General features: G+C 58.0%; 357 protein-coding genes, 4 tRNA genes, 3 pseudogenes and 1 riboswitch (1 of these 365 only partly in view). Of the genes and pseudogenes, 217 read left to right on the forward strand and 147 right to left on the reverse strand.

Features of this window, described 5'->3' with window-relative positions; translation table 11 throughout:
* Nucleotides 1–495, forward strand: partial view of a TlpA disulfide reductase family protein gene (locus tag BDE40_RS13510; RefSeq protein ID WP_134015346.1) — the 3' portion only. The gene continues 63 nt to the left of window position 1, outside the view; the window shows 495 of its 558 coding nt (coding positions 64–558); its start codon lies beyond the left edge, outside the window; it ends in the stop codon at nucleotides 493–495.
* 169 nt (nucleotides 496–664) lie between these two features.
* Here BDE40_RS13510 and BDE40_RS13515 read toward each other — a convergent pair whose 3' ends face one another.
* Together BDE40_RS13515 and gltX are read right to left on the reverse strand one after the other, a co-directional pair.
* Entirely contained in the window at nucleotides 665–1,414 is a 750-nt protein-coding gene (locus tag BDE40_RS13515; RefSeq protein WP_134015348.1) for a GNAT family N-acetyltransferase, read from the reverse strand.
* 135 nt (nucleotides 1,415–1,549) lie between these two features.
* Nucleotides 1,550–2,875 carry a glutamate--tRNA ligase gene (gltX, locus tag BDE40_RS13520; protein WP_134015350.1) on the reverse strand — a complete coding sequence of 442 codons (1,326 nt, stop codon included), beginning with the start codon at nucleotides 2,873–2,875 and terminating at the stop codon, nucleotides 1,550–1,552.
* A gap of 147 nt (nucleotides 2,876–3,022) precedes the next feature.
* Here gltX and BDE40_RS13525 point away from each other — a divergent pair, with 147 nt between their 5' ends.
* Nucleotides 3,023–3,937 carry an MBL fold metallo-hydrolase gene (locus BDE40_RS13525; RefSeq protein WP_134015351.1) on the forward strand — a complete coding sequence of 305 codons (915 nt, stop codon included), beginning with the start codon at nucleotides 3,023–3,025 and terminating at the stop codon, nucleotides 3,935–3,937.
* Nucleotides 3,938–4,058: 121 nt separating this feature from the next.
* Nucleotides 4,059–5,150 carry a PAS domain-containing protein gene (locus tag BDE40_RS13530; RefSeq protein ID WP_134015353.1) on the forward strand — a complete coding sequence of 364 codons (1,092 nt, stop codon included), beginning with the start codon at nucleotides 4,059–4,061 and terminating at the stop codon, nucleotides 5,148–5,150.
* Nucleotides 5,151–5,161: 11 nt separating this feature from the next.
* Here BDE40_RS13530 and BDE40_RS13535 read toward each other — a convergent pair whose 3' ends face one another.
* Genes BDE40_RS13535 through BDE40_RS13550 form a run of 4 tightly spaced genes read right to left on the reverse strand, consistent with a single transcriptional unit; the run spans nucleotide 5,162 to nucleotide 9,472 of the window.
* On the reverse strand, nucleotides 5,162–5,971 hold the full coding sequence (locus BDE40_RS13535) for a CE1 family esterase (RefSeq protein WP_134015355.1): 810 nt from the start codon (nucleotides 5,969–5,971) through the stop codon (nucleotides 5,162–5,164).
* Between the two features lie 57 nt (nucleotides 5,972–6,028).
* A complete protein-coding gene (locus tag BDE40_RS13540; protein ID WP_134015357.1) occupies nucleotides 6,029–6,505 on the reverse strand; it encodes a DUF2269 family protein in 477 nt (158 codons plus the stop codon).
* On the reverse strand, nucleotides 6,505–7,824 hold the full coding sequence (locus tag BDE40_RS13545; RefSeq protein WP_134015359.1) for an SDR family oxidoreductase: 1,320 nt from the start codon (nucleotides 7,822–7,824) through the stop codon (nucleotides 6,505–6,507). Before BDE40_RS13545 ends, BDE40_RS13540 begins: the two co-directional genes overlap by 1 nt.
* Nucleotides 7,814–9,472: an NAD+ synthase gene (locus BDE40_RS13550; RefSeq protein WP_134015361.1), complete on the reverse strand. Its 1,659-nt coding sequence runs from the start codon at nucleotides 9,470–9,472 to the stop codon at nucleotides 7,814–7,816. Before BDE40_RS13550 ends, BDE40_RS13545 begins: the two co-directional genes overlap by 11 nt.
* Before the next feature lie 156 nt (nucleotides 9,473–9,628).
* On the opposite strand from BDE40_RS13550, the gene BDE40_RS13555 reads away from it, so the two are divergent.
* Nucleotides 9,629–11,053 carry an MORN repeat-containing protein gene (locus tag BDE40_RS13555; RefSeq protein ID WP_246030454.1) on the forward strand — a complete coding sequence of 475 codons (1,425 nt, stop codon included), beginning with the start codon at nucleotides 9,629–9,631 and terminating at the stop codon, nucleotides 11,051–11,053.
* Here the strand turns inward: BDE40_RS13555 and BDE40_RS13560 are convergent.
* The 6 genes from BDE40_RS13560 to BDE40_RS13585 all read right to left on the reverse strand — a co-directional run bounded on the left by BDE40_RS13560 (nucleotide 11,050) and on the right by BDE40_RS13585 (nucleotide 16,391).
* Nucleotides 11,050–12,414, reverse strand: a complete 1,365-nt coding sequence (locus tag BDE40_RS13560) for a sensor histidine kinase (protein ID WP_134015366.1) — start codon at nucleotides 12,412–12,414, stop codon at nucleotides 11,050–11,052. The genes BDE40_RS13555 and BDE40_RS13560 overlap by 4 nt on opposite strands.
* The gene (locus tag BDE40_RS13565; RefSeq protein ID WP_134015368.1) at nucleotides 12,414–13,073 is read right to left on the reverse strand and encodes a response regulator; all 660 of its coding nucleotides are present in this window, start codon (nucleotides 13,071–13,073) and stop codon (nucleotides 12,414–12,416) included. The genes BDE40_RS13560 and BDE40_RS13565 overlap by 1 nt, the downstream gene beginning before the upstream one ends.
* Before the next feature lie 54 nt (nucleotides 13,074–13,127).
* Nucleotides 13,128–13,619, reverse strand: coding sequence for a PepSY domain-containing protein (locus BDE40_RS13570; RefSeq protein WP_134015370.1), 492 nt, complete (start codon nucleotides 13,617–13,619; stop codon nucleotides 13,128–13,130).
* Between the two features lie 162 nt (nucleotides 13,620–13,781).
* Nucleotides 13,782–13,973: a hypothetical protein gene (locus tag BDE40_RS13575; protein ID WP_134015372.1), complete on the reverse strand. Its 192-nt coding sequence runs from the start codon at nucleotides 13,971–13,973 to the stop codon at nucleotides 13,782–13,784.
* A 229-nt stretch (nucleotides 13,974–14,202) separates the two neighbouring features.
* The gene (locus tag BDE40_RS13580; protein WP_134015374.1) at nucleotides 14,203–15,732 is read right to left on the reverse strand and encodes a cryptochrome/photolyase family protein; all 1,530 of its coding nucleotides are present in this window, start codon (nucleotides 15,730–15,732) and stop codon (nucleotides 14,203–14,205) included.
* Nucleotides 15,726–16,391, reverse strand: a complete 666-nt coding sequence (locus BDE40_RS13585) for an SDR family NAD(P)-dependent oxidoreductase (RefSeq protein WP_134015376.1) — start codon at nucleotides 16,389–16,391, stop codon at nucleotides 15,726–15,728. Before BDE40_RS13585 ends, BDE40_RS13580 begins: the two co-directional genes overlap by 7 nt.
* A gap of 198 nt (nucleotides 16,392–16,589) precedes the next feature.
* Here BDE40_RS13585 and BDE40_RS13590 point away from each other — a divergent pair, with 198 nt between their 5' ends.
* Nucleotides 16,590–16,943, forward strand: coding sequence for a cupin domain-containing protein (locus BDE40_RS13590; RefSeq protein WP_134015378.1), 354 nt, complete (start codon nucleotides 16,590–16,592; stop codon nucleotides 16,941–16,943).
* A 12-nt stretch (nucleotides 16,944–16,955) separates the two neighbouring features.
* The gene (locus tag BDE40_RS13595) at nucleotides 16,956–18,512 is read left to right on the forward strand and encodes a 2-isopropylmalate synthase (protein ID WP_134015380.1); all 1,557 of its coding nucleotides are present in this window, start codon (nucleotides 16,956–16,958) and stop codon (nucleotides 18,510–18,512) included.
* Between the two features lie 140 nt (nucleotides 18,513–18,652).
* Here BDE40_RS13595 and BDE40_RS13600 read toward each other — a convergent pair whose 3' ends face one another.
* The gene (locus tag BDE40_RS13600; protein ID WP_134015382.1) at nucleotides 18,653–19,429 is read right to left on the reverse strand and encodes a 23S rRNA (adenine(2030)-N(6))-methyltransferase RlmJ; all 777 of its coding nucleotides are present in this window, start codon (nucleotides 19,427–19,429) and stop codon (nucleotides 18,653–18,655) included.
* A 155-nt stretch (nucleotides 19,430–19,584) separates the two neighbouring features.
* On the opposite strand from BDE40_RS13600, the gene BDE40_RS13605 reads away from it, so the two are divergent.
* Genes BDE40_RS13605 through BDE40_RS13630 form a run of 6 tightly spaced genes read left to right on the forward strand, consistent with a single transcriptional unit; the run spans nucleotide 19,585 to nucleotide 26,186 of the window.
* The gene (locus BDE40_RS13605; RefSeq protein WP_073143765.1) at nucleotides 19,585–20,625 is read left to right on the forward strand and encodes a rod shape-determining protein; all 1,041 of its coding nucleotides are present in this window, start codon (nucleotides 19,585–19,587) and stop codon (nucleotides 20,623–20,625) included.
* 48 nt (nucleotides 20,626–20,673) lie between these two features.
* On the forward strand, nucleotides 20,674–21,579 hold the full coding sequence (gene mreC, locus BDE40_RS13610) for a rod shape-determining protein MreC (protein ID WP_073143764.1): 906 nt from the start codon (nucleotides 20,674–20,676) through the stop codon (nucleotides 21,577–21,579).
* The gene (locus BDE40_RS13615) at nucleotides 21,572–22,171 is read left to right on the forward strand and encodes a hypothetical protein (protein ID WP_134015384.1); all 600 of its coding nucleotides are present in this window, start codon (nucleotides 21,572–21,574) and stop codon (nucleotides 22,169–22,171) included. The genes mreC and BDE40_RS13615 overlap by 8 nt, the downstream gene beginning before the upstream one ends.
* Nucleotides 22,168–24,111: a penicillin-binding protein 2 gene (mrdA, locus tag BDE40_RS13620; RefSeq protein WP_134015386.1), complete on the forward strand. Its 1,944-nt coding sequence runs from the start codon at nucleotides 22,168–22,170 to the stop codon at nucleotides 24,109–24,111. The genes BDE40_RS13615 and mrdA overlap by 4 nt, the downstream gene beginning before the upstream one ends.
* Nucleotides 24,108–25,247, forward strand: coding sequence for a rod shape-determining protein RodA (gene rodA, locus BDE40_RS13625; RefSeq protein ID WP_073143761.1), 1,140 nt, complete (start codon nucleotides 24,108–24,110; stop codon nucleotides 25,245–25,247). Before mrdA ends, rodA begins: the two co-directional genes overlap by 4 nt.
* A 6-nt stretch (nucleotides 25,248–25,253) precedes the next feature.
* Complete coding sequence (locus BDE40_RS13630; RefSeq protein WP_134015388.1) at nucleotides 25,254–26,186, forward strand: 2-hydroxyacid dehydrogenase; 933 nt, start codon at nucleotides 25,254–25,256, stop codon at nucleotides 26,184–26,186.
* Between the two features lie 2 nt (nucleotides 26,187–26,188).
* Here the strand turns inward: BDE40_RS13630 and BDE40_RS13635 are convergent, their stop codons facing one another.
* Together BDE40_RS13635 and BDE40_RS13640 are read right to left on the reverse strand one after the other, a co-directional pair.
* The gene (locus BDE40_RS13635; RefSeq protein ID WP_134015390.1) at nucleotides 26,189–26,968 is read right to left on the reverse strand and encodes an SseB family protein; all 780 of its coding nucleotides are present in this window, start codon (nucleotides 26,966–26,968) and stop codon (nucleotides 26,189–26,191) included.
* On the reverse strand, nucleotides 26,965–27,561 hold the full coding sequence (locus BDE40_RS13640; protein ID WP_134015392.1) for a uracil-DNA glycosylase family protein: 597 nt from the start codon (nucleotides 27,559–27,561) through the stop codon (nucleotides 26,965–26,967). Before BDE40_RS13640 ends, BDE40_RS13635 begins: the two co-directional genes overlap by 4 nt.
* Nucleotides 27,562–27,625: 64 nt before the next feature.
* Between BDE40_RS13640 and BDE40_RS13645 the strand changes: the two genes are divergently transcribed.
* From BDE40_RS13645 to kdsA, 6 genes are all read left to right on the forward strand, one after another.
* The gene (locus tag BDE40_RS13645; protein ID WP_134015394.1) at nucleotides 27,626–27,958 is read left to right on the forward strand and encodes an ArsR/SmtB family transcription factor; all 333 of its coding nucleotides are present in this window, start codon (nucleotides 27,626–27,628) and stop codon (nucleotides 27,956–27,958) included.
* Nucleotides 27,951–28,973, forward strand: a complete 1,023-nt coding sequence (locus BDE40_RS13650; RefSeq protein ID WP_134015396.1) for a permease — start codon at nucleotides 27,951–27,953, stop codon at nucleotides 28,971–28,973. The genes BDE40_RS13645 and BDE40_RS13650 overlap by 8 nt, the downstream gene beginning before the upstream one ends.
* A gap of 65 nt (nucleotides 28,974–29,038) precedes the next feature.
* Nucleotides 29,039–30,337: a Na+/H+ antiporter NhaA gene (locus BDE40_RS13655; RefSeq protein WP_134015398.1), complete on the forward strand. Its 1,299-nt coding sequence runs from the start codon at nucleotides 29,039–29,041 to the stop codon at nucleotides 30,335–30,337.
* Nucleotides 30,338–30,539: 202 nt separating this feature from the next.
* Nucleotides 30,540–31,199 carry an ABC transporter ATP-binding protein gene (locus BDE40_RS13660; protein ID WP_134015400.1) on the forward strand — a complete coding sequence of 220 codons (660 nt, stop codon included), beginning with the start codon at nucleotides 30,540–30,542 and terminating at the stop codon, nucleotides 31,197–31,199.
* Nucleotides 31,177–32,868 (forward strand): KpsE/RkpR family capsule polysaccharide export protein, encoded by a 1,692-nt coding sequence (locus BDE40_RS13665; protein ID WP_134015402.1) that lies wholly within the window; start codon nucleotides 31,177–31,179, stop codon nucleotides 32,866–32,868. Before BDE40_RS13660 ends, BDE40_RS13665 begins: the two co-directional genes overlap by 23 nt.
* Nucleotides 32,869–32,873: 5 nt before the next feature.
* Nucleotides 32,874–33,707, forward strand: a complete 834-nt coding sequence (gene kdsA, locus BDE40_RS13670) for a 3-deoxy-8-phosphooctulonate synthase (protein ID WP_134015404.1) — start codon at nucleotides 32,874–32,876, stop codon at nucleotides 33,705–33,707.
* Between the two features lies 1 nt (nucleotide 33,708).
* On the opposite strand, the gene BDE40_RS13675 is transcribed toward kdsA, so the two are convergent.
* The gene (locus tag BDE40_RS13675) at nucleotides 33,709–34,884 is read right to left on the reverse strand and encodes a BaiN/RdsA family NAD(P)/FAD-dependent oxidoreductase (protein WP_134015406.1); all 1,176 of its coding nucleotides are present in this window, start codon (nucleotides 34,882–34,884) and stop codon (nucleotides 33,709–33,711) included.
* A gap of 92 nt (nucleotides 34,885–34,976) precedes the next feature.
* On the opposite strand from BDE40_RS13675, the gene BDE40_RS13680 reads away from it, so the two are divergent.
* Nucleotides 34,977–35,051, forward strand: a tRNA-Gln gene (locus BDE40_RS13680).
* A gap of 49 nt (nucleotides 35,052–35,100) precedes the next feature.
* Here BDE40_RS13680 and BDE40_RS13685 read toward each other — a convergent pair.
* The 6 genes from BDE40_RS13685 to BDE40_RS13710 form a co-directional block, all read right to left on the reverse strand.
* A complete protein-coding gene (locus BDE40_RS13685; protein ID WP_134015408.1) occupies nucleotides 35,101–36,864 on the reverse strand; it encodes a recombinase family protein in 1,764 nt (587 codons plus the stop codon).
* The gene (locus BDE40_RS13690) at nucleotides 36,861–37,346 is read right to left on the reverse strand and encodes a DUF2924 domain-containing protein (RefSeq protein ID WP_342775027.1); all 486 of its coding nucleotides are present in this window, start codon (nucleotides 37,344–37,346) and stop codon (nucleotides 36,861–36,863) included. The genes BDE40_RS13685 and BDE40_RS13690 overlap by 4 nt, the downstream gene beginning before the upstream one ends.
* Entirely contained in the window at nucleotides 37,261–37,530 is a 270-nt protein-coding gene (locus BDE40_RS13695) for a DUF3489 domain-containing protein (protein ID WP_134015412.1), read from the reverse strand. The genes BDE40_RS13690 and BDE40_RS13695 overlap by 86 nt, the downstream gene beginning before the upstream one ends.
* 237 nt (nucleotides 37,531–37,767) lie before the next feature.
* A complete protein-coding gene (locus BDE40_RS13700; RefSeq protein WP_134015414.1) occupies nucleotides 37,768–39,606 on the reverse strand; it encodes an ATP-binding protein in 1,839 nt (612 codons plus the stop codon).
* On the reverse strand, nucleotides 39,554–40,246 hold the full coding sequence (locus tag BDE40_RS13705) for a hypothetical protein (protein ID WP_134015416.1): 693 nt from the start codon (nucleotides 40,244–40,246) through the stop codon (nucleotides 39,554–39,556). Before BDE40_RS13705 ends, BDE40_RS13700 begins: the two co-directional genes overlap by 53 nt.
* Nucleotides 40,247–40,619: 373 nt before the next feature.
* Nucleotides 40,620–41,261, reverse strand: coding sequence for a TetR/AcrR family transcriptional regulator (locus BDE40_RS13710; protein WP_134015417.1), 642 nt, complete (start codon nucleotides 41,259–41,261; stop codon nucleotides 40,620–40,622).
* A gap of 107 nt (nucleotides 41,262–41,368) precedes the next feature.
* Here BDE40_RS13710 and BDE40_RS13715 point away from each other — a divergent pair, with 107 nt between their 5' ends.
* The 12 genes from BDE40_RS13715 (at nucleotide 41,369) to BDE40_RS13770 (ending at nucleotide 56,159) form a co-directional block, all read left to right on the forward strand.
* On the forward strand, nucleotides 41,369–42,202 hold the full coding sequence (locus BDE40_RS13715; protein WP_134015418.1) for an FAD binding domain-containing protein: 834 nt from the start codon (nucleotides 41,369–41,371) through the stop codon (nucleotides 42,200–42,202).
* Nucleotides 42,199–42,699, forward strand: coding sequence for a (2Fe-2S)-binding protein (locus tag BDE40_RS13720; RefSeq protein ID WP_134015420.1), 501 nt, complete (start codon nucleotides 42,199–42,201; stop codon nucleotides 42,697–42,699). Before BDE40_RS13715 ends, BDE40_RS13720 begins: the two co-directional genes overlap by 4 nt.
* Nucleotides 42,696–45,077: a xanthine dehydrogenase family protein molybdopterin-binding subunit gene (locus BDE40_RS13725; RefSeq protein WP_134015422.1), complete on the forward strand. Its 2,382-nt coding sequence runs from the start codon at nucleotides 42,696–42,698 to the stop codon at nucleotides 45,075–45,077. Before BDE40_RS13720 ends, BDE40_RS13725 begins: the two co-directional genes overlap by 4 nt.
* A 48-nt stretch (nucleotides 45,078–45,125) precedes the next feature.
* On the forward strand, nucleotides 45,126–46,181 hold the full coding sequence (locus BDE40_RS13730; RefSeq protein ID WP_134015424.1) for a C4-dicarboxylate TRAP transporter substrate-binding protein: 1,056 nt from the start codon (nucleotides 45,126–45,128) through the stop codon (nucleotides 46,179–46,181).
* 95 nt (nucleotides 46,182–46,276) lie between these two features.
* Nucleotides 46,277–46,843 carry a TRAP transporter small permease subunit gene (locus BDE40_RS13735; protein ID WP_134015426.1) on the forward strand — a complete coding sequence of 189 codons (567 nt, stop codon included), beginning with the start codon at nucleotides 46,277–46,279 and terminating at the stop codon, nucleotides 46,841–46,843.
* A complete protein-coding gene (locus tag BDE40_RS13740; RefSeq protein ID WP_134015428.1) occupies nucleotides 46,840–48,168 on the forward strand; it encodes a TRAP transporter large permease in 1,329 nt (442 codons plus the stop codon). The genes BDE40_RS13735 and BDE40_RS13740 overlap by 4 nt, the downstream gene beginning before the upstream one ends.
* Nucleotides 48,169–48,836: 668 nt before the next feature.
* A complete protein-coding gene (locus BDE40_RS13745; protein WP_211342433.1) occupies nucleotides 48,837–50,612 on the forward strand; it encodes an ABC transporter permease in 1,776 nt (591 codons plus the stop codon).
* 1 nt (nucleotide 50,613) lies between these two features.
* Nucleotides 50,614–51,738 carry an ABC transporter ATP-binding protein gene (locus BDE40_RS13750; protein ID WP_134015432.1) on the forward strand — a complete coding sequence of 375 codons (1,125 nt, stop codon included), beginning with the start codon at nucleotides 50,614–50,616 and terminating at the stop codon, nucleotides 51,736–51,738.
* 100 nt (nucleotides 51,739–51,838) lie between these two features.
* Nucleotides 51,839–52,966 carry an ABC transporter substrate-binding protein gene (locus tag BDE40_RS13755; RefSeq protein ID WP_134015435.1) on the forward strand — a complete coding sequence of 376 codons (1,128 nt, stop codon included), beginning with the start codon at nucleotides 51,839–51,841 and terminating at the stop codon, nucleotides 52,964–52,966.
* A gap of 132 nt (nucleotides 52,967–53,098) precedes the next feature.
* A complete protein-coding gene (locus BDE40_RS13760; protein WP_134015437.1) occupies nucleotides 53,099–53,938 on the forward strand; it encodes an inositol monophosphatase family protein in 840 nt (279 codons plus the stop codon).
* Between the two features lie 53 nt (nucleotides 53,939–53,991).
* Nucleotides 53,992–54,621: a dual specificity protein phosphatase family protein gene (locus tag BDE40_RS13765; RefSeq protein ID WP_134015439.1), complete on the forward strand. Its 630-nt coding sequence runs from the start codon at nucleotides 53,992–53,994 to the stop codon at nucleotides 54,619–54,621.
* Nucleotides 54,618–56,159: a metallophosphoesterase family protein gene (locus BDE40_RS13770; RefSeq protein ID WP_134015441.1), complete on the forward strand. Its 1,542-nt coding sequence runs from the start codon at nucleotides 54,618–54,620 to the stop codon at nucleotides 56,157–56,159. Before BDE40_RS13765 ends, BDE40_RS13770 begins: the two co-directional genes overlap by 4 nt.
* On the opposite strand, the gene BDE40_RS13775 is transcribed toward BDE40_RS13770, so the two are convergent.
* A complete protein-coding gene (locus tag BDE40_RS13775; protein ID WP_211342434.1) occupies nucleotides 56,156–57,118 on the reverse strand; it encodes a LacI family DNA-binding transcriptional regulator in 963 nt (320 codons plus the stop codon). The two genes, BDE40_RS13770 and BDE40_RS13775, sit on opposite strands and share 4 nt — an antisense overlap.
* A gap of 648 nt (nucleotides 57,119–57,766) precedes the next feature.
* Nucleotides 57,767–58,315, reverse strand: coding sequence for a winged helix-turn-helix transcriptional regulator (locus BDE40_RS13780; RefSeq protein ID WP_121023319.1), 549 nt, complete (start codon nucleotides 58,313–58,315; stop codon nucleotides 57,767–57,769).
* Nucleotides 58,316–58,353: 38 nt separating this feature from the next.
* Between BDE40_RS13780 and BDE40_RS13785 the strand changes: the two genes are divergently transcribed.
* The 6 genes from BDE40_RS13785 to BDE40_RS13805 all read left to right on the forward strand — a co-directional run bounded on the left by BDE40_RS13785 (nucleotide 58,354) and on the right by BDE40_RS13805 (nucleotide 60,974).
* Complete coding sequence (locus BDE40_RS13785; protein WP_134015443.1) at nucleotides 58,354–58,731, forward strand: VOC family protein; 378 nt, start codon at nucleotides 58,354–58,356, stop codon at nucleotides 58,729–58,731.
* A 2-nt stretch (nucleotides 58,732–58,733) separates the two neighbouring features.
* Entirely contained in the window at nucleotides 58,734–58,940 is a 207-nt protein-coding gene (locus BDE40_RS18425) for a hypothetical protein (protein WP_246030456.1), read from the forward strand.
* Nucleotides 58,941–59,006: 66 nt separating this feature from the next.
* Nucleotides 59,007–59,141: a hypothetical protein gene (locus tag BDE40_RS18505; protein ID WP_281275451.1), complete on the forward strand. Its 135-nt coding sequence runs from the start codon at nucleotides 59,007–59,009 to the stop codon at nucleotides 59,139–59,141.
* Between the two features lie 192 nt (nucleotides 59,142–59,333).
* Nucleotides 59,334–59,963, forward strand: coding sequence for a LysE family translocator (locus BDE40_RS13795; RefSeq protein ID WP_134015445.1), 630 nt, complete (start codon nucleotides 59,334–59,336; stop codon nucleotides 59,961–59,963).
* Between the two features lie 305 nt (nucleotides 59,964–60,268).
* The gene (locus BDE40_RS18530; RefSeq protein WP_342775041.1) at nucleotides 60,269–60,367 is read left to right on the forward strand and encodes a GNAT family N-acetyltransferase; all 99 of its coding nucleotides are present in this window, start codon (nucleotides 60,269–60,271) and stop codon (nucleotides 60,365–60,367) included.
* A 181-nt stretch (nucleotides 60,368–60,548) separates the two neighbouring features.
* Entirely contained in the window at nucleotides 60,549–60,974 is a 426-nt protein-coding gene (locus BDE40_RS13805; RefSeq protein ID WP_134015446.1) for a GNAT family N-acetyltransferase, read from the forward strand.
* A 532-nt stretch (nucleotides 60,975–61,506) separates the two neighbouring features.
* Here the strand turns inward: BDE40_RS13805 and BDE40_RS13810 are convergent.
* Both BDE40_RS13810 and BDE40_RS13815 read right to left on the reverse strand, forming a co-directional pair.
* Nucleotides 61,507–64,614, reverse strand: coding sequence for an efflux RND transporter permease subunit (locus BDE40_RS13810; RefSeq protein ID WP_134015448.1), 3,108 nt, complete (start codon nucleotides 64,612–64,614; stop codon nucleotides 61,507–61,509).
* The gene (locus BDE40_RS13815; protein ID WP_134015450.1) at nucleotides 64,611–65,894 is read right to left on the reverse strand and encodes an efflux RND transporter periplasmic adaptor subunit; all 1,284 of its coding nucleotides are present in this window, start codon (nucleotides 65,892–65,894) and stop codon (nucleotides 64,611–64,613) included. Before BDE40_RS13815 ends, BDE40_RS13810 begins: the two co-directional genes overlap by 4 nt.
* Before the next feature lie 562 nt (nucleotides 65,895–66,456).
* On the opposite strand from BDE40_RS13815, the gene BDE40_RS13820 reads away from it, so the two are divergent.
* Complete coding sequence (locus BDE40_RS13820) at nucleotides 66,457–67,416, forward strand: GAF domain-containing protein (RefSeq protein WP_211342435.1); 960 nt, start codon at nucleotides 66,457–66,459, stop codon at nucleotides 67,414–67,416.
* A gap of 129 nt (nucleotides 67,417–67,545) precedes the next feature.
* Entirely contained in the window at nucleotides 67,546–69,069 is a 1,524-nt protein-coding gene (adh, locus tag BDE40_RS13825; RefSeq protein WP_134015452.1) for an aldehyde dehydrogenase, read from the forward strand.
* A gap of 823 nt (nucleotides 69,070–69,892) precedes the next feature.
* On the opposite strand, the gene BDE40_RS18235 is transcribed toward adh, so the two are convergent.
* Nucleotides 69,893–70,102, reverse strand: a complete 210-nt coding sequence (locus tag BDE40_RS18235) for a hypothetical protein (protein WP_162848094.1) — start codon at nucleotides 70,100–70,102, stop codon at nucleotides 69,893–69,895.
* Between the two features lie 94 nt (nucleotides 70,103–70,196).
* Between BDE40_RS18235 and BDE40_RS13830 the strand changes: the two genes are divergently transcribed.
* Complete coding sequence (locus BDE40_RS13830; protein ID WP_162848095.1) at nucleotides 70,197–74,393, forward strand: DUF11 domain-containing protein; 4,197 nt, start codon at nucleotides 70,197–70,199, stop codon at nucleotides 74,391–74,393.
* A gap of 11 nt (nucleotides 74,394–74,404) precedes the next feature.
* The gene (locus tag BDE40_RS13835; protein WP_246030457.1) at nucleotides 74,405–77,935 is read left to right on the forward strand and encodes a hypothetical protein; all 3,531 of its coding nucleotides are present in this window, start codon (nucleotides 74,405–74,407) and stop codon (nucleotides 77,933–77,935) included.
* Between the two features lie 328 nt (nucleotides 77,936–78,263).
* On the opposite strand, the gene BDE40_RS13840 is transcribed toward BDE40_RS13835, so the two are convergent.
* Entirely contained in the window at nucleotides 78,264–78,905 is a 642-nt protein-coding gene (locus tag BDE40_RS13840; protein WP_134015456.1) for an aminotransferase class III-fold pyridoxal phosphate-dependent enzyme, read from the reverse strand.
* 160 nt (nucleotides 78,906–79,065) lie between these two features.
* Here BDE40_RS13840 and BDE40_RS13845 point away from each other — a divergent pair, with 160 nt between their 5' ends.
* The 5 genes from BDE40_RS13845 to BDE40_RS13865 all read left to right on the forward strand — a co-directional run bounded on the left by BDE40_RS13845 (nucleotide 79,066) and on the right by BDE40_RS13865 (nucleotide 85,317).
* Entirely contained in the window at nucleotides 79,066–79,866 is an 801-nt protein-coding gene (locus tag BDE40_RS13845) for a S49 family peptidase (protein ID WP_134015458.1), read from the forward strand.
* 184 nt (nucleotides 79,867–80,050) lie between these two features.
* Nucleotides 80,051–80,998 (forward strand): calcium/sodium antiporter, encoded by a 948-nt coding sequence (locus BDE40_RS13850; RefSeq protein WP_134015460.1) that lies wholly within the window; start codon nucleotides 80,051–80,053, stop codon nucleotides 80,996–80,998.
* Nucleotides 80,999–81,784, forward strand: coding sequence for an SDR family oxidoreductase (locus BDE40_RS13855; RefSeq protein ID WP_134015462.1), 786 nt, complete (start codon nucleotides 80,999–81,001; stop codon nucleotides 81,782–81,784). It begins immediately after the preceding gene.
* A 308-nt stretch (nucleotides 81,785–82,092) separates the two neighbouring features.
* A complete protein-coding gene (gene uvrC, locus BDE40_RS13860) occupies nucleotides 82,093–83,982 on the forward strand; it encodes an excinuclease ABC subunit UvrC (RefSeq protein ID WP_134015464.1) in 1,890 nt (629 codons plus the stop codon).
* Nucleotides 83,983–84,036: 54 nt separating this feature from the next.
* A complete protein-coding gene (locus BDE40_RS13865; protein WP_134015466.1) occupies nucleotides 84,037–85,317 on the forward strand; it encodes an acetylornithine deacetylase/succinyl-diaminopimelate desuccinylase family protein in 1,281 nt (426 codons plus the stop codon).
* 303 nt (nucleotides 85,318–85,620) lie between these two features.
* Here the strand turns inward: BDE40_RS13865 and BDE40_RS13870 are convergent, their stop codons facing one another.
* The 3 genes from BDE40_RS13870 to panC form a co-directional block, all read right to left on the reverse strand.
* The gene (locus BDE40_RS13870) at nucleotides 85,621–86,994 is read right to left on the reverse strand and encodes an esterase/lipase family protein (RefSeq protein ID WP_134015468.1); all 1,374 of its coding nucleotides are present in this window, start codon (nucleotides 86,992–86,994) and stop codon (nucleotides 85,621–85,623) included.
* Nucleotides 86,995–87,039: 45 nt separating this feature from the next.
* The gene (locus BDE40_RS13875; RefSeq protein WP_134015470.1) at nucleotides 87,040–87,720 is read right to left on the reverse strand and encodes a peptidoglycan recognition protein family protein; all 681 of its coding nucleotides are present in this window, start codon (nucleotides 87,718–87,720) and stop codon (nucleotides 87,040–87,042) included.
* Between the two features lie 296 nt (nucleotides 87,721–88,016).
* The gene (panC, locus tag BDE40_RS13880; protein ID WP_134015472.1) at nucleotides 88,017–88,862 is read right to left on the reverse strand and encodes a pantoate--beta-alanine ligase; all 846 of its coding nucleotides are present in this window, start codon (nucleotides 88,860–88,862) and stop codon (nucleotides 88,017–88,019) included.
* A 246-nt stretch (nucleotides 88,863–89,108) separates the two neighbouring features.
* Here panC and BDE40_RS13885 point away from each other — a divergent pair, with 246 nt between their 5' ends.
* From BDE40_RS13885 to BDE40_RS13945, 13 genes are all read left to right on the forward strand, one after another.
* Nucleotides 89,109–90,581 (forward strand): ABC transporter substrate-binding protein, encoded by a 1,473-nt coding sequence (locus BDE40_RS13885; protein ID WP_134015474.1) that lies wholly within the window; start codon nucleotides 89,109–89,111, stop codon nucleotides 90,579–90,581.
* A 22-nt stretch (nucleotides 90,582–90,603) separates the two neighbouring features.
* On the forward strand, nucleotides 90,604–91,548 hold the full coding sequence (locus BDE40_RS13890; RefSeq protein WP_134015476.1) for an ABC transporter permease: 945 nt from the start codon (nucleotides 90,604–90,606) through the stop codon (nucleotides 91,546–91,548).
* Nucleotides 91,545–92,354: an ABC transporter permease gene (locus tag BDE40_RS13895; protein ID WP_134015478.1), complete on the forward strand. Its 810-nt coding sequence runs from the start codon at nucleotides 91,545–91,547 to the stop codon at nucleotides 92,352–92,354. The genes BDE40_RS13890 and BDE40_RS13895 overlap by 4 nt, the downstream gene beginning before the upstream one ends.
* Nucleotides 92,351–93,904 (forward strand): ABC transporter ATP-binding protein, encoded by a 1,554-nt coding sequence (locus tag BDE40_RS13900; RefSeq protein ID WP_134015480.1) that lies wholly within the window; start codon nucleotides 92,351–92,353, stop codon nucleotides 93,902–93,904. The genes BDE40_RS13895 and BDE40_RS13900 overlap by 4 nt, the downstream gene beginning before the upstream one ends.
* 12 nt (nucleotides 93,905–93,916) lie before the next feature.
* Nucleotides 93,917–95,371 (forward strand): aldehyde dehydrogenase family protein, encoded by a 1,455-nt coding sequence (locus BDE40_RS13905; RefSeq protein ID WP_134015482.1) that lies wholly within the window; start codon nucleotides 93,917–93,919, stop codon nucleotides 95,369–95,371.
* Nucleotides 95,372–95,394: 23 nt separating this feature from the next.
* Complete coding sequence (locus BDE40_RS13910) at nucleotides 95,395–96,135, forward strand: SDR family oxidoreductase (RefSeq protein WP_134015484.1); 741 nt, start codon at nucleotides 95,395–95,397, stop codon at nucleotides 96,133–96,135.
* On the forward strand, nucleotides 96,135–97,103 hold the full coding sequence (locus BDE40_RS13915) for a P1 family peptidase (protein ID WP_134015486.1): 969 nt from the start codon (nucleotides 96,135–96,137) through the stop codon (nucleotides 97,101–97,103). The genes BDE40_RS13910 and BDE40_RS13915 overlap by 1 nt, the downstream gene beginning before the upstream one ends.
* A gap of 69 nt (nucleotides 97,104–97,172) precedes the next feature.
* Nucleotides 97,173–97,934, forward strand: coding sequence for an SDR family oxidoreductase (locus BDE40_RS13920; RefSeq protein WP_134015488.1), 762 nt, complete (start codon nucleotides 97,173–97,175; stop codon nucleotides 97,932–97,934).
* Nucleotides 97,935–98,417 carry a gluconokinase gene (locus BDE40_RS13925; protein WP_134015490.1) on the forward strand — a complete coding sequence of 161 codons (483 nt, stop codon included), beginning with the start codon at nucleotides 97,935–97,937 and terminating at the stop codon, nucleotides 98,415–98,417. It abuts the gene before it with no gap.
* Between the two features lie 146 nt (nucleotides 98,418–98,563).
* Entirely contained in the window at nucleotides 98,564–100,204 is a 1,641-nt protein-coding gene (locus BDE40_RS13930) for a hypothetical protein (protein ID WP_211342436.1), read from the forward strand.
* Between the two features lie 126 nt (nucleotides 100,205–100,330).
* On the forward strand, nucleotides 100,331–101,002 hold the full coding sequence (gene pgsA / locus BDE40_RS13935) for a CDP-diacylglycerol--glycerol-3-phosphate 3-phosphatidyltransferase (protein ID WP_134015494.1): 672 nt from the start codon (nucleotides 100,331–100,333) through the stop codon (nucleotides 101,000–101,002).
* Complete coding sequence (gene moaD / locus BDE40_RS13940) at nucleotides 100,999–101,247, forward strand: molybdopterin converting factor subunit 1 (protein WP_134015496.1); 249 nt, start codon at nucleotides 100,999–101,001, stop codon at nucleotides 101,245–101,247. Before pgsA ends, moaD begins: the two co-directional genes overlap by 4 nt.
* 3 nt (nucleotides 101,248–101,250) lie before the next feature.
* Nucleotides 101,251–101,694 carry a molybdenum cofactor biosynthesis protein MoaE gene (locus tag BDE40_RS13945; protein WP_134015498.1) on the forward strand — a complete coding sequence of 148 codons (444 nt, stop codon included), beginning with the start codon at nucleotides 101,251–101,253 and terminating at the stop codon, nucleotides 101,692–101,694.
* 48 nt (nucleotides 101,695–101,742) lie between these two features.
* Here BDE40_RS13945 and BDE40_RS13950 read toward each other — a convergent pair whose 3' ends face one another.
* From BDE40_RS13950 to ubiA, 3 genes are all read right to left on the reverse strand, one after another.
* The gene (locus BDE40_RS13950; RefSeq protein ID WP_073145018.1) at nucleotides 101,743–102,072 is read right to left on the reverse strand and encodes a hypothetical protein; all 330 of its coding nucleotides are present in this window, start codon (nucleotides 102,070–102,072) and stop codon (nucleotides 101,743–101,745) included.
* Nucleotides 102,065–103,942 carry an OmpA family protein gene (locus BDE40_RS13955; protein ID WP_134015500.1) on the reverse strand — a complete coding sequence of 626 codons (1,878 nt, stop codon included), beginning with the start codon at nucleotides 103,940–103,942 and terminating at the stop codon, nucleotides 102,065–102,067. Before BDE40_RS13955 ends, BDE40_RS13950 begins: the two co-directional genes overlap by 8 nt.
* Nucleotides 103,943–104,012: 70 nt before the next feature.
* Entirely contained in the window at nucleotides 104,013–104,978 is a 966-nt protein-coding gene (gene ubiA / locus BDE40_RS13960) for a 4-hydroxybenzoate octaprenyltransferase (RefSeq protein ID WP_134015502.1), read from the reverse strand.
* Nucleotides 104,979–104,990: 12 nt separating this feature from the next.
* On the opposite strand from ubiA, the gene BDE40_RS13965 reads away from it, so the two are divergent.
* From BDE40_RS13965 to BDE40_RS13980, 4 genes are read left to right on the forward strand one after another with little or no spacing between them, the layout of a single operon-like run.
* The gene (locus BDE40_RS13965; protein ID WP_134015504.1) at nucleotides 104,991–105,713 is read left to right on the forward strand and encodes a 16S rRNA (uracil(1498)-N(3))-methyltransferase; all 723 of its coding nucleotides are present in this window, start codon (nucleotides 104,991–104,993) and stop codon (nucleotides 105,711–105,713) included.
* The gene (locus tag BDE40_RS13970) at nucleotides 105,713–106,429 is read left to right on the forward strand and encodes a hypothetical protein (RefSeq protein WP_134015506.1); all 717 of its coding nucleotides are present in this window, start codon (nucleotides 105,713–105,715) and stop codon (nucleotides 106,427–106,429) included. Before BDE40_RS13965 ends, BDE40_RS13970 begins: the two co-directional genes overlap by 1 nt.
* A complete protein-coding gene (locus BDE40_RS13975) occupies nucleotides 106,426–106,950 on the forward strand; it encodes a hypothetical protein (protein WP_134015508.1) in 525 nt (174 codons plus the stop codon). Before BDE40_RS13970 ends, BDE40_RS13975 begins: the two co-directional genes overlap by 4 nt.
* Nucleotides 106,951–107,008: 58 nt before the next feature.
* Nucleotides 107,009–108,379, forward strand: coding sequence for a glutamate--cysteine ligase (locus tag BDE40_RS13980; RefSeq protein ID WP_134015510.1), 1,371 nt, complete (start codon nucleotides 107,009–107,011; stop codon nucleotides 108,377–108,379).
* On the opposite strand, the gene BDE40_RS13985 is transcribed toward BDE40_RS13980, so the two are convergent.
* The 5 genes from BDE40_RS13985 to BDE40_RS14005 form a co-directional block, all read right to left on the reverse strand.
* Complete coding sequence (locus tag BDE40_RS13985) at nucleotides 108,376–108,801, reverse strand: DUF805 domain-containing protein (protein ID WP_134015512.1); 426 nt, start codon at nucleotides 108,799–108,801, stop codon at nucleotides 108,376–108,378. The genes BDE40_RS13980 and BDE40_RS13985 overlap by 4 nt on opposite strands.
* Nucleotides 108,801–109,412, reverse strand: coding sequence for a glycerol-3-phosphate 1-O-acyltransferase PlsY (gene plsY / locus BDE40_RS13990; RefSeq protein WP_425462400.1), 612 nt, complete (start codon nucleotides 109,410–109,412; stop codon nucleotides 108,801–108,803). Before plsY ends, BDE40_RS13985 begins: the two co-directional genes overlap by 1 nt.
* Nucleotides 109,405–110,700, reverse strand: coding sequence for a dihydroorotase (gene pyrC / locus BDE40_RS13995; protein WP_134015516.1), 1,296 nt, complete (start codon nucleotides 110,698–110,700; stop codon nucleotides 109,405–109,407). Before pyrC ends, plsY begins: the two co-directional genes overlap by 8 nt.
* On the reverse strand, nucleotides 110,700–111,239 hold the full coding sequence (locus tag BDE40_RS14000) for a hypothetical protein (protein WP_134015518.1): 540 nt from the start codon (nucleotides 111,237–111,239) through the stop codon (nucleotides 110,700–110,702). Before BDE40_RS14000 ends, pyrC begins: the two co-directional genes overlap by 1 nt.
* Before the next feature lie 101 nt (nucleotides 111,240–111,340).
* Nucleotides 111,341–112,297 (reverse strand): aspartate carbamoyltransferase catalytic subunit, encoded by a 957-nt coding sequence (locus BDE40_RS14005; RefSeq protein ID WP_134015520.1) that lies wholly within the window; start codon nucleotides 112,295–112,297, stop codon nucleotides 111,341–111,343.
* 114 nt (nucleotides 112,298–112,411) lie between these two features.
* Between BDE40_RS14005 and BDE40_RS14010 the strand changes: the two genes are divergently transcribed.
* The 4 genes from BDE40_RS14010 to BDE40_RS14025 all read left to right on the forward strand — a co-directional run bounded on the left by BDE40_RS14010 (nucleotide 112,412) and on the right by BDE40_RS14025 (nucleotide 118,692).
* Nucleotides 112,412–113,188, forward strand: a complete 777-nt coding sequence (locus tag BDE40_RS14010) for a uracil-DNA glycosylase (protein ID WP_134015522.1) — start codon at nucleotides 112,412–112,414, stop codon at nucleotides 113,186–113,188.
* A 28-nt stretch (nucleotides 113,189–113,216) separates the two neighbouring features.
* Complete coding sequence (gene moaB / locus BDE40_RS14015) at nucleotides 113,217–113,759, forward strand: molybdenum cofactor biosynthesis protein B (RefSeq protein WP_134015524.1); 543 nt, start codon at nucleotides 113,217–113,219, stop codon at nucleotides 113,757–113,759.
* A gap of 88 nt (nucleotides 113,760–113,847) precedes the next feature.
* Nucleotides 113,848–115,302, forward strand: coding sequence for an efflux RND transporter periplasmic adaptor subunit (locus BDE40_RS14020; protein ID WP_134015526.1), 1,455 nt, complete (start codon nucleotides 113,848–113,850; stop codon nucleotides 115,300–115,302).
* Nucleotides 115,303–115,305: 3 nt separating this feature from the next.
* Complete coding sequence (locus tag BDE40_RS14025) at nucleotides 115,306–118,692, forward strand: efflux RND transporter permease subunit (protein WP_134015528.1); 3,387 nt, start codon at nucleotides 115,306–115,308, stop codon at nucleotides 118,690–118,692.
* Here the strand turns inward: BDE40_RS14025 and BDE40_RS14030 are convergent.
* On the reverse strand, nucleotides 118,689–119,513 hold the full coding sequence (locus tag BDE40_RS14030) for a protein-disulfide reductase DsbD domain-containing protein (RefSeq protein WP_134015530.1): 825 nt from the start codon (nucleotides 119,511–119,513) through the stop codon (nucleotides 118,689–118,691). The two genes, BDE40_RS14025 and BDE40_RS14030, sit on opposite strands and share 4 nt — an antisense overlap.
* Nucleotides 119,514–119,638: 125 nt before the next feature.
* Here BDE40_RS14030 and BDE40_RS14035 point away from each other — a divergent pair, with 125 nt between their 5' ends.
* Nucleotides 119,639–120,208, forward strand: a complete 570-nt coding sequence (locus tag BDE40_RS14035) for a YqgE/AlgH family protein (protein ID WP_134015532.1) — start codon at nucleotides 119,639–119,641, stop codon at nucleotides 120,206–120,208.
* Here BDE40_RS14035 and BDE40_RS14040 read toward each other — a convergent pair.
* Entirely contained in the window at nucleotides 120,200–121,141 is a 942-nt protein-coding gene (locus BDE40_RS14040) for an L-threonylcarbamoyladenylate synthase (protein WP_134015534.1), read from the reverse strand. The two genes, BDE40_RS14035 and BDE40_RS14040, sit on opposite strands and share 9 nt — an antisense overlap.
* A 141-nt stretch (nucleotides 121,142–121,282) precedes the next feature.
* Here BDE40_RS14040 and BDE40_RS14045 point away from each other — a divergent pair, with 141 nt between their 5' ends.
* The 5 genes from BDE40_RS14045 to BDE40_RS14065 all read left to right on the forward strand — a co-directional run bounded on the left by BDE40_RS14045 (nucleotide 121,283) and on the right by BDE40_RS14065 (nucleotide 125,306).
* The gene (locus BDE40_RS14045; RefSeq protein WP_134015536.1) at nucleotides 121,283–122,989 is read left to right on the forward strand and encodes an acyl-CoA dehydrogenase; all 1,707 of its coding nucleotides are present in this window, start codon (nucleotides 121,283–121,285) and stop codon (nucleotides 122,987–122,989) included.
* Nucleotides 122,986–124,017, forward strand: a complete 1,032-nt coding sequence (locus tag BDE40_RS14050) for an MBL fold metallo-hydrolase (protein WP_246030458.1) — start codon at nucleotides 122,986–122,988, stop codon at nucleotides 124,015–124,017. The genes BDE40_RS14045 and BDE40_RS14050 overlap by 4 nt, the downstream gene beginning before the upstream one ends.
* 3 nt (nucleotides 124,018–124,020) lie before the next feature.
* Entirely contained in the window at nucleotides 124,021–124,479 is a 459-nt protein-coding gene (locus BDE40_RS14055; RefSeq protein ID WP_134015538.1) for a DUF6173 family protein, read from the forward strand.
* Between the two features lie 87 nt (nucleotides 124,480–124,566).
* Nucleotides 124,567–124,701, forward strand: a complete 135-nt coding sequence (locus BDE40_RS14060; protein ID WP_073145064.1) for an aa3-type cytochrome c oxidase subunit IV — start codon at nucleotides 124,567–124,569, stop codon at nucleotides 124,699–124,701.
* A gap of 11 nt (nucleotides 124,702–124,712) precedes the next feature.
* Complete coding sequence (locus BDE40_RS14065) at nucleotides 124,713–125,306, forward strand: hypothetical protein (protein ID WP_134015540.1); 594 nt, start codon at nucleotides 124,713–124,715, stop codon at nucleotides 125,304–125,306.
* Between the two features lie 228 nt (nucleotides 125,307–125,534).
* On the opposite strand, the gene rpsU is transcribed toward BDE40_RS14065, so the two are convergent.
* Nucleotides 125,535–125,741: a 30S ribosomal protein S21 gene (gene rpsU, locus BDE40_RS14070; protein WP_073145071.1), complete on the reverse strand. Its 207-nt coding sequence runs from the start codon at nucleotides 125,739–125,741 to the stop codon at nucleotides 125,535–125,537.
* Between the two features lie 112 nt (nucleotides 125,742–125,853).
* On the opposite strand from rpsU, the gene BDE40_RS14075 reads away from it, so the two are divergent.
* Nucleotides 125,854–126,537, forward strand: coding sequence for a COQ9 family protein (locus BDE40_RS14075; RefSeq protein WP_134015542.1), 684 nt, complete (start codon nucleotides 125,854–125,856; stop codon nucleotides 126,535–126,537).
* 9 nt (nucleotides 126,538–126,546) lie between these two features.
* Nucleotides 126,547–127,533 carry an NAD(P)H-quinone oxidoreductase gene (locus BDE40_RS14080; protein WP_246030459.1) on the forward strand — a complete coding sequence of 329 codons (987 nt, stop codon included), beginning with the start codon at nucleotides 126,547–126,549 and terminating at the stop codon, nucleotides 127,531–127,533.
* A 303-nt stretch (nucleotides 127,534–127,836) separates the two neighbouring features.
* On the opposite strand, the gene BDE40_RS14085 is transcribed toward BDE40_RS14080, so the two are convergent.
* Nucleotides 127,837–128,469: a ribonuclease T2 family protein gene (locus BDE40_RS14085; RefSeq protein WP_134015544.1), complete on the reverse strand. Its 633-nt coding sequence runs from the start codon at nucleotides 128,467–128,469 to the stop codon at nucleotides 127,837–127,839.
* A gap of 140 nt (nucleotides 128,470–128,609) precedes the next feature.
* On the opposite strand from BDE40_RS14085, the gene BDE40_RS14090 reads away from it, so the two are divergent.
* Nucleotides 128,610–129,365: a DUF1013 domain-containing protein gene (locus BDE40_RS14090; RefSeq protein ID WP_073145080.1), complete on the forward strand. Its 756-nt coding sequence runs from the start codon at nucleotides 128,610–128,612 to the stop codon at nucleotides 129,363–129,365.
* Between the two features lie 64 nt (nucleotides 129,366–129,429).
* Here the strand turns inward: BDE40_RS14090 and BDE40_RS14095 are convergent, their stop codons facing one another.
* Complete coding sequence (locus tag BDE40_RS14095; protein WP_134015545.1) at nucleotides 129,430–130,947, reverse strand: malonate--CoA ligase; 1,518 nt, start codon at nucleotides 130,945–130,947, stop codon at nucleotides 129,430–129,432.
* 234 nt (nucleotides 130,948–131,181) lie between these two features.
* On the opposite strand from BDE40_RS14095, the gene BDE40_RS14100 reads away from it, so the two are divergent.
* Nucleotides 131,182–133,140 (forward strand): bifunctional 2',3'-cyclic-nucleotide 2'-phosphodiesterase/3'-nucleotidase, encoded by a 1,959-nt coding sequence (locus tag BDE40_RS14100; protein ID WP_134015547.1) that lies wholly within the window; start codon nucleotides 131,182–131,184, stop codon nucleotides 133,138–133,140.
* A gap of 48 nt (nucleotides 133,141–133,188) precedes the next feature.
* On the forward strand, nucleotides 133,189–133,758 hold the full coding sequence (locus BDE40_RS14105) for a DUF4453 domain-containing protein (protein WP_134015549.1): 570 nt from the start codon (nucleotides 133,189–133,191) through the stop codon (nucleotides 133,756–133,758).
* Here BDE40_RS14105 and BDE40_RS14110 read toward each other — a convergent pair.
* From BDE40_RS14110 to clpS, 3 genes are read right to left on the reverse strand one after another with little or no spacing between them, the layout of a single operon-like run.
* Nucleotides 133,755–134,561 (reverse strand): SDR family NAD(P)-dependent oxidoreductase, encoded by an 807-nt coding sequence (locus BDE40_RS14110; protein WP_134015551.1) that lies wholly within the window; start codon nucleotides 134,559–134,561, stop codon nucleotides 133,755–133,757. The two genes, BDE40_RS14105 and BDE40_RS14110, sit on opposite strands and share 4 nt — an antisense overlap.
* A 39-nt stretch (nucleotides 134,562–134,600) precedes the next feature.
* On the reverse strand, nucleotides 134,601–135,611 hold the full coding sequence (locus tag BDE40_RS14115; protein WP_134015553.1) for a class I SAM-dependent methyltransferase: 1,011 nt from the start codon (nucleotides 135,609–135,611) through the stop codon (nucleotides 134,601–134,603).
* Nucleotides 135,612–135,632: 21 nt separating this feature from the next.
* Entirely contained in the window at nucleotides 135,633–135,953 is a 321-nt protein-coding gene (clpS, locus tag BDE40_RS14120; RefSeq protein ID WP_073145093.1) for an ATP-dependent Clp protease adapter ClpS, read from the reverse strand.
* A gap of 112 nt (nucleotides 135,954–136,065) precedes the next feature.
* Here clpS and BDE40_RS14125 point away from each other — a divergent pair, with 112 nt between their 5' ends.
* Nucleotides 136,066–136,767, forward strand: coding sequence for an HAD family hydrolase (locus BDE40_RS14125; RefSeq protein WP_073145095.1), 702 nt, complete (start codon nucleotides 136,066–136,068; stop codon nucleotides 136,765–136,767).
* On the opposite strand, the gene BDE40_RS14130 is transcribed toward BDE40_RS14125, so the two are convergent.
* The gene (locus BDE40_RS14130; protein WP_134015555.1) at nucleotides 136,755–138,170 is read right to left on the reverse strand and encodes an FAD-binding oxidoreductase; all 1,416 of its coding nucleotides are present in this window, start codon (nucleotides 138,168–138,170) and stop codon (nucleotides 136,755–136,757) included. The two genes, BDE40_RS14125 and BDE40_RS14130, sit on opposite strands and share 13 nt — an antisense overlap.
* Nucleotides 138,171–138,281: 111 nt before the next feature.
* On the opposite strand from BDE40_RS14130, the gene BDE40_RS14135 reads away from it, so the two are divergent.
* Nucleotides 138,282–138,358 (forward strand) — tRNA-Met (locus BDE40_RS14135).
* Between the two features lie 47 nt (nucleotides 138,359–138,405).
* Here BDE40_RS14135 and BDE40_RS14140 read toward each other — a convergent pair.
* Entirely contained in the window at nucleotides 138,406–139,263 is an 858-nt protein-coding gene (locus tag BDE40_RS14140; RefSeq protein ID WP_342775032.1) for an SMP-30/gluconolactonase/LRE family protein, read from the reverse strand.
* A gap of 52 nt (nucleotides 139,264–139,315) precedes the next feature.
* Nucleotides 139,316–140,224: a 2-dehydro-3-deoxygalactonokinase gene (locus tag BDE40_RS14145; RefSeq protein WP_134015557.1), complete on the reverse strand. Its 909-nt coding sequence runs from the start codon at nucleotides 140,222–140,224 to the stop codon at nucleotides 139,316–139,318.
* 203 nt (nucleotides 140,225–140,427) lie between these two features.
* On the opposite strand from BDE40_RS14145, the gene BDE40_RS14150 reads away from it, so the two are divergent.
* The 8 genes from BDE40_RS14150 (at nucleotide 140,428) to BDE40_RS14185 (ending at nucleotide 149,387) form a co-directional block, all read left to right on the forward strand.
* Nucleotides 140,428–141,399, forward strand: a complete 972-nt coding sequence (locus BDE40_RS14150; RefSeq protein WP_134015559.1) for an aldose epimerase family protein — start codon at nucleotides 140,428–140,430, stop codon at nucleotides 141,397–141,399.
* Between the two features lie 6 nt (nucleotides 141,400–141,405).
* Nucleotides 141,406–142,848 (forward strand): NAD-dependent succinate-semialdehyde dehydrogenase, encoded by a 1,443-nt coding sequence (locus BDE40_RS14155; RefSeq protein ID WP_134015561.1) that lies wholly within the window; start codon nucleotides 141,406–141,408, stop codon nucleotides 142,846–142,848.
* Between the two features lie 60 nt (nucleotides 142,849–142,908).
* On the forward strand, nucleotides 142,909–143,892 hold the full coding sequence (locus BDE40_RS14160) for a membrane dipeptidase (protein ID WP_134015563.1): 984 nt from the start codon (nucleotides 142,909–142,911) through the stop codon (nucleotides 143,890–143,892).
* A complete protein-coding gene (locus BDE40_RS14165) occupies nucleotides 143,889–145,532 on the forward strand; it encodes a hypothetical protein (protein WP_134015565.1) in 1,644 nt (547 codons plus the stop codon). Before BDE40_RS14160 ends, BDE40_RS14165 begins: the two co-directional genes overlap by 4 nt.
* Nucleotides 145,529–146,122, forward strand: a complete 594-nt coding sequence (locus BDE40_RS14170; protein ID WP_134015567.1) for a hypothetical protein — start codon at nucleotides 145,529–145,531, stop codon at nucleotides 146,120–146,122. The genes BDE40_RS14165 and BDE40_RS14170 overlap by 4 nt, the downstream gene beginning before the upstream one ends.
* Nucleotides 146,123–146,239: 117 nt before the next feature.
* Nucleotides 146,240–147,547: a histidinol dehydrogenase gene (gene hisD / locus BDE40_RS14175; protein ID WP_134015569.1), complete on the forward strand. Its 1,308-nt coding sequence runs from the start codon at nucleotides 146,240–146,242 to the stop codon at nucleotides 147,545–147,547.
* 281 nt (nucleotides 147,548–147,828) lie between these two features.
* Nucleotides 147,829–148,626, forward strand: coding sequence for a CDP-alcohol phosphatidyltransferase family protein (locus BDE40_RS14180; RefSeq protein WP_162848096.1), 798 nt, complete (start codon nucleotides 147,829–147,831; stop codon nucleotides 148,624–148,626).
* A gap of 68 nt (nucleotides 148,627–148,694) precedes the next feature.
* The gene (locus tag BDE40_RS14185) at nucleotides 148,695–149,387 is read left to right on the forward strand and encodes a phosphatidylserine decarboxylase (protein WP_134015573.1); all 693 of its coding nucleotides are present in this window, start codon (nucleotides 148,695–148,697) and stop codon (nucleotides 149,385–149,387) included.
* Between the two features lie 68 nt (nucleotides 149,388–149,455).
* Here BDE40_RS14185 and BDE40_RS14190 read toward each other — a convergent pair whose 3' ends face one another.
* The 6 genes from BDE40_RS14190 to pdxR form a co-directional block, all read right to left on the reverse strand.
* A complete protein-coding gene (locus tag BDE40_RS14190) occupies nucleotides 149,456–150,331 on the reverse strand; it encodes a dimethyl sulfoxide reductase anchor subunit family protein (RefSeq protein WP_134015575.1) in 876 nt (291 codons plus the stop codon).
* Complete coding sequence (locus BDE40_RS14195; RefSeq protein WP_134015577.1) at nucleotides 150,331–151,074, reverse strand: 4Fe-4S dicluster domain-containing protein; 744 nt, start codon at nucleotides 151,072–151,074, stop codon at nucleotides 150,331–150,333. The genes BDE40_RS14190 and BDE40_RS14195 overlap by 1 nt, the downstream gene beginning before the upstream one ends.
* An 82-nt stretch (nucleotides 151,075–151,156) precedes the next feature.
* Nucleotides 151,157–153,973 carry a molybdopterin oxidoreductase family protein gene (locus BDE40_RS14200; protein ID WP_134015579.1) on the reverse strand — a complete coding sequence of 939 codons (2,817 nt, stop codon included), beginning with the start codon at nucleotides 153,971–153,973 and terminating at the stop codon, nucleotides 151,157–151,159.
* A gap of 13 nt (nucleotides 153,974–153,986) precedes the next feature.
* Nucleotides 153,987–154,934, reverse strand: a complete 948-nt coding sequence (locus BDE40_RS14205) for a phosphate acyltransferase (protein ID WP_134015581.1) — start codon at nucleotides 154,932–154,934, stop codon at nucleotides 153,987–153,989.
* Between the two features lie 87 nt (nucleotides 154,935–155,021).
* Nucleotides 155,022–156,791: a sulfoacetaldehyde acetyltransferase gene (xsc, locus tag BDE40_RS14210; RefSeq protein WP_134015583.1), complete on the reverse strand. Its 1,770-nt coding sequence runs from the start codon at nucleotides 156,789–156,791 to the stop codon at nucleotides 155,022–155,024.
* Between the two features lie 198 nt (nucleotides 156,792–156,989).
* Entirely contained in the window at nucleotides 156,990–158,453 is a 1,464-nt protein-coding gene (gene pdxR, locus BDE40_RS14215; protein WP_134015585.1) for a MocR-like pyridoxine biosynthesis transcription factor PdxR, read from the reverse strand.
* Between the two features lie 725 nt (nucleotides 158,454–159,178).
* Here pdxR and BDE40_RS14220 point away from each other — a divergent pair.
* A complete protein-coding gene (locus BDE40_RS14220) occupies nucleotides 159,179–160,417 on the forward strand; it encodes a glycosyltransferase family 2 protein (RefSeq protein ID WP_134015587.1) in 1,239 nt (412 codons plus the stop codon).
* Here BDE40_RS14220 and BDE40_RS14225 read toward each other — a convergent pair whose 3' ends face one another.
* The 8 genes from BDE40_RS14225 to BDE40_RS14260 all read right to left on the reverse strand — a co-directional run bounded on the left by BDE40_RS14225 (nucleotide 160,418) and on the right by BDE40_RS14260 (nucleotide 168,573).
* Nucleotides 160,418–161,188, reverse strand: coding sequence for a cephalosporin hydroxylase family protein (locus BDE40_RS14225; protein WP_134015589.1), 771 nt, complete (start codon nucleotides 161,186–161,188; stop codon nucleotides 160,418–160,420).
* Nucleotides 161,181–162,248, reverse strand: coding sequence for a class I SAM-dependent methyltransferase (locus tag BDE40_RS14230; protein WP_211342437.1), 1,068 nt, complete (start codon nucleotides 162,246–162,248; stop codon nucleotides 161,181–161,183). The genes BDE40_RS14225 and BDE40_RS14230 overlap by 8 nt, the downstream gene beginning before the upstream one ends.
* Complete coding sequence (locus BDE40_RS14235) at nucleotides 162,245–163,078, reverse strand: NAD-dependent epimerase/dehydratase family protein (RefSeq protein ID WP_134015591.1); 834 nt, start codon at nucleotides 163,076–163,078, stop codon at nucleotides 162,245–162,247. Before BDE40_RS14235 ends, BDE40_RS14230 begins: the two co-directional genes overlap by 4 nt.
* Nucleotides 163,075–164,295 carry a class I SAM-dependent methyltransferase gene (locus BDE40_RS14240; protein ID WP_134015593.1) on the reverse strand — a complete coding sequence of 407 codons (1,221 nt, stop codon included), beginning with the start codon at nucleotides 164,293–164,295 and terminating at the stop codon, nucleotides 163,075–163,077. Before BDE40_RS14240 ends, BDE40_RS14235 begins: the two co-directional genes overlap by 4 nt.
* Nucleotides 164,292–164,834 (reverse strand): dTDP-4-dehydrorhamnose 3,5-epimerase, encoded by a 543-nt coding sequence (gene rfbC / locus BDE40_RS14245; protein ID WP_134015595.1) that lies wholly within the window; start codon nucleotides 164,832–164,834, stop codon nucleotides 164,292–164,294. The genes BDE40_RS14240 and rfbC overlap by 4 nt, the downstream gene beginning before the upstream one ends.
* The gene (gene rfbG, locus BDE40_RS14250; RefSeq protein WP_134015597.1) at nucleotides 164,831–165,880 is read right to left on the reverse strand and encodes a CDP-glucose 4,6-dehydratase; all 1,050 of its coding nucleotides are present in this window, start codon (nucleotides 165,878–165,880) and stop codon (nucleotides 164,831–164,833) included. The genes rfbC and rfbG overlap by 4 nt, the downstream gene beginning before the upstream one ends.
* Entirely contained in the window at nucleotides 165,877–166,644 is a 768-nt protein-coding gene (rfbF, locus tag BDE40_RS14255; protein ID WP_134015599.1) for a glucose-1-phosphate cytidylyltransferase, read from the reverse strand. Before rfbF ends, rfbG begins: the two co-directional genes overlap by 4 nt.
* Before the next feature lie 516 nt (nucleotides 166,645–167,160).
* Nucleotides 167,161–168,573: an aminotransferase family protein gene (locus tag BDE40_RS14260; protein ID WP_134015601.1), complete on the reverse strand. Its 1,413-nt coding sequence runs from the start codon at nucleotides 168,571–168,573 to the stop codon at nucleotides 167,161–167,163.
* Nucleotides 168,574–169,073: 500 nt separating this feature from the next.
* Here BDE40_RS14260 and BDE40_RS14265 point away from each other — a divergent pair, with 500 nt between their 5' ends.
* The 5 genes from BDE40_RS14265 to BDE40_RS14285 all read left to right on the forward strand — a co-directional run bounded on the left by BDE40_RS14265 (nucleotide 169,074) and on the right by BDE40_RS14285 (nucleotide 174,572).
* Nucleotides 169,074–170,078, forward strand: coding sequence for a taurine ABC transporter substrate-binding protein (locus tag BDE40_RS14265; protein ID WP_134015603.1), 1,005 nt, complete (start codon nucleotides 169,074–169,076; stop codon nucleotides 170,076–170,078).
* Between the two features lie 78 nt (nucleotides 170,079–170,156).
* The gene (locus BDE40_RS14270; RefSeq protein WP_134015604.1) at nucleotides 170,157–170,963 is read left to right on the forward strand and encodes a taurine ABC transporter ATP-binding protein; all 807 of its coding nucleotides are present in this window, start codon (nucleotides 170,157–170,159) and stop codon (nucleotides 170,961–170,963) included.
* Nucleotides 170,960–172,225 carry an ABC transporter permease gene (locus BDE40_RS14275; RefSeq protein ID WP_134015606.1) on the forward strand — a complete coding sequence of 422 codons (1,266 nt, stop codon included), beginning with the start codon at nucleotides 170,960–170,962 and terminating at the stop codon, nucleotides 172,223–172,225. Before BDE40_RS14270 ends, BDE40_RS14275 begins: the two co-directional genes overlap by 4 nt.
* A gap of 81 nt (nucleotides 172,226–172,306) precedes the next feature.
* The gene (locus BDE40_RS14280) at nucleotides 172,307–173,710 is read left to right on the forward strand and encodes an L-serine ammonia-lyase (protein WP_134015608.1); all 1,404 of its coding nucleotides are present in this window, start codon (nucleotides 172,307–172,309) and stop codon (nucleotides 173,708–173,710) included.
* 31 nt (nucleotides 173,711–173,741) lie between these two features.
* Nucleotides 173,742–174,572, forward strand: coding sequence for an NAD-dependent epimerase/dehydratase family protein (locus tag BDE40_RS14285; RefSeq protein WP_134015610.1), 831 nt, complete (start codon nucleotides 173,742–173,744; stop codon nucleotides 174,570–174,572).
* A gap of 7 nt (nucleotides 174,573–174,579) precedes the next feature.
* Here BDE40_RS14285 and BDE40_RS14290 read toward each other — a convergent pair whose 3' ends face one another.
* Entirely contained in the window at nucleotides 174,580–175,338 is a 759-nt protein-coding gene (locus BDE40_RS14290; RefSeq protein ID WP_134015612.1) for a DeoR/GlpR family DNA-binding transcription regulator, read from the reverse strand.
* Between the two features lie 94 nt (nucleotides 175,339–175,432).
* On the opposite strand from BDE40_RS14290, the gene glpD reads away from it, so the two are divergent.
* A complete protein-coding gene (gene glpD, locus BDE40_RS14295; protein WP_134015614.1) occupies nucleotides 175,433–177,001 on the forward strand; it encodes a glycerol-3-phosphate dehydrogenase in 1,569 nt (522 codons plus the stop codon).
* The gene (gene glpK, locus BDE40_RS14300; RefSeq protein WP_134015616.1) at nucleotides 177,001–178,485 is read left to right on the forward strand and encodes a glycerol kinase GlpK; all 1,485 of its coding nucleotides are present in this window, start codon (nucleotides 177,001–177,003) and stop codon (nucleotides 178,483–178,485) included. The genes glpD and glpK overlap by 1 nt, the downstream gene beginning before the upstream one ends.
* Nucleotides 178,486–178,491: 6 nt before the next feature.
* On the opposite strand, the gene BDE40_RS14305 is transcribed toward glpK, so the two are convergent.
* Nucleotides 178,492–179,058 carry a gamma-glutamylcyclotransferase family protein gene (locus tag BDE40_RS14305; RefSeq protein ID WP_134015618.1) on the reverse strand — a complete coding sequence of 189 codons (567 nt, stop codon included), beginning with the start codon at nucleotides 179,056–179,058 and terminating at the stop codon, nucleotides 178,492–178,494.
* Between the two features lie 95 nt (nucleotides 179,059–179,153).
* On the opposite strand from BDE40_RS14305, the gene BDE40_RS14310 reads away from it, so the two are divergent.
* Nucleotides 179,154–179,357 carry a dodecin family protein gene (locus BDE40_RS14310; RefSeq protein ID WP_073145481.1) on the forward strand — a complete coding sequence of 68 codons (204 nt, stop codon included), beginning with the start codon at nucleotides 179,154–179,156 and terminating at the stop codon, nucleotides 179,355–179,357.
* Here the strand turns inward: BDE40_RS14310 and BDE40_RS14315 are convergent.
* Entirely contained in the window at nucleotides 179,354–180,520 is a 1,167-nt protein-coding gene (locus BDE40_RS14315) for a geranylgeranyl reductase family protein (protein WP_134015620.1), read from the reverse strand. The genes BDE40_RS14310 and BDE40_RS14315 overlap by 4 nt on opposite strands.
* A gap of 115 nt (nucleotides 180,521–180,635) precedes the next feature.
* On the opposite strand from BDE40_RS14315, the gene BDE40_RS14320 reads away from it, so the two are divergent.
* Nucleotides 180,636–181,151 (forward strand): PhnA domain-containing protein, encoded by a 516-nt coding sequence (locus tag BDE40_RS14320; protein WP_134015622.1) that lies wholly within the window; start codon nucleotides 180,636–180,638, stop codon nucleotides 181,149–181,151.
* A 65-nt stretch (nucleotides 181,152–181,216) separates the two neighbouring features.
* On the opposite strand, the gene BDE40_RS14325 is transcribed toward BDE40_RS14320, so the two are convergent.
* Nucleotides 181,217–181,423 (reverse strand): cold-shock protein, encoded by a 207-nt coding sequence (locus BDE40_RS14325; RefSeq protein WP_021101227.1) that lies wholly within the window; start codon nucleotides 181,421–181,423, stop codon nucleotides 181,217–181,219.
* A 165-nt stretch (nucleotides 181,424–181,588) separates the two neighbouring features.
* On the reverse strand, nucleotides 181,589–181,819 hold the full coding sequence (locus tag BDE40_RS14330; RefSeq protein WP_134015624.1) for an HP1242/YdcH family protein: 231 nt from the start codon (nucleotides 181,817–181,819) through the stop codon (nucleotides 181,589–181,591).
* Between the two features lie 453 nt (nucleotides 181,820–182,272).
* Between BDE40_RS14330 and BDE40_RS14335 the strand changes: the two genes are divergently transcribed.
* Both BDE40_RS14335 and BDE40_RS14340 read left to right on the forward strand, forming a co-directional pair.
* Nucleotides 182,273–182,458 carry a hypothetical protein gene (locus BDE40_RS14335; protein ID WP_134015626.1) on the forward strand — a complete coding sequence of 62 codons (186 nt, stop codon included), beginning with the start codon at nucleotides 182,273–182,275 and terminating at the stop codon, nucleotides 182,456–182,458.
* A 239-nt stretch (nucleotides 182,459–182,697) separates the two neighbouring features.
* The gene (locus BDE40_RS14340) at nucleotides 182,698–183,099 is read left to right on the forward strand and encodes a BrnA antitoxin family protein (RefSeq protein ID WP_134015628.1); all 402 of its coding nucleotides are present in this window, start codon (nucleotides 182,698–182,700) and stop codon (nucleotides 183,097–183,099) included.
* Between the two features lie 65 nt (nucleotides 183,100–183,164).
* On the opposite strand, the gene BDE40_RS14345 is transcribed toward BDE40_RS14340, so the two are convergent.
* Together BDE40_RS14345 and ettA are read right to left on the reverse strand one after the other, a co-directional pair.
* Nucleotides 183,165–184,304 (reverse strand): endo-1,4-beta-xylanase, encoded by a 1,140-nt coding sequence (locus BDE40_RS14345; protein ID WP_162848097.1) that lies wholly within the window; start codon nucleotides 184,302–184,304, stop codon nucleotides 183,165–183,167.
* 98 nt (nucleotides 184,305–184,402) lie between these two features.
* On the reverse strand, nucleotides 184,403–186,058 hold the full coding sequence (ettA, locus tag BDE40_RS14350; protein ID WP_134015632.1) for an energy-dependent translational throttle protein EttA: 1,656 nt from the start codon (nucleotides 186,056–186,058) through the stop codon (nucleotides 184,403–184,405).
* A gap of 155 nt (nucleotides 186,059–186,213) precedes the next feature.
* On the opposite strand from ettA, the gene mgrA reads away from it, so the two are divergent.
* The gene (gene mgrA / locus BDE40_RS14355; protein WP_281275454.1) at nucleotides 186,214–187,245 is read left to right on the forward strand and encodes an L-glyceraldehyde 3-phosphate reductase; all 1,032 of its coding nucleotides are present in this window, start codon (nucleotides 186,214–186,216) and stop codon (nucleotides 187,243–187,245) included.
* Between the two features lie 4 nt (nucleotides 187,246–187,249).
* A complete protein-coding gene (locus BDE40_RS14360) occupies nucleotides 187,250–187,852 on the forward strand; it encodes a nicotinate-nucleotide adenylyltransferase (protein ID WP_134015636.1) in 603 nt (200 codons plus the stop codon).
* Here BDE40_RS14360 and BDE40_RS14365 read toward each other — a convergent pair.
* Nucleotides 187,824–188,681, reverse strand: coding sequence for a DMT family transporter (locus tag BDE40_RS14365; RefSeq protein ID WP_073145484.1), 858 nt, complete (start codon nucleotides 188,679–188,681; stop codon nucleotides 187,824–187,826). The two genes, BDE40_RS14360 and BDE40_RS14365, sit on opposite strands and share 29 nt — an antisense overlap.
* 82 nt (nucleotides 188,682–188,763) lie before the next feature.
* Here BDE40_RS14365 and dacB point away from each other — a divergent pair, with 82 nt between their 5' ends.
* Nucleotides 188,764–190,233, forward strand: coding sequence for a D-alanyl-D-alanine carboxypeptidase/D-alanyl-D-alanine endopeptidase (gene dacB / locus BDE40_RS14370; RefSeq protein ID WP_342775034.1), 1,470 nt, complete (start codon nucleotides 188,764–188,766; stop codon nucleotides 190,231–190,233).
* On the opposite strand, the gene BDE40_RS14375 is transcribed toward dacB, so the two are convergent.
* Nucleotides 190,230–190,652, reverse strand: a complete 423-nt coding sequence (locus BDE40_RS14375) for a tellurite resistance TerB family protein (protein WP_134015637.1) — start codon at nucleotides 190,650–190,652, stop codon at nucleotides 190,230–190,232. The genes dacB and BDE40_RS14375 overlap by 4 nt on opposite strands.
* A 121-nt stretch (nucleotides 190,653–190,773) precedes the next feature.
* On the opposite strand from BDE40_RS14375, the gene BDE40_RS14380 reads away from it, so the two are divergent.
* From BDE40_RS14380 to BDE40_RS14395, 4 genes are all read left to right on the forward strand, one after another.
* Nucleotides 190,774–192,351 carry a lysine--tRNA ligase gene (locus BDE40_RS14380; RefSeq protein WP_134015639.1) on the forward strand — a complete coding sequence of 526 codons (1,578 nt, stop codon included), beginning with the start codon at nucleotides 190,774–190,776 and terminating at the stop codon, nucleotides 192,349–192,351.
* A 61-nt stretch (nucleotides 192,352–192,412) separates the two neighbouring features.
* Entirely contained in the window at nucleotides 192,413–192,817 is a 405-nt protein-coding gene (locus BDE40_RS14385) for a DUF4864 domain-containing protein (RefSeq protein WP_134015641.1), read from the forward strand.
* Nucleotides 192,818–193,012: 195 nt separating this feature from the next.
* On the forward strand, nucleotides 193,013–195,304 hold the full coding sequence (locus tag BDE40_RS14390; protein WP_134015643.1) for a glycosyl hydrolase family 28-related protein: 2,292 nt from the start codon (nucleotides 193,013–193,015) through the stop codon (nucleotides 195,302–195,304).
* A gap of 119 nt (nucleotides 195,305–195,423) precedes the next feature.
* Nucleotides 195,424–195,831 carry a universal stress protein gene (locus tag BDE40_RS14395; RefSeq protein WP_134015645.1) on the forward strand — a complete coding sequence of 136 codons (408 nt, stop codon included), beginning with the start codon at nucleotides 195,424–195,426 and terminating at the stop codon, nucleotides 195,829–195,831.
* Between the two features lie 32 nt (nucleotides 195,832–195,863).
* On the opposite strand, the gene BDE40_RS14400 is transcribed toward BDE40_RS14395, so the two are convergent.
* Nucleotides 195,864–196,193, reverse strand: coding sequence for a hypothetical protein (locus tag BDE40_RS14400; protein ID WP_134015647.1), 330 nt, complete (start codon nucleotides 196,191–196,193; stop codon nucleotides 195,864–195,866).
* Nucleotides 196,194–196,290: 97 nt separating this feature from the next.
* Between BDE40_RS14400 and BDE40_RS14405 the strand changes: the two genes are divergently transcribed.
* On the forward strand, nucleotides 196,291–196,608 hold the full coding sequence (locus BDE40_RS14405; RefSeq protein ID WP_134015649.1) for an antibiotic biosynthesis monooxygenase family protein: 318 nt from the start codon (nucleotides 196,291–196,293) through the stop codon (nucleotides 196,606–196,608).
* 20 nt (nucleotides 196,609–196,628) lie between these two features.
* On the opposite strand, the gene BDE40_RS14410 is transcribed toward BDE40_RS14405, so the two are convergent.
* The 3 genes from BDE40_RS14410 to uvrB all read right to left on the reverse strand — a co-directional run bounded on the left by BDE40_RS14410 (nucleotide 196,629) and on the right by uvrB (nucleotide 199,902).
* Nucleotides 196,629–196,967, reverse strand: a complete 339-nt coding sequence (locus tag BDE40_RS14410) for a hypothetical protein (RefSeq protein ID WP_134015651.1) — start codon at nucleotides 196,965–196,967, stop codon at nucleotides 196,629–196,631.
* Between the two features lie 128 nt (nucleotides 196,968–197,095).
* On the reverse strand, nucleotides 197,096–197,605 hold the full coding sequence (locus tag BDE40_RS14415; protein ID WP_134015653.1) for a hypothetical protein: 510 nt from the start codon (nucleotides 197,603–197,605) through the stop codon (nucleotides 197,096–197,098).
* 89 nt (nucleotides 197,606–197,694) lie between these two features.
* On the reverse strand, nucleotides 197,695–199,902 hold the full coding sequence (gene uvrB / locus BDE40_RS14420) for an excinuclease ABC subunit UvrB (protein WP_134015655.1): 2,208 nt from the start codon (nucleotides 199,900–199,902) through the stop codon (nucleotides 197,695–197,697).
* A 130-nt stretch (nucleotides 199,903–200,032) separates the two neighbouring features.
* On the opposite strand from uvrB, the gene BDE40_RS14425 reads away from it, so the two are divergent.
* Nucleotides 200,033–200,344 carry an ETC complex I subunit gene (locus tag BDE40_RS14425; protein ID WP_121023539.1) on the forward strand — a complete coding sequence of 104 codons (312 nt, stop codon included), beginning with the start codon at nucleotides 200,033–200,035 and terminating at the stop codon, nucleotides 200,342–200,344.
* On the opposite strand, the gene BDE40_RS14430 is transcribed toward BDE40_RS14425, so the two are convergent.
* The 5 genes from BDE40_RS14430 to BDE40_RS14450 all read right to left on the reverse strand — a co-directional run bounded on the left by BDE40_RS14430 (nucleotide 200,341) and on the right by BDE40_RS14450 (nucleotide 203,756).
* On the reverse strand, nucleotides 200,341–201,300 hold the full coding sequence (locus tag BDE40_RS14430) for a phosphatidate cytidylyltransferase (protein WP_342775035.1): 960 nt from the start codon (nucleotides 201,298–201,300) through the stop codon (nucleotides 200,341–200,343). The genes BDE40_RS14425 and BDE40_RS14430 overlap by 4 nt on opposite strands.
* Entirely contained in the window at nucleotides 201,300–201,938 is a 639-nt protein-coding gene (locus tag BDE40_RS14435; RefSeq protein WP_134015657.1) for a lysophospholipid acyltransferase family protein, read from the reverse strand. The genes BDE40_RS14430 and BDE40_RS14435 overlap by 1 nt, the downstream gene beginning before the upstream one ends.
* A 109-nt stretch (nucleotides 201,939–202,047) precedes the next feature.
* Nucleotides 202,048–202,335 carry a hypothetical protein gene (locus BDE40_RS14440; RefSeq protein WP_073145277.1) on the reverse strand — a complete coding sequence of 96 codons (288 nt, stop codon included), beginning with the start codon at nucleotides 202,333–202,335 and terminating at the stop codon, nucleotides 202,048–202,050.
* 38 nt (nucleotides 202,336–202,373) lie between these two features.
* Nucleotides 202,374–203,051 (reverse strand): PspA/IM30 family protein, encoded by a 678-nt coding sequence (locus tag BDE40_RS14445; protein ID WP_134015659.1) that lies wholly within the window; start codon nucleotides 203,049–203,051, stop codon nucleotides 202,374–202,376.
* A 96-nt stretch (nucleotides 203,052–203,147) separates the two neighbouring features.
* A complete protein-coding gene (locus tag BDE40_RS14450) occupies nucleotides 203,148–203,756 on the reverse strand; it encodes a TetR/AcrR family transcriptional regulator (RefSeq protein ID WP_073145282.1) in 609 nt (202 codons plus the stop codon).
* A gap of 94 nt (nucleotides 203,757–203,850) precedes the next feature.
* Here BDE40_RS14450 and BDE40_RS14455 point away from each other — a divergent pair.
* Nucleotides 203,851–203,927 (forward strand) — tRNA-Arg (locus tag BDE40_RS14455).
* Nucleotides 203,928–203,940: 13 nt separating this feature from the next.
* Here the strand turns inward: BDE40_RS14455 and BDE40_RS14460 are convergent.
* Genes BDE40_RS14460 through BDE40_RS14465 form a run of 3 tightly spaced genes read right to left on the reverse strand, consistent with a single transcriptional unit; the run spans nucleotide 203,941 to nucleotide 206,961 of the window.
* Complete coding sequence (locus BDE40_RS14460) at nucleotides 203,941–205,197, reverse strand: phospholipase effector Tle1 domain-containing protein (RefSeq protein WP_162848098.1); 1,257 nt, start codon at nucleotides 205,195–205,197, stop codon at nucleotides 203,941–203,943.
* A gap of 10 nt (nucleotides 205,198–205,207) precedes the next feature.
* Nucleotides 205,208–205,867: a hypothetical protein gene (locus tag BDE40_RS18240; protein WP_162848099.1), complete on the reverse strand. Its 660-nt coding sequence runs from the start codon at nucleotides 205,865–205,867 to the stop codon at nucleotides 205,208–205,210.
* Nucleotides 205,864–206,961 (reverse strand): DUF4123 domain-containing protein, encoded by a 1,098-nt coding sequence (locus tag BDE40_RS14465; protein ID WP_134015663.1) that lies wholly within the window; start codon nucleotides 206,959–206,961, stop codon nucleotides 205,864–205,866. Before BDE40_RS14465 ends, BDE40_RS18240 begins: the two co-directional genes overlap by 4 nt.
* 356 nt (nucleotides 206,962–207,317) lie before the next feature.
* Between BDE40_RS14465 and BDE40_RS14470 the strand changes: the two genes are divergently transcribed.
* From BDE40_RS14470 to BDE40_RS14480, 3 genes are all read left to right on the forward strand, one after another.
* Entirely contained in the window at nucleotides 207,318–208,364 is a 1,047-nt protein-coding gene (locus BDE40_RS14470; RefSeq protein WP_121023481.1) for a TRAP transporter substrate-binding protein, read from the forward strand.
* 95 nt (nucleotides 208,365–208,459) lie between these two features.
* A complete protein-coding gene (locus tag BDE40_RS14475) occupies nucleotides 208,460–209,257 on the forward strand; it encodes a TRAP transporter small permease subunit (RefSeq protein WP_121023479.1) in 798 nt (265 codons plus the stop codon).
* Nucleotides 209,258–209,260: 3 nt separating this feature from the next.
* The gene (locus BDE40_RS14480) at nucleotides 209,261–210,706 is read left to right on the forward strand and encodes a TRAP transporter large permease (RefSeq protein WP_134015665.1); all 1,446 of its coding nucleotides are present in this window, start codon (nucleotides 209,261–209,263) and stop codon (nucleotides 210,704–210,706) included.
* A 30-nt stretch (nucleotides 210,707–210,736) separates the two neighbouring features.
* Here the strand turns inward: BDE40_RS14480 and BDE40_RS14485 are convergent, their stop codons facing one another.
* From BDE40_RS14485 to irrA, 3 genes are read right to left on the reverse strand one after another with little or no spacing between them, the layout of a single operon-like run.
* Nucleotides 210,737–211,648 carry a nickel/cobalt transporter gene (locus BDE40_RS14485; RefSeq protein ID WP_134015667.1) on the reverse strand — a complete coding sequence of 304 codons (912 nt, stop codon included), beginning with the start codon at nucleotides 211,646–211,648 and terminating at the stop codon, nucleotides 210,737–210,739.
* Nucleotides 211,633–212,304, reverse strand: coding sequence for a DUF1007 family protein (locus BDE40_RS14490; RefSeq protein ID WP_246030460.1), 672 nt, complete (start codon nucleotides 212,302–212,304; stop codon nucleotides 211,633–211,635). The genes BDE40_RS14485 and BDE40_RS14490 overlap by 16 nt, the downstream gene beginning before the upstream one ends.
* Nucleotides 212,305–212,332: 28 nt before the next feature.
* Entirely contained in the window at nucleotides 212,333–212,749 is a 417-nt protein-coding gene (gene irrA, locus BDE40_RS14495; protein ID WP_073145298.1) for an iron response transcriptional regulator IrrA, read from the reverse strand.
* 161 nt (nucleotides 212,750–212,910) lie between these two features.
* Between irrA and fabA the strand changes: the two genes are divergently transcribed.
* From fabA to BDE40_RS14535, 8 genes are all read left to right on the forward strand, one after another.
* Nucleotides 212,911–213,420 carry a bifunctional 3-hydroxydecanoyl-ACP dehydratase/trans-2-decenoyl-ACP isomerase gene (gene fabA, locus BDE40_RS14500; protein ID WP_073145299.1) on the forward strand — a complete coding sequence of 170 codons (510 nt, stop codon included), beginning with the start codon at nucleotides 212,911–212,913 and terminating at the stop codon, nucleotides 213,418–213,420.
* Nucleotides 213,421–213,441: 21 nt separating this feature from the next.
* On the forward strand, nucleotides 213,442–214,671 hold the full coding sequence (fabB, locus tag BDE40_RS14505) for a beta-ketoacyl-ACP synthase I (protein ID WP_134015669.1): 1,230 nt from the start codon (nucleotides 213,442–213,444) through the stop codon (nucleotides 214,669–214,671).
* A 3-nt stretch (nucleotides 214,672–214,674) separates the two neighbouring features.
* Nucleotides 214,675–215,463 (forward strand): enoyl-ACP reductase FabI, encoded by a 789-nt coding sequence (locus BDE40_RS14510; RefSeq protein ID WP_134015671.1) that lies wholly within the window; start codon nucleotides 214,675–214,677, stop codon nucleotides 215,461–215,463.
* A gap of 101 nt (nucleotides 215,464–215,564) precedes the next feature.
* Entirely contained in the window at nucleotides 215,565–216,347 is a 783-nt protein-coding gene (locus tag BDE40_RS14515) for a metalloprotease (protein ID WP_134015673.1), read from the forward strand.
* Nucleotides 216,348–216,403: 56 nt separating this feature from the next.
* Nucleotides 216,404–217,090 (forward strand): haloacid dehalogenase type II, encoded by a 687-nt coding sequence (locus BDE40_RS14520; protein WP_134015675.1) that lies wholly within the window; start codon nucleotides 216,404–216,406, stop codon nucleotides 217,088–217,090.
* Nucleotides 217,087–217,908: an alpha/beta fold hydrolase gene (locus BDE40_RS14525; protein WP_134015677.1), complete on the forward strand. Its 822-nt coding sequence runs from the start codon at nucleotides 217,087–217,089 to the stop codon at nucleotides 217,906–217,908. The genes BDE40_RS14520 and BDE40_RS14525 overlap by 4 nt, the downstream gene beginning before the upstream one ends.
* Nucleotides 217,905–218,885 carry a threonine ammonia-lyase gene (locus BDE40_RS14530; RefSeq protein ID WP_134015679.1) on the forward strand — a complete coding sequence of 327 codons (981 nt, stop codon included), beginning with the start codon at nucleotides 217,905–217,907 and terminating at the stop codon, nucleotides 218,883–218,885. Before BDE40_RS14525 ends, BDE40_RS14530 begins: the two co-directional genes overlap by 4 nt.
* Complete coding sequence (locus BDE40_RS14535; RefSeq protein ID WP_134015681.1) at nucleotides 218,882–220,072, forward strand: endonuclease/exonuclease/phosphatase family protein; 1,191 nt, start codon at nucleotides 218,882–218,884, stop codon at nucleotides 220,070–220,072. The genes BDE40_RS14530 and BDE40_RS14535 overlap by 4 nt, the downstream gene beginning before the upstream one ends.
* Here BDE40_RS14535 and BDE40_RS14540 read toward each other — a convergent pair.
* Both BDE40_RS14540 and pcaD read right to left on the reverse strand, forming a co-directional pair.
* Nucleotides 220,041–221,261: a TCR/Tet family MFS transporter gene (locus BDE40_RS14540; protein ID WP_134015683.1), complete on the reverse strand. Its 1,221-nt coding sequence runs from the start codon at nucleotides 221,259–221,261 to the stop codon at nucleotides 220,041–220,043. The two genes, BDE40_RS14535 and BDE40_RS14540, sit on opposite strands and share 32 nt — an antisense overlap.
* A 39-nt stretch (nucleotides 221,262–221,300) precedes the next feature.
* Nucleotides 221,301–222,086 (reverse strand): 3-oxoadipate enol-lactonase, encoded by a 786-nt coding sequence (gene pcaD, locus BDE40_RS14545; RefSeq protein ID WP_246030461.1) that lies wholly within the window; start codon nucleotides 222,084–222,086, stop codon nucleotides 221,301–221,303.
* A 128-nt stretch (nucleotides 222,087–222,214) separates the two neighbouring features.
* On the opposite strand from pcaD, the gene BDE40_RS14550 reads away from it, so the two are divergent.
* Together BDE40_RS14550 and BDE40_RS14555 are read left to right on the forward strand one after the other, a co-directional pair.
* The gene (locus tag BDE40_RS14550; protein ID WP_134015687.1) at nucleotides 222,215–223,303 is read left to right on the forward strand and encodes an alcohol dehydrogenase catalytic domain-containing protein; all 1,089 of its coding nucleotides are present in this window, start codon (nucleotides 222,215–222,217) and stop codon (nucleotides 223,301–223,303) included.
* Entirely contained in the window at nucleotides 223,300–224,529 is a 1,230-nt protein-coding gene (locus BDE40_RS14555; protein WP_134015689.1) for a mandelate racemase/muconate lactonizing enzyme family protein, read from the forward strand. The genes BDE40_RS14550 and BDE40_RS14555 overlap by 4 nt, the downstream gene beginning before the upstream one ends.
* On the opposite strand, the gene BDE40_RS14560 is transcribed toward BDE40_RS14555, so the two are convergent.
* The 5 genes from BDE40_RS14560 to BDE40_RS14580 form a co-directional block, all read right to left on the reverse strand.
* Nucleotides 224,519–225,289, reverse strand: coding sequence for a FadR/GntR family transcriptional regulator (locus tag BDE40_RS14560; protein WP_134015692.1), 771 nt, complete (start codon nucleotides 225,287–225,289; stop codon nucleotides 224,519–224,521). The genes BDE40_RS14555 and BDE40_RS14560 overlap by 11 nt on opposite strands.
* A 102-nt stretch (nucleotides 225,290–225,391) precedes the next feature.
* Nucleotides 225,392–226,036 carry a YiaD family glycine zipper/OmpA-like lipoprotein gene (locus tag BDE40_RS14565; RefSeq protein WP_134015694.1) on the reverse strand — a complete coding sequence of 215 codons (645 nt, stop codon included), beginning with the start codon at nucleotides 226,034–226,036 and terminating at the stop codon, nucleotides 225,392–225,394.
* Between the two features lie 125 nt (nucleotides 226,037–226,161).
* Nucleotides 226,162–226,794: a YiaD family glycine zipper/OmpA-like lipoprotein gene (locus BDE40_RS14570; RefSeq protein WP_134015696.1), complete on the reverse strand. Its 633-nt coding sequence runs from the start codon at nucleotides 226,792–226,794 to the stop codon at nucleotides 226,162–226,164.
* Nucleotides 226,795–226,954: 160 nt separating this feature from the next.
* Nucleotides 226,955–227,842, reverse strand: a complete 888-nt coding sequence (locus tag BDE40_RS14575; RefSeq protein WP_134015698.1) for a methylated-DNA--[protein]-cysteine S-methyltransferase — start codon at nucleotides 227,840–227,842, stop codon at nucleotides 226,955–226,957.
* Between the two features lie 70 nt (nucleotides 227,843–227,912).
* The gene (locus BDE40_RS14580) at nucleotides 227,913–228,584 is read right to left on the reverse strand and encodes a Hint domain-containing protein (RefSeq protein WP_162848100.1); all 672 of its coding nucleotides are present in this window, start codon (nucleotides 228,582–228,584) and stop codon (nucleotides 227,913–227,915) included.
* A 140-nt stretch (nucleotides 228,585–228,724) separates the two neighbouring features.
* Between BDE40_RS14580 and nth the strand changes: the two genes are divergently transcribed.
* The 3 genes from nth to BDE40_RS14595 are packed head-to-tail and all read left to right on the forward strand — an operon-like array spanning nucleotide 228,725 to nucleotide 231,294.
* Nucleotides 228,725–229,381 (forward strand): endonuclease III, encoded by a 657-nt coding sequence (gene nth, locus BDE40_RS14585; protein ID WP_134015702.1) that lies wholly within the window; start codon nucleotides 228,725–228,727, stop codon nucleotides 229,379–229,381.
* Complete coding sequence (locus tag BDE40_RS14590; RefSeq protein WP_134015704.1) at nucleotides 229,374–230,375, forward strand: adenosine kinase; 1,002 nt, start codon at nucleotides 229,374–229,376, stop codon at nucleotides 230,373–230,375. Before nth ends, BDE40_RS14590 begins: the two co-directional genes overlap by 8 nt.
* Nucleotides 230,376–230,427: 52 nt before the next feature.
* Nucleotides 230,428–231,294 (forward strand): urea carboxylase-associated family protein, encoded by an 867-nt coding sequence (locus BDE40_RS14595; RefSeq protein WP_134015705.1) that lies wholly within the window; start codon nucleotides 230,428–230,430, stop codon nucleotides 231,292–231,294.
* Between the two features lie 49 nt (nucleotides 231,295–231,343).
* On the opposite strand, the gene BDE40_RS14600 is transcribed toward BDE40_RS14595, so the two are convergent.
* Nucleotides 231,344–232,162 carry a sulfotransferase family protein gene (locus tag BDE40_RS14600; RefSeq protein ID WP_134015707.1) on the reverse strand — a complete coding sequence of 273 codons (819 nt, stop codon included), beginning with the start codon at nucleotides 232,160–232,162 and terminating at the stop codon, nucleotides 231,344–231,346.
* A gap of 156 nt (nucleotides 232,163–232,318) precedes the next feature.
* On the opposite strand from BDE40_RS14600, the gene BDE40_RS14605 reads away from it, so the two are divergent.
* From BDE40_RS14605 to polA, 5 genes are all read left to right on the forward strand, one after another.
* Entirely contained in the window at nucleotides 232,319–233,896 is a 1,578-nt protein-coding gene (locus BDE40_RS14605; protein ID WP_134015709.1) for a DUF5928 domain-containing protein, read from the forward strand.
* A gap of 5 nt (nucleotides 233,897–233,901) precedes the next feature.
* Entirely contained in the window at nucleotides 233,902–234,273 is a 372-nt protein-coding gene (locus BDE40_RS14610) for a histidine triad nucleotide-binding protein (protein ID WP_134015711.1), read from the forward strand.
* A 209-nt stretch (nucleotides 234,274–234,482) separates the two neighbouring features.
* The gene (locus BDE40_RS14615) at nucleotides 234,483–235,418 is read left to right on the forward strand and encodes a hypothetical protein (RefSeq protein WP_134015713.1); all 936 of its coding nucleotides are present in this window, start codon (nucleotides 234,483–234,485) and stop codon (nucleotides 235,416–235,418) included.
* Between the two features lie 303 nt (nucleotides 235,419–235,721).
* Entirely contained in the window at nucleotides 235,722–235,901 is a 180-nt protein-coding gene (locus BDE40_RS14620) for a zinc-finger domain-containing protein (protein ID WP_073145345.1), read from the forward strand.
* Nucleotides 235,847–238,687, forward strand: coding sequence for a DNA polymerase I (gene polA, locus BDE40_RS14625; protein ID WP_211342438.1), 2,841 nt, complete (start codon nucleotides 235,847–235,849; stop codon nucleotides 238,685–238,687). Before BDE40_RS14620 ends, polA begins: the two co-directional genes overlap by 55 nt.
* Before the next feature lie 3 nt (nucleotides 238,688–238,690).
* Here polA and BDE40_RS14630 read toward each other — a convergent pair whose 3' ends face one another.
* Nucleotides 238,691–239,278, reverse strand: coding sequence for a DUF1285 domain-containing protein (locus tag BDE40_RS14630; RefSeq protein WP_134015717.1), 588 nt, complete (start codon nucleotides 239,276–239,278; stop codon nucleotides 238,691–238,693).
* Between the two features lie 66 nt (nucleotides 239,279–239,344).
* On the opposite strand from BDE40_RS14630, the gene BDE40_RS14635 reads away from it, so the two are divergent.
* Genes BDE40_RS14635 through BDE40_RS14650 form a run of 4 tightly spaced genes read left to right on the forward strand, consistent with a single transcriptional unit; the run spans nucleotide 239,345 to nucleotide 246,060 of the window.
* Nucleotides 239,345–240,352 (forward strand): AAA family ATPase, encoded by a 1,008-nt coding sequence (locus tag BDE40_RS14635; RefSeq protein ID WP_134015719.1) that lies wholly within the window; start codon nucleotides 239,345–239,347, stop codon nucleotides 240,350–240,352.
* Complete coding sequence (locus tag BDE40_RS14640; RefSeq protein ID WP_134015720.1) at nucleotides 240,349–241,254, forward strand: DUF58 domain-containing protein; 906 nt, start codon at nucleotides 240,349–240,351, stop codon at nucleotides 241,252–241,254. Before BDE40_RS14635 ends, BDE40_RS14640 begins: the two co-directional genes overlap by 4 nt.
* Nucleotides 241,251–243,995 (forward strand): DUF4159 domain-containing protein, encoded by a 2,745-nt coding sequence (locus tag BDE40_RS14645; RefSeq protein ID WP_246030462.1) that lies wholly within the window; start codon nucleotides 241,251–241,253, stop codon nucleotides 243,993–243,995. Before BDE40_RS14640 ends, BDE40_RS14645 begins: the two co-directional genes overlap by 4 nt.
* A gap of 1 nt (nucleotide 243,996) precedes the next feature.
* Nucleotides 243,997–246,060 (forward strand): hypothetical protein, encoded by a 2,064-nt coding sequence (locus BDE40_RS14650; protein WP_134015724.1) that lies wholly within the window; start codon nucleotides 243,997–243,999, stop codon nucleotides 246,058–246,060.
* 2 nt (nucleotides 246,061–246,062) lie between these two features.
* Here the strand turns inward: BDE40_RS14650 and BDE40_RS14655 are convergent, their stop codons facing one another.
* From BDE40_RS14655 to BDE40_RS14665, 3 genes are read right to left on the reverse strand one after another with little or no spacing between them, the layout of a single operon-like run.
* The gene (locus BDE40_RS14655) at nucleotides 246,063–246,743 is read right to left on the reverse strand and encodes a DUF4344 domain-containing metallopeptidase (protein WP_246030463.1); all 681 of its coding nucleotides are present in this window, start codon (nucleotides 246,741–246,743) and stop codon (nucleotides 246,063–246,065) included.
* A 32-nt stretch (nucleotides 246,744–246,775) separates the two neighbouring features.
* Nucleotides 246,776–247,135 carry a hypothetical protein gene (locus BDE40_RS14660; protein ID WP_134015728.1) on the reverse strand — a complete coding sequence of 120 codons (360 nt, stop codon included), beginning with the start codon at nucleotides 247,133–247,135 and terminating at the stop codon, nucleotides 246,776–246,778.
* A 3-nt stretch (nucleotides 247,136–247,138) separates the two neighbouring features.
* A complete protein-coding gene (locus BDE40_RS14665) occupies nucleotides 247,139–247,861 on the reverse strand; it encodes a DUF599 domain-containing protein (RefSeq protein WP_134015730.1) in 723 nt (240 codons plus the stop codon).
* 91 nt (nucleotides 247,862–247,952) lie between these two features.
* Here BDE40_RS14665 and BDE40_RS14670 point away from each other — a divergent pair, with 91 nt between their 5' ends.
* The 5 genes from BDE40_RS14670 to BDE40_RS14690 all read left to right on the forward strand — a co-directional run bounded on the left by BDE40_RS14670 (nucleotide 247,953) and on the right by BDE40_RS14690 (nucleotide 253,556).
* Nucleotides 247,953–249,386 carry an FAD-linked oxidase C-terminal domain-containing protein gene (locus BDE40_RS14670; RefSeq protein WP_134015732.1) on the forward strand — a complete coding sequence of 478 codons (1,434 nt, stop codon included), beginning with the start codon at nucleotides 247,953–247,955 and terminating at the stop codon, nucleotides 249,384–249,386.
* 66 nt (nucleotides 249,387–249,452) lie between these two features.
* Nucleotides 249,453–250,547 carry an FAD-binding protein gene (locus tag BDE40_RS14675; RefSeq protein WP_134015988.1) on the forward strand — a complete coding sequence of 365 codons (1,095 nt, stop codon included), beginning with the start codon at nucleotides 249,453–249,455 and terminating at the stop codon, nucleotides 250,545–250,547.
* Between the two features lie 3 nt (nucleotides 250,548–250,550).
* Nucleotides 250,551–251,882 carry a glycolate oxidase subunit GlcF gene (gene glcF / locus BDE40_RS14680; RefSeq protein WP_134015734.1) on the forward strand — a complete coding sequence of 444 codons (1,332 nt, stop codon included), beginning with the start codon at nucleotides 250,551–250,553 and terminating at the stop codon, nucleotides 251,880–251,882.
* A gap of 276 nt (nucleotides 251,883–252,158) precedes the next feature.
* Entirely contained in the window at nucleotides 252,159–252,965 is an 807-nt protein-coding gene (locus BDE40_RS14685; protein WP_134015736.1) for a trypsin-like serine peptidase, read from the forward strand.
* A 141-nt stretch (nucleotides 252,966–253,106) separates the two neighbouring features.
* The gene (locus BDE40_RS14690; RefSeq protein WP_134015738.1) at nucleotides 253,107–253,556 is read left to right on the forward strand and encodes an Hsp20 family protein; all 450 of its coding nucleotides are present in this window, start codon (nucleotides 253,107–253,109) and stop codon (nucleotides 253,554–253,556) included.
* Nucleotides 253,557–253,731: 175 nt separating this feature from the next.
* On the opposite strand, the gene BDE40_RS14695 is transcribed toward BDE40_RS14690, so the two are convergent.
* Nucleotides 253,732–254,592, reverse strand: coding sequence for a hypothetical protein (locus BDE40_RS14695; protein ID WP_134015740.1), 861 nt, complete (start codon nucleotides 254,590–254,592; stop codon nucleotides 253,732–253,734).
* Between the two features lie 113 nt (nucleotides 254,593–254,705).
* Between BDE40_RS14695 and miaB the strand changes: the two genes are divergently transcribed.
* From miaB to BDE40_RS14715, 4 genes are all read left to right on the forward strand, one after another.
* Nucleotides 254,706–256,022 (forward strand): tRNA (N6-isopentenyl adenosine(37)-C2)-methylthiotransferase MiaB, encoded by a 1,317-nt coding sequence (gene miaB / locus BDE40_RS14700; RefSeq protein WP_134015742.1) that lies wholly within the window; start codon nucleotides 254,706–254,708, stop codon nucleotides 256,020–256,022.
* A gap of 219 nt (nucleotides 256,023–256,241) precedes the next feature.
* Nucleotides 256,242–256,880: an OmpA family protein gene (locus BDE40_RS14705; protein WP_425462401.1), complete on the forward strand. Its 639-nt coding sequence runs from the start codon at nucleotides 256,242–256,244 to the stop codon at nucleotides 256,878–256,880.
* Between the two features lie 12 nt (nucleotides 256,881–256,892).
* On the forward strand, nucleotides 256,893–257,219 hold the full coding sequence (locus BDE40_RS14710) for a hypothetical protein (protein ID WP_134015743.1): 327 nt from the start codon (nucleotides 256,893–256,895) through the stop codon (nucleotides 257,217–257,219).
* Between the two features lie 98 nt (nucleotides 257,220–257,317).
* On the forward strand, nucleotides 257,318–258,373 hold the full coding sequence (locus BDE40_RS14715) for a PhoH family protein (protein ID WP_134015745.1): 1,056 nt from the start codon (nucleotides 257,318–257,320) through the stop codon (nucleotides 258,371–258,373).
* A gap of 104 nt (nucleotides 258,374–258,477) precedes the next feature.
* Here the strand turns inward: BDE40_RS14715 and BDE40_RS14720 are convergent, their stop codons facing one another.
* The gene (locus BDE40_RS14720; protein ID WP_134015746.1) at nucleotides 258,478–259,404 is read right to left on the reverse strand and encodes a LysR family transcriptional regulator; all 927 of its coding nucleotides are present in this window, start codon (nucleotides 259,402–259,404) and stop codon (nucleotides 258,478–258,480) included.
* 103 nt (nucleotides 259,405–259,507) lie between these two features.
* On the opposite strand from BDE40_RS14720, the gene BDE40_RS14725 reads away from it, so the two are divergent.
* From BDE40_RS14725 to BDE40_RS14805, 17 genes are all read left to right on the forward strand, one after another.
* Nucleotides 259,508–261,943, forward strand: coding sequence for a GcvT family protein (locus BDE40_RS14725; protein ID WP_134015747.1), 2,436 nt, complete (start codon nucleotides 259,508–259,510; stop codon nucleotides 261,941–261,943).
* 128 nt (nucleotides 261,944–262,071) lie between these two features.
* Entirely contained in the window at nucleotides 262,072–263,493 is a 1,422-nt protein-coding gene (gene xrtT / locus BDE40_RS14730) for an exosortase T (RefSeq protein WP_134015748.1), read from the forward strand.
* Between the two features lie 21 nt (nucleotides 263,494–263,514).
* Complete coding sequence (locus BDE40_RS14735; protein ID WP_134015749.1) at nucleotides 263,515–265,536, forward strand: VIT and vWA domain-containing protein; 2,022 nt, start codon at nucleotides 263,515–263,517, stop codon at nucleotides 265,534–265,536.
* Nucleotides 265,537–265,584: 48 nt separating this feature from the next.
* Nucleotides 265,585–266,262, forward strand: a complete 678-nt coding sequence (locus BDE40_RS14740; protein ID WP_134015750.1) for a response regulator transcription factor — start codon at nucleotides 265,585–265,587, stop codon at nucleotides 266,260–266,262.
* 35 nt (nucleotides 266,263–266,297) lie between these two features.
* Complete coding sequence (locus BDE40_RS14745) at nucleotides 266,298–267,794, forward strand: histidine kinase dimerization/phospho-acceptor domain-containing protein (RefSeq protein WP_134015751.1); 1,497 nt, start codon at nucleotides 266,298–266,300, stop codon at nucleotides 267,792–267,794.
* Between the two features lie 30 nt (nucleotides 267,795–267,824).
* Nucleotides 267,825–268,322: an rRNA maturation RNase YbeY gene (gene ybeY / locus BDE40_RS14750; RefSeq protein WP_134015753.1), complete on the forward strand. Its 498-nt coding sequence runs from the start codon at nucleotides 267,825–267,827 to the stop codon at nucleotides 268,320–268,322.
* Nucleotides 268,323–268,359: 37 nt separating this feature from the next.
* Entirely contained in the window at nucleotides 268,360–269,256 is an 897-nt protein-coding gene (locus BDE40_RS14755) for a hemolysin family protein (RefSeq protein WP_134015755.1), read from the forward strand.
* A 5-nt stretch (nucleotides 269,257–269,261) separates the two neighbouring features.
* The gene (lnt, locus tag BDE40_RS14760; RefSeq protein ID WP_134015757.1) at nucleotides 269,262–270,773 is read left to right on the forward strand and encodes an apolipoprotein N-acyltransferase; all 1,512 of its coding nucleotides are present in this window, start codon (nucleotides 269,262–269,264) and stop codon (nucleotides 270,771–270,773) included.
* A 14-nt stretch (nucleotides 270,774–270,787) separates the two neighbouring features.
* Nucleotides 270,788–270,836: riboswitch (SAM-SAH riboswitch) on the forward strand.
* Between the two features lie 7 nt (nucleotides 270,837–270,843).
* The gene (gene metK, locus BDE40_RS14765; RefSeq protein WP_134015759.1) at nucleotides 270,844–272,025 is read left to right on the forward strand and encodes a methionine adenosyltransferase; all 1,182 of its coding nucleotides are present in this window, start codon (nucleotides 270,844–270,846) and stop codon (nucleotides 272,023–272,025) included.
* A gap of 106 nt (nucleotides 272,026–272,131) precedes the next feature.
* The gene (gene trmB / locus BDE40_RS14770; RefSeq protein ID WP_134015761.1) at nucleotides 272,132–272,842 is read left to right on the forward strand and encodes a tRNA (guanosine(46)-N7)-methyltransferase TrmB; all 711 of its coding nucleotides are present in this window, start codon (nucleotides 272,132–272,134) and stop codon (nucleotides 272,840–272,842) included.
* 22 nt (nucleotides 272,843–272,864) lie between these two features.
* The gene (rpiB, locus tag BDE40_RS14775) at nucleotides 272,865–273,314 is read left to right on the forward strand and encodes a ribose 5-phosphate isomerase B (protein ID WP_134015763.1); all 450 of its coding nucleotides are present in this window, start codon (nucleotides 272,865–272,867) and stop codon (nucleotides 273,312–273,314) included.
* A gap of 305 nt (nucleotides 273,315–273,619) precedes the next feature.
* Nucleotides 273,620–273,928 carry a hypothetical protein gene (locus tag BDE40_RS14780; RefSeq protein WP_134015765.1) on the forward strand — a complete coding sequence of 103 codons (309 nt, stop codon included), beginning with the start codon at nucleotides 273,620–273,622 and terminating at the stop codon, nucleotides 273,926–273,928.
* Nucleotides 273,929–274,141: 213 nt separating this feature from the next.
* Entirely contained in the window at nucleotides 274,142–275,488 is a 1,347-nt protein-coding gene (gene aroA / locus BDE40_RS14785) for a 3-phosphoshikimate 1-carboxyvinyltransferase (RefSeq protein WP_134015767.1), read from the forward strand.
* 5 nt (nucleotides 275,489–275,493) lie between these two features.
* Entirely contained in the window at nucleotides 275,494–276,075 is a 582-nt protein-coding gene (locus BDE40_RS14790; protein ID WP_134015769.1) for a hypothetical protein, read from the forward strand.
* On the forward strand, nucleotides 276,059–276,565 hold the full coding sequence (locus BDE40_RS14795) for a hypothetical protein (protein WP_134015771.1): 507 nt from the start codon (nucleotides 276,059–276,061) through the stop codon (nucleotides 276,563–276,565). The genes BDE40_RS14790 and BDE40_RS14795 overlap by 17 nt, the downstream gene beginning before the upstream one ends.
* Complete coding sequence (locus tag BDE40_RS14800; protein ID WP_134015773.1) at nucleotides 276,552–276,953, forward strand: GFA family protein; 402 nt, start codon at nucleotides 276,552–276,554, stop codon at nucleotides 276,951–276,953. Before BDE40_RS14795 ends, BDE40_RS14800 begins: the two co-directional genes overlap by 14 nt.
* Nucleotides 276,950–277,570 (forward strand): (d)CMP kinase, encoded by a 621-nt coding sequence (locus tag BDE40_RS14805; protein WP_134015775.1) that lies wholly within the window; start codon nucleotides 276,950–276,952, stop codon nucleotides 277,568–277,570. Before BDE40_RS14800 ends, BDE40_RS14805 begins: the two co-directional genes overlap by 4 nt.
* A gap of 238 nt (nucleotides 277,571–277,808) precedes the next feature.
* On the opposite strand, the gene BDE40_RS14810 is transcribed toward BDE40_RS14805, so the two are convergent.
* Both BDE40_RS14810 and BDE40_RS14815 read right to left on the reverse strand, forming a co-directional pair.
* The gene (locus BDE40_RS14810) at nucleotides 277,809–278,216 is read right to left on the reverse strand and encodes a universal stress protein (RefSeq protein ID WP_134015777.1); all 408 of its coding nucleotides are present in this window, start codon (nucleotides 278,214–278,216) and stop codon (nucleotides 277,809–277,811) included.
* Between the two features lie 189 nt (nucleotides 278,217–278,405).
* Nucleotides 278,406–279,728, reverse strand: coding sequence for an aminotransferase-like domain-containing protein (locus tag BDE40_RS14815; RefSeq protein WP_134015779.1), 1,323 nt, complete (start codon nucleotides 279,726–279,728; stop codon nucleotides 278,406–278,408).
* An 88-nt stretch (nucleotides 279,729–279,816) separates the two neighbouring features.
* On the opposite strand from BDE40_RS14815, the gene BDE40_RS14820 reads away from it, so the two are divergent.
* The 6 genes from BDE40_RS14820 to trpB all read left to right on the forward strand — a co-directional run bounded on the left by BDE40_RS14820 (nucleotide 279,817) and on the right by trpB (nucleotide 286,006).
* The gene (locus tag BDE40_RS14820) at nucleotides 279,817–280,986 is read left to right on the forward strand and encodes an MFS transporter (RefSeq protein WP_134015782.1); all 1,170 of its coding nucleotides are present in this window, start codon (nucleotides 279,817–279,819) and stop codon (nucleotides 280,984–280,986) included.
* A 412-nt stretch (nucleotides 280,987–281,398) separates the two neighbouring features.
* A complete protein-coding gene (gene rpsA, locus BDE40_RS14825; RefSeq protein ID WP_134015784.1) occupies nucleotides 281,399–283,078 on the forward strand; it encodes a 30S ribosomal protein S1 in 1,680 nt (559 codons plus the stop codon).
* A 295-nt stretch (nucleotides 283,079–283,373) separates the two neighbouring features.
* A complete protein-coding gene (ihfB, locus tag BDE40_RS14830; protein ID WP_073145419.1) occupies nucleotides 283,374–283,661 on the forward strand; it encodes an integration host factor subunit beta in 288 nt (95 codons plus the stop codon).
* A 5-nt stretch (nucleotides 283,662–283,666) separates the two neighbouring features.
* On the forward strand, nucleotides 283,667–284,026 hold the full coding sequence (locus BDE40_RS14835; protein WP_134015786.1) for a lipopolysaccharide assembly protein LapA domain-containing protein: 360 nt from the start codon (nucleotides 283,667–283,669) through the stop codon (nucleotides 284,024–284,026).
* Nucleotides 284,027–284,035: 9 nt separating this feature from the next.
* Nucleotides 284,036–284,689 (forward strand): phosphoribosylanthranilate isomerase, encoded by a 654-nt coding sequence (locus BDE40_RS14840; RefSeq protein ID WP_134015788.1) that lies wholly within the window; start codon nucleotides 284,036–284,038, stop codon nucleotides 284,687–284,689.
* Between the two features lie 84 nt (nucleotides 284,690–284,773).
* Nucleotides 284,774–286,006 (forward strand): tryptophan synthase subunit beta, encoded by a 1,233-nt coding sequence (gene trpB, locus BDE40_RS14845; protein WP_073145425.1) that lies wholly within the window; start codon nucleotides 284,774–284,776, stop codon nucleotides 286,004–286,006.
* Between the two features lie 74 nt (nucleotides 286,007–286,080).
* Here trpB and BDE40_RS14850 read toward each other — a convergent pair whose 3' ends face one another.
* From BDE40_RS14850 to pth, 4 genes are read right to left on the reverse strand one after another with little or no spacing between them, the layout of a single operon-like run.
* A complete protein-coding gene (locus tag BDE40_RS14850) occupies nucleotides 286,081–286,458 on the reverse strand; it encodes a DUF2237 family protein (RefSeq protein WP_134015790.1) in 378 nt (125 codons plus the stop codon).
* Between the two features lie 3 nt (nucleotides 286,459–286,461).
* Nucleotides 286,462–287,484, reverse strand: coding sequence for a DUF2332 domain-containing protein (locus tag BDE40_RS14855; protein ID WP_134015792.1), 1,023 nt, complete (start codon nucleotides 287,482–287,484; stop codon nucleotides 286,462–286,464).
* On the reverse strand, nucleotides 287,481–288,644 hold the full coding sequence (locus BDE40_RS14860; protein ID WP_134015794.1) for a serine hydrolase domain-containing protein: 1,164 nt from the start codon (nucleotides 288,642–288,644) through the stop codon (nucleotides 287,481–287,483). The genes BDE40_RS14855 and BDE40_RS14860 overlap by 4 nt, the downstream gene beginning before the upstream one ends.
* 25 nt (nucleotides 288,645–288,669) lie before the next feature.
* Nucleotides 288,670–289,344 (reverse strand): aminoacyl-tRNA hydrolase, encoded by a 675-nt coding sequence (gene pth, locus BDE40_RS14865; RefSeq protein ID WP_134015796.1) that lies wholly within the window; start codon nucleotides 289,342–289,344, stop codon nucleotides 288,670–288,672.
* A gap of 333 nt (nucleotides 289,345–289,677) precedes the next feature.
* Here pth and BDE40_RS14870 point away from each other — a divergent pair, with 333 nt between their 5' ends.
* Nucleotides 289,678–290,943, forward strand: a complete 1,266-nt coding sequence (locus BDE40_RS14870) for an MgtC/SapB family protein (RefSeq protein WP_162848101.1) — start codon at nucleotides 289,678–289,680, stop codon at nucleotides 290,941–290,943.
* Nucleotides 290,944–291,187: 244 nt separating this feature from the next.
* Here the strand turns inward: BDE40_RS14870 and BDE40_RS14875 are convergent, their stop codons facing one another.
* The gene (locus BDE40_RS14875) at nucleotides 291,188–291,847 is read right to left on the reverse strand and encodes a 50S ribosomal protein L25/general stress protein Ctc (protein WP_134015800.1); all 660 of its coding nucleotides are present in this window, start codon (nucleotides 291,845–291,847) and stop codon (nucleotides 291,188–291,190) included.
* A gap of 150 nt (nucleotides 291,848–291,997) precedes the next feature.
* Here BDE40_RS14875 and BDE40_RS14880 point away from each other — a divergent pair, with 150 nt between their 5' ends.
* Entirely contained in the window at nucleotides 291,998–293,131 is a 1,134-nt protein-coding gene (locus BDE40_RS14880) for an MFS transporter (protein ID WP_134015802.1), read from the forward strand.
* An 8-nt stretch (nucleotides 293,132–293,139) separates the two neighbouring features.
* Here the strand turns inward: BDE40_RS14880 and BDE40_RS14885 are convergent, their stop codons facing one another.
* Complete coding sequence (locus tag BDE40_RS14885) at nucleotides 293,140–294,303, reverse strand: alpha-hydroxy acid oxidase (protein WP_134015803.1); 1,164 nt, start codon at nucleotides 294,301–294,303, stop codon at nucleotides 293,140–293,142.
* On the opposite strand from BDE40_RS14885, the gene BDE40_RS14890 reads away from it, so the two are divergent.
* Nucleotides 294,290–295,159: a hypothetical protein gene (locus BDE40_RS14890; RefSeq protein WP_134015805.1), complete on the forward strand. Its 870-nt coding sequence runs from the start codon at nucleotides 294,290–294,292 to the stop codon at nucleotides 295,157–295,159. The genes BDE40_RS14885 and BDE40_RS14890 overlap by 14 nt on opposite strands.
* Nucleotides 295,159–296,124: a hypothetical protein gene (locus tag BDE40_RS14895; RefSeq protein WP_134015807.1), complete on the forward strand. Its 966-nt coding sequence runs from the start codon at nucleotides 295,159–295,161 to the stop codon at nucleotides 296,122–296,124. The genes BDE40_RS14890 and BDE40_RS14895 overlap by 1 nt, the downstream gene beginning before the upstream one ends.
* Here BDE40_RS14895 and trpA read toward each other — a convergent pair.
* Entirely contained in the window at nucleotides 296,121–296,912 is a 792-nt protein-coding gene (gene trpA, locus BDE40_RS14900; protein ID WP_134015809.1) for a tryptophan synthase subunit alpha, read from the reverse strand. The genes BDE40_RS14895 and trpA overlap by 4 nt on opposite strands.
* 529 nt (nucleotides 296,913–297,441) lie before the next feature.
* Here trpA and ychF point away from each other — a divergent pair.
* Complete coding sequence (gene ychF / locus BDE40_RS14905) at nucleotides 297,442–298,539, forward strand: redox-regulated ATPase YchF (protein WP_134015811.1); 1,098 nt, start codon at nucleotides 297,442–297,444, stop codon at nucleotides 298,537–298,539.
* A gap of 135 nt (nucleotides 298,540–298,674) precedes the next feature.
* Here the strand turns inward: ychF and BDE40_RS14910 are convergent, their stop codons facing one another.
* A complete protein-coding gene (locus BDE40_RS14910; protein ID WP_134015821.1) occupies nucleotides 298,675–298,929 on the reverse strand; it encodes a hypothetical protein in 255 nt (84 codons plus the stop codon).
* Nucleotides 298,930–299,168: 239 nt separating this feature from the next.
* On the opposite strand from BDE40_RS14910, the gene BDE40_RS14915 reads away from it, so the two are divergent.
* Nucleotides 299,169–299,258, forward strand: a tRNA-Ser gene (locus BDE40_RS14915).
* Between the two features lie 887 nt (nucleotides 299,259–300,145).
* Here BDE40_RS14915 and BDE40_RS14920 read toward each other — a convergent pair.
* Together BDE40_RS14920 and BDE40_RS14925 are read right to left on the reverse strand one after the other, a co-directional pair.
* The gene (locus tag BDE40_RS14920; protein ID WP_134015823.1) at nucleotides 300,146–302,593 is read right to left on the reverse strand and encodes a GcvT family protein; all 2,448 of its coding nucleotides are present in this window, start codon (nucleotides 302,591–302,593) and stop codon (nucleotides 300,146–300,148) included.
* Nucleotides 302,594–302,609: 16 nt separating this feature from the next.
* Nucleotides 302,610–304,262 carry a trimethylamine methyltransferase family protein gene (locus BDE40_RS14925; RefSeq protein WP_425462402.1) on the reverse strand — a complete coding sequence of 551 codons (1,653 nt, stop codon included), beginning with the start codon at nucleotides 304,260–304,262 and terminating at the stop codon, nucleotides 302,610–302,612.
* Here BDE40_RS14925 and BDE40_RS14930 point away from each other — a divergent pair.
* Entirely contained in the window at nucleotides 304,225–305,133 is a 909-nt protein-coding gene (locus BDE40_RS14930) for a LysR substrate-binding domain-containing protein (protein ID WP_162848102.1), read from the forward strand. The two genes, BDE40_RS14925 and BDE40_RS14930, sit on opposite strands and share 38 nt — an antisense overlap.
* 243 nt (nucleotides 305,134–305,376) lie before the next feature.
* On the opposite strand, the gene BDE40_RS14935 is transcribed toward BDE40_RS14930, so the two are convergent.
* Nucleotides 305,377–306,084, reverse strand: coding sequence for a 5-formyltetrahydrofolate cyclo-ligase (locus tag BDE40_RS14935; RefSeq protein WP_134015827.1), 708 nt, complete (start codon nucleotides 306,082–306,084; stop codon nucleotides 305,377–305,379).
* Complete coding sequence (locus BDE40_RS14940; RefSeq protein ID WP_211342440.1) at nucleotides 306,081–306,527, reverse strand: nitronate monooxygenase; 447 nt, start codon at nucleotides 306,525–306,527, stop codon at nucleotides 306,081–306,083. The genes BDE40_RS14935 and BDE40_RS14940 overlap by 4 nt, the downstream gene beginning before the upstream one ends.
* A gap of 369 nt (nucleotides 306,528–306,896) precedes the next feature.
* Here BDE40_RS14940 and BDE40_RS14945 point away from each other — a divergent pair, with 369 nt between their 5' ends.
* Both BDE40_RS14945 and BDE40_RS14950 read left to right on the forward strand, forming a co-directional pair.
* A complete protein-coding gene (locus BDE40_RS14945) occupies nucleotides 306,897–308,039 on the forward strand; it encodes an alanine racemase (protein WP_134015829.1) in 1,143 nt (380 codons plus the stop codon).
* Between the two features lie 25 nt (nucleotides 308,040–308,064).
* Nucleotides 308,065–308,859, forward strand: coding sequence for a dimethylarginine dimethylaminohydrolase family protein (locus BDE40_RS14950; RefSeq protein WP_134015831.1), 795 nt, complete (start codon nucleotides 308,065–308,067; stop codon nucleotides 308,857–308,859).
* A 106-nt stretch (nucleotides 308,860–308,965) separates the two neighbouring features.
* On the opposite strand, the gene BDE40_RS14955 is transcribed toward BDE40_RS14950, so the two are convergent.
* The 6 genes from BDE40_RS14955 to hutI are packed head-to-tail and all read right to left on the reverse strand — an operon-like array spanning nucleotide 308,966 to nucleotide 316,059.
* The gene (locus tag BDE40_RS14955) at nucleotides 308,966–309,769 is read right to left on the reverse strand and encodes a phytanoyl-CoA dioxygenase family protein (protein WP_134015833.1); all 804 of its coding nucleotides are present in this window, start codon (nucleotides 309,767–309,769) and stop codon (nucleotides 308,966–308,968) included.
* Between the two features lie 55 nt (nucleotides 309,770–309,824).
* Nucleotides 309,825–310,865, reverse strand: a complete 1,041-nt coding sequence (locus tag BDE40_RS14960; protein WP_134015835.1) for an aromatic ring-hydroxylating dioxygenase subunit alpha — start codon at nucleotides 310,863–310,865, stop codon at nucleotides 309,825–309,827.
* A 4-nt stretch (nucleotides 310,866–310,869) separates the two neighbouring features.
* Nucleotides 310,870–312,540 carry a urocanate hydratase gene (gene hutU / locus BDE40_RS14965; RefSeq protein ID WP_134015837.1) on the reverse strand — a complete coding sequence of 557 codons (1,671 nt, stop codon included), beginning with the start codon at nucleotides 312,538–312,540 and terminating at the stop codon, nucleotides 310,870–310,872.
* The gene (gene hutG, locus BDE40_RS14970; RefSeq protein ID WP_134015838.1) at nucleotides 312,537–313,331 is read right to left on the reverse strand and encodes an N-formylglutamate deformylase; all 795 of its coding nucleotides are present in this window, start codon (nucleotides 313,329–313,331) and stop codon (nucleotides 312,537–312,539) included. Before hutG ends, hutU begins: the two co-directional genes overlap by 4 nt.
* Nucleotides 313,328–314,869, reverse strand: a complete 1,542-nt coding sequence (gene hutH, locus BDE40_RS14975; protein WP_134015839.1) for a histidine ammonia-lyase — start codon at nucleotides 314,867–314,869, stop codon at nucleotides 313,328–313,330. The genes hutG and hutH overlap by 4 nt, the downstream gene beginning before the upstream one ends.
* Nucleotides 314,866–316,059, reverse strand: coding sequence for an imidazolonepropionase (gene hutI / locus BDE40_RS14980; RefSeq protein ID WP_134015840.1), 1,194 nt, complete (start codon nucleotides 316,057–316,059; stop codon nucleotides 314,866–314,868). Before hutI ends, hutH begins: the two co-directional genes overlap by 4 nt.
* A gap of 76 nt (nucleotides 316,060–316,135) precedes the next feature.
* Here hutI and BDE40_RS14985 point away from each other — a divergent pair, with 76 nt between their 5' ends.
* Nucleotides 316,136–317,500, forward strand: coding sequence for a formimidoylglutamate deiminase (locus BDE40_RS14985; protein WP_134015841.1), 1,365 nt, complete (start codon nucleotides 316,136–316,138; stop codon nucleotides 317,498–317,500).
* Nucleotides 317,501–317,529: 29 nt separating this feature from the next.
* The gene (locus BDE40_RS14990; RefSeq protein ID WP_246030465.1) at nucleotides 317,530–318,198 is read left to right on the forward strand and encodes a histidine utilization transcriptional repressor HutC; all 669 of its coding nucleotides are present in this window, start codon (nucleotides 317,530–317,532) and stop codon (nucleotides 318,196–318,198) included.
* 188 nt (nucleotides 318,199–318,386) lie between these two features.
* Here the strand turns inward: BDE40_RS14990 and BDE40_RS18430 are convergent, their stop codons facing one another.
* Nucleotides 318,387–318,524: a hypothetical protein gene (locus BDE40_RS18430; protein ID WP_246030466.1), complete on the reverse strand. Its 138-nt coding sequence runs from the start codon at nucleotides 318,522–318,524 to the stop codon at nucleotides 318,387–318,389.
* Between the two features lie 45 nt (nucleotides 318,525–318,569).
* Between BDE40_RS18430 and BDE40_RS15000 the strand changes: the two genes are divergently transcribed.
* The 3 genes from BDE40_RS15000 to BDE40_RS15010 all read left to right on the forward strand — a co-directional run bounded on the left by BDE40_RS15000 (nucleotide 318,570) and on the right by BDE40_RS15010 (nucleotide 319,814).
* The gene (locus BDE40_RS15000) at nucleotides 318,570–318,971 is read left to right on the forward strand and encodes an SDR family oxidoreductase (RefSeq protein ID WP_246030467.1); all 402 of its coding nucleotides are present in this window, start codon (nucleotides 318,570–318,572) and stop codon (nucleotides 318,969–318,971) included.
* A gap of 34 nt (nucleotides 318,972–319,005) precedes the next feature.
* A complete protein-coding gene (locus BDE40_RS18535; RefSeq protein WP_211342441.1) occupies nucleotides 319,006–319,329 on the forward strand; it encodes an ATP-binding cassette domain-containing protein in 324 nt (107 codons plus the stop codon).
* Nucleotides 319,330–319,619: 290 nt separating this feature from the next.
* The gene (locus tag BDE40_RS15010) at nucleotides 319,620–319,814 is read left to right on the forward strand and encodes a hypothetical protein (protein WP_134015843.1); all 195 of its coding nucleotides are present in this window, start codon (nucleotides 319,620–319,622) and stop codon (nucleotides 319,812–319,814) included.
* 303 nt (nucleotides 319,815–320,117) lie between these two features.
* On the opposite strand, the gene BDE40_RS15015 is transcribed toward BDE40_RS15010, so the two are convergent.
* The 4 genes from BDE40_RS15015 to BDE40_RS15030 form a co-directional block, all read right to left on the reverse strand.
* Nucleotides 320,118–320,783, reverse strand: a complete 666-nt coding sequence (locus tag BDE40_RS15015) for an ankyrin repeat domain-containing protein (protein WP_134015844.1) — start codon at nucleotides 320,781–320,783, stop codon at nucleotides 320,118–320,120.
* A 54-nt stretch (nucleotides 320,784–320,837) separates the two neighbouring features.
* Nucleotides 320,838–321,320 carry a GlcG/HbpS family heme-binding protein gene (locus tag BDE40_RS15020; protein ID WP_134015845.1) on the reverse strand — a complete coding sequence of 161 codons (483 nt, stop codon included), beginning with the start codon at nucleotides 321,318–321,320 and terminating at the stop codon, nucleotides 320,838–320,840.
* Nucleotides 321,321–321,426: 106 nt separating this feature from the next.
* The gene (locus BDE40_RS15025) at nucleotides 321,427–322,032 is read right to left on the reverse strand and encodes a response regulator transcription factor (RefSeq protein ID WP_134015846.1); all 606 of its coding nucleotides are present in this window, start codon (nucleotides 322,030–322,032) and stop codon (nucleotides 321,427–321,429) included.
* On the reverse strand, nucleotides 322,029–323,438 hold the full coding sequence (locus BDE40_RS15030) for a sensor histidine kinase (RefSeq protein WP_246030468.1): 1,410 nt from the start codon (nucleotides 323,436–323,438) through the stop codon (nucleotides 322,029–322,031). Before BDE40_RS15030 ends, BDE40_RS15025 begins: the two co-directional genes overlap by 4 nt.
* Nucleotides 323,439–323,857: 419 nt before the next feature.
* On the opposite strand from BDE40_RS15030, the gene BDE40_RS15035 reads away from it, so the two are divergent.
* The 3 genes from BDE40_RS15035 to BDE40_RS15045 are packed head-to-tail and all read left to right on the forward strand — an operon-like array spanning nucleotide 323,858 to nucleotide 326,809.
* Entirely contained in the window at nucleotides 323,858–324,907 is a 1,050-nt protein-coding gene (locus BDE40_RS15035) for a pyridoxal-phosphate dependent enzyme (RefSeq protein ID WP_134015847.1), read from the forward strand.
* Complete coding sequence (locus BDE40_RS15040; RefSeq protein ID WP_134015849.1) at nucleotides 324,900–326,063, forward strand: M24 family metallopeptidase; 1,164 nt, start codon at nucleotides 324,900–324,902, stop codon at nucleotides 326,061–326,063. Before BDE40_RS15035 ends, BDE40_RS15040 begins: the two co-directional genes overlap by 8 nt.
* Nucleotides 326,063–326,809 carry a maleate cis-trans isomerase family protein gene (locus BDE40_RS15045; protein WP_134015995.1) on the forward strand — a complete coding sequence of 249 codons (747 nt, stop codon included), beginning with the start codon at nucleotides 326,063–326,065 and terminating at the stop codon, nucleotides 326,807–326,809. The genes BDE40_RS15040 and BDE40_RS15045 overlap by 1 nt, the downstream gene beginning before the upstream one ends.
* A gap of 100 nt (nucleotides 326,810–326,909) precedes the next feature.
* On the opposite strand, the gene BDE40_RS18245 is transcribed toward BDE40_RS15045, so the two are convergent.
* Nucleotides 326,910–327,074, reverse strand: coding sequence for a hypothetical protein (locus BDE40_RS18245; protein ID WP_162848104.1), 165 nt, complete (start codon nucleotides 327,072–327,074; stop codon nucleotides 326,910–326,912).
* Nucleotides 327,075–327,130: 56 nt separating this feature from the next.
* Here BDE40_RS18245 and BDE40_RS15050 point away from each other — a divergent pair, with 56 nt between their 5' ends.
* The 13 genes from BDE40_RS15050 to BDE40_RS15110 all read left to right on the forward strand — a co-directional run bounded on the left by BDE40_RS15050 (nucleotide 327,131) and on the right by BDE40_RS15110 (nucleotide 341,712).
* The gene (locus BDE40_RS15050) at nucleotides 327,131–328,765 is read left to right on the forward strand and encodes an MFS transporter (protein ID WP_134015851.1); all 1,635 of its coding nucleotides are present in this window, start codon (nucleotides 327,131–327,133) and stop codon (nucleotides 328,763–328,765) included.
* A 136-nt stretch (nucleotides 328,766–328,901) separates the two neighbouring features.
* Entirely contained in the window at nucleotides 328,902–329,906 is a 1,005-nt protein-coding gene (locus BDE40_RS15055; protein WP_134015853.1) for a LacI family DNA-binding transcriptional regulator, read from the forward strand.
* On the forward strand, nucleotides 329,906–331,216 hold the full coding sequence (gene xylA, locus BDE40_RS15060; RefSeq protein WP_134015855.1) for a xylose isomerase: 1,311 nt from the start codon (nucleotides 329,906–329,908) through the stop codon (nucleotides 331,214–331,216). Before BDE40_RS15055 ends, xylA begins: the two co-directional genes overlap by 1 nt.
* Before the next feature lie 16 nt (nucleotides 331,217–331,232).
* Entirely contained in the window at nucleotides 331,233–332,291 is a 1,059-nt protein-coding gene (locus BDE40_RS15065; RefSeq protein ID WP_134015857.1) for a sugar phosphate isomerase/epimerase family protein, read from the forward strand.
* Nucleotides 332,288–333,421, forward strand: coding sequence for a Gfo/Idh/MocA family protein (locus BDE40_RS15070; RefSeq protein ID WP_134015859.1), 1,134 nt, complete (start codon nucleotides 332,288–332,290; stop codon nucleotides 333,419–333,421). The genes BDE40_RS15065 and BDE40_RS15070 overlap by 4 nt, the downstream gene beginning before the upstream one ends.
* The gene (locus BDE40_RS15075; RefSeq protein ID WP_134015861.1) at nucleotides 333,418–334,926 is read left to right on the forward strand and encodes a sugar ABC transporter ATP-binding protein; all 1,509 of its coding nucleotides are present in this window, start codon (nucleotides 333,418–333,420) and stop codon (nucleotides 334,924–334,926) included. Before BDE40_RS15070 ends, BDE40_RS15075 begins: the two co-directional genes overlap by 4 nt.
* Entirely contained in the window at nucleotides 334,926–335,921 is a 996-nt protein-coding gene (locus tag BDE40_RS15080) for an ABC transporter permease (RefSeq protein WP_134015863.1), read from the forward strand. Before BDE40_RS15075 ends, BDE40_RS15080 begins: the two co-directional genes overlap by 1 nt.
* A 42-nt stretch (nucleotides 335,922–335,963) precedes the next feature.
* Nucleotides 335,964–336,911, forward strand: coding sequence for an ABC transporter substrate-binding protein (locus tag BDE40_RS15085; RefSeq protein ID WP_134015865.1), 948 nt, complete (start codon nucleotides 335,964–335,966; stop codon nucleotides 336,909–336,911).
* Nucleotides 336,912–337,584: 673 nt separating this feature from the next.
* Nucleotides 337,585–338,523, forward strand: a complete 939-nt coding sequence (locus BDE40_RS15090; protein ID WP_134015867.1) for a substrate-binding domain-containing protein — start codon at nucleotides 337,585–337,587, stop codon at nucleotides 338,521–338,523.
* Between the two features lie 95 nt (nucleotides 338,524–338,618).
* Nucleotides 338,619–339,692, forward strand: coding sequence for an ABC transporter permease (locus BDE40_RS15095; protein ID WP_134015869.1), 1,074 nt, complete (start codon nucleotides 338,619–338,621; stop codon nucleotides 339,690–339,692).
* Nucleotides 339,693–339,707: 15 nt separating this feature from the next.
* Nucleotides 339,708–340,481, forward strand: a complete 774-nt coding sequence (locus BDE40_RS15100) for an ATP-binding cassette domain-containing protein (protein ID WP_134015871.1) — start codon at nucleotides 339,708–339,710, stop codon at nucleotides 340,479–340,481.
* Complete coding sequence (locus tag BDE40_RS15105; protein ID WP_211342442.1) at nucleotides 340,465–340,686, forward strand: hypothetical protein; 222 nt, start codon at nucleotides 340,465–340,467, stop codon at nucleotides 340,684–340,686. Before BDE40_RS15100 ends, BDE40_RS15105 begins: the two co-directional genes overlap by 17 nt.
* 21 nt (nucleotides 340,687–340,707) lie before the next feature.
* Nucleotides 340,708–341,712, forward strand: coding sequence for a LacI family DNA-binding transcriptional regulator (locus tag BDE40_RS15110; protein ID WP_134015872.1), 1,005 nt, complete (start codon nucleotides 340,708–340,710; stop codon nucleotides 341,710–341,712).
* Nucleotides 341,713–341,745: 33 nt separating this feature from the next.
* Here the strand turns inward: BDE40_RS15110 and BDE40_RS15115 are convergent, their stop codons facing one another.
* The 3 genes from BDE40_RS15115 to BDE40_RS15125 all read right to left on the reverse strand — a co-directional run bounded on the left by BDE40_RS15115 (nucleotide 341,746) and on the right by BDE40_RS15125 (nucleotide 344,969).
* The gene (locus BDE40_RS15115) at nucleotides 341,746–342,900 is read right to left on the reverse strand and encodes a Gfo/Idh/MocA family protein (RefSeq protein WP_134015874.1); all 1,155 of its coding nucleotides are present in this window, start codon (nucleotides 342,898–342,900) and stop codon (nucleotides 341,746–341,748) included.
* Between the two features lie 63 nt (nucleotides 342,901–342,963).
* Nucleotides 342,964–343,851, reverse strand: a complete 888-nt coding sequence (locus BDE40_RS15120) for a sugar phosphate isomerase/epimerase family protein (RefSeq protein ID WP_134015876.1) — start codon at nucleotides 343,849–343,851, stop codon at nucleotides 342,964–342,966.
* A 14-nt stretch (nucleotides 343,852–343,865) separates the two neighbouring features.
* Entirely contained in the window at nucleotides 343,866–344,969 is a 1,104-nt protein-coding gene (locus BDE40_RS15125) for a Gfo/Idh/MocA family protein (protein WP_134015878.1), read from the reverse strand.
* A gap of 121 nt (nucleotides 344,970–345,090) precedes the next feature.
* Between BDE40_RS15125 and iolD the strand changes: the two genes are divergently transcribed.
* From iolD to BDE40_RS15165, 8 genes and pseudogenes are all read left to right on the forward strand, one after another.
* On the forward strand, nucleotides 345,091–346,956 hold the full coding sequence (iolD, locus tag BDE40_RS15130; RefSeq protein ID WP_134015880.1) for a 3D-(3,5/4)-trihydroxycyclohexane-1,2-dione acylhydrolase (decyclizing): 1,866 nt from the start codon (nucleotides 345,091–345,093) through the stop codon (nucleotides 346,954–346,956).
* Between the two features lie 38 nt (nucleotides 346,957–346,994).
* Complete coding sequence (gene iolC, locus BDE40_RS15135) at nucleotides 346,995–347,978, forward strand: 5-dehydro-2-deoxygluconokinase (protein ID WP_134015882.1); 984 nt, start codon at nucleotides 346,995–346,997, stop codon at nucleotides 347,976–347,978.
* Between the two features lie 12 nt (nucleotides 347,979–347,990).
* Complete coding sequence (locus BDE40_RS15140; RefSeq protein ID WP_134015884.1) at nucleotides 347,991–348,833, forward strand: 5-deoxy-glucuronate isomerase; 843 nt, start codon at nucleotides 347,991–347,993, stop codon at nucleotides 348,831–348,833.
* 54 nt (nucleotides 348,834–348,887) lie between these two features.
* The gene (locus BDE40_RS15145) at nucleotides 348,888–349,715 is read left to right on the forward strand and encodes a class II fructose-bisphosphate aldolase (RefSeq protein ID WP_134015886.1); all 828 of its coding nucleotides are present in this window, start codon (nucleotides 348,888–348,890) and stop codon (nucleotides 349,713–349,715) included.
* Between the two features lie 4 nt (nucleotides 349,716–349,719).
* A complete protein-coding gene (iolG, locus tag BDE40_RS15150; protein ID WP_134015888.1) occupies nucleotides 349,720–350,706 on the forward strand; it encodes an inositol 2-dehydrogenase in 987 nt (328 codons plus the stop codon).
* A pseudogene (locus BDE40_RS15155) lies at nucleotides 350,703–351,135 on the forward strand (homogentisate 1,2-dioxygenase domain-containing protein); the annotation flags it as partial. The gene iolG and the pseudogene BDE40_RS15155, both read left to right, overlap by 4 nt.
* Nucleotides 351,136–351,137: 2 nt before the next feature.
* Nucleotides 351,138–351,771 (forward strand): annotated as a pseudogene (locus BDE40_RS15160) (fumarylacetoacetate hydrolase family protein); the annotation flags it as partial.
* Nucleotides 351,772–351,915: 144 nt separating this feature from the next.
* Nucleotides 351,916–352,602, forward strand: a complete 687-nt coding sequence (locus tag BDE40_RS15165; protein WP_134015890.1) for a D-lyxose/D-mannose family sugar isomerase — start codon at nucleotides 351,916–351,918, stop codon at nucleotides 352,600–352,602.
* 5 nt (nucleotides 352,603–352,607) lie between these two features.
* Here the strand turns inward: BDE40_RS15165 and BDE40_RS15170 are convergent, their stop codons facing one another.
* Nucleotides 352,608–353,615 carry a GlxA family transcriptional regulator gene (locus BDE40_RS15170; protein ID WP_211342443.1) on the reverse strand — a complete coding sequence of 336 codons (1,008 nt, stop codon included), beginning with the start codon at nucleotides 353,613–353,615 and terminating at the stop codon, nucleotides 352,608–352,610.
* Between the two features lie 52 nt (nucleotides 353,616–353,667).
* Between BDE40_RS15170 and BDE40_RS15175 the strand changes: the two genes are divergently transcribed.
* Nucleotides 353,668–353,940: a DUF1272 domain-containing protein gene (locus BDE40_RS15175; protein ID WP_134015892.1), complete on the forward strand. Its 273-nt coding sequence runs from the start codon at nucleotides 353,668–353,670 to the stop codon at nucleotides 353,938–353,940.
* Nucleotides 353,941–353,960: 20 nt separating this feature from the next.
* Here the strand turns inward: BDE40_RS15175 and BDE40_RS18575 are convergent.
* Both BDE40_RS18575 and BDE40_RS15185 read right to left on the reverse strand, forming a co-directional pair.
* Nucleotides 353,961–354,379: pseudogene (locus BDE40_RS18575) on the reverse strand (peptidase); the annotation flags it as partial.
* A 91-nt stretch (nucleotides 354,380–354,470) separates the two neighbouring features.
* Nucleotides 354,471–355,553: an AI-2E family transporter gene (locus tag BDE40_RS15185; protein ID WP_134015894.1), complete on the reverse strand. Its 1,083-nt coding sequence runs from the start codon at nucleotides 355,551–355,553 to the stop codon at nucleotides 354,471–354,473.
* A gap of 326 nt (nucleotides 355,554–355,879) precedes the next feature.
* Here BDE40_RS15185 and BDE40_RS15190 point away from each other — a divergent pair, with 326 nt between their 5' ends.
* On the forward strand, nucleotides 355,880–356,071 hold the full coding sequence (locus BDE40_RS15190; protein ID WP_211342444.1) for a PLD nuclease N-terminal domain-containing protein: 192 nt from the start codon (nucleotides 355,880–355,882) through the stop codon (nucleotides 356,069–356,071).
* A gap of 71 nt (nucleotides 356,072–356,142) precedes the next feature.
* On the opposite strand, the gene BDE40_RS15195 is transcribed toward BDE40_RS15190, so the two are convergent.
* The gene (locus tag BDE40_RS15195; RefSeq protein ID WP_134015896.1) at nucleotides 356,143–356,871 is read right to left on the reverse strand and encodes a Crp/Fnr family transcriptional regulator; all 729 of its coding nucleotides are present in this window, start codon (nucleotides 356,869–356,871) and stop codon (nucleotides 356,143–356,145) included.
* 90 nt (nucleotides 356,872–356,961) lie between these two features.
* On the opposite strand from BDE40_RS15195, the gene BDE40_RS15200 reads away from it, so the two are divergent.
* Nucleotides 356,962–357,321, forward strand: a complete 360-nt coding sequence (locus BDE40_RS15200; protein WP_134015898.1) for a hypothetical protein — start codon at nucleotides 356,962–356,964, stop codon at nucleotides 357,319–357,321.
* Here BDE40_RS15200 and BDE40_RS15205 read toward each other — a convergent pair.
* Both BDE40_RS15205 and BDE40_RS15210 read right to left on the reverse strand, forming a co-directional pair.
* Nucleotides 357,302–357,628: a phage holin family protein gene (locus BDE40_RS15205; protein ID WP_134015900.1), complete on the reverse strand. Its 327-nt coding sequence runs from the start codon at nucleotides 357,626–357,628 to the stop codon at nucleotides 357,302–357,304. The genes BDE40_RS15200 and BDE40_RS15205 overlap by 20 nt on opposite strands.
* A gap of 1 nt (nucleotide 357,629) precedes the next feature.
* Entirely contained in the window at nucleotides 357,630–357,962 is a 333-nt protein-coding gene (locus tag BDE40_RS15210) for a DUF883 family protein (protein ID WP_134015902.1), read from the reverse strand.
* A 164-nt stretch (nucleotides 357,963–358,126) separates the two neighbouring features.
* Here BDE40_RS15210 and BDE40_RS15215 point away from each other — a divergent pair, with 164 nt between their 5' ends.
* On the forward strand, nucleotides 358,127–358,291 hold the full coding sequence (locus BDE40_RS15215; protein ID WP_073146129.1) for a DUF1328 domain-containing protein: 165 nt from the start codon (nucleotides 358,127–358,129) through the stop codon (nucleotides 358,289–358,291).
* Between the two features lie 107 nt (nucleotides 358,292–358,398).
* Nucleotides 358,399–358,878 (forward strand): Dps family protein, encoded by a 480-nt coding sequence (locus BDE40_RS15220; RefSeq protein WP_134015904.1) that lies wholly within the window; start codon nucleotides 358,399–358,401, stop codon nucleotides 358,876–358,878.
* On the opposite strand, the gene BDE40_RS15225 is transcribed toward BDE40_RS15220, so the two are convergent.
* Nucleotides 358,868–359,671 (reverse strand): response regulator, encoded by an 804-nt coding sequence (locus tag BDE40_RS15225; protein ID WP_134015905.1) that lies wholly within the window; start codon nucleotides 359,669–359,671, stop codon nucleotides 358,868–358,870. The genes BDE40_RS15220 and BDE40_RS15225 overlap by 11 nt on opposite strands.
* A gap of 96 nt (nucleotides 359,672–359,767) precedes the next feature.
* Here BDE40_RS15225 and BDE40_RS15230 point away from each other — a divergent pair, with 96 nt between their 5' ends.
* The 6 genes from BDE40_RS15230 (at nucleotide 359,768) to BDE40_RS15250 (ending at nucleotide 364,465) form a co-directional block, all read left to right on the forward strand.
* Nucleotides 359,768–359,932: a NepR family anti-sigma factor gene (locus BDE40_RS15230; protein WP_134015907.1), complete on the forward strand. Its 165-nt coding sequence runs from the start codon at nucleotides 359,768–359,770 to the stop codon at nucleotides 359,930–359,932.
* Nucleotides 359,929–360,486: an RNA polymerase sigma factor gene (locus tag BDE40_RS15235; RefSeq protein WP_134015909.1), complete on the forward strand. Its 558-nt coding sequence runs from the start codon at nucleotides 359,929–359,931 to the stop codon at nucleotides 360,484–360,486. The genes BDE40_RS15230 and BDE40_RS15235 overlap by 4 nt, the downstream gene beginning before the upstream one ends.
* A 14-nt stretch (nucleotides 360,487–360,500) precedes the next feature.
* On the forward strand, nucleotides 360,501–362,237 hold the full coding sequence (locus BDE40_RS15240; protein WP_134015911.1) for a sensor histidine kinase: 1,737 nt from the start codon (nucleotides 360,501–360,503) through the stop codon (nucleotides 362,235–362,237).
* Entirely contained in the window at nucleotides 362,237–363,760 is a 1,524-nt protein-coding gene (locus tag BDE40_RS15245; protein WP_134015913.1) for a phospholipase D-like domain-containing protein, read from the forward strand. The genes BDE40_RS15240 and BDE40_RS15245 overlap by 1 nt, the downstream gene beginning before the upstream one ends.
* 154 nt (nucleotides 363,761–363,914) lie before the next feature.
* The gene (locus tag BDE40_RS18250) at nucleotides 363,915–364,058 is read left to right on the forward strand and encodes a hypothetical protein (protein WP_162848105.1); all 144 of its coding nucleotides are present in this window, start codon (nucleotides 363,915–363,917) and stop codon (nucleotides 364,056–364,058) included.
* Between the two features lie 5 nt (nucleotides 364,059–364,063).
* Nucleotides 364,064–364,465, forward strand: a complete 402-nt coding sequence (locus BDE40_RS15250; RefSeq protein WP_134015915.1) for a helix-turn-helix transcriptional regulator — start codon at nucleotides 364,064–364,066, stop codon at nucleotides 364,463–364,465.
* A gap of 101 nt (nucleotides 364,466–364,566) precedes the next feature.
* On the opposite strand, the gene BDE40_RS15255 is transcribed toward BDE40_RS15250, so the two are convergent.
* The 8 genes from BDE40_RS15255 to BDE40_RS15290 form a co-directional block, all read right to left on the reverse strand.
* Nucleotides 364,567–366,345 carry a pilus assembly protein TadG-related protein gene (locus tag BDE40_RS15255; RefSeq protein ID WP_162848106.1) on the reverse strand — a complete coding sequence of 593 codons (1,779 nt, stop codon included), beginning with the start codon at nucleotides 366,343–366,345 and terminating at the stop codon, nucleotides 364,567–364,569.
* Entirely contained in the window at nucleotides 366,335–366,766 is a 432-nt protein-coding gene (locus BDE40_RS15260; RefSeq protein ID WP_162848107.1) for a TadE/TadG family type IV pilus assembly protein, read from the reverse strand. The genes BDE40_RS15255 and BDE40_RS15260 overlap by 11 nt, the downstream gene beginning before the upstream one ends.
* A gap of 5 nt (nucleotides 366,767–366,771) precedes the next feature.
* Nucleotides 366,772–367,737 (reverse strand): type II secretion system F family protein, encoded by a 966-nt coding sequence (locus BDE40_RS15265; RefSeq protein WP_134015921.1) that lies wholly within the window; start codon nucleotides 367,735–367,737, stop codon nucleotides 366,772–366,774.
* Entirely contained in the window at nucleotides 367,730–368,671 is a 942-nt protein-coding gene (locus BDE40_RS15270) for a type II secretion system F family protein (RefSeq protein ID WP_134015923.1), read from the reverse strand. The genes BDE40_RS15265 and BDE40_RS15270 overlap by 8 nt, the downstream gene beginning before the upstream one ends.
* Nucleotides 368,668–370,239, reverse strand: coding sequence for a TadA family conjugal transfer-associated ATPase (locus BDE40_RS15275; RefSeq protein WP_134015925.1), 1,572 nt, complete (start codon nucleotides 370,237–370,239; stop codon nucleotides 368,668–368,670). The genes BDE40_RS15270 and BDE40_RS15275 overlap by 4 nt, the downstream gene beginning before the upstream one ends.
* Nucleotides 370,236–371,438: a CpaE/TadZ family protein gene (locus tag BDE40_RS15280; protein ID WP_134015927.1), complete on the reverse strand. Its 1,203-nt coding sequence runs from the start codon at nucleotides 371,436–371,438 to the stop codon at nucleotides 370,236–370,238. Before BDE40_RS15280 ends, BDE40_RS15275 begins: the two co-directional genes overlap by 4 nt.
* A 78-nt stretch (nucleotides 371,439–371,516) precedes the next feature.
* A complete protein-coding gene (locus BDE40_RS15285; protein ID WP_134015929.1) occupies nucleotides 371,517–371,744 on the reverse strand; it encodes a Flp family type IVb pilin in 228 nt (75 codons plus the stop codon).
* Between the two features lie 874 nt (nucleotides 371,745–372,618).
* Nucleotides 372,619–373,728 carry a polysaccharide biosynthesis/export family protein gene (locus BDE40_RS15290; protein ID WP_134015931.1) on the reverse strand — a complete coding sequence of 370 codons (1,110 nt, stop codon included), beginning with the start codon at nucleotides 373,726–373,728 and terminating at the stop codon, nucleotides 372,619–372,621.
* A gap of 164 nt (nucleotides 373,729–373,892) precedes the next feature.
* Here BDE40_RS15290 and BDE40_RS15295 point away from each other — a divergent pair, with 164 nt between their 5' ends.
* Nucleotides 373,893–374,282 (forward strand): DUF454 family protein, encoded by a 390-nt coding sequence (locus BDE40_RS15295; protein ID WP_246030470.1) that lies wholly within the window; start codon nucleotides 373,893–373,895, stop codon nucleotides 374,280–374,282.
* A 116-nt stretch (nucleotides 374,283–374,398) separates the two neighbouring features.
* Here the strand turns inward: BDE40_RS15295 and BDE40_RS18315 are convergent.
* Nucleotides 374,399–374,579 (reverse strand): hypothetical protein (locus tag BDE40_RS18315; protein WP_211342445.1); only part of this gene is annotated, 181 nt, incomplete at its 5' end.

The following is a 374,579-nucleotide window of genomic DNA, read 5'->3' on the forward strand; positions in this document are numbered from 1 at the left end:
GCTGGCACGGATGCGCTGTTCACCCTTGCCGAAGGTGATTTGGCGGCTTTGCAGCTGCACGGGGAGCCGCGTGCGGTGCCGACAACGGCTGTGACAGATGCGAGCGGTAAGGCTGTTAAGCTGTCCGACTATCGCGGCAAGTATGTGTTGCTGAACTTTTGGGCCTTGTGGTGCGCGCCTTGCGTCAAGGAAATGCCGTCGCTGGAGCGTCTGGACGCCGCTTTGGGAAGCGCCAAGTTCGAGGTGGTGACCATCACCACGGGCCGGAATTCGCGCGCTGCGGTGGACAAGTTCTTCACGGAAAAGAAAATTACGCATCTGCCGAAGCTGTTTGACCCGAAAATGGCCCTGTTGCGTGCGATCGGCGGCGGAAGCCTGCCGCTGACCGTGCTGATCGGGCCGGATGGCCTTGAGGTTGCCCGCTTCAACGGCGATGCGGAATGGGACAGCCCCACTGCACAAGCGATGCTGCGCGGCTGGATGAGTGGGAGTTAGGCGCTGCGAAAGGTTTAGGATGGATCGGCTTTGCCGATACGTTCGCAAATGACCAACGTTCGCGGGTGATAGAAATACCACTCGCGACCCGCGCGGGCATGGGCTGCCGTGAGCCCAAAATTCCATTTGCTGCGCAAAGCACGAACGTCAGCTGCAGATGGCGCAGGCGTCAGACAGCGAATGAAATCAGTTGATGCTCTGAAACAAAACCAGCTTTTTCAAGGGTGGCCTTCGACGCCGCGTTGCTGACCCCACATCCGCAAATTGGACGCAATCCCGCTTTCTCAATTCGATTGGCGATTTCGCTAACAATGTGGGTTCCCAATCCTCTGCGACGAAAGCATTGGCCAACCATCATTCCGATATCTACCGCATCGCTATCTTCAAAGAAGCGGTTGGACACCCCACAACCGACGATCTCTGCGTCTACTCTAACTGTCCAGAGCTTGCCTGTGTTGGCGAGAGCCGCGATCTCATCTTGGCTTTCAAAGAAGCCATCATTGATCTCCCAAAGTGGTTTCACATCGCTTTGCATTGCGGCGCTAATCTCAGCGTTCTTGAATGCAGTGTAAATGCGGTTCTCTCGTTTTCTGAAAAGAAGCCCGCCCACAGAACCCTTCCACCCTAGCTTCTGACATGATCCCATAAAGTTGTGATCATAAGACTTGACCAGCGCTGTTGAGAAACCGTGTCTCTCGTGGAGACCACATAGCAGCTTCGTTGAGTTTTTTGGATCAGGGCTAAAGAATTCGACCAAGCTTTTTCCGCTTATGACTCCATACGACCCATCTTCATTCGTCCAAACATTCCCCAAGCTAACCAATTCTTCTAAGAAGAACTCTTGGGGTTCTTCGAGAGACTTGAGGTATTGCTGCCGCAGCCGCGGTGACGGTTTGGGTGAACGAGTAAATCCTGACATGCTTGCCTTTGTAATCGACTGCGCATCACAGTAACACCTGACGTTCGCGCAATTGCAGCGAAAGCCCGCAAAGTCCGCCTATCTGACGTTGACCGACTTAGGACCAAATGCCCGGTCGGGGGCGCGAAGGGCCGCTTAGCCCTTCGCTTTGATCTTTTGCAACAACGGCATCAGCGACCCCATGTCGGGGCCGTGGTCCATACCCGTCAGCGCCTTGCGCAGTGGCATGAACAGCCCGCGACCTTTGCGACCGGTGGCCTCTTTCACCGCAGCCGTCCATTCGGACCAGCTGGTGTCGGTGAAGGGCGCGTCGGGGAGCATGGCCAAGGCGTCTACCACGAAATCCTTGTCCTCGTCGTCGATCACCGGATCAGCGCCGTTGACGCATAGATCCCACCAGCCCGCGATGTCCTTTCGGGTGGTGATGTTTTCGCGGGCAACGTTCCAGAATGCCTCCTGCTGGTCTGCCGGAATGGACAGGGCGTCCAGATCGGCTTTGACCTCGCCCACGCTTTGACCATGCAAATAGCGGGCGGTCAGCGGGTAGAGGTCCTGCACGTCGAACTTGGTGGGGGCCGCGCCAAAGTTATTCAGGTCGAAGCCCTCGACCAGCTCGTCCATTGAGGTGCGCAGCTCGATCGGATCGGAGGAACCAAGGCGCGCCATAAGCGACAACAACGCCATCGGCTCCACACCTGCAGCGCGCAAGTCGCGCAGGGACAGGGTGCCGAGGCGTTTGGACAAAGCCTCGCCCTGTGGACCAGTCAGCAGAGAATGGTGCGCGAAGCTGGGGACATTGCCGCCGAGTGCTTCGATGATCTGGATTTGGGTGGCCGTGTTGGTCACGTGGTCAGAGCCGCGCACCACATGGGTTACGCCCATTTCGGTGTCGTCCACCACGGAGGCCAGCGTGTAGAGCACCTGCCCGTCGCCACGGATCAGCACGGGATCAGACACCGAAGCCGCGTCGATGGAGATATCGCCGACGATGCCGTCCGCCCATTCGATACGCTCATGGTCCAGTTTGAAACGCCAGACGCCATCGCCACGTTCGGCGCGCAGGGCGGTTTTCTCGTCGTCGGACAGGGTCAGCGCGGCGCGGTCATAGACAGGCGGGTTACCCATGTTCAGTTGCTTCTTGCGCTTTAGGTCCAGCTCGGTCGGGGTTTCGAACGCCTCGTAGAAACGACCGTTTTCCCGCAGGGTGTCGGCGGCGGCCATGTAGCGGTCAAGGCGGGAGGATTGCGTCTCCACGCGGTCCCATTCGATGCCGAGCCATTCCAGATCGACCTTGATCGCATCCGCGTATTCCTGCGTCGAGCGTACAGGGTCTGTGTCATCAAGGCGCAGGATGAACTTCCCGCCTGCTTTGCGTGCGATCAGGTAGTTGAACAGCGCAGTGCGCAGGTTGCCAACGTGAATGTAGCCTGTAGGCGATGGGGCGAAGCGAGTGACGGTCATTGAACTGGTCCTTTTCGGGTTGCCGTTCGTGAACCACAACGGCCCGCATTTGTCCATATCTGCGCGTGTTCACCGCCTATTGATTGGCGTCAGGCCTCAAAGCACTATTTGATTGCGCCAATGCCATCCAACAGAGGAGTTCCTACCATGAAACTGACCCGACGCGCCGCATTGTCCCTTGGGGCCAGCCTGCCGCTGGCCGCTGCATTGCCCCATGCTGCCGCCGCCAAGGCCGAGATGAAAGGCATGGATATCGCCAAGTCCCGACGCGTGGAGCTGGGCGAATTCGAAGTGACGACCTTGCTGGCAGGAACCGCCACCCGCGACGAGCCGCAGAGCATCTTCGGCATGAATGTCAGCCCGGAAGAGTTTGCCAAAGTGTCGGAAGAGGCGTTTTTGCCAGCTAACAAAGTGCAGTTCTTCTTTACGCCGACGCTGATCAACACCGGCTCCGAGCTGATCCTGTTCGACACCGGTCTGAACGCCAAGGGCATCACCGCAGCGGTCGAGGCCGCCGGATACACCGCCGATCAGGTGGACAAGGTGGTGATCACCCACATGCATGGCGACCACATTGGTGGCTTGATGGATGAGGATGGCGAGACCTTCAAAAACGCCTCCTACATCGCAGGGGCGGTGGAGCATAACCACTGGTCCAAGGCCGACAATGACGGGTTCAAATCCAAGGTAGCGCCGCTGTCCGAGAAGATGACGATGATCGAGGACGGTGCCTCGGTCGCATCGGGGATCACCTCGGTTCTGGCTGCCGGTCACACGCCGGGTCACATGGGCTACATGATCGAAAGTAACGGGGCGCAGCTGATGCTGATTGCCGATCTGGCGAACCACCCTGTCTGGTCACTCGCCAAACCCGATTGGGAGGTCCGGTTCGACATGGACAAAGCGCAAGCCGCCGAGTCCCGCCGCAAGGTTCTGGGCATGCTGGCGGCTGATCGTGTGGCGATGGTGGGCTACCACATGCCGTTTCCTGCGATGGGCTATGTTGCCACGAAAGGCGACGGGTTCGAGTATGTGCCGATGAGCTATCAGATGATGCTCTAGCCCTTGCAATTGAAGCAAATCCATTTCAATTGATCTGGATTCGCTTCGGCCTTCTGCGACGGCGTTATTGGTCTGTAAACCCAACTGCTCGTACCTCTGAGGGGAAGCGAGTGAGGGAAAAATGCCAAGTAAATTACGATGGATCGGATCGCCACAGATCAAGCACGTCATGGAGATGCTCGGCTTGCCGTCCTTCCTGTTGGACGTCAGCGTGGACGCGGCGGGGCAGGGGCAGTTTCGCTTTAGCCATGTGAGCGGTCAGCATGAACGGGAGACTGGCATCGATGCCGCGGCCCTGGTCGGCAAAGCGCCACACGACGTGTTGCCACAAAGGCAGGCTGATACCGTCGTTGCCAATTACGAGAGATGCCGCGCAAAACGCGGGGTCGAATCCTACGAGGAAATTCTGGAGTTAGCATCTGGATCGCGTTGGTGGCGCACGACCCTGTCGCCGATTTTCGGCGCAGGGAAAGACGGGCCTGTTACGCAGATACTGGGTGTCGCGCTGGATGTTACGGAGTCTACCTTGCAGGAGATCGAACTGACCCAGCAACTGAGTGCCCAGAAAGCCGCCGCTGAAAAGGTCAGGGCCTTTGCCACCAATTCGATGCTTGATTCCAAGTCACCGTTGCGGTCGGTGCTGGCGCATCTTGATATGGTGCGAGAGGGCTTTTTGGATCTGGGTGATGGCAAGTCACAGCACTTGGACTCGATCCAGACGGTCGTTGTGGAGGCAATCGCGGAACTGGACGAAGTGCTTCACAGCACCAGTCATCTGCGAGAAAGCCCTGTGGAGTTCGTGGAGATTGATCTGGCGCATATGTGCCGGGACATTGCGGCCCTAGTTGATCCGGAAGGCCGAATTTCGATGAGCCTGCCCAGCCATCCGGTGCTTGGCGATTGGGCTGTGACACAAGTTGTCCTGCGCTGCCTTCTGGAACAGGCGACCTTGCGCGCTGTGAGTGTGATCGACGTGGCTGTCGAAGCATCTGGCAAAGACACGTTGGCCTTCACAATTTCCGATGACAGCGCGTTTGAGCAAAGCGGGGTCGAATGCGTGGGTGACATTGCGATGGCGGCGGCGCTGGTGAAAGAGCGCGGAGGTGCCATGACGACAACGTCCTGCCTGAATGAGGGGGCAACGGTTTGCGTGACCCTTCCGGGTCATATGCACGAGATGCAGGCAGCGCAGCCCGATGCGCGAGCGAGCTAGGGCGCGGTTCTTCACAAGCGCCCTGCTTTCGCAAAGGCCTCCCACGCGAAGCGCAAATATTCACTGCGGAAGCTGTGGCCACCCTCAAACAGGCAAAAGCTCAGTAGATCGTCGTCTTGGTTGCGACTGTTCTTGCAGGACAGCCGTTTGGTTTTGCTGGGTTGGATAGGCTGAAAGCCACCATAGGCACTGTACATATCCATGGCGTCGGCGACCTTTCCTTGACGCGTATTCAGAATGCGCCTCCCGTTCAACGGTACGGTTGGATCACTGTCTCCATGAATATGGATGATGTTCGCCACCGGTCCCGTGCAGGTTTTGGGCGGCGCTTGCCAGAAGGTGCCGGAGATTGGAACGAAGCCGGCAAACAGATCAGATCGGGCACACGCAAGGTTCCATGTCATCATGCCACCAGCTGAAAATCCGGCCGCGACCATGCGCTGCGTGTCAATCGGGTGGCGCTTGGTGGCGTCGGCGATGACCGCGTCGACGTAAGCGAATTCCTCGGCCCCGTCGCTGTCCATATGACGCGGCGAGTTCGGCAGGACCCAATCGTCTTCCTTGGATTTCAGCGCGATGAAGGCCAACCCCATATCGGAGACGGCGCGGCGCAAATTTCGGTTTCGCATAAGTCCGGCAGCAGACCCTTTATAGCCATGGGAAAACACGATGGCGCCGACGGGCGTTTTGCCGTTATGGCCGCTTGGCATTGCGATGCGGTAGGTCCGGTCGGCGAGTTTGCAATCGGTATCCGGCCCGCAGGCCAAGGCAGGCGCGGCAAATGTCGTCATGGCGGTGGCGAGGGTTGCTAATAATTTCATATGAAGGTGGTGCCAAATCGCGGGCGTTCAGACAAATCACAAGGCTGTGCTATGGGCTTAGAACGAGAGGTCTGGCCGAATTAACATCAGCCACAACAGTACCGTGATTGCGGTGAATGCTGGAATGCCGCAGGCGAACCAGATCCGGTAAAGCCTGAAATAGCGCTGGCTGAGCGGGGCGTCATTGCGGGCAGACAGCCTCGCCTCGTCGCGCAACTGGATTTGGATATAGACTACGGGGAGCCACAACATTCCGATCAGCACATAGAGCGCGATTGAGGCTGCGATCCACCCCTCCAAAAGCGACCATCCCAAACCCCATGCAAGCGCTGTGCCGCTGACTGGCTGAAGGATTGCGGCGGTGGCGGTGAAAAGCGTATCGGCGATCACAACGGTTGCGGCGGTTTGCGCGATACTGGCTGCATCGCCTGAGCGGTGCGCCATGACCATGAAGAACGCGATCCCCGCGCCAGTCCCGATCAGGACACAAGCGCCCATCACATGGAAGAAGCGCACAAGGTCGAGCCAGTCCATCAGCGGGACTCTAGTGAGATACGGGTGACCAACGCGAGCGCCATGGCAGGGAAGATTTTGACAAGAGGCCCCAACGGGTCGGCCCAGAGATGCGGCGTAATTACAGTTGATGCCACGAGGTAAATTGCACTGACGGCGATCATTGCCCAACAGGCTTTGGCTGCGTGTCGACGGATCATGATTGCGGCACCGAGGGCTATATCGACGAAGGCCCAGAAAACCACGCTGGTCACGGCCATCAGGTAGGGCCAGCCGACATCCTGTAGAACTCGGGCTGCGTTGTTCGCTTGAAACAGGCCGACAACACCGGACACAAGCCAGAACAGCGCCAATGTCGCGACCAGCACCGGCGTGACAAGCGAAATGCGCGCGGCGAGGCGGTCCTCGGCGCGCGCTGTCATGGTGCCAAGCGTTTCCGTCAGGGGCGCGACGGGCGTCAGATTTAGAGCGCGCCACGGGGCGGGATCACCCGTAATGCCGCCTTCCAGAACGCTGACGGCGTTGCTGCGTAGCGGGGAGCGCCAGCCGAGCAGGGAGAGGCCGTCTGCGATTGCCGTCGCAGTTTTGATGACCACGCGCGGCGGGTGAAACTGCGACGCCGCATCGGAAAAGCCGAGCCAGTGGCGGAGTTGGTGGACGACTTCTGCAAGTGTGTGTGGTTCTGGCTCGACCAGATCGCCTTCGAAGCCGTCGGGGACGTCGCCCTTCACGGCGGCTAGGACCGCGGCGGCGATGTCTGCGGTGGACACCGTCTGGATTTGTGTTTCAGCGAAGGCGAGGGGCTGCACCAACGGGACCGCCGCAAGCATTCGAAGCATCGCTGTGCCCCCATAGGCAGTTTCGGACAGCACGAGGCCGGGGCGAAAGATTTGAGAGCGGCAGCCAGAGGCCTTGATGGCGGCGTCACCGCGGGCTTTCGATGCCATGAAACTGGAGGGCGCGTCCAACTCTGCACCAACGGCTGATATCTGGATCAGTTGCACGTCCCGCTTGGTGCAGTCGGTGGCGAGAGCCGTGACGGCATGGTGATGCACGGCCTCAAGGTCGTCCTGCGGCCCGTTTTGCAGCGCACCTGTGCAATTCACCACGATCGAGACGTCTGACAAGATGCTTGCCCAAGCCTGCTGGGTGGTCAGATTTCTAGTGTCTTCAATGATCCAAGAAATGTTTGGCAGAACCTTGAGCGCCGTGGCGCGCGTGCGGCCAAGTCCGCTGACAGAGTGCCCCGCAGAGTCGAGGTGCCGCGCGATGGCAGACCCGATGAGACCGTAAGCCCCGAGGACAAGGACGTTTTGCTTGGTGGTGGGCTCAGCTGTCATCGCGCCAGCGATTGACGATTGGATAGCGACGGTCGAGCCAGAATGCGCTTTCGGTCAGTCGCGCGCCGGGGGCGGACTGGAAGCGCTTGTATTCGCTGATGTAAATCAGGTGCTCGATTTTTTTGACCACCTCGCGCGAATGCCCTGCCGCGACGACCTCGGCCACGGACTGATCTTTATCGACCAGCCGCTCAAGAATATCGTCGAGTACTTCGTAAGGGGGCAGGCTGTCCTCGTCCTTTTGGTCGGGGCGCAGTTCGGCTGAAGGAGGTTTGTCGATGATCCGCTGGGGAATCACGGTGCCTTCCGGCCCCATCATCCAAGGGCGGTGGTTGGCGTTACGCCAGCGGCAGGTCTCGAACACCCGCATTTTGTAGAGATCCTTGATCGGGTTGTATCCGCCCGCCATGTCGCCGTAGATCGTGGCATAGCCCACCGCGACCTCGGATTTGTTGCCGGTGGTGAGCAGCATTTCCCCGAATTTATTGGACAGCGCCATCAGCAGCACGCCGCGCAGGCGGCTTTGGATATTCTCTTCGGTTAGGTCTTCTTTGGTGCCTTCGAACAGCGGCGCGAGGGCCTCGGTCACGGCGGCGCGTGGGCCAGAGATGGGGACTGTGTCGATGCGGGTGCCGAGCAGGCGGGCGGCCTCGGAGGCGTCTTCAAGAGAGTGCTCCGACGTGTATTCAGAGGGCAGCATCACGCAGCGCACATTTTCAGGGCCAAGTGCGTCGGCGGCGATTGTCGCGACCAAGCCGCTGTCGATGCCGCCGGACATGCCAAGCAGAACTTTCTTGAAACCGGTCTTGCGCATGTAGTCGCGCAGGGCTTCGACCATAACGCGGTAATCTTGCTCATAGTCGTCGGGCAGCGCGGTTTTCTCGCCCTCGATGGCAGTCCAGCCATGATCTTCGCGGATGAAGTCGACATGGGCGATCGCCTCGTCGAAGGCGGGCATTTGCAGCGCCAGTTTGCCGCCACGGTTCAGGACGAAAGAGCCGCCGTCGAAGACCTGATCGTCCTGGCCGCCAACCATGTTGAGATAAACCAGCGGCAGATCGTTTTCGACCACACGGGCCACCATGTGACTGAGGCGGATGTCGTGCTTGCCCCTGAAATACGGCGAACCGTTTGGCACTAGCAGGATTTCGGCACCGGATTCGGTGAGGGTTTCGGAGACCTCTTCGTGCCATGCGTCCTCGCAGATCGGCGTGCCGATGCGCAGCGGGTCGATGGAGTAGGGGCCGCCAAGCGGGCCTTCGGAGTAGAGGCGTTGTTCGTCGAACACGTGGGTGTTGGGCAATTCGTGCTTGAGGGTGCGGGCTTTGACCTTGCCGTTCTCAAGGATGGAATACGCGTTGTAGAGCGCGCCGTCGATGAAGATCGGGTGGCCAATGCCGATGGCGGGGCCGTCCGCACATTCCAAGGCCAGTTGATCGACGGTTGCCATTGCCCCTTCGGTGAAGGCGGGTTTGAGCACCAGATCCTGCACCTGATAACCGGTGATAAACATCTCCGGCAGGGCGACCATGCGCGCACCTGCATTCTTGCCTTGCTGCCATGCGTCGCGGGCTTTGGCGGCATTGCCCGCAAAATCCCCGACGGTGGGGTTCAGTTGCGCAAGTGTAAGGCGGAACGTGTCGCTCATGTCATCTGTCCTTCGATCAACGCGCCAACATTTAGCAGACCCGCGCCGGAGGGAAAGAGGTCGCGCCAAAAGGAGGTGATGTCGTGGCTGCCTTGCTTGTCAGGGCGATACCGCTCCACTAGGCTCTGCCGAAATCGTCCGTTGGAGTGTGGCTATATGCGTTTGAGTGTCGTTTCGTTGATTTGCCTCGGCCTTGCCGCGTTTCCTGCCGCTGCGCAGGATACGGGGACCAAGCAATATGAAGACGGGGGCGTCTATACCGGAGCCTTCAAAGAGGGCAAACGCCACGGGCAGGGGATTTTTACCTTGCCGAACGGGTACGAGTATTCCGGCAATTGGGTAAATGGAGAGATCAGTGGCCAAGGCACCGCGCGATTCCCCGACGGCTCGCTTTATGAAGGGCAGTTCAAGGACGGAAAGCCGAACGGCTTTGGCAAGATTATCTTCGCGGATGGCGGCACTTACGAAGGCGACTGGGTCGACAGCAAAATTACTGGTCGTGGCATTGCCATTTATGCAAACGGGGTTCGCTACGAGGGCGAATTCCTGAATGCGCAACATCACGGTATTGGCGTGATGGTGAACCCCAACGGCTACCGCTATGAAGGCCAGTGGACCGCCGGGGTGAAGGACGGACGTGGCAAGATCACCTATCCTGACGGCTCTGCCTATGACGGTGAGATGGCGGGAGGAATGCGCCAAGGCCAAGGCAAACTGGAGATGCCAGACGGGCTGACTTACGAAGGCGGCTGGGTTGCCGGCCAGATGGAAGGCGAAGGCGTTCGACGTCATGCCAATGGCGACGTCTACACTGGCACTTTGAAGGCTGGTGCACGGGACGGGCAAGGCCGGATGGAATACGCCAATGGCGATGTCTACGAAGGCGGATTCAAGGCGGATCAACGCCACGGCCAAGGCACGTCACAACGCGCGGACGGGTTCGCCTATACCGGACAATGGGTTGACGGGCGGGTCGAGGGAGAAGGCGCCGTGACCTATCCCGATGGCTCGGTCTATGTCGGTCAGTTGCGCGATGACCTGGCAGACGGTCAGGGCAAAATCACATATCCAGACGGCGCCACATATGAAGGTGGCTGGGTGAAGGGTGTGATCGAAGGCGCTGGCGTTGCGTCCTACCCGAGTGGCGTCCGGTATGAAGGTGAATTCCGCAACGCCCGCAACGAAGGTCAAGGCACGATGACCTTTCCGGACGGGAAGGTTTATGAGGGTCAGTGGCTTGCGGGCCAGAAGCACGGCCAAGGGAAAACAACATTCCCGAACGGGATGGTTTACGAAGGCAGCTTTGTAGAGGGCAAACGCTCTGGCATGGGGGCGCTGACGACGACGGACAAATTCAGCTACACGGGGCAATGGCAAGACGGCCAGATGCACGGCACGGGAATTGCCACCTACAATACGGGCGATGTTTATGAAGGCGAGTTCGCTGCTGGAAAGCGCGAAGGACGGGGTGTTTTGAATTACGCGTCGGGTGAAATTGCCAGTGGGATCTGGAAGGATGGCTTGCTGGTACAGCCCGATGCCATAGATGCTCCCGTGACCGTGCCCGCCGCAGATAATTAAGCGGCGGCTTTTTGTGGTGTGACCGTGCGGATTTTTCCGGGGATGAAGATGCGCACGGCAAGGCCGCCAAGCTTTGCGGATTTTTCCAGATTCAGTTCCGCGCCGTAGGCCTGCAACAAATCAATTGCGATGGCGAGACCAAGGCCGGTTCCGGGTTTGGAGCTATCCAGGCGACCACCGGATTTCAGCGCCTCGCGCTCTTGGCCTTCAGGGATGCCGGGGCCGTCATCCTCGATCAGGATTTCAACGCCCTCGTCCCATTTATGGGCTGTCAGGGATATCTCCGATTTACACCATTTCAGAGCGTTATCGAGCAGGTTGCCGATAACCTCTTCGATGTCTTGTTGGTCCATGCGGATACTGAGGGACGGAGCGCAGGACGTGCGGACCGTTTTGCCGTCACGCTCGGCCATCGAGGTGAACAGGCGGGTGAAACGTGCGACCGAGTTGGATAGATCGGTGCGGATATTGGCAGCGGCGCCACTATTGGCGGCACGCATGCGGGCCAGAGAGCGTCCGAGTTGCGCATCCACCCGATCCAAGGCCTCAACAGACGCCTCCATGTCGTGGTTCTGGGCGGCCAGAAGCGCCAATTCGTTGCGAAGAATGGCTGTGGGCGTTTTCAGCGCATGGGCCAAATCAGCGGCCTGACGTCGTGCGCGGGCGATGATGTCACGGTTGCGCGCCAGCAGCTCGTTGATGTCGTCGACTAGCGGCGCGACTTCTTCGGGGTAGTCGGCGGTTGTCAGGTCCTCGTCCTGCTCCCAGCGTTTGGCGACGTCTCGACGCAGCTTGTCGAGCGGGTGCAGGATCGTGGTTGTCTGCAAGAATGCGCCTGCGAGGCCGAGCAGGCCGACCAGCACGAAGGCGAGCAAAAGGGAGCGGCGGGTTTGTTGCCGTTCCGCGGTGAGGGCCGCGAGGCTTTCTGCAACGCTGACACCCCACGCACTGCCATCCTCCAGTGTGATCTTTTGATACACTGCGCGAATGGGCTCACCTGCCGGCCCCATAATGGAGCGGCGGGTCGAGGTGCTAGGAGCGCCGAACGGCTCTTTCAGCGCGGCGTCAAACATGGAGGTCGATGTGAATATTTGCCCGTCCGGGGATGTGATCTGCCAATAGCGGCCGGAATAGGGTGTGGTGTAAGCAGGATCGTAAACGCGTTCTTCAAGCTGCGTGGGGTCGTTGGCCGTGCTATTTAGAGCCACAACCAGTTGCGAGTGGCGGTCGGCCAGCGCGCGGTCGAAGCGATCGAGCACGTTGTTCTCGATGGAGCTGAGAAGCACAAAGGCGCCCACAAGAATGGACGCCATGGCGGAGAGAGCGCCACCGATCATAGCCCTGCGGCGCAGGGACAACATCAGGCTGCGTCCACCATATAGCCGCGCCCGCGGATGGTCTGGATGAAGTCCGACCCCAGTTTTTTGCGCAGGCGGGTGATGAACACCGCGATAGTGTTGCTGTCGCGGTCACCGTCATATTCGTAGATATGTTCGCTGAGTTCGGTCCGCGAAATCAAACGGCCCGCATTGTGAATCAGGTAGGACAGCACCGCGACCTCCTGCGAGGTCAGGTCTACGGGGATGCCGCCCAATGTAACTTTGGCGTTGCGCGTATCGAAGGCCACGCCGTCCTTTTCGAACAGCGGATTGGTGCGACCGGATTTGCGGCGCAGCATTGCGCGCACGCGGGCGGCAAGCTCTGGCATGTGAAATGGCTTGGTCATGTAGTCGTCGGCGCCGGCGTCGAGGCCATCGACGCGGTCCGTCCAACCATCGCGGGCTGTCAGGATCAGAACCGGCATGTCCAGTCCCGCCGCGCGCCACTCTTTCAGAATGGAGATGCCGTCCCGTATGGGAAGGCCAAGGTCGAGGATGACCATGTCATAGGGTTCGGTCGAGCCGAGGAAGCCAGCTTCCTCGCCGTCCTGGGCGACGTCCACCACGCGACCTTCTGCGGTTAGCAAGGTCTTCACCTGAGAGGCAAGGGTCGTGTCATCTTCTGCAAGCAATATTCTCATGCATGCGGGGATATCAGCGGACTTGGGCGCGTTTGTGGCCGAAGCGTGGTGAATTTATTTCTTACCGCCGCCGTTACCACCACCGTTACCGCCGCCGTTGCTACCACCGTTACCGCCGCCGTTACCGCCAGCCCCTGAGTTCCCGTTGCCCCCAGATTTCCCGTTGGAGCGGCTAGAGGAAGAATTTTTTGAGGAAGATTTCGTGCCCTTGGAAGATGCCGCTGCAGAGACTTGTCGACCGACCGGTGACTTGGAGGACACCTGGCGACCGGTCTGTGCGTCAACTATTACACTGACCAGCTTGCCGTTGGATCGTTTCAAGACGAGGCGATAGTAGACGCCGCCGGCGCTGAATGCGCGGGCTTCGACGACTTTAGCGTGGAGGGACTTGGAAACTGAACTTAGTGTAGACTTCATGCTTACGGTTTTCCCTGTTGCTGCGATCTGACGAAGTTCAGATTGCCCCATCTCATGCGCAGAGGACGCAAAGGACGGGTTGGCAAAACCGATGGCAACGATGCCGAGTAACTGGACACTTTTGAACATAGGACGACTCATAGCAGAGCGAAGATGAATGCAGCGTGAATGGGCGGAAGCGAGATCAGATATTTTGTGTTCCGGCAAAGAAAAAGGCCGCCCAGAGGAGGCGGCCTTTATCAGTTTGGAGGGATACGTTCATTTTGGAGGGATACGTAATCCTTACTTCTTTCAGGCCGCCATAAGGCGCAGAGGTTCCTGAGAAGACAGCGCCGCCAGCACCCGGTCAACAGGCGGGAAGCGCGAGGCTTTGGCCGTGCAGAGGTTCACGGCTTTAGGGCTAACACCAGCGCGATTCGCCTGCATCGCTTGGAGGGCGACAATACGGCGGGTACGGGCTTTCTCGGCAAATGATCCGGTCATGGCGTGTTCCTTTGTTTCGTTACTGGCAGACCGTCTTGATTGGCCTTCCATGCTGTTGGTTATGACCTATTGGTGTTGAATGAAGCGCGAACCCTGTGTTCATCTTCGGTTAATGTAATATAATTGTTAATAATCAAATACTTAACTGCATTTTTTGAGTGAAAAACGATGTTTTCTCGACTCGAATCGCCCGCATTTGTCCGCTTCATTAACAAAGAAATGCCTCAATTCAGATGGATTCGCCGAGATCGAGCCGCTTCAGGACCACCCGTGCATCGCTAAGAACCGCCTCTTTGCGTGACTCGTCCATGCGGTCCCACGTGCGGTACATGTTTCCCATACGCGGATTGTTTGAAAACCGCTCACGGTGGCGGATCAAGAAGTCCCAATAGAGCAGGTTGAACGGGCAGGCTTCCGGTCCGGTTTTGTCTTTCACCTTATACTCGCAGTGTTTGCAGTAGTCGGACATGCGGTCGATATAGGCCCCCGAAGACACGTAAGGTTTGGAGCCGACGATGCCACCGTCCGCGAACTGGCTCATGCCGATGACGTTCGGGGCCTCCACCCATTCATAGGCGTCGGCATAGACCGCCAGATACCATTCATGGACCTCGTGCGGGTCAATGCCCGCCAACAGCGCGAAATTGCCGGTGACCATCAGGCGCTGGATGTGGTGCGCATAGGCCTCGTCGCGGGTTTGGGCGACGGTTTTTGCCACGCAGTTCATTTTGGTGTCAGCGTCCCAGAAGAAGGATGGCAAGGTGCGGGAATGCTTGAGCGCATTGCGCGACGTGTAATCGGGCCCTTCCAAGAAGTAGATGCCACGCATGTATTCGCGCCAGCCGATTATCTGGCGGATGAAGCCCTCGGCGGCGTTGATGGGGGCGTGGCCGTCCTTGTAGGCCTGTTCGACTTGTTCACACACCTCTAGCGGATCCAAAAGGCCCGCGTTGATATGGAAGCTGATGATCGAGTGATAGAGGAAGCGGTTGTCGTTCAACATCGCATCCTGAAAATCGCCGAATTGAGGCAGGGCGTGCTTGATCCAATGTGTCAGCTGACGCCGCGCCTGTCCGGTGTCGGTTGCGAACCAGAACGGGCGGAGGGTGCCGAAATTGTCGCCAAAGCGCTGCTCGACCAGATCAAGGACTTCTTCGACCGTCTCGTCGGGCGTGAACTGCATCGGGCCGTGGAAGTCGACATCGTCGGGGGCGGGCTTGCGGTTGTCGTGGTCGAAATTCCACTTGCCCTCGACCGGTTTGTCGCCATCCATCAACAGGCCCGTCTTGCGGCGCATGTCGCGGTAGAACCACTCCATGCGTAGCTCTTTGCGGCCCTCCGCCCAGTCCTCGAATTCCTTGTGGGATGCGATGAAGCGGGTGTCGGAGATCATGTGCAGCTTCAGGGGCATCTCTTGCAGCGCCTCGATCAACCGCCATTCGCCCGGCTCGGTGGCGATGACGCCGCTGGCGTCGTGCTGTTCGGCGCGGCGCAAAAGCTCGCCGGTGATGGAACCCGCGTTGTCGGGGTCGTCGAGCTTGGTGTAGTCGACCTGCCAGCCATTGTTGCGTAGCGCGTCCGCGAATTTGCGCATGGCGGCGAAGATAAAAGCGATCTTCTTGGGATGGTGCGGGACGTAGGATGCCTCGTCCGCTACCTCGGCCATGACGATGATGTCGGTGTCTTTTTCGGCCTTTTGGAGGGCGGACAGGTTGGGAGACAGCTGGTCGCCCAAGACCAGAACAAGGCGACTCACCACGGCACCTGCTTACCGGAATAGTCGAAGAATTTACCGCTGTCGGAAGGCGTAAGCCCGTCGAGCACGTTAAGCAAATTTTCGGCCGCCTGCGATGCTGGCACCGTCTTGTGGCGGCTTGCATATTTGGCGGTGAAATCAGTTTCCACTGTGCCGGGATGCAGGCAGACGCAGGTGGCTTGTTTGTGGGTGCGGGCCAGTTCGATTGATGCGCCGTGGATCAGCTGGTTCAGCGCGGCCTTGGCGGCGCGGTAGCTGTGCCAGCCGCCGATCTTATTGTCGCCGATGGACCCGACGCGGGCAGAAAGTGCCGCAAAACGCGCGGGGCGGTCTTTGGGCAGGAACTGGATTGCGTGTTTGAGGACAAGCGCTGGACCCATGGCGTTGGTTTGGAACTGTCGGGTCAAGCCTGCGGGCGCCAGAGCATTCACCGACTTCTCGGGCTCGTGTCCGTCAATCACGAGGGCCCCTGTGGCGCAGATGATCATATCGAAGCTGCCGGACAGGGTTTTGAATGCCCGTTCGATTGATGCCTCATCCGTGACGTCCAATCCATCGTGACTACGGGACAATCCTGTCACGTCGTGGCCTCGGGCTTGTACGTTCTGCGAAAGCGCGGCTCCGATGCCGCCCGAGGCGCCGATGATGAGTGTTCGTGTCATAGGGCAGAGGTAACGGTCCCGCGTCGCAAGTCAAATTGCGGCTTTCCTTTTTCGTCGGGGTTCGTATGATCTGTCTCATGAGCATTGACGCACATAACCTACTTCTTAGCCTGCGCTGAGCGTGCCTTCCCGGTGCGTGCCGCTCAGTAGTGCCAGCACCGGACCTTCCCAAAAAACGAATAGCTAAGGAGTGACCCCGTGCAAAAGGTCAATCTTGAACAAAAGCTGAGCCTGTTCTCGTCCCATTGGGACCCGCAGGTGGTGGCCGACTATAATGGCAATGACATTATGGTCGTTAAATTTCAGGGCGCGTTCCCGTTTCACAAACATGACGACAGCGATGACTTTTTTCTGGTGCTGGAGGGCGAGGTAATGCTCGACCGTGAAGGCGGCGAAAGCGTAACCATGGGGCCGGGGGAGCTGTGCGTTGTTCCCAAAGGTGTCGTTCACCGTCCTCGTGCTGACAAAGAGGCCAAGGTGCTGCTGATCGAGCCGCAAGGCCTGCCGAACACTGGCGATGCAGAGACTGCCGCCGCGAAACCACGTATTTGAGAGAACAAGATCATGAGCGAACAAGACAAAGTATTCATCTTCGACACCACCTTGCGCGACGGCGAGCAGTCGCCTGGCGCCACCATGAGCCATGCCGAGAAGCTGGAGATTGCGGGCCTGCTGGACGAAATGGGCGTCGATATTATCGAAGCCGGATTTCCGATTGCGTCAGAAGGTGACTTCGCTGCGGTGAAGGCCATTTCCGAGCAAGCTAAGAATTCGGTGATTTGCGGATTGGCGCGGGCCAACTTCAAAGACATCGACCGCTGCTGGGAAGCTGTGAAACACGCCAAGCGGCCACGTATCCACACGTTTATCGGCACGTCACCGCTGCACCGCGCCATCCCGAACCTGAACATGGACGAGATGGCGGATCGTATCCACGAGACTGTCACCCATGCGCGCAATCTGTGTGACAACGTGCAGTGGTCGCCGATGGACGCCACGCGCACGGAAGAGGATTACCTGTGCCGCACGGTCGAGATCGCGATCAAGGCGGGGGCGACGACGATCAATATTCCTGACACCGTTGGTTATACGGCCCCGCGTGAAAGTGCGGCGCTGATCCAGATGCTGTTGGAGCGGGTGCCGGGGGCGGACGAGATCATTTTTGCCACCCACTGCCATAACGATTTGGGCATGGCGACGGCCAACTCTTTGGCGGCTGTCGAGGCTGGCGCGCGACAGATTGAATGCACGATCAACGGTTTGGGGGAGCGCGCGGGGAATACTGCGCTGGAAGAGGTCGTGATGGCATTGAAAGTACGCAATGACATTATGCCGTATCAGACCGGTATCGACAGCACGAAGCTGATGAACATCTCGCGCCGTGTGGCCTCGGTGTCAGGGTTTGCGGTGCAGTTCAACAAGGCCATCGTCGGCAAGAACGCCTTCGCGCATGAGTCCGGCATTCACCAGGACGGCATGCTGAAAAACGCGGAGACGTTCGAGATCATGCGTCCGGAAGATGTGGGTCTGCAAGCGACCAATATTGTGTTGGGCAAACACTCGGGACGGGCGGCATTGCGCTCGAAGCTGGCAGAGCTTGGGTATGAGTTGGGGGACAACCAGCTGAAGGATGTCTTCGTGCGGTTCAAGACCTTGGCCGACCAGAAGAAGGAAGTCTATGACGATGATTTGATCGCCTTGATGCAAAGTGGTGACGCGGAAGCGGACCACATCCGGCTGACGGCGTTAAAGGTCTCCTGCGGGATGGGGCTGGAGAAATCCGCCGAGATGACGCTGGAGATCGACGGCAAGGAATCCTCGGTGCGGGCGACGGGAGATGGCCCGGTTGATGCTGCGTTCAACGCTGTGAAGGCCTTGTTCCCGCACCAAGCACGGCTTCAGGTCTACCAAGTGGCGGCTGTTACCGAGGGGACGGATGCGCAAGCGACCGTATCTGTGCGTCTGGAGGAAGATGGCAAGATCGCCACGGGTCAATCGGCAGATGTGGACACCGTGGTGGCCTCGGTAAAAGCGTATGTTGATGCACTGAACCGTCTTGTCGTGCGTCGCGAGAAGTCTGGCGGCGACACGCCGGAAGTCTCGTATAAAGACGTAAGCTAGGATTAGGTTTACCTCAATGAGCACCTGCGGCGCGCTTCATTTTGGAGTGTGTGGCAGGCGTGAGCCGCCATAGACGAGCATCACGTTTGGTGCTGGTGTGGAATTGCCTTCGGCGAGAATATTTTTGCCAAGATGAAACCCTATGCTTGGAAAGCCTGTGACAGGGTTTTGGCTTCTTCGGTCAGGCCGTAGGGTGCGTTGATAATGAACATACCTGATCCGGTCATGCGGTGCCCGTCTCTGACAGGGGGGAAGGTGACCTCATGATGCAGCACGTCCGGCAGGTTTTGGGCCTTTAGGGCCTGAACCATCGGCGCATGTGCCTGAGACGTCAGGATCGGATACCAGAGTGCTATCACGCCGACATTCCATTTGCGGTGTAGTTTGGCGATCTGGTTCGGGATCAGCTCATAGTCCGATTTGATCTCGTAGCTGGGGTCGATGAGCAGCAATCCGCGACGTGGCTCTGGCGGGCAGACGGCTTGGGCCATTTCAAAGCCGTCTTGTTTGTAGCATTTGGCATTGTGGGGGCGCATCGTGTCGCGCAGGGCCTGATATTCTTGCGGGTGCAGTTCGGCCAGATGCAATTTGTCGGTCGGGCGCAAGCACAAGGCGGCGAGCATGGGAGAACCTGCATAAGCAGCGCCTCCGTGCTGATCTTGCAAGGCGGTGAGCGCTTTAATATAGGGATGATCGGGCGCGAACTTATTTGTTAGCGCGGTGATACCCGCTTCGGCCTCGCCGGTTTTCAAGGCCTCGGCAGAGGAGAGATCGTAGAGCGCGCGACCGGCGTGGGATTCGAGATAGCTGAGCGGTTTGTCCTTGCGGGTCATGTAAGACAGCATGGCGCATAGCAGCGCGTGCTTGTGTACGTCAGCGGGGTTTCCGGCATGAAAGATGTGTTGGTATGACAGCATGCCGCGCTTCTAACCTGCCTGAGAGAGGCGGAATAGTGCTGATATGACAGCTCAGGTGGCTTTCAACCGGAGCGCGGCGCGCCTATAAGTCGCCAATCTTCCCCGCGGGCCTGTGAGTCGGCGGGTTAATTCTGAACGCTTGGGGCATAATTTACATGGCTGGTATCTTTTCGGGTCTGTTTTCATCTGACATGGCCATCGACCTCGGCACGGCAAACACGCTTGTTTATGTCAAAGGCAAGGGAATCGTGCTGAACGAGCCTTCCGTTGTGGCCTATCACACCAAAGGTGGACGCAAGGAAGTGTTGGCGGTCGGCGAGGACGCAAAGCTGATGCTAGGGCGTACGCCCGGCTCTATCGAGGCGATCCGACCGATGCGCGAAGGCGTGATCGCGGATTTCGACACTGCCGAAGAGATGATCAAACACTTCATCCGCAAGGTGCACCGCCGCTCCACCTTTACCAAGCCGAAGATTATCGTTTGCGTGCCGCATGGTGCCACCCCTGTTGAAAAACGCGCCATTCGCCAGTCTGTTCTGGGGGCCGGTGCGCGTAAGGCGGGGCTGATTGCTGAGCCGATTGCAGCGGCAATTGGCGCGGGGATGCCGATCACAGATCCGACCGGATCCATGGTTGTGGATATTGGTGGCGGGACGACCGAAGTGGCCGTGCTGTCACTGGGTGACATTGTGTATGCGCGCTCCGTGCGCGTTGGTGGGGACCGGATGGACGAGGCGTTGATTTCGTATTTGCGCCGCCACCAGAACATTCTGGTGGGGGAGTCCACGGCGGAGCGCATCAAGACTTCCATCGGGACCGCGCGGATGCCGGATGACGGGCGTGGCGCGTCGATGGTGATCCGTGGACGTGACTTGCTCAATGGTGTGCCGAAAGAGACCGAGATTAATCAAGCGCAGGTGGCGGAGGCTTTGGCCGAACCGGTGCAGCAGATTTGCGAAGCGGTAATGACGGCATTGGAAGCGACGCCACCTGATTTGGCGGCGGATATTGTCGACCGTGGCGTGATGCTAACGGGTGGCGGTGCACTGCTGGGCGAACTGGATCTGGCGTTGCGGGAACAGACCGGCTTGGCCATCTCGGTGGCGGATGAGAGCCTGAACTGTGTGGCGCTTGGTACCGGCAAAGCCCTTGAATACGAAAAACAACTGCGCCACGTGATAGATTACGATAGTTAACCCTATCGGGTGGCCGTTCGGCTGCCCACGGCAGTTTGGACTTAACCCATGGCGATCGACCGACGCGGACAAGAAGAATACGCCCGCCCTGTCAGGCGTGTCCTGATCGGGGTCTTGGTTGTTGTCTTGCTGGCGATTTTCGGGCTGTGGCGCATTGATAACCCACGGATGGAGCGGTTCCGCTCGGCTATTGTCGATAAGGTTGTGCCGTCCTTTGACTGGGCCTTGGTGCCGGTGACGCGGGTCAGCCGGATGTTTGACGATTTCCAGAGCTACGCACGCATCTACGAGCAGAACCAAGAGCTGCGGCGTGAATTGCAAAGCATGAAATCCTGGCGAGAGGCCGCGATCCAACTGGAGCAGGAAAACGCGAGACTTCTGGATCTGAACAAGGTGCGCCTGAATGCGCAGCTGACCTTTGTGACAGGGGTGGTGCTCACGGATAATGGCTCGCCGTTCCGGCGGTCCGTTTTGCTGAATGTGGGTGCGCGTGACGGGATTCAGGATGGCTGGGCGACGATGGACGGGCTGGGGCTCGTGGGCCGCATCGCCGGTGTTGGTGATAAAACGTCTCGTGTGATCTTGCTGACGGATACCAACAGCCGCGTTCCGGTGACAATCCAGCCTTCGGGTCAGAAAGCGCTGTTGGTGGGGGACAACACGCTCGCGCCACCGGTAGATATTGTCGAGAATGTCGAAGATGTGCGACCGGGAGACCGCGTTGTGACATCGGGCGACGGCAAGGTGTTCCCGGCGGATGTGCTGGTCGGGCAAATCGCGCTGGGGCCGGATCGCCGTTTGCGGGTCAAGCTGGCGGCGGATTACGGGCGGCTGGAATTCCTACGCGTGCTACGCACGCCGCATTCGGCCACAATCGGGACGGTTGGCGGATTGATCGCGGCGGACGGACCGGTGAGCGAGGCCGAGCCTGTGGCGGAGGGAACGGATGGTTGATCCGATCACTTGGCGGCGCTTTCAGTACCGCATCGTTTTCCTTGTCGTTAGCGCCCTCATCATATTCGGGCAACTTCTGCCGCTGAACACCGCGCCGGATGTATTGCCGTTGATTGACCCGGTGAGTGGCGCGTTAATTCAGGAGGGTGGCAGTTATTTCAGCCTGCCCGGGCCGGATTGGTTGTTTTGTCTGACCGCTGCATTCCTGATGCGCCGTCCGCGCTGGGCACCGGTTGTCCTGATCGTCTTTGTGCACTTGCTGGCCGATGTTTTGTACCTGCGACCCTTGGGTCTTTGGCCAGCGATATCACTTGTGGCTTACGAATTTTTGCGGCGCCAGACCAATGCCAGCAATGAGGTTTCGGTGCCTTTGGAGATCGCGCTGGTAATGGGGGCATTTACGGCGGCAGTTGTTGTGAACGGGGTGTTCCACCTGATTTTTGCCGTGCCGCATCCAAACCTCGGGACTGTCTTGCTTCACGTTTTGACGACTGCCATCGCCTATCCCTTTGTTATCGCCGTGACCCACTTTATATTGAGAGTAAGGCGGGCGGGGGTCCGTGAGCTGGATAGTGACGGGGTTATCGGATGAGACGCTCGGCCAAAGATACCGAGGAAAGCGCTGCAATTCTCAGTCGTCGTGGCCTTGTGCTGGGCGGTGGTATGGCCTTGGTCACGGGTGTCTTGGGGCTGCGGATGCGGCATCTTCAGGTGGATCAGGCCGACCAGTTCCGACTGCTGGCCGAGGAAAACCGGATCAACATCCGTTTGCTGCCCCCTGCGCGCGGGCAGATTTTTGATCGCAACGGGCTGTTACTGGCAGGCAACGAGCAGAACTACCGCGTAACGATGGTGCGCGACGAAGTCGACGACCCTGAAAAAGTGCTGCGTGATCTGGCTCAGCTGATCCCGATGACCCAAGAGGACATGGAGCGCGCCCGCGAGGAGTTGCGTAAGCGGTCGCGTCTGGTGCCTGTAACCATTGCGGACCGTCTGTCTTGGGAAGATCTTAGTCAAGTTGCGGTGAATGCGCCCGCGCTGCCGGGCATCACTCCAGAGGTGGGATTGAGCCGGATTTACCCGCGCGGTGCCGATTTCGCTCATATCGTTGGATATGTCGGGCCGGTGAGCGACTATGATCTGAGCCGGATTGAAGACAAGGACCCGTTACTGCAAATTCCGAAATTCCAGATCGGCAAAACCGGCTCCGAGAACAAGATGGAGCACGAGCTGCGCGGCAAGGCCGGCACCAAGCGGGTGGAAGTAAATGCCATTGGCCGCGTGATGCGCGAGCTGGGACGCGATGAAAGCCAGAAAGGTGCCAATGTCCAGCTGACCATCGATGCTACGTTGCAGAACTTCGTGCAGGCACGACTGGCTGGTGAAAGCGCCGCCGCTGTTGTGATCGATGTGGAAACCGGCGATCTGGTTTCGATCGGCTCCGCACCTGCGTTTGATCCGAACCTGTTCGTCCGCGGCATTTCGGTGAAGGATTACGGTGGACTGACCAATAACAAATACCGGCCTCTGGCCAACAAGGCTGTGCAGGGAACTTATCCTCCGGGCTCTACCTTCAAGATGGTGACAGCGCTGGCGGCATTGGAGGCGGAGGAAATTCGCCCCGACGAGACGATCCGCTGTGTTGGGTATACCGAAGTTGCAAATCGCCGCTTCCACTGCTGGAAACGCGGGGGTCACGGGCGGATGAACTTGCGCAACTCGCTGAAGCAATCTTGCGACGTGTATTATTACGATCTGGCACAACGGGTGGGGATCGAGAAGATTTCGGCCATGGCGCGTCGCTTGGGATTGGGCGAGCGGCACGATGTTCCGATGTCCGCCGTAGCTTCCGGTCTGATGCCGACCAAAGCGTGGAAGCGAGAGAACCGTGACAATGATTGGGTCATCGGTGACAGTCTCAACGCATCCATCGGGCAAGGGTTTGTCCTGACGTCGCCGTTGCAGCTTGCAGTGATGACCGCGCGGCTTGCCACCAACCGTGCGGTGTCGCCCCGACTGGTGAAATCCGTTGACGGGGTCGAGACGCCATCCGGCGCGGGCGAACCCCTGGGGTTGAGCGACGAGATGATGGCCCATGTTCAGGGCGGCATGTTTGCCGTGGCGAACGAAAATGGTGGCACGGCCTATGGCACCCGCATTGCGGACAAGTCGATGCGCATGGCGGGCAAAACCGGAACCAGCCAAGTTCGCAACATCACCAAGGCCGAGCGGGCGCGTGGTGTGTTCCGCAACGCCGATCTTCCTTGGGAGCGCCGCGATCACGCATTGTATGTAGGCTTTGCCCCCGCCGATGCGCCCAAATACGCGATTGCCGTGGTGGTCGAACATGGCGGTGGTGGCTCGACGGCTGCGGCCCCGATTGCCCGCGACATCATGCTGGCCGCCCAAACGGGTGGGATGCCACCGTTATCCGCCTACCCGAGCGCGCAGCGCGGGCGCGTAAGCTCGGCGTTGAAAAAGCTGCAGGTGTGGGGGCTTGATGAGCCGAAAGCACCGGACTCGCAGGCATGAGCTATCTTGAGTACAACGTCAAATCGGTCCCGAGCGGGCTGTCAAAGGTGTTATACCTGAACTGGCCCGTAGTCGTGTTGCTTACGGCAATTGCCAGCGTCGGGTTCCTGATGCTGTATTCCGTCGCTGGAGGGTCGATGCTGCCTTGGGCAGAACCGCAGATGAAGCGGTTTGCCTTGGGTTTGTTCCTGATGATCAGCGTCGCCATGATTCCTGTGTGGTTCCTTCGCAACATCGCAGGGGCGGCTTACGGGATATCCGTTCTGCTGCTTCTGGGGGTCGAGTTTTTCGGCTCTACCGGCATGGGCGCGCAACGCTGGATTGACCTTGGTTTCATGCGGCTGCAACCGTCCGAGTTGACCAAAATCACCCTGATTATGTTTCTGGCCGCCTACTATGACTGGGTGGACATCAAGAAGATATCGCGACCTCTTTGGGTGCTTATCCCGATTGTGATCATCGCGTTGCCAGTGTTTCTGACCCTGCGCCAACCTGATCTTGGAACTGCATTGTTGCTTGTGTTCGGTGGTGGCGGCCTGATGTTTCTTGCGGGGGTCCACTGGCTTTATTTTGCCGCCGTTGTCGGTGCCGCTGCGGGGTTGGTGGGGGCCGTCTTCAAGAGCCGAGGAACAGAGTGGCAGCTGTTGAAGGACTACCAATACCGGCGTATCGACACCTTTATCGACCCCGCATCGGACCCGTTGGGGGCAGGGTATCACATCACCCAATCCAAAATCGCACTGGGGTCCGGAGGCTGGACCGGCCGCGGCTATATGCAAGGCACGCAAAGCCGTCTGAACTTCCTGCCGGAGAAGCATACCGATTTTATTTTCACGACTTTGGCCGAAGAGTTCGGCTTCATCGGCGGCATCTCATTACTGAGTCTGTATGTTCTCGTGTTGGTGTTTTGTGTCGTGTCGGCATTGAGCAATAAGGACCGTTTCGCGTCCTTGTTGACCATGGGCATTGGCCTGACGTTCTTCCTGTTTTTTGCGGTGAATATGTCGATGGTCATGGGGTTGGCCCCCGTCGTCGGGGTCCCGCTGCCGATGGTGAGCTATGGCGGCTCCGCGATGATTGTTTTGTTGCTGGCATTTGGCTTGATGCAAAGCGCCCATGTTCACAGACCAAGGTAGAGTTCCATGATCAACGTATTGTTCTCCGCCCAGCCCAAAAGCTGGGCCGAATACGAAGCACCGCTGCGTGCCGCGTTCACCAAGGCTGGGATTGATGCGCAGCTTGGCACTGAGTTCGACCCTGCGGATGTGGACTACATCGTTTACGCGCCGAGCGGGCCTGTTTCTGACTTTACCCCGTTCACCAAATTGAAGGCTGTATTGAGTCTTTGGGCGGGTGTTGAGACCATGGTGGACAACCCGACGTTGAAGGTGCCGCTGTGCCGGATGGTGGATCATGGCCTGACGGAAAGCATGGTAGAATGGGTCACTGGCCATGTGCTGAGGTATCACCTTGGGATGGACAAGTTTTTGTCGGGGCAGGACGGTGTTTGGCGCGCTGGAACTGCTGCGCCTTTGGCGCGGGACCGCAAGGTGTGTGTGCTGGGGCTGGGGGCGCTCGGGGCCGCTTGTGCGCAAGCCTTGGTGCAGTTGAACTTTCGGGTGCATGGGTGGGCACGAAGCCCCAAGCAAGTTGAGGGGGTGACCTGTCACCACGGAGCAGACGGGCTGGACGCCGCGTTATCGGATGCGGATATGGTGGCCCTGTTGTTGCCTGACACCCCAGCAACTGAGAACGTTTTGAATGCGCGAAGCATCGCGTTAATGCGACGAGGCAGTTTCGTCGTGAACCCCGGTCGGGGGCCTTTGGTCGATGACGACGCGCTGATTGCAGCGCTGGATAGCGGGCAGCTCGCCCATGCGACGTTAGACGTTTTCCGTGTGGAACCTTTGCCTGAAAATCATCCGTTCTGGGCGCATCCGAAAGTAACCGTGACGCCGCATATCGCGGCGGAGACGAAGGCCACGACGGCCTCGGAAGTCATTGCGGAAAACATTCGGCGTGGTGAAGGCGACGAACCCTTGCTGCACGTTGTGGACCGCGCGGCTGGATATTGACGCTAGACGAGTTTCGGCGGCTTGGATGGATCGCTTCCCGGGGCTGGGCGCTCGGCGGGTTGGATCGGTTGAGGCAGGTCAAATCGCAGTGCCTGAGCTTCGAGAGCGCCAATAATTGCGTGGCTGGCATCGAAGAAGGCCACGTCCAAGGCTCCAGCTTCAATTCCAGAGAAAACCAAGGCTTCATTCGCGGCACGAGCCAGTGCGCCTTCGGCGGCGGGTTCCGCGCCAACGAAAGCCAATATGTGCGACCGCTGCCCGCTGGCGTAGGTCACCCCAGCCAAGTAGGCGCATTGGGCAAGACCTGCTGCCGTGGCGAGTTTCATGTCGATGGCTGTGACCAAGCTGTCAGGTAAGCCCTTTGGCGGGGTGATCTCGGTTGGCGTTTCAGCGGCCTCGGAAGGGGCGTGGGACAGTGTTTCGTGCAGCCAGTCCACGGCAGAGGGCGGGATCAGGATGGAGGATGGCGCCACGCCGAGGTTCATCCCAAGCCCAAAGTTTTGCCCTGCCAACATTTGCGCCAAGGCGCGGCCTGACAGGCCGACATAGGGGGCCGAACCTTCCGCGAACTCGGCCAAGCGTTCTTCGCGGTCGAAAGCGAGGATATAGGATGCGTCCTCCACCTCGAAGATCTGCGGAGTGATCTTGTCGCCTTCCGGTTCGCCTTCCAGCAACACGAACAGCTCGGAATCTCCCATGCGCTCGTAGAAGCGTAGGCGGGCGGTGTCGTCATCGGGGGCGGCGTCCATGGCGATGTGGGCCTGATCAAGCGGGGTGTTCATGGGACAAGTGCCTCTTTCACGCGGGATTTGAGGACGGGCAGAAGCTCGGTCTCGAACCACGGGTTTCGTTTAATCCATGCGGTATTGCGCCAAGAGGGATGCGGCAAGGGGATAATCACGGGTGCATGGTCGCGCCAGTTGGCGACAGTATCGGTGACATTGCTTGCGGCTTTGTCCAAATGGTACTTTTGCGCATAGCCACCGATGAGCAGGGTCAAGCGGATGTCCGGCAGCTGTTCAAGAATTGGTGCGCGCCACGTTTTTGCGCAGATAGGCGGGGGTGGCAGGTCAGCGCCTTTTGCGGTGTAGCCGGGAAAGCAGAAGGCCATGGGAAGAATGGCGACGCGGGATTGATCGTAGAATGTGGCATCATCGACCCCCATCCAGTCGCGCAGCCTATCCCCTGACGGGTCGGTGAAGGGCTTGCCGCTTTCATGAACCCGCGCGCCGGGTGCCTGACCTGCGATGAGGATGCGTGCAGATTTTTCGAACCAAACCACGGGACGCGGGGTATGCGCGGTGTGCGTTGCCGCAAAGCGGTCTTTGCAGATTTCGCAGGCCGAGAGGTCGCGTTTGAGGGTGGAGATTGGCATGAGACCGATCATAGAGAGGCAGAAAATGATTGCGAATGATTTATTATTCTATAATTATAGAAATATGAAATCATTTGATGATCCGAATCTGTCCCTTGTTCAAGCGGCAAGCGCCTATGCTGCCCTTGGCTCCGAGCAACGCCTGTCCTTGCTGCGCACGCTCACGCGGGCGGGCGACAAGGGAATGAACATTGGCACTTTAGGGGCCGCGACCGACCTGAGCGGCGCGAACCTGACGCACCATCTGAAGATATTAGCGCAAGCCGGGCTGATCAAACAGACCAAGCAAGGGCGCTCGATTATCTGCGCAATGGCGGATTACGCGACGTTCAAACGGTTGAACGACTTTTTGCTGGCGGAATGTTGCGCCGATCTTGAGGACCACGAACATGGCTGATCTGACCCAATCCCCGACACCGGCATTTTGGAGCAAACTTTCCAAGGTTTGGGTGACCAGTGCGGTCATTATCGCGCTCGTTTTCCTGCTCGATCGTCCGCAGGGGCTGCCTATTCTGACCGGCACGTTTGAGGCGATGGGCCACACCGCGATATTTATCATCTTCGCGGTGCTGGCGATTGGCTATCTCAAGGCGACGGGTGCTGAAGCTGTGGTCGCCGAAGCCTTCAAGGGCCGCGAGTCGCGGATGATCTTTCTGGCAGCTGCCCTTGGCGGGCTGGCGCCGTTTTGTTCATGCGAAGTGATCCCCTTCATCGCTGCATTGCTTGTCGCAGGAGTGCCGTTATCCGCCGTGATGGCGTTCTGGCTTGCATCGCCATTGATGGACCCCGCCATGTTCTTGATCACATCCGGCACGTTGGGCTTCGACTTTGCGGTGGCCAAAACGCTGTCGGCGGTCGGTTTGGGGATGTTTGGCGGGTTCGCAACTATGACGCTTGCCAAAACCGCGTTGTTCGCAGACCCGTTGCGTGAGGTCACGCAAGGTGGTTGTGGCTGTGGCTCGCCGTTCAAAGGCACGCCGAACTGGTGCTTTTGGCAAGAGCCGAAGCGCGTGGCCGTTTTCAAGTCTGCGGCGATAGAAAACTTGGCGTTTCTCGCGAAGTGGCTGTTCCTTGCCTACCTGCTTGAGAACATCATGCTGCAGTATGTTCCGGCGAGCATAGTCTCCTCGGTTCTGGGAGGCTCCGGTATTGGCCCTGTCATTCTGGGGGCCTTGGTTGGCGCGCCCGCCTATTTGAACGGCTACGCGGCGGTTCCGTTGGTCGATGCGCTTTTGACCCAAGGTATGAGCAACGGGGCCGCGATGTCCTTCATGCTTGCCGGAGGTGTCAGCTGTATCCCTGCCGCAATTGCTGTGTGGGCCTTGGTCAAACCGCGAGTTTTTGCCGCCTATCTGGGCTTTGCTTTTATCGGCAGTGTCACCGCGGGATTGATCTGGAATGTGGTCGCCTGAGATGATTGCCCCGTGACTTCGATTGCTTTAACTCCGCTTTAAGAGCTTAAGCGCGGGGGAGCGGCATGTATCGCGTCTGGAATTTCGTCACCAACTACTCTTTGTTGCTGATTGTCGGCGCTGTTATTGCGCTGTTTTGGGCAAATACAGACCCGCATGCTTATCACCATTTTGTCGAGCATCCGTTGTGGTTTAACGACTGGATCGGACTGGATTACTCCTATTGGACGAAGTCCTACGGCGACGGATTTGAGAAATACGAGGTCGGGGACATCACTAAGGTGTTGAGCCTGCACTACCTTGTGAATGACATTCTGATGGCCTTGTTCTTTGCGATTGCCGCGAAGGAAGTCTGGGAAGCCGTGATCCTGAAGAACGGATCTTTGCGCGGCAAGAAGGCCGCAACACCCCTGTTTGCAACAGCGGGTGGCATGTTCGGGCCTATCGCGGTGTATCTTGGACTGGCCTATTTCATGGGCTCCGACACTTACAACGCGGTCGCCAATGGCTGGGCTATTCCGACTGCAACGGACATAGCATTCAGCTATCTTGTGGGCCGGATGGTCTTCGGCGCGGGCCACCCTGCTGTTCGCTTTTTGCTGCTTCTGGCGATAGCGGATGACGCCGCAGGGTTGGTCATTCTGGCGATCTTCTACCCGTCGGGCGAATTGGCACCGGAGTGGTTGTTGCTTTCGGTGGCCGCCGCCGTTGGTGTCTTTGTGCTGGCCAACTGGCTGCCGCGCAAACTGGATCGAGGTAATCAGTCGCGTCCGGTATCGACTTTTGTTCGCACGAGACTGCACTTTGTCCCCTACCTGATTGCGGCCTGTCTGAGCTGGTATGGCTTCGCGGAAAGTGGCCTGCACCCTGCCTTGGGCTTGCTGCCAATCGTGCCGACGATACCACACGCCGACCGCGCGTTTGGTATCTTCTCGGAGGCGGAGCAGTATCTGACAGATCTGCTCAACCAGATCGAGCACGCGCTGAAGCATCCTGTGGAGATTATCTTGTTCTTCTTCGGCCTGCTGAATGCGGGTGTGGAGTTTAACGCCATGGGCGATGCGACCTGGTTGGTTTTGGCTGGATTGATGGTCGGAAAGCCCCTGGGCATCCTGATATTCGGCTGGATTGCGGCAAAACCGCTCGGGCTGGGCATCCCGCAAGGTATGCGAATTATTGACCTTGTGGTGATCGGCTGCGTGGCGGCGATCGGCTTTACCGTTTCGCTGTTCGTTGCCTCCGTGGCGTTTGATCCCGGACCGGTGCAGGATGCGGCCAAAATGGGTGCATTGTTCTCCTTTGCGGCGGCGGGCGTCTCGATTTTGGCGGGGAGACTATGCCGCGTCGAGAAGCAAAACGGCTGACCGCAATACGAAACACTGTGATCGTTTGGCAAGACGGCGCATTTATTTGCGTTCTCTTGTCTGATTCATGGCCTATTTACTGATATAGCGTTGAAATGCAGTGGCCCGATCCGACATAATGCGGACTTAAAGGGTGCCTAGAATGCGCCTAACGATCCGCAGGGGACATGCGGGCTAGATGAGGTAGGGGGTTTCCCCGGAGATGATTGAGTTTCAAGAGGTCAGCAAGTCCTTCTGGACTGGCACGCAGCGCAAGGTGATCCTTGACCGCGCATCGTTTCGCGTGGAACTGGGGCATTCCATTGGTATTCTCGCCCCGAACGGCACTGGTAAGACGACGATCATCAATATGATGGCGGGATTGGAGAAGCCCGACGAGGGCGAGATCATCCGGACCTCCCGCATATCTTTCCCCTTGGGCTTCATGGGGGGCGTCGTGCCGAAGCACACCGCCCGAGAAAATGCTCGCTACATTGCCAAGCTGTATTCGCTGGATCCTGACTATATCGAAGCGTTCTGCCGTTATCTTTGCGGCCTCGAAGAATATTTCGACATGCCGGTGGGCACTTATAGCCAAGGCATGAAGGCCCGGTTCACTTTTGCGCTGATGTTGGCTTTGGAATTTGACATCTACCTTATCGACGAGGGGATGCCTGCCACCACGGATGTAGAGTTCAACCGCAAGGCTGGGTCTATCCTTAAAGACCGATTGAAAAAAGCCACGGTGATCGTGGTATCGCACCAAGCTGAAACGCTGGAAAAATTCTGTCGATCTGCAGCGGTGCTAAGCCGTGGCAAGCTGGTCATGTTCGACACATTGGAAGAAGCGAAGCGACTGTATGATTACGAAACCCAAAGTTAAGAAGTATCGCCTTCGGCGCAGCGACAGCCCGACTTCCTCTGCGCGCCCGACCGCGCCGAAAGTGGAAGCGGTGGCACCAGACAGTACCAACGCGGCAGTCGCAGATGTGTTGCAAAAAGAAGAGATGATGTTTGCGACGCCGACTGATGACGGCTTTGGAGCGCAGGATTTCAGGTCGCAAACCACTGCGCAGAAAGCACCAAACGAGCCGGACGTGCAGGAGGCGGTCGCGACCCAAAGCCCGGCGGAGATGATTGATGCGATCCGCCGCGAAGGCCTGACCGGGCGACAGCTTCGCATGGCACGCCGCGTTGCACAAAAGCAGGGGTTGGCGCCGGTGTCAGACTATGACGCTGTGCGTTTGCTGCGCGAGAAGGGGATCGACCCGTTCAAGCGGTCCAACATGCTGGAACTGGTCGTTCCAGACGGCAAGAACAAAGGCGATGAGGCCGAGGTTAAATCGCAACTTCCGTCGACCGTTACCGCCAAGCCATCCCTGCCATCGACCGAAGTGATCTCGGAAGATCGTCGCGCGACAGAGATTATGGCGATCCAGCGCGACATCGCGAAGCGCCGCCGCCGCCGCGCTACTTTGCTCGCCATCCGGATGATGGTTTTTGTGCTGCTGCCGACTTTCGTCGCAGGTTATTACTACTATGGTGTTGCAACGCCGATGTACGCGACCAAGTCGGAATTTGTCATCCAGACTGCAGAGCCGTCGTCGGCTGGCCAGCTTGGCGGGTTATTCTCGGGAACGGGGCTTGCGACGTCGCAAGATAGCATCACTGTTCAAGGCTACCTTCAGTCCCGTGACGCGATGGTGCGTTTGAACGAGGACGAGGGATTCAAGACACATTTCTCGCAGGAAAACATTGATGCGTTGCAACGTATCGAATTGGATAGCACCAATGAGGCGGCATACTCGCTTTATAAAAAGCACGTGCGGATCGGTTATGATCCGGCTGAAGGGGTGATCAAGATGGAGGTCAGTGCAGCTGACCCCGAAACGTCTGCGGCCTTCTCCAAAAAGCTCATCAGCTACGCAGAAGAGCGCGTTGACCAACTGACTTCCCGCCTGCGTGGTGACCAGATGCAGGGTGCCCTTGAGAGCCGTGCCGAGGCCGAGGTCAAAATGCGTGACGCGCAGGACCGCATCGTGGAGCTTCAGGAAAAACTGGGAGTTCTTAGCCCCGAAAGCGAAGTGCAGGCGATTTTTGGACAGATAACACAACTGGAAAGCGAACTGTTGACCGAGCGAATTTCGCTACAACAGTTTCTTGCGAACCCCCGGCCCAACGAGGCGAAGGTCAGGGCATCTGAAAACAAGATTGCAGAGCTGCAAAAGTTGATCGCCGAATATCGTGCGCAACTGACCGAAAGCAACGCAAACACCGGCTCGCTTGCCCGTATCTCGGGTGAATTGATGGTGGCCCAAGGCGACTTGGCCATGCGTCAGGAATTCCTTGCTGCGGCCGAAGCCCAGTTTGAGGCGGCGCGCCTCGAAGCTAACCGTCAGGTGCGCTACCTGTCAGTCGGCGTGAGCCCGGTGGCCCCGGACGAGCCAACCTATCCGCGCTCGTTCGAGAACACCATTCTGGCGTTCTTGATCTTCGCCGGCATTTACTTGATGGTTTCGCTGACGGCTTCGATCCTTCGTGAACAGGTATAATCCCAATGAAAACTATCCATATCGGCGCGCTTGAGTGCAGCAACGACCTGCCCCTGACCTTGATTGCAGGCCCGTGTCAGCTTGAAAGCCTTGATCACGCATTGATGATTGCCGAAGCCATGGCCAAAGCCTGCGCGGATGCAGGTGCGGGCTATGTGTTCAAGGCCAGCTATGACAAGGCAAACCGCACATCCCTGTCCGGCAAGCGCGGCCTTGGTCTTGATGAAGGCCTGCGCGTCATGGACGAGGTTCGCGCGGAGATCGGCTGCCCGACACTGACCGATGTGCATTCGCCGGAGCATTGTGCTGCCGTGGCCCAAGCCGTCGATGTCATGCAAATCCCCGCGTTCTTGTGCCGCCAGACTGACCTGTTGATTGCGGCGGGTGAAACCGGCGCGGTTATCAACATCAAGAAGGGCCAGTTTTTGGCGCCATGGGATATGCCTAACGTAATCTCCAAAGTCGAAAGCACAGGCAACGAAAACATCATGCTGACCGAACGTGGCGCGTCCTTTGGGTATAATGCATTGGTTGCTGATTTCCGCTCGCTGCCGACCATGGCGAAGACCGGATATCCGGTCATCATGGACGCCACCCATTCCGTGCAACAGCCGGGCGGGCAGGGTGGCTCGACCGGTGGACAACGCGAGTTCGCCCCCGTGATGGCGCGTGCCGCAGTCTCGTTGGGGATTGCAGGTGTCTTTATCGAGACCCATGAAGACCCTGACAACGCACCGTCTGACGGGCCAAACATGATCCCGCTGGATCAGATGCCAGCGTTGGTAAAAAGCCTGATGCAGTTTGATGCATTGGCAAAGGCTGACCCCTGCCGCGTATAGCTTAAACTGCCTGTCCCGCCGCCCATCCTGATGACCATGCCCATTGGAAGTTGTAGCCGCCCAGCCATCCGGTGACGTCTACGACTTCGCCAATGAAATATAGGCCCTGCATGTTTTTGGCTTCCATCGTTTTGGCGTTGAGTACGTCTGTGTCCACCCCACCCAACGTGACCTCGGCCGTGCGGTATCCTTCCGAGCCTACAGGTTTAATCGTCCAGTGATGAACACGTTGTGCCAAGACATCTAGTGCGGTGTTGTTCTGATCAGCCAGATTTCCGACCAACCCCGTTTCGGAGACAACAACTGAAGCGAGCTTTTCAGGGATGATCCGTGCCAACGCATTCTTAATGGAGATACGCCCTGTTTCCGACCGCATGGTCTTGAGTTCTACCGCGACATCGTTGGACGCGGCAAGGTTGACCTCTAACGTATCCCCATCGCCCCAGTAGGACGAAATCTGTAGGATCGAGGGGCCGGATAGCCCGCGATGCGTGAACAACAGCCCTTCGCTGAAGTTGGCCGCGTTGCACGATACGTTGGCCTGTACCGACGTTCCTGCCAACGCCCGCGTCTGCTCAAGCTCCTGCTCGGCGAATGTCAGGGGCACCAAAGCGGGGCGGGTTGCGACAATTGGCAAACCAAACTGCTCCGCCACTTGATAACCGAAGCCGGTAGCCCCCATTTTCGGGATAGATTTGCCACCGCTGGCAATCACCAGGCTTTCGCATTCAATGTCGCCTGACGAGGTCGCAACGGTAAAGCTTGAGCCATTATGCGAGACACCAGCCACTGAAATCCCGAGTTTCACGCGGACACCGACTTGCTCCATATGATCAAGCAGCATGGCAATAATATCTTTTGCAGACCGGTCGCAAAACAGCTGACCCAGAGTCTTCTCGTGCCAAGAGATGCCCGCCGCGTCGACCATTGCGATGAAATCCCATTGCGTAAAGCGCTTCAGCGCTGACAAGGCAAAGCGAGGATTCTGCGACAAAAAACGATCTGGCTGGATGTCGAGATTGGTAAAATTGCAGCGTCCACCGCCCGAGATGCGAATCTTTTCGCCGACTGTTTTGGCGTGATCGAGGATCAAAACCGACCGTCCGCGCCGCGCAGCTTCGATGGCACACATCATGCCTGCCGCGCCTGCGCCAATGATTACGACCTGTGCTTTCATGAGGCCGGACTTAAACCCCGCTCCGCATTGCCACAAGTCGCGATTTTAGGGTTGCAGCATAGAGAAAGGCGCATTAAATCACAGTTCGGTATTGGGATGTGGCCTAGCGGTAGGGCAACTGTTTTTGGTACAGTAGATCGTAGGTTCGAATCCTACCATCCCAGCCAACCACTTCCGCAAATGCAGGCGATACGAGTGTCGCTCATGGTAGTCGCGTCATTTCCGTGGGTTACGGGTGTCTCCGCTCACAGCAGACTGTCCACGCTTGGTAAATAGGCCTCGATACACTCCAAAGTCTGAGGTCGGGTTTTGCGCGATACGAGTGTCCGCCGGGAGTGCTTCGAGAGTCGCGATCAGGGCGCGCTGGTCTTGCCAGTTGCTCGGTAATGTATGACGCACGCACCAGTCGGACGTGAGGCCCAATGGTTGTTTGCCATCGAGGACATCGCGGATGATGTCGGGCGCGAGAAAGGCCAGACCGACCACCTGGTAAAGTCTGCCGTTCGTGGTGCCTTCAGCTTTCGCGATCTCTGAAAGCGTCCTGCCCGCTTTGATTTGCTCGAACCAGAGATGCGCTTTGGCGATGTTTTGGATCAGGACCTCGTCCAAGCCGCCCGGCGAGTCACTCAGGACCAGCCTCGTCTCGACGCCGCGCTTCCTGAGCTGGAACGGTGCCGTGATGCTTTGCAACTCCGGATCGATCTCGTCAGGGTCCACTTTGATCAGCGCCGCAAACTGAACGCGATCGATTGTGATGCTCAACTCACCCGGGCTCAGATCGATCCGGACGACAAGATCGAGCACCTGCTTGGTGTCGCCGTCGGCGCTCAGGGTTTGCAAGGCTTTATGATGCGCCCTGATCTCCTCAGCTGAGCGGTTCGGAATCATCGTGCCAATGAAGCTCATATCGCTGACCCGTAAGCGCAGCAGATGTGCAATCTTCCTTTCCAGTTCCTGTGCGGGCAGGCGCCAGCCGTCGCGCTTCGCCTCGCCGCTCTTCTTGATCAAACGATGAGAGACATAATACCGAAGCCTGACCCCTGCCTTGGTCTTGCTGTGCGAAGGCGTCAACCGATCCCCGGTTTCATCAAAGAGCTTGCCGCAGAGAAGGGATGGCTGCTTGGCCGTCTTGCGCGCCCGGCTCTTTGCGGCCCCGTCCTGCATCACCTGCTGGAGGCGGTCCCAAAGGTCCGGATCAATGATCGCATCATGCTGGCCTTCATGGACCAAAGCCTTGTGCCGAATGCGACCCGCGTAGATCGGATTGGTCAGGATGTGGTGAATGTGGCCGCGATCAAACGCGCCGCCGCCTGTTCGCTTTCCATCGGCGGTCGATCGTTGCCTGCTTCGCAAGCCTCGCTGATCTGCAACAGCCTTAACCGCCCGCACGGTGCCATGTTGCTCATAGAGGGCATAGAGCGTGCGGACCGTCAGTGCTTCATTGTCGTTGATCTTGAGTGTTCGACCGTTGGCAACATAGCCAAGCGGCACATTGCCACCCATCCAAAGCCCTCTGCGTTTCGAGGCTGCAATCTTGTCGCGGATGCGCTCTGCCGTCACCTCACGTTCAAACTGGGCAAACGACAGCAGCATGTTCAGCGTTAAACGTCCCATGCTGGTCGCGGTATTGAAGGATTGCGTGACAGAGACAAACGATGCCTCTGCTGCATCCAGTGTATCGACGATCCTGGAGAAATCCGCGAGGGACCGCGTCAGGCGGTCGATCTTGTAGACGATGATCTGGTCCACCCGCCCATCTGCGATGTCGTTAAGGAGCTTTTGCAGCGCAGGCCGTTCCAGTGATCCTCCGGACAGCCCTCCGTCATCATAATGCTCTGGCAGCAGCACCCAGCCCTCATGCTTCTGGCTGGTGATGTAGGCTGCACAGGCTTCGCGCTGTGCATCCAGCGAGTTGAACTCTTGCTCCAACCCGTCTTCTGAGGACTTACGGGTGTAGATGGCGCAGCGGAGCTTCTTCATGAGCGCCCTCGAGCCTGTGCGTTCAGCCCAAAGAAGCGCGGGCCCGACCACGTCGCGCCTGTGATGTGCTTGGCGATTGCGGACAGTGATTTCCACGCCTTGCCATCCAGCTCGAAGCCACCGTCCACCACGTGAACCTGATAGGTTCTTCCATTCCATTCGCGAACAAGGTGCGCGCCAGGTCGCAGGGATGCTCGGCTCACGGCTTCGATCCCATCCCCTTTTGCGATCTGTTTGAGCGCGCGCCTCATCCCCGCTGACAATCCGCCCAGCGCTTTACACTGTGCTTCATACGCCAAGGCCTTCTGCATAAATGGCACTGACAGATACGGCGGAGGAGGCGATCCAAAGACCGCCGTCCAATGCTCAAGTGTCGCCGGACGCTCAGGGTTTGGATTACGCCCCATGAGCCTCAACCACCGCTGTTGTGCCCTGCGGCATCGCTGGCGATGACACAATGCGGTACTTCGAAATGCCACCATTCGCTGGTTTCTCGTTGACCACTTCGAACCCGGCTTTGCGCAGACCGCTCATTGCCGCTCGTGTCGTATGCTGCTGCCAACCAAGCTTTGCGCTCAGTGATTTGATGTCGTTGCCGGACTTCGTGCCGAGCAGCTTGATCAGCTGGTCCTTCTTGGTCGTGCGCTTCTTAGGTGAATTGGTCATGGCCGTTTCCTCAGATGATCAGCGGGAACATCCCGCTGCTACTGAGCAAAGCCTGGAAGTTCCAGGCGAGCCACGCGAATACCTATCGCGCAGTGATACTACCGCTCTAGTTGCTGCCGAAGTCCAGTCGGTTTGCGAGAAAATTCGGCACAACGGGCGGAAAGCAGAAGTTCGCTGCGGTTGCAAAACGGTCAAGGCAAATTGTCAAAGCAGCCATTGAGGTCGTCTCTTAGGTGCCTATTTTCTAATGCCTCGTGGCTTCCCAGTGCTGTCATAGTTGCGGCTTACTGATCGCCTAACCTTCTCAATATTGCTGGCGAGAACAGACTTACCCTCTTTGAACGGATCTGCCTGCCACTCTGCACTCAACCCACGTCGAGAGGCTTCTTCTCTGAGGCCCGAGTACAGTTGAGTGAGGTATTCATAAAACCTTTCAACCCTCTCAATTCTCTTTATTATCCTTTTTGTAGGCGCACGTTCGCTGTAGATTTCCGATGTGATACCTTGAAGATCAAACCAAGTATCGTCATCATCGATGAATGTATCCATGACCACGTTTTCAAGAAAAACAAACTCTGTCATGAGCACCCTCAGAACGTGTCCACCCAGCCTAGATGGCAGGAAACTTGCTTCAAATGTTGGCTTGCTGTGAGCCGTCGTAAAAATATAGCGGGCGGCACACATTCCTTGAAGGATTTTCAGCGTAATGTCTGGGCTGTAGCCCATTTCTAGTAGCGCGCTTCTGATCTCCTCCCCAGAAATGCTAGATACTTTCCGGGACGAACATTTCCTAACTATCGCCGAAAGTACAAAGAGGCGTAGCAGCTGAGCCTTGCTGAGATCGAGCTTCGCGTCAAATGGATTGGCTACCGGACTAAACTCTTCAGAATATACGGGTTGAGATCCGAGCATTATTGCTCGCATAGCTTCATGCGCAGGGAGTCGATATCTTCCAGTGCGTTGAAAGATATCGACGGCCTTTCCGGTAGCAGTATATCCGTTCCGTAAGAACTCTCGAGTCATGCGCAAACATAACCTGATGTCACCTGTTGAAAGAACGGAGATCGCCGAACCGACTGTGCTGTCCAAAACTGAAGAGGATATCAGATCAATGAGCATGCTAGTGTCGTCTAGGTGCATTTTCGCGCCGTTTTCAGCGGTGAAATCTGATGGCTTGTCTTTGAGCAATTCCTTTGCGACAGCAAATCGCCGTGCCAATACTGCCTTGACGTCGGGGGCCTCAACCTGAACGGGGTCAAAATCAAAAGCATCAAAAATTGGCTTTGCCCTGTTTTCAACATAAGTAGCATCACGCATGGCGAGAACTAGGCAAAGGCCTAACCGCTGCGCGACCGCAATTGCATCGCCAAAAATGATTTCTTGGCGTTTTGGATCGTCGAATTGGTCAACATTATCGATAACCAGGAAAACGGCCGAGTTTTTTGCAGCGTAGGTGAAGACACGCTCTAGGTACGGCTTCTTGGCTTCGTAATCCTTAGTCAGAAACTCCGCGATCTGCCGTTTTTGTTCATTCTCGTCGAATGCAAGCAGGCTGAGCGGACCACGTTGCATTGCTTCAATTTCTTTTTTGTAAGCAAATTTCACGCAACGCTCATAGCTCGACAGAAACTCATCATTAGTTAGGTGCGCAAACATGACAGACGCTATAAAATCCGATGGGCTTTCAGTTTGACCAAGCTTTCGGCAATCTACGTAGATCCAGTGAGGATAAGGCCTGTCTGCCCTCGGTTCGAACCGATCTCTTTCGCGAACAGTCTTGATGTGTGTGATAAACGTTGTCTTTCCTGCGCCGACCTGTCCAAGTACCAGCAAAGCTAGCGGTCTAACTGAGTCCGCTGCCCGCTCAATAGCCCCAGAAATTGCTCGCCTTCCTTGGGGAGACATTGCTTTGTGCGGGGCTTTCGGTGCAACATTTTGGCGTTTTGAAAGATGCATTCCAATGCGCTTGTCGTACCGTAAACGTTCTGGCGTCTCGACATAGGCTTTGGCGAATAGGTCGGGGTCAGATGAAATAATGTCTTCTGAGAATGCTGTTGAAATCTCGTTCTCTATCAAGTGGAAATATACTATTTCGTGACAATTTCGAGAAGCCGGTGGTGAAGTACTGGTTTAAGCGACGGCCGTCCGTCTGGTCTTCAATTCGTCCGAGAAGCTCAGTTTCGAGCGACCCTCCGATCACGGCTTCTCTCGAAAGGAGATCATAGAAATCAGAAAAATCTCGCTCCAAGACAGATTGGATATTCGGAAAGACGATAGCGCTCGATTTTTCGAATGGTACTTCATCTGTACGCGTTGCAGGGAAAATGACCCATTGGTCGCCGTTGGTGACCATTGCAAACGGAATAGCTAGCTTCCGCTCATAGTCGCGGGCTTGAATGATGGCATCTCCGGTATCACCTGAGACAAGCTTCCGATTTAGTAGTGCTTTGCGTTTGTCAGCGACAACTAAATCTGATCGCCCCGACCTTTTTGCTTCGATCACAAGGGACGAAAAACCTGTTCTTAGGACATAGTCAGAAAATGTGGTATTCCCATCCTCACTCACACGCTCTTCCACACTGGCATCGTCGTGTCCCCAGCCAAGCACTTCGAAAATGATACGGTCAATTAGTTTTAGTCTTGTTTCTGCTTCATTTGCATCCGCAAGTGTTAACAGGCGGTGGCGGTCTAAAAGTTCTGGAACAAGCGAAGACAAAGTATGAAACCTCAAATTAGATCGAACTTAAGCTGACGAGTGCTTTTGGGTAGATCTGAGAATCTTATCGAGCGAATATTTGGCTGCAGCTAGCCAACCCGATGACCTTAGCTTAGGGCCACATGAGTTGCGAAGCACCATCCGAACGAATGTCTCTTGTGACGGAAGCGTCGCGACATCAGAGGTGGCGGATGAACGGCAGCTATGGGCCGTTCTTGAGGGTGATATAGTTGCTGGGCACGGTGAATGCTGCGCTGCCTCCGATGGCGGCAACGAGCCCAGAGTGACCGATGCTGCGTTGCGCTCCAATGACGGCTTAAGAGGAATCGCGTGCGCAATAAGTATCAAATGTTTATGTGCGAGTGTCCAACGCTCAAAGGTTAGCGCTTCCATTCTGCTCTATCGAGAAAGCCTGTAAAAAACGATCAACCGCATGCTCAATTGCCAGACTGGGGTCTTCTGGGCAGGGCATTCGGTAGATGTGCTGGCGGATGCCGATATAGACGATGCCACCGTGTAAGTTCCAAAGATCTTCCATGTCGGGCTTCATCGAGCTTGAAGAGGCGGCTTGAATTTCGTTGACCAGCGGACCCAAGATCATTTTATTCAGGTGTTCCAGATAGCGGCGGTTCAGCTCCGCACCAGCCAGTCCCGAAAACATAAAAATTCGCATCCACTCGTATTCGAAAATCAGCTTGCTGTAATCCCTATAAAAGGCCAGCAACCTGGACCTTAACGGCACATTTCGATCTATTAGGCGGCGCGGCCATTCCGGCGAAAGCCTATCAATATAGACTTGTGCATAGACGGCTTCGATCAGCGCTTCTTTGTTTTCGAAGTACTTGAAAAGAAGCGATTGAGTGATGCCAAGATGCTTGGCCAAATCGCGGGTTTTTCCCTCAAGCCCGACTTTTGCAAAGAACGCCACGGCCCCGTCCACAATTTGTTGCCGTCGCTCGCTAGGGGGGAGGCGCCGCCGTTTTGCTTTCGGGTCGGTGATATCGGTTTTGTTCATACCCACCCTCTTGGTCAGAAAAGAAAAGCCTTGCAATCATAAATCTTTTATTGATCATGTGATCAATAGTCGATGCGGGAGGTGTCGATTACAAGGGAGATCAGCTTATGAAAGCGTCTGCGGGCGGGTATGCCCGAGCAAATAACCTATCGCACGCGATAGAGCTTTTGGCATTGTCCGATGGTATGGGCCGCGTTCTCGCTGGGGGGCAAAGCCTTATAGCGGCGATGAATATGCGGCTTTCAACGGGTGATATGTTGGTTGATATCTCGCGTGTATCAGGCTTGTCGGGCGTCATCGACGAAGGGGAAACCCTGCGTATCGGAGCCTTGACCAAGCATGTTGAGATTGGTGCACACCCATTGATCCGCGCGCATGCCCCTTTGCTTGCCGACGCGGTCTCGTTCATCGCGCATGCCGCAATTCGCAACCGGGGTACTATCGGCGGGGCGCTGGCGCATGCCGACCCAGCTGCAGAGTTCCCGGCCTGCATGTTGGCCTTGGGCGCAACACTGCACATTCATGGCCCAGATGGGGAACGGAGCGCCGCTGCCGAAGACTTCTTTGAAGATTTGTTTGAGACATCCATTAAAGAAGATGAAATTTTGACAGCCATCACAGTTCCCAAGGCCGAAGCGGACGAACGTCAGGTCTTGCAAGAAGTTGCGCGCCGATCTGGGGACTACGCCTTGGTTGGGTTGTGCCTTGTCGCCCGCAGCAGCGGGCATCGGATTTCGCTACTGTCAGTCGCCTCGACGCCAATTCTGGCACGCAACGCGATGACGCAACTTGATCAAGGCAATGTCGATGGTGCGGTCGCCGCACTACGGGCAGAGATTGACCCGCCGTCTGACACGCAGGCAAGCGCAAGCTACCGCCGCCACATCGCCGGAATTCTGCTGCGCCGTGCTGTGGCACAGGAAAAAGGAGATTTCGCATGACCAAAGCCTTCGCTGACAAGGTCGTTATTGAACTGACAGTCAATGGCGAACCGGTCGAGGCACGTGTGCCAGCCGGACAGCATGTTGTAGACTTTCTGCGGCAGGATCTTGGTTTGACCGGTGCTCATGCCAGCTGCGAACATGGCGTTTGCGGCGCTTGTACAATTCGCGTGGATGGGTCGTCGGTGCGGGGCTGTCTCATGCTGGCCGCCCAGTTGGACGGATCCGACGTGTGGACCATCGAAGGTCTCTCCGACAAAGAGGCTATCCGAGACCTTCAAGAGGCGTTCATTGCCCGCAACGCGCTGCAATGCGGGTTCTGTACACCCGGAATGCTGGTAGCAGCAGAAGAGCTTTTGGCGCAAGGCGGCGTGCCCGAACGAGCCACAATCCGTGAGCATCTGTCAGGCAACTACTGCCGCTGTACCGGATATGAGGCAATTGTCGATGCCGTCGAAACGGTGGCGCAGCAACGAGCGGGACAGGTGCAGGTATGACCGTTCAGTTTGGCAATCCCGACCGGCCCAATTCCTACATTGGCAAGACGGTTCCACGCCCCAACGCCGGCCGATTGGTCGAGGGTCGGGGTAAATACGTCGACGACATTACCTTGCCACGCATGGTGCATGTGGCCTTCGTACGGTCGCCGTTCGCGCATGCCAAGATACTTTCCATTGATACGGAAGACGCCAAGTCGGTCAAAGGTGTTCTGCGGATATTCACCGGGGCGGATTTGGCCAAGGTCTGCACGCCTTGGGTCGCTGTGCTGGAGCACCTCAAGGGTCTGAAATCCCCGCCGGAGCATCCCATGGCCATGGACCGATCCTGTTGGGTCGGGGAGCCGGTGGTTGCTGTGGTCGCGACGTCTCGTGCGGCGGCTGAAGATGGCGCTGCGTTGGTTGATGTGGACTATGAACCGCTGCCCGTTGTCGCTGACATGATGACGGCGCTTGATGCGTCTACGCCGGTTCTGCATCCTGAGATGGGTGACAATCTCGCCTTTCAGCGCTTGCATGAAGAGGGCGACGTGGACGGCGTTTTTGCAACTGCCCACAAGGTTGTTTCTGCACACTTCAAGACGGGACGACACACAGGCGTCACGTTAGAGCCGCGGTCAATTCTGGTCGACTGGAATCCCGCCGAAGGACAGATGACAGCTTATCACGCAACGCAAGCACCGCATATGGTTCAGACCGTTCTGGCGACACATCTCGACGTGCCCGAGTCCCGCGTTCGGGTCATTTGTGGCGACGTCGGCGGGTCCTATGGCATCAAGGTCCACGTCTATCCCGATGAGGTGGCAACGGCTGCGATCTCCAAGATCATGGCACGACCCGTCAAGTTCATCGCTGACCGTCTAGAGAGCTTCACCACCGACATTCATGCCCGCGACCACGAGATCGAGGCTAAGATTGCGGTGGACGCAAACGGCAAAATCTTAGCGTTCGATGTGGACGACTGGACGGCCATTGGCGCTTATTCGGTCTACCCGAGGACATCAGCGATCGAGGGCAATCAGGTCGTGAATCTATGCGGCGGGCCCTATGATTTCGCCAATTACCGTGCCAAGACAACCGTGGTGTTCCAGAACAAGACACCGACCTGCCAATACCGCGCAGTCGGGCATCCGATTGCGGTGGCTATCACCGAGGGTCTGGTTGATATGGCGGCGGCAGAGATGGGCATGGACCCGGTCGAGATACGCCGCCGGAACATGTATGCTGACGATGCCTATCCCGTGACCTCGCCCGCGAATATGCGGTTCGAGGGGCTGTCGCACCACCAAAGCATGGATAAGCTGATGGGTTTGATGGACTACGACGCACTGCGCGCCGATCAAGCAGAGGCGCGTGCGCGCGGGGTCCATCGTGGTATCGGCATTGCCAGTTTCATTGAACTGACCAACCCCTCGCCATTCATGTATGGCATCGGCGGTGCGCGCATCTCGGCGCAGGATGGCTGCACCGTGCGGATGGACCCGGACGGGTCAATCGTGGCGATGTCAGGGGTTACCGAGCAGGGACAGGGCACCGAAGCGATGCTGTCTCAAATTGTCGCCGAAGGTGTGGGCGTGTTGCCTAGCAATGTGCGGGTGATCACCGGCGATACCCAAGTCACGCCGTATGGTGGTGGCACTTGGGCGTCTCGTGGCGCGGGCATTGGCGGAGAGGCGGCCTTGCGGTCAGCACGAGCCCTGCGGGACTCGATCCTCGAAGTTGCAGCCGCGATGCTACAATCGGACCAGGCGTCTCTGGATATTCGCGACGGTCATGTCGTGGATATTGAAACGGGCGCAGAGCGTATGCCGCTCGAAGAGCTTGGGCGCATTGTCTATTTCCGTGGCGATACGCTGCCTAAAGGCTTGCCGCGCGAGTTGGTGCAGACCCGCCATTACATCACATCCGAATACCCGTTCGCGTTCACCAACGGGGTGCAGGCCAGCTACCTTGAGGTCGATATCGAGACCGGAGTCGTGACGCTTTTAAAGCATTGGTGCGTGGAAGATTGCGGACGGATCATCAACCCACAACTGGTGGACGAGCAGATCAGGGGCGGCATCGTTCAAGGGCTTGGCGGCGCGCTATTCGAAGAAATTCATTACGACGACGAAGGCCAGCTGCTTAACGGGTCCATGGCTGACTATCTGGTGCCCATGGCAGGCGAGATGCCTGATATGGTCGTGGGCCATGTGGAAACCCCGACCAAGGAAAGCGAGCTTGGCGCCAAGGGTGCGGGCGAGGCCGGCACTGCTGGCGCGCCAGCGGCTGTGATGAATGCGATCAACGACGCGTTGCGACCCTTGGGGGCGCAGGTGACCCAAATGCCATTCACACCAGAGCGCATCTTGCGCGCGCTTGGTGCCATTGAAGACTGAGATTACAAAGGGATGCGCATGAGCATCCATGTTCAGGGAGGAACAACCATGAAATACACTACATTCAGCGCAGTTGCCGCATTGGGGATCAGCGCCGCAGGATGGGCCACGGCCCAAGAGCAGATCACGATCAATATCGGCTCGTCACATCCGGAGGCCAATATCTGGGTTTACGCGATGAAGAACACCTTCCAACCCGAGGTGAATCGCATTCTGGCCGAAGCGGGAGAGTACCAAGTCAACTGGAACGAAGCCTACGCCGGAACGCTCTACAAATTCACCGACACCCGCGAGGCGGTGATGGACGGGATCGTCGATGTCGGCATGGTCGGTACGGTTTGGGAAGGGGCGAACATGCCGCTCCAGAACGTCACCTACTTCACACCCTTTGCCACATCAGACCACAAGATGATTATCGAGATTTTCGATGACCTAAGCCAGAACTTACCCGAGTTGGCGAATAGCTGGTCTGAGAACGGCATGGTTCACCTATCGTCGCTGATCACTGACAGCTACGACATTTATGCGACCTTCCCGGTCAACACGATGGCCGACCTGCAAAATCGCAAGCTGAATGCGCCGGGCACCTCGGCAAACTGGCTTCGTGACACTGGGGCAACCCCTGTCGATGGCGCGTTGACCACTTACTACACCAACATCCAAACCGGCGTGACCGAAGGCACTTTGTCATTTGCATCAGGCATCTTGCCAACTCGCGTCTACGAAGTCGCACCCGAGTTGACCCGTGTCGGGATCGGGTCAATGTACTTCGGCGGGATCGCTGCGAATGAGGACTTCTTCAATGGATTGCCCGAGCCGGTTCAACAGGCATTCCGTGAGGCAGCCAAGTCCACGTCGGCTGCACATGGCGACTATGTGTCTGGTCTGGCCGAACGTGCGATGACCGAAATGCAAGCCGCGGGCCTGACGGTTCACGAGCTGCCCGAGGCGGAGAAAACGGCGTGGGTGACGGGTCTTCCCGACATTGTCGCGCCATGGCTCGAGCAAACGGGCGACGCAGGCAAGGTTGTTCTCAAAGCCTATTTTGATGCGCTGCGCGACCGCGGTGCAACTCCATTGCGCAACTGGGACGAAGGCCGCTAAATTACGACCATGAACAATAAGGTTCCGGCTGGACAAAATCCGGCCGGGGCCTTTTTGCAACTCCCCCTTTTCCGGAAATTCACGAGCGCGCTGATATGAGCCAGGACTACCCAAGCCACGAAACAGATCGCTTTGTCCCCAGCTTTGCCGAGGCACCGGTGGGGGCAATTCTGGGTAGTGTGGCGGCAGTTATGTTCTCGGTTGGAACGCTGTGCATTGGCGGGCTCATGGGGCTGGTCGTGGCCGACGTTTTGGGCCGCAACTTCTTTGACGCGCCCATCACGGGGGTGTCCGAAATAGCTGCCCGCACGGTTGTGGCAATCGTATTCCTGCAAGTCGCTGCGGCGATCCAGCAAAAGCGGCTGACGCGGGCGGACTTTCTGGTGCGCAGGCTAGAGCGATCATCGCCCCGCACCGTGTGCTTGTTAGAGGCGTTTTTTGCACTGAGCGGGGCAATCGTGTTTGCCCTGATCGTCTGGGCCTCGTGGCCCAAGATGATAGATGCCTGGACCGGAGCCGAGTATTTCGGCGTGCAGGGCGTCTTTACCATTCCGACCTTTCCATTCAGGGCAATTACCGTGCTTGGATCCGCTGTGGCTTCGCTTTCAGCGCTCTATCGCATGGCCGATGAAATCCGCAGTTTTCGGAGGGACGCCAAATGACCACGCTTGCCATTGGCTTCATTCTGATCGCCGTCCTTGTGGGGTTGGTCCTGCTGGGTATGCAGATCGCCTATGCTCTGTTTGCGGTGGCGTTTGTCGGCATTTGGGTCATTCGCGACAACATGGATCTGGCGTTTAAGATGCTGGAGTTGACTGCTTATAGCGGGATTGCAGATTACCTTTTTGCGACGATCCCGCTGTTCGTGCTGATGGGGCTTCTGGTGAGTGTCTCCAACGTGGGGCGCGACACGTTCGAGGTGGCCGAAGAGCTTTTGCGTCGAATGATCTGTGGGCTTGGCGTCGCAACTGTAGCGGCAAACACAATCTTTGCTGCGGTCACTGGCGTATCCATCGCGTCGGCTGCGGTGTTTACGCGGGTCGCAGTGCCTGAAATGACGCGCCACGGATATAGGCCCGCGTTCTCGGCAGGGACAGTGGCGGGGTCTTCGGTTCTGGGAATGTTGATCCCGCCAAGCCTCCTGCTGATCATCTATGGCGTGCTTGCCGAGGTCTCTATCGGCGGAATGTTCCTTGCCGGTATCCTTCCGGGGCTCATGCTCGCGGGTGGATTTGTCGCAATGTTGGTCGGCGTTACTGTCCTGTTTCCACGCTTTGTGCTGATGGACCCTGACGCTACCAAGGCGCGGCGTCAGGACCTTAATGCGGAGAAAATGCCGCCCTTCATAATGCTGGCTAAGCTTGTGCCGATTGTCCTGTTGGTCATCTTGGTTCTGGGGGGGCTTTACACAGGATACTTCACCCCAACAGAGGCCGGCGGCATTGGCGCGTTCGGCGCACTCATTGTTGCGGTGTCGCGCAGGTCGCTTGATCGCAAGCGGTTGTGGGAGGTGATGAAGCAAACGGCGATTATTTCGGTGTCGATCCTGTTGCTGTTGATCGCGGCCAGCTTCTATTCGCGCATGTTGTCGATTGCCGGGCTACCCAATGCGATTGCAAACCTTGTGCAGGGATCGGGGTTTGGCCCATTGGGCTTTCTGTTCCTTTACGCAGTCCTCATCCTGCTTATGGGTATGATCCTCGACAGCACATCAATCCTGCTGATCATGGTGCCGATTGCTGCCCCTATCGCTCAAGGCATGGGTATCGACCTGAGCCATTTCGGGATCATTACCGTACTGGCCGTCGAGATCGGGTTGCTCACACCCCCATTTGGGATATCGGTGTTTACCGTCCACAATACGCTCAACGATCCTAACGTCTCCGTCGAGCAGATATTTGCGGCTACGCTGCCATTCGTCGGCGTGATGTTGATTGTTCTGCTTGTTGTTGCTGTATTTCCAACGACCGCGACTGCATTTTTGTAGACAACGGCCCCGTGCCGGTCTTCGGCGGAATGCTGAAAACGATGGGTCAAGTATCGGGAGTGCCCTGACTAGTCGGCACTGAGCGGATCGACGATGAGAGGTTCGTACCGCAGTAACAGACATTGCCGGCATCGATTTGAACGGCGGCTCCGTCCGCATAGCTACCATCGATTCGAGAGGTATTTAGAGGCAGCTTTGGACCCAAAATCCCGATGATGGTGGATATCGGAAACATCATCGGACAGCTAAAAGGATCACCTCCTTACGAAACCGATTACACTAGAAGGGGTTGCGCCGAGCCATAGAAGTCTCGCCCTTTGGTTGAGTCACAGTATCAGTCATGACAGATGACAACGTAACAAAACCCGCTGGAGCGTGAAAACTTGGAATGACCACCAGTGCAAACTATAGGTCAAAATATCTACTTTAGTAAATTTATTAACTGTAAATTGACTTGCACACCTGCGCTATGCAAGGGTTTCTTAAACCGTCTTTGCCGGTATGCGACACGTCGCATCGACATTGGCGGATGTACGGGTTCAATATCGGGGAGGATAGATGACAACCCTTAGAGTGGCGGCTTCCAGCTTCAGCACTTTGATGCCCAACTGATGCGGGTCGAAACACCCCTTGCGTTACCTGACGACAAGCCGTCGTTCACTCAGGCTATGCGTTACAAGATGAAGCTGACGATGCGCGAACCGACGACTGCAGTTGGGTTTGTTGTGGCGATTATCTTCGCATATCTCATCCTGCTTCCCGTGCTGTCGATCCTTCTAGACGCCGTGAAAGTCCAACTTGGCGATGCCCGCCGCATTGGCGGAGAGGTTGGGGATGGAACGCTTTACTACCTGCATCGGACGTTCCTTAGCCCAGTTGCACAGAATTTTTTCTGGGGGCCACTGAAGAATACTCTGTCCGTCGCGCTTGGTGCGATCTTGCTATCCTTCCTCATCGGCACGCCGCTTGCATGGTTGCTAAGCCGCACCGACATGTTCGCGCGTCGCTGGTTCGCGACTGCTTTGATCGTTCCATACATGCTGCCCTCATGGACCTTTGCGCTGGCCTGGACGACCTTGTTCAAGAACCGCACCGTTGGTGGCCAGCAAGGATGGCTGGAAGCGATGGGCATGACGCCGCCTGATTGGATGTCGTACGGGCAATTCCCGATCACCATTATTTTGTCGCTGCACTATGCGCCGTTCATCATTTTGCTGCTGGGCAACGGGTTGCGCCGTTTGGACAGTCAACTGGAAGATTCAGCACGGATCCTTGGTGCCACACGCGGACAGATCGCGGTTCAGGTCCTGTTGCCGCTGATGCGACCGGCGCTGTTTTCGGCGGCGTTGTTGATTTTTGCCAAATGCCTTGGCGATTTTGGCGTGACCTATGTATTGGGGTTGCCGGTGCAGTTCGACGTTCTTGCGACATCGCTTTACCGCTCCATTGGGTCGCGACAGACAGGCGTCGCCGGAGTTCTTGCGGGGTCGATCATGGCTATGGGGATCGTCGCGCTGCTGATCGACGCATATGTTGTGCGCGAGGCGCGTCGGTTCGTGACCGTCGGGTCCAAAGGGTCGATGGACCGCAAGTCCCAGCTGAAGAAATGGCGCATCCCCGCGACCGGATTTGCCGCCTTCATCTTTATAATCAGCGTCGGCTTGCCGGTCCTGACACTGACGCTGTCAACCATCATGTTCGTACCGGCAAAGTTCACTTTGGATAACTTCACGCTACAATACTGGATCGGCACAGACCTTGAAACCGTCGCGATGCGCACCGGTATTTTATTGGCGCCGGACATGTGGTCGGCAGCATGGAATACCTTGCGCATTGTCGGATCAGCAGCGGTTTCCGCCGGATTCCTCGGGCTGCTCGTAGGTTATGTCGTAGTGCGGACGCCTTTCCGACCTTTGTCGACCTTCCTGAGGCATGTAACTTTCCTGCCGTATCTAGTGCCGGGGATCGCGTTTGCGGCGGCTTACCTGTCGCTGTTTGCCGTGTCGCACGGGCCGGTGCCGGCACTGTACGGCACCACTGCGATCCTGATCCTTGCGCTAACAGCAGATCAGATGCCCTATGCCTCCCGCGCCGGAATCTCGGCGATGATGCAACTCGGCAAGGAGCCGGAAGAAGCGGCGCAGGTCGCTGGTGCCGGATGGGTGCGGCGGATGAGGTCCATTGTGATCCCGATCCAGAAGCGTTCACTGGTGACCGGAGTCCTTCTGCCGTTCATTTCGGGTATCAAGGGGCTCAGTCTTTTCGTCATGCTGGCTGTCCCAAGTACTGACGTTCTGACGACCTACTCGCTCCGCCTGATTGACTACAACTACACGCAGGCCGCGAATGCCGTGGTCCTTATCATCGCGGCGGTGGCCTATTTCGGCACACTTCTGGCGCAGCGTCTGACGAATACAAATCTTGCTGAAGGTCTGGGGGGCTAGCATGCCAACAATCGCACTTAGTCAGGTCAGGAAGACCTATCCTGGATCCTCTACCGATGCGGTACGGTCGCTGGACCTGGAAATCGCTGACGGTGAATTCATGTGTCTGTTAGGGCCGTCGGGCTGTGGTAAGACGACAACCCTCAGGATGATTGCTGGGCTGGAAAACCTATCAGCCGGGGAACTGAGGATCGGCGACAGGGTGGTCGACAGCGCAGTTGAGGCGACGTTTGTACCGCCAGAAGACCGCAAACTTGGCCTTGTATTTCAAAGCTATGCGCTTTGGCCGCACCTTACCATCGAACGCAATACCGATTTCGGATTGCGTTTGCGTAAGGTGCCTAAAGCGGAGCGCATCAAGCGAACCGATGACGTGATGCGCGCGCTTGGGATCGAACAATACCGCGACCGCTATCCTTCGCAGCTGTCAGGCGGGCAGCAACAACGGGTGGCTTTGGCGCGCATGCTGGCGGTCAGTCCCGGCGTTCTGCTGCTGGACGAGCCATTGTCAAACCTTGATGCGCGGTTGCGGCTGGAAATGCGCGCCGAGCTGAAACGCATTCATGGCAAATTTGGAACGACCATTGTTTTCGTCACCCACGACCAATGGGAAGCAATGACGCTGGCCACCACGATCGCCGTGATGAACGACGGCGTAATCCAGCAGATGGGCACACCCGACGACATCTATGAACGCCCCGCCAATCGGTTTGTAGCGGAATTCGTCGGCTCGCCACCAATTAACCTGATTGAACAGAACGCGAATACGCCAATTGCTGCGGCCATTGCCAGCTATCTGGACGGTCGGTTGCACGATGTCGGGGCCGTGGCGCTTACAGGTATCCGGCCGGAAGCGATTGTTTTGCACACCGATGCCAAAGATGTTCCGCAAGACAGTTTCAATCTCCGCGCAGTGATCGAAGGGGTTCTGCCAACCGGCGGCAGTTGGATCGTCGAAGTTCGCGCGGGGGGGCAATTGCTTTTTATGACAACCCATGTAGCCCCAACCCTGTCAGCAGGGGACGATGTTACGATGGTCGTCGAGCCCGCCGCTTTTCATCTGTTCGATACGGATGGGCAACGGATGCTTAACGCTGACAAAGCGCTAGGACACAGCGCTGGATGAAAACCACCGCCAAAGACGTGGAAGCTTCTTTGGCATTGTACTCTTGCATCACTGGGTCATCGACCCGGCGGCAAGGCCAACACGAAAGGGAGAAATAACAATGAGAATTATCGACAGGACACGCATCGCGACGACATCGGCAAGTTTCGCCGCCCTGCTAGCAGGCGGCCTTGGCATGGCGCATGCACAGGATTTCGACCTCGACGCGTTGATCGAGGCCGCGCGCGCCGAGCCGCAGCTGACGGTTTTTGACAGCACCGGCAAAATCAAGACAATGGCCGAAGCTTTCTCGGCCAAATACGGTATCGACGCCGTCGGAACCAAGATGAAGGCCCCGGCCCAGATCGAGATGTTTGACCGCGAAGCCCGCGCCGGAAATGTTCAGGCAGACGTCGCGATCATTTCGGATGCCTCCGCTGTTATCGCCCAGTTGATCCCGACTGGGGCCGTCACAAGCTGGTCGCCACCCGATCTGGCCGACAAGATCGACCCGGACTATCAGAACCCGCTAGTTGTCGTCGCCTCGGCCAATCTCTGGACCTACAACACTGAACTCTATGACTCCTGCCCGGTTTCCAACATTTGGCAACTGACTGAATCCGAATGGAAAGGCAAAGTCGCGATGCAGGATCCGCTGCGCAATCCTGGACTGACCAACTGGTTCAACCAGCTTGAAATGCACCACGACGACAAGATCGGGGCCGCCTATGAAGCGCAATACGGCAAACCGCTGGACAGCGACGCAGGCAGCGCAACCAAGGCTTGGCTGAAGGCGCTAGGTCAGAACGCACCATTGCTGGGATCCTCGGACAGCGCGGCTGCTGAATCGGTTGGAGCACCGGGCCAAAGCGAGGGCTTCATGGGGCTGATGGCGTCCGCCAAATACCGCGACAACGCGGACAGTGACTACAAGCTGGGCCTGTGTGATGGCATCAAACCGTTTGTCGGCTTTACCAGCGTCAATGTCGGGGTCATTGCGACAGGGTCGGACAGTCCGAACGCGGCCAAGCTGTTTTTGCACTATGCGATGACACCTGAAGGCATCGCGCCGCAAAACAACGACGGCAAAATGTCTTCCAACTCGGACGTGGGGCTGCCCGCTGACGAGGCATCCGGTGTTGGAAACGTGTTGGATCAAGTGCAAAACTACCGCATTTCCACTGCGGCAGATGACTGGGAAACTCGCCAGGACTGGCAGGATTTCTGGCTGCTGAACTACAGCCGCTGATCACTTCCCCACCTTACGGAACGATACGAGTCAAACACTCTGCACGTTTGGTTCGCGTCCTTCGCTTCTCCGGACATTTCTCAAGTTCGGGGAGGCGGGCTTCAAACAGTCGTCACACCTAGGAATACACTCATGTCACAGCAACCAGAGCCCCTTGATCACGGCGCGTTGAAAGCGCGGGCTGACTTTTGTCGCGACTTGATCGCGAGCGCATCAGCGCTTGCACTGGAAGGGTTTAAAAATCGCAACACTGGTGCCAGTGAGCGCAAGGGGCCGCAGGATTTTCTGACGGAAACTGATGGTGCGGTCGAGCGGCACATTCGTGCCCGCATAGCCGAAGCTTTCCCTGAAGACGGCTTTATGGGAGAAGAAACTGGTGGCGCGCCGACAGCACGCGTCTGGGTGGTCGATCCTATCGACGGAACCGCGAACTTCGCACGGGGAATACCACATTTCTGCGTCTCCATTGCGTTTGTCGCTGACGGGGAAATCAAGATCGGGTCAATCTGCGCGCCCGCAACTGACGATCTGTATTTCGCGCAAGCGGGGCAAGGTGCCACCCGTAATGGTGCACCTATCCATGCAGCAAAGACGGAAGATTTTGATGCTGCCTGCGTTGAGCTTGGCTGGTCGGGGCGAGTTTCGCAGGATCGGTACTTGAAAATCCTGACCGGTATTCTCGATTTGGGGGCCAATGTGCGGCGTGGTGCCTCGGGCGCGATGGGTTTGGCCTATGTCGCCGATGGGAGATCCGACGCCTATCTTGAGCTGCACATGAATGCTTGGGATTGCCTCGCGGGTCTGCTGTTGGCGCAAGAAGCCGGTGCGCGAATTTGTGATTTCCTAGGAGGCGGCCCGCTTGAGGGTGGCGGCCCGGTCATTGCCAGCGTCTCGGCACTTGCCGACCAGTTAAGCGATGTCAGTGGGCTTGCCTTAGCACCTGCCGCGCGCGATCTCGCGTACGCTACTTGAGTCAGACACGACTCGGCGTCGTCGATTACACGCCGTTCCAGAAAGGATGCCAGATGGGCACAGCACACTATGACCGACCTGCGATCAGCTTGATCGAAGAAAAAGTAACCCCGTTTGACGTCGCGCTTTATATTGGCGGGCGCGAAGGTACTGCCGATTTGCCGCTCCTGAAGAAACACGGGATTTCTATCGTCGTGAACTGTGCGGTGAATCTGGATCTCAACTATGTCCCAACGGAGGAACCATCCCGCATTGATGCCCCCGTTCCCTATGGGCACGGGGCGTTGCGGTATTACAAGATCGGCTTGGTGGATGGATCGGGAAGCCCGGCGTCGATGATGCTGGCCGGTTACTACATTTTGCGCGGTGCGCTGGTGCAGGAATTGCCGGACCGCCCCAGCTATCCCCATCGCGAACGAGGGAATATTCTGGTCAATTGTCGTGGCGGACGCAGTCGATCGACGGCCTTGGTCAGCCTGTTCCTGCAGAAATCCATGCCGAATACCTATCCGACCATGGAAGCGGCCCTTGCCCATGTCCGCGAACGGCGGAAGTTGCGCCGGGACGAATGGCACGAGACGCCGAAGCAGGTTCTGGTTGATGCCATAAAGCAGGCGTCGGACTGGATCGACATGATCGGTCACGACGACGTGCCACGCTATGATGGAAAAGGCACGGAATGACTTCGCACTGGACGGGACAGGTCGCCGTTCTGGCCGATCCGCATTTGCATGATGTAGCTGCCGGTCGTGCCTATGGGCTGGTTCACGAAGATTGTTTTCGCAGTTTGGCGGACACGGCCTCATCGACCCGAGTGTTCAATGAGGGCGGTGCAGCGTTGGTTCGTGCATTGGACATACTGGTGGAACATGGCGTGCGACTGGTGATGATCGCAGGTGATCTGACCGATGATGGCCAACCAGCAAACTGGAATGCCGCTGCCAGTCTATTGCATAAATATACGCAAAAATACGGGATGAGGTTCTTCCTGACGCCGGGCAATCACGATCAATGGTATGGTGACGGCAAGGCGCTGAAAAAAGGGATGGTAACGCGAGACGGAGTTATCTTTGCTGTTGCTGGCGACCCATCCGAACCAAGCGCTGTCCACGCCCCCGCGATGCGGCAAGTCGGACAGGCGGAGATGCTGGACTATGCGCGTTCATTTGGATTTTGCCGTCACGACGACGATCTGTATTGGGAAACGCCCTTCGGGGTGTCCGATGCTTTAGCCGATCGCATAGGAACGGTGACGGATTCTGATGGTGATCCGGTGCTGGGTCCTGATTTATCCTATCTGGTGGAACCCGTGGAGGGGCTGTGGATTCTGTCGGTAGACGCCAATGTCTACTTGCCTGGCACGGATGGATGGGTGGATTGTGGGCAACAGGGTTGGAACGCCGTTCTGCACCACAAGGCTTGGTTGTTGGACTGGATGCGCGACGTCGCTGCACGGGCCAAAGCGCAGGGTAAGCAGCTTTTGACCATGTCACATTTTCCGGCGATCGACGTGCTGAACGACGTGCCCGGCGGGCTGGCTCAACGGGTGATGCCCACGCACTTGACCGCAGATGCCACGACAGCAACGGGTGTGGGCCTGCATTTCAGCGGGCATTGGCATATCAACCGCACCGGCGCACGGCACTTTGGGAAGGACTGGTTAGTGAATGTGGCGATTCCGTCGACCGCAAGCTTTCCTGCCGCCTTTAAGCTGGTCAATCTGGAGCAGACCTCTGCCCGCGTTGAAACCGTTCAACTGGGACAGGTCCCGGGGTTCGATGCGGGCTTTGCGCATTACCTTGCCGAGCAGCCCGATGCGACGCTTCCGCGGTGTGAAAGCTATGCCGATTTCTTGCGGGACCATCTGGGTGAGCTCACCGGTCGGCGGTATCTGGCGCGTGATTGGCCCACCGAATTCGGCGCGTATCTAGAGCAGGAAACGCTGGCCGATATCTTAACGCAGATAGGGGTCAACGCTGATAGTGCCACGACAAAAATTCCCGCGCGGCTGGCAATTGACGACTATTACTTCTTGGAACGTGGTGGGCAGCTTGCGGAAATTCCGGCTGAACGGTTGTCTGTCTATAGGGCGCTTGATTCGGCCGAACCCCTTAAAGGTGGTGACAGCCAAAGACGCCTGATCATGGGGTTGGCGCGCTACAGTCAGGCACTTCCGGATGACAAATTTACAGTAGATTTGACCAACGGCTCGGTCACTTAACGCGGACGCACCGTGTTGCGCCAAATCGGGGTGGTCTTCAACGCGATGTCACGCCCAACGCCGCCCACCGGCGGATCGCCCAAGAGGCGCCCGATCTGTTCCGCAATCTCGGTAACTGGTTGCCGAAATGTTGTCAGCCGGTAGGACGTCCATTGCGCTTGCTCGATATCGTCAAACCCGATCACGCAAAGATCGTCGGGAATGTTCAATTGAAATTCCTGCCTCGCCGTGTCCATGAAGCCAAGCGCCAGTATATCCGTAACGCAAAACGCTGCATCCGGTGTCGATGCGCGTCCAAAAACCCTACGCGCGGCTTCTGCCCCCGTGGCATAGCTGGTAGGGCCGACGGCCACGACCTCCACTTCGTCACCAATCGCCTTCGCTTCGGTGACATAGGCCAGTTCGCGAGCCGCGAGACTTGGTGTCAGACTGGTCGAGGAAACAACGACATGGCGACGGCAGCCGGCCCGCTTGTTCAGGCGAACGGCCTCGGTTGCTGCTCCTTCGTTGTCGATTGAAATCCGGTCGGCACCGTCGTGTCGCTTGCCGCGGTTCAGAAGGATAACGTGCTGACCATTTGCCAGACAGGTATCGACCAGATCGTATGAGGGTTGGCCGGACAATACGACCGTGGCCTCGGCCCGGAAATTCAGACTTTGCGTTAGGGCTTGTGCTGCACCGTCGTCAACACCGTCGGCGTTGATAACCAGTGCTACGCGGTCTGAGGCTTGGAGAACCCGAATTATCTCGTCCATCATACGCGACTGATAGGGATTGCTGACGGATCGAATGACCAGCGACACGATGTTGGTGCGGTCCGACAAGAGCCCGCGAGCAAGGTGGTTGACGTGATAGCCAAGCTCTTTAGCCGCCGCGATGACCTTTTGTCGGGTTTCGGGTGAAACACTGCCGCCATCGGAGAATGTTCGTGATACGGCAGACCGGGAAACGCCTGCCAATTCCGCAACCTTCAGGGCGCTTACAAAACCCTTGTTATGCACCTTCGTAGGATTCTTCACATTGGGCTTTCTGTTGTTGCGCTGGTGACTGAACTATAAATTTTTTATACGTTTATCGCCAGCGGAAGAAATACTCAGCATCGAGGTATTGGGGCTGTCTTCGGTTATGATGTATCCCTGCCCAAGGAGTCTTGGGGCAGAACGAAGCCTGACGTTGACCTTAGTCAATAGGGGCGATCAGTGCGGAAGTCGCTCATATCGCCGGAACGCTTGAACGGACATTCGTTCGGCTGAGTTAAATGTTGGCTAGGTCCCGATTGTGTTGAAAAACTCCGAAATTCGGATGTCGTAACTTTCAGGCAAAAGCCCGTTATACTAGGAAGTCAAATGAGAACGTTCCTGAGGCGAAGAGAGTTGGCAATTGAGCGGCCAGAGGTCAACTAGGCCGCCTCTCGCCACCAAAAACTCATCGGCCTGTACAGCGAAAAAGTTCGGCAGTCAGTACCAAAAGCGGTGTTTTTCAACACAATCGCCGCATTACAGTCGCCCAATAAACGTATGTCCAACGTCAGCTTCAACGAGAAATCGGTCAAATCCCAACGTTTGTCCACCGCGCTATGAACCGTTTCGGAATGCTTCAACACCAAATCAATGTCGAGCGAGCCGAACCTCAGCCCCCGTGATCTGGCTAATAACTCCCCCTGTGTTGACGGCGCTGTAGATTGATCTCGGCGGACGGGCGGTATTGGTAACGCTCCTATGCACCCAGCTTCGCTCTTCCATAGATTTCAGAGTCTGCGACAAAGCACGATCCGTAATCGTTAACAGGTTTCGCCTGATCTCGTTAAAATGGCGCGGCGTTTGAAGCGTTGTCAAAACTGGCAATGTCCATGAACGACGCAGCAAGTCCTGATCTTCGTCTCCAGAAACACTTTGAACTTTATAAGCGATTGCGGCGGCCGTTACGCCACTTGGCGTCAGACGAAACTCTGGCCGCAGCGGATGGCCGTGGCCGGGGTTCCGTTCCAGAAGCCCACTCTCAATAAGGTGTTCCATGCTTTGGCCGAAGGCTGATCTGCTGGCACCTGTTGCAGTCAGCAGCGCCGCCTGTCGCCCAGCAACACCTTCATGCAGGTTCGATAGAATGGAAAGTGCCCAAGCGCGAGAAGTGATGTTGACAAGAAAATCAATGTCCATAAAGTATAGTTACTATATTATTAACCAAAAGGAAGCCCATGCCACTCGTTTCAATAGAAAACACCATTACTATCGCTTTGTCAGTGACGGATCGATACAAAAGCGCCAAGTGGTATGAAAACATGCTTGGGTTTCAGACAAATTTTCATGCTGATGAGGCAGGCTGGTCTGAACTCCAGACCAAAACAACTGGGGTCACTATCGGTCTTGGTGAGCATACCAAACCTGCCCCCGGCAACTGCGTGCCAGTTTTCGGAATTGCTGACTTAGATACCGCGCGTCAAAAACTGGAGCATGCCAAAGTTAAGTTTGATGGTGAAACAGATGTCGTAGAGGGCATGGTAAAGACCGCGACCTTCTATGATCCTGATGGCAACGCGCTCATGCTTGCAGAAGATCTGACGGGTGGTATCTAACGATGAGATGGCTAACAAAAACCTCAATAGCACTTCTTGCGCCCACTAGTTTTGCCTCGGCAGAGCCGTTCGGCGAAGTCACAGTCGGTGTCCCCGTCTCATCCATCGCAGAAGCGGAGACATGGTATCTAAACTTTCTAGGTGCAGAAACCAAAATAATGCGGCCCTTTCCCGGCGTTGTTGAATTCAAAGTTTCGCCCGACACCTGAGTTCAACTCTTTGAAGTCGAAAACCAACAACCGTCCGGGGCCATCATCAAATTCTTGGTGGAAGATATGGCAGATGCGCAGCGCGAGCGTGCTGAACTTGGCATCAATACTGGGGACGCAATCGATATTCCCGGTGTTGTGACATACTCCGAATTCGCCGACCCCTTTGGCAATGCACTCGGTCTATATGACCTGCCATAGATAGTGCCGAAAACGACCGATACTGGTGAGCAACTCGACCTACCAAGTGTTGGATTTGGTCAGGAGGCATCACAATGTGGAAGCAAATCATGGAAATATGGGTGGATGTCGTCCTGATGTTGGCCTTTCAAGAATCAAGCTGGAAGCGTGTATCGAACAGGCTGGATAAGAAACGAAAGGAGCTAAACACGTATGTCAAATGACTTGATCACGATCGCGACGGTCGCGGTTCTCTATGCAGCGGTTGTGGTGAGCCCCGGTCCGAATTTCGCGCTCATATCGAGGCTCGCGATTTCAGGCGCACCTCGAACTGCGCATGGAGCGACACTGGGGCTTGCTTTGGCGGCAACGCTATACGCTGTTCTCAGCATGACGGGTCTTGCGGTGGTCTTGTCACATATGGGTTGGCTTGGCAGCTTTGTTCAAGTCGCGGGTGGATTGTTTTTGATTTATCTCGGACTTCAGAGCCGGCTTCAGCCCAACGCGTCCAAACCGAAAAGCCCGACGGTGTTGTCAGACGACACTTTCGAACGTGGTCTCAGATTAGGACTTCTGATCAATCTTTCCAACCCTAAGGCGATAACCTTCTTTGTCAGCCTCTATGCGGTCGCGATATCATCCGAGACAGGACTTGGCGCCAAGTCCGCCATTCTCTTTATAGGATTCGGGATGGAGGTCTTATGGTACACGATCGTTGTCGCGATACTGTCTACTGGTCCTGCCCGTGCGATTTACAACCGATTTGGCGTTTGGTTTGAACGCACACTTGGAACAATTTTGGTAGTGCTTGGCATTCGAATGATTATGGAGCGCCAGCCATGACCATTCGCAACGCGACCCCATCAGACGCGTCAATCATGGCAGCAATCTCAATGGAAGTTTGGATCGGGACCTATCTCAAAAGAGGCGTGAGCACGTTCTTTGCCGAGTATCCGTTAGAGACTTTCACGTCTGTAAGACGAGCGCTCTGATATCCGACCCATCCTAGTTCATTTTGGTTTCTGAAAACGCAGAAGGAATTGATGGCTTTTTACGTGTAACACCGAGAAGCCCCGCCCCCGTTTGAAGGCTGTTCAGACACGGAAATTGCAACTTTCTATGTCCAATCGCGCCACCACGGACAAGGAATAGGCAAACGACTTCTGAACACTACCCTTAAACACTGTCGCAAACAGGGCGTGAGTTCTGTCTGGCTGGCGACAAAGCCGAGAACTCTCCAGCAATAGCCTTTTACATTTCTCAAGGCTTCAAGCATGTCGGGGAAACAGAATTTCGAATTTAAGATCAAGGATACCTCAACAATATCTATTCTTACGGATTGTCTGCCTCTGCTCGATAACATCTTTCAGATATCTGCGGCAGATAAGAACTCGCGTTACGCGGACGATACCATGACCGGGGTTACAAGTGTCTGACATTGAAAATACGTTAAGCAGCTCGCAAGCGGGAACGGCAGCTGCAAGCAAGGAAGTCCCCCAGATTTCCATACGCGGGGCCGATATCAGCGACGCCATGACAGTTGCCCGATTTGTCCATGCTCTCGTGGACGAATTGTCTGGTGGTGAGACAGCTACAATTGAGGAAGTCTTTGAGATAACATCGCGCGTCGTTTCAGACGCTGGTGTTATCGCGTTGATCGCTTATGAGGATCGCCAACCTGTAGGAGCGATGACCCTCAACGAATGCAAAGAAATCTATGCAGGCGGCAAATTCGGGGAAACTTCAGAGCTATATGTCGACCCAAACCATCGATCGCACGGAATTGCCAAGCAACTGTTGGGCAGCGCTCAATCGGAGGCCAAACCGCGTTCGTCAAATGTTATTTGCTTTTGATTTTCAGGCTTTGTCGGATCCAGCAGTAGACAAGTTTCGGTGTCGCAGTCACGACTATCCTAGGTTGCTCGCGCACAATCTGGGGCCAAAGGAAAGAAATCCCATTTTCCGCGAGTTTCTCCTTCTCCGTCCTTATGCGGTGAGTTGGGGTAGCCTATAAACTAATGTCGGCTTCGCCGCGGGCGCGTCATCAAGTGTTTCTGCGAAAACAAAGGCGGCTTCGAGCCCAATTTGACCGATGCTGCATTGTGCACAGATGACCGCAAGCTGCGAATACCGGCCCCTAGCAGGTCTCGTAGCATTATTCTGTATCAACGACCTCTGATCGATGGACGTCAAGAAAAACACGCCCAAACCCAAATGCTGCCATTCGAAATTTAAGTTCTCGAGTTTGTGCCAGAACGGCGTTTCCGCGGCGCTGGAAGCACAAGCTGAGAAGGTGGTTTTGGCAGTCGCTGCGCCAATGGAGGCATTACCGCCATCAACGAGCATCCATGACTAATGCGGAAGTTCGGTCTCGTCCGCGTCGTCTTCAAGACTTCAGCGGCTTCTTGTCTCCGCGGACCAATCGCAGGTCATATAAGATCATGTAGGCGGCGGGCGTTACAAACAGTGCCAGAAACGTAGCGCCGGACAATCCAAAGGCCAGACTCGCGACGATCGGCCTCAGGAACTGGGCTTGGGTTGACTGTTCAAACAGAAGTGGGCCAAGCCCCACGACGGTGGTCAAGGAAGTCAGGAAGATCGGGCGAAAACGATCCCGCACCGCACTAACCCCAGCGTCCATCAGGTCATCGCTAGTATCATGATGGCTCTTGATGAACTCCACCAACAAGATCGAGTTGTTTACAACGACGCCAGCAAGCGTTGCCAGACCAACGAAACTTGGCAGGGACAACTGCATTCCAAGCGCAAGGTGCCCCCACATCATCCCGATGATGCCCAATGGAATTGCAAGAAAGACTGCAATTGGCTGGATAAAACTACGGAACTGAAAGGCGAGGATGAGCCAAACACCAATGAACCCCATGGCGAGGTTGCGCATCAGCGATGCACCGGTGGTGGCGGTGTCTTTGGACTCGCCCACGACCACGACGTTTATTTCCGGATGGCGCTGGCTTAGATCAGGGAGAAAGCCAGTGCGCATGGCCGCCATCAGCTCGCGCGAATTTGCGACATTGGGATTGATGGAGCCTGTCACCGAAACCGTTCGCATTCCATCAATCCGAGTGATCGAGGCATAGCCTCGCGTCAGACGAATATCTGCCACAGATGAAAGCGGCACCAATGCACCGCCAGTTCCAGACACGCGGATGCTACCGATATCGCTGGCAGCATTGCGGTCTGACGCGTTGAGACGCGCAACGATATCAAGCCCACCCAGCGTGTCCTGCACTTCCAGACCGGTATCGCCACGAAAGCTTGCTCGTAGTTCTGTCGCGATGCCTTGTGCTGACACTCCAAGCGCCGAGGCGGCGGCGGGACGCAGCGAAACGACGTACTCAGGTTTACCCGGACGCAGATCATAGGCTACGTCGCGTACGCCTTGGAAGGCACGAAAGAATGCTCGCATGTCGCGCGCTGTTTCCTCCAGTGCCACCATATCAGGCCCCTGCAAACGCACATCAATTGGCTTGCCGCCAACGCCGCGTTCCTTGTCCGTAAATCTTAGGCTGGCCATGTCCGGCATTGGGCCAGTGGCCTTTCTCCAGTCGCTGACGATCTGTGTGACTGTTGTCGTTCGGACCCCAGCTGGCAGAAGCTTTGCGCTGACTGTTGCCAGATGAGGGCCACTTTCAGACGCAGCATCGGCATTTGAACCAAAGGTAACCGTTACACTTTGGACAAGCGGCTGCGTGTCAGGTTGTTTTGGTGTTTCCGCGGCGTTGATTTTTTCCAGCGCAGCGACAACCTTTTGAACACGTGCTTGGGTCTGCGCCAGCGGCGCGCCCTGCGCGAGTAGGAGCCGTGCTTCGACTGTATCGCTCTCCAAAGTCGGAAAGCTTTGGAACTTGATCAGCCCTGCGGTGAACGGAGTGATTGATACCAGCAGGATGAAGCCAACCACCCCCAACGTGAAGTAGCGAAACCGCAGCGCTTGGCGTGCAAGCGGCACAATGGCTCGGTCGCGGAGGATGTCGAAAACCCCATTCATCCAACGATTGACGCGATTGGGCTGCATGTCGCCGCGCAGTGCGTGTGCAAGGTGGTTCGGGAGCACAAGAAACGCCTCTATCAGGCTAACAATAAGGGTGATCACCAAGACCACGGGAAGGAATTTGAGCACTGCGCCAATCTGACCCGCCATGAGCCCAAGTGGACCCACAATCATGACGGTTGTTAGAAAAGAGGCCATAACGCCAGGGCCCACTTGTGTGACCCCCTTCAAGGCGGCTTGTACGGGCGTTTCCCCAGCCAATCTGCGACGTACGATGTTTTCGGATATCACGATCGAGTCGTCCATCAGCAAGCCAATCGCGACCAAGAGTGCTACCATTGTAATCATGTTGATCGTCAACCCCAAAAGCTGCATCGTGAAGATGGTGCCTAGAAAGGACACCGGCAGCGTCAACGCGACCCAGAAGGAAAAGCGCAGCCCAAAGAATAACCCCATCACGATCAGGACCAGAACCAAGCCCTGCATGCCGTTCGTGGTGATGATCCGCAGTCGTTCGGTGATATTGGATGTACTGTCTTGCGAGATTGCCAATTCGATCCCAGCGGGTGCCTGCGCGCGCGCCGTATCCAAGCGGGTTTTTAATGCGGCCATCACACGCAACGCATCTTGCGTCGAGGTCTTCGTGACGCTGACGATTGCTGCGCGCTTGTTATTGTAGAACGTCGCATCATAGTCGTCCGCGAACCTGTTGGTGATTTTTGCGACGTCCCCAAGCAAAATCTCAGTGCCCAATTCTGATCCCAGCAATGGGATTGTCGCCAACTCGTTTGGGCGTCGGCGTTCACCAGCAAACCGTACCAATGCGTCACCCTCGGGGCCCTCTAGCGTTCCGGCGGGGACATCCAAGCTGTTGCGGGACAATGCGGCTGCGACCGCAGATATGGTCAAACCATGACGTTGCAGCGCCGTGGCGGATATTTCGATGACAATCTCTCGGTCAGAGAAACCGCCTACGGTTGCTTGGGATATCTTCGGATCAGCCTTTAAAAACTCCGCAAACTGATCGGCGTAGGCTAAGAGAACTTTGGGGTCGGTCGAGCCAGTCACCGCGATCGAGGCAACGTTTGCGACGCGTTCTACGATGCGGGTTACTGGAGCGTCGGCCTTTGCAGGGTAGGCGGTGACCCCATCCACGGCGGCTTTCACATCAGCGGCAAAGCGCGTCATGTCGGCGCCTTCGACCATTTCAGCTGTCAGAACAGCCATGTTGTCGCGCGCCTGACAGGTCAGCTCCGCGAGGTTGTCGACACTCCGGATCGGGTCTTCGGCGACCATGCAAATGCCAGTTTCGACGTCGGCTGGTGCCGCTCCGGGATAGACGATTCGCACTTCAACATCGGACGGCGGGATTTCGGGAAAACTGTCGCGTTGCAGTGTTGGCAAGGCGGCGATGCCAAGGCCGATGAACAGCACCATCAAGATGTTGGCGGCGGTTGCGTGGCGCGTGAACAGCTCGATCATTGAGCTGACGCCTGAACGGCCAATGCGGCTGCAAGTGCTTTGTCCTCAACTGGTTTAACAGCCATGCCCGGTACTGCTACAGACAGATCTGTGACTACGAGTTTATCGCCCACAGCAAGTCCGCCAGAAATAATGGCCAGACCATCGACTGTGTAGGCAAGCTTAACCTCGCGTGGCTCAAGCTTACCTTGCGCGCTGACAACAAGCGCTTGGTTCTGGGTGATCGCGGTGGACGGTGCGACCAGAGCTTTGCGTGACGGAGCGCGAAGCAGTACCTCGACAAACATATCGCGGCGCAACGGCGGCCTTTCGCCTGCAATCGCCTGCTCCATGGGCCTGTCAACCCGAACAACAATTCTGGCGCTTTGGGTGCGCGCTTCGATTGCATCACTGACGCGTGCGACAGTTGCAGGCCACTCGATAACACGACCGGCTTGGCTCAACTCGACTTGCGCGTTCAGGTCCAGAACGCTCATGCCGGGCTCCAGCGACCGTATCAGCGGGCCCATTTGCCCGATGGGGAATTGAGCCGTGATTTCCACGGCTTCCGTTCCATCTGCTGAAAACAAGACAGCGCCGCGGGCCACATATTGTCCCAGGTCTGCCTCAACTGATCTGATTTGAACGTCGAAAGGCGCGACCACCGACATAAAATCGAGGCTACGCGCAGAACTGGCACGTTGCGCCAACAGGACCGCGCGCTCGGCCTCATTCAATGCAAGTTGGTTTTGGATATCCGTCAGTTTAGAGCGGGCCGTTAACTCCGCCCGTGCCGCCTGATCGCGCGCAGTTCGTGTTGTGACGCCTTGGTCTTGAAGGTCTTGTTGCCGCTTTAGATCACTCTCGCTAATGGCCAGATCGGCGCGGCTAAGTTCAAGGCTTGCATTCAGCGTATCATCTTTCACATTTAATGCCGCCATTTGCGCATCCAACTGCGCAAGGGTTAGCCGCACATCCGTGTCATCGATCTTCAACAACTCTGTCCCCGATGGCACAAAATGCCCATCCGAGAGAAGCGGTGAAGACTTTATGATATTGCCCTCCACTCGCGCTATGGCGCGCCATTCGCGAGCTGGGGCTACAACACCATATCCGGTGACACGAGGGATCAGATCGACTTCGCTCAAGGTAATGACCCGCACCGGTACAGATAGTGATGCGGTTTCCTTAGGGGCGGCCTCGGATTTGATGGAGCCAGAGTAGAGGATCGCCCCAACGCCTAACGCTAGCGGAATACCCACGGCAAAAAGCCGTCTGAAAACGATTATCCAAGTGCGCATGATAATGATCCTTTGGGGTTTCCGTTAACGTTGCGTTGGTCGACTACGAAAAATCGACCGTCAGAAACTGTCTTGTGACTTCAGCGGACAATGTATTCAATATTAAGAATATATCTTTGATACAAGTCAATCTGCATGACCCTAAAGAGTATGATCTCTGGCGCGCTTCCACTGTGAAATTCGCTTCGTCGTGGATGAACGAAGGCCGCGTGTGCAACATCGCATGACAGTGGTCAATGGCAGCCATGGGCCGTCCCCCCCATCGGTAGGGCAGTGTCAGGTCCAAATGCTGCATCGCCTCCGAGGTCTGCTCCGAGCCCTCTCATACCGATGCTGCAATCTGCACGAAAGTCTGCTTCTTCAGTAGTGCATCTTGCTACTTTGGCTATCTCTGGGCGAAACACAAACTAAACACAGTTCAATACGCAAGCAGAATATCCCTTCAACTTCGCAGCCAATATCAAACAGATTGTGCTGGTGCTGCTTGTTGGAATTGCAATCAGCTTGCCAGATGCTCCGATTGCCATAAGATAGGTCCACCTTCACGATAATAGGAAGGCCGATGGACCCTAAGACTTCGCACGCTGATCGAGTTCTCGAAGCGACACGTTCCGCTTCTGCTGCCGCACGTTCGCAAATCGCGGCGAGCTGGCATCGATCCGTGCAGAAACACGGGTTGGACCCCAACAACCGACGCGCACCAGACAAGATTGAACACGCTGCGTTGCGGGAACGGTTGGAGGTCTACGAGAAGTTCATGATGGTCGCCGCACCGCGATTGGACGCGTTGTATTCGCTCGTCGGGCAATCGGGGTGTGCGGTTCTGATGACGGACACCGAGGGCGTTATCCTCGACCAGCGCATGTCGGATGCTGACACCCCTGCCTTTGAAAGCTGGGGCCTGAGCGCGGGCGCGAACTGGAGCGAGGAGCGTGAGGGAACCAACGGGATTGGCACCTGCCTGACCGAGCGTCGCCGTGTGATCATTCATCAGGACGAACATTTTCATGTCCGCAACACCGGAATGAGCTGTATTGATGCGCCGATTTTTGACGAGAACGGGCAGATCGTGGCCGCGCTTGATGTGTCCTCGGCGCGGGCGGATCAAACCGAGGCCTTTAATCGACTGATCGGGGCGCAAGTGGCGCAAACCGCCCGCGCGATTGAAGAGGCCAACTTTCGGGCGGCGTTCAGCGCGGCGCGCATTATCGTGGCCGAAAGCAGTGAAGCGGATTCTGCGACCCTGCTGGCCGTGGACAGCCACGACCTTGTCATTGGCGCAACCCGCGAGGCACGCCGCGCGTTTGGATTGGCCGGAACGGGGCCGCTTGCCGCGCGTCCTGCCGCTGATATTTTGGGCCAGGAAGACGGCCCCACAGGGTTCCAGCGCGCTGAACGCGCCGCCGTGGTGCGTGCGCTTGCGCGGGCCGACGGCAACGTGTCACAGGCCGCGCGCCAGCTTGGTGTGGGCCGCGCGACGCTCTATCGGCGCATGAAGCGGCTGGGCTTGCACGAAACCTGACTGAATCTGTCTCAGGGATGAGACACATCACCCACTCTTTCTGTTTTGCCCTACTGACGGACGCGAAAGCCCTTGTCAGGTTATGCCTCAGCCCAGGTGGAGGACTTGGGCATTCAGGAGGAAAAAATAATGAAAGATCTCGCACATACTGAGTCTGGGACATACACGTCTCCGTTCAAAACAAAGTATGACAACTTTATCGGCGGCAAATTCGTGCCGCCTGTGAACGGACGCTACTTTGAAAACGTGACGCCGATTACCGGCGAAAAAATCAACGACATCGCCCGCTCTGACGCGGATGACGTCAATCTGGCATTGGACGCTGCACATGAGGCGAAAGCCGCGTGGGGCGCGACGTCGACAACCGCGCGTGCAAACATTTTGCTGAAGGTCGCAGACGCGATTGAGGACAACCTCGAGCTGCTGGCCCAAGCCGAAACATGGGACAACGGCAAGCCGATCCGCGAAACGATGGCCGCGGACATTCCGCTTGCCGCAGACCATTTCCGCTATTTTGCGAGTGTGCTGCGTGGGCAAGAAGGCTCAATGAGCGAAATTGATGCCGATACTGTGGCCTATCACTACCATGAACCGCTGGGCGTCGTCGGCCAGATCATTCCATGGAACTTCTCAATTCTGATGGCCGCGTGGAAACTTGCGCCAGCACTGGCTGCGGGCAACTGCGTGTTGATGAAACCGGCGGAACAAACACCGGCTGCGATTATGGTCTTGGCAGAGCTGATCAATGACCTGCTTCCGGCGGGTGTGCTGAACATCGTCAACGGTTATGGCGCGGAAGTTGGCGCGGCATTGGCCACGTCAAAGCGTATCGCGAAGATCGCGTTCACAGGGTCCACGGCGACAGGCCGCACGATCATGCAAGCCGCGACCGAGAACCTGATCCCCGTCACGCTTGAGCTGGGCGGCAAAAGCCCCAACGTCTTCTTCTCCGATATCATGCGCGAAGACGATGCGTTCTTTGATAAGGCGATCGAGGGCTTCGTTCTGTTCGCCTTCAATCAGGGCGAAGTTTGCACCTGCCCGTCACGCGCCTTGGTGCAGGAAGACATCTACGAGGCCTTCATGGAGCGCGTCATCGAACGTGTGAAAGCGATCAAGCACGGTGATCCACGTGACCCTGAAACGATGGTTGGCGCCCAAGCCAGTACCGCCCAGCAAGAGAAAATCCTGTCTTACTTCACCATTGGCCGTGAAGAAGGCGCTGAAGTTCTTATTGGCGGTGCAGCTGCGGAGTTTGGTGGCGAATTGTCAGGCGGTAACTACATCCAGCCGACGATTTTTAAAGGCGACAATTCCATGCGCGTCTTTCAGGAAGAAATCTTTGGCCCGGTCGTTTCGGTCACAACCTTCAAGGACGAAGCAGAAGCCTTGGCAATTGCGAACGATACGATGTACGGCCTTGGTGCCGGCGTTTGGTCGCGGGATATGAATACCTGCTACCGTATGGGCCGCGCAATCGAAGCAGGCCGTGTTTGGGTGAATAACTATCACGCTTATCCAGCGCATGCGGCCTTTGGAGGTTACAAACAATCCGGCATCGGACGCGAGAACCACAAGATGATGTTGGACCACTATCAGCAGACCAAGAACATGCTGGTCAGCTACAACCCCAACAAACTTGGGTTCTTCTAGGTTAACGAAGAAGGCTCCCGTGCTTGTGCGCGGGAGCCAACCAAGACCGCGATAATCAAACCAGACATAACCCAAAGATCTGTGTTCGTCGAAATACCATAGCGATCTCAATACTGCCGTCGGCGACCCAAAAACTCGTTACCGATTTTCGCTGCATTGCGTGTTTTCGAACGAATTTCGCCGAATACACAGTTACGAGTTGATACCGGCTGTTGGACCGAATGAATCAAAAGTCAGCTAAGTCCGCACAGCGGACCACCGTCCAGGACGCGGCGAAAGACCGCTTGCCGCATATTGGGCTCTGAAGGTGCTTCATCTTTAAGGTATCAGGGTAGTTGTCATCACCCCTTAGAAGGAAGGCATGCCGGTATTCGAGGTAGCATTCAAAGGCAAGTATTTCTGAAATCGAGCTCGCGTAACCAAAATCAACCAATTACCACAATGTGTTAACAGCCACCCAAGGGTGGCTTTCGGCGTTAGGGCTATCGCCATGGAAGCTCTGTAGAAGCAACCGAAGCGCGTAATGTCGGGCCAATCGGTTGCAACAATCTCCAGTCATCTTGATGATGCCTGATCATCCAAATTTGAGGCATAGAGAAAATCGGGCGAAAACTCGCAATGCTTGAAGGAGGAGATGCATGGCGGTTTTCTTGCCAACTACGTGGTATTAAAATCGTGCCCGCGGGGCATTTGACAAAGCAGAATCGTCCTATCTAGTGACAAATCAGATACAACAGATCAACGGCTTCACAGTTGCGTGATCTACGTCGTGGACTGCCCAGCAAAAAATGACGTATGGACAAAGGCAAAAGTTAAAGAAGTCTTAACCTGCGGTTTTTTCAAGTTCATTTTTTAAGAGTCCCACCGAGGAGAGCAGACTTCCAAATAATAAATTGCGATTGAATCGGCTGAGCAGGCCGAGCGCGTCGCAGATAGTGCGGGAGAACGTGATGTCGGGCATAATGCGTGGCGCAATGCAGTCGGTTATTTGGCTGGTTGTTCTTTTCGGGTTTCTGGCAATACGCCGCGGCATATCTCTTTTCCAAACTCCGGGTAATTATCTGCGCCGATCTTGCTCGGTGGCTACAGGCTTTTGGGATCGAAACCTAAAGATCGTTTCACGTATTTTGGCCACGGTTGTCGCTCTCACTGCCCCCCTTACAGCTTCTGCGGGTCAGGAAACCTTCACCGTCCAGTCAGTTCCCAATTTCTATACAATGATCCTCGGCGACGGGAACGGGAACACGATCACAGTTACCGGCGACCCGACAAACTCCAACTGTTTCTCGATTACCTCCGCTGGCCGGGTCACGATGTTCGCTTCATATCCTCAACCCCTAGTAAACAATACGACCGCCTGTGACCGCTCCATCGTCATGACGTTCACAACGAACGGGTTTGAAATGGGCGATGTCCTGTTCGCCGATATTGATGACATGGACGGCTTCACGTCGCGGGACAGTTTCGCGTCGAATGTTCCGGGGACATGGAGTTCTACCACGGGTCTGGGGCAATACAGCCTCACATCGCCACCCGGCTTCGCCGATGAAGTCGGCCGTCTTATTGCCTCCGGTGGTGTCGGCAGCTTTTTGGCGAGAGATTCGGTAAACGATCCGACCGACGATCAGGCGAGGTTTGTTCTCGATACTCCCGCGACGACGTTTCAAATTATTCAGGATGATGTCCAAGGCGTGCGATCAGCACGCATGTTTTTCACATTGTCGCCGCTTCCAGTCTTCATCACCGACCCGATAGTTGCAATAGACGATACATCCCCCCCGATAATCGGTTCTGTCGGCGGGACGACAAGCTCGGTGCTTGATAATGATACACTCGCCGGGAGCCCGGCAACGCCGACCAATGTGACCCTGACCCCGGGCACCGCTCCCACGCCGACTGCGGGTTCGCTTACCATGAACCCGGATGGCACCATCACGGTTGCACCGGGTACGACCGCTGGCACCTACACCTATAACTACGAAATTTGCGAGACGGCATTTTCGACAAACTGCGCAACTGCAACCGCCACCGTCGAGGTCGCGCCCGCCGATATTCTTGCGGCGGATGATGGCTACGGCCCGTCCAATGGTCTGACCGGTGATCCCGATGTGGGCAACGCCTTCGACAATGACACGCTGAACGGCGATCCCGTCGTTCCTGCCGACATCACCGCCACCGTGCTGACCCCCGCCACGCCACTTGCGCCGGGCGCGCCGGTGCCGGCGCTGGATCCGGCGACGGGAACCGTCTCGGTGCCTGCGAACACGCCGGCCGGCAGCTACACGATCAGCTACGAGATCTGCGAGAACCTGAACGCGACCAATTGCAGCGACGCCGAGATCACCGTCGAGGTCGCGCCCGCCGATATTCTTGCGGCGGATGATGGCTACGGCCCGTCCAATGGTCTGACCGGTGATCCCGATGTGGGCAACGCCTTCGACAATGACACGCTGAACGGCGATCCCGTCGTTCCTGCCGACATCACCGCCACCGTGCTGACCCCCGCCACGCCGCTTGCGCCGGGCGCGCCGGTGCCGGCGCTGGATCCGGCGACGGGAACCGTCTCGGTGCCTGCGAACACGCCGGCCGGCAGCTACACGATCAGCTACGAGATCTGCGAGAACCTGAACGCGAGCAGCTGTGATGACGCGATCGTCACGGCGGTTGTAACGCAAGCCCCGATAGAAGCAGTCGATGACACGCCGCCGCCTGTGAACGGGCTTGAGGGTAATCCAGAGGTTGCCAATGCCTTCGACAATGACACGCTGAACGGTGATCCTGTCGATCCCGAGGATATCACTGCGACGGTGACGACCCCGGCTACTCCCATTGTGCCGGGGGCTTCCGTTCCCGTTCTGGACACGGCCACAGGTGTAGTATCGGTAGCGCCGGAAACTCCGGCGGGCGAATACTCGATTGTCTATGAAATCTGCGAGGACCTGAACCCGACCAACTGCGACGATGCAACTGTCGTCGTCACGGTAACGGAGGCCCCGATTGGGGCAGAGGACGATACCCCGCCGCCCGTGAACGGCCTGCTTGGCGACCCTGAGGTCGTGAACGTTCTGGACAACGATACGTTGAACGACACGCCGGTTGACCCAAGCGATGTATCTGTTGCGGTTACGGCACCGGCCACGCCGGTGACTCCGGGCGCACCTGTTCCGGTGCTGGAGGAGGCGACGGGTATCGTGTCCGTTCCGGCAGGAACACCGGCTGGCACCTACGAGATCACCTATGACCTTTGCGAGAACCTCAACCCCGCCAATTGCGATACGGCCGTGGTCACCGTCGTGGTCGATCCGCCGGAAATTGAAGCGGTCGACAACATTCTGACGACGCCTGTTGATTTGGCCCTGCCTGTGGCCGGACTTGTGAATGTCTTCGACAATGACACGCTCAACGGGGCGGCGTTTGATCCCAGTGCTGTGACGGTGACGCCGGTAGGCGCGTTGCCCGCCAACTTTGTGCTGAACCCCGATGGGACCGTGGACACGACCGCGTTTGTGCCTAACGGAATCTACACGTTCGACTATCAGATCTGCGAGGTTGTGAACCCGACCAATTGCTCGACCGCGACGGTGTCCGTGCCGGTCGAAAGCTCTGTCCCTGCGGTCAGCGGGACGGTCTACCTTGACAGCAACGGTAACGGCGCCTTCGATGCGGGCGCGGACGAGACTTTGCCAAACTATGTGGTGCAGTTGCTCCGCAATGGCGAGGTCGTTGAAGAAACGGTGTCCGGCCCCGATGGCGAATACCTGCTTTCCGGTTTCCCGCCCAACTCGGGTTACGAGATCATCTTTACCGACCCCGAGACAGGGATCGCTGTCGGGTCGATCCAGGACCTGACATTCGAGGTCGATACAATTCTCGAAGACCAGAATCAGCCGATTGATCCGGCGGGCGTCGTCTACGACTCCTCCACGGGTTTGCCGATCTCGGGTGCAACCTTGCAGCTGACCGATGCGGCGGGCGTTGCGCTGCCGACGGCCTGTCTGTTGCCGGGACAGCAGCCCCAGACGACAAATGCTTCCGGCGCTTACGGTTTTGACGTGATCCCCGGTGCGGCACCGCAATGTCCTGCCGGTGAAACCGAGTACCAGATCGCCATCACGACCTACCCGCCTGGCTATGTCGCGGCCCCCTCGGCCTTGGTTCCGCCACAAGCTGGATCGCTGGACGCCACCACATGTCCGGTTGATGCCATCCCCGGTGGCAGCTGCCAGTTGTCGGCATCACTGGCACCCCCTGCGGCGGGTGCACCGACGCCCTACTACTTCAGTTTCTTGCTGGAAGCAGGCGATCCGGATGTCATCAATAACCATATCCCGCTGGACCCTATTCCTGTGGTGCCGGTAGCGGGCCTGACCGTCACCAAGATTGCTAGTGTTTCAACCGCGCGCTTGGGCGACACGGTGACGTATACGATCACCGCTGCGAACGCGAACCTGACTGCTGCGGGTCCTGTCGATCTGGTTGACAGCTTGCCGCCGGGATTCCTGTTCACACCGGGCAGCGCAACGCTGGACGGCGCGCCTGTTGTCCCGACCGTCGTGGCCAACCGTATTACCGTGCCGGGTGTGACCGTGCCTGCCTCGGGCAATGTCGTGCTGGTCCTGCAAGCGCGTGTTACAAGTGCCGCGCCTCCGGGTGATGCGGTCAACCGTGCGCGTCTGGTTGATCCGGCGACGGGCAATCCGCTGACCGCCGATGGCACCGCTATCGTTCGGATCGTGGCGGAACATGTCTTCGACTGCGCCGACATCATCGGCAAGGTGTTCGACGACAAGAACCACAACGGATATCAGGACGAGGGCGAGCCGGGTCTGGCGGGCGTCCGTGTCGTCACCGTCCGCGGCGTGCGGATCACCACTGACTCCTTCGGCAGATACCATGTGCCTTGCGCGGAGCTGCCCTCCGACATCGGGTCGAACTTCACGCTGAAGCTGGACACCAACAGCCTGCCTACCGGCTACCGGGTGACCACGGAGAACCCACGGGTGATCCGCGTGACAGCGGGCAAAATGGCCAAGCTGAACTTCGGCGCCTCGATTTCAAGCGTGATCGACATCGACCTGACGGCGGCGGCGTTCGATCCGACCACGGGCAAGCTAGTCGACGGATTTGAAGACAGCGTTGATCGGCTCTTGGGCGCGATACAGCGCAAACCTTCGGTGCTGCGCCTGTCCTACATTCTTGAGAATGACGACCTGAAAACAGCACGGGCGCGGCTTCGCGGTGTCGAAAAACTACTACGCACGAAATGGCGCAGGGTGGGCAGCTACAAGCTGAACATCGAGCAGACCGTCAAGCGGGTGCAGTGAGGGATATGATCATGAACATTCACCACAGAAAATCCTTCATCCGCACTCTGCTTGGGGCAACCGCGCTTGGCGCGATTGCGACAGCACTGCCCGCCGCCGCGCAGAACAACTGCGATCTGGTCAACGGGGTATTGCCCGCATCCTGCGAAACCGGAAATGCGGGCGACACGGTCCGTATGCCCGTTGGCGTGAATACCGAAATCGCAAACGGCGCACGCCAGCCCGCGACCGGATTTATCATTAGCGTCGATGGCGAAACCTTCGAGGGTGACGAGAAAGTCGAGCAGAAGAAGCGGCAAGCGGACGTGGCTTTGGCAAAGGCTGACATTCGCGTGCAAGCCGATGATCTGGCTGTCGAGAAGCGTCTGGACCTGGAGGTCATGGGACCAACCCGGGGCCACAAACCGGGCGACACTGTACGGTTCCAATCCGCGACCAACTATCCGGCGTTCCTGACCCGTGGCGAGGTGCGCATCATCGACCAGCAGGCCCGTGGCGGCCCGCGCACCGTGGGCGTGTTCCCGATTGGCCCCAATGGTCAGGCCGAAGTTCGACTGCCTGATGGCCGCGATCTTGTGGCCGTTCACCGCGTCTATGACGCGCGTGGCCGCTATGACGAAACGACCGCGCTGGTGCTGGATCGCCCCAATCAGGCGCGTGGGCAGGACGACGTCGAGGAGGGAAGCTCGACCACCGCCATCGACCGCATCCCTGTCCGTGGCGGGGCCGTGACGGTCTCCGGCAGCTCGCTTGCCCCGAACGAGACCGTTTCGACCTTGGGCGAAACGATCCGCGCCGACGCGCAGGGCCGGTTTGTGTTGCAGCGCATCCTGCCGAAAGGCGATCAAACCGTCATTGTCCAAACCAAAAGCGCAGGCCGCGACGTGACGCTGGCGCGTGAGGTTGAATTGGGTAAAGCGGACTGGTTCACGGTCGCCGTCGCCGACATCACCGTCGGCCATCGCGAGCAGGCCGTGACCGGCACGGATGGAAGCTATCAAAAGGGCCGTCTGGCGTTCTTTACGCAAGGCACAAACGCCAATGGCGTGACCATCACAGCCTCGGCGGATACGCGGGAGGAAGACCTATCGGACATCTTCCGCAAATTCGACGAGAAAGACCCGCGCAGCCTGCTGACGCGCATCGACCCGGACGAATACTACCTAACTTACGGCGACGACAGCACCTTCGAGGAGGCCGCGCCGACGGCGGGAAAGTTCTATTTCAAAGCGGAAAAGGACGAGAATTTCGCGCTTTGGGGTACATTCAAGGGCCAAGTCAACGGATCGCATTTCCTGCGCAACGAGCGCACGCTTTACGGCGCACAGGCGCAGTATAAATCCGCTCAGCAGACCAAGAACGGCGATGCAAAGGCGGAACTACAGCTCTATGCGGCACAGCCCGACAACCTGCCGCAGCGCGATATTTTCCGCGGTACGGGCGGGTCGGTCTATTTCCTTCAGCGGCAGGATATCTCCATCGGTTCGGAAACCCTGAGCGTCGAAATCCGCGATCCGGATTCAGGCCGGGTTCTGGAGCGGCGCACGCTGGTTTATGGCCGGGATTACGACATCAACTATCTGCAAGGCGTCGTGACACTGCGCGCACCCTTGAGCAGCAGCATCGGCGGTGGAGTGGTCGTCACCAATCCCGGCGGTGAAGAAAACGTCAATCTGGTTGCCCAATACGAATACACCCCGACCGCCGGAGGCCTTGACGGATATTCCTACGGGGGCAGGGCGCAGGTTTGGGCCACGGATCAGCTGCGCTTCGGCGCAACCGCGTTGATCGAGAAGACCGGAGCCGCCGACCAGAAATCCTATGGCGCGGATATGCTCTATCAGTTCAGCGAACGCACTTATGCGACGCTGGAATACGCCCGCAGCGAGGGTCCGGGCTTCGGCTCCAGCTTCTCGACCGATGGTGGCCTGATCATCGACAACACGGCGCCAGCTGGCGGCACGGGCGAGGCCTACAAGGCGGAAGTCGTTGCCGATTTCGCAGATCTCGGATTTACCACCGATGGTCGCTTCGGAGTGTACTATGAGCACCGCACGCTAGGCTTCTCGACGCTGGACCATCAGGTGAGTGCGACGACGGGCGACGAAACGCTATGGGGGGCCTATACCGAATTCCAGGCCTCCGAGCGGTTGAAGTTCACGCTGTATTACGACGATTACAAGAACGACGCCGGTCAATACGCACGCGAGGGCGGTGTCGAAGGCAGCTATAAGCTGTCAGAGACCCGCACGCTTGGGTTTGGGATCGAGCATCTCGACAAGCTGACCGCTCGCGAAACAGGGTCGCGGACCGATTTTGCGCTGCGCTACACGGTGAAACCGAACGAGCGGCTGGAATGGTTCGTCTATGGGCAGGCGACGCTGAAACGCTCAGGTCTGGAAAAGAACAACCGCGTCGGGGCAGGGGGATCCTACGCCTTCAACAACGGCTGGAAGGTCGAAGGCGAAGTGTCGGATGGCTCCACCGGTGTAGGAGCCGCCGCGCGTGTCTCCTACGAGGACGAGAACAACAACAGCGTTTATTTCGGCTACGAGCTGGACCCGAACCGCGAGTTCTTTGCAGGCAGTGTAACTGGCAAAGACAAGGGGCGGTTTGTATCGGGTGGCCGCCGACAGGTCACGCGTGACCTCGCCTATTACGGGGAAAACACCTATGACCTGTTCGGCTCCCACAGGTCACTGACCAGCACCTACGGCGTCGATTACGCGCGCAGCGAGTTCCTGTCCTACACCGGATCGCTTGAGGTTGGCCGGATCAACGACAGCATCAATGGCGACTTTGACCGGCACGCGCTGTCATTCGGCGTGCGGTACGAGGATGAAAGTCTGACCGCACGGGGCCGTCTGGAATACCGCCGCGAACGTGGTCTCACATCCGGCACCAACCGGGATGCGGATACCATCCTCTTTGCCGCTTCCGGTCGCTACAAGATCGACGACACCCAACGGCTGGTGTTCAATCTGGACGCCTCGAAAACCGATACGGATCAGTCATCGATCCTCGACGGCAAGCTGGTCGACGCGTCCATCGGATATGCCTATCGCCCTGTCGACAATGACCGCCTGAATGTCTTGCTGAAATACCGCTACCTCTATGACGATTACGGCCAGCGGATAGACGGCACCGACGTGACCGGCCCGCGCCAGCGCAGCCATGTGCTGAGCTTTGACGCCATTTACGATCTGAACCAGCAATGGACGATTGGCGGCAAGATCGGCGCACGTTTGTCTGACTCCTCTCCTAACGCCACAACGGCGTTCTCCGAGAACGACGCGTGGCTTGGTGTTGCGAATGTCCGGTATCATTTGGTCCACAAGTGGGATGCGCTGCTGGAGGCCCGCGTTTTGAATGCGCGGCAAATCCAGACGAAGGAATACGGGCTGGTTGGCGCGATCTATCGCCATGTCGGAAACAACTTCAAACTGGGTGTCGGCTATAATTCCGGCCGGTTCTCAGATGATCTGACCGATCTGACATATGACGACAAAGGTGTCTTCATCAACCTGATCGCCAAGTTTTAGCGGGCTTTTTTCGGAGGTTACTACCAAGTGATGCTGTCGCACCGCGCAGACCGCCGATGCCGGACCTCGCGTTATGTTACCAATGACCGCTGTGGGAACTCCTGTTTCTGGGACACGGGATTGACCATAGCTTAGGATTGCCCGCTATCCTACGCCCTTTGATCTTTGATGCCTCCTTGAGTTCGGTACAAGCCAAATCCTACTCCCGCAACCAAACACAATACCTCAGACTTACGATCTGCGTTTGTACAGCGATGTAGAACTGATGCGTCGGGCAACCACGCCGTCGACAAAACGGTGACGCGTCCCCAACTAAACCCTGAGCGGGTTAAGCGCTAACGACGGACAAACCCGCGTCGAGCGCTTCCAATATGGTCGCAATTTCACCTTCGCTGATGATGAGTGGTGGCGACATCAGCAGGTTATTCCCGCCGATACGCACCATTGCACCAGCCTCATAGGCTACATTGAACACTTCCGAGACACTGGACGGTGCGGCTGGTGTTTTGGCGTTCGTATCTGACACCAATTCCAAAGCAGTCATCAACCCATGGCCACCATGCACGCCGCCAACGATGTCATACTTGTCTTTCAAGAACAGCAGGCCGTTAAATAGTTGCGACCCGCGCGGAGCCACGTTCGCGTTGATCTTCATTCGTTGGGTTTCTCTGATGCACGTTAAAGCAGCGGTCGAGCCGACGGGATGCGCCGAATATGTGTAGCCGTGGAAAATGGCCGCGAGGTTCGGGTCGCAGGTCTCGAAAACTTCGACGACCGCTTCGGACACCATACCGGCACCAAAGGGGAAGTAGCCGGAGGTGATGCGCTTGGCCATGGTCATCATGTTGGGCTGAACACCCCAGTGGCGCGAGCCGGACCAGTCGCCGGTCCGACCAAATGGTCGAGCCTTGTGCCGATGAAATAATGCGCGGCGGGTGTTCTTGCATAGCTCCCACGTGGCCCATCGGATGCCACATGTGGTGTGCGTTGTTTTCGTTGAGGAAGTTTAAGTCTTTCGTTTGGCGTCTCCCGAAGCCGTTGGCTACGGGTTGCGCCAAAAGGCAACGCCTGCAAGCCCGTTTCCGACATCGCCCTTGTTTGGAACGGAGGGGGGCTCTACATGGTTAGGAATGAAACGTTTTATTCCTTTTGTGAAGTCGCCGCCAACGGTCAACGTCGTCGCGATGAGCGGTGTGATCGCGGCTGGCGGTCGGGGTGGCAATCTTAACGACGCGGGGCTGGCGTCGATGTTGCACAAAGCCTTCAAGAAGGGGAAACCGACTGCTGTTGCCTTGCAGTTAAACTCGCCTGGCGGCTCTCCCGTTCAAAGCTCTTTGATCGGTGCACGCATCCGGCGGTTGGCCGACGAGAATGATGTGCCTGTCTTCGCGTTTGTCGAGGACGTGGCGGCCTCGGGTGGATACTGGCTCGCCGCGAGTGCCGACCACATCTATGTGGACCACAGCTCTATCGTCGGTTCTATTGGTGTGATCTCTGCAAGCTTCGGGTTTCACGAGTTGATGCAACGCCAAGGTGTGGAGCGTCGCGTGCACACGGCGGGCAAGGACAAGTCCATGCTGGATCCATTCCGTCCGGAGCGGCCTGCTGACATCAAGCGCCTCAAGGCTTTGCAGGCGCAAATCCATGATACATTCATCGCGCATGTAAAATCCCGCCGGGCGTCAAAGCTGTCCGACAATAGCGACCTGTTTACCGGCGAGATTTGGGTGGGCGAGAAAGCGATCGAGGTTGGCCTTGCTGACGAAGTCGGCCACTTGGTACCCGTGATGAAAGAACGGTTCGGAGACAAAGTCCGGTTCAACACCTTTGGACCGAAGCGCTCCTTGTTCCAACGGTTTGGGGCGCGGGTTCTGACTGACACAATTGATCAGCTCGATGAAAAAGCGCTTTGGGCGCAGTTCGGGCTTTGACCTCATGATATTCAAGATCATCACATTGTTTCTTGTCGGCATGGCTGTATTGGCGATGTTTGGTAAGCTTAAATTCCCTAAAGTTGGCCCGAAACTGGGGGCGAAAACCGCGCTGAAATGCAGCAAATGCGGAAGTTACAGAATAGGCAAGGGCCCGTGCCCCTGTCAGAAAAAAGGCTAAGGCATGCTTGAATTTCTCGGGGCGCTCGGCGGGCTGATTATCCTGCTGTTAGCTGGCGATGCCCTTGTGCGTGGCGCGGTAAACTTGTCTTTGCGGCTTGGTATTCCGGCCTTGATTGTAAGTCTCACCGTAGTTGCCTTTGGCACATCGGCGCCAGAGCTTCTCATTTCAATTCAGGCGGTGATTGACGGCGTTCCTGGTTTGGCTTTGGGCAATGTTGTCGGTTCGAACACGGCCAATGTGTTGCTGGTGCTGGGTATACCCGCCTTGTTTTATGGACTTCCCACCAGCCAGTCTCGTACTCAGAAGAGCTACCTCCAGATGATTGCGGCGACACTGCTTTTCATTGCTGTCAACTTCTTCGGGCCGATCACATGGGTGCACGCTTTGGTTCTGCTTGCGGGCATTGCGCTGATCCTGACGGATCAGTTCCGCGACGCGCTGAGTGGCCGCGCCGCCGCAGCGCAGGAGGAGCCGGAGGGTGCAGATCCCACAATGCGCGGTTGGAAAATCGCGGCCTACCTGATTGTGGGCCTTATCGGACTTCCGTTCGGGGCGAGTCTTTTGGTTGAAAACGCCAGCGCGATCGCAACCCGTATGGGGGTGTCTGATACGGTCATCGGCCTGACCCTCGTCGCTGTTGGCACTTCACTTCCGGAACTCGCGACCACTGTGGTTGCCGCAATGCGCAAGCACGCCGACGTGGCCTTGGGCAACGTGATCGGGTCCAACATATTCAACCTTCTTGTGATTATCGGCATTGCTGGTTTGGTTGGTCCGCTTCCTGTTCCGCCCGCGTTCCTGCGTTTTGATTTGTGGGTGATGCTGGCATCATCTTTGATCCTGTTTCCCATTGTGTTCTGGCACAAAGATCTGGGCAAGCGTTGGGGCTTCGCGCTGTGCGCGTTATATGTCATCTACATTGTGATCGTGTTGGGCGCAGAGGCGTAAATGACGAACGGGCGGGCATTGGTAACAGGGGCATCGGACCGGCTGGGCCGCGCTATGGCGCTTAAGCTGGCTGATATGGGGTTCGATGTCGCGGTGCACTACGCCTCGTCCTCCGAGGCCGCCGCCGAAACTGTCGCGCAGATAGAGGCGAAGGGGCGCAAAGCCGTGGCTTTGCAAGCAGACCTGCTGGACCTGGACGCAGCAGAGGCGTTGGTTCCCGCCGCCGCCAAAGCTTTTGGGCAACCGCTGACAGTCCTCATCAACAACGCCTCGATATTCGAGTATGACACTCTTCACTCTGCCACCCGCGAGGGGTGGAACCGCCACATGGGGTCCAACTTTCAGGCGCCGTTTCTTCTGACACAGGCATTTGCCAAGCAAGCGCCACAAGTGGGTGAGGATCAAAACGGCGAACGGATAGCGCAGGCAGTGATCATAAACATGATCGACCAGCGGGTTGAGAAACTGACGCCTGAATTCATGACCTACACGCTCGCCAAGATGGGGTTGTGGGCACTGACGCAGACCAGCGCACAGGCACTGGCTCCAGCGATACGTGTTAACGCGATTGGCCCCGGACCGACATTGCAGGGCGCACGGCAGTCGGATGATCACTTCGCACGGCAGCGTGCGGCGACCATTCTGGAACGCGGATCAAATGCCGAGGACATCACGTCTGCGGTGGAGTATATTGTCAGATCGTCGGCGCTGACGGGGCAGCTTTTGTGTATCGACGGCGGCCAACATCTTGGATGGCGCACTCCCGATGTTTTGGGTGTTGAATAGGGGAAAAGTATCAGCTTTTTGCCGTATCGGGATTGACTTGTCCACGTCAGCAATTGCCGTCACGAATCTGTTACTAAAAGACTAATGTTTTCAGGTGTTTGTCAGGGTTGATAAAAAATAACATTTAAAAACAATAACTTAATTTATCGCCTAATTTTTGTGCAACTAGCTGGTAGGCCCGAAAACTAAGGATAATTTATAGCTCACCACATTTCCCCCACAAGGTTATCCACAGAAATAGTGGAAACCTTTTATCTTGAACCCAACCGCGCGACATTGCAGCGAAGGTAAGGAATCACGTAGCACCCATGACTGACGCTAAGTCACCCTCAGACGCCACCCCTGAAGCTTCCGTTACGTTAACGGGGCATGCCTGCGTGCAGTCCTATCTCAAGACGCTCGACAACTCTCCGGGCGTATACCGAATGCTCGATGCGCAGCAACGCGTGCTTTACGTTGGCAAGGCGCGGTCACTGAAGAAGCGTGTCTCCAATTACGCCAATCCCAACGGCCACAGTCCGAGGATCGAGAGGATGATTTCGGAAACATCGTCAATGATGTTCCTGACGACAAAGACCGAAACCGAGGCGCTGCTGCTGGAGCAGAACCTGATCAAGCAGCTGAAGCCCAAGTTCAACGTATTGCTGCGCGACGACAAAAGCTTCCCGAATATTCTGGTGACCAGCACGCACAAGTTTCCGCAGATCAAAAAACACCGTGGCGCGAAACGTGAGAAGGGGGACTATTACGGCCCCTTCGCGTCTGCCGGCGCGGTGAACCGGACATTGAACCAATTGCAGCGCGCGTTTTTGCTGCGCAACTGTTCCGACAGCGATTTCGAGACTCGGTCGCGCCCGTGCCTGCAATACCAGATCAAACGGTGTTCTGCGCCCTGTGTCGGGAAGGTCAGCGAGACTGACTACGATAAGCTGGTGCGCGATGCGCAGCAGTTTCTTTCAGGCCGCTCCACCGACATGCAGGAGACCTTGGCCAAACAGATGCAACAAGCCTCCGAGGATATGGAGTTCGAACGCGCTGCCGCTCTGCGTGACCGCATTCGCGCGTTGACCCAAGTGCAGACAACACAAGGCATAAATCCGCAAACGGTGGCCGAGGCCGACATCATCGCCCTGCATCTGGAACACGGGCAGGCCTGCGTGCAGGTCTTCTTCATTCGCGCCAACCAAAACTGGGGCAATCGCGACTTCTATCCCAAGACCGCCAACGCGGCGGAGCCCGAGATTTTGCAAGCCTTCATGGGGCAGTTCTATTCTGACAAAGAGCCACCTCGCCAGATCATCCTGTCGCACGGGATCGAAGACCCTGACCTGATGGCGGAGGCCTTGGGGCAGAAAATCGGGCGAAAGGTTGAAATCTTGGTCCCGCAGCGTGGTGAGAAGCAAGAGCTGGTCACCAGTGCCCTGCGTAATGCCCGTGAAAGTCTGGCCCGCAAGATGTCCGAAAGCGCGACCCAAACGAAACTTCTGAAAGGCGTGGCCGAGGCGTTCGACTTACCGGAGCCGCCGAAGCGGATCGAGGTTTACGACAACTCCCACATCCAAGGCACGAACGCCGTCGGCGGCATGATCGTCGCGGGCGAAGAGGGCTTCCTGCGCAACCAATATCGCAAGTTCAACATCAAAGGAGAGGAACTGGTACCGGGTGACGACTTTGGCATGATGAAGGAAGTGCTGCAAAGACGCTTCAAGCGCCTGCAAAAGGAAGATCCAGAGCGTAAGACCGACATGTGGCCCGACCTCCTGCTTATCGATGGTGGCGCGGGGCAGGTGTCAGCTGTGCGCGAGATCATGCGGGAGATGGATGTCGAGGATATTACCATGATCGGCGTCGCCAAAGGCGTTGATCGCGACGCGGGCAAAGAGGAATTCCACCGCACGGGCAAGCGCCCCTTCGCGCTGCGCCACAACGACCCTGTGCTCTACTTCATCCAGCGCCTGCGCGACGAAGCGCACCGTTTCGCAATCGGAACCCACCGCGCCAAACGCGCCAAGTCGCAATTGAAGAACCCGCTGGACGAGGTCGAGGGCGTGGGTCCGAAACGCAAGAAAGCACTGCTTTTGCATTTCGGTTCCGCCAAAGCAGTGGCTCGCGCGAACTTAAACGATCTGACAAGTGTCGAGGGCGTGTCGGAAGCGATGGCCCGCGTAATCTACGACCATTTTCACGAAAAAGGATAAGAGGCGGGTCGCGCGCACTTGGCAGACACTCCGGTTCTCCATAGCTTGTCTGGTATGACGACTGACACAGCATTGAGTACCCGTATCGACGCAAAGCGAGACGATCTGATCGCGCTCACCCAAGATTTGGTGCGCATCCCGACCTTGAACCCGCCGGGCGAGAACTACCGCGAGATTTGCGAATACCTAAAGCTGCGGCTAGAGGCGCGGGGATTCACCTGCGACCTGATCCGCGCGTTTGGGACTCCCGGTGACAGCGAAAAATATCCGCGATGGAACATTGTCGCCCGATATGAAGGCAAGCGTGCCGGCGATTGCGTGCATTTCAACAGTCACACCGATGTGGTCGAAGTCGGGGCCGGCTGGACCAAGGACCCGTTTGGCGGCGAGCTGAAGGACGGAAAAATCTTCGGACGCGGCACCTGCGACATGAAAGGTGGCCTCGCCGCATCTATCATCGCCGCCGAGGCGTTCATCGAACAGCACCCCGATTTCTCTGGCAGCATCGAGATCAGCGGCACCGCTGACGAGGAAACCGGCGGCTATGGCGGTGTGGCCTATCTGGCGGAGCAGGGGCATTACAAAAACGTCCAACACGTGATCATCCCCGAGCCGCTTCAAAAGGACCGGATTTGCCTTGGCCACCGTGGCGTCTGGTGGGCGGAGGTTGAAACTCATGGCGAGATCGCCCATGGCTCCATGCCATTCCTTGGCGATTGCGCTGTGCGCCACATGGGCGCGGTCCTGCACGAGATGGAAGAGAGCCTGTTTCCTGCCTTGGCGCAGAAAAAGACGGCGATGCCTGTGGTGCCGGTCGGCGCGCGGTCGTCCACGATGAACATCAACTCGCTGCATGGCGGGCAGGCGGAACCCGAACAGGACTTCACCGGACTGCCCTCGGCTTGCGTCCCCGACCACGCCAAGATGATCATCGACCGCCGATACCTCATGGAGGAAAGCAAGGGCGAGGTGGAGAGCGAGGTACGTGCGGTGTTGGAAAAGGTGAAGTCAGAGCGCGAAAACTTCCGCTATGACCTCAACGAGATCTGGTCTGTGGAGCCGACCATGGCTCCGAAAGATGCACCGGTAGTGACGTCAGTGGCGAAGGCCATCGGGGATGTGTTGGGCGTCGAAGCCGAATACGTGGTCTCGCCGGGCACTTATGACCAGAAACACATCGACCGGATCGGCAAGCTCGATAACTGCATCGCCTACGGGCCGGGCTTGTTGGAGTTGGCGCATAAGCCTGACGAATATGTTGGCGTAGACGACATGCTCGACAGCGCCAAGGTCATGGCGCTGGTTCTGGTGGATTTGTTGGTGTCCAAGGAGTAGCTAGGAAATTGGAAGGTCTGTTCTGCGGACAATGGGTTCATTCGCTGCACTTGCTCCAATGGCTGCTTCCAAGAGATTTCGTTGCTCACCGTAGTCGATAGTACTCTTGCTTTCTGTGTGTCGCTATTGGCAAGGACTCGAACCAGCTCGCCCATGTTGCCAATTCAGAAGAATGGCTTGATCGGCAGGCGGACAGATGGTCGTACGCGGTGGATAATGCCGATCAGAAAACGCGATCAGGGGCTGGAACCATAAATTGGGTACTTCTTCGGAATGTGTGATGATCAGTCTCTGATGTTTTTCCTAATCACAATCCGAATTGAGAGCACTCTCGACGACATCTTGAAATTGCTCCTGTAATTCTCGAGCAGTTGCGTACTCTAATTTGGCGGGAACTGGCACAGCATAAAGCCTTTGACAATCAGTGGAATAGTGGCTTGCAAGTCCGTCCCGTAGGGCGAGGTTGTCGTGGGCGAATGTCGGGTACCTGACAAATCCTCTTGAAAATGTTACGACTTTTACACCTGAAGTTTGAAGTTCATGGAGCATATTGTTGAAGTCTACGATAGATTCATTTCTGCCCTCAGTTGTCTCTGGCCCTTGTTGAAAACACGAATAGTGTAAAACAAGGACTTTAGGTGGCTCAAGTTCCCAGATATATGCTGAAAAACTCTGCCGCCAATCTTGCGGCATCTCTCTCGTAAAGCGCCATTGAGCACCGATCCGGACTATCTCAGACGATATTGTCGAGTACAAATCTTCACCGTAATGGTCGGTAGAACACCTCGCGATGACAACTTGTTCCGTCGCTTCTTGACGGCGTGCTAAGCCGGAGTCTGGAAATGTGTCAATGTACCAGATTACGAGCTGCTGGTGTTGATGTGAAAATCTGTTAATTGGTCGAACAATATCGCTGTGGTTAGCTGCAATACCGGTTAACCCAGAGTCACAGAGAAGTTCTGCGCTAAGCTTGTCGACAGGTATCGCAGTAAACACTAACCACTTGGTGGTGCCAATGGTTTCAAATGCACAATAACTCCAAGTTTGCCTTGCCATATGTGTGTTTCTCCAAGAATTGCGCAACGTCACCAAAAAACTGTCAGCTCCGCCAGCCTCCTGATCTATGGAACGTCTTAAGTCTCGGACTGCGGAATTCGAACTGAAAAAATCCAAGACAGATGCTAATGAACTGCCTCCGGAGGGCGTTGCAAAGGTAAATATAGCTGGCGTAATCGATCTTAGAACTTCGCTGTCAAGCAACGCACGCCGCACAATAAGGCCACCCATACTATGGGCAACAAATACGACATCATCGTAAGTACTCGCATCTATTCCATCAGCAGCCAGCATGTCCTCAGCAAATTTGGCGGCAAGATCAGAAACGCTTAACCCGTTTCCAAAATAGGAAGATGGATAATCATACACTATGATATCTGTACCAAAGAATGTGTCATCATCCTTTACTATCTGAGGCCAGTATGCACCGGATTCTTCGTTTAGCCATGCAGCCTTCCCGTCTGATGTAATTCCGTGAACAAACACCATGAGGCGTGCGTTGCGAGGAGTATTGCGATCCTCAGGTCGAACAAAAGTAGCCTCAGCCATCACTGGAAAAGACAGGAACGTACAAAAACAAATCGCAATACATGAAATTACTGCTTTGAGACTATAGATCATCAAAAATATCCGTATATACTAAATTTTTGCCGAAATCTCGGCTAGCTATGCCTTTTGAGATTTAAGGAATTCCCCAATATGAGAAGCGAGTTTTTCTGAGAATTTATCCATATTAAGCCCAGCCATGATTGGTGCATCTTCATGGAAGATTTCCACTTGTTTAGCCCTAATCATTTCTCGAAGATGATCTCCAACTTCAATCGGGTGACCGGGCTTAGCCATGCCGGGCAACCATGTAATATCCCACTTTCCGTTTTGTTTTACTCCGTGCGTGATTTGGACTTCGGCATGAGACAAAACGTTTTCTCTGGTAATGTCGATGTTGTATGTATCGGCGTACTCGGCAACCATCTCGACAAATACATCTAGTTGAACCGGAGTAATCGGATACTTTCCTTTAGAGAATGGTCTTTCTTTTGCACCACTCATCGCAGCCATGGAAAGACCAATAGCGCCAGTATTGAACGCGCGCGTGTGTGCCGCATAGTGGCCGTCAGAAGTAGAGTTATTGGCTTCGGGAAGGTGATCACCTCCGACACGGTCTCCGTCACCTTCGACGATCTCGTGGTAATGTCTTTTGTCAGACGAGTTCGCGTTATGACCACCAGCTGACCAATGCATAACAATTTTCTTTAATGGCATTTGAGTAACTCCTAAAAACTGAATGGTTGTAATTTTATCATAATTATTGCGTTTTTGGTGATTAAACGATCGTTTTTTTGCCACGTAGTTTTGCCACGTGAGATGCACGCTTTTAGATTCAATGACTTAGGTGCGGTAAATACTTGTGACAAAACCCCGTAAGTTTTTGAAGGTTTTGGGCACGGCCTTGCGCGGGCAACGGCAGTTCCATTGTCTTGGTCAATCCGGCTCGGAGTGCTTGAGGTGATTCGCTGACCTTGGATCCCTGCAAGGGGTACTGTTGCTACCCTCAAGATGACAATCTCATTGAACAATGCCGTCATTCGCACGTCGCGCAGCATCGCTCAAAATGGGCTCAAACCAGACATCCGGCACTCCAACTACCCCACCGCAATATTGTCGATCAATCGCACTCCGGCCAGCCATGCGGCGGCCAGCAGTCGTGCGGGGCGGGTGGGGGAGGTCAGCTCTTCCAACGTATCGCAGGCGCGCAGGTCCAGGTATTCGACCTCGGTAAAGCCCGCCCGCTCGATACGGCCCACGGCCTGCGCGCGCAGCTCGACGGCATCGCCTCCTGCCAACAACCCTTCGGCCAATTCCTCCATCGCTGCATTCAGCTCAGGCGCCCAAACGCGGGCGCGGTCGGACAGTAGCAGGTTGCGTGACGACATGGCCAATCCATCCTCCTCGCGGATGGTCGGGCAACCTACAACCTCGATGGGAATGTCCAAGTCAGCGGCCAAGCGAGTGACCACCTGCAACTGCTGGAAATCCTTCTCGCCAAAATAGGCGCGGTCGGCTTGGGTTTGCAGGAACAATTTGCTGACCACAGTCGCGACGCCGTCAAAATGGCCTGGCCTGTGCGCGCCGCACAGCACATTCGTCAGCCCGCCAACAGATACATTGGTGGCAAAACCGTCAGGATACATTGTCGGCCCATCGGGAACATAGACGGCATCAACATCAAGAGGCCCAAGCTTGCGGGCGTCGTCTTCCTCCGTGCGCGGATAGTTCTCGTAGTCCTCGGGGTTATTGAACTGCTTGGGGTTGATGAAAATAGTCACGACCACGCGGTCGCAGCCTTCCTTGGCCGCTCGCACAAGGCTCAGATGCCCCTGATGCAACGCTCCCATGGTCGGCACCACGCCTACGGTTTCACCGCTCTGTTTCCATCTTGAAACCATCCCGCGCAAGTCGCTCAGGGAGCGGACAATAGGCGCGCTCATGTCAATTGCTCCGGTGCTGTTTTCGTAAATGTGTACCCCGACGCAGGGTCGCTGCGGGGGGCATCTTCGTGGGCTTTACGGGCAGTGGCGCTCATGAGGGCGGGCCTTCTCGCAACAAAGTTGCGCAGGGCCTAGCAATTTAGCGTCTGTGTTACCAGTGGCTTGCGCTTGATTACCTTGCAAATCCGTTACAGACTTCGCCCAACGGCGCGGCTATCGCGTTTACCCGAACGGAGGATTCCCCAAATGACCCGCTGGATTTTTGGAACCATGGCAGCAACAGCGCTGCTAACAGGGGCGGCCATCGCCAAAACCGATGTAACCATCGGGCTGCAACTGGAGCCGCCGCATCTGGACCCGACCTCTGCCGCAGCAGGTGCAATCGACCAGGTTCTGTATGCCAACGTGTTCGAGGGGCTGATGCGCTTCGCTTCCGACGGCTCGGTCATTAATGGATTGGCGGAAGATTGGGACATTTCCGAGGACGGCAAAACCTATACATTCAAACTGCATAGTGGCGTGAAATTCCACGACGGCACGGATCTGGATTCTGCTGATGTTAAATTCTCACTCGACCGTGCGCGGGCCGAAGATTCGGTGAACGCTCAAAAAGCGCTGTTCGCCAATATCGCCAGCGTCGAAGCCGTGGATCCGCTGACCGTCAAAGTCACTCTGACCGCACCTCAAGGCAACTTCCTGTTCAACATGGCATGGGGCGACGCCGTGATCGTGGCCCCTGAAAGCATCGACGACATAAAGGTCAAACCGGTCGGAACCGGGGCGTTCAAGTTTGACGACTGGAAACAGGGCGACAGCATCACCTTGGTGAAGAACGCAGATTACTGGGGCGACGCGGCCAAGCTGGACAAAGCCACGTTCAAGTTTATCTCGGAGCCGACCGCCGCCTTCGGCGCCATGATGGCCGAAGACGTAGATGCCTTCTACAGCTACCCCGCGCCGGAAAACCTCGCACAGTTCGAAGCCGACCCGCGCTTCACCGTGCTGGCCGGGAATACCGAGGGCGAAACGATCCTTGCGATGAACAACAAGCAAGCCCCCTTCGACAACAAGCTGGTGCGCGAGGCCGTGAGCCACGCCATCGACCGGCAAGCCATCATCGACGGCGCGATGTTCGGCTACGGCACGCCCATCGGTTCCCACTTCGCGCCGCATAATCCGGCCTATATCGACCTGACCGGAAACTCCGAATACGACCCCGAGAAAGCCAAAGCCCTGTTGGCCGAGGCAGGCATGGCCGACGGCTTCAAAACCACGCTGAAACTGCCGCCACCCTCCTACGCGCGGCGCGGCGGCGAGATCATTGCGGCGCAATTGCGTGCGGTAGGGATCGAGACGGAAATCAGCAATCTGGAATGGGCGCAATGGCTGGAACAGGCTTTCCGTGGCAAGGATTTCGGCCTGACCATCGTGTCGCATACAGAACCGATGGATATCGGTATCTATGCGCGGCCCGACTACTACTTCCAGTATGACAATGCCGACCTGCAAAAGCTGATGGCCGATTTCGACGTCGAGGCGGAAGGCGCTAAACGCACCGAGATGCTGCAACAGGCGCAGACGATCATTTCCGAGGATTACGTCAACGCCTACTTGTTCCAGCTGGCCTTGACCACGGTGGTCAACGCCAAGCTGCAAGGCATCTGGCCCGATGCACCGACGCAGGCGATTGATCTGACCGCCGTCAGCTGGGCCGAGTAAGCGCGGGGCATAGCGGACCAATATGCTACGCTATGCCATCAAGAGAATAGGCTCGCTCGCGATCTCGCTGATCGTGGCGAGTCTTGTCATTTTTGCCTGCATCGAGGTAATCCCCGGGGACCCCGCTTCCTTTATGCTGGGCATCAACGCGCAGCCCGACACGGTCGCCGCCTTGCGCGAAGAACTGGGGCTCAACGCCTCCCTTGGCGCGCGCTACTTGTCGTGGGTGACCGGAATGCTGTCGGGTGATTTCGGCACCTCCTATACCTACCGCTCACCAGTGGCCGAGATCATCGGTGACCGCCTCTGGATATCCCTTCCGCTTGCGCTTATCGCGCTGGGCCTCACGGTCCTGATCGCCTTCCCCGTCGGCATCCTCGCCGCCACAAAACGCGGCTCTTGGGCGGATATGTCGGTGATGGGGGCGACGCAATTGGGCATCGCGATCCCCAACTTCTGGTTCGCCATGCTCATGGTGCTGCTGTTCGCCATAAACCTGCGCTGGTTCTCTGCGGGGGGTTTTCCCGGCTGGGAACACCCGCTGGCGGCCCTGAAAGCGCTAACCCTTCCCGCGATCGCGCTGGCCTTGCCACAGGCCTCGATCCTTGCCCGCGTCATGCGCTCCGCCCTGCTTGATACCTTGTCAGAGGACTACATCCGCACCTGCCGCGCCAAGGGGCTGACGCAACGCCAAGCGCTCTGGCGGCACGCCCTGCGCAACGCCATGATCCCTGTGCTGACCATCATCGGCCTGCAATTCTCGTTTCTGCTGGCGGGCGCGATCATCATCGAGAACGTCTTCTACCTGCCGGGCCTTGGCCGCCTCGTCTTCCAAGCCATATCGCAGCGCGATCTGATTATGGTGGAAAGCGTGGTATTCCTGCTGGTCTTCGCCGTCATCATGGTCAATTTCGCCGTCGATCTGGCCTATGCGTGGGTCGATCCGCGCCTCAGGGGGCGGTCATGAGGAACCTCACCTTCGGGCTCATCCTCACCACAATTTTCGCAATCGGCGCTTTGGTCTCCTTCGTTTGGACGCCCTATGACGTCACCGTTCTGGAAATCGCCAACAAGCTTAAGTCCCCGACCGCCGACCACTGGTTCGGCACCGACCATTTCGGGCGCGACATCTTCTCGATGATCATGGTCGGCGCACGCACCTCCATCGCCGTGGCCATCGTCGCGGTCGTCATCGGCATGGGGCTGGGCGTGCCGCTTGGCCTCGCCGCCGCTGCCCGCAAAGGCTCGCTGCTGGACGAGGTCATCATGCGCGGCAACGATCTGATCTTTGCCTTCCCGTCGCTGCTGATCGCCATCCTGATCACCGCGATTTTCGGCCCCTCCGCCGTCAACGCCATCATCGCCATCGGCATTTTCAATATCCCCGTTTTTGCGCGACTGACCCGCGGCGCGGCGCTGTCTCTCTGGACCCGTGACTACGTGCTGGCGGCAAGGGTCGCGGGCAAGGGTGCGACGCGCATCTCCGTCGAGCACATCCTGCCCAACGTCGCCAACCTGTTGATCGTGCAAGGCACAATCCAGTTCTCGTTGGGCATTCTGGCCGAGGCCGCCTTGTCCTATGTCGGGCTAGGTGCGCAGCCCCCCACGCCAAGCTGGGGCCGGATGCTGGCAGACGCGCAAACCCTGATCGCGCTTGCACCCCATGTCGCCCTGTTCCCCGGCTTCGCCATTCTGCTCACCGTGTTGGGCTTGAACCTTGCAGGCGACGGCTTGCGCGACGTGCTGGACCCGAAACTGAGGGTGCTGCGATGACCCTCCTGTCCATCGAAAACCTGTCTTTGTCGATCCGAGGTATTCCAATTCTTCGCGACGTGTCGCTGTCGTTGAACCATGGCGAAATCCTAGGTGTGATTGGCGAAAGCGGCTCCGGCAAGTCGCTGACGACGTTCTCGGTCCTGCAGTTGCTGCCAAGCGGCACGACATGCCAAGGGCGCATAAACTTGCTGGGCGGGGACGTGCTGACCAAGTCTGAACAGGCCCTCTGCGCGATGCGGGGCCGCGACGTGGGAATGGTGTTTCAGGAACCCATGACCGCGCTGAATCCCGTGCAAACCATCGGCGCGCAGGTGGCGGAAACTATCCTGATCCACGAGCCCAACACCTCCAAGGTGGACGCGATGAAGCGCGCCGCCCATGCCCTGACCCGCTGCGAGCTGCCGCAATACAAGTTTCCCCTCAGCCGCTACCCGCACGAGATGTCAGGCGGCCAGCGCCAGCGCGTGGTGATCGCCATGGCGATTGCCTTGCAGCCGAAACTGCTGATCGCGGACGAGCCGACGACGGCGCTCGACGTGACCACGCAGGCCGAAATCCTCGATCTGCTGTCGCGGCTGGTGCGCGAGGACGACATGGGGTTGATGCTCATTTCTCACGATCTTGCCGTGGTCAGCGACATGGCGCACCGCATTGCCATCATGAAAAACGGTGAGGTGGTGGAGGAAGGCGGTGCGGATCTGCACCGCACCATGACGCACCCCTACACCAAGGCGCTGTTCGCGGCGTCCAGTCATCAGCCCGAACGCAACGCCACCCCAGAGGATAAACCGCTGCTGGAGATCAACGACGCGATCCGCGACTACACGCTGCCACGCAAAAGCCTCTTCGGTGCGGCGGATACTTTCCGCGCCGTAGACAATGTCAGCTTCCAGATCAAGCGCGGTGAAAGCCTTGGCCTTGTCGGCGAAAGCGGTTGCGGAAAATCGACGCTGACACGGGCCATTCTGGGGCTGGAACCATTGCAAGGCGGCACCATCCTGCTCGACGGCCAACCCGTCGGGCCAGCAGTTCGCCGCAAAATGCAGGTCGTGTTCCAAGACCCCTATGGCAGCTTCAATCCGCGGCACAAGGTCGCCCGTCTGGTGTCCGAGCCGTTCCATCTGGTGGGCCGCAAAGCCACCGACGCCGAAATAGACGAAGCGCTCATCTCCGTCGGCCTCACCCCCGCCGACAAGACGAAATACATCCACGAGTTCTCCGGCGGCCAGCGCCAACGCATCGCCATTGCCCGCGCCCTGATCATCAAGCCCGAACTCATCGTGTTGGACGAGGCCGTATCGGCCCTCGACGTGTCGATCAGGGCGCAAATCCTCGATTTGTTGGCCGATTTGTCCGACCGGTTCGGCCTGACCTACCTGTTCATTTCCCACGATTTGTCCGTGGTCCGCGCCATCACCGACCGTTGCCTCGTCATGCAATCGGGCAAAATCGTCGAAGAAGGCGACACTGAACGTCTGTTCACTGCCCCCACACATCCCTACACTCAGACTCTAATAGCTGCCGCACCGACGCTTCCCGAACCATAGAAAGGCCATCCCATGAGCATCCAAGACATCTGGTTCGATACTGCCCTGTGTTTCATCGGCGGCGCGTGGGTCGACCCGGCGGAAGGGCAGACGCTTGAGCTTGAGAACCCCTCTAACGGCGAGGTGATCTGCCTGATCGCCCGTGGCCAGCAAGACGATATCGACCGCGCCGTGGCTGCCGCGCAAGAGGCCCTTCAAGGCCCATGGGCCCGCATGACCGCCCCTGAACGCGGGCGCATTCTTGCTCGCATCGGCCAGTTGGTTCTGGAGAACGCCGACAGGCTCGCGCGGCTGGAGGCCATGGATGTCGGCAAACCGCTGAAGCAGGCCAAAGCCGACGCCCTTGCCTTGGCCCGCTACATGGAATTCTACGGCGGGGCGGCGGACAAACTGCACGGCCACACGATCCCCTATCTCGACGGCTACACCGTCTACACCCTACGCGAGCCGCATGGCGTCACCGGCCACATCATCCCGTGGAACTACCCGATGCAGATCATCGGGCGGTCCGTCGGCGCGGCGCTGGCGATGGGCAACGCTGCCGTGCTGAAACCTGCCGAGGAAGCCTGCCTGACGGCCCTCGCCTTCGCCGACCTCGCCCGCCAAGCGGGCCTGCCTGACGGCGTATTAAACGTAGTGCCGGGTCTAGGCATCGAGGCCGGGGCAGCGTTGTCCGGCCATGCAGACGTTAACCACATCTCCTTCACCGGCTCCGTCGGCGTCGGCAAGCTAATCCAGCGCCAAGCGTCAGAACACATCGTCCCCGTCACGCTGGAGCTTGGCGGCAAGTCCCCGCAACTGGTATTCGACGACGCCGACATCGACGCGGCGCTACCGTTCCTCGTGAACGCGGGTGTGCAGAACGCGGGCCAGACCTGCTCCGCCTCCTCACGCATCCTTGTGCAACGCGGCGTGTTCGACGAGGTGCTGGACCGCATGGCCGCCCGCTATGGCGAGTTGCAAGTCGGCCCCGCGATGGAAGATCTGGACGTGGGCCCCCTGATCTCTGCCCGCCAGAAAGAGGTGGTCGAAGGTTTCCTGTCTCACGGTGCATCGTTGGAAAAAGCCGCCCAAGGCCAGATCGTGGACAACGCGCCTGCAGATGGCCACTACGTTGCGCCCACGCTCTTCGCAGGCGTCAGCCCCGGCCACATCCTTGCACAGGAAGAAATCTTTGGCCCGGTTCAGGTGGTCATTCCCTTTGATGACGAGGCACAGGCGCTGTCTATCGCCAACGGCACGCAGTTCGGCCTTGTCGCCTCCGTCTGGTCCCGCGACGGGGCGCGGCAGATGCGGCTGGCCAAGGCGCTGCGCTCGGGTCAGGTGTTCCTCAACAACTATGGCGCAGGCGGCGGGGTGGAGCTTCCCTTCGGCGGCACCGGCCTGTCCGGCCATGGCCGCGAAAAAGGGTTCGAGGCGCTCTATGGCTTCTCAACCCTCAAAACTGTCGCCGCCCTGCACGGCTGAATTGAAGATAAGGGAGACCCCACATGCGGCTTGAAGGAAAAACAGCAATCGTCACCGGCGGCGCGTCGGGGTTCGGCGCAGGAATTGCGCGCAAGTTTGTGGCCGAAGGCGCCAACGTCATGATCGCAGATCTGAACATGGCAGATGACTTGGTGGCAGAGCTTGGCCAAAACGCCCGCGCGGTAGAGGCCAACGTCGCCCAAGACGCCAGCGTTCAAGCCATGGTGCAAGCCACGCTCGACGCCTTCGGGCGCATCGACATCCTGATCAACAACGCAGGCACCACGCACCTGCCGACCCCGATGGAAGACGTCTCTGAAGACGACTTCGACAAGGTCTTCGCGGTCAACTGCAAATCCGTCTACCTGACCGCCAAACACCTCGTCCCACTGCTCAAGAAACAGGGCAGCGGTGCCATCCTCAACGTCGCTTCCACCGCAGGCGTCAGCCCGCGCCCGCGGCTGAACTGGTACAACGCCTCCAAAGGCTGGATGAACACCGCGACCAAGGCCATGGCGGTGGAACTGGCCCCTGAAGGCGTCCGCGTCAACGCGATCAACCCCGTGGCGGGCGAAACGCCCTTGCTCAAGAGTTTCATGGGCGAAGACACGCCGGAAATTCGTGCCAAGTTCCTGTCCACCATCCCGCTGGGCCGCTTCTCCACGCCCGAGGACATGGCAAACGCTGCCTGCTTTCTCTGCTCGGAGGAGGCGTCGATGATCACCGGTGTCTGCATGGAAGTCGATGGTGGGCGTTGCATCTGATGAAGGCCGGTCCGCGAAATCTGATCACCGATGTGGCGGGCCTGAAGGTCGGCCATGCGCAGGACGACGCCCTGAAATCCGGCGTCACGGTCTTGACGGCAGGCTCGCCTTTCATAGCGTCGGTCCATGTCATGGGCGGCGCACCTGGCACGCGGGAAACGGACCTGCTCGACCCCGACAAATCCGTCGAAGCCGTCGACGCGCTGGTCCTCTCCGGCGGCTCCGCTTTCGGGCTGGACGCAGCCTCCGGCGTGGTGTCAGGCCTGCGCGAACAGGGGCGTGGCTTCGCGGTCGGCGACGTACGCGTGCCGATCGTCCCCGCTGCGATCATCTTCGATTTGCTCAATGGCGGGCGCAATGACTGGGGCGAGAACCCCTACGCCAAGCTGGGCCGCACAGCACTCGACAACGCAACAGGAGATTTCGCTTTGGGGTCGGTCGGCGCTGGCACAGGTGCGACCTCCGCCACCTACAAGGGCGGACTGGGTTCCGCCTCCATCATCCTTGACGATGGCGTCACCGTCGCCGCTTTGGTCGTTGCCAATCCCATCGGCTCGGTCGTCACGCCCAAGGGAAAATTCTGGGCCGCGCAGTCTGAAATCGACGCCGAATTCGGCGGTCTTGGAGGTGACCCCGCTTCTTACGGCGCGGTCAGGCTGCCCTTGAAAACCGACGCGGGCGAGGGCGCGAACACCACCATCGCCATCGTCGCCACCGATGCCAAACTGACCAAACCGCAAGCCAAACGCATGGCCGTCGCCGCTCATGACGGCATGGCGCGGGCCATTGTGCCGTCGCACACACCAATGGACGGCGACTTGATTTTCGCGGTCTCTGCAGGCGACAAGCAAGGCGACCCACTGAGGATCGGCCACGCCGCCGCGACCTGCCTTGCCCGCGCCATCGCCCGCGCGATCTTTGAGGCGACCCCCGCCGAGAACGACCCACAGCCCTGCTTCAACCCCTAAACATAAGCGCTTTTCCCAAAGCCGTTTTCCGTGCCACAATGTTGGCACCTACACATCAAGGATGATACCATGACCAAGGGCGCCGCTCTATTCGACCTCACAGGCAAGCGCGCGCTTGTTACCGGTTCCTCTCAGGGCATCGGCTACGCCTTGGCCCAAGGGTTGAAGGATGCAGGCGCCGAGATCATTCTGAACGGCCGCGACGAGGCCAAACTCGGCGCCGCCGCCAAGGCGCTCGACACGCCGCATACGCTGGCATTCGACGCGACTGATCACGAGGCCGTTCGCAAGGCGGTGGACGAGTTCGAGGCCGATACCGGCCCCATCGACATCCTGATCAACAACGCAGGGATGCAGCACCGGACAGAACTGGAAAACTTCCCCGCCGACGCGTTCGAGAAGCTGCTGCAAACCAACATCGCCTCGGTCTTTCATGTCGGCCAAGCCGTCGCGCGCCACATGATCGCTCGCGGCGCAGGCAAGATCATCAACATCGCCTCGGTTCAAACCGCACTGGCCCGCCCCGGCATCGCGCCCTACACCGCGACCAAGGGCGCGGTGGGCAACCTGACCAAGGGCATGGCGACCGACTGGGCCAAGCACGGACTGCAATGCAACGCCATCGCGCCGGGTTATTTCGACACCCCGCTGAACGCCGCGCTGGTCGCCGACGCCGACTTCTCGGCGTGGCTGGAAAAGCGCACCCCCGCAGGCCGCTGGGGAAATGTGGACGAGCTGGTGGGCGCGGCGGTATTCCTGTCCTCGCCCGCGTCCAGCTTTGTGAACGGGCATATCCTTTATGTCGACGGCGGCATCACGGCGTCACTCTAGATGCTGAAAGCCATCGTCATGGGCGTTGCGGGATCGGGGAAATCCTCGGTCGGGCATGCAGTGGCGGGTCGCTTGGGTGCGCATTATTTCGACGGAGATGACCTGCACCCGCAAAGCAATATCGAAAAGATGGCCGCAGGCACACCGCTCGACGACTCTGACCGCGCGCCGTGGCTCGACAAGGTGGGCGCGGCGTTGATGCAAGCCGGCGGCCCGACGCTGATCGGTTGCTCCGCTCTCAAACGCAGCTACCGCGACCGCATCCGCGCCGCATGTCCACAAGCCCGCTTCGTCCACCTCATCGGCAACCGCGCGGTGATCGAAGCCCGCATGTCCGCCCGCACTGGACACTTCATGCCTGTCAGCCTGCTCGACAGCCAGTTCGCGACGCTGGAACCGTTGCAAGCTGACGAGGCAGGCTTCGCCATCGACATAGCGCAGGACTTCGACGCCGTGGTGCAGCAAGTGGTCGCCTGTTTCTGACCGTCAGATAGCCCCGTGCACACGAGATGGCGCACGCTAAGGTCTTCCAATCAGGAGGTTTTTCTCATGTGAGAAAATCGTGAAGAACTTGGTGAACCTCGTGGCAACTCGTTAGCTTTGTCTTCAGAACAAGCAGCGAGGTCTTGGTGGCCGACAAACTCAAAATTTCATTGTTCGGGCCTTGCGACGTGCGCATCGAAGGCACCGACGGGATCGAAATCAAGGGCGCAAAGCACAGGGCGCTGTTCGCGCTTCTGGCAACGGCACCTCTGGGGCGACGTACCCGATCCTATCTGGAGCGGACGTTGTGGGGCCCGTATTGCTATGATGATGGACGCCAGAATTTGCGTCGAGCGCTGTCCGATCTGCGTAACATTTTGGGCTCAAACTTTGACCGCTTTATCAAATGCACCAACAGCGATATCGAACTGGACTTGTCGTCCGTTCACTTTTCGGGCGCACCGGGGAACGGGGCGTTCATGGAAGGTATCGGCATTGATGTCGCGGGTTTTCAAAACTGGGTCGCTGCGATGCGGGCAAACGAAAGCCAGATTGCGGCTTTGTATCGTACATCACCACGTTCGGCGCTTGGACGCCCCTTGCCGCGTGTCACTGCAATGCCGTTTCAGCGGGTATTGGGGGACAAGAACCTGTGGGTACTGGGCGACTGGCTGGCAGAAGAAATCTGCCGCTCGCTGTCGCGCTCCAATCTTCTGTCCGTCATTTCCCATCTGTCGAGCCGTGCCTTGGCAACAAGCACGACCAGCACCCTTGATGTCCGCCAAAAGCTTGGCGTTGATTATTTCATCACCGGCTCGATCCGCGAAATGGGAGGGCGGATCGTCGTAGACATGGATTTCGTCGACGCGCGCGATGGCAATATCCTATGGACGCGGCAGATCGCCGGACCCCCGGCGAATTTCTGGGATGCTATGACCAGCGGGCTTGACGATGTCGTGCGCGCGATTGGCCGCTCTATCGCCGACGAGGCCATTACCTATATAAACGACCGCCCTTTGCCCGAGCTTGAAGATCATCACCTGCTTATCGGGGGCGTGTCGCTGATGCACAGCTTGACGTTCCGCGACTTCGCCAGGTCCCGCGCCTATTTGGAAGAGGCGGTGTCTCGTACGCCCATGGCCGCGGAAACACATGCGTGGCTGGCAAGGTGGTATGTTTTATGCGTGTTCAACGGCTGGACAACGGATAGGGCGGGCGACACCCAAAAAGCGCTGGATGCGACATCGAGGGCGCTTGATATCAACCCCGACAGCTCCTTCTCTTTGGTGATTGACGGGATTGCGCTTAACAATCTGCCGCCGCAAATGGGGGTTGCCAGCCAGCGCTATGACAGCGCGATTGGCATCAACCCGAGCGAAAGCCTGTCATGGCTTTTGCGTGCGGCGCTTCTGGCGTTTCAGGACGAAGGTGCGGGCGCGGTAACTGCGGCACTGAAAGCCCGCGGATTGTCGCCAATTGATCCGTTCAGATATTATTTTGATAGCCTGTCTAGCACCGCGTTTCTGGCCGCCGAAGACTACGATCACGCCTTGAAGCTTGCGAACGAGTCATTGGCATACAATGACCGGCATCTTTCCACGCTACGCGCAAAAATTACCGCACTGCATTTTTTGGGCCGTGGTGAAGAAGCCCGTGCTACTGCTGGAGAGCTGATGCGCAGGTCTCCAGGGTTTAATCTTGATGCTTACAAGGCGGCCCATCCCGTCGCCAAAGCAGATCTGGGTCGCAAAGTCATTGCAGCTCTGATCGCTGCGGGAATTCCCTAGCGTGCGTTCCGGCTTAACGCAGCAATTGGTAGTACAGGCTTTGAGGTCTCTACCTGGTCGACGCCCTACTTGTGCCGCCCGAACTCGTGACTTCCCCCCGAGGCAGGCCTCAGCTACACATGGCGCATGACGTGGAATATTCCTAATATCCTGACGCTTCTGCGTCTTCTGGCGGCCCCGGGCGTGGCTGTCATGTTCTTGTATTTCCAGCGGCCATGGGCCGACTGGTTCGCGCTGATCCTGTTCGTGACAGCGGCGCTGACAGACTGGATTGACGGCTACCTCGCCCGCGCATGGAAGCAGGAAAGCAAGTTCGGCGCGATGCTTGACCCGATCGCCGACAAGGCGATGGTGATCATCGCATTGCTGGTCATCACCGGCTTTTCCGGCATGAACCCGTGGGTGCTGTTGCCGTCGACACTGATCCTGTTCCGCGAGGTGTTCGTCTCCGGCTTGCGTGAATTCCTCGGCGACACGGCTGGCCTGTTGAAAGTGACCAATCTGGCGAAGTGGAAAACCACCGCGCAAATGACGGCCATCGCGGTGCTGTTCGCCACCGGTCTATTTGAGCATGAATTCCTGGACCGCACCTCCGGCATGGACAACGAAACGCTGGATGCCATCATGTCGGGTGCGGCCGAAGACCCGCTTGGCCTGACATGGTTCGCAGGTGCTGCAGAGATCACCTTCAACATCGGCGCCGTCCTGCTCTGGGCGGCGGCACTGCTCACTTTGATCACCGGATGGGATTACCTGCGCAAGGCGATGCCATTCCTACGAGAGGAGGCTAATCAATGATCGACGTTCTCTATTTCGCGTGGGTGCGCGAACGTATCGGCATCCCGAAAGAAAAGCTGGAGACCACCGCCACCACGGTGATGGATCTGGTCGAGGAACTCCGCGCGCGCGAGGAACGCTACGCGCTGGCGTTCTCCGACCTTTCGTCGCTCAGGGTCGCGGTGGATCAGGACCTGTCCGATTTCGACGCTCCCTTGAACGGTGCCCGCGAAGTGGCGTTCTTCCCACCGATGACAGGCGGCTAACTCATGCGCGTGCTGGTTCAGGAAGCCCTGTTCGACGCGGGGGCGGAACTCAATGCCTTCGCCAAGGGCGACACCGATATCGGTGCGGTGGTCAGCTTTACAGGTGTGACCCGCGATGTCTCGGGCGGTCTCAGCCGTATGCAGATAGAGCATTACCCCGGCATGACCGAACGCGCCCTCACGCAAATCTGCGAAGAGGCGCAGACACGCTGGAGCTTGGCAGATGTGCTGGTGATCCACCGCTTCGGCACCATGGAGCCGGGTGACAACATCATGATGGTCGCCACCGCGTCGCGGCACCGCGCGGACGCCTTCGCCGCGGCAGAGTTCCTGATGGACTACCTGAAATCCCGCGCGCCGTTCTGGAAGAAGGAAATCACCGCCGACGGGTCGGAATGGGTTGCCGCAAAAGACAGTGACGAGGATGCGCTCGATCGCTGGGACTAGCGCGTTTCCCGCTTCATCTTGGCAAAAATATTCCCGCCGGAGGCCCCGTCAGGCGCCTTGGTTGGCCCGCTCGATATAGCCGCGCAGCTCTTCCGCCTCATGGCGCGCGTCGCGCAACCCGTCCATCGCCGCCCTCAACTCCGCTTCGGTCTGTGATAGCTGATTGGTCAGCTCTGCCTCACGCTGTTGCAGGTAGGTGATCGCCTGATCGCGGGTTTCTTCCGCGTCGTGCAGGGCTTTGGCCATCTCATCCAGCTCCGCGACATCTGCTGTAGTCACGCGGCTGAACCGTTGCACCAGCCAGCAGGTGAACCAGCCGACACAGAACGCCAGAAACAGGATGAATGCGGTGGCGATGATGAATTCTGATCTATTCACTTGGTGTCTCGGTTTCTGCTTCAGTTGTGTCGCCCTCAGGCTCGTCTGTGGCCGCCGCACGGGCGTCTGTCAACAGCTTGAACTCGATGCGGCGGTTGGCTTCCCGCCCGTCAGCGGTGTCGTTGTCGGCTATCGGGTCAGACTCGCCATACCCCTTGGAGGAGATGTTGCTCGTCAGAACTCTACGAGCTAGCAATGCCGCCCGCACCGCATCTGCGCGTTGTTGGCTCAGGGCCGTATTCATTTCTTCGCGGCCTTGGCTATCGGTGTAGCCGCCAATCTCCATCTTCACACGTTCGCATTGCTTTGCAATCTCCGCGATCCGGTCAACCGTGCGACCTGCGGTCTCTGTAATCTCCGAGGATGACGGATCGAACACAATCTTGGCCGAGTTCAGGATCGAGTTGATCCGTGCCACGCATTCTTCGGGCGTCGGCAGGTCCAGGGTTGTATCCAGCATCTCGTCATACCGCACATTGACCTCGAAATTCTCCGAGTCGCCTAACTTGTCCGCAAGCTTTCTGGAGATGGTATCCGAAGCCGATTGATCACCGCTAACGCCGCGAATTTCGACATAGTCTTTCTGAACGACAGCGCTGCCGTTTTCCAAACTTGCCAATGCCTCAAGCGCTGCCAACACACGTACTGGCCAGCTTTCCGGAAGCGTGGAATCGTCGCGCGTTGCCAAATAGACCTTGTCGCTGCCGAACTGCGCGCGCGCGAAAGATCCGACGATCTGTTCGACATTGTCATCAGGCAGCCTGCCACGAAGCTGCACCAGACCTTCCGGGCTTCGGGTTGCGACGAACTCTATCGCGGCTTCGGCGCCGGTGCCGTCTACGACGACTTTCTCCGGCAACACAGCGTGCAGCGAGAACACTTCGGGCAGCGCCGCATCGACTTCACCAACCACGCGATCAAAGGTGCCTTGGCCGGTCGTATCAAGTGCTACCATCGTAATGTCGGCATCTGAAAACGTCAAAGATCCACCGCCAACGTCTTTAAGGCCCGCAATCGCGACCTCGACAGCTTTGGCCCAATTGGGGGATGGGACACCCAGCCCGATGGCGCATTCCGGCTTCTCGATGCGGCCTGCGGCGCTGGCTGCAAGAAGAATACGGCGCTTGGTTTCCTCGGTATCAGCGGAGCAGGCGTCGAAGGCGGCCACACCTTCCGCATCCAGTGTGAACCGAAGGGTGAACGGCGTGATGACCGGTCGCGGCGCAGAAATGTTCAGAGCAAGGCGCACCCCGTTTGGCGCGCTACGGGCCAGTTGCGATTCAATGCGCCGCTTGTTGTCGGGGCTGTCGGAAATGGCCGTGATTTCGATCAGGTCGGCGGACACGGATATTTTCGAGCGTTCCAGATCGCGCAACGCTTTGATCGAATATGCCAGTGCCGGCTCCCAATTGGCGGGCACGGGATAATTGGCGGTTTCGAGAAGGTCGGTAATCTCGGACCCTTCTGCCAGATCACGCAGCTGGTCGGCGATACTATCGCCTTCCTCAGTAGGTGGGATCAGCCCGATCAACGAGATACCTTCGCCATTGCGAAGCATCTCGACCGAGAAACGCGGCGCTTCGATTTTTTCGCGCGCCTTCACATCCATATTGTCGACGATCCGGTCGGGATCAATCACCGCACCAACGGCAGAAACAACGCGAAAACGGGTGGCCTCGTCAGGGGCTTCCCCGCCCAAGGCAACAAGCAGCCCGTCTGTGGTGACAGTTGTCCAATCGTGCTCCCCGTCGATCAGCTTGGAGGTCACAACCTCCGCAGACCGGGTCTCCACCAGTCCGGCCGAAACCCACGCACCCCCAACGGACAGGGCGGCAGCAAAGCAAAAAGCAGCAATTGTCTTTAGTCTCATACGGTTCGTCTACCATTGAAGGTGCGGCAAGGCACTCATACCGTCTAAAGGGGACGGCTGGGTTGTTCAATCACAGCAACGCCGCAGCGGCAAGAAACAGCGCACAAACTAGACCCGCGTCGCGATTGGACCGGAACAAGCGCATGCAGACGGTCCAGTCCTCGGTATCCAGCCGGCGCAACTGCCAGACCATATGCCATCCGAAGGCCCACGCCCCCGAAAGGGCAAGCGTCAAAGCCATAATATTTGCATCAGGAACCAGCGCCACGATGATGGCGATGGCCATCAACAGGACCGACATCGCCATGAACAGGCGCAACCACCAAACAGAGTCCTCGCCAAACAGCCGGGCGGTTGACTTGATCCCGATCAGCGCGTCGTCTTCTTTGTCTTGGTGGGCGTAAATCGTGTCGTAAAACAGCGTCCACGAGATACCGGCAAGGTACAAAATCACCGGAGCAGCACTCAAAGAGCCCGTATGCGCCGTCCATGCCAGCAACGCCCCCCAGTTAAACGCGAGTCCCAGAAACACCTGCGGCCACCATGTGAACCGCTTGGCAAACGGGTAAATCGCGACTGGCAGCAGCGCCAGAATGCCCAGCACAATGGCTGCGGTGTTGAAGGTCAGCAAAATGAAGAAGGACACCAATGCCTGCACAGCCATCCAGATCACGGCGCCTTTGACCGTTACCTGCCCCGAGGGCAGCGGTCGCGACTTGGTGCGCGCAACCTGTGCATCAAGATCACGGTCGCTGATGTCGTTCCACGTACATCCCGCGCCGCGCATTAAAAAAGCGCCCAAGGCGCAGCCCACGATGATCCACAGGTCAAACCACGCCAATCCAGCAGGGTCGGCGGCCGCCGCCAACAAGACACCCCACCAGCACGGCAGCAGCAACAGCCACGTCCCGATAGGCCGGTCAGCGCGGCTCAGTCGCAGGTAGGGACGGGTCACGGCGGGGGCCCAAGTGTCGACCCAGTTCTGATCGACAGCATCAATCACTTGGCCCTCTGGCGTTTGGCGTGTCTCGCTCATATGTTCAGCCCCATGGAACGCGCAAAAATCAGGTTGTTTGTAGAGCAGGCGTTGGGGCAGGGCAATTCCGTCCCGATGACGCAGCCGCAGGCGAATTATCTCTTCAACGTCATGCGCCTTGGCGTGGGCGACGTGGTGGCCTTGTTCAACGGACAGGACGGCGAATGGACGTGCCGCGTGGTAGACGCCGCCAAGCGCCGCGGCATGGTGGTCTGCGAGGCGCAAACCCTGCCCCTGCAAACGCCCCCCGACCTGTGGCTCTTGTTTGCGCCGATTAAAAAGGCGCGCACGGATTTCATCGTGGAAAAAGCCGCCGAAATGGGCGCGGCCAGGATATTCCCCGTAAACACCGACTACACAAACTCCGACCGCATCCGGCAGGATAAGCTGCAAGCCCACGCTATCGAGGCGGCCGAGCAATGCGGCGGCACTTACGTACCGGAGGTGGCGAATATCCAGAAGCTATCGGCCATGTTGGACACATGGCCCGAAGACCGCCACTTGCTGTTCTGCGACGAATCCATGGCGGGGGAGCCATCCCGCTTGAATGAGCTGCCACAAGGCCCGTGGGCGCTCGTCATCGGCCCCGAAGGCGGGTTCTCGGAACGTGAACGCGACACCTTGCGCAATCATCCCCAGAGCCACGCCATCAGCCTCGGTCCGCGCATCCTGCGCGCCGATACCGCCGCCGTAGCGGCGCTGGCCTTGTGGCAAGCAGCACTGGGCGACTGGTAATGCTCAAGCCGGATCTGCGACTTCATCTGTTCTTCACCACGGAAAATGAAACGGCGGTCATTCTCATACGCACTGCGCGGCAACTTTACCGTCTGGTGCTTTGGCACCGCGACACCGATACGTTTCAAGATGGCCAATGGCTCAAGGCTGAAGTCTACGCTGATAGTTGCTCCCTTACCCCCGACGGGCGGCACTTCATGTTCTCCGTCAATACCCATTGGGCCAGAGGGAAGTATCGCGACGGCTACACAGTTATCTCGCATCCGCCATATTTCACAGCACTGCCAGTCTCTAACGCGCGGTATTGTTGGACGAGTTGGGGCCGCTTCCTCGGCAACGCTCTTTTTGAGGTTGGCAATCGTCACCATCTCAACAAACCGCTTTGGGCGGGGCAAGAAATGCAGCCGGTCACGCGGGGCGAGGTCACCAAGGACTGCCGCACGGGTCTGCGTCTGCTCAATGGCCAGCCCGCGCCGCTCACCAAAGCCGTGCGTGACACCTTGCTCGACGGCACCGCCCCGCCGGACACAAAGCCGCTGGACCGCTATGACACGATGAACGGATGTCTGCATCGCAGGAACGCGGACGGCTCGCTTACACTCATTCGCGATTTTCATGGCATGGAGTTCGAGCCCATCGTCGCACCCTATGACGTTCGCCCCGCCGCAAGCGCGGACGAAACCGCATGGCATCCGCTGGATGGAGACCTGAAATGATCCGTCCTGAAATCCACGACCTGTTTTGGCGCTATTTCGAGCTGCTGATCGGCGCTGCTATCATTGTGATGGGTGTGATGATCTTCAACCTGCATGGTCTGCTGTGGCAGGGGATCGGCGCGATGTTCGTCGTGGCGGGTCTCGCCTATTTATGGACTGCGTGGCGGCGCGTGCGGCTCACGTCAAAAACCCATGACGGCCCCGGCGTGGTGGAAGTGGACGAGCGCCAAATCACCTATTTCGCTCCCCTTGGTGGCGGTGCCGTGTCGATTAACGACCTCGCCCGCGTGACGATCCTGACCGACGACCGAGGCCCCTTTGCCGAAGACGTCCATTGGCTGCTGGAGGAAAACGGTGGCTCACGTTTGTTGATCCCGAACTCCGCCGAGGGGGCGGCACAACTGTACGATGCGCTAGCGCCATTGAAGGGCGTGGATTTCGAAGCCGCGATCCGCGCCATGGGGTCGTCGACCCCTGACAGCTTTGTGATCTGGGCCAAAGAGCCGGCTCGCCTGCATTGACATCCCCCGCAAATCGCCTCACCCCTAGACGTTAAACCATTTAGGCGGAGCCTCCGACATGTCCATTCCTCAATCCGGCGGCGGCCTGATCACCGACCATTCCCAACTTGCGCAATTGCTGGCCGACGGCTGCAAGCCCAAGGAAGACTGGCGCATCGGCACAGAGCACGAGAAATTCGGCTACTGCCAAGACACCCATAAACCGCTGCCATACGAGGGCGACCGATCCATCAACGCCGTCCTATCCGGCCTGCGTGACCGCTTTGGCTGGGCACCTGTTGAGGAGGGCGGATACCTGATTGGCCTGACCAAAGACGGTGCGAATGTATCGCTGGAACCTGGCGGCGCGCTTGAGCTGTCCGGTGCCCCGCTGGAAACCGTCCACCAGACCTGCGACGAGGTGAACTCCCATCTGGCGGAGGTAAAATCCGTCTCCGACGAGATTGGCGTCAAGTTTATCGGCCTTGGGGCCGCGCCGGAATGGAGCCATGAGGAAATGCCCCTCATGCCCAAGGGCCGCTACAAGTTGATGAACAACTACATGGAAAAAGTCGGCACCATGGGCACCGCCATGATGCGCCGTACCTGTACCGTGCAGGTAAATCTCGATTTCGGATCCGAAGCGGACATGGTTCAGAAAATGCGCGTCGCCTTGGCATTGCAGCCCGTGGCGACGGCCTTGTTTGCGAACTCGCCGTTCTTTGAAGGCAAGCTCAACGGCCACAAATCATGGCGCTCCCGCATCTGGCGCGCGCTGGATGACGATCGCACTGGCATGCTGCCCTTCGTCTTCGACGAGGGCATGGGCTTTGAGGCATGGGTGCAATGGGTGCTCGATGTGCCAATGTATTTCGTCTACCGCGACGGTAAGTATATCGACGCTTTGGGCATGTCCTTCCGTGACTTCCTGAAAGGTGAATTGCCAGCGCTTCCGGGCGAAAAGCCGCTGCTGTCCGACTGGGCCGACCATCTGACGACGGTATTCCCTGAAGCCCGCGTCAAGCAGTTCATCGAAATGCGCGGCGCTGATGGCGGCCCATGGCGCCGCCTATGTGCCCTCCCTGCGTTCTGGACCGGCCTGTGTTACGATCAAACCGCGCTCGACGCCGCATGGGACGTCGTCAAAGGTTGGGACGCCGAAACCCGCGAGGCATGGCGCGTCGCGGCCTCCGTCGATGGCTTGGCGGCAGAAGTGAACGGCATGAAAATGATCGACCTCGCCCGCGAGGTGGTGGATATCTCGGAATCCGGCCTGAAAGCCCGCGCTAAACCGGGCGCTGGCGGCTTGGTGCCGGACGAGACGCATTTCTTGAACGCGTTGAAGGAAAGTATCGAGACGGGCCAAACCCCTGCGGATGAGTTACTGGCCAAGTATCACGGCGAATGGGACGGTAACCTCAGCCGCATCTACGACGAATACAGCTACTAATCGTCGTCCCGCACCAACGGCACGCGGGAGCGGCCATAGGTCAGCCCCTCCGGCTTGGCGCGGCCCAACGGGTCGTCGCCATACCCGTTTGGGCCTTGGTCACCCGGCAAAACTGCAAGGATCAGCAGGGCAAGCTGGCCAAAAGGCACGAACCCCAGCAGCATCAGCCACGCGGTCAGCCCTTTGTCATGCAGCCGCCGTGCCATCACGGCGAGGGATGCGGGAAACAGGCCCAGCAGGAAGACCGCAGGCGGCCAAAGCACATCTTCTCCGGATTCCACCGAGAGAATGGTGTAGGTGGTGGTGGCTAGCAGGCCCCCAAAGAAGATCACGAAAAACCACCAGAATTCCGACCGCGCGGCACGCCCGCGCCACCGAAAGCTCTTTGACAGGCAGGAGCGGAGGGCTGCGAGCGGTCCCATCAACTTTTCTTTAACTGGATTTTCTTCTCGGTGCCGTTCAAAATCCGGCGAATATTGCCCGCGTGGCGCATCCAGATCAGCACCCCCAGCAACGCCGCCAGCATCACATAACTTGGCAGGCCCATGAAGTGCAGCCAAAGCGGCATCAACGCCGCTGCGGCCAACGCGGCAAGCGACGAAATCCGAAACGCCAGCGCGAAGGCCAGCCATGTCAGGCAGGCCGCCAACCCCGCGAAAAACGATAGCACCAGCAGGGTGCCAAGATAGGTCGCCACACCTTTACCGCCATTGAAATTCAGCCAAACGGGGAAGATGTGGCCGATGAATGCCGCCAGCCCCGCCAGTTGTGCCGCGTCCTCGCCCACGAAGAACCGTGCCAGCAGGACCGCGATGCCGCCCTTGCCCGCGTCCAGCAACAACGTCGCCAAGGCGGCGCTTTTGGAGCCGGTGCGCAGCACGTTTGTGGCCCCGATATTGCCCGATCCGATCTGGCGCAGGTCGCCGAGGCCCATGGCCTTGGCAATGACCAACCCGAAGGGGATGGAGCCGAGCAGGTAGGACGCGACGGCGACGAAAATCAGAAGGTAGGGGGCGGTAATGATCTCAGGCACGGGCATACACCTCCGTGCCGCCAACAAAGGTCCGCAGCACGCGGCCTTGCATCCGTTGTCCGTCAAACGGGGTGTTTTTGGACTTGGAGCGCAAGGTTTCGCGGTCCATGACGAACGGCGCATCGGGGTCGAATAGCACCAGATCTGCAGGCGCACCGACGCTGAGCCGGCCACCTTCCAGCCCTAACCGCTTGGCGGGGTTCAGCGACAGCGCGCGCCACAGCGTCGGTAGGTCCACAGCGCCCACATGCAGCAAACGCATGGCGGCTGGCAGCAGGGTTTCCAAGGCCACCGCGCCGGACGCGGCTTCCTCGTAGGGCAGGCGCTTGCTTTCTTCGTCCTGCGGTGTGTGCATGGAGCAGATCACGTCGATCAACCCGCTGGCCACGGCCTCGACCATCGCCACGCGGTCATCCTCGGATCGCAGCGGCGGCTTGACCTTGAAGAAGGTGCGGTAGTCGCCCACGTCCAGATCGTTCAGCGTCAGGTGATGGATCGACACGCCCGCCGTGACGTCGAGGCCCGCCGCCTTGGCGCGTTCCAGAACGGGCAGGGCCACGGCGGTGGAGACCTGGTCCGCGTGGTAGCGCACGCCGGTCATTTCCACCAAAGCCAAGTCGCGCTCCAGCCCCATACGCTCCGCCATGGGCGACACGGCTGGCAGCCCGCGAAGGGAGGCAAATTTGCCAGAGGTCACGGCGCTGCCCTTCGATAGATTAGGGTCTTGCGGGTGCCCCATCACCAACGCGCCAAGCGAGCGGGCGTAGGTCATCGCACGGCTCAGAACTTTGTTGTCGGACACGACGTTGTCCCCGTCGGAAAACGCCACCGCACCGGCATCCATCAGGAAGCCCATTTCGACCATCTCGCGCCCCGCGCGGGCTTTGGTTAGCGACGCCATGGGCGCGATGCGGACAGGGGCCATCTCGGCACCGCGGCGTTTGCTGAATTCCAGCGTCTCGGGGGTGTCGATGGTGGGGATGGTGTCGGGGCGGGTGACCATGGTGGTGACGCCGCCTGCGGCTGCTGCCAGACCTGCGGTGCGGAAGCTTTCCTTGTGCCGCTCTCCGGGCTCACAGACCTTCACGCCGATGTCGACAATGCCGGGGGCGAGGACTTTCCCGCCACAGTCGATCCGGTTCCCCTCGGGGAACCTTTTGTCATTCAGGTCAATATCTTGCGGTAATATTTCGTTAATCCGCCCGTCCTTGACGAGCAGGGAGCCAAGAGTCAGCGTTCCGGCCTCGGGGTCGATCAGTCGCGCGTTGGTAAAAAGCAGGTCAGCCATCAAAGCCCCGTGTAATAAAAGTACATGATTGCGGCGGCCGAAACCATCGCTGCCAACGCGATCAATGCCAGTCGCGCCCCAAATCCACGCCCTTGCTTCGCATCGGCTGCGGGGCCCTCGAGCAAACCTTTGGCGGCGTCGCTGACCAGCGGAGTAAACTTCGGCGCGGGGGCGCGGCCTTCGGTGAGGGTGGCGACCAGCTTGGCGTTTTCAGTTAGCTTCAACAGCACAGGTTTTTTCTCAAACGCGGCGCTGCGGACCAGTATCAACGCGGATGTCGTATGTGGAATTTTCGACATGTTGACGGTTTCCGGTGCGATGTCATAGCCCTCGACCAGCAGGCGTCTCAGTTCATCTTCGGATAGCTCGCCCGCGTTTAGGCTCTGCATTTCTTGTGGGTCCAGACTTGTGCCCCCCAAGGCGCGTTCCAAGTATTCACTGTCGCCCTTCAACGAATAGGGGAGCGCCACGTCGTCCGTAACTTGGAATACACGAAGTAAACCGGTTTCGTGTTTCGATATCTCAAGTGGATTGTCCATTGGTCAGCCCCCCAGCCAGATCATGAGACCCGTGAACGCAAAGATGCCGAGCAGGGCATACATGGCGACCTTGCCAGAGGTGCGCGGGTCTTTGGGTTCGTTCACACCATCACCCCTTGCTCTTGCGCTGCCTCGCGGCGGGTGCGGACCAGTAGCTCCATGGCGGCCATGCGGACGGCGACACCCATTTCGACCTGCTCCTGGATCACCGAGCGGTTTATGTCGTCGGCCAGCACACCGTCGATCTCGACGCCGCGGTTCATCGGGCCGGGATGCATGATGATGGCGTCGGATTTGGCGTGAGACAGCTTTTCGGGGTCAAGGCCGTAGCGGTGGTAATACTCGCGCTCGGACGGGATGAAACCGCCGTCCATGCGTTCTTTCTGGAGGCGCAGCATCATCACCACGTCCACATCTTTCAGGCCTTCGCGCATGTCCTCGAACACCTCGACGCCGAACTCCTCCATGCCTGACGGCATCAGGGTCGGCGGGCCGATCAGGCGCACGCGGTTTTCCATCTTGCCCAGCAGCAGGATGTTGGAGCGAGCGACGCGGCTATGGGCGATATCGCCGCAAATTGCGATGGACAGGCGATGCAACCGCTCCTTGGCGCGGCGAATAGTCAGGGCATCCAGCAACGCTTGCGTGGGATGTTCGTGCCGCCCGTCGCCAGCGTTCAGCACGGCGCAGTTGACCTTCTGGGCCAGCAAATCCACAGCACCCGAATGCGGGTGGCGCACGACCAGCAGGTCGGGGTGCATGGCGTTCAGCGTCAGGGCGGTGTCGATCAGGGTCTCGCCCTTTTTGACCGAGGACGCCTGCATCGCCATGTTCATCACATCCGCGCCAAGACGTTTGCCGGCGATCTCGAAACTGGCTTGCGTGCGGGTGGAGTTCTCGAAGAACATATTGATCTGGGTCAGCCCCGCCAGCGTGTCGGAATGCTTCACGTCGCGGCGGTTCAGGTCGACATACTGGTCGGCCAGATCAAGCAGGGTGGTGATTTCATCGGGGGCAAGATGTTCAATCCCTAGCAGATGCTTCGCGCGGAATGTCATGGAGGCCCTCTCGTAATTTTATCGGGTTATAAGGGGGAGCGTTCAGTCGGGCAAGGCCACCCTGCGACGGTTATGCCATTGTGGGGCCAGTGCGGCCAGACTAGGTTTACCCCCATGGAATCGGGACTGGACTTTCATACGGCCAAAGCGCTGTTGGACTGGCACGTGGACCTTGGCGCTGACGAGGCGATCGGGGACGTGCCGATCAACCGCTATGAGGTTCCCAAAGAAGCCCCGAAAGCCGCCAAGCCCGAACCTGCCGACGCCGCGCCGGTCGTGACGCAGCAAGGCCCCGACGCTGTGGGCATCGCTCGCCAGCTGGCCCAAGGCGCGCAAGATCTGGACGGGCTGAAGGCTGCGATGGCGTCGTTCCCGCATTGCGACTTGAAAAACGGCGCCCGCAATCTTGTGTTCGGCGATGGTATCGCCGGTGCGCGGGTCATGATAATCGGCGAGGCCCCCGGCCGCGAAGAGGATCAGCAAGGCAAGCCTTTCGTTGGACCGGCTGGCCAGCTGCTGGACGCGATGTTTGCTGCCATTGATCATGGTCGCGACCATGCAGAGAGCCCGATTTATATCACCAACGTCCTGCCGTGGCGTCCGCCGCAAAACCGCGACCCGAAGCCCGACGAAGTAGCGATGATGCTGCCGTTTCTGGAGCGTCACATCGCGCTCGCAAATCCGGATTTTCTGGTGTTGATGGGCAACCATTCCTGTCAGGCTTTGCTGGGGCGTAAAGGGATCACCAAAATGCGCGGCCAGTGGGACGAGGTGTTTGGCAAACCGGCGCTGCCAATGCTCCACCCTGCATATTTGCTGCGGATGCCCCATGCCAAACGCGAGGCATGGGCCGATTTGTTAAGTCTAAAGGACAGGCTGCGCGGGCGATGATCTGTGCCGTGCCTCGAAAGGAGCCCCGATGAGCCGCATTGATGAAAGCAAGGACTTTGTGCCGGTCAGGATAGCGGTGATGACCGTGTCGGACACGCGCACGCCGGACGACGACAAATCCGGAACGACGCTGGTGGACCGGCTGGAAGTCGCGGGCCACAAACTGGCCGATCGCATGATCTTGTGCGATGAGCGGGCTGAAATTGCAGCACAGCTTCGCATATGGTGTGCGAACCCTGAAATTGACGTGATCCTGACGACGGGTGGCACGGGGCTGACGGGCCGTGATGTCACCGTTGAGGCGCACCGCGATGTTTACGAGAAAGAGATCGAGGCCTTTGGTACGGTGTTCACCATCGTCTCGATGAATAAAATCGGGACATCTGCCGTTCAAAGCCGCGCCACAGGTGGGGTCTCGAACGGGACATACCTGTTTGCGCTGCCGGGTAGTCCCGGCGCGTGCAAGGATGCGTGGGACGAAATTCTGTCGCTACAACTGGATTATCGTCACCGCCCTTGCAACTTTGTGGAGATTTTTCCGAGATTGGACGAGCACAAGCGACGGAAATGACGAAACGACACGTTTAAGTCAGTGGAGTTGGACGTGCGCATGTTTGCGCTCTACATGTTATAAGTGATTTTTCGGAGCCTGATCGCCCATGCGCTTTTTCCGCCGTAGCCTTGTCGGCTTGTTTCTGATGGCCCTGACAGTGGGCCTGCTCGCTGTGGGCGGTCACACGATCTATAGCTCCCTGCAGGAGCGTTGGGCGCGGGAAGGCGTGACACGAACGGCCCGCGAACGGGTATTCTCTGTCAATGTCGTCGCACTTGAACCTGCAACCATTACCCCTGTCCTGACCAGCTTTGGCGAAGTGCGGTCCCGCCGCACGCTGGATTTAAGGGCACCGGTCGGTGGTACTGTGGTTGAACTGTCACCGGATTTCCAAGAAGGGGGCACCGTGCGCAAGGGACAGCTTCTGGCGCGTATTGATCCTGCGGATGCTCAGACCGCCGTAGACGTGTCCCGCACCGATTTGGTTGAGGCCGAGGCTGACCTGCGCGAAGCACGTAACGCTTTGGCGCTCGCACAGGACGATTTGGCGGCTGCGCAAGAACAACTGGCCTTACGTGCGCGCGCGCTCCAGCGCCAGCGCGACCTGAAAACGCGCGGTGTCGGTACTGAGGCGACCGTCGAGACGGCGGAACTTGCGGAAGCCAGTGCCAAGCAATCGGTCCTGTCGCGCCGCCAAGCCATCCAACAGGCAGAGGCGCGGGTAAGCCAGACGCAAACCCTCATCGAGCGACGCCGCATCAACCTGACGAATGCGGAGCGTTTGCTGGCAGACACCGAAGTGTTCGCAGCCTTTGACGGGCGGCTGTCCGGCGTGACTGCTACCGAAGGCGGGCTTGTCGCCAATAACGAGCAACTGGCGGAATTGATCGACCCCGATGATCTGGAAGTGTCTTTCCGTGTTTCCACCGCGCAATATGCGCGGCTTTTGGATGGTGAAGGAAAGCTTACGGTCGCGCCCGTTACCGTCACGCTGGATGTGCTTGGCACCGACCTGAGCTTTCAGGGCCGTCTGACTCGCGAGAGCGCCGCAGTCAGTGAAGGCACCACAGGACGGCTTCTGTTTGCTGAACTGACTGACACAGGCGGGCTGCGTCCCGGCGACTTTGTGACGGTTGCGATTGAAGAGCCTGCGTTGGAACGTGTGGCGGTTGTGCCGTCGGCTGCCGTCGATGCGGCTGGCACAGTGCTGGTTCTGGACGACGAAGACCGGCTGGAGAACGCAGAGGTCACCGTTCTGCGGCGGCAGGGTGATGATGTGTTAGTGCGCGCGCGCGGCTTACAGGGTCGGGAGATTGTCGCCGAACGCTCGCAACTGTTGGGGGCCGGCATCAAGGTTAAACCGCTGCGCGGTGATCGCGCGGCTCCCGAAGAGCCGGAAATGGTCGAATTGGACCAAGACCGTCGCGCCAAGCTGATTGCATTTGTTGAGGCGAACACGCGCATTCCCGACGAGGTCAAAACCCGCATGTTGGCTCGACTGGCCGAACCGCAGGTGCCTGCTGACATGATCGAGCGGCTTGAAAGCCGGATGGGAAGCTAAGCCATGAGGGATGTCATCGCATCCAAAACTGGCGGAGTGCTTTCCTACTTTACGCGCCACCGCACCGCGGCGAACCTGTTGCTGGTGATGATGATCGCGATTGGTGCAGCCGCCGTGCCGCGCATGAACACGCAGTTTTTTCCGGATGTTGTGATTGATAACGTCTCGGTCAGCGTGCAGTGGGACGGGGCTGGCGCGGACGATGTCGATGGGGCGATTGTCCAGCTGCTGGAACCTGCGTTGTTGTCCGTTGAGGGGGTGGAAAGCTCCAGCTCCCAATCGCGCGAAGGCAGCGCCAATATCAGCCTTGAGTTCGAGCCTGATTGGGACATGTCGCGTGCTGCGGATGACGTGCAAGTGGCGGTCGACAGCGTATCGAACCTGCCTGACGACGCCGAAGAGCCGAATGTGCGGCGAGGGGCGTGGCGCGACAGGGTGACGGATGTCGTCATTACCGGCCCTGTCTCCGTCGACCAGTTGGGGCGGTTTGCCGACGAATTTGTAACGCGACTGTTTGCGGCGGGTGTGACGCGGGCCACCATTCGGGGCGTGGCTGCTCCCGAAACGATTGTCGAGGTGTCCTCGCTGTCGCTGATCCGCAACGACGTCACCATGGCCGAGATTGCCGAAGCCATTCGCGGCGAGGCCTCTGCCGATCCGGCGGGTGACGTGGACGGAGCGAATGCCCGTGTGCGCACGGGGGTTGCCAAGCGCAGCGCAGACCAGATTTCAGGGATCGTTCTGCGGTCCAATGCTGACGGCTCCAAGCTGACAATTGGTGATGTGGCGAGCATTTTTGTCGAAGGAACAGACCGCGAGCGAGCCTATTTTGTGGGGGAGAACCCTGCGGTTTCCGTCAGGGTCGATCGTAGCAACCGTGGTGACGCCATTGCCATTCAGGAGACGGTTCAGAAGGTCGCGGAAGATCTGGAACTGACGCTGCCCGAAGGCACCAAAGTCGACCTGATCCGCACCCGCTCAGAGGCGATCACCGGACGCTTGAACATCCTGCTTGACAACGGGCTGGTCGGGCTTGGGCTGGTGGTCTTGCTGCTGTTCCTGTTTCTCAATGCCCGCACCGCGTTCTGGGTGGCCGCCGGTGTTCCCGTCGCGATGCTGGGGGCTATTGCGCTGATGTATGCGGCGGGCATTACCATCAACATGATCTCGCTTTTTGCGTTGATTATCACGCTCGGGATCGTGGTCGATGATGCCATCGTGGTGGGGGAACACGCCGATTTTAGGGCCTCAAGACTGGGCGAGGATCCGGCCACCGCGTCGGAAAATGCGGCGCGGCGCATGGCGCAGCCGGTGTTTGCGGCGACAATCACCACGGTAATCGCGTTCTTCGGCTTGGTCGCTGTTGGCGGGCGTTTCGGTGATCTGATCGCGGACATTCCGTTTACCGTGATCGTGGTTTTGCTGGCGTCGCTGGTAGAGTGCTTCCTGATTTTGCCGAACCACATGTCCCATGCCTTGGCCGCACAAGCGAAGCAGCGCTGGTATGACTGGCCATCGCGCACCGTAACGCGCGGGTTTGACTGGGTACGGGAGAATGTCTTCCGCCCCTTCATCGCGGGTGTAATCTGGGCGCGCTATCCGGTGATGGCAGGTGCGTTGCTTTTGCTGATGTCGCAGGCCGCGTTGTTCATTAAAGGCGACGTGACTTGGCGGTTCTTCAACGCGCCTGAACGAGGCTCCATTTCTGGCAACTTTGCCATGCTACCGGGGGCAACCCGCGACGACACCATCGAAATGATGCGCGAAATGCAGCGCGCCACTGACGAGCTGGCCGCGACATACGAGGCGGAGCACGGGCGCAACCCCATCGACTACGTGCTGGCCGAGGTCGGCGGCACCACAGGGCGCGGCTTGGCCGGACAGGAAACCAAGGACAGCGACCAGCTTGGCTCGATTGCGATCGAATTGATCGACGCCGACCTGCGGTCTTACTCCAGCTTCCAGTTCGTGGGCGAGTTGCAGGATGCGGTGCGCCGTCATCCGATGCTGGAGACCGTCAGCTTCCGAGGATGGCGCTCGGGGCCGGGCGGTGATGCGCTGGACGTGCAGATATACGGCGCAGATGCCGAGACGTTGAAGCAGGCGGCGGAGGGGTTGAAAACGGCCCTCGCCAAATTCTCGGAAGTCTCGGCGCTTGAGGATAATCTTGCCTATGACAAGGAAGAGCTGATCCTTGATTTGACTGCGCAAGGCCAAGCCTTGGGCTTCACCATCGACGGTTTGGGGCGCGTATTGCGCAACCGGCTAAATGGCATCGAGGCCGCGACTTATCCCGACGGTCCGCGTTCCGCCGCGATCCGTGTTGAACTCCCTAAAGGTGAGCTGACAGCCGATTTTCTGGAGCGGACGTTCCTGCGTGCGCAGTCCGGCGAATATGTCCCGCTAAGCGACATCGTGGCCGTTGTCCGGCAATCGGGGTTCTCCACGGTGCGGCGGGAGAACGGCATACGGCTGGTGACAGTGACGGGCGACATTTCCGAGGACGACCCCGTGCGCGCCGAAGAGATCATGGCGAGCCTGAAAGACACCATTTTGCCGATGATCGAGCAGGATTTCGGGGTGGCCACCAACATGTCCGGCTTGGCCGAACAAGAAGCGGAGTTCCTGACGGATGCCGGTCTTGGCTTCCTGTTTTGCCTGATCGGCATATATCTGACACTGGCGTGGGTGTTCTCCAGCTGGACGCGGCCCATCGTCATTATGCTGATTATCCCGTTCGGGCTTGTCGGGACAATTTATGGCCACAACGCTTGGGATATTCCGCTGTCGATGTTCACGGTGGTCGGGCTGATCGGCATGACGGGCATCATCATCAACGACTCGATTGTTCTGGTCTCGACGGTGGATGAATACGCGCAGGAACGGGGCTTGATTCCGGCGATCATTGACGGCGCATCGGACCGGTTGCGGCCTGTTTTGCTGACGACTTTGACGACGGTTCTGGGTCTTGCACCGCTCTTGTTCGAGACATCGTCACAGGCGCAATTTCTGAAGCCGACGGTGGTGACGCTGTGCTACGGGCTTGGCTTCGGGCTGGTGTTGGTGCTGCTGGTTGTTCCGTCCCTGATGGCCATGCAGGCGGATGTATCGAGGCAGGTGAAGGCACTGCGCCGCGCGGTTCAATCCGCGGGTGGCCTTCGTTGGGTGACTTTCGCACTGGTCGCTGCTGTCGTTGGGCTTTTTGCCGCGACATTGGGCAGCGCAATTTTCAGCGGCTCCCTTCCGGGTCCGCTGGCTGGCATTGGAGGGGGTGGCTCTCAGGCGTCCTTAGCGCTTCTGCTGTTTTTGGCGGGAACCGGCGTATTGCTGACAATCAGTTGGCTGGTTGCCGCGGTGGCGCATGGCACCTTGCGTCGAAAACAGACCTAGGAACAGCCGTGGATGTCGACCGCGCGTTGGGTCGTCAGAACAGTAAGTCGGACGTGGTTCAAATTCATGCGAAACGGCTTGCCACTGCGGGTGATCACCTCGGCTGTTGCGCGTAGGGTGCCACCTATGCGTGTGACGAACGGCTCGCTGATCCAAAGGCTTGGCTCTGACGCTTCGATCACCATCGCTTCGCCTTTTCCCTCCAACGGCGGCATGACCAGTTCGACGTCAATTCGTCCGCGTCCATCGCGGAAAGACACCCGGCATTGGACCTGTCGCACCATGGCCTGCGCTGGGTTGATCGGCTGCTTTCGCAAGGCCGCCGCAATTTCCTCGACGGGTGTTGTTTGCTCGGGCGGTAACATCAGGTGCAGGTCGAGCGTCACGGGAAGGCAGAATTCGTCGCAAACGCCGAAATTCAGTTGGCCCTCCGCGAAGATGGGACCATCAGAGATTGCTTGAAATGCGAGGGGCAGAACGAATTCGTTGTGATACCCGATGGAGCGCAAGCCGTTCTGGCGAAACACCTGCGGCTTTGGCCAAAGGATCGTTACATTCTCAAGGTTTTGCGACGACGACCAGTTCAACTGCGTGGGAAAGCCACCATCCCCCGGTGCGCGCCAATAGGTTTTCCAGCCGGGTGCCAGATCGAACTTGAGCGCAGCGAAATGCCGCCCACCATCAGCGCGCCACCCGTTCAGCATCGTCACTTTTACCACATCGGACGCATCATATTGCACGACCTGCGCCGTCGCAGGGGCAATCAATGCGAGGCTGGCGGCACAAGTTGCCAGGAACTGGGTAATGCGGTTGAGTGTCATTGCAACGTCGATAGCCGTTCCGAATATGACAATAAACTCACGTTTAAGCGATGCGCTGACACAAGTTGCGACCTGCGCTCTTAAGGTCGCTTGAATGAACCGCAGCTTGCCGCCAACTTGAAGGCATGAGTTTTGATTCGACCAAGCTGGCAGGCAAGCTGCTGATCGCGATGCCGGATATGGGTGACCCGCGCTTCGAGCGGTCCGTGATCTTTATGTGTTCCCACTCCGAGGAGCGGGCGATGGGGCTTATCGTCAACAAGCCCGCGCGGGATTTGAAGTTTAACGACCTGCTGAAGCAGTTGGACATCCCCGAAGCGCCGCGCTCCCGCGAGATCAGGGTACATGTTGGCGGGCCGGTGGATTACGGACGCGGGTTCGTGCTGCATTCGCCGGACTACCACAGCGACGACAGCACGATGACCATTGAAGGCGGTTACGGGCTGACCGCAACGCTTGATATTCTGGAAGACATCTCGCTGGGCGAGGGGCCGGAACGGTGCCTACTGACAATGGGCTATGCTGGCTGGGGACCGGGGCAGCTCGAAGACGAGATTCAGCGCAATGGCTGGCTGATTTGTGATGCAGACAGCGATTTGGTGTTCAAAGGTGCTAACGAGGCCAAATGGACGGGCGCGCTTGACCTGTTGGGGATCAACCCGTTGCTCTTGTCACCGGGCGGCGGCTCAGCCTGATCTTGGCGCTGCCGCACGGGTCAGGCGGTCATTTATCGCGAGGCCAAGCCCCGTCGTCGGGATCGGTGCGACGTGGATCGTGTCCGTGTCGGAGGCCAACCCGTCCATCTGACGCAACATCGCAAACAGATTGGCGGCCGCCTCGTGCAGATCACCGGAGGGCGAGAGGTTGAGCTGCCCGTCGATCGCCCCGAACCCCAACATGAAAGCACCGTCGGTTTGATTGAGCGCCACGCGGGCATTCGGGGCGTAATGCGAAACTAGCTGACCGGGCGCGCTGGGCGTGTCGGGGTTGGTGTCCTCGGCGATCGGGCTGCCCAAAGCGGCGTTCAACGCCTCTACGGGCAAGCCGCCGGGACGTAGCAGGCGAACAGGGATCGTAGCAACAATAGTGCTTTCCACGCCAACGTCGCACGGGCCGTCATCCAACACCGCGTCGATCCGGCCTGACAGGCCCGCCAACACATGCGCTGCGGTTGTAGGACTGATCTGGCCGGACGGGTTTGCCGAAGGGGCGGCGACTGGGCAGTCGGCTAGCGCAAGCAAGTCGCGGGCCAAGGGCTGTGCGGGCATCCGTATGGCGACGGTATCAAGACCTGCGGTGACGAGTGACGACAGCCCGTGTCCGTCCTTCAGGGGAAGGACCAATGACAACGGGCCGGGCCAGAACGCTTGCGCCAAAGCGCGGGCGTCATGGTCGAAATGGGCCAGCGCTTCGGCTTTTTCCATGCTGGCAACATGGACGATCAGCGGGTTGAAACTGGGCCGCCCCTTGGCGGCGTAAATGGCGGCGACGGCTGTGCCATTTCGCGCATCTGCGCCCAAGCCGTAGACCGTTTCTGTGGGGAAGGCGACAAGCTGCCCCGATTGCAACATCTTGGCGGCCTTGGCCAAATCGGCGTGGCCAAGTAAAAGCGTGTCGAGGTCGGTCATAAGGGATGGCCCAATTTTGACGTTGCGTTTTGCTTGATGCCTTGGCGTCGGAGCGGCACAGTGAACGGTATTGATGATGGACCCCTTATCTGATCCGACGGCCCGTTGCAAAGCCGTGTGACACCTATTCGAGGACTGAATATGCCTTATCGTGCCCCTGCCGCTGACTACCAATTCCTGCTCGACCATGTCGTCGGGTTCGACGAGGTCGCTGCAACCGAACGTTTTGCGGAGGCGACACCGGACATGGTTTCGGCAATTCTTGATGAAGCCGCCAAAATGTCGAACGAGGTCCTTGCGCCGTTGAACCGAAATGGCGACCTACACCCCGCCAAGCTGGAAAACGGTGTCGTGCGGACATCACCGGGGTTTGCGGACGGCTACAAGGCCATCGCGGAAGGTGGCTGGATCGGCATGGCCGCCAGCCCCGAATATGGCGGCATGGGGTTGCCGTTCTCCATCCAGAATGCGGTAAACGAAATGATGGGCGGTAGCTGCCTTGCGTTGCAGCTGAATCCGCTGATGAGCCAAGGCCAGATCGAAGCGCTTGAGCATCATGCGTCCGACGCGATCAAGGACCTTTACCTACCGAAGCTGATCTCGGGCGAATGGTGCGGCACCATGAACCTTACAGAGCCACAGGCGGGATCTGACGTGGGCGCGTTGAAGTCGAAGGCCGAGGACAATGGCGACGGCACTTACGCGATCTCCGGTCAGAAAATCTACATCAGCTGGGCTGATAACGACTTCAGCGAGAACGTGTGCCACTTGGTGCTGGCCCGTTTGCCTGACGGCGTGCCGGGCACGAAGGGCATTTCGCTGTTCATGGTCCCCAAACTGATCCCCGACGAGAACGGCAAACCCGGCGTGGCGAATTCGCTGAAAGTGGTGTCATTGGAACATAAAATGGGCCTGCACGGCTCGCCGACTGCTGTGATGCAATATGACGGAGCAACTGGCTGGCTGGTGGGCAAGCCCCATGGTGGCATGGCGGCAATGTTCACCATGATGAACAACGCCCGCGTTGGCGTCGGCGGGCAGGGTATCGCGGTGGCTGAGGCTGCTTATCAACATGCGCTTTCTTATGCACAGGAGCGCAAGCAGGGCAAAGCGGCAGAGGGCGAGACGATCTTGGGCCATGCCGACGTGCGCCGGATGCTGGCGCAGATGAAGGCGGATGTGTTCGTGGCCCGCGCGATTGCAGCGGCCTGTGCGGCGGCGATTGATATGCAAACGGCCACAGGCGCCCCTGAATGGACTGCCCGCGCCGCCTTGCTAACACCGATCGCCAAGGCGTTCGGCACCGACACCGGTATCGAGGTCGCGCAACAAGGCATTCAAGTCCATGGCGGCATGGGCTTCATCGAGGAAACCGGTGCTGCGCAATACCTGCGCGACGTGCGGGTGACGGCGATTTACGAGGGCACAAATGGCATTCAGGCGATGGACCTTGTGGCACGTAAAATGATGGACGGCGGCGAGGCCGCTTATGCCCTGATCGACGAGATCGAGGCTTATGCAGAAAGCTGCAAAGCAACGATGCCGGAGCTGGCTGGCCCTGTATTCACTGCAGCTGAAACCCTGCGCGAAACCACCGAATGGTTGGTTGAGCAGGAGTTGAATGACCGGTTTGCAGGCGCTGTTTCCTATCTGCGTATGTTTGCGCGTGTTCTGGGGGGCTACTACCACCTCTGTGCTGCGAACGCTGCGGGCTTGGACGGTGCGCGCGGGCGTTTGGCGACAATCTACATTCAGCGCCTTTTGCCGGAGCATGGAAGTCTGGCTGATCAAGCGCGCCAAGGGGCAGATGACCTATATGCCTTGAGCGAAGAGGATTTGGTGGCTTGAGCGAAACGCTCCGCTACCCGTTCCCCGATATCCCCGCAGAGGGCGAAGCGATAGAGGTCGCGGAAGGCATCCTTTGGATGCGTCTGCCGCTGCCGATGAAGCTGGACCACGTCAATATCTATGCGTTGGATGACGGGGATGCGTGGACGATTGTGGACACAGGGTTTCATTCCAAACGCGGCGTGGCGATTTGGGAAAAGCTTCTTGTCGGGCCGCTGAAAGGCAAGCCGGTCCGCCGCGTGATCGTGACCCATCACCATCCCGACCATATCGGCATGGCGGGTTGGTTCCAGTCCGAACATGGTTCGGAACTGGTGACAACGCGCACTGCATGGCTCATGGCGCGGATGCTGGTGCTGGACGAGCAGGATCGTCCAACAGCGGAATCCCTACAGTTCTGGAAACGCGCCGGTATGGAGCCTGCGATTTTTGCGCAACGGGCAGCTGAGCGACCATTCAATTTTGCCGATTGCGTTGCGCCAATGCCGCTTGGATATCGACGTGTCCGTGAAGGTGACATGCTGAGTGCAGGCGGTCGGGACTGGACAGTGCGCATGGGCAATGGCCACGCTCCGGAACACGCGACCTTGTGGGCGGATGGCGTCGTATTGGGCGGCGACCAGTTGCTGCCGTCAATCAGCCCGAACTTGGGCGTTTACCCGACCGAGCCGGAGGCCGATCCCGTTTCAGACTGGCTGGAGGCCTGCGAGCGGTTGGGAGCTTATGCCATGCCGGAGCAGCTGGTTCTGCCCGGCCACAAGCTACCGTTTACCGGCCTGCCGCTGCGGATGCGGCAACTGATCGACAACCACCACGGCGCGTTGGAGCGGCTATTACAACACCTCGACACACCCAAAACCGCTCATGAGTGTTTCCTGCCGCTGTTCAAGCGCGAAATTCGTGGCGGCGAATACGGGTTGGCTTTGGTCGAAAGCGTGGCGCATTGTGCTCACTTATATTTGGCTGGACAAGCGACCCGGTCTTTGCGCGAAGATGGGGCATATGTTTACCAGCGCAAAGGGGCCTGACTTATGGACGACAAAATCGAGACCACTGCAGAGGTGGTTGAAGCCTCTGCATTGCGCCGGGCGGGTGTCGTTCACGTAAATGACTGTAGCCCGACGCCCGAAGAAGAGCCGCTCCCCGAGTCGATGTGCAAAACGCCGATAGAGCAGAAATCACCAGCGGAATGGGCTTACGAGCGGATAATCCTCTACATCAAGAATTTCGAGGAAAAGCTCGATAACGACCATGAGATTGCGATGGGCTTCGTGGGGGGCGACACGGGCGTCATGCGCATCGAGGGGATCGGATTCTATGCACCTGATGTCATTACTTTTTATGGTGCGGATTTGGGCGGCGCACGGACACAACAAATCCAGCATGTCAGCCAGTTGAACGTGCAATTGCGGGCGCTGCCCAAGCATGTGGATCAGCCCGAACCTAACCGCATTGGGTTCAGGCTGGCGGAAGTTCTGGAAAAAGCATGACCTTTCCTGTGTCCGCGGCCCCCTGACGCGTGACAGCGGTGAGAGAATCCGCTACTTCACCCCAAACGCCAACAACGGAGAAGACCAATGGCTGAGCACAAACATGGCTCCATGGATACCAGCGACCACGAAAAGACCTTCGCGGGTTTCGTGAAATTCACCACATACGCGGTCATCGGCATCCTGATCTTTCTGGTTCTGCTGGCGATGGTGAACGGGTAATCCGATCACAAATGAAACGATTGTTTTTATCATTGTGGCTGGTTGCTTTTTTAGCAGCCTGCGGCGCTGAACCTGTTTGGGCGCCGGAAGAAGAAGTCCGTGCCAAGGCCTACCGGCACAACGGCCCGTCTTCGATTACTTTGATCACAGTGATAAACAACCGGTCTGGTGCGGGTGGCCATACGGGCCTGCTAATTAACGGGTCTCAACGGGTCGTTTGGGATCCGGCAGGCACATGGTGGAGCCCTAACGCGCCAGAACGCAATGACCTGCACTACGGAATGACCGACCGCATGGTCGACGTTTACGTGGATTACCACACCCGTGAGACCTACCACACAGTGCTGCAAGAGCTTCAGGTTTCGCCCGAAGTCGCAGAGCAGGCGATCAAAGAAGCGGCTGGCTACGGCGCGGTTTCAAAAGCATCCTGTTCGCAATCAACCAGCGCCATTCTTGGCCGGTTGCCTGGATTTGAGAGCATCAAATCTACGTTTTTCCCCGTGAAGACGATGGAAGCCTTCGCCAAGTTCCCGGGCGTCAAAACCCGCAAGGTGTATGACGACGATCCTGACGACAATTCTGCCAAACTTCCGGGCGGCGCATAAGCGCAAAGCCAAACTCACAGATTTTGCACATTCCAGATCGCTAAAAGGCAGTCATGGAAGGGCATTGTCGAGCTGTGAGGGGGGGGTAGTTCCGGCCTGCGGTTACGCGGTGCCAGTGGGTATCCTGCTGTCTACCCGTTGAGGCGTTGTTGCGCTTGCTCCCAAAAAAAACAAACCCCCGCGGCTTGCGCTGCGGGGGTCGTTATTCTTGTGCTGAAAAGTCGGGGTCTACCCGCCGTTTTCGCGCTGGAGCTTCTTACGAGCCAGCTTGCGGGAACGGCGAATTGCTTCGGCTTTCTCGCGTGCTTTCTTCTCAGACGGCTTTTCGAAATGTTGCTTGAGCTTCATTTCCCGAAAAACGCCTTCACGCTGAAGTTTCTTCTTCAGAGCGCGGAGAGCCTGATCGACGTTGTTGTCGCGAACGCTTACCTGCATGTGGTGTCACCACCTTCCTAGGTTAGATTTTGCAAGATTGCAGGAAGTGGCGATATAGCAAAGCCGCTCTAACTTGTCTACCAAGGAAGTATGCACCCGAAAGGAGCCCGCTATGGAAGACCTGAAGACCAAAATCCTTGACGCAAGCCTGCCGCACGTCGCCTTTGACGGCTGGTCGAAAGAGACATTCGACGCAGCAATTGAAGACTGCGACATTGATCCGGGGTTGGCGAAGTCGATATATCCGCGCGGGGCTCTGGATCTGGCAATTGCGTTCCACAAGCGGGGCGACGCGCAGATGGTGGCACGCCTGAAATCGGAAAACCTGATGTCGATGCGGTTTCGCGACCGAATCGCGGCTGGTGTGCGTTACCGCTTGGAAGCAGCAGCCGTAGACAAGGAAGCGGTGCGCCGCGGCTCTGCGCTGTTCGCCTTGCCAATGAATGCGGCCGACGGTGCCAAGCTAATATGGGGCACCGCTGACGCCATTTGGACGGCCTTGGGAGACCAATCCAAGGACCACAACTGGTACACGAAACGCGCGACACTCTCGGCTGTCTATGGTGCAACTGTGTTGTTCTGGTTGGGTGACGAAAGCGAAGATCACGCGGCGACCTGGGAGTTTCTTGACCGACGCATCGACAACGTGATGCAATTCGAGAAGGTTAAAGCACAAGTGAACGCGAACCCCGTGGCCTCCAAGCTGATGGCAGGGCCGAACTGGCTGTTGTCGCAACTCAAGGCGCCGGGGTCCGGGTTTGATTCAGACCTGCCCGGCCACACTAACTCTAAATAAGGACTGCTTATGTCGCTTCCAGAAATGATGCGGGTTGTGGAGATCACCAAGCCCGGCGCGCCAGAGGTCCTGCAACCGGCGATGATGCCGCTTCCCAGCCCACGCTATGGCGAGGTGCTGATCAAGCTGGCCTATGCAGGCGTAAACCGGCCTGACGCGCTACAGCGCGCTGGCATGTATGATCCGCCGAAAGGGGCCTCGCCCCTTCCCGGGCTAGAGGGCGCGGGGATTATCGCAGCCCTTGGAGATGGAGTATCCGGTTTGAGTGTCGGGGACGAGGTTTGCGCGCTGCTACCGGGTGGTGGCTATGCCGAATATGTCCGGACGCCTGCCGCGCATTGCCTGCCTGTTCCGTCGGGGTTGAGCATGTCTCAAGCAGCAGCGCTGCCAGAGACATTCTTTACGGTTTACTCCAACGTGATCATGCGCGGTGGCCTGCAAGCAGGGGAGCGGTTCTTGGTGCATGGTGGATCTTCCGGCATCGGGACCACGGCCATTCAACTGGCGAACGCCATGGGCGCACGCGTTTTCACGACCGCCGGATCGGATGAGAAATGCGACGCCTGTTTGAAGCTGGGCGCGGAGCAGGCAATGAACTATCGCAACGTTGATTTTGTCGAGGTGATGAAAGCCGAAGGTGGAGCAAACCTGATCCTTGATATGGTCGGCGGAGACTACCTTCCGCGGAACATACGCGCGTTGGCGGATGACGGACGGTTGGTGCAAATCGCGTTTTTGCAGGGCCCGAAGGTCGAGCTGAACTTTGCCCAGGTTATGATGCGACGCCTGACCATCACAGGCTCGACCTTGCGCCCGCAAAGCGATCTTGCGAAGGCGCGGATAGCTGAGGAGCTGAAGCACAAGGTTTGGCCGCTGATCGAAGCGGGCCGCATTGCGCCGGTTATGGATAGTGAGTTTGCTTTGGATGACGCCGCAAAGGGGCATGCGCACATGGAAAGCTCTGCGCATATCGGAAAAATCGTGTTGAAGGTTTGAAAAATTAAGCCGGGTCGGGGGCGACCCGGCTTGAACCGCCTAAATCTTTGGTTGCCCAAAGAGCTACAAAACTCGTGACCATTCCTGACAGTAGATGCCAAGTTCCAGATATAAGTGACGCGCTATACCCGAGCGCAAATTTCACCAAATCCGGCGTTTAAAAAAACAATGATTCCTTCCCCCAGGAAGTAACGCACAGGTATGGAATACCATACCTGACGATAAAATAATAAGGGCGAATTTGGAAACAATAGGTTTTTGGTAACCTTCCGATAAGCGCGAAACCTAAAATATTGTATATTTTCAGCGAATTGGAGCGAATAGCGCGTCTTTCATAGAGCAGTCTCTATTTACATCTTTTCCGCAGGTTCTAGGTTCCAGATCCTTGTTCAGGCAGAGGCGCACCTCCTGAATACGGCGATTCTTGCAGGTTATTGTGATCATATCCGGAGACAATCGCGGGTTTGATTCTAGAAATGCTTCCTCAATTACCTTTGCGGGCAATTTGACGGGGTCCTTGAGCTTTCGAAACACCGCAGGACGGGTAAGCGACGCATAGGCTCGGCGCGAAATCTCGAAATACGCGTCAGATGACAGTCCCGAGCATCGCCCGTGCTTTTTCCATTGATGCCAAGCAAGCCCCCCTGACCCCATGATGTCAGCCATGGCTTTGGTCTGCCCGCGGGAAGGATCACGTTCCACGGTGCGGCAATAGGATGGCCAGCCGCGCTCGTTCTGGGGCCAAAGCCCGTGAAGTGTCCAGCCGAAGTCGTGCCGGTCATCGCATTGATCCGCCCCGCGTGCGTCGCCTTCCAATGCGCACCATGTGGGCGACCAGCTGAGCGAAAGGACATAGTAGTCAAACCTACCGGCGCGCTCTCCTTCGGCCCATAGCGGTGCCCCCCAGATCAGCAGGCCAAGTAACAAGATGCGCATTTTCTCTTCCCCTACGATCAATCCGCCCCTATATAGCGTCCAAGTTCCCCAACATCACGAACTTGTTCCAAACGGAACAGCCCCTAAGCCGGGTGACGGGGAAGATGTGTCCGCAGATGCGGCAATTAGGAGAAAGCAAAATGGCACTACCCATTATGGCGAAAGCCACCGCCGTCTGGCTCGTGGACAACACCACATTGACCTTCATTCAAATCGCTGAATTTTGCGGCCTGCACGAGCTGGAAGTTCAAGGCATTGCAGACGGCGATGTGGCGCAAGGTGTGAAGGGGTTTGACCCGATTGCGAACAACCAGCTGACGCAAGAAGAAATCGACAAGGCCGAGGAAGATAAGAAATACCGCCTCCAGCTGAAATACAACGCTGCTGCCGAGGGTGAAGAAGTCCGCCGTGGCCCGCGCTATACGCCGCTGTCAAAGCGTCAGGACCGCCCCGCGTCGATCCTGTGGTTGGTGAAGTTCCACCCCGAATTGTCGGACGGTCAAGTGTCCAAGCTGGTCGGGACGACCAAGCCAACGATCAACGCGATCCGCGAGCGGACGCACTGGAACATCTCGAATATCCAGCCGATTGATCCGGTTGCCTTGGGCCTGTGCAAACAGTCCGAGCTGGACGCCGCTGTGCAAAAGGCCAATGCCAAGCGCCTGAAAGAGGGCACCGCCCTGTCCGACGAGGAGCGCCGCAAGCTCGTTTCCACCGAGCAATCGTTGGGGCAAGCGCCCGAGCCTGAGCTGCCTACAGCGATTTCGGGTCTGGAGACATTTACCTTGTCTGGCAATGACGATGCGGACGAGGAAGAGGATGACAACCTGCTGGTGGATGCCGACAGCCTGTTCAACCTGCCAGACGCGCCAAGCGCGGATGAAGACGACGATTGATCTTATTTAGCGATGCTGACGATTGCGCCGCTGCCCTATGGGTGGCGGCGTTTTTCGTGGTGGCTTATGTGCCGGTAAACAGAGTGTCGTACTGATCGCGCAGAATGTTTTTTTGCACCTTGCCCATCGTGTTGCGTGGCAACTCGTCCAACACCACCAGCTTGCGGGGGAGTTTAAACTTCGCGAGTGACTGGCTTAAGGTGTCCAGTATTCCGTCCAGATCCGGAGATTGGTCTGCTTGGGGGATGATGACCCCCAACACGGTTTCGCCAAAATCTGGGTGTGGCACTCCGATCACCGCGCTTTCCGCGACACCGGGCTGCTCGTCGAGAACCAGCTCAATTTCCTTCGGATAGATGTTGTAGCCACCCGAGATTATCAAATCCTTGTTGCGACCGACGATGTGCACATAGCCGTCAGAATCGACCTTCCCAAGATCGCCAGTGATGAAGTAGCCGTCGTCACGAAGCTCGGCGGCAGTCTTCTCCGGCATGTGCCAGTATCCCTTGAACACATTGGCCCCACGTACCTCAATCTGGCCAATCTCGCCTTCTGGAAGCGTTGCACCATTTTCAGGGTTGGTGATTTTCAACTCTACGCCGGGCAGGGGGAAGCCCACCGTGCCCGCGCGCCGGTCGCCGTCATAAGGGTTGGACGTATTCATGTTGGTTTCGGTCATGCCATAGCGTTCGAGGATTCGGTGACCGGTACGGTCCTCGAACTGGACATGCGTTTCCGCCAGCAACGGGGCGGAGCCGGACACAAACAGGCGCATATGCTGGGTTAGGTCTCGCGTGAAGCGGGCGTCGGACAGCAGCCGTGTGTAGAAGGTCGGAACGCCCATCAGGGTGGTTGCATCGGGCAACAGGTCTATCATCTCGTCGGTGTCGAACTTCGGCAGGAAGATCATGCTGCCACCTGCGACTAGCGTCACGTTGGTCGCCACAAAAAGCCCGTGCGTGTGGAAAATCGGCAAGGCGTGCAGCAAGACGTCGTTGGCGGTGAAGCGCCATTCCTCAACCAGAGTTCGGGCATTTGACAGCAGGTTGTCCTGCGTCAGCATTGCCCCTTTGGAACGGCCGGTCGTACCGGATGTGTAGAGTAACGCCGCCAGATCATCGGAGTTGCGGTCCACCGTTGCAAACTCCCTTGGCATCGAGGCGGCTTTCGCCATCAGGCTACCGGACCCGTCGCCGTTCAGCGTTTCAACCTGCGCGCCCAAGCGCGAAGCCAAGGTGGCTAGCTTCTCTTGGTTCGCGCCATCACAGACGATTAGCGCCGCGCCGCTGTTCTCGATGAAATAGGTCAACTCTTCGACGGTGTAGGCGGTGTTCAAGGGCAGGAAGATCAATCCGGCTTGGACGCAGGCAGCATAAAGGGCAAGCGCCTCTGGGGATTTCTGGACTTGCACAGCGATCCGGTCACCCGCTTTCAAGCCGATCAGCGCGGTGAGTGACGCGATGCGTGCGGCCGTGGCGAGGAAATCCGTGTGGGTGATAATTGTCCCGTCAGTGAGGTGCAAAAAGGGTGTGGGCTGTCCGGCGTGAATCCCGAAAAGTTCGTCGTAAAGTGGATTTGCCATCATGTTTCCTTTCGCGCGGCTACCGCCGATGGGGATCGAACACCAAATGCCTGCACCTCTGCTGCGGCTGCAACCATTTTCCGAAATTTACCCACTAGGGCTGCGCCCCGCATTGGCATGTCTGGCGACGGGCAACAGGCCAATTTGGGCGCAAAACTCCGGCCATGTCAGAAACTTGTTGTGAGACTCAGGTAATCCGTTGCTCAATCGGAAAAATACAAAGGGGAAAACGACATGACCAAATTGACGCTAGATCGCCGCCACTTCCTGATTGGCACCGCCGCCCTGATCGCAGTTCACCCGTTCTCGGCACGCGCCGCTGCCAATCAGGCGCATTTGCGGATCATGGAGACGACCGATCTGCACGTCCATGTCTTCCCTTATGACTACTACGCCGACAAGCCCATCGACACGGTGGGGCTGGCCCGCACGGCGACCATCATTGATGGCATTCGCGCGGAAGCGACGAACTCCATGCTGCTCGACAATGGCGATTTCCTGCAAGGCAACCCGATGGGCGACTACATCGCCTATGAGCGCGGCATGAAGGAGGGCGACATGCACCCCGTCATTCAGGCGATGAATGCCGTGGGTTTTGATGGGTCGACCTTGGGGAACCACGAATTCAACTACGGGCTGGAGTTCCTGACCAAAGCACTGGCAGGGGCCGAGTTCCCCGTGGTGTCGGCCAATATCGTCAAGGAAATGGGCGCCGAGCCGACCAAGGACAAAACCTTGTTGCCGCCATTCGTCATTCTGGACCGGACCGTTAATGACGGCGAGGGCAACAGCCATCCAATCAAGGTTGGCCTGATCGGCTTCGTGCCACCGCAGGTGATGAACTGGGACCGCAAGCATCTGGAAGGCAACGTGCAGGCGCGCGATATTGTGGACACTGCCAAGGCCTATGTGCCGATGATGAAAGAGCAGGGGGCGGATATTATCATTGCGCTTAGCCACTCCGGCATCGGGGCAGCGGATCACACGGACGGGATGGAGAACGCCTCCGTGCCGCTGGCGATGGTTGACGGCATTGACGCGATCATGACGGGGCATAGCCACCTGGTCTTCCCCGGCCTGAAATATGAGGAGTTTGCGGGCGTTGATGCCGAGAAAGGCACGCTACACGGCAAACCCGCCACGATGGGCGGCTTCTGGGGATCGCACCTTGGGGTGATCGACCTGATGCTGGAGCGGTCTGGTAACGAGTGGAAGATCGTCTCACATATGTCGGAAGCACGCCCGATCTCGCAGCGCAATGAGGACCGTTCGGTCACCGCGCTGGTGGAAAGCGACGAGGCGGTACTGGCCTCGGTCGCAAAGGAGCATGAGGAAACGCTGGCATACGTGCGCCGTGCAGTGGGCAAGACCGACGCGGCCTTGCACAGCTACTTTGCATTGGTGGCGGATGACCCGTCGGTGCAGATCGTGTCCAACGCGCAGGTTTGGTATATCGCCGATCAGCTGAAAGGTACTGAGCATGAAGGCCTGCCGATCCTGTCAGCCGCGGCACCCTTCAAGGCTGGTGGCCGTGGTGGACCGGAGTATTTCACTGACGTGCCGGTGGGTGACGTGGCGATCAAGAACGTGGCGGATTTGTACCTGTATCCAAACACTGTGCGCGCAGTGCGTGTGACAGGAGCGCAGGTGAAGGACTGGCTGGAACGCTCTGCGGGCATGTTCAATCAGGTGGAGGCGGGGCAGCCCGATCAGGTGCTTCTGAACCCCGAATTCCCCAGCTACAATTTCGACGTGATCGACGGGGTGGAATACCAGATCGACCTGTCCCAGCCGTCCAAATTTACCTCCAAGGGGGAACCTCAGAACCCGGACGCCAACCGCATTGTGAACCTGACATTCGGGGGCAAGCCGATTGACCCCGCGCAGGAGTTCATTATCGCCACGAACAACTACCGTGCGTCCGGCGGGGGCAGCTTCCCCGGCACGGGAGATACCATCGTATTTGAAGGGCCGGACACCAACCGTGACGTGATCGTGCGCTACATCGTCGACAAAGGCACCGTCAGTCCGCGTGCTGATGCAAACTGGACCTTCGCACCGCTGGAAGGCACGTCGGTGCTGTTTGACACAGGGCCCGCGGCTTCAAAATACATAGGTGACGTAACTAGCGTGAAGATAGAGCCAGCGGGTGACGGCCCTGACGGGTTCGCGCGATTCCGCATCGCATTGTAGAACGGCGAAACACTTGACGGGAGCGGGGGGAGTGGTCTGTTTAGGCCTATGAAATATCTCTCCCTGCTCCTGATCGCCCTGATCCCTTTACCTGCGTTCGCGGATGAACCGTGTGCGGACCTCTGGTGGTCACGCAATCACCTGTTTGATCAAGCGGGGTATTGCTTTGCCTCACCACTTGGGAAATCGATATTCTACAATGGCGACTGCACGACCTCGACCGTTCCCAAATTGTCGCCGGGGGCGGCAAATACCGTCTCCGCGATCCGCGAGGAAGAGGCGCGTTGGGGCTGCAAGATCAACACGAAAGCCACTTATCTCGATCTGGACCGGCTCGATCTACGCCGCAAGCTGGTTGATGTCGCCGTCAACGACGGTCTTGAAAGCAGCTGCTTGGGCTACCGCGGCGCGGATATTGCTGTTTTCACAGGGGCCAGCGAGCAAACCGCACAAATCGGGCGTATCCGCGCCGGCGACACTATTGGGCTGGCTTATTACTCGATGTTCGAGGGGTGGCAGTTTGTGTCTTATGGAACCGCTGACACAAGCTCACCCAGCCCGCTGCTTGGATGGGTGAACGTCGATTTCTGGGCGCAGTGTGAAGCCGTGGCCGGTTAGTGCGCTGCGGTTCCGACCGGATCCAGAAGCGCGCGGCCACCGTCGACAGTCATGATTTCGCCGGTGATGAAGCTTGCGCCGGGGGAGCAGAGAAACTGCACAGCCTCAGCGACTTCATTCGCGGGCGCGATGCGCCCCAGCGGCGTATGTTCGATGATGTCTTCCCGAAGGTCGGAGGTTTCTTTCAACGAGCTTTTCAAGCTGGCGCTCATCACCGAGCCGAAGGCGACGGCATTGACCCGAATGCGGTTCGGGGCCAGCGCAATCGCAAGGGTTCGCGTCATCTGGTCGAGAGCGGCACAGGAAATCGAGTATCCCATCAGTCCGGGCCGTGATCTGCGGGCAGCAATGGACGACAAATTCACGATAGAGCCGGCCATCTCCCCTTCATCCGCACCCTCGGCTTGCTTGATCATGCGCTTGGCGATCAACTGGCTAAGCCGCAGGCCGGACATCAGGTTCTGTTGCAGCAATTGCTCCACGGAGTCGTCTTCGTCGTCCATCGGGTCTGTGGGCAGTACTTGGCGTGACGCGTTGACCAGAATGTCGACGCGATCAAAGGCGTCGATGGTGGCGGATAGCAGATTGGCCTGACTAAGCTTTTCGCGCAGGTCGCACGAAAAGATGCGCGCGCTGCCATCGTCATCGGCAATATCACCCATTTCGGCGCGCAGATGCTCTTCGTCGCGGTCGGCCATCATGACATTGGCTCCCTCGGCAATGAAGTGCCGGGCAATCGCGAGACCGACCCCGTTTGCAGCGCCGGTGATAATGGCGGTCTTACCAGCAATGGAAAATGACATTGGAATGTCTCCGGTTGGATTCGGTCAAACTAGGGTGATTCAACGCTTAGCGCGAGCGCTTTGCGGTGCCTTCATCGGGCGGCGGGCGCAGATCACCTTGAAACCCGCCGTTTGGGCAATGGTGTCGACTTGCCCGAAACGCTCGTTCAGGGTCTGCTCGTAGGGGAGGTTGCGGTTGGCAACCATCCAGAATTGTCCTTTGGGCATAAGCATGTCCGCGGCGCGGCGGATGAACATTTGCCCAAGCTCCGGCGCGGGTTTGCGGCCAAGGTGGAACGGCGGGTTCGACACCACGGCTGCATAATTGCTGCCCACATGATAGGTCACATCGCCCCAATGAAACGCGGCGCGGGGGTCGGTGATGTTGAGCTTGGCGGCTTCCAGTGCGTGGTGATCGGCCTCGACTAAATCAAGCGATGTGACACCTTCGGAGCTCAGAATTTTGCGAGCTAAGTAGCCCCAACCGGCTCCAAGATCTGCCACCGGGCCTTTGAAGTCGGGTAGGTGCTGAGCAAGCAGCGCAGAGCCCTTGTCGATACCATCAGACGAGAACACGCCCGGATAGGTGGTGAAGCCACCGTCAACGGTGATGGGATTGGCGATCCAATCAGACAAGTCGGGCAATGTCTCGGGACGCGCGAACCAGAACAGCTTGCCGTGGGCCTTGGAATAGGTCTCCACCCCGTCAAAACGCGCGCGCACAGCTTTGAGCACCGATTCCGCGCCATCGGTCTTGGCGCCTTCAATGGCGACGATGCCGCCAGTGGCCGTTTGGCTCAAAGCGCGGGCGATCAAATCGAACGTGGAAGGTTTCGAGCGGTGGCACATCACCAAACTGGCAGCCACAGGTGCGGCAGCATCAACGCTGACATTGAACCCGCGCGACGACAGTGACTGGTAGTCTGGATAGAAGCTTTGGGTCAGATGCAGGCGGCTGGTGTCTGCAAAGTCAAAGTCCATATCGCCCGCTGCGTTCAGCACGGCGACATCCCCTTCGGGCAGGCTCAGGAGGTCTTGGTCCAGCGCCAGTGAAAAACGAGTTTCTGTCATAGGGGGCGGTAGGCGCTGGGCCTACTCTTTCTCCATGGTGCATTGCAGTGGATGCTGGTTGCGGCGGGCTGATTCCATAACCTGCGCCACTTTGGTTTCCGCGATTTCGAACGCGAACACGCCAACAACCGCCAGTCCCTTTTTATGGACCGTCAGCATAATCTCGACCGACTGCGCGTGGTTGAGGCCGAAAAATTTTTCCAGCACCAACACGACAAACTCCATAGGAGTATAGTCGTCATTGAGCAGCATCACCTTATACATAGGTGGCCGCTTGGTTTTTGGCTTTGTCTTGGTGACAACAGAGGTATCCCCCTCTGGGTTGTCATCCTTGTCAGACATGGTGATCTCAATCGGGGTCACTTTTGGCTTTCCCTTGCGGCGACAATCTTTCGGTTGGCGAGGCCTACTATATAAGAGGCATATAAGTCCAGAAAAGGGGGCAAAACGCCAAATGAGTCAAAAGATTACGACGATCGGTTTTGATGCGGACGACACGCTTTGGCAGAACGAGGAGTTCTTCCGGCTGACTCAAGACGTGTTTTACGACCTGTTGCGCGATTATGCCGACCCGGATCATCTGGCTGAACGGCTGTTGCGGTCCGAGCGGAAGAACCTTGGCCAATACGGCTTTGGCATCAAGGGGTTCATGCTTTCGATGATCGAAACCGCAATTGAGGTCACGGATCAAAAGGTTCCGGTGTCAGTGATCCAGACGATTATTGAAGCCGGACAGGAGATGCTCAGCCACCCCGTTCACCTGTTGCCCCATGCGCGTGAGGTCGTGGAGGCGCTTGGGCAAGACTTCCGGCTGGTTCTGATCACCAAGGGCGACTTGTTAGATCAGGAGAGAAAGCTCGCCCAGTCGGGGCTGGGCGAGATGTTCGACGCCGTAGAGATTGTCGCCGATAAAACACCAGAGACCTATATCCGCGCGTTTATGCGCCACGGGCATGGGCCCGACCGCGCGATCATGGTGGGCAATTCGATGAAATCAGACGTGGTGCCCGCGATTGAGGCGGGCGGTTGGGGCATACACGTTCCTGCGAAGTTCGAGTGGGAAGTGGAGAGGGCGGAGGCACCGGTGGATCACCCGAGATTTCGGGTGATGAAGGATTTGGGCGAGCTTGAAGCGCTGGTCGCTCAGTTGGTCTGAGGCAAAACCTTTCCGGGGTTCATGATGTTGTCGGGGTCGATTGCGGCCTTCACTGACCGCATGACCGCCAACGCCACCTTGTCTTTGCGCCGTGCCATGGACGGTTTCTTGGTCAACCCGATCCCGTGCTCCGCCGAGAAACTGCCGCCCAGAGACAACACAACGTCTTCGACAGCTTCAGTCAGTATGTCGATATGCTGGGCGTCGTCCTTTGTCGGGAACAGCAGGAAGTGAATGTTGCCGTCACCGAGGTGGCTGACAGAAGAATGCAATGCCTTCGGGTCCAGTTCTGCGAGCCGCGCGTCGATGTGTTCAAAGAAGTCGTCGACCTTGTCTACCGGCACGCAGATGTCGTTGTTGATCATCGTTTTTCGCAGCAACATGACCTCGCCCGCTGCTTCGCGCCGCTCCCACATCTCGCGCCGTTGGGCGTCGTTTTGGGCGACGACGGCATCGACGACACGACCGTCTTCCATCATTTGCCCTAAAGTGCCTTCTAACAACGTGACAAGCGGGATCGTGCCGTCGGGTTGCAGGTCAGTCATGTTCGGAGCGGTGGCGCCGACCTCGACCATGATGTTGATGTCGTGCTTGTCCTCAAACGGCGCGCGGGCTTTGGGGAACATGGTCAGGTGGTCGGCGATATACAACGCATCCATGTACTCGAAGGCCTCGACAAGACCACCGGTGGCGGCTTGTAGGTCGTTGAGCAGTCTAAGCGCGTCTGGAAAGGCGGGAACGGCGACCATTGCGGTGGCGTATGCCCGTGGTTTCGGGAACAGTTTCAAAACGGCCGAGGTGATGAGGCCAAGCGTACCTTCCGCGCCGATCATCAGGTTTTTCAGATCATAGCCGGAGTTATCTTTGTGCAGCTCGCTCATCAGGTTCATAATCTGGCCGTCGGGCAACACGACCTCCAGGCCAAGGCATAACCCACGTGTCGAGCCGTAGCGCACCACGTTGGACCCGCCGGCATTGGTGCTCAGCGCCCCGCCGATCATCGCGGAGCCTTTTGCACCGAAAGTCAGCGGAAAAACGAGATCATGCGCGTCGGCAGCATCGTGTATCGAAGACAGTACGGCGCCCGCGCCAACAATTGCGATACGGGCATCGGGGCGGATTTCGCGGATATCGTTCATGCGCTCCATAGAGATCATCACGGCGTCTTTGCCGTAGGTACCGCCAGCAAGGGACGTGTTGCCCGACACTGGAACGATCGCAGTTTTCGCTGCGGCGCAGATTTTGACGATGTCGCTGACATCTTGGGTGGAGACAGGGCGCACAACGGCAATCGGTGTGGCCTGATATTTGCCTGTCCAGTCGTGGTCATACTTCGCAGTTTCGGCGTCGGTCAAAACGTGGGTGTCACCTACGATTTCGCGCAATTGGGTCAGCAGTGTCATGGGTTCCTCCGTCTTCGGTGCGAAGTTCCTCTGCGCTGGCGGTATTGGCAAGCCCCAAACCATCGATTCCCGCTTGACCCCGTCGCCGCGTTTTCATATCCCCCGCCCAGCGGCGTTATAGCTCAGTTGGTTAGAGCGAACGACTCATAATCGTTAGGTCCCTGGTTCAAGTCCAGGTAACGCCACCAAATAAGCCCGCGGATGCATGGATGCTTCCGCGGGTTTTTTGTTGCGGCTAAAGGATGATCCGAGGCGCGGGAAGTCCGCGTAAATCTGTATCAACCGAAAACGTTTTGCCTGCATCCGGCTGGGCCTGCCGTTTTGTCGCGGACAAGCCCTGCTGTGCAGACGTCGCAAACAAGGTGGCCATATCCGGACCACCCAAGGCGGGACAGGTGATGTGGTCTGTGGGCATGTCATAGCTGCCTTGGAAGTCGCCGAATTTATTGTATCGCGCGACACGGGCCGCCCCCCACAAAGCGATAAGAACATCGCCATCCGCAGTGGTTATGGCTCCGTCGGGGTTCAACCCGTCCTGACTTAGGTCAAGGAACAGCTTTGGTGCTGCGCGCGGCCAACCTTTTGCATCCAGAGGGACACACATAACACGGGAATAGTAGGTGTCGGTGAAATACGCGACGGTGCCATCGGGTGAAAAGCAAATGGCGTTGGAAATGGTGATCGGCGCGAACAGACGACGCAATTCGCCTTTGTAAAAGCGATAGATTGCGCCGGATTCCAGTTCGGCCTGCTTGCCCATGGTGCCGATCCAGAAGCCCCCTTGTGGGTCCGCACGCCCGTCATTCGAGCGGGTGGCCGGATTGTCGGCTTCCAGATCGCAAAGCTTCGTTTTGACATGCGTGCCAAGATCGAAGCTGAACAAGGCGGTTTCGCTTGCAATAAAAAGCAGCGTTTCACTGATCCAGCCAAGGGCGGAGATATGTTCGTCGAACATCCATTCGGCGCCGTCGTCACATAGCAACCGACGCCCAATAATATCGCACCAGAAAAGCTTGTTTAGTTCGGGATGCCAGAAAGCTCCTTCGCCCAAAATGCAGGCGCGTTCATCGTGGACTTTTGTACTCATACTCATACCACATCATTTTTTTCGACCAGGGCGGTCGTGGTTTCTTACTCGTTCAAGTTTATCGCGTGAGCTCATTATAGGCAGATGTGAGCCCTCGGAGGGTCGTCGCGTCCGCATCATGTACCGATGGCTCTACCCCTTGTGCCATGAGCGCCTTTTTATAGAGCGTGTTCAACGCTGGGGTCCCGATCAACGCCACTGGCTGACCCAGCCAGTAGGGCCGCGCCGCTGCCAACTCCAACCCCATCAAAATGCCAGACAGGCGCGCGCGTGAGATCGCAGGGTCCGCCCCGTGCAAAAGGTCGACAGCGCGAATTTTGAACAACTGGGTTGCAACGGCTTCCGGCCGGCTGATTGTATCTGCGATAGCGCCTGCGAATGCCTCTTGATCAAGGGCGACGCCTTCTCCGATGGAGTGGCGCAACACGGAGTCCCGTCCCAGAAGATCGAACAGCTCCCCGGTCATGAAGGTCTGGAAGGAGACCACCTCGCCCGCGCTGATATGCGCCCATTTTGTGTGCGTTCCGGGAAGGCACAGGATGCCGTCAAAATCCGGTGCATCAGCTAGGTAGCCCGCAATCTGGGTTTCCTCGCCTCGCATGACATCTGCCGAGCGCTCTTGCTTGAGACCGGGAAGGATATGCATGGCAATGCGGCTGTCTTTGCAGATAACGGCATGTGATTGCCCGAGCGGTGTCGTTGGAACAGCGCGATAAGGTGCTTCTGCCCAGCCTTGGCGTGACCCCACCATGCCGCACGCAATCACCGGCGTGGTATCACGCCCCAACCAAGGCGCGATATGAGACAGCAGCGTGACCTCAAATTCGTCAGGCGCAAGGTCTGACATGCCTTGATCGGACCCGTTCCGAGCCAAAACTTCACCATCCGAAGCCATAGCCCAAACCCGCAGGTTGGACGTGCCCCAATCGACTGCAATCCAGTCGGGATATGTGAGTTGGTTCGACATGTGGCGGTTACTAGCACACTCTTGCCTGTGACCAAGCCCCGAGCGACACCAAACTGCGTGGTTATACTTAGCCAGAATTTGATCATTCCAGATCAGAACTGTTCTTGCAGGTTGGCGATTGGTCAGGTTGTGTGTACTGGGGCAGTCTTCGCAGCCTCTGAAGCCACAATGATTGTCGGGGTCACGCTTTGATTTTTGGAGAAATGCCAGATGGCAGCGCGGTACTAAAGCACCGGATTTCAGGCGGTGGGCTTGTGGCCGATGTGCTGTCCTATGGTGCCGTGTTGCAGGACTTGCGGCTGGAGGGGCACGAAGCCCCGCTTGTGTTGGGGTTCGAAAGCTTTGCGCCTTATCTGACTGATAGCCCCTATTTCGGGGCGATCGCAGGAAGATGCGCCAATCGCATCGGAAACGGCACATTCGAGATCGACGGAAAGCCGTTTCAGGTGGACCGGAACTTTAATGCCCAACACCATCTGCATGGCGGGTCGGCGGGCGTCGGAAAACGCAACTGGACGGTAGAACACGTCGGGCCGGACCGTGTAACGCTGCGGATTGATCTGGCAGATGGCGAAATGGGCTACCCGGGAAACATGGTGGCGCGATGCACCTACTCATGCTTGGTGGGCGGTATTTTCGACGTGAAGATCGAAGCCGAAACAGATGCCCCGACCTTGTGCAATTTCGCGCATCACAGTTATTGGAACTTGGATGGTGGGCAAGATACGCGCGACCATGTCATGCAAGTTGACGCCGACCGCATGACAGTCGTGGATGATGGCTTCATTCCGACCGGAGAAAGTCGCGATGTGTCGGGGACGCGATACGATTTTCGCACTGAACGACCGATCCATGACAAGATGTTTATCGACCACAACCTGTGCCTGTCTGATGAACGGCAAACAATTCGCCGCATCGGGTCACTGAGATCGCTTGTGTCGGGAGTATCGATGGAGATGCGCTCGACGGAGCCGGGGCTGCAAGTATATGATGGCTTCAAGTTGTCGGTGAAGCCGACGGGGCTTGGTGGCCGCGTTTATGATGCCAATTCCGGCGTCGCGCTGGAGCCGCAGATCTGGCCCGACGCAATCAATCACGAAGGGTTTCCCAACGCAGTGCTGCGTCCGGGAGAAACTTACAATCAACACACGCAATTCAAATTTACCAAGGGATAATCCGCTATGAGCTATACGAAATACATGAAAGAGGCCAACTTCATCGGTGGTGAATGGATCGGTGCAGACAGCGGTGACACCATCGATGTGACCAATCCTGCAACGGGAGAGGTTATCGGCACTGTGCCTGCGTGCGGGGACGTGGAGACTCGCCGCGCCATCGATGCCGCTGCAGCTGCGTTTGACGGGCTGGCTGGCATGGCTCTGATGGAGCGCGTCGGAATGCTATGGAAGCTGCACGACGCTTTGATGGACAACCAGAAGACGCTGGCCGAGTTGCTGACCGTCGAGATGGGTAAACCACTGGCCGAGGCCATGGGCGAAATCGGCATCGGCGCGCAATATGTGCGCTGGTTTGCGGAGGAGGTCCGGCGCGCCAAGGGCGAAATCGTTCCAGCGCCGACGAATGGACGGCGCTTTTTGGTGACCAACCACCCGATTGGTGTCGTCGGTATGATTACGCCGTGGAATTTCCCGTCCTCGATGCTGGCGCGCAAGATTGCACCGGCACTGGCAGTTGGATGTACGGTGGTGGCAAAACCTGCAACCGCGACCCCGTATAGCGGATTGGCCTGGGGTGCGCTGGCCGAGGAAGCCGGCTATCCCAAGGGCTCCGTCAATATCGTGACGGGGTCCGCGCGCAAGATCGGCGGCGCGATCATGGACGACCCGCGCGTGCGCAAGGTGACCTTCACAGGCTCGACCGAAGTTGGCAAAGAGCTGATACGTCAGTCGGCGGATACGGTGAAAAAGGTCTCGATGGAGCTGGGTGGGAACGCTCCGTTCCTGGTGTTCGACGACGCGGATGTGGATGCGGCGGTGACAGGTGCGATGGTGTCCAAGTTCCGCAACTCGGGCCAGACCTGTGTCTGCGCGAACCGCATCTATGTGCAGTCGGGGGTCTATGACGCGTTCGTCTCAAAGCTGAAAACAGCCGTCGAAAAAATGAAGGTCGGCGATGGTCGGGAAGACGGCGTTGAGCAAGGGCCATTGATCGACATGGATGCGGTCGAAAAGGTCGAGGAATTCATCGCGGATGCGACAGCCAAAGGTGGCAAGATTGTCACCGGCGGCGCGCGTCATGGAAACGGGCATAGCTTCTTCGAGCCGACAATTGTGACCGACGCCACACAGGACATGAAATTCGCCAAAGAAGAAATCTTCGGGCCACTCGCGCCTGTTTTCCGCTTCACGGACGAAGACGACGCGATTGCGTGGGCCAATGATACCGAGTTCGGCTTGGCCTCTTACGCTTATACGCGCGACGTCGGGCGGATATTCAAGCTGAACGAGAAGCTGCAATACGGTATGATCGGCATCAACTCCGGCCTGATTACCACCGTTGAAGCGCCGTTCGGCGGGGTGAAGGAAAGCGGCCTTGGGAAAGAGGGTGGCAGCCAAGGACTCGCCGACTATCTGGACGTCAAATACACGGCAGTCGATTTCTGAACGGGGGCGCTTAGGCGCCCTTTTTCTTGCGTTTGATTAACTTTCTGGCAGGGTGCTTGTGTGAAACCAGCTGTTATCGACAACCTGCAATATGTGAACTGGTCCGAGACCGCATTCCGCCAGCTTCGGATGGGTGGCGTCGACGCCATCCATGTCACCATCGCCTATCACGAGAGCTTCCGCGAGGCCGTTTTGAACGTCTCGCAATGGAACCGTTGGTTCGAGCAATATCCTGATCTGATCGTGCGCGGCACGTCGGGGGATTGCGTGCGCAAGGCCATCGAGGCGGGTCGCACGGCGGTGTTTTTCGGGTTTCAAAACCCGTCTCCGATTGAAGATGATATCGGCCTGATCGAGGTTTGGCACCAGCTTGGTATCCGGTTCATGCAACTGACCTACAACAACCAGTCGCTGCTCGCGACGGGGTGCTATGAGGACGACGACACCGGACTGACCCGCTTCGGGCGGCAAGCGGTGGACGAGATGAACCGCGTGGGCTTGGTAATTGATATGAGCCATTCCGGCGACCGCTCGACGCTTGAGGCGATAGAGCATTCCAGCCGACCAATCGCGATCACCCATGCCAATCCAAAATGGTGGCATAACGCGCTGCGCAACAAGTCGGACGAGGTGCTGAAAGCACTGACAGGGTCCGGCGGGATGCTTGGGTTTTCGATGTATCCGCATCACTTGAAAGATGGAACAGACTGCACCCTCGACAGCTTTTGCGAGATGATCGCCGAAGCCGCCACGCGCTACGGCGTGGAAAATCTGGGGATCGGGTCGGATCTGTGCCAAGATCAACCCGACAGCATTGTGACTTGGATGCGCAACGGTCGGTGGTCCAAGCAAATGGACTACGGCGAGGGATCCGCCGATCAGGCGGGCTTCCCACCTCAACCGGATTGGTTTGTCGACAATTGCGATATGCCGAACCTCAGTGCCGGACTGCTCGCAACGGGATTTTCCCAGCCCGAAGTTGACGCGATCATGGGGGAGAACTGGTTGCGGTTTTACGATCAATCCTTCGGAGGTGAGGAATGACAATAGCCCTGCCACCACAAGAGCCGCTCCGCAGCCCTGACGAGGTGATGCGACTGGAGCGCATGGGCTCGATGTTTCCCACGCGGCTAAGTTTTTTGCGCTCGTTGACCAGACGCTTGAGTGCTGACCAGGCCGTCGTGACTCGCCCGGTTTGGCAGATCAACAAGGACGGGTTCGGTCATGCTGTCTATTCGCTGAGGCTGGGCGGGCATGTTTATTCCCTGATCGCGTTTTCCAACGAGCTGGACGCGGACCAACGGACGGACCGCGTCATTGCGCAAGCGTGGGATGCGGCATTCGTGTTGTATGATGGTGTGCCGGATGCCGCTGAAATCGAGCGCTTGAGGGAGAACGCCCCGAAACAGGAAGCCGGACGGTTCACCGAACGGGACTTGGTCCTGAGCCGTGCAAACAAGTCGGTGCGGTTGTTTGCCGAGGTGACCAAGGCGCTGCGCGAAGGCCGACAGCCTAACGCGGAGATGATCGGAGACATCGGGTATTTGATGCGCACGACAGCCGTATATGGAAATGGCAAATTTGGGATAGCGGATAGGGATGTAATTGCCGACCGCCCCGGATTGGAAGGTCCGTTCGCCGCGGAAATGCTCACGGTTTGGCTGATCCGCGGTTTCACGCATGATCTTGTGGAACATGTCGGCGGTGCTGAACTCGACCGCGAGTTGAAACGGCACTTGGGGATTGGAAACTCTACCGGTCTTGGAATGGCACCCTTCCTGGTGTCCCATCCGGAATTGCTGAACAATTGGATGTTGGTGCGCGAGACCGCTCTGGCGCGGGTGCGTGCTGTGCCAATGCTACCACTGCCGCAACGCGAGAGGCTTCAACAGCTTGCCGCCCGCGCGACACAGCACCTGAGCCAATGGGATGTGCCCGACAGCGCGCAGCAGGCGCGCATCGAGCAGCTTCGACAGGATTGGGCGGATCTGGCGGCGCAGTTGCCTGAGTTATTGGACCAGCCGAAACCACTGGATCAGCTGGTTCGTGTGTCCAAAGTGTTTACGCTGGAGTGTCAGGAACTGGTTGTGTCGCTCGTGATCGAGCCGTTCGGCGATCTGGTTGACGGGTTGACGGATTGTATGGGGGCCGCGGCCAGCGCACCGCTTGACCCGCGCACCGACGTTGCTGACTTGCGAACGGCACTTCAACGCGACTGCGTTTGGGCTTTGGAATACGACTTCGGCAACCCTCAAGAGGAAGCCCAGTTTTGGTATGTCAGCGAGGAGAAGCAGGAACCGCGCTTGGGGTCCAGATACGAGGAACCCGGCTGCGAGCTGGAAAGCCCGCTGGATATTGCACGACAGATGCAGGGCTTGGCGCGTGATCTGGTTGGGGCTACGGGTGATCTGGCCGCATTCCTACGGGTGTTTCCGCAACATCGGAACGCAGCGTGTCGGGTCCAGCGGTTGGCGACATACCCCTATGCCGAAATACGCGAGAACCTGATTTGCGACCGCTGCAAACCGATTGATATGCTGCGCTGCAAGCTGGCGTTCTTTGGCGCGGCGAAATTCGATCCCAAATCGGACAGGTGGACCCGCATTACACTGGCGCAGGGTGCGCCGCTGTATGACGAGCTGGACGACGCGGATGATTGGTGGGTGCCGGTTTTCAAGCAATGAGTTGGATTGATGCTTTCCTGGATGACGGTCCGGAATATCCGGCAGAACGACGCTCTGTCGCGGAAGTGCAGGCGTTGCTGCTGAAAGCGGGTTTGGGGGCAAAGCTCCCGTTGGGGCATTCTCAGGACGTCTCCGGCATGGCAGCGCTGTTGATGAGCGACCCGAAACTTTTTGCGATGGCGGCGGCGGCGCTGGAAGGTCCGCATGCCCCAGTGCGTTGTGAAGGTACGGCGGAGCATATGGTGATCGACGACGCGCGTATCGCAATGGCGGGGCCAGCACTGGCCGATGCTTTTGTTTGCGGAGCAAAACGCGTGGTGCTGCACGATCTGGACTGGCCACAACTGCTTTGGCCAGTCTTGGTAAGAACAGAACAGGTGTACGGTATTTCGCTGGCGATTGATCGACCGGATGCGCGGACGATTATGGTCTCGACAGCGAAGCAAGGGTTAAAGCCACTGGGCCCTCCTCAACCGATTCCCCTGCTGCCGTTAGCGCGGTTGCAGGAACTTGCGGCGAAGACCTTCGTGCCATTCTCCGAGGCGTCTCGGCAGTCTGGTGCAGGGGCAGGGCTGCAAGACAACGACTAGCAGAAACCATACCTTCGGGTTTCCTGAAAGTGCTGCCAAGACCCCGAATATGATTTGCGCCATCCGCCCGCGTACAACATGCCTTTTACACAAGGCTGTAACAGTGAGGACGTTCCGATGAAGCATCTCAAGACCCCGCAAGTCGACAAGCTGGACTCGGATCGCAAGACCCGCGCTATTGTGGAAGGCATGCTCGCGAACATCCGCGAGAACGGTGAAGAGGCTGTGCGCGGCTACGCCAAGGAACTAGATGGTTGGACGCAGGACTTCGCGCTATCGGACGAGAAGAAGGCGAAGCTGATCGCCCAAGTGTCCGATCAGGCGAAGGAGGATATTCAGTTCGCCCACACTCAGATCAAGCGCTTTGCCAAAGCGCAGCGCGAGAGCCTGACGGATTTCCAGATCGACACCGAGCCGGGGGTGACCCTTGGCCAGCGCTGCGTGCCTGTGGATTGCGCTGGCTGTTACGTGCCGGGTGGTCGCTATGCCCACGTGGCGTCCGCGCTGATGAGCGTTGCAACGGCCCGCGCGGCTGGTGTTCCGTTCGTTGTCGCGGCGTCGCCTCCGCGTGGCGATGCGATTGATCCCGCAGTGGCCTATGCGATGGATCTTGCTGGCGCTGACCTCATTCTGGAGATGGGAGGTGTACAGGCCGTTGCGTCTATGGCGATGGGCCTGTTCGGTGCGAAACCAGCCGATATTTTGGTCGGCCCGGGCAACGCGTTTGTGGCCGAGGCAAAGTTGCAGCTGTTTGGCGGCGTTGGCATCGACCTGTTCGCAGGACCCACCGAAAGCGCCGTTATTGCCGATGCGACGGCTGACCCGATGACGGTGGCAATTGATTTGTTGTCACAGGCAGAGCACGGCACAACCTCGCCCGTTTGGTTGTTCACGACCTCGTCCGAACTGGCTGAAACGGTAAACCGTATCCTTCCGGTCATCGCGAAAGACTGGCCCACAGGCGAGGTCGCGGCGGAGGCTTGGGCCAATCACGGGGAAATCGTGATTTGCGACGATCGCGAGCAAATGGCCGAGGTGTCGGACAGATACGCGTGCGAGCATTTGCAGGTGCAGGCCGAAGACCTTGAGTGGTGGAAGACGCGATTGCGCAATTACGGGTCGTTGTTTCTGGGCGAAGGGTCCACCGTGACCCATGGCGACAAATGCTCTGGCACGAACCACATTTTGCCAACCCGTCAGGCTGCGCGGTATACGGGTGGCTTGAACGTGATGAAGTTTCTGAAAATCCTGACTTGGCAGGAAATCCAGACTGACGCGGATCCGATGATGTCTTCGGTTGCCTCTCGCCTGTCGCGCACCGAAGGTATGGACGCCCATGCGCGAGCCTGTGATTGGCGCTTGCAGAAGTTCGGCAAGAAAGACGATTGGGGCTTCGAAGTCGCGTACCAGGAACGCATAGAGTAGGTTGGTTTCAGCCAAGATCCGGTCGGCATTGGATAATTGGCAATACTTGTCGAATTATCTGTTCCGATCGGCCAGTTCCTTTTATTGGTCGCCGTTGAAGCCTAGAACGCTGCCATTGCGTGTCATGTCGATTACCTCAATCCGGACTGGGCGGGGTTTGCTCGAAGTGCTAAAGACCTAAGGTCCTTGGCCGTGATTTGCATATTGCAAGGTGGGGGCGGCTTGTCGCTCTCGGTGTGACAAGGCACGGAATTGAGCATAGAGCCGTAAGGGTTAAGAATTTGGCTGACATCAAGACAGACAAAAGCGAGCAGAAAAACACTCCGGTCGCACCATTGGCGCAAGAGCGTCGCATCAAGTTGCGCCATATCGTGCCGAGTCTCGTCACGGTGTTTGCAATCTGCGCGGGCTTAACCTCGCTACGGATGAGCATCGAAGGCAATATTCCGGCAGCATTGTATCTGATCATGCTTGCCGTGTTTCTGGATGCGGCCGATGGCAAAATCGCACGATATCTGGACACCGCCAGCCCCTTCGGCGCGGAGTTGGACACGCTCGCGGACTTTTTCAACTTCGGCATTGCGCCGGGATTGCTGATTTACAACGCATTTTACCACGCGTCGGAGTATCAGAATCTGGGCTGGCTGAGCTGTCTTGTTCTGGCGATTTGCTGCGCATTGCGCCTTGCACGGTTTAATGTGGGGCTATCGGTTCCTCCGAAAGCTGGGCAACGGGATTACTTTACCGGCGTTCCCGCACCGGCGTTGGCATCACTGGCGTTGATGCCCGTTTTCCTGAGCCTCGTGGGGTGGAGCAATCTGGGCACGCATTCGCACATTATCGCCGTCTACGAGATCGCAATCGCGCTGCTGGCCGTCAGCATGATCCCGACATTCTCGATCAAGCACGCGTCGGTGAGCCGGAATCACTTGCCTATGATCGCGATTGGGTCGGCAATCGTGGTGATCTGCTTGATGGTATATCCGTGGCACACCTTCATCTTTGCGAACCTGATGTATCTCGGCTCGCTGCCGGTTTCCTACATGCGAGAGCGCGAAACCCGATTGGCTGAAGGCTAGGCGCACTTGCCCTGCAACAGCTTTGCTGTCACTGAGCGTGCCAGCTTTGTTATGGACAGGACATACCTATGAACATGCTTAAGATTGTGGCGGTGCCAATGCATCCGGAAGGCCGCAAGTTTGTCGCGATATTCGCTGGCATCGCTGTGCTGCTTGGTCTGATTTGGCAGCCCCTTTTCTGGCTGGGTCTCGGTGCTACGGTTTGGTGCTACTATTTCTTCCGCAATCCGGTGCGCACGGTGCCGCAACGCGCGGGCCTGATCCTGTCGCCAGCGGACGGTGTCGTCTCGCTTATTTCAGAATTGGCCCCACCTCCCGAACTTGGTCTTGGCGATGCTCCGGTCTATCGCGTGTCGGTGTTCATGAACGTGTTCAACTGCCACGTGAACCGCTCCCCGATGGATGGGACGATCACCCAGATTGTTTACCACGAAGGCAAGTTCGTGAACGCCTCTTTGGATAAGGCGAGCGAGCACAACGAGCGCAACGGATTGGCCATCGAGTCCCCTGACGGTCACCGGATCGGTGTCGTCCAGATTGCTGGGTTGGTGGCGCGTCGCATTGTTTGTTTTGTTAAAACTGGTGACGCTCTGAAGGCGGGTGAGGTCTTTGGCCTTATCCGCTTTGGCAGCCGCCTGGACGTGTATCTGCCCGAAGGCATCCTGCCAGCGGTCTCGGTCGGCACCACGGCTGTTGCTGGCGAGACGACGCTGGCGGACCTGCATGCTGAACAGAAGGCGGTGCACAGCGTCGATATTTAGTTTTGACAGCTGGAATTAGAAAGGCCCCGCCAATCACGGCGGGGCCTTTTGCGTTGAGCGGGTTTGGTTCAGCGTTTGCCGTAGTAAAGACCCACGGTGTGCTCTGCCTCCGCGAAGAAAAGCCAGCGCAGTATGAGTGCGCCGCCGATGTGCAGCAGTAGCGCCAGTAGCGATATCAGGTGGTAGAACGGCGGCATGACCAGCAGCAGGTAGGGCAGCAGGGACAGGCACAAAACGCCGATGATGCGCAGGGTGCGGGCGTGCTTGCGGCCAACCACGTGGACCATTTCCTTCATCAGGTAATTCTTGGAACTATGCGGGGCCTCGAACATTCGGACCGTGCCCATATTGCCCAGTCCGGTAGCGGTCTCGATGGTGGAGCCGGAGGCCGAGAACAGCTTGTCGCCGATGATCCAGTACACACATTGAAACACGCCAAGCAAGAGCAGCATGGGGGCCGCGATCGACGTCTGGCCCGCCAGAAATGCGCCACCCGTCAATGCGTACAAGATGAACAGCACTGGTGTGGTCCAATGGTTCCACCGCGGCACGGTGGTGATCTGGGTGTAGATCATCGAGGTGCCGAACACGGTGGCAAGGCTTAGGGCCGCGCCGACCAGTCCAAGCAGGGTCCAGCGGGTGTCGAGGAAGACCACACCAATGGCATAGATCCCCATGACAGTCAGGGCCGCAACGGCCAAGCACCCTTCGCGCGACAACCAACTGCTGCGCCATTGTGAGAAGGCCTTGAGCGCCCGCCGGGGGTTGCCGAGGTGGAAGGTAGAGGAGACCAAGCCACCCACTGCGAACACATAGGCGATGAGGAAGAAAATGAACGCGGTGAAGCCCGAATAGTCAGGTTTGCCGAAGCCAAGGAATGTCAGCAGGCCAAAGCCCAACCCCGAGAAAACGGTGAAGAAGATAATGGAGGGAGCGGGGTGCATCAGCCGATCCTTTCGAGCGTTTTATCGAGCCAGCCGAGGAAGCCTGTCGGCTCCTCCGCGACGGTCTCAAGGAAGGGGGCGAGGATGTCGATTTGGTCGTCCTTCGGGCGCGGCGGAAGGTATTTGTTGACGGGTTTCGTCCCAAGCTCTGGCATCAGGTCCATGCCACCGCGTTCGGCCACCAGTTTGGACACGTCGGAGGTCTCGTCGCCCAGATCGCCAAAGTGCCGTGCGCCTGCGGGGCAGGTGCGCACGCAGGCAGGTTCGCGGTCGATTTCCGGCAAGTTTTCGTTGTAGATACGGTCTACGCAGAGGGTGCATTTCTTCATCACGCCTTCGGCTCGATCCATCTCTCGCGCGCCATAGGGGCAGGCCCATGCGCAGAGGCCGCAGCCGATGCAGTCGCTCTCGTTGACCAGCACGATGCCGTCTTCCACACGCTTGTAGCTGGCGCCTGTGGGGCAGACCGTGACGCAGGGTGCATCTTCGCAGTGCAGGCAGGATTTGGGGAAGTGGACGGTCATCGCGGCGCCCTCATCCGGCGTCACCTCGTAGGAGTGCACACGGTTCAGGAAGGTGCCGGAGGGGTCCGCGCCATAGGGGTTCTGGTCCGACAATGGCGCGCCGTAGTTTTCGGTGTTCCAGCCTTTGCAGGAGATCACGCAAGCATGGCAACCGACGCATGTGTCGAGGTCGATCACAAGGCCCAGCTTCTTTTCGGTGTGGGTCGGGAGTTGGGTCATTTCAGGCCCTTTCCGGCTGTCGGCAATGCGTCGGCATTGCGTCGGATTTCTGTATGGCACCTAAAACGATCAGGAATAGCGGTCATTTCCCCACCTTCCATGCCAGTTTCGATGGCCCTGTGCCAACCGGCGACGCCTGCGCCTCGACCTCTGGTTGCGACTGGTTGTGCGCGGGGGGTGCTGCTTTGGAGATGCGGACCTTGAGGTCGAACCATGCGGCTTGGCCGGTGATCGGGTCGGAGTTGGCCCAGCGGAGGCCGTCGCCTTTGGGGGGCAGCAGCTCGTGGATGAGGTGGTTCAGCAGGAAGCCTTTGGTGGTTTCCGGCGCGTCCTCTTCCAAGGCCCACGCGCCTTTGCGTTTGCCGATGGCGTTCCAAGTCCAGACCGTGTTGTCGTTCAACGCTTTTTGCAATGCGACGGGGACGGTGATCTCGCCGTGGGGGGAGGTGACGCGCGCCCAGTCGCCTTCGGAGAAGCTGTTGTCGTCCCAGATTCTCTGAGGAACGTAGAGCGGGTTGTGGCCATGGATTTGGCGCAGCCACGCGTTTTGCGACCCCCACGAGTGATACATCGCCATCGGACGTTGGGTCAGCGCGGTGATAGGGTACTCGTCGACCTTGTTCTCGTCCTCGTTCGAGTACCAGATCGGCAGCGGGTCCATCGTGGCTTTGATCCGCTCGCGCAGGTGGTCCGGGGGCTGGCGGGTGCCGTGGCCTTCGGCGGCGAGCTGGAATTTGCGCATGGGTTCGACGTAGAGGTTGAACAGGTAGGGCATGGTTTTATCGAAGAAGGACTTCTTCACGGCCCAGTCTTGATAGTTCATGTTCCACGGCTTGTAGAATGCTGCGTCCTCGGGGACGTGCTCCATCCAGAAACCGCCGTTTTCGATGTAGCGGTCGAGTTGGTCGGGGTTGCTGTCGCCACGCCCGTGGTCGTCACCGTCTCCACGGAAGCCCGCCAACGGACCAACGCCCGGGCGGCGGATGTGGTTGGTGATGTAGTCGGCGTAGTCCTTGTATTTCTGGGAGCCATCCTCGTTGACGAAGCCCGGCAGGCCAAGGCGCGCGCCTAAATCGCAAAGCGCCGATTGGAAGCCTTTGACGTCGCGGTCTGGCTCTACCACGGGCCAGCGGATGGCATCGGCGACGGCGTCCGCCTCGCAAATCGGGCGGTCCAGCAGCGAGATACAGTCGTGGCGTTCCAGATAGGTTGTGTCGGGCAGGATCAGGTCGGCATAGGCCACCATTTCCGAGCTGTAGGCGTCGGAATAGATAATGTTGGGGATCACGTAATTCCCGTCGGCATCTTGGTCGGTCAGCATCTCGATCACGCCGCGGGTGTTCATCGAGGAGTTCCACGACATGTTGGCCATATACATGAACAGCGTGTCGATCTTGTAGGGATCACCCGCGTGGGCGTTGGAGATGACCATGTGCATCATGCCGTGGCTCGACATGGGGTTTTCCCATGTGAAGGCCTTGTCGATGCGGGCGGGGGAGCCGTCTTCCTTCAGGCACAGATCGTCGGGGCCATGGGTGAAGCCCAGATGCGGGCCGTCGAGGGCTTGGCCGGGTGTGACGCCATAATGTGGCTTCGGGTGGGCTTCCGGTGGCTTGGGGTAGGGCGGTTTGAAGCGCATGCCGCCGGGGGTCTCGACGCTGCCAAGGATGATCTGCAACACATGCAGCGCACGGCAGGTCTGGAAGCCGTTGGCGTGGGCGGAGATACCGCGCATGGCGTGGAAGGACACCGGACGCCCGACCATCTTGGTGTGTTTGTGGCCGCGGAAGTCGGTCCATTCGCGGTCCAGTTCGATGGACTGGTTGAAGGCTACGTCCGCGAGTTCGGCGGCGATGCGCTTGATGCGGTCGGCGGTTATGCCTGTGCGCTCGGCCACGGCTTCGGGGGCATATTGCGGGTCGAGGTATTTCTCGGCCATGTGCTGGAAGACCGAGCGGTGGCTGATACCTGCCTCGCGCAAGGAGCCAGCCAGATCGGGTTTCACACCCTTGGCGTCGAAGGCCGCAGGCTTGCCGGTGGCGCGGTCCATCACCATCAGCTTGTTGTCTTTGTCGCGCATCAGCAGGCCGAAATCCTCGGACTTCTCGTCGCCGTTGACCAAGACTGGCGCGTTGGTGAATTGCGCCAGATAGTCGAGATCCAGCTTGCCTGCTTTGAACAGCTCATGCACCAGCGACAAGATGAATAGCCCGTCCGTGCCGGGGGTGATGCCGACCCATTCGTCCGCCACGGCGTTGTAGCCGGAGCGGATGGGGTTCACGCCATAGACCTTGGCGCCGCGTGCCTTGACCTTGCCGAGGCCCATCTTGATCGGGTTGCTGTCATGGTCTTCGGCGACGCCGAAGATCATCACCATTTTGGTGCGATCCCAGTCGGGTTGTCCGAATTCCCAGAACGCGCCGCCCATGGTGTAGATGCCAGCGGCGGCCATGTTGACCGAGCAGAAGCCGCCATGGGCTGCATAGTTTGGCGTGCCGAAGCCCTGCGCCCAGAGGGAGGTGAAGGACTGAGACTGGTCGCGGCCTGTGAAGAAGGCCAGTTTTTCGGGGGCGGACTCCCGGATCGGCTTCAGGATGCCCGTCGCGATGTCATAGGCTTCGTCCCACGTGATTGTCTCGAACTCGCCGGAGCCACGCGGGCCTGTGCGCTTCATCGGGGCGGTCAGGCGGGAGGGCGCGTTGTGCTGCATGATGCCCGCCGAGCCTTTGGCGCAGAGAACGCCTTGGTTTACGGGGTGATCGCGGTTGCCTTCGATATAAGCGACCTTGCTGTCTTTCATGTGAACATTGATCCCGCAGCGGCAGGCGCACATGTAGCAAGTTGTTTTGCGTATTTCGTCGCTGACCTTGGGGGAGAGATCGATCACGGGTTGGCTCATGGGAAGACTCCGGTCAGCTGTTTTTGTTGGCGGCGTTGACGATCGCCGCGAGGCAGCAGGACGCCATGCGGGCAGCAGGCGGGTCGGCGCGAGAGGTCAGCAGCACGGGGACTTTTGCCCCCATGACGATACCCGCAGCGCAGCCGCCTGAGAGGTAGACGAGCGATTTGAACAGTGAGTTGCCCGACACGATGTCCGGCACGATGATCGCATCCGCCTGACCTGCGACGGGGTCGGCGGTCAGCTTCTTGGTGGCAACGGCGGCGGGGGACAGGATCAGGTCAAGGGCTAAGGGGCCGGAGAAGTCTGCGGTTTTGATCTCGGACTTGGCCCAAGTTGCCAATTCATCCGCCTCGACCGAGGAGGGGACGGCCGGCAGCACGCTTTCGGTCGCGGACAGGAAGGCGACCTTGGGGCGGTCTGTTACAAGCATCTGGAGCAGCTTGACCACTTCGCGGGTGGCGTCTTTGCGGGTCTCAAGGTTCGGGGAGACGTTCACTGCGGCGTCCGAGATGGAGATCGACTTGCCACCATCTGGATGGGTGATGTGGAAGATGTGGACCAGACGGTTGCCGGTGCGCAGCCCTGCGTCACGCGCCAAGGCTGCGCGCATGAAAGTGTCGGAGTGCAGCTGGCCTTTCATCATGACGTCAGCGCGGCCCTCGCCACAGGCCATGGCGGCGGCTTGGCCGCTTTCCTGCTCGCCCGTCGCTTCGATCAGTTGGAATTGCGAGATGTCCCAGCCCAGCTTCTCGGCCTCGGCCTCGATCATCGCGCGCTCACCGGTGAAGACCGGCTCCATGATGTTCGCTTCGGTGGCGTCACGGGCGGCTTCCATGGGCAGGGGCGCGCCAGCGCGGGCGATTGCAACGCGTGGGGTCGCGGCTTTTTGCGCCATGTCCAGAAGCCAGCTTGGGCATACGGCGTCGCGTTGGGATAGGAATGGATTGTCGGTGGTCATTGCGGTCTCTCCCAAAACGCGGCCTGTTCACCACGAAACCCGCCCCAATTTCTTGGGGCGGGTAAGGTTCGTAGTATGACGCGAGAATTACTCGGCGGCCATATCCGATGCAGCTACACCAGCAACCGCAACAGGTTTCTTCATTGCGTCACGGCGGAACGGCTCTCCCAGTTCCTGGTTCAACAGAACCTCGATGAACGTAGTGACGTTGTCTTCCATCTGACCCTTGATCGCTGTGTTCAGCGCTTCGGTCAACTCTTCCATGGTGGCGACTTGAACACCTTTCAAACCACATGCGTCAGCGATTTTCGCGTAAGAGACGTTGTCGTTCAACTCGGTGCCAACAAAGTTGTCTTCATACCACAAGGTGGTGTTCCGCTTCTCGGCGCCCCATTGATAGTTGCGGAAGATGACCATGGTCATTGCAGGCCAGTCGCCGCGGCCAATGGAGACCATCTCGTTCATCGAGATGCCGAATGCGCCGTCACCGGCAAAGCCGACAACCGGAACATCGGGGCGACCGATTTTTGCGCCAGTGATGGCAGGAAAGCCGTAGCCGCATGGACCGAACAGGCCGGGGGCCAGATATTTGCGGCCTTCCTCAAAGGACGGGTAAGCATTGCCGATTGCGCAGTTGTTGCCGATGTCCGAAGAAATGATGGCATTCTTCGGCAGAGCAGCTTGAATGGCGCGCCAAGCCTGACGAGGCGCCATTTTTTGCGGCTCGCGGGTGCGTGCGCGCTCGTTCCAAGTGGTGCCCGGATCGTCGTTCTCATGGTCAAGAGAGGTGAGTTCTTGCGCCCAAGCAGATTTGGTCTGTGCGATCAGGTTCTTGCGATCTGACCGGCCAGCGTCGCCTGCGCTGTCTTTCAGGCGATCAAGAATGCCTTCGGCCACTTTTTTGGCGTCTCCGACGATGCCTACGGTCACTTTCTTGGTCAGACCGATGCGGTCGGGGTTCAAGTCAACCTGTATGACCTTCGCCTCTGTGGGCCAGTAGTCGATGCCGTAGCCGGGCAAAGTGGAGAATGGATTCAGACGCGTGCCAAGTGCCAGCACGACGTCAGCCTTGGAGATCAACTCCATGGCGGCTTTCGAGCCGTTGTACCCCAGAGGGCCTGCAAAAAGCGGGTGATTGCCCGGGAAAGCATCGTTGTGTTGGTAGCCAACGCAAACGGGCGCATCGAGTTTTTCCGCCAGCTTCATTGAAGCATCAATACCGCCTGCCAGCACAACGCCAGCGCCGTTCAGGATCACAGGGAACTTGGCCGAAGACAGCAAATCAGCGGCCTTGGCAACAGCGTCTTGACCGCCAGCAGGGCGTTCAAAGTCAACAGCGACAGGCAGTTCGATGTCGATCACTTGCGTCCAGAAGTCGCGCGGGATGTTCATCTGAACGGGGGCGGAAGCGCGGTGCGCTTGCATGATGCAGCGGTTCAGCGTCTCGGCGATGCGTGTCGGATCACGCACTTCTTCCTGATAAGCCACACAATCTTTGAACAGGTTCATCTGTTCCATTTCCTGAAAGCCACCTTGGCCGATGGTTTTGTTTGCGGCCTGAGGCGTAACCAACAGCAGCGGGGTGTGGTTCCAGTAGGCGGTTTTAACAGGCGTTACGAAGTTGGTGATGCCAGGCCCGTTTTGGGCGATCATCATCGACATCTCTCCGGTGGCGCGGGTGAAGCCGTCTGCCATCATACCGGCGGTCATTTCATGGGCGCAGTCCCAAAACTTGATGCCCGCGGCTGGAAAGAGGTCAGAGATTGGCATCATGGCGGAGCCGATAATGCCGAATGCGTGGCGGATACCGTGCATTTGCAGGGTTTTGACGAAAGCTTCTTCGGTCGTCATCTTCATGGTGGCGATCTCCCAATGTAGGTAAAGGCGGGCGCAGGTGCCCAAGTTTAGGTGTCTGGATGGAAACTATGGCGTGGACGAGAGTCGCGTTATGACCAGTTGTTTCTGACTATAAGTCCAAAAACTGATCCGCCGTGCTCGTTTTCCAGTCGTTAAAAGCGTTTCAGAGCGTCGCGCACGGGAGGTGTAAACGCTAATTCAGCGCAGCATTTGTTCGATCTCGGCTGCAATTAATGCCACCCCGGGCGTGATTTGCGCGGCGCCGATAGAGGAATAGGCCAGACGGTAGTGCTTGTATTCCCGCGATGTGCTTTCGCAAAAGGCGGCTCCGGGTTCAATCAGAACGGACCTGTGTCTTAAGCGGTCCCCCAGCTCTTTGGTGTCAACGCCGTCAGGGGCGCGCATCCAGTAGCTGGAGCCGCCAAATGCGCCGGCACCCGCCACGGTCAGCCCGTATTCCGCGAAGGCACTATCCATGATGCGCCGTCGGTCGTGGAAGGCGTTGCGCAAGCGGCGCACCAAAGCGTCGTAATGCCCAAGGGACAGAAAATACGCCGCGGTGCGTTGCATGTGACCCGGAGGATGCCGGAGAACGGCTGAGCGAAGTGCTCGCGCCTCGCGAATAAATGGTTCAGGACCAACAAGATAGCCTAGACGAAGCCCGGGAAATAGGGATTTGGAGAAGGACCCGACATAGATCACGCGACCGTCGTCATCGAGCGATTTCAAGGCGGGTGAGGGCGGTTTGAGGAAGGACATTTCGAATTCGTAGTCATCCTCGACAATCAGGAAGTCATCCTCTGACGCGCGGCGCAGAAGCTCTTTGCGGCGCGAAATCGGCATGGTGGAGGCTGTCGGGCATTGGTGGCTGGGCGTTGTGAAGACCACGTCGGTTTCAGGTGGAACGAGGTTGGGGGGCAACCCGTCACCGTCCACGGGTATCTCGATCCGGTGGCAGCGCGACTGGTGCAGGATCGAACGCAGGCCGGGATAGCACGGGTTTTCATGCGCTGCGGTCCGGCGCTGGGTGAGCAGGACTTGCGCGGCCAGCCACAGGGCATTTTGCGCGCCGACGGTGATCAAAATCTCTTCGGGTTTTGCCAGAATACCGCGGCGGGGCAGGGTGTTCCGGGCGATAAATTCCAACAGTTGAGGATCGTCCCGATCAACCTGATCCGCCGTCAGACTGTCAAAATCACGCTGCCCGAGGGCGCGGACCGCACAAAGACGCCAGTTCTGGCGATCAAATAAAGAAGGGTCTACCTGACCGTAAATAAAGGGATACTTATATTTTCGCCAGTCGAGAGGCTTCTCGATTTGCAGGTTTCCGGAGAACCTGTTGCCGATGGCGCGCGTCCAGTCAACGGTGTCCGAAGATGAGCGCGGGCTGAGCTGCGGCGGCTCTGGCGCGTTCTCGGACACGAAGTAACCGGAGCGGCCTGCGGAGGACAGGTAGTCGTCGGCCATCAGCTCGTTATAGGCCAGTGTGACGGTGATCCGGCTGACGCCAAGATGCGTGGCGAGCTTGCGCGAGGAGGGGAGTTTTTCGCCGGGGCGGAAGCGGCCCGACAGGATGCCGCCTGCGACCATCTGCTGGATTTGCTGCTGAAGCGTGCCCTCGAAGGCGGGGTCCAGAAAGAAGGTTTCGAGGGCGATGGGCATGTGCGGCTGGCCTTAAGTCAGTTGTGATTTGGCTATATCGGAAATCGGCGTCTGGCGGAAGGGTTAACCCGTGGGGCGGTGTCTGCGCGGTGCGCAACGCTTGGGGTGCGAATCGAGGGTTAACGGCTGCAAAACAAGGGTTTTGGGCGGTCGGCAAGCCGTCTGCAAAGCGTCGGCATTGCGTCGGGCGCGGGGTCGGGATTTCGCGTGTTAACGCGGCGGGCGGTGAGGAAGGTTGATATTTGGTGAATGCGGGACGGGCCGACGATCACCCGGCGATTGAGGGTTTGGGCTGGGCGGGGGTGGGGAATGTCTGCTTTGAGCCCGATGTCGCCGATGCTGCGCGAAGCGCGGAAGGCGGCATCGGGTGTTTGCGGTTGTTCGCTCAGAGTGCGAAGTTGCGATCTCTAGTGATCGGAACCGGACGTTCTGAGTGCTGGAACATTCTTAAGTCCGGCAGCATTCAAAGGGAAGAGTGCAATGAATTCTTCAGAACACGTTACAGTTTGGTTCGGTTGCCGCATCAGTCGTTGGGAACCGGCAATGCTAAATGGTTTTGAATTGGCCAAACTTGAGCCATCAACATGAATTTATTTTGGTTGTATGAATTTCAATTTCGACAGTACGGGTACCGTTTGGAGGCCAGTTTCACTGCGGCCCGGACAAATCGCAACAGATAAAAAAATCGGCTCGACGTAGAACAACGCAGAAAGAGGCTAGACAAAATGAAAATCAGTATTGTCATTCCGACCCGAGAAAGAAGTCGGTATCTGCGACATTCTGTTCAAACTGCTCTGGAGATTGACGATGACAATATTGAGATCATTGTGAGCGACAATGCCAGCTCCGACGGGACCAAAGAGTTGATGCAAGAGGTCGACGACCGCCGACTGGTTTATGTGAATACGGGCGCGCGGCTGTCGATGAGACAGAACTTTGAACGTGCTTTTGAGGCATCGACTGGCGACTATCTGATTTTCTTTGGCGATGACGACGGGATACTGCCAAAACAGTTCCCGTATCTAAGGGAACTTTTAGAGGCCAGCAGACCTGATGGACTGAGTTGGATCAAGGCAACCTATGGCTGGCCCATCGACGGATATGGCAAGAAAACCGGTGGTGTCAGGTTCTACCGCAGCAACTGTTTCGGCTCTCCGAAGCCATTTCGCGGCGCTGATAACCTTCGGAAACTAATGACGGCAGAGGTGTCCAACCTGCGTCCGGTTCCGGATATCTATCATGGCTGCCTTTCGCGTGCATACATGCTCAAAACCTCGATGGACGGAAACACGGTTTTCGACAGCGCCATACCTGACGTCAACCTTACCTATAGATCCATCTTGAAAGACGGCAGCTTTGTCGGGGTTAACCACCCGTTCTCGATCAACGGATACAGTCCGGCAAGCACGGGTGGCGGTCACGGGGCAGAACAGAACAACCACTCTGATACCAACAGCAGCAAGATATTTGCGAAGGAAAACCTTGCCGACACCATGAGCGATGTGTGCCCTCATGCCGGATCGGTCGCGTTGGCGTTTTTCTCAACTCTGGAGACGTTGCGGCGTAACCATGCGCTTGAGAAATTCGAGCCGGACTACCTTAGCTGGTATCGTTATGTACTCGGGTCGACCCGCAAGAATCCCGCGCTGGCGGAAAGTATGCGCGGCATTCTGCGGGATCACGCGACAGCGACATACACGCAATCCGCCCTAACTGCCGCTCTGAAAGGCCCCTCGCAGACCAAACGAAGCCCGAAGGAGCGCCTTGCCCGTGCGCACGGGCAGTTACATAGCTTCAGGGTTTCCGCAGCTGAGGGCGCTGAAAACACCATTCTTACCGCAGCACACACGATGGATGCGATCCTCGGCCAGGATTTTGGTGCAGTTCTGTCGGGCGACATGACATCTCGCTTGGCTTGGAAGGCGGCCAAGCGCCGGTCTATGGGCTTTCAGCGTCAGCTTTGATCACCGGAGCCGTTTGAGAAAGCCGTCATGCGCCACTGTGATCAGCAGCTTTGCCGGAATACTCTTGTCGATCTCGAACTCGGGATGGGTCTCGAGATAGTTCCAAACCGCAGTTTTGGGGTTGTTGCCCGGTCCCCAGGACCGATCGGGATATTCATCAGCGGGCATGTCCTCGATCAACGTGTCGAACACGACGCAATAGCTTCCGACCGACGTGAGCGGCGCATACAGCTCCAGCTCGCTTCGGACATGATCATGGGTGTGGTTCGAGTCCAGACATACAAGCACGCGCTCGTATCCTTCTGCTGCCTTTTGAACCTGAGCGAAGATATCCGCATCAATGCTGGAACCCTCAATCATCTCAATGCGCGTGGCCATCGGGTGGTTCTGAATGGCGGTGCGGTTGTGCTCGCGAATGTCGATATCGATACCCAAGACTTTGCGGGAAGATTTCGACGGGTCCATAATAGTGCCCGCCTCGATGGCATCACACATGTCCAGTAGTGCAAGCATCGACGCGCTGAAAATCAGTGAGCCGCCATGTGCGATGCCCGTTTCGATAATCAGATCGGGTTTAACGCTCCAGATCAGTTCCTGCATCGCGACAATATCCTGCGGATACTGAATGATCGGGCGATCTTGCCAGTGGTAGTTGTATGAGTATTTCGGACCGGTCGTGGCTTGTAGAAATGCCATCGCCATGTCGTTCAGTGGCTTGTTGTCCATCATGTCCGAGATGCGGCCTGCGATCTCTTGCTTAAATTCAGTCATTTCCCACCTCAACATAAGTAAATGCGTCGTTCGACATTGTCCGGATCTCCTCGCAGTAATTAGGGTTCATCACAAGGATCCGTGACGACCGGGGCAGGTTTGGCAAAACCTCCTCAGGCGCGCTGACACGTAATCCGGTTCCGGCTAGAAAGCGGCCCTGTTTGCTTGGATTGATGTCGATCACAGCTTCAACCGATGCGCCTGCACGTTCACGTAGCAAGGCATAGATCACCCCTTTCGAAGCACCACCCCAGACAACATCCGATTTCGTCGACGCCGAAGCACGATCTTGTAAGGAGGCTATGAAACCGTCGGGGAACATTACAGGATCTTGCGGGTCATACTCAGGTTCGCGCAAGCTGGACAAATCACCGATGACATAAAGGTACTGCCCTCCAAAGCAGTGGCCCATCGCAGGGGCTTTGCCGAAGATTTTGCAGAAGTCGGACAGCCGGAAATAGTTAACATGTTCATAGAAAATATCGAACCATGACCGCTTGCCGCAGATCCAGTCAAAGCACGGAACCTCAATATAGATCAGGCCGCGACCGCCGTTAGCGTCGCGCAACTGACATAGAAACGCATAAGGGTCTGGAATGTGTTCCAGCACATGGCGAAGCACCAGTCCTTTTGCCGAAAAACCCAGTTCAGGGCCGAAATAGCGCTTTTGGATACGGGGGCTATTCCCTTCATAGGTGGGGTCAAATCCCGTGATTGAAGCGCCGCGCCCCGCGAGTATCTCAAGGAATGTTCCTTTACCGCACCCGACCTCGACCAGATCATCTAGCCCGATCTTGTCGGAAATCAGATCAGCGGCCCAGTCCAGATGCTGGCGGAACGGCGCACTGTTGGCCTGTTCGTTTTGGTAGGCGGAATCGTAGTCGACGAGGGATGGATCAAAAGTGTCATTGCGTACCAACCCCGATTTCAGGTCTTCGACGATGCGAATGTCACCCCGCGGACAATTCCGGGCATCTTCAGCAGTGTTATACATTCGGTTCTGAAAGACCGGAAAGTCATCTTGCGAATACAACAGACGGGTTGCAGGGGCTTGTTTCATGTCGCCGTCTCCGTTCTTTGGCCGATTACAACCGGCGGGTCCGTCTGGATGTCCGGGCGGGCGCCAAATTTAAGAAGATCACGGCGCCCATATTGATCGGCTATTTGCTCTGCAAGGGCGCGGATCGTGACTCCCTTGCCGCTGCAGATGTTGGTCGGACCAACGTGGGTACCAGTGATGTCACTCACCAACAGGTCGGCGGCCGCATCGACATCCGAATAGTCGCGTACGGCCGTTCCACTGGTTAGTTCAGCCGCCTGACCAGCGCGCATCTGAGCATGCAGATATGGAACAAGGCGGCGATGGTCTTCGCGTGCACCATAGAGATAGAACAGACGCGCCCAAAGGAATTCAGTTTCAGTTGTGGCGAACCATGATTTCAACATTGTGAAGGCCGCAACTTTGGCCGCCGCATAGGGCGTATCGGGCGCAAGTGGAGTATTGACCGACAATTCGCCCACCGTCAGGTCGTATTCAAAGCAGGTGCCGATGCCCACGAACCGGTGCAGCTTTGAGGCCGCCGCGCCTTTTACCATCGAAAGTGTTCCAGCCAGGCAATCCAGATTACGCTCAGAGGTCAGGTATTTTCCGGGCTCCGCATACCACGCAAGGTGCACAACGGTGTCGATATCTGTCAGCGTATCGGCCCACCAGTTGGAGGGTTGCGCGAATACATCGTCGCAATGGATAGTTTTAGTCTTCAAGCCTTCCAGTTTTTTTTCGGTGCCAGAGCGAATGACACAGGTCAAATCATGTCCGGCGGCAACGAGCTTTTGCGCTACGGGCAGACCAACAAAACCTGTAGCGCCTGTGATCAGAATGCGGCTCACTCCGACACCTCAAGCGTTGGCACCGCAGTGACAAATCGCGTGCCAAGCGCAGCAAGGTCGCTGCATTGGGCTTTCACCTCCGCGGCAATATTCCAAGGCAGGATGATCAGGTAATCGGGACGGTTTTCGCGCAGCGCCGATGGTGCCAGTATGGGGATATGGCTGCCGGGCATCAGCTTGCCGATTTTTGCCGGCGCTGCGTCACAGATAAATGGGATCAGATCCGGCCGCACGCCAGCGTAATTCATGATCGTGTTTCCCTTGGCCGCTGCACCGTACCCGGCAACGGATTTGCCTTCAGCTTTCGCCTGCAACAAGAAACCGAGGAAGTCGTTTTTGACGTCATCAGCTTGTGATTGGAACGCCAGATAGAAATCGTCGCGGTCCATTCCGCGCGCCCTCTCCTGCTCCATCAGCGCCGCGACCGAGTTGTCTTGCGGATGCCCCGCCCCGTCATGGCAGCCAAAAACGCGAAGGCTGCCGCCATGCGTCGGCAACTCCTCTACATCGAAAATACGCAGCCCCGCTGCGGCAAATATGCGGTCAACAGCAAGCAAGGAAAGGTAGGAGAAGTGTTCGTGATAGACGGTATCGAACTGACGAAATTCGACCAAACGCATCAGATGTGGAAACTCCAGCGTGATGACGCCTTCCGGTTTCAGCGACATCTTTAGCGCTTCGGTAAAATCGTTAATATCAGGCACATGTGCATAGACATTGTTGCCCGCAATCAGGTCCGCCTGTTCCAGCGAAGCCGAAAGCTCCATGCCAAAGAATTCCTGCACCACGGGTATACCCAGCGCCCGTGCAGCGGCGGCTGTGCTTTCCGTCGGCTCCACACCAACGCAAGGGATGCCCTTGGCCACGAAGTTCTTTAGCAGATAGCCGTCATTTGATGCGATCTCCATTACGTGGCTGTCCGCCCCAAGGCCAAACCGCTCGGTCACCATATTTGCATAGCGCGCCGCATGATCCAGCCAGCCTTTTGAGGTCGATGAAAAATAGGCGTAGTCATCAGTGAATAATGCATCGGCTGCGGCGAAATCTTCGGTCTGCACAAGTCGGCAATCGCCACATGCCAAAAGCCGCAGCGGAAAGGTCAATTCGGGCTTCCGAAGATCCACAGGGGTGAGATAGGCATTAGATGGCGGGGCAAACCCGAGATCAAGAAACCGGATGCTCAGAGGGGTAGCACAATGGCGGCACAGCTGCGTCATAAGGGTGATACTTCCTCCAGGGCGGGGAGATTTTTGTCGCGCTCTGATATTTGAGCCGGTGGCAAAGGCCAGTCGATTGCCAAGTGGCTATCCATCAAATTAACTCCGCCCTCTTGTGTCGGGGAATACGGTCGGGAATGGAGGTATTGCAGTTCGACGTCATCCTCCAGCGTTTGAAAGCCATGCGCAAAGCCTTCGGGAATGTAGATCGAATTCCGGCGTTCCGCGTCGAGCTCAACCCCGACATGCCGGCCAAAGCTGCCCGACCCTTCACGCAGGTCGACAATGACATCATAGACCCGCCCGCGAAGGCAGCGCACCAGCTTGACCTCAGCTGCGGTTCCACGCTGAAAATGCAGACCACGCAAGGCCCCGATCCCACGGGTATACGAAATGTTCATCTGCGCCCAACGGGTGTTGAGCCCGTAGCTCGCGAATTCTTCGTCGCAATAAAACCGTGAGAAAAAGCCACGCGCGTCGCCACGCGGTTCCAGCAGCACTTCAAACGCGCCGTCAAGGGAAAGCGGTCTGAAGATCATAGGCCACCAAAGTCGGAAAGTTGTGCCTCGGTGACCTCCGCCGCCGATTTCCCGTCGCCGACCGAGCGATACCAATTGATGGTTTTTTCGATCGTTTGCTCGAATGACCAGCGTGGCTTGACCCCTAGTAGGGCTTCGCTTTTGGCGGGATCAAGGCTGAGAAGCCCTGCTTCATGCACAGCATCCTCTGGCGATACATCGTTCCAGCGCCCCGGCCAATGGCGTAACGCTTCGGTCACCACGTCGCGTACCGGTCGCGCGTCTTGAGGATCGGGTCCAAAATTAAAGCCGGATTGATAGACCGGATCATCCGACGTCCAAAGCCGTTCCGCCAACACAAGGTATCCGGCCAGCGGCTCCAGAACGTGCTGCCATGGACGCACGGCATCAGGGTTGCGCACCTCAATCGGCTTGCCGCGCGACAATGCCCTGACGATGTCGGGCACGATGCGGTTCGCCGCCCAGTCGCCACCACCGATCACGTTTCCGGCCCTTGCCGAAGCCATCCTGATATCTGTCCCACCCAGAAAAGACCGCCGCCAACTCGACACCGCGATTTCCATCGCCGCTTTGCTGGCGCTGTAGGGGTCGTGACCGCCCAGCGAGTGTTGCTCGTTGTAAGGCCTGCCATCTTCGAGGTTTTCATAAACCTTGTCAGTCGTCACCATCACTACGGCACAGCGACCGGACAACTGGCGGATAGCCTGCATAACATGGGCCGAGCCCATGACATTCGTTTGCCAAGTCTCCAACGGGGTTGCATAGGATTCTATGACGAGCGGTTGTGCTGCGAGGTGGAACACTAGATCAGGCTGAACCTCGGCCACGCGGCGCGCAACCAAATCAGCGTCGCGAATGTCACCTATCATGTGGTCAACCAAAGCTTCGATGCCCATTTGGTCAAACAGCGCAGGGTTCGTGTCGGGTGACAACGCCAAACCTGCGACATCGGCCCCCAACTTGCTCAGCCAAAAAGACAGCCAGCTTCCCTTGAAACCGGTATGACCGCTAACCAGAACGCGCTTGCCGCTCCAGAAGTCACTCATTCCCAAGTTTTCCACGGTGCCTGACCCGTTGCCCAAAGCCCTTCCAATGCGTTCCGGTCGCGCAATGTATCCATGGCCTGCCAGTAGCCGCTATGTTTCCACACCGATAACTGACGTTCTGCCGCAAGAGACTCCAACGGCTCTTTTTCGAAGACCGTCTGGTCATTTGCAAGACGGTCAAGAATCGCCGGTTCGCATACGAAAAATCCGCCATTGATCCACCGCCCGTCGCCCTCGGGCTTCTCCTGAAAACGCGATACAAGACCGTCTTCGATTGCAAGCCCGCCAAAGCGCCCAGCGGGTTGAATCGCGGTCACTGTTGCCTCACATCCCTGCGCACGATGGTGTTCGATCAAAGCGGTCAGATCGACGTCACTTACGCCGTCGCCATATGTCAGGCAGAAAGTATCATCCAGATAATCTGCAACACGCTTGATGCGGCCCCCAGTTTGAGTGCTTTCGCCCGTGTCCACCAGAGTGATCTTCCACCTCTCTGCCGGACGGGAGTGGATTTCCAGACCGTTGTTTTCCAAATCAATCGTAACATCGGACATGTGCAGGAAGTAATTCGCGAAATACTCCTTGATCATGTATCCTTTGTAGCCACAGCAAATCACGAATTCATTGATCCCGTGCTCGCTGTAATGCTTCATGATGTGCCAAATGATTGGACGCCCACCGATTTCGATCATTGGTTTGGGCTTTAGATGCGACTCTTCGCTAATGCGTGTCCCAAGGCCGCCCGCCAAAACTACCAATTTCATCGCCCGCAAACCTGCTATTCAACGCGTCAATATGATGGGGTATGAAGAAGCAAACATTGTCTTGATCTCGCTTCCCAATGCGCCGGATTGTTTGTCCAATCGGCCCCCATAAGTTCGCCAAGCTTTACCTTTTGAAGCAAAAAAGTACCAGAAATTTCTAGGCTGATGTATGACTATGCGAGGATAGTATGGAATTGAGGGCTGTGCTGGATAAAGTGCAAACCGCTTGGAGGTTGAAGCGGCCCATATCTGAAGATTGGCGCTATCGGAGACCATGGATAGAATAGCGGACGTCAAGATTGGGAAAATATTGCTTGTTGAGCGAATGTCCGGTCTGAGGAAACTACAAAGTATTTCTGCTATAGTCGGCGGAGGGAGCTTTCATCCAGAAGCAGCCGACGAGAATGTCAGCGCGAAATGACGCTTCGTCCCGCATAGCGGACAAAGGCACGTCGAAAAAAAGGCCCGCCACCTCACTTGAGGTCGCGGGCCTTCCATGTCTTCAGACGTGAGTGCTTACCCCATCACCGCCGTCAGCGCCCCGTCCACCGAGGTGATGATCGCGTCGATATCGTCCTTGGTGGCGATCAATGCGGGCGAGAAGCAGAGGGTGTTGTTGAAGCCCGGGATGGAGCGGTTAGTCATGCCGATGATAACCGCGTCCTTAGCCATGCAGTGGCCGGTGACTTGGGCGACCAGCTTCTCGGGCAATGGCGCGCGGGTTTCGCGGTCGGCGACCAGCTCTGCGCCGAGGAACAGGCCCTTGCCGCGGACGTCGCCGATGCAGGCGTGTTTGCCTTTCAGCTCTTCTAGCTGCTCCAGCATGTAGTTGCCCATGGCGGTGGTGTTCTCGAGTAGGTTCTCGTCTTCGAGGATACGCATGTTTTCCAGCGCGGCGGCGGGGCCTGCGGTGCAGCCGCCGAAAGTGGAGATGTCGCGGAAGTAGTTCATGTGATCGGAGCTGTCGTCCTTGAACATGTCAAAGACCTTCTCGGTGGTCACGCAGCACGAGATTGCCGCGTAGCCGGAGGCGACGCCCTTGGCCATGGTCACGATATCGGGCTGGATGCCGTAGTGCTGGTAGCCGAACCATGTGCCGGTGCGACCCATGCCGCAGACGACCTCGTCGATATGCAGCAGGATGTCGTATTTGCGGCAGATTTCCTGCACGCGGGGCCAGTAGCCTTCGGGCGGGACGATGACGCCGCCGCCTGCGGTGACGGGCTCAAGGCAGAGTGCGCCGACGGTGTCGGCGCCTTCGCGCAGGATGATCTCCTCGATCGCGTTGGCGCAGGCGATGCCGTAGGCCTCGCCGGACAGATCGCCCAAGCCCTGATCCATGGCGCGGTATTCGAGGCAGTGGGGGACCTTGACGAAGCCCGGCGTGAAGGGGCCGTATTGCGCGCCGCGTTCATCTTGGCCGCCAGCCGACAGGGTCGCGATGGTGGTGCCGTGGTAGTCGCGGTCGCGGTAGAGGATCTTGTGCTTCTTGCCGCCATAGCGCTTGTGGGCGATTTGGCGGACCATTTTGAAGCCCTTCTCGTTCGCCTCGGAGCCGGAGTTGGCGTAGTAGACGCGGGACATGCCGGGCATTTTGGAGATCAGGCGCTCGGAGAATTGCGCGGCGGGGATCGAGCCCATTGTGCCGCCGAAGAAGTTCATTTTCACCAGCTGGTCACGCACCGCGTTGGCGATGCTTTCGCGGCCGTAGCCAACGTTGACGGTCCAGACGCCGCCGGAGACCGCGTCGATATGCTTGCGGCCGTGCTGGTCCCAGACGTTGAGGCCCTTGCCCTCGACGATGATCTTGGGGTCGGTGCGGTTTTCTTCGGCCATGTAGCCGGCGTGTTGGCTGAGATGGTGCCAGACATGGGCGCGGTCGGCTTCGACAACGCCGGAGAGATCATTGCTTTGCAGATTACCGTCCATCGGCTTGCTCCAGATTTTGAGGCGGCCGGGTGAAAATGCCCGACGATTCTATATTATTCTACGCCAAGAACGGCGCTAATCATAAAGCTGCATGTTATCCGTGCGCGGAATAGGGCCAGTAATCCATCACGCATATAGCCAGAATCGGGGCTCAAGAGGGGCGTTTCATGGGGTGTTCAAATGTGGTATCATTTGTTTTCATAAGCTTAGAGAATTGTCGGGGGGATGACAGAGCAAAAAGGCAGCGCGGCCCGAGCTGATTAAATCCATTGACTGCACCCACCCCCCACCGCCTAGTTTGCATGTGGAAAAGCAGGATGGAGACGTGCGAAAACATGAAACTTCGCCTGCGAGGGCAAACTGCACTGGCTTCTTAGCGGCCTTGTGATTTGTTCAACCAGCCCCTTCAGGGTGCATGAGACTCGGCAAACCGAGCTGGCTACTCTGAGGGAAATATACGCGTCGAGAGGCGCATGCTGTTCAACATGGGAGATGAACATATGAAACTAACCACCAAATTGATGAGCGCCGTTGCTGGCGTTGCACTGCTGTCCGGCGCACAAGCTGCCATGGCTGATGGCCACGGGCTGACCGTCGGCTATTTCCTCGAGTGGCCGATGCCATTCCAGTACGCCAAGGTGAACGGCACCTATGACGAGGCGCTGGGCGCGCCTGTGACTTGGGTATCCTTCGACACCGGCACTGCGATGTCGGCGGCCATGGCATCCGGCGACGTGGACATTTCCGTGTCCCAAGGTGTGCCACCTTTCGTGGTTGCGACCTCTGCGGGCCAGGACATCCAGATCCTCGACGTGGCTGTGTCCTACTCCGAGAACGATAACTGCGTTGTCGCTTCGGGCCTGGAAATCGACAAAGACTCCGCTGGCGAACTGGCTGGCAAAAAGGTTGCGGTTCCACTGGGCACCGCCGCGCATTACGGCTTCTTGAGCCAGATGAACCACTTCGGCGTGGACATTACGAGCATGAGCGTCGTCGACATGGCCCCTGCTGAAGGTGCTGCGGCACTTGCGCAAGGCTCCGTTGATATGGCCTGTGGCTGGGGCGGCGCGCTGCGTACGATGAAAGAGGCTGGCAACATCCTGTTGACTGGCGCTGAAAAAGAAGCGCTCGGCATTCTGGTGTTCGATGTGACCTCTGCACCGGCTGGTTTCGTGGCTGAGAATGGCGACATGGCTGCCAAATTCCTGAAGGTCACCGCAGACGCCAACGCAATGTGGGCCGATGAGGCCAACCACGCGAAAATGCTGCCAGTGATTGCTAAAGACGCTGGTATGGATGAAGCAGCAACAGCGTCCACCCTTGCAGGGTTTGCGTTCCCGAGCATTGCAGATCAGCTTGGCGGCACGTGGCTCGGCGGCGGCGCACAGACCTTCATGAAGGGTGTGGCTGACGTATTTGTGGAGGCCAAATCCATTGATGCGGCGCTCGAAAGCTATGAGGCGACTGTGAACACAGGCCCGCTGCAAGCTGCGTCTGAAATGTAGCACCGACTAGGGGTGGCGCGGGGTTTCCGCGCCACCCTTTTCACTTCCGAATCCGAATTAACAAGGAGTGGGGCAGCCATGTCGGGCCTAACAATCGAAAATATTTCCATGCGCTTCGATCTGCCCAACGGCGGATCAGTGCAAGCGTTGAAGGACGTCACGCTCGAGCTGAAACCGGGCGAGCTGATGAGCGTTCTTGGCCCGTCGGGCTGTGGTAAAACCACGTTGCTGAACATCGTTGCGGGCTTTCTGGCCCCGACCGAAGGGCGCATCGCGATGAACGGGCACACCGTACAGGGACCAGACGCCGAGCGCGGTATGGTGTTCCAGCAAGGTGCCTTGTTCGAGTGGATGAGCGTTCGCGAAAATGTCGCCTTCGGGCCGCGTATGAAAGGCGAGCGGGAAGCGCAGTACGGGGCGAATGTGGACCATTTGCTTGACGTTGTCGGCCTTCAGGACTTCAAGGAAAAGGCCATCTACGAACTGTCCGGCGGGATGCAACAGCGTGTGGCGCTTGCCCGTTGTCTGGCCAATGATCCCGACGTGATCTTGATGGATGAACCACTTGGCGCGCTGGACGCGCTGACCCGCGAGAAGATGCAAAGCCTTGTGCTGAAGCTGTGGAAAGAGACGGGCAAGACGATCATCCTGATCACCCACTCGGTCGAGGAAGCGCTGCTGTTGGGCGAGCGGTTGCTGGTCATGGCCCCGCGCCCCGGCCGCATCCACAAGGAATACCGCTTGCCGTTTGCCGATCTTGGTGTCGACCAGGACCTGCGGGAGGTGAAGAAGCACCCCGACTATGCCAAGACCCGTGAGGAAATCCTCGCCATGATCTGGGACATGGAAGAGGAGATTATGGGCCGCACGGAGGAAAGCGCATGACCATTCTTGCAATCTACGTCGCCATCTTCATCGGCGGTTTCTTTGCGGTGAAATACATCACCGCCTCGGCACGCCCGAACGATTACACATCGCTTAAAACCGTGACCTTCGGGGATGAAAGCGCAGTGCGGCCAAACCGTGCGGCGTCAGTCATATCAATCGTGACGATCTTTCTGCTGTGGGGGTCGTTCACCGGCTCCAGCCTGATCCCGTCCTTCCTGCATGCGCCGGCCGCCTTTACCGGCACGGGCGTGTTCACTTACACGGTCGATGCGGACGGGAAGACCGATGAGGGGACTGTCACGGTCAACGTGCATGAAGCCGACGGCGATGCCGCGGTTCCGGCGGTCGCGCCGGGGGACGGGTTCGCCAAGAACGACTCTGTCTCGATTGTGAAATACCGCTCCAAGCTGCTGCGGGTAGATGCGAATGACGAGTTGGGCCGCGGCGACGGCGCGCTGATCGTTGCCGTGAACGGCAAGCCGATTGCGCCGGGTGGCGAGGTCATGACCGACTTTGCCCGCGTGGCCATGACGCCCAAGGGCACGCTGAACATCGAGCCGAAGACCGGCTGGCAGATGCAGCCCTTGTACCTGCCGCCGCCTGAAAAGGTCGCGAGCCGGTTGGTGGAGATTTCCAACACAGGGTTCCGCAACTCGACGCTTTGGGAACACCTTGGATACTCGCTGTTCCGCGTGATCGTGGGCTTCCTGATCGGGGCCGCCGTGGGCATTCCGCTGGGCTATGCCATGGGCCTGTCCAACTGGTTCCGCGGCTGGTTTGATCCGGTGGTAGAGTTCATGCGGCCCGTGCCGCCCTTGGCGCTGATCCCGCTGGTCATTATCTGGGCCGGCATTGGCGAGGTCGGCAAGATCGTGCTGCTGTTCCTTGCGGCGCTGTGGATCATGGCGATTGCCGCGCGGTCCGGCGTGTCGGGGGTCAACATCACCAAGGTGCATGCGGCCTACTCGCTGGGCGCGTCCAAGTGGCAGATCATGCGGCACGTCATCATCCCGAACTCGCTGCCGGAGATATTCACCGGCGCGCGGGTCGCGATGGGCGTATGTTGGGGCACCGTTGTGGCCGCCGAACTGGTCGCCGCCGAGAAGGGTGCGGGCATGATGATTATGGTGGCCTCGAAGTTCCAGAACACGGACATCGTGTTGATGGGGATTATCCTGATCGGTGTCATTGGGTTCTCCATCGACGTGCTGATGCGCTGGGCGGAGCGTCTGCTGGTGCCTTGGAAGGGCCGCAGCTAAATCTTGGCCCATGTCGTGAATTCACCGCCGCCTGTCTTGTTTCGATAGGCGGCGGTTTTCGTTTGGGCCGTATATGCCCGTATGTTTCTAAGTATCTTCGACATATTCAAAGTGGGCATCGGCCCGTCTTCGTCCCACACCATGGGGCCGATGACGGCTGCGGGGCGCTTTCTGGACGACCTGCGTGGCGGGCGTGAAAAGGAACCGGGCGCGGGGGAGTTGGCGGGCGTTTCGGCGTCGCTGCATGGCTCTTTGGCGTTTACCGGCAAGGGTCACGCGACGGACCGCGCGGTGATGCTGGGGCTGATGGGGTATCTGCCCGCGACGATGGATCCTGATGCGGTGGATGGGTTGATCGAGACCCTGGCGGTGGAAAAGGTCGTGCGGCCCGAGGGGCTGCCTGCGCTGTCGCTTGATCCGGCCAAAGACGTGGTTTTCGACTATGACCTAACGCTGCCGGGACATGCCAACGGGATGATCCTGAAAGCGTGGGACACGGCGGGCAACCTGTATATGCAGGAGACCTACTATTCCGTCGGTGGCGGCTTCGTGATGACCGAGGCCGAGCTGGCGAATGAAGAGCCGGACCTGCATGTGCAGAAGGAACAGGCGGGGTTTCCGTATCCGTTTGGCTCGGCGGTTGAGATGCTGGAGATGGGCGCGGCCCATGGCAAAACCATCGCGCAGATGAAGGAGGCCAACGAGTTGGCCACGATGTCGCGTGCGGAGTTGGACCGGAACCTGACGGTGATCCGCGACGCGATGTTTGACTGCGTCGATCGCGGGTTGCGGATGGACGGGATTTTGCCGGGCGGGCTGAACGTGAAGCGCCGCGCAAAGCGTATCCATGACCAGTTGCTGGCCGAACAGGGAATGAACCGAAGCCAGCCGCACACGATCAACGACTGGATGAGCGTCTACGCCATGGCGGTGAACGAGGAAAACGCGGCGGGGGGCAAGGTCGTGACCTCGCCCACCAACGGGGCGGCGGGGGTGCTGCCGTCCGTGCTGCGTTATTACCGCGAGCATTGCATCGGCGCGACGGAAGACGGCCAACGCAAGTTCCTGCTGACGGCGGCGGCGATTGGCGGGTTGATCAAGCATAATGCCTCGATTTCGGGGGCAGAGGTCGGGTGTCAGGGGGAGGTCGGCTCGGCGTCTTCCATGGCAGCGGCGGGGCTGTGTGCGGCTTTGGGTGGCACCAACGAGCAGGTGGAGAATGCCGCCGAGATCGCGCTGGAGCATCATCTGGGCATGACCTGCGATCCGGTTGCGGGGCTGGTGCAGGTGCCGTGCATCGAGCGCAACGGGCTGGGCGCGATCAAGGCGGTGTCCGCCGCCTCGCTGGCGCTGCGCGGGGATGGCACGCATTTCATGCCGCTGGACAATTGCATCGAGGCGATGCGCCAGACCGGCATTGATATGAGCACGAAATACAAGGAAACCTCGCAAGGGGGGCTTGCGGTCAACATTCCGGAGTGTTGAGGTCATCCCGATTGATTTGGGAGATATCACCATGAAGAAGATCGTGTTGACCGGCGCCGCCGGAAACCTTGGGAAAATCCTGCGCGCGCCTTTGGCCGCGATGTGCGAGGAACTGTTATCCACCGACATTTCTGAGAGCGTAGGCGATCTGGCCGCGAACGAGACATTCGTGCAGGCCGATCTGGCGAAGATGGACGATATCCGCCCGCTGCTGGAAGGCGCGGATATGGTCGTGCATTTCGGCGCGCTGGTGGATGAGGTGCCGTTCGAGGACATCTGGGGTCCGAACTTCGTCGGCTCCTACAATATCTGGCAATCCGCAAAAGAGCATGGCGTGCGCCGCGTGGTTTACGCTTCGTCAATTCATGCGATGGGGATGTATCCGAAGACCGTGGCGATCACGCCCGATATGCCGCACCGGCCTGATACTTACTATGGGCTGGCGAAGTGCTTTACCGAGGATCTGGGGCGCATGTTCTGGGAAAAGGAAGGGTTGGAGTCGGTCCATATCCGCATCCTGTCCGCGACCTCGCGGCCTGGGAACGCCCGTGCTTTGGGGTCATGGCTAAGCCCTGACGATCTGGTGCAGGTGGTGACGCGGGCGATTGATACGCCTGTGGTGGGGTTCACGGTGATCTATGGCGTTTCAAACAATGACCGCTCGCCTGTCGATAACGCGTCGGCGTCGCATCTGGGCTATCGCCCGAAAGACAATGCCGAGGATTATGCGGCGGAAATTCTGGCCGAAACACCGCCTGCGGATTTGAATGATCTGGGGCTCACCTGCCACGGTGGGCCCTTCGCCTCTGCCACGCTTGGCGTCAGCCCGATGGCGTTGATGGGTATACCGGACGACGATTGATGTGGCCTTAGCACTGAACCAGTTCAGTGCCCCACGCCGCGCAGCTTTGCCCCAAGGAAGGGGGCAATGGTGCGTCGGTGTAAAAGCGGTCGATGTTTTCCAGCGAGGCGATTTTAACTGGTGCGGTGCGCTGGAGCTTCGATGTGTCTGACACGAGGAACGTGTTGCGGGACCGTGCGATGATGGTTTGGCTGACATCGACCTCTTGAATATCGAAGTCGAGGATATCGCCGTCATGGTCCAAGGCCGAGCAGCCGATGACCGCATAGTCGAACTTGAACTGGGCGATGAGTTTGGTGGTCATCGCCCCGACCAGCCCGCCGTCGGAGCGGCGCAAAGTGCCGCCAGCAACCATCACGTCGATCTGGGGGCTGGCGGATAGAATATTTGCCACGTTCAGGTTGTTTGTCACCACCATCAGCGCGGTGTGATTGAGCAGCTCGCGGGCCACGGCTTCGGTTGTGGTGCCGATATTCAGGAACACGCAAGCGCCTTCGGGGATATCATCGGCGCAGGCCTTGGCGATGCGGGTCTTGGCGGTGTGGTTCAGCTTCCGCCGGTCCTCGTAGCCGATGACCGACGCGTTTTCGGGCAGGATGGCCCCGCCATGAACCCGCTTCAGATGCCCGGTATCAGACAGGTCGGACAGGTCTTTGCGAATGGTTTGGGCGGAAGTCTGAAAGCGCCGCGCCAGCTTTTCGACGCTGACCCGACCCTTGCGGCGCGCTATGTCCAGAATTTCGGATTGTCTGAAGTTTTCGGCCATAACTTGCTCCAATTGACGTAAAAACGAAAGTAAACCTTGACCAAACGAAAGTAAACTTGTGATTACTGGTGCCGAACCCAAGGAGAGTCGCGAGATGGCGCAGGACGACATTGTTGACCTATTTATCATTGGCGGTGGCATTAACGGCGTCGGGATTGCCCGCGATGCGGCGGGTCGTGGTTTGTCGGTATCCTTGGCGGAAATGAACGACCTTGGTTGGGCCACCTCCAGCGCCTCGACCAAGCTGTTTCACGGCGGGTTGCGCTATCTGGAGTATTTCGAGATCGGGCTGGTGCGTAAGGCCTTGATTGAACGCGAAACCTTGCTGCGCGCGATGCCGCATATCAGCTGGCCGATGCGGTTTGTGTTGCCGTATCACAAAGACATGCGCTTTGAGGGGGACACGCCGACATCGAAGCTGCTGAGTGTTTTCATGCCGTGGATGAAGGGTCGGCGACCCGCATGGCTGATCCGGTTGGGGCTGTTTTTATACGACAATCTGGGGGGGCGCGAAATATTGCCCGCAACCCGCAAGGTTGATCTGACCACCGACGATGTGGGGCAAGGCATCGAGGACCGCTTCACCTTTGCCTATGAATACTCCGATTGCTGGGTCGAGGATGCGCGTTTGGTGGTCCTGAACGCCCGCGACGCAGAGGCGCGCGGTGCGGAGATTATGGTGCAAACCAAGGTGACCTCGGCCGGACGCGCGGATGAGCATTGGGTGATTTCACTGACTGATGGGGAGACGGGCGAGACCTTTGAGCGACGCGCCAAGATGCTCGTCAATGCAGGCGGCCCGTGGGTGGAAGACGTGATCCGGCAGGTGACGCGGACCAATTCAAGCGAGGGCGTTCGGTTGGTTCGGGGCAGCCATATCGTGACCAAGCGGTTGTTTCAGCACGACAAAGCCTACTTCTTTCAAGGTGAAGACGGGCGGATCATATTCGCGATCCCCTATGAGACCGACTTTACATTGATCGGCACCACCGACGCGGAGCACCCAGATGTGTCGTCCAAGCCGGTTTGCACGGATGAAGAGCGTGACTATCTGATCAAATTCGCCAACGGGTATTTCAAGCACGACATCACCAAGGATGACGTGGTTTGGACCTATTCGGGGGTTCGGCTACTTTATGACGATGGCGCGAAATCCGCGACGGCGGCGACGCGGGATTATGTGTTGAGCGTCTATGATGATGGTGCGCCGATGCTGAACGTGTTTGGCGGCAAGATCACGACCTACCGCAAGCTGGCAGAGAACGCGCTGGCCAAGATAGCGCCGTTTATCGGGGACATCGCGGACAACTGGACTGCTGGTGTGGCGTTGCCGGGGGGTGATTTTCCGGTCGACGGGGTGCAAGACCTGATTGAAGGGCTGATCGTCGACTACCCGTTTCTGGATGATGCGTGGGCGAAGCGTTTGGTTCGGGCCTATGGCACCGACGCGCGGCGGATGTTGGGAGATGCTGGCGCCCCTTCGGATCTGGGGCGGAACTTCGGGGCCAACCTGACGGAGCGCGAGGTGCGCTGGCTTATGGCGCATGAATATGCGCGACACGGGGATGATATCGTCTGGCGGCGCTCCAAACTGGGGTTGCGGATGAGCGAGGCTGAGATCAATCTGCTGGACGAGTGGATGCAGACGGAGCGGGGGCGCTAATGACACATATTCTGGCAATTGATCAGGGGACGACGTCGAGCAGAGCGATCATCTTTGACGGTGACATGAAGATCGTCGCGTCGGCGCAGGAAGAGTTCGAGCAGCACTTCCCGCAATCCGGTTGGGTCGAGCATGATCCCGACGACCTGTGGTCCACGACCGCAGGGACGTGCCGCGCGGCGATTGAACGCGCAGGGATCACGGCTGAAGAGATTGCGGCGATCGGCATCACCAACCAGCGTGAGACCACCTTGGTTTGGGACAAAGCCACTGGAAAGCCTGTTCATAACGCGATTGTCTGGCAGGACCGCCGGACATCGGAATATTGCCGTGAAATGCGTGATGCGGGGCATGAGGCGATGTTCACAGAGCGGACGGGGCTGCTTCTGGACCCTTATTTCTCTGGCACCAAGCTGCGCTGGATATTGGAGAACGTGGACGGTGTTCGGGAGCGGGCGGAGGCGGGCGAGTTGCTGTTCGGCACCGTCGACAGTTTTTTGATCTGGAAAATGACTGGCGGCGCTGCGCATGTGACGGACGCGACCAACGCGGCGCGGACATTGCTTTATGACATTCGCAAGGGGCGCTGGAGCAGCACCATCTGCGAGATGTTGGGCATCCCGATGCAGATGCTGCCAGAGGTGAAGGATTGTGCCGCTGATTTCGGCATGTGCCGCGCGGATTTGTTTGGCAAGTCCCTGCCCATCTTAGGTGTTGCGGGGGATCAGCAGGCGGCGACCGTTGGTCAGGCCTGCTTCCAGCCGGGGATGATGAAATCGACCTATGGTACGGGTTGCTTTGCGTTGCTGAACACGGGCGATACGCCAGTTGCATCGAAAAACCGGATGCTGACGACGATTGCCTATCAGTTTGACGGGGTGCCGACCTATGCCTTGGAAGGCTCCATCTTTATCGCGGGTGCTGTGGTTCAATGGTTGCGTGACGGGATCAAGATCATTCGCGATGCCAGTGAAACGCAGCCATTGGCCGAAAAAGCGGACCAGAGCCAAGAGGTCATTTTGGTACCTGCCTTTACAGGTCTGGGTGCGCCGTACTGGGATGCGGATTGCCGTGGTGCGATTTTCGGCCTGACGCGTGGGACCGGGCCGGAAGAGTTAGCCCGCGCCGCGCTGGAAAGCGTGGGCTACCAAACGCGCGACTTGCTGGAAGCGATGAAGGCGGACTGGGACGCGGACGGCGAAGACGTCTTGCGCGTCGATGGCGGCATGACGGCCAGTGACTGGGCGATGCAATTCCTGAGCGACATTATCGGCGCGCAGGTGGATCGGCCGGAAGTGCTGGAAACAACGGCCTTGGGGGCTGCATGGCTCGCCGGATCGCGGGCGGGGATTTACCCCGACATGGACGGCTTCGCGAGGAACTGGGCGTTGGAGCGCCGGTTCGAGCCGGATATGGACGACGCGACGCGGAACCAGAAATATACCGGCTGGAAGAAAGCCGTTAAGGCGACGATGTCGGTTTAGGCGCGCTCAACCAGAGATGAGCTGCGCCTTCAGGGCGGCGAGGTGGTGATCAACCAGTTCGGTTTCTGCACGGGAAAGGGACTGGCTGCGCGGATAGCGTGGATTTGAACGGTCGTTCAAAATCGGAGTGTCCCAGCCTGCGGTGGTCTTGAAGAACTGCTCTACCCCGTCCTCGCCAAATACGTTGTGAAAGCCCTGCACGACCACATCAACATAGCTGAGCAGAATCGCGTGTTGCATCGCGGGTGAGGCGTCTTGATTGGTGTGCGTTTGATACATCTGCACCTCTACAGGCCCGGCTTGATGGTTGAGGGAGGTTTCGGGCAGTTGGCTGCGGAAGTAGCCTGTTTCGCGCAGGTCCAGCGCATTCCAATCGGCGTTTGGCACTTCGGCAATGAGCCCGTCGATCTGGACGCCCTCAGCCGGTTCAACGCTGAGAAAGGCCAGATCACGCATTGATGTATGCCGCCACACCCGCCGCCACCCCGCCAGTTTGGCAGGGTGAGTAGAGGTGTAGTTGTGGGTCGCGGCGTTAACTAAAGAGCCGTAGCCGAAGAAGAATGGATCACGCATTGCCAGATGTGACCGGATTTTCCCCGCAGGCACAAGTTGAGTTCTTGGCGAAACAGCGTAGCGTAGGTGTTCATACTCAAACCGGAGAAATCAAAATGTCAGTTGCACGCGTTACCGAAATCATCTCGTCCTCTACAAAAAGCTTTGAAGATGCCATCGAAAGTGGTGTCGAGCGGGCGTCCAAGACGCTGAAAAACGTCGAAGGTGCTTGGGTTCAGGACCAAAAATGCACCGTCAAGAACGGCAAGATATCTGAATACCGTGTGATCTTGAAAGTGACCTTCGTTCTGGAAGACTAAGCCGGGCCCTTAAACCCGAGGCGGTGCTTGAGAAGCCGCCAGCCAAGCTTTGGAATACGCCGCAGCAGCGCACCGCGCAAATCGGCGTATTCCGCTTCCCCTGCCAGAAGCTTCAGATACTTCATTTGCAGGGAACTCCCCCGCTCGAAGGCTTTCCTGAAATAGCCCTCGGTCGCTTTGGGGAACATGATCATCCGCCACATCTTCGCCTGATCGAGAGATTGCTGAATTGGTTTCACCAGTTTCATGTAGTGACCCAAAGCGGCTTCGGGCTGCCCGTCCTTCAGGGCCTTGGCCACAGCGACCGCAGCGTGATGGCCGCTTTCCATGGCAAGGGCGATGCCTTCACCCGTGATTGGATCAACCAAGCCCGCCGCGTCGCCTGCCAGCAGGATATGCGCGCGACCGGGTTTCTTTTTGTAGTCACCGAAGGGCAGGTATTGCCCCTTGTAGCGCAGGCTTGCGTCACTGCCGGTTTGGTCGACATAGGCGGACATGTTGGCTTTCATGTCGTCATTGCAAGAGTTGATCCCGCCGACCCCGACGGTCACGGTTTTTCGCTTTGGGAACGACCAGCCGTAGCCCCAGCTTGCGGCGTCGAAATCCACCTCGACCGCGTCGTCGCGGGACGTGGTGCGGGGGGACTCGATCTCTAGGCCGAACCCGATGGTGTCAGGATTGAACGGCCTGCCAAATAGCGTGCGCGCCACGAAGGAATTTACCCCGTCAGCCCCGATAAGCGCTTTGAAGCCGAGTGTGGTGCCACCTTTAAGCGTGAGCGTGTTGTCCCCCAGCTCTGTGATCGGCTGGCCCAGATAGGGGGTCGCCCCCGCGGCGACGGCCTCGGCATGGAGCATGGCATCGAAGTCACGGCGCATTGTCAGGTGGACGGGCGGGGCATTGGGGATATCCGCCAGCACGCGGCCTTTGGACAGGAACCGCATGTGGTTGGTGGTCACAAACAGATCGTCACTGATTTCGCGGCCAAATATCGCGCGCATCGCTTTTTCGCTGCGTCCGGTGAACAACCCGCCGCATAACTTGTCGCGCGGGAACGTGGCCTTATCAATGACGGCGACCGACAGTCCGGCCTTCACCGCAGAGGTTGCGGCGGCAGAGCCTGCGGGGCCGGAGCCTATTATGATCAGATCATATTCCAACATGGGTGGCTTTTAGGGGATCGGGGCGGTGCTGCCAATGCGCGACTGCACCCTAGGGCGCGATGGTATTCCGCGCCTGTTCCGGATAGATCACGTCTCAGCAGAATAGGAACACTTCATGATACCAGAGACAGTTATGGCGCGCAGCAACGGGGCGTGTGAGTTTTGCGGTGCTGAGGCATCGGTCGGTATGGCAGTGACGCCGCGCGAAGACGTTGTTGCGCTATGTGCGACCTGTGCCTCCGGTGATGCGGATGACAGCCATTGGCGGTGCCTTCAGAGCGCCGTGTGGTCCGAGGTTCCTGCCGTGCAGGTGCATGCCGTGCGCCAGCTTCGCAAGCTTGAGGCGTCTTGGGCGCAAGAAACCTTGGACATGGTTTATCTTGATGATGACCTGGCCGCTTGGGCGGCGGATGTGCCATTGGAGCATCGCGATGCCAACGGGGCGTTGCTGGCGGCTGGCGATAATGTGGTGTTGATCAAGGATTTGCCGGTGAAGGGCGGCGGGTTTACCGCCAAGCGTGGTACTGCCGTGCGGAGCATTTCGCTGGTGGCGGACAATGCGGGCCACATTGAGGGCCGCGTCGAGGGGCAGCGGATCGTGATCCTGACCGAGTTTGTGAAGAAAAAGTAGCGGACAAAGAAGAAGGGCGCGCGAGGTTGCCCTCGCACGCCCTTACAAATCGTTATCGCGGTGGCTTAGGCCAGAGCGATGTTCACGGCGCTTTCGCGGCCGTCACGGCCTGCTTCAACGTCGAAAGTAACTGCTTGGTTGTCGTCCAGAGTGGACAGACCGGAGCGTTCCAGTGCGGAGATGTGCACGAACACGTCCTTGGAGCCACCTTCTGGTGCGATGAAGCCGAAGCCTTTAGTAGAGTTAAACCATTTCACGGTGCCATTAGCCATCGTGTTATTCCTTAATTTATGCTGCCCGCAGAATGCGGCAACCCGGCTCGATTGGTCTGTGACGATAGACTGGCGGCCGTATTAGGGAAGACAGTGGGTCGAAAGAGGCAAACGTTGCAGGGCGCTATTTGGCAGAGTTCGCCCTGCAAGTAAAGCTCTTTCCGTTTATAGCATTGCCGCGATCTGATCCTTCAGAGCCATGCGTTGCTTGCGCAAGATCGTCTCATGGGCTTCGTCCGTCGGTTCCACATTGGTCTCGGCCCGGTGCACGGCGCGGTTAACCTCGTGGTACTCGTCGAACAGCTTGCGGAAGTGGGCGTCGGATTCCTTGAGGTCGTGCATCTGCGCGATCTTGTCGGGGAATTCTTCTGCGAGTTCGTGTGGGGTGTGAGACATGTTCTGCTCCCTAAGCAAGTTTCTTCGTTGCGAGTATGAGTGGCAGCGAAAGCGGGGCATTGATGTGGGTCAAAGGCACCAACGATTTCCTCTATGTGATGTCTTAGTCGGCAAATCTTCGGAATGGAGATTGTGTTTCGACGGTCAAAATCCGGGTCGTGATGTGTCGATTCGAGGCGATTCTGGGTGGGAAATCTGACGGTATGCGCAAATGGTAAATTTTTTGTTGAAATTTTTTGCTTCCAAATTTTGCGCTTTCTGACACGTCTTTGCCTTAAATGGCCGAAATTGCCCGAGAACCGGGCGGAAATGTGTTCTCGACAAGCGCAAAATGTGGAAATTATGTGTCAAATCAAATCAGTAAGGAGAAACATACTTGCGAGAAATGGCCGCGTTTCGCCTTATTGTTGCGTAATCAGTTCTTCACCGCCAAACAAATTTCAGGAGACTGCCATGTCCGTATCACTCATCGAAAAAGCCCGCCACAACCGCCTTGTCGCTCTGCGTGCCCTCCACATTCGCAAGTCGGGTTCGGACCGCGTAACACTCTTCCCGTGCGCAGATCGGGAAGCTGATAGGATCATGTTTTCGTCTCGCAGAACGCAAAACCCCATGCATAACCTGTTCATCGCTGCGTAAGCCGCGATAGGAGCGTCGCTCGCTACACGTAAAGCGCTCCGCCAAGGGCCGACTTGTCGGTCCCTTCCCCCCAGAAAACGCTCAGGACCGCCTGAGCGTTTTTTGCGTTTTCCGGAGGGTCGGCATCCCGTCGGCAAAGCGTCGGCATTGTGTCGGGCAGCTGCGCGCGCTGGGTTTGTGCGGATTTAACGGCTGCTGCGGTAGGTCGGGCCACCTGCACAGCCAAAGGACAGCCCGCCATGTCGTACCCGCCAAGCTCCCGCTCGAAGACCCAGCGTATCGCCAAGGAGCGGTTGAACCACTACCTGCAACTGGCGCGGCTGGATGATGATCTGACCGATCTGGTCCGCGAGGTGGTCCCGCAGGCGTGGCACCGGCTGGAGCATGACATCGATGTGGAGGAGCCGAAGGTGAAGATCACCCTGCGCGTCGACCGCAGCGTGGCGAAGTTCTACCGCGCTTGGGGCAACGGCTATCAGGCGCGGATCAACCGGATATTGGCGACCTACGCACAGACCAAGATCGCGGAGTTCCTGAAAATGGAGAGAGACTTCCATGCGTATGTCCAGCTCTCGATGGACAAGTATAACGATCCGGTGCCGGACGATATCGAGCAGGGGCCGAGGGAGGGGGAGGTTTGAAGGGGGGGGACTAGTAGACGGTAGAGTCGCAGAAACGCAGCTGTGCGGACTGAGCTGCTTGCGGATTACCGGATAGGAACATTATGGCCAGATAAAGCTTTTGCAATCGCGTTCCAAGCTGCCGTCGGTTGCAAGCTTTCGTCATATAGCAGGGGACGATGGGGTAAGTTGTCGCTTCTGCGATTCCGCAAATCCCACTTGCCCATATTGGCTACAGGTTTGTTCAGCCAGCTGTGTTGGTTCAGCAAACCCCAGGTCACTACAATTCGGCAGGCTTGTGTGCCGACGACCGTGTTAACAAAATCCCGCATAGTCTTGCCAACACGGGCATCCCGCCGGTCGATATTACCCGGAAGCGACCCATCTTCGACATCCATTTCGGTGATTATCACTTCCAGTCCAAGTCGCTGGATGTCTCGGATGAAGGAGCGGAACTTGGATCGATTGAATGGGAAATTCGGGCGGAGATGCGCCTGAATTCCGATGGCATCAATCTGTATGTTTTTGTTTTTAAGACGCTTTATGGTCGAGATCACTTTCTGGCGTTTGCGGGCGGCGTCTGGATAATCGTGCTCCATTCCAACCTCGTTCAGAACCAGAAGTGCATTTGGGTCGATGTCCTGAGCCGCAGCAAAACTAATATCTATATATTCCTCACCGAATGCGTCGGCATATGCGCAGGGAATAAGGCCATCCGAACGGCGCTTGTTCCAGTCAAAGGGTTCATTGACGACGACCCAGTAATTTGTCCTCCCGCGATAGCGATCAATCAGAGTTTGGACATGTGTCTCGATGATTTTGCGCCCGCCTTCCTTGCCGACCTCGCGTTGGACCCAATTCGGGACGAATTGGTGCCAGATCAGCGGATGTGCCCCAACGGAAGCCCCATTGGCGGTTGCGAAGTCGAACACCTTATCTGCTTTCGCAAAGTCGAATGCTACGTTGGGTGAAAATTGGTTTTGTGACCAAAGAAGCTGGTATCCGGTTGCGAACACCGCGCATTGTTCAAGGTATATTTTTGAGACATCTGCATTCAAAAAAATGTGGGAGTCGGGATAGTCGATCGCAGACCCGAACACAATTCCGCTCTGCGCCGCAATATCTTTAAGTCGTCCTTCAGCTAGAGCATGCGCTGGGTAAGCTAAAGAACCCAGAGCGGCAGCACTTCCCAAGGCGAATCCGCGGCGACATATATCATCTTCCACAGTGCTCCGCCTCCCGAACCCAATTGCCACCTAGCAGTATAGCATAGAAACGTTTTTGGGCCTAAGTGACTCGGGATCAATGATGCTTGGCGTTTTGGTTACCTCGTGAACTTCTTATACTTCACCCGCTTCGGCTCGACGGCATCCGGCCCCAAGCGGCGGATTTTGTCTTCTTCGTAGGCCTCGAAGTTGCCCTCGAACCATTCCACATGGGCCTCGCCTTCAAAGGCTAGGATGTGGGTGCAGAGGCGGTCGAGGAAGAAGCGGTCGTGGGAGATGACCACGGCGCAACCGGCGAAATCTTCGATGGCATCTTCAAGCGCCCTTAACGTTTCCACGTCCAGATCGTTCGTAGGTTCATCGAGCAGCAACACGTTGCCGCCGGATTTCAGGAGTTTCGCCATGTGCACTCGGTTGCGTTCACCACCAGACAGCAGGCCCACCTTTTTCTGTTGGTCGCCGCCCTTGAAGTTGAAGGCGGAGCAGTAGGCGCGGGAGTTCATCTGGGCGTCGCCCAGTTGGATGATTTCCCCGCCGTCGGAGATTTCTTCCCAGACATTGGCGTCGGCTTTCAGCGCGTCGCGGGACTGGTCCACGTAGGACAGCTGCACGGTCTCGCCAAAGGTCACAGTGCCGGAATCGGGCTGTTCCTGCCCTGTGAGCATACGAAATAGCGTGGATTTACCCGCCCCGTTGGGGCCGATCACACCGACGATCCCGCCCGCAGGCAGGGAGAAGCTGAGGTCTTCGACCAGCAGCTTGTCGCCATAGGCCTTGGTGAGGTTTTCGACCTCGATCACCTTGTTGCCAAGGCGGGGGCCGTTGGGAATGATGATCTGGGCTTTGCCGAGCTTTTCACGCTCTGACTGGTTGGCCATCTCGTTATAGGAGTTGATGCGGGCCTTGGATTTGGCTTGGCGGGCCTTGGCACCGGCGCGAATCCACTGGAGTTCTTTCTCCAGCGTCTTTTGCTTGGATTTGTCGTCCTTTGCCTCGCGCTCCAGCCGTTTGGCTTTTTGTTCCAGCCAGCTGGAATAATTGCCCTCGTAGGGGATGCCGCGACCGCGGTCGAGCTCGAGAATCCAGCCGGTGATGCTATCGAGGAAATAGCGGTCGTGGGTGACGATCAGGATGGTGCCTTTGTAGTCTATCAGGTGCTTTTGCAGCCACGCGATGGTTTCGGCGTCAAGGTGGTTGGTCGGCTCGTCAAGGAGCAGCATGTCGGGGGCTTCGAGCAGCAGTTTGCACAGGGCCACGCGGCGTTTCTCACCGCCGGACAGTGTGTCGACCGATGCATCATCAGGCGGGCAGCGCAGGGCTTCCATGGACACGTCGACTTGCGCGTCTAGGTCCCACAGGTTCTGGGCGTCGATCTCGTCTTGCAGCTTGGCCATCTCGTCGGCGGTCTCGTCGGAGTAGTTCATCGCCAGTTCGTTATAGCGGTCGAGGATGTCCTTCTTGGCCTTCACGCCCAGCATCACGTTGCCGCGCACGTCGAGGGTTTCGTCCAGCGCGGGCTCTTGGGGCAGGTAGCCCACATGCGCGCCCTCGGCGGCCCAAGCCTCGCCGGTGAAGTCCTTGTCGGTGCCCGCCATGATGCGCATCAGAGACGACTTACCGGAACCGTTGACGCCGACGACGCCGATTTTGACGCCGGGCAGGAAGTTCAGGCGGATGTTCTCGAACACCTTCTTGCCGCCGGGATACTGCTTTGAGACGCCGTCCATAAAATAGACGAATTGATTGGCTGCCATGGGATGAGCTCCGGACTAGAATGAGTTTGCTTTGGGCCGTGTTTAGTCGGGCTTGCGGCCAAGGGCAATCGTAGCGCTTTGATTTGACGGCGCGTCGGATACAGCGCAGATTGCGCGGCATGACAAAACCCAGCCGCCCCGCAAAGCCCCGCCCCGTGACCTACCGCCCCGCCGACGACCGTTACGACCGCATGGTGTACCGTCGCTGCGGGAAATCCGGTGTGAAACTGCCCGCGATCAGCCTTGGGCTGTGGCACAACTTTGGCGGGGATACCCCGCATGAAGTGAAGCGTGGTTTGTGCCGGACGGCGTTTGATCACGGGATCACGCATTTTGATCTGGCGAACAACTATGGGCCGCCTCCGGGGAGTGCGGAGAGCGCGTTTGGGGAGATTTTGCGGACCGATTTTGCAGGGCATCGGGACGAGCTGATTGTCTCCAGCAAGGCGGGTTACGACATGTGGCCGGGGCCATATGGCGAATGGGGCAGCCGGAAGTATCTGGTGGCGTCCTGTGACCAGTCGTTGAAGCGACTGGGGCTGGACTACGTCGATATTTTCTACTCGCACCGCTTTGATCCTGACACCCCGTTGGAGGAAACCATGGGCGCGCTGGATTATATCGTGCGGTCGGGGCGCGCTTTGTATGCGGGGATTTCGTCGTATAACTCGCAGCGAACCCGTGAGGCCGTGGCGATCCTGAAAGACCTTGGCACGCCGATGCTGATACACCAGCCGTCGTATAATTTGCTAAACCGTTGGGTGGAGCATGACGGGTTGCTGGATACGCTGGAAGATTTAGGCGTTGGGTCGATTGCGTTTACGCCTTTGGCGCAGGGAATTCTGACGAAGAAATATCTGGGCGGTATTCCTGAAGGAAGCCGCGCCACGCAAGGCAAATCGCTGCTGGATGGCATGATTAACGAGCGGTCTTTGGCCAGCGTGCGTGCGCTGAATGATGTGGCGGAGGCCCGTGGGCAGACCTTGGCGCAGATGGCGCTGGCTTGGGTGCTGCGCGGGGGGCGTGTGACGACCGCGCTTATTGGCGCGTCGAAGCCGAGCCAGATCGAGGATTGTGCGGGGGCTGTGGCCAATCTTGAGTTCACCGCCGACGAGTTGGCGGAGATTGACCGCATTTCCTCGGAGGAGGAGATCAACCTTTGGGCAAAATCCTCTGAAACCGACTGATCTCATGAGGGCAGGCTGGCCTGTGGCGCAAGCGGGGCAAACTGTTGGCTTGCTGGGCGGATCGTTTGACCCTGCGCATACGGGGCATGCGCATATCACGCGTGAAGCGTTGAAGCGGTTCGATCTGGATTTTGTCTGGTGGCTTGTCAGTCCGGGCAATCCGCTTAAAGAGCGCGGGCCTGCGCCGATGGATGCGCGGATGATGCGGGCGCGCAAGGTGATGCAGCACCCCAGAGTGAAGGTCACCGATCTGGAGACGAAACTGGGGACGCGATATACCGCGCAGACCCTCAAAGCCCTTCAGGACCGATACCCGAGGGTGAATTTCGTGTGGTTGATGGGGGCGGATAATTTGGCGAGCTTTCACCGGTGGCAGGACTGGGACTGGATCATGGAGAACGTGCCGGTGGGCGTGTTGGCGCGACCGGGGGACCGGATTTCGGCCCGCCGATCCGTCGCGGCCCAGCGGTATGCAAATGACCAGTTGCCGGGTATGGCGTCGCAACTTCTGGCGAGGGGGGTGGCCCCGCGTTGGTGCTACATCAACCTGCCGCTAAGCGATGCGTCTTCGAGCGCGATCAGAGCGTCCGGGGCTTGGATTTCCTGAGGAACAGCGTGGCGAAGCCCGACACGAAGATTACCACGAGGCCAAGCGCGGACAAGCCGTCGGGCCAGTTGTCAAACACCAGCCAACCATAGGCCGTGGCACCGACTAGCTGGACATAGACAAAAGGCGCCAGTACCGATGCGCCAGCACGGGCATAGGCGAACACCAGCAGCAGGTTTCCCAGCATTGACGCGATGGCGGACCACACCACGAGGCCCGAAAGCGTTGGCGTGATCGGCGGGAGGTTTAGCAGGCCCAGCGGGGTCAGCAAAAGCGCCCCGATGAAAAGCTGCGTGATCAACAAATGAACGGGCTTGCCCAATGGGGAGACCCAACGGGACGCGGTCAGAAACATGCCGTAGCAACAGCCCGAAAACGCTGCCCATGCGAGGCCGGGCGTCATGCCGAAGCCGGGCTTTACCACAAGCATCACCCCACCAAGACCGATGGCCAGCAGGATGATCCGCATGGCGCTGGCCTGCTCTTTCAGGAGCGTGACGGACAGGATGTAGCTGACCATCGGGCCAAGGAAGAAGGCGGCGAAGACGTTGGCAATCGGCTCGGTTTGCAGGGCGGTGAGGATGGTTGTGATCGTGACCACCTGGATGGCGCTGCGCAACCAGATACGCCAGTTTGACAGCAGCCGAACGGCGTCTTTGTGCATGGCAAAGGGGAGCAGCACAGCTAGCCCGATCAGGTAGCGCGTCCACGCCACGAAGAACGGCGCGATGCCAGACGAGGTCATCAATTTTCCAGCCGTATCCCCCAAGGGGATCAGCAACATGCCCACCGACATAATGGTGACTGCTAAAAGAATTGAACGCTCCATCACAGCTGCGTAACAGGGCGCAACGGCGCTTGCCACCATCATCCGCATAGGCGATTAAGTTTAGGACGAGGAGGGCGCTGCCGTGGCAAGATTTGGTCGACGTACCGTTTTGGGGTTCTTGATGTTCGGTGTGGCTGACGCGGCACTGGCGGGTGCTCCGGCTGTTTCGCTGCGTCCGGTGCGCAAGCCGTCTGACGCGGTCAAGCGAGCGGTCAAAGGCGTCGATGCGCTGATCTCGGACGCCAAACTGGGCGGCAAGGTCAGTTTCGTCGTGGCCGACGCGCGAACAGGGCAGGTTTTGGAAGCGCATAACCCGCTTGCCGGACAGCCACCTGCCAGCGTGGCGAAGGCAATCACGACCCTGTTTGCGCTGGACCGATTGGGCAGCGGCAAACGATTCAAGACGCAGCTGATCGCGACCGGGCCGGTGCAGAAAGGCGCATTGGCCGGAGATTTGGTGCTGAGGGGCGGCGGTGACCCGACGCTGAGCACGGACGATCTGTTCAAAATGGCGGGCAGGTTGAAGACCGCGGGCGTGACCTCGGTCAAAGGCAAGCTGCGGGTGTATGGCGGGGCGTCCGTGATCGACCGTATTGACGCCGACCAGCCGGACCATGTGGGGTATAACCCTGCCGTGGCGGGGCTGAACCTGAATTTCAACCGCGTCTATCTGGAATGGAAGCGGAACGGGAGCGGGTATGCCGTCACCATGGACGCGCGGTCCGAAAAAATCAGGCCCGGTGTCGGGTTTGCGAAAACGACGGTCGAGGCGCGGAGTTTGCCGATTTTCAAATACTCGGGCAGCGGCGGGCGCGACAATTGGAGCGTCGCCAGCAAGGCGCTGGGCAAAGGCGGCGGGCGCTGGCTGCCTGTGCGCCGTCCAGAGATTTACGCGGGCGATGTGCTGCAAACGGTTGCCCGCTCGCATGGGATAAAACTGCCATTTCCTGTTCGGGCCTCTACCGCGCCACGCGGGACTTTGCTGGTGGAGCATCTTAGTCAGGACGTGTGGGTCATTGCCAAAGACATGTTGAGGTTTTCAACCAACCTGACCGCCGAAGTGCTGGGGTTGCAATCGAGCGGGGCGGGAAGTCTGAGAGCGTCTGCGCGTGCGATGACGGATTGGTTGAAAACCAAGCACGGGGTGAGGAAGGCAAAGTTTGTTGACCACTCCGGCCTTGGGGATGCGTCGCAGATCAGTGCTCAGGAAATGGTCAAAGCGCTTGTGGGTGCTGGAGCCAAGGGTGAACTTCGGTCCATTCTGAAGCCAATTGCGGTGCGCGATGAGAACAACAAAGTCGTCCAAAACAGCCCGACCAAGGTGGTCGCGAAGACGGGGACTTTGAATTTTGTCAGTGCACTGGCCGGATATGTGCGCACACCTGATGGTCGCGATCTGGCTTTCGCGATTTTCATGGCGGATGTGCCGCGCCGCAGGGCGTTGAAAAAGTCTGAACGGGAAGCGCCGCGCGGGTCGCGGTCATGGAACGGACGGGCGAAGAAGCTACAGGCGCAGTTGATTAACCGCTGGGCGGTGCTTCACGGAACCTAGCCTTTCAGGTGCCGCGCTCGGGACCCGCGCTCAATTGCCGCCGCATGGAGGCGGTCGATTTTTAGCTCGTAGCGGATTTCTTCCAAGAGACGGAGTTCGGGTTGGTACAAGGCCCCGTCGGCGGCTGCGACGTCGCATGCAAAGGCGTAGGCGGTTTCGTATAGATGTTCAGGCAATGCTGCGCGGACCATGCCGAACAGGGCATCGAGCCCTTCTTCTTCCTCAAAAAGCTCGGTTGTAATCTGCGAAATTTCCTTGATGCGATCGACATCGTAGCCGGCAAAAATGGGCAAATAGTTCACCGCTTGCTGGATGGCGACCAGTTCTGACGTGCGGACGTTCTGGTCGGACATGGAGACCGATATCATAATGGCGACGAGGGCGTCTTGAGGTGTCAGGTTTGCAGTATCGAGTGTCATCGCGGCCTCCGGCCAATTGTATTGTTGCAGCGCAGAATATTGACCTGAGCCATAGCACACAATAGGTAGCGACACTGCTGCGGCATATGGTGTGCCGTGCGATAAAACTGGATGTGCTCCGATGACGGATATGCGTGACGCTGGAATGACCTCGAAAGCCTGGCCCTTTGTGGAGGCGCGGACGTTGCTCAAACGGTACGAAAAGGGCGCACCGGAAAAGGGCTACGTGCTGTTCGAGACGGGCTACGGGCCGTCCGGCCTGCCGCATATCGGCACGTTTGGCGAGGTTGCGCGGACGACGATGATCCGGCGCGCGTTCGAGGTGATCTCGGACATTCCGACGCGGTTGATCTGTTTCTCGGACGATGTGGACGGGATGCGCAAGGTGCCGCGGAATGTGCCGAACCCCGAGCAACTGACGCAATATTTGCAGATGCCGCTGACGAAAGTGCCGGACCCGTTTGGCGAGTTCGAGAGCTTTGGCCACCACAACAACGCGATGCTGCGTCGGTTCCTTGATACGTTCGGGTTTGAGTACGAGTTCATCTCGGCCACTGAATTTTACGCGTCGGGCCAGTTCGACGAGGTGCTGCTGCGGGCTTGTGAAAAATACGACGACATCATGAAAGTGATGCTGAAATCCTTGCGTGAAGAGCGTCAGGGGACCTATTCGATCTTCCTGCCAATCCACCCTGAAACTGGGCGCGTCATGTATGTGCCGATGAAGAATGTGGATGCCGAGAAGGGCGAGATCACCTTTGACGACGAGGATGGCCGCGAATGGACGCTGCCTGTCACGGGCGGCAACGTGAAGCTGCAATGGAAGCCGGACTTTGGCGCGCGCTGGGCGGCGCTGGACGTGGATTTCGAAATGTACGGCAAGGACCATTCGACCAATACGCCGATTTATGACCGGATTTGCGAAATTCTGGGCGGGCGGAAGCCGGAGCATTTCACCTATGAGCTGTTTCTGGATGCCGATGGCCACAAAATTTCCAAATCGTCCGGCAATGGCGTTTCTATTGACGAGTGGCTGACATATGCGTCCTCGGAATCGCTGTCCTATTTCATGTACGCAAAGCCGAAGACGGCGAAGCGGATGCATTTCGACGTGATCCCCAAGGCGATGGATGAGTATCACCAGCAGCTGCGGGCTTATGTGGATCAGGATGCTGTTGCGCGGGCCAATAATCCCGTGTTCCACATTCACGGCGCGGATGTGCCGGAATCGAAAATGGTCGTGCCGTTCTCGATGCTGTTGAACTTGGCCTCTGTGGCGAATGCCGAAGAAAAGGGCCAGCTGTGGGGCTTCATCCAGCGTTATGCGCCGGATGCGACGCCGGAGACGCATGGCGATCTGGATCAGGCGGCGGGCTATGCCGTGCGGTATTACAACGATTTCGTGAAGCCGAACAAAGTGTTCCGCCTGCCCAACGATCTGGAACGCGAGGCGCTGTTGGATCTGCGTGGACAGTTGGCCGCATGGGACGGTGGCTTGGACGCGGAGGCGCTGCAATCGGTGGTGTTTGCGTGCGGTCGCGAGCGGTTTGATCCGCTGCGCGACTGGTTCAAGGCGCTCTATGAAGTGCTGCTTGGAGCGTCCCAAGGGCCACGATTTGGCGGGTTCATCGCGTTGTATGGCGTAGATGAAACCATTGCGCTGATTGATGATGCGTTGGCTGGCAAACTGGTTGGCTGACAGTCGTGTGATTTGACTAAACCCGCATCGCGTCTACCTTGATCGGTATAAGGAGAATGCGATGCGGGTTTTGTTTGCGATAGTAGTGGCGGTGTTTGTGGCGGGTTCGGCGATGGCCGAAGAGCGTTCGGCAGGCATCGAGAACACCATTCAAAGTCAGGTGGATGCCTTCTTGGCGGAAGACACCGCGACAGCATTTTCCTACGCCTCCCCAAATTTAAAGCGCTTGTTTGGCACGCCGGAGCGGTTTGGCACGATGGTGCAAAACGGCTACCCGATGGTGTGGGCGCCGTCCGAAGTGAGGTTTCTGGAGCTGCGCCGCCAAGGCGAATTGCTGTTCCAAAAGGTGTTGTTCGTGGACAAAAACGGCGCGCCGCATGTGCTGGAATACAACATGATGCAGACCGCGCAGGGCTGGGTGATCGACGGCGTGCAATACCTTGTTGCACCCCCCGTTGGTGCGTGATCGCCCGACCTGCGCACGGTGCTATTTAAACCTGCCTTAACTGTTCGGAGTTAAACCGCCCCCGTCAGGACGGCGTGTCCGACACTTCCTATTCAGAGCAAATCTAATACCCCCTGCCAAAGGGGCGCTTGGCCTGTGCCTTGCGCGCCTAATTGTCCGACACGCCCGCTCCAACCAAGTTGAAAAGGGCTACCGATGAACAAGGCGATTACTGACGGGCTGGTGTTGACGCCGCCCCCATTTGCAAACGGTCTGGACGTGTGGTCTCGCGGTGACGGGACGCCGGGAACCGCGACATATGACGGCTATGCCACAGCGGCCTTTGTCCCTGCGGATCAGGATTTCGGTGGCTGTCTTGAGGTTTTGAAAACCGAGAACACGCAGCGCCTGCGCTACATGGGTGAGACACCGCTGCTGCCGGGCTGCTACTTGCAGATCAAAGTGCGGATCAAGGCTGTGTCGGGAAATTTGCCCACCGTGCGGGTGGGTGCCTTCGCCGGTGGTGTGGGCGGTGCTGCGATCAGTGGTGTGCAAGCGCAAGGGCCGAGCGTGGCCCTGACAAGTTACGGGAATGTGGTCGAAGTCACCGCGATTGTTGGCGGTGGTGCGCGCAATGGTGTTGACCTCAGCTGGGGGCGTGACGCGCTTTACGGGCATTTCGGCATTGATCTGACAGGCCCCAATGGCGGTGTCGTTCGCATTGATGATGTTCAGATCGAGGATGTCACGGGGGCCTTCCTGCGCACCATGATGGACTGGGTCGATGTTAAAGACTTCGGTGCTGTGGGCGACGGAACCACGGATAACACCGCCGCGTTCGAGGCAGCTGACGCGGCTGCCGACGGGCGCGAGGTGCTGGTGTCTGACGGGGTTTTCCACTTGGCGGGCAATGTGACGTTTGACAACCGCGTCCGGTTCCAAGGCACGGTGACGATGCCGACCGACAAGTATCTGGCGCTGTCGCAGAATTTCGACTTCGACCATTATGCTGCGGCCTTCGGGGATGAAGAACTGGCGTTTCGCAAGGCGTTTCAGGCGCTTTTGAAGCAATCGAGCCATGACAGTCTTGACCTGTGCGGACGCTCCATCGGGTTGCGGGGGCCGGTGGATATGCGCGCGGCGGTGCCTGATGTGTCGTCATTCACGTCGCGGCGGGTGATCCGCAATGGCCAGCTTGACGCCATCAGCGATCCGGCGTGGACCACGGGTACGGCGACGTCGACCGGCACCTATTCGACCTCCCAACCCTACCGGCTGAGCAACGTGACCAATGTCGCCAATATCGAGATCGGCAGTCTGGTCAGCGGCAATGGTGTAGGGCGCGAGGTCTATGTTACCAGCAAGAATGTTGGCGCCCAGACATTGACCCTTAGCCAGCAGCTTTATGATGCGGTGGGGACGCAATCCTATAGCTTCAAGCGTTTCCGCTACATGTTGGACTTTAGCGGGTTCCAGAAGCTGTCGCAGTTCAACATCGCGGATGTCGATCTGAAGGCGGACGGCGTGGCCAGTTGCGTGATGCTGCCACCTGCGGGGTTGATCTGGCACCTGCGCGACTGCTTCTTTAACCAGCCGTTGGACCGCGCGGTGACGTCTATTGGCTTGGCATGTCAGGGCATGATGATCGACCGCTGCCAGTTCATCTCGAACGAGCAATCGCTGGCGGCGACGGCGCGCACGTCTATCGGCTTCAACATCAACGCGAATGACGCCAAAATTCGCGACAACAGATGCATTCGGATGGGGGCCTTCGCGGTCATTCACGGGTCCGGCCATATGTTGTTGGGCAATCACTGGTTCCACGGTGACAATCTGAACGGCGCCCCGCGCGTGGCGGGGCTGATCCTGACGAAGCCGTCGTCGAAGATTGTGATTAACGGGAATTACAGCGACAACAACTACATTGAATGGAACAACGAGCATGACGCTTTACCGGACTTTTCCAGCGAGCTGAGCTTTGGGGCGTTGTCGATTGTCGGCAATATCTTCACCGCAATCGGGGCTGCGTCCTACTTCCGTTTCATCGTTATCAAGCCATATGGAAGCGGGCATTTCATCAATGGGCTGAATGTGTCGGGCAATACCTTCAAGGTGACGAATGGCAATATCGGTCGGGTGGACAAGGTGGATGACAGCGTGGCGTCGTTGGATACCAGCCGGTTCCGCAACATCAATTGGTCCGACAACAGTTATCACGCGATCAACCAGTGGACGCAAAGCCCAGTGATGCTGTCCTTTAGCGAAAGCAGTCCGGCCGAGACCTGGCGTTGTGATTTCTCGGACTGGCTGCCGTTTGGTGGGCGCGCGCGTAACGTAACGGATGTGACGCCGGTGGGCGCGCTGCGCAACGCCAATAATGTGAAGCAGTTTGTGACCCATTATACCGACCCCGAAGAAGGGGCTGGCGGCGGTTCCGTCGACATTATCTGGCCAAGCGCGGTGAGGGGAAGGATCAACGTCACTGCACGGGTTGATAATCCGTACTAGGATAAGCGCGGCCAGTCGGGGTTCCGGCTGGCCAAGCCCTGTTGGTCTTGCTTGACGTGGATCAAGGCGCGCGGGCTTAATCTAAGTGTAGGAACGGGACAACAAAAGGAGAGCTTCTCATGTATTCCAGAATTCTAGTTCCTGTGGTGTTCGATCCTGAGCATACCCCTGATGCGGCCCTTGAAGTGGCCAAGGCCATTGCGGCAGATGACGCACGGGTGACCATCTTGCATGTTATCGAAGAGCTGCCGAGCTATGCCACCCGTTATGTATCCGGCGATTTTATCGAGAAAAGCCGCGACGAGGTGAAGGCGCGCCTGAACGAGATCGCTGCTATGGTACCGGGTGGCGAGGCCATGGTGGTCACGGGGCATTCCGCGCGGACCATTCTGGAATGGGCCGACACCCATGGCAATGATTGCATCATCGTGTCGTCGCACAAACCCGGCGTGCAGGATTACTTTCTGGGCGGCACGGCGGCCCGCGTTGTGCGGTATGCGCAATGCGCGGTGCATGTGGTGCGCTAGGGCGCGTTGGGTTCTCAAATTGACCGTCGCAGTCATCTGGCTGTGGCGGTTTTTTGGTTTTGGGCCAGCGCGGTTGTTGCGAGATATGTCGCGAAATGGGCCTCCGCGCGGTCCAGCGTTGAGGTCACGGGATGGAACCAGCCGTCGATGGCGGGTGTGGAGGCATCGTGGCGCGTCATTTCCAGCTTATGGGCCGTTAGAACCTGCCGTCGCAGATGGCGGATGCGGCGCAGCCAGAAGGCGGCGCGGTCTTGTGTCGGATGGGCGCGGGCGGTGCGGCGGGCCTCGGCAATCTGGTCCCAGATTTGGGTGATCAGCGGGCCATGGCGCAGGGCCAACGGGTCTGTTGTGGGGTCTGTCATACGCCAAGGCTGGGTGGATTCGGGTTGCGGTTTCGTTAAAGGCACCGCTCCAATCTGGAATTTGATATGTTAGGGTTAACCACAGGAGGGTCCTTCAATGACGAAAATTTCAAAACAAACACAATGCCAAACAGTGATCACCACGTTTGAGATGACGCCGGGGACGTGTCAGGATTTGCTGGACGAGCTGACCTCGGCCTATGCGGAGTTTATCTCCAGCCAGCCGGGGTTCATTTCTGCCGCGCTGCATGTGAACGACGCCCAAACGCGGATCGCCAACTATTCGCAATGGAAGCGGCGCGAGGATTTTCAGGCGATGCTGAGGACCGACGAGATGCGCAAACGCAACCGCGTGATTAGCGGGCTGTGCAAGAGCTTCGAGCCGGTGATGTATGAGGTGGTCGAGGGGTTTTGACGGCGCGGCGCTGTGCCTTCTCAGGTGACGCGCACCAGTAGGACCATTGCTGCCAAGGCGCAGCCGACTCCGGCGTATTCGCGCAGGTAAAAACGCTCCCCGAAGGCGTAGTAGCCGATGGCGCAAAGCGCCAGGAGGGTGAGCATGGAGAACACCACACCCGCCTGCGCCAAGGTCATATAGCGCATGGCGAAGTACCACATGATGGCCGAACTGGCATAGAGCAGGCCGCCAGCGATGACGTGGCGCGAGTTGAGGGCCATGTCGCCATCCGCGGCGACTTTCAGCAGGTAGTCACCGGTAATGACGATCAACGCGGTGAGCAGGCAAAATCCGTATCCAAGAGCAATATTGAGCATCGGGGCACCCCCGTGGGCTGACAAAAGAACTTGTTGATATGGTGGGGAGTGTAGCTGATTTGGCTGGTTACGGCGCGTGAGGAATGTGTGAGGGGGACCCTAAGTCACTTTTCTGAGCGATCAGCTTTCTAGAACGGGTCGGTCGAAGCGCCGAAGGGATCACGTTTCTGGATATTATTCCAGCATTCACCCAGTTTGAGCAGAGCTGCTTTGGAGCCGCTCAAGCTAAATGTCGCTAGTCTAGCAAGGTTGCTATTATATAATGCGACAGCTGAACCCGCAGCTAACTCTCCTACAAATTTTCCCGCAGTTTTTCCGTTGTTCAAGCCCGCAGAAATACCTGACTGGTGAGCTTTGCCATCAACAGTCCACCGCGAATAGTCTATATCGACGATAAAGCTAATTTTTCTCTCTTGGAGACGCCAACGGTTGTCAAAAAAGAACACCGCCGCGAAGCCGCTGTCATAAGCAGTTATACTCAAAGTCTGGCCAGATCGGTTGTAGGTTTCAGCATTACACCAGAACTTGTTGTCTGCTGTGTCGTAGGTAAGGCTGACCTTCCAAGCCTTGTGGGCGAACAGATTAGAGCTTTCATACCGCTCGGCAATTGCAGAGCCGGATCCAGCAACCAAAAACAAGAAACATAATAATATTGGTTTCAAATCAACACCCTCCGACCCTGAGAATAATCATATTCTTTGATCGGTCAACGACCTGAGCGCGAAATTCACCTCTTCCCCCGCCCCTTAACACCACCCCGTTGCCCCGGCCTGCCAGCCGTAGACCGTCCGCTCATTTTCTGGCCGTCGGCCACGGCTTTCTCCACCGCGTATTGACGCGCCAGAGGATCGTCGGAGATCACCAGATCGACGGTCTCCAGCCGCTTGACCTCGTCACGTAAACGCGCCGCTTCTTCGAACTCAAGGTTCTCGGCGGCCTTGCGCATGTCGGTGCGCAGGCCGTCCAGCACGGCTTGCAAGTTGGCTCCGGCCAAAGGCGCGTCGATGGTGGCGGTGACGCGGTTCATGTCGACGTCGCCTTTGTAGAGACCGGCGAGAATGTCCTCGACGTTCTTTTTCACCGTGGCGGGGGTGATGCCGTGTTCCTCGTTATAAGCGATCTGCTTGGCGCGGCGGCGGTCGGTTTCGCCCATGGCGCGCTCCATGCTGCCAGTGATGCGGTCGGCATACATGATGACGCGGCCGTCGGCATTGCGGGCGGCGCGGCCGATGGTCTGGATGAGGGAGGTCTCGGAGCGTAGGAAGCCCTCCTTATCGGCGTCCAGAATGGCGACGAGGCCGCATTCGGGGATGTCGAGCCCTTCGCGCAGCAGGTTGATGCCGATGAGGACGTCGAAGGCACCAAGGCGCAGGTCGCGCAGGATTTCGATCCGCTCGATCGTGTCGATGTCGGAGTGCATGTAGCGGACCTTGATACCGTTTTCATGCAGGAACTCGGTTAGGTCCTCGGCCATGCGTTTGGTCAGGGTGGTGACCAGCGTGCGCATGCCCTTGGCGGTGACTTTGCGGATTTCGTCCATGACGTCGTCGACTTGCGTCTCGACGGGGCGGATTTCGATCATCGGGTCCAAGAGGCCGGTGGGGCGGATCACTTGTTCAACGAAAACGCCACCGGATTGCTCGATTTCCCACGCCGCGGGGGTGGCGGAGACGAAGACGGATTGCGGGCGCATGGCGTCCCATTCCTCGAATTTCAGCGGTCGGTTGTCCATGCAAGACGGCAGGCGGAAGCCGTGTTCGGCCAGCGTGAATTTCCGGCGGTAGTCACCTTTATACATGCCACCGATTTGCGGGACGGAGACGTGGGACTCGTCCGCGAAAACGATGGCGTTGTCAGGGATGAACTCGAACAGGGTGGGGGGCGGCTCCCCCGGTGCGCGGCCTGTGAGGTAGCGGGAGTAGTTTTCGATGCCGTTGCACACACCTGTAGCTTCCAGCATTTCGAGGTCGAAATTGACGCGTTGTTCAAGGCGTTGGGCTTCGAGCAGTTTGCCCTCGCCCGTCAGCTGCGGCAGCCGCAGCGCCAACTCCTTTTTGATGCCTTTGATGGCCTGCTGCATGGTCGGGCGAGGCGTGACGTAGTGAGAGTTCGCATAGATGCGGACGCGGTCGAAAGTGTCGGTTTTGGTGCCGGTGAGCGGATCAAATTCGGCAATGGTTTCCAGCTCCTCGCCGAAGAAGGACAGCCGCCATGCGCGATCATCGAGGTGGGCGGGCCAGATTTCCAACGAGTCGCCGCGCACGCGGAATGTGCCGCGCTGGAAGGCTTGGTCGTTGCGCTTGTAGGCCTGTGCAATGAGGTCGGCCATGACCTTGCGCTGGTCGTATTCCTGGCCCACATGCAGGTCTTGGGTCATCGCACCATAGGTCTCCACCGAGCCGATGCCGTAGATGCACGAGACCGAGGCGACGATGATCACATCGTCACGCTCCAAAAGCGCGCGGGTGGCGGAGTGGCGCATCCGGTCGATCTGCTCGTTGATCTGGGATTCCTTCTCGATGAAGGTATCCGAGCGGGCGACATAGGCCTCGGGCTGGTAGTAGTCGTAGTAGCTGACGAAATATTCCACGGCATTGTCGGGGAAGAAGCCTTTGAACTCGCCATAGAGTTGCGCCGCGAGGGTCTTGTTCGGGGCAAGGATGATCGCGGGGCGGTTGGTTTCCTCGATGAGTTTAGCCATCGTAAAGGTTTTGCCGGTACCTGTGGCCCCAAGGAGGACTTGGTCGCGGTCGCCATTCAATATGCCCGCTTTCAGCTCACGGATCGCCGTCGGCTGGTCGCCTGCGGGCTCGAATTCCGTTTCCAGCCGGAACTTGATGCCACCTTCCAGCTTGCCACGGGTTTTCACGTCCGGTGCCGGATTGGACAGGATCGGAAGTTGATCCGGCATCTGTTCGGGGGAGTTGTTGTGCATGTCGCGCGATTCCTCGGAGGTTGCTCCTAAGATGAGGCTTTTGGCAGCAGCTTCAACCCGTGCTGTTTTGTGCTCTTGCCATGGGGTGTCAGGAGCGCGATATATACACAGAGTTTTTGGAGACGATCCCATGCGCGCACGCATCTACCAGCCAACCAGAACCGCCATGCAATCAGGCACGGCCAAGACCAAGAATTGGGTTTTGGAGTTTGTGAACGAAACGGCCCGTGAAGTGGACCCGTTGATGGGCTGGACGTCGTCGGCTGACACGCAAGCGCAGGTGAAGCTGACTTTCGACAGCAAGGAAGCCGCGCTGGATTATGCCAAAGACAAGGGCATCGTCGCGGTCGTCACTGACCCCAAGAAACGCAAACCGGTGATCCGCCCGGGCGGATACGGCGAGAATTTCGCGACGAACCGTCGTGGGGTTTGGACGCACTAACCTCCGTAGTAATACCGCGTAATGTGAAAAAACACTGGCGCGGCAAAGACCACCGAGTCGAGCTGATCGACGAAGCCGCCTTGGCCGGGGATCAGGTGGCCCCAGTTCTTGATGCCGCGATCTGACTTGATTGCCGCCAGAACCAGCGAGCCGCCGACGCCGATCAAATAGGCCATCAATGCCATCGCCATTGAGGCGAGCGGCGAGAACGGCGTCATCCATGTCAGAAGAAAGCCTAAGCCCGCTGCCAGCGCGGCCCCGCAGAGTATTCCTTCGCGGGTTTTGGGAGATACGGCGGGTGCAACCTTTGTCTTCCCGATCCGGCGACCCGCGAAATATTCCATCAGATCGCCTATTTGGATCACGAAGACCAAATAGGCGATCAGAAGCGGTGTTCGACTGCCGTAACCGGGAATATCGAGCGTCACCAGCGCGGGGATATAACTGGCGCAGAACACGCAGATCATCAGGCCCCATTGGGTTTCCGAAATGCGGGCGAGGAAGTTCTTGTTTGCCCCTTTGCCGCCTCGCAAAACGCTGAGGATTGGCAACAATAAAAACGCATAAACGGGGATCAGGGTGGAAAACAACCCGACCTCCCCCCACCAGATCAGCACGTATTGAAGCGGCAGAATGACGTAGAAGCTGGCGATAAGGGACCAGTGATCCGCGTTCGTCTTGGTGGTCAGCGTCAGGAATTCGCGCAAGGCGGCGAGCGAGCAGAAGGCGAACAGGACGATGATCCCGACGGGCCCCAGCAGCAGCGCGATGGAGAACAAAAACACCATGCCCCACCAGCTGTGGACCCGTGTCAGATAGGTTTCCACAGTAAGGTTGGCATGCGTCTTGTGCAGGCGTGCGCGCAGCACTTCGCCGATCAACGTCGCGATCACGAGGAGACCACAGCAGGCGGCCAGCAGGAGCAAGAGGTCAGAATTGGTTTGGGTCATTTCCATCACGCGTGCCCTCGTGCCGGAATCAGGTCACGCAGGGCGTCGGAGGCGCGTTTGAGGAAGGCGTTCTTGGCCTCTTCTTCGCGCACATGAACGGGGGCACCAAAGGTGACGGTGCAGGCAAGAGGGACGGGGATCACCTCGCCCGATGGCATGATGTGGGAAATGTTGTCGATCCAGCAGGGGACCAGATCAATCTCGGGGCGTTGGCGGGCGATGTTGTAGAGGCCGGCCTTGAACGGCATTAGCGGGTCTTCAGTTCGGTTGCGGCCACCTTCGGGGAAGATGATGATCGACGCGCCCTCGTCCAAGGCTTCGACGATCTTTGCGATTGGATCCTCGGTGCGGTGCTCGGCACGGCGGTCGATCAGGATGCCTTGGAACACGTCGCGCCCGATGAAGGCGCGCAGCTTGTTTTTCAGCCAGTAGTCGGCCGCGGCCACGGCGCGGGTATCGCGGCGCAGGGCCGCGGGCAGGACTGTCCAGATCAGGGGAAGGTCCGCATTGGAGGAGTGGTTGGCGTAGTAGATGCGTTGACGACGTACGGGCTCGATCCCGCGCCAGTCAGCACGCGCGGCGGTGATGAACTGCGCGAAGACGATCAGAAAATGCCCAACGATGGAGGCGGCGAAACGGCGCATATGGGGGTCTCTTTTTATTTGGTCCACCCAAGGGACAAGGTTTGCGTGCTTTAATCAAGAAAAACCGCGCCCCCGGGGAGGAGGGCGCGGTCGCTATCGTGAGGATCGGTTAAGCAGCTTTGTCGACCGTCACGTAGTCCTCGAGGATTTTCTCGTTCTTGGCGCGTTCGATTTGCTGGATGCGGTCTTCGTTGATCCGCTCGTCAAAGCGATATTTGACGAAGTTCACCAAACTGAGCGACAGCATCAGGATACCGATACCCCAGTAACCTTTGGTGGCCAGCGGCACGTCAGGAGACATGTAGAGCGACAGTGCCAGCATACCATAGGCGATAAAAACACCAGCCAAATTCACCATCATGATCAGGGCGTTGTCGGATTTGAATGCATTGTTCATTGGATTATTCCTTGTCTTAGATATTGGGTTTGAATGGGTTATTTCTTGGACTTCAGGCGCTTGAGGACATCTGCCCCCGTGGCCCGTGTCGCGGCACCGTATCCGGCATCCGACATGCGATCTGCGAGCGTTTCGTGGCTCAGGTCGCGGTCGATATCGGCGAGGATTTCTGCCTGCTCGAACGGGTCGTCCTTCTTCAACACGTTGGCGATCAGCTCTTCCGCCTCGGCCACGCTGGATTGCCCTTGCAGGGTTGTGTTCAGCTTGGCTTGTATCGACTGCTCGTAGCGCACGGCCTTTGCCGTGATGGCCCCTTGCTTCAGGTCGATGATGCGTCGATGGCCGGTCTCGATGCTTTGACGCAGACGCATAATGCGCTGGTCAAGGCGGGCGAGGGTTTGGCGACGGACCTCCAGCTCGTTTTCAAGCTGGGCGATCGCGTTGGCCGCCTCGGTGGCTATGGCTTCGTTGTCATCGTCCAGCGCCTTTGTGGCACGATCTGTAAGGTCAGATACGCGGGCCTCGATCGAGCGGACCTGGCGATCCTCGCCGCGGTGGCGTTGGATCAGGCTGGCAAGCGTCGCCTTGGCAGCGGCGAGGCTGCTTGAGGCTTCACGGGTCTTTTGTTCAATCAATTCGATGGCATAGACGTCGCGGACCTTTTCTTCGGCCCGGGCGTTCGCACCGGTCATAAGGGTCTTCAAAGTCAAAAACATCTTGGTCTCTCCTACATGGTAGCGTTTCGTGAACGCTGTTCATGAATTCAAGATACGTGTTTCTGAACATTGTTCAAGAAATATTTTGAACAATGTTCACTTTTCTGACGGAGTGGAGGTTAAGTGACTGAAAACAAGGGTAATCATGTGTTCAAGTTGATCAATAGGGACACCTGAGATCCGCTTTTCCAGCCCCAAAAGCACGATTCCATGCACCGAGGAGAACAGCCCACGGGTCATAAGACTCACATCTTCGGGCGACATATCGGGGAAGATTCGCTTGAGCGGATCAGCAATCAGCGAAAACACCTTTTGTAATTCTTCAAGATACCACTTCGGTACAGATTCTTCGGTCGAGACCTCTAGATCAAAAAGGGTGCGCCATGCGGGAGTGTTGTCCCGCGCGAAGTGCAGGTAGGCATGGGACATCGCGATCATGGTTTTGACGGGATGGCCGGGAGGTTCCGCCGCGACCGCAGCTGAGACCTGAGCACCAACGCGCTTGAACGTGCGTGCATTCACGGCCATCACCAGATCGTTCATGTCGCCAAAGACATTGTAGATGGCTCCGACCGCGCAGCCTGCTTCCTTGGCAAGGTCACGGGCGCGGACCGCCGAGATGCCGCCGACCTTGATCCGCTCCTCAGCAAGGTCAATAAGCTTTGCACGCAAATCTTCGCGCTTCTTTTGAACTTTACCCGCCATATGGCCCCCTTGAACTATGTTCACGTTTAACCAGTGGCGATAAAGAAGCAAAGCCCTTGCGTTTCGATGCCGCCTTTCGCAATAAGCGGGCAGCGGTCCCTTAGCTCAACTGGATAGAGCAGCTGACTTCTAATCAGCAGGTTGAGGGTTCGAGTCCTTCAGGGATCGCCATTAGCCAAAAACGCTACATCGTCGCAACGACCCGTCGCCCATTGGTCTGCGGCAGGTTGGGGCTTTGTCCCCATGTGCTGTAGTTGTTGGACGAGAAATGCGCATAGCGGCGGCGGATCGCTTGCTCAAGCTCCGGCCGTACGGCGCCTGACTTGAGAGCCTCGTAATAGGCGGTCAAGTTTGCATCCATACTCACCTGAGACCCTTCGATAGAGTCGGGCAGGCTTTCACCAATCGGGACACCAGCCTCTTTTGCGTGGTCGAACATCAGATTGAGTGACACAAATTGCAGGCCGTGATGCGACGAGGTCGAGATAACCCGCTCGGTGGTGTCCCAGATGTAGCCTTCATCGACCGTGGTCGTAACGCTGTCATTGTCTCCCGTGCCGGGGGAGTTGTTCGTGACGCCCCAGCGGTCCTGATAGAACGCGGTAACCCCCGGATAGTCTTCGGGGTCGTAGGTGAAGGTATCTTGATCCGGCGTGCCGTTGGTGGGCCAGTACCCACCACCGATGTCGGAATGCGCACCCACCATCTGAATCCGCCTGCCGTGGCTTGCGAGGGTGAGCGGGAAATATTCCCGAATTTCATCCTTGGCGGTGATGTGGAAAATTGTTTCCGCGGTCGCGATGGATGTGTTCAGGCTTACACCTTCGTAGTTGCCGGTATTGCCCGCGTTGCCCACCGAGGACACGGTGTCGAACAAGCCCATGAATTTAACTTTCATAGTTGCAGCGCCAAAAGTGATCTCGCCGTCTTTCACACCGTTGGCGAAATCTCGGGCAGCCGCCGACCCACGAGAGAAGCCGAAAGTGTCAAACCATATGTCGCAGGGCTCCATGCCCGAGGCTTTGGTCCGGATGTCGTTCAGCAACTCGTCAATCGTGTTGGCTACGCGGGTCTCCACACCTTCGTCTCCGGTACCCCACGCAAGACCGCGGGTGGTGGTGCCGCCGTCGTCTTCGACGCCGATCCCACGCGCGTAGCGGCTGAAGAATTTCGCCTGTCTGCGTTCACCATTGACCGTGATCCATTCGGGCTCGCCTTGGGTTTCCAGATACAGGTGTTCCAGCAAGTCGACATTGGTGTGCCAAGCCTCGACGGCCACGGTGTGGTCACGCGAGTTCTTCGTGCCATCGAAGAACACCCCAATCCGCAGCAGGTCGCAGGCCACCGCGATGGTATCAGCCGGATCAGTGCCCACTTCGTTGCCCGCACTGCGTGCGGCGTCGTTCGCTGCGGCTGGATCTTGGTCTTCAGAGGTGCCCATTTGATGCTCCTTACGATGCGCAGCGCGAACGAGGCGCGGGATTTGATGCGAGATACCGTTTACGTTGTTCAAGGGCGCGGTCCCGTGACCAGTCCTCGACGCCGGCGGCCAGCTCTTGAGCCAGAGGCTGTGATGCAGCGACCGGCTTGGCGCAGAGTTCCAAAAGCACAACGGGTGCATCCATTTCAGGTGTGATCTTGTCGGTTTGCCGCAAGCCGACCAAACGCAGCGCTTCGGGATTGGGCGTGGTCACCTTCACATCCGCGCCGGGGCCGGACACAATGTCGATTGAGGCGTGATCTTTATCATCTCCGAATGTCGACAGCTTCTTGGCAGGCAGCTCGAATTGCGCCGAGTAGGTTTGTTTGGCGACAATGTCGTACCAGCTTAGCTCGAACTGCAGCAAGTCGTCGGAGCGGTCACCATAGGTGGTCGGCCCGCCTTCGTTACGCCCTTTGGTCGACAGCTCTACAACCATACGTCCGTTCTGAACCAATCGCTTCACGGCGGGTGCCGCCACATGGGAATGCACCGACAAGCTAAGCGATTTCGGGCGCGATTGGCCAAACCCGAATATCATCGCAGCCCCCGCCAGAAACGCGACGCAGGCGCCGAACACCACCACAAGGGCGCGACGTGGCCGTTTTGGGGAAGGGTGCGCACTGTTCATATCTCCGTCCATATATCGGTATCTCCATGTGCCGCGTCGCCACGGATGTGTTGAAGACCCTCGCGTTGGGCTTCGGCTTGGGCATCCAGAAACTTCTCGATGTCCTGAATCGCATAATGGGCCGCTTCTGCTCCCATCAGGATAGACCGAATAGCGCCATTCGCATATTCCGAAATGAAATTAGGCCCGAGGATCAGCTCCCAGCAACAAATCTTGGCGATGTGGTCGCGCCGCCAGAAGCCCATTTCAAAAACCTTGTGCCGCAGATGTTCTAACTCCGAAAGGCTTTCGTCGAGGGTAAGTCCGGTTTGGGGGGAACTATGCCGGTGCGCGACGACCGAGATGTCGTCGAATTCCTGCTCACGCCTGATCTGGCGCATAATCGCGCGTATTTCGGGGGTCAGTATTACACGGGTTCCGCGTCGCGGTGCGACAGTTCCCGGAGCGCGCGACAGTATTGCCGCCTGTCTGGGGGCAGTCACGACCATCGACAGCGCTTCGGTCCCAGAGGGGAACATTGCGGAGACCAGCGGGGCGACGTCGGGGTGATTGCCCATGGCCATCAGCCGTGTGCAGATCGGTGGGGACCAGTACCGGAAGAAGTACCATTTTCCGGTTTCGTCACGCAGACGGGTGAATCGCCGCAAGTGTTTCCACAGGCTGTTCATATCCACGCGCGAACGTAGGAAGATGCCCAGCTGCTTTTCCCACAACCCACCCGGGGCGGTGTCGGTCGTCATCAGCTTTCGTGTCAGGCTGTGGTCGGGCTCCAGCTCGACAAGCCAGGGGGCCGCCTCGCCAAGCTCTTCAAGCGCCTTGCCGGTGAACAGGCATTTGTGGTTCAGATCCGAGGTGTCCAGAATATTAGGCAGCGCCGGATGGCAGGCGGCATCAAGCAGTGCATAAGTTTTTAGGGGCGGCAGATTTTCTTTCCCACCCCATGCCTCGTAATCTGCCTTTGGGTCGGGATCACCAAATAACGGCTCACTCAGCTCCTCCGGCATCTGCAGCGCAGGCGACCCGAATTGAGCATCAAGGGGCGCAGCATCCTCCAGCGCTTTCACCAGCAGCCAAGGGTCAAGTGGGGCAGTCACGGCACTATTCACCGGATATCAATTCGCATTTTAAGTCTGGGCCAAATTCTTAGATTCAATGTCTCTTAGGTATAGAGAGCAAAAACATCATGGCAATAGTATAGCGGAGACTCTCTTTTTCGGGTGTCAGGCTCGCCCGAATCGGTTTGCGCGGCTGTTGCGCGAAGCCGGTGTCAGATGCTTGTGACCCGTCAGAAAATTGAATCAGATCGCTGTTTTCCCACTAAGGGGCTGCCAACATCGCTGTTTTGGCTCTAGTCTACTAAATTCTGGGTATTGCTGACGGCGCTCTACTGACGCAAAACCCCAATGTGGTGAAAAAATATTACCAATTTAGCTCTCTGGGAGGAGATACTATGAAAACCAACCTAATCGCAGCCGCGCTTGGCCTATCGGTCGCTGCTGGCTCAGCTCAAGCACAAGACGTGCTGGAAATGACATCTGCCTTCGGCAAAAACCTTCCGATCCTTGGCACTGCCGCGACGGACTTTGTTGAAAAGTTGAACTCGATTTCGACCGAAGTCGAATTCGAGCACTTTGACCCCGGCAAGCTGGTCCCGACTTTGGAGGCGTTGGACGCCGTATCGAACGGCTCTGTCGACGCCGCGTTCACGACCTCCGGTTATTGGCAGGGTAAAATCACGGCCGCCTCGCTGTTTGCCGCTGTGCCGTTCGGCCCGGAAGCTGGCGAATTCCTTGGCTGGATTCTGTATGATGACGGCAAAGAACTTTGGCAGCGTATGTATGACGAAGCCGGCTACGACGTGCACGTCACGCCTTGCGGTGTGATTGCGCCGGAAACCTCCGGTTGGTTCAAGAACGAAATCAATTCCGCTGAAGACCTGCAAGGTCTGAACATGCGCTTCTTTGGCCTTGGTGCTGAAGTCATGCAAAAGATCGGCGTCTCTACGTCGCTTCTTGGCGCGTCGGATATCTTCCCGGCACTTGAGCGTGGCGCGATCGACGCGACCGAGTTCTCCATGCCACGCATCGACTCGCGCTTGGGCTTCCACAAAATCGCGAAGTTCAACTACTTCCCCGGCTGGCACCAGCCGTCCACTTTGTTCGAACTGCTGGTCAACAAAGACGCGTGGGAAGGTCTTGGCGAAATGGCACAGGCACAAATCGAAGTGGCTTGCTTGGCCAACATCACGACCAACCTTGCGGAAGGCGAAGCGACCAACTTTGAAGCCATGGTAGAGAACACCGAAAAGAACGGCGTTCAAATCCGTCAGTGGTCGCCAGAGCTTCTTGACCTGTTCGAGAGCACTTGGAACGAAGTTGCGGCCGATCTGGCAAAAGAAGATCCACTCTTCGCGGAAGTCTGGGCTGACTTGGCAGAATACCGTGCCGGCTACAAAGTCTGGAACGACAACATCTACCTGCCACGCCCACGCAACTAAGGCGCGCAGTTAGAGATTAAAACTTTGAGGGCGGCCCGGTCGGCCGCCCTTTTTCCAAAGATTTGGACGTTCCGAGCGGGGCGGGGGAGAACAACATGTCCGGTGAAACTGTAGAACTGGCCGGAGGGCTGGATGATGTCTCCATCGCGATCACCGATCCCGGTGACGTAGATCGCGAGCATCACGGCTGGCCTGACCGCCTGATGATCAATGTCGGAAATGTCGTTGCATGGCTGTTTCCGCTCTTGATGGTGGGCATCGTGGCTCAGGTTATCTTGCGCCAAAGCGGTGTGAACCAAGCATGGCTTGATGATGCGCAATGGTGGATTTACGGCTTTGCGATGCTCACAGGCTTCGCCTATGCCATCACCACGCAAAGCCATGTGCGCGTCGACATTTTGCACCAAAACTATTCACCCGCCAAAAAGGCGAGGATCGAGGTCTTCGCGATTGGCTGGCTGCTGCTGCCATTTTTGGTCATCATGACTGATATTCTGCTGCACTATGCGTGGTCGTCTATCGTGGCGCTTGAAGGGTCGAGTAGCCCCAACGGGTTGCACCACCTCTACCTGCTGAAGTCCTCGCTGCCGGTGATGTTCATCATTGCGATTATTGCAGCATGGGGTGTTTTCCGGCGCAATCTAGCAATCTTCTCGTCGGTTTCGCTGCACAAAGTCGTCCTTTGGAGCTTGCCTGCGATGCTGTTCTTCCTGACGCGCATTATCCACTATGCGGCCTATTGGTTCTACGCGTTGAGCCAGCCCGATCTAAATCCACGTCGCATCACCAAAGAACCCATTTTCGAGCAAACAGGCTACATCGCTATCGCGACTATCCTAGTGTTGCTGGTCGTGGGCTATGCGCTATCGCGCAATTCAGCGAAGGACGCGTAACTCATGCAACTGCTTTCCCTATTTAACTTCCTGACGCTGAACGAATGGTCTGTTCTGCTGATGTTTGCGGTCTTCATTGTGATGTTGTTTCGTGGTGTTCCGGTGGCCTACGCCCTTGTGGGGGTGTCATTGGTATTCATCGTTTTGGGCGAATTCGTGCTTGATCCGAACCGCAAATACATCAACGAATTCATAGAATTCGACCGAACCGGCATCACCTACACGAAGCTCTTTGCCAATGGCAGCCGTTTCTTTGGCGGGATTATCAACAACCCGGTGCTTGTCGCCTTGCCGATGTTTATCTTCATGGGGTTGATGCTGGACCAGTCCGGCGTGGCACAACGCATGATGAAGGCGATGCAGGTTCTGTTTGGCGCGCTGAAAGGCGGGCTGGCGCTGTCGGTCATGCTGATTGGCATCATCCTAGCGGCCTCGACTGGCGTCATTGGAGCTTCCGTGGTGCTGTTAGGCGTCATGGGTATCCCGACAATGATGGCGCAGAACTACTCCAAACCCATCGCGACGGGTACGATCGCGGCGTCCGGCACGTTGGGCATTCTAATTCCGCCGTCGATCATGCTGGTGATCATGTCGGATCAGTTGGCCATCTCGCTTGGTGACCTGTTCATGGGCGCGCTGTTCCCCGGCCTTTTGTTGGGCGTGCTCTACATCGTATTCCTGATCGTCTATGGCTTGGTTAATCCCAAAGCGATGCCGGTGCCTGAAAACCGCCCTCCGGTCGACATGACGATCATCAAGGAAACCGCCTTGTCGGTGATGCCGCCAATGGCGCTGATCCTGCTGGTGCTCGGCTCGATCTTCTTCGGCTTCGCCACACCCACCGAGGCGTCCGGTCTGGGGGCCATGGGGGCGACCATTCTGGCGTTCCTGAACCGCAAGCTGAATATGACAGTGTTCAAGGACGTGATGCGCCAGACGCTGAATACGTCGGGCTATATCGTGGGTATCTTCATCGCCGCGAATTTCTTTGCCTTCATTCTGCGCCGCTTTGGCGGGGACGAGATCATCGAGCATCTGGTGCTGTCGTCCTTCGACGACAAGTATCTGGTGGTCCTGTTCATCTTGTTCATCATCTTCCTGCTGGGCTTCCTGCTTGACTGGATCGAGATCACGCTAATCATCATGCCGCTGATGTTGCCGGTTGTTTTGGCTTTGGACATCCCTGTCGACGGCTTTGGGGTGGTGGATAACCCGTCTATCGTTTGGTTCGCCATCCTGGTGGCGGTGACGTTACAGACGTCATTCCTGACGCCGCCTGTGGGCTTTGCGCTGTTCTATCTCAAGGGTGTCTGCCCGCCGGACATCACACTGGGCCACATCTACCGCGGCGTTATCCCCTTTGTGCTGCTGCAGCTCACGGGGCTAGGGATCGTGTTCGCCTTCCCCAGTATCGTGACATGGCTTCCTGCCATCGCATACGGGAATTAGAATGATTGGCCGCCCCTCGGGGCGGCCTTTTCATATGGCGCGCAGCAACAGGCCCGACGCGATGAACAGGATCAAGAGCCCTGCGATCAACTCAATGGCGGGCACAATTCCAGTGGCCACGCGCGAAGACGCAAACGATCCGATCACCCCCGCCCGCATCGTCACCGCGGCAACGCCGACCCCAATTGTGACCACCGCGGTGCCAAGCGCCATAGCGAAGGCTCCGGCAATTCCCGCCATCGCGATGCCCATCTGCCAAGTGATGATCAGTACGAACAGCGCACCGGTGCAGGGACGCATCGCGATGCCCGCGATTAGGATCAGCGCATCACGCAGGGAGCTGGCATTCTCCACCTCGTCAAGGCTCGGCCCGTGTTTGTGGCCACATTCCGAGCAGGTGCCGTCCTCCCCGTGGGGATGATGCGCGTGGTCATGGGTGGCCGCTTGATGACGGCGCAGGAATTTCCGCAGGGCGCGTATCGTCAGCCACAAGCCAATTGCCCCGATTGCAGCATAGCTGAAGGGGGCCATATAGTCCTCCGCCGCGCCGACCATCTGGGTGCGGCTCAGGTTGAACACCAGCACTCCTGCATAGACTAGCAAGACGGCGGTGGTCGCCTGTCCCAGACTGGACACAAGCGAGATCAGCGACAAGCGCATCCATGGCACCTGACGACCAAGACCGTACCCGCCGATCAGAACCTTGCCATGGCCCGGACCGATGGCGTGGAAAAACCCGTAGGCAAAGCACAGCGTCATCAGCAGAGTAAGCGCGCCCGCGTCGCCGCTGCGCAACGCGCGCAGAGTGCGCGCGATCTGGTTCTGAAAGTCGCGTTGTTCGCCTGCTGCAAAGGCCGCAAGGCTGTCAAAGCCACCGCTGCTCCAGAGCCAGATCAGCGCTGCAATAGCAATTGCGACTGGAACTATTACAACGCGGGGCATGTGATGCGGATGTCGGTGGCAAAATCCCCGCCGATCAACGGGATGTCGTTTTCTTCAAGGTCGGCATTGGCGTCCAGCGTCAAAAGCTGCGCCTGCATCTGCGCCAGCTGGCCGTCGATATCGGGCTCGATACGCAAAATCTTGCAGTCGTCACGCCCTGTGACCGTGACCGGAAGCGTCATGTCGTAGGCCGTGTAATAGGTCGGATCAAAGGCTTTGAATGATATCGGGTCACCCGACAGAATTGGCGCTCCCACAACCTCGCGCAGATGCGTCGAGATGATCCTGCCATCCACCATATCCGCGGTCGGCTCGATTGGTCGTGTCAGCTTCAATATCTGGCCGTCGAGTACCGCTTCCAAATCGCCCGCGTAACCTTGCACCCAATCCGCGTCGAAACCCGTCAGTTCTTTGCGCTCTTCGGGGGTAAGGGAGCCGTCACCATCTGCGTCGACCTTGTAGTCCTCGGCCAAAAGCAGCGAATAAAGATCGTCGTAGTTCCACGTCACCTTTACATGTGTCAGTCGCCCCTCGGCGTCGAAAATAATCTCGAGACCGGTATCAATGAAAATATGGGGATGGGCCGCGACAGGCGCGGGTCCGGAAGCCAGCATCGAGGCAAGCACAGCGGCGATACCTTTTCGGGCGTTCAGCATGGGGTCAGGTTCCCTTGACGCGGGCGTTTCAGGTGCGGCGCAACCGGATGACGACGTCGACTTTGGCAATCTCTGTACCAGCGGGTGCGTCGGGCAACGAGGCGATTTCCAACTGCTCTTTCGGGGCGTCGGTCAGGTGGCCTTCGTCTTCCCAGAAGAAATGCGGGTGGTCGTCAACGCGTGTATCGAAGTAGCTTTTGGTGCCGTCGACCATGATTTCGCGGATCAATCCGGCCTCGGAGAATGCTTTGAGCGTGTTGTAAACCGTCGCCAGCGACACACCGTCGGTCTGATCGGTTGCGGCCGCGTGCAGGCTTTCAGCGGTGATGTGGCGATGCTGGCCGTCGCCAACCAAAAGTTCCGCCAAAGCCACGCGCTGACGCGTCGGGCGCAACCCTGCACCCGCCAGCCATTCGGTTCCACGCTTGGTTTCTATCGACAACATTCGCCAAATTCCCTTTGCTCGCCTTACATATAGGGCTTGTACCCCCCACGTTTCAAATGAAAATCAGTCGCAGCTTGTAGGATGGCGGCCCTTGCACGCGATAAAGCGCCAATGCTAGGTGTAACATAAGGTAACAAAACGAGATATGGGGGCAGGGTGGCATGAGCGATTACCCAACGAGCTTTGACAAGGACGCACTGCTGAAATGCGCGCGCGGTGAGCTGTTTGGCGAGGGCAACGCGCAGCTTCCAGCGCCGCCCATGTTGATGATGGACCGCATCACCGAGGTCTCCGGCGATGGCGGTGCACACGGGAAAGGCCATATATTGGCCGAGTTCGACATCACCCCCGACTTGTGGTTCTTCGAATGCCACTTCCCCGGCAACCCGATTATGCCCGGCTGCCTTGGCCTTGACGGCCTGTGGCAGCTGACCGGCTTCAACCTAGGCTGGCGCGGCTGGCAGGGGCGTGGATATGCTTTGGGCGTGGGCGAAGTGAAGCTGAAAGGCATGGTGCGCCCTGATCGCAAAATGCTGACCTACAAGATTGATTTCACCAAGGCGATCCAGACCCGCCGCCTGACCATGGGCGTCGCCGATGGAATCGTGGAAGCGGATGGTGAAGTGATTTACGAAGTCAAAGATATGAAAGTCGCTCTTTCCGAGAGCTAAAGTCCAAAGAGGAGCACGCCCATGCGTCGCGTCGTCGTCACAGGTCTGGGGATCGTATCCCCAATCGGCAATAGCGCCGAGGAAGTCACCGCAGCCTTGAAATCCGGCACCTCCGGTATCGTCGCCTCGCCTGAAATGGCGGAGCACGGGTTTCGCAGCCAGATTGCCGGCACGTTGAAGATCGACGTGGCCGATCATGTCGATAAACGCCGCCTGCGCTTCATGGGGCCTGGTGCGGCTTATGCACATATCGCGATGGAGCAGGCGATTGCCGATGCGGGCCTAGAGGAAAGCGATGTCATCAACCCGCGCACAGGTCTGATCGCAGGCTCCGGCGGGCCGTCTACGTCGGCCATGTTCGCGGCGCATCAATCGGTACTGAAAACCGGTGCCACCAAACGGATTGGACCCTTTGCGGTTCCCAAATGCATGGGTTCTACCATTTCCGCCAATTTGGCGACTGCGTATCAGATCAAGGGTATCAACTACTCGATCACCTCGGCCTGCTCGACCTCGCTGCACTGCATCGGCGCCGCGTCCGAGCAGATCATGATGGGCAAGCAAGACGTCATGTTCGCAGGCGGCGGCGAGGAGTTGGACTGGACCCTGTCCTGCCTTTTCGACGCCATGGGCGCGATGAGCAGCAAGTATAACGACACCCCTACGAAAGCCTCCCGCGCGTTTGACGCGGACCGTGACGGCTTCGTCATCGCAGGCGGTGGCGGCATCGTGGTGCTGGAAAGCCTTGAGCACGCGCAGGCGCGGGGTGCGAAGATCTATGCGGAAGTCACAGGCTTCGGCGCAACATCCGACGGCGCCGACATGGTGGCCCCTTCGGGTGAAGGCGGCGAGCGCGCGATGCGCTTGGCGATGGACACGATCCCGGAGGGCCGCAAGGTCAGCTACATCAACGCACATGGCACGTCGACACCTGTAGGTGATGTGGGCGAGGTCGAGGCCGTCCGCCGTGTGTTCGGCGAGGGCAGCACTCCGCCAATCAGCTCTACCAAATCGATGACAGGCCACTCCCAAGGGGCGACCGGTGCGCAGGAGGCCGTCTATTGCCTGCTCATGCTGAAGGACGACTTTATCGTCCCCTCGATCAATGTCGAGACGCTTGATCCCGCGCTCAAGCCGGAAGAAATTGCCACCAAGCTGGTGGAAAACGCAGGTCTGGACACGGTGATGACGAACTCCTTCGGGTTCGGCGGGACCAACGGGTCCATGTTGCTTTCAAAGTTCAAGGAATAAGAAATGGCTGGATTGATGGACGGCAAGCGCGGCCTGATTATGGGAGTCGCCAACGAGCGGTCCATCGCGTGGGGCATTGCAAAAGCTATGGCGGCCGAGGGCGCTGAGCTGGCGTTTTCGTACCAAGGCGATGCCTTTGGTAAGCGGGTGGAGCCATTAGCGACTTCCGTAGGGTCCGACATTTTGGTGGATGTCGACGTGACCGACGACGACTCGCTGGATGCCTGTTTCAAGACACTTGAAGACAAGTGGGGCGGCCTCGATTTCGTCGTCCACGCCATCGCATTTTCGGACAAGAACGAGCTGACGGGACGGTTCATCAACACCTCCCGCGACAACTTCAAGAACTCGCTCGTCATCAGTTGCTACTCGCTGATTGACGTCGCCCGCCGTGCGGCCCCGTTGATGAAGGACGGCGGCACGTTGCTGACGCTGACCTATCAGGGCTCCAACCGTGTGACGCCGTTTTACAACGTCATGGGTGTCGCCAAGGCGGCGCTTGAGTCGACTGTGCGCTATCTGGCGAATGACCTTGGCCCGGACGGCATCCGCGTCAACGCAATCTCGCCTGGTCCGATGAAAACCCTTGCGGGGGCTGCCATCGGTGGCGCGCGCAAAACCTTCCGCCAGACCGAGGCGAACGCCCCCATGCGGGCAAATGCGACGCTGGAGGCCGTGGGTGGCACCGCCGTCTACCTTGCCAGCGATCACGGCAACTGCACGACAGGTGAAATCATCCGTGTCGATGGTGGCTATCACGTGCTCGGCATGCCTCAACCAGAGAACCTGTAGGGCCAAGACAAGCGTCATTGCCCATAATTGGGCCAATATGACGTCCTTCTTTGGCCACCTTATCAGTGTTCTTTGCCGTCAGGTCTGACAAAGGTTTTGCAATGTTCGTGTTATTCGCTGCAATCGTGCTGTGCACATTGATGGTCTACACCCTTCGCGGAGGGATGGTATCCAATCGCGGCCTGACGGTCGTTGGCATGGATATCCAGGGCCTCGGCATGGGCGTGCTCGCTTTTGTGGCAGCCGCTTGGTATTTTGGTCCGCTTTATGGCGTGGCAATCGTTCTGTCCGTGATGATCCATGAATTTGGTCACGTTGCCGCTTACCGCATCGCGGGCCATGACGACGCACGCTTTCGCCTGATCCCGCTGATGGGGGGCGTGGCGATATCGGACCGCGCACCAGAAACGCAAGCCCACGACTTTTTCATCACCCTGATGGGGCCGGGTATCTGCCTTGCCCCGATGGCGCTGGCCTACGCCTTGTCGGAGGTCATCACGCCATACTCCGCCGAAGCTGCACATTTCTTGTGGGTGTTTGCCATCGTCACCGGTGCATTGAACTTCTTCAACCTGTTGCCGTTCTGGCCCCTTGATGGCGGGCGTTGCGTGCGCATCCTGATCGACACATTCGCGCCCGGTGCCACAAATTTCGTCACCTTGGGAATGAGCGCGGCTTTGGCTGCCGCTGCCGTGGCGATGCACTCTATGGCACTGTTCTTTTTCGCCATACTCGGCGCGCAATCGCTGTTCAGCTGGTCAGAGGCGTGGGTGCACAGAACCCCGCTGACCAAGCCGCAAGGCGTGTTGGCACTGGCGGCCTACCTGTTCACGGCGGGCGCGCATTTCTGGGGCGGGCTCACGATGTTGATGCGCTACCTTTAGGCGTTTTCCTCGGTCTCTGGCTGTGCCACTCTGCCCGCACAGCCGGAGGAATCCATATGCCAATCACCACCTGTGTTTTCGATGCCTATGGCACTTTGTTCGACGTATCCGCCGCCGCCCGTATCGCGGCAGAGGAGCCGGGCCGCGACAAGCTTGCAGCCTGCTGGCAGAAGGTCGCGAGTGACTGGCGTCTCAAGCAGCTGCAATACACTTGGCTCCGCGCGGTAACCGGTGACCACGCCGATTTCTGGGACGTGACACAAAACGGGCTGGACTGGGCCATGGAAGCCAACGGTCTAGACGATCCGGAGCTTCGGGAACGCCTGCTCGCCCTATATTGGGAATTGCGTGCCTACAAGGAAGTGCCGTTCATGCTCGCCCATTTGAAGGCGGCTGGAATGAACACAGCGATCTTGTCGAACGGCTCCCCTGACATGCTCGACGGTGCGGTGTCGTCAGCGGGTATTGGCGAACATCTGGACGATGTCCTGTCGGTGGAAGATGTGGGCGTTTTCAAACCTCATGCGTCAGTTTACGACTTGGTCGGTAAACGGTTCGGCTGCGCGAAGGACGAAGTGCTGTTCGTGTCCTCCAACGGCTGGGACGCGGCTTGTGCGACAGGCTACGGTTTTGCGACCGCATGGGTGAACCGTGCCGCCGAGCCGGTCGATCGCTTGCCATGGACACCTGCCCACATCCTCAGCGACCTGACAACAATTCCAGAATTGGCGGCATCCCTATGAGCAAATTTACGACCGCGGACGGACTTTCCCTGCACTATACCGACGAGGGCGAGGGACTTCCGGTCCTGTGTCTTTCAGGATTAACCCGCAACAGCTCTGACTTCGACTATGTCGCGCCGCACCTGAATGACGTGCGCCTGATCCGCATGGATTATCGCGGGCGGGGGCAGTCTGACTGGGCGGACCCGTCGACTTATACCTTGCCGCAGGAAGGGCAGGACGCGCTGGCATTGCTGGATCATCTCGGCATCGAGAAAGCCGCAATCCTGGGCACCTCGCGTGGCGGCATCATCGCCATGGGGTTGGCGGCAACTGTTAAAGACCGGCTTTTGGGTGTTTGCCTGAACGACATCGGGCCGGACATCGCGGAGCCGGGTTTGGACGCGATCAAAAACTATCTTGGCCGCCGCCCGACGTTCAAAACATATGACGAGGCAACCGCCCAGCGCGCCAAACTAATGGCGGGGTTTGAGGATGTCCCCGAAAGCCGCTGGCGCGAAGAGGCAGAGAAACACTATGTCAAAAAGCCTGACGGGTTGGACATCAATTATGATCCCAAACTGCGCGAAGCTGTGCTGTCAGGGCCGCAAAACCTGAACCCCGATCTATGGCCCTTTTTCGATGCCTTAAAGGGTTTGCCATTGGCACTCTTACGCGGGGCGAATTCGGACTTGCTCACACGCGAAACCACTGCAGAGATGGAGCGACGCCGACCGGACATGCTGTCGGTCGACGTTCAGGGACGGGGCCATGTCCCATTCCTTGACGAGCCGGAATCCCTGCTGACGATTAAAGCATGGCTTGAGGAAATGCGATGAACATCGAAATGATCGAAGCCGCCGCAAAGCGGATTGACGGCCATGCGCGCCGCACGCCGCTTCTGACCTCCCCGTTTGTTGACGAGATTGCTGGTCGCCGTGTTTTCGTAAAGCCCGAGGCATTGCAACACACCGGGTCGTTCAAATTTCGCGGCGCGTGGTCGGCGGTCTCGGCGCTTACCGACAATGCGCTCAAGGCGGGTGTCATTGCGTTCTCATCAGGTAATCATGCACAAGGTGTGGCGTTGGCAGCCCGCGAGCACGGGACGAGTGCGGTCATTGTCATGCCAGCGGACGCCCCCCAGATGAAAATCGAGAACACGCGCGCGTTGGGTGCGGAGGTGGTTTTGTACGACCGTGCAACCGAGGACCGCGATGAAATTGGCGCACGCCTGGCCACAGAGCGGGGCCTGACCCTGATCAAGCCATTCGACGAGCCCTTGGTTATTGCAGGCCAAGGCACTGTCGGTCTGGAAATTGCGGAGCAGGCGGCTGAACTTGGCGCAAATGCGCGAGAGGTTCTGGTCTGCTGTGGCGGTGGCGGTCTGACCTCTGGTATCGCATTGGCGCTGGAGGCCAAAGCGCCGGAGTTGCGTGTCCGCCCCGTTGAGCCGGAAAACTTCGACGACGTGACCCGTTCGCTGGAAGCGGGGCAGATCAAGCGCAACAAAAGCCTGTCCGGCTCGATATGTGACGCGATCATTACCCCGCAACCGGGCGATGTTACCTTCCCGATCCTCAAGCGCTTGTGCGGCTCTGGCCTCGTGGTGCCCGAGGAGGATTGCCTGCGCGCCATGGCAGTAGCCTTTGCCCGCCTCAAGGTGGTGCTGGAGCCGGGCGGGGCAATCGCGCTAGCCGCGGCGCTATATCACGGGGACGAAATCGAGGGCGATGACGTCATCGCCGTGGCCTCTGGCGGCAATGTCGATGCTGAAGTGTTCCAGATGGCGCTGGCGAAATACGGGAATGACGTATGACCGATTTCACCATTGCCAGCTTCAACGTCAAAAACCTGATCGCCGCTGATCAGGAGTATTATCGCTTCGAGAAATATACGCCTGAGGAACACGCGTGGAAGGAAGACTGGCTGGCCGATCAGGTTTTCACGCTGAACGCCGATATCGTGGGTTTTCAGGAAATTTTCGACAAAGCCCCGCTGCAAGAGGTGATCGCGGAGGCGGACCGTCGCGGCAAAGCCTCCAACGAAGACGCCGTTCCGGATCGCAACAAGCGATACGCCCGCAAGGCGATTTTCCGCAAGCTCGCTTACAAGGACTATACTAGCGCGCAACTGGCGTTCGCGCCGAACCTGAATGACGGGGAGCCGGGAGAACGTCGACCCGGCCTCGCGATCTTGTCGCGCTATGGCTTCGTCGGCAAACCAGAAGTGATTCAGGAAGTTGACCCCGATTTGGTGATCCCCTTCGCCATGATGAGCGGCGGGGATGGCGGCTCGTTTCGTCTCGACCGCCTGTCGCGCCCGATCCTGAAGGCACGGATTCCAGTGGGAAAGCAGATCATCACGGTCTTCAACTGCCACCTGAAGTCTAAACTGGGCGAGTTCACGCGCCCCGACGAGGGTGGTCAGCCGCCCGAAGTCGACTTGGTCAATTATGATCCGGTCGGTCGTGCGCTTGGGTCCCTACGTGCTGCAACCCGCCGGATGGCCGAAGCTTGGGTCCTTCGCCAGTTGGTTGTCGAAGAGATCAACAAAGGGAACCCTGTTATCGTGCTGGGCGATCTTAACGACAACGACAACGCCGTTAGCTCCGAAATCATCGCCGGTGAACGTCCGTTCAAAAACTACGCGTGGATGCGGCGGCACGATGCCAAGAAGGCAAATGACCGGTACTCCGACGCTGAGAACGAGATTATTCAGGAAAAGATCAAAGCCGTTCGACTGGAAAGCTGCGAAAAGCTGTTCGTCCGCAAGTCACTGCGTGACATGGTTTATACCTCTGCGTTTGGTGGGGTCTTCGAGAGCATCGATCAAATCCTGCTGTCGCGCCATTTCACAGGCGGGATCAATCAGATCGGCGAAATGTCGTATTTCTCGGTGTTCAACGACCACCTGACTGATGGCTCGCATGATGAGGCGCCCTATAACAAGCTGGCCTCGGACCATGGGCAAATCATGGCGCACCTGCGCTTATGGGACGCGTAAGGGCGCGCGCTACCATTCCCCATGCGACAAGCATCAATCCCATGGCCAGCAAAAAGGCCGCACCCGGTAAGAAAAACAGCGCGTCCTCTCCGGTGAAGTAGGAAAACACACGGGTGAACACCAGTGGGGCAAAAATCATGCCTAGGGCGTTGATGGATGACATTACGCCCAGCAGCTCGCCCTGCTGGTTGTCGGCAGCGCGTCCTGACATCACGGCTTGCAAAGCAGGGCCGACGACGGCCCCGAACGCCGCCAAAGGCGTAAGCATCAGCAACACCCATCCGTCGGAAATAAACGCCATCATCGCCAAAGTGCAGGCGTTGTAGATCAAGCCCCAATAGACGGTTTTCACCTCTCCCAGTTTCGCAATCACCCAGCGGATCAGCACGGCCTGAGTAATCGCCATGGACACACCATAGATCGCCAGCGAAGCCCCGATGACACCTGGGGACCAACCAAAGCTGGCGGCGGTGTAATAAGCCCATATTGCTGGATAAACCATGTTGGCGATCTGGTAGAAGAAATACACCGACAGCAAAGCGCCAAGCCCGGGGAGGGCGGTGACCGCTTTCAGCCCACCCACGGGATTGGCCCGCGCCCATTGGAACGGGCGTTGCTTTTCAGGCGTCACAGTTTCCGGCAACACGAAATAGCCAAGCACGAAATTCGCACCTGCCAATATCGCCGCCGCCCAAAACGGTGCACGCGGTCCAAGCTCTGCCAGCAAGCCGCCGATCACGGGGCCAAGGACGAAGCCGACGCCGAAGGCGGCACCGATCAGGCCGAAGTTCTGGGACTTCTTATCGCGCGGGGACACATCCGCCATGAAGGCATTGGCGGTGGCATGGGTCGCGGCGGTGATCCCGCCGATGATGCGTCCGATCAACAGCAACCAGATGGTGCCGGCCAATGCCATCAACACATAGTCAAAGGCCATGGCAGCGTTCGAGGTTAGCAACACCGGACGCCGCCCGAACCTGTCTGACAATGAGCCAATCATGGGCGAGAACATGAACTGCATGAAGGCAAACACCGCCGACAGGGTACCACCCCATACCGCCGCCCCCGAGATGTCGGTATGTCCTACATCTTGAATAAGTTGCGGCATCACCGGCAGGATCAGGCCGATGCCCATCGCGTCGATCAGCACGGTGATCAGAATGAAAATGATGGGCAGGTTGCGGGTCATAGCGGCCTAAATGGCTGCGACCGCTGTGTAAGGCAAGGTTTACGTATGGCCAATGTCGCTTAAGAATTGCGCCAGCAGGGACGCGAAAATCTCGGGCTGCTCCACACATGGCAGGTGGCCCGCGCGGCGGATCAGCTCGAACCGGCTGCCTTTGATCAGGTCGGCCGTCTCGCGGATCAGGTCTGGCGGAGAGGCCCCGTCCTCGCTACCTGCTATTGCCAGTGTCGGAAGCGTCAACGCTGCTGTGGTCGTGTAAAAGTCGGTTCCGGCGATCGCAGCACAGGCCCCAAGGTAGCCCTGCTTTGGTGTGCTCGTCAGCATGTCGCGCCAATAGGCCAGCTCCGGCGTTTTCAGGAACGCACGCGAGAACCACCGCTTCGTAACATCGTCGGCGATGCTCTCGATCCCGCCTTGCTCAACCGCCGCAATGCGGTCCTTCCACATTTGGGGATGGCCCATCTTGGCAGCACTATTCGACAGCATCATGGCGCGTATCTGGTCCAGCCGTTTCGTAGCCAAACCTTGCGCGATCATGCCGCCAACCGACAGGCCGACGAACACGCAATCGCGTACCTTTAAGTGATCCAGCAACGCCTCGGCGTCGCGTATCAGCATGCCCATGGAATAGGGCGCATCCGGCACATCCGACGCCCCGTGGCCGCGCATGTCATACCGGATCAGCCGCAGGTTTTGCGGGAGCAGGGGGATCACCTTGTCCCACAATTCCAGCGACGTCCCGAGCGAGTTGGAGAACACAACAGGCGCGCCGGACGGGTCGCCGTCCTCAACGACGTTCAGGGTGATGTGTCCAAGGTCAAATTTCACAGTGGCGGCCTCATGATCCGTGTTGGGGGCGAAAATGCAGGTCCATCGCAGAAATATTGCACATCGCCCTTGCGATGTGCCAGCTTCGCGGGTTGTCTTCAAACACAACATATTGCGAGGGCCGAGCCATGACCAAAATCAAAGCCGCCGTGTGCCACGAATTCGGCGCACCTCTAAGCATCGAAGAGGTGGAACTTCGCGCACCGCAGGCGGGCGAGGTCGAGGTGGAGCTTGAAGCCTGCGCGATCTGTTTCTCAGACATTTCTTTTCTGGACGGTGGATGGGGCGGTGACCTGCCCGCGGTTTATGGCCACGAGGCCGCGGGTCGCGTGTCCGCTTTGGGCGATGGTGTCAGCGGGTTGAAAATTGGCGACGCGGTGCTTGTGACCCTGATCCGCTCCTGCGCCACCTGCACGCCTTGCGCTTCTGGCGTGCCGACGCAATGCGCGACACCCTATGACCGCATGTCGGGACCGCTCTCCATGCCCGACGGCAGTTTGTTGGAGCACGGGCTGGCCTGCGGTGCCTTCGCCGAACGCGCGGTGGTCGACCAAAGCCAGATCGCGCGCATCCCTGACACGATCCCGATGGACGCCGCGTCGTTGTTGTCTTGCGGCGTCGTCACGGGCGTCGGCGCGGTGGTGAACACCGCCAAGGTGCGCCCCGGTCAAACCGTCGTAGTTATCGGCGCGGGCGGCGTTGGTTTGAACGCAATCCAAGGTGCCGCAATCTCGGGCGCGGCGCGGATCATAGCGATTGATATGGTTCCTGAAAAGCTGGAAGCCGCGAAGGAGTTCGGCGCGACGGACGGCGTTTTGGCGACCGATCCAAAGCCATGGAAGAAAGTGGCCGAGATTACCGGAGGCCGCATGGCTGATGCCGTCATGGTCACAGTCGGTGCAATTCCCGCGTTTGAATCAGCCCCTCGGTTCCTTGGCTCTGGCGGCAATATGTATCTCGTCGGAATGCCCCACTCGGGCGACAAAGCGACCTACGAGCCGGTAATCTTCGGCGCTATGGCGCAAGGGATGAAGGGGACTAAAATGGGTGATGTCGTCCTCAAGCGCGACATTCCTTGGTTGGTCGACCTTTACGGACAAGGACGCCTGAAGCTTGATGAATTGGTGTCTGGGCGTTGGCGTCTGGATCAAATTAACGAGGCCATTGCCGACACGCGCTCAGGCGCTGCGCGCCGCAATGTGATTTTGTTTAAATGAAACTCCAGAACCTGCAGATCATTGTAACGTCGCCCCCCGCACCCGGCTGGGGCGGGCAGTATTGGATATTCGTCAAGCTGACGACCGCTTGTGGGATCGAAGGGATCGGAGAGGTCTATGCCTCCGCCGTTGGTCCGGATGCCATGCTCGCGGTGATCGAAGACGTCTTTGCGCGCCATATCGAAGGTGAAAACCCCGAAAACATCGAACTGATGTTCCGGCGCGTCTATTCCTCGGGTTTCACGCAACGGCCAGACCCGACCGTTATGGGCGCGTTTTCCGGCCTGGAAATGGCCTGCTGGGATATCCTCGGCAAAGCGCGGGATCGCCCAGTCTGGGCTATGTTGGGCGGAAAGATGAACCCGAAAATTAGGGCGTATACGTATCTGTACCCGCTGCCTCACCATGATCTGACAGAGTTTTGGACATCTCCGGAAATGGCCGCTGAAGCGGCACTTGATGCCGTGGAACGCGGCTACACGGCCGTCAAATTCGACCCCGCAGGTCCCTACACAATCCATTCCGGCCACCAGCCCGCGATGTTCGACATCTCCATGTCTGTGGCGTTCTGCAAGGCAATCCGTGACGCCGTGGGCGACCGCGCAGACCTGCTGTTCGGCACGCATGGCCAATTCAACACGTCCGGCGCGATCCGTTTGGGGCAGGCGATAGAGCCGTACTATCCCTTGTGGTTCGAAGAACCTCTGCCACCTGACAATCCGCTGGAATTCGCAGAGGTCGCCAAGGCCGTGCGCATCCCGATTGCAGCAGGTGAACGCCTTACCACCAAGGCAGAATTCGCGACTTTGCTGCGCACGGGCGGGGTGAAAATCCTACAACCCGCACTGGGCCGCGCTGGTGGCATCTGGGAGATGAAGAAGCTTGCTGGCTTGGCGGAGGTCTTCAACGCCGAAATGGCCCCGCACCTTTATGCAGGTCCGGTCGAATGGGCGGCGAATATCCATCTGGCGACCTCCATCCCCAACTTGCTGATGTGCGAAACCATCGAGACGGATTTCCACGCGGACCTGATCGGCGGGGCAATCAAGGTTGAAAACGGCTACATCACACCACCGGAAACACCGGGTCTAGGCATTTCGCTGGACGAGGATCTGGCGCGGGCAAATCCCTTCACCGGCACAGGCCTTCATCTGCAAATGCAGGAAGAGCCGTGCGACTACCAAAATGGCAATTCCTTTGCCGGTGGCGCGCCGCTCAAGACCTAGAGGTTTCGTGCTGTAGGCGCAGCTTGGCGATCGTCTCGTTATGCTCCGCCTTGAGGCTGTCTTTCAGACTGTCTTCGACGTAGTTCAGATGCGCCTCCACGGCAGCGCGGGCACCGTCCTCGTCACGGGCAAGCAACGCTGTGTTGATCGTGCGATGCTGCTCCAGCAATGTGTCGCGGGTGATGCGCTGTTTGAACATCTTTTGACGATTGTAGAACACACCTTCGCGTAGCATTTGAAACATTGCGCGCATCATATGCAGCATGATGACGTTGTGGCTGGCCTCGATAATCGCAAGGTGAAACTCGGCGTCCAGTTGCGCCTCCTCGGCGGGGTTCCGTTTCGAATGCGCCGCTTCCATCTTGCGGTAAATGGTGTCGACGACCTTTAGGTCGGTATCCGAGCCCAGCCGCGCGGCACGGGCGGCGGCCAGCCCTTCCAGATCGCGGCGGAAGGAAATGTAGTCAAAGACGGCTTCATCGTGATCCGCGAACAGTTGTACCAAGGCATCTGAAAATGCTGCACCGACCACTTCGGCGACGTAAATTCCGGCCCCCGCCTTGGTTGCCAGAAGCCCGCGGTCTTGCAGGTTCGCAACGGCTTCACGCAAGGAAGGGCGCGAGACCCCCAGTTTCTCTGCCAGTTCTCGCTCGGACGGCAGCCGCTCCCCCGGTTTGAGGATGCCGCGTAAGATCAGCAACTCGATCTGGCGCACAACGGCGTTGGAGAGTTTTTCGGCCTCGATCTTCTTGAATGGCATCGTCACACCCCGCTAATTGGTAAAAATATATGACCAGTCATCGCGTTAGACAACAAAAAACGGCCCCGACTTGGGGGCCGTTATGATCAGTTCTAAACCGGATTAAGCCGCGTTTGGCCGGATAACGATATCGACGCGGCGATTCTGGGCGCGGCCTTCTTCGGTCACGTTGGATGCTACGGGGCGTGTCTCACCCTGCCCGTAGGACCTGATGCGCGACGGGGTGACGCCCGCGTCTTCCAGCGTGAAGGCAACGGCCTGCGCGCGACGCTCCGACAGCTCGTAATTGTAGCCGTCAGAACCCGTGTCATCGGTATGCCCGACAATGTTGACCGTCGTGTCCGGATAGTCGCGCAAGTTGTCGGCCAAGGCGCGCAGATCAGCCTGCAAATCATAGCGCAAATCAGAACTGTTCACCGCAAACAGCAAATCTTGCGGCATGGTGACCCGCAGCTCCTCACCGGTGTTTACGATATCAATGTTCTCGTTAGGGATGTCGCGGCGTAAATCTTCAGCCTGCTTGTCCAACTGATGGCCAATCACGCCACCAGCGGCGGCACCAATGCCGGCACCTACGATGCCTTTGATCACTTTGTTGTCGTCGCTTGACGCACCTATAAGCCCACCAAGGGCTCCGCCGATAATGGCGCCGGTTTGCGATTTGTTGGCTTGGGAAACGCTGTCGGTTGTACACGCACTGACAGCAAGCGTGGCGGCCACAAGGGCTGCGATAGGTTTGATCGTCATGGTACCTGCCTCGGTATATGGGTCCCGCCTTTGCGGCGTGGGTTATAGGCAGATATTAGGCCAATTCGGTGCGTCTGTTAAGGGGGAAGCGTAGGCCGGCGAAAACATGCCGCCGGCCCGATGCTTTAGGAGTAGGGGCGAATGATGATTTCGACCCTGCGGTTCTGTGCGCGCCCGGAGCTGCTGTCATTGGACGCAACCGGTTGGCTTTCGCCCTTGCCGATTGTGCGCAGGCGGGAGCTCGACACACCCGCATCACGCAACACGAAGGATACAGCCTGTGCACGGCGCTCGGACAGGTTCTGGTTGTAGTTCGCGTCACCGGTGCTGTCGGTATGGCCCACAACGATCACTTCGCTGTTGGGATAATCGTTCAGGTTGTTGGCAACGGCACGCAAGTCGGCCCGCAGGTCAGGGCGCAAGTTTGTGCTATCCGTGGAGAACAGCAAATCTTGCGGCAGGGTCACCCGCAGCTCGGAGCCTGTGTTGACCACGCCAACATTGTTGCCCAGATCACCGCGCAACTCTTCGGCCTGCTTGTCCAGGCTGTTGCCAATGGCACCACCCACGGCACCACCGACGGCGGCGCCGATAATGCCGCGCTCTAGTTTGTTGTCGGATGTGGAGTTCGCGCCCAAAGCGCCACCAATGGCTGCACCGATCAGGGCGCCGTTCTTGGTGCGTTGGTTCGGAGTGGATGCGTCACAACCTGCCAAAATCATGGCGGCAGCGGGCAGAGCCAAAAGAATAGGTTTCATAGTTTCATGTCCTCGTTGAGCCGCGACAGCGCGGCGCTTGTTCTATTAACTGGCAAGCGGCCAAAAAGTTTCAAGTGGCAGCAAGAAACTGTTCAGGCGCATTCCCGCCTGCGAGGTCAATTCATTGAAACACTTGGAATTCCGGCGGCAATCCGCCAGATCATAAGCCGGTTTTCGCCGCCTCATAGGCCAGCATCGCCCGCTTGACCGGCAATCCCCAGTGATAACCGCCCAAACCACCCGATTTACGCAGCGCGCGGTGGCATGGAATCAGCCAGCTGATCGGGTTGCGCCCCACGGCAGTGCCAACAGCGCGCACGGCTTTTTTGTGACCCACCGTGTTAGCGATCTCGGAATAGGTGGTGACATGCCCGGTTGGCACTGCCAGCAAAGCCTCCCAAACCTTGATCTGGAACGGGGCGCCAATCAGGTAAAGGGGCGCATGCTCGGTCCCTGCCGCATCCGCGCCAAACGCGGCCAGCACCCAAGGGCGCAACATCGCGGGGTCTTCAACGTATGTTGCTCTTGGCCAGCGGCCAACCAAATCGTCCATCGCCGCCGCTTCGCCCGTTTCCGCACCGAACCCGATGCCGCAAATCCCCTTGTCGGTGCCCATCACCAAGGCCGGACCAAACGGACTTTCGAACCAGCCCCAATAGATCGTCAGCCCTTCGCCTTTGCGGGCAAACTCGCCGGGGCTCATCGCTTCCCATTTCACGAACAGATCATGCAATCGCCCGCTGCCCGACAGACCAACGGAATCCGAGGTTTCCAGCATCGTGAACCGCTCTTCAAGCAGGGCCTTGGCATGTCCTAGCCGTAAGTACTGTTGCAGCCGCCCGGGCGACACGCCTGCCCATTTACTGAACACCCGCTGGAAATGCGCGGGGCTCATCTGCATCTCTTGCGCCAGTTGCTCTAACGACAGCGGGCCATCCTTGTGCTGGTCAATCGCCTCAATGGCGCGCTTCACCAGCCCGTAGTGATAGCTGCCTTCAGCACCGGCGGCGTGGTCATGATTGGCGATATGTGCGGTTCTATGTTCCATACATCCAACCTATGCCGCAAACCCCACCGTATCGACCCGTTTTTTGCGCTTTCATGGGCTGCAACGCGTGTCATCGCGGGTCCGTCGCGCGAAGGGAGCATAGGTCCAGACCCAGCGTTCGGGCTTCCCATGGCTGCATGCATCCAGCTGCCGGACGGATATGGTCTGCCGGATCGAGACCAAGTTCAGCAATCCTGGATGTCGCGCTTTCAGTCAGACACGCCCGGGCGGCAGACGTCAGTTGCAGGCTTTCCACCCAGCATCCGTTTGCCAGAATAATTTGAGGACGGTCGAGCAAAACCAAAGAGCATGCCATGCGCTCCGGCGCGGTAGGGCGGAAGTGATCTAGCGGGAACCCAAAATCGTGCGCCTCAGCAAGAATTGTGGCCATGCCAAAATGTAACTCGACCTGCCATCCGGTCAGAAGCACGCGGTGGCGGGCGGCCAAAAGCATGCCCTGAGCGTTCGGTTTCTCAACGACCTCGTCGTCTGGCAACCTCACTGCGGCAGAGTTTTGAGGCTGCTCGACCAGGCAATCACGACCGATCCACCGCACCTTCTGAAACCCGTCGTTATAGGTCAGCACCATGTCACCGGGGCGCAGCCAGTCCATGGGCACATACCCTTCATCGGTGGCAATGAGTGTTCCACCGCCAAATCCCGACACCGGAAGATGCCATAACGCTGACGGCTGGAATAAGCCGTTCTGCCCGATCAGTTCGCTTTTGTGCAAAATCGCCATTCTGCCCCTACTCATGTCGCTCTGCGCAAGAGTGCCGCCCATAAGTAAAGCGTCGCTGAACCTGACTTGGGCGAACTTGTAAAACTTGAAACACTTGGCACCCTCTTGCCCGCGCGCAGGCGACGGGGCATACCGCGCACATGACCAAGCCTGCCAAACAGCTCGACTACCATACGATCCATGAGATTTTTACGCGTTTCGCCGCGTCTGACCCCGAACCCAAGGGGGAGTTGAACCACGTCAACGCCTACACTTTGGTGGTCGCCGTGGCCCTGTCGGCGCAGGCCACTGATGTCGGGGTGAACAAGGCGACGGAGAAGCTGTTCCAGATTGCTGACACGCCGCAAAAAATGCTGGACCTTGGCCTTGAGGGCCTGATCGAGCACATCAAGACCATTGGCCTGTTCCGTAACAAGGCCAAGAACGTCATCAAGCTGAGCCAGATTTTGGTGGACGAATACGGCGGGGTGGTTCCGTCCTCCCGTGCGGCGCTGATCTCGTTGCCCGGCGTAGGCCGCAAGACGGCCAATGTGGTCCTGAACATGTGGTGGCAGTATCCGGCGCAGGCCGTCGACACCCACATCTTCCGCGTTGGCAACCGCACTGGTATCTGCCCCGGAAAGAACGTGGATGTGGTCGAACGTGCGATCGAAGATAACATACCCGTAGAATTCCAGCACCACGCGCATCACTGGCTGATCCTGCACGGGCGCTACGTGTGTAAAGCCCGCAAGCCCGTTTGCGCCAACTGTATCATCCGTGATCTCTGCACTTCTGAGGACAAGAACTATGAATAAGAAATTCCAAGTCGTCGGCATCGGCAACGCTATGGTCGACGTGTTGGCCTCCGCCACGGATGCGTTCTTGTCCGACAACGGCATCGACAAAGGCATCATGCAGCTCACTGACCGCGCCCGCGGTGTGGAGTTGTACGACCTGATCGGACCTGCCAAGGAAATCTCTGGTGGTTCTGCTGCCAACACGATCGCGGGTATCGCCCATCTGGGTGGTTCCACGGCCTATGTCGGTAAAGTTAAAGACGACCAGCTCGGCGCGATCTTCTCTCATGACCTGCGTGCGCAAGGCGCGGTTTATGAGACACCGCTGGCCCCAAGCACCCACGAGGCCGAAACGGGCCGCTGTATCGTGTTGGTCACTCCCGACGGAGAACGCTCGATGAACACCTACCTTGGCGTGACCGAATTTCTTGGCCCAGAAGACATCGACGAGGCGCAGATGGCGCAGGCCGAGTGGATTTATCTCGAAGGCTACCGCTTTGACGGCCCGCAATCTGTGGCCGCCTTTGACAAGGCGATTGCCGCTTGCACCAGTTCCGGCGGGCGGGTGTCGCTCACGTTGTCGGACCCGTTCTGCGTTGGACGCCACCGCGATGCCTTCCGCGCTTTGATTCAGGATCATGTCGACCTGCTGTTCTGCAATCGCGCTGAAATGCTGTCGATGTACGAGACTGATGATTTTGACGCAGCCCTTGATATCGCCGCCTCCGAGGTTGAGATCGTCGCCTGTACCGATAGTGAAAACGGCGCGTACATTCTATCGCACGGTCGGCGTTGGCACGTGCCCGCAATGCCTGTGCAGATCGTCGACGCCACAGGCGCGGGCGATCTGTTTGCCGGAGCGTTCCTATGGGCGCTCACCAATGGGTATAATCTCGAAACCAGCGGCCGCATGGGATGCATCGCGGCCTCCGAAGTCATCTCACACATCGGCGCACGGCCCGAAGCGGATTTGAACGCATTGTTTGAGAAGCAGGGGTTGCTCAAGACCTGAGGATGATCGACGCGCAGCTTCCTAGAAACTGAACGCGACGAAGGGGGACGCCATGAAGCCAGAGACACCGGAATTTGCCGCACCAAGCGATGCCGCTGAACGGCACGCTGTCAGACCGGTTGTGTGCTATCCTCCCGAAACGCTCACCCCACCAGACCTTAAGGGGTTGGCCCGCCTGAGACAAAGCGCCAAGAAAACCGGCGAAGTGACCGTAGCGCCCCGTGAAGGTGCATGCATTGACGTGCCTGCGGGGTGCTTTTTTCGGATCGTGTCGGTCGAAGGCGCGCAGGTCGGTGACCTGAACATCTGGAACAGCGCCGACCTGACCGAGCGGTTCTATTCAGGCAAGACGCGAGCGCTCCATGGCACGCACCTATCCACGGGTGATCGCATGTGGTCGAGCTTCCCGACGCTCCGGCCAATGGCCACGATTACGGCTGATACGCTTGACTGGTACGGGTTTGATGCGTTTGGAGGCTCGGTCCATGACGTGATCGGGACGCGCTGCGACCCTTACACCGGACAACTGTTGTCAGGCACTTCATACCATCATTGCTGCCACTCGAACCTGACACGGGCTTTGGCCGATCATTGTGATCTGACCTTATCCGAGGCCGAGGCCCACGTGCATGATGTGTTGAACGTATTTATGTGTACCGGCTTCACCCGCGATACGGGGCAGTATTTTATGAAGGCAAGCCCCGTACGCCCGGGTGACTATCTGGAATTTTTTGCGGAGATTGACCTGACCGTTGGTCTATCGGCCTGTCCCGGAGGCGATTGCTCGCAAGAGCATTCTTCGGATGCGACAACCTGCTATCCGCTTCTGATCGAGGTCTTTGATCCCGGAAAGGGGGCCCGTGCCGCGCACAACCCACCGGCTCCGTCATCCTACGACCGAAGCCACGGCGCAAGTTAGGCGCTTCGCACGGGTCTTGGTTTATCAAACCAAGGCGGCCCGCCATCCATCAGTCACCCAGCTTGGCGTGCACCTCGTCCAGATCAATCTCCCCGATGGGCATCTTGTTGCCCGGGTTGGCGAAGTCGTATTTGAACAGGTTGAAATCGCGTTTGTAGATTTCATAGACAAGATGCATTGACAGATCGTCGAAATAATCCTCGATCGGGTGCGCGCGCTTGGGGCCGTGCCCCTCGCTCTCGTTGAAGCGCGGGATCGTTGCGACGTCAACCTTGTGCTTGGTGTCCACCGCATCCATCACCGATTGCATGCCGTCGTTGAATTTCTCGGTAAAGAAGATGTTGTCGTAGCGCCCGCCATTCACAATGAAGGTCGAGATGTGGCCCGCTTGGGCTGACCAGTGGATGTCAGGGTCCATCGGGCGGCGCCACCGGATGGTGTCGCGGGCAAACAGCAAGAAGCGGCGGAAGGACTGGATCTGGTCGAACTCGAAGCCGGTTTCCGGATCGCCGACCTCGATGCCGTATTTTTGCACAAGCAAGGGGACCAGATTGCCGCGGTAGCGTTTGCCGTTGCGTTGGATGCCACAGATCTTGTCGAAGAACGACGACAGGATCCGCCCATACGGGTTGCGGACGCAGGTGAACGAATAGCTTTTATGGGATGTGACGTTCTTCTCGATCTTCGGCTGGCTCTTCTCGATTGCCCATTTGTGCATCTTTCCGGTGGCATCATGGATGTCGCCGTCGAAGAATTCGCCGTGGTCGGAATAATACATGATTTGGCCGATGGATGAGCAGGCGCATTTGGGCACCACGCGGTACACCATGCTTTCACTTTCCGTCATCCAGGTTCCTGGAAACCCCATACTGCTGTCCTCGTTCTTGAACTAAATGGCCCGTTGTTTACGTTTTGGCCACAATTGACCCTACAAATACATTCTCGGACTGTTTAAGCAACAGTAGCTAAGGTTATGTAGGTAAACCTAAAAGAGTTTTAAGACAGGTCCGGGGTTAAATTCCAGATGGCAAAAATCGCCTTCATTCTGCTGTGTCATAAAGACCCCGGTGCGATTATCGACCAGGCGGAGCGTCTGACGGCGGCTGGCGACTGCATGGCCATCCACTTCGATGCCAGCGCGGATCCTGCTGCCTATCGCAAAATCCGCGAGGCGCTTGACGACAATCCTAATGTGGCTTTCGCCAAGAAGCGCATCAAATGCGGCTGGGGAGAGTGGTCGCTGGTGCAAGCCACCCTTCATGCGATGCGCGCAGCGGTTGACGAATTCCCGAGGGCCACACATTTCTACATGCTGTCGGGTGATTGCATGGCAATCAAATCCGCCACCTACGCGCATGAGGCGCTCGACTCAAACGATGTCGACTATATCGAAAGCTTCGACTTCTTCGCCTCCGATTGGATCAAGACGGGCATGAAGGCCGACCGGCTGATCTACAGGCATTGGTTCAACGAACGCGCGAAGAAATGGCTGTTCTACACCTCCTACGAGCTACAAAAGAAGCTCGGTCTGAAACGGGACATCCCAAGCGATCTGCAGATGATGATCGGGTCGCAATGGTGGTGCCTGCGGCGGCGCACGGTGGAATGGGTGCTTGATTTCACCCGTGACCGGCCCGATGTGATGCGTTTTTTCAAAACAACATGGATTCCGGACGAGACCTTTTTCCAGACCCTAGTGCGCCATCTGGTGCCGTCGGACGAGATCAAGACCCGCACGCTGACCTTCCTGATGTTCACCGATTACGGAATGCCGGTGACGTTCTACAATGACCACTATGATTTGCTGCTCAGTCAGGACTTCCTGTTCGCGCGGAAGGTGTCCGCCGATGCGCTGGAGCTTAAGGAACGGTTGGGCGACCTCTACGCTTCCGAACGGATGGATTTCCAGACCTCGAACGAAGGCCTGACACTGTTCAAATTCCTGACCGGGCGTGGCCGTATCGGCCGCCGCTTCGCCCCACGTTTCTGGGAGCGTGAAAGCTCGCTGGGTCGCGAGCGGGAGTTGATGGTAATCGCATGCAAGAAGTGGCACGTCGCCAAGCGTCTTCTTAGCCGCATTCTGGAACATACCGACCTTAAAGGCGCGGAATACCTGTTTGACGAGGAAGGCTCGGTTCTGCCCGATCTGGGCGGCATCCAGACAACGCTCGACAAACGCACCCGTCACCGCCGCGCGCTGATGCGGCTGCTCTATGATCATTACGAGCAGAACCGCATGGTGATCTGTCTCGATCCGTCCAATCTGGACCTGCTCACTGATCTGTTCTCTGACAACTCCACCACGCGGTTATTGGAGATCGAGTGCCGCTTCGAAGATGAATACCTGCTTGGCCACGCCAAGCGCGTCGGGCTGGCGGGGGAAATGACCCCGCAGGACACCATCGACCGCTTGTTGCCGACCGTACGCCAGAACTTCCTGTTCGAAAGTGACCAGATCAAAGACGCGGACTTCCCCAACTACTTCAAGGTCTCTGAAAACGTGCCGCAGGAGGCCAATATCACGCCCCTTATGGCCTTTCTCGACGTGACCGAGGATAAAGCCCGCGAGATACTGAACATCGACTACTTGTTTGAGGACTAACGCCCATGGCCTACACCTATGACGACCAGAATATTTTTGCCAAAATCCTGCGTGGCGAAATTCCCAACAACACGGTTTTCGAGAGCGATCACGCCTTGGCGTTCCGCGACATCTCTCCTGCGGCGCCGACCCATGTGCTGGTGATCCCCAAAGGGCCTTACGTGTCCATGGACCACTTCACCCAAGACGCCTCCGAGGCCGAGTTGGTCGGCTTCATGCGCGCCATTGGCGAAGTCTGCCGCCTTGAAGGTGTCAGCGAAAACGGCTTCCGCGCCATCGCCAACACAGGCGAGCACGGTGTGCAGGAGGTGCAACACCTGCATGTGCATATCATCGGTGGCAGACCGCTGGGCCGCATGTTGTCTAAGGTCGATTAGGCCGAAATTCGGAACGCCGGAGAGGGTTGATATTCGCCTAGGAAGGTGCAGTCAGTTCGTGACTATTCAAGGCCCGCATTGAGCCCAACGTGACCGATGCTGCAACTCGAACGAAAGTCCGGTTTTCCCACGCGCTGAACCCGCCATAGCAGTGAAGCCGATTTTATGATAGGCTGATAAATACTTGAAATAGCGTAGAGGAGTCCGTCATGAGAATGCTCGGATACTTGTTTCTAATTGCGTTTCTGGGATCGACTTATCCAATTGAAGCGGGCGACACGCCGAATGGCGCTAAGTGTGCAAAGAGTAGCGATTGCGCATCGGGATACTGTTTCCCAGGGCCCGCGGCTGGAACAAACTTCTGTCTTCGTGCGGATTTGAATTGCGCTATGGAAGGCGTCAATGGCCATTACTTTGGCTTCATCGACCAAAGCCAAAACCCACCAGCAATATGTGCTGCAAAAATCGGCTGGCTATCGAATCCCACCGTCGACTACGATCCTGCTGACTTTCTATTAGATTCATTCCGCATTAGAGCGAAAATCCACCCAGTACAGCTTGACGAAGCGCTTTCAAACTGCGCCAAGGACGAGGAGTGCTCAAGCGCCGTGGCGACCGCCTCGCCCAAAGCTGCTGCCGCACTTCAAGCCTTTGACACTATTAGAACTATCGCACACACTATCGCACCTCCTGTTGCTTTCCGAGCCGCTCATCGAACAGGAGGGCCTCCGGTGCGGGAAGGCCTGCCTTTCGCAGGCGAGGAAAGAAAATACCACTTTAACATACCTAATGGCTTTGCCATTTGTTCGATTGCCTTGAAAACCATTGGTGTGACCCCACAAGGTGGGAAAGCCGCTCTGATGGATATGACTTTCTCCGCATCGTCAGCATCAATTTATACTTGGGCAAAGCGTAATGGCTTCACTGGTGGCGGAACAGGATGGGAGGGCGAATTTTTTGTAGTCTACGTTCGAAAGGATCGAGTAGGTCACTACAGATCGCTTAAGCTGTGCGACGTCACCGATACACCAAAGAATTTTTTGTGTCGGGGAAATGGCGTTGAGGCGATTACGCAAGATGATCCCAAGAGTCGGACATTTGTACCCTGTGGAAATCACAATCTAGCTGACGATGCGCGATACTGATCTCTACTGTTCTACCACAACTCATACGTTCATGCCGTGCAAACGGAAAGCGACCATTCGCGTGGTCGAAACGAATGGCACCAAAGTCCGCAAAGCTGACATCACCACTCAAATAAAACTCATGTGAGTATCGATTGAAGCTCTTGGATTTGATCCTGAGCAGCGTGCTCCAAAGACGCGCCAAAGATCAGTCGAAGTCCCCCTGAAGCTCATAACGCAAAACCCTCACTCGCCCCTTGTCGGGACGGGTGAGGACGCTATGATCGCAGCCTCTGATTTACTCTTGGAACGGGACGACACACCATGGCCACTGCTGCCCCTGAGATCGAAATTGTGGACACCATGCGTATCGCGTGTGATGGCGGCGAAGGGGCCTTGGGCCATCCGCGCGTCTGGCTGCAAATCCCTGCCGATACCGGCTTTGTGGAATGCCCCTATTGCGACAAGAAAATCGTCCACAAGGATTTCGAGGGCAAAGTCTAGTGGCGTTTGGCAAGGGCTGCCATCTGCACCTGATCGACGGCTCTGCCTTCATCTTTCGTGCCTACCACGCCCTGCCACCGCTCACGCGCAAATCCGACGGGTTGCCCATCGGGGCTGTCGCGGGCTTTTGCAATATGTTGCAGCGCTACGTCGAGGGCAATAACGGCTCCGACGCGCCGACCCATGTGGCGGTGATCTTCGACAAGGGGTCGCACACGTTCCGCAACGATATGTACGACCTCTACAAAGCCAACCGCGAGGCCATGCCCGAGGATTTGCGCCCGCAAATGCCGCTGACCCGCGAGGCGACCATTGCCTTCAATATCGCTTGTGAGGAGATGGAAGGCTACGAAGCCGACGACATCATCGCGACGCTGGCTGTGCAAGCGCGCGAACTCGGTGGCCGCTGCACCATCATTTCCAGCGACAAGGACTTGATGCAGCTGGTCGGCGGCGGCGTCGAAATGCTCGACGCCATGAAGAACAAGGTGATCGACGTCGAAGGCGTCGAGGAGAAATTCGGTGTCGGCCCGAACCGTGTGGTCGATGTGCAGGCACTTGCCGGCGACAGCGTCGACAACGTGCCGGGTGCGCCGGGCATTGGCGTCAAGACGGCGGCACTGTTGATCAATGAATACGGCACGCTGGAAGAACTTCTCGACCGTGCCGAGGAAATAAAGCAACCCAAGCGCCGCCAGACCCTGATTGACCACCGCGCGCAGATCGAGCTGTCCAAACGCCTCGTGCAGTTGGACGAGAACACCCCGCTGACCTTTTCGATCGACGATCTGGAGGTGCGCGAGCCCGAGCCAGACAAACTGCTGAGCTTCCTCGCCGAAATGGAATTCCGCACGCTGTCCAAACGCATTGCCGAAAAATTGGGTGTGGAAGCTCCTGTCATCGAGGACGTCGCGCCACCCGCAGCCGACGCGCCGGAAATGCCGGATATGAAGGACGCGACATACGAAACCGTGCGCGACGCGGCGGCCCTGCAAAAATGGATCGACCTGACCTACGAGCATGGCCATGTCGCCGTGGACACCGAGACCACCGGATTGAACGAGATGGTCGTCGATCTGGTCGGCATTTCGCTTTGCGTGAACGTGGGTCATGCCTGCTACATCCCGCTGGCGCACAAAGACGGCAGCGACGATCTGTTCGGCTCCGACGCACCTGCCGAGGGGCAGATGCCGCTGCAAGAGGCGCTCGATCTGTTGAAGCCGATGCTGGAGGATGAAAGCATCCTCAAAATCGGCCAGAACATGAAATACGACGCCAAGATTTTTCACCGCTACGGCGTGGAAGTTGCACCGTTCGATGACACCATGCTGATCAGCTACGCGCAGCATGCGGGCTTGCATAATCACGGCATGGACGCGCTGTCGGAGCGCTATCTGGGTCACACGCCGATCCCGATTAAATCGCTTCTGGGCACGGGCAAAAGCCAAATCACCTTTGACCGAGTGCCAATCGACGAGGCGACGCCTTACGCTGCCGAAGACGCCGACATCACCTTACGCTTGTGGCAGGTTTTGAAGCCGCAACTGCACGAGAAAGGCGTCACCACGGTCTATGAGACGCTGGAGCGCCCTTTGGTTCCCGTGCTGGCCCAGATGGAGCGGAACGGCGTCAAAGTTGACCGCGACACCCTCAGCCGAATGTCCAACGCCTTCGCCCAGAAGATGGCGGGGCTTGAGGCCGAGATTCACGAACTTGCAGGGCAGGATTTCAACGTAGGTTCGCCCAAGCAACTTGGTGAAATCCTGTTCGATAAGCTGGAGCTTCCGGGCGGCAAGAAAGGCAAGACGGGGGCCTATTCTACCGGCGTCGATATCCTCGAAGATCTCGCGACCGAGCACGAGCTGCCCGGCAAGGTTCTGGACTGGCGGCAACTCAGCAAGCTGAAATCGACTTATACCGACGCGCTCCAAACCCACATCAACGCGGACACCGGGCGGGTTCACACAAGCTATTCTATCGTCGGTGCGAACACGGGCCGTCTGTCGTCGTCAGAGCCTAACCTGCAAAACATCCCCGTGCGTTCCGAGGAGGGCCGCCGCATCCGCGAGGCGTTTGTGGCCGAGCAGGGCAACGTGCTTGTGTCGCTCGACTATTCCCAGATCGAATTGCGCATCCTCGCCCATGTCGCGGGCATCGACGCGCTGAAGCAGGCGTTCAAGGACGGCCATGACATCCATGCCATGACCGCGTCGGAGATGTTCGACGTGCCATTGGACGAGATGACCCCCGACGTGCGCCGCAAAGCCAAGGCGATCAACTTCGGGGTGATTTACGGCATCTCCGGTTTCGGCCTCGCACGCAACCTGCGCATCCCGCGGGCCGAGGCGCAGGGCTTCATCGACCGCTATTTCGAGCGCTTCCCCGGCATCCGCACCTATATGGACGAGACCATCCAGTTTGCCAAAGACCACGGCTACGTGCAGACCCTGTTCGGCCGCAAGATCAACACGCCGGAGATCAACGCCAAAGGCCCCGGTGCGGGCTTCGCCAAACGCGCGGCGATCAACGCACCGATCCAGGGCACCGCCGCCGACGTCATTCGCCGTGCCATGATCCGTATGCCGGATGCGATCAAAGACCTGCCTTGCAAAATGCTGCTACAGGTGCATGACGAACTGATCTTCGAGGTGCCGGAGGGTGCGGTTGATCAAACAATCGACGTGGTGCGTGGGATCATGGAAAATGCCTCTGATCCTGCGGTGAATTTCGACGTGCCGCTGGTCGTTGACGCAGGGCAGGGCGCGAACTGGGCTGAGGCGCATTGAGGCTTAACTCTCCAATGCCTCCGACTTGATGATTTCAAAGAATTCCCCGCCAGACCAAACGCCGAACCACCCGTCCCGATGAACCCCTAGGTCAATCAGCCGGTAAAAGCTCTTACGGTCGATCAACGCTTCCAGATTGCGCCGGACTAGAACGTAGGGCGACGGCTCGCCGTCGTCGTCATAGGCCACGCGGATCGGGTGGTCCGGCCCCGCGACAAAAGTATCACCCACATGGGTCTCGAACCGCAGTTTCTGGTCCTCGCCCTCGCCAACTGCATCAAAATCAAGCGCCACAAACGGCGCATCATCCACCGTGATCCCGACCTTCTCGACAGGAGTCACAAGGAAATAATCGTCACCGTCCTTGCGAATGATCGACGAGAACAGCTTTACCAATCCAGCCCGCCCGATAGGCGTCCCCAGATAGAACCACGTCCCGTCCCGCGCGATGCGCATATCCAGATCGCCACAAAACGGCGGATTCCACTTGTCCACCGGCGGCAAGCCGCCTTTGGCACCTTCTTGCGCAGCGGCTGCGATGCTTTCCGCTGACGGCACCTCAAGCTTTTGTGCATCGGGTTCTTTTGCCATTCTCTTATTCCGCCATATCTGCCTTTATATACCCATAGAGTATAGCCGCCCCGAGGGAGTTGTCACATGGCCGACGCGCAAGATCTGGTAAAAGATATCGAAACCCTAGCGGAGAAGCTGAATACCGCCCGCACCAGCATCGGCCAGCAGATCATCGGCCAGCAGGACGTCGTGGACCTGTCGCTGGTCGCCATGCTGTCCGGCGGCCATGCGTTGCTGATGGGCTTGCCGGGCCTTGGAAAAACGCTGCTGGTGGACACGCTGTCCACCGTGATGGGCCTTAGCGCCAACCGTGTGCAGTTCACGCCCGACTTGATGCCCGCCGATATCATCGGCTCCGAAGTGCTGGAGACCGCCGACGACGGCACCCGCGCCTTCCGCTACATCGAAGGCCCGATCTTTGCGCAATTGCTGATGGCCGACGAAATCAACCGCGCCTCGCCGCGTACCCAGTCCGCGCTGTTGCAGGCGATGCAGGAACGCTCCGTCACCGTGGCGGGCACGGACCACGCTTTGCCCGCGCCGTTTCATGTCCTGGCGACCCAGAACCCGCTAGAGCAGGAAGGCACCTATCCTTTGCCTGAAGCCCAGCTTGACCGCTTCCTGTTGCAGATCAACGTCGACTATCCCGACCGCGACACCGAGCGCGATATCCTGCTGGCCACGACCGGCACAGTGTCCGCCAAATCGACCGCCGTGTTCACCGGCGAGGAGTTGATCGCCGCGCAAACCCTCGTGCGCCGTATGCCCGTGGGTGACGCCGTGGTCGAACATATCCTTGACCTTGTCCGCGCCTGCCGTCCTGACGAGGCCGAAGCCACTGACCTTGTCCGCGACACCGTCTCATGGGGGCCTGGTCCGCGTGCTGCACAAGCTCTAATGCTCACCGTTCGCGCCCGCGCGCTGCTGCAAGGCCGCCTTGTGCCCTCGTCAGACGACGTGCTGGCGCTGGCCGATCCGGTCCTGTCGCATCGAATGGCTCTTAGCTTCGCCGCCCGCGCCGAGGGTCGCGTTCTGTCCGACGTCATCGCGGATGTCGCCACCCAAACAGGTCAACGGAAAGCCGCCGCGTGAGCCAGCCTTCCCCCAACGATCCGGCGACCACACCCGCCAGCCTCCGGCATCGCGCAGAGGCGCACGCCAGCGCGTTTCCCGCGCTTTTGGCGCAGGCGGATCATTTGGCGTCGACGGTTCTTTTGGGGGAGCATGGCCGCAAACGCGCGGGCATGGGCGACGAGTTCTGGCAATACCGCCCCTCGCAACATGGCGACGGAGTGCGTGATATCGACTGGCGCCGTTCCGGTCGCTCCGACGCGACTTTTGTGCGCCAGAAGGAATGGCAAGCGGCGCAATCGGTGATGCTGTGGGTGGATGATGCCATGTCGATGTCGTTCACAGGCGGCAAAGATCGCCCCACCAAAGGCCACCGCGCTCGCGTCATCGCTATGGCGCTGTGCGTGTTGCTCAACAAGGGAGGCGAGCGTTTCGGCCTTGCTGATCGTGGCACTCCGCCGCGCAGGGGCGAGGCGCAGCTGACCCGTGTCGCCCGCCATTTGATGAACGCGCAAGCCGAGGTTGACTATGGCACGCCCAACGCCCGCATCCTGCCCGCAGGCTCTCGCGCGGTGTTCATTTCCGACTTCTTGGGCGACCCGTCCAAGGTTGCGGAAGCCTTGACCTCCGCCACCGATCACGGTGTGCGCGGTGCGTTGGTCCAAATACTCGACCCGGACGAGGAAGCCTTCCCTTATGACGGCCGCACCGTGTTTGAAAGCATGTCCGGCGCGATCAAGTTCGAGACGCTGAAAGCCAACTCCCTGCGCGACGCCTATCTTGAGCGCCTCGCTGCGCGCAAAGCGCAGTTGCAGGATCTGGCCCGCAAAACCGGCTGGCGCTACATGTGCCACCACACCAATGATCCGGCAGCCAAGGCGCTGCTATGGCTTTATCAATCGCTTGAGCGGGGTGCATCGTGATAGCGAACCTCGCCTTCACCACGCCCCTTTTGCTGGCCGCCCTCGCGATCCTGCCTATCCTGTGGTGGTTGCTGCGCGCCGTGCCGCCTGCACCGATAAAGCGCCGCTTTCCGGGCATCGCGCTGCTGTTGGGCCTGAACGATGACGAGACCCAAACCGACACGACGCCGTGGTGGCTGCTGTTACTCCGTATGCTGGCCGTCGCGGCCTTCATCATCGGCTTTGCCGGTCCCGTCCTGAACCCCGAAGAGGACCGCGCAGGCTCCGGCCCGCTGTTGATCGCTATGGACGGCTCATGGGCCAGCGCCCGCGACTGGCCCGCCCGCACCGCACGGGTCGAGGAACTGCTGGCCGAAGCCGCCCGCGAAGGCCGTCCCGCCGCCATCGCCGTGCTGTCCGAGCCGCCCGTAGGTGATCTGATCTTCCAATCCGCCGACACCGTCGCCGCAACGCTCGCAGGGGTCCAGCCCCGCGCTTGGGAGCCGGACGAAGACACGCTCACCGACTGGCAAACCCGCCTTGGCGATACTGGATTTGAAACCATCTGGTTCTCGGATGGCCTCGACCGCGATAGCCGCGCCGATCTGCTGGCAACGCTCAACGACAAAGGCGACGTGACCGTCATTGAAACCCCGCGCCCTGTCTACGCCTTGACACCTGCCGTCTTCAAAGACGGACGCATTTCGGTCACGGCCCTGCGCAGCCCGTCTGGCGCTGCCCGCGATATTACAATTTCCGCCATTGGCCCCGATCCCAACGGGACGGAGCAGGAACTGGCAACCGCCACCGCCTCCTTCGCCATCGGCGCAGACCAAGCGGAAATTCTGCTCGACCTGCCCACCGAACTGCGCAACCGCGTCAATCGGTTCGAAGTGCAAGGCACCCGCTCCGCAGGCGCCGTGACGCTCACAGATGACGCCCTGAAGCGCCGCGAAGTGGGGTTGCTGTCTGGTCGCAACGACCAAGAGGCGCAGGACCTCCTGTCGCCGCTTTACTATCTCAACAAGGCGCTGGTGCCGACCGCCGACCTGATCGAAGGCGCGTTGCAGGACATGTTGCTTGCCAGCCCCGACGTGCTGGTACTGGCCGATATCGCCACCGTCTCTGGCGCCGAGCGTGACAACCTCTTGGATTGGGTCGACGAGGGCGGCATGCTGGTCCGCTTCGCAGGCCCCCGCACCGCCGCCGCAGACATCGAAAACAACGACCCGCTGATGCCCGTGCGCCTGCGTGCGGGGGGGCGCAGTGTCGGCGGGGCAATGTCATGGGGCGAGCCGAAAGCCCTGCGCGCGTTCACCCGCGACAGCCCGTTTTTCGGCCTGACAATCCCCGATGACGTTCAGGTCAGCTCCCAAGTGATGGCGCAGCCTGACCCCGATTTGGCCGAACGCACCATCGCGTCGCTGACCGACGGCACGCCGCTGGTCACCCGCAAGCCGCTAGGCGACGGGCAGATCATCCTGTTTCACGTCACCGCCAACGCCGAATGGTCCACACTGCCGCTCTCCGGCCTGTTCGTGCAGATGCTGGAGCGCCTCGCGATCTCCACCCGCCCCGCTGAAATCGCTGCCGAGGATTTGGCAGGCACCACTTGGGTGCCGGAGGAAACGCTAGATGCGTTCGGCGTGGTCCGTGACGCGGGCAATCTGGCAGGCGTGGCGGGGGAAACGATTGCCGAGTCCCCAATCGGCCCCGACCTGCCGCCGGGCCTTTATGCTGGCGAGGATCGCCGCATCGCGCTGAACGTGCTGCCTGCCGGTGCCACGCTGACCCCCACCGCATGGCCCGCTGGCACCACCGTCGAGGGCATCGTGGTCGCACAGGAAACCCCGCTGATGGGCGCACTTCTTTCGCTGGCCTTGGCCTTGCTGCTGGTCGATATCATCGCCTCGTTGGCGCTGTCCGGAAAACTGCGCGGGGCCGCGACAACGGCTCTGGTCCTGATCGCGGTCTCGGCCCTGCCACAACAATCCCGCGCCCAAGATGATACCCGCGCGTTGAAAGCCACCTCGGAGGTCGTCTTGGCCTATGTCAAAACTGGCGATAGAGGGCTGGACCGCCTCTCGAACGAAGGGCTGAAGGGCCTGTCGGTCAGCTTGTTCCGCCGCACCTCGGTCGAACCTGCGGACCCCATCGCCGTCGATCTGGAAACGGACGAGCTTGCCTTCTTCCCCATCCTCTACTGGCCCATCACGGAGAGCCAGCCGACCCCGTCGCCTGACGCCTATGCCAAGCTGAACCGCTACCTGCGCACCGGCGGGATGATCCTGTTCGACACCCGCGACGGCAATATCGGCGGCTTTGGCACCTCCACCCCGCAAGGTCGCAAACTTCAAGCCTTGGCCGCGCCGTTGGATATTCCAGCACTTGAGCCGATCCCGCAGGACCACGTGCTTACACGCACGTTCTATCTGTTGCAGGACTTCCCCGGTCGCTTCACTTCCCGCGACATCTGGGTCGAGGCCGCCCCCGCTGACGCCGAAGTTGTCGACGGTTTGCCCTTCCGCGACCTGAACGACGGCGTGACCCCTGTGCTGATCGGCGGCAACGATTGGGCGGCTGCGTGGGCGCGCGACGAGCGCGGCAATCCGCGTTATCCCGTTGGCCGAGGTTTCGCCGGAGAGCGTCAGCGCGAACTTGCCATCCGTTTCGGCGTCAACGTGGTGATGCATGTGCTGACCGGCAATTACAAATCGGATCAGGTCCATGTTCCGGCCCTGCTCGAGCGGTTGGGGAACTGAGATGGACGTGATTTTCTCCCCCCTTGTCCCATGGCCCGCGCTTTATATCGCTGCAGCGATCACCATGCTTTTCGCCATTCTCGCCATCTGGCGCGGCCTTGGCGGCTGGTGGCTTCGCGCTCCTGCCATGGCGGTGCTGCTTCTGGGTTTAGCGAACCCGTCCTTGCAAGATGAGGAGCGCGATCCGTTGTCCGATATCGTTGTGATGATCGTGGACGAAAGCGCCTCGCAGCGTCTGTCCGATCGCGCAAGCCAGACCGCGCAGGCGGTGGAGGCGCTGACCACCGACCTCACCTCGCGCGGGATGGAGTTGCGCACGATCACCGTGCCGGACGGGCAGGGCGACGCGGGCACCGAGTTGATGACCGCCCTCAACGATACGCTGTCCGAGGAGCCGAAATCGCGCATTGCGGGCACGATCCTTCTGACTGACGGCCAGTTGCATGACGCGGCGCGCGCGCCTGCACTGGAGGCCCCGCTGCATACGCTGCTCACGGGTCGCAGTACCGACTGGGACCGCCGCCTGATCGTCAAAAACGCCCCTGCCTTCGCCATTCTGGACGAGGAAATCACCCTCACCCTGCGCATCGAGAACCAAGGCGCGGTGCCACGCGACATCCCTGACCGCGCCAGTATTTCCATCGCGATTGACGGGGCCGAGGCGCAGACCTTCCAGGTGCCAACAGGCGAAGATCTGGAACTGCCCCTGAAGCTGCCTCATGGCGGTATGAACGTGCTGCAATTCAACGTGGCCGCCGACGAGACCGAGCTGACCGACCGCAACAATTCCGCCGTGGTGCAAATCAACGGCGTGCGTGACCGGCTGCGTGTTTTGCTGGTCTCCGGCGAGCCGCACGCGGGCGAGCGCACATGGCGCAATCTGTTGAAATCCGACAGCGCCGTGGACCTCGTCCACTTCACCATCCTGCGTCCGCCCGAAAAGCAGGACGGCGTGCCGGTGTCGGAGTTGTCCCTGATCGCCTTCCCGACCCGCGAGTTATTCCTTGAGAAGGTCGACGAGTTCGACCTGATCATCTTCGACCGCTACAAGCGCCGCGGCATCCTGCCTGCGCTCTATTTTGACAGCATCCGGCAATATGTCGAAAAAGGCGGCGCTGTGCTGGTTGCCGCAGGTCCCGATTTCGCCTCTGCCGACAGCATCTACCGCTCGCCCTTGGGGGACATCATGCCCGCAGAGCCAACCGCGCGGGTACTGGATCAGGGCTTTACACCGCTGATATCAGAGCTGGGCGCACGACACCCCGTCACCGAAGGCTTGGAGAAATTCGCGCCCAACCCCACCGTCGACGGCATCCCCGGCTGGGGCCGCTGGATGCGCCAGATCGAGGTGAAGCCGCTTCAAGGACAGACCGTGATGACCGGCATTGAGGAGCGCCCGCTGCTGACGCTGGATCGCGTGGGCGAGGGGCGCATCGCCTTGATGGCGTCGGATCAGGCGTGGCTGTGGCATCGCGGGTTCGAGGGCGGCGGGCCGCAACTCGAATTGCTGCGCCGCCTTGCGCATTGGATGATGAAGGAGCCCGACCTTGAGGAAGAGGCCCTGACCGCGATAGCCGAGGGCCAGACCATGACTCTCACGCGCCGCACTCTGGCGCTGGAGACCGGCGAGTTGGAAATCACCGCGCCCGACGGCACAGTCACGACGCTGCCGCTGGAGGAAACTTCTCCGGGCCGCTTCACCGCGACCTTTGAGGGGCCGGAACCCGGCCTCTATCGCCTGAAGGAAGGCGATCAGGAAAGCGTCGTCGCCTTGGGGCCAGCCGCCCCGCGCGAATTCATCGAGACGATCGCGTCCGGTGACAAGCTGGAAGATTTGGTAGATGCGACCCGTGGTGGCATTCTACGTCTGGAAGGCGGCATACCCAACCTGCGCATGGTCGGCGAGGGGCGTAACGCGGCGGGCCGTGGCTGGATCGGCCTGACCCCCCGCAACGCGTATCTCACGACGAACGTGACGGTAACCCCATTGGTCTCACCGTGGTTGTTCTTGTTTCTGGCAATTTTGCTGACCGTCGGTGCCTGGCTGCGCGAAGGCCGTCGCTAGGCCTATTCGAACTTCTGAAATAACTCTTCCAGATGCGGTACGAATTCCGTGCACATGGTAATCGAGATGCTGTCAGGATCGTAGAACGCATTGGCCTCACCACAAGATTCGATGCGAATCTCAACCGTTTCTGGGAGGGAAAAATCGCTGTTCAATTCTCCGATCTCGGCTTCAAGAAGCGGGCGGATCAGCGCCTCACGGTCGCCAGAGCCGAGCGCGAGTTTGAAGCTTTCACCGCTGCCGGGCTTTTCCATTTCATCGAATATCTGTCCCCAGCTCGAGATTGCCTGTTCGTACTCATCGGCGCAGCTCTCGGCCCGTTCCTCTGGCAAGCCAAGTTCCTCGGCAAGTTCCTCTCGCTCGTCGGGGGCCGCGCCGTAGAACAGGCATATATGGTTGTAATAGCGTTGCTCATCGGTGCCGTGCAGATCCCAATAGGCGACTTCTTCTTTTCCGTCGGGGTCGTTTATGAAGCCAAATGCGCTGTCATAGGCGATCTCTTGCGCTGTATCTTCGTCATACAGCGCGTCGATAAGTAACACCGCCATGGTGTCAGCGGCGTCTTCCTCTTGGCCGTAGATCGGAACCTCCATGAGGTCGATCACCGCGTGACCCATTTCATGGTAGAATATGGACAGAAGATTGGCCTCTACGAACGCGGTTTGATCCGCGAGGGCAGGCATTGGAAGGCATAGTGCTGCCACTAGGGGCCACTTCATTTCAGCTTTACCGTATAGGCCTGATCGGACCAGCCATGCACGTTGTCGCGGGCGCGGATAATCACTTCGTTAACACCGCTTGGCACTGTCACACCGGACAAGGACCGCGTGAACGGTTGCTCTGTCTCATGTGGGTGTGCCAGCTTGCGAAACCCCAACTCGGTGCCGTCGGGCGTGCTCACTGACCACCCGTCGGCATAGTGGTCCCAGCCGGTGTCCGGATGGCTGACGGTGACGTCAAAGGTCCAGCCGCCGCCTGCTTGACGCGCGGTGACACGTTTGACCTGCGCCTGATCCGCCAGAACGGGTGAGGCGAGAACAATCGCTGCAAAAGCGGAAACGTATAGAGGTCTCATGGTTCAGGTCTCCTTGGTGGCGGCTGGCATAGCTGGGCCACCTTCCAGAATCGTGCGCGGCAGCGACGAAAATTCGCGCTGCCAGATAATGAATGTGACTGCGATGGTCGCTATAATCAAGGGGATCGGCCCCAATAGCCACGCGAGTGTGCCCAGAGCGTAGTAAATAGCACGCAGCCCACGGTTGAAGTTCCACGCCGCGCGAATGTTGATTTCGCCCGCTTGGGCGGCACGCGCGTAGGTCGAGGGCTCGGATATGTCATTCGGCACCGCAGCCATGACCACCGCGCAGTAGCCGAACAGCCGGTTTGCCCACACAAATTTCAGAAATCCGTGGGTCAGAAACAGCACCACCACCAGAAGTTTCATTTGCCACACGATGTTCGGTACAGCTTCAACCGTCAGGTCGGAGGCCACCATCTGGATTTTCTCGGTATTGCCGATCATTGCCAAGGCGCCGCCGATGGCAATCATGCAGCCCGAGGCAAAGAACGCGGTGCCTTGGCGCAAATTGGTCAGGATCGCGGCGTCGAAAATGCGCGGCTCGCGGGTCACCAGCTGGCGCATCCACTCACGCCGGTACTCGACCATAATAACCGTGACGGAGCGTCTAACGGCGCTCGGATTCTCAATCCGCCAACTAACGGTGATCCAGCAGAACAACAGTAGAGCCAGCGCCACGGCGTCCAACATCGTCAACAAAGACAGGTGCTCAAGTATAGTCATCAGACAATCCTACGCGTGTTTCATGGGACTTGCTATATGGCCAAATTGGTAATATGTTTTTACCAATTGCCGCAGCTCAGGAGAATATCCGATGGAAATGCCTGCCCCGGACGTGAAGATCATGGCCAAGAAAGCCAAGTTGGTAGAGCGCCTGCAATCGGTGCTGCCCCTTGATGCGGTCATCCATGACGAGTTCGAGACGCGCGCCTATGAATGCGACGCCCTGACCGCTTATAAATGCCCGCCGCTTTGCGCGGTGCTGCCATCGTCGACACAAGAGGTCTCAGCCGTCTTGAAGATTTGCCATGAGGAAGGCGTCCCCGTGGTACCACGGGGTTCCGGCACGTCCTTGGCAGGGGGCGCGTTACCCACGGCGGATAGCGTGATCCTCGGCGTCGCCAAGCTCAACGATGTGATCGAAACAAGCTACGAGGACCGCTACATCAAGGTCCAGACCGGACGTACCAATCTCAGCGTCACCGGAGCCGTCGAGGAAAACGATTTCTTCTACGCCCCCGACCCGTCCTCGCAACTGGCCTGTGCTATTGCGGGCAATATCGCGATGAATTCCGGCGGGGCGCATTGCCTGAAATACGGTGTGACCACCAACAACCTGCTGGGCGTGACCATGGTGCAGATGGACGGTACCGTGGTTGAGATCGGCGGCGCGCATCTGGATTCGGGCGGCTACGATTTGCTGGGCCTGATCTGCGGCTCCGAGGGACAAATGGGAGTAGTGACCGAAGCCACCCTGCGCATTCTGCGCAAACCCGAAGGCGCGCGGCCCGTGCTGATGGGCTTTGACGATAACGAGGTCGCAGGCGCATGCGTGGCCGACATCATCAAGGCGGGCGTGCTGCCCGTCGCCATCGAATTCATGGACCGCCCGGTCATTCGCGCCACCGAGGCGTTCGCGGGCGCAGGCTACCCAGATTGCGAGGCGCTGCTGATCGTGGAGGTCGAAGGCTCCCCCGGAGAAATCGACGAGCAGTTGAGTAAAATTCTCGAAATCGCGCGTCGTCACAATCCGGTTGAGCTGCGCGAAAGCACCTCCGCCGAGGAAAGCGCCAAAATCTGGCTGGGCCGGAAATCTGCCTTCGGGGCGATGGGGCAAATCAACGATTATATGTGCCTTGATGGGACGATCCCCGTGTCAGAGCTTCCTTACGTTTTGAAACGCATTGGCGAGCTGTCCAAGCAATACGGATTAGACGTCGGCAACGTGTTTCACGCAGGCGACGGCAACATGCACCCGTTGATCCTGTTCGACGCCAATAAGGAAGGCGATCTGGAGCTGTGTGAAGCTATGGGTGCCGACATCCTGCGCCTATGCGTGGAAGTCGGCGGTTGTCTGACCGGAGAGCATGGTGTGGGGATCGAAAAACGCGATCTGATGTTCGACCAGTTCAAGCCCGAAGACATGGAAGCGCAGATGAAGGTCAAGGATGTGTTTGATCCGAAATGGCTTCTCAACCCTGCCAAGGTCTTCCCGCTGAGCGTGACCGAGACCCGACGCGCAGGCTGAACCCGCCCCTCCGGGGGGAATATTTTTGCCAAGATGAAACGCTATTGAAGAAGTTGATCCGACATGATGACACCTGACAGTGAAGCAGCGTTGGCCGAAGCGGTCGCAGGCGCGAAAGGCCCCTTGCGCATTCAAGGCGGCGGCACGCGACCGATCGGGCAGGCGGAGGGCGAGGTGCTGTCTACCGCTGGCCTGTCGGGTATCGAGCTGTACGAGCCGGGCGCTTTGACGCTGGTGGTTAGGGCGGGCACGCCTGTGGCGGTGATCGAGGCGGCACTGGCCAAGGAAAACCAGCGGCTGCCGTTCGATCCGATGGACCACCGCGCGTTGCTTGGCACCAAGGGGGAGCCGACGATTGGCGGGGTTGTGGCCACGAACGCCTCCGGCCCGCGCCGTATTCAGGCCGGTGCCTGCCGCGACAGTCTGATCGGGGTGCGCTACGTGGACGGTCAGGGGGCCGTGATCAAGAACGGCGGGCGCGTGATGAAGAACGTCACCGGCTATGATTTGGTCAAGCTGTTGGCAGGGTCATATGGCACCTTGGGCGTGTTGACCGAGGTGGGCTTCAAGGTGCTGCCCGGCATTGAGGCCACGGCGACACTGGTGCTGAACGGCTTGGATGTGACTCGCGCGGTGGATGCGATGTCGAAGGCGTTGGGCTCCCCGTTCGAAATTTCGGCCGCCGCGCATTTCCCTGAAACAGGTCAAACAACACTCCGGTTGGAAGGTTTTGAGGCGTCTGTAACGTATCGCATGGCGCAGCTCCGCGCCCTTCTGGACGGGTTCGGTGATATGGAAGAGCTGCATGGCGACGCGTCCCGCGATCTGTGGACCGCCACCCGCGACGTGACGCATTTTGCGGGCGCGCAGGGCGATCTATGGCGCATTTCGGTAAAACCAAGCGACGCGCCGGACGTGGTCAAGCACTTGCCCGACGGCGCGCGCCTGTCGCTCGACTGGGGAGGGGGGATGATCTGGGTTGTCGCACCCAAAGGCGCGGACATTCGCGCCGCGCTGGGTGGCATCGCGGGCCATGCGACTTGTCTACGGGGCAGCGCGCCGACGTTCCATCCGGAGCCTGCGCCGGTGGCGGCGATCTCCCGAGGTCTGCGTGAAAAGTTCGACCCGCGCGGTATTCTGAACACCGGATTGATGGGGTAAACCATGCAAACGAACTTCAGCCCAGAGCAGCTCAAAGACCCCTCCACCGCCCGTTCCGAGCAGGTATTACGCACCTGCGTGCATTGCGGGTTTTGCACCGCCACTTGCCCGACATACCAGATTCTTGGCGACGAGTTGGACAGCCCCAGAGGCCGCATCTACCTGATCAAGGACATGCTGGAAAACGACCGCAAACCCGACGCCAAGACGGTCAAGCATATCGACCGCTGCCTGTCCTGCCTTGCCTGCATGACGACCTGCCCATCGGGCGTGCACTACATGCATCTGGTCGATCATGCCCGCGAGTATATCGAGGAGCATTACGACCGCCCCCTGACCGACCGCGCGTTGCGCTGGGTGTTGGCGCGTATCCTGCCCTACCCGAACCGCTTCCGTCTGGCGCTTCTGGGTGCCAAGATCGGCAGGCCCTTCGCCCGCTTCATGCCGGATGCGCGGCTCAGGGCGATGCTGGAAATGGCCCCGAAAACCATTCCACCAGTGTCGCGCAACGACGACCCGCAGACCTTCGCGCCCGAGGCCTCCAAAAAGATGCGCGTCGCCTTGATGACCGGCTGCGCGCAAAAGGCGCTCAACACCGATATCAACGATGCCACCATTCGCCTGCTGACCCGTCTGGGCTGCGAGGTCGTTGTGGCCGAGGGTGCTGGTTGTTGCGGGGCGCTGACCCACCACATGGGCAAAACCTCCGAAAGCCACGCTACCGCCGCCAAGAACATCCGTGCTTGGGACGCCGAGATGAAGGGCAAGGGTTTGGATGCCATCGTCATCAACACCTCCGGCTGCGGCACGACGGTCAAAGATTACGGCCACATGTTCCGCAATGAGCCGCTGGCCGCAGAGGCCGACGCGGTGTCGAAAATCGCCATGGACGTGTCGGAGGTGCTGATGAAGCTGGACCTGCCGCAAGGCGCGGATCAGGACTTGAAAGTCGCCTACCACGCAGCCTGTTCCTTGCAACACGGCCAGCAGATCAAGACCTACCCGAAAGACCTGCTCAAGCGTGCTGGCTTCACGGTGTTGGAGCCGAAAGACCCGCATTTGTGCTGCGGCTCGGCGGGGACATATAACCTGATGCAGCCCGAGATTTCCAAGCAGCTGAAAAACCGCAAGGTGCAAACGCTGGAGGCCAAGAACCCTGATATCATCGCTGCCGGCAATATCGGCTGTATGATGCAAATCGGGTCTGGCACACAGGTACCGATCGTTCACACGGTCGAGCTTCTGGATTGGGCTACGGGCGGTCCGAAACCGCCTGCGATGCTTGCGGCTGCGAATGGTGGCGCGCGTCCGATGGACATTCCCGTCCTACGCTGACGGTGCAATTGCCCATCTTGGGGTTCAGCCTGACCGGAACCGCACCGATGGCACGGTTCCCGTTTTATGGTCTCCGCAGGGCCTATGGAGTACAGTCTGTCACTGCCGCATAATATCCGTCGTAGCGCGATTGCTCAAAAGGTGGTCTGGACAAGTCCGCTGACGTTGGTCTCACTGGCTGTGCTGGCCTAAGCGCCAAAAATTAACCCATGCCTGCCGCATTCTTGCCCCAACTGTTTTCTACTGAGGATCAAAACGGGCATATCGGGGCGATTTATGCGATTTCTGGCAACACTGATAACGGCATTACTGCTGGCAACCTCTACGCAGGCGGAAGGCGTGCTCAAGTCGCTCACATCGCTGGACGCGACCAAGGCATGGCAGGGCGTGGGCCGCATCAATTTGGGGAGCTCTGGATTTTGCACAGGCACTTTGATTGCCCCCGATCTGGTGCTGACAGCGGCGCATTGCTTTTTCGACAACACCGGCGCGCGCACCGACGATTCCGAAATCGAATTTCTGGCCGGATGGCAACACGGGCGCGCCTCCGCTTATCGCGGGGCGAAGCGGTCGGTGATCCATCCCGATTACGTCTACAAAGGGCGTGGCAATGTCGACAAAGTGTCGTCCGATCTGGCGTTGATCCAGCTGGACCAGCCGATCAAGAACCCGTCCATTCGTCCGTTCAACACGGCCGTTGAGGTGGGTCGCGGGCAGGAGGTGCAGGTTATTTCCTACGCCAAACACCGCGAAAACTCCCCGTCCATTCAGGAAACCTGCAACGTGCTTGCACGCGATCCGGGTGTATATGTAACCTCTTGCGACGTGGACTTCGGCTCTTCGGGCGCGCCGATCTTCGCCATCCAGAACGGTGAGCCGGTGATCCTGTCCGTGGTCTCCGCCAAAGCCGAATGGCGCTCGCAGAAAGTGGCGCTTGGCGTGGGGCTGGACCAACGCCTGTCCGTGCTTTTGAGCGAAATCGAATATAATGATGGTGTGTTCCGCCGCGTCGATACCGGCGCCTCCCGCGTGGCGCTGCAATCGGGCATCCAGCCGTCCGGCGCGTTGTTTATAAAACCGTAAGCGCAGGGGCTTGAAACCCCGACCATCCTTTCCCAAATCAATGTTACCGGATGCCCGAACGGGGTCCGGCAACTGCAAACCGGGCCTGTCCATTTGGAAGGCCCGACACTGTAAACATTGCTTTTGAAAAGGATGAAAACCATGCGAGCATATGATTTCGCCCCCCTTCACCGCGCCACTGTCGGATTTGACCGTGTCGCCGACCTGATGGACCGCGTGATGTCCACGGAAGTCACAAACTCCACATACCCGCCCTATAATATCGAGAAAACCGGCGACGACTCCTACCGCATCTCGGTAGCTGTCGCAGGCTTCTCCGAGGCTGACCTGACCGTCGAACAGCGCGAAAACGCGCTCGTGGTATCTGCAAAGAAAGCCGATGAGGGCGAGGAAAAGACCTACCTGCACCGTGGCATCGCCACCCGCGCCTTCGAGAAGCGCTTCCACCTCGCGGACCACGTTCGCGTGACATCGGCAAACCACGCCGACGGGATGCTGCATATCGATCTGGTGCGTGAAGTGCCCGAGGCGCTGAAACCGCGCCAAATCCAGATCAGCAAAGCATCTGATCCCAAGGCGATCGAGGCCTAACCCTCTCGCCTAACGGAAACGGCCCCGTGCTCCCCAGCTGGGGCCGTTTTTATTGATCAGTGGTTGCTCCGGACCGCAGCCTTAACTCCGCAGTAAGGTTAACGCGCGCCGTCACCCGCCACACCTATTGCTTCATCTTGGCAAAAATATTCGCCCCGCAGGGTCGGCCAACATCCTAGAACCACTGTCCAGGCTCCATCAGCCCCAGTTCCAGCAACTGGTTGGAATTCCACTCGAATTTCGCGGAATTTTTCCACCAGAAATGCGGGATCGCGTACATTGATCCGGGGTTGGACACCAACGCCTTGGCCGTGCGGAACGAACAGATCGTGGCCGAGATGTTGTGGTGCCACGGGCAGCAATACGTGTTGTATTCCTGTAGGTTAAACGTGTGATTGCCGTTCAGCTTCAACCCTTTGACGGCGTGGAACAGCCCGACGCGGTCGATACGGCGGCGCGCCCATGGAATATGCTCCTCAAACCGCCAGCGCAGCCCTCCGAAGAAGTCGAGTTGCCGGTCCAGCGCCTCCCCGTCTTCGGTAAAGCGCGCCAGTGCATAATAGCCCGACTTGTCCATATAGGCGTCATCCAGACACACCGCATTGGGGTACTTGCCAAGGTCCTTGGAATACAAATCGACCACATAGGTCATGACCGTGTGGCGCCGCTCTTCGATGTTGAACGCGATCAGCTCGCGCACATTCCGCGTCTCGCAGAACGGGAAAAATAGATATTCCGCGTTAAAGCAGTAGTGCATCCAGACGCCGGGAAAGAGCTTGATGACCTCGTTCGTGATGGTGGCAAAGGCATCCTGCTCATGCACATCCGCCTCGATCAGGTGCAGGCCGTCGCGGTCTTCAGGCAGCAAATGGCCGGAGGCAAAGGCAAGAACCTCGCGGAAACCCATCTTTTGAACATGCGCAATGGTGCTTTCGACCTCGGTGCCATCCTCGATAAACACGAGCGCGAATGGTCCTTTGGCCGACAGATGCGTCGGGGCGACGTCCAGAAACGCACGTAAAGAGCTGTGCCGCATGCCTGTTATTCTTTCCTTTTTGCTCGCGGCTAAACTCTGTCATTGCGCCTTGAATTGCAAGATCGCACAGGCTGCGCTATGCCCCGCCTCAACCCTTATCCCGCAGGTGTCTCATGTCGAACGCTAAGAAGCTCTTTATCAAGACCTATGGCTGCCAGATGAATGTCTATGACAGCGAACGCATGGCGGAAGCCTTGGGGGCCGAAGGCTATGAGGCGACCGAGGTCATGGCCGACGCCGACATGATCCTTCTCAACACCTGCCATATCCGTGAAAAGGCGGCCGAGAAGCTCTATTCTGATCTGGGCCGGTTGCGCCCGTTGAAGGAAGACAAACCGGACCTGAAAATCGGTGTGGCCGGCTGCGTCGCGCAGGCCGAAGGTGCGGAAATCATGCGCCGTCAGCCGATGGTCGATCTGGTCGTCGGGCCGCAAACCTACCACCGTTTGCCCGACCTTATGGAGAAGGTGAACAAGGGCGAACAAGCGCTCGACACAGACTTCCCCGAAGAAGACAAGTTCGAGCATTTACCTAAACGCGAAAGCAAGGCCCGTCCGTCCGCCTTCCTGACGGTGCAGGAAGGTTGCGACAAGTTCTGCGCCTTCTGCGTGGTGCCCTATACCCGCGGCGCGGAAGTCTCCCGCCCACCGGAACGCCTGATCGCCGAGGCCCGCAATCTGGTGGAGCGCGGCGTGCGCGAGATCACTCTGCTGGGCCAGAACGTCAACGCCTATCACGGCGAAGGCGCGGACGGCACATGGGGGCTCGCCCGCCTGATCTGGGCGCTAAACGACATCGAGGGGCTGAAACGCATCCGCTTTACCACCTCGCATCCCAACGACATGGAAGACGCCTTGATCGAGGCACACGGCACCTGCGACAAGCTGATGCCCTATTTGCACCTTCCCGTGCAGTCAGGGTCCGACAAAATCCTCAAGGCGATGAACCGCAAGCACACTGCCGCCAGCTACATCGACCTGATCGGCCGCATCCGCGCCGCGCGTCCTGATCTATTGTTGTCCGGTGACTTTATCGTCGGCTTCCCCGGCGAGACCGAGGAGGATTTCGAGGCCACGCTGGATCTGGTCCGCAAGGTGAATTACGGGCAGGCCTATTCTTTCAAATACTCCGCCCGCCCGGGAACGCCCGCCGCCGAAAAAGCACCAGCCCCGGACGACATCGCGTCGGAGCGTTTGCAGCGCTTGCAAGCCCTGCTGTCCGAGCAGCAATACGCCGCACAGCGTGGCATGGTCGGGCGCGTGGTCGGCGTATTGTTCGAAAAGAAAGGGCGTCTTGAGGGGCAACTGGTCGGCAAATCCGACTACCTGCACGCGGTTCACTGTGACGCGCCGGAGCACATGATCGGCACCGTTCAACGCGTGCGCATCGAGGCCAGTGTCACCAACTCGTTGAAAGGCGTGTTGGCCTAGGGAAGTCCCCAGCACCCAAGAGTGCCCTAAGGGCAGGGTTTTCGGACAATTCTGCGAAAAATCCTACCACTGTTGCCGATTCGGCAACTATATGTGGTAAAAACCTCTTTAATTTACACACAAATTTGATAGTCTTGGGCATATATAGGTGGATGTATCGGTAACCAGTCAACGGGTCGGTGCAAGAAGTTCAAGATTTACACGCAAAAGGACGAGGCAGTGAAACTCAATCTTTCAAAAATCCTGCGAAGCGCGTTGGGGGGATGTGCCGTTGTGGTGTCCGCTTTGGCGTTTTCGACAGCAGGCGCTTCTGCGCAGCAGCAATATGTCTATACCGAAGACGGGTTCAGCCAGGGCACGGTGGCCAACGGCAAGATCGTTCGTCGTACAACCATCCGTGCGGAGCGCTACATTCCGACCATCTGGGTCGACCCGGACGGGTGCGAACACTGGGTTATGGATGACGGTTTCGAAGGTTTCATGACGCCGCACGTCACCCGTCAGGGCATTCCGGTTTGCCGCCGTGGCAACACCTGTGCCGTGATGAACTCGGATCAGCTTTTTGCGACCAACCAAGCCACCATCAACGCAGCGAACAAGCGTCGCTTGCAGCAGTTCTTCCAGTCGGCAGGTGCCACGGCTTACATCATCGAAGGTCACACCGACAGCCGCGCCAGCGATGCCTACAACCTGAACCTGTCGCAGCGCCGCGCGAATGCGGTTGCTCAGGTGGCCCGCTCTGTTGGGGCTCGTATCTCCGCGACACGCGGCTACGGTGAACGCGTACCAAAAGCGTCCAACGGCACCTCACGCGGCATGGCGGCCAACCGCCGTGTTGAAATTCAGTGCATTCGCTAAGGGAACGATGACATGAAAATGACCAAACTTTTAGCAGTTGTCTCCCTTGGAGCCCTCGCCGCGTGTAGCGGTGGGCTCACTGGCGAAGGCAATGGCGGCGATAAAACCCGCGATTACTCCGGCCTGTTCGGGCGTGGCCAAAAAGACCTAAGCCAGCTGGAAGCCGGCATCTGGGTTGATCCGCGCGGCTGTGATCACTGGATCATCGACGACGGTATCGAGGGTTACCTCTCCGCCCGTCTGGACCGCAACGGCAAGCCCGTTTGCTCCGGTGCAGCCCCTCCCGGCTACGCGACTGGCAACTACCGCGGCTCCGACGACGTGCGTGACCCGATCTAGGTGCCTTGCATTTCTGCAAATTTTGAAAAGGCTGCCCTCCGGGGCGGCCTTTTTTCGTATCAGACATGTGAAACATGGCCCACCCCCCTTGCACGCCCATGCCTGCTCATGCACCCTTCCCATGCAACCCAACTCAGGAGAGCTCTTTGACCACAAGTGAATTGACCGTGGGCGCCACGGACGCGGCCCCGTCCGAAACCCTTCTGGAGTTTCCCGACAATCGGTTGCTGATTGACTTATGTGGAGAGTTCGACCGCAACCTTGCCCAGATCGAACAAGTCCTAGGCGTGCAAATCGTGCGACGTGGCAACCAGTTGGCCGTCATGGGCGAAGCGATGGAAAAAGCCGTCGCCGTTCTGGAGGCGCTCTATATGCGGCTGGAGGGCGGGCGCTCGGTCGAGATGGCTGATATCGAGGCCGAAATCCGCATGGGCCGGTCTGCCGACAATACCGGCATCCGTGACGGCGACCAGATCGAGATGTTCAACGCAGGCGTCGAGATCAAGACCCGCAAGAAAACCGTGGAGCCGCGCACGCAGGCCCAGAAAGACTACGTCACCTCGCTGTTCAACAACGAGCTGGCCTTCGGCATCGGCCCCGCTGGTACCGGTAAAACTTATCTGGCTGTGGCGGTGGGCGTATCGCTGTTCATCACCGGCAAGGTCGACAAGATCATTCTGTCCCGCCCCGCTGTTGAGGCGGGGGAGCGTTTGGGCTTCCTGCCCGGTGACATGAAGGACAAAGTCGATCCTTACATGCAGCCTCTCTACGATGCGCTGAACGATTTTCTACCCGGCAAACAGACTGCCAAGTTGATTGAGGAAAAGCGCATCGAGATAGCGCCGCTGGCCTTCATGCGGGGCCGCACGCTGTCCAACGCCTTCGTGGTGCTGGACGAGGCGCAGAACGCCACGACCATGCAGATGAAGATGTTCCTGACCCGTCTGGGGCAGGGGTCGCGCATGGTGATCACAGGGGACCGCTCGCAGGTCGACTTGCCCCGCGGTGTCCAGTCCGGCCTGCGCGAGGCAGAGACACTGATCAAGGGCGTCAAAGGGGTGTCCTTCAGCTACTTCACCGCCAAAGACGTCGTCCGCCACCCGCTCGTCGCGCGGATCATCGAAGCCTACGAGGCAGCAGAGGCCAAAGGGTAGGTTGGGCTGCGGATGTGGGGAGTGGCTGTTTTATGCCCTTTCTAACGAATGTCGTCGGGCTAATAATTATTGGTGAATTTGGCCGTAGTTAAACTTCAGTCGTTTCAAGCTTTGGGCAGGATCAAATCCGTGCCCGATGGTCCTTGGCAAAACGCTACGCAGCTTTCGGCGAACATCTCAATTAGTCTTCGCTTAGGCCCCGATGCAAAGCCGAGTGACAGGGTGACACCGCTTGTGCTGTCGGTGATTGGCAGGCAGCGAATGTTGCTGCCTGAATACGTCGGCACGTCCCGTGGTTTCATGTTCAAAAGGGAAATCCCGATTTTCGAGGCGACAAGTGAACGGACCATTTCCGTAGAATTTGCAGTTGCCACGATCTGAAGATCTGCGCCCCCTTGCTCAAGCAATTCCAGGTAATACCCACGCGCGGCAGGCCGGTCCAAAAGGATCAGCGGTTCACACACAATTTGGGAGACCGTCACAGCATCATAAGCTGCTAAGGCATGGTCAGCCGGACACAGGCAATAGGTTGGTGCATAGATAAGCGTTCGGGTCTCGATCTGTGGGTTGGGCAGTTCTTCGACAAACAGGATCATATCGAATTGTCCGTCCAGCAACCCCTGTTGGATCGAGTCATTGTCGCCTTCGGTGAATGTGAAGGCCACGCCGGGATAGGCTGCCAACATTTGTGCGGCAAGCTCTGGCAAGAAGGCAGGGGCGATTGGCGCGTTGTATCCGATTGCCAAATTTCCCGAGAGGCTGGATTGCAGGTCGGAGACATCCGTCAGCAACATATCATACCGGTCCAATAAATCATCAATGCGCCGCCCAATGTCGCGGCCCGCTGCGGTTGGAAATATCCCCTTGGCCCGTGCGCGTGTCACGAGCGCAACGCCAAAGGCGGCTTCGGCCTTATCCAAAGCGGCTGCGATTGCAGATGGCGTCACATGGGCAGCCTCGGCCGCGTGGGTGATGCTGCCATATTTCAGTGCAGCTTGAACGTAGCGCATTGCGCGGACGGACAATGTCATGACTTAACCTCGGATTTTTTGAGATATTGCATCACATAAAACTATTTTCCAAAGGATAACGCATTTGGCAGGGTGTCTCTGACCATAGATCGGGGATCGAGTCATGAAATCCAGAACCAAAGTTGTCGTCATCGGCGGTGGCATTGCCGGTTGTTCGACGTTGTATCACCTCACCCAAGAGGGGTGGTCAGATGTCGTCTTGGTCGAGCGCGATGAGCTGACGTCTGGCACCACGTGGCATTCGGCGGCGCAGGTCACAAATTTCGGCATGGCCCAGACTATGGTTGGCCTCAAGTCCCACTCCATCGCGCTTTACAAGAAGTTGCGTGACGATCCCGAATACCCAGTGGGCTATCACCATGGCGATGGCGGTATTCGGCTCGCCAATACCGAAGAACAAATGCAGGGCTATCGCCACTTCGCCTCTATGGCGCGCGGGATGGGAGTGGAATACGAGGTCATTGATGCGCAGGAATGTGCGCGCCGCCACCCGTTGATTACAACAACGAACCTGCTGGGCGGGCTTTGGGACGGGCAGGACGGCGATATTGACCCCGCTCAGCTTTGCCAAGCGCTTGCCTTTCATGCGCGTAAGGCGGGCGCAGAGATCTATCGCAACACACCCGTCACCCGCCTGACGCAACACAAGGATGACACTTGGACGGTTCACACCGATCACGGTGATATTGACTGCGACTTCATCGTGAACGCCGGCGGATACCGCGTGAACGAAATTGGCGCGATGATGGGCGTGCAGCATCCTGTTGCGTCGATGGAGCACCAATATTTCATCACAGAAGACATCCCTGCCATCGCGGCGGCCGGACACCGGATGCCGCTGCTTCGCTGCCCGATCTCGGATTACTACTCGCGTCAGGAAAAGGGCGGTCTACTGGTCGGGTTCTACGAGCAGGACTGCAAAACTTGGGGGATGGACGGGATCAGCCCAAGTTTTTCCAACGATCTTTGCCCTGATGATCTGGACCGTGTGATGGACGTTCTTGAAGGGGCGTTTGAACGCATGCCCGCATTGGCCGAGGTCGGCATCAAACGGATCGTAAATGGCCCGATTACCTATACCATCGACGGAGCGCCATTGGTTGGTCCTATTCCGGGCAAGCGTAACGCCTATTGCATTATCGGTCTGCGCGCAGGCTTGGGTGAAGGCGGCGGCCATGGTTGGTTGCTTGCGCAGCAGATTGTTCATGGAGAGGCCTGCTACGACACTTGGGTGACAGACCCCCGACGCTTCACCGGACATGCGACCGTTGAATTGACTGCACGAAAGTCGATTGAGGATTATCAAAACGAATTCCGTTTCCATTTCCCCCATGAGCATCGGCCCGCAGGGCGTAATGCCAAGACAACGCCGCTGACACCTATTCTCGCTGCGGAAGGGGCAGAGTTTACCGTCGTGAACGGGTGGGAGCGCGTCGATTACATCAAACCCGCACCAGATTTTCACCCCTCGCTCAGCTTCAATTTCGATGAAGCCTTTGACGTTGTTGCTGCCGAAGTGAACAACGTTGCCACAAATGTGGGGCTAACCGAGGTCAACGGCTTCAACCGGATCGAGATTACCGGCAAGGATCGTCACGCCTTCCTTGACCGCATGATCTGTGGGACCGTTTCGAGGCGCGGTGGGCGCGTTGGGCTTGGCTACCTGCTTAACGAACACGGGTGCATCAAGGGCGAAGCGACGGTTGCCAATCTGCCCGCCTCGGACCGGGGGCCGGATCGAATCTGGTATGGATCAGCAGCCGCGTCGGAATACCACGACATGGATTGGCTGACCGCGCATCTGAACCCGGATGAAGACGTGCAACTGCGCAGCCTGACCAATGATCACACGATCCTTGTTCTGGCAGGACCGAAGGCGCGCGCTGTTCTGTCCGAGTGCGCGCGCGGCGACTGGTCTGCCGCGTCATTTCCGTGGCTTTCAGTCCGTGAATGCACAATCGGTTTCGCACCTGCCATCGTAATGGGCGTCAGCTTTTCAGGCGAATTGGCGTATGAAATCCACGTGCCAAACGCCTCTCTCCACGCCGCTTATCTGGCGCTAAGGGCGGCTGGTGAGACGCATGGCCTGAAACTCTTCGGGGCGCGTGCTGTTGATTCCATGCGCATGGAAAAAGGGTTCCTGCACTGGAAGGCGGATTTGATTACGGAATTTGATCCATTTGAAACGGGCCTCTCGCGCTTCGTTAAGTTGGACAAAGAAGACTTCATTGGTAAGGCCGCGCTATTGAAACGTCAGGCCGCTGGGCCACAGAGCCAGTTGGTCACGCTCAAGATTGATGCGGCCCATGCGCCAGCGCATCCGGGAGCGTCGTTGATGCAAGGCGACAAAGTGATCGGCACAATCACCTCCGGGGACTACGGCCACCGCGTAGGCATGAACCTCGCCTATGCTTTCGTCACCTCTGGTTTCAGCCAAACAGGTTCAACGATGCAGCTCGATTTGTGCGGCGAACGCGTTGCTGCGCAGGTCATCGATCCATCGCCCTATGATCCAGAATTCGCACGGATGCGGAGCTAATCGGTACATTTCAGGAGGATTCCTAAAGCGTCGCTTCAAGCCCGCGGCTTGTGCCGACTATCCTCGATCTGCACCATTTCTGCACAACTCCACGCGCCCATCTGCACCACCAGCCGTGACAAAGCGGCATGGAACAAAAACGCGATACCCTGCTTTGGATTGGTCTGACTGTTGCGTCAGCGCTGCTCGCCATCGAGCCCGTTCGGTGGCTTTTTACAAGCTGGCGTGACCCGTCCTACCAGTCCTACGGCGCGGTTTATTGCATCGTGCTTGTGGGTCTGGTGGGGCTGTCCCTGAAAAGCTCCCCTCCCGGCGGGCCAGCCATCGCAGGGCGCGTTTTTGTTCTATTCCTTTTTGCCGCCCTCATCCGGCTGGCGGGCCAGATGCTGGCCATCAACATCCTGAGCGCGCTGGCCCTGTCACTGGACGTCTTTGCCCTCGCGACAATGTTGCGTCTGGATCGCCGCAAGCTCGCGCTGTCGCCGTTCTGGATGGCCACGTTCTTCCTGTTCGCCTTGCCGCTTGGACCGATCTTGCAGCGGGTCGCGGGGTTTCCGTTGCAGATGGTCTCGGCCGATCTGGCGTGCCAGATGATGTCACCTTTCTTCGCGGACCTGATCTGCGAAGGCGTCCGCCTGCGCCTGAACGGCGTGGACGCCATGGTCGACCTGCCATGCTCCGGCGCGTCGGGCCTGCTGTTGATGGTCAGCCTCTGGGCCTTCCTCAACATCCTGTATCGTCCGCGCTTGCTGACCGCGTTTACGGGCGGATTGGCCGTGATCGGGCTGAGCATTCTTGGCAACGCCTTGCGAATCAGTTTGCTGGCTGGCGGCTTGGGGCAGGGCATCGACACCATGGCGCCCACGCTCCACAACTCGATCGGGTTGGTCACGCTGATGGTTGCAGCTGCGCCAGTCGTATTGCTCTATCGTCCCTCCGCCAAGCCCGTGCGCATGCTGCAATGGCGGCTGCCGGCATTTCCAAAGTCGCTGCACATTCCAATGGTCGCGGTGGCGTTGGTTGCTGCAATTGCCATCGTAAACGCCCCGAAACGCCCGGTGGACCTGTCTGCCCAAGTGGTCCCCGCACGCCTGCCGATGCAACTGCTAGGCGCACGGGCCGAGCCCATCGCGCTCAGCGAAACCGAGCAGCGGTATTTCACCGCCTATGGCGGCTCCGCGCAGAAGGTCCAATACGGGCCGATGGGGCTGAACATCGTGCGCACGACCTCGCCGCTGCGCCACCTGCATTCCCCTGAAACCTGCTTGCTCGGTATGGGCTACAGCGTGCAGTTTATGGGCACGCGCTACGATCCCCTCCCGACCTCTGTCTACGAGGCAACCGGTCCGGACGGGCGGGTCTGGACCGTCGCAGTCAGCTTCATATCGGATGACGGCCAACAGACCCCCAGCGTCGGCGAAGCTGTCTGGAGCTGGCTCGGCGGCTCCTCGCGCAGCTGGCAATCCGTGCAGCGCGTCACCCCGAAATCCCTGCCCGAACAAGACCGTATTTCCTTTGAAAATGCCGCTTTGGCGGCGCTTGACCTGTAACCCGAAACGAGGACCAAACCCATGCGACTTTTCTTTATCCTGATCCCCATATTCTCCCTAAGCGCGGTCTTTTCGGCGTTTGCGTCTGACACCGACGAAGTCGCGGGACGGGTCATCGCGAATGTGGCGGGAACGTCCTATGACCTGCCAATGCTCGACAGCAAAATCAGCGTCAACATCGAAGGCGACATGGCAACGGTTGAGGTCACGCAAAGTTTCATCAACGAAGCACATGTGCCGGTGGAGGCGGAATACCTCTTCCCGCTGAACCAGCTTGCCGCCGTTTACAGCATGGACATGCTCATCGGTGACGAGGTCATAAAGGCGAAGATCAGGGAAAAAGCCGTGGCCGAGGCCGAGTTCAAGAAGGCCGCCCAAGATGGCAAAGCCGCAGCACTTCTGACGCAGCATCGCCCCAACATGTTCACCCAAAGCATTGCCAACTTGATGCCCGGCCTGCCGATCACCGTGACGCTGCGCTACGTGCAGATGGTGCCGAAAATCGACGGCCAGCATGAGTTGGTGATCCCGCTGATCGTTGGCCCCCGATATGAAAGTGCGGCCGTGCAACTGCCGGATGAGGACAGCGAAGACGTCCCGATGACCGCCAACTCATGGACGATCAGTGACGTGCCGGCCTACCCGCAAGTCGTGGGGTTGGACTTGCCCGACACCTTCACGTCCGAACGGGTTGCCCTTGATCTGACGCTGACAGGCGGCGTGTCGATCTCTGATTTCGGCAGCGACACCCACCAACTTGCGGTGCAGTCGACCGGGGACGGCCTGACCGCAAAATTCGCCAAGGGCAAGGTGCTCGACAACCGCGATCTGGTTATCCGCTTCACCTTGGGCGGCGAAACTCTAGAGGCCGCCAGCCTGTCCCATACGGACGAACGCGGCGGGTTCGTGTCGCTGATGATCGAGCCGCCAGCCGTGCCGGATGCCGCGACGATCACCCCGCGCGAGCTGGTTTTTGTGCTTGATACATCCGGCTCCATGGGTGGCCAGCCAATGGCGGCCAGCAAAAGGTTCATGGACGCGGCCCTGCGCGGGATGCGCCCCACAGATTATTTCCGCATCATTCCCTTCGCCAATCACACGCAGAATTTCTCCAGCGTGTCCAAGCAAGCGACGGCGCGCAACATTCGCAGCGCCCGCGCCTATGTCGACAAGCTGAGCACAGGCGGTGGCACCGAGATCGACAACGCGATTCGCACTGCTTTCAGCACTCCCCAGCCTGAAAACACCATGAAGATCGTAGTTTTCCTGAGCGACGGGTATATCGGCGGCGAGGCCCAGGTGTTGCGCACAATTCGCCAACGAATCGGCAATTCCCGCATCTATGCGTTCGGGGTCGGTACCTCGGTGAACCGCTACTTGCTGGACGCCATGGCGGATGAGGGGCGCGGATATGCCCGCTATGTCGGCGTTGACGAGGATGCCTACGAGGTTGCGGAAACGCTGGCCGCCGACCTGAAATCCCCGCTGCTGACGGATATCTCTATCGACTGGGGCGATCTTGACGTTACCGATGTCACGCCTTCCCGTCTGCCTGACTTGTTCGCGGGTAACAGCTTGCGCATCTATGCCCGCCACTCCGGCACGGGTGCGGCGGAGGTCACGCTAAAGGGGCTCGTGCAGGGACGCCAAGCCGCGATGCCGGTCAAACTGACCCTGACGGATAACGCGGAAAACGCAGCTTTACCGCTCATTTGGGCGCGCAACCGTATCGCGTCGCTCACCCGTCAAATCGCTGTGGGCGAGCAGCCGGAAGCCGCAGACAAGGAAATCACCAAGCTGGGGCTGGAATTCTCGCTCCAAACCCAAAACACCTCCTTTGTCGCCGTGTCAGAGCAAACGGTGAATACCAGCGGGCATCAGGCCACCTTGGCAAATGTGCCGCTTCCCATGGTGTCCGGCGTCTCGAAAGAGGCCTATCCGCAGCCCTTCGCAGGATCGTCCTCGCCCGAACCTCAAGCTATTATCGGCTTCCTGCTGATCGCCGCGATGACCCTGTTCGGGTTCCGGCGGAGGGTCCGGTGAATGCACGCCTCGCTGGACAAACGCGGCGTGAGTTGCAACACAAATGGCATGACAGCCCGCATCCTCATCGTTGATGACGACCCTCACATCCGCGACGTCGTGCGCATCGCGGCGGAGGCGGCGGGATATGCGACGCTGGAGGCGTCAAACGGCCGGCTTGCCCTGACCCATATCGGGCGCGAAACCATCGACCTTGTGGTGCTGGATATCGGAATGCCGCAGATGGACGGGTTCGTTTGCTGCAAGGAAATCCGCGCCAAGTCCAACGTGCCGGTCCTGTTCCTAACCGCTCAGGATGACGAGATCGACCGCGTTCTGGGGTTCCAGTTGGGGGCGGATGACTTTGTGTCCAAACCCTTCAGTCCGCGCGAATTGGTGCTGCGGATCAAGGCCATTCTGGCCCGCGGCAAACCGCAAACCAAAGCCCTGCGGCATGGCGTGCTGGAAATGGACAGCGCGGGTCACAACTGCCGCATCGACGGCGCGCAAATGGTCCTGACCGCGACCGAGTTCGCGCTGCTCTCCACATTGCTTGCGCATTCAGAGCAGGTCCATGATCGTAGCCAGTTGATTGATCAGGTCTATGGGCCGAACAACACCCTGTCGGGGCGGACGGTGGACAGCCATGTCCGCAACATCCGCACCAAGGCGGCGGAACTGGGCTGCAACGATATCATCGTGACGGTCCACGGCGTCGGCGTGAAACTTGGCGCGTGCAGCCGGTGATCGGTTCGCGCAAAAAGTGGCGTCCCTCCATCGCAATGGTGATCGCCGTTGTTTGCGCGGCGCTGGTCTCGGTGCCGCTTCTGGCCTTGCTGGCAGTGCGGTTGACCTCCAACCAGTTCGTGCGCGAGACCGAGCAATCCCTGATCCAGCAAGGCGCGATCTATGCCGAGATTTACGCGGAAGCCTTTACCGTGCTGGACGGCCCGTTGATCGGGACGGCGCTGGATAACGATCAGAAAGAGCACTGGAATGCCAATCTGCACCCCGCCCGCGCGCAGTTGAATGTGCGTCGCGAAAGCGTCGCCCCGCCGCGCCCTGACGGTGAACCCGTCACCGATGCGCTGGACCAGCGGCACGCGGATATCATCGGGCCATTGCTCGAAATTGCGCGGCGTTCCCAAAGGACCACCTTGGCCGGTGTGGTCTTTCTGGATCATACAGGGCGGGAGTTGAATACAGACGGCGCGCCGTCGCTCGCGGCGGTCGCGGAAGTGCAAACCGCCCTGAGCGGTGACATTGGCGCCAAGCTCAGGGCGCGCGATGACGACTTTGAGCCACACGCATTCTCGTCGCTCAGCCGCGACACGGGGTTTCGCGTTTTCCTGACCTATCCGGTTATCGTGCAGGATCGTGTGATCGGGGTGGTCTACCTGTCGCGCACGCCACTGAACCTCGGAAAGTTCCTGTTTCAGGAACGATACGCACTTCTGACAATGCTGGTGTCGACGGTGATCGGGGCCACCCTGATCGGCTTGCTGCTGCTACGGCTGATTTCCCGCCCCATTCATGCGTTACGTGATGCATCGCGAATGATCGCAGCGGATCAGCAGCCTGACGACAACCCCGTGCTGCATTACGGCCTGCGCGAACTTGCCGATCTGGGGGACAGTGTCTCGACTATGGCGGAAACGCTGTCTCGACGGTCGCAAGAAATCTCGACCTATACGGATCACGTCACCCACGAGTTGAAGTCGCCGGTCACGGCAGTAATTGGCGCGGCGGAGCTGTTGCAGGACGACGCGCTGAACCCAAAAGACCGCGCCAAACTGCTGGGCAATATCGAAACGCAAGCGCGCCGGATGAACCGCCTTCTGGGCCGCTTGCGCGATATGACACGGCTGCGCGTGACCCAAGGTGGCAAGCCGGGGCAATTGGCGCAAATGCTGCCGCAGCTTGACGGCCTAAAGGTTGTCATGGACGCCGCACCGGAGACGACCCTGCCGCTTTCGGTCGAACACGGGCAGATGATCTTGCACCACATGGCGCAGAATTCGCGCGCCCACGGGGCGCAGGAGTTTCGTGTTGAATATGCCGACAACGTGCTGCGTGTGATCGATGATGGCGATGGCATCACCGAAAACGACAGCAAGCGCGTCACCGAGCCGTTCTTCACCACCCGTCGCGACCAAGGGGGAACCGGCATGGGGCTGTCCATCGTCGTGGCAGTGCTCGACAGCTACGGCGCGACGTTGGACTGCCTTCCAAGCGCGGAGGGCGCGGTTTTCGAGATACGTTTCCGCAACGCCGGTTGACGCCGCCCAAACCTGCTGGCAGGGGAAACCATGGCACAAATTGAAATCCTCACCGAAGACGAACGCTGGACCGACGCGGCCCTTCCCGCACTGGCGGAGAAGGCGTGCAGCGCGGCCTTGGACGAGCTGTCGCTGGACGCGGACTACGAGATCAGCTTGCTGGCCTGCAATGACGCCCGCGTGGCCGAGTTGAACACCGAATTTCGCGGCAAACTTGTGCCGACCAACGTGCTGTCCTGGCCGTCCGAGGAGCGCGCGGCGCAAATCCCCGGCATGTTTCCGATGCTGCCCGATGGGGCGCCGCACGAACTGGAACTGGGCGATATCGCTATCGCATTCGAGACCTGCACCCTCGAGGCCGACGACGCTGGCAAGCCTTTTGAGGACCATGTGACGCACCTATTGGTGCATGGAACCCTTCATCTGTTGGGCTTTGATCACACAAATGATCCAGATGCCGCCTTGATGGAGGGTTTGGAGACCAGAATTCTTGCAAAATTAGGCATTGAGGACCCATATAGGGTGTAAGGCCCGTGTATGGGGCCGATTTATTGGAAAAGGACCGATGGGCGCAGAAATAGAAGGCTCGTCTACCGCAGCGCAAAGCGCGCAGGACATAGACACGAACCAGACCGAAGTTGCGATTGGCGACGAGACGGAACCTGGACTTTTTTCACGCGTAATTGCAGCGTTCCGTGCGCCCGATTCCGACGATGAAATCTCCGACAGAAACGGGAACGGCAGGGCAATGCTCGGCCTTGGTAATTTGCGCGCAAAGCGTGTGGAAGACGTTGTCATTCCACGCGCTGAAATCGTGTCGGTGCCGAAATCCATCGGGCTGGATGATCTGGTAGGGGTGTTCCGCGACAGCGGTCTCACCCGTGTGCCGGTGTTCGAGGACACGCTGGATTCCCCGATCGGAATGATCCACCTGAAAGATCTGGCTCTGCGTCACGGCTTCAATGGCAAAAGCCCCGATTTCGATCTGGAAGCCATGGTGCGTCCGGTTCTGTTCGTGCCGCCCTCGATGCCGATCGGGGTGCTGCTGGCCAAAATGCAGACCGAGCGCAAACACATGGCGCTGGTGATTGACGAATATGGCGGCGTTGACGGCTTGGTGACCATCGAAGACCTGATCGAGCAGGTTTTGGGCGAGATCGAGGACGAGCACGACATCGACGAGGCCGATCTGTGGAAAATGGAAAAGCCGGGGATTTATCTGGCTCAGGCCCGTGCCCCGCTGGAAGAGTTCGAGGCCGAGATCGGCCAACGCCTGTCGGATGACGAGATGGACGAGGAAATCGACACGCTCGGTGGCTTGGTCTTTATGCTGTCGGGCCGTGTTCCGGCGCGTGGTGAGGTGGTCGAGCACCCCTCCGGTGCCGAGTTCGAAATTCTGGACGCCGACCCGCGCCGCATCAAGCGCATTCGGGTTTTGATGCCCGCAGGGCAAGCAAGCTGATCGCAATGATCCGTCGTGCCTTCCGGCCCGCCGCGCGGCCCAGTCGGGCGCAGTTTCTCGCTGCCCTCGGGTTTGGCGCGCTTGGCGCGTTGGGCCAGGCGCCATGGTCGCTCTGGCCGGTGGCGTTGCTGGGCTTCGGCGGGCTGATCTGGCTTTACCGAGCCTCCGCCACAGCACCCAAGGCCGCATGGATCGGCTGGGCAGGTGGCGCGGGCTATTTCGTGGTGTCACTGTTCTGGCTGGTGGAGCCGTTCATGGTCGATATCGCGCGTCATGGCTGGATGGCCCCGTTTGCGCTGTTCTTCATGGCCGGTGGGTTGGCCCTGCTCTGGGCCACGGCCTTCGGTGTGGCGCGCCGCATTGGCGGCCTGATCGCGCTTGTCGCGTTGTGGACCGCGATGGAAATGCTGCGCAGCGTTTTGTTTACCGGTTTTCCTTGGGCCACCGTCGGGCATATCTGGTCGGATCACCCGATCTTGCAGATCGCGGCTTATGGCGGCACTCCGGTTCTGACGTTGCTCACTTTGGCCATTGCTGCCGGCCCCGCTGCTCGAAAACCCCTTGTAGGATTGGCAGTATCTAGCATTCTATTGCTGGCAGGGTGGGGCTATGGCTCCCGGCAACTGGCCACCCATGCTGCGCAGAATACTGACATATCGGTGCGTCTGGTCCAGCCAAATGCTGCGCAGCATTTGAAGTGGGATCCGGAACATGTCGGCACGTTTCTGCAGCGCGCGGTGAACCTGACTTCAGCCCCTGCGGACACTGCGCCGGACCTGATCGTCTGGCCCGAAACCTCGGTGCCTTACGCGTTGAACGACGCGCCAACCGTTTTGGAAGCCATTTCACGCGCGGCGGGCGGGCAGCCTGTGATCGTCGGCGGCAATGACAGGGTTGAGGATGGTTGGCGCAACACCCTCGTGCTGCTTGGCCCCGAAGGCCGCAGGGAGCAGACCTACCACAAATACCACCTCGTGCCGTTCGGCGAATACATTCCCTTCGGCGAGGCGCTGTCCAAAATGGGCATACGCGGTCTGGCGTCGCGCGACGGCGGCGGCTTCTCTAAAGGTCCGGGGCCAAAGCTGATTGATTTGCCGGGCATCGGCACCGCCTTGCCGCTGATATGCTACGAGTTGATCTTCCCGCGCAGCTTTATCGGCCTGCCGCGCCCGGACCTGCTGCTGCAAATCACCAATGACGCTTGGTTTGGCAACATCTCCGGTCCCTACCAGCATCTGGCCCAAGCCCGTCTGCGCGCGGTCGAGCAAGGCCTGCCGCTGATCCGCGCCGCCAATACAGGCGTTTCAGCAGTGATCGACCCAAGGGGCCGGATCACCGCGCAAACCGACCTGAATGTGGCTGCGGTTCTGGACGCGGGTTTGCCCGAAGCTGCGCCTGCTACGCTCTACAGTCGCCTGTATGACTGGCCGATGCGCGGCCTTTTGGTGCTGTTGCTGATCTGGCGGATCGCCGCACGACGCCGTGTTTCCATTGACCATGCTTCGCCACAAGAGTAGGGCAGGTCAATCATTCACTGCCACAACGGCTTCCTGACGTGGCGGAGCATTAAAACCGGAGCACTTCCCCATGGCACGACAGAACTATCTCTTCACTTCGGAATCTGTTTCCGAAGGACATCCCGACAAGGTATGCGACCGCATTTCCGACGCCGTTCTGGACGCTTTCCTTGCGGAAGAGCCCGAGGCCCGCGTCGCAGCCGAAACCTTCGCCACTACCAACCGCGTGGTGATCGGGGGCGAGGTTGGCCTGTCCGATAAGAACAAGCTGCACGAATACATGGGGCGCATCGACGACATCACCCGCGATTGCATCCGCGACATCGGCTACGAACAGGACAAATTCCACTGGAAGACCGTCGAGGTCACCAACCTGCTGCACGAACAATCCGCCCATATTGCCCAAGGCGTCGACGCGGCGAGTGGCAAGGAAGAAGGGGCCGGCGACCAAGGCATCATGTTCGGCTACGCGTGTGACGAGACGCCGGAGCTGATGCCCGCGCCCATCCATTACGCCCACGCCATTCTGCGCCGTCTGGCCGAGGTCCGCAAAGACGGCACCGAGCCGACGCTTGGCCCCGACGCCAAGTCACAGCTGACCGTGCGCTATGTTGATGGCAAGCCGGTGGGCGTGTCCTCCGTCGTGCTGTCCACACAGCATCTGGACGAGAGCATGACCTCCGCCGATGTGCGCGCGGTGGTCGAGCCGTATATCACCGAAGTTCTGCCACAGGGCTGGCTATCAGCTGACACCGAATGGTGGGTTAACCCGACCGGCAAGTTCGTCATCGGCGGCCCTGACGGGGATGCGGGCCTGACGGGTCGCAAGATCATCGTCGACACTTATGGTGGCGCGGCCCCGCATGGCGGCGGCGCGTTCTCCGGCAAAGATCCGACCAAGGTGGACCGCTCGGCGGCTTATGCATCGCGCTATCTGGCGAAAAACGTGGTGGCCTCCGGCCTCGCGAAGCGTTGCACGATCCAGCTGAGCTATGCCATCGGCGTGGCCAAGCCGCTGTCGATTTATTGCGACACACACGGCACTGGTGAAGCACAAGACGCCGCCATCGAAGCCGCTGTAGCGGGCCTGATGGACCTGACTCCGCGCGGTATCCGCGAGCATCTGGGCATGAACCGCCCGATTTATGCCCGCACCGCGGCCTATGGCCACTTTGGCCGCGCGCCCGAAGCCGATGGCGGCTTCTCGTGGGAACGCACCGATCTGGTTGAGGCGCTGAAAAAAGCGGTCTGATCGCGATCCGGCATAGCGAAAACTAAGGGCGTGTCAGTGGCGCGCCCTTAGTCGTTTGCGGCATGCCCCGTTGCACCCGCCGCATGGCGCGGCTACACCGCCGCGCATGAGCAAATCAGACACAGATTCCACGACGCCCCGACGCAACTTCTATGGCCGCCTGAAGGGCAAGACCCTCAACGCGCGCCAGCGGCAGGATTTCGACGAGGTGCTGCCAGACTTTCTGCTGGACGGGGTCAGCCGCGAGGACAACCCCGAGCGGGCGATGCTGGATGTCGACGCAATTGCGCAGGGCAAGCCATTGTGGCTGGAAGTCGGCTTCGGGTCTGGCGAGCATCTTGTCCATCAGGCCAAGTCAAATCCGGACGTGCAATTCATCGGCTGCGAGATTTACGTCAACGGTGTCGCCTCCCTGCTTGGCAAAATCCGCCGCGAGGGGATGAGCAATATCGCCATCCATCCGGGCGATGCGCGGGATTTGCTGGACGTGTTGCCCGCGAACAGCTTGGACAAAATGTTCCTGCTCTATCCCGACCCGTGGCCCAAAGCCCGCCACCACCGCCGCCGCTTCGTGACGCCGGAGCATCTGGACCCGCTGGCCGAAAAGCTGAAATCCGGCCACGAGTTTCGCGTCGCCACCGATATCGAGGACTACGTGCGCCAGACCTTGGGAGAGGTGCCGCGCGCAGGCTTCAAGCTGACGGAAAACCCCGCCGATTTGGGCAGGCCTTGGGATGACTGGTTTTCCACCCGCTACGAGCAAAAGGCGCTCCGCGAGGGGCGTTCGCCGCATTACATGACCTTCATACGCGATTAACTTTCAAACGGGATCATCTGCCATGACAGCCAAGACACGCATCGTCCTTTCGAGCGACCACGCCGACATCAAGCTGCGCCAGACCATCGCCGCGCATGTCGCGGGTCTTGGCTACGAGGTCGAAGACATCGGCCCGATGACTTCGGAAAGCACGCCCTATCCCCAACACGGCGAAGCCGCCGCGCGGCGTGTGGCGTCCGGCGACTGTGATTTGGGCATCATCGTGTGCGGCACGGGTCAGGGCATCATGATGGCCGCCAACAAGGTCAAAGGCATCCGCTGCGGTGTCTGCTCCGACACGTTCTCTGCCCGCATGATCCGCCAACACAACAACGCCAACATGCTGTCGATTGGGGCGCGTGTGATCGGCGAGGGGCTGGTGCTTGATATTGTGGACGCCTTCTTGAGCGCCGAGTTCGAGGGCGGTCGCCACGCCACGCGGGTGGATATGATCACGGCGATTGAGGGGTAGCGATACCTGTTGGAGCGCACGCCGGGCGGTCGGCGGACCGGGGGTGGGCGATCCTTCGGTGCAGTTTGGCAGTTTATCTCTGCCAAGTTTATCGTCCCTCACAAGCCGGTGCGCCCGTTGCAAAATCGCCGACCCGTGGGACGGTCCGACGATCGCCCGGCGCCTACGGCTTGCTTCCGGACGAGAGATGGCGAGCAGTAATGTCTGCTTTGAGCCCATACCTACCAACACAATGTAGGAATGATCTCACATACATGCATCGCAATTTGTTAAATCAGGTGTAAGTTTGGCTGCGACCATGATTTATGGATTTTTGGAAAGTGCAGGGGAATAATTTGAGGCTTGTTGATTGGTTCATCGAATACATTGATATTTACGATCACCGGATGACTGTTAGGGATGAGGTGACAAAAACCCGCGCACTTTTGGCAGGTTTTTTGGCTTGCTATTTAAGTCTTTTAGTCACTGGATTTTTGTTGCTTTCCCTCTTTTGGGTCTTTGATAACTCTATATCACCAACTCTGTTGTTCGAACGTTCATCTCAAAAATCGTTGCTGGTGCTTGGCACTATATGGGGAGCGTTCGGTTTTTTCTCAGGACGAGGTAAACAATGAACGTTTCCAGAATCCGATACTGCTTTGAGGTAATCGGCACAGCCCGTGACCGAACTAATGTCGGCTAAGTCCGCATTGCGGACCTTTGACCCAGTGTGTTGCAATGAGGTTAACCGAAACGCGCCGCTTCTACCCACGACAAACCACCATGGACCCTCACGCACCTCTGGGCTATCACGTCAGGGCTTTTGACTGACCAGAGAGAACTGCCCTATGTCCGGCCACGGTGACCCCATTCCAATGACCTCCCGCGCTGGCGGCGCGTTAACTGGCGAGGCGCATGTGCCGGGGGATAAATCCATCTCCCACCGCTCGCTGATTTTGGGCGCGATGGCTGTGGGGGAGACCAAGGTCTCCGGTCTGCTGGAAGGCCAAGACGTGCTGGACACGGGCCGCGCGATGCAGGCCTTTGGGGCGGAGGTTATCAACCACGGCAGCGGCAACTGGTCGGTGCATGGCGTGGGCGTCGGCGGCTTTGCGGAGCCTGACCACGTGATCGACTGCGGTAACTCCGGCACTGGCGTTCGGTTGATCATGGGGGCAATGGCGACCTCGCCCATCACCGCGACCTTCACGGGCGATACCTCCCTCAATGGTCGTCCCATGGGCCGCGTGACCGACCCGCTGGCGCTGTTCGGAACGCAAAGCTATGGGCGCAAGGGCGGGCGGTTGCCGATGACCATCGTGGGCGCTGCGAACGCGGCCCCCGTGCGCTACACCGTGCCGATGCCGTCGGCTCAGGTGAAATCCGCCGTACTGCTGGCGGGGCTGAATGCGGCTGGTGAGACCGTGGTGATTGAGAAAGAAGCGACCCGCGACCACTCGGAACGGATGTTGGCGGGTTTTGGTGCCAACCTGAGCGTCGACGACACCAAGGAAGGCCGCGTGATCACGCTGCAAGGCCAGCCCGAGCTTAAGCCGCAAACCATCACCGTGCCGCGCGACCCAAGCTCCGCTGCATTCCCTGTCTGCGCGGGGATCGTCGCCCAAGGCTCCGACGTGCTGGTGCCAGGGATCGGCTTGAACCCCACCCGTGCGGGGTTGTTCACCACGTTGCAGGAAATGGGCGCGGACCTGACATTCGAAAATATGCGCGAAGAAGGCGGGGAGCCTGTGGCGGACCTGCGCGCCAAATTCTCCGACAACATGAAGGGGATCGAGGTGCCACCGGAGCGCGCGGCGTCGATGATCGACGAATATCCGGTGCTGTCCGTTGTCGCGGCTTTTGCCACGGGCAAGACCGTCATGCGCGGCGTCAAGGAATTGCGGGTCAAGGAAAGCGACCGCATCGACGCCATGGCGCGCGGGCTGGAAGCCTGCGGGGTGACAGTCGAGGAAGACGAGGATACCTTCATCGTGCACGGTATGGGCGTAGGCGGCGTTCCGGGGGGTGGCACTTGCGCGACGCATTTGGATCACCGCATTGCCATGTCGTTTATGGTGCTGGGGCTGGGCACGCAAAAGCCGGTCCATATTGACGACGGGGGGCCGATCGCGACGTCCTTCCCGATTTTTGAGGATTTGATGCGCGATTTGGGCGCGAATATTACAAGGGACTAGGGTTTATGCAGAAGTATTTTGCGAGTGTTGTTGTCGGTGGCGAAGGTGAATTGGACGCCAACTCGCGCATTTTTGTCGGGCATTCCGACAGCATAGCGCAGTTTCTGGCCACACTGATGATGGCCTTTGATCAAGACGACACCAAACTGCTTTTGCTGCGCCGCGCCGCGTTGCTGGATGATTTCGAGGAGGGCGACTTTGATGCCCCGATCAACCTTGGCCCCGTAAAGGCGATGGACATCCAGCCCGGCCGCCTGATCGCGGGTGACCCCTATCCCGGCGCATTGCCACAGGCTTTGCCCGAAAGCGGCTGCAAAATGGCACTGGTGGAGCTGGCGGTGAAATCCGGCGGCGGCCAAGTCGCACTGGTGGGAGTGAAGGCCGACAACGCCATCCAAGGCCTGCGCATCATGCTCAGCGATGCGGAGCAGGGCGGCGCGACAATCACCTCGGTCGAGGGGCTGATGGATTCCGAACTGCATGCCGACGACGCCTATGACTTCGACGCCAAGCCAAGTGCATTGGCAGCGCGGGTCGCAAAGGGCGAGCATATCGCGATGAGCGAGCCGATTGCGTTCGGTTCCTAAATCCCTGCTTTGGGCGTGGGCGGTCGCGACCGCCGCGCTCTATGGCGTGTTGGCCTACGGGTCCTACGTCACCTTGCCCTTCCTTGCGAGGGGCATTTTGGGCTTTGATATGCGACCATTCGGGATGCCCTTCGACATTGCCGAACCCTACATCGTAAACCTGACGTCGGACGCGCAAGGTTACTACTTTGGCGTTCTGAGGCCATTGGATACCGCCTTCATTGTGGCGTTGGTCTTGCTCGCGGTGGCATTGGCCCAGAGGTTTGGCGGAAAGCTGTTCTGGTTGAGTCTTTGCGCCGCATTCCTGTATGGCGCGGCCGACTTTGTTGAGAATTGGCTTGTCGGGCTTGCCATGGGCGACGGGTTCCACCTGATTGCCCCAGAGGCATTTGAAAAGATTGCCCAGTTCACAAAATTGAAATTCGCAGCCTTGGTGCTGATGGCCGCCAGCCTGCTCCTGCAATGGAGGCGCGCCGATGCCCAAAGGTAGCTGCTTGTGCGGCCAGATCACCTACACCGTCACTGGCCCTTTGCGCCCCGTTATCGCGTGCCATTGCCAGCAATGCCGCAAGTCCAGCGGGCATCATGTGGCGGCGACCTCGGCGGCGCGGGGTGATGTGGAGATTACGGGCGAGGTGACGTGGTACGCATCCTCCCCCACCGCACGGCGCGGGTTCTGCGGCACCTGCGGCAGCCAGATATTCTGGGACGGGCCGGGGGTGAACCTCTCCATTTCTGCGGGCAGCTTTGACGGTGACGCTGGGCTTAGGCTTGCGGGCCACATCTTTTGCGCCGACAAAGGGGACTATTACGAAATCTCTGACGATCTGCCTTGTGCGGATGCCGAAGACCCCATGTTGACGACACAAGTGCCATGAAATTCACAGTTGCAATCGACGGGCCAGCCGCAGCCGGAAAAGGGACATTGTCCAAGCGTGTGGCCGAAGAATTCGGCTTCGCGCATCTGGACACCGGACTGCTTTATCGCGCCACGGGTGCGCGGGTTCTCGCAGGCGCCGACTCGGTGGAGGCGGCGACAAGCCTCGAGCCCGAGGATATGGAGCGCGACGATTTGCGGACCACGGCTGTGGCGCAAGCGGCTTCCAAGGTTGCGGCGATCCCTGAGGTCCGCGCGGCACTGGTGCAGTTCCAGCGCGACTTTGCCCGCCGCGAGGGTGGTGCCGTGCTGGACGGGCGCGACATTGGAACGGTGATTTGTCCCGATGCGGATGTGAAGCTGTTCGTCACGGCCTCCGACGCGGTCCGTGCGGAGCGGCGCTATCTGGAGCTGTCGGCAAACGGCCACGAGGTCACCCGCGAGGGTGTGCTGCGAGACCTGACGGAGCGCGACGCCCGCGACCGTGACCGCGAAACGGCCCCGATGGCGGCGGCTGAAGACGCGGTGGTGATCGACACCTCGGACATGTTCATTCACGACGCGGTTGCGGCCGCAACCCGAGTGGTTCGGGCGCGGATAAAAGCTGTCTCGGACTAAGAAAAGATAGGCGGCCGCCCATTTCGGGCTGCGGTCATCTTTATTACAGGCGTTACCCTGCATCCCTTGGGGGTCAAGTGCCCCTATATTTGCCGGCGGTCGCGGGAAACTCCTTGCGCGGAGCCATGGAACACAGATCGAATGCGAGGCGGTAAGAGCGCCACGCGTTTGGTTAACCGAGGACAGGGTATAGGGCGGATGCGTTAAGGTTTGGTGGTGGCTGCGTTCGGTGCCTTTGCTACCGGATTACATGAACGGCGCATTTTGCATGGCGGACGACTCTGGCGGCGGTGGAGCCCAAAAACAGGTCGCTGAACCCCGGTCTGTGCGATGCCAGCACGATGCAGTCGATACCATTATTGTTGGCGTAATCGACGATGGAGCGCCCCGCGTGACCGGAAATCATTTTTGGCGTTGCACCTGACAGATCCTTGGCCGCCTTAGCCAGAGAGGCCTCGGCCTCGCGCCGTGTCGAGGCAAGCACGTCGCGCGGAATAGAGGAGGTGACGTAGTCTGGAATGTCCTCTATCACATGCGCCACCGTAAACTTTGCATCCTTGTCCGCCAGCGCGCGCGCGACGGCATAGGATGCCTGAGTGTCGTGGTCGTTATCGAAAACGACCGGTACGAGGATATTCTTATACATGGTTCCATCTCCAACTTGGTTTCATTTGCAGTGATACCCCGAATCTACACGCACTGGCGTGGCCGGTCGTTGCGTTAGGTCAATTGGGGCTGCAGGGGCGATAGGGTACTCAGAGTGGCTACGCGCGAATGGCGGCTTTGGAACCCAAGACTCCCCAATGCTGCGGTTGTCACGAACGTCTGCTCTCGATCAAATCCCCAGAGATTTACGCACTTCCACGAGAACCGTGCTCAAGCCAGCCTTCGGGACACCACCAAAGGCCAGCCGTAACGCCTGCGGGACCGCTGTGGTGGTTGCGTATGGCTCCGCTCCAGATACCAAAATGCGGCTTTCCCTTAAGCGACTAATGATGGGCTCAGCCCGAACAGCTTGATCGAGGGGCAGCCATGCAAACCCAGCATTGGGATGGGCCACAATGGGGATGCCTTCGAAGATGGCATTGCAAATCTGCTGACGCTCTGCTCCGTCGCGCCTTCGGTTTTCTTCGGATGCGGCCAAGGTGCCGTCCTCAATCCAGCCTGTCACCAACCCCGAGATCAACGCCGGAGCGTTCCAGGTTGTTGCACGGATCGCTTCGATCAATTGGTCTATGTGCGTCGCCGGTGCAATCACATATCCAATACGCAGGCCCGTCGCGATGCTCTTGGAAAACCCGCCAACGTGTATCGTCCGTTCCGGGGCCAAGGTGAGAAACGTCGGTGGTGGATCGGGTTCCAGAAACGCATAGGCGGCATCTTCGATGATAAGAAGGTCATGCTTTTGCGCGACCTCAATCAAACGACCGCGTGTTACTTCGTCCATCACCGACCCAAGCGGATTGTGTACGGTCGGCATCAGATAGACAGCTTTGATCGGTCGCAAGCGGCACTGTCGATCGAGATCATCAGGGTCCATTATGCCCTGAACCCCCTCGATTGAGGTGACGTCTAGCCCCTGCAAGGCAACAACCGACTTGAAGCCGGGATATGTCAACGCATCAACCGCCACAATATCTCCGCGCCGAAGAAGCCCAAGGGCTGTTATCGCCAATCCATGCTGGCCTCCGGACGTCACCAAAAGACGCTCTGGTTCAACGCGATCCAAAGTGGAGTGAAGGCTTTCAGCGATGATCCGTCGTTCATGGAGCCGCCCGCCATGGGGCTGATAGCGCAGCATCGCCTCCAAATCGCCTGCCGTCGCCAGCCTTCGAAGACCGGCACGCAACGCATCAACGTCAGCGGCATCACCCGGCATATTGAACACAAGATCGATCAAGCCATCACTGGCGGTCTGATGGATGCCCAGTGTCATGGGTAAATCGAGGTCACGCACGAAGGTGCCGCGCCCGGCCTCTCCGACAACGAGCCCCCGACGCTCCAACTCTGCATAGACGCGGGTGGCCGTCGCGAGGGCGATGTCAAACTGTTCGGCAAAGGCGCGATGCGTGGGCAGTTTGGTTCCCGGCACCAATTTGCCCGTTTGGATCGAACGGGCCATCGTATCGGCGAGGGTCAGGTATCTGGCTTTGGGCATTGTCTCACTGTATCTATGACAATTTAAAAATTGTTATATTTCTGTCTTCTTGGCATTTGGGTCTCAAGTCAATTCCTATGGTGTTCAAATGACAAAAACGGTTTCCGCATCGCTGCTCGCACTCGGGCTATTCACGGTGACATTCGCAGTGAACCTGCAAGCACCGCTGTATGATGTTTATGCGGCTGAAAGTAATGTTGGCGCGACGGCTGTGACGGTCGCATTTGCGGCCTATGCCGCTGGCCTTATGCCGACCCTTATACTGCTTGGTGGGTTGTCTGATCGCATCGGTCGCCGGATACCAATTGCGATGGCTCTGCTGCTCGGAGTGGTCGCAACTGTGCTTTTGGTGCAGGTGCCAAGCTGGAGCAGCCTCGTGATTGCGCGGCTCTTTCTTGGAGTTGGAACCGGCCTCGCGACAACGGCAGGAACGGCTTACATGACCGAAATACTTGGCGAAGATCGATCCCGCAGCGCAGCACTCATTGTCACATCGGCTACGTCTCTTGGCTTTGGTGGAGGTGCGTTGGCCACTGGCATCAGCCTTGGCTTGCAAGGACCGACGCTTCTTCCTGTCAGTTACATTGCATTGATTGTCGCTGCGCCGCTGCTGGCAATCATTGCATTGGTCTTGCCCCGCGTAGATCGTCCGAAACAAGTGTCGGTCTTACGCCTGCCGGTATTTCCGAAAGGGACATGGGTGTTTGGGGTGGCCATGGCCTTGGCTTGGTCCACCACGGGCATGACAATCGCGGTGGTGCCGCTGGAGTTAGCAGCAAACGGTCTTGGCGGCTGGACGGGTCTGGTGATCTTTCTCGCGATTTTCATAGGATTTCTCTGCCAGCCGATTGCCCGCCGTATGACTAATAGCCAATCGCTCGCCTTGGGCTTTGCGCTGATCCCACTCGGATTTTTGGTTCTCCTAGCTGGCGTCTGGCTACATCTCCTCGCCTTAGTGCTTATCGGAACATGCATCACGAGCGCTGCTAGCTATGGTTTCAGCTATCTCGCATCGCTCTCAGAGGTCTCCCTTCGCGCTCCACAGGATCGCGCTCGGGCGACGGCTGGACTATTTGTTTATGCGTATTTTGGGTTTTCTCTTCCCGTGATTGCCAATGGCGCATTGGCCGACATGCTTGGCCTGCTGGCGGCTATGACCGTATTCTCAGCCGCGCAAATTGTAATCACAGTAATCATCGTCACTATGTGGAAACGGCAATCCGCGAGACCTACCGCAACCGTTGAAACACTGACCTGAAAGCTGCCGTTCGTGAAAGTGCAGCGAAATGGCGGCTCCGTCCGCTAAGCTGATCATTCTGCGCTATTGGGAACAGGCGACTTAATTGATTTCACTCCAATATCGTCGAAGTCAATCCTCGGATGCCTGAGCACTACTCACACAACGCCTGAATCGCCGCTACAGGGTGCGTTTTGCACCCAAGCCTTGATTGGGCGCGATACAATCGTCCTAACCCTTACAGACTTGCCCTTCCCCCCAACCCGCGCTATACGCGCGGCTGTCTAAGGGGCGAGAACAGTCTCAGGGCGAGCAGGGTCGGTTTTCCGGCCCTTCTTGTTTTGAGAAAACCCCGAAGACCAACTGAAACCCAAAGACCGGCGGAGACAACCGCTCGGCCCGTATAAACATCAGATTAGGAAACACACGCCACATGGCTACAAACGCATCTATGGACGAATTCGAAGCCCTCTTGAACGAAAGCTTCGAAATGGACACCCCCGACGAAGGTTCGGTTGTCAAAGGCAAGGTACTGGCGATCGAAGCCGGCCAAGCCATCATCGATATCGGCTACAAAATGGAAGGCCGTATCGACCTTAAAGAATTCGCAGAACCAGGCGAATCCGCAAAAATCGAAGTGGGCGACGAAGTTGAGGTGTTCCTTGACCGCGTCGAGAACGCCCGCGGCGAGGCCTCCATCAGCCGCGACAAAGCGCGCCGCGAGGAAGCCTGGGACCGTCTGGAAAAAGCTTACGCAGACGAAGAGCGCGTCGAAGGCGCCATCTTCGGTCGCGTCAAAGGCGGCTTCACCGTGGATCTGGGCGGCGCCGTTGCGTTCCTTCCCGGCTCCCAAGTCGACGTGCGCCCTGTGCGCGACGCGGGCCCTCTGATGGGTCTGAAGCAGCCGTTCCAAATCCTGAAAATGGACCGTCGCCGTGGCAACATCGTTGTGTCCCGTCGTGCCATTCTGGAAGAATCGCGTGCTGAACAGCGTGCGGAAGTCATCGGCAACCTTACCGAAGGTCAGGCTGTTGACGGCGTGGTCAAAAACATCACCGAGTACGGCGCATTCGTCGATCTTGGCGGCGTAGACGGCTTGCTGCACGTCACCGACATGGCATGGCGCCGCGTCAATGACCCGCGCGAGATCCTGTCGATCGGCGAAACCGTCAAGGTTCAGGTCATCAAGATCAACAAGGAGACGCACCGTATCTCGCTTGGCATGAAGCAGTTGCAGGACGATCCATGGGAAGCCGTTGCCAACAAGTATGCGCTGGATTCCACGCATACCGGTCGCGTGACCAACATCACCGATTACGGCGCATTTGTTGAGCTGGAGCCCGGTGTCGAAGGTCTGGTTCACGTCTCGGAAATGTCCTGGACCAAGAAGAACGTGCATCCCGGCAAGATCGTGTCCACCTCGCAAGAGGTCGAAGTCATGGTTCTGGAAATCGACAGCGCCAAGCGCCGCGTTTCCCTGGGTCTCAAGCAGACTCAGCGCAACCCGTGGGAAGTGTTCGCAGAGAACAACCCTGTCGGCAAAGAGATCGAAGGCGAAGTCAAGAACATCACCGAATTCGGTCTGTTCGTCGGCCTCGAGAACGATATCGACGGCATGGTTCACCTGTCCGACATCACGTGGGACGGCCGTGGCGAAGACGCCTTGGGCGATTTCCGCAAAGGCGACATGGTCAAGGCCGTTGTAACCGAGGTGGATGTTGAGAAAGAGCGTATCTCGCTCTCGATCAAAGCTCTGGACGGCTCGTTCGACACCGCAGTGGACGGCGTCAAGCGCGGCTCCATCATCACCGTCGAGGTCACCTCGATCGAAGATGGCGGCATCGAAGTGGAATATGAGGGTGCCAAATCCTTCATCCGCCGCTCCGACCTGTCGCGCGACCGTGCCGAGCAGCGCCCTGAGCGTTTCGGCGTTGGCGACAAGCTCGACGTGCGTGTGACCAATGTGGACGCCAAGACCCGCCGTTTGGGTCTGTCGATCAAGGCACGCGAGATCGCGGAAGAGAAAGAAGCAGTCGAGCAGTATGGCTCCTCTGACTCCGGCGCGTCCCTGGGTGATATCCTTGGTGCGGCTCTGAAGTCCGACGACGAGTAATCGCTCTCGATAAAGTTTGAGGACGGCCCTGCCAGAAATGGCGGGGCCGTTTTCGTTTGTGGGAAGTGCCCCGAATCGACCTGAATTTGGCCCTTGGTGCCATGCGGCTTGCGTCCATTTGTGTGACACAGAGACGCAATTTGTGCCGCCAAGCGGTATTTTTCACGCTATTTTCTCGCGCATGACCGCGCTGCCCCCCCTGTAAACGCTTTCCTCAGTTGGATTATTTGTCCTATAGTTCACCGAAGCACGGTGGCCACCCGTTGCACTAACAAAGTCCTGGGGAGGATATTTGATGATACGCTCTGAGCTGATCCAAAAGATCGCCGATGAAAACCCGCACCTGTACCAACGGGATGTAGAGCGCATCGTGAACACCATCTTCGAAGAAATCGTGGACGCGGTGGCCTCGGGCAACCGCGTTGAGCTACGTGGCTTTGGCGCGTTCTCTGTCAAAAAACGCGACGCGCGCACGGGTCGGAACCCGCGCACAGGCGAAAGCGTTCATGTAGAAGAGAAGCATGTGCCTTTCTTCAAGACCGGCAAGCTGCTACGAGACCGTCTCAACGGAAACGAAAGCTGAACTAAATGCGCTACATTCGCTATGTGTTTATGGCCGTCGTCGGCCTCTCCTTGATTCTGGTCGCCCTTGCCAATCGCGGCATGGTCACGATCAAACTGCTGCCCGAAGAAATGGCGGCCTATCTGGGACAGCCTCTGTCCTATGACCTGCCCCTATTCGTTGTGATCTTTGGCGGCATCATCATCGGCCTGCTGATCGGTTTCGTTTGGGAATGGTTCCGCGAGCACAAGCACCGCGCCGACGCCCGCCTGCAAAAGCGCGAGAAGGAAAAGCTGGAGCGTGAGGTCAAAGGCCTCAAGCGCAAGTCGAATGAAGGCAAGGACGAAGTTCTGGCCCTGCTCGACGACAGCGCTGCTGCGCGCTAGATCATTCATATGACAACCCGTATCAAAATCTGCGGCTTGGGCCGCCCTGCCGATGTGGCCGCTTGCGCAGCTGCGGGCGCTGCGTATGTGGGGTTCGTGTTCTTCGAAAAGTCTCCCCGGCATCTGAGCTTGGACGCCGCACGCGCGCTTGCCATGGAGGTGCCGCTGGGCCTTGCCAAGGTGGCGCTGACGGTCAACGCGGACGATGCGGCGCTGGACGCTTTGATGGATCAGGTACCGCTGGATATGCTGCAACTTCATGGCTCCGAGACCCCAGAGCGTGTGGCAGAGGTGCGTGACCGTTTTGGCCTGCCGGTGATGAAAGCCGTCGGCATCGCCGATGAAGGCGATCTTGCGATGCTGGAGGATTACATGCGTCTGGCCGATCAGATTCTGGTCGATGCCAAGCCGCCGAAAGGCGCTGATCTGCCAGGGGGTAACGGTTTGGCCTTTGACTGGCGTCTGATCGCGGGCCGTCGATGGTCTGTACCATGGATGCTTGCTGGCGGGTTAACGCCTGACAACGTGGCGGAGGCGATCCGTCTGACAGGTGCCAAACAAGTTGACGTGTCCTCGGGTGTGGAAAGCGCGCGCGGCGTCAAAGACGCAGCGCTAATCAAACAGTTTGTGGCTGCAGCCCTCGACGATACACCCAAGCTGTAGTTTCCGCACCTCGCGTCGGCCTTGCGCTTTACCCCGACGGGTTCACGGGCTACATCAACAGAGTTGCAACGGGAGTGTTCCAAAATGCCTGATGATCTGCTGAACAGCTACAAAACCGGCCCTGACGAAAAGGGCCGCTTTGGCGATTTTGGCGGGCGCTTTGTGTCCGAAACTCTGATGCCGCTGATCCTGGAGCTGGAAGAGCAATACGAGCACGCCAAGACCGACAAGTCCTTCTGGGACGAGATGGACTTTCTGTGGAAGCATTACGTGGGCCGCCCCTCGCCAATGTATCACGCCGAGCGCCTGTCCGAGCATCTAGGCGGCGCGAAAGTCTACATGAAGCGCGACGAGTTGAACCACACTGGCGCACATAAGATCAACAACGTGTTGGGACAGATCATTCTGGCCCGCCGCATGGGTAAAACGCGCATCATTGCGGAAACCGGTGCGGGCCAGCATGGCGTTGCCACCGCGACTGTTTGTGCCAAATTCGGCCTGAAATGCGTGGTCTATATGGGCGCGCATGACGTGGAACGTCAGGCCCCTAACGTGTTCCGCATGCGCCTGCTGGGTGCCGAGGTGGTGTCTGTGACGTCCGGCCGTGGCACGCTGAAAGACGCGATGAACGACGCAATGCGCGACTGGGTGACCAACGTGCGCGATACGTTCTACTGCATCGGCACGGTCGCCGGCCCGCACCCGTACCCCGCTATGGTTCGCGATTTTCAAGCGATCATAGGCAACGAAGCCAAAGAGCAGTTGATGGAGGCCGAAGGCCGTCTGCCCGATACGCTGGTTGCTGCGATCGGCGGCGGCTCCAATGCGATGGGGCTGTTCTTCCCGTTCCTCGACGATAAGGATGTAGAGATCATCGGCGTCGAAGCTGGCGGCAAGGGCGTGAACGCCAAGATGGAGCATTGCGCGTCTTTGACTGGGGGTCGCCCCGGCGTGTTGCATGGCAACCGCACCTACCTGCTGCAAGATGATGACGGGCAAATCCTTGAAGGGTTCTCGATTTCCGCTGGTCTGGACTATCCGGGCATCGGGCCGGAGCATTCGTGGTTGCACGAAATTGGCCGCGCACAATATGTGGCGATCACCGACAAAGAGGCGCTGGAAGCGTTCCAGCTGTGCTGTTCTTTGGAAGGGATTATTCCCGCGCTTGAGCCATCCCACGCGCTGGCCCATGTGATGAAGATCGCGCCCGATTTGCCAAAGGATCATATCATCTGCATGAACATGTGCGGACGCGGTGACAAAGACATCTTCACTGTCGCCCGTGCACTGGGCTTCGAGATGGGCGAATTCGCCTGATCGCTTGACCAGACCTAAAGAAAAGGCGCCCTTGGAGGCGCCTTTTTTCGTCTAAGCCGCGCTATGGCGTAGCATTAATTCGCGTCCAGCGCGTTCTTGACCAAAACCTCCAGCGGCACGATATCAAGCGCTCGCTGATGGGTGGAGGCGAGGCGGATCTTCGGGGCCGCGCCCTCCTCATGGGCTTGCAAAAACCGCGCGGCACATAGGCACCATTGGTCGCCCGGGTTCAGCCCCGCAAAGCCGTATTCCGGTCGTGGCGTGGACAGGTCGTTGCCGAGATATTTGGAGAAGGCCAGAAACTCGGCGGTCATGATCGCGCAGACCGTGTGGCTGCCCTGATCCATCGGCCCTGTATCGCAGCACCCATTCCTGAAAAATCCCGTGACGGGGTCGTCAGAGCAGTTTTTCAGCTCGTCGCCCAACACATTGAGAGATGGCTCACGTTTCATAGTTTAGCTCCAGTTGACCCAACGCCCGTGAAAATCTGCACGGCCCAGATCAAAACCTAGTGCGTCCGGCCAAAGCCGCAAGGTGAGTTTGGCTCCTTGGCCACCTGCACCGTCATCGGCCTCCATTGAGAACCATGCCAAAGGGGCATCAGGCGTCGCGCGTTCAGCCGCTGACCGAATGGCGGTCTTGCAGCGGGTTTGCACGGCATCGGGAAAATACTGCCACGCGATTGTGTGAAACAGGAAATGGGTGCTTCCGGTGTAGGTGTGCGCAAGGCGCGCTTCCAGCCATTCGGCGGCGTCGGCGCGGTCAACGGACGCGCGTGGCAAGGCCAGAGCCGCATTGGTTAGCGCCAGCCGTTCTGGCTGGTCGGCCCAGAGATAGGCGCGCAGGCGGTCGGCGTCTTCGGCGGTTGTTAACGGGTTCAGATCGACGCCGCGACGCTCCACGACCGAAAACGGGGTATCGCAGGGCGGTGGGCCGGTCCAGTCAGGCGTCAGGGTTAGGGCAGGCGATTGCGCACCGTAGCTGCGCCCATCCACGGCGACGGCGTAGCGGTCGAAGTTCAGGTTCAGCCCCGCGCTTGCGCCCAGCTCCGACACGGTTAGGGGCAGGCCAAAATGTGCGCAGGCTTGCAACGCCGCAGGCAGGATCGCCGCGCTGCGCCGCACCTCGTTTGTCTGTGGCGCGCTGTTGAGGAATGTGTCGATGAAGGACGCCTCGGCCGTCAGGGTTTGCTCGATTGCGTTCCATAGCGTGTCGTCATCCGCAACATGCGGCGGATAGGCTTTCGCCAACGGGCTGTCCGGCGCGGCCAAGACCAACGCATGCAGCGCGCCAGCCAAGCGCAACGGCACCGAATGCCCCCTTGGGCTAAGGTCGCCTTCCCAATTGAACAGGCGTTCAGTGAGTGGGGTTGTCGGGCGCAGGCGATCGGCCAACAGCGTCAGCATCCGCGCCATGAAAGGAGAGCCGAGCGCCTCGCAATGGCCCGCCTGATTGCGCAGCGCGTCGGGTAGGTTCACAGGGCCGCCGCAATGGCACGGAACATCGCGACGTTTTCCTCGCTCACACCGGCCTCGCGAAACTTGCGGTCAGCGGCATTGGTGGCGATGACTACACCCAGCGGACGGTTGATATAGATGTACTGGCCGTAGACGCCACGGGCCATGAACTCACCCTCGTCCGCGCCCTTGGGGACCCACCATTGAAAGCCGTAGCCAATCGCATCCGGCGCGGTCGGGGCGGTGGCCTCCGTCGAGGCATCGACCCAATCGGCTGGCACAATCTGTTGACTGTTCAACCGACCCCGTTGCAGGAACATTTGCCCCATGCGGGCATAGTCGCGGGTGGTCATGTTCAACCCGCCAAGCACGAAGGCCACGCCAACGCCGTCGGTCAGGTAATAGGGGGCCTGTTCCAGCCCCATCGGGCCGATGATTTTCTCGGACATCAAGTCGGGGATGGAGCGGCCCGTGGCCCCGCGAATGACCATCGACAGCACATGGGTGTCGATGGAGACGTATTGCCATGTTTGCCCGGGTTCGGCGAAGGTTTCGGTCAGGTCTGCGGCAAACCCGTCCATCGTGCCACCAAGCGCCAGCACGCGGCCCATGCGGTTGATGTCGGAGGATTTGTCCAGATAGTCCTCGTTGAAGGTCACGCCGGACGACATGTTCAGCACGTTGCGGATCGTCGACCCGTCATAGGCGGTGCCGATCAGGGCAGGGGCGTATTTGGTCACAGGGTCATCGATCGAGGAGATGGAGCCGTCGTCGAGCAGCACGCCCATCAGCGCGGACAGATAACTTTTTGCGACCGACCACGATATCCGGCGGTCACCCGCCTCGGTGCCTTTGTAGTAGCTTTCATGCACGACCTGCCCGTTCTTGAGGGCCACAAGCGCCGTCACATCGCGGGCTTCAACCCAATCCTGAGTTTGTGCGGGAAGCGTCGCGTCAGGGCCTTTGGGCAATGGGCTGGGGGCGGCATCGGGCAAGGTGAGTTCGGTCGACAGGAACGCCTTGTCCATGTGTGAGAAGTTGCCGACGATCTTATCCGGCGCGAACAGAGAGTTCACCGCCATCAAGCGCGTTAGCTCCTCGCGTTTCCAAATCCCTGCCAGAACCGCGACCACCACCAACAGCGCCACTAGGCGCAACGCCCATTTCAAAACTAGTCGCATCTGGTTGTCTCCGGTTGTGGTCAGCTCAGTTGAAACGATCCATCAGCTTTTGCAATGGGTTGCGTGTGTCTTCAGGCTCGGGTGTCGCTTCGGCTTTGGGCGCGGGCTTCAGCTTGCTAGTCGAGGAGCGGGCAGGGGCCACCCGCAAGGCCACGGCATTCAGAAACTTCGCGCTGTCGCCTTCCGCCAGATAGGGCGCGCCGTCCGAGACACCGCGCAACACATCGTCGAGCCAGTCTTGTTCCGCCTTGGCAAAGTCGTTCAGCACATAGGACGGCACCTTGTCCTTGTGGCCGGGATGGCCCACGCCAAGGCGCACGCGGTCGTAATGCGGCCCAATATGCTGGTGGATGGAACGCAGCCCGTTATGCCCCGCATGTCCGCCACCGGATTTGCACTTGGTCTTGGCGGGGGCAAGGTCGATCTCGTCATGGAAGACGGTGATGTCGGTGCTGTCGAGCTTGTAGAACCGCATCGCCTCGCCCACGGACTGGCCGGAGAGGTTCATGAAGGTGGCGGGCTTGAGCATCATCACCTTCTCGTGGCCAAGGCGGCCTTCGGTGATCAGGCCCTGAAATTTGGATTTCCACGGCGCAAATCCGTGATCCTCCGCAATGCGGTCCACGGCCATGAAGCCGATATTGTGCCGGTTCTGGCTATATTTTGCGCCCGGATTTCCGAGACCTACGAAGAGTTTCATGGCGGTGTTTTAGCCTGTCCTCTTAAGCGGGGCCAGAGGGGTGCAGCATTTCGCTCACTGCGATGTTTGGGGCCAACAGGGCGTGGCGATTTGATCAGGCAGACCGTTGATTGCTATTGATCGAGGCGTCTTGATTACAACCCGCAGTTGGATTGCTGAGCATTAGAGCGTCCGTTTTGCGGACAAAGAAGCCTTTCACTAAGTTTGACCGAACTTCCGCTGTCGTGAATTCGTACAATCAGTTCATTTCATACACTATCGGCAAGAATTGCAGCATATATAAACAACGGCTAAAGTCGCTGGATGGAAACTGACCCGGAGGCGTTCTACGCATTGATCGAAGCCCTCGGGATTGGGCTCCTCATCGGCATCGAACGCGAACGTAGCAATCAAACGCCAAGCGAGGGCGCATCGACGGGCGTTCGCACGTTCGCTTTGGCATCGCTGATTGGCGCGATCAGCATGATGACGGGCGGAGTACCCCTGTTGATGGTCGCTGTTACTGCAGTTGCAATCGCACGGATTGTATCAGTTGCTCAACAGACCGATCCAAGCATTGGCCTCACGACCAGCCTAGCGCTCGTTTCTGTCGTACTACTTGGTGCCTTGGCAACGGAAACTGCATTGCTTGCGGCTGGTGTTGCTGTGGTCATAGCGTCTTTGCTTGCCGCACGCGAAATGCTACGCGGATTCAGCCGGTCGGTTCTAACTGCGGTAGAGCTGCGGGACGGGCTCATCCTTGGTGTGTCGGTCTTGGTAGTACTGCCGATCCTGCCCAACCATGAGATCGGTCCTGGCGGAGCGCTCAATCCGCGCTCGCTCTTCGTCATCGTTGTTGTCATCATGTTGATCAGCGCAGCAGGCCATATTGCAACACGCATTATCGGAGCGCGTCTCGGATTACCGGTTAGCGGATTTTTGTCTGGGTTCGTTTCGAGTACATCCACAATTCTGGCGCTTAGTCAGCGTGCCGTTGAAAAACCGGAAGACGCACAAAGCGCCGCTGCCGGGGCGACACTTTCGTCGGTCTCTTCACTAATCCAGATCGGAATCATCCTGCTGGCACTGAGCCCTCCCATGTTTACAGTCGGCCTTCCCTTGCTGTTCGGAGCGGGTCTCGCTGCGGCACTGCACGGTGCTGCGATTTTTTTCCTAGCGCTGCACCGCAAAGTTGAACCAGCGATACTGGAACTGCCTTCGCAGGTCTTTTCGGTCAAAGGTGCAGTCAGTTTCGCGCTCATCGTTGCTATCGTCATGCTGGCTTCTGCGACGCTCAATGATTTGTTCGGAAACAGAGCGGTACTTGCGACGGTTGGGCTTGCCGGAGTGGTCAGCACCAATTCCGCGACTGTTGCTCTTGCCTCTCTTGTAACGGTCGGGCAGATCTCCGCTGTGGATGCAGCGCTGCCGCTAGCAGCCGCGCTGACTGCAAACACCATCGCTCGCCTTTTGATTGCATGGCGGGGGGGAAACGTCACATTCCGAAGAACTGTTGCATTTGGCCTCGCGCTTCAGCTCGCGGCGCTCTGGTTGTCTTGGTGGCTGGCTGAAATTCTCCGCGCTTGGTTTGCTGAATGGTCCGCGATCATTCCTCAATAAATGCACTGGTACGACTTACGCCGGCTCATTAAATATACGGAAATGCAGACTTTCAAACAGTTTGCAGCATCGGTCATTTTTGGGCTCAAAGAAGACATTCCCCAAACTTTGTTCAAATTATGCTTGGGACTTAGGCCGATGAGTGCTGCAAAAGAGAACACTTCTTAAAAGCTGACGGAAAACGAAAAACGCGCGCCCCGTGAAGGCCGCGCGTTCTAAGATTGTTGCTTGAAGCGGGAGAAGATTACTCTTCTGTCGTCTCGTCAACTGTTGGCACTTCGACGCTTTCATCGTCTTCGCCATCCTCGTCCTCATCTTCACCAGCAGATTTCAGGCTGGATGGGGCGGACAGAGTCGCGATTACGAAGTCGCGGTCGATGGTGGCTTTCGCGCCAGCAGGCAGTTTCACCGAGGAAATGGAGATGTTGTCGCCAACTTCGGCCTCGGAGACATCGATGGTGATGCTATCCGGGATATCGCCCGCGGTGACCATCAGTTCAACTTCCGGACGCACCAGCGTCAGTGTCCCGCCTTTTTTCAGGCCGGGGGAGACGTCTTCACCCACAACATCAACGTGAATGAACAGGTTGATTTTGGTGGTGCGGTTCAGGCGCATGAAGTCAATATGCGTCGGCAGGTCTTTGACCAGATCGCGCTGCACATTCCGGCAGATGACACGAACGTCGTCTTGGCCTTCGATTTTCATGTTTTGCAGCGTCGACATGTAACGGCCTGCGCGCAGTTGCTTCAACAGCGAGTTGAACGGGATCTGGATGGGTTGCGGATCTTGACCGCCGCCATACACGATACCTGGCACCATGCCGTTACGGCGTGCTGCGCGAGCGGCCCCCTTGCCCGTCCCCGCGCGTGCCTCGACTTCAAGATCAGGGATCTTACCAGCCATGACTATATTCCTTTTCAAAGTTAGTGCGGCTGCCTCCAAGGGTGTCGGGCCGCGTGAAGAGTGCCGTATAGGAGGGAATCGCCTGCTTGGAAAGGGGTTTCCTGAGGATTCGGATTGCGAGTCACCCAAGGTGACGCTAGCGCTGTGGCCATGTCCGTATTGAACGCTTTGCGCCTGTCACACATCCCCGCCTTGGCCTTTGCCATTCTTGGCCTTTACTGGGGCAGCTTCGCCGCCTTCGTGCCGCTCTTGAAAGAGCGTGTCGGCGCGGGAGATGCGTTGTTTGGCCTGCTGCTGTTGGGTACCGCCTGCGGCTTGGCGACGACGATGTGGTTCGCACCTGTCGTTGACCGTTGGTTGGGGCGTTGGTCCATGGGGGTGAGCGCCCTTGCGCTGGCCGTCGCGTTCCTGTTGCCGGGGGTTGTGACCAGCCCGACGGGGTTCTTTCTGGCGATGTTTGCCTGCGGGCTGGCCTCCGGCCTGACCGACGTGATCATGAACGCCCGCGTGTCCGATCTGGAGGCGCAATCCGGGCGCTCCCTGATGAACGCCAACCACGGGTCGTTTTCGCTGGCCTATGCCGTCGGGGCGTTCGCTACAGGGTTAGCACGAGAGGCGGCGGTGCAGCCCGGAGTTTTGTTCGCAGTGCTGGCGCTTGGTGTGTTGCTGCTCCTGCGCAGGCTTCGGATGGAGCCCGCGACAACATCTGACGACACCACGCCCGCATCATTGCCGTGGGGCATCGTGATCTTGTGCGGTGCGGTGGTGCTGATTGCCTTCATGTCCGAGGCCGCTGTTGAGACATGGTCCGCCTTGCATGTCGAACGCACGTTGGGCGGGGGCGCCGCAGAGGGCGCGTTTGGGCCGACGATGCTGGGACTGACCATGGCCGTGGGCCGTTTCGGGGGGCAGGCCGTCAGCGAACGGCTGAGCGACACCAGCGTGATTTTATGGGCCACGATGCTGGCCGTGGCAGGCACGGCTTTGGTGGTGATCGCCCCCGTGCCATTGGTCGCCTATCTGGGCTTTGGCACGATGGGCCTGGGCATATCGGTGATCGGCCCGCTTGGGCTCGCCTTGGTTGGCCGCCTGGTTCCACCCACGTTGCGCACGGTCGCGATCTCGCGCACGGCGGTGTTGGGGTTCTTGGGCTTCTTTGCCGCGCCCACCATCATGGGCTTTGTATCCGAAGGCTACGGCTTGCGCGCCGCCTTCGCGGCGGTCGCGCTGTTGTTGTTGTTGCTTCTGCCGCTGGTCTTTGCGCTGCGTAGGCGCGGGGCCTAAGCCCCGTTTTAGGCCCAGTCGCCGTAAAAGTCGCGCGGCACCAGCAGATTGTGTTTGCCAAGGTCTTGCACATTTTTCTCGCCACACAGGGCCATTGTGACGTCGAGTTCCTTATGAATGACGCGTAAGGCTTCCTCGACCCCGTGCTGGCCCATGGCGCCTAGGCCGTAGACAAACGCGCGCCCGATATAGGTGCCGGTCGCGCCCATCGCCAAGGCCTTGAGGACGTCCTGGCCGGAGCGGATACCGCTGTCCAGATGCACCTCGATCTTGTCGCCCACGGCGTCCATGATCGACGGCAACGCCTTGATCGAGGACATCGCCCCGTCCAACTGCCGCCCGCCATGGTTGGAAACCACAATCGCGTCGGCGCCGACGTTCAGGGCCATCTTGGCGTCGTCGGCATCGAGGATGCCTTTGAGGATCAGCGGGCCGCCCCAAAGGTCCTTGATCTCTTTGACGTAGTCCCAGTCCAATTGCGGATCGAAACTTTCCGCCGCCCAGACCGACAGCGAACTCATGTCGCTGACCCCGTCGATATGGCCGATGATATTGCCAAAGCTGCGACGCTTGGTTTGCATCATCTGCATGCCCCACCGCCATTTCGTGGCAAGGTCCAGCAACGTATATGGCGACAGCTTGATCGGAACGGTCAGGCCGTTCTTGATGTCCTTGTGGCGCTGCCCCAGAATTTGCAGGTCCAGCGTCAGCACCAAGGCGGAGCATCCGGCGTCCTTGGCGCGTTGGATGGCGCGTTTGGTGAACTCGCGGTCGCGCATGACGTAGAGCTGGAACCAAAACGGCTTGGACGTGTTCTCGGCCACGTCTTCGAGCGAGCAGACGGACATGGTGGACAGGGTAAACGGCACGCCGAATTTCTCGGCGGCCTTGGCGGCGAGGATTTCACCGTCCGCATGCTGCATACCGGTGGAGCCGACGGGCGCAAGGGCCACGGGCATGGCAACGTCCTGCCCGATCATCTTGCTGGCGGTGCTGCGGCCCGTCATGTCGACGGCCACCCGCTGGCGCAGTTTGATCAGGTCGAAGTCGGAGGAGTTCTCGCGGAAAGTCTGCTCGGTCCAGCTGCCGCTTTCGCAATAATCATAGAACATCTTCGGCGTGCGCCGCTTGTAGATGCGCTTCAGGTCGTCGATTTCAGTGATCTTAGCCATTTTCCAGCCCTTACCGTCCAAATTGGTTAAGTCTTGTTACCAATTTGGATGGTTTCGAGTCAATGCGGTGATTTATGTCGGTTGTCGAGCGAAGCTGATGTTGTGTGTCTTGAATAGTCGGCAATCTGGGCTTGAGAAAAAAGCGGAAGCGAGTGCACAATCTCACAAACAAGTTTTGAGTTTTCTTATGCCTCTTCCCCCGCCGGAACTTCAACGTGCTGAAATTATCGACTGGTGGAACGCGGAGCGGGTACGAATTGATATCGCGTGCAGAGAGGCGTTTGACGCGTCTTTTGAGCGGGCAACATCAGCTGCGGAAAATCTGAGCTTTAAGGAGATGATGTGGCCTGGCGCCGACGCGCACAAACAGATCGAGGGGCGCGTTCAAAGCGACATCACGATGTTAAGCAAACGGATGACTCGAAGTCTGCAAGATACGCTGGAGGTATCAATTGCAGAAGTCGAAGGGAGCAATGCATATGGCGGCGCATCACTCTTGGAAATGGGCGGGTTGGTAGCGTCGGGTGCGATGGCCGCAGGTTCGGTCGGGCTTGCTGTCGCAGCGGCGACAGCAACCACTACCACTGCCGGTTTCCTTTTCCTCGCACCTGTGACTGTCTTCTCATGGCCGATGTTTGCGACATTCGGCGTAAGCGCATTGACTGTCGCTATGGCGTCACCAAAGGCGGCGCGATGGGCGCAGAAGACCGGCAAGGCCCGGTTTTTAACCCACATCGAAACCAGATTGCGCAAGGCAATTCTTGATGACGAGGCGGGTAAGAAACCGCGCTCGACTTGTGCTGTTCTGAAGGCACAGATCGATAAATTCGCACAAGCAAGATTGGACCAGATTTAATGATTTCCCGACTTATCCCGTTCGTTGTTCCTTCGGAGTTCGAGGCGCTGCGTGCCGTCGGCGACGTGCAGCGCTATGGTGCGCTGCTCAAAAACGTCTCGACCGGGCAGATCGTTGGCCATGTGCAGGAAACGGGGGCATTCCAATCTCTTTTGAGTTCGGCAGTTGGTAGCGGCCCGGTTGGCAGCGTTGTCAACGCGGCAGTTGGCGGCGCGTCCATCGTTCAGAACGAACAGATCAAGGGGAAGATCGACGCCATGCAGTCGATGATGGGGAATATGCAGAGCCTGCAAATCGGCACGATGCTGACGTCGGTCGCGGGTCTCGGCGTCACAGTGGCAAGTACGATGGTTATCCTGAACCGGATGAAGAAGCTGGAAGACACGCTGGGCAGGATGGAAGACAAGCTTGATGCTTTCCAAAACCTGTCGCGTGACTTGCAGTTGAAAACGACATTGCAAAAAATCGAGACGCAACTGGAGCGCCTATCGGAAGTTCCCGCCCGCAAAGACGCTGAACCTATCGTTAAAGATGCAGAAGCCGCGCTTCACGATGGGTTCAATGCCCTTCATGCAGGCACTTTGAGTGTGGTAGCGCAGGTCAAGATCGACGACGATTTACTTCGCTCGCTCCTGGAAGGCCTGGCAGTGTCAGGCGGGGCGCAGGTTCAATCGCTGCTTTGGTTGGACGAAAAAGAGGCCGCACGCGCGCGGGCAGCCCGGCAGGCAGAAAAACTACAAGAGCTTGCGTTCAGGATGCCTCAAGACGTGCTAGGAACGCGACTGGCGGGTGGCGCGGAAAGTGCACAGAACATTTCCAACGCAGCCTCGGAACTACGCCTAAGAACGGCGTCTATGCCATCTCTAGCGCAGCGTTTGAGCGATATCGACGTCCATGGTCGCGCTTATCTCGATACTGCGCAGCAAGAGGGTAGGCAGCCTCTTTTGATCTTGCCTGCTGCTTAGGCTCTATGCGCGCCGTCGGCCAATGACTTCACAAACGCCAGCACGTCTGCCGTGCTTTCGCCGTCGGCGATCTTCTGCACAATGGCCGAGCCGACGACTGTGCCATCCGCCACCCCTGCGACGGCTTGCGCGGTTTCCGGAGTCTTGACGCCAAAGCCGACAATAACCGGAAGATCGGTGCTTTCCTTGATGCGGGCGACCTCGGGGGCGACATCTACAGCACTGGCCTCGGCGGCGCCGGTGATGCCGGTGATCGAGACGTAGTAGACGAAGCCGGAGGTGTTTTGCAGCACCTTGGGCAGGCGTTTCGCGTCAGTCGTGGGGGTGGCAAGCCGGATGAAGTTCAGGCCTGCGGCTTGGGCGGGGATGCACAGCTCCTCGTCCTCTTCAGGGGGCAGGTCCACAATGATGAGACCGTCGATGCCGACCTCTTGCGCATCCTTCAGAAAGCGCTCGACGCCGCGGGAATAGATCGGGTTGTAGTAGCCCATCATCACGATCGGCGTGGTGTCGTCGGTGGCGCGGAAGTCGCGGACGAATTGCAGGAATTTCTCTAGTGTCATGCCGGCCTCAAGCGCACGCTGGCCCGCGAGCTGGATCGTCTCGCCATCTGCCATGGGATCGGTGAAGGGCAGGCCAAGCTCGATGATGTCGACGCCGGCGGCGGGCAGACCTTTTACGATCTCCAGCGCGCGGGCCTCGTCGGGGTCGCCTGCCATCACGTAGGTCACGAAAGCCTTTTTGCCCTCGGCCTTCAGCCGCGCGAATGTGTCGTCGATGCGTGTCATGTGCCGTCCCCTGACTTATAGTTCTGAGCGGTTTGCACCATCCGGCGGGGGGAAATCAACGGGGAGGTGAGATTTATTGTGCTTGAGCGTTGATCCTCGACAGCTTTAGTTCTTTGGTAATTGTTTGCTCACCTTTTGTAGATGATCATCTGCTGTGAAAAGATGTGTGATCAAGTTCATCGTCCAAGCGGTGTGCATCGAAGTCGGGACGAGGACATCGAAGAGGCGGCGATTAGCGCGTGTGTACAGTTCCATGCACGAGCTTGTATCGAAGATGACAGACCATTCTCCCTTTCGAAAGCAGCCGCGGGCATCGCCGACCCAACCGTCTGCCTTCAAAACGTCTATGAACTGCGAGTAGTTTGATTTTTCCATAGTGAACTGCTTTCCACATAAGGTTGCTCAGCCTTGGACTCTAAGTGGGTTACAAGAGATAGTTCAAGCCAGCTGACACCCCAAACCCCATATATGCTTGACCCGCCCTGCGCCTCGCCCCTACATGCGCCCGAACCGGATCTAGGAGAGTGTCATGGGTTTCAAGATGGGTATTGTCGGGCTGCCGAACGTAGGTAAGTCCACGTTGTTCAACGCGTTGACCCGCACGGCGGCGGCTCAAGCTGCGAACTTTCCGTTTTGCACCATCGAGCCCAATGTGGGCGAGGTTGCCGTGCCGGATGCCCGGCTGGATACGCTGGCGGAAATCGCGGGCTCCAAGTCGATCATCCCGACCCGCATGACCTTTGTGGACATTGCGGGTCTGGTGAAGGGCGCCTCAAAGGGGGAGGGGTTGGGCAACCAGTTTCTGGCCAATATCCGCGAGACCGACGCGATTGCCCACGTGCTGCGCTGCTTTGAAGATGGCGATGTGACCCATGTGGAAGGCCGCGTGGACCCCGTGGCCGACGCCGAAGTGATCGAGACCGAACTGATGCTGGCCGACATGGAGAGCATCGAGAAACGTCTGGTCAATATCGTGCGCAAAGTGCGCGGTGGCGACAAGGAAGCGGTGCAGCAGGAACGCCTGATGAAGGCCGCCATGGAGGCGCTGGAGAATGGCAAACCTGCGCGGACTGTTGAGGTTGACACCGACGATGTAAAGCAGTGGAAAATGCTGCAATTACTGACGTCTAAGCCGATTTTGTATGTGTGCAATGTGGACGAAGGGTCGTCTGCGTCGGGCAATGAATTCTCCGAGAAAGTCGCTGTTATGGCGGCGGAGCAGGGGGCCGCGCATGTGGTGATCTCGGCCCAGATCGAGGAAGAGATTTCCCAACTGGAGGCCGACGAGGCGGAGATGTTCCTGACCGAAATGGGGCTGGAAGAAGCGGGGCTGGATCGCCTGATTCGTGCCGGATACGAACTGCTGCATCTGGAAACTTACTTCACCGTTGGGCCCAAAGAAGCACGGGCTTGGACGATCAAGCACGGCACCATGGCACCGCAAGCGGCGGGGGTTATTCACGGCGATTTCGAGAAGGGCTTCATCCGCGCCGAGACGATTGCCTATGATGATTTTGTCAGCTTGGGTGGTGAGCAGCCTGCCAAAGAAGCGGGCAAAATGCGCGCCGAGGGCAAGGGCTACACGGTCAAAGACGGCGACGTTTTGCACTTCTTGTTTAACAAGTAGGGCGCGGTCTTTCGGGTTTCGCGAGTCGGGCGCTGAGCGTCAGGTTAACAAGGGCTTTGAGGCCAAGTCAGGTGTCTGCGAAGTGTCGGCAATGTGTCTGCAAAGCGTATGGCACTGTGCGACGGGATCAATTGGTTAACGCGGCATGCGTAGGGTCTTCAATTTTCTGGCCAGCTGGGCTTCCACATCGATTGACCCTCCGTCCCTAACGGCGCGTACCAGATATTTGCGGGCGACATTGTCATGGCCCAACTCCCCGGCCAGACTGGCAGCAAGTAGGTGGCGCACAGGACAGCCGATCCTGCCAAAGCCGGCATAGTGTATGATTCCGTTCTCGCGGATCGGGAAGACATCTGTGCGCAATCGGGCGGCTATGACTTTTTTGTCCATGCCAGTCTTCGAGACCACGATAGGGCACTTAAGACCTGAAGTGTTGCGTCCGGAGCTTCGAGCCTGGGCGCTTGCTGTCGGGGCCGTCAGCATGTGCGATGTCGATCAGGTGCACAATTTTCTGATGCCACCCAGCTGATGTGCAATTGTTGTTCCTCATACGCGGCCTTGAACCCGAATTTCCGGCTTGGTGCCATTTTCGGTTGCCGCCCCTCAAAGCTATCGCTAAACGGGTCGGCGGAGACGTGGCCGAGTGGTCGAAGGCGCTCCCCTGCTAAGGGAGTAGGCCCGGAAGGGTCTCGAGGGTTCGAATCCCTTCGTCTCCGCCACAACCCATTTCAGTTGAAATTAATTTCACATAAACCGTGGCAGAATACTATTTATTAGCCGGCGTCATTTTGGTGTGATTTTGGCCTTATCTGGACAAATTTTAATGCAAATGCAGACATTTTCACTCAGTGTCTCATGGCCACTGATATGTTGAATCAAATCAGTTTTTCAGGCTCACGCCAATAATCCGTATGGGTTGCGTCGCCAAGTTTGAGCGAAAATTATGCAATCTAGGGAGGGGGCTCATGTGTGGCCCGGTTCGAAGGTTTAAGTCGAATAGCTCTTTCAACAGGGGCTCGACACTCTTCCGATAGCCCTCGACCTCAGTGTCAGTAATCTGGAGCGTTGCTCTCTCGTGCACTCGCTTGTTGCGACGGGCATAGTAGTGGCGGACTTTGTCCCAAACCTCGTCCGCCAGCTCCAAACGAGGTTTGACGACGTTGATTACTTCGTCGTGTCTCTCAAATAAATTCAAAGGTTCTGCGTCACCAAACTTTTAGGGTGGGAAAAGGTCGGAACGAACAAACAATGGATCAAATCCCGGCTGGTATTGGAACGTGGACGATCCGACGGACGACGTCTGCTATTTCATCAATGATCGCATTTTTCATGATTGGCTTCAGTATGCGGGGCGTTAGTCTACCAAAACGGTCTCTGCGAAGCTCGCGGTTTTTCGGCGATTTGAAGCTATTTGAGACGGCAAGAACGTCTCCATGGTTTGCAGATCCGACGTGTCTGGGTTCCGTGAAAGCCTTAATTCGAGTGCAGGTTTTGGTGCAAACGGTGCATCGTTTCCCGACGAAAAGCACCTCTCACGAAATATCGATAGGTCGCACTCGCATTTCGTTTTACCCATCTCATTTACAAACGCGGTATATTCCTACTTTCAACACAGTATTTTTTCGCGTTTGGGATCAAACGGCGGGTGCATAACTACCTTGGCTAAGCTGGTTTGGCCGAAGCTCTGAACAGTCAGCTCCGTTCCTGTCCGGGCTAGATCTGGAGGGAGATAAGCTAAAGCTATCGGTTGCCCCAGAGAATACGCGAAATTGCCTGACGTGGTTTGTGCAACAACCCTATGGTTATGGAACACGGCTTCGCCGCCGAAAACAGTAAGCGGCGAGTCCAACAACAGCACCGCCAGCTTACGTTCGAGTCCGGTTTCTTTCTGGCGTTCCAGAGCATCCCGTCCCAGAAAGTCGCCTTTGGTCCAGTCGATCAGAAAGCCCAGACCCGCCTCTATCGGCGTATAGTCGGGGCTTATGTCTGCGCCCCACGCCAGAAACCGTTTCTCCAGACGAAGCGAATCCACTGCGAAGTAACCCATGTTGATCAGACCTTCGGACGCCCCAGCGTCCATCAAAGTCTCATAAGTGTACTCAAGGTATTCCATCGGGATGTAGAGTTCCCAGCCCAACTCTCCGACATAGGTCACACGATAGGCGAGCGCCGGGGCATAGCCGATGCGAATCTCGCGCGTGGTCATGAAGGCAAAGCCGTCATGGCTGAGGTTGTCGTCACAGACCTTTTGCAGGATCGCGCGGACCCTTGGGCCTTGAACATTCAGCACGCCATAGGCGGAAGTGATTTCTCGGATTGTCACATCCGGGGTGGTGCCGGTGCGTTTGCCAAAGAGTGCAATCCCGTGTTCAAGCCAACTCTTGTCGCGCTCGCCCAAGGCCGACCCGGTGGTCAGCCAGAAGCACGTATCGGACCGTCGGATGATCGTCACATCCGCCTCGATGCCACCGCGGGCGTTACACAGCTGGGTATAGGTCGCACCACCTGTGGGTTTGTCGATATTCGCCACAGCCAGGTATTGCAGAGCCGCACAGGCGTTTGCCCCGGTGATTTCGAACTTGGTGAAGGAGGTCATGTCGGTGATCACTGCCGCCTCGCGTGCGGCCTTGTGTTCACGGCCCACGGTTTCAGATTGCCCCGGGCGGTCCCAGCCGAATTGCGGAACTGCCGGTATGTCGCCATGGGCAAACCAGTTGGCCCGTTCCCAGCCATTCTTCGTCCCCATGACCGCGCCGGCCTGTCTGAGGCTGGAGTAAAGCGGAGAGCGGCGCACCCCGCGCGCACTTTCGAGATCTTTCCCGGGCCAGTGGATGTCGTAGTACCTGGTATAGCTTTCCACCGCCCGGACATGCAGGAACCGGTGTCCGGCATGCAGCCCGCCAAACCGACGCAGGTCAAACGCCCAAAGGTCCAACCCCGGATCGCCTTCCAGCATCCAGTTGGCTGCGGCCTTGCCGGCCCCGCCCGACGCTGCAATGCCAGAGGTGAAGGCACAGGCGACAAAGAAGTTTTCGAGCCCCGGCACCGGCCCCATGACAGGTTCGCCATCTGGCGAGATCGGGATTGGGCCATTAATCACGGTGCGCACACCGAGATCATTCAACAGCGGAATACGATGGGCTGCCGGGAGGAACACTTCCTCCATGCGGTCGATATTGGCATCAAACAGATGCCGGGAGTTTTGCCATGGAAACCCGTCTTTGGGATTGACGCTGTCGGTTGTCTTTTCCCACCCGCCGATGGCCAGCGCGCCGGGCTCCGGCTTGGCGTAATAGCCGCCATCGGGGTCGCGGAAGGCCGGGATGTCATCGGGGATATCGGGGGTCTTTTCGGTTACGAAATATTGGTGCTGCACCACGCCAGCGGGCAGATTGATCCCCGCCATCCAGCCCAGTTGCCGCGCCCAGATACCGGCGGCGTTCACGACGATCTCGGCCTCGATCGTGCCGTGATCGGTGACCACATGGCTGATCCGCGCGCCATCGCGCACCAGATCGGTGACCATGACCTGTTCGATCACCCTGCCACCATATTTTCGAATGCCTTTGGCATAGGCCTGGGTCAGAGAATAGGGGTCAACATGACCATCTTCGGGGATAAAGGCCGCGCCCACCAGATCATCCACCTGCATCAGCGGATAAAGCTTTTTGGCCTCGGACGGGGTCAGCATCTGCATCTCAAACCCAACCGCACGGGCAGAAGAATACGATTTCAGAAGCTCCTGCCAGCGGTTTTCGCTGGCCGCAACCCGCATCGAGCCGACTTTCTTCCAGCCGATCTCCTGCCCTGTATCGGCCGACAACCGATCGAACAGGCGCACGCTGTCGTTCATCAGGCTCATCAGGTTTTGCTGTGAGCGGAACTGTCCGACCAGCCCGGCGGCGTGCCACGTGGCGCCTTCGGTCAGGCGGGTTTTTTCCAGAAGAACCACATCCTGTTCACCAGCCTTGGCCAGATGGTAAGCGATGGATGTTCCAATCGCACCGCCACCGATGACGACGATACGGGCGGATCCGGGGAAAGCTGTGTCCATGGCAAGGTGTTCCTGATTATCCGGGGGCATTGCGACGTCGGCTTTGCCGCCGGGCGCGAACAGGGGCAGTAGGGCCTGTTTCGGCAGGCACCCAGCCGTCGGGCAGGGAAGAGTCTCCGGCCACGATGCCAGGGAAATGGGCCTTGATGCGGGCGTCGGCTTCGGGGGTCAAAGCCGCCGGGTTGGGTTGCCTGGTCAGGATTGCCATGGATTTGTTCAGCGCCCGCTGGTGGATAGTCGAGGCGCCCTGCTCCTCCCACGTCTCGCGCAGTTTCCGGTCTGCAAGTTCGGGCATGAAGGTGGCTGTCGTCATGTTTTCCAGCGTCATCGGCGCATCGGCAAAAATGCCTGCGGGGCCGATCCGCTTAATGTCATCAATGGCAAGCGCCTCTTCGCTGAACTCCACCCCGGCGCGCACGACTTTGACCATCTTCGCAATTTCGTTATCGATGGCCAGCTGACCGAAATCCAGCGACATAAGCGCATCCAGCAGCCCGCCCATGACAATGAAATCAACACCCGATAGCGCGCCCAGAAGCGGTGACATGCCTTTTTCATATCCGGCCTGAGCGTCCGAAACCTTGGAGTTGGTTAGCCCAAGATAACCACCTGCCGGCACGTTGTAGCGCCGCGCCATCTGGCACACGATGGAATTCATCATCCCAACCTCGATCGCCCCCGGCGCGTAGGCACCATCGCGCAGGTCGGCAAACACCGGCAGGAAATTGTAAATCAGTTCGGTCCGTTCGCGCGACATCTGCGCCAGGCACATGGTGGCAAGCCATTCGGCATTGACCATCACCATCATGCCGGGCAGCGACAATGGGGTGTTGATCCCGCCGATCGGGGCCACAGTGCCATAGGCCGTCACCCCGTTTTCAGCAAAAAACATCAGGTTTTCGGTGCTGTCGAAATCCATCGTCAATGGCGTCACGATCGAGCAATAGCCGAAATTGATGAAAGGCCGTTCCCAGAAGGCCTCGGGTGATCCGGCTATCAACTCGCCCAGCTTCAGGATCTGTCTGGCTTCGTCGACACTGACCACTGAGGTGCGCACCGGCTTCAAGCAGTTCTTCAGCGCCGGGTAAAACCGTGACAGGTTGAAATGTCCCTCGGGTGCATCGTCGGCCAAAACCGAAATGGAAAACACGTCGAACCCGTCGAGTTCGTTCACAACATGGCCCAGTCGCGCGATATCCTGTGACGTTGCCCGCCGAGTTAGCCCGGTGACCGGGTCGACAATATCAGGGGCCGAACTGGCCGTGGCCACCACCGGCAGCTTGCGGGGGAAGGTGACGTCGAATTTCGGGTCGCGCCCGCGCAGGGTGATTGTTGGAGGCACCAGGGCCAGATAGCGCATAACCACGTCCGCCGGAATGCGCACCCGCTCGTTTGTCTCGTCCACGGCTGCACCATGTTCTGCAAATCGGTCGCGGGCTTTCTTGTTGCGTACCAAAAGGCCGACGTCTTCGAGGATCTCAAGCGAAGCCTCGTGAATCCGGTCCAGCGCGCTTTCGTCCAAGTACGAGAAATACTGCATCACCACGTCTTTCTGTCTGATGATCAAGGGTTGCGCCGATGCCCCCTTGCGGTCAAACGACCTTTCCTGCAGCCTCGCATTAGAAAACCTAATGCGAACCCAGTTTATGCCTCGTCGCCCTCGTCTCACATATCTGCGTGCCTTCGACGCATCCGCCCGGTACCTGAGTTTTTCGCTGGCAGCGCAGGAGCTTAACCTTACGCAGGCGGCTGTCAGTCAGCAGATCAAGCTTCTGGAGACCGCGCTGGGGGCGTCTCTGTTTCTGCGCCATAACCGGTCGCTGACGCTAAGCGAATCCGGCACGGCCTATTACCATGTGGTGCGTGAAGTGCTGGATCGACTGGATAGCGTCACCGATCAGCTTTTTCCGGACACCGGCAAAACCATCGTGACGGTGCATTGTACGCCGTCGATTGCCACCATCTGGCTGGCCCCGCGAATGCGTGATTTTCATGCTCTGCACCCGAATATCGAGGTGCATCTCAGAACCACCGATATCCTGCCGGACAAGTACCGGGGCCAAAGCAACGACCTTGAGATTGTGCGGCAATCCAGAGATGCAGAACCCGATGAAGCCATGAGCAAACTGTGGGATGTTCAGATCCTTCCGGTGTGTTCGCCTGATTATCTGGCTGGTCGAGGGCCAGTTCGTTCGGCCGACCGCATTTGTGAACTCGATCTGATCCACACCTTGGGTTACGAAAATGACTGGCACCGATGGGCGCGGCTTTACGCAAGCCCGAAAGTCGAAGTGAAATCCGGTTTCTCAGTAGACGGGCTGGTGATCTCGATAGAGGCGGCCTGTCGAGGGGAAGGCGTCATCCTTGGGCGAAAGCCATTGATTGACGATTATCTGCAGGATGGGCGTTTGGTGGAGGCGTTACCAGGTAATCCCGGTCTCACAACAGCGTATTTCATCAAAATAGCAGCTCGCGCTCCAGGACGCCGTCCAATCAAGTTGCTTGCCGACTGGATAGTTGATCAGGCGCATCAGGAATAACGAGAATACGGCCATCCCTCAGAAGGGAATACTGCATCGAAAATGCGGACCAGACATACTGATTTGCGTTCGTCCAGCTTTCACCCGTCTCCGTCGAAAGCAACATCGGCTACTTCATTCATTGCGCCATTGGAACGTGGCCTTGAAACAGCAACGTAAGATTTGGCCGCCTATCTCGCCAACCCGTCAGCGTAATAATTTTTTGAATGTTAAAGCCTGTGGCCCATTCCCGCTCTCATGCTCCTAAGAGCTTGGTGTTATTGCCAGGATCTCATCCTCGGTTACGATGAGATCCATTGCGATGTCATGAGGCTGCGGGTAGATGGTCGCCAGCTTCGCAGACGTATATCCGACACCTATCTTGAGAGGCGATCCGGCCAATGCTGCCAGCGTTCTGTCAAAATAACCGCCACCATAGCCAAGCCGATATCCTTTGTTATCCCAACCCACCAAGGGTGCTAGTGATATGTCTGGTGTGAGTTGTTCCGCGTCGGCGGGCGGTACCGGAATGTTCCAATCGCCACGCACCATTTTTGTCTCTGGCGTCCAAAGTCGAAAGACCAGGGGAGCGGCCTTGGTTTCGACAAGTGGCAGCGCGATGATAACGCCTGCATCGTGCAGTTTGATCATCAAAGGTCGAAGATCTGGTTCGCCCTTAATAGGCCAGTACATCGAGAGGATCTGACCTTTTGCGCCTTCAAACCTACTATGCAGAACGCTCTCAAGCTGACCCGCTAATTGCGCGGAAACCGATGCATGTTCTTCAACGCTCAAAGTCTTTCGCGCGGCCCTCAACTGTTCTCGTTTGGCTTTGCGCCAGCGCGCTACATCAATTGCCTTGTTGGGATCAACAACCAAAGGATCGGAATAGGTAGGGTTAATCTCCTGCGTCAGACAGGGCGGGGATGAAAAAGTACCGTCTTTGGCTTTCTTGGTATCATCACTGGTCATGTTTCAACACTCTTTGAAGATGCAGAACCGCCGTCAAAACAGGCAACTGCCTCGGTGACCATCTGTTTAATACGCGTGCCAGCTGAAACCACATTCCTGATCAGACCGGCATTGTTAGGCATTGCCTCCAGATCACCGGCTTCAGTACCTTGCGCGATAGTGACATCGGCTCCGGCGTCTTCAGCGCGTTGGACCTGCTGTGCTGTTCCGACTTGGTGTAAGACCAAAGCACCCTCGTTCTTGATCCGTGCGACTACGTCTGGAAGCACATCCCAAAAGAACGAAAATGCGGTGATCCCTAGCTCAAAACACTGGTTGATTTGAGCGTCAAGAAGGGCCGTATCCGTTGCTGTAGGGATCAGATTAACCGCGAATGGACGATCTGTTGCCGCTTGCATGGCTTTAACCTCAGATGCGATCAGCTCTGGACTTTCGCTCACCATGCCTAGAGCTGGCCCCCCCCGCGTTCGCAACGGCTGCCGCCAATTCCCAACGCGCAACACCACCCATTCCTGCCAACAAAATCGGAACTTCGCAGCCCAACAATGAGCACAATGGTGTTCGAATCCGTTTCCTAGTTTCGATGGGCATACCCGGTCTCTTGACACACGTATCAGGCTAAGAGGTTTTAGTGGATTGGGCAACAAAGGCTTCGTAACTCCAAGGGCTGATTGTTCAGTACACAGCCGGAGCAGAACTTTTGGAATGCTTCGACAACCGCTTACCCAATTCTTGAGAGGTCTTTTCCATTGTGCATTTGACCATCGCGAGCCATCCTTATCACTCTAGATGTAACGTTTAAGGTAATGAACATGCCCGACCCCCGTCTGTCAGCCCTTACCACGCCCTGCCTACTGGTCGACGAGACCCGCATGGTGCGAAATATTGACAATTTATCCCAGCATGCAGCCAATCTGGGTGTCACGCTACGGCCGCATCTGAAAACGACCAAATGCGTCGAAGCCGCGCGGTATGTGCTGGCGGATGGGACCGGGCCCGCCACGGTTTCAACCCTGGCCGAGGCAGAGGTTTTCGCGCAGGCGGGGATTACAGATATTCTATATGGCGTTGGTATCAGCACGCCCAAGCTTAACCGCGTTATAGCCCTGCACCGCGCAGGGTGTAGAGTGACCGTGCTGCTTGATAACGCCGTGCAAGCGCAGGCTGTGGCGGATGCTTCGCGCGCGGCAGGCATTGCCATCCCCGCGCTTATCGAGATCGATAGCGATGGACATCGCAGCGGGCTAACATCCAGCGATCCGGCCCTGATCGAGGTCGGACGCATTCTTCATGAGGGCGGGGCAGACCTGCGTGGGGTTTTATGCCACGCGGGTGAAAGCTACGGGGCGGTGGGCCGCGCCGCTCACGCCAAATGTGCGGAGCAAGAACGCCTTGCGGTGGTGGATGCCGCAACCGCCTTGCGCGATGCAGGATTGCCTTGCCCCATTGTCAGTGTCGGGTCCACACCAACGGCGCATGGTGCCAAAGACCTAAGCGGCGTCACGGAATTGCGCGCCGGTGTTTACGTGTTCTTCGATCTGGTCATGGCAGGCATTGAGGTCTGCTCGGTTGATGATATCGCATTAAGTGTGCTGACCACCGTTATCGGGCATCAGACGACACGCGGCTGGACCATCTGCGATGCGGGCTGGATGGCGATGTCGCGGGACCGTGGCACGGCAGCTCAGCGCGTCGATCAAGGGTACGGTGTCGTATGTGACGAGGCGGGAACGGTGATCCCCGGCTTGATCGTGTTGCAGGCCAATCAAGAGCACGGCGTGATTGCGCGGCATCCCGATTTCGAGGGTGACACGCCTGATTTTCCCGTGGGCACCCGTTTGCGGATTTTGCCAAACCACGCCTGTGCGACAGCTGCGCAGCATCAACACTATCATGTGGTGCCGGAGCAATCTGGCGCGCCTCTGATGATGTGGTCGCGGTTTGGCGGCTGGTAACGCCGCCCAATTGGAAGGACAGACCATGACGTCGAAAAGTTTTACATTCTCACATGCAATTTGCCGCAAGCCGTCGCGCAGCATCGTTGATGGATTGCGGGCCGTTGACACAGGCGCGCCTGATCTGAAGGTTTTTGAATGCCACCACCAAGACTATGTTGCTGTCTTGCGAGAAACCGGTGCCGAGGTCACGGTGCTGGATGCGCTTGACGACTTTCCGGACTCCGTGTTCGTGGAAGACGCGGCCCTTTGCCTGCAAGAAGGTGCGGTCATCATGCGTCCGGGTGCGCCGTCACGCCTTGGAGAGGCCGCAGCGATGGCCCCGCATCTGGATCAGCTATATGGCGAGGTGCTGCGCATTGAGGGTGATGGATTTATCGAAGGCGGTGACATCCTGACGACGGAGCGTGAATTCCTGATTGGCCTATCGGCCCGCACGGACAATGCGGGTGTGGCAGAGTTCAGTCGTCTTGTTGACCGCTGGGGCTATACCGTGCGGGTTGTTGATACTCCGCCCGACGTGCTGCACTTCAAGACGGATTGCTCTTTGCTGGACGAAGACACGATCTTGTCGACCAAACGGCTGGACGCGTCAGGCTGCTTTGACGGCTACAAGGTGATCCACACGGCCGACGGGGAAGAGGCCTGCGCCAACACCATCCGGTTCAACAATCTGGTTGTGATGCCCGCAGGATTTGCGCGTACCCGCGACCTTCTGGTGCAAGCCGGGTATGACGTGCGCGAGGTGGGCAATAGCGAGGCCGCGAAGCTGGACGGTGGGATGTCGTGCTTGTCGTTGCGATTTTCCCCGACAGCGTAGGGTCTGGATATCGCGCGGCGGCGTTTCGCAGAACGCAAGCAAGGTGGACGTCGGCAAGAGCAAAAACCCGAGCTAGCGGGTTTCTGCTGTAACTAAATAAACCGCGTTAGCTTGCTGGGTCTAGCAACATGGGGAACCAATCCTCGCGCAGACGCTGGCCTTCTTGCATGTCGTGGCCCGGGAAGGGTGGCGACGTTGGGCCGGGGCGTTCGACATAGCGGGCATCATCCCCCAACAGGCGCAAGGAAAACGCGCGGCGGCGCGTGCCGCTGTCATTGCCGCGTGCGCCGTGCAGCGTTTTGTAGTTGAACGCTACGGCATCGCCCGGTTCCATCTCGTATTCGCGGATGTCCATGCCTTCCGCATCCGGGTCCGGCACCTGCATGTAGTCGTCATCATTGGGGTAAAAGCTGGTCTCGGCCAGCCAGCGGGTCGGCAAGACGGGCTTTTCCCAAAGATGTGATCCAGCCACACAGCGCAACGAGGCGTTGCGCACCGGATCAAGAGGCGACCAGAAGCTGACCGTTTGCTCCCCATCGACGAAATAGTAGGGGCTGTCTTGATGCCATGGTGTCGGTTTGGAGGTGCCGGGTTCTTTGACCAGCACGTGATCGTGGAACATCTGGACGGATTCCGACCCCATCAACTCAGCCGCGACGGCAGCCGCAGGGGAGGCTTTGATCGCCTCCTGAAATTCGGGGATGCGCGTCCAGTTGCAATAGTCGTCAAAGAAACGCCCGCCTTCACCCTCTTTGAGGTTCTCGGCGGCGTAGGGGCCGGGCTCCTTCATGTTGCGCTCAACGCCTGCACGAAGCTGTTCAACCTGATCCTTGAACAGCCCTTTTACAAGGACGACGCCATCGCGGGCATAGCTGTCGATATGGTCTTGGGTCAGAAGGGGGTGTGTCATGATATGCTGCCTTTTCAGGTGTGATGCGTCGTGGATCGGGTGGGCCAAGTGTGGCCTATTCGGCCATCTGCTGGTCGACCTGCTGCTCTTCGTTGATCATCGCCTGTAGTTGCCGCCGGAACCGAAGCTGTCCGCCGTCTATTGGCAAGTCGATGTGTGGAGATGTCTTGTTGGCCATGCCTTTTTGAACTTCATTCAGCACATCGCGGTCCTCTTCAAACGCATGTTGCACGTCCTCTGACATCATCTTGGACAGCTCCTCATCGTCAGGGCGGATATTGCGCAACTGGAACCAGTAATAACGGGTTTGCCCTTCGGTGGTGGGCGTCATGAAGTTGTAGCTGTCCATGATGAATGTGTTTTCGTGTAGGGGGCCATCGGGGCCGCCGGTGCCCGCAGGGGTGAACACGGCCTTGATCAACGCATGCGACGGGTAACGCACCTCGTAATGCTGAAGGCGGTCACAGTTGCCTTCGAATTCCACGACCTTCTTGTAGAATGGCGCAGGCTCGTGGTCCATCATCCAGCGGTGAACAATGATGCCGTCATCCGTTTTGGTGATGCGCAGCGGGGTGTCCTTGGTGGCTGCGGCGGCAAAGCTGCTTTGGTGGACCCAAGCGACATGGGTCGGGTCCAGCAGGTTGTCGCACATCAGCAGGTAGTTACAGTCCAACTCCATCGCGGCCCCGCGGTTGATGCCCCATGCAGGGTCACCGTAGTTCTCGATCTCGAAAATGTCGGTCGGATCGGCGAGGGCGGGATTGCCCATCCATATCCAGACCAGCCCGTATTTTTCGTGCAGCGGATAGGCGTGGACTTTGGCATTTGACGGGATGCGGCCAACACCCGGCGCCCAAACGCATTGACCTGCGCAATCGAAGGTCAGCCCGTGATAGCCACATTCCACCGTGTCGCCTTTGATGCGCCCCTTGGACAGCGGCAGTTTGCGGTGCGGGCAGGCGTCTTCAAGCCCGACCAGCTCTCCGGCCTCCGAGCGGAAGACGCAGACCTTTTCGCCAAGCACCATGATCTGTTGCAAGTCGCGGGTGATCTCGTGATCCCATGCGGCGACGTACCAAGCATTCTTTAAGAACATGCGATTATCTCCCCAAGATACCGGGCAGGTTCAGCCCTTTTTCGCGCGCGCAGTCCAGCGCGATATCATAGCCAGCATCGGCGTGACGCATGACACCTGTTGCGGGATCATTCCACAAGACATTTGCGATGCGTCTGTCCGCATCTTCGGTGCCGTCGCAACAAATCACCATGCCGGAATGTTGGGAAAAGCCCATGCCAACGCCACCGCCGTGATGCAGGGACACCCATGTGGCACCGCCCGCGACGTTCAGCATTGCGTTTAGCAGTGGCCAGTCCGACACGGCGTCGGAGCCGTCTTTCATGGCCTCCGTTTCGCGGTTGGGGGAGGCGACCGAGCCGCTGTCCAGATGGTCCCGCCCGATTACAACTGGTGCGCTTAGCTCGCCGGTGCGGACCATCTCGTTGAACGCGAGACCAAGTTTGTCACGCAGACCCAGACCAACCCAGCAGATGCGGGCGGGCAGGCCCTGGAACTCGATCCGCTCGCGGGCCATGTCCAGCCAGTTGTGCAGGTGCGGATCGTCGATCAGCTCTTTGACCTTGGCGTCGGTTTTGTAGATATCCTCGGGGTCGCCAGACAGCGCGCACCAGCGGAACGGGCCTACGCCACGGCAAAACAGCGGACGAATGTAGGCGGGCACGAAGCCGGGGAAGGCGAAGGCGTTTTCCAGCCCTTCCTCGAGGGCGACCTGCCGGATGTTGTTGCCATAATCCAGCGTCGGCACGCCCGCGTTCCAGAAATCGACCATCGCGGCGACTTGAGTTTTCATCGAGGCACGGGCGGCTATCTCGACAGCTTTCGGGTCGCTTTCCTGCTTCTGACGCCATTCCGCGACGGTCCAACCTTGCGGCAGATACCCGTGGACAGGGTCGTGGGCGGAGGTCTGGTCGGTGACCATATCAGGCTTCACGCCGCGCTTGACCAGTGCGGGGAAGACATCCGCCGCATTGCCGATCAGCGCCACGGATTTGGCCTCACCTGCCTTGGTCCATTTGTCGATCAGGGCGAGAGCCTCGTCCAGATCGTGGGTCTTTTCATCGACGTAGCGTGTGCGCAGACGGAAGTCGGCTCGGGTCTCGTCACATTCGACAGCGAGGCAGCAAGCACCCGCCATCACTGCGGCCAGCGGCTGCGCGCCACCCATTCCGCCAAGGCCACCTGTCAAAATCCAGCGCCCTTTGAGGTTGCCGTCATAATGCTGGCGACCCGCTTCCATGAAGGTCTCGTAGGTGCCTTGCACGATGCCTTGCGTCCCGATGTAGATCCACGAGCCAGCCGTCATTTGACCGTACATCGCGAGGCCCTTTTTATCGAGCTCGTTGAAGTGATCCCAAGTCGCCCAATGCGGCACCAGATTGGAGTTGGCGATCAGGACACGCGGTGCATCTTTGTGGGTGTTGAACACGCCGACGGGTTTGCCCGACTGCACCAACAGCGTTTGTGTATCCTCAAGGTCTTTCAGGGTGGCGACGATGGCGTCAAAATCTTCCCACGTCCGCGCCGCGCGCCCGATGCCGCCATAGACCACCAATTCGTGCGGGTTCTCGGCCACATCGGGGTGCAGGTTGTTCATCAGCATCCGCATCGGGGCCTCGGTGAGCCAGCTTTTGGCGGTAATTTCGGAGCCGGTTGGCGGGTAGACGTCACGCAGGTTGTGGCGGGAATTGGTCATGTGTTCATCTCCGGTGCGGTGTCATTCAGGGCGTGAAGGATGCCTGTCAGGCAGGTGCGCAGACGCGCGGCTTTTTCGGTGTTATAAGTCCAAGGTGGGGTCTCGTCGGTCAGGTAAGCCGATTGTGCGATTTCCATTTGGATTGCGTGCCACCCCTCGGCGGGGCGACCGTAGTGGCGGGTTGTCCAACCGCCTTTGAAGCGACCGTTCAAAATGCTGGTATAGCCGGAAGCAGACGCGGCAAGTTTGTGAACGACCTGTTCGATCTGCGACGCGCAGGTTGCGCCTGAATTGGTGCCGATGTTGAGATCGGGAAGCGTGCCTTCAAAAAGGAACGGAATGTTCGAGCGGATTGAATGGCAGTCATACAGGATCGCCAGCCCATGCAGATCGCGCACGCGGGTCAACTCGGCGGTAAGAGCCGCATGATAGGGCGCGTGAAACGCGTCGCGGCGGGTGTTGATGTCTTTTGCATCTGGTGGCGTGTCCCAGATGTCCAACCCGTCGAAATCCGTTAACGGAACCAGCGTTGTGGTGTTTTGACCCGGGTACAGGCTCTCGCCTTGCGGATCGCGGTTGGCGTCGATGACATAGCGGTGGAAGTTGGCGGTGACGGTGGTCACATCCGGCAAAAGCCCGTCGTAGAGCTGGTCGATATGCCAGTCGGTATCCGCCAGCTTGCGGCCATTATCGTTGAGCTGCGCGCGGATACCTTCCGGCACATATGTCCCCGTATGGGGCAACCCGAGGACGATCGGGCCGCTTCCTTGGGTGACGCTTACGGGGGTCATTCCGCCTGGCCTTTGACGAAGGCCGGCAGGTCCACGGATGCGGCAAGTGCGCCAGTTTCGACCAGTGTCGCAGCGGCTTCGATGGACGGCGCCATATAGCGGTCCTCGACAATTGAGGGCACCTGCGCGCGCAGGGTCGCCATCGCGGCTTTCAATGGGTCACTGGTCTGCAGTGGCGCGCGGAATTCGATGCCTTGCGCGCCGCACATCGCCTCGACCCCGAGGATCACATTCAGGTTCGCGTTCATCCGCAACAAGCGTCTTGCGGCGTGGGCGGCCATGGACACATGGTCTTCTTGGTTGGCGGACGTTGGCGTGCTGTCGGTGGTGCAGGGATTGGCGAGGTGCTTGTTCTCGCTCATCAAGGCGGCGGTTGTGACTTCGGCAATCATTAGGCCGGAGTTGAGGCCGGGATCAGGGGTCAGGAACGGTGGCAGGTCGAACGACAATGTCGGGTCGACCATCAGCGCCACGCGCCGTTGTGCGATTGCGCCAAGCTCGGATATCGCGACGGCGATCTGGTCGGCAGCAAAGCCCACAGGTTCGGCATGGAAATTCCCGCCCGAGACGATCAGGTTGTCATCCACCAGCACCAGCGGGTTGTCGGTGACGGCATTGGCCTCGATCTCCAGTGTGCGACCTGCGAAATGCAGCAGGTCCATCGCCGCACCTGTTACCTGCGGTTGGCAGCGGATGCAGTAGGGGTCTTGCACGCGGGTGTCGCCGTCCACATGGCTTTCGCGGATTTGCGAGCCTTCCATGAGGGCGCGCTGCGCACGCGCCACGGCGATCTGTCCGGCATGGCCGCGCAGGGTGTGGATCGCGTCCTGCAAGGGGGCGGTGGACCCCATGATGGCATCAGTCGACAGCGCGCATGTCAGCACGCAAGTCGCCGCGTTGCGCCACGCGCCCCACAGGCCAACAAGGGCGCAGGCGGTGGAGAATTGGGTGCCGTTGATCAGGGCGAGGCCCTCTTTTGCGCCCAAAACGATGGGGGTTAGGCCCGCTTTGGCAAGTGCTTCACCGGCGGGCATGCGCAGGCCGCCGAATACGGCCTCGCCTTCGCCGATCATGGCTGCGGCCATATGGGCGAGGGGGGCCAGATCGCCCGATGCGCCGACAGAGCCTTGGCCGGGGATCACCGGTGTGACGCCCTTGGCCAGCATGTCTTGGAGGATATCGACCGTGGTCATGGCCACGCCGGATGCGCCGCGACCAAGTGACAGCAGTTTCAGCACCATCATCAGCCGTGTTGTGGCCTCGTCCAGCGCCTCACCCACGCCGCAGCAATGGGACAGGATCAGGTTGCGTTGAAGAGTGGCCACATCCTTCGCGGCGATCTTGACGCTGGCGAGTTTGCCGAAACCCGTGTTCACACCGTAGACGGCAGCGTCGCCATTTGCCGCATTTGTGACAAGGGCCTGCGCGGCTTTGATACCAGCGTGTGAGGAGGGGGACAGGACCACGGCGTGTTTGTTGGCCCAGATGTCTTGCAACTGCGCCAAGGTCGCCGCACCGGGTGTGAGTGTAATTGTCATAGCGATCCCTTAAAGATGCGATTGTGAAGCGGGTTGAACCCGATGCGGTAGGCAAGTTCAGCCGGATGTGTCGCATCCCAGATGCACAGATCGGCGCGTGCGCCTGCGATGATCCGGCCACGATCCGTGACACCAAGGGCGCGCGCGGCGTGAACCGTCATGCCCAACAAAGCCTCAAGCGGAGTCATGCGAAACAAGGTACAGGCCATGTTCATCGTCAGCAGTGGCGAGGTCAGCGGCGAGGAACCGGGATTGCAATCGGTGGCCAGTGCCATCGGCACGCCGTGGTCGCGGAAGGCTTGGATGGGCGGGCTTTGGGTCTCGCGCAGTGTGTAGAATGCACCGGGCAGCACAACGGCGACGGTTCCGGATTTCGCCAAAGCTTGCGCATCGGCGTCGGTGGCATATTCCACATGATCCGCGCTGAGGGCGCCGTAGTGTGCGGCCAGTTGCGTGCCGCCGATGTTGGACAGTTGTTCGGCGTGCAGCTTTATCGGCAAATCCAGCTCAACCGCCACATCGAACACCCGCGCAATTTGAGCGGTATCAAAGGCGATCCCCTCGCAAAATCCATCCACTGCATCGACCAAGCCTTCGGCATGGGCGGCGCGCAGGGTCGGGATGCAGATATCGTCGATATAGGCGTCTGGCTTGTCTTTGTATTCGGGCGGCACCGCATGTGCGCCAAGGAAACTGGTGCGCAGGTCGACGGGGCGGACCTGTGCAATCTGGCGGGCGACGCGGAGCATCTTCAATTCTGTCTCGCGGTCCAATCCATAACCGGATTTCACTTCGATGAGGGTGACACCTTCGGCGATCAGCGCATCCACACGAGTGAGGGCGTCTGCCAGCAATTCTTGTTCGGTGGCGATGCGCGTAGCCGTCACGGTCGAAACAATTCCACCGCCAGCACGGGCGACTTCTTCGTAACTGGCACCGTTCAAACGCAGCTCGAATTCCGTGGCACGATTGCCGCCAAAGACGATATGGGTATGACAGTCGATCAACGCGGGCGTGACAAGCCGCCCACCGAGATCAAGTGTCGTGTCACAGTGGTAAGCAGGTGGAACGTCCGCAGCATTGCCGACCCACGAGATTTTCTCACCATCCAGGGCAATGGCACCTTCTTCGATCAATCCGTAATCTTGATTGTCTCGCAGGGTTACAATTTTTGCGTTGGTTAAGAGCATGGGTCGACTCACTTGCAAATTAACGTGCTTAATGTTTTTATGTGCGTACATAATAACATGTCAAGCGGAGTGACTGATGCAAACCATTTGGGCTGAGACGGCGCTACTGCCATCGGGATGGGCCGCAGGCGTACGGGTTGATATTGATGTGCAGGGACGCATTTGTGGCGTTCAGACAAATGCGCCTGCACATGGCACGCGTGTTGGGATGCTGCTGCCTGCGCCTGTGAACGTTCATAGTCATGCGTTTCAACGCGCAATGGCAGGCCTGACCGAAAGGCGCGGCCCCGACCCGAGTGACAGCTTTTGGACATGGCGCCAGTTGATGTTCCGCTTTCTTGATCGCCTTACACCTGACCACATCGAAGCGATCACAGCTTTTGTGCAGATGGAAATGCTAGAGGCGGGTTATGGTGCGTCGGTCGAGTTTCACTATTTGCATCACCAACCGGGCGGGGTGGCCTATGACAACATCGCAGAGACATCTACACGGTTGCTGGCCGCTGCGGATCAAACGGGCATGGGTCTGTGCCTCTTGCCCGTTCACTATCAATATGGCGGATGTGACCAGCGCGCTCTGACGGCGGGACAAATCCGGTTTGGTAATACGATGGAGCAGTTTCAAGCGCTTCATGATGCGGCATCTGCCAACTTTACTGGCGCGCCAGCTGACAGCGCAATTGGTGTTGCACCGCATTCTTTGCGGGCTGTCGGCATAGAAGATCTCAAAACGTATAACGCGATATTCCCAAACGGGCCGATACATATGCATCTGGCGGAGCAAAAAGCAGAAGTCGTTGAAGTCGAGCAACATTGGGGCGCACGGCCTGTGACATGGGCGCTGGAAAATATGGAACTCGACCCGCGTTGGTGCTTGATCCACTGCACCCAGATGACCGTGGAAGAAACCATCGCTCTTGCGGGGTCAGGCGCGGTTGCGGGTCTTTGCCCGATTACGGAAAGCAGCCTTGGAGATGGAATTTTCGACGCTGTGCGTTGGGTGGAAAATAACGGTGCCTTTGCCATCGGGTCTGACAGCAACATCCGCATTTCGCTGAGTGAGGAGTTGCGCACGCTGGACTACTCGCAGCGCTTGCGTGATGGCACGCGCGCCGCCCTCGCTTCACCAGATAAATCGACGGGCCGTCGCATGTATGATGGTATTCTGAAAGGCGGTGCGCAGGCATCAAGACGCCAGACAGGTTGCATTGAGGTTGGATGCTGGGCTGACCTGCTCTCGCTTGACACAACTTCCGAACATCTGTTGGGCAGGGTGGGCGACACAGCACTAGATTCTTGGATTTTCGCAGGCGACGATCGGTTGGTTACAGATGTTTGGTCAGCGGGCCGGCATATGGTAGAGGACGGCCAGCATGTGCAGCGGGCAAAGATTGTTACTGCCTATAAACAAGTGATTAACGCATTGAGAGACGACTTGTGAACACACCTTCCTTTCGGAATTGGCAAAGCGTGCAGGATGAAGTGCTGCGACGTATTCATGCGCGAGAATGGGCGCCCGGTGATTTGATCCCAAATGAGGCTGATTTGGCGATTGAGTTCGGGTGCGCCCGTTCAACAGTGAACCGTGCGTTGCGGTCATTGGCTGAAAGCGGTCTGCTGGATCGTAAGCGAAAAGTGGGAACGCGGGTCGCGGCGCAACCTGTTGCCAAGGCCACGCTGGATATCGCAGTGATCCGGCATGAAGTCGAAGAACATGGTGCAAAATACGGCTATCAATTGATCGCACGTGATATTGCCATACCGCCCCTCAGCGTCAGTGGTGCCATGAAAACCAAGGCTGACGACAAGCTACTCCACGTTCGCGCGCTGCATCTTGCAGATGATGAGGCCTATGCGATTGAGGATCGGTGGATCAATATACGCGTAGTTCCAGACGCCGAAGCTGAGATGTTTCAATCTGTAAGTGCGAATGAATGGCTGATGAAACACGCGCCTTACACGCATGGTGAAATTGCATTTTCTGCTGCGCAGGCATCAACCGGAGACGCAGAAATCATGGGTGTCGCCGAAAACAGTGCACTATTTGCAATTGACCGTTTGACTTGGGACAGCGCCGCGTCGGTTACAAAAGTAAGGCTCCTGTTCACACCAGGGTACCAGTTGCGAACCGGTCTTTGACTTTGAAGTCTTGATGGGTTGACCGCGCTCTTACGGTAGCTCGGCCCGTTGGTCCCTAAACGCAGCTGATTTCTTTGATTTGATCATGCTGAGTGAAAACCGAAAAGCGTTTACTTCCCGGACGGTGCTTAGTTGCCCATAGAGGTCGTAGAGTGTGCGGATGGTCGTGGCTTCTGCGCTGTTTAACTTCAACGTTCTGCCATCCGGATCAAAACCCAGAGGCACGTTGCCGCCCATCCAAAGCCCCCGCGCTTCGAGGCTGCAATCTTGTCGCGGATGCGGTCTGTTGTCTCTTCACGTTCTAACTGCGCAAATGTCAGCAGCATGTTCAGGGGCAGTTGCCCCGTACTGGTCGCTGTGGCGAAGGATTCGTGCCCGGCCTTTTGCGCCGCGCGGACAGCCAAGGCACCGCATCAATTCTGAACATGGCGTCCATGGCATCATCGGAAAAAGGGTTCCCTAGTCGCACGGCCTACGGCGCGACCAAGGCCGCTGTGATCGGGTTAACCAAGGCGATTGCCGCCGATTTCGTAGCACAAAACTTGCGTTGTAACGCGCTATGCCCCGGCACGGTCGACACCCCATCACTACAAGGGCGCATCACGTCCGCGCCTGATCCTGTGCAGGCGGAAAAAGACTTTGTAGCGCGACAGCCAATGGGTCGTTTGACAACCGTCGACGACCTGACGCCAACGATTGTGCATCTATTGTCGGATGGCGGTAGCTTTGTGACCGGGCAAGCCGTTTTGGTTGATGGTGGCGTCACGATCTAACGACGCGATCCAAGGTTTGGGAGGGCCGAAAATCATGACGTATCTTGTGGAAATGAAAGGGATCGAAAAACGCTTTTCGGGTGTTCACGCCCTGAAAGCGGTGCAATTCGATCTGAAACCCGGAGAAGTCCATGCCCTCATGGGGGAAAATGGCGCGGGGAAATCCACTTTGATGAAGATCATGTCCGGCATCTATCCCCGCGATGGCGGTGAGATGTTTGTTGATGGGAAACAGGCGCTGCTGCTTATAACGCTTGGCGTGCTGTTCCTCGGTGGGTTGCTGGCTCGCAAGAATGGTCACCTCACACGTTTTTCGCGCGTCGCGATGCTGTTGCTTCTCGGAGTTCTTGTGGGATAGGCCGGTTTGAACATCGTGCCCCAATACGCCTCGGACTTATTAGAGCCGGTTTCTGTCGTAGCTTTGACGATGGTTGCCTTTTTACTTGGTGGCGAGCTGACGCGTGAGAACATGACCAGCAATGGGCGGGCAATCTTTTCGATCTCGCTGAGCGTCGTGATCGGGACAACTTTGGCCATCTGGGCAGGCTTCACTGCATTTGGTCTCGATCCTTCCTCGCGCTCTAGCTTGAACCAATTGCGACGGCAACGGACCCCGCTGCGATCTCAAAAGTTATTTGCCAGTCTGGTATGCGCAACGGATTCACCTCGACACTCAAAGGCATTATCGCAATTGATGATGTTTGGGGCTTATTTGTTTTCAGCATCTGCCCTGCGCTTGTGGATCAGTCTGGCGGCTGGGCGGCACCGATGCTGGGGGCGGGGCGCGATATGGGGGTGCAATTCTGCTTGGTCTGTGAGTTGGCATCCCGTCCGCCTTCCTGACGGGTCGCTTAGCCCCCGTGAACCGCTCCAGACAGAGGCGATAGCTGCAGCGTCCTTCAAACAAAAGTCCGCTCTTGTTTCCGTTGCGCCAAAAGCGCCGCTCCTGCAGAGAATGCCTGCGTTCCGCCCCGTGTAGATGTGAAAAGGAATACTTTGCCGCCAAATGGCCTGAAGGTCTGCCATGCGGGCATTGTGAGCTTCCGCTGTGGTCGCGCCAACGATGGCCATGGGACGGTGGCACGAGTTTGTTGGGCGCGGTGAACCTGAAAACACCACGCCTTGATAGGGTCATTTCCAGACCCCTTATTTCAGGATTTCGATCATTTCGGAGTAGCCGCGTGATGTGGCGTGTTGCAGCGGTGTGACCCCATCGCGATCTCCGATGGATTTATCTGCACCTGCATCAACGAGGATTTGCACTGTCTTGATATGATCTGCGCCACCGTCGCCCAATACGACCGCTTCAATCAGCGCCGTCCATGCCAGATTATTGATATGATCCAGCGGCGCGCCACCTGCAACAAGACGCGCGACAACGTCGTGATGTCCAAGGTGGGCGGCGGCAATAAGTGCTGTGCCGTCATAAACGCTGGTGATCAGGTCCGGCGCGTTCCCAAGTTCCATTGCCAGTGACACCATTTCGGGATCGTCCGCGACGGCTGCGATGGTCAGCACGTCATAGACCTGATTTTCCAAGGCATTCATATCCGCGCCACCGTTTGCAAGTGCTGCAAGCGCATCATCATGTGATGCAAAGGCCGCGATATGAGTGGGCGTGCGCTGGGACCGGTCACGGATGCCCACATCAGCACCTGCTGCGATCAGACGGTTAATCTCATCAACGTCGCCTTGATGGGCGGCAAGATGCAAACCTGTGTATGACGCGATGTCGGACGCGGACGGGGCAGTCTGTGCGTGCCCGGAACCGGCAGTGCCGAATGCCAAGGCGAGTAGGAGGGAGCGAAACATGATGTTGCCTTTCAAGCGTGGGTGCCCGTCCCCAAAAGGGACGGGCCAGCCGGGTTATTCGGCGCCGATTGCGTCAAGACCTGCACGGGCGCACGTCTCGTCGATAGCACCTGACGGTGCGCCACCGACACCGATGCCACCAACCAATGCGCCACCAATCCGGATGGGCAGACCACCAGCCTGAATGACCAGGCGGCTGTCCATATCGCGCAGTCCACCGTTTTCCGGGTTGCTGCCGATGAAGCCCGCAAGACCTGCCGTGTCACGACCCATGCTGGCGGATGTGAACGCTTTGCCTGTGCTGGAGCCGACAGTATGCGGGCCTGCGTTGTCCGCGCGCAAATGCACTTTGGTCACACCGCTGCGCGCAACGATTGCGACGCTGACGTTGTGGCCTTCGGTAGAGCACGCGGCGACGGCGGTTTGGGCGGCTGTGGTCGCCATATCGAGCGGCAGGTAAGGCGCTGTGGGCAGGTCTTCGGCGAAGGCCGCGATGGGTGTCAGGAGGGCAGTCGCAAGAGCAATAGAACGGATCATTGTGTGTTTCCTTTTGTTGAACTGATGCTCTGTTTCTAATTCGCCGCTGTGATCGGCGATATTCGTAGCATCCGCAAAGGTGTCCGTAGTTCTACTGATCCGCCCGTCAGTATGCCTGCGCATCCAGCCAAAACCGCGTGAGTTCCGCCGCTGAAGACGTGCCCGCTTTGGCTGCAATCGCTGCGCGGTGACTTTCAACCGTGCGCGGCGACAGGGTCAGCGCATCAGCGATTTGCTTGGTGGTCAGCCCCTTTGCAATCATTTCAAGGACTTCTTTTTCCCGCGCGGACAGCTGCTGCACCACCGCCACGGCCTCTGCGCGTTCTGCCGAGGCCTGTTGTTGTGTTTCAAGCTCTGCATGACCCTTCTGGATCGCGTCGATCAGGTCCTGTTCGTCTACGGGTTTGCTCAGAAAATCTATCGCGCCATTGCGAAATGCTCGCCTGCACGCCTCGATATCGCCGTGTCCGCTGATTATCACCGTGGGCCATGACACACCTTGATCGGTTAGCTTTTCTTGAAGTTTCAGACCCGAAATCGCGGGCATCCGGATATCGAGGATCAGACAGCCCGGCATCAGGTCTGCCGCCTGTGCCAGGAATGTCTCGGGGGACGCAAAGCTGCGCACATTCAGCCCGACGGTGTCCAACAGAAGGCTCAGCGCATTGCGCACCGCCTCATCATCATCAACGAGGTAGACGTGGTTGGTCATGGTGCCCCCGCCTTGTTTGAGAGCGGCAGGGACAAACGGAACGTGGTCTGGGCGGTGTCGTCCAGCAGCATGATATCCCCGTCCATTTCCTCAACCAGCCTATGACACAATGCGAGGCCAAGCCCGGTTCCGTCCGGTTTGCCTGTCACGAATGGTTCAAAGATGCGGGGCTTGAGGTGGTCAGGCACCCCCGGGCCAGTGTCACTGACATCCAGAATGACCGAAGGACCATCGACATGCGTGCTGATAGTGACCTTTGCCGCGTCCGAGGCATCAAGCGCGTTGCGCACCAGATTAAACACAACCTGTTCCAACTCGACCGGATCGGCGTCAATAAACAGGGGAGCCTTATGCAACGATAGAGTAATGGCAGCCCCATTGGTCTTGGCCTCTAGTGCCAGCAGTTTCTGAACGCTTTGGGCGGCTTCATGGACAGAACAGGTTTCAGATGGCGCACGGTTTGGCTTGCTCCAACGTCTGAGGCGATCAAGAATATTCGCTGCACGTTGTGCTTGGGATACGGTGTCGTCCAAAACTGCGCCAAGACGTTCAACATCACCGCGCCGTGCCATATGGCGACCGGCCTGCGCTTGGCTGAGGATCGCGGTCAAGGGTTGCGCCAGTTCATGCGCCATCCCGCTGGCCATTTCACCCATCGCATTGACGCGGGAGGCATGGGCGAGCCGCGTTTCTTGGGCGCTGAGTTTGGCGCGGTTCTCAGCGTCTTTGGTGCGCATGCGTTGTTTGAAACCGAAGGCAGACAGCAAAAAGAGCGCCGTGACCAGCGCCATGACAGAGAGCACTTTCCCGACCGGCAAGAGATCAGACAGCCCGATGGCCAAAGAAGTTTCGAAGACTAAAGGTTGTGACACACTACCAAGTGGCTTGGAAAACCCGGTCTCAACTGATGAAAGTTGCCCGACCAACGGGGTTTGCCCGTCCGGTGTTGCAAGTCGCAATGAAGTTGATGACGCGTCCCAAAACGGATCATCCGTGGCAATCAGCGCACGCGCGTCAACTACCAGCGCCAAAGCGTGCTGCGCCGCGTTAGAATTGGGCGAGCGCTTCACAAGCAGGTAGTGATCCGGCAGGTCTGGCATTTGGCCTATTTGCAACGTCCCTGCGGAGTGCCGCGCCAATTCCACAACGAGTTCCCTTGCCCGAGTTGACAGTCCGGGCGGCGTTTCAATCGTCGGTTGGGACTGGTTATATGGAACGACATTCACCGAGGTAACACGTGGATAGAAGCGCGTGATCGTTGCGGCGACATCCAACAACAAATCCTGTCTCTCGATTCCACCGGCCACAAAGATCGCTGACAACGATGTCAAATGCGCATCATGCTGATCTGCCCGTTGGGACGCCAAGCGATGCAGCGTTGCACTTTTGACCGTAAGTTCACGCACCAAATTTTGCCGTTCAAAAAAGGCCGCTCCGCTAAGCGCAAGCATGACGGTAAACGCCCATAGCACAGCGTTGCGCCAGAAACTATTTGAGTATGAGACCGCCATTCGCATTCATCGCAGGTGCGTGCGCAAACTCCAATCCGTATTTCTACGGTTATGAGTCCACTGCCATAACGCCCGCCTGAGAGCGGTCACATGCCGATGCTGGGTCAGTGTCGACAGAGAACCCAAGGCAGGGGTGACCAAATCTTGCTGCGTGCGCTCGCAGTTGTCTGACGTCAGCGCCAATGGGTCTAGACCTTTGCCGACAGACAGATCTGTGTCCTCCATTCGGGGGATGCTAGACTTGCTATTCGATTTCGGTCAGGCTTTTCGCGTCACGCCGATGGATCGTGACGACTGCCCGAAAGGTACAACGCATGCGTGAGAGTTTCGAAAATCCGTATTATCAAACTGGTCTTAACGGGCTGAAATTGATGCCAAAAGACGACGCGACGCATGTATCCGCTTTGTTGTCAAAATGCCCAAGGCATTCTGCCACCCCCTTGATCGAGATGCCGGAATTGGCACGACATATCGGCGTCGCGCGTTTGCACGTGAAAGACGAAAGCAATCGTATGGGGCTGGGCAGTTTCAAAGCCCTTGGCGCGGCCTATGCCATCGCATGTGAAGCCGCCGGTCGCGTGGTTGCGGATCGTTGGAGTACCGCATTGTCAGGCGAAGTTTTTATAACGGCAAGTGCAGGTAACCACGGGTTGTCTGTGGCTGCCGGTGCGCGGCTTTTTGGTGCCAAGGCGATCATATTTCTGGCAGAAACCGTCCCGGAACCGTTTGCTGACAGACTGCGCGCCATCGGAGCGGATGTGGTTCGGTCTGGTGCCACTTACGAAGACAGTCTTGTCGCGGCACAGACGAGTGCAGATGAGGGGCACGGCACATTATTGTCTGACGGATCGTGGCCGGACTACACGGCACTGCCGTCACGTGTCATGGAGGGGTATCTGCAGCTTGCCGTTGAAGTCGCGGAGCAAATCGCAGAACCGCCTACTCACATATTCTTGCAAGCAGGCGTCGGAGGTCTGGCCGCTGCAGTTGCGGCCTATAGTCGATCCGTCTGGGGCAGTGCACCGGTAATCGTGGTTGTCGAACCAGATGCTGCGCCTGCATTGATCGAAAGCATGCGGGCGGGTGCGGTTGTCGAAACGACGGGCCCTGTGTCGGACATGGGGCGGCTTGATTGCAAAACGCCATCAATGGTCGCGCTGGCAGGTTTGGCGCGCGACGCTAATGTTTTTATGACCATAACGGAGGAAGATGCGGCGCAGGCCGTGGGCGTATTGGCAAGTCATGGACTGACCACCACGCCCTCAGGAGGGGCGGGTTTTGCAGCGGCTTTGATCGGGTTTGCGGGGATGGAGGCGGACGCACGCGTTTTGGTGATCCTGAGCGAGGGCGCAGAGGATGCATGAACCTGCGCCTCTTTTTTCGAGCGAGGAGTATCGCGGGCGGGTCTCGCGCCTACAGGACGGCTTGAAAACTGCGCAGATGGACGGTTTGTTGCTGACCACACCCGCCGACATCTTCTACGTCACAGGTTTTTTGACGCGGTTTTGGGAAAGCCCGGCACGCCCTTGGTTTGTTTTGATCCCCGCGACAGGCGACCCAGTTGCGATTATTCCTGCTATCGGCGCAGCACTAATGGGGCAAGGCTGGGTGAAAGACATTCGCACATGGGATGCGCCCGACCCCGTAGATGATGGCGTTTCGTTGTTGGCAGATGCCATTTTTGAAGCAATCCCGACCAACGGGGCTCTTGGGGTTCCGATGGGATTAGAAACCCATCTACGCATGCCGATGGCCGATTACAGGCGCATCGTTGACCGCATCAAGCCGCGCCGCATCATGGATGCCACTGCAATCGTGCAGCGTGTCCGTGAGATTAAGTCTGATGCCGAGATTGCCAAGATCAAAACGACTTGTGCAATTGCAGATCGGGTCTTTGCTCGGGTGCCAGAGTTTGCGTCCTGCGGTCGCCCGCTTGATCAGGTTTTTCGCGACTTCCAGATTGCATTGCTGCAAGAGGGCGCCGATTGGGTCAGCTACGTAGCGGGTGGCGCGGGGCAAGATGGATATGGTGATGTAATTTCACCGGCCACGGCACGGCCTTTGGCCAAAGGGGATATCTTGATGTTGGATACGGGGGCGGTACGGGACGGTTATTTTTGCGACTTTGACCGCAATTATTCTATTGGCGCACCGTCCTCCACAGTCCAACGCGTGCAGGACGCCTTATATTCTGCCACGGACCTTGCCCTTGAAACGCTGCGGCCGGGTATGACAGCCGCTGATCTATATAATACTTTGACGAACGCGTTGCGCAGTGCGGGTTTAACGCCAGGTGGTGGGCGGTTCGGGCACGGTTTGGGCATCACACTTACAGAATGGCCATCGCTTACCGCAAAGGACACTACTCCACTGCGAGAGGGAATGGTTTTGACGCTCGAACCCGGTGCCGAGGTTTCGGCTGGGAAATTTCTGGTTCACGAGGAGAACATCGTTCTGCGCGCGAACGGTCCCGAATTGCTTTCTAAACGCGCGCCCAAAGACCTCCCAAGGATCGCATGATGGATCAGTTTCCGTATCAACTGACGGGTTCCATCGGACGCACCGCGACACTGGGGTTGGTGGTTTTGCAAGTCGATGAAACCATTGAACAGGATTTTCGCCGGTTGTTTGCGGGCCCCGAAGTTGCCGTCTATGTCAGCCGAATTCCTTCGGGCTCCAACCTGACCCCAAACACGATTGCGCAAATGGCGGTTGATCTGCCGCAGGCCGTATCGCTTTTGCCACCCGCAGCACAGTTTGACGTCATTGGATACGCCTGCACGTCTGGCACAACACTGATTGGGGCGGACAAGGTCGCGTCGTTGGTTAGGGAACACGCGAACACAAAGGCGGTAACAAACCCGCTTAGTGCCGCCATCGCAGCGTTCAAATCGCTTGACGTTCGATCAATCGCAATCGTGTCGCCCTACATTGCTTCCATCGCAGCCCCAATTCGAACCGCATTTCAAAACGCCGGCTTTGATGTTCCGGCGACGGTGTCTTTTGGCGAAGAGATTGAAGCCAATGTTGCACGAGTTGACCCCGCGTCTATTCATGCAGCCGCACTGAAAATCGGTAAGACTGCGGGCATTGATGCGGTTTTTCTTTCGTGCACCAATCTGCGAACGCTCGACATTATAGACGATTTGGAACAACGCCTCGGGCGACACGTTGTAAGCAGCAATCAGGCTCTGGCTTGGCACATGGGCCAGATCGCCTCCGCGCCCCTTTCGCCGGATGCACCGGGGGCTCTTTGTCGATTATAGCCTGCTGGCCCAAAAGATTTTCAGATGCCAGATGATATTTTTCGCGTTCAGGCTCCCGTGTGATTACCACTTAATTTCTGCGCTGATCCGACTGTGAATGTCACAATCTACCGACCTGACTGTTAGGTGGGCTGTAATACAAAGTGCGGCGAAGGTCCAATGCCTGCGCCTGCGTGCCGTAGATATCAGGCTGCAGCTTGGATTGTTTTTTAGGTGGTGGTGGCATTTGGCTGATCCCTAGCTGGCTGTAGGTCAGGTTGCTCATGACGCCCGACGGCGGTAACAATCGTGAGAGAAGCTGGTTGAGGAAGGGAACGCTTTGTGCCGCAAAGTACATCCACACTGACGCTTTTTCGAAACCAAACTTTCCGGATGCTCTGGATCGCCGCCCTTGCCTCGAATTTCGGAGGGCTGGTGCAGGCGGTTGGGGCGGCGTGGATGATGACGTCGCTGACGGAGTCCCAAAGCATGGTCGCGCTCGTCCAATCTTCTGTGACCCTGCCGATTATGATTTTCTCGTTACTGGCGGGGGTGTTTGCCGATAATTTCGACCGCCGCAAGGTTATGCTGATCGCGCAGTCCTTCATGCTCATGGTGTCGATTATGCTTGCCTTTATGGCTTATGAGGGATGGCTGTCCCCTTGGCTGTTGTTGGGATTCACCTTCCTGATCGGGTGCGGCACGGCCTTGCACAATCCGTCGTGGCAGGCATCCATGGGCGATATCGTGTCGCGTGAGGAATTGTCGGCGGCGGTTTCGCTCAACAGTATGGGCTTCAACCTGATGCGCAGCATCGGGCCTGCCGCAGGGGGCGCGATTGTGGCGATTGCGGGGGCGGCTGCTGCGTTTACGGTGAATGCCCTCAGCTATATCGGCATCATCACCGCCCTATGGTTCTGGAAGCCGTCGACGCCGCAGCGGCGTTTGCCGCGTGAGCGAATGGGCAGCGCGTTTTTTGCGGGCCTGCGCTATGTTGCGATGTCGCCCAACCTTATCAAAGTGATCTTTCGCGGCTTTCTGTTTGGCCTTTCCGCCATCGCGGTTTTGGCGCTATTGCCGCTGATCGTTCGAGAATTGCTACAGGGCGGGGCTTTTGTCTACGGTGTCTTGCTGGGTTGTTTTGGCGCTGGCGCTGTGGGCGGCGCGTTGATGAATGCCCGCCTTCGGGCACGGTTTCAAAACGAGCGCATTACGCAGGCGGCGTTTCTTGCGTTTGCGGTCAGCAGCATCACGCTGGCGATGAGCCGTCACTATGTCTTTAGCGGGGCCGCATTGATGCTTGCAGGCGCAAGTTGGGTCATGGCGTTGTCACTGTTCAATGTCACCATTCAGCTGTCTACCCCGCGTTGGGTCGTCGGGCGGGCGATTGCATTGTATCAGACCGGTGTCTTTGGCGGCATGGCGGGCGGGAGCTGGGCATGGGGTGTGGTGGCGGAGAACTTCGGCGCGGACCGTGCGATGCTTGGGGCGGCGGTCCTGCTGGTCATCGGAGCCTTGGCGGGGCTGAGCGTCCCGTTGCCGGATTCCGCCGACCTCAACCTTGATCCGCTGAACACGTTTACCGAGCCCTCCCTGCGGCTGGACCTGAGACAGCGCAGCGGGCCGATAATGGTCATGGTCGACTACGAAATTGCACAAGAGGACGTGAGCGAATTTCTGGCCGCGATGAACGCGCGGCGGCGCATCAGAATTCGCGACGGGGCGCAGCAATGGGCGCTGCTGAGGGATCTTGAAAACCCCGATGTCTGGACCGAGACCTATCATGTCCCCACATGGCTTGAATATGTACGTCACCACGAGCGTCGCACGCAGGCGGATGCTGAATCCTACGAACGGATTCTAAAACTACATCGCGGCAAGGAGCGGCCCAAGGTGCATCGCATGATCGAGCGGCAGGCGATTTCGCTGCGCGACGATACGCCGTTGAAGGATGCGCCTGAGAAAGTTGCTGAATAGCGGGCTGAAAGCTGACCAACATCAGAAAATTCAGCGTTCCAGCTTCTGTGAGGCGAGGTAATGATGGGCGCCCTTCAGTAAAATGATTGACGTACCTCAATTCAATTTCTATCGTGATGGGTAGGGGGAGTCGGAGATGAGTGGACCGACAGTTCATGACGTTGCGAGGACGGCTCAGGTGAGTCTCGCCACGGTAGATCGTGTTCTGAACAATCGCGGTGGCGTGTCGTCCAAGGCCGAGGCGAAGGTCAAAGCAGCGGTTGCCCAAACCGGCTATGTGCGCAACTTAGCCGCCGCAAATCTGTCTCGTCGTCGTGTTTACCGGTTCAGTTTCGTTGTCCCGTCAGGTGATACCGGTTTTGTTGCATTGCTACAGGCCGCACTGGAGCGTGAACGCGACAGGCTGGTTGAAGAGCAAATCCTGATTCAGATCATACCAACCCATGCGTTCGACGTGGCCGGACAGGTTGCAGCCCTGCGCAACCTTGACTGTGACGCCGTTGCGATCATGGCAAGCGAAGCCCCCGAAGTTCAGGAAGAAGTGAGCCGCTTGCGCGCGTCTGGCGTGCGGGTTGTCACCCTTGTTGCCGATCTTCCCCAGTCCGATCGCGAGGCCTATGTGGGGCTTGATAACGTCGCTGCCGGCCGCACGGCTGCGGAGTTCATGGGGCGTTTTCTGGGAGATTCTGGTGAAATTCTGATGATTGCCGGTTCCCTTTCCTCCCGCGACCACAACGAGCGCCTTATGGGGTTTCGTAGGGTCATGCAGGAGCGTTTCCAACACCTGACATTGTTGCCTGCGGTTGAGGGTAATGACGAGGCCCGAAGCGTTGAGCGGCTGGTGTCCGAGGCGTCCGCAATCCGGCCTTTGGTTGGTATCTACGCCATCGGCGCGGGCAACAAGGGATTGGTGCGCGCTGTCCAAAAGGCCGATGCCAAACCCGTCACCATCGTTCACGAACTGACCCCGACATCGCGTCAGGGCTTGCGCGACGGAACCATTGATCTGGTGCTGGACCAAGACACCTCTGCCGCCGTCGTGGCCGCCGTGCGGATCATGCGCGACCTGACCGAAGGGCGCGATGTGCCAGTGGACACAGGAAAAATCCGATTAAACATATTCAGCCGAGAGAACATCTAATGAGCAGATACTTCGCCGACATCGCCCCCGTGACCTTTGGAGGGGCTGACAGCACCGACCCGCTGGCGTTCCGGCACTATAATCCGATCGAAATGGTAGGCGGCAAAACGATGGCCGAGCATCTGCGTTTTGCGGTTTGCTACTGGCACAACTTCGTCTGGGAAGGGAACGACCCGTTCGGCGGGCAGACCTTTGAGCGCCCGTGGTTTCCGGCGGATACGATGGCGCTGGCCAAGCAAAAGGCGGATGATGCGTTCGATATGTTCCGCATTCTTGGTGTGCCGTATTTCTGCTTTCACGATCATGACGTGCGCCCTGAAGGGGATAGCCTGCAAGAAAGCCACGACCGCCTGAACGAAATGGCGGATTACTTCGCCGAGAAGATGGAGAATGGCGGGCCGAAGCTGCTGTGGGGCACGGCCAACATGTTCTCGAACCGGCGGTATATGTCGGGGGCGTCCACCAATCCTGATCCGGATGTGTTCGCCTTTTGCGCCTCGACCGTGAAGGCCTGCATGGACGTCACCCACCGCCTGAATGGCGAAAACTATGTGCTGTGGGGCGGTCGCGAAGGGTACGAGACGCTGCTGAACACCGATCTGGACCGCGAGTTGGAGCAGATGGGCCGGTTTCTGAGCATGGTGGTCGAGTACAAACACAAGATCGGTTTCAAAGGCTCGATCCTGATCGAGCCGAAACCGCAGGAGCCGACCAAGCATCAATACGATTACGACGTGGCGACGGTGTATGGGTTTCTAAAGCGGTTTGGGCTGGAAAACGAGGTGCAGGTGAATGTCGAACAGGGTCATGCGATCCTTGCGGGCCACTCGTTCGAGCACGAGCTGGCGATGGCGCGGACCTTGGGGATTTTCGGCTCCATCGACATGAACCGCAATGACTACCAATCGGGATGGGACACCGACCAGTTTCCGAACTCGCCGTCAGAGGCGGCGTTGGCTTACTATGAGGTATTGAAGGCAGGCGGGTTTACCACCGGCGGCACCAACTTTGACGCCAAACTGCGCCGTCAGTCTTTGGATGCCAGCGACCTGATCGCAGCGCATGTGGGTGGGATGGACGTTTGCGCGCGTGGTTTGAAATCGGCGCACGCTATGTTGGTGGACGGTACATTGGAGGCCCCGCGTCGTGCGCGCTACGCCGGATGGGAGGCTGACGCGGCTAAGGCGATGCTGGCCGAAGGGGCGACGTTGGACGGGATCGCTGCCAAAGCTGAAGCCGCCGACCTGAACCCGCAACCCGCGTCGGGACAACAGGAAAAACTTGAGAATATCGTCAACCGTTACGTGTGACGGCAAGGAGGAAGCTATGAAAACGATCAAAGGTCCGGCGCTGTTTCTGGCGCAGTTCGCAGGCGACGACGCGCCGTTCAACTCGTGGGATTCCATAACGAAATGGGCCGCGGATTGCGGCTATAAGGGCGTGCAGGTTCCCAGTTGGGACGCGCGGATGATTGACCTCGATAAGGCCGCTTCCTCGAAAGGGTATTGCGAGGATTGGGCCGGACAGGCCCGCGCCAATGGCGTCGAAGTGACGGAGCTGTCCACCCACTTGCAAGGCCAGCTTGTGGCCGTGCATCCCGCCTATGACGACGCTTTCGACGGCTTTGCGGCCCCCGAAGTGCGCGGCAATCCGAAGGCACGTCAGGAATGGGCGGTAGATCAGGTGAAAAAGGCGCTGTCCGCGTCGAAGAACCTTGGGATCGGCGCGCATGCGACGTTTTCGGGCGCGTTGGCGTGGCCTTATGTCTACCCGTGGCCGCAACGACCTGCGGGTCTGGTGGAGCAAGCCTTTGACGAGCTGGCAAAACGGTGGTTGCCGATCTTGGACCATGCTGAGGATTGCGGCGTCGATGTCTGCTACGAAATCCACCCCGGTGAAGATTTGCATGACGGGATCACCTACGAGATGTTTCTGGAGCGCACAGGCAACCACGCCCGCGCCAACATGCTCTATGACCCGTCGCATTATGTGCTTCAGTGCATGGATTACATCGACAATATCGACATCTACAAAGACCGTATTCGGATGTTCCACGTCAAGGATGCGGAATTCAATCCGACGGGCCGTCAGGGTGTCTATGGCGGATATCAGTCGTGGGTCGACCGCGCGGGCCGGTTCCGGTCGCTTGGCGACGGGCAGGTGGATTTCGGGGCGGTTTTCTCGAAAATGGCGGCCAATGATTTTGACGGCTGGGCCGTGGTGGAATGGGAATGCGCGATCAAGCACCCCGAAGACGGCGCGCGCGAAGGGGCGCAGTTCGTCAAGGATCACATCATTCGTGTGACGGAACGTGCGTTTGACGACTTTGCGGATGGCGGCGCTGACACGGCGCTGAACGCCAAGATGATGGGGATCACGTCATGAAACCTATTCGATTAGGCATGGTGGGCGGCGGCAACGACGCCTTTATCGGAGGGGTTCACCGCATTGCGTCGCGCATAGACGGGCGGTTTGAGTTGGTGGCGGGGGCGCTGTCCTCGACGGCCGAGAAGTCCAAGGCGTCGGGCGCGGCTTTGGGTCTGGGCGCGGACCGCTGCTACGGTGATTTCACCGAGATGGCCAAGCGTGAAGCACGGCTGAAGAATGGCATTGAGGCTGTTGCGATTGTGACGCCGAACCACGTCCATTACCCTGCCGCGCGCGAGTTCCTGAAACGCGGCATCCATGTGATTTGCGACAAGCCGCTGACCTCGACCTTGGCAGACGCGAAGAAGCTGGTGGCGGCGGCGGAGAAGTCGGACGCGCAGTTCGTCCTGACGCATAACTACACCGGCTACCCGATGGTGCGCCAAGCCCGCGCGATGGTTGCGGAGGGCCTGATTGGTGACATTCGCGTCGTGCAGGTGGAGTATCCTCAGGACTGGCTGACCGAGCCTTTGGAGGGCGAAGGCCTGAAGCAGGCCGAGTGGCGCACCGATCCCGCACGGTCCGGCTCTGGCGGGTGTGTTGGCGATATCGGGACGCATGCTTACAATTTGGCAGGCTTCGTGACGGGATTGAAACTGGAGAGCCTTGCCGCCGATTTGACCAGCTTTGTCGAGGGCCGCAGACTGGACGACAACGTGCATGTGATGCTGCGCTATCAGGGCGGGGCGAAGGGTATGTTGTGGTCGTCGCAGGTGGCTCCCGGCAACGAGAATGCGCTGAAGCTACGGGTTTACGGCGAAAAGGGCGGTTTGGAGTGGTCGCAAGAAGACCCCAATTACCTGTGGTTCACGCCCCACGGCGAGCCGAAGCGCTTGCTGACCCGCAACGGGGCAGGGGCGCACGAGGCAAATCAAAGCACCTCGCGCATTCCACCCGGTCACCCGGAAGGGTATCTGGAGGGTTTCGCGAATATCTACAGCGAAGCCGCGGATTTGATCGTAGCGGCCCGAGACGGTGGCGCGCCGGATCACCTTTTGCCGACGGTTCATGACGGCCTCGACGGTGTGGTGTTCATTGACGCCTGCGTGCGGTCCTCCGCGCGCAATGCGGCATGGGTTAAGATATGACCGAACCGCTCGCCCTGTCCCTGACCAAAATCTGTCGCAGCTTTGGACCCGTCCAAGTGTTGCATGACGTCGACATCACGCTGGCAGCGGGCGAGGTCCACGCGCTTATTGGTGAAAACGGGGCGGGCAAATCAACAACGATGAAAATCATGTCAGGCTATCTGGCCCCGACGAGCGGGGTCGTTGCCTTGAACGACGCGCCGGTGTCTTTTGCCAATTCGCAAGACGCCGAGGCGCAGGGCGTGGTTCTGATCCATCAGGAATTCAACCTTGCGGAGCAGCTGAGCGTTGAGCAGAACATTTTCCTCGGGCACGAAAAGAAGCGCGGCTTCCTTCTGGACAAGGCGGCGATGCAGGCCGAGGCGCTTGCGTTGTTGGCGCGGTTGAACTGTCAGGTTGATCCGTCAGCGCGTGTCAGCGACATCGCCAATGCCGACAAGCAAATGGTCGAGATCGCTAAGGCGCTGTCCCGTAATGCCCGTGTATTGATCATGGATGAGCCAACTGCTGTCTTGACCGAGCGCGAAGCCGAAGTGCTGTTCGTTCAGGTTGAGCGGTTGAAAGCGGAAGGCGTTGCGATCCTGTTCACCTCGCACAAGCTCGACGAAGTGAAGCGGATTTCTGACAAGATCACCATTTTGCGCGACGGCCATGTCGTGTCCCAAGGTCCGACGAGCGACTACAATGAGGACCAGATGGCTGAGGCTATGGTCGGGCGCGATGTGTCCTCGCTGTATCCTGAGCGTACTGTGCCCGTCGGATCCGATATCGCGCTAGAGGTTAAAGGGTTGTCGGTCGCGGAGTTTGCCCATGATATTTCGTTTACCTTGAAGAAGGGCGAAATACTGGGGGTGTCCGGCCTGATCGGATCGGGTCGGACGGAGACGATGGAAGGGCTGGTTGGCCTGCGCTCATCGACGGGCGAGGTGCGGCTGAACGGTGAAGTTGTTCATCTTAAGTCGCCGCAACAGGCGCAGAAAGCGGGTGTGTGCTATCTGACCGAGGATCGCAAAAGCCGTGGCTTGCTGCTGACAAAGGGCATGCGGGAAAACCTGACGTTGCAATGTTTGCCCGATTTCACCAATTACCTGATTGATCAAAAGTCCGAGGACGCGGCTTTGACCAAAGCGATCGAGGATTTCGACATTCGCGCGCCCTCGCGTGACGTGGCGGTCGGCAACCTGTCCGGCGGCAATCAACAAAAGCTGCTGATCGCCAAGGTCATGCTGGCCGATCCGGATATCGTCATCATCGACGAGCCGACGCGCGGCATCGATATCGGCACCAAGCAGCAGATATACGAATTCATTCACGCGCTCTCGGGGCAGGGCAAATCCATCATCGTTATCAGCTCCGAGATGCAGGAGGTCATCGGTCTCGCGGACCGCGTTCTGGTCATGCGCATGGGCCGCATTGCCGGCGAAGTTTCGGGCGATGATTTGACTGAAGACAAAATCGTGCGGCTCGCCATGGGCCTGGACGTGAACAAAGAAGAGGCGGCGTAATGGCCGCGGCAGACACAAATCCAAAACCCACCATGCGGCTTGACCTCAAAGTGCTGGGGCCGATTTTGGCCTTGGTCGTGCTGGTGGTCATCGGCGCGATGATGAACGGCAATTTCCTGAGCGCGGGGAACATCACCAATGTTCTGTCACGCTCGGCCTTTATCGGGATCATTGCTGTCGGCATGACATTTGTCATAACGGCGGGAGGGCTGGATCTGTCGGTTGGGTCGATGGCGGCCTTTATTGCGGGTCTTATGATCCTTGTGATGAACGGTTTGTTGCCTGTTATGGGCGTCGGGTGGCCGCTTGTTTTCGTCGGAATGTTGACCGCCATCGTTGCGGGGACTGCCGCCGGGTTTATAAACGGGTTTCTCATCACGAACATGCGGATCGAGGCGTTTATCGTCACCCTTGGCACCATGGGCATTTACCGTAGTCTTGTGACATGGCTGGCGGATGGCGGCACCCTGTCGCTTGATTTCGGGATGCGGGCGATTATCCGGCCCATTTATTTCGACGGTATCCTTGGCATCAGCTGGCCGATCATCGTGTTCGCCTTGGTCGCGATCCTTGGTGAGGTCGTCATGCGCCGCGGTGCGTTCGGGCGTCACGCTGCCGCTGTCGGGTCCAACGATCAGGTGGCGCGGTATTCATCGGTGAACGTGAATCGCGTGCGCATGATGACCTATGTCGGTTTGGGCGTTTTGGTCGGGATTGCCACGATCATGTATGTGCCGCGACTGGGTTCTGCGTCGTCCAGCACTGGCGTGCTTTGGGAACTGGAGGCCATCGCCGCCGTGATTATCGGTGGCACCATGCTGAAAGGCGGATTTGGCCGCGTTTGGGGCACCGTGATCGGCGTGCTGATCCTGTCCCTGATCGGGAACATTCTGAACCTGACCGACGGGGTTTCACCTTACCTGAACGGTGCGGTGCAAGGCGTTATCATCATTCTTGCTGTGATCTTACAGCGCGACAAGAAGGCGGAGGGATAAGTCCCAACGCATAAAACGAATGGTTAATAGGAGGAGAAAACCATGAAACTCACGAATTCAATCGGTGCGTTCGCCCTGGCTGCGACACTCGCGATGCCAGCATTTGCGCAGGACACGAAAGTTATTGGCGTGTCCATACCGGCCGCGACCCACGGCTGGGCCGGCGGCATGAACTTTCACGCGCAACAAGCTGTCGACCGGCTTGAGGCCGTCTACCCACAACTGGATTTCGTTCTGGCGACAGCATCCGATCCGGCGAAACAGGTCAACGACATCGAAGACATGATGGCGACCCGCAACATCGACGCATTGGTCGTGCTGCCATTTGAATCCGAGCCACTGACAAGCCCTGTAAAAGCCGTCGCTGACAGCGGTGCATGGGTCACGGTTGTCGACCGTGGTTTGGCCATTGAAGGCATCGAGGACCTTTACGTCGCGGGCGACAATTCGGGTTTCGGCAAAGTGTCGGGCGAATACATGGTTTCGGCCATGCCCGATGGCGGCAAGATCGTTGCATTCCGTGGCATCCCGACCAGCATCGACAACGAGCGCGTTGCCGGATTTGAAGCAGCAATCGAAGGCTCCGGCATCGAGATCATCGGCATGGAGCACGGCAACTGGAACCGCGATGACAGCTTTGTGGTCATGGAGGACTTCCTGTCCAAGCATGAGCAGATCGACGCTGTTTGGGCGTCTGATGATGACATGGCGATCGGTGTTCTTGCAGCCATCGAAGCTGCGGGCCGCGACGACATCAAATTCGTACTGGGTGGCGCTGGCATGAAAGAGATGATTGCGCGCACACGCGACGGTGACGCGATGATCCCGGCAAACGTCACCTATCCGCCTGCGATGATTGCAACAGCGATTGAAATGACTGCGGTTGGTTTGACGTCGACGGCACCGGTATCCGGTACCTTCGTCATCGGTTCTGTTTTGATCACACAAGACAACGCGGCCGAGTTCTACTACCCAGACAGCCCGTTCTAAGGCGACACATGCAGCGGGGGTCCAGATGGTTCCCCGCTGCATTTTTTGCGAGATTTATCGCGGCTGCGGACTGATCAAGGGGCCGTCAGCACCAATCCCCCTCAAACGATAAGCATAAACTCGGTTAGGAATTCCTAGGCGGGGTGAAGTTCTGTTCGATCCAAATGATGGAGAGATTACGGACCTCTGAATGTTTTGGAGGGGTTAAAATGCAACCGGTTGCAAAATTATTGTAACGCCTCTAAGGTGATTCAATAATTGGGCAAACCAGATTGGAGGGCGCCACCTTTATGTTGCATCTTGCGCTAAATCGCATGACGGCGTCGAATTCACCGTTTGAGGAATTCTTCGATGTGGCAGAGGCCCTAGGCTGTGTAGGCGTCAAATTGCACAACCAATTTGCAACCGGTCTATTTGATGCAGGTGGTGCCGAATGCGCAGGACTGTTCCTGAAACCGGATTGCACGCGACAGGCAAACGCGGCCCGATCTTGGCCAAGGCCTTCGCGCCGGGCCCACGCTATCACCGACCCAAGAGCAACGCTTTTGAAGTCAAAACGCTTCATCGAAACCGACTGTCAGGCACTGGCCGCATGAGGTGACGTTGAGCCAATTGCCCTAAGGGGTCCCGGTTCTTTTTTCGCGTGTGCCGGGCACGTTTCTGGGAGGAAATCATGAAGAAACTACTACTTACCGCCGGCCTGACTGTCCTGATGGGCACTTCTGCGATGGCGCAGCAAATTGGCGTCTCTGTTGCACGTTTTGACGACAACGGACTGACAGTGATGCGCAACGGCATGACCGCACATGAAGAAGCGCTGGACGGTGTCAGCTTGCAAATCGAAGATGCCACAGACGACGTGGCAAAGCAGCTAGACCAGATCAACAACTTCATCGCCTCCGGCGTTGACGCGATCATCGTGAACGCTGTCGACACCAACGCAACCGAAGCGATGTCAGCCGCTGCTGCGTCCGCTGGTGTTCCGATGGTTTATGTCAACCGTCAGCCCGTCAACATGGACACTTTGCCGGATGGTCAGGCCTTTGTTGCATCTAATGAGATCGAGTCCGGCACGCTGGCCGCGTTCCGCATGTGCCAAGACTTGCGTGCGCAGGGCAAATCAGGCGGTGCCAAAGCCTATATGCTAATGGGCCAGCTTTCCAACCAAGCGGCTGTTCAGCGTTCGAAAGACTTCGAAGATGTCATCGGCATGGACATGTGCAATTTCATCACTCTGATCGACAAGCAGACCGCCGAATGGTCCCGTGACAAAGCATCCGACTTGATGACCAACTGGATTTCCTCTGGCGAGCCGTTCGATGCTGTGTTCGGCAACAATGACGAAATGGCTATCGGTGCCATTCAGGCCATGAAGGCTGCGGGCATCTCTATGGATGATGTTGTGGTGGGCGGCGTAGACGCGACATCTGATGCGCTGGTTGCGATGCAAGCTGGTGACCTGGACGTCACCGTGTTTCAGGACCTTGCAGGTCAGGGGGCAGGTTCCATTGATACGGCGCTCAAGCTGATCAAAGGCGAAGAAGTCGACAAAACAGTCTTCATCCCGTTCAAACTGGTCACACCTGAGAACATCGACAGCTTTCTGAACTAAGCGTTTGGAATTCGACACGATTTGCAGGGCAGTCAGCGGATTGCCCTGCAAAGCCGACAAACCTCATAACCATCATATTTAAGGGGAGCTGACCCATGTCAGACACAAGCCACGGGACAGGCGGGCTGACTTTTGACAAGTCCAAGCGCCAATGGCCGAACGAGTTGAATGTTCTGGCCGCGCTTTTTCTGATTATCGGAATCTTCGAGGTGCTCGGCGCAATCTTCGTCGGACAGAGTCTTTTGTTCGATAGCAATGACCGCTTTGACAGCATCTTCAACGAGCAGCGTTTGCGGATTATCATCATTCAGGTCGCCATTGTGGGCATTATCGCCCTTGGCGTGACGCAGGTGATCATCACGGCTGGTATTGATCTGTCGTCCGGCTCTGTGCTGGGTGCGACCGCGATGATCGCGATGAGTTTCGCGCAGGTGTCGGTCGTGAACGGCAACCCCAACCCCAAGGCGATCTTTGGCCCGGCATTTCTGGATTTGCCTGTGCTTGTTCCCATATTTGTAGGGCTTGGATGCGGGATACTGGCAGGGATAGTAAACGGAATCCTTGTGGCGTATTCGCGCATTCCCCCGTTTATCGCGACCCTCGGCATGATGCTCTTTGCGCGCGGTGTTGCGCAGTGGTGGTCCAGCGGCAACCCTGTTTCCTTTCCCACCGAGAGCTATGCCAAGATCGGTGCTGGCATGATGCCAGTGATCATTTTCCTTGCATTGGCCGTGCTGTTCCACCTCGTCATGAACTACACAATTTACGGCAAGCACACCTACGCCATCGGCTCGAACGAGGCGGCGGCGAGAATGTCCGGGATCAACGTGCCGCGCCATCTGGTCTTGGTCTACGCGATTGCGGGCATGCTGGCAGGTTTGTCTGCGGTGATCCTGACCTCCAAAAACCTGACCGCCCAATCGGGTATGGGTCTCTCCTATGAACTGGATGCAATTGCCATGGCGGTTATTGGCGGCGTGTCCCTGTTTGGCGGGCGCGGGTCGATTATCGGCACCGTGATCGGAGCCCTGATCATCGGGGTTATCACGTCCGGCTTCACCTTCCTGCGCTTGGGCGCATTCTATCAGGAAATGGTGCTTGGGTGCATTATCGTGGGTGCTGTTGCACTTGATCAATGGCAGCAAAAACGCGCTGCAGCAAAAGCTTAAGGAAGGGGTCTAGAGATGTCGGATACTATTCTGGAAACCACGGACCTGACCAAGCATTATGGCGGGGTCCATGCGCTGGAGGGGGCGAACTTCGTCCTCAAACGCGGGGAGCATGTTGCCATCATGGGCGACAACGGCGCGGGCAAATCCACATTCGTTCGCCAGATCACAGGTGTCGAGCAGCGCACCCGTGGCACGGTCGTCTTTGATGGGGAGAAGGTCAATTTTGCCGGGCCGTTGGACGCTCGCGAAGCTGGTATTGAAACGGTGTTTCAAACTCTTGCGCTGGCCGATGATCTAAATGTGCCTGACAACTTGTTCTTGGGCCGTGAAAAGACGAAATGGAACTTCTTAGGGCCGTTTCGTATGCTGGATTACAAAGCGATGCGCGCAGACACTATTGCCGGTCTTGAAAAGACAGGCGTTAAAATTCCCAACATCAAAAACACCATTGCCAATATGTCGGGCGGTCAGCGCCAATGCGTGGCCATTGCGCGCACGGCCACGTTTGCAAGTAAACTGACCATCATGGACGAGCCCACCGCTGCCTTGGGCGTGCAGGAGACCGCGCAGGTGGAAAACATCATCCGCACCCTAAAGGAGCAGGGCGAAAGCTTGATCCTTGTCTCTCATAACATGCGGCAGGTGTTTGATCTGGTCGACCGGATTATCGTGTTTCGTCGGGGGCGCATGGTCGCTAATCTCAACAAGGAAGACACCAACGGCGAGGATGTGGTGGCCTACATCACAGGGGCAAAAACTGGCGCGGAGTATGAAGGTGCGGCTTAAGCTGTTCGATCTGGATATTCCGTTCTTTCTTCCCGTGTGGCGGCGGGTTTTGGCGGTCGCCATTCCGGCGCTTTGGGGGGCGTTCGAATTCTTGTCGGGCGCGGCCCTTTGGGGCGTGATCTTCTGGGGCATGGCTGGAATAGCGGCCTGGAAATTCTGGACCGCTGACTGGTCAGCGGTCGCAGCAATGGATAAGGATACATAAAACTGGACTGGGGGGCATAATTTGGCGGTCACGCTCAAAGACGTTGCAGAGCGCGCAGGCGTTTCCCGCTCCGCGGTTTCCCGCACCTTTACCGAAGGTGCATCGGTATCGGAAAAAACCCGATCAAAGGTCCAAAAGGCTGCTGACGCTTTGGGCTATAGCCCGAATGCACTGGCGTCATCGTTGACAACTGGCCGAACCAAATTGATCGGGCTGGTTTCCAACAACTTTCACAACCCTATTTTTTTGGAAGTATTCGACGGTTTCACCAAGGGGTTGCAAGCCCGTGGCTTGAGGCCATTGCTGGTCAACCTCACGGATGAGGTCAGTCCGGAAAACTCGATCCGAATGCTGCGCGCATATTCGGTCGATGGGGTGATTGTCGCGTCATCCACATTGCCCGCCAGCTTTGCAGAAGCCTTTAAAGACGCGGGCGTTCCTGTGGTCCATTCCTTTGGCCGACAATCGGCAAGCCCCAAGGTCAATGTGCTTGGGATCGACAATATCGAAGCAGGCCGGTTGGCCGCGAAGACACTTCTTGCCCGAGGCTATAAGCGGTTGGCCTTCATGGGGGGGCCGAAAACCGCGACTTCGACACAGGACCGCTTGAAGGGGTTCGAGGAAGTTATATCAGCAGCGCCGGATGTTGAGTTGTCGGTGAGTTTCGCCAGCAACTATTCTTTTGATGCTGGGCGCACAGAGATGACCCAGTTGCTGCAATCCAAACCTGCCGAAGCGTATTTCTGCGGTGATGATGTGCTGTCCATCGGCGCGTTGTCTGCCATTCAAAGTGCCGGAAAAAGAGTTCCCGAAGACATTGGCGTCATTGGTCTGAACGACATGGAAATGGCTGGTTGGCAGAATATAAACCTGACGACGATCCATAACCCGATAAAGCAGATCATCGCTTCATCGATTGAGCTGATTGAATCGTCGTTGAACGATGACACGCGCTACCCCGAAGCGCGGCTGTTCGCGTGTCACGTGGTCGAGCGCGGAACCTTGCGCCCACTACCACAGCCCTAGGTTGTGATCCTAAGGCTGTGGCTTGAGGTCGCTTTATCTGAACATCGGCGGGCGTGCGTCCAGCCAAATTCCGTCTTTCTTACCGGACTCTGCAACGGCATAGACCGCCGCCATTGACCGCAGGCCATCTTCAGCCCTTGGATAGAGATTGGCCGCCGGATCCATGTCGCGACCTTCCTTGCGCGCGGTAATCGCTTCGGCCAGATCGGTATAGATATTGGCGAAGGCCAGCGGCATCCCTTCGGCATGACCAATGGTGACGCGAGTGGTTCGGTCAGCTTCGGGCGAAAGGTTCGCCTCGCCCCGCTCGATGATTTGAAGTCGTTCACCAAGAGGCATGTAGTAGAGTTGGTTCGGGTGCTCTTGCGACCAGCGCAAACCTCCGGTTTCGCCAAAAACCTGAATGCTGAGGCCGTGTTGGCGGCCAATGGCGATTGAACTGGTCCAGAGCCGCCCAACCGCGCCGCCATCCATGCGGAAGTTTACCATCGCGTCATCTTCGAGCGTGCGAACGTCGATACATGAAACGGTATCTGCCGCCAGTTTGGTCACTTCCTGACCAGTCACGAAGCTGGCCATGTGCATCGCGTGGATACCACAATCGGCAAATTGAGCGGACACTCCGACTTGAGCCGGATCATACCTCCAGCGGACGCGGGGGTTGTTGGCATCGGCTGCGTCGGCGTGGTGTCCATGGGCGAATTCGGCGTTAACCAGCCGAACTTTGCCGATGTCACCACGGGCGACCATTGCTTTCATATGACGAACCAAAGAATAGCCCGTATAGCCGTAGTTGACCGCACATATGTTGCCCGTAGTTCGGGCGATTTTAACGATCTCTTCACCTTCTTCCACTGTCATGGTCATGGGTTTTTCACACAGCACGTGAAAGCCGTTTTCCAAGAAGGCTTTGGTGATTTCGAAATGGGTTGAGTTGGGTGTCGCAACCGTCACCAGATCGACGCGGTCATCGCGCTTTTTCTCAGCGCTCAGCATGTCTTGCCAGTCACCATACGCACGGTCGCCAAGGCCGAGGCGTTTGCCATAGTCGATGCCTTCTTGCGACCGGTGGTCAAGCGCACCCGCGGTGAACTCGAACAGGCTATCAAGTCCGGAGCCAAGCCTGTGTGCCGGTCCGATCTGGCTGCCTTCGCCGCCACCAATCATGCCCCATTTTAGTTTCTTCATGGCATCTGTCTTTCGCTAAAATCTATCTTGCAGGTTTTGTATTCGGGCAAATGTCGCGGTTTCCTAGAACCCGATGCTTTCGAGGTATTTGCGGTTGCTTTCTGCGTCTTCCAACGGGGTGCCGGGCATCGAGGGATCGCAATCCTGCTCGACAGTGCACCAGCCTTCGAAACCGGCATCAAGCAGAACTTGCCGCACAGCCGGGAAGTCAACGTCGCCTTGGCCGAGGTTGCAGAAAATTCCCTGACCACAGGCTTTGTAGAAGTCGGTGCGATTGGCGACCACGTCAGCCTTTACAACGGGATCAATGTCCTTGAAGTGCATGTAGCTGATCCGCGCGACATGGCGCTTCATGAAGGCGACGGGATCGAAGCCCGCATAGGAATGGTGGCCGGTGTCAAAGCAAATTTTCAGGATGCTTTCGTCGACCTCTGACAACAGCCGCTCCAACTCGGGCTCGAAATCCATGAACCCGCCTGCATGGGCGTGTATGCCGACGGTGAGCCCATATTCTTCCGTCCCCATTTTGGCGATTGCCGCGATCCGGTCGCGGAATGCGGCCCATTCCGCATCGTCCATTTGTTCAGCCTCGCCCGCACGACCTGCCGTGGGGGCGCGACGCGGGGAGATGCTATCAATCAGCACGAGATGCTTCGCGCCGTGCGCAACAAGCGCCTTGCAGGTCCGGACGGAGGCATCCATGACCTCATCCCACTTCGTCGCATCATGGAAGGGCCGAAAGACCACGCCGCCGATGATGCTGAGGTCGTTCTTGGCAAGCTCATCGGCCAATATGGCGGGGTCTTCCGGCATGTAGCCGATGGGTCCAAGCTCGATCCCCTTATATCCGGCCTTGGCACATTGCTGCAGGACGGATTGCCAAGACGGGTAGGCCGGATCAGATGCAAACTCGATGCCCCAGGAACAGGGCGCATTACCTATTTTGATCATATTGCAGAACCTTATCAGTAGTCTTTGATGGTGACCCAAGCCTGCTTTTGGCTGGACTCAAGCGCGGCCATGACCACGCGATTGACCTCCATACCTTCGGCAAAGGTGGGCCAGATTGGACGGTTTTCGTGGATCGCGCGCAGGAAATCATGCGCTTCGATGATTATTTGATCTTGGTAGCCTGTGCCATGACCCGGCCCTTGGCAGAATGGCAGGTAATCCGGGTGGGCGGGGCCAGTCAAGATTTTGCGGAAACCGCGTTCGGCCTCCGGCCCGTCCATTGTGTAAAGATGGAGCGCATTCTGGTCTTCCTGATCGAAGCGGATGGCACCTTTGGTTCCGTGGATTTCGTAGGCGTAGCCCATCTTGCGGCCTGTCGCGACACGGCTGAAGAACAAGTGCCCCTGCGCGCCGCTGTCAAAGCGGACCATCATTTGAGCTTGGTCATCGTTGGTGACAGGCACGTCGCCACGCGTCTTGTGTACGGTTTCAACCGATGCGCAGAGCGCAGCAATCGGCCCGATAATCGCCCGCGCGGCGTTGATCATGTGCGGGGCCAAATCCCCCATCGTGCCATTTGCATCGCCGTCTGTTCGCCACGAAGCCGGAGCTTGCGGGTCGGCATAAAAGTCTTCTGTGTGCTCGCCGCGAAACCAAGTGATCTCGCCGATACGCCCGTCCGCCACCAGTTGTCGGGCATATTGGGAGGCGGGCGTGCGAATGTAGTTGAAGCCGACCATATTTACGGCACCGGCGCGCTCTGCGGCGGCGACCATGGCGCGGCTGTCTGACAGGTTGGCACCCAGCGGTTTTTCACAAAACACGGGCTTGCCCTGGGCAAAGGCGGCTTTGGCAATTTCGCGATGGGTTTCTTGTGGCGAGGCGATGATAACTGCATCAATGTCTGGGTCGGTGACCAGCACCCGCCAGTCGGTGGTGGCGCGGGCGAATCCGAAAGATTTGCGGTACCGCTCTGCTGACCCCTCGGTCCTTGCACAGACCATCTCTAGCTTGGGCCGGAGCGGTGTATCGAACACGCCACCAACGGCTGCATAGGCTACAGCATGCGCCTTGCCCATATAGCCACCGCCGACAATCCCGACCTTCAATTCCGTCATTGCAACGTCCTTCTCAAAAAACCGATTGCAACCGGTTGCAAAATGCGTAACCTTGTTTGGCACAGGTGGTCAATAAGAAAAGTAGCCCACCCGAATTTGAACCTGCTTTCAGGAGAACACCTTGGGACAGCCTACAGTAACCTTGACGACCGCGCAGGCAATTGTGCGTTACCTTGCCGCCCAGTTCATCGAAATTGACGGCGAAAATACACGGTTGTGCGGAGGCGGGTTTGGAATTTTCGGCCATGGCAATGTGACCTGCCTTGGCGAAGCTCTTCATGCCCATCAAGACGAACTGCCGCTCTATCGCGGGCAGAACGAGCAAGGTATGGGGTTCGCCGCCGCTGCTTATGCCAAAGCGCATCTGCGCCGCCGCTTCATGCTCTGCACCGCGTCCGCTGGCCCCGGCACGGCGAACCTGTTGACGGCAGCAGCGCTCGCCCATGCCAACCGATTGCCGATGCTGATGCTGTGTGGTGATGCATTTCTGACCCGTCTGCCTGACCCTGTGCTGCAACAACTGGAGCATTTCGGAAACCCGACCTTCGGGGTTAACGACGCGTTCAAAGCGGTCAGCCGCTATTGGGACCGGATCACCCATCCTGCCCAGATTCTACAGTCATTGCCTGCCGCTTTGAATACAATGCTGGACCCTGCGGATTGCGGACCGGCGTTCCTTGGCCTGCCTCAGGATGTGCAGGGATGGACCTATGACTATCCGCTCTCATTTTTCGATGAACAGGTGCATCGCATTCGTCGCCAAGCCGCTGACGTAGAGGAGATTTCAGACGCGGCGGCTTTGCTCGGCTCCGCAAAACGTCCGATGATCATCGCAGGGGGTGGCGTCCAGTATTCCGGCGCCGTGGCCGAACTGACAAAATTCGCCGAGGCACATGGAATCCCTGTCGTGGAAACCATTGCGGGTCGTGCCAACCTGTTGGACAACCATGCGCTAAACATTGGCCCGATTGGTGTCACCGGATCGGATTCTGCGAATGCAATTGCCGAGAAGGCTGACGTAATCTTGGCCGTAGGCACGCGGTTGCAGGACTTCACAACAGGCTCGTGGACGGCTTTCGACCATGACGCCCGCATCATCGGGCTAAATGCGGCGCGGCATGATGCGGCCAAGCACATGTCGATGACTGTCGTGGGTGATGCAAAGCTGGGGCTGATTGCTTTGGGTGACGCGCTCGACGGCTATGAAACACCATCTGAATGGACTGCGTTTGCGCAGAAAGAACGTGCCAAGTGGAACGACTACGTCGCTGAAAATACCCGCATCAAGAACGGGCCTGCGTCCTACGCGCAGGCGATCGGTGCGGTGAATGCCGCAAGTGATCCACGGGACCGCGTTGTGGCTGCAGCGGGCGGTTTGCCCGCGGAGGTGACTGCGAACTGGCGAACGCTTGATATCGGCACAGTGGATGTGGAATTCGGCTTTTCGTGCATGGGGTATGAAATCGCGGGCGGCTGGGGGGCTCGTATCGCTCAAGCGGAGAAAGAGCCTGATAAAGACACCATCGTCTTTACCGGTGACGGGTCCTATTTGCTGATGAACTCCGACATTTATTCCTCGGTGCTGACCCAGAAAAAGATGATCATTCTGGTTCTGGATAACGGGGGCTTTGCGGTGATCAACAAGCTGCAAAACAATACCGGGAACGAGAGTTTCAACAATTTGATCGCGGACACGCCGACTGCCACGCATCAGGTGAGTGTCGATTTTGAGGCCCATGCGAAGTCGATGGGCGCACTGGCGGAAACTGTTGATGCGCCCTCGGGGCTGGCGGAGGCATTCGCCCGCGCCAAAGCCGCCGACCGCACATATGTGATCTGCATGAAGGTCGATCCTTACGAGGGCTGGACCACGCAAGGCCATGCTTGGTGGGAAGTTGGCACGCCGCATACGTCCGAAAGCACGAAGGTACGCGCCGCCCACAAGGATGTCGAAAGCACCCGTGCGAAACAGCGAAAGGGTGTGTAGATGCAGCCGATAGAACGAGTGACTGCGGTGGCCGAGAAATGAAAAAGCTCCTCGAAGGTATCAAAGCAAATAACTTTGTGATCGTGGGGCGGGCGGGTATGGATTTTTTCCCTGATCCACCCGGCACCAAGACCGAAGATGGCGTGATGTTTACGGCGAGCCTTGGTGGCTCGTCGGCCAATATCGCGGCGGGGATCTGCAAGCTTGGGGGCAAGGCTGCTTTGGTCACGAGGGTCAGCGATGACAGTATCGGGCGCTATTGCGCGAACCAGTTGAAGCATTACGGGGTAGACACACGCTACGTGACGCCCGTTGGCGGTGAATTCCGCAATTCGCTGGCCGTGTATGAAAGCCGTGTCGACGACCACCAGTCGGTCATCTACCGCAATGGCGCCGCCGATTTTCAGATGGATGAAAGCGACGTTGCTGCAGTGGATTACAGCCAGTATGGCGCGCTGATCACGGCGGGTACTGTCTTTGCGGCCGAGCCGTCGCGGACGGCCACCTTCAAGTCCTTCGCCTTGGCCAAGCAGGCCGGTTTGCCGATCATTTTTGATGTGGATTACCGCCCGTATTCATGGCCGTCCCCGCAAGTGGCGGAAGAGGTTCTGAGCCGCGCTGCGACCGAGTGCGACATGATCGTGGGCAATGACGAAGAATTTGGCTTCATGGCCGGCGATATTTCCAAAGGCCTTGATAAAGCCCGCGCCTTGTCTGAAAGCACGGCCAAAATCGTTGTGTATAAAATGGGCCACGAAGGAGCGATCACCTTTGCGCAAGGCTATGAAATTCGAACAGGTATCTATCCCGTCGAGGCGCTGAAGCCCACAGGTGCTGGTGACAGCTTCATGGCTGGAATGATGACATCTCTTGCCGAAGGGTATGAGCTGGAAGACGCAATTTTGCGAGGGTCTGCCTGTGCCTCAATCACAGTGTCGCGTCCCGGGTGTGCTCCGGCTATGGCTGATACACCTACACTCGACAAATTCTTGGCCGACCACCCCGGTCCAACCGACGCTTGAAGGAGCTTCTCCATGCATATCGCCCCGTTTGACAACCAGAACAAACCGATCGTGGATGTCGAGGATCCGACCGTACCGCTGAACTATTTCAATATCGTCAAGCTGAAGAAAGGCGAGGCGTTTGAATATGCCGTTCCGGGATACGAGACCTGCATCGTACCGGCGACAGGCACAGTGGATGTCGATATCGAAGGCTTTAAGGCGGACGCGCTGGGGCATCGCGTCGAAGACGTCTGGGACGGCGAGCCGGAAGGCGTCTATGTGCCAACTGCGGCGCGCGCCACGATGGTGTGCCAGTCGGATGAGGCCGAGGTGTTCGTTTGCGGTGCGCGTTATGACAAGGTGCTGGAGGCGTTCACCGTGCGGTCGGATGAGCTGGACAAGGTGCAATACGGGTCCGACGACACCAAGACCCATCGCAAGATCAAACATATCCTTGGCACGAAGTACCACGACAAGGTGGGCCGCTTGTTGGTGTCAGAATTGTTTACTGTGGGGGAAGGGGGCTGGTCCGGATTTCCGAGCCACAAGCACGACACCGACCGCCTTCCCGACGAGACCCGCCATGATGAAACCTACAACTTCCGGTTCAAACCCAATCACGGGTCCGGTGTGCAAATGCTTCAGCGTGAAGATGGCAAGGCCGGAGACGCCTACCATATCGTAGATGGATCGACGATCTGCATCGATAACGGATATCACCCCTGCGCTGTATTGCCGGGATATCAGATGTATTACTTCACCATTCTGGGTGGTTTGTCACAGCGTTCGCTGGTCCAGTATTTCCAACCGTCTCATGCTTATCAGATCGAAACGATTCCGGGCATCAAGGACATGATCGCTAAGTTCAAATAGAGCGAACGCACTGCTCCGGCTGCACGCTGATTTCTACCTGACAAAGGATCGCCCATGCCTCTCGTTACACTTGCTGAAGTTATGCAGCCCGCCAAAGCAGGCGGGTATGCTGTCGGGGGGCTGGTCACGCTAGGCTGGGAAGATATGCGCGCCTTTGTGGCGGCAGCTGAAGCGGAAAACTGCCCGGTCATCCTGCAAGCCGGCCCTGGATGTCGTGCGCATACTCCGCTTCCGGTTTTGGGGGCGATGTTTCGGTATTTGGCTGAAGCCGCCAGCGTGCCGGTCGTCGCTCATCTGGACCATGGCTATACGTTTGAGGAGTGCAAAGAGGCGCTGGATAGCGGGTTCACGTCCCTGATGTTCGACGGATCTCGCAAGCCGCTGAATGAGAATATCGCCGAAACCAAGGCCATCGCGGATATGGCCCATGCAGCCGGAATTTCGTGCGAGGGCGAGATCGGATTTGTGGGATACGCCGATGGCGAAAGCTCTGCGGGGACCGACCCGGAAGATGCAGCGCGCTTTGCCGCCGAAACTGGCGTGGATGCAATGGCCATTTCGGTTGGGAATGTGCATTTGCAGCAGGACAAGGTAGGCGGACTGGACGAGGAACGGATCGCCGCCATTCAGGCTATGACAGATGTGCCGCTGGTGATACATGGCGGCTCTGGCGTTCCGGTGGAGCAACGCGGTCGCTTGGCGCGAACCACGAATATCTGCAAGTTCAACATTGGGACAGAGTTACGTATGGCATTTGGCGCGGCCATGCGCACGGCGGTGAATGCGGATAAGGACAGGTTCGATCGCGTATCAATCCTCAAGGAAACACACGATCCGATGGTGAAAGCGACGCGGGGCGTCCTCGCTGTTTTGAAAGGTTAAGAAAATGCTAAATATTGGTCTTTTGGGATGTGGACGGATAGGTCAGGTTCACGGGGCCACTTTGCGCAACATGACGACCGCGCGCGCTGCTGCGGTCTCCGATGCGGTACCAGCGGCAGCGGACGCGCTGGCCGCGTCGCTGGGGGCCAAGGTGATGAGCAGCGACGAGATGCTGACTGACCCGACCATCGATGCGGTTGTGATCGGCACACCAACAACTACCCACTACGATTTGATCCATCAGGCCGCCGCGAACGGAAAAGCGATCTTTTGCGAAAAGCCGGTCGATTTGTCAGTGGAGCGGATCAAGGAATGCCTAAGCGCGGTCGACAGCGCTGGTGTGCCGTTCATGACAGCATTCAACCGCCGCTTTGACCCGAATTTCGCGCATTTGGAACGCCAGATCAGAGATCAGGTTATCGGCAATGTCGAACTGGTCACGATCCTGTCGCGTGATCCGGCCCCACCGCCCATTGACTACATCAAAACGTCAGGCGGCATTTTCCGCGATATGATGATCCACGATCTGGATATGGCGCGCTTCTTGTTGGGCGAAGATCCGGTCGAGCTTCACGCGGTCGGCTCGAGTGTTGTTGATCCAGCCATTGGTGAGGCCGGCGATTTTGATACCGCGACAGTGACGCTGAAGACGGCAAGTGGCAAGATTTGCCAGATATCAAATTCCCGTCGTGCGACCTACGGCTATGACCAGCGGATCGAGGTCCATGGCGAAAAGGGCTTGTTGCGTGCTGAGAACCAGCTTCAGCATAGTGTCGAACTCGCCAACGGGGAGGGGTATCGACGAGCGCCCACCGAGCCGTTTTTCCTTGAACGCTACGCGGCTGCATATCGTGCAGAGATGACGCATTTCGTGGACACCATCGTTTCCGGAGGCGTGATGGCACCTACCGGCGTGGACGGCCTGAAAGCACAGATCCTTGCCGATGCCGCGAGTGAGAGTGCCCGTGACGGGTTGCTAAAGCAGGTTTAGTCACTGCGCTCAGTGGCGCTGTTTCGATTGTGGAAGGCGCCGCGAATATCGACTTTGTTCTGTTCCGTGATCGCTGGATGGTAGCTGAAAATACCTTCCGCCCGCCGTGGTATCACAAGAATATCATGTCGGAATTGATGGGCAACATTCACGGAATATATGACGACAAACCCGTCGGATTTATTCCGGACGGCATGTCTTTACACAATATGATGCTGCCCCACGGGGCTGACAAAAACATCTTTGGAGAGGCGTCGAGTGCGGAGCTTGAACAGGCGTATTTGGCCAACACGATGAGTTTCATGTTCGAGACACGCTTCCCCAACACCTGACAAAGTTTGCTGCGGATGAGGCCCCTCTACAGGACAATTACATTGATGCTGGACTGATCTGGATCAGAAATTCGACGGCACAATCGGCAAGAAATAGAGGAAAAGGCGTTGCCGTCGAACTGGCTGCATCTTCCGACCGGTTACAACAGGCGCGCGTCTTTTGTTGCCGTGTCGGGGAAGGACATTCACCGCTCATGGGGATAATTGAAGGGGCCAGATGATGATGTGCTGCGCTGGAGGCCATCGCAGCGGTTCGACATAATACTCAAACTCGGTACGATTGTCGGTCAGTCCTCGGAATATCAACCGCTGAGCCCGTTTCAGGCCAAAGCAACGGGGACCCCTATCAGTCCTTGGATTGTAATAGCGGGTGGGTTGGCTTCGTTTCGCTGTTATGCGCCGGCACGCGGCAAAGAACTGTTGCAGCATCTGCGCGAGACGGCCCCGATGCTGTTCGATATCGATCTTGAGATTATGCGAACGGCACTCCGATCGTACAAGACGAACTACAATACAATGTACTATTCCGCTGCTCAGCAGCTTGCGTATCACACCACAAGTGGGTGTCAGATGCAGGTGGGTGACTTGCTTGGAACGGGAATCATTTCAGAGCCCGAAAAAAGCCTATGTGGAAGCCTGTTGGCATTGCCGCCATGGTGACGGGTACCAGATCGGATTTGGCGATTGCTCGGGTACGCTTCTTCCCGCACTCGACGATCCATTCGGACGCTGAATCATGCAAGGCCCGTGGAGTGGTGAGGCAGATTGAAGATGGGCACCGTGCCGAGTACTGTGATGCAGTTGCCATGGACCGAGACGGACAACCTGCGCTGTCAGCGGCCATAAAAACCGAATTCGTTTGGAAGAAAGCTCCTATATGAAACGCTCACGCATAAACGAAATTCTCGCGACCTCTGACGAGATGATCCGGTCATATGGTTTCGTTCTTCCGCCATTCGCCTATTGGTCACCGGACGAATTCAAGCAAAAGAGCAAAACCGCCCTACATGTGATCGACTCCCGCTGTGGCTGGGACATTACCGATTACGGTGCTGGCCGGTTTGAAGAAATGGGCTTGTTCCTGTTTACACTTCGCAATGGGCTCCTTGCTGATCTGCGAAGCGGTGGTGGCATGTGCTACGCCGAAAAGCTGTTGATTTCGCGGCAGGACCAACTGTCTCCAATGCACACCCATGTGATCAAGGCCGAGGACATCATCAACCGTGGTGGGGCGACGTTGATCATCGAGCTTTATGGCTCAGACGACGACGGGGCTTTCGCCGAGGATCAGGGCGGCACGGTCTGGTGCGATGGAATCCGACGCGACTATGCCGCCGGTGAAAAACTACGCCTCGCCCCCGGAGAAAGTGTGACGCTGCGGCCCGGTGATTGGCACGCGTTCTGGGGGGAGGGCGGTGACGTTCTGGTCGGCGAGGTCTCGACAGTGAACGATGACGAGACCGATAACATCTTCCGAGAACCTATCGGACGATTTGCGACGATTGATGAGGACGTTGACCCTATGCACTTACTGGTCAGCGACTATAGGGCGTGGCTCGGTTAAGCGGGTCAGATTGCCCCGCCGTCGACACCCGGCCCCGTCCTAAATCGTTCTCTATAAACGCCCGGTGCGACATTGCGGCCTCTCATGAGTGCGCGGCGCAGTCTTTCATCATCGAAGAATCCACAACGGTTGGCGATGACAGTTAGGGGAAGTTCGGATTCTTCCAAAAGGCGGCACGCTGCGTCGACGCGGAGCGCCTCAACGGCCTTCGCCGGAGAAACGCCAATGTGCTGCTTATAGCGGCGCGCGAAGTTTCTTGGGCTCATTCTGACCTGCTCGGCCAGTGTTTCAACCGAGAGGTCGGAGGTCAGATTGTCAGATATCCAAATGTTTAGATCGCCAAACTTACCCGTGGAATCCCCGATTTGTTGTTGCAGCGGTCCGCTGAACTGGGATTGCCCGCCGGGCCGCACCAGATAACACACCAGCGAACGCGCGAGTTTCAGTGCATACTTTCGGCCGATATCTTCGGCAACCATTGCAAGGCTCATGTCGATACCGGCCGTCACACCCGCAGAGGTCCAGATGTCGCCATCCTTGATATAAATAGCGTCTTTTTGGACCGTGATATCTGCGAATGCATCCTTAAGGCGATCACACGAGTCCCAATGCGTTACTGCCGACCGTCCAACCAGAAGTCCCGCTTTTGCTAGGATGAATGCACCTGTGCAAACCGACCCCAAGCGGCCTGTCCTTGCGGCGAGATCGCGAATTTGTTCAATAAATACGTCGTCTTCGGCAGCGACGGGGGCACCAGCACCACCTGCGACGATGACTGTATTAATCTGATTGCCTTTAAGGGAAGAAATAGGGTCAGTCGCCACCGGAAGAACTGCATCGGACGGAATAGCTCCTCCATTGGCGGAGACAACTTTCAAATCATATTGTCCGGGGGATATCTGATTTGCGTCCGCGAAGACCTGCATCGGTCCGGTGATATCCAAAAGCTTGAGGTTCGGGAAAACAACGAACGCGACAAGTTTGGCAGAAATAGAGGTCATATTGTCATTCATGACAAGGACTGACGCTGTAGTCTAGCCGATATGATCACCGAAAGGACAAGCGATGCTAATTCTCAAACCGAACTGCGAATGCTGTGACAGCGATTTACCACCCGATGCGCTAGACGCCCGCAGCTGTACCTTCGAGTGTACGTTTTGCGCGGATTGCGCTGAAAACCACTTTAACAACGTGTGCCCCAACTGCGGCGGGGAGCTTCTACGCAGGCCAATTCGTCCGGTCAAAATGCTTGAAAAATACCCTGCCTCAAGCAAGCGGTTCGTGAAAGACCATGGATTTTGCAAACCCGCAGAACGCGTACAGGGAAATGCGAGGTGATACTATTTACTGCTCCAGATTTACTCTTTGTAGCTTGGAAGTTGCGTAAGCGCATTTCGTAGTGCGTCGCCCCAATCGCTAGATACGCCTTAGTAATATGCATCGTCAGCCTCAGTACGAGGTTTGTTATCCACCTTGAAACTGTCGCCAACATAGACCTGCAGGTCGAGCGGCAATCCGACGGACAGGTTCGCTTTGATCGTTGAATCGAACAAAACGAGAGCAGTTTGATTGTGTCTTCAATACTCATCTCAGGATCATAGACACGGGCCAAAATAGGCTTTCCGTACTTGGCCTCGCCGATTTGAAAGAATGGGCTGTCTTCGGTGATCTCAATGAAATTGCCTTCTGAATAGATCAAGAAAAGGGTCGGTTTCCCACCCTTGATCTGACCACCCAAAATTACGGATGCTTTAAATTTCGAAGACGCTTCCGGCCCTTCAGACACCCCCCACAAGCCGGATTGTGGTTTTCGCGTCACTGGAATTCTGAAACGGAGGTCTAGATAAAACGGGTTCCGAGGGCAGCTGCTACTCCGGACGCGTTGCCGGATTTTCGTTCGACGACAGAAAACTGCCCATAACCGTCAAGCTCTCGAAGTTGTCACAGACAACTTTGAACACCAGCAAAAACGGAACCGCCACGATCACACCGGCAATACCCCAAAGCCAGCCCCAGAGAACCACTGTCAGGAAAACGGCAACGATATTGAGCTCCATCCGTCGACCCACGATGTAAGGCGTGACGAACTGGGCTTCCGAAGAAGTAAGAACTTGATAGGAAATCGGAGCCAGAAGAGCGTATGAAAGGCTGTCAAACGTTACGATCGCGTAGGCAGCCACGAGCACTGTTCCGACAATGCCGCCCAAGACGGGGAGGTAGTTGAGCAGGAACGCGGCGATGCCCCAGATATAAGCGTATTCAAGCCCGATCATCCACATCGCAAGCCCAACCGCGATACCCAGCCCTGCATTAATGAGCGTGATGGTCAGGAGGTAGCCCGAGACTTGCCGTTCGATGTCGTATACAGTGCTCAAGGCGCGCTTCTTTCCGCTAAGCGTTGGAAATGCCTGGGTTAGCTTGCGGTAAAACAAATCGCCTGAGGCAAGTAAGAACAGAGCCAGTATCAATGCCACAGCAATTGTGGTGGCCGTACTTGCGGCGATCGTGACAGCTGAATTTAGCAGGCTTGGAGGTTTGACTGCGACCGCTTGAACTGTGACGTCTGTGTCGCTCGCGATTTTCTCGATATCTTTCGATGTTTTCTGTACGGCCTCCAGCGTTTCGCTGACACCGCTCAATTTGTATCTAAGTTGGCGTAACAGAGATGGCGCATCGTCGGTCCACTCCGAGACTGTCCCGCCTGCAAAAAACACGACGAACCCGATGCCGGACGCCGCGAACAAAATAAGCAGAACAGCAGATATTGCCGCGGGAAGTCCGGTGCGTTGAATGGCTCTATTCACCGGGCTCAAGGTCAGCGCGATAAGGAACCCCAAGAGAATTGGTAAGATTAACTCCCGAGCGAAATAGGCGACCACAAAGAACGACAGGGTCGTTAGCACTACAAGGCTGCGGCGTATCGCTCTTAGGTCTGATCGCGCATCGGCCATTCTGAAGGTCTAGCGTAGACCGAGAAACGACAAGATTGCCAGAACGACAACGACAAGGCCAACGATGTAAATAATGCGGTTCATAAATTTTCTCCTTCAATGCGACGGCGTATCCGTGCTTCGGAAAGGTAACGTCAGGGGGTGACGATTGGTTCCACAGAAACCCTATTTGTTCGTCGAACATCTGAAGCTTGGCGCTAGATTATTGGCCATGGGATCCAATTTTGGAGAGACAACTTACCAGTACAGAAATGAAATTTTTAAACCTTTCCGGAACCAAACCGTGCCTTTGGCGTTGTGAGGTATACGCAAACAGGAGAGCGATTATGTTGGAGTATTCAGGAATAGGCGGGCTGATTATCTTGGCCCTTGATATCTGGGCCATCGTCTCGATTATCGGGTCGCGCGCCTCGACAGGTGCGAAAGTCGGATGGACGTTGTTGGTCCTTCTGCTGCCCATCGTAGGCTTCGTGATTTGGTTCTTCGCAGGACCACGATCCGCAGCAAGTACGATTTAGTCGAAAAAGATCAGCAATTAGAAGAAGCCGTCACACGAGAGTGGGCGGCTTTTTCGTTTGAACCGAGTTTATTACATGAGCGGACGCTTAACAGCGGCCTCAACATCCATTTGGGCCAGCTCTGCAAGGGTCTCTATATTGTTGATGCGTAATTCACCGCCGGACCAGCTTGCCAACTGGCGATCCCTAAGTTTCGTCAACGTTTTATTCGTATGAACCAGCGATAACCCCAAAGTATCCGCGAGGTCTTGCTGTCGGTAAGGCAGGGGCATCGTGTTGCCCTGGGATAGGCCTAAGGCCTGGCCGCGCTTGAAAATTCGCACAAGAGCCCATGCGATGGCTTCGATGGCCGTACGTTGACCCATAGACGCCATCGCCTCGCCCAAGAAGTGCTCCTCCACGGCTGCAAGCCATGTAAGATCAAACGCCCGGTCAGGATGGGTGCGGAAGAAAGTCCAAAATTCACTGCGGTCGAAGACGCACAACGTCATAGGTGTCGTGGCCTCGACAGAGTGGCCCATTTCCCCCATGACGCCAGCTTGCAGCCCGATGAAGTCGCCAGGGAACACGAGATTAATCACTTGGCGATTTCCGTTTTGCAATGTCTTGTAACGTACACCCATCCCACGGAGTGCAGTAAAAAGCTGAGGGCTGTTCGAGCCCTCCATGAGCAGCGGCGTTCCCGCTTCAATCTTCAATTCCCCAGATTTGAAGCGTTCCATGAATTTGATGTCATCGCTTGAGAACTCGATAAACAAATCCTTCTTGCGTAGAGGGCAGTTTCCGCACTTCGTGGTCATGAGTTTTATTGCTCCTTCTATGTCATAGTTTAATGCATGAAATGCTAATCTGTACCATAGAGGTGCCTGCTAGAAGTCAGGGTGGGCCCCATGCAAAACATGTATCTCGTGGTTCAACAGGATCCAATTGTTGCCAGCGACTTGTCAGAAATCATCGGGGAATTTAACCCCGCGGCATCTGTAACCATCGTGGAATCTATGGGACAGGCCGTTGACCTGTTGAGCGACGTGGCTACGCCCAAATTTGTGCTGGTGTGCGGAACTCCCGAGAGCGTCGCGCAATCCGGTTTGTCATTGGCAATCGAGACATCACAGTCTTGGCTTGTTCTCATCAGTTCCGAGGATAAAGCACAGCTCGATCTGGTGTCGAATTGGGTGCATGTTGCAGCACCTTTCACGACTGCGTCGCTAACGCGAGCGCTGAACAGCATTACCGCCGCTGAGCGTTAGCGCCAGCTTGCACCCCGTGTAAAAACGCTTGCATCAAAGGGGGTGCTTCTGAGGGAGCGTGCGTGCGCACGTCGGGTACTGACTTGGTGGAACGTGCGGATGACAGACCCATCATAATGAGCCCCAATCCGGTATAAAAACCGCCAATCACCAGCGCCGCTGTTAGTGGCGTTGCAACCGCGGTCAGAAAAATCCAAGCCGCAACAGTCAGGAACGCCATGCCCGCGGCCAGTGACAGCCCGCCGACAGACGACAGCACGATACTCAGCGCTGCCGCCTTCGCCTTCTTTTCAATCAGGTCAAACATTTCAACGACGGCTGCTCATGAAGCCGATCAGGAAGCCGGCGCCTGCCGCAATTGCCAAAGCTGTTGCGGGCTGTTTTGTAACGAAGTCGTTTGCCTGACCCTGCAGGTCAGCGGCACGCTCCTTTGCGCGCTCCAGCTGCTCTGCGCCTTGCTCCCGCGCCGCACGCGCAGTTGCATTCGCTGCTTGGGATAGATCGGATGCCTTGCCTTTGCCCATTTCGGCGATGATGTCGGTCAAACCGCTGATGTCAGATTTTAGGACAGCGAGCTGTTCGGCAATGTCGTCGCTGGTCGGGGTTTTGAGTTCTTCAACTTTCGCGCTAGAGCGTGCCATGATGATGCTTCCTTTCAATTGCTTCGTTTCACCCACTAACGCGGTGAGAGCACCGACCGTTCCCGATGTTTCGCAATTATTTTTGGGGAACTTCGGGGAAGGTCGCCTAGTTGGGCAAGCATCAAAGATCACACAATCAAAACGTTATCTGAAAGGAAAACACCATGTTATACTGGGCTTTAGTTTTTTTCGTCGTCGCAATAATTGCCGGAGTTTTCGGTTTTGGAGGCATCGCCAGCGCGTCCGCCGGCATAGCTCAAATCCTGTTTTTCATCTTCTTAGCGCTCTTCGTGGCAACTCTCATCGTACGACTGGTTCGAAAGGTTTGAGCAATCTTTGAACCAATCAGACAACGGAAAGGAAATGCAATGACCGAGGTCTGAGTAACATTCCAGCATCGACCGTCATCAACATCGGCGTACATAGTGCATCCTGCATGGCAGATGGACTGCGCGACATGGGTGCAGATACTTACTGGCTGACATTCAATACCCATGCGTACCATTGGAATGTCAAAGAACCGCTCTTCTTTGTGCTGCACAACTTGACCGAAGAGTACTACGAAGACACGTTTGCCGCTGCCGACGAGCTGGCAGAGCGTAAACGTGCTTTGGGCCAACTTGCACCGACGAGTATGACGGATGTCATGGAGAACTCGGTCGTCGAGGACCTTGCTGAAATTCCAAGTGCTGGTGATATGAGTGCTGACTTAAGCCGCGGTCACCAGCGCGTCTCGCGCGGTCTGCATGCATTGATCAAGCTGGATGGGGCAGAGTATGACCCGGTCACCGAGGATATGGCCACAGCGCGGGCGGCGTTTCACGAAAGGGCATCTTGTATTATGAAGGCGCTCTCGGCGACCTGTGAAGAAAAGCCCCGCCAGCATTCGGCAGGGCTTTCATTTTCTAGGCTTTGAGGGTTTGAGTCGAGGCAAAGAACATTGCCTGACTAACTGCGGATCGGACTTGTTCGTCGTTGAACGGTTTGGTTATCAGGAAGGCCGGTTCGTGCTTTTCACCAGTCAACAGACGCTCCGGGAATGCCGTGATGAAAATAACAGGTACGTCACCCAGAGCGCTAATCAGGTCGTTGACCGCGTCGATGCCAGAGGAGTTGTCGGCGAGTTGGATATCCGCAAGGATTAAATCGGGTTTTTCGCTGGTTCCAAGTGCAACAGCCTCCGTTCGGGTCCGTGCGATACCGACCACGTCATGGCCGAGATGTTCAACGATGGCTTCAATATCGTCCGCGATGATCGGCTCGTCTTCAATGATCATCACACGACCGGTAACACTCTCCATCATTTCTCGCTTGGCGATGATAATGAGTTCCTCGGCTTCATCTTGCTTGATGTCCATGACCGTAGCCACCTGCGCGAAGCTCAACTCTTCTATCGTGTTAAGCAAAAGGGCTTCACGCGTGTTCACGGTAAGATCCTTTAAGTGATCCTGAGCGGCAGCGCGCGGGCCGCTTTCTTCGATGTTGACGGGGGCGCCCGAACTTGTCCAGATGCTGTGAAAGACCTTGAAGAGGCCAACACGCGGGTCACCGACCTCGTCAAAGATGGTGGCATCGTGCAAAATTGCTTCTAATGTCGCAACGGCATACGCATCACCGCTGCTCTGACTTCCGGTCAACGCACGGCCATAGCGGCGCAAAAACGGAAGATGTGTTCCGATGAGTTCAGACCTATCTAAGCTGTCAGACATTTTTTTCCCTTGTTCGAACTATTTTCGGAACCTAACGCCTACGTTGTGCGTTTGGTTCCCTAGAGTGTCAAATTTAATTGAAGGGCTTGGTGCCTCATGGCGAGCGATGAAAGAAAAATACGAGGCGAGAAGCAGATAGATGAGAATCTAAAGCGGGTCTACGAGGAAGTCGTCAACGAAGAAATTCCCGACCGCTTTAAAGATCTGCTATCTCAGCTGAAGTCGCAGAGCGATGATGACGGTTCGGATGTGTCACGATGAGCGCCCCTGACCCACGCGACGAGTTGGTAGAGCATCTGCCAGCGTTAAGAGCGTTCGCAATCAGTTTGACCCGCAATCCGGCGACCGCGGATGACATGGTGCAAGACACCATTGTTAAGGCATGGACGAATATCGACAAGTTCCAAGCAGGCACAAACCTTCGGGCTTGGCTGTTCACGATTCTGCGCAATACGTTTTATTCAAGCCGTAGAAAGCTGAATCGCGAGGTTTCGGACGGTGAAGGTGTGTTTACGGAGACGCTTTCAGTCAAGCCATCTCACGACGGAAATTTGCAGATGACAGATTTCAAGAAAGCTTTCGCACAGCTAAATGATGAGCAGCGTGAAGCGTTGATTTTGGTTGGTGCGTCTGGCTTTTCATATGATGAAGCAGCTGAAACCTGCGGCGTCGCTGTCGGCACAATCAAGAGCCGCGTAAACAGAGGCCGTGCACGGCTGAGTGAACTGCTGAATCTGCAAGATGACGAATCCTTGGAATTGACGGACAATGCAACGATGGCCGTGATTACTGCCAGCGGCGCGTCCCCCGTTTAACTAAGGTAAAGGGTATGAAATTCGACCGATTGCGCCGCCGATTTGATACCCTTGCCTTTAAGGTGGTCGTGTTCTTGTCGTTGGCATTGTTGCCAATCGGGCTAATCGCCGTCAATCAAAGCCGAGCGGTCAATCAGCAGGCACAACAGCGCTTGGAATTGGCGTTGATCGCTTGGACAGATCTCGCAGCGGCGGAAGAACGCAAAACAATTCAGCGCGCCTTTGCCGCTGCAGAGGCGTTCTCGACTGTACTTCCGATGATCAAAGATGACCCACAGGCTTGTTACGACTTACTGAATAAATACCGTATCAAGTCGAAACAGTTTTCACTGATCGGCTTCCCTGATGAGACGGGTCAGATGAATTGCTCGACTTCGCACAAGTCGTTCGATTTTTCGGATAACCCGATTTTTTTAAAGGCCAAGTCCAGCCCTCAGCCCTTTGTCGACATCCGGGTTGCAGGGCAGGTGTCCGAGACCTCAGTGATCGTTGTGGTGCATCCGGTTTTTGAAGGCGAAGTCTTTAAAGGTTACGTGGTCGTATCGATCCCGCACGACGGTCTTGAGATTAATTCAGAAGCGGAGGCTGAACTCAGTCCGGTTGAGGTTATTACCTACAACAATGATGGCGACGTTTTGACATCAACCCTCGATTTGACCAGCGCGCCGGATCGTCTTCCCATTGATCGGAGTTTGAAAACGCTTGTCGGATCAGGACCAGTGGCGTTTCGCGAATTTCAGAATAACAAAGACAATCGAATTTATACCACCACACCAATAATCAAAGATACCGTTTACGCGTTGAGTATCTGGGATGGTGACGCACCGGATTTGAAAGCCGCCAGTTTCAATAGATCGGCCAGCCTGTTCCCATTGTTGATGTGGGTTGCGAGCCTCGTTGTTGCCTACATGGCATTGCACAGCTTGGTGCTGCGGCACATCCGGCGGTTGCGCAGCCAGATGGACCAGTTCGCAAAAGAGCGGACCGTCCCGCATGAAACTGCGCAAGATAGCCAGTCCATGGCCTTCGAATTGCGGGCAATGGAAAATGACTTTGTGTCGATGGCGCAATCGCTGCTGCAGGATGAAGCCGCGATGGAAGAAATTGTGCGCGAAAAGAACATCTTGCTCAAAGAGGTGCATCACCGCGTTAAAAACAATCTGCAGCTGATCTCGTCGATTATGAATATGCACATGCGCAAGGCGCGCAGTTCTGAAACGAAAGCTGTGCTGGGCCGACTGCAGGACCGTATCCTTGGCCTCGCGACTGTGCATCGCAACCTTTACCAGACAGACAATCTGAACAACCTGAATGCCGGAGAGATGTTGTCGGATGTTGTTGCACAGATGCTGTCTGTCGGTGTCGCCCCGGGCACTGATATTAAAATTAGCAAAGAGATTGAGGACGTTACCCTTTATCCCGACCAGGCTGTACCGCTGTCCTTGCTTACGTCTGAAGCGGTGACCAATGCGCTGAAATATGTTGGTAAGCCTGCGCAAGGTCGACCGTGGATCGACATCAAGTTTGCGGATAATGGCGATGGCACTGCGACGCTGAGTGTGGCGAATTCGAAAGGCCGTGCACTGGTTGACATCGATGATGTCGAGCAAACGGGGCTTGGTGCCAAGCTGGTGCGTTCGTTTTCTATTCAGTTGGGGGCTGAAGTGTCTATTGAAGACGCCGAGGCTGATTATAAAATCAGCGCGACGTTCACGATTGCCGATTTTTCGCACGAACCTTTGGATTATTGATGGCTGGCACCAATAAGCCCGAGTTTTATTTGACGGCAAGCGAGGCATATCCCGCGCTTGAGCGCGCTTTTCTGGAAGCCAGATCTGAGGTCATCGGTTCTTTCCGTGTATTTGACCCGAAGACCCGACTTCGTTCTGAGGCCGGGCGCGCTATTGGCGAGACTTGGGGCGATCTGGTGCGGCATGTGGTTAGCAAGGGAGTGAGGGTCACGCTGCGAATTTCGGATTTTGATCCGATTGTAGGAACTGATCTTCATCGCGCCACACATGTGTCGGTGAAAGGCTTTCGTGACTCTGTGGGCGACTCTGATTTGTTTGACATCAAATCCGAGATGCATCCCGCGCAGATGGGGATGCTCCCCCGCTTGTTGTTATGGCCGCGGACCTATCTGGAGGTGCGGCGCCACGCAGCGCGATTGCGGGAATTACCGGACGGCCAACGCGAGATTGAGATGGAGCATTTACCCGCGTTGCGACCATTGCTGAAAAGGACCAATTGCCAGCTTCGCGCGCGGATATTTCCCCCGCCCAACTCATTTCCCGCTACTCATCATCAAAAGCTGGCAGTGTTTGATGGGGTGCGCCTCTACGTGGGCGGGCTGGATGTGGACGAACGACGCTTTGATACGCTGGATCATGATCAGGCAAGTGAACAGACATGGCACGATGTGCAGGTGATGGTCGGCGGGGCCCGTGCAAAATCTGCTCATACTTATCTAAAGGCGTTCGTGATGCGTGATCAATCCGTGTTGAAAAAGCCGTTTCCCGATCTGCTGCGAACCTATTCGATGCCACGCCAAATTAGCACGCCGTATCTATCGCCACGCACTGTCCTGAACGAAATCGAGACTGCGCATGAGAAAGGCTTTCGAGACGCGAAACGGTTGATATATCTGGAAACTCAATTTTTTCGGGATACGAAGCTTGCGAAAGTACTCTGTGCTGCGGGCCGTGCTAACCCTGATCTCGGCGTGATATTGGTTCTTCCTGCGGCACCTGATGACGTTGCCTTCGAGCAATCTGAGGGAAGTGATGCTAGATACGGGGAGTATTTGCAGGCAAAATGCCTGGACCAATTGCATGATGCCTTCGGCCACCGCTTGTTCGTTGTCGCCGTCGCGCAAACAAGACCGACGTCGGATACCACGAGGGCGGCATTGTATGATGCACCGCTGATTTATGTTCATGCAAAAGTTTCGATATTCGACGAGGACTTAGCGATCGTGTCATCAGCGAACCTGAACGGGCGCAGCATGAGATGGGATACCGAAGTCGGAGTTTCGTTTGATGAAAAGAGTGACGTGTTACGACTGAAAGAGCGATGCTTCGAGCACTGGTTGCGCAAGGAGGCGACAGAAAAATTTTTCGATCCCGCGACCGCAGTCTCTGCATGGCGTGATCTCGCGCTGGCCAATCAAAGATCTGCGCCCTCTTCTCGGGTCAGCTTTATTTTGCCTTATGCTGTGGCTCCAGCGCGCCAGTTCGGACGGAACTTACCGGGTGTCGCTGAAGAGATCGTGTGATCCTGCCAACTTTTTAAGCGTGTGAAGATGCATCTGCAAAAGTGACGTAAGGTCGTGTTGCTTCAAGGAAAAAGGCACAATCCTCATCATATTTACGCCACAAATGTTTCCCAACTTGATACAATGATAAGAGTTTAGCGAGGGAAGCGATTTTATGTCACGTATCTGGATGTCAGGGTTTGTTTTAGTAGCAGCGATCGCGGCGCTAAAGACCTTCATTGTGCTGAAGTTTGCGATGCCTAATGTTGATGTCGGTCCGGCAATGGTTTCTGGTTTTTCGCTTTATTTTTTGGATTAACGGCATTGGTTGGCTATGTCAGCTTCGTGCAGTTGCGCGCGTACCTGAGCCGACAACGCAAGGAAAAACTAACTCCTGGTGCGGGTGAACCCGTCGCAAAGGAAACAGTAATCTTACGCAATGCGCCCGACTGGGGGCTGTCACAGGCAGAAGCGGATGTCGCGATTTTCGTGGCGAAAGGCTTCTCTAACAGTGAAATCGCAGACATGCGGGGTTGCGCGATTGCAACAGTGAAATCTCAGTTGGGCAAAATTTATCATAAGTCAGGTTTGGATTCCCGTTACCAACTGATTGCCTTCGTCACTGACGAAGTTTGCGCGATGGCAAATGAACCAGAACCCGCGAGGACCCAGGTCTTCACACGCAAGGCTCTTCCGCTTTCAGGCCGCACCAAAAACGCCAGTTAGTACGCGCCTTGAGGTGCAACTCCAGAGCCGGCCTTCGGGTCGGCTTTTGTTGTTGCCTTAGTCACCTCGGCGAGCAAATCTTCTGCTCATACCCCACCGTTCTAACGTGCCAGCCGGATTGGCTCGCAGTGATGACCTGTCAGGGTCAATTCTCCCACGCCCAGTTCCAGACCAACACCTGTTAGTGTTGCATCCAATACCCCATCCACGGGCGCGGTCAGTCCGGATAGCAAACGGGCAGGGAGCACCTGAAGCAGTCCAGTGATGGCCGGACCCGCTAGTCCGGATAACAAGTTCTCCAGACCCGGCTTGAGACGCAGTTCGGTGTTTTCCGGAGAAAGCAGATTGCTAACCGCGGTGGATAAGATTTGACCAGAGCCAAATTGTTTGGATGTCACGCCGCTTTCGACCTCTGAGTGCGTGAAAGTGATTGTCTGCACCTGTGACGCGCCCACGGTGACATGGGACCGTGCTTGTATCGTGATGCCGGGTATCGTGATCGCAGGCAAAAGCGGCAAATCGATCACGACCGCGACTTCGAGCAGATCGGCAAAGTCGAGTTGGCTGGGGTCGATCGGATCTGTGCTCGTCACATCGCTCCCGAGTGTCCCCAGATAGAGCGCAGCCACAGATGTTCCATTGGCAGGGTGCAACGCGGTGCTCGCCGTCGAGAATGACGCGGCGATGTCATTTGGTGATGTGATGCGGCAGCCAAGCCGATCCAACGATGCTGTCGACCCAGCCAGTTCTGTGTAGACGGGAAGCTGGATATTGGCGAGTTGAAGGCCGATTCCGAGATTACCCAGCAGGTTAGGTTCAATTTCTAGCTCTGATTGCAATCGCACAGCCGCTCGATGTAATTGAACACCTTCTTCTCCAAGGGCAATCCACCCGGAATCTGCGGCAGGCTCGCCCATAACAAGTGTGGTGGAAGCCGAAATGATCCCCTCTAGGGAAATGTCGGTCGAAAGGCCGATATCCTGACCTGAGGAGGAGGCCCCGACCAGTGCCTTGATAACGTCTAACGCCGAGATGTCGATCTCGGACAGAAAATCGGTGGCGGTCAAGCCCAGATCGGTGTCGATCCCATCTACAAGGTCTGACACTGCAAACGCCGAGGCACCTGCCGCATTGGTAATGGCACCGAGGCGGTTTGCAAGCTCGGATGGCAGCGAAGATTGTAACGCAGAGAGCAGTTCACCCGCCGAGGTGATGGCATTCAGCACCTCTGCAGGGTTGCGTGAAGGGCTGCCTGTTTGGCTATCTAGTGTCGATAGGAGTTCACCGAGGTCAATGTTCGCATTGGCGAGAGCTTGCATGTCACCAAGGCTAAGAGATGCGCTGGCACCATAGCTTTGCATCAGCGCCTGGTTCAGGCTTGCGACGTCGAGATTCGCAATGTGACTGTCGAGTGAAAAGCTGCCGGCGCCCGTGCGTGTTGCAAGCGCCGTGCGGTTTAATGCGATATGGGTGTCATCTGTGAACACGCGCGAGAAATGCAGCGGTGCATCGTTTATTAGCACGACCCGCAGAGCATTGATGCCAGGGCTGCCCTCGGGCAATGCAGTGAAACGGTTCTGAGGAGCGATTGCGGGATTGCGCAAAAAGCGTCCCGGTTGAAGAGTTTCTACCGCGTCGGGGGGCGTCGCGTTCCGCGCAAGAACAAGATCCACGCGCCTAATTGCGTCTTCTGGTTGAGCTATTGCGCTCACAGCTGTCAAATCGCTGACGGCCTGTAATTGCGCCCGCTCGCGGTAGAGGAATGCAACATCGACCCCAAGTGCGACAAAGCCCAAGAGAACCGTCAGTAACAAAGACACGATCACCGCCACGGTGCCGTCTTCATTTTCAGAAAATTGCGTGATGGGGTCAGTAGGCAAGATAAGCACTCCCGTCGATGGTTTCGATTCCCAATCCGAGAAACCCGTTAGCGATACCCAGCAGCGACCCATCAACGGCATAGCTCACATTGACGGTAATGCCCTCGGGATCAGAACCGGAAAACGTCACTATTGGTGTCACAGCTTCTGCAGTTAAGAGCGGATAACGCGTACCGACCTGCGAAAGATAGGAATCTGCTAGTGAATTGCGCTCTGTTTGGTCGAGCCCTGCAACCGATGCCCGCGCGGCACCTGCTGCCAGTTGGTTAACGGAATGGTTGATGCCGATGAAATATCCCAACGTCACAGTTCCAAATAACAAGGTGAGCAAGATCGGGGCGATGAGGACGAACTCGACAGCCACAGCGCCGGACAGGTCACGTTGAAAGCGGGCAATGTGATGGGAAAGGCGATGGATCATTGAAGTCATCCTCCCGAAATGATGTTGTCAAAAACGCTAAGTGCAGCAGGGCCGACAAGCACCACGAAGACAGCAGGCATGATGCAGAAAATCAGCGGTATAGTCATGATGACCGGCAAGCGCGCCGCCTGTTCCTCGACAGCCATCAAGCGGTTCGAGCGTTGCTCCGAAATCAGCGTGCGCATGGCGCGGGAAAAGGGCGTTCCATAGGTGTCGGATTGGTCAAGCGTCTGAGTAAAAACGCCAATTTCTGGTAGCGGAACACGGGTGTTCAGACGGTCATACGTGCTGCGTCGGTCATTGGTCATGCGCATTTCGGAGACCATCTGCAGAATTTCATGAGCAAGTTCTGAACTGGTCGCTGTCAACTCAGTTGCCACACGATGCAGCGCAGGTTGCGGGCCAAGGCCTGCCTCGGATGAGATGACTAACAGTTCTAGCATGTCTGGAAAGCCGCGGCGGATGCGGGCAAGTCGCTTCTTGCGTTGTATATCCACAACGATGTCTACCCCCTTCGAAAGCGCCAGCGCCGTAGCAATCACGATCGCAATGCGCTTTAGCATCGTCAGATCTATCGGCGTTGTTGCGAGCACCCAGACCATTCCAATCACAACGGTAATCAGTGGCAGAACGGTTTTCAGGAAGGCGTATATCAACAATGCATCCCGGCTCCGGTAACCTGCTGACGAAAGGGCTGCAGCTGTGGTGCGAGCCTCGCCACCGAGTACGACAGAAAGTCGCTCGCCCATCAGCACGATAACTTTGCGCAACCGGTCACCTGCATGTACTAGGCTTCCGCCTTGAGGCCTTTCAGCGACGGCTCTTGGAGCAGTGCCAACGGCGCGGTTTAGGCGTGCTGTCAAACTGGTACGCTGGCGTTCGGTCTGAAGCAACGCGGCGAAACCCAGCATGGAAATGACGAGACCGATAAAGGCGACCGCGAAAACATTGTGAGCAATGAAATCAAACATCAAGCTTCCCCATTTTGGCCATCAGCAGAACGCCAAACCCAATGCTGGTGACTGCGGTAGCCGACATGATGCGGCCGCGTGGATCGGCATAAAGGGGCTCGAGATATGCGCCATTCAGAAGCGCGATCACGAGTGCAACAGCGAAGGGCAGGGAGGCAAGGATCAACGCGCTGGCACGTGCTTCGGATGACAGGGCGCGGGCCTTCTTGCGCAGTTTGCGGCGTTCGCGCAGTTGATTTGCTAGGCCTTCCATGGTCTCGATCAGGTTGCCACCTGTTTCAGACTGCAACGCTGTTGCAACAGAGAAAAAGCTGACCTCGGGGGTCGGTATTCTTGCTTCCAACCGTGAAAGACAGTCCGCCAGCGTTGTCCCCATGCGCATTTCATCGCGGCAGCGGGAAAACTCGCGTTGGATTGGTCCTTTCGCATTGTCGACAACAATGGCGAGCGAGTCCGAGACTGGTCGTCCCGCACGCAATCCGCGTGCAAAAATATCAAGAGCTTCAGGCAATTCGGCAGTGAAGGCTGCGCGGTAGCGAGCTTTCGCAATACGCAAGGCCAATGACGCAGTGAGCAGGGGTAAAATTGTCGCCACAGGGAGTGCCATCAAAGGATGCAAACTCAGGACCAGAACGCAAAGCGCATACAAGCCCAATATTGACAGAGACAACTGTACGAAAAGCTCTACGAGGCTCAGCCGAAGGCTCGTTTGCGCCAAATCGCGCTCGATGCGCGCGAACAAGCTGTGCTTGTCAGCCTTGTTGGATGTCTTGCGCTTAGCAGCCTTCGCAGGGGTATGAGATACGTCAGAGCGAACACGACGAAGGCGTGCCTGATGACGGCGGCGCAGGCGATCCATATGCACTAGGCCCCACAGAACAAGCCCGGCAAAAACTGAGAAGCTGGCAGCGAACAGAATAATGATAATTGTCATGTCCTAGTTCCCAACACAGCGTCAAGTTCGTCTCCAACTCCGTATTCGGCAGCACGCGTCGCGAATTTTGGGCGATATCCGGAATAGCGAAACTCGCCTTTCACCTCGGTGCGTGTACTGGACGGGTCGGTGTCGAAGGTGAACAATTCTTGTAAGGTGACCGCATCGCCTGCGAGACCAGCTATCTCCGAGATCGACGTGATGCGCCGCTTACCGTCTCGCATTCTTGAGACTTGCACGATCAGATGCACCGCGTCGGTTAGCTGGCGGCGCACCACTCCTGTCCCTGGTGCGAAACCAGCAAGGGCTGCCATGCTTTCCACACGGGTTAGTGCCTCGCGCGGGGAGTTAGCGTGCAATGTGCTCATTGAACCGTCATGGCCAGTGTTCATCGCTTGCAGCAGGTCCAACACTTCGTCGCCGCGAATTTCACCGATAATGATGCGGTCGGGGCGCATGCGAAGTGCGTTGCGTACCAACGTTCGCATGGTCACTTCTCCCGTGCCTTCAACATTAGGCGGGCGGGTTTCAAAGCGCACGACATGTGGCTGCTGAAAACGCAGTTCTGCCGCGTCCTCGATTGTCACAAGTCGCTCGCCTGCGGGAATGTATTGGGACATCGCGTTCATCAGCGTGGTCTTGCCAGAGCCTGTACCACCAGAGATGAGGATGTTTAGCCGCAAAAACGCCGCCAGCCCTAGAAACGCTGCCATTTGAGAGGTCAAGCTGCCTCCCTCGACAAGCGCGTCTAGTTTGACGGGATTTGAGGGGAATTTGCGGATCGTGATGGTCGGGCCGTCGATCGCCAGCGGAGGTACCGCAACGTTCACTCGGCTGCCGTCTTTCAGGCGGGCGTCAACCATGGGTTGGGACTCGTCAATACGGCGCCCAACTGCGGATACAATGCGGCTGGCCACGGCAAACACGTGAGCATTGTCGCGAAATTTGATCGAGGTCAGCTCCAGTTTGCCGGATTTTTCCACAAAGACCTGGTGCGGACCGTTGACCATGATGTCTGTCACCTGATCATCAGCAAGTAGAGCCTCCAGCGGACCAAGACCCAGCATGTCAGCCAGTACGGCGTTCACAAGGTTGGTTACTTCGCGCCCATTCAGGTGCATCTTCCGGTCTTCCGACAATTCGCGAATGCTGTCGCGGATCAGAGTCTCCTGCTCTGACCGCGGCTGTCCGGCCAAGTCGGAAAAGTCGAGAATTTCGGACAACGCCTGTACGACCTCGTTTGAGAGCGCCATTAGTCCGGACGAAACTTCATTTGGTGCAGGAGAAGACGTTCCCTCTGCTTTGGAAGGTGTCGCAATTGGCGGAGCAGGGGGGCGTTCCGTTGCAACCGGTGCTTGCATGTCAGGTTGTAACGCCTTGGTTGCGTCAGATAATATTTGACGTTGCAAGGCAAGTGGCCAAGGCGCGCTCGAGTTTTCCACGACATAGGACACTGCAACGTTCGCTCGTTCTGCAGCGGACAAACCTTCGGCGTCGATCTGCTTGGCGATTGTCAGAACTTGCGACAGTGCTTCGCGCAACGATGCTTGTGGAATATGTAGGGTCATCCAAAAATTCTTTTCATAAGGGGACGCCGCACGGGGTCACCAGTTGCGGGCGTACGAGCAACTGCAGCATTCCAAATTGCGCGGATTTCCTTGGCATATGGGCTTCGAGGCTGGCTTTCGATCAGAGGGCGTGCAGCGCGATGTGCTCGCATTACGACGGTGTCGCAACGTGGCAGGGTCGCAATAACGTCATGACCAATGGTCTTGGCGACGTCCTTGCGCGACAGCGCCGCATCGCGTCGCAGTTCCGACAACACTGGCAAAATTCGAATCTTCGGGGTCTGGATCTTGATCCGTTCAATCAGACGGCTTGCCGCGTTCACTCCGGAAAACCCGGCGGGTATCACGAGGATCAGCGCCTCTATCTGGTCCGCAATATCTGGGTGTTGCATGAGCGTGTTGCGCGGCAAGTCTGTCACCAAAGTGTCGAATTCGGTACGCAGTGGCGCGAACAACCGCGACAGGCCCGCTTCATAGGATTGAGGGTCTTGGCCAACGCGAATTTGGTGGGAATAGAGCGAAAGATGATCGCATACGTGGTCCATTGTTGCGCCAATAAATGTTTGGTCGATCCGGTCTGGTGCTTTGAGTGCCTCGAACAGACCCGGCGTTTCATCACGATCCAGATCAATTGCCTGCGAGCCAAAAAATAAGTCGGCATCAAGCAGGGCTGTGCGAAGATTCGCACCTTGTGACGAGGCTGCATGAAAGGCGAGGTTCTGTGCGAGCAGGCTTGAGCCAACACCACCATTGCTACCAATCACAGCAATCGACGGGCATTGTGCAGGAGGTCGAGGCAGCTCGATTTGAACGGTTTCCTCGCCCTGAACTGCGAGAATTTCGTCGGCGTTTACAGGAAACGTGAAATACTCCAAAGCGCCGGCTTTTCGCAAGGCGCGATAAGTGTTGATATCGGTTTGCTCACCCAGAACGATTACGTTTGCACCTGAGCGACGAATTTCGCTTACGCATTCGCAAGCCATCTCGACCGGAATGTTACCTATCTCTGTAAGGACGAATTGAGCGGGTGGAACATCTGAGCATAATCGAGCAGCCCCGCTGAGACCGCCACCGTGCAACCTGTCGCTTTTACCGCCGCTGCGTTCAACCAAGGATCGCGCAACTGCTGCGCCTTGGTCGGTGCAAACGTAAGCGACGAATTGAATGGTGCTCTGCGATGCGGAGGAATCGAAAGGCATCTTGATTATCCTTGCTCTGAAACGGGGAGAGTAAAACGGTGCCCGTGCGAACACGCGCACCGTTTTGGATTCGCGAAGTTAGCTACCGGAGGATGCGGCAGCTTCTGCTGCGTCATTCGCAGTCTTCAGCGCGCCGCCCATGGTATTGAACCCGCGGTTGGTTTCCGTACCCAAAGTAGCAACGCTTGCTACGATTACGGCACCCACGAGTGCGGCGAAAAGGCCGTACTCGATTGCGGTGGCACCGTCTTCGTCTTTGCAAAAGCGGCGGGTGATGGATTTGATAGCTGTGCGTGTCAGTGTCATGTCGTGTCTCACTATTAATTGTTGGGTCGGAAGTGACCCGGAATGAGATTGACTCTGACGGTGGCAGAGGGAACTCGATATACACCCATGGTTGCAAATCGATATCGTTCCCCTGAAGTTTTAGGTGTTTCATACCAAGGTCGTACGGGTCTGAGGCGGTATTGTGTCAGGCCTCAGTTGCCATTGTGGCACCTCTGTGGCGACGATCAATTAGCGGCACTTGTCGCGCGCGGCATGTGCTCCACCCTTGCAATATTTGGATTAGAAGTTTCGGTTTTCATTGCTTTCGATTCGGAAGGTTACCTGCATCTTCGTTGGTTTCAGCATTGTGATGCGTACCGCGAGAGCGATTCATGCCTTTGTCCTGCAGACACTCGACGAGATACCCAGACAGTCATACTTTTTTGAGCAAACGGAGTTCCAGCGTATGTTCAGCGACAACTCCTTCAGGTTCTCTGCTTCACGGCGCAGTTCCTTGAAGTCATCGGTGTTCGCAGCATGCGTTATATCGCCTGCCAGACGCCGTTTACAGGCTTCCATGAAGCTCTTGGACCATTTGTATTAGATGCCCTGAGAAATGCGCACTCGACGGTATAGATCAGCACGCTCTCCTCGCCACGCAGCCCGACCAACCCGTGCGGATTTTCTCTTCGGATGAGTGGTGTTTGCGCGAAGTTCGTTTGATATCTTCGACGATCCTCTTGCTGGAGCCTTTGCGTGTTCCGGTTATCTGTCCCATCTTCCACTCTTCAGTGGTTGCGATGAGCCAAGAACACTTTCGTATCAAATCACCCTGTTTTGCCCCATAGACTCTGACGTCAGACAGGCGCTCGACGTGACGACTAAAGTGCAATCCGCGACACAGGAAAGCCCCCTAGTTGACTTGGTTGGCGATACCGAATCCGGAGCCGATCAGGCCAATTATCGTGCGTGCATTGTTGACAGGGCTTTCGGTCGCGTAGACGACATCTTTCGGGTGGATACGAAACTTGCCAGCGCTGAACAGCCCATCTGCAGATGTCAGGTCCATCGTGAAGACCACCCGCTCGTTTTCGGGGCCGGAAACGCCATCGGCGCGAACCGCCTTTGCGCTATACTCTCGCAGGACCAATATTCCCTCTGGATTGGCGCGGTTGTCAGACAGGCCGCCCATCAAAGACACAGCATCCAGTGCGCTTACATGCTCTTTCGGGAATGTTATAAGTTCTTCTTTACCGGAAGCGCCAAGCGCAAGGAAATAGCTTTCATCTTCCGCCACCACAATTTTGTCACCGCTCCGCAGTGTCGTGTCGAGGGCCGGTGATTTGAGCAACCTGTCCAGCGAAATAGCATAGGTGTCATTGCCGCGGAGAAGCCGGATCTGAGGATTTTCGAAACGGTCTTTAGCTCCTCCACCCAGCGATAGGGCGGTCAACACTGTCATGTCGCGTTCTTCGATCGGAAATGTGCCGGGGCTATTCACGCCAGAAACAATACTGACCGAGTGACGCGTACCCGCGACAGAACTCAGTTGAACTTGCGCGGACGGGGACACTGCCAGAAGTGCGTCTTGAATTTTCTCGCGGGCTGCGCTGTCGGTCATGCCACCAATGGTGACCGATCCCACATATGGCACGAACACCGATCCGTTGGTTGATACGCTGATTGTCTGAAGCTGCGCGACCTTTTGCTCGCGTGCAGTAAGCAGCGAGTTTTCATCACTGTCCCAGATCGCGATGTTGATCTTGTCGCCGGATAGGATCACGCGCCCAATCGGGCCACGCTGTTTGCTGATCCAGCTGAAACGGCTAACGCCGCCGGTTGACGGCCACTTGGCATAGCGCGGAAGAAAATTCTTGGTAACAGGGTGCACCGCAAACTGCGCATTTTCATCATCTGCATTCTTGGTGATCTCGGACTGCAAAGCGGCACCGCGCGGCAAGGCGCAGCCTGACAGGATTGCCGTTACAGCGATCGCCCCGATTGATTTGCGCCAAATAGTCATGCTCGCCCCCCGATGGTCATAGCTGCCGCGTTGCGTTGGGAATAAGGTGAGTTGGTAAAAACCTCAACAAGCAAGTTGGCCGCACCAGCAGCTCCCTTCGTTTACTTCAACGCTTGCGCGTCCTAGCTTGGGAAGATGGTTACAACGAGCGGCTTCCAATGTTGATGAAACGATCTTCTCTCAGATCGGGCGCAGGCCATCTGGTGCGGTTAGTGTGGCTAGGGTTTGGTCTTCTGGCATTGGGTTTGGGGATAGTGGGAGTGTTTCTGCCTCTCTTGCCCACAACACCACTTGTCTTGCTCGCAGCGTTTGCTTTCACCAAAGGATCACCACGATTAAGAGAAATGCTTGTCGGGCATCGCATTTTTGGACCGATAATTGCTGATTGGGAAGCGAACGGTGCGATTGCGCCGCGCTACAAGATTGCTGCTTGCACCGCGATGGCTGCGATCTTGTGTGTGAGTGTGATTATGGATTTGTCCGCGACAATCATTGCCGTGCAGGCGATCTGCCTCGGCGCCGCCGCGATTTTCGTGCTGACGCGGCCTCATTAGTTTCTTCACCTGAATATATCGGCATGACGAGTCGCGAGTCGCGGCAGGGTGACTCGTCTTATATAGTATTTATGACTCTATTCGGGCCGCTCCATTGTAGTGATCAGAGAGGATAATCAACAAACCCGATGCGTTGATTGCGCCTTAACCCCAGTGTTTAAAGGGTTGATGACGAGTTTCGCCGCGGTGCGGCAGACTCTTTTCGAGAATTTTTTAGAATTTTCAAAAAAGGTGTTGCGGGCGGGTGCGAGTGGGCCTAGAACCCCCTTCACCGGCAGGGCAGAGATGCAGTGTCGG

This window comes from Litoreibacter halocynthiae, from assembly GCF_004365635.1.
GTDB lineage: Bacteria > Pseudomonadota > Alphaproteobacteria > Rhodobacterales > Rhodobacteraceae > Litoreibacter > Litoreibacter halocynthiae.

Bases quoted from the DNA above. Each gene is read 5' to 3' on its own strand.
- BDE40_RS13515 (WP_134015348.1), bottom strand. From the start codon at position 1,414: ATGTCAGGATTTACTCGTTCACCCAAACCGTCACCGCGGCTGCGGCAG.
- gltX (WP_134015350.1), bottom strand. From the start codon at position 2,875: ATGACCGTCACTCGCTTCGCCCCATCGCCTACAGGCTACATTCACGTT.
- BDE40_RS13525 (WP_134015351.1), top strand. From the start codon at position 3,023: ATGAAACTGACCCGACGCGCCGCATTGTCCCTTGGGGCCAGCCTGCCG.
- BDE40_RS13530 (WP_134015353.1), top strand. From the start codon at position 4,059: ATGCCAAGTAAATTACGATGGATCGGATCGCCACAGATCAAGCACGTC.
- BDE40_RS13535 (WP_134015355.1), bottom strand. From the start codon at position 5,971: ATGAAATTATTAGCAACCCTCGCCACCGCCATGACGACATTTGCCGCG.
- BDE40_RS13540 (WP_134015357.1), bottom strand. From the start codon at position 6,505: ATGGACTGGCTCGACCTTGTGCGCTTCTTCCATGTGATGGGCGCTTGT.
- BDE40_RS13545 (WP_134015359.1), bottom strand. From the start codon at position 7,824: ATGACAGCTGAGCCCACCACCAAGCAAAACGTCCTTGTCCTCGGGGCT.
- BDE40_RS13550 (WP_134015361.1), bottom strand. From the start codon at position 9,472: ATGAGCGACACGTTCCGCCTTACACTTGCGCAACTGAACCCCACCGTC.
- BDE40_RS13555 (WP_246030454.1), top strand. From the start codon at position 9,629: ATGCGTTTGAGTGTCGTTTCGTTGATTTGCCTCGGCCTTGCCGCGTTT.
- BDE40_RS13560 (WP_134015366.1), bottom strand. From the start codon at position 12,414: ATGTTGTCCCTGCGCCGCAGGGCTATGATCGGTGGCGCTCTCTCCGCC.
- BDE40_RS13565 (WP_134015368.1), bottom strand. From the start codon at position 13,073: ATGAGAATATTGCTTGCAGAAGATGACACGACCCTTGCCTCTCAGGTG.
- BDE40_RS13570 (WP_134015370.1), bottom strand. From the start codon at position 13,619: ATGTTCAAAAGTGTCCAGTTACTCGGCATCGTTGCCATCGGTTTTGCC.
- BDE40_RS13575 (WP_134015372.1), bottom strand. From the start codon at position 13,973: ATGACCGGATCATTTGCCGAGAAAGCCCGTACCCGCCGTATTGTCGCC.
- BDE40_RS13585 (WP_134015376.1), bottom strand. From the start codon at position 16,391: ATGACACGAACACTCATCATCGGCGCCTCGGGCGGCATCGGAGCCGCG.
- BDE40_RS13595 (WP_134015380.1), top strand. From the start codon at position 16,956: ATGAGCGAACAAGACAAAGTATTCATCTTCGACACCACCTTGCGCGAC.
- BDE40_RS13600 (WP_134015382.1), bottom strand. From the start codon at position 19,429: ATGCTGTCATACCAACACATCTTTCATGCCGGAAACCCCGCTGACGTA.
- BDE40_RS13605 (WP_073143765.1), top strand. From the start codon at position 19,585: ATGGCTGGTATCTTTTCGGGTCTGTTTTCATCTGACATGGCCATCGAC.
- mreC (WP_073143764.1), top strand. From the start codon at position 20,674: ATGGCGATCGACCGACGCGGACAAGAAGAATACGCCCGCCCTGTCAGG.
- BDE40_RS13615 (WP_134015384.1), top strand. From the start codon at position 21,572: ATGGTTGATCCGATCACTTGGCGGCGCTTTCAGTACCGCATCGTTTTC.
- mrdA (WP_134015386.1), top strand. From the start codon at position 22,168: ATGAGACGCTCGGCCAAAGATACCGAGGAAAGCGCTGCAATTCTCAGT.
- rodA (WP_073143761.1), top strand. From the start codon at position 24,108: ATGAGCTATCTTGAGTACAACGTCAAATCGGTCCCGAGCGGGCTGTCA.
- BDE40_RS13630 (WP_134015388.1), top strand. From the start codon at position 25,254: ATGATCAACGTATTGTTCTCCGCCCAGCCCAAAAGCTGGGCCGAATAC.
- BDE40_RS13635 (WP_134015390.1), bottom strand. From the start codon at position 26,968: ATGAACACCCCGCTTGATCAGGCCCACATCGCCATGGACGCCGCCCCC.
- BDE40_RS13640 (WP_134015392.1), bottom strand. From the start codon at position 27,561: ATGCCAATCTCCACCCTCAAACGCGACCTCTCGGCCTGCGAAATCTGC.
- BDE40_RS13645 (WP_134015394.1), top strand. From the start codon at position 27,626: ATGAAATCATTTGATGATCCGAATCTGTCCCTTGTTCAAGCGGCAAGC.
- BDE40_RS13650 (WP_134015396.1), top strand. From the start codon at position 27,951: ATGGCTGATCTGACCCAATCCCCGACACCGGCATTTTGGAGCAAACTT.
- BDE40_RS13655 (WP_134015398.1), top strand. From the start codon at position 29,039: ATGTATCGCGTCTGGAATTTCGTCACCAACTACTCTTTGTTGCTGATT.
- BDE40_RS13660 (WP_134015400.1), top strand. From the start codon at position 30,540: ATGATTGAGTTTCAAGAGGTCAGCAAGTCCTTCTGGACTGGCACGCAG.
- BDE40_RS13665 (WP_134015402.1), top strand. From the start codon at position 31,177: ATGATTACGAAACCCAAAGTTAAGAAGTATCGCCTTCGGCGCAGCGAC.
- kdsA (WP_134015404.1), top strand. From the start codon at position 32,874: ATGAAAACTATCCATATCGGCGCGCTTGAGTGCAGCAACGACCTGCCC.
- BDE40_RS13675 (WP_134015406.1), bottom strand. From the start codon at position 34,884: ATGAAAGCACAGGTCGTAATCATTGGCGCAGGCGCGGCAGGCATGATG.
- BDE40_RS13685 (WP_134015408.1), bottom strand. From the start codon at position 36,864: ATGAAGAAGCTCCGCTGCGCCATCTACACCCGTAAGTCCTCAGAAGAC.
- BDE40_RS13690 (WP_342775027.1), bottom strand. From the start codon at position 37,346: ATGGTGGCATTTCGAAGTACCGCATTGTGTCATCGCCAGCGATGCCGC.
- BDE40_RS13695 (WP_134015412.1), bottom strand. From the start codon at position 37,530: ATGACCAATTCACCTAAGAAGCGCACGACCAAGAAGGACCAGCTGATC.
- BDE40_RS13710 (WP_134015417.1), bottom strand. From the start codon at position 41,261: ATGAACAAAACCGATATCACCGACCCGAAAGCAAAACGGCGGCGCCTC.
- BDE40_RS13715 (WP_134015418.1), top strand. From the start codon at position 41,369: ATGAAAGCGTCTGCGGGCGGGTATGCCCGAGCAAATAACCTATCGCAC.
- BDE40_RS13720 (WP_134015420.1), top strand. From the start codon at position 42,199: ATGACCAAAGCCTTCGCTGACAAGGTCGTTATTGAACTGACAGTCAAT.
- BDE40_RS13725 (WP_134015422.1), top strand. From the start codon at position 42,696: ATGACCGTTCAGTTTGGCAATCCCGACCGGCCCAATTCCTACATTGGC.
- BDE40_RS13730 (WP_134015424.1), top strand. From the start codon at position 45,126: ATGAAATACACTACATTCAGCGCAGTTGCCGCATTGGGGATCAGCGCC.
- BDE40_RS13735 (WP_134015426.1), top strand. From the start codon at position 46,277: ATGAGCCAGGACTACCCAAGCCACGAAACAGATCGCTTTGTCCCCAGC.
- BDE40_RS13740 (WP_134015428.1), top strand. From the start codon at position 46,840: ATGACCACGCTTGCCATTGGCTTCATTCTGATCGCCGTCCTTGTGGGG.
- BDE40_RS13745 (WP_211342433.1), top strand. From the start codon at position 48,837: ATGCGTTACAAGATGAAGCTGACGATGCGCGAACCGACGACTGCAGTT.
- BDE40_RS13750 (WP_134015432.1), top strand. From the start codon at position 50,614: ATGCCAACAATCGCACTTAGTCAGGTCAGGAAGACCTATCCTGGATCC.
- BDE40_RS13755 (WP_134015435.1), top strand. From the start codon at position 51,839: ATGAGAATTATCGACAGGACACGCATCGCGACGACATCGGCAAGTTTC.
- BDE40_RS13760 (WP_134015437.1), top strand. From the start codon at position 53,099: ATGTCACAGCAACCAGAGCCCCTTGATCACGGCGCGTTGAAAGCGCGG.
- BDE40_RS13765 (WP_134015439.1), top strand. From the start codon at position 53,992: ATGGGCACAGCACACTATGACCGACCTGCGATCAGCTTGATCGAAGAA.
- BDE40_RS13770 (WP_134015441.1), top strand. From the start codon at position 54,618: ATGACTTCGCACTGGACGGGACAGGTCGCCGTTCTGGCCGATCCGCAT.
- BDE40_RS13780 (WP_121023319.1), bottom strand. From the start codon at position 58,315: ATGGACATTGATTTTCTTGTCAACATCACTTCTCGCGCTTGGGCACTT.
- BDE40_RS13785 (WP_134015443.1), top strand. From the start codon at position 58,354: ATGCCACTCGTTTCAATAGAAAACACCATTACTATCGCTTTGTCAGTG.
- BDE40_RS18425 (WP_246030456.1), top strand. From the start codon at position 58,734: ATGAGATGGCTAACAAAAACCTCAATAGCACTTCTTGCGCCCACTAGT.
- BDE40_RS18505 (WP_281275451.1), top strand. From the start codon at position 59,007: ATGGCAGATGCGCAGCGCGAGCGTGCTGAACTTGGCATCAATACTGGG.
- BDE40_RS13795 (WP_134015445.1), top strand. From the start codon at position 59,334: ATGTCAAATGACTTGATCACGATCGCGACGGTCGCGGTTCTCTATGCA.
- BDE40_RS13810 (WP_134015448.1), bottom strand. From the start codon at position 64,614: ATGATCGAGCTGTTCACGCGCCACGCAACCGCCGCCAACATCTTGATG.
- BDE40_RS13815 (WP_134015450.1), bottom strand. From the start codon at position 65,894: ATGCGCACTTGGATAATCGTTTTCAGACGGCTTTTTGCCGTGGGTATT.
- BDE40_RS13820 (WP_211342435.1), top strand. From the start codon at position 66,457: ATGGACCCTAAGACTTCGCACGCTGATCGAGTTCTCGAAGCGACACGT.
- adh (WP_134015452.1), top strand. From the start codon at position 67,546: ATGAAAGATCTCGCACATACTGAGTCTGGGACATACACGTCTCCGTTC.
- BDE40_RS18235 (WP_162848094.1), bottom strand. From the start codon at position 70,102: ATGCCGCGGCGTATTGCCAGAAACCCGAAAAGAACAACCAGCCAAATA.
- BDE40_RS13835 (WP_246030457.1), top strand. From the start codon at position 74,405: ATGAACATTCACCACAGAAAATCCTTCATCCGCACTCTGCTTGGGGCA.
- BDE40_RS13845 (WP_134015458.1), top strand. From the start codon at position 79,066: ATGAAACGTTTTATTCCTTTTGTGAAGTCGCCGCCAACGGTCAACGTC.
- BDE40_RS13850 (WP_134015460.1), top strand. From the start codon at position 80,051: ATGCTTGAATTTCTCGGGGCGCTCGGCGGGCTGATTATCCTGCTGTTA.
- BDE40_RS13855 (WP_134015462.1), top strand. From the start codon at position 80,999: ATGACGAACGGGCGGGCATTGGTAACAGGGGCATCGGACCGGCTGGGC.
- uvrC (WP_134015464.1), top strand. From the start codon at position 82,093: ATGACTGACGCTAAGTCACCCTCAGACGCCACCCCTGAAGCTTCCGTT.
- BDE40_RS13865 (WP_134015466.1), top strand. From the start codon at position 84,037: ATGACGACTGACACAGCATTGAGTACCCGTATCGACGCAAAGCGAGAC.
- BDE40_RS13870 (WP_134015468.1), bottom strand. From the start codon at position 86,994: ATGATCTATAGTCTCAAAGCAGTAATTTCATGTATTGCGATTTGTTTT.
- panC (WP_134015472.1), bottom strand. From the start codon at position 88,862: ATGAGCGCGCCTATTGTCCGCTCCCTGAGCGACTTGCGCGGGATGGTT.
- BDE40_RS13885 (WP_134015474.1), top strand. From the start codon at position 89,109: ATGACCCGCTGGATTTTTGGAACCATGGCAGCAACAGCGCTGCTAACA.
- BDE40_RS13890 (WP_134015476.1), top strand. From the start codon at position 90,604: ATGCTACGCTATGCCATCAAGAGAATAGGCTCGCTCGCGATCTCGCTG.
- BDE40_RS13895 (WP_134015478.1), top strand. From the start codon at position 91,545: ATGAGGAACCTCACCTTCGGGCTCATCCTCACCACAATTTTCGCAATC.
- BDE40_RS13900 (WP_134015480.1), top strand. From the start codon at position 92,351: ATGACCCTCCTGTCCATCGAAAACCTGTCTTTGTCGATCCGAGGTATT.
- BDE40_RS13905 (WP_134015482.1), top strand. From the start codon at position 93,917: ATGAGCATCCAAGACATCTGGTTCGATACTGCCCTGTGTTTCATCGGC.
- BDE40_RS13910 (WP_134015484.1), top strand. From the start codon at position 95,395: ATGCGGCTTGAAGGAAAAACAGCAATCGTCACCGGCGGCGCGTCGGGG.
- BDE40_RS13915 (WP_134015486.1), top strand. From the start codon at position 96,135: ATGAAGGCCGGTCCGCGAAATCTGATCACCGATGTGGCGGGCCTGAAG.
- BDE40_RS13920 (WP_134015488.1), top strand. From the start codon at position 97,173: ATGACCAAGGGCGCCGCTCTATTCGACCTCACAGGCAAGCGCGCGCTT.
- BDE40_RS13925 (WP_134015490.1), top strand. From the start codon at position 97,935: ATGCTGAAAGCCATCGTCATGGGCGTTGCGGGATCGGGGAAATCCTCG.
- pgsA (WP_134015494.1), top strand. From the start codon at position 100,331: ATGACGTGGAATATTCCTAATATCCTGACGCTTCTGCGTCTTCTGGCG.
- moaD (WP_134015496.1), top strand. From the start codon at position 100,999: ATGATCGACGTTCTCTATTTCGCGTGGGTGCGCGAACGTATCGGCATC.
- BDE40_RS13945 (WP_134015498.1), top strand. From the start codon at position 101,251: ATGCGCGTGCTGGTTCAGGAAGCCCTGTTCGACGCGGGGGCGGAACTC.
- BDE40_RS13955 (WP_134015500.1), bottom strand. From the start codon at position 103,942: ATGAGACTAAAGACAATTGCTGCTTTTTGCTTTGCTGCCGCCCTGTCC.
- ubiA (WP_134015502.1), bottom strand. From the start codon at position 104,978: ATGAGCGAGACACGCCAAACGCCAGAGGGCCAAGTGATTGATGCTGTC.
- BDE40_RS13965 (WP_134015504.1), top strand. From the start codon at position 104,991: ATGGAACGCGCAAAAATCAGGTTGTTTGTAGAGCAGGCGTTGGGGCAG.
- BDE40_RS13970 (WP_134015506.1), top strand. From the start codon at position 105,713: ATGCTCAAGCCGGATCTGCGACTTCATCTGTTCTTCACCACGGAAAAT.
- BDE40_RS13975 (WP_134015508.1), top strand. From the start codon at position 106,426: ATGATCCGTCCTGAAATCCACGACCTGTTTTGGCGCTATTTCGAGCTG.
- BDE40_RS13980 (WP_134015510.1), top strand. From the start codon at position 107,009: ATGTCCATTCCTCAATCCGGCGGCGGCCTGATCACCGACCATTCCCAA.
- BDE40_RS13985 (WP_134015512.1), bottom strand. From the start codon at position 108,801: ATGGGACCGCTCGCAGCCCTCCGCTCCTGCCTGTCAAAGAGCTTTCGG.
- pyrC (WP_134015516.1), bottom strand. From the start codon at position 110,700: ATGGCTGACCTGCTTTTTACCAACGCGCGACTGATCGACCCCGAGGCC.
- BDE40_RS14000 (WP_134015518.1), bottom strand. From the start codon at position 111,239: ATGGACAATCCACTTGAGATATCGAAACACGAAACCGGTTTACTTCGT.
- BDE40_RS14005 (WP_134015520.1), bottom strand. From the start codon at position 112,297: ATGACATTCCGCGCGAAGCATCTGCTAGGGATTGAACATCTTGCCCCC.
- BDE40_RS14010 (WP_134015522.1), top strand. From the start codon at position 112,412: ATGGAATCGGGACTGGACTTTCATACGGCCAAAGCGCTGTTGGACTGG.
- moaB (WP_134015524.1), top strand. From the start codon at position 113,217: ATGAGCCGCATTGATGAAAGCAAGGACTTTGTGCCGGTCAGGATAGCG.
- BDE40_RS14020 (WP_134015526.1), top strand. From the start codon at position 113,848: ATGCGCTTTTTCCGCCGTAGCCTTGTCGGCTTGTTTCTGATGGCCCTG.
- BDE40_RS14025 (WP_134015528.1), top strand. From the start codon at position 115,306: ATGAGGGATGTCATCGCATCCAAAACTGGCGGAGTGCTTTCCTACTTT.
- BDE40_RS14030 (WP_134015530.1), bottom strand. From the start codon at position 119,513: ATGACACTCAACCGCATTACCCAGTTCCTGGCAACTTGTGCCGCCAGC.
- BDE40_RS14035 (WP_134015532.1), top strand. From the start codon at position 119,639: ATGAGTTTTGATTCGACCAAGCTGGCAGGCAAGCTGCTGATCGCGATG.
- BDE40_RS14040 (WP_134015534.1), bottom strand. From the start codon at position 121,141: ATGACCGACCTCGACACGCTTTTACTTGGCCACGCCGATTTGGCCAAG.
- BDE40_RS14045 (WP_134015536.1), top strand. From the start codon at position 121,283: ATGCCTTATCGTGCCCCTGCCGCTGACTACCAATTCCTGCTCGACCAT.
- BDE40_RS14055 (WP_134015538.1), top strand. From the start codon at position 124,021: ATGGACGACAAAATCGAGACCACTGCAGAGGTGGTTGAAGCCTCTGCA.
- BDE40_RS14060 (WP_073145064.1), top strand. From the start codon at position 124,567: ATGGCTGAGCACAAACATGGCTCCATGGATACCAGCGACCACGAAAAG.
- BDE40_RS14065 (WP_134015540.1), top strand. From the start codon at position 124,713: ATGAAACGATTGTTTTTATCATTGTGGCTGGTTGCTTTTTTAGCAGCC.
- rpsU (WP_073145071.1), bottom strand. From the start codon at position 125,741: ATGCAGGTAAGCGTTCGCGACAACAACGTCGATCAGGCTCTCCGCGCT.
- BDE40_RS14075 (WP_134015542.1), top strand. From the start codon at position 125,854: ATGGAAGACCTGAAGACCAAAATCCTTGACGCAAGCCTGCCGCACGTC.
- BDE40_RS14080 (WP_246030459.1), top strand. From the start codon at position 126,547: ATGTCGCTTCCAGAAATGATGCGGGTTGTGGAGATCACCAAGCCCGGC.
- BDE40_RS14085 (WP_134015544.1), bottom strand. From the start codon at position 128,469: ATGCGCATCTTGTTACTTGGCCTGCTGATCTGGGGGGCACCGCTATGG.
- BDE40_RS14090 (WP_073145080.1), top strand. From the start codon at position 128,610: ATGGCACTACCCATTATGGCGAAAGCCACCGCCGTCTGGCTCGTGGAC.
- BDE40_RS14095 (WP_134015545.1), bottom strand. From the start codon at position 130,947: ATGGCAAATCCACTTTACGACGAACTTTTCGGGATTCACGCCGGACAG.
- BDE40_RS14100 (WP_134015547.1), top strand. From the start codon at position 131,182: ATGACCAAATTGACGCTAGATCGCCGCCACTTCCTGATTGGCACCGCC.
- BDE40_RS14105 (WP_134015549.1), top strand. From the start codon at position 133,189: ATGAAATATCTCTCCCTGCTCCTGATCGCCCTGATCCCTTTACCTGCG.
- BDE40_RS14110 (WP_134015551.1), bottom strand. From the start codon at position 134,561: ATGTCATTTTCCATTGCTGGTAAGACCGCCATTATCACCGGCGCTGCA.
- BDE40_RS14115 (WP_134015553.1), bottom strand. From the start codon at position 135,611: ATGACAGAAACTCGTTTTTCACTGGCGCTGGACCAAGACCTCCTGAGC.
- clpS (WP_073145093.1), bottom strand. From the start codon at position 135,953: ATGTCTGACAAGGATGACAACCCAGAGGGGGATACCTCTGTTGTCACC.
- BDE40_RS14125 (WP_073145095.1), top strand. From the start codon at position 136,066: ATGAGTCAAAAGATTACGACGATCGGTTTTGATGCGGACGACACGCTT.
- BDE40_RS14130 (WP_134015555.1), bottom strand. From the start codon at position 138,170: ATGACACTGCTGACCCAATTGCGCGAAATCGTAGGTGACACCCACGTT.
- BDE40_RS14140 (WP_342775032.1), bottom strand. From the start codon at position 139,263: ATGAGTATGAGTACAAAAGTCCACGATGAACGCGCCTGCATTTTGGGC.
- BDE40_RS14145 (WP_134015557.1), bottom strand. From the start codon at position 140,224: ATGTCGAACCAACTCACATATCCCGACTGGATTGCAGTCGATTGGGGC.
- BDE40_RS14150 (WP_134015559.1), top strand. From the start codon at position 140,428: ATGCCAGATGGCAGCGCGGTACTAAAGCACCGGATTTCAGGCGGTGGG.
- BDE40_RS14155 (WP_134015561.1), top strand. From the start codon at position 141,406: ATGAGCTATACGAAATACATGAAAGAGGCCAACTTCATCGGTGGTGAA.
- BDE40_RS14165 (WP_134015565.1), top strand. From the start codon at position 143,889: ATGACAATAGCCCTGCCACCACAAGAGCCGCTCCGCAGCCCTGACGAG.
- BDE40_RS14170 (WP_134015567.1), top strand. From the start codon at position 145,529: ATGAGTTGGATTGATGCTTTCCTGGATGACGGTCCGGAATATCCGGCA.
- hisD (WP_134015569.1), top strand. From the start codon at position 146,240: ATGAAGCATCTCAAGACCCCGCAAGTCGACAAGCTGGACTCGGATCGC.
- BDE40_RS14185 (WP_134015573.1), top strand. From the start codon at position 148,695: ATGAACATGCTTAAGATTGTGGCGGTGCCAATGCATCCGGAAGGCCGC.
- BDE40_RS14190 (WP_134015575.1), bottom strand. From the start codon at position 150,331: ATGCACCCCGCTCCCTCCATTATCTTCTTCACCGTTTTCTCGGGGTTG.
- BDE40_RS14195 (WP_134015577.1), bottom strand. From the start codon at position 151,074: ATGACCCAACTCCCGACCCACACCGAAAAGAAGCTGGGCCTTGTGATC.
- BDE40_RS14200 (WP_134015579.1), bottom strand. From the start codon at position 153,973: ATGAGCCAACCCGTGATCGATCTCTCCCCCAAGGTCAGCGACGAAATA.
- BDE40_RS14205 (WP_134015581.1), bottom strand. From the start codon at position 154,934: ATGACCACCGACAATCCATTCCTATCCCAACGCGACGCCGTATGCCCA.
- xsc (WP_134015583.1), bottom strand. From the start codon at position 156,791: ATGAAGATGACGACCGAAGAAGCTTTCGTCAAAACCCTGCAAATGCAC.
- pdxR (WP_134015585.1), bottom strand. From the start codon at position 158,453: ATGCCCATCGCCCTCGAAACCTTCTTTCTGGACCCCGCCTTCGAGGGC.
- BDE40_RS14220 (WP_134015587.1), top strand. From the start codon at position 159,179: ATGAAAATCAGTATTGTCATTCCGACCCGAGAAAGAAGTCGGTATCTG.
- BDE40_RS14225 (WP_134015589.1), bottom strand. From the start codon at position 161,188: ATGACTGAATTTAAGCAAGAGATCGCAGGCCGCATCTCGGACATGATG.
- BDE40_RS14230 (WP_211342437.1), bottom strand. From the start codon at position 162,248: ATGAAACAAGCCCCTGCAACCCGTCTGTTGTATTCGCAAGATGACTTT.
- BDE40_RS14240 (WP_134015593.1), bottom strand. From the start codon at position 164,295: ATGACGCAGCTGTGCCGCCATTGTGCTACCCCTCTGAGCATCCGGTTT.
- rfbC (WP_134015595.1), bottom strand. From the start codon at position 164,834: ATGATCTTCAGACCGCTTTCCCTTGACGGCGCGTTTGAAGTGCTGCTG.
- rfbG (WP_134015597.1), bottom strand. From the start codon at position 165,880: ATGAGTGACTTCTGGAGCGGCAAGCGCGTTCTGGTTAGCGGTCATACC.
- rfbF (WP_134015599.1), bottom strand. From the start codon at position 166,644: ATGAAATTGGTAGTTTTGGCGGGCGGCCTTGGGACACGCATTAGCGAA.
- BDE40_RS14260 (WP_134015601.1), bottom strand. From the start codon at position 168,573: ATGGACGGTAATCTGCAAAGCAATGATCTCTCCGGCGTTGTCGAAGCC.
- BDE40_RS14265 (WP_134015603.1), top strand. From the start codon at position 169,074: ATGAAACTAACCACCAAATTGATGAGCGCCGTTGCTGGCGTTGCACTG.
- BDE40_RS14270 (WP_134015604.1), top strand. From the start codon at position 170,157: ATGTCGGGCCTAACAATCGAAAATATTTCCATGCGCTTCGATCTGCCC.
- BDE40_RS14275 (WP_134015606.1), top strand. From the start codon at position 170,960: ATGACCATTCTTGCAATCTACGTCGCCATCTTCATCGGCGGTTTCTTT.
- BDE40_RS14280 (WP_134015608.1), top strand. From the start codon at position 172,307: ATGTTTCTAAGTATCTTCGACATATTCAAAGTGGGCATCGGCCCGTCT.
- BDE40_RS14285 (WP_134015610.1), top strand. From the start codon at position 173,742: ATGAAGAAGATCGTGTTGACCGGCGCCGCCGGAAACCTTGGGAAAATC.
- BDE40_RS14290 (WP_134015612.1), bottom strand. From the start codon at position 175,338: ATGGCCGAAAACTTCAGACAATCCGAAATTCTGGACATAGCGCGCCGC.
- glpD (WP_134015614.1), top strand. From the start codon at position 175,433: ATGGCGCAGGACGACATTGTTGACCTATTTATCATTGGCGGTGGCATT.
- glpK (WP_134015616.1), top strand. From the start codon at position 177,001: ATGACACATATTCTGGCAATTGATCAGGGGACGACGTCGAGCAGAGCG.
- BDE40_RS14305 (WP_134015618.1), bottom strand. From the start codon at position 179,058: ATGCGTGATCCATTCTTCTTCGGCTACGGCTCTTTAGTTAACGCCGCG.
- BDE40_RS14310 (WP_073145481.1), top strand. From the start codon at position 179,154: ATGTCAGTTGCACGCGTTACCGAAATCATCTCGTCCTCTACAAAAAGC.
- BDE40_RS14315 (WP_134015620.1), bottom strand. From the start codon at position 180,520: ATGTTGGAATATGATCTGATCATAATAGGCTCCGGCCCCGCAGGCTCT.
- BDE40_RS14320 (WP_134015622.1), top strand. From the start codon at position 180,636: ATGATACCAGAGACAGTTATGGCGCGCAGCAACGGGGCGTGTGAGTTT.
- BDE40_RS14325 (WP_021101227.1), bottom strand. From the start codon at position 181,423: ATGGCTAATGGCACCGTGAAATGGTTTAACTCTACTAAAGGCTTCGGC.
- BDE40_RS14330 (WP_134015624.1), bottom strand. From the start codon at position 181,819: ATGTCTCACACCCCACACGAACTCGCAGAAGAATTCCCCGACAAGATC.
- BDE40_RS14335 (WP_134015626.1), top strand. From the start codon at position 182,273: ATGTCCGTATCACTCATCGAAAAAGCCCGCCACAACCGCCTTGTCGCT.
- BDE40_RS14340 (WP_134015628.1), top strand. From the start codon at position 182,698: ATGTCGTACCCGCCAAGCTCCCGCTCGAAGACCCAGCGTATCGCCAAG.
- ettA (WP_134015632.1), bottom strand. From the start codon at position 186,058: ATGGCAGCCAATCAATTCGTCTATTTTATGGACGGCGTCTCAAAGCAG.
- BDE40_RS14360 (WP_134015636.1), top strand. From the start codon at position 187,250: ATGAGGGCAGGCTGGCCTGTGGCGCAAGCGGGGCAAACTGTTGGCTTG.
- BDE40_RS14365 (WP_073145484.1), bottom strand. From the start codon at position 188,681: ATGGAGCGTTCAATTCTTTTAGCAGTCACCATTATGTCGGTGGGCATG.
- BDE40_RS14375 (WP_134015637.1), bottom strand. From the start codon at position 190,652: ATGACACTCGATACTGCAAACCTGACACCTCAAGACGCCCTCGTCGCC.
- BDE40_RS14380 (WP_134015639.1), top strand. From the start codon at position 190,774: ATGACGGATATGCGTGACGCTGGAATGACCTCGAAAGCCTGGCCCTTT.
- BDE40_RS14385 (WP_134015641.1), top strand. From the start codon at position 192,413: ATGCGGGTTTTGTTTGCGATAGTAGTGGCGGTGTTTGTGGCGGGTTCG.
- BDE40_RS14390 (WP_134015643.1), top strand. From the start codon at position 193,013: ATGAACAAGGCGATTACTGACGGGCTGGTGTTGACGCCGCCCCCATTT.
- BDE40_RS14395 (WP_134015645.1), top strand. From the start codon at position 195,424: ATGTATTCCAGAATTCTAGTTCCTGTGGTGTTCGATCCTGAGCATACC.
- BDE40_RS14400 (WP_134015647.1), bottom strand. From the start codon at position 196,193: ATGACAGACCCCACAACAGACCCGTTGGCCCTGCGCCATGGCCCGCTG.
- BDE40_RS14405 (WP_134015649.1), top strand. From the start codon at position 196,291: ATGACGAAAATTTCAAAACAAACACAATGCCAAACAGTGATCACCACG.
- BDE40_RS14410 (WP_134015651.1), bottom strand. From the start codon at position 196,967: ATGCTCAATATTGCTCTTGGATACGGATTTTGCCTGCTCACCGCGTTG.
- uvrB (WP_134015655.1), bottom strand. From the start codon at position 199,902: ATGCACAACAACTCCCCCGAACAGATGCCGGATCAACTTCCGATCCTG.
- BDE40_RS14425 (WP_121023539.1), top strand. From the start codon at position 200,033: ATGCGCGCACGCATCTACCAGCCAACCAGAACCGCCATGCAATCAGGC.
- BDE40_RS14430 (WP_342775035.1), bottom strand. From the start codon at position 201,300: ATGGAAATGACCCAAACCAATTCTGACCTCTTGCTCCTGCTGGCCGCC.
- BDE40_RS14435 (WP_134015657.1), bottom strand. From the start codon at position 201,938: ATGCGCCGTTTCGCCGCCTCCATCGTTGGGCATTTTCTGATCGTCTTC.
- BDE40_RS14440 (WP_073145277.1), bottom strand. From the start codon at position 202,335: ATGAACAATGCATTCAAATCCGACAACGCCCTGATCATGATGGTGAAT.
- BDE40_RS14445 (WP_134015659.1), bottom strand. From the start codon at position 203,051: ATGTTTTTGACTTTGAAGACCCTTATGACCGGTGCGAACGCCCGGGCC.
- BDE40_RS14450 (WP_073145282.1), bottom strand. From the start codon at position 203,756: ATGGCGGGTAAAGTTCAAAAGAAGCGCGAAGATTTGCGTGCAAAGCTT.
- BDE40_RS14460 (WP_162848098.1), bottom strand. From the start codon at position 205,197: ATGGGCACCTCTGAAGACCAAGATCCAGCCGCAGCGAACGACGCCGCA.
- BDE40_RS18240 (WP_162848099.1), bottom strand. From the start codon at position 205,867: ATGAACAGTGCGCACCCTTCCCCAAAACGGCCACGTCGCGCCCTTGTG.
- BDE40_RS14470 (WP_121023481.1), top strand. From the start codon at position 207,318: ATGAAAACCAACCTAATCGCAGCCGCGCTTGGCCTATCGGTCGCTGCT.
- BDE40_RS14475 (WP_121023479.1), top strand. From the start codon at position 208,460: ATGTCCGGTGAAACTGTAGAACTGGCCGGAGGGCTGGATGATGTCTCC.
- BDE40_RS14480 (WP_134015665.1), top strand. From the start codon at position 209,261: ATGCAACTGCTTTCCCTATTTAACTTCCTGACGCTGAACGAATGGTCT.
- BDE40_RS14485 (WP_134015667.1), bottom strand. From the start codon at position 211,648: ATGCCCCGCGTTGTAATAGTTCCAGTCGCAATTGCTATTGCAGCGCTG.
- BDE40_RS14490 (WP_246030460.1), bottom strand. From the start codon at position 212,304: ATGCTGAACGCCCGAAAAGGTATCGCCGCTGTGCTTGCCTCGATGCTG.
- irrA (WP_073145298.1), bottom strand. From the start codon at position 212,749: ATGTTGTCGATAGAAACCAAGCGTGGAACCGAATGGCTGGCGGGTGCA.
- fabA (WP_073145299.1), top strand. From the start codon at position 212,911: ATGAGCGATTACCCAACGAGCTTTGACAAGGACGCACTGCTGAAATGC.
- fabB (WP_134015669.1), top strand. From the start codon at position 213,442: ATGCGTCGCGTCGTCGTCACAGGTCTGGGGATCGTATCCCCAATCGGC.
- BDE40_RS14510 (WP_134015671.1), top strand. From the start codon at position 214,675: ATGGCTGGATTGATGGACGGCAAGCGCGGCCTGATTATGGGAGTCGCC.
- BDE40_RS14515 (WP_134015673.1), top strand. From the start codon at position 215,565: ATGTTCGTGTTATTCGCTGCAATCGTGCTGTGCACATTGATGGTCTAC.
- BDE40_RS14520 (WP_134015675.1), top strand. From the start codon at position 216,404: ATGCCAATCACCACCTGTGTTTTCGATGCCTATGGCACTTTGTTCGAC.
- BDE40_RS14525 (WP_134015677.1), top strand. From the start codon at position 217,087: ATGAGCAAATTTACGACCGCGGACGGACTTTCCCTGCACTATACCGAC.
- BDE40_RS14530 (WP_134015679.1), top strand. From the start codon at position 217,905: ATGAACATCGAAATGATCGAAGCCGCCGCAAAGCGGATTGACGGCCAT.
- BDE40_RS14535 (WP_134015681.1), top strand. From the start codon at position 218,882: ATGACCGATTTCACCATTGCCAGCTTCAACGTCAAAAACCTGATCGCC.
- BDE40_RS14540 (WP_134015683.1), bottom strand. From the start codon at position 221,261: ATGACCCGCAACCTGCCCATCATTTTCATTCTGATCACCGTGCTGATC.
- BDE40_RS14550 (WP_134015687.1), top strand. From the start codon at position 222,215: ATGACCAAAATCAAAGCCGCCGTGTGCCACGAATTCGGCGCACCTCTA.
- BDE40_RS14555 (WP_134015689.1), top strand. From the start codon at position 223,300: ATGAAACTCCAGAACCTGCAGATCATTGTAACGTCGCCCCCCGCACCC.
- BDE40_RS14560 (WP_134015692.1), bottom strand. From the start codon at position 225,289: ATGCCATTCAAGAAGATCGAGGCCGAAAAACTCTCCAACGCCGTTGTG.
- BDE40_RS14565 (WP_134015694.1), bottom strand. From the start codon at position 226,036: ATGACGATCAAACCTATCGCAGCCCTTGTGGCCGCCACGCTTGCTGTC.
- BDE40_RS14570 (WP_134015696.1), bottom strand. From the start codon at position 226,794: ATGAAACCTATTCTTTTGGCTCTGCCCGCTGCCGCCATGATTTTGGCA.
- BDE40_RS14575 (WP_134015698.1), bottom strand. From the start codon at position 227,842: ATGGAACATAGAACCGCACATATCGCCAATCATGACCACGCCGCCGGT.
- BDE40_RS14580 (WP_162848100.1), bottom strand. From the start codon at position 228,584: ATGGCGATTTTGCACAAAAGCGAACTGATCGGGCAGAACGGCTTATTC.
- nth (WP_134015702.1), top strand. From the start codon at position 228,725: ATGACCAAGCCTGCCAAACAGCTCGACTACCATACGATCCATGAGATT.
- BDE40_RS14590 (WP_134015704.1), top strand. From the start codon at position 229,374: ATGAATAAGAAATTCCAAGTCGTCGGCATCGGCAACGCTATGGTCGAC.
- BDE40_RS14595 (WP_134015705.1), top strand. From the start codon at position 230,428: ATGAAGCCAGAGACACCGGAATTTGCCGCACCAAGCGATGCCGCTGAA.
- BDE40_RS14600 (WP_134015707.1), bottom strand. From the start codon at position 232,162: ATGGGGTTTCCAGGAACCTGGATGACGGAAAGTGAAAGCATGGTGTAC.
- BDE40_RS14605 (WP_134015709.1), top strand. From the start codon at position 232,319: ATGGCAAAAATCGCCTTCATTCTGCTGTGTCATAAAGACCCCGGTGCG.
- BDE40_RS14610 (WP_134015711.1), top strand. From the start codon at position 233,902: ATGGCCTACACCTATGACGACCAGAATATTTTTGCCAAAATCCTGCGT.
- BDE40_RS14615 (WP_134015713.1), top strand. From the start codon at position 234,483: ATGAGAATGCTCGGATACTTGTTTCTAATTGCGTTTCTGGGATCGACT.
- BDE40_RS14620 (WP_073145345.1), top strand. From the start codon at position 235,722: ATGGCCACTGCTGCCCCTGAGATCGAAATTGTGGACACCATGCGTATC.
- polA (WP_211342438.1), top strand. From the start codon at position 235,847: ATGCCCCTATTGCGACAAGAAAATCGTCCACAAGGATTTCGAGGGCAA.
- BDE40_RS14630 (WP_134015717.1), bottom strand. From the start codon at position 239,278: ATGGCAAAAGAACCCGATGCACAAAAGCTTGAGGTGCCGTCAGCGGAA.
- BDE40_RS14635 (WP_134015719.1), top strand. From the start codon at position 239,345: ATGGCCGACGCGCAAGATCTGGTAAAAGATATCGAAACCCTAGCGGAG.
- BDE40_RS14650 (WP_134015724.1), top strand. From the start codon at position 243,997: ATGGACGTGATTTTCTCCCCCCTTGTCCCATGGCCCGCGCTTTATATC.
- BDE40_RS14655 (WP_246030463.1), bottom strand. From the start codon at position 246,743: ATGCCTGCCCTCGCGGATCAAACCGCGTTCGTAGAGGCCAATCTTCTG.
- BDE40_RS14660 (WP_134015728.1), bottom strand. From the start codon at position 247,135: ATGAGACCTCTATACGTTTCCGCTTTTGCAGCGATTGTTCTCGCCTCA.
- BDE40_RS14665 (WP_134015730.1), bottom strand. From the start codon at position 247,861: ATGACTATACTTGAGCACCTGTCTTTGTTGACGATGTTGGACGCCGTG.
- BDE40_RS14670 (WP_134015732.1), top strand. From the start codon at position 247,953: ATGGAAATGCCTGCCCCGGACGTGAAGATCATGGCCAAGAAAGCCAAG.
- BDE40_RS14675 (WP_134015988.1), top strand. From the start codon at position 249,453: ATGACACCTGACAGTGAAGCAGCGTTGGCCGAAGCGGTCGCAGGCGCG.
- glcF (WP_134015734.1), top strand. From the start codon at position 250,551: ATGCAAACGAACTTCAGCCCAGAGCAGCTCAAAGACCCCTCCACCGCC.
- BDE40_RS14685 (WP_134015736.1), top strand. From the start codon at position 252,159: ATGCGATTTCTGGCAACACTGATAACGGCATTACTGCTGGCAACCTCT.
- BDE40_RS14690 (WP_134015738.1), top strand. From the start codon at position 253,107: ATGCGAGCATATGATTTCGCCCCCCTTCACCGCGCCACTGTCGGATTT.
- BDE40_RS14695 (WP_134015740.1), bottom strand. From the start codon at position 254,592: ATGCGGCACAGCTCTTTACGTGCGTTTCTGGACGTCGCCCCGACGCAT.
- miaB (WP_134015742.1), top strand. From the start codon at position 254,706: ATGTCGAACGCTAAGAAGCTCTTTATCAAGACCTATGGCTGCCAGATG.
- BDE40_RS14710 (WP_134015743.1), top strand. From the start codon at position 256,893: ATGAAAATGACCAAACTTTTAGCAGTTGTCTCCCTTGGAGCCCTCGCC.
- BDE40_RS14715 (WP_134015745.1), top strand. From the start codon at position 257,318: ATGCCTGCTCATGCACCCTTCCCATGCAACCCAACTCAGGAGAGCTCT.
- BDE40_RS14720 (WP_134015746.1), bottom strand. From the start codon at position 259,404: ATGACATTGTCCGTCCGCGCAATGCGCTACGTTCAAGCTGCACTGAAA.
- BDE40_RS14725 (WP_134015747.1), top strand. From the start codon at position 259,508: ATGAAATCCAGAACCAAAGTTGTCGTCATCGGCGGTGGCATTGCCGGT.
- xrtT (WP_134015748.1), top strand. From the start codon at position 262,072: ATGGAACAAAAACGCGATACCCTGCTTTGGATTGGTCTGACTGTTGCG.
- BDE40_RS14735 (WP_134015749.1), top strand. From the start codon at position 263,515: ATGCGACTTTTCTTTATCCTGATCCCCATATTCTCCCTAAGCGCGGTC.
- BDE40_RS14740 (WP_134015750.1), top strand. From the start codon at position 265,585: ATGACAGCCCGCATCCTCATCGTTGATGACGACCCTCACATCCGCGAC.
- BDE40_RS14745 (WP_134015751.1), top strand. From the start codon at position 266,298: ATGGTGATCGCCGTTGTTTGCGCGGCGCTGGTCTCGGTGCCGCTTCTG.
- ybeY (WP_134015753.1), top strand. From the start codon at position 267,825: ATGGCACAAATTGAAATCCTCACCGAAGACGAACGCTGGACCGACGCG.
- BDE40_RS14755 (WP_134015755.1), top strand. From the start codon at position 268,360: ATGGGCGCAGAAATAGAAGGCTCGTCTACCGCAGCGCAAAGCGCGCAG.
- lnt (WP_134015757.1), top strand. From the start codon at position 269,262: ATGATCCGTCGTGCCTTCCGGCCCGCCGCGCGGCCCAGTCGGGCGCAG.
- metK (WP_134015759.1), top strand. From the start codon at position 270,844: ATGGCACGACAGAACTATCTCTTCACTTCGGAATCTGTTTCCGAAGGA.
- trmB (WP_134015761.1), top strand. From the start codon at position 272,132: ATGAGCAAATCAGACACAGATTCCACGACGCCCCGACGCAACTTCTAT.
- rpiB (WP_134015763.1), top strand. From the start codon at position 272,865: ATGACAGCCAAGACACGCATCGTCCTTTCGAGCGACCACGCCGACATC.
- BDE40_RS14780 (WP_134015765.1), top strand. From the start codon at position 273,620: ATGGATTTTTGGAAAGTGCAGGGGAATAATTTGAGGCTTGTTGATTGG.
- aroA (WP_134015767.1), top strand. From the start codon at position 274,142: ATGTCCGGCCACGGTGACCCCATTCCAATGACCTCCCGCGCTGGCGGC.
- BDE40_RS14790 (WP_134015769.1), top strand. From the start codon at position 275,494: ATGCAGAAGTATTTTGCGAGTGTTGTTGTCGGTGGCGAAGGTGAATTG.
- BDE40_RS14800 (WP_134015773.1), top strand. From the start codon at position 276,552: ATGCCCAAAGGTAGCTGCTTGTGCGGCCAGATCACCTACACCGTCACT.
- BDE40_RS14805 (WP_134015775.1), top strand. From the start codon at position 276,950: ATGAAATTCACAGTTGCAATCGACGGGCCAGCCGCAGCCGGAAAAGGG.
- BDE40_RS14810 (WP_134015777.1), bottom strand. From the start codon at position 278,216: ATGTATAAGAATATCCTCGTACCGGTCGTTTTCGATAACGACCACGAC.
- BDE40_RS14815 (WP_134015779.1), bottom strand. From the start codon at position 279,728: ATGCCCAAAGCCAGATACCTGACCCTCGCCGATACGATGGCCCGTTCG.
- BDE40_RS14820 (WP_134015782.1), top strand. From the start codon at position 279,817: ATGACAAAAACGGTTTCCGCATCGCTGCTCGCACTCGGGCTATTCACG.
- rpsA (WP_134015784.1), top strand. From the start codon at position 281,399: ATGGCTACAAACGCATCTATGGACGAATTCGAAGCCCTCTTGAACGAA.
- ihfB (WP_073145419.1), top strand. From the start codon at position 283,374: ATGATACGCTCTGAGCTGATCCAAAAGATCGCCGATGAAAACCCGCAC.
- BDE40_RS14835 (WP_134015786.1), top strand. From the start codon at position 283,667: ATGCGCTACATTCGCTATGTGTTTATGGCCGTCGTCGGCCTCTCCTTG.
- BDE40_RS14840 (WP_134015788.1), top strand. From the start codon at position 284,036: ATGACAACCCGTATCAAAATCTGCGGCTTGGGCCGCCCTGCCGATGTG.
- trpB (WP_073145425.1), top strand. From the start codon at position 284,774: ATGCCTGATGATCTGCTGAACAGCTACAAAACCGGCCCTGACGAAAAG.
- BDE40_RS14850 (WP_134015790.1), bottom strand. From the start codon at position 286,458: ATGAAACGTGAGCCATCTCTCAATGTGTTGGGCGACGAGCTGAAAAAC.
- BDE40_RS14860 (WP_134015794.1), bottom strand. From the start codon at position 288,644: ATGCGACTAGTTTTGAAATGGGCGTTGCGCCTAGTGGCGCTGTTGGTG.
- pth (WP_134015796.1), bottom strand. From the start codon at position 289,344: ATGAAACTCTTCGTAGGTCTCGGAAATCCGGGCGCAAAATATAGCCAG.
- BDE40_RS14875 (WP_134015800.1), bottom strand. From the start codon at position 291,847: ATGGCTGGTAAGATCCCTGATCTTGAAGTCGAGGCACGCGCGGGGACG.
- BDE40_RS14880 (WP_134015802.1), top strand. From the start codon at position 291,998: ATGTCCGTATTGAACGCTTTGCGCCTGTCACACATCCCCGCCTTGGCC.
- BDE40_RS14885 (WP_134015803.1), bottom strand. From the start codon at position 294,303: ATGGCTAAGATCACTGAAATCGACGACCTGAAGCGCATCTACAAGCGG.
- BDE40_RS14895 (WP_134015807.1), top strand. From the start codon at position 295,159: ATGATTTCCCGACTTATCCCGTTCGTTGTTCCTTCGGAGTTCGAGGCG.
- trpA (WP_134015809.1), bottom strand. From the start codon at position 296,912: ATGACACGCATCGACGACACATTCGCGCGGCTGAAGGCCGAGGGCAAA.
- ychF (WP_134015811.1), top strand. From the start codon at position 297,442: ATGGGTTTCAAGATGGGTATTGTCGGGCTGCCGAACGTAGGTAAGTCC.
- BDE40_RS14910 (WP_134015821.1), bottom strand. From the start codon at position 298,929: ATGGACAAAAAAGTCATAGCCGCCCGATTGCGCACAGATGTCTTCCCG.
- BDE40_RS14920 (WP_134015823.1), bottom strand. From the start codon at position 302,593: ATGGACACAGCTTTCCCCGGATCCGCCCGTATCGTCGTCATCGGTGGC.
- BDE40_RS14930 (WP_162848102.1), top strand. From the start codon at position 304,225: ATGCGAACCCAGTTTATGCCTCGTCGCCCTCGTCTCACATATCTGCGT.
- BDE40_RS14935 (WP_134015827.1), bottom strand. From the start codon at position 306,084: ATGACCAGTGATGATACCAAGAAAGCCAAAGACGGTACTTTTTCATCC.
- BDE40_RS14940 (WP_211342440.1), bottom strand. From the start codon at position 306,527: ATGGTGAGCGAAAGTCCAGAGCTGATCGCATCTGAGGTTAAAGCCATG.
- BDE40_RS14945 (WP_134015829.1), top strand. From the start codon at position 306,897: ATGCCCGACCCCCGTCTGTCAGCCCTTACCACGCCCTGCCTACTGGTC.
- BDE40_RS14950 (WP_134015831.1), top strand. From the start codon at position 308,065: ATGACGTCGAAAAGTTTTACATTCTCACATGCAATTTGCCGCAAGCCG.
- BDE40_RS14955 (WP_134015833.1), bottom strand. From the start codon at position 309,769: ATGACACACCCCCTTCTGACCCAAGACCATATCGACAGCTATGCCCGC.
- BDE40_RS14960 (WP_134015835.1), bottom strand. From the start codon at position 310,865: ATGTTCTTAAAGAATGCTTGGTACGTCGCCGCATGGGATCACGAGATC.
- hutU (WP_134015837.1), bottom strand. From the start codon at position 312,540: ATGACCAATTCCCGCCACAACCTGCGTGACGTCTACCCGCCAACCGGC.
- hutG (WP_134015838.1), bottom strand. From the start codon at position 313,331: ATGACCCCCGTAAGCGTCACCCAAGGAAGCGGCCCGATCGTCCTCGGG.
- hutH (WP_134015839.1), bottom strand. From the start codon at position 314,869: ATGACAATTACACTCACACCCGGTGCGGCGACCTTGGCGCAGTTGCAA.
- hutI (WP_134015840.1), bottom strand. From the start codon at position 316,059: ATGCTCTTAACCAACGCAAAAATTGTAACCCTGCGAGACAATCAAGAT.
- BDE40_RS14985 (WP_134015841.1), top strand. From the start codon at position 316,136: ATGCAAACCATTTGGGCTGAGACGGCGCTACTGCCATCGGGATGGGCC.
- BDE40_RS18430 (WP_246030466.1), bottom strand. From the start codon at position 318,524: ATGCTGCTGACATTTGCGCAGTTAGAACGTGAAGAGACAACAGACCGC.
- BDE40_RS18535 (WP_211342441.1), top strand. From the start codon at position 319,006: ATGACGTATCTTGTGGAAATGAAAGGGATCGAAAAACGCTTTTCGGGT.
- BDE40_RS15010 (WP_134015843.1), top strand. From the start codon at position 319,620: ATGCGCAACGGATTCACCTCGACACTCAAAGGCATTATCGCAATTGAT.
- BDE40_RS15015 (WP_134015844.1), bottom strand. From the start codon at position 320,783: ATGTTTCGCTCCCTCCTACTCGCCTTGGCATTCGGCACTGCCGGTTCC.
- BDE40_RS15020 (WP_134015845.1), bottom strand. From the start codon at position 321,320: ATGATCCGTTCTATTGCTCTTGCGACTGCCCTCCTGACACCCATCGCG.
- BDE40_RS15025 (WP_134015846.1), bottom strand. From the start codon at position 322,032: ATGACCAACCACGTCTACCTCGTTGATGATGATGAGGCGGTGCGCAAT.
- BDE40_RS15035 (WP_134015847.1), top strand. From the start codon at position 323,858: ATGCGTGAGAGTTTCGAAAATCCGTATTATCAAACTGGTCTTAACGGG.
- BDE40_RS15040 (WP_134015849.1), top strand. From the start codon at position 324,900: ATGCATGAACCTGCGCCTCTTTTTTCGAGCGAGGAGTATCGCGGGCGG.
- BDE40_RS15045 (WP_134015995.1), top strand. From the start codon at position 326,063: ATGGATCAGTTTCCGTATCAACTGACGGGTTCCATCGGACGCACCGCG.
- BDE40_RS18245 (WP_162848104.1), bottom strand. From the start codon at position 327,074: ATGAGCAACCTGACCTACAGCCAGCTAGGGATCAGCCAAATGCCACCA.
- BDE40_RS15055 (WP_134015853.1), top strand. From the start codon at position 328,902: ATGAGTGGACCGACAGTTCATGACGTTGCGAGGACGGCTCAGGTGAGT.
- xylA (WP_134015855.1), top strand. From the start codon at position 329,906: ATGAGCAGATACTTCGCCGACATCGCCCCCGTGACCTTTGGAGGGGCT.
- BDE40_RS15065 (WP_134015857.1), top strand. From the start codon at position 331,233: ATGAAAACGATCAAAGGTCCGGCGCTGTTTCTGGCGCAGTTCGCAGGC.
- BDE40_RS15070 (WP_134015859.1), top strand. From the start codon at position 332,288: ATGAAACCTATTCGATTAGGCATGGTGGGCGGCGGCAACGACGCCTTT.
- BDE40_RS15075 (WP_134015861.1), top strand. From the start codon at position 333,418: ATGACCGAACCGCTCGCCCTGTCCCTGACCAAAATCTGTCGCAGCTTT.
- BDE40_RS15080 (WP_134015863.1), top strand. From the start codon at position 334,926: ATGGCCGCGGCAGACACAAATCCAAAACCCACCATGCGGCTTGACCTC.
- BDE40_RS15085 (WP_134015865.1), top strand. From the start codon at position 335,964: ATGAAACTCACGAATTCAATCGGTGCGTTCGCCCTGGCTGCGACACTC.
- BDE40_RS15090 (WP_134015867.1), top strand. From the start codon at position 337,585: ATGAAGAAACTACTACTTACCGCCGGCCTGACTGTCCTGATGGGCACT.
- BDE40_RS15095 (WP_134015869.1), top strand. From the start codon at position 338,619: ATGTCAGACACAAGCCACGGGACAGGCGGGCTGACTTTTGACAAGTCC.
- BDE40_RS15100 (WP_134015871.1), top strand. From the start codon at position 339,708: ATGTCGGATACTATTCTGGAAACCACGGACCTGACCAAGCATTATGGC.
- BDE40_RS15105 (WP_211342442.1), top strand. From the start codon at position 340,465: ATGAAGGTGCGGCTTAAGCTGTTCGATCTGGATATTCCGTTCTTTCTT.
- BDE40_RS15115 (WP_134015874.1), bottom strand. From the start codon at position 342,900: ATGAAGAAACTAAAATGGGGCATGATTGGTGGCGGCGAAGGCAGCCAG.
- BDE40_RS15120 (WP_134015876.1), bottom strand. From the start codon at position 343,851: ATGATCAAAATAGGTAATGCGCCCTGTTCCTGGGGCATCGAGTTTGCA.
- BDE40_RS15125 (WP_134015878.1), bottom strand. From the start codon at position 344,969: ATGACGGAATTGAAGGTCGGGATTGTCGGCGGTGGCTATATGGGCAAG.
- iolC (WP_134015882.1), top strand. From the start codon at position 346,995: ATGAAAAAGCTCCTCGAAGGTATCAAAGCAAATAACTTTGTGATCGTG.
- BDE40_RS15140 (WP_134015884.1), top strand. From the start codon at position 347,991: ATGCATATCGCCCCGTTTGACAACCAGAACAAACCGATCGTGGATGTC.
- BDE40_RS15145 (WP_134015886.1), top strand. From the start codon at position 348,888: ATGCCTCTCGTTACACTTGCTGAAGTTATGCAGCCCGCCAAAGCAGGC.
- iolG (WP_134015888.1), top strand. From the start codon at position 349,720: ATGCTAAATATTGGTCTTTTGGGATGTGGACGGATAGGTCAGGTTCAC.
- BDE40_RS15165 (WP_134015890.1), top strand. From the start codon at position 351,916: ATGAAACGCTCACGCATAAACGAAATTCTCGCGACCTCTGACGAGATG.
- BDE40_RS15170 (WP_211342443.1), bottom strand. From the start codon at position 353,615: ATGAATGACAATATGACCTCTATTTCTGCCAAACTTGTCGCGTTCGTT.
- BDE40_RS15175 (WP_134015892.1), top strand. From the start codon at position 353,668: ATGCTAATTCTCAAACCGAACTGCGAATGCTGTGACAGCGATTTACCA.
- BDE40_RS15185 (WP_134015894.1), bottom strand. From the start codon at position 355,553: ATGGCCGATGCGCGATCAGACCTAAGAGCGATACGCCGCAGCCTTGTA.
- BDE40_RS15190 (WP_211342444.1), top strand. From the start codon at position 355,880: ATGTTGGAGTATTCAGGAATAGGCGGGCTGATTATCTTGGCCCTTGAT.
- BDE40_RS15195 (WP_134015896.1), bottom strand. From the start codon at position 356,871: ATGACCACGAAGTGCGGAAACTGCCCTCTACGCAAGAAGGATTTGTTT.
- BDE40_RS15200 (WP_134015898.1), top strand. From the start codon at position 356,962: ATGCAAAACATGTATCTCGTGGTTCAACAGGATCCAATTGTTGCCAGC.
- BDE40_RS15205 (WP_134015900.1), bottom strand. From the start codon at position 357,628: ATGTTTGACCTGATTGAAAAGAAGGCGAAGGCGGCAGCGCTGAGTATC.
- BDE40_RS15210 (WP_134015902.1), bottom strand. From the start codon at position 357,962: ATGGCACGCTCTAGCGCGAAAGTTGAAGAACTCAAAACCCCGACCAGC.
- BDE40_RS15215 (WP_073146129.1), top strand. From the start codon at position 358,127: ATGTTATACTGGGCTTTAGTTTTTTTCGTCGTCGCAATAATTGCCGGA.
- BDE40_RS15220 (WP_134015904.1), top strand. From the start codon at position 358,399: ATGGCAGATGGACTGCGCGACATGGGTGCAGATACTTACTGGCTGACA.
- BDE40_RS15225 (WP_134015905.1), bottom strand. From the start codon at position 359,671: ATGTCTGACAGCTTAGATAGGTCTGAACTCATCGGAACACATCTTCCG.
- BDE40_RS15230 (WP_134015907.1), top strand. From the start codon at position 359,768: ATGGCGAGCGATGAAAGAAAAATACGAGGCGAGAAGCAGATAGATGAG.
- BDE40_RS15235 (WP_134015909.1), top strand. From the start codon at position 359,929: ATGAGCGCCCCTGACCCACGCGACGAGTTGGTAGAGCATCTGCCAGCG.
- BDE40_RS15240 (WP_134015911.1), top strand. From the start codon at position 360,501: ATGAAATTCGACCGATTGCGCCGCCGATTTGATACCCTTGCCTTTAAG.
- BDE40_RS15245 (WP_134015913.1), top strand. From the start codon at position 362,237: ATGGCTGGCACCAATAAGCCCGAGTTTTATTTGACGGCAAGCGAGGCA.
- BDE40_RS18250 (WP_162848105.1), top strand. From the start codon at position 363,915: ATGTCACGTATCTGGATGTCAGGGTTTGTTTTAGTAGCAGCGATCGCG.
- BDE40_RS15260 (WP_162848107.1), bottom strand. From the start codon at position 366,766: ATGATCCATCGCCTTTCCCATCACATTGCCCGCTTTCAACGTGACCTG.
- BDE40_RS15265 (WP_134015921.1), bottom strand. From the start codon at position 367,737: ATGTTTGATTTCATTGCTCACAATGTTTTCGCGGTCGCCTTTATCGGT.
- BDE40_RS15270 (WP_134015923.1), bottom strand. From the start codon at position 368,671: ATGACAATTATCATTATTCTGTTCGCTGCCAGCTTCTCAGTTTTTGCC.
- BDE40_RS15275 (WP_134015925.1), bottom strand. From the start codon at position 370,239: ATGACCCTACATATTCCACAAGCATCGTTGCGCGAAGCACTGTCGCAA.
- BDE40_RS15280 (WP_134015927.1), bottom strand. From the start codon at position 371,438: ATGCCTTTCGATTCCTCCGCATCGCAGAGCACCATTCAATTCGTCGCT.
- BDE40_RS15285 (WP_134015929.1), bottom strand. From the start codon at position 371,744: ATGACACTGACACGCACAGCTATCAAATCCATCACCCGCCGCTTTTGC.
- BDE40_RS15290 (WP_134015931.1), bottom strand. From the start codon at position 373,728: ATGACTATTTGGCGCAAATCAATCGGGGCGATCGCTGTAACGGCAATC.
- BDE40_RS15295 (WP_246030470.1), top strand. From the start codon at position 373,893: ATGAAACGATCTTCTCTCAGATCGGGCGCAGGCCATCTGGTGCGGTTA.